Source organism: Streptomyces sp. NBC_01622, from assembly GCF_045209635.1.
Taxonomy (GTDB): domain Bacteria; phylum Actinomycetota; class Actinomycetes; order Streptomycetales; family Streptomycetaceae; genus Streptomyces.
Map to the genome: position 1 here is coordinate 3492069 of NZ_CP109293.1, position 461373 is coordinate 3953441.

The 461373-nt window shown below is 70.1% G+C and carries 423 protein-coding genes, 6 tRNA genes, 4 pseudogenes and 2 riboswitches (2 of these 435 running past the window's edge); of the genes and pseudogenes, 158 read left to right on the forward strand and 275 right to left on the reverse strand.

Features of this window, described 5'->3' with window-relative positions; genetic code table 11:
* The 10 genes from OH768_RS15455 to rpsB form a co-directional block, all read right to left on the reverse strand.
* Positions 1-498, reverse strand: partial view of an ABC transporter ATP-binding protein gene (locus tag OH768_RS15455; RefSeq protein ID WP_406454009.1) — the 5' end (the start) only. 528 nt of this gene lie to the left of the window's left edge; only the first 498 of its 1026 coding nucleotides appear in the window; its start codon is at positions 496-498; its stop codon lies off the left edge, out of view.
* On the reverse strand, positions 499-2100 hold the full coding sequence (locus tag OH768_RS15460; protein ID WP_406465282.1) for an ABC transporter permease: 1602 nt from the start codon (positions 2098-2100) through the stop codon (positions 499-501).
* Between the two features lie 47 nt (positions 2101-2147).
* Positions 2148-3224 carry a thiamine ABC transporter substrate binding subunit gene (locus OH768_RS15465; protein ID WP_406454011.1) on the reverse strand — a complete coding sequence of 359 codons (1077 nt, stop codon included), beginning with the start codon at positions 3222-3224 and terminating at the stop codon, positions 2148-2150.
* Positions 3221-3327, reverse strand: a riboswitch (TPP riboswitch). Its footprint overlaps the gene before it by 4 nt.
* Before the next feature lie 21 nt (positions 3328-3348).
* Positions 3349-4455: a 23S rRNA (adenine(2503)-C(2))-methyltransferase RlmN gene (gene rlmN / locus OH768_RS15470; RefSeq protein WP_362973354.1), complete on the reverse strand. Its 1107-nt coding sequence runs from the start codon at positions 4453-4455 to the stop codon at positions 3349-3351.
* Positions 4456-4518: 63 nt separating this feature from the next.
* Complete coding sequence (locus OH768_RS15475; RefSeq protein ID WP_406454014.1) at positions 4519-4965, reverse strand: SRPBCC family protein; 447 nt, start codon at positions 4963-4965, stop codon at positions 4519-4521.
* A gap of 132 nt (positions 4966-5097) precedes the next feature.
* Positions 5098-6288 (reverse strand): phosphatidate cytidylyltransferase, encoded by a 1191-nt coding sequence (locus OH768_RS15480; RefSeq protein WP_406454016.1) that lies wholly within the window; start codon positions 6286-6288, stop codon positions 5098-5100.
* Positions 6288-6845 (reverse strand): ribosome recycling factor, encoded by a 558-nt coding sequence (gene frr / locus OH768_RS15485; protein WP_200716139.1) that lies wholly within the window; start codon positions 6843-6845, stop codon positions 6288-6290. Before frr ends, OH768_RS15480 begins: the two co-directional genes overlap by 1 nt.
* A gap of 130 nt (positions 6846-6975) precedes the next feature.
* Positions 6976-7734 (reverse strand): UMP kinase, encoded by a 759-nt coding sequence (pyrH, locus tag OH768_RS15490; protein ID WP_019068781.1) that lies wholly within the window; start codon positions 7732-7734, stop codon positions 6976-6978.
* Positions 7735-7938: 204 nt separating this feature from the next.
* Positions 7939-8775: a translation elongation factor Ts gene (gene tsf / locus OH768_RS15495; protein ID WP_406454019.1), complete on the reverse strand. Its 837-nt coding sequence runs from the start codon at positions 8773-8775 to the stop codon at positions 7939-7941.
* A 196-nt stretch (positions 8776-8971) separates the two neighbouring features.
* A complete protein-coding gene (gene rpsB, locus OH768_RS15500; protein ID WP_406454021.1) occupies positions 8972-9952 on the reverse strand; it encodes a 30S ribosomal protein S2 in 981 nt (326 codons plus the stop codon).
* 282 nt (positions 9953-10234) lie between these two features.
* Here rpsB and OH768_RS15505 point away from each other — a divergent pair, with 282 nt between their 5' ends.
* Positions 10235-10813, forward strand: a complete 579-nt coding sequence (locus OH768_RS15505; RefSeq protein WP_406454023.1) for a murein hydrolase activator EnvC family protein — start codon at positions 10235-10237, stop codon at positions 10811-10813.
* Between the two features lie 73 nt (positions 10814-10886).
* Here OH768_RS15505 and OH768_RS15510 read toward each other — a convergent pair whose 3' ends face one another.
* The 18 genes from OH768_RS15510 to proS form a co-directional block, all read right to left on the reverse strand.
* Positions 10887-11444 carry a TetR/AcrR family transcriptional regulator gene (locus tag OH768_RS15510; RefSeq protein ID WP_406465284.1) on the reverse strand — a complete coding sequence of 186 codons (558 nt, stop codon included), beginning with the start codon at positions 11442-11444 and terminating at the stop codon, positions 10887-10889.
* Positions 11445-11562: 118 nt separating this feature from the next.
* On the reverse strand, positions 11563-12405 hold the full coding sequence (whiG, locus tag OH768_RS15515) for an RNA polymerase sigma factor WhiG (protein WP_019068776.1): 843 nt from the start codon (positions 12403-12405) through the stop codon (positions 11563-11565).
* Between the two features lie 271 nt (positions 12406-12676).
* The gene (gene dprA / locus OH768_RS15520) at positions 12677-13837 is read right to left on the reverse strand and encodes a DNA-processing protein DprA (protein ID WP_406454025.1); all 1161 of its coding nucleotides are present in this window, start codon (positions 13835-13837) and stop codon (positions 12677-12679) included.
* A complete protein-coding gene (locus tag OH768_RS15525; RefSeq protein ID WP_406454027.1) occupies positions 13834-15462 on the reverse strand; it encodes a YifB family Mg chelatase-like AAA ATPase in 1629 nt (542 codons plus the stop codon). Before OH768_RS15525 ends, dprA begins: the two co-directional genes overlap by 4 nt.
* Before the next feature lies 1 nt (position 15463).
* Complete coding sequence (locus OH768_RS15530) at positions 15464-15826, reverse strand: YraN family protein (RefSeq protein ID WP_262059132.1); 363 nt, start codon at positions 15824-15826, stop codon at positions 15464-15466.
* Positions 15827-15954: 128 nt separating this feature from the next.
* Positions 15955-16263 (reverse strand): DUF2469 domain-containing protein, encoded by a 309-nt coding sequence (locus tag OH768_RS15535; protein ID WP_003965949.1) that lies wholly within the window; start codon positions 16261-16263, stop codon positions 15955-15957.
* Positions 16264-16319: 56 nt separating this feature from the next.
* Positions 16320-16859, reverse strand: a complete 540-nt coding sequence (locus tag OH768_RS15540) for an NUDIX hydrolase (RefSeq protein WP_406454029.1) — start codon at positions 16857-16859, stop codon at positions 16320-16322.
* The gene (lepB, locus tag OH768_RS15545; RefSeq protein ID WP_406454031.1) at positions 16849-17628 is read right to left on the reverse strand and encodes a signal peptidase I; all 780 of its coding nucleotides are present in this window, start codon (positions 17626-17628) and stop codon (positions 16849-16851) included. Before lepB (OH768_RS15545) ends, OH768_RS15540 begins: the two co-directional genes overlap by 11 nt.
* A 76-nt stretch (positions 17629-17704) precedes the next feature.
* Positions 17705-18676: a signal peptidase I gene (lepB, locus tag OH768_RS15550; RefSeq protein WP_406454033.1), complete on the reverse strand. Its 972-nt coding sequence runs from the start codon at positions 18674-18676 to the stop codon at positions 17705-17707.
* Positions 18564-19676: a signal peptidase I gene (gene lepB / locus OH768_RS15555; protein WP_406454035.1), complete on the reverse strand. Its 1113-nt coding sequence runs from the start codon at positions 19674-19676 to the stop codon at positions 18564-18566. The genes lepB (OH768_RS15550) and lepB (OH768_RS15555) overlap by 113 nt, the downstream gene beginning before the upstream one ends.
* The gene (lepB, locus tag OH768_RS15560; protein WP_406454037.1) at positions 19669-20385 is read right to left on the reverse strand and encodes a signal peptidase I; all 717 of its coding nucleotides are present in this window, start codon (positions 20383-20385) and stop codon (positions 19669-19671) included. Before lepB (OH768_RS15560) ends, lepB (OH768_RS15555) begins: the two co-directional genes overlap by 8 nt.
* 45 nt (positions 20386-20430) lie before the next feature.
* Positions 20431-20781 (reverse strand): 50S ribosomal protein L19, encoded by a 351-nt coding sequence (gene rplS, locus OH768_RS15565; RefSeq protein ID WP_019058701.1) that lies wholly within the window; start codon positions 20779-20781, stop codon positions 20431-20433.
* Positions 20782-20914: 133 nt separating this feature from the next.
* Positions 20915-21748, reverse strand: a complete 834-nt coding sequence (gene trmD, locus OH768_RS15570) for a tRNA (guanosine(37)-N1)-methyltransferase TrmD (RefSeq protein WP_406454040.1) — start codon at positions 21746-21748, stop codon at positions 20915-20917.
* Positions 21748-22293 (reverse strand): ribosome maturation factor RimM, encoded by a 546-nt coding sequence (rimM, locus tag OH768_RS15575; RefSeq protein ID WP_406454042.1) that lies wholly within the window; start codon positions 22291-22293, stop codon positions 21748-21750. Before rimM ends, trmD begins: the two co-directional genes overlap by 1 nt.
* A 114-nt stretch (positions 22294-22407) precedes the next feature.
* Positions 22408-22647, reverse strand: coding sequence for an RNA-binding protein (locus OH768_RS15580; RefSeq protein WP_005479813.1), 240 nt, complete (start codon positions 22645-22647; stop codon positions 22408-22410).
* Between the two features lie 2 nt (positions 22648-22649).
* Positions 22650-23069 (reverse strand): 30S ribosomal protein S16, encoded by a 420-nt coding sequence (gene rpsP, locus OH768_RS15585; RefSeq protein WP_362973389.1) that lies wholly within the window; start codon positions 23067-23069, stop codon positions 22650-22652.
* 287 nt (positions 23070-23356) lie between these two features.
* The gene (locus tag OH768_RS15590; RefSeq protein WP_019068763.1) at positions 23357-23953 is read right to left on the reverse strand and encodes a hypothetical protein; all 597 of its coding nucleotides are present in this window, start codon (positions 23951-23953) and stop codon (positions 23357-23359) included.
* A 260-nt stretch (positions 23954-24213) separates the two neighbouring features.
* Positions 24214-25629: a proline--tRNA ligase gene (gene proS / locus OH768_RS15595; RefSeq protein ID WP_406454045.1), complete on the reverse strand. Its 1416-nt coding sequence runs from the start codon at positions 25627-25629 to the stop codon at positions 24214-24216.
* Between the two features lie 197 nt (positions 25630-25826).
* Between proS and OH768_RS15600 the strand changes: the two genes are divergently transcribed.
* The gene (locus OH768_RS15600; RefSeq protein ID WP_406454047.1) at positions 25827-26684 is read left to right on the forward strand and encodes an SAM-dependent methyltransferase; all 858 of its coding nucleotides are present in this window, start codon (positions 25827-25829) and stop codon (positions 26682-26684) included.
* Positions 26685-26690: 6 nt separating this feature from the next.
* Here OH768_RS15600 and ftsH read toward each other — a convergent pair whose 3' ends face one another.
* The 6 genes from ftsH to OH768_RS15630 form a co-directional block, all read right to left on the reverse strand.
* On the reverse strand, positions 26691-28628 hold the full coding sequence (gene ftsH / locus OH768_RS15605) for an ATP-dependent zinc metalloprotease FtsH (RefSeq protein ID WP_406454049.1): 1938 nt from the start codon (positions 28626-28628) through the stop codon (positions 26691-26693).
* 100 nt (positions 28629-28728) lie between these two features.
* Positions 28729-30282, reverse strand: coding sequence for a signal recognition particle protein (gene ffh / locus OH768_RS15610; protein WP_406454051.1), 1554 nt, complete (start codon positions 30280-30282; stop codon positions 28729-28731).
* Positions 30283-30363: 81 nt separating this feature from the next.
* Entirely contained in the window at positions 30364-32814 is a 2451-nt protein-coding gene (locus OH768_RS15615; RefSeq protein ID WP_406454053.1) for a [protein-PII] uridylyltransferase, read from the reverse strand.
* Positions 32815-32839: 25 nt separating this feature from the next.
* The gene (locus OH768_RS15620) at positions 32840-33178 is read right to left on the reverse strand and encodes a P-II family nitrogen regulator (protein WP_003997576.1); all 339 of its coding nucleotides are present in this window, start codon (positions 33176-33178) and stop codon (positions 32840-32842) included.
* Positions 33175-34509: an ammonium transporter gene (locus tag OH768_RS15625; RefSeq protein ID WP_406454055.1), complete on the reverse strand. Its 1335-nt coding sequence runs from the start codon at positions 34507-34509 to the stop codon at positions 33175-33177. The genes OH768_RS15620 and OH768_RS15625 overlap by 4 nt, the downstream gene beginning before the upstream one ends.
* Positions 34510-35082: 573 nt before the next feature.
* Positions 35083-36567, reverse strand: coding sequence for a hypothetical protein (locus tag OH768_RS15630; RefSeq protein WP_406454057.1), 1485 nt, complete (start codon positions 36565-36567; stop codon positions 35083-35085).
* Between the two features lie 446 nt (positions 36568-37013).
* Between OH768_RS15630 and OH768_RS15635 the strand changes: the two genes are divergently transcribed.
* Positions 37014-37679 carry a bifunctional DNA primase/polymerase gene (locus OH768_RS15635; RefSeq protein WP_406454059.1) on the forward strand — a complete coding sequence of 222 codons (666 nt, stop codon included), beginning with the start codon at positions 37014-37016 and terminating at the stop codon, positions 37677-37679.
* Positions 37680-37838: 159 nt separating this feature from the next.
* On the opposite strand, the gene ftsY is transcribed toward OH768_RS15635, so the two are convergent.
* The gene (ftsY, locus tag OH768_RS15640) at positions 37839-39026 is read right to left on the reverse strand and encodes a signal recognition particle-docking protein FtsY (protein ID WP_406454061.1); all 1188 of its coding nucleotides are present in this window, start codon (positions 39024-39026) and stop codon (positions 37839-37841) included.
* A gap of 159 nt (positions 39027-39185) precedes the next feature.
* On the opposite strand from ftsY, the gene OH768_RS15645 reads away from it, so the two are divergent.
* Positions 39186-40157, forward strand: a complete 972-nt coding sequence (locus tag OH768_RS15645; RefSeq protein ID WP_406454063.1) for an LLM class flavin-dependent oxidoreductase — start codon at positions 39186-39188, stop codon at positions 40155-40157.
* A gap of 74 nt (positions 40158-40231) precedes the next feature.
* Positions 40232-40591 (forward strand): hypothetical protein, encoded by a 360-nt coding sequence (locus tag OH768_RS15650; RefSeq protein ID WP_406454065.1) that lies wholly within the window; start codon positions 40232-40234, stop codon positions 40589-40591.
* Between the two features lie 68 nt (positions 40592-40659).
* Here OH768_RS15650 and OH768_RS15655 read toward each other — a convergent pair whose 3' ends face one another.
* The 4 genes from OH768_RS15655 to OH768_RS15670 form a co-directional block, all read right to left on the reverse strand.
* Positions 40660-42081, reverse strand: coding sequence for a sugar porter family MFS transporter (locus tag OH768_RS15655; RefSeq protein ID WP_406454067.1), 1422 nt, complete (start codon positions 42079-42081; stop codon positions 40660-40662).
* Positions 42082-42317: 236 nt separating this feature from the next.
* Positions 42318-45938: a chromosome segregation protein SMC gene (gene smc / locus OH768_RS15660; protein ID WP_406454069.1), complete on the reverse strand. Its 3621-nt coding sequence runs from the start codon at positions 45936-45938 to the stop codon at positions 42318-42320.
* Positions 45939-46158: 220 nt separating this feature from the next.
* Positions 46159-46359, reverse strand: coding sequence for a hypothetical protein (locus OH768_RS15665; protein ID WP_019068749.1), 201 nt, complete (start codon positions 46357-46359; stop codon positions 46159-46161).
* A 392-nt stretch (positions 46360-46751) separates the two neighbouring features.
* Entirely contained in the window at positions 46752-47033 is a 282-nt protein-coding gene (locus OH768_RS15670) for an acylphosphatase (RefSeq protein ID WP_406454071.1), read from the reverse strand.
* 155 nt (positions 47034-47188) lie between these two features.
* Here OH768_RS15670 and OH768_RS15675 point away from each other — a divergent pair, with 155 nt between their 5' ends.
* Positions 47189-48439, forward strand: a complete 1251-nt coding sequence (locus tag OH768_RS15675) for a CAP domain-containing protein (RefSeq protein WP_406454073.1) — start codon at positions 47189-47191, stop codon at positions 48437-48439.
* A gap of 87 nt (positions 48440-48526) precedes the next feature.
* A complete protein-coding gene (locus tag OH768_RS15680) occupies positions 48527-48928 on the forward strand; it encodes a winged helix-turn-helix transcriptional regulator (RefSeq protein WP_406454075.1) in 402 nt (133 codons plus the stop codon).
* Here OH768_RS15680 and mutM read toward each other — a convergent pair.
* The 8 genes from mutM to OH768_RS15720 all read right to left on the reverse strand — a co-directional run bounded on the left by mutM (position 48901) and on the right by OH768_RS15720 (position 57263).
* Entirely contained in the window at positions 48901-49761 is an 861-nt protein-coding gene (mutM, locus tag OH768_RS15685) for a bifunctional DNA-formamidopyrimidine glycosylase/DNA-(apurinic or apyrimidinic site) lyase (protein ID WP_406454077.1), read from the reverse strand. The genes OH768_RS15680 and mutM overlap by 28 nt on opposite strands.
* 78 nt (positions 49762-49839) lie before the next feature.
* A complete protein-coding gene (rnc, locus tag OH768_RS15690; protein ID WP_406454079.1) occupies positions 49840-50685 on the reverse strand; it encodes a ribonuclease III in 846 nt (281 codons plus the stop codon).
* A 19-nt stretch (positions 50686-50704) separates the two neighbouring features.
* A complete protein-coding gene (gene rpmF / locus OH768_RS15695; protein WP_015657589.1) occupies positions 50705-50878 on the reverse strand; it encodes a 50S ribosomal protein L32 in 174 nt (57 codons plus the stop codon).
* Positions 50879-50880: 2 nt separating this feature from the next.
* On the reverse strand, positions 50881-51534 hold the full coding sequence (locus tag OH768_RS15700) for a YceD family protein (protein WP_400978402.1): 654 nt from the start codon (positions 51532-51534) through the stop codon (positions 50881-50883).
* 155 nt (positions 51535-51689) lie between these two features.
* The gene (locus tag OH768_RS15705; protein ID WP_406454081.1) at positions 51690-52769 is read right to left on the reverse strand and encodes an ATP synthase F0 subunit B; all 1080 of its coding nucleotides are present in this window, start codon (positions 52767-52769) and stop codon (positions 51690-51692) included.
* A gap of 99 nt (positions 52770-52868) precedes the next feature.
* Positions 52869-53348 (reverse strand): pantetheine-phosphate adenylyltransferase, encoded by a 480-nt coding sequence (gene coaD / locus OH768_RS15710; protein ID WP_019068740.1) that lies wholly within the window; start codon positions 53346-53348, stop codon positions 52869-52871.
* A gap of 26 nt (positions 53349-53374) precedes the next feature.
* The gene (gene rsmD, locus OH768_RS15715; RefSeq protein ID WP_406454083.1) at positions 53375-53962 is read right to left on the reverse strand and encodes a 16S rRNA (guanine(966)-N(2))-methyltransferase RsmD; all 588 of its coding nucleotides are present in this window, start codon (positions 53960-53962) and stop codon (positions 53375-53377) included.
* A 79-nt stretch (positions 53963-54041) separates the two neighbouring features.
* Positions 54042-57263, reverse strand: a complete 3222-nt coding sequence (locus OH768_RS15720; RefSeq protein WP_406454085.1) for a helicase-related protein — start codon at positions 57261-57263, stop codon at positions 54042-54044.
* 169 nt (positions 57264-57432) lie between these two features.
* On the opposite strand from OH768_RS15720, the gene OH768_RS15725 reads away from it, so the two are divergent.
* Positions 57433-59259 carry an HSP90 family protein gene (locus OH768_RS15725; protein WP_406454087.1) on the forward strand — a complete coding sequence of 609 codons (1827 nt, stop codon included), beginning with the start codon at positions 57433-57435 and terminating at the stop codon, positions 59257-59259.
* A complete protein-coding gene (locus OH768_RS15730) occupies positions 59259-62198 on the forward strand; it encodes a tetratricopeptide repeat protein (protein WP_406454089.1) in 2940 nt (979 codons plus the stop codon). The genes OH768_RS15725 and OH768_RS15730 overlap by 1 nt, the downstream gene beginning before the upstream one ends.
* Before the next feature lie 3 nt (positions 62199-62201).
* Here the strand turns inward: OH768_RS15730 and OH768_RS15735 are convergent, their stop codons facing one another.
* The gene (locus OH768_RS15735) at positions 62202-63890 is read right to left on the reverse strand and encodes a DAK2 domain-containing protein (protein ID WP_406465285.1); all 1689 of its coding nucleotides are present in this window, start codon (positions 63888-63890) and stop codon (positions 62202-62204) included.
* 257 nt (positions 63891-64147) lie between these two features.
* On the opposite strand from OH768_RS15735, the gene rpmB reads away from it, so the two are divergent.
* The gene (gene rpmB, locus OH768_RS15740; RefSeq protein ID WP_004924906.1) at positions 64148-64333 is read left to right on the forward strand and encodes a 50S ribosomal protein L28; all 186 of its coding nucleotides are present in this window, start codon (positions 64148-64150) and stop codon (positions 64331-64333) included.
* Positions 64334-64432: 99 nt separating this feature from the next.
* Here the strand turns inward: rpmB and thiD are convergent, their stop codons facing one another.
* Positions 64433-65230 (reverse strand): bifunctional hydroxymethylpyrimidine kinase/phosphomethylpyrimidine kinase, encoded by a 798-nt coding sequence (thiD, locus tag OH768_RS15745; RefSeq protein WP_406454091.1) that lies wholly within the window; start codon positions 65228-65230, stop codon positions 64433-64435.
* A complete protein-coding gene (locus OH768_RS15750; protein ID WP_019068733.1) occupies positions 65227-66192 on the reverse strand; it encodes a thiamine-phosphate kinase in 966 nt (321 codons plus the stop codon). The genes thiD and OH768_RS15750 overlap by 4 nt, the downstream gene beginning before the upstream one ends.
* 203 nt (positions 66193-66395) lie before the next feature.
* Here OH768_RS15750 and OH768_RS15755 point away from each other — a divergent pair, with 203 nt between their 5' ends.
* The gene (locus OH768_RS15755; RefSeq protein WP_003997603.1) at positions 66396-66629 is read left to right on the forward strand and encodes an Lrp/AsnC family transcriptional regulator; all 234 of its coding nucleotides are present in this window, start codon (positions 66396-66398) and stop codon (positions 66627-66629) included.
* Positions 66630-66649: 20 nt separating this feature from the next.
* On the forward strand, positions 66650-67141 hold the full coding sequence (locus tag OH768_RS15760) for a DUF3515 domain-containing protein (protein ID WP_406454093.1): 492 nt from the start codon (positions 66650-66652) through the stop codon (positions 67139-67141).
* A gap of 19 nt (positions 67142-67160) precedes the next feature.
* Here the strand turns inward: OH768_RS15760 and OH768_RS15765 are convergent, their stop codons facing one another.
* The 3 genes from OH768_RS15765 to OH768_RS15775 all read right to left on the reverse strand — a co-directional run bounded on the left by OH768_RS15765 (position 67161) and on the right by OH768_RS15775 (position 70333).
* Entirely contained in the window at positions 67161-68318 is a 1158-nt protein-coding gene (locus tag OH768_RS15765) for a D-alanine--D-alanine ligase family protein (RefSeq protein ID WP_406454095.1), read from the reverse strand.
* Positions 68319-68516: 198 nt separating this feature from the next.
* Positions 68517-69527 carry an NAD(P)H-dependent glycerol-3-phosphate dehydrogenase gene (locus OH768_RS15770; RefSeq protein ID WP_406454097.1) on the reverse strand — a complete coding sequence of 337 codons (1011 nt, stop codon included), beginning with the start codon at positions 69525-69527 and terminating at the stop codon, positions 68517-68519.
* On the reverse strand, positions 69524-70333 hold the full coding sequence (locus OH768_RS15775; RefSeq protein WP_406454099.1) for a lysophospholipid acyltransferase family protein: 810 nt from the start codon (positions 70331-70333) through the stop codon (positions 69524-69526). The genes OH768_RS15770 and OH768_RS15775 overlap by 4 nt, the downstream gene beginning before the upstream one ends.
* 144 nt (positions 70334-70477) lie before the next feature.
* On the opposite strand from OH768_RS15775, the gene cofC reads away from it, so the two are divergent.
* Together cofC and OH768_RS15785 are read left to right on the forward strand one after the other, a co-directional pair.
* Positions 70478-71137 carry a 2-phospho-L-lactate guanylyltransferase gene (gene cofC / locus OH768_RS15780; protein ID WP_406454101.1) on the forward strand — a complete coding sequence of 220 codons (660 nt, stop codon included), beginning with the start codon at positions 70478-70480 and terminating at the stop codon, positions 71135-71137.
* Positions 71138-71146: 9 nt separating this feature from the next.
* On the forward strand, positions 71147-71350 hold the full coding sequence (locus tag OH768_RS15785; RefSeq protein WP_406454103.1) for a hypothetical protein: 204 nt from the start codon (positions 71147-71149) through the stop codon (positions 71348-71350).
* Between the two features lie 87 nt (positions 71351-71437).
* Here the strand turns inward: OH768_RS15785 and OH768_RS15790 are convergent, their stop codons facing one another.
* The 4 genes from OH768_RS15790 to leuC (OH768_RS15805) form a co-directional block, all read right to left on the reverse strand.
* Complete coding sequence (locus OH768_RS15790; protein ID WP_406454105.1) at positions 71438-72073, reverse strand: HU family DNA-binding protein; 636 nt, start codon at positions 72071-72073, stop codon at positions 71438-71440.
* A 137-nt stretch (positions 72074-72210) separates the two neighbouring features.
* A complete protein-coding gene (locus tag OH768_RS15795; RefSeq protein ID WP_019068724.1) occupies positions 72211-72441 on the reverse strand; it encodes a hypothetical protein in 231 nt (76 codons plus the stop codon).
* Between the two features lie 263 nt (positions 72442-72704).
* Positions 72705-73298, reverse strand: a complete 594-nt coding sequence (leuD, locus tag OH768_RS15800; protein WP_406454107.1) for a 3-isopropylmalate dehydratase small subunit — start codon at positions 73296-73298, stop codon at positions 72705-72707.
* A gap of 5 nt (positions 73299-73303) precedes the next feature.
* Entirely contained in the window at positions 73304-74728 is a 1425-nt protein-coding gene (gene leuC / locus OH768_RS15805; protein ID WP_406454109.1) for a 3-isopropylmalate dehydratase large subunit, read from the reverse strand.
* 190 nt (positions 74729-74918) lie between these two features.
* On the opposite strand from leuC (OH768_RS15805), the gene ndgR reads away from it, so the two are divergent.
* On the forward strand, positions 74919-75635 hold the full coding sequence (gene ndgR / locus OH768_RS15810) for an IclR family transcriptional regulator NdgR (RefSeq protein ID WP_019068721.1): 717 nt from the start codon (positions 74919-74921) through the stop codon (positions 75633-75635).
* 206 nt (positions 75636-75841) lie between these two features.
* On the opposite strand, the gene OH768_RS15815 is transcribed toward ndgR, so the two are convergent.
* Positions 75842-76354: a DUF4188 domain-containing protein gene (locus OH768_RS15815; RefSeq protein ID WP_406454111.1), complete on the reverse strand. Its 513-nt coding sequence runs from the start codon at positions 76352-76354 to the stop codon at positions 75842-75844.
* 78 nt (positions 76355-76432) lie between these two features.
* Between OH768_RS15815 and OH768_RS15820 the strand changes: the two genes are divergently transcribed.
* Positions 76433-77077 (forward strand): MerR family transcriptional regulator, encoded by a 645-nt coding sequence (locus OH768_RS15820; protein ID WP_406454113.1) that lies wholly within the window; start codon positions 76433-76435, stop codon positions 77075-77077.
* A 49-nt stretch (positions 77078-77126) separates the two neighbouring features.
* Here OH768_RS15820 and OH768_RS15825 read toward each other — a convergent pair.
* From OH768_RS15825 to OH768_RS15870, 10 genes are all read right to left on the reverse strand, one after another.
* Positions 77127-77199, reverse strand: a tRNA-Glu gene (locus OH768_RS15825).
* 28 nt (positions 77200-77227) lie between these two features.
* Positions 77228-77299: transfer RNA gene (locus OH768_RS15830), tRNA-Gln, on the reverse strand.
* Positions 77300-77319: 20 nt separating this feature from the next.
* Positions 77320-77392, reverse strand: a tRNA-Glu gene (locus OH768_RS15835).
* 61 nt (positions 77393-77453) lie between these two features.
* A tRNA-Glu gene (locus OH768_RS15840) sits at positions 77454-77526 on the reverse strand.
* A 42-nt stretch (positions 77527-77568) separates the two neighbouring features.
* Positions 77569-77640: transfer RNA gene (locus OH768_RS15845), tRNA-Gln, on the reverse strand.
* 90 nt (positions 77641-77730) lie between these two features.
* The gene (locus OH768_RS15850; protein ID WP_406454115.1) at positions 77731-78462 is read right to left on the reverse strand and encodes an HAD family hydrolase; all 732 of its coding nucleotides are present in this window, start codon (positions 78460-78462) and stop codon (positions 77731-77733) included.
* A gap of 64 nt (positions 78463-78526) precedes the next feature.
* Positions 78527-78925: a hypothetical protein gene (locus tag OH768_RS15855; protein WP_406454117.1), complete on the reverse strand. Its 399-nt coding sequence runs from the start codon at positions 78923-78925 to the stop codon at positions 78527-78529.
* A 147-nt stretch (positions 78926-79072) separates the two neighbouring features.
* Positions 79073-80557 carry a glutamate--tRNA ligase gene (gltX, locus tag OH768_RS15860; RefSeq protein ID WP_406454119.1) on the reverse strand — a complete coding sequence of 495 codons (1485 nt, stop codon included), beginning with the start codon at positions 80555-80557 and terminating at the stop codon, positions 79073-79075.
* Positions 80550-81326, reverse strand: a complete 777-nt coding sequence (locus OH768_RS15865) for a fumarylacetoacetate hydrolase family protein (RefSeq protein ID WP_019068715.1) — start codon at positions 81324-81326, stop codon at positions 80550-80552. Before OH768_RS15865 ends, gltX begins: the two co-directional genes overlap by 8 nt.
* A gap of 79 nt (positions 81327-81405) precedes the next feature.
* Positions 81406-81591 carry a hypothetical protein gene (locus tag OH768_RS15870; protein WP_200686386.1) on the reverse strand — a complete coding sequence of 62 codons (186 nt, stop codon included), beginning with the start codon at positions 81589-81591 and terminating at the stop codon, positions 81406-81408.
* Positions 81592-82161: 570 nt separating this feature from the next.
* Here OH768_RS15870 and OH768_RS15875 point away from each other — a divergent pair.
* The 9 genes from OH768_RS15875 to OH768_RS15915 all read left to right on the forward strand — a co-directional run bounded on the left by OH768_RS15875 (position 82162) and on the right by OH768_RS15915 (position 96144).
* A complete protein-coding gene (locus tag OH768_RS15875; protein WP_406454122.1) occupies positions 82162-86112 on the forward strand; it encodes a nitrate- and nitrite sensing domain-containing protein in 3951 nt (1316 codons plus the stop codon).
* Between the two features lie 9 nt (positions 86113-86121).
* Positions 86122-86535: a roadblock/LC7 domain-containing protein gene (locus OH768_RS15880; RefSeq protein WP_005479910.1), complete on the forward strand. Its 414-nt coding sequence runs from the start codon at positions 86122-86124 to the stop codon at positions 86533-86535.
* Positions 86536-86645: 110 nt separating this feature from the next.
* Positions 86646-87044, forward strand: a complete 399-nt coding sequence (locus tag OH768_RS15885) for a DUF742 domain-containing protein (RefSeq protein ID WP_019058642.1) — start codon at positions 86646-86648, stop codon at positions 87042-87044.
* The gene (locus tag OH768_RS15890) at positions 87025-87600 is read left to right on the forward strand and encodes an ATP/GTP-binding protein (RefSeq protein WP_006375318.1); all 576 of its coding nucleotides are present in this window, start codon (positions 87025-87027) and stop codon (positions 87598-87600) included. The genes OH768_RS15885 and OH768_RS15890 overlap by 20 nt, the downstream gene beginning before the upstream one ends.
* Positions 87601-88001: 401 nt before the next feature.
* Complete coding sequence (locus OH768_RS15895; RefSeq protein WP_406454125.1) at positions 88002-91301, forward strand: nitrate- and nitrite sensing domain-containing protein; 3300 nt, start codon at positions 88002-88004, stop codon at positions 91299-91301.
* Positions 91302-91311: 10 nt separating this feature from the next.
* Positions 91312-91725 carry a roadblock/LC7 domain-containing protein gene (locus OH768_RS15900; RefSeq protein WP_005479603.1) on the forward strand — a complete coding sequence of 138 codons (414 nt, stop codon included), beginning with the start codon at positions 91312-91314 and terminating at the stop codon, positions 91723-91725.
* A 94-nt stretch (positions 91726-91819) separates the two neighbouring features.
* Complete coding sequence (locus OH768_RS15905; protein ID WP_026178547.1) at positions 91820-92392, forward strand: DUF742 domain-containing protein; 573 nt, start codon at positions 91820-91822, stop codon at positions 92390-92392.
* Positions 92373-92954, forward strand: coding sequence for an ATP/GTP-binding protein (locus OH768_RS15910; protein WP_009314218.1), 582 nt, complete (start codon positions 92373-92375; stop codon positions 92952-92954). Before OH768_RS15905 ends, OH768_RS15910 begins: the two co-directional genes overlap by 20 nt.
* 94 nt (positions 92955-93048) lie before the next feature.
* Positions 93049-96144 (forward strand): NACHT domain-containing protein, encoded by a 3096-nt coding sequence (locus OH768_RS15915; protein ID WP_406454128.1) that lies wholly within the window; start codon positions 93049-93051, stop codon positions 96142-96144.
* Positions 96145-96212: 68 nt separating this feature from the next.
* Here the strand turns inward: OH768_RS15915 and OH768_RS15920 are convergent, their stop codons facing one another.
* Entirely contained in the window at positions 96213-96401 is a 189-nt protein-coding gene (locus tag OH768_RS15920) for an acyl-CoA carboxylase subunit epsilon (protein ID WP_406454130.1), read from the reverse strand.
* Between the two features lie 57 nt (positions 96402-96458).
* The gene (locus OH768_RS15925) at positions 96459-98042 is read right to left on the reverse strand and encodes an acyl-CoA carboxylase subunit beta (RefSeq protein WP_406454132.1); all 1584 of its coding nucleotides are present in this window, start codon (positions 98040-98042) and stop codon (positions 96459-96461) included.
* Positions 98043-98432: 390 nt separating this feature from the next.
* Here OH768_RS15925 and OH768_RS15930 point away from each other — a divergent pair, with 390 nt between their 5' ends.
* Positions 98433-99041 (forward strand): YceI family protein, encoded by a 609-nt coding sequence (locus OH768_RS15930; protein ID WP_406454134.1) that lies wholly within the window; start codon positions 98433-98435, stop codon positions 99039-99041.
* Here the strand turns inward: OH768_RS15930 and OH768_RS15935 are convergent.
* The gene (locus tag OH768_RS15935; protein ID WP_406454136.1) at positions 99028-100098 is read right to left on the reverse strand and encodes a DNA glycosylase AlkZ-like family protein; all 1071 of its coding nucleotides are present in this window, start codon (positions 100096-100098) and stop codon (positions 99028-99030) included. The two genes, OH768_RS15930 and OH768_RS15935, sit on opposite strands and share 14 nt — an antisense overlap.
* Positions 100091-100837: an AraC family transcriptional regulator gene (locus OH768_RS15940; protein WP_406454138.1), complete on the reverse strand. Its 747-nt coding sequence runs from the start codon at positions 100835-100837 to the stop codon at positions 100091-100093. The genes OH768_RS15935 and OH768_RS15940 overlap by 8 nt, the downstream gene beginning before the upstream one ends.
* Before the next feature lie 54 nt (positions 100838-100891).
* Between OH768_RS15940 and OH768_RS15945 the strand changes: the two genes are divergently transcribed.
* Positions 100892-102091, forward strand: a complete 1200-nt coding sequence (locus OH768_RS15945; protein WP_406454140.1) for an MFS transporter — start codon at positions 100892-100894, stop codon at positions 102089-102091.
* Here the strand turns inward: OH768_RS15945 and OH768_RS15950 are convergent.
* Positions 102062-102640 (reverse strand): TetR/AcrR family transcriptional regulator, encoded by a 579-nt coding sequence (locus tag OH768_RS15950; protein ID WP_406454142.1) that lies wholly within the window; start codon positions 102638-102640, stop codon positions 102062-102064. The two genes, OH768_RS15945 and OH768_RS15950, sit on opposite strands and share 30 nt — an antisense overlap.
* Positions 102641-102731: 91 nt before the next feature.
* Here OH768_RS15950 and OH768_RS15955 point away from each other — a divergent pair, with 91 nt between their 5' ends.
* Entirely contained in the window at positions 102732-103178 is a 447-nt protein-coding gene (locus OH768_RS15955; protein WP_406465286.1) for an anthrone oxygenase family protein, read from the forward strand.
* On the opposite strand, the gene OH768_RS15960 is transcribed toward OH768_RS15955, so the two are convergent.
* Positions 103171-103584 carry an ATP-binding protein gene (locus tag OH768_RS15960; RefSeq protein WP_406454144.1) on the reverse strand — a complete coding sequence of 138 codons (414 nt, stop codon included), beginning with the start codon at positions 103582-103584 and terminating at the stop codon, positions 103171-103173. The two genes, OH768_RS15955 and OH768_RS15960, sit on opposite strands and share 8 nt — an antisense overlap.
* A 98-nt stretch (positions 103585-103682) precedes the next feature.
* Between OH768_RS15960 and OH768_RS15965 the strand changes: the two genes are divergently transcribed.
* The 3 genes from OH768_RS15965 (at position 103683) to OH768_RS15975 (ending at position 106484) form a co-directional block, all read left to right on the forward strand.
* On the forward strand, positions 103683-105389 hold the full coding sequence (locus tag OH768_RS15965; RefSeq protein WP_406454146.1) for an ISAzo13 family transposase: 1707 nt from the start codon (positions 103683-103685) through the stop codon (positions 105387-105389).
* Positions 105390-105474: 85 nt separating this feature from the next.
* Entirely contained in the window at positions 105475-106293 is an 819-nt protein-coding gene (locus tag OH768_RS15970; RefSeq protein WP_406454148.1) for a helix-turn-helix domain-containing protein, read from the forward strand.
* Complete coding sequence (locus OH768_RS15975) at positions 106293-106484, forward strand: DUF397 domain-containing protein (protein ID WP_406454150.1); 192 nt, start codon at positions 106293-106295, stop codon at positions 106482-106484. The genes OH768_RS15970 and OH768_RS15975 overlap by 1 nt, the downstream gene beginning before the upstream one ends.
* Here OH768_RS15975 and OH768_RS15980 read toward each other — a convergent pair.
* Genes OH768_RS15980 through OH768_RS15990 form a run of 3 tightly spaced genes read right to left on the reverse strand, consistent with a single transcriptional unit; the run spans position 106465 to position 109681 of the window.
* Positions 106465-107208 (reverse strand): ABC transporter permease, encoded by a 744-nt coding sequence (locus OH768_RS15980; RefSeq protein ID WP_406454152.1) that lies wholly within the window; start codon positions 107206-107208, stop codon positions 106465-106467. The genes OH768_RS15975 and OH768_RS15980 overlap by 20 nt on opposite strands.
* Positions 107205-108743 carry a hypothetical protein gene (locus tag OH768_RS15985; protein ID WP_406454154.1) on the reverse strand — a complete coding sequence of 513 codons (1539 nt, stop codon included), beginning with the start codon at positions 108741-108743 and terminating at the stop codon, positions 107205-107207. Before OH768_RS15985 ends, OH768_RS15980 begins: the two co-directional genes overlap by 4 nt.
* Positions 108740-109681: an ABC transporter ATP-binding protein gene (locus tag OH768_RS15990; RefSeq protein ID WP_406454156.1), complete on the reverse strand. Its 942-nt coding sequence runs from the start codon at positions 109679-109681 to the stop codon at positions 108740-108742. Before OH768_RS15990 ends, OH768_RS15985 begins: the two co-directional genes overlap by 4 nt.
* A 131-nt stretch (positions 109682-109812) precedes the next feature.
* Here OH768_RS15990 and OH768_RS15995 point away from each other — a divergent pair, with 131 nt between their 5' ends.
* Together OH768_RS15995 and OH768_RS16000 are read left to right on the forward strand one after the other, a co-directional pair.
* A complete protein-coding gene (locus OH768_RS15995) occupies positions 109813-110973 on the forward strand; it encodes a sensor histidine kinase (RefSeq protein ID WP_406465287.1) in 1161 nt (386 codons plus the stop codon).
* Positions 110970-111629 (forward strand): response regulator, encoded by a 660-nt coding sequence (locus OH768_RS16000; protein WP_406454158.1) that lies wholly within the window; start codon positions 110970-110972, stop codon positions 111627-111629. The genes OH768_RS15995 and OH768_RS16000 overlap by 4 nt, the downstream gene beginning before the upstream one ends.
* Here the strand turns inward: OH768_RS16000 and OH768_RS16005 are convergent.
* Positions 111593-112660 carry an FUSC family protein gene (locus OH768_RS16005; RefSeq protein ID WP_406454160.1) on the reverse strand — a complete coding sequence of 356 codons (1068 nt, stop codon included), beginning with the start codon at positions 112658-112660 and terminating at the stop codon, positions 111593-111595. The genes OH768_RS16000 and OH768_RS16005 overlap by 37 nt on opposite strands.
* A 62-nt stretch (positions 112661-112722) precedes the next feature.
* Between OH768_RS16005 and OH768_RS16010 the strand changes: the two genes are divergently transcribed.
* Positions 112723-113142, forward strand: coding sequence for a MarR family winged helix-turn-helix transcriptional regulator (locus tag OH768_RS16010; protein ID WP_406454162.1), 420 nt, complete (start codon positions 112723-112725; stop codon positions 113140-113142).
* Between the two features lie 124 nt (positions 113143-113266).
* On the opposite strand, the gene OH768_RS16015 is transcribed toward OH768_RS16010, so the two are convergent.
* Both OH768_RS16015 and OH768_RS16020 read right to left on the reverse strand, forming a co-directional pair.
* Positions 113267-114616 (reverse strand): hypothetical protein, encoded by a 1350-nt coding sequence (locus OH768_RS16015; protein ID WP_406454164.1) that lies wholly within the window; start codon positions 114614-114616, stop codon positions 113267-113269.
* A 46-nt stretch (positions 114617-114662) separates the two neighbouring features.
* Positions 114663-117674, reverse strand: coding sequence for a glycoside hydrolase family 3 protein (locus tag OH768_RS16020; RefSeq protein ID WP_406454166.1), 3012 nt, complete (start codon positions 117672-117674; stop codon positions 114663-114665).
* 134 nt (positions 117675-117808) lie between these two features.
* Between OH768_RS16020 and OH768_RS16025 the strand changes: the two genes are divergently transcribed.
* Positions 117809-119683, forward strand: a complete 1875-nt coding sequence (locus OH768_RS16025; RefSeq protein ID WP_406454168.1) for a ricin-type beta-trefoil lectin domain protein — start codon at positions 117809-117811, stop codon at positions 119681-119683.
* A gap of 124 nt (positions 119684-119807) precedes the next feature.
* Here OH768_RS16025 and cimA read toward each other — a convergent pair whose 3' ends face one another.
* The 12 genes from cimA to OH768_RS16085 form a co-directional block, all read right to left on the reverse strand.
* A complete protein-coding gene (gene cimA / locus OH768_RS16030; protein ID WP_406454170.1) occupies positions 119808-121412 on the reverse strand; it encodes a citramalate synthase in 1605 nt (534 codons plus the stop codon).
* 302 nt (positions 121413-121714) lie between these two features.
* Positions 121715-122164: a hypothetical protein gene (locus tag OH768_RS16035; protein ID WP_406454172.1), complete on the reverse strand. Its 450-nt coding sequence runs from the start codon at positions 122162-122164 to the stop codon at positions 121715-121717.
* Positions 122165-122408: 244 nt separating this feature from the next.
* On the reverse strand, positions 122409-124463 hold the full coding sequence (locus OH768_RS16040; protein WP_406454174.1) for a hypothetical protein: 2055 nt from the start codon (positions 124461-124463) through the stop codon (positions 122409-122411).
* A gap of 124 nt (positions 124464-124587) precedes the next feature.
* Positions 124588-125187, reverse strand: coding sequence for a TetR/AcrR family transcriptional regulator (locus OH768_RS16045; RefSeq protein WP_406454176.1), 600 nt, complete (start codon positions 125185-125187; stop codon positions 124588-124590).
* 23 nt (positions 125188-125210) lie between these two features.
* Positions 125211-126227 carry an agmatine/peptidylarginine deiminase gene (locus OH768_RS16050; RefSeq protein ID WP_406454178.1) on the reverse strand — a complete coding sequence of 339 codons (1017 nt, stop codon included), beginning with the start codon at positions 126225-126227 and terminating at the stop codon, positions 125211-125213.
* Positions 126228-126250: 23 nt separating this feature from the next.
* The gene (locus OH768_RS16055; RefSeq protein WP_406454180.1) at positions 126251-127921 is read right to left on the reverse strand and encodes an urease subunit alpha; all 1671 of its coding nucleotides are present in this window, start codon (positions 127919-127921) and stop codon (positions 126251-126253) included.
* Positions 127918-128598, reverse strand: a complete 681-nt coding sequence (gene ureA, locus OH768_RS16060; protein WP_406454182.1) for an urease subunit gamma — start codon at positions 128596-128598, stop codon at positions 127918-127920. Before ureA ends, OH768_RS16055 begins: the two co-directional genes overlap by 4 nt.
* A 146-nt stretch (positions 128599-128744) precedes the next feature.
* Positions 128745-128870 carry a hypothetical protein gene (locus OH768_RS16065; protein WP_406454184.1) on the reverse strand — a complete coding sequence of 42 codons (126 nt, stop codon included), beginning with the start codon at positions 128868-128870 and terminating at the stop codon, positions 128745-128747.
* Positions 128867-130168: a KamA family radical SAM protein gene (locus OH768_RS16070; RefSeq protein ID WP_406454186.1), complete on the reverse strand. Its 1302-nt coding sequence runs from the start codon at positions 130166-130168 to the stop codon at positions 128867-128869. The genes OH768_RS16065 and OH768_RS16070 overlap by 4 nt, the downstream gene beginning before the upstream one ends.
* Positions 130169-130183: 15 nt before the next feature.
* Positions 130184-131254, reverse strand: coding sequence for a hypothetical protein (locus OH768_RS16075; RefSeq protein ID WP_406454188.1), 1071 nt, complete (start codon positions 131252-131254; stop codon positions 130184-130186).
* 106 nt (positions 131255-131360) lie between these two features.
* A complete protein-coding gene (locus tag OH768_RS16080) occupies positions 131361-132449 on the reverse strand; it encodes a branched-chain amino acid aminotransferase (protein ID WP_406454190.1) in 1089 nt (362 codons plus the stop codon).
* A gap of 263 nt (positions 132450-132712) precedes the next feature.
* On the reverse strand, positions 132713-133756 hold the full coding sequence (locus tag OH768_RS16085) for a 3-isopropylmalate dehydrogenase (protein WP_406454192.1): 1044 nt from the start codon (positions 133754-133756) through the stop codon (positions 132713-132715).
* A 142-nt stretch (positions 133757-133898) separates the two neighbouring features.
* Between OH768_RS16085 and OH768_RS16090 the strand changes: the two genes are divergently transcribed.
* Positions 133899-135494: a purple acid phosphatase family protein gene (locus tag OH768_RS16090; protein WP_406454194.1), complete on the forward strand. Its 1596-nt coding sequence runs from the start codon at positions 133899-133901 to the stop codon at positions 135492-135494.
* A 58-nt stretch (positions 135495-135552) separates the two neighbouring features.
* Here OH768_RS16090 and OH768_RS16095 read toward each other — a convergent pair whose 3' ends face one another.
* Positions 135553-135684, reverse strand: coding sequence for a hypothetical protein (locus OH768_RS16095; RefSeq protein WP_266772865.1), 132 nt, complete (start codon positions 135682-135684; stop codon positions 135553-135555).
* A gap of 224 nt (positions 135685-135908) precedes the next feature.
* Positions 135909-136817: a LysR family transcriptional regulator gene (locus OH768_RS16100; protein ID WP_406454196.1), complete on the reverse strand. Its 909-nt coding sequence runs from the start codon at positions 136815-136817 to the stop codon at positions 135909-135911.
* A 104-nt stretch (positions 136818-136921) separates the two neighbouring features.
* On the opposite strand from OH768_RS16100, the gene OH768_RS16105 reads away from it, so the two are divergent.
* Entirely contained in the window at positions 136922-137923 is a 1002-nt protein-coding gene (locus OH768_RS16105; protein ID WP_406454198.1) for an NADP-dependent oxidoreductase, read from the forward strand.
* Between the two features lie 7 nt (positions 137924-137930).
* Here the strand turns inward: OH768_RS16105 and OH768_RS16110 are convergent, their stop codons facing one another.
* From OH768_RS16110 to OH768_RS16125, 4 genes are all read right to left on the reverse strand, one after another.
* Positions 137931-138470, reverse strand: coding sequence for a GNAT family N-acetyltransferase (locus OH768_RS16110; RefSeq protein ID WP_406454200.1), 540 nt, complete (start codon positions 138468-138470; stop codon positions 137931-137933).
* A gap of 72 nt (positions 138471-138542) precedes the next feature.
* Positions 138543-139391: an alpha/beta fold hydrolase gene (locus OH768_RS16115; protein WP_406465289.1), complete on the reverse strand. Its 849-nt coding sequence runs from the start codon at positions 139389-139391 to the stop codon at positions 138543-138545.
* 52 nt (positions 139392-139443) lie between these two features.
* Positions 139444-141075 carry an L-glutamate gamma-semialdehyde dehydrogenase gene (pruA, locus tag OH768_RS16120; RefSeq protein ID WP_406454202.1) on the reverse strand — a complete coding sequence of 544 codons (1632 nt, stop codon included), beginning with the start codon at positions 141073-141075 and terminating at the stop codon, positions 139444-139446.
* Positions 141076-141328: 253 nt separating this feature from the next.
* Positions 141329-142255, reverse strand: coding sequence for a proline dehydrogenase family protein (locus tag OH768_RS16125; RefSeq protein WP_406454204.1), 927 nt, complete (start codon positions 142253-142255; stop codon positions 141329-141331).
* 132 nt (positions 142256-142387) lie between these two features.
* On the opposite strand from OH768_RS16125, the gene OH768_RS16130 reads away from it, so the two are divergent.
* Positions 142388-143584: a PucR family transcriptional regulator gene (locus OH768_RS16130; RefSeq protein ID WP_406454206.1), complete on the forward strand. Its 1197-nt coding sequence runs from the start codon at positions 142388-142390 to the stop codon at positions 143582-143584.
* 32 nt (positions 143585-143616) lie between these two features.
* Here OH768_RS16130 and OH768_RS16135 read toward each other — a convergent pair whose 3' ends face one another.
* Both OH768_RS16135 and OH768_RS16140 read right to left on the reverse strand, forming a co-directional pair.
* Complete coding sequence (locus OH768_RS16135; protein ID WP_406454208.1) at positions 143617-143904, reverse strand: DUF6355 family natural product biosynthesis protein; 288 nt, start codon at positions 143902-143904, stop codon at positions 143617-143619.
* 204 nt (positions 143905-144108) lie between these two features.
* Positions 144109-144255 (reverse strand): hypothetical protein, encoded by a 147-nt coding sequence (locus OH768_RS16140; RefSeq protein WP_406454210.1) that lies wholly within the window; start codon positions 144253-144255, stop codon positions 144109-144111.
* 53 nt (positions 144256-144308) lie between these two features.
* Here OH768_RS16140 and OH768_RS16145 point away from each other — a divergent pair, with 53 nt between their 5' ends.
* Complete coding sequence (locus tag OH768_RS16145) at positions 144309-145544, forward strand: MFS transporter (protein WP_406454212.1); 1236 nt, start codon at positions 144309-144311, stop codon at positions 145542-145544.
* A 150-nt stretch (positions 145545-145694) separates the two neighbouring features.
* Here OH768_RS16145 and OH768_RS16150 read toward each other — a convergent pair whose 3' ends face one another.
* Positions 145695-146270 (reverse strand): TetR/AcrR family transcriptional regulator, encoded by a 576-nt coding sequence (locus tag OH768_RS16150; RefSeq protein ID WP_406454214.1) that lies wholly within the window; start codon positions 146268-146270, stop codon positions 145695-145697.
* A 97-nt stretch (positions 146271-146367) separates the two neighbouring features.
* Here OH768_RS16150 and OH768_RS16155 point away from each other — a divergent pair, with 97 nt between their 5' ends.
* A complete protein-coding gene (locus tag OH768_RS16155; protein WP_406454216.1) occupies positions 146368-147930 on the forward strand; it encodes an MFS transporter in 1563 nt (520 codons plus the stop codon).
* 77 nt (positions 147931-148007) lie between these two features.
* Here OH768_RS16155 and serA read toward each other — a convergent pair whose 3' ends face one another.
* The 6 genes from serA to OH768_RS16185 all read right to left on the reverse strand — a co-directional run bounded on the left by serA (position 148008) and on the right by OH768_RS16185 (position 158084).
* Entirely contained in the window at positions 148008-149597 is a 1590-nt protein-coding gene (gene serA, locus OH768_RS16160; RefSeq protein ID WP_406454218.1) for a phosphoglycerate dehydrogenase, read from the reverse strand.
* Between the two features lie 347 nt (positions 149598-149944).
* A complete protein-coding gene (gene ilvC, locus OH768_RS16165; RefSeq protein WP_019068660.1) occupies positions 149945-150943 on the reverse strand; it encodes a ketol-acid reductoisomerase in 999 nt (332 codons plus the stop codon).
* A 111-nt stretch (positions 150944-151054) separates the two neighbouring features.
* On the reverse strand, positions 151055-151582 hold the full coding sequence (ilvN, locus tag OH768_RS16170) for an acetolactate synthase small subunit (protein WP_329258098.1): 528 nt from the start codon (positions 151580-151582) through the stop codon (positions 151055-151057).
* Positions 151583-151602: 20 nt separating this feature from the next.
* On the reverse strand, positions 151603-153456 hold the full coding sequence (locus OH768_RS16175; protein WP_406454221.1) for an acetolactate synthase large subunit: 1854 nt from the start codon (positions 153454-153456) through the stop codon (positions 151603-151605).
* 237 nt (positions 153457-153693) lie between these two features.
* Positions 153694-156669, reverse strand: a complete 2976-nt coding sequence (locus OH768_RS16180; RefSeq protein WP_406454223.1) for a putative bifunctional diguanylate cyclase/phosphodiesterase — start codon at positions 156667-156669, stop codon at positions 153694-153696.
* A 455-nt stretch (positions 156670-157124) separates the two neighbouring features.
* On the reverse strand, positions 157125-158084 hold the full coding sequence (locus OH768_RS16185) for a 2-hydroxyacid dehydrogenase (protein WP_406454225.1): 960 nt from the start codon (positions 158082-158084) through the stop codon (positions 157125-157127).
* A gap of 76 nt (positions 158085-158160) precedes the next feature.
* Here OH768_RS16185 and OH768_RS16190 point away from each other — a divergent pair, with 76 nt between their 5' ends.
* Together OH768_RS16190 and OH768_RS16195 are read left to right on the forward strand one after the other, a co-directional pair.
* Entirely contained in the window at positions 158161-159159 is a 999-nt protein-coding gene (locus tag OH768_RS16190) for an aldo/keto reductase (protein ID WP_406465290.1), read from the forward strand.
* Between the two features lie 126 nt (positions 159160-159285).
* On the forward strand, positions 159286-160437 hold the full coding sequence (locus OH768_RS16195) for a PQQ-dependent sugar dehydrogenase (RefSeq protein ID WP_406465292.1): 1152 nt from the start codon (positions 159286-159288) through the stop codon (positions 160435-160437).
* On the opposite strand, the gene OH768_RS16200 is transcribed toward OH768_RS16195, so the two are convergent.
* From OH768_RS16200 to OH768_RS16230, 7 genes are all read right to left on the reverse strand, one after another.
* The gene (locus OH768_RS16200) at positions 160394-160624 is read right to left on the reverse strand and encodes a DUF6191 domain-containing protein (protein WP_406465294.1); all 231 of its coding nucleotides are present in this window, start codon (positions 160622-160624) and stop codon (positions 160394-160396) included. The genes OH768_RS16195 and OH768_RS16200 overlap by 44 nt on opposite strands.
* A gap of 46 nt (positions 160625-160670) precedes the next feature.
* Entirely contained in the window at positions 160671-163733 is a 3063-nt protein-coding gene (locus tag OH768_RS16205) for an AAA family ATPase (RefSeq protein WP_406465295.1), read from the reverse strand.
* Between the two features lie 113 nt (positions 163734-163846).
* A complete protein-coding gene (locus tag OH768_RS16210; RefSeq protein ID WP_359609375.1) occupies positions 163847-164032 on the reverse strand; it encodes a hypothetical protein in 186 nt (61 codons plus the stop codon).
* A gap of 198 nt (positions 164033-164230) precedes the next feature.
* Positions 164231-164866 carry a hypothetical protein gene (locus OH768_RS16215; RefSeq protein WP_406454227.1) on the reverse strand — a complete coding sequence of 212 codons (636 nt, stop codon included), beginning with the start codon at positions 164864-164866 and terminating at the stop codon, positions 164231-164233.
* Positions 164867-164901: 35 nt separating this feature from the next.
* Entirely contained in the window at positions 164902-165477 is a 576-nt protein-coding gene (locus tag OH768_RS16220; protein WP_406454229.1) for a GNAT family N-acetyltransferase, read from the reverse strand.
* Entirely contained in the window at positions 165455-167698 is a 2244-nt protein-coding gene (locus OH768_RS16225) for an MMPL family transporter (RefSeq protein ID WP_406454231.1), read from the reverse strand. The genes OH768_RS16220 and OH768_RS16225 overlap by 23 nt, the downstream gene beginning before the upstream one ends.
* A gap of 206 nt (positions 167699-167904) precedes the next feature.
* On the reverse strand, positions 167905-168207 hold the full coding sequence (locus tag OH768_RS16230; protein WP_406454233.1) for a hypothetical protein: 303 nt from the start codon (positions 168205-168207) through the stop codon (positions 167905-167907).
* Positions 168208-168324: 117 nt separating this feature from the next.
* Between OH768_RS16230 and OH768_RS16235 the strand changes: the two genes are divergently transcribed.
* Complete coding sequence (locus tag OH768_RS16235; protein WP_406454235.1) at positions 168325-169107, forward strand: SAM-dependent methyltransferase; 783 nt, start codon at positions 168325-168327, stop codon at positions 169105-169107.
* 51 nt (positions 169108-169158) lie between these two features.
* On the opposite strand, the gene gatB is transcribed toward OH768_RS16235, so the two are convergent.
* The 10 genes from gatB to OH768_RS16285 form a co-directional block, all read right to left on the reverse strand.
* A complete protein-coding gene (gene gatB, locus OH768_RS16240) occupies positions 169159-170673 on the reverse strand; it encodes an Asp-tRNA(Asn)/Glu-tRNA(Gln) amidotransferase subunit GatB (RefSeq protein ID WP_406454237.1) in 1515 nt (504 codons plus the stop codon).
* A 15-nt stretch (positions 170674-170688) separates the two neighbouring features.
* Positions 170689-170931 carry a hypothetical protein gene (locus OH768_RS16245; RefSeq protein WP_355920893.1) on the reverse strand — a complete coding sequence of 81 codons (243 nt, stop codon included), beginning with the start codon at positions 170929-170931 and terminating at the stop codon, positions 170689-170691.
* Positions 170928-172430: an Asp-tRNA(Asn)/Glu-tRNA(Gln) amidotransferase subunit GatA gene (gene gatA / locus OH768_RS16250; protein ID WP_406454239.1), complete on the reverse strand. Its 1503-nt coding sequence runs from the start codon at positions 172428-172430 to the stop codon at positions 170928-170930. The genes OH768_RS16245 and gatA overlap by 4 nt, the downstream gene beginning before the upstream one ends.
* A gap of 5 nt (positions 172431-172435) precedes the next feature.
* Positions 172436-172732: an Asp-tRNA(Asn)/Glu-tRNA(Gln) amidotransferase subunit GatC gene (gatC, locus tag OH768_RS16255; protein ID WP_007384860.1), complete on the reverse strand. Its 297-nt coding sequence runs from the start codon at positions 172730-172732 to the stop codon at positions 172436-172438.
* 193 nt (positions 172733-172925) lie between these two features.
* On the reverse strand, positions 172926-175187 hold the full coding sequence (locus OH768_RS16260) for a putative bifunctional diguanylate cyclase/phosphodiesterase (protein WP_406454241.1): 2262 nt from the start codon (positions 175185-175187) through the stop codon (positions 172926-172928).
* Between the two features lie 270 nt (positions 175188-175457).
* Positions 175458-177650 (reverse strand): NAD-dependent DNA ligase LigA, encoded by a 2193-nt coding sequence (ligA, locus tag OH768_RS16265; RefSeq protein ID WP_406454243.1) that lies wholly within the window; start codon positions 177648-177650, stop codon positions 175458-175460.
* Positions 177651-177665: 15 nt separating this feature from the next.
* Positions 177666-178673 (reverse strand): methionine synthase, encoded by a 1008-nt coding sequence (locus tag OH768_RS16270; RefSeq protein ID WP_406454245.1) that lies wholly within the window; start codon positions 178671-178673, stop codon positions 177666-177668.
* 72 nt (positions 178674-178745) lie between these two features.
* Positions 178746-179171, reverse strand: coding sequence for a hypothetical protein (locus OH768_RS16275; protein ID WP_406454247.1), 426 nt, complete (start codon positions 179169-179171; stop codon positions 178746-178748).
* Positions 179168-179866 carry an SDR family oxidoreductase gene (locus OH768_RS16280; RefSeq protein WP_406454249.1) on the reverse strand — a complete coding sequence of 233 codons (699 nt, stop codon included), beginning with the start codon at positions 179864-179866 and terminating at the stop codon, positions 179168-179170. Before OH768_RS16280 ends, OH768_RS16275 begins: the two co-directional genes overlap by 4 nt.
* Before the next feature lie 7 nt (positions 179867-179873).
* A complete protein-coding gene (locus OH768_RS16285) occupies positions 179874-180413 on the reverse strand; it encodes a TIGR00730 family Rossman fold protein (protein WP_406454251.1) in 540 nt (179 codons plus the stop codon).
* Between the two features lie 50 nt (positions 180414-180463).
* Between OH768_RS16285 and OH768_RS16290 the strand changes: the two genes are divergently transcribed.
* Both OH768_RS16290 and OH768_RS16295 read left to right on the forward strand, forming a co-directional pair.
* Positions 180464-180787: a DUF427 domain-containing protein gene (locus tag OH768_RS16290; RefSeq protein WP_406454253.1), complete on the forward strand. Its 324-nt coding sequence runs from the start codon at positions 180464-180466 to the stop codon at positions 180785-180787.
* Between the two features lie 37 nt (positions 180788-180824).
* Positions 180825-181604 carry an alpha/beta fold hydrolase gene (locus tag OH768_RS16295; protein WP_406454255.1) on the forward strand — a complete coding sequence of 260 codons (780 nt, stop codon included), beginning with the start codon at positions 180825-180827 and terminating at the stop codon, positions 181602-181604.
* Between the two features lie 10 nt (positions 181605-181614).
* Here the strand turns inward: OH768_RS16295 and mnmA are convergent, their stop codons facing one another.
* Positions 181615-182745 carry a tRNA 2-thiouridine(34) synthase MnmA gene (gene mnmA, locus OH768_RS16300; RefSeq protein WP_406454257.1) on the reverse strand — a complete coding sequence of 377 codons (1131 nt, stop codon included), beginning with the start codon at positions 182743-182745 and terminating at the stop codon, positions 181615-181617.
* Positions 182746-182805: 60 nt separating this feature from the next.
* Here mnmA and OH768_RS16305 point away from each other — a divergent pair, with 60 nt between their 5' ends.
* Entirely contained in the window at positions 182806-183477 is a 672-nt protein-coding gene (locus OH768_RS16305; protein WP_406454259.1) for an N-acetylmuramoyl-L-alanine amidase, read from the forward strand.
* A gap of 214 nt (positions 183478-183691) precedes the next feature.
* Positions 183692-185416, forward strand: a complete 1725-nt coding sequence (locus OH768_RS16310) for a multicopper oxidase family protein (RefSeq protein ID WP_406454261.1) — start codon at positions 183692-183694, stop codon at positions 185414-185416.
* 95 nt (positions 185417-185511) lie between these two features.
* Here the strand turns inward: OH768_RS16310 and OH768_RS16315 are convergent, their stop codons facing one another.
* Genes OH768_RS16315 through OH768_RS16325 form a run of 3 tightly spaced genes read right to left on the reverse strand, consistent with a single transcriptional unit; the run spans position 185512 to position 187224 of the window.
* The gene (locus OH768_RS16315; RefSeq protein WP_406454262.1) at positions 185512-186675 is read right to left on the reverse strand and encodes a cysteine desulfurase family protein; all 1164 of its coding nucleotides are present in this window, start codon (positions 186673-186675) and stop codon (positions 185512-185514) included.
* A gap of 52 nt (positions 186676-186727) precedes the next feature.
* Positions 186728-187012, reverse strand: a complete 285-nt coding sequence (locus tag OH768_RS16320; RefSeq protein ID WP_406454264.1) for a DUF4190 domain-containing protein — start codon at positions 187010-187012, stop codon at positions 186728-186730.
* A gap of 44 nt (positions 187013-187056) precedes the next feature.
* Positions 187057-187224, reverse strand: a complete 168-nt coding sequence (locus OH768_RS16325) for a hypothetical protein (RefSeq protein WP_388107212.1) — start codon at positions 187222-187224, stop codon at positions 187057-187059.
* Between the two features lie 142 nt (positions 187225-187366).
* Between OH768_RS16325 and OH768_RS16330 the strand changes: the two genes are divergently transcribed.
* Positions 187367-187999 (forward strand): TetR family transcriptional regulator, encoded by a 633-nt coding sequence (locus OH768_RS16330; protein ID WP_406454266.1) that lies wholly within the window; start codon positions 187367-187369, stop codon positions 187997-187999.
* A gap of 79 nt (positions 188000-188078) precedes the next feature.
* Here the strand turns inward: OH768_RS16330 and OH768_RS16335 are convergent, their stop codons facing one another.
* Both OH768_RS16335 and OH768_RS16340 read right to left on the reverse strand, forming a co-directional pair.
* Positions 188079-188444, reverse strand: a complete 366-nt coding sequence (locus tag OH768_RS16335; protein ID WP_359609405.1) for a hypothetical protein — start codon at positions 188442-188444, stop codon at positions 188079-188081.
* A 140-nt stretch (positions 188445-188584) separates the two neighbouring features.
* Complete coding sequence (locus OH768_RS16340) at positions 188585-189562, reverse strand: helix-turn-helix transcriptional regulator (protein ID WP_406454268.1); 978 nt, start codon at positions 189560-189562, stop codon at positions 188585-188587.
* A 78-nt stretch (positions 189563-189640) separates the two neighbouring features.
* Between OH768_RS16340 and OH768_RS16345 the strand changes: the two genes are divergently transcribed.
* Positions 189641-190234: a TIGR03086 family metal-binding protein gene (locus OH768_RS16345; RefSeq protein WP_406454270.1), complete on the forward strand. Its 594-nt coding sequence runs from the start codon at positions 189641-189643 to the stop codon at positions 190232-190234.
* 518 nt (positions 190235-190752) lie between these two features.
* Here the strand turns inward: OH768_RS16345 and OH768_RS16350 are convergent.
* Positions 190753-191616 carry a thioesterase family protein gene (locus tag OH768_RS16350; RefSeq protein WP_406454272.1) on the reverse strand — a complete coding sequence of 288 codons (864 nt, stop codon included), beginning with the start codon at positions 191614-191616 and terminating at the stop codon, positions 190753-190755.
* 152 nt (positions 191617-191768) lie between these two features.
* Here OH768_RS16350 and OH768_RS16355 point away from each other — a divergent pair, with 152 nt between their 5' ends.
* Positions 191769-193007, forward strand: coding sequence for an alpha/beta hydrolase (locus OH768_RS16355; RefSeq protein ID WP_406454274.1), 1239 nt, complete (start codon positions 191769-191771; stop codon positions 193005-193007).
* Here the strand turns inward: OH768_RS16355 and OH768_RS16360 are convergent.
* From OH768_RS16360 to OH768_RS16410, 11 genes and pseudogenes are all read right to left on the reverse strand, one after another.
* Positions 192916-193572 carry a trimeric intracellular cation channel family protein gene (locus OH768_RS16360; protein WP_406454276.1) on the reverse strand — a complete coding sequence of 219 codons (657 nt, stop codon included), beginning with the start codon at positions 193570-193572 and terminating at the stop codon, positions 192916-192918. The two genes, OH768_RS16355 and OH768_RS16360, sit on opposite strands and share 92 nt — an antisense overlap.
* A 23-nt stretch (positions 193573-193595) precedes the next feature.
* Positions 193596-194819 carry a M1 family metallopeptidase gene (locus tag OH768_RS16365; protein ID WP_406465296.1) on the reverse strand — a complete coding sequence of 408 codons (1224 nt, stop codon included), beginning with the start codon at positions 194817-194819 and terminating at the stop codon, positions 193596-193598.
* A gap of 348 nt (positions 194820-195167) precedes the next feature.
* Positions 195168-196433, reverse strand: a complete 1266-nt coding sequence (locus OH768_RS16370; protein ID WP_406454278.1) for an ABC transporter ATP-binding protein — start codon at positions 196431-196433, stop codon at positions 195168-195170.
* Positions 196430-197527, reverse strand: a complete 1098-nt coding sequence (locus OH768_RS16375) for an ABC transporter ATP-binding protein (protein ID WP_406454280.1) — start codon at positions 197525-197527, stop codon at positions 196430-196432. The genes OH768_RS16370 and OH768_RS16375 overlap by 4 nt, the downstream gene beginning before the upstream one ends.
* Complete coding sequence (locus tag OH768_RS16380; protein WP_406454282.1) at positions 197524-198522, reverse strand: ABC transporter permease; 999 nt, start codon at positions 198520-198522, stop codon at positions 197524-197526. Before OH768_RS16380 ends, OH768_RS16375 begins: the two co-directional genes overlap by 4 nt.
* Before the next feature lie 110 nt (positions 198523-198632).
* Positions 198633-200426: an ABC transporter substrate-binding protein gene (locus OH768_RS16385; protein WP_406454284.1), complete on the reverse strand. Its 1794-nt coding sequence runs from the start codon at positions 200424-200426 to the stop codon at positions 198633-198635.
* 69 nt (positions 200427-200495) lie between these two features.
* Positions 200496-201503 carry an ABC transporter permease gene (locus tag OH768_RS16390; protein WP_406454286.1) on the reverse strand — a complete coding sequence of 336 codons (1008 nt, stop codon included), beginning with the start codon at positions 201501-201503 and terminating at the stop codon, positions 200496-200498.
* 382 nt (positions 201504-201885) lie between these two features.
* A pseudogene (locus OH768_RS16395) lies at positions 201886-201993 on the reverse strand (enhanced serine sensitivity protein SseB); the annotation flags it as partial.
* Between the two features lie 928 nt (positions 201994-202921).
* A complete protein-coding gene (locus OH768_RS16400; protein WP_406454288.1) occupies positions 202922-203713 on the reverse strand; it encodes an enhanced serine sensitivity protein SseB C-terminal domain-containing protein in 792 nt (263 codons plus the stop codon).
* 176 nt (positions 203714-203889) lie between these two features.
* A complete protein-coding gene (locus tag OH768_RS16405; protein ID WP_406454290.1) occupies positions 203890-204675 on the reverse strand; it encodes an enhanced serine sensitivity protein SseB in 786 nt (261 codons plus the stop codon).
* 64 nt (positions 204676-204739) lie between these two features.
* Entirely contained in the window at positions 204740-205429 is a 690-nt protein-coding gene (locus OH768_RS16410) for an AAA family ATPase (RefSeq protein WP_406465298.1), read from the reverse strand.
* A 148-nt stretch (positions 205430-205577) separates the two neighbouring features.
* Positions 205578-205684, forward strand: a riboswitch (glycine riboswitch).
* 153 nt (positions 205685-205837) lie between these two features.
* Here OH768_RS16410 and gcvT point away from each other — a divergent pair.
* The 4 genes from gcvT (at position 205838) to OH768_RS16430 (ending at position 210251) form a co-directional block, all read left to right on the forward strand.
* Positions 205838-206980, forward strand: a complete 1143-nt coding sequence (gene gcvT / locus OH768_RS16415) for a glycine cleavage system aminomethyltransferase GcvT (RefSeq protein WP_406454292.1) — start codon at positions 205838-205840, stop codon at positions 206978-206980.
* Positions 206981-207090: 110 nt separating this feature from the next.
* Positions 207091-207471, forward strand: coding sequence for a glycine cleavage system protein GcvH (gcvH, locus tag OH768_RS16420; protein WP_406454294.1), 381 nt, complete (start codon positions 207091-207093; stop codon positions 207469-207471).
* 14 nt (positions 207472-207485) lie between these two features.
* Positions 207486-208745 carry a serine hydroxymethyltransferase gene (gene glyA / locus OH768_RS16425; RefSeq protein WP_406454296.1) on the forward strand — a complete coding sequence of 420 codons (1260 nt, stop codon included), beginning with the start codon at positions 207486-207488 and terminating at the stop codon, positions 208743-208745.
* 138 nt (positions 208746-208883) lie between these two features.
* Positions 208884-210251, forward strand: coding sequence for an L-serine ammonia-lyase (locus tag OH768_RS16430; RefSeq protein WP_406454298.1), 1368 nt, complete (start codon positions 208884-208886; stop codon positions 210249-210251).
* A 529-nt stretch (positions 210252-210780) separates the two neighbouring features.
* On the opposite strand, the gene OH768_RS16435 is transcribed toward OH768_RS16430, so the two are convergent.
* The 17 genes from OH768_RS16435 to leuC (OH768_RS16515) all read right to left on the reverse strand — a co-directional run bounded on the left by OH768_RS16435 (position 210781) and on the right by leuC (OH768_RS16515) (position 225053).
* Complete coding sequence (locus tag OH768_RS16435) at positions 210781-211464, reverse strand: adenylate kinase (RefSeq protein WP_406454300.1); 684 nt, start codon at positions 211462-211464, stop codon at positions 210781-210783.
* Positions 211464-212885: an MFS transporter gene (locus tag OH768_RS16440; RefSeq protein ID WP_406454302.1), complete on the reverse strand. Its 1422-nt coding sequence runs from the start codon at positions 212883-212885 to the stop codon at positions 211464-211466. The genes OH768_RS16435 and OH768_RS16440 overlap by 1 nt, the downstream gene beginning before the upstream one ends.
* The gene (locus OH768_RS16445; protein ID WP_406454304.1) at positions 212882-213559 is read right to left on the reverse strand and encodes an L-threonylcarbamoyladenylate synthase; all 678 of its coding nucleotides are present in this window, start codon (positions 213557-213559) and stop codon (positions 212882-212884) included. The genes OH768_RS16440 and OH768_RS16445 overlap by 4 nt, the downstream gene beginning before the upstream one ends.
* Positions 213560-213617: 58 nt before the next feature.
* Positions 213618-215045: a class I adenylate-forming enzyme family protein gene (locus tag OH768_RS16450; protein ID WP_406454306.1), complete on the reverse strand. Its 1428-nt coding sequence runs from the start codon at positions 215043-215045 to the stop codon at positions 213618-213620.
* Positions 215042-215803, reverse strand: a complete 762-nt coding sequence (locus OH768_RS16455) for a hypothetical protein (protein WP_406454308.1) — start codon at positions 215801-215803, stop codon at positions 215042-215044. Before OH768_RS16455 ends, OH768_RS16450 begins: the two co-directional genes overlap by 4 nt.
* A gap of 1 nt (position 215804) precedes the next feature.
* Positions 215805-216191, reverse strand: coding sequence for a hypothetical protein (locus tag OH768_RS16460; protein WP_406454310.1), 387 nt, complete (start codon positions 216189-216191; stop codon positions 215805-215807).
* Positions 216184-217029, reverse strand: a complete 846-nt coding sequence (locus OH768_RS16465) for an enoyl-ACP reductase (RefSeq protein ID WP_406454312.1) — start codon at positions 217027-217029, stop codon at positions 216184-216186. The genes OH768_RS16460 and OH768_RS16465 overlap by 8 nt, the downstream gene beginning before the upstream one ends.
* 29 nt (positions 217030-217058) lie before the next feature.
* Entirely contained in the window at positions 217059-217805 is a 747-nt protein-coding gene (locus OH768_RS16470; RefSeq protein ID WP_406454314.1) for an SDR family NAD(P)-dependent oxidoreductase, read from the reverse strand.
* Positions 217789-218157 (reverse strand): hypothetical protein, encoded by a 369-nt coding sequence (locus OH768_RS16475; protein ID WP_406454315.1) that lies wholly within the window; start codon positions 218155-218157, stop codon positions 217789-217791. The genes OH768_RS16470 and OH768_RS16475 overlap by 17 nt, the downstream gene beginning before the upstream one ends.
* On the reverse strand, positions 218154-219245 hold the full coding sequence (locus OH768_RS16480; protein ID WP_406454317.1) for an NAD-dependent epimerase/dehydratase family protein: 1092 nt from the start codon (positions 219243-219245) through the stop codon (positions 218154-218156). The genes OH768_RS16475 and OH768_RS16480 overlap by 4 nt, the downstream gene beginning before the upstream one ends.
* On the reverse strand, positions 219242-220399 hold the full coding sequence (locus OH768_RS16485) for a beta-ketoacyl synthase N-terminal-like domain-containing protein (RefSeq protein ID WP_406454318.1): 1158 nt from the start codon (positions 220397-220399) through the stop codon (positions 219242-219244). Before OH768_RS16485 ends, OH768_RS16480 begins: the two co-directional genes overlap by 4 nt.
* A complete protein-coding gene (locus OH768_RS16490; protein ID WP_406454320.1) occupies positions 220396-220815 on the reverse strand; it encodes an acyl-CoA thioesterase in 420 nt (139 codons plus the stop codon). Before OH768_RS16490 ends, OH768_RS16485 begins: the two co-directional genes overlap by 4 nt.
* Positions 220816-220842: 27 nt before the next feature.
* A complete protein-coding gene (locus OH768_RS16495; RefSeq protein ID WP_406454322.1) occupies positions 220843-221115 on the reverse strand; it encodes an acyl carrier protein in 273 nt (90 codons plus the stop codon).
* 150 nt (positions 221116-221265) lie between these two features.
* A complete protein-coding gene (locus tag OH768_RS16500; protein ID WP_406454324.1) occupies positions 221266-221697 on the reverse strand; it encodes a heme-binding protein in 432 nt (143 codons plus the stop codon).
* Positions 221698-221791: 94 nt separating this feature from the next.
* A complete protein-coding gene (locus tag OH768_RS16505; RefSeq protein WP_406454326.1) occupies positions 221792-223000 on the reverse strand; it encodes an MFS transporter in 1209 nt (402 codons plus the stop codon).
* 33 nt (positions 223001-223033) lie between these two features.
* Positions 223034-223627, reverse strand: a complete 594-nt coding sequence (leuD, locus tag OH768_RS16510; protein ID WP_406454328.1) for a 3-isopropylmalate dehydratase small subunit — start codon at positions 223625-223627, stop codon at positions 223034-223036.
* 1 nt (position 223628) lies between these two features.
* On the reverse strand, positions 223629-225053 hold the full coding sequence (gene leuC / locus OH768_RS16515; protein WP_406454330.1) for a 3-isopropylmalate dehydratase large subunit: 1425 nt from the start codon (positions 225051-225053) through the stop codon (positions 223629-223631).
* Positions 225054-225224: 171 nt separating this feature from the next.
* Between leuC (OH768_RS16515) and OH768_RS16520 the strand changes: the two genes are divergently transcribed.
* The 3 genes from OH768_RS16520 to OH768_RS16530 all read left to right on the forward strand — a co-directional run bounded on the left by OH768_RS16520 (position 225225) and on the right by OH768_RS16530 (position 228040).
* A complete protein-coding gene (locus tag OH768_RS16520) occupies positions 225225-226130 on the forward strand; it encodes a UbiA family prenyltransferase (protein ID WP_406454332.1) in 906 nt (301 codons plus the stop codon).
* Between the two features lie 183 nt (positions 226131-226313).
* Positions 226314-227426 (forward strand): sensor histidine kinase, encoded by a 1113-nt coding sequence (locus OH768_RS16525; RefSeq protein ID WP_406454334.1) that lies wholly within the window; start codon positions 226314-226316, stop codon positions 227424-227426.
* The gene (locus OH768_RS16530; protein ID WP_406454336.1) at positions 227423-228040 is read left to right on the forward strand and encodes a response regulator; all 618 of its coding nucleotides are present in this window, start codon (positions 227423-227425) and stop codon (positions 228038-228040) included. Before OH768_RS16525 ends, OH768_RS16530 begins: the two co-directional genes overlap by 4 nt.
* A gap of 45 nt (positions 228041-228085) precedes the next feature.
* Here OH768_RS16530 and OH768_RS16535 read toward each other — a convergent pair whose 3' ends face one another.
* Positions 228086-228529 (reverse strand): MarR family winged helix-turn-helix transcriptional regulator, encoded by a 444-nt coding sequence (locus OH768_RS16535; protein ID WP_406454338.1) that lies wholly within the window; start codon positions 228527-228529, stop codon positions 228086-228088.
* 97 nt (positions 228530-228626) lie between these two features.
* Here OH768_RS16535 and OH768_RS16540 point away from each other — a divergent pair, with 97 nt between their 5' ends.
* The 4 genes from OH768_RS16540 (at position 228627) to OH768_RS16555 (ending at position 232246) form a co-directional block, all read left to right on the forward strand.
* Positions 228627-229892: an MFS transporter gene (locus tag OH768_RS16540; protein ID WP_406454340.1), complete on the forward strand. Its 1266-nt coding sequence runs from the start codon at positions 228627-228629 to the stop codon at positions 229890-229892.
* 80 nt (positions 229893-229972) lie between these two features.
* Complete coding sequence (locus OH768_RS16545) at positions 229973-230407, forward strand: heme-binding protein (RefSeq protein WP_406454342.1); 435 nt, start codon at positions 229973-229975, stop codon at positions 230405-230407.
* A gap of 115 nt (positions 230408-230522) precedes the next feature.
* On the forward strand, positions 230523-231014 hold the full coding sequence (locus OH768_RS16550; RefSeq protein ID WP_406454344.1) for a hypothetical protein: 492 nt from the start codon (positions 230523-230525) through the stop codon (positions 231012-231014).
* A 68-nt stretch (positions 231015-231082) separates the two neighbouring features.
* The gene (locus OH768_RS16555) at positions 231083-232246 is read left to right on the forward strand and encodes a M20/M25/M40 family metallo-hydrolase (protein ID WP_406454346.1); all 1164 of its coding nucleotides are present in this window, start codon (positions 231083-231085) and stop codon (positions 232244-232246) included.
* Between the two features lie 14 nt (positions 232247-232260).
* Here the strand turns inward: OH768_RS16555 and OH768_RS16560 are convergent, their stop codons facing one another.
* Positions 232261-232992 (reverse strand): TetR/AcrR family transcriptional regulator, encoded by a 732-nt coding sequence (locus OH768_RS16560; RefSeq protein ID WP_406454348.1) that lies wholly within the window; start codon positions 232990-232992, stop codon positions 232261-232263.
* A 173-nt stretch (positions 232993-233165) separates the two neighbouring features.
* On the opposite strand from OH768_RS16560, the gene OH768_RS16565 reads away from it, so the two are divergent.
* From OH768_RS16565 to OH768_RS16590, 6 genes are read left to right on the forward strand one after another with little or no spacing between them, the layout of a single operon-like run.
* A complete protein-coding gene (locus OH768_RS16565; RefSeq protein ID WP_406454350.1) occupies positions 233166-234878 on the forward strand; it encodes an ABC transporter substrate-binding protein in 1713 nt (570 codons plus the stop codon).
* 31 nt (positions 234879-234909) lie between these two features.
* Entirely contained in the window at positions 234910-235878 is a 969-nt protein-coding gene (locus OH768_RS16570) for an ABC transporter permease (protein WP_384479567.1), read from the forward strand.
* A complete protein-coding gene (locus tag OH768_RS16575; protein WP_406454352.1) occupies positions 235875-236771 on the forward strand; it encodes an ABC transporter permease in 897 nt (298 codons plus the stop codon). Before OH768_RS16570 ends, OH768_RS16575 begins: the two co-directional genes overlap by 4 nt.
* On the forward strand, positions 236771-237781 hold the full coding sequence (locus OH768_RS16580) for an ABC transporter ATP-binding protein (protein WP_406454354.1): 1011 nt from the start codon (positions 236771-236773) through the stop codon (positions 237779-237781). Before OH768_RS16575 ends, OH768_RS16580 begins: the two co-directional genes overlap by 1 nt.
* Positions 237778-238791, forward strand: coding sequence for an ABC transporter ATP-binding protein (locus OH768_RS16585; RefSeq protein WP_406454356.1), 1014 nt, complete (start codon positions 237778-237780; stop codon positions 238789-238791). Before OH768_RS16580 ends, OH768_RS16585 begins: the two co-directional genes overlap by 4 nt.
* Complete coding sequence (locus OH768_RS16590; protein ID WP_406454358.1) at positions 238788-240641, forward strand: prolyl oligopeptidase family serine peptidase; 1854 nt, start codon at positions 238788-238790, stop codon at positions 240639-240641. The genes OH768_RS16585 and OH768_RS16590 overlap by 4 nt, the downstream gene beginning before the upstream one ends.
* Here OH768_RS16590 and OH768_RS16595 read toward each other — a convergent pair.
* Positions 240626-241528: an alpha/beta fold hydrolase gene (locus OH768_RS16595; RefSeq protein ID WP_406454360.1), complete on the reverse strand. Its 903-nt coding sequence runs from the start codon at positions 241526-241528 to the stop codon at positions 240626-240628. The genes OH768_RS16590 and OH768_RS16595 overlap by 16 nt on opposite strands.
* 116 nt (positions 241529-241644) lie before the next feature.
* Between OH768_RS16595 and OH768_RS16600 the strand changes: the two genes are divergently transcribed.
* From OH768_RS16600 to OH768_RS16620, 5 genes are all read left to right on the forward strand, one after another.
* Positions 241645-242544 (forward strand): LysR family transcriptional regulator, encoded by a 900-nt coding sequence (locus OH768_RS16600; RefSeq protein ID WP_406454362.1) that lies wholly within the window; start codon positions 241645-241647, stop codon positions 242542-242544.
* 79 nt (positions 242545-242623) lie between these two features.
* Positions 242624-243679: a tartrate dehydrogenase gene (locus OH768_RS16605; RefSeq protein WP_406465300.1), complete on the forward strand. Its 1056-nt coding sequence runs from the start codon at positions 242624-242626 to the stop codon at positions 243677-243679.
* A gap of 91 nt (positions 243680-243770) precedes the next feature.
* Positions 243771-244580: a hypothetical protein gene (locus OH768_RS16610; protein WP_406454364.1), complete on the forward strand. Its 810-nt coding sequence runs from the start codon at positions 243771-243773 to the stop codon at positions 244578-244580.
* Positions 244577-246742 carry a bifunctional serine/threonine-protein kinase/ABC transporter substrate-binding protein gene (locus OH768_RS16615; RefSeq protein WP_406454366.1) on the forward strand — a complete coding sequence of 722 codons (2166 nt, stop codon included), beginning with the start codon at positions 244577-244579 and terminating at the stop codon, positions 246740-246742. The genes OH768_RS16610 and OH768_RS16615 overlap by 4 nt, the downstream gene beginning before the upstream one ends.
* A gap of 35 nt (positions 246743-246777) precedes the next feature.
* A complete protein-coding gene (locus OH768_RS16620) occupies positions 246778-248925 on the forward strand; it encodes a bifunctional serine/threonine-protein kinase/ABC transporter substrate-binding protein (protein ID WP_406465301.1) in 2148 nt (715 codons plus the stop codon).
* A 7-nt stretch (positions 248926-248932) separates the two neighbouring features.
* Here the strand turns inward: OH768_RS16620 and OH768_RS16625 are convergent, their stop codons facing one another.
* Together OH768_RS16625 and OH768_RS16630 are read right to left on the reverse strand one after the other, a co-directional pair.
* The gene (locus tag OH768_RS16625) at positions 248933-249592 is read right to left on the reverse strand and encodes a response regulator (RefSeq protein ID WP_406454368.1); all 660 of its coding nucleotides are present in this window, start codon (positions 249590-249592) and stop codon (positions 248933-248935) included.
* Positions 249565-250827, reverse strand: a complete 1263-nt coding sequence (locus tag OH768_RS16630) for a sensor histidine kinase (protein ID WP_406465303.1) — start codon at positions 250825-250827, stop codon at positions 249565-249567. Before OH768_RS16630 ends, OH768_RS16625 begins: the two co-directional genes overlap by 28 nt.
* Positions 250828-251062: 235 nt before the next feature.
* On the opposite strand from OH768_RS16630, the gene OH768_RS16635 reads away from it, so the two are divergent.
* Both OH768_RS16635 and OH768_RS16640 read left to right on the forward strand, forming a co-directional pair.
* Positions 251063-251800 (forward strand): ABC transporter ATP-binding protein, encoded by a 738-nt coding sequence (locus OH768_RS16635; RefSeq protein WP_406454370.1) that lies wholly within the window; start codon positions 251063-251065, stop codon positions 251798-251800.
* On the forward strand, positions 251794-254250 hold the full coding sequence (locus OH768_RS16640) for an FtsX-like permease family protein (RefSeq protein ID WP_406454372.1): 2457 nt from the start codon (positions 251794-251796) through the stop codon (positions 254248-254250). The genes OH768_RS16635 and OH768_RS16640 overlap by 7 nt, the downstream gene beginning before the upstream one ends.
* Before the next feature lie 146 nt (positions 254251-254396).
* On the opposite strand, the gene OH768_RS16645 is transcribed toward OH768_RS16640, so the two are convergent.
* The 3 genes from OH768_RS16645 to fabG all read right to left on the reverse strand — a co-directional run bounded on the left by OH768_RS16645 (position 254397) and on the right by fabG (position 256130).
* Positions 254397-254582 carry a hypothetical protein gene (locus tag OH768_RS16645; RefSeq protein WP_406454374.1) on the reverse strand — a complete coding sequence of 62 codons (186 nt, stop codon included), beginning with the start codon at positions 254580-254582 and terminating at the stop codon, positions 254397-254399.
* Positions 254583-255012: 430 nt separating this feature from the next.
* Positions 255013-255312: a hypothetical protein gene (locus tag OH768_RS16650; RefSeq protein WP_406465305.1), complete on the reverse strand. Its 300-nt coding sequence runs from the start codon at positions 255310-255312 to the stop codon at positions 255013-255015.
* A 113-nt stretch (positions 255313-255425) separates the two neighbouring features.
* Positions 255426-256130, reverse strand: a complete 705-nt coding sequence (gene fabG / locus OH768_RS16655; protein ID WP_406454376.1) for a 3-oxoacyl-ACP reductase FabG — start codon at positions 256128-256130, stop codon at positions 255426-255428.
* A gap of 355 nt (positions 256131-256485) precedes the next feature.
* Between fabG and OH768_RS16660 the strand changes: the two genes are divergently transcribed.
* The 3 genes from OH768_RS16660 (at position 256486) to OH768_RS16670 (ending at position 259780) form a co-directional block, all read left to right on the forward strand.
* On the forward strand, positions 256486-257373 hold the full coding sequence (locus OH768_RS16660; protein ID WP_406454378.1) for a helix-turn-helix domain-containing protein: 888 nt from the start codon (positions 256486-256488) through the stop codon (positions 257371-257373).
* Positions 257374-257400: 27 nt separating this feature from the next.
* Complete coding sequence (locus tag OH768_RS16665) at positions 257401-258372, forward strand: MBL fold metallo-hydrolase (protein WP_406454380.1); 972 nt, start codon at positions 257401-257403, stop codon at positions 258370-258372.
* 229 nt (positions 258373-258601) lie between these two features.
* On the forward strand, positions 258602-259780 hold the full coding sequence (locus tag OH768_RS16670; RefSeq protein WP_406454382.1) for a cytochrome P450: 1179 nt from the start codon (positions 258602-258604) through the stop codon (positions 259778-259780).
* Between the two features lie 24 nt (positions 259781-259804).
* Here OH768_RS16670 and OH768_RS16675 read toward each other — a convergent pair whose 3' ends face one another.
* Positions 259805-260452 carry a LysE family translocator gene (locus OH768_RS16675; protein WP_406454384.1) on the reverse strand — a complete coding sequence of 216 codons (648 nt, stop codon included), beginning with the start codon at positions 260450-260452 and terminating at the stop codon, positions 259805-259807.
* 146 nt (positions 260453-260598) lie between these two features.
* Between OH768_RS16675 and OH768_RS16680 the strand changes: the two genes are divergently transcribed.
* Positions 260599-261948: a PLP-dependent aminotransferase family protein gene (locus OH768_RS16680; RefSeq protein WP_406454386.1), complete on the forward strand. Its 1350-nt coding sequence runs from the start codon at positions 260599-260601 to the stop codon at positions 261946-261948.
* A 29-nt stretch (positions 261949-261977) separates the two neighbouring features.
* Positions 261978-262913, forward strand: coding sequence for a LysR family transcriptional regulator (locus OH768_RS16685; protein ID WP_406454388.1), 936 nt, complete (start codon positions 261978-261980; stop codon positions 262911-262913).
* A gap of 277 nt (positions 262914-263190) precedes the next feature.
* On the opposite strand, the gene OH768_RS16690 is transcribed toward OH768_RS16685, so the two are convergent.
* Complete coding sequence (locus tag OH768_RS16690) at positions 263191-263358, reverse strand: hypothetical protein (protein ID WP_406465829.1); 168 nt, start codon at positions 263356-263358, stop codon at positions 263191-263193.
* Here OH768_RS16690 and OH768_RS16695 point away from each other — a divergent pair.
* From OH768_RS16695 to OH768_RS16705, 3 genes are all read left to right on the forward strand, one after another.
* On the forward strand, positions 263281-263463 hold the full coding sequence (locus OH768_RS16695; protein ID WP_406465307.1) for a DUF4157 domain-containing protein: 183 nt from the start codon (positions 263281-263283) through the stop codon (positions 263461-263463). The genes OH768_RS16690 and OH768_RS16695 overlap by 78 nt on opposite strands.
* Before the next feature lie 407 nt (positions 263464-263870).
* Complete coding sequence (locus OH768_RS16700; protein ID WP_406454390.1) at positions 263871-264083, forward strand: hypothetical protein; 213 nt, start codon at positions 263871-263873, stop codon at positions 264081-264083.
* A gap of 135 nt (positions 264084-264218) precedes the next feature.
* Complete coding sequence (locus tag OH768_RS16705; RefSeq protein ID WP_406454392.1) at positions 264219-265361, forward strand: N(5)-(carboxyethyl)ornithine synthase; 1143 nt, start codon at positions 264219-264221, stop codon at positions 265359-265361.
* Here the strand turns inward: OH768_RS16705 and OH768_RS16710 are convergent.
* Positions 265358-265645 carry a hypothetical protein gene (locus tag OH768_RS16710; protein ID WP_406454394.1) on the reverse strand — a complete coding sequence of 96 codons (288 nt, stop codon included), beginning with the start codon at positions 265643-265645 and terminating at the stop codon, positions 265358-265360. The genes OH768_RS16705 and OH768_RS16710 overlap by 4 nt on opposite strands.
* A gap of 53 nt (positions 265646-265698) precedes the next feature.
* Entirely contained in the window at positions 265699-266055 is a 357-nt protein-coding gene (locus OH768_RS16715; RefSeq protein ID WP_406454396.1) for a PRC-barrel domain-containing protein, read from the reverse strand.
* 130 nt (positions 266056-266185) lie between these two features.
* Between OH768_RS16715 and OH768_RS16720 the strand changes: the two genes are divergently transcribed.
* Positions 266186-267094: an aminoglycoside phosphotransferase family protein gene (locus OH768_RS16720; RefSeq protein WP_406454398.1), complete on the forward strand. Its 909-nt coding sequence runs from the start codon at positions 266186-266188 to the stop codon at positions 267092-267094.
* On the opposite strand, the gene OH768_RS16725 is transcribed toward OH768_RS16720, so the two are convergent.
* Entirely contained in the window at positions 267045-267746 is a 702-nt protein-coding gene (locus OH768_RS16725; protein ID WP_406454400.1) for an LLM class flavin-dependent oxidoreductase, read from the reverse strand. The genes OH768_RS16720 and OH768_RS16725 overlap by 50 nt on opposite strands.
* A 133-nt stretch (positions 267747-267879) precedes the next feature.
* On the opposite strand from OH768_RS16725, the gene OH768_RS16730 reads away from it, so the two are divergent.
* The 4 genes from OH768_RS16730 to OH768_RS16745 all read left to right on the forward strand — a co-directional run bounded on the left by OH768_RS16730 (position 267880) and on the right by OH768_RS16745 (position 273006).
* A complete protein-coding gene (locus tag OH768_RS16730; protein WP_406454402.1) occupies positions 267880-270051 on the forward strand; it encodes an McrB family protein in 2172 nt (723 codons plus the stop codon).
* Positions 270048-271304, forward strand: coding sequence for an McrC family protein (locus OH768_RS16735; protein WP_406454403.1), 1257 nt, complete (start codon positions 270048-270050; stop codon positions 271302-271304). Before OH768_RS16730 ends, OH768_RS16735 begins: the two co-directional genes overlap by 4 nt.
* A 67-nt stretch (positions 271305-271371) precedes the next feature.
* A complete protein-coding gene (locus OH768_RS16740) occupies positions 271372-272412 on the forward strand; it encodes a phosphatidylinositol-specific phospholipase C domain-containing protein (RefSeq protein ID WP_406454405.1) in 1041 nt (346 codons plus the stop codon).
* A 36-nt stretch (positions 272413-272448) separates the two neighbouring features.
* The gene (locus OH768_RS16745; protein WP_406454407.1) at positions 272449-273006 is read left to right on the forward strand and encodes a GH25 family lysozyme; all 558 of its coding nucleotides are present in this window, start codon (positions 272449-272451) and stop codon (positions 273004-273006) included.
* Between the two features lie 54 nt (positions 273007-273060).
* On the opposite strand, the pseudogene OH768_RS16750 reads toward OH768_RS16745, so the two are convergent.
* From OH768_RS16750 to OH768_RS16770, 5 genes and pseudogenes are all read right to left on the reverse strand, one after another.
* A pseudogene (locus tag OH768_RS16750) lies at positions 273061-273321 on the reverse strand (endonuclease domain-containing protein); the annotation flags it as partial.
* A gap of 47 nt (positions 273322-273368) precedes the next feature.
* Positions 273369-274067 (reverse strand): NADPH-dependent F420 reductase, encoded by a 699-nt coding sequence (locus OH768_RS16755; protein ID WP_406454409.1) that lies wholly within the window; start codon positions 274065-274067, stop codon positions 273369-273371.
* 34 nt (positions 274068-274101) lie between these two features.
* Positions 274102-274671 (reverse strand): GNAT family N-acetyltransferase, encoded by a 570-nt coding sequence (locus OH768_RS16760; RefSeq protein WP_406454411.1) that lies wholly within the window; start codon positions 274669-274671, stop codon positions 274102-274104.
* An 81-nt stretch (positions 274672-274752) separates the two neighbouring features.
* Entirely contained in the window at positions 274753-274965 is a 213-nt protein-coding gene (locus tag OH768_RS16765; RefSeq protein ID WP_019074489.1) for an EF-hand domain-containing protein, read from the reverse strand.
* 48 nt (positions 274966-275013) lie between these two features.
* Positions 275014-275931: a MerR family transcriptional regulator gene (locus OH768_RS16770; protein WP_406454413.1), complete on the reverse strand. Its 918-nt coding sequence runs from the start codon at positions 275929-275931 to the stop codon at positions 275014-275016.
* A 57-nt stretch (positions 275932-275988) separates the two neighbouring features.
* Between OH768_RS16770 and OH768_RS16775 the strand changes: the two genes are divergently transcribed.
* Positions 275989-276624, forward strand: a complete 636-nt coding sequence (locus OH768_RS16775; RefSeq protein WP_406454415.1) for a GNAT family N-acetyltransferase — start codon at positions 275989-275991, stop codon at positions 276622-276624.
* Between the two features lie 3 nt (positions 276625-276627).
* Here the strand turns inward: OH768_RS16775 and OH768_RS16780 are convergent, their stop codons facing one another.
* The 7 genes from OH768_RS16780 to OH768_RS16810 form a co-directional block, all read right to left on the reverse strand.
* Positions 276628-277236: an ADP-ribosyltransferase gene (locus OH768_RS16780; RefSeq protein ID WP_406454417.1), complete on the reverse strand. Its 609-nt coding sequence runs from the start codon at positions 277234-277236 to the stop codon at positions 276628-276630.
* Positions 277237-277324: 88 nt separating this feature from the next.
* The gene (locus OH768_RS16785) at positions 277325-278515 is read right to left on the reverse strand and encodes a hypothetical protein (protein WP_406454419.1); all 1191 of its coding nucleotides are present in this window, start codon (positions 278513-278515) and stop codon (positions 277325-277327) included.
* Entirely contained in the window at positions 278515-279306 is a 792-nt protein-coding gene (locus OH768_RS16790) for a polysaccharide deacetylase family protein (protein ID WP_406454421.1), read from the reverse strand. Before OH768_RS16790 ends, OH768_RS16785 begins: the two co-directional genes overlap by 1 nt.
* Positions 279307-279531: 225 nt before the next feature.
* Positions 279532-280035 (reverse strand): ATP-binding protein, encoded by a 504-nt coding sequence (locus OH768_RS16795; protein WP_406454423.1) that lies wholly within the window; start codon positions 280033-280035, stop codon positions 279532-279534.
* A 285-nt stretch (positions 280036-280320) separates the two neighbouring features.
* Entirely contained in the window at positions 280321-281088 is a 768-nt protein-coding gene (locus OH768_RS16800; RefSeq protein WP_406454425.1) for an enoyl-CoA hydratase/isomerase family protein, read from the reverse strand.
* A 129-nt stretch (positions 281089-281217) separates the two neighbouring features.
* On the reverse strand, positions 281218-282465 hold the full coding sequence (locus tag OH768_RS16805) for an Ig-like domain-containing protein (protein ID WP_406454427.1): 1248 nt from the start codon (positions 282463-282465) through the stop codon (positions 281218-281220).
* A gap of 166 nt (positions 282466-282631) precedes the next feature.
* On the reverse strand, positions 282632-283864 hold the full coding sequence (locus OH768_RS16810) for an Ig-like domain-containing protein (protein WP_406454429.1): 1233 nt from the start codon (positions 283862-283864) through the stop codon (positions 282632-282634).
* Positions 283865-284016: 152 nt separating this feature from the next.
* Between OH768_RS16810 and glgX the strand changes: the two genes are divergently transcribed.
* Positions 284017-286311: a glycogen debranching protein GlgX gene (gene glgX, locus OH768_RS16815; RefSeq protein WP_406454431.1), complete on the forward strand. Its 2295-nt coding sequence runs from the start codon at positions 284017-284019 to the stop codon at positions 286309-286311.
* A 137-nt stretch (positions 286312-286448) separates the two neighbouring features.
* Positions 286449-287864: a sulfatase gene (locus OH768_RS16820; RefSeq protein ID WP_406454433.1), complete on the forward strand. Its 1416-nt coding sequence runs from the start codon at positions 286449-286451 to the stop codon at positions 287862-287864.
* A gap of 7 nt (positions 287865-287871) precedes the next feature.
* Here the strand turns inward: OH768_RS16820 and OH768_RS16825 are convergent, their stop codons facing one another.
* The 4 genes from OH768_RS16825 to OH768_RS16840 are packed head-to-tail and all read right to left on the reverse strand — an operon-like array spanning position 287872 to position 291446.
* Positions 287872-288516 carry a response regulator gene (locus OH768_RS16825; RefSeq protein WP_406454435.1) on the reverse strand — a complete coding sequence of 215 codons (645 nt, stop codon included), beginning with the start codon at positions 288514-288516 and terminating at the stop codon, positions 287872-287874.
* Entirely contained in the window at positions 288509-289777 is a 1269-nt protein-coding gene (locus OH768_RS16830) for a sensor histidine kinase (protein ID WP_406454437.1), read from the reverse strand. Before OH768_RS16830 ends, OH768_RS16825 begins: the two co-directional genes overlap by 8 nt.
* A gap of 26 nt (positions 289778-289803) precedes the next feature.
* The gene (locus tag OH768_RS16835) at positions 289804-290538 is read right to left on the reverse strand and encodes an ABC transporter permease (RefSeq protein WP_406454439.1); all 735 of its coding nucleotides are present in this window, start codon (positions 290536-290538) and stop codon (positions 289804-289806) included.
* Positions 290535-291446, reverse strand: coding sequence for an ABC transporter ATP-binding protein (locus OH768_RS16840; RefSeq protein WP_406454441.1), 912 nt, complete (start codon positions 291444-291446; stop codon positions 290535-290537). Before OH768_RS16840 ends, OH768_RS16835 begins: the two co-directional genes overlap by 4 nt.
* Before the next feature lie 183 nt (positions 291447-291629).
* On the opposite strand from OH768_RS16840, the gene OH768_RS16845 reads away from it, so the two are divergent.
* The 4 genes from OH768_RS16845 (at position 291630) to OH768_RS16860 (ending at position 299079) form a co-directional block, all read left to right on the forward strand.
* Positions 291630-293525 (forward strand): ABC transporter ATP-binding protein, encoded by a 1896-nt coding sequence (locus tag OH768_RS16845; RefSeq protein ID WP_406454443.1) that lies wholly within the window; start codon positions 291630-291632, stop codon positions 293523-293525.
* Entirely contained in the window at positions 293522-295381 is a 1860-nt protein-coding gene (locus tag OH768_RS16850) for an ABC transporter ATP-binding protein (RefSeq protein WP_406454445.1), read from the forward strand. The genes OH768_RS16845 and OH768_RS16850 overlap by 4 nt, the downstream gene beginning before the upstream one ends.
* Before the next feature lie 204 nt (positions 295382-295585).
* The gene (locus OH768_RS16855; RefSeq protein WP_406454447.1) at positions 295586-297310 is read left to right on the forward strand and encodes an ABC transporter ATP-binding protein; all 1725 of its coding nucleotides are present in this window, start codon (positions 295586-295588) and stop codon (positions 297308-297310) included.
* Positions 297307-299079 (forward strand): ABC transporter ATP-binding protein, encoded by a 1773-nt coding sequence (locus OH768_RS16860; protein WP_406454449.1) that lies wholly within the window; start codon positions 297307-297309, stop codon positions 299077-299079. Before OH768_RS16855 ends, OH768_RS16860 begins: the two co-directional genes overlap by 4 nt.
* A gap of 19 nt (positions 299080-299098) precedes the next feature.
* On the opposite strand, the gene OH768_RS16865 is transcribed toward OH768_RS16860, so the two are convergent.
* Positions 299099-299728, reverse strand: a complete 630-nt coding sequence (locus tag OH768_RS16865; RefSeq protein WP_406454451.1) for a TetR/AcrR family transcriptional regulator — start codon at positions 299726-299728, stop codon at positions 299099-299101.
* A 92-nt stretch (positions 299729-299820) separates the two neighbouring features.
* Here OH768_RS16865 and OH768_RS16870 point away from each other — a divergent pair, with 92 nt between their 5' ends.
* The gene (locus OH768_RS16870; RefSeq protein WP_406454453.1) at positions 299821-300216 is read left to right on the forward strand and encodes a Dabb family protein; all 396 of its coding nucleotides are present in this window, start codon (positions 299821-299823) and stop codon (positions 300214-300216) included.
* 25 nt (positions 300217-300241) lie between these two features.
* Here OH768_RS16870 and OH768_RS16875 read toward each other — a convergent pair whose 3' ends face one another.
* Together OH768_RS16875 and OH768_RS16880 are read right to left on the reverse strand one after the other, a co-directional pair.
* Entirely contained in the window at positions 300242-300577 is a 336-nt protein-coding gene (locus tag OH768_RS16875; RefSeq protein ID WP_359614692.1) for a P-II family nitrogen regulator, read from the reverse strand.
* Between the two features lie 101 nt (positions 300578-300678).
* Positions 300679-302094, reverse strand: a complete 1416-nt coding sequence (locus tag OH768_RS16880; protein ID WP_406454456.1) for an ammonium transporter — start codon at positions 302092-302094, stop codon at positions 300679-300681.
* 340 nt (positions 302095-302434) lie between these two features.
* On the opposite strand from OH768_RS16880, the gene OH768_RS16885 reads away from it, so the two are divergent.
* The 3 genes from OH768_RS16885 (at position 302435) to OH768_RS16895 (ending at position 306967) form a co-directional block, all read left to right on the forward strand.
* A complete protein-coding gene (locus tag OH768_RS16885) occupies positions 302435-304462 on the forward strand; it encodes a M4 family metallopeptidase (RefSeq protein ID WP_406454458.1) in 2028 nt (675 codons plus the stop codon).
* A gap of 257 nt (positions 304463-304719) precedes the next feature.
* Positions 304720-306375 (forward strand): M4 family metallopeptidase, encoded by a 1656-nt coding sequence (locus OH768_RS16890; RefSeq protein ID WP_406454460.1) that lies wholly within the window; start codon positions 304720-304722, stop codon positions 306373-306375.
* A gap of 82 nt (positions 306376-306457) precedes the next feature.
* Positions 306458-306967: a DUF1990 family protein gene (locus OH768_RS16895; RefSeq protein ID WP_406454462.1), complete on the forward strand. Its 510-nt coding sequence runs from the start codon at positions 306458-306460 to the stop codon at positions 306965-306967.
* Here OH768_RS16895 and OH768_RS16900 read toward each other — a convergent pair.
* The gene (locus OH768_RS16900; RefSeq protein WP_406454464.1) at positions 306964-309582 is read right to left on the reverse strand and encodes a glycosyltransferase family 1 protein; all 2619 of its coding nucleotides are present in this window, start codon (positions 309580-309582) and stop codon (positions 306964-306966) included. The genes OH768_RS16895 and OH768_RS16900 overlap by 4 nt on opposite strands.
* Positions 309583-309794: 212 nt before the next feature.
* On the opposite strand from OH768_RS16900, the gene OH768_RS16905 reads away from it, so the two are divergent.
* From OH768_RS16905 to glgB, 5 genes are all read left to right on the forward strand, one after another.
* Positions 309795-311006, forward strand: a complete 1212-nt coding sequence (locus tag OH768_RS16905) for a S8 family peptidase (protein WP_406454466.1) — start codon at positions 309795-309797, stop codon at positions 311004-311006.
* A 218-nt stretch (positions 311007-311224) separates the two neighbouring features.
* A complete protein-coding gene (locus OH768_RS16910; protein WP_406454468.1) occupies positions 311225-313324 on the forward strand; it encodes an alpha-1,4-glucan--maltose-1-phosphate maltosyltransferase in 2100 nt (699 codons plus the stop codon).
* A complete protein-coding gene (gene treS, locus OH768_RS16915; RefSeq protein WP_406454470.1) occupies positions 313321-315021 on the forward strand; it encodes a maltose alpha-D-glucosyltransferase in 1701 nt (566 codons plus the stop codon). The genes OH768_RS16910 and treS overlap by 4 nt, the downstream gene beginning before the upstream one ends.
* Before the next feature lie 96 nt (positions 315022-315117).
* Complete coding sequence (locus OH768_RS16920; RefSeq protein ID WP_406454472.1) at positions 315118-316491, forward strand: maltokinase N-terminal cap-like domain-containing protein; 1374 nt, start codon at positions 315118-315120, stop codon at positions 316489-316491.
* 26 nt (positions 316492-316517) lie between these two features.
* Positions 316518-318974: a 1,4-alpha-glucan branching enzyme gene (gene glgB, locus OH768_RS16925; protein WP_406454474.1), complete on the forward strand. Its 2457-nt coding sequence runs from the start codon at positions 316518-316520 to the stop codon at positions 318972-318974.
* On the opposite strand, the gene OH768_RS16930 is transcribed toward glgB, so the two are convergent.
* The 4 genes from OH768_RS16930 to OH768_RS16945 all read right to left on the reverse strand — a co-directional run bounded on the left by OH768_RS16930 (position 318971) and on the right by OH768_RS16945 (position 322566).
* Positions 318971-321226, reverse strand: a complete 2256-nt coding sequence (locus OH768_RS16930) for a HelD family protein (protein ID WP_406454476.1) — start codon at positions 321224-321226, stop codon at positions 318971-318973. The genes glgB and OH768_RS16930 overlap by 4 nt on opposite strands.
* Positions 321227-321362: 136 nt before the next feature.
* Positions 321363-321677 (reverse strand): thioredoxin domain-containing protein, encoded by a 315-nt coding sequence (locus OH768_RS16935; protein WP_359616149.1) that lies wholly within the window; start codon positions 321675-321677, stop codon positions 321363-321365.
* 14 nt (positions 321678-321691) lie between these two features.
* Positions 321692-322078, reverse strand: coding sequence for a MerR family transcriptional regulator (locus tag OH768_RS16940; protein ID WP_359616079.1), 387 nt, complete (start codon positions 322076-322078; stop codon positions 321692-321694).
* Positions 322079-322107: 29 nt separating this feature from the next.
* Positions 322108-322566 (reverse strand): Lrp/AsnC family transcriptional regulator, encoded by a 459-nt coding sequence (locus tag OH768_RS16945; protein ID WP_406454479.1) that lies wholly within the window; start codon positions 322564-322566, stop codon positions 322108-322110.
* A gap of 105 nt (positions 322567-322671) precedes the next feature.
* On the opposite strand from OH768_RS16945, the gene OH768_RS16950 reads away from it, so the two are divergent.
* The gene (locus OH768_RS16950) at positions 322672-323571 is read left to right on the forward strand and encodes an NAD-dependent epimerase/dehydratase family protein (protein WP_406454481.1); all 900 of its coding nucleotides are present in this window, start codon (positions 322672-322674) and stop codon (positions 323569-323571) included.
* 24 nt (positions 323572-323595) lie between these two features.
* Here OH768_RS16950 and OH768_RS16955 read toward each other — a convergent pair whose 3' ends face one another.
* Both OH768_RS16955 and OH768_RS16960 read right to left on the reverse strand, forming a co-directional pair.
* Positions 323596-324360: a DUF2127 domain-containing protein gene (locus OH768_RS16955; protein ID WP_406465309.1), complete on the reverse strand. Its 765-nt coding sequence runs from the start codon at positions 324358-324360 to the stop codon at positions 323596-323598.
* A gap of 222 nt (positions 324361-324582) precedes the next feature.
* Complete coding sequence (locus OH768_RS16960) at positions 324583-325995, reverse strand: cation:dicarboxylate symporter family transporter (RefSeq protein ID WP_406454483.1); 1413 nt, start codon at positions 325993-325995, stop codon at positions 324583-324585.
* Positions 325996-326162: 167 nt separating this feature from the next.
* Between OH768_RS16960 and OH768_RS16965 the strand changes: the two genes are divergently transcribed.
* Positions 326163-327860: an ATP-binding protein gene (locus OH768_RS16965; protein WP_406454485.1), complete on the forward strand. Its 1698-nt coding sequence runs from the start codon at positions 326163-326165 to the stop codon at positions 327858-327860.
* Positions 327857-328540 carry a response regulator gene (locus OH768_RS16970; RefSeq protein ID WP_406454487.1) on the forward strand — a complete coding sequence of 228 codons (684 nt, stop codon included), beginning with the start codon at positions 327857-327859 and terminating at the stop codon, positions 328538-328540. The genes OH768_RS16965 and OH768_RS16970 overlap by 4 nt, the downstream gene beginning before the upstream one ends.
* Here the strand turns inward: OH768_RS16970 and OH768_RS16975 are convergent.
* Complete coding sequence (locus tag OH768_RS16975) at positions 328530-329084, reverse strand: hypothetical protein (protein ID WP_406454489.1); 555 nt, start codon at positions 329082-329084, stop codon at positions 328530-328532. The two genes, OH768_RS16970 and OH768_RS16975, sit on opposite strands and share 11 nt — an antisense overlap.
* Positions 329085-329154: 70 nt before the next feature.
* Here OH768_RS16975 and OH768_RS16980 point away from each other — a divergent pair, with 70 nt between their 5' ends.
* The 5 genes from OH768_RS16980 to OH768_RS17000 all read left to right on the forward strand — a co-directional run bounded on the left by OH768_RS16980 (position 329155) and on the right by OH768_RS17000 (position 335312).
* The gene (locus tag OH768_RS16980; RefSeq protein ID WP_406454491.1) at positions 329155-330024 is read left to right on the forward strand and encodes a 5'-methylthioadenosine/S-adenosylhomocysteine nucleosidase; all 870 of its coding nucleotides are present in this window, start codon (positions 329155-329157) and stop codon (positions 330022-330024) included.
* Between the two features lie 34 nt (positions 330025-330058).
* Entirely contained in the window at positions 330059-332047 is a 1989-nt protein-coding gene (locus tag OH768_RS16985; RefSeq protein WP_406454493.1) for a tetratricopeptide repeat protein, read from the forward strand.
* A gap of 83 nt (positions 332048-332130) precedes the next feature.
* Entirely contained in the window at positions 332131-333501 is a 1371-nt protein-coding gene (locus OH768_RS16990) for an extracellular solute-binding protein (protein WP_406454495.1), read from the forward strand.
* Entirely contained in the window at positions 333498-334469 is a 972-nt protein-coding gene (locus tag OH768_RS16995; protein WP_406454497.1) for a carbohydrate ABC transporter permease, read from the forward strand. Before OH768_RS16990 ends, OH768_RS16995 begins: the two co-directional genes overlap by 4 nt.
* Positions 334470-334472: 3 nt before the next feature.
* The gene (locus tag OH768_RS17000) at positions 334473-335312 is read left to right on the forward strand and encodes a carbohydrate ABC transporter permease (protein ID WP_406454499.1); all 840 of its coding nucleotides are present in this window, start codon (positions 334473-334475) and stop codon (positions 335310-335312) included.
* On the opposite strand, the gene OH768_RS17005 is transcribed toward OH768_RS17000, so the two are convergent.
* Positions 335302-335718, reverse strand: a complete 417-nt coding sequence (locus OH768_RS17005) for a tetratricopeptide repeat protein (protein WP_406454501.1) — start codon at positions 335716-335718, stop codon at positions 335302-335304. The two genes, OH768_RS17000 and OH768_RS17005, sit on opposite strands and share 11 nt — an antisense overlap.
* On the opposite strand from OH768_RS17005, the gene OH768_RS17010 reads away from it, so the two are divergent.
* The gene (locus OH768_RS17010; protein ID WP_406465830.1) at positions 335650-335841 is read left to right on the forward strand and encodes a hypothetical protein; all 192 of its coding nucleotides are present in this window, start codon (positions 335650-335652) and stop codon (positions 335839-335841) included. The two genes, OH768_RS17005 and OH768_RS17010, sit on opposite strands and share 69 nt — an antisense overlap.
* A 123-nt stretch (positions 335842-335964) precedes the next feature.
* On the opposite strand, the gene OH768_RS17015 is transcribed toward OH768_RS17010, so the two are convergent.
* From OH768_RS17015 to OH768_RS17025, 3 genes are all read right to left on the reverse strand, one after another.
* On the reverse strand, positions 335965-336618 hold the full coding sequence (locus OH768_RS17015; RefSeq protein WP_406454503.1) for a methyltransferase domain-containing protein: 654 nt from the start codon (positions 336616-336618) through the stop codon (positions 335965-335967).
* A gap of 33 nt (positions 336619-336651) precedes the next feature.
* The gene (locus tag OH768_RS17020; protein ID WP_406454505.1) at positions 336652-337839 is read right to left on the reverse strand and encodes a helix-turn-helix domain-containing protein; all 1188 of its coding nucleotides are present in this window, start codon (positions 337837-337839) and stop codon (positions 336652-336654) included.
* A gap of 106 nt (positions 337840-337945) precedes the next feature.
* A complete protein-coding gene (locus OH768_RS17025) occupies positions 337946-338587 on the reverse strand; it encodes an HAD family hydrolase (protein WP_406454507.1) in 642 nt (213 codons plus the stop codon).
* Between the two features lie 598 nt (positions 338588-339185).
* Here OH768_RS17025 and OH768_RS17030 point away from each other — a divergent pair.
* On the forward strand, positions 339186-339815 hold the full coding sequence (locus tag OH768_RS17030) for an XRE family transcriptional regulator (protein ID WP_406465311.1): 630 nt from the start codon (positions 339186-339188) through the stop codon (positions 339813-339815).
* 48 nt (positions 339816-339863) lie between these two features.
* On the opposite strand, the gene OH768_RS17035 is transcribed toward OH768_RS17030, so the two are convergent.
* A complete protein-coding gene (locus OH768_RS17035) occupies positions 339864-340889 on the reverse strand; it encodes an ATP-dependent 6-phosphofructokinase (protein ID WP_406454509.1) in 1026 nt (341 codons plus the stop codon).
* 197 nt (positions 340890-341086) lie between these two features.
* On the opposite strand from OH768_RS17035, the gene pta reads away from it, so the two are divergent.
* The 3 genes from pta to pyk all read left to right on the forward strand — a co-directional run bounded on the left by pta (position 341087) and on the right by pyk (position 345910).
* Positions 341087-343198, forward strand: a complete 2112-nt coding sequence (gene pta / locus OH768_RS17040) for a phosphate acetyltransferase (protein ID WP_406454511.1) — start codon at positions 341087-341089, stop codon at positions 343196-343198.
* Positions 343195-344406 carry an acetate kinase gene (locus OH768_RS17045; protein ID WP_406454513.1) on the forward strand — a complete coding sequence of 404 codons (1212 nt, stop codon included), beginning with the start codon at positions 343195-343197 and terminating at the stop codon, positions 344404-344406. The genes pta and OH768_RS17045 overlap by 4 nt, the downstream gene beginning before the upstream one ends.
* 73 nt (positions 344407-344479) lie before the next feature.
* Positions 344480-345910 (forward strand): pyruvate kinase, encoded by a 1431-nt coding sequence (pyk, locus tag OH768_RS17050; RefSeq protein WP_400984345.1) that lies wholly within the window; start codon positions 344480-344482, stop codon positions 345908-345910.
* A gap of 98 nt (positions 345911-346008) precedes the next feature.
* Here pyk and OH768_RS17055 read toward each other — a convergent pair whose 3' ends face one another.
* The 4 genes from OH768_RS17055 to OH768_RS17070 all read right to left on the reverse strand — a co-directional run bounded on the left by OH768_RS17055 (position 346009) and on the right by OH768_RS17070 (position 350295).
* Positions 346009-347313: a hypothetical protein gene (locus OH768_RS17055; protein ID WP_406454515.1), complete on the reverse strand. Its 1305-nt coding sequence runs from the start codon at positions 347311-347313 to the stop codon at positions 346009-346011.
* A complete protein-coding gene (locus OH768_RS17060; protein ID WP_406454517.1) occupies positions 347303-347917 on the reverse strand; it encodes a DUF6114 domain-containing protein in 615 nt (204 codons plus the stop codon). Before OH768_RS17060 ends, OH768_RS17055 begins: the two co-directional genes overlap by 11 nt.
* Before the next feature lie 117 nt (positions 347918-348034).
* Complete coding sequence (locus tag OH768_RS17065) at positions 348035-348670, reverse strand: DUF6230 family protein (RefSeq protein ID WP_388105177.1); 636 nt, start codon at positions 348668-348670, stop codon at positions 348035-348037.
* 647 nt (positions 348671-349317) lie between these two features.
* Positions 349318-350295, reverse strand: coding sequence for a tetratricopeptide repeat protein (locus OH768_RS17070; protein ID WP_406454519.1), 978 nt, complete (start codon positions 350293-350295; stop codon positions 349318-349320).
* Positions 350296-350510: 215 nt separating this feature from the next.
* Here OH768_RS17070 and OH768_RS17075 point away from each other — a divergent pair, with 215 nt between their 5' ends.
* Positions 350511-351152, forward strand: a complete 642-nt coding sequence (locus OH768_RS17075; RefSeq protein WP_406454521.1) for a TetR/AcrR family transcriptional regulator — start codon at positions 350511-350513, stop codon at positions 351150-351152.
* Here OH768_RS17075 and OH768_RS17080 read toward each other — a convergent pair.
* From OH768_RS17080 to OH768_RS17095, 4 genes are all read right to left on the reverse strand, one after another.
* Entirely contained in the window at positions 351149-352849 is a 1701-nt protein-coding gene (locus tag OH768_RS17080) for a methylmalonyl-CoA mutase (protein WP_406454523.1), read from the reverse strand. The genes OH768_RS17075 and OH768_RS17080 overlap by 4 nt on opposite strands.
* Positions 352850-352932: 83 nt before the next feature.
* On the reverse strand, positions 352933-353271 hold the full coding sequence (locus OH768_RS17085; protein ID WP_200715382.1) for a DUF3817 domain-containing protein: 339 nt from the start codon (positions 353269-353271) through the stop codon (positions 352933-352935).
* 66 nt (positions 353272-353337) lie between these two features.
* The gene (locus OH768_RS17090; RefSeq protein ID WP_362981843.1) at positions 353338-353847 is read right to left on the reverse strand and encodes a MarR family transcriptional regulator; all 510 of its coding nucleotides are present in this window, start codon (positions 353845-353847) and stop codon (positions 353338-353340) included.
* Positions 353848-353869: 22 nt separating this feature from the next.
* Entirely contained in the window at positions 353870-355114 is a 1245-nt protein-coding gene (locus OH768_RS17095) for an MFS transporter (protein WP_406454526.1), read from the reverse strand.
* Positions 355115-355200: 86 nt separating this feature from the next.
* Between OH768_RS17095 and OH768_RS17100 the strand changes: the two genes are divergently transcribed.
* The gene (locus tag OH768_RS17100; RefSeq protein WP_406454528.1) at positions 355201-356184 is read left to right on the forward strand and encodes a DUF5937 family protein; all 984 of its coding nucleotides are present in this window, start codon (positions 355201-355203) and stop codon (positions 356182-356184) included.
* Between the two features lie 465 nt (positions 356185-356649).
* On the opposite strand, the pseudogene OH768_RS17105 reads toward OH768_RS17100, so the two are convergent.
* A pseudogene (locus OH768_RS17105) lies at positions 356650-357177 on the reverse strand (glycosyl transferase); the annotation flags it as partial.
* A 229-nt stretch (positions 357178-357406) separates the two neighbouring features.
* Here OH768_RS17105 and OH768_RS17110 point away from each other — a divergent pair.
* The gene (locus OH768_RS17110; protein WP_406454530.1) at positions 357407-358405 is read left to right on the forward strand and encodes a phosphotransferase; all 999 of its coding nucleotides are present in this window, start codon (positions 357407-357409) and stop codon (positions 358403-358405) included.
* A complete protein-coding gene (locus tag OH768_RS17115) occupies positions 358402-359112 on the forward strand; it encodes a hypothetical protein (protein WP_406454532.1) in 711 nt (236 codons plus the stop codon). Before OH768_RS17110 ends, OH768_RS17115 begins: the two co-directional genes overlap by 4 nt.
* Here the strand turns inward: OH768_RS17115 and OH768_RS17120 are convergent.
* Positions 359069-359362: an MTH1187 family thiamine-binding protein gene (locus tag OH768_RS17120; RefSeq protein ID WP_406454533.1), complete on the reverse strand. Its 294-nt coding sequence runs from the start codon at positions 359360-359362 to the stop codon at positions 359069-359071. The two genes, OH768_RS17115 and OH768_RS17120, sit on opposite strands and share 44 nt — an antisense overlap.
* Entirely contained in the window at positions 359359-359709 is a 351-nt protein-coding gene (locus tag OH768_RS17125; protein WP_406454535.1) for a DUF3817 domain-containing protein, read from the reverse strand. The genes OH768_RS17120 and OH768_RS17125 overlap by 4 nt, the downstream gene beginning before the upstream one ends.
* A gap of 250 nt (positions 359710-359959) precedes the next feature.
* Between OH768_RS17125 and OH768_RS17130 the strand changes: the two genes are divergently transcribed.
* The 4 genes from OH768_RS17130 to OH768_RS17145 all read left to right on the forward strand — a co-directional run bounded on the left by OH768_RS17130 (position 359960) and on the right by OH768_RS17145 (position 362607).
* Positions 359960-360592: an AIM24 family protein gene (locus tag OH768_RS17130; RefSeq protein WP_317880806.1), complete on the forward strand. Its 633-nt coding sequence runs from the start codon at positions 359960-359962 to the stop codon at positions 360590-360592.
* 1 nt (position 360593) lies between these two features.
* Positions 360594-361244 (forward strand): AIM24 family protein, encoded by a 651-nt coding sequence (locus tag OH768_RS17135; RefSeq protein ID WP_019073147.1) that lies wholly within the window; start codon positions 360594-360596, stop codon positions 361242-361244.
* Entirely contained in the window at positions 361241-362038 is a 798-nt protein-coding gene (locus OH768_RS17140; protein WP_362981862.1) for an AIM24 family protein, read from the forward strand. Before OH768_RS17135 ends, OH768_RS17140 begins: the two co-directional genes overlap by 4 nt.
* A gap of 92 nt (positions 362039-362130) precedes the next feature.
* The gene (locus OH768_RS17145) at positions 362131-362607 is read left to right on the forward strand and encodes a MarR family winged helix-turn-helix transcriptional regulator (RefSeq protein WP_406454538.1); all 477 of its coding nucleotides are present in this window, start codon (positions 362131-362133) and stop codon (positions 362605-362607) included.
* A 460-nt stretch (positions 362608-363067) separates the two neighbouring features.
* On the opposite strand, the gene OH768_RS17150 is transcribed toward OH768_RS17145, so the two are convergent.
* The 4 genes and pseudogenes from OH768_RS17150 to OH768_RS17165 all read right to left on the reverse strand — a co-directional run bounded on the left by OH768_RS17150 (position 363068) and on the right by OH768_RS17165 (position 365933).
* The gene (locus OH768_RS17150) at positions 363068-363367 is read right to left on the reverse strand and encodes a hypothetical protein (RefSeq protein WP_406465831.1); all 300 of its coding nucleotides are present in this window, start codon (positions 363365-363367) and stop codon (positions 363068-363070) included.
* A gap of 40 nt (positions 363368-363407) precedes the next feature.
* Positions 363408-363641, reverse strand: a pseudogene (locus tag OH768_RS17155) (IS481 family transposase); the annotation flags it as partial.
* Between the two features lie 102 nt (positions 363642-363743).
* Positions 363744-364700, reverse strand: a complete 957-nt coding sequence (gene meaB, locus OH768_RS17160; protein ID WP_406454540.1) for a methylmalonyl Co-A mutase-associated GTPase MeaB — start codon at positions 364698-364700, stop codon at positions 363744-363746.
* Between the two features lie 30 nt (positions 364701-364730).
* A complete protein-coding gene (locus OH768_RS17165; RefSeq protein ID WP_406454542.1) occupies positions 364731-365933 on the reverse strand; it encodes an acetyl-CoA C-acetyltransferase in 1203 nt (400 codons plus the stop codon).
* A gap of 149 nt (positions 365934-366082) precedes the next feature.
* Between OH768_RS17165 and mce the strand changes: the two genes are divergently transcribed.
* From mce to OH768_RS17180, 3 genes are all read left to right on the forward strand, one after another.
* On the forward strand, positions 366083-366523 hold the full coding sequence (mce, locus tag OH768_RS17170) for a methylmalonyl-CoA epimerase (protein WP_033285428.1): 441 nt from the start codon (positions 366083-366085) through the stop codon (positions 366521-366523).
* A gap of 209 nt (positions 366524-366732) precedes the next feature.
* On the forward strand, positions 366733-370581 hold the full coding sequence (gene scy, locus OH768_RS17175) for a polarized growth protein Scy (protein ID WP_406454545.1): 3849 nt from the start codon (positions 366733-366735) through the stop codon (positions 370579-370581).
* A 193-nt stretch (positions 370582-370774) separates the two neighbouring features.
* Positions 370775-371710 carry a cellulose-binding protein gene (locus OH768_RS17180; RefSeq protein ID WP_019060749.1) on the forward strand — a complete coding sequence of 312 codons (936 nt, stop codon included), beginning with the start codon at positions 370775-370777 and terminating at the stop codon, positions 371708-371710.
* A gap of 53 nt (positions 371711-371763) precedes the next feature.
* Here OH768_RS17180 and OH768_RS17185 read toward each other — a convergent pair whose 3' ends face one another.
* Positions 371764-372330, reverse strand: a complete 567-nt coding sequence (locus OH768_RS17185; protein WP_406454547.1) for a TetR/AcrR family transcriptional regulator — start codon at positions 372328-372330, stop codon at positions 371764-371766.
* A 90-nt stretch (positions 372331-372420) separates the two neighbouring features.
* Positions 372421-372543 (reverse strand): hypothetical protein, encoded by a 123-nt coding sequence (locus tag OH768_RS17190; protein WP_406454549.1) that lies wholly within the window; start codon positions 372541-372543, stop codon positions 372421-372423.
* Positions 372544-372607: 64 nt separating this feature from the next.
* Between OH768_RS17190 and OH768_RS17195 the strand changes: the two genes are divergently transcribed.
* From OH768_RS17195 to OH768_RS17215, 5 genes are all read left to right on the forward strand, one after another.
* Positions 372608-373801 carry a DHA2 family efflux MFS transporter permease subunit gene (locus OH768_RS17195; protein WP_406454551.1) on the forward strand — a complete coding sequence of 398 codons (1194 nt, stop codon included), beginning with the start codon at positions 372608-372610 and terminating at the stop codon, positions 373799-373801.
* A 9-nt stretch (positions 373802-373810) separates the two neighbouring features.
* Positions 373811-374779 (forward strand): ABC transporter ATP-binding protein, encoded by a 969-nt coding sequence (locus OH768_RS17200; protein WP_406454553.1) that lies wholly within the window; start codon positions 373811-373813, stop codon positions 374777-374779.
* Position 374780: 1 nt separating this feature from the next.
* Complete coding sequence (locus tag OH768_RS17205) at positions 374781-375551, forward strand: ABC transporter permease (protein WP_406454555.1); 771 nt, start codon at positions 374781-374783, stop codon at positions 375549-375551.
* Positions 375552-375876: 325 nt separating this feature from the next.
* Positions 375877-377166: an ABC transporter ATP-binding protein gene (locus OH768_RS17210; protein WP_406454557.1), complete on the forward strand. Its 1290-nt coding sequence runs from the start codon at positions 375877-375879 to the stop codon at positions 377164-377166.
* Positions 377163-378035 carry an ABC transporter permease subunit gene (locus tag OH768_RS17215; protein ID WP_406454559.1) on the forward strand — a complete coding sequence of 291 codons (873 nt, stop codon included), beginning with the start codon at positions 377163-377165 and terminating at the stop codon, positions 378033-378035. Before OH768_RS17210 ends, OH768_RS17215 begins: the two co-directional genes overlap by 4 nt.
* Positions 378036-378048: 13 nt before the next feature.
* Here OH768_RS17215 and OH768_RS17220 read toward each other — a convergent pair whose 3' ends face one another.
* Positions 378049-378381: an ATP/GTP-binding protein gene (locus OH768_RS17220; RefSeq protein WP_406454561.1), complete on the reverse strand. Its 333-nt coding sequence runs from the start codon at positions 378379-378381 to the stop codon at positions 378049-378051.
* Positions 378382-378602: 221 nt separating this feature from the next.
* Between OH768_RS17220 and OH768_RS17225 the strand changes: the two genes are divergently transcribed.
* Entirely contained in the window at positions 378603-379631 is a 1029-nt protein-coding gene (locus tag OH768_RS17225; RefSeq protein WP_406454563.1) for an LLM class flavin-dependent oxidoreductase, read from the forward strand.
* 79 nt (positions 379632-379710) lie between these two features.
* Here the strand turns inward: OH768_RS17225 and OH768_RS17230 are convergent, their stop codons facing one another.
* Positions 379711-380103 (reverse strand): SCO5389 family protein, encoded by a 393-nt coding sequence (locus tag OH768_RS17230; RefSeq protein ID WP_406454565.1) that lies wholly within the window; start codon positions 380101-380103, stop codon positions 379711-379713.
* Positions 380104-380357: 254 nt separating this feature from the next.
* On the opposite strand from OH768_RS17230, the gene nucS reads away from it, so the two are divergent.
* On the forward strand, positions 380358-381029 hold the full coding sequence (nucS, locus tag OH768_RS17235) for an endonuclease NucS (protein WP_406454567.1): 672 nt from the start codon (positions 380358-380360) through the stop codon (positions 381027-381029).
* A gap of 75 nt (positions 381030-381104) precedes the next feature.
* On the opposite strand, the gene OH768_RS17240 is transcribed toward nucS, so the two are convergent.
* The 3 genes from OH768_RS17240 to OH768_RS17250 form a co-directional block, all read right to left on the reverse strand.
* Positions 381105-383600: an ATP-binding protein gene (locus OH768_RS17240; RefSeq protein ID WP_406454569.1), complete on the reverse strand. Its 2496-nt coding sequence runs from the start codon at positions 383598-383600 to the stop codon at positions 381105-381107.
* A 294-nt stretch (positions 383601-383894) separates the two neighbouring features.
* A complete protein-coding gene (locus OH768_RS17245) occupies positions 383895-384218 on the reverse strand; it encodes an STAS domain-containing protein (protein WP_388105137.1) in 324 nt (107 codons plus the stop codon).
* Between the two features lie 145 nt (positions 384219-384363).
* Positions 384364-385212: a 3-hydroxyacyl-CoA dehydrogenase family protein gene (locus OH768_RS17250; RefSeq protein ID WP_388105136.1), complete on the reverse strand. Its 849-nt coding sequence runs from the start codon at positions 385210-385212 to the stop codon at positions 384364-384366.
* Between the two features lie 194 nt (positions 385213-385406).
* Here OH768_RS17250 and OH768_RS17255 point away from each other — a divergent pair, with 194 nt between their 5' ends.
* Positions 385407-385979 (forward strand): cob(I)yrinic acid a,c-diamide adenosyltransferase, encoded by a 573-nt coding sequence (locus tag OH768_RS17255; protein ID WP_406454572.1) that lies wholly within the window; start codon positions 385407-385409, stop codon positions 385977-385979.
* Positions 385980-386155: 176 nt separating this feature from the next.
* Entirely contained in the window at positions 386156-387988 is a 1833-nt protein-coding gene (locus OH768_RS17260) for a glycosyl hydrolase family 18 protein (RefSeq protein ID WP_406454574.1), read from the forward strand.
* A 108-nt stretch (positions 387989-388096) separates the two neighbouring features.
* On the opposite strand, the gene OH768_RS17265 is transcribed toward OH768_RS17260, so the two are convergent.
* The 27 genes from OH768_RS17265 to OH768_RS17395 all read right to left on the reverse strand — a co-directional run bounded on the left by OH768_RS17265 (position 388097) and on the right by OH768_RS17395 (position 416901).
* Positions 388097-388543, reverse strand: coding sequence for a DUF2550 domain-containing protein (locus OH768_RS17265; RefSeq protein ID WP_200711002.1), 447 nt, complete (start codon positions 388541-388543; stop codon positions 388097-388099).
* A 140-nt stretch (positions 388544-388683) separates the two neighbouring features.
* Positions 388684-389058 (reverse strand): F0F1 ATP synthase subunit epsilon, encoded by a 375-nt coding sequence (locus OH768_RS17270; RefSeq protein WP_355912071.1) that lies wholly within the window; start codon positions 389056-389058, stop codon positions 388684-388686.
* A 110-nt stretch (positions 389059-389168) separates the two neighbouring features.
* Positions 389169-390605, reverse strand: coding sequence for a F0F1 ATP synthase subunit beta (gene atpD, locus OH768_RS17275; RefSeq protein ID WP_406454577.1), 1437 nt, complete (start codon positions 390603-390605; stop codon positions 389169-389171).
* On the reverse strand, positions 390605-391519 hold the full coding sequence (locus OH768_RS17280) for a F0F1 ATP synthase subunit gamma (RefSeq protein ID WP_406454579.1): 915 nt from the start codon (positions 391517-391519) through the stop codon (positions 390605-390607). The genes atpD and OH768_RS17280 overlap by 1 nt, the downstream gene beginning before the upstream one ends.
* 21 nt (positions 391520-391540) lie before the next feature.
* On the reverse strand, positions 391541-393130 hold the full coding sequence (gene atpA / locus OH768_RS17285; RefSeq protein WP_406454581.1) for a F0F1 ATP synthase subunit alpha: 1590 nt from the start codon (positions 393128-393130) through the stop codon (positions 391541-391543).
* Positions 393131-393260: 130 nt separating this feature from the next.
* Positions 393261-394076 carry a F0F1 ATP synthase subunit delta gene (locus tag OH768_RS17290; protein ID WP_406454583.1) on the reverse strand — a complete coding sequence of 272 codons (816 nt, stop codon included), beginning with the start codon at positions 394074-394076 and terminating at the stop codon, positions 393261-393263.
* Positions 394073-394615 (reverse strand): F0F1 ATP synthase subunit B, encoded by a 543-nt coding sequence (locus OH768_RS17295; protein WP_406454585.1) that lies wholly within the window; start codon positions 394613-394615, stop codon positions 394073-394075. Before OH768_RS17295 ends, OH768_RS17290 begins: the two co-directional genes overlap by 4 nt.
* Before the next feature lie 43 nt (positions 394616-394658).
* Complete coding sequence (locus tag OH768_RS17300) at positions 394659-394895, reverse strand: F0F1 ATP synthase subunit C (RefSeq protein WP_359602184.1); 237 nt, start codon at positions 394893-394895, stop codon at positions 394659-394661.
* A 72-nt stretch (positions 394896-394967) separates the two neighbouring features.
* Positions 394968-395789: a F0F1 ATP synthase subunit A gene (gene atpB, locus OH768_RS17305; RefSeq protein WP_406454587.1), complete on the reverse strand. Its 822-nt coding sequence runs from the start codon at positions 395787-395789 to the stop codon at positions 394968-394970.
* Positions 395790-396014: 225 nt separating this feature from the next.
* Positions 396015-396428, reverse strand: a complete 414-nt coding sequence (locus tag OH768_RS17310) for a hypothetical protein (RefSeq protein WP_406454589.1) — start codon at positions 396426-396428, stop codon at positions 396015-396017.
* A gap of 294 nt (positions 396429-396722) precedes the next feature.
* Positions 396723-398042 carry an MraY family glycosyltransferase gene (locus OH768_RS17315; protein ID WP_406454591.1) on the reverse strand — a complete coding sequence of 440 codons (1320 nt, stop codon included), beginning with the start codon at positions 398040-398042 and terminating at the stop codon, positions 396723-396725.
* A gap of 197 nt (positions 398043-398239) precedes the next feature.
* The gene (locus OH768_RS17320) at positions 398240-398752 is read right to left on the reverse strand and encodes a hypothetical protein (RefSeq protein ID WP_406454593.1); all 513 of its coding nucleotides are present in this window, start codon (positions 398750-398752) and stop codon (positions 398240-398242) included.
* Between the two features lie 54 nt (positions 398753-398806).
* Positions 398807-400045, reverse strand: coding sequence for a serine hydroxymethyltransferase (glyA, locus tag OH768_RS17325; protein WP_406454595.1), 1239 nt, complete (start codon positions 400043-400045; stop codon positions 398807-398809).
* Between the two features lie 72 nt (positions 400046-400117).
* Positions 400118-400786, reverse strand: a complete 669-nt coding sequence (locus OH768_RS17330; protein WP_026179237.1) for a low molecular weight phosphatase family protein — start codon at positions 400784-400786, stop codon at positions 400118-400120.
* Positions 400783-401430 carry an L-threonylcarbamoyladenylate synthase gene (locus tag OH768_RS17335; RefSeq protein ID WP_033285396.1) on the reverse strand — a complete coding sequence of 216 codons (648 nt, stop codon included), beginning with the start codon at positions 401428-401430 and terminating at the stop codon, positions 400783-400785. The genes OH768_RS17330 and OH768_RS17335 overlap by 4 nt, the downstream gene beginning before the upstream one ends.
* A gap of 163 nt (positions 401431-401593) precedes the next feature.
* Positions 401594-402439: a peptide chain release factor N(5)-glutamine methyltransferase gene (gene prmC, locus OH768_RS17340; protein ID WP_019073183.1), complete on the reverse strand. Its 846-nt coding sequence runs from the start codon at positions 402437-402439 to the stop codon at positions 401594-401596.
* Between the two features lie 55 nt (positions 402440-402494).
* Positions 402495-403571 carry a peptide chain release factor 1 gene (gene prfA / locus OH768_RS17345; protein ID WP_019073184.1) on the reverse strand — a complete coding sequence of 359 codons (1077 nt, stop codon included), beginning with the start codon at positions 403569-403571 and terminating at the stop codon, positions 402495-402497.
* A gap of 105 nt (positions 403572-403676) precedes the next feature.
* Positions 403677-403901: a 50S ribosomal protein L31 gene (gene rpmE / locus OH768_RS17350; protein ID WP_019060712.1), complete on the reverse strand. Its 225-nt coding sequence runs from the start codon at positions 403899-403901 to the stop codon at positions 403677-403679.
* 208 nt (positions 403902-404109) lie between these two features.
* Entirely contained in the window at positions 404110-405249 is a 1140-nt protein-coding gene (locus OH768_RS17355) for an LCP family protein (protein ID WP_406454599.1), read from the reverse strand.
* 197 nt (positions 405250-405446) lie between these two features.
* Positions 405447-407288: a trypsin-like serine protease gene (locus OH768_RS17360; RefSeq protein ID WP_406454600.1), complete on the reverse strand. Its 1842-nt coding sequence runs from the start codon at positions 407286-407288 to the stop codon at positions 405447-405449.
* A 150-nt stretch (positions 407289-407438) separates the two neighbouring features.
* A complete protein-coding gene (gene rho, locus OH768_RS17365; RefSeq protein WP_406454602.1) occupies positions 407439-409493 on the reverse strand; it encodes a transcription termination factor Rho in 2055 nt (684 codons plus the stop codon).
* Between the two features lie 402 nt (positions 409494-409895).
* Entirely contained in the window at positions 409896-410825 is a 930-nt protein-coding gene (thrB, locus tag OH768_RS17370; RefSeq protein WP_406454605.1) for a homoserine kinase, read from the reverse strand.
* Positions 410826-411095: 270 nt separating this feature from the next.
* Positions 411096-412154: a threonine synthase gene (gene thrC / locus OH768_RS17375; RefSeq protein ID WP_406454607.1), complete on the reverse strand. Its 1059-nt coding sequence runs from the start codon at positions 412152-412154 to the stop codon at positions 411096-411098.
* Between the two features lie 6 nt (positions 412155-412160).
* Complete coding sequence (locus tag OH768_RS17380) at positions 412161-413453, reverse strand: homoserine dehydrogenase (RefSeq protein WP_406454609.1); 1293 nt, start codon at positions 413451-413453, stop codon at positions 412161-412163.
* A 154-nt stretch (positions 413454-413607) separates the two neighbouring features.
* Positions 413608-415005, reverse strand: coding sequence for a diaminopimelate decarboxylase (lysA, locus tag OH768_RS17385; protein WP_406454611.1), 1398 nt, complete (start codon positions 415003-415005; stop codon positions 413608-413610).
* 86 nt (positions 415006-415091) lie between these two features.
* Positions 415092-416240, reverse strand: a complete 1149-nt coding sequence (gene nrtL / locus OH768_RS17390; RefSeq protein WP_406454613.1) for an ArgS-related anticodon-binding protein NrtL — start codon at positions 416238-416240, stop codon at positions 415092-415094.
* 145 nt (positions 416241-416385) lie between these two features.
* A complete protein-coding gene (locus OH768_RS17395; protein WP_406454615.1) occupies positions 416386-416901 on the reverse strand; it encodes a response regulator in 516 nt (171 codons plus the stop codon).
* A 139-nt stretch (positions 416902-417040) separates the two neighbouring features.
* On the opposite strand from OH768_RS17395, the gene OH768_RS17400 reads away from it, so the two are divergent.
* Together OH768_RS17400 and OH768_RS17405 are read left to right on the forward strand one after the other, a co-directional pair.
* Positions 417041-417112, forward strand: a tRNA-Arg gene (locus tag OH768_RS17400).
* 305 nt (positions 417113-417417) lie between these two features.
* Positions 417418-417810: a hypothetical protein gene (locus OH768_RS17405; protein ID WP_406454617.1), complete on the forward strand. Its 393-nt coding sequence runs from the start codon at positions 417418-417420 to the stop codon at positions 417808-417810.
* Positions 417811-417853: 43 nt separating this feature from the next.
* Here the strand turns inward: OH768_RS17405 and OH768_RS17410 are convergent, their stop codons facing one another.
* Positions 417854-418084 (reverse strand): hypothetical protein, encoded by a 231-nt coding sequence (locus OH768_RS17410; protein ID WP_406454619.1) that lies wholly within the window; start codon positions 418082-418084, stop codon positions 417854-417856.
* A gap of 40 nt (positions 418085-418124) precedes the next feature.
* Positions 418125-418613, reverse strand: coding sequence for a helix-turn-helix domain-containing protein (locus tag OH768_RS17415; RefSeq protein WP_406454621.1), 489 nt, complete (start codon positions 418611-418613; stop codon positions 418125-418127).
* Between the two features lie 343 nt (positions 418614-418956).
* On the opposite strand from OH768_RS17415, the gene OH768_RS17420 reads away from it, so the two are divergent.
* Positions 418957-419619, forward strand: a complete 663-nt coding sequence (locus tag OH768_RS17420) for a response regulator transcription factor (protein WP_406454623.1) — start codon at positions 418957-418959, stop codon at positions 419617-419619.
* A gap of 209 nt (positions 419620-419828) precedes the next feature.
* On the opposite strand, the gene OH768_RS17425 is transcribed toward OH768_RS17420, so the two are convergent.
* The 3 genes from OH768_RS17425 to OH768_RS17435 are packed head-to-tail and all read right to left on the reverse strand — an operon-like array spanning position 419829 to position 423051.
* Entirely contained in the window at positions 419829-421100 is a 1272-nt protein-coding gene (locus tag OH768_RS17425; RefSeq protein WP_406454625.1) for a hypothetical protein, read from the reverse strand.
* Between the two features lie 38 nt (positions 421101-421138).
* Positions 421139-422365 carry a sensor histidine kinase gene (locus OH768_RS17430; protein WP_406454627.1) on the reverse strand — a complete coding sequence of 409 codons (1227 nt, stop codon included), beginning with the start codon at positions 422363-422365 and terminating at the stop codon, positions 421139-421141.
* Positions 422366-422397: 32 nt separating this feature from the next.
* Entirely contained in the window at positions 422398-423051 is a 654-nt protein-coding gene (locus OH768_RS17435; RefSeq protein ID WP_019065258.1) for a response regulator transcription factor, read from the reverse strand.
* A gap of 117 nt (positions 423052-423168) precedes the next feature.
* Here OH768_RS17435 and OH768_RS17440 point away from each other — a divergent pair, with 117 nt between their 5' ends.
* From OH768_RS17440 to OH768_RS17450, 3 genes are all read left to right on the forward strand, one after another.
* Positions 423169-423300, forward strand: coding sequence for a hypothetical protein (locus tag OH768_RS17440; RefSeq protein ID WP_406454629.1), 132 nt, complete (start codon positions 423169-423171; stop codon positions 423298-423300).
* 142 nt (positions 423301-423442) lie between these two features.
* Positions 423443-423724: a type II toxin-antitoxin system Phd/YefM family antitoxin gene (locus tag OH768_RS17445; RefSeq protein ID WP_406454631.1), complete on the forward strand. Its 282-nt coding sequence runs from the start codon at positions 423443-423445 to the stop codon at positions 423722-423724.
* Positions 423721-424131 carry a type II toxin-antitoxin system VapC family toxin gene (locus OH768_RS17450; protein WP_406454633.1) on the forward strand — a complete coding sequence of 137 codons (411 nt, stop codon included), beginning with the start codon at positions 423721-423723 and terminating at the stop codon, positions 424129-424131. The genes OH768_RS17445 and OH768_RS17450 overlap by 4 nt, the downstream gene beginning before the upstream one ends.
* 196 nt (positions 424132-424327) lie before the next feature.
* On the opposite strand, the gene OH768_RS17455 is transcribed toward OH768_RS17450, so the two are convergent.
* Entirely contained in the window at positions 424328-425065 is a 738-nt protein-coding gene (locus OH768_RS17455; RefSeq protein WP_406454635.1) for a hypothetical protein, read from the reverse strand.
* 12 nt (positions 425066-425077) lie between these two features.
* Positions 425078-425299 carry a hypothetical protein gene (locus OH768_RS17460; RefSeq protein WP_406454637.1) on the reverse strand — a complete coding sequence of 74 codons (222 nt, stop codon included), beginning with the start codon at positions 425297-425299 and terminating at the stop codon, positions 425078-425080.
* A gap of 693 nt (positions 425300-425992) precedes the next feature.
* Between OH768_RS17460 and OH768_RS17465 the strand changes: the two genes are divergently transcribed.
* The gene (locus OH768_RS17465; RefSeq protein WP_406454639.1) at positions 425993-426631 is read left to right on the forward strand and encodes a hypothetical protein; all 639 of its coding nucleotides are present in this window, start codon (positions 425993-425995) and stop codon (positions 426629-426631) included.
* 277 nt (positions 426632-426908) lie between these two features.
* Here OH768_RS17465 and OH768_RS17470 read toward each other — a convergent pair whose 3' ends face one another.
* The 3 genes from OH768_RS17470 to OH768_RS17480 form a co-directional block, all read right to left on the reverse strand.
* Entirely contained in the window at positions 426909-427517 is a 609-nt protein-coding gene (locus tag OH768_RS17470) for a lamin tail domain-containing protein (RefSeq protein ID WP_406454641.1), read from the reverse strand.
* A gap of 470 nt (positions 427518-427987) precedes the next feature.
* Entirely contained in the window at positions 427988-429472 is a 1485-nt protein-coding gene (locus tag OH768_RS17475) for a glycoside hydrolase family 16 protein (RefSeq protein WP_406454643.1), read from the reverse strand.
* A gap of 108 nt (positions 429473-429580) precedes the next feature.
* Positions 429581-431212, reverse strand: a complete 1632-nt coding sequence (locus OH768_RS17480; RefSeq protein ID WP_406454645.1) for a chitinase — start codon at positions 431210-431212, stop codon at positions 429581-429583.
* A gap of 232 nt (positions 431213-431444) precedes the next feature.
* Between OH768_RS17480 and OH768_RS17485 the strand changes: the two genes are divergently transcribed.
* A complete protein-coding gene (locus OH768_RS17485; RefSeq protein ID WP_406454647.1) occupies positions 431445-432770 on the forward strand; it encodes an acyltransferase in 1326 nt (441 codons plus the stop codon).
* Positions 432771-432937: 167 nt separating this feature from the next.
* On the opposite strand, the gene OH768_RS17490 is transcribed toward OH768_RS17485, so the two are convergent.
* Entirely contained in the window at positions 432938-435316 is a 2379-nt protein-coding gene (locus OH768_RS17490) for an endonuclease/exonuclease/phosphatase family protein (protein WP_406465314.1), read from the reverse strand.
* Positions 435317-435716: 400 nt separating this feature from the next.
* On the opposite strand from OH768_RS17490, the gene OH768_RS17495 reads away from it, so the two are divergent.
* Positions 435717-437480, forward strand: coding sequence for a beta-ketoacyl-[acyl-carrier-protein] synthase family protein (locus OH768_RS17495; RefSeq protein WP_406454649.1), 1764 nt, complete (start codon positions 435717-435719; stop codon positions 437478-437480).
* Between the two features lie 21 nt (positions 437481-437501).
* Here the strand turns inward: OH768_RS17495 and OH768_RS17500 are convergent, their stop codons facing one another.
* Positions 437502-438554: a Ku protein gene (locus tag OH768_RS17500; RefSeq protein ID WP_406454651.1), complete on the reverse strand. Its 1053-nt coding sequence runs from the start codon at positions 438552-438554 to the stop codon at positions 437502-437504.
* A gap of 58 nt (positions 438555-438612) precedes the next feature.
* Here OH768_RS17500 and ligD point away from each other — a divergent pair, with 58 nt between their 5' ends.
* Entirely contained in the window at positions 438613-439494 is an 882-nt protein-coding gene (gene ligD / locus OH768_RS17505; protein WP_406454653.1) for a non-homologous end-joining DNA ligase, read from the forward strand.
* A gap of 233 nt (positions 439495-439727) precedes the next feature.
* Here ligD and OH768_RS17510 read toward each other — a convergent pair whose 3' ends face one another.
* Positions 439728-440531 (reverse strand): nuclease-related domain-containing protein, encoded by an 804-nt coding sequence (locus tag OH768_RS17510; protein ID WP_406454655.1) that lies wholly within the window; start codon positions 440529-440531, stop codon positions 439728-439730.
* A 96-nt stretch (positions 440532-440627) separates the two neighbouring features.
* Between OH768_RS17510 and OH768_RS17515 the strand changes: the two genes are divergently transcribed.
* The 7 genes from OH768_RS17515 (at position 440628) to OH768_RS17545 (ending at position 447393) form a co-directional block, all read left to right on the forward strand.
* Positions 440628-441134 carry a dual specificity protein phosphatase family protein gene (locus OH768_RS17515; protein WP_406454657.1) on the forward strand — a complete coding sequence of 169 codons (507 nt, stop codon included), beginning with the start codon at positions 440628-440630 and terminating at the stop codon, positions 441132-441134.
* 118 nt (positions 441135-441252) lie between these two features.
* On the forward strand, positions 441253-441975 hold the full coding sequence (locus OH768_RS17520; protein WP_406454659.1) for a hypothetical protein: 723 nt from the start codon (positions 441253-441255) through the stop codon (positions 441973-441975).
* Positions 441972-443210, forward strand: coding sequence for an ATP-binding protein (locus tag OH768_RS17525; protein WP_406454661.1), 1239 nt, complete (start codon positions 441972-441974; stop codon positions 443208-443210). Before OH768_RS17520 ends, OH768_RS17525 begins: the two co-directional genes overlap by 4 nt.
* Positions 443211-443395: 185 nt before the next feature.
* The gene (locus OH768_RS17530; protein WP_406454663.1) at positions 443396-443941 is read left to right on the forward strand and encodes an SH3 domain-containing protein; all 546 of its coding nucleotides are present in this window, start codon (positions 443396-443398) and stop codon (positions 443939-443941) included.
* Between the two features lie 61 nt (positions 443942-444002).
* Entirely contained in the window at positions 444003-445361 is a 1359-nt protein-coding gene (locus OH768_RS17535; RefSeq protein WP_406454665.1) for an FtsW/RodA/SpoVE family cell cycle protein, read from the forward strand.
* Between the two features lie 8 nt (positions 445362-445369).
* Positions 445370-446830: a penicillin-binding transpeptidase domain-containing protein gene (locus OH768_RS17540; protein ID WP_406465315.1), complete on the forward strand. Its 1461-nt coding sequence runs from the start codon at positions 445370-445372 to the stop codon at positions 446828-446830.
* Between the two features lie 44 nt (positions 446831-446874).
* A complete protein-coding gene (locus tag OH768_RS17545; RefSeq protein ID WP_406454667.1) occupies positions 446875-447393 on the forward strand; it encodes a DUF3291 domain-containing protein in 519 nt (172 codons plus the stop codon).
* On the opposite strand, the gene OH768_RS17550 is transcribed toward OH768_RS17545, so the two are convergent.
* Both OH768_RS17550 and OH768_RS17555 read right to left on the reverse strand, forming a co-directional pair.
* Positions 447390-448268 (reverse strand): ADP-ribosylglycohydrolase family protein, encoded by an 879-nt coding sequence (locus tag OH768_RS17550; RefSeq protein WP_406454669.1) that lies wholly within the window; start codon positions 448266-448268, stop codon positions 447390-447392. The genes OH768_RS17545 and OH768_RS17550 overlap by 4 nt on opposite strands.
* Positions 448265-449122 carry a hypothetical protein gene (locus tag OH768_RS17555; protein WP_406465316.1) on the reverse strand — a complete coding sequence of 286 codons (858 nt, stop codon included), beginning with the start codon at positions 449120-449122 and terminating at the stop codon, positions 448265-448267. Before OH768_RS17555 ends, OH768_RS17550 begins: the two co-directional genes overlap by 4 nt.
* Before the next feature lie 137 nt (positions 449123-449259).
* Here OH768_RS17555 and OH768_RS17560 point away from each other — a divergent pair, with 137 nt between their 5' ends.
* The 4 genes from OH768_RS17560 to OH768_RS17575 all read left to right on the forward strand — a co-directional run bounded on the left by OH768_RS17560 (position 449260) and on the right by OH768_RS17575 (position 452514).
* Positions 449260-450198 (forward strand): diiron oxygenase, encoded by a 939-nt coding sequence (locus OH768_RS17560; protein ID WP_406454671.1) that lies wholly within the window; start codon positions 449260-449262, stop codon positions 450196-450198.
* 172 nt (positions 450199-450370) lie between these two features.
* A complete protein-coding gene (locus OH768_RS17565) occupies positions 450371-451024 on the forward strand; it encodes a TetR/AcrR family transcriptional regulator (protein WP_406454673.1) in 654 nt (217 codons plus the stop codon).
* Between the two features lie 10 nt (positions 451025-451034).
* Positions 451035-451361, forward strand: coding sequence for a hypothetical protein (locus tag OH768_RS17570; protein WP_406454675.1), 327 nt, complete (start codon positions 451035-451037; stop codon positions 451359-451361).
* Between the two features lie 103 nt (positions 451362-451464).
* Positions 451465-452514 (forward strand): C40 family peptidase, encoded by a 1050-nt coding sequence (locus tag OH768_RS17575; protein WP_406454677.1) that lies wholly within the window; start codon positions 451465-451467, stop codon positions 452512-452514.
* A gap of 44 nt (positions 452515-452558) precedes the next feature.
* Here OH768_RS17575 and OH768_RS17580 read toward each other — a convergent pair whose 3' ends face one another.
* From OH768_RS17580 to OH768_RS17600, 5 genes are read right to left on the reverse strand one after another with little or no spacing between them, the layout of a single operon-like run.
* Positions 452559-453809, reverse strand: a complete 1251-nt coding sequence (locus OH768_RS17580; RefSeq protein ID WP_406454679.1) for a styrene monooxygenase/indole monooxygenase family protein — start codon at positions 453807-453809, stop codon at positions 452559-452561.
* Between the two features lie 53 nt (positions 453810-453862).
* Positions 453863-454504: a GTP-binding protein gene (locus tag OH768_RS17585; RefSeq protein WP_406454681.1), complete on the reverse strand. Its 642-nt coding sequence runs from the start codon at positions 454502-454504 to the stop codon at positions 453863-453865.
* Complete coding sequence (locus tag OH768_RS17590; RefSeq protein WP_406454683.1) at positions 454485-454904, reverse strand: DUF742 domain-containing protein; 420 nt, start codon at positions 454902-454904, stop codon at positions 454485-454487. The genes OH768_RS17585 and OH768_RS17590 overlap by 20 nt, the downstream gene beginning before the upstream one ends.
* A complete protein-coding gene (locus OH768_RS17595) occupies positions 454901-455404 on the reverse strand; it encodes a roadblock/LC7 domain-containing protein (RefSeq protein WP_406454685.1) in 504 nt (167 codons plus the stop codon). The genes OH768_RS17590 and OH768_RS17595 overlap by 4 nt, the downstream gene beginning before the upstream one ends.
* Positions 455401-458106: a nitrate- and nitrite sensing domain-containing protein gene (locus tag OH768_RS17600; RefSeq protein WP_406454687.1), complete on the reverse strand. Its 2706-nt coding sequence runs from the start codon at positions 458104-458106 to the stop codon at positions 455401-455403. The genes OH768_RS17595 and OH768_RS17600 overlap by 4 nt, the downstream gene beginning before the upstream one ends.
* A 352-nt stretch (positions 458107-458458) precedes the next feature.
* On the opposite strand from OH768_RS17600, the gene OH768_RS17605 reads away from it, so the two are divergent.
* Positions 458459-459247 carry a protein phosphatase 2C domain-containing protein gene (locus OH768_RS17605; protein ID WP_406454689.1) on the forward strand — a complete coding sequence of 263 codons (789 nt, stop codon included), beginning with the start codon at positions 458459-458461 and terminating at the stop codon, positions 459245-459247.
* A 21-nt stretch (positions 459248-459268) separates the two neighbouring features.
* On the opposite strand, the gene OH768_RS17610 is transcribed toward OH768_RS17605, so the two are convergent.
* Both OH768_RS17610 and lon read right to left on the reverse strand, forming a co-directional pair.
* Positions 459269-459754 carry a MarR family winged helix-turn-helix transcriptional regulator gene (locus OH768_RS17610; protein ID WP_200711863.1) on the reverse strand — a complete coding sequence of 162 codons (486 nt, stop codon included), beginning with the start codon at positions 459752-459754 and terminating at the stop codon, positions 459269-459271.
* A 129-nt stretch (positions 459755-459883) separates the two neighbouring features.
* Positions 459884-461373, reverse strand: the 3' portion of a protein-coding gene (gene lon, locus OH768_RS17615) for an endopeptidase La (protein ID WP_406454691.1). The gene runs 931 nt beyond the window's last position; only the last 1490 of its 2421 coding nucleotides appear in the window; its start codon lies beyond the right edge, outside the window; it ends in the stop codon at positions 459884-459886.

Here is a 461373-nt window from a genome sequence, read left to right on the forward strand (position 1 = left end):
TGACCGGTCGAGCTGGCCGAGCGGTTCGTCGAGCATGAGGAGCCGGGGGCGGGGCGCGAGGGCACGGGCGAGCGCCACCCGCTGCTGCTCACCGCCGGACAGCCCCGCGACGGCACGGCGGGCGGCACCCGGCAGTCCGACGAGGTCGAGCAACTCGCCGACCCGGGCGGCCTGTTGTCCCTTCGACGTCCCGTGCATGCGCAGCCCGAAGGCCACGTTGCCGGCCACGTCCCGCTGCGGGAACAGCTGGTGGTCCTGGAACATCAGGCCCACCCCGCGCCGGTGTGCGGGCACCCCGGCCTGGTCGCGTCCGTCGAGCAACACCCGCCCGGAGTCCAGGGGTTGCAGCCCGGCCACCGCCCGCAGCAGCGTCGACTTGCCGCTACCGCTGGGCCCGAGCACACACACGATCTCGTGCTCGGCGACCCCGAGATCGACAGCGTCGAGCACGGGCCGCCCACCGAACCGTACGGTCCCGCTCTCAAGACCGAGCAGCATCTAGAACTCCCCCGTCCGGTCGGTGCGCAGCCGCTCAAGCACCAGCAGGGCCACGGCGCACACCACCATCAGAATCGTCGAAAGGGCCATCGCCTGGCCGTAGTTGAGATCACCGGGCCGGGACAGCAGCCGGGCCACCGCGACCGGCAGCGTCGGGTTGTCCGGCCGCGCGATGAACACGGTCGCCCCGAACTCGCCCAGCGACACCGCGAACGCGAACCCGGCGGCGATCAGCAACGCCCGCCGCACCAGCGGCAGATCCACCTCGCGCCACACCCGCCACGGGGACGCCCCGAGCACGGCCGCCGCCTCCCTCAGCCGCCCGTCCACCGCCCGCAGCACGGGCAGCATCGTCCGTACGACGAAGGGGACGCCCACCAGCGCCTGTGCGAGCGGCACCAGGATCCATGAACTCCGCAGATCCACCGGGGGTTTGTCGAGCGAGATCAGGAACCCGAAGCCGACGGTCACCGCCGACACCCCGAGCGGCAGCATCAGCAGCGCGTCGAAGCCCCGCACCAGCCGCCCGGCATCGCGCCGGGTCAGGGCCGCTGCGGCGAGCCCCCCGATCACCACGGCCATCGCGGTGGCGGCGACGGCGTACTCCAGCGAGTTGCCGATCGCGGCGATCGGCGGGACCAGGAAGGTGCCGCCGTCGTCGTGGGTCAGCGCCCGGTAGTAGCCGAAGTCCGGTGAGTCCAGGGACCGTTGGACCAGCACGGCGAGCGGCAGCACGAGCAGCAGCAGGACGGAGACGAGGACCCCGGCGAGCAGGGACCACTGGCCGGCCCCGCGCGGGCGCCGTGCGGTCACCGCCGGGTCCACGAGTCGTAGAGCCGTCTCCCGTCGCCGTACCGTCCAGGCATGGACGGCGAGGATCGCGCCGACCGCGACGAACTGGACGATCGTCAGCACGGCCGCCGTGGAAAGGTCGAAGACTTCCGAAGTCTGGCGGTAGATCTCCACTTCGAGGGTCGAGAAGGTCGGGCCGCCGAGGATCTGCACCACGCCGAAGGAGGTGAAGGTGAAGAGGAAGACCATCAGCGCGGCGGCGGCCACGGCGGGCGCGAGCGCGGGCAGCGTCACCTTCCGCCAGGCCCGGAGCCGGGAGGCGCCGAGCATCCGCGCGGCCTCCTCCTGACGCGGGTCGAGCTGTGCCCAGAGGCCGCCCACCGTCCGTACGACGACCGCGTAGTTGAAGAAGACGTGCGCGAGCAGGATGGCCCACACGGTGGTGTCCAGCCGTACGCCCCACAGGTCGTCGAGGAGTCCGCCCCGGCCGACGAGCGCGAGGAAGGCCGTACCGACGACGACCGTCGGCAGCACGAAGGGGACCGTCACGACGGCCCGCAGCACCTGCCTTCCCGGGAAGTCGAAGCGCGCGAAGACATACGCGCCGGGGAGCGCGATCAGCAGCGTGAGCGCGGTGGAGGCGAGCGCCTGCCAGGTGGTGAACCACAGCACGTGCCGGATGTCGGACTGGGCCAGCACGTCCCGGATCCGGCCCAACTGCCAGGCGCCGTCCACCTTGAGACCGCGCCCGACGATCGCGGCGACGGGGTAGGCGAAGAACACCGCGAAGAACGCGACGGGCAGGACCATGAGGCCGAGCCGCGTCACGTTCCCTCTACGGGAGGACTTCCGCGGGACTACTTCAGTACGAGCGAGGTCCACGACTTGACCCACTGGTCCCGGTCGGCGGCGATCTTCGTGGGGGCCATGGTCTCGGGGTCCTTGGCCTGCGGACCGTACTGCGTGAACTCGGCCGGCACTGTCGCGCCCTCGATCACCGGGTAGACGAACATGTTGAGCGGCATGTCCTCCTGGAACTCCTTGGTGAGCAGGAAGTCGATGAAGGCCTTGCCGCCCTTGGTGTTCTTGGCGTTGCTGAGCAGTCCCGCGTACTCGGTCTGCCGGAAGCAGGTGCCGTACGACACCCCGGTGGGCGCGGTGGTCGGCTTCGGGTCGCCGTAGATGACTTCGGCGGGCGGCGAGGAGGCGTAGGAGACGACGAGGGGCCGGTCGCCGCCCGCCTTCTTCCCGCCGGCCGAACCGGAGAACTCCTGGTCGTAGGCCTGCTCCCAGCCGTCGACGACCTTCACGCCGTTGGCCTTGAGCTTCTTCCAGTACGCCTGCCAGCTGTCGTCCCCGAACTGCGCCGCGCTGCCCAGCAGGAAACCGAGGCCGGGTGAGGAGGTGGCGGCGTTCTCGGTGACGAGGAGGTTCTTGTACTCGGGCTTGACGAGGTCCGCGAAGGAGGTCGGCGGGGTCAGCTTGTGCTTGCTGAAGTACGCCTTGTCGTAGTTGACGCAGATGTCGCCCGTGTCGATGGGCGTGACGCGATGCTTGGTCTCGTCGACGCGGTACGCGGGCTTGACGGTGGCGGAGCCCTTCGCGTCGTAGGACTGGAAGAGACCGTTGTCGAGCGCGCGGGAGAGCAGGGTGTTGTCGACGCCGAAGAAGACGTCTCCCTGCGGGTTGTCCTTCGTCAGGATCGCCTTGTTGACGGCCTGGCCCGCGTCGCCGTCCTTGAGGACCTTGACCGTGTAGCCGGACTGCTTCTCGAAGTCCTTGAGGACGCTCTTGGATACGGCCCAAGAGTCGTGGCTGACGAGCGTGACGGTCTTGGAGCCGGAGCCACTGCCCTGGTCCGACCCCGACCCGCACGCGGAGAGCGTGACCAGGCCGAGGCCGACGAGGACAGCACAGTACTTCTTGGTGTTCACGGTGATGACCGAACTTCCTACCCAGAATGACCTGGGCGAGGTTCAGAGGGTCTGCGGCCCGATTGCCGCACTCTCAGCGCTGCGCGCTCCCCTGTCGGATATGAAAATGTACTTACGGCAGAGATTACCTCTCGGTGGCCGCGAGCTGGCCGCACGCTCCGTCGATCTCCTGGCCGCGGGTGTCCCGGACGGTGACCGGCACCCCATGGGCCGCGATGGCCTCGACGAACGCCTTCTCGTCCTCGGGACGGGAGGCCGTCCACTTGGAGCCCGGCGTCGGGTTCAGCGGGATCAGGTTGACGTGCACCGGCTTGCCCTTGAGGAGCCGGCCGAGCCGGTCGCCGCGCCACGCCTGGTCGTTGATGTCCCGGATCAGCGCGTACTCGATGGACAGCCGGCGTCCCGACTTCGCCGCGTACTCCCAGCCCGCGTCGAGGACCTCGCGCACCTTCCACCGGGTGTTCACGGGAACCAGGGTGTCGCGCAGGTCGTCGTCCGGCGCGTGCAGCGAGATCGCGAGCCGGCACTTGAAGCCCTCGTCGGAGAACCGGTGGATCGCCGGGACCAGTCCGACCGTAGAGACGGTGATCCCGCGCTGCGAGAGGCCGAGGCCGTCCGGCTCGGGGTCGGTGAGGGCGCGGATGGACTGGACGACCCGCTTGTAGTTGGCGAGGGGCTCGCCCATGCCCATGAAGACGATGTTGGAGAGCCGCGCGGGACCGCCCGGGATCTCACCGTCGCGCAGCGCCCGCATGCCGTCCACGATCTGGTGCACGATCTCACCGGTGGACAGATTGCGGTCCAGGCCGGCCTGACCGGTCGCGCAGAACGGGCAGTTCATCCCGCAGCCCGCCTGCGAGCTGATGCACATGGTGACCCGGTCCGGGTACCGCATCAGCACGGACTCGACGAGCGTCCCGTCGAACAGCCGCCACAGCGTCTTGCGGGTGGTGTCCTGGTCGGTCGACAGATGCCGTACGACCGTCATCAGCTCAGGGAGCAGCGCCTCTTGCAGCTTGGCGCGCGAACCGGCGGGGATGTCGGTCCACTCCGCCGGGTCGTGCGCGAGGCGCGCGAAGTAGTGCTGCGAGAGCTGCTTGGCGCGAAAGGGCTTCTCCCCGACCGCGGCGACGGCTTCCTTGCGCTCGGCGGGCGTGAGATCGGCAAGGTGCCGCGGCGGCTTCTGGGCTCCGCGGGGGGCGACGAATGTGAGTTCTCCGGGCTTAGGCATGGCTGTACCAGTGTCGCAGATCGTTTACCGTGATCCGTTTACGGTGATCCGCTTCAGCCGAGTTCAGCCGATGTGCTCCAGGTGTTCCCTCAGGAGCCTCTCGTTGTGGGGCATCTCGCGTCGGATCTGGGGGCGCACGACGAAGGGCAGCAGGACCTTGCCGATGCCGTGTCCCTCGAAGTCGAGATCCATCGTCACCCGGGTACGGCGTCCGTCGTCGACGGGTGAGATCTCGCCGCGGAAGTTGCCCCTGATGGGGCCGTCGATCCCGCGCACGGTCCAGGCGTACGGCGGCTGGAACTCGGTGCACTCCATGGTCATCGCCATGTCGCGGCGACCCACGTGCCGGGTGACGCGGACCCGGGAGCCGAGGCCGAAGGGCCGGTCGTCGAGCTGTTCGGCGGACACCGCGCTCTCCTGCCACTCGGGGAGGTGGGACGGGTCGATGACGTACGCCCAGGCGTCCTCCGGACGGCAGTCCACGTCGAACTCTTCATGGAAGGCGGACATGACGCCCTCCTTCGTTCAGGGCGGTCCCCCTTTTGCGAGGGCTTATACCGAAATCGTACGACCGGGCGCCCCCGTCCTGTACAGAGATACAGGGGCGCCCGGAATGCCGTACGGCAGGACGTCGGCCGAACGTCAGGCGGACCCGACGAACAGGACCATCAACAGCCAGACCACCGGAGCCGTCGGCAGCAAGGAGTCCAGCCGGTCCATGATGCCGCCGTGGCCCGGCAGCAGCGTGCCCATGTCCTTGATGCCGAGGTCCCGCTTGATCATGGACTCGCCGAGGTCACCCAGCGTGGCGCTGGCCGCGACCGCGAGGCCCAGGACGAGCCCCTGCCACCAGCTGCCGTCGTCGATCAGGAACTGCATGCACAGCGCGCCCGCCACCATCGCGAAGGACACCGCCCCGAACAGGCCCTCGCGGGTCTTTCCGGGGCTGATGCGCGGGGCGAGCTTGTGCGTGCCGAAGCGCCAGCCGACGGCGTACGCCCCGGTGTCGCTGACGACCGTCAGCAGCAGGAACGTCAGGACCCGCCAGGCGCCGTCGTCCGCGGTGAGCATCAGGGCGACGAACGTGGCCAGGAACGGCACGTAGAACGCCGCGAAGACGCCCGCCGTGACGTCCCTGAGGTAGCCCTCCGGCGGTTCCGTCATCCGCCATACGAGGACGGCGAGCGCCGTGAGCGCCATGGCGACCCAGGCGCCCTCGGGACCCCGGACGTATCCGGCGACGACCATCGCCGCCCCGCCGACCGTGAGGGGCACGAGGGGCGCCTTGATGCCCTTGCGCTCCTGCAGCCGCGAGGTCAGCTCCCACAGGCCCACGACCACGGCCACCGCTATCACGCCGACGAACACGGCCTTGACGACGAACAGGGACGCGATGATGACCGCGCCGAGTCCGACCCCGACCCCTATGGCCGCACCCAGGTTCCGGCCCGCGCTCTTCTTCTGCGGGGCGGGCGCCGGTGGCGGGACGTCGGGCATGGGCTCCGGATTCTGCGGCACCGCCCCGTAGGGCTGCGCCTGCGGCGTGTCAGAGTGCTGCGTCCGCGGGTCGTACGACGGCGACTGCCCTACGTCGTACGGCGGCTGCTGTGTCTCGTCGCGGAACAAGGGACCGCTCAGCCGAGCGGCCCCCTGGTCGTCATCCTGGTGTCCGCCGTATGCGGGCTCGTCGGGCACGATGGGCGTGGGGCGGGTCTGCTGCGCCTCAGGCGCATCGTACGTGGGACCCGCCGGGGCAGCCCCCTGGACAGGCCCCTGGTCGGACGGCCCCCAGTACCCGGCTTGTGGCGGTGCCCCCCAGGAAGAGTCGTTCATCAGACCTCGAGCAGCTCCGCTTCCTTGTGCTTGAGGAGTTCGTCCACCTGGGCGACGTACTTCGCCGTGGTGTCGTCGAGCTCCTTCTCCGCGCGACGGCCCTCGTCCTCGCCGATGTCGCCGTCCTTGATCGCCTTGTCGATCGCTTCCTTGGCCTTGCGGCGGATGGAACGGATCGAGATCTTGGAGTCCTCGGCCTTGGTCTTGGCGACCTTGATGTACTCCTTGCGGCGCTCCCCGGTCAGCTCGGGGAACGTCACCCGGATGATGTTGCCGTCGTTGCTCGGGTTGACGCCGAGGTCCGAGTCGCGGATCGCCTGTTCGATGTTGCGCAGCGCGCTCTTGTCGAACGGGGTCACCACGGCCATGCGCGGCTCCGGCACGGAGAACGAGGCCAGCTGGTTGATCGGCGTCAGCGCCCCGTAATAGTCCGCCACGATCTTGTTGAACATCGCCGGGTGCGCACGGCCGGTGCGAATCGCGGCGAAGTCCTCCTTGGCGACCACGACGGCCTTCTCCATCTTCTCCTCGGCCTCGAGGAGGGTCTCTTCGATCACCACTTGCTCCTGCGTGTCTTGAGTAGGCCCGGCTGCTGTGCTGTGTCGGCGTCGGCGGCCGGCTGCGTCGCGTCTTCTTCCTGCACGGTTCCCGACCGGCAGGACATTGTCCATCCCCCGGTCAGGGTCATCAGCCCTGGCTGCCTTGGTCACCCACAAGCGTGCCGATCTTCTCACCCTTGACGGCGCGGGCGATATTGCCCTCGGCGATCAGCTCGAAGACCAGGATCGGAAGCTTGTTGTCGCGGCACAGGGTGATGGCGGTCATGTCGGCGACCTTGAGGTCCTGGGTGATGACCTCGCCGTAGCTCAGCGAGTCGAACTTGACGGCCGCGGGGTTGGTCTTCGGGTCGGAGTCGTAGACCCCGTCCACGCCGTTCTTGCCCATCAGCAGCGCCTCGGCGTTGATCTCCAGGGCGCGCTGGGCGGCGGTGGTGTCGGTGGAGAAGTACGGCATGCCCATACCGGCGCCGAAGATGACCACGCGGCCCTTCTCCAGGTGGCGCACGGCGCGCAGCGGGATGTACGGCTCGGCGACCTGGCCCATGGTGATGGCGGTCTGGACGCGGCTGTCGATGCCCTCCTTCTCCAGGAAGTCCTGGAGGGCGAGGCAGTTCATCACCGTGCCGAGCATGCCCATGTAGTCGGAGCGGGCCCGGTCCATGCCGCGCTGCTGGAGTTCGGCGCCGCGGAAGAAGTTGCCGCCGCCGATCACGACGGCGACCTCCGCGCCGTCCCGTACGACGGCCGCGATCTCGCGGGCGATCTTGTGCACCACGTCGGGGTCGACGCCCAGGCCACCGCCTCCGGAGAAGGCCTCTCCGGACAGCTTCAGCAGAAACCGGCCGCGTACTTTGCCGTCGTCGCTCTTCTGGGGCTTGGTGGTCATGACGTTCTCGCCTCTTTTACGTGGTCGCACATACGAAGAAGGCCACTGCCGGTGGGGTGTCGTTCGCATCCCATGCTCGGCAATGGCCTCCTCGTCAGATCTGCTGCCGTCCGCCACGCGCGCGTGCGTGGCGGCGCACCGGGACGACTGCTGACGACCCTAGCGGGATTCCGCGGGCCGCCGCGCGTCGATCGCGGTACGGACTCAGATGCCGACCTTGATGCGCGTGAAGCGCTTCAGGGTGACACCCGCCTCGTCCAGAACCTTCTGGACGGACTTCTTGGGGTCGAGCGCGAACGGCTGACCGAGCAGCGTCGCGTCCTTGAAGAAGCCGCCCACGCGACCCTCGACGATCTTGGCGATCGCGGCCTCGGGCTTGCCCTCGGCGCGGGTGGTCTCCTCGGCGATACGGCGCTCGGACTCGACGACCTCGGCCGGCACGTCGTCCTTGGCCAGGTACTTCGGCGCGAAGGCTGCGATGTGCTGGGCGACACCGCGGGCGACCTCGGCGTTCGGCTTGTCCAGCTCGACGAGGACACCGATCTGCGGCGGCAGGTCGGGCATCGTGCGGTGCATGTACGCGGAGACGTAACCGTCGGCGTACTGGGCGAAGCGGTCCAGGACGATCTTCTCGCCCAGGTTCGCGTTGGCCTCGTCGACGAACGCCTGAACCGTCTTGCCGGGCTCGATCTCGGACGCGAGCAGCGCCGCGATGTCGGCCGGGGCGGTGGCGGCGACGTGCTGGGCGATCTGGTTGGCGACGGCCTGGAACTTCTCGCCCTTGGCGACGAAGTCCGTCTCGCACTTCAGCTCGACCAGGACACCGGAGGTGTTGTCGTCGGCGATGACGGAAACCACGGCGCCGTTCTCGGCGGAGCGGCCCTCGCGCTTGGCGACGCCCTTCTGGCCCTTGATGCGGAGCGCCTCGACGGCCTTCTCGACGTTGCCGTCGGCCTCGTCCAGCGCCTTCTTGCAGTCCATCATGCCGGCGCCGGTGAGCTCACGGAGCTTCTTGACGTCGGCGGCGGTGTAGTTCGCCATGATCTGGAAATCTCTTCTCGGAGTTCGAAGTCTCGAAGTCGGCGGCGGCCGCGTGGTGAGCGGGCTTCCGCCAAAGATCTACGGGCTACGAAGATCTAGGGGCTGTGAGTGAACGGCGGGTGGCGCGGTCGGCACCGCCCGCCGTCACTTCAGCTCAGCCCTTTGGCCCGGAAGGTCAGGCCGTCGGCCGGAGGGGTCAGGCCTGCTCGGCGTCGGCGGCCGGAGCGGCCTCGGCGGCCGGAGCGGCCTCGGCGGCGGGAGCGGCCTCGGCGGCGGGAGCCTCGACCTCGGCAGCGGCCTCCTCGACGGCGACCGGAGCGTCGGCCTGCTCGGCGTCGGCGACCTTCTCCGTCTCGGCGGAGGTCTGGACCTCGGCGTCGGCGGCCGGAGCCTCGTCAGCCTTCTTCTCGCCCTCGAGCAGGTCGCGCTCCCACGCGGCGAGCGGCTCACCGGCGGCCTTGTCACCCTTGGCCTCGGCGGCGACGCCGGAGCGGCTGATGAGGCCCTCGGCGACGGCGTCGGCGATCACGCGGGTGAGCAGGGTGACGGAGCGGATCGCGTCGTCGTTGCCCGGGATCTTGTAGTCGACCTCGTCGGGGTCGCAGTTCGTGTCGAGGATGGCGACGACCGGAATGTTGAGCTTCCGGGCCTCACCGACCGCGATGTGCTCCTTCTTGGTGTCCACGATCCAGACGGCGCTGGGAACCTTGGACATCTCGCGGATACCACCGAGGGTCTTCTCCAGCTTGGCCTTCTCGCGCGAGAGCACGAGAAGCTCCTTCTTGGTGAGACCGGACGCGGCGACGTCCTCGAAGTCGATCTGCTCGAGCTCCTTGAGGCGCTGCAGACGCTTGTAGACGGTGGAGAAGTTGGTGAGCATGCCGCCCAGCCAGCGCTGGTTGACGTAGGGCATGCCGACGCGGGTGGCCTGCTCGGCGATGGCCTCCTGCGCCTGCTTCTTCGTGCCGACGAACATGACCGTGCCGCCGTGGGCGACGGTCTCCTTGACGAACTCGTAGGCGCGGTCGATGTACGACAGCGACTGGAGCAGGTCGATGATGTAGATGCCGTTGCGCTCCGTGAAGATGAAGCGCTTCATCTTCGGGTTCCAACGACGGGTCTGGTGACCGAAGTGGACGCCGCTTTCCAGCAGCTCCCGCATCGTGACGACGGCCATGGCCGTTCTCCTTGATTTTCTCGGTTGTGCCGCGGGTGCCGGGACGGCACTCGCGCCTGACGCCCACATGCGCGTGCCCAGAGGACCGAGGAGCGCTGACACCGGTTTTTCGTCTTTCGACGGAGGACCAGATGTCGGGGCGTGCGAAGTCGACCCGGTGACCCGGATCGCCAAAGGAAGTGTACGGGACCCGCGAGGTACCGGGTGACGCCGTTGTCCACAAGCACCCGGCGGTCCACAGGTCCCGGCCATGATCGACACGGGTACGGCACGGTTTGTGCCATGCGAACACGACGACATCTGCGACATCCGCACACGGCACTGGCCTTGGCACTGGCCCTCTTCCTGACCCTGCTTACCTGCGCGGCCCGGGCGGACGACGCCCCTCCGGCACCGGGAGTCCCGCCTCCTCCCGTACCGGCCATGGCCCGCACCTGGCCCGTCGGTTCCCACCCCCTGGTCCTGCGAGGCTGGGAGCCCCCGGCGACGCTCTACGCCCGGGGCCACCGGGGCGTGGACCTGGCGACCCCGGTCGGCGCTCCGGTACGAGCGGTGGCGGCGGGCCGAGTGTCCTTCGCGGGCCGGGTGGCGGGGAGAGGGGTGGTCGCGGTGGAACTGACGGGGACGGATCTCCGTACGACCTACGAACCGGTGACCGCGTCGGTGAAGAAGGGGGACGAGGTGGAGGCAGGCGCGGTGGTGGGGACGGTCGAGATCACCGGCTCGCACTGCGCGACTTCGTGCGTGCACTGGGGCTTGCTGAGAGGGGAGGTGTACTTGGACCCGCTGGAGCTATTGCCCCCATGGCTGCTGAACAGGGGCCCATCCCGCTTGTTGCCGGTGCTTGGAGCGCCCCTTTAGGGGCGCGGGGCTGCATCGATTTGCGGCTCCGGCGCGGGGCGCGACCAGCCCCCACCGAGCCCGCAGACGAAACTCACCCCTGAACGCCCCGCAAAGCCATACTCACCGCAGCCTCAGTGATCACCGAGGGATCCTCCGCAGCCCCCAGCTCAATCCTCCGCACAGCCGCATCGACAACCCCCTGAAGCAACATCGCGGCCAACCGAGGCTCCCCATGCCCCATCTCCGCCAACGCCTCGACGATCATCGCGACCAGCCCACCATGCGCGGCCCGGATCTTCTCCCGCGCCCCGGCGTCCAGTTCACTCGCCGAGATGGCAACCACAGCCCGGTGCCGCCGGTCCCCGACCAGGGCCAGCTGCTGCCGTACGTACGCCTCGACCTTCCCCTCCGCCGAGTCCGCCCGCTCCATCGCCGCCGACACGTCCGCCGCCCAGACGGGGAAGTCGACCTCACACAGCTCCTCGACCACGGCGGCCCGCGAGCGGAAGTACTCGTACACGGACGACCGCGCGAGACCCGTCCGCTCGGCCAGGGCCGGGAAGGTCAGCGCCTCCGTCCCGCCCTCGGACAGCAGGGAACGGGCCGCGTCCAGCAGGGCGGCTCGCTGCATCGACCGGTGCTCGGCCACGGAGGCCGCTCGAATCCTTGGCACGTCAACCACTCTACGGACGGTCCACCCCCGGCGGGAGTGACCGGCGCCATGCAGGCACGATTCTGCGAGGTCGAGAAGTCGGTACGGCTTTCGCTCAACGGCCGAAACTGGCCAGCTTGGCGCGCAGCTGCAGCACGGACTTGGTGTGGATCTGGCTGACCCGGCTCTCGGTCACCCCGAGCACATTGCCGATCTCGGCGAGGGTCAGCCCCTCGTAGTAGTACAGCGTGACGACGGTCTTCTCCCGCTCGGGCAAGGTGTTGATCGCCCGCGCCAGGAACCGCCGCAGCTCCCGCCCCTCCGCCACCTCCACCGGGTTGTCGGCGGCGGTGTCCTCCAGCGTGTCCATCAGGCTGAGCCGGTCGCCGCCCTCGCCGCCGGCGTGCAGCAGCTCCTCCAGCGCCACCACGTTGGCCAGCGACAACTGGCTGAAGACGGCGTGGAGTTCGTCCACCGCGATGCCCATCTCGGCGGCCACCTCGCCCTCGCTGGGGGTGCGCCTGAGCCGCGCCTCCAGCGTGGCGTACGCCCGCTCCACGTTCCGCGCCTTCTGCCGCACCGAGCGCGGGATCCAGTCCAACGCGCGCAACTCGTCGATCATCGCGCCCCGGATGCGGGTGATCGCGTACGTCTCGAACTTGATCTCCCGCTCGATGTCGAACTTCTCGATGGCGTCGATCAGTCCGAACACCCCCGAAGACACGAAATCCGCCTGCTCGACGTTGGGCGGCAGCCCGACGCTCACCCGTCCCGCGACGTATTTCACGAGCGGCGAGTAGTGCAGGATCAGCTGCTCGCGCAGCCGCTCGTCGCCCGTCGTCTTGTACGACCGCCACAGCTCGTCGAGCGTCGAGGGAGCGGGCGGCCGGACGCTGCCACCGTCACGGGCGGCTGGGGGGATCGCCGCCCGGTCGGACCCGGAGGTGTGCTGGGGCATTCGTCGCCTTGTGCCGTTCTGCCGTGAAGTGGGGTTGCCTGGGTGAGCTGTCGGAGTGATGGGGAGATGCCGGTCTGCGCCGGAATCCCCGTGAGCGTAGCGTGACTGGAGTGTCGCGGTGTGCGAAGGGCAGGGCTCGGACCGGCCACGGACGCGTTCGACAGGGTGCCGGAACGGGTCATTCCAGTCGCTCTGCGTGATCATCGGAATGCGCCAACTGCGGGAATTCCCAAGGGTGTCGGGGTTCCCCCGGACGGCCGAACACACTCGGTCAGCGGCGCCCCCGATCCGGCCGGACCGAGATCATCGCCTGGCGTGTCAACTTCCAGCCGTCGCCGTGTCGTTCGACGTAACCAAGTGCCCGGAGTTCGTACAGTCTCGCGACCGCGTCGTCCTCCGTGGTCTGCGCACCGCGGGCGATCTCCCGCACCGCTGCCGCCTTGTTGCCGGGGAGGGCGGCGAGGATGCGGCGGGCGGCCGGTTCCAACAGGTCGCGCGGGAGCACCGGTCCGCGTCGGTCGGGGGCCAGTTCGCCGATGTCGCCGACCAGTTCGACGACTTCGGCGGCATCGGTGACCAGCACCGCGCCCCCGCGCAGGAGTTCGTGCACACCGGCGGACAGCCCACTGGTGGCCGGACCGGGCACCCCTATGGTGTGGCGCCCCAGCCGCTGCGCCGCCCGGGCCGTGACGAGCGATCCGCTGCGATACGCGGCCTCGACCACCACGGTGCCTCTGGTGAGCGCGGCGATCACCCGGTTCCGGAGGATGAACCTGCTCGGTGTCGGATGCTCGCCGGGCGGCAACTCGCCCACCACGAGCCCCTGTTCGGCGATCCTGCCGATCAACTGGGCGTGGCCGCGCGGGTAGGACCGGTCCACTCCGCAGGCGAGCACGGCGATGGTTGCACCGCCCGCGCCGAGGGCGCCGCGATGTGCGGCACCGTCGACGCCGTAGGCGCCCCCGGACACGACGATCCAGCCGTCCTCGGCTAGGTCGGCGGCGAGAGTGGCCGCCATGTGGGCGCCGTACTCGGTGCAGGCGCGGGCACCGACGACGGCGACGGACTTGAGCGCCCACACCCGCAGGCTGGGCCGCCCGCGCACCCACAGTCCGACGGGCCGCGCGTCCCCGAGGTCGTCGAGTTGGGCGGGCCACTCGGTGTCACCGGGGCACACGAATCGCACCCCGGCCTCCCGCGCGACCTCCAGATCCCGTCCCGGCTCGACCGACTCGGCCCGCGCGCACAGCCCGGCCCACCGCCTGTCGGTCACCCCGACGAGCTGCGGCCCCCCGTCCATCAGCCGCCGGGCCACTTCCACGGCTCCGAGCTCCCGAATCCACCGACCGGCCACTTCGTCGCCGGGTTCGACGACTCGGGCGAGGAAGACGCGCGCGTGGGACTCGTCGCCCGGGTCCTCGTACGCGGTCATGCCAGTGCTCCGAGAGACATCTGGGCGCCCCGTGCAACACCTGTGCGCAGTTGCAGGGCGAGGAGAACGTCCGTGTCGTCGGGCCGGTCGTGACCCTTGAGGTCCGCGACGGTCCAGGCCACACGCAGGACCCGGTCGATCCCGCGCGCGGTCAGCGCACCCCGCTCCAGACTGCGTTCGGCCTCGTCCATCGCCCCGCGCACGGCGTGCCAGCGGCTGCGCAGTTCGCGGCCGGGCACCTCGCTGTTGGTGCGCCACGGAGTGTCCGCGAGGCGTGCCGCCGTCCGCTCCCTGGCCGCCCGCACCCGGTCCGCGACCGTCGCGCTGGTCTCTCCTCGCGCGCCACGCACGGTGAGCTGCTCCCGCGTGACCCGGTCCACCGTGACCCGCAGGTCCACCCGGTCGAGCAGCGGGCCGGAGACCCGGGCCTGATAGCGGCGGATCGACATGGACGGGCAGTCGCAGAGGTCGTCCCTCTGGGAGTAGCGGCCGCAAGGACACGGATTGGCCGCGAGCACCATCTGGAACCTCGCGGGGAACCGCACCACACCCGCACTGCGGGCGATGACCACGTACCCCGACTCCAGCGGCTGCCGCAGCGCGTCCAGGGCCTGGCCGCTGAACTCCGGAGTCTCGTCGAGGAAGAGAATTCCCCTGTGCGACAGGGAGACGGCTCCGGGCCTCGCCATGTGGGATCCGCCCCCGACGAGGGCCTGCATCGTGGCCGAGTGGTGCGGGGCGCAGTAAGGAGCGACGTCGATCAGGGGTTTCCCCGGAGGCAGCAGACCCGCCACCGAGTGGACCGCCGTGACCTCCAGCGAGTCCTGCCGGCTGAGCCGGGGCAGGATCGCGGGCATCCTCTCCGCCAGCATCGTCTTGCCCGCACCCGGCGGACCTTCGAGGAAGAGGTGGTGTCCGCCGGCCGCGGAGATCTCCACCGCTGTGCGCGCCGCATCCTGTCCGACGACATCGGCGAGGTCATGACCGGGGTCATGATGTGCCGCTCCCACGCTGTGCATCCCCGTGGCCGCCCCGGTGCCCGGCACGCGCAGGCCGGCGAGGAGCGGATCGGGTCGGCCCACCAGGTCGTCCGGTTCCTCGTCGGGGACGGGCTCGTCCGCGAGTACGGCGATCAGTTGCCGCAGGCTGCGGACGCCCAGCACGGACACCCCTGGCACGAGGGACGCCTCGGCGGCGGCACACTCCGGCACCACCACCTGCTCATACCCCGCGTCCGCCGCCGCCAGGACCGCCGGGAGGATCCCCCGGACCGGGCGGACCCTCCCGTCGAGGCCCAGCTCTCCGATCATCACGATGTCGGCGAGGACCCGGGGATCGATCCGTTCGGCCGCGCCGAGTACCGCGGCGGCGACGGCCAGGTCGAAGCCGCTGCCGCTCTTGGGTACGGACGCCGGGCTCAGGCCCACCGTCAGTTTCTTCTGCGGCCACGCGGCGCCCGAGTTGACGACCGCGGCCCGCACCCGGTCCTTGCTCTCCGTCAGGCTCTTGTCGGGCAGTCCCACCAGCGTGAACGCGGCGACGCCGGGTTCGAGGTCGGCCTGCACCTCGACGACCACGCCCTCGACGCCCACCAGCGCCACCGAGCACGTACGAGCGAATCCCATGTCAGACCACCCCCCGCGCGTGCTCGACGACGGGCGCGCCGCGGCCGGGCAGGAGCACGCCCACCAGATCGATGCGGACACCGCCCGGTGGCGCCCCTCCGTGGGCGTGGATCCAGCATTCGGCGAGGCCCCGCAGGCGCTCCGCCTTCTCGGGGGTCACCGCGGCCATCGGGTGCTCGTAGGCACCGGCCCGCCGTGTCTTGACCTCGCAGACGACCAGGACGTCGCCGTCCCGCGCCACGATGTCGATCTCGCCGGTCCTGCCACAGCGCCAGTTGCGCTCCAGGACCGTCATGCCGGCCTCGACCAGCCGTCGTGCGGCCAGCGTCTCGCCGTACTTGCCGAGTGCACTGCGTGCGTTCATGTCGGCACCACCTCCGGCGCCAACCGTCACGCAGAACGGTCCACCGAGTGGATCTTGGTGGACCGTTCAGTGCTTGTGGAGAAGTCCGTCACCCACACGAGCGACGGGCGCTCCGCGAAGAGCCGCCGTCAGCCGCCCGGCAGCTCCAGATCGCTCTTGTTCAGCTCCTCGATGTTCACGTCCTTGAATGTGAGGACCCGGACCTGCTTGACGAAGCGAGCCGGTCGATACATGTCCCACACCCAGGCATCCGCCATGGACACCTCGAAGAAAACCTCGCCCTGGACCGAGTGCACCTGCATCTCGTAGTCGTTGGTGAGGTAGAAACGCCGTTCGGTCTCGATCACGTATTTGAACAGACCGACGACATCGCGGTACTCCCGGTAGAGCTTCAGCTCCATCTCGGTCTCGTACTTTTCGAGGTCCTCGGCGCTCATGGCATGTTCCCCTTCAGCCGTGCGATCCCACCATTGTGCGCCAGTCCCGTGCGCCCCTAGACGATTTCCGTGTCAAGGGTCACCGGCCCGGCCGGGGGCCCTTCGTCGATCAGCCTGCGGAGCAGCTCGGCGAGTCTGGTCGGATACACCGTCTCATGCGCCCGCTCCAGTTCCCGGCACGTCCACCAACGTGCTCCGGAGACGCTGCGCCGCTCCAGCTCGGTGAGGGCCGTGGCGCCGGGCACCCCGTCGGCCGTGGCGGACGTCCTGGCCAGGTAGTACCACTCGTCCTGGTCCCAGCGGCGGCCCGCGAACGGGAAGGAGCACGTCCGGGTCCACAGCACCGGGCCGAGCTCCACCCTGGTGATCCCGGTCTCCTCCGCGAGTTCCCGCAGCGCGGCCTCCTCATGGGTCTCGTCGCCCTCCAGGCCGCCGCCCGGTGTGAACCACCAGTCGTCGGCCGGATCGTCCGGCTCGTGGCCGTGGAGGAGCAGGATGCGGTCCTGCGGGTCGAGGAGCACCACCCGGGCGACCTTGCGCAGCCCGCCCTCGTACGAGTCGCCGTAGGCGCCCTCCTCGGTGGCCTCAGCGGGCACCGGCGGGCTCCGTACGGGTCCGGGAACGGCGGCCGGCCAGCCGCTTGGCGACGGGGCCGTAGGCGCCGCCGCCGAGGACGAGCACCGCGCCCGCGACGATGAGGGCGACGACCGTGCGCAGCGGGCCGGGTTGGGAGAGGCTGCCGAGTTCCTCGAAGCCGGTGGGGCGCTCCAGCATGCCCTTCATGGGCCATACGACGGCGTCCACGCGGGCGTTCACGGCGCTGCTCGCGACGGTGCCGCTGGCGACGTCCGTGAGGTGGGCGCTGGAGTCCAGGGAACCCTGGCGCTCGTCACCGAGCAGGAACAGGCGGCCCTTGGGGACCTTCACCGTGGGGATCGTCTTGTCCTCGACCGCGCCGCCCTTGAGGTAGCCCTCGTCGATCTGCTTGCCGTTGACGACCAGCTTGCCGTTGGTGCAGCAGGAGACGGTGTCCCCGCCGACCGCGACGACGCGCTTGACCACGGGCGCGTTCGTCACCCAGGTCTTGTCGGTGAAGACGACGACGTCGCCGCGGCGCACCTCGCTGCCGTCGATGCGCTGCGCCAGCACCCGGTCGCCCATGTCGATGGTCGGCGTCATGGAGCTGGTGGGCACCGTGTACGGCCGGTAGACCACCGCTCCCCAGCCGAATCCGCCGAGGAACAGCACAAGGCCCAGTGCGACGGCCAGTCCGGACAACCGCTGTCCGGTCCGGCTGCCCACCGGGCCCTTGCCAGTGCCACCGCCGGTACGCGGGGCCGTACGTGTTGCGCTCTCGCCACCCATGGGTCCGCACCCTACCCGGCGGTACCGAGGGTGGTCAGCCCTTCCTCCGGGACCGAGGTCACAAGCTCTACAAGGCCTAGGCCTTGGCGGACCGCCTGCGGCGCCACAGGGCCAGCGGCAGCACGCCGACGAGGGCGAGGCCCTCCGGTGCGGCCGTCAGCAGGCGGGAGGCCGAGGCCTGGGTGTTGATGCCGGTCTGGTCGAAGGTGTCCGGGATCGGCAGCGTGCCCCAGCGGTTGATGGGCCAGGCCTTGACGATCGCGCGGCCGACGACCTCCTTCACCGGGACCATGCCGTGGTGCTTGTCTGACTGGTTGTAGCGCGAGTCCCGCGAGTTCTGCCGGTGGTCGCCCATCACCCAGATGTCACCCTTGGGGACCTTGACGGTGAACTGACCGCCCTGGTCGTCGTTGGTGCACGGGGTGTTGCCCGGGTAGACGTACGGCTCGTTCAGTGCCTTGCCGTTGACCATCAGCGGGCCGGTGCCGCTGCAGGAGACCGTGTCGCCACCGACGCCGATGACCCGCTTGATCAGGTCCTTCTCCTGGGCGGACGGCATCAGGCCGATCCAGCTGAGCACCGTCTGCAGGGCGTTGGGGTTGGCCGTCGGCTCGCCCGCCAGCCAGTCGTCCGGGTCGTGGAAGACGACGACCTCACCGCGCTCGGGCTTGGAGCCGAACCACGGGGTGAGCTTGTCGACCAGGACCCGGTCACCCTGCTGGAGGGTGTTCTGCATCGAGTCGGAGGGGATCGAGAATGCCTGCACCAGGAACGTCTTGATCAGGAGCGCCAGGACGAGCGCGATGACGATGAGGATCGGCAGTTCCTTCCAGAAGGAGCGCTGCTTCTTCGCCTGAGGGGGCGAGTCGCCCGACCCCAGTACCTCGGTCCGGGCCGCGTCACCCGGCGCCGTACCGTCCTCGTCCGCTCCGGCGTCACTCCCGGAGGTCACGGCGCTGTCCGCGGCCGGGACGGGTGCTTCCACGGGATGTCCCTGGTGCTCCTCGCCGTCGTGTCCGGACCGTGCGCCAACCGCCACATCCCCCACGCCAACTCCTCACTCTGTGCCACCGCCTGCCCCATCCTCGGCGCAGGCCCACCACTCCCATAACGAGCGGGAGTTCCGCAGGGCTCGGGAGTTGGACCGATCCGTTCGGATCGACCGGGGCAACCCTATGCGACAGTTCGGGACCGGCGGTCGTCCCCGACACGGAGTTGGAAACCGATGCGAAGGTTTTAGGTTCGTTCAGGCTGGTCCAGTGGCCCATGGGCCAGGCGATCACCTTGGCCCGACCCACCACCGAGGAGAGCGCGACCGTGCCGCCGTAACTGGTGTTCTGGTGTGCCCTGGAGTCGGCCGAGTTGCCGCGGTGGTCGCCCATCACCCACAGCCGGCCCTTGGGGACGGTGATGTCGAACGGCGTCTCGGACGGCGCGTTTCCGGGGTACAGGTAGTCGGCCTCGGTCAGGGGAACCCCGTTGACGGTCACCCGCCCTTCCGAGTCGCAGCACTTGACGTTGTCGCCGCCGACGCCGATGACCCGCTTGATGAGGTCCTTCTCGTTGTCGGACGGCAGCAGGCCGATGAACTGGAGCCCTTCCTTGACCTGCTTGACCACGACGGGGTCGTTCTTCTTGGTGGTCTGCTCGTCCGCGAGCCAGCCGCCCGGGTCGTGGAAGACGACGACGTCGCCGCGCTTGGGCTCGGAGCCGAACCACGGGGTGAACTTGTCGACCAGGACCCGGTCCCCGATGCGGATCGTCTGCTCCATGGAGCCCGACGGGATCACGAACGCCTGGACGAGGAAGGTCTTCAGTACGAGGGCTATGAGGACCGCGACGCCCACCAGGAGGGGTATCTCCCGGACCGCGCCGCGCCTGCGCCGCCGCTTGACCTTGCGCTGGAGCTTGCGCCGCTCGGCCCGGCTGCGGCCGGCGCCGCCCGCCGGGGCGAGGGCGCCCGCGCGCCGCGAGCCGGTCGGCAGCAGGTTCTCGTTCCCGAAGGAGCCGCCCGGCGAAGCGCCGCGCGGTCTGCCGCGGTTACCCATGGGCGCCGTCCGCGGCGGGTACGCGCGCGTAGGCGCCGGGTCGGACGAGGTGGGTCCAGTGCCCGGCGGGCCAGACGACCCAATCGGCTCGTCCGATGACGTCACCAACGGGAATCATGCCTCCGCCCGGGTCGCCCAGGTGATCCCGGGAGTCACTTGAGTCGCTGCGGTGGTCACCGAGGACGAAGAGGGTGCCGGAGGGCACCACCACGTCGAACGGCACGCTGGACGGGGTGTCCCCGGGGTACAGGAACGCCGTCTCGTCGACCGACCGCCCGTTCACCTGGAGTCTCCCCTCCTTGTCGCAGCAGACCACGTGGTCACCCCCCACACCCACAACGCGCTTGATGTAGTCGGCGTCCCCGAAATAGCCGGTGCCGTCGAACACAACGATGTCGCCGCGCCGCGGATGGGCACCGAAACGGTACGCCAACTTATTTACGAGAACGCGGTCGCCGATCCTCAATGCGGATTCCATGGATCCGCTGGGAATCTGGAAAGGCTGGAGCAAAAAGGTGTTGAGCAGCAGCAGAAACACCAGGCAGACCAGGGCAGTCAGGGTGATCCGGCCACCGGGCAGCCACTCGGCGACACGGGACAGCAACGCGAAACGCGACCGTCCCTCCGGTCCTCCGGTGTCCGAGATGTCCTCGGAGTCGGAAGGGCGGGAGGAGCGGTCGCGCTCCGTCGGCTGTGCTTCGGTGTCCATCGGAGCCAGATGCTATCCGGCCCCGACAAGAACCCCGTAGAGCGACTAGTTGTCGCGCTTCTCCTTGATCTTCGCGGCCTTGCCGCGCAGGTCACGGAGGTAGTACAGCTTCGCGCGACGGACGTCACCACGGGTCACGAGCTCGATCTTCTCGACGATCGGGGTGTGCACCGGGAAGGTGCGCTCCACGCCGACGGAGAACGAGACCTTGCGGACCGTGAAGGTCTCGCGGACACCGGCGCCCTGGCGACGGATGACTACGCCCTTGAACTGCTGCACACGGGAGCGGTTGCCCTCGATGACGCGAACGTGGACGTTGACGGTGTCACCCGGGCGGAAGGCCGGGATGTCGGTGCGCAGCGAGGCGCCGTCGACGATGTCGAGCAGGTGGGACATTTCGTCTGCTTTCTTCGCCGATGCCACAGGTCATCAGCGGGAGCTGGGTTTTCGGAAGGATGCTGTCCGTGCCGGGGCGGGCGTCGTGTCCCCCTGTGGCAGGGGCGCACGCCGGACGACGCACAACAGCGACCTATTCTTCCACGCCGTCCTGCCTGCGCCAAAATCGGCCGTACGGCTCCCCCGCCGGGTCCGGGGCCCAGCCCAGGATCGAGAGCATCTCGCGGTCCTTCTTGTCGAAGGCCTTGGGCTCGCAGCGCTCGATCAGGTCGGGCCGGTGGGCGGCCGTGCGCTTCAGCGCCTCGTCGCGCCGCCAGCGGGCGATCTTGCCGTGGTGGCCGCTGAGCAGCACGTCCGGGATCTCCCGGCCGCGCCACTGGGGCGGCTTGGTGTAGATCGGCCCCTCCAGGAGGTTGGCCATGGCCCCGGGCGCGAAGGAGTCGTCGCGGTGGGACTCGGCGTTGCCCAGGACGCCCGGCAGCAGCCGTGCCACGGCCTCCGTGACGACCAGGACGGCCGCCTCGCCGCCGGCGAGCACATAGTCGCCGATGGACACCTCGTAGACGGGCATACGGGTCGCGTACTCGTCGATGACCCGGCGGTCGATGCCTTCGTAGCGGGCGGGCGTGAAGACCAGCCAGGGGCGCTCGGAGAGCTCCACGGCGAGTTCCTGGGTGAAGGGCCTGCCGCTGGGCGTGGGCACGATGAGCGCGGGCGCGCCGGAGCCCGTCTCGTACCCGTCGGCCAGGACGGAGTCCAGGGCGTCGCCCCAGGGCTCGGTCTTCATGACCATGCCGGGGCCACCGCCGTAGGGGGTGTCGTCGACCGTGTTGTGGCGGTCGTACGTCCAGGAGCGCAGATCATGCACGTGCACATTCAGCTGTCCACGCGCGCGTGCCTTGCCGACGAGGGAGACGTTCAGCGGTTCGAGGTACTCGGGGAAGATCGTGACGACGTCGAGCCGCATTACGCCTCCTCCTCCCTGGAGGACACGATTTCTGCCCGGTCGTCGATCAGCCCTGGCGGCGGGTCGATGACCGCGCGCTGCTCCTCCAGGTCGATCTCCAGGACGATCGACTCGACGAACGGGATCATCACCTCGCTGCCGTCGGGGCGCTCGACGATGAAGAGGTCCTGGGAGGGCAGGTGGGAGATCTCGGTGATCCGGCCGACCTCGGTGCCGTCCTTGGTGACGACGTCCAGGTCCATCAGCTGGTGGTCGTAGTACTCGTCCTCTTCCTCCGGCAGCTCCTCCGGGTCGATCTCGGCGATCAGGAGGGTGTTGCGCAGGGCCTCGGCGCCGGTGCGGTCGCTCACGCCCTCGAAGCGCAGGAGGAGCCGGCCGCTGTGGACCCGGCCGGTCTCGATGGTCAGGGGGCCGGTGGAGGCGGGTTCGGTGGCCAGGACGGCTCCGGGGGCGAGCCTGAGTTCCGGCTCGTCGGTGCGTACCTCGACGGTGACCTCGCCCTTGATGCCGTGGGCACGGCCGATGCGAGCGACTACCAGCTGCACTGTGCTTGCTCTCCTGTAGTACGACGAGTACGACGACGGGCCGGGGACGGCCCGCAGGCCCTCCCCGGCCCGAGCCGGATTGCGATAGACGTCAGCGGACGAGATCCACGAACGTCAGCGGACGTGGTCCACGTCGACGAGGTCGACGCGGACGCCTCGGCCGCCGATTGCGCCCACGACGGTGCGCAGAGCGCGAGCGGTGCGGCCGTTGCGACCGATCACCTTGCCGAGGTCGTCGGGGTGCACCCGGACCTCCAGCACGCGCCCGCGACGCAGGTCGCGCGAGGCGACCTGCACATCGTCAGGGTTGTCGACGATGCCCTTCACGAGGTGCTCGAGAGCCTCCTCGAGCATGCTCAGGCCTCGGTCGACTCGGACTCGGCCGCAGCCTCGTCCTTCTTGTCTGCCTTCTTCTTCTGGGTGATGGCCTCACCCTTGCTCGCGTCGTCGCCACCGAGGGCGTCGAACACGGGGCGCGCGGCCTTCGGCTCGGCCACGAGCAGCGGAGCCGGGGCCGGCAGGCCCTTGAACTTCTGCCAGTCGCCGGTGAGCTTCAGGATGGCGAGGACGGGCTCGGTCGGCTGCGCGCCGACACCCAGCCAGTACTGCGCGCGGTCCGTGTCGACCTCGATGCGCGAGGGGTTCTGCACCGGGTGGTACAGACCGATCTCCTCGATGGCCCGGCCGTCACGGCGGGTACGGGAGTCGGCGACGACGATGCGGTAGTGAGGCGAACGGATCTTGCCCAGACGCTTCAGCTTGATCTTGACTGCCACGGGAGTGGGTTCTCCTGGTTTTGACGTGGTTGGGCACGGCGAGATGGCCGCGTGGGGTTGCGGTACCCGAGTGCCCGATGGACGCGTCAGCCGGAGGCGAGAGGGTTCCTGTGCGGCTGTCGAGTACAGCTAGCCATTGTGCCACACCCTGGCGGCTCGCCCGACCGGGGAGCATGCCCCCGCATGGCCCCGCCCATGCGGAAGCGACACCCGGCGCCGGGAGGTGACCGGCGCGGGTGTACGCAACCCGGCCCTGCGGGGTGCGGCTGCCACGAGCAGCCGCGCCCTCAGGCCGCGCCCACGACCTCCGGAATGCGGAAGGGCTTGCCGCAGCCCCCGCACACGATCGGCGCCTGGGCCAGCACCGACGGGACAACCCGCACGTTACGACCGCAGTCGCACACCGCCTTGACGCGGACGCCCCCGCCGGACGAACCGTGCCGGGCGGCCGGGCCGCGGAAGGTGCGGGAGGTGTCCGCGGAGGTGGCGACGGTGTGCGCCTTCAGCGCGCGCTGAAGACGCTCCATCGTCGGCCGGTAGCGCCGCTTGGCCTCGGGGTTGAGCTGGACCAGCGAGAAACCGCTGCTGGGATGCGGTTCGTCGGGGTGGTCCAGGCCCAGCTCCTCGGCGATCGCGAGGAATCTGCGGTTGTGGTAGCGGCCGGCACGGGACGTATCGCGCACGCCGCGCGCGGCGGCGATGCCATGGACTGCCTCATGGAGCAGTCGCTCGAAGGAGAGCTCGTGTCCGCAGGCGGACGACGACTCTCCGATCAGGGACTCGGGCGCGGCCAGATCGGGCAGTTCGGGGTGGTACCGCTGAATGTCGGCCCACGCCTCTGCCAGCTCTGCGGCGAGAACAGGTGGTGTCTGTGTCGTGCTCACGTAATGACAACGAGCCGGAGTGCCCCTGTGTTCCGATTCCGGGGCATCCCAAATAATTTGCACGTACCCGTCAGTTGCCGCTGATGCGTCCTGACGAGGGCGGGTGCGCTGATCTGCGGAGAAGCCTCACAGCTCATACCAAGCTGGTGCGTAGTCCTACGTACGACCCGGCGCGTAGACAGTGTCCGCGCGCCGGGGGAGCTGTCGTCCGCCGTTGCGCAAGAGGCCTTTCGGTCGCTCTGCCGCCGGAGGCCGCCACTTCAGTAAGCGCGCGCGACGACCGCGACGTTACCGGGTGCCTTGTCGGCGTCCGGTACCGACCCGTCCTCGGCGACCAGACACCGTACGGTGACCGCGTGCTCGGCCAGCTCGGCCTCGCCCTCCTCGCCCAGTGTCGCCCACGGGATGCGCGCCCAGCCGCCCGCGGTGGCGGCCTCGACGGCCTCCCCGATCGTGGACACCTCGGAGGTGCGGGACTCGCGCCGCTCGCGGGACTGCTTCAGCAGCAGCACCTGGTCCTCCTCGAGGATGACGGGAAGCAGCTCTACGAGGGAGTCGATCGCCACCGGCTCCTTGCCTCCGGGGATCCGCCGGGCCAGCATCGCGGTGCCGTTCTCCAGGTCACGGGGCCCGATCTCGATGCGTACGGGTACGCCCTTGAGCTCCCAGTCGACGGCCCGGCGTCCGAAGGGGACGTCCGTGCGGTCGTCGACACGGACGCGGACGCCCGCCGCCTTCAGCCTGGCCCCGAGCTCGCGGACCTTGGCCAGAACCGCCTCGTCCCCCTTGATCGCGAGAACGACGACCTGGATGTGCGCCAACCGCGGCGGCACCCGCAGTCCGTCGTCGTCGCCGTGCATCATCACCAGGGCGCCGATCATGCGGGTGGTGGAGCCCCATGAGGTCTGCCAGACCAGTTCCTGCTTGCCCTCCTTGGACAGGTACTGGGTGTTGAAGGCCTTGGCGAAGTTCTGGCCCAGCTCGTGACTGGTCGCCATCTGCAGCGCTTTTCCGTCGCCCATCATCCCTTCGAGGGTGAGGGTGTTGATCGCGCCCGCGAACCGTTCCTTGACCGTCTTGCGTCCCGGTACGACGTCCATCGCGAGGACGTTGACCATGAAGTCCTCGTACACCTGGCGGTGGATGTGCGCGGCGAAGTCGCGCGCCTCCTCGTAGGTCGCGTGCGCCGTGTGGCCCTCCTGCCACAGGAACTCGCTCGTGCGGAGGAAGAGCCGGGGGCGCAGCTCCCAACGGACCACGTTCGCCCACTGGTTGATCAGCAGAGGCAGGTCGCGGTAGCTCTGCACCCACTTCGAGAAGTACTCGTTGATGATCATCTCGGAGGTGGGCCTGACGACCGCGGGCTCCTCCAGCTCCTTGCCGCCGCCGTGCGTGACCACGGCCAGCTCGGGCGCGAAGCCCTCGACGTGGTCGGCCTCGCGGGCGAGATAGGACTGCGGGATCAGCAGCGGGAAGTACGCGTTCTCGGTGCCCGTCTCCTTGATCCGGGCGTCCATCTCGGCCTGCATCCGCTCCCAGATGCCGTACCCGTACGGTCGGATGACCATGGAGCCGCGCACCGGGCCGTTGTCGGCCAGCTCGGCCTTGCTGATCAGATCCTGGTACCAGCGGGGGAAATCTTCCGCCCGCGGTGTGAGTACGGGTGCCTTGGCCATGGCGAGATGGTACGGGCCCACGTTGCCGTCATGTGAATTCTCGCCACTCCCACAGAGAAGCCACAAGCCGGGCCCCACAAACCCTGGACGCCGTAGCGAGCGCGGAGTTTGCTGGCATACGGGGGAAGTGCGAGCGCACATCACGGGGCCCCGGAAACGGGCACGGCCACAACTCTCGGCGGATTGGGGCGCTTTCGATGACACCTACGCTCGTGCGGCACCACCTGCCTCATGCGGGGCCCGCGCCCCGCGTGGACCTGGGTGCACGCGCGCGTGACTGGTCCGAGATCCAGGAGCGGATGCTGGTACCGCTCTACGAAGCCGTCTACGAGCGACTCGAAGTGGGGTCCGGCACCCGGCTGCTCGGCCTCGGCTGCGGCTCCGGGCTCGCCCTGCTGATGGCTGCCTCCAGAGGCGCGTCGGTCACCGGTGTCGAGCGCTCCTCCCCCGAACGGCTGACCCTCGCCCGGGAACGGCTGCAACCGGGCCCGTGGTCGCCACGCGCACATGCGCACACCCGGCTCGTCCACGGCTCCTCCAGGGACGCGGCCGACGCGGAGACGCCCGCGTACACCCTGGTGACCGCCTTCGAACCCATCGGGTGCCTCGCGGGCGACGCGGAGGGACTCGGCGAACTGCTCGCGTCCGCCACGCCGTTGACCGAGCACGGGGCGCCGGTGGTGCTGGCCGGCTGGGGTCCGCCGGAGCGCTGCGCCACGTCGTCCGTACTACGGGTGGCCGCCAGGATGGCGGATCCGCTGCGCAGCGCGGGCAGTTGGCGCCCCGCCCTGCGCGACGACCTGGAGGAGGTCGCCCAGCGCGCCGGTCTGCGGCCGGACGGCTCCGGGCGGGTGTCGTGCCCCTTCGGGTACGCCGATGTGGAGAGTGCCGTACGCGGGCTGCTGTCCACGGGGCTCTTCGACGCGGCGATCACCGCGACGGACCAGGTGCAGGTGGACAAGGAGTTGACGGAAGCCCTGCATCCGTATCAGCGGCGGGACGGGACGGTGTGGATGCCGAACATGTTCCGGTACCTCATCGCGCGTACGCCCTGAGGATGACTACGGCTCTTCCTTGAAGAGGCGCGTAACGCCCGCGATGCGGTACGCGTCCGTCTCCTCCAGCGTCTCGTTCTCCAGGAGGGCCTCGGCGAGCGCGTCCAACTGGCCGCGGTGGTCGCGGAGTTTGCGGATGGCCTCGTCGTAGCACTCGTCGACGATGCGGCGCATCTCGTGGTCGATCACGTCCAGGGTCTGCGGTGCCGCCGAGAGGCCGTAGGCCTGCTGGGCGTCGTTCGGGAGGGCGGAGAGGCGGCCGACGCGCTCGCTCATGCCCCAGCGGGCGACCATCCCGCGCGCGATGTTGGTGACCTGTTCGAGGTCGTTCTCGGCGCCGGTGGTGATCACTCCGTAGACGACGTGTTCCGCGGCCATGCCGCCGAGGGCGCCGGTGATCCGGCCGCGCAGGTACTCCTCGGTGTACGCGTATCTGTCCGCGTCCGGCGTCGACAGCGTGACGCCGAGGGCCCGGCCGCGCGGGACGATGGTGATCTTGCGGACCGGGTCGGCGCCGGGCTGGAGCATGCCCAGGAGGGCGTGGCCGCTCTCGTGGTACGCGGTGCGCCGGCGCTCCTCCTCGGGCATCACCAGCGGGCGTTCGGCGCCCAGTTGGACCTTCTCCAGGGCTTCCGAGAGGTCGGACTGGGTGACCTCGCTCTGCTGGCGCTTGACGGCGAGGAGGGCGGCCTCGTTGGCGAGGTTGGCGAGTTCGGCGCCGGTCATGCCCGGGGTCGTACGGGCGACCTGGGCGAGGTTCACGTCCTTCGCGAGCGGGATCTCGCGGGTGTGGATCTCCAGGATCGCCTCGCGGCCGCCCCGGTCGGGCGGCGAGACCACGACCACCCGGTCGAAGCGGCCGGGGCGGGTCAGGGCCGGGTCCAGGACATCGGCGCGGTTGGTGGCCGCGATGACGATGACGCCCTCGGAGCCGGAGAAGCCGTCCATCTCCGTGAGGATCTGGTTCAGGGTCTGCTCGCGCTCGTCGTGACCGCCCATGCCGCTGCCCCCGCCGCGGGCCCGGCCGATGGTGTCGATCTCGTCGATGAAGATGATCGACGGGGCCACCTTGCGGGCCTCCGCGAACAGTTCACGCACGCGTGAGGCACCGACACCGACGATCATCTCGATGAACTCGGAGGCCGAGGCCGAGAAGAACGGCACCCCCGCCTCCCCCGCGACCGCCCGCGCGAGCAGCGTCTTTCCGGTGCCGGGCGGGCCCGCGAGCAGCACGCCCCGGGGCATCTTGGCGCCCATTTTGCGGTAGGTGTCGGGGTTCTTGAGGAAGTCGACGACGTCGTTCAGCTCGCCCTCGACCTCGTCGATGCCCGCCACGTCCTCGAAGGTCGTGCGCTGCTTGCCCGGCTCCAACTCGACCGGTTTCGGTGGGGCCTTGCGGCCGAGCATGCCGCCCGCGCCGCCGAGCCCCGAGCTCATCCGCCGTGCGATGAAGAGCCACAGGACGACCAGGAGCAGCATCGGTGCCAGCGAGATCAGCAGATTGGCCAGAAAACTACGGTGTTGGACGACCGGTTCCGCCGTGACCGTGACGTTGTGCTTGGTCAGGTCCTCCCAGAGCTGGTCGTCCGCGAAGGTCGGCCGCTCGGTGTCGAACTTGGTGTACTTGCCGCCGCCGTCCGGGTTGTCCTGGCCCTTCTTCAGCTGGCCCTGGATCGCGTTGCCCTTGGCATAGATCTTGGTGACGTTGCCCGCGTCGACCTGCTTGCTGAACTCCGTGTACGAGATCGTCGGCTCGTTGCCCTCGTTGAAGAACGACAGGATCAGATTCGCGATCAGGTACACGACCAGCGCGGTGAGGATCAGACTCCACCAGCCGCCGCGCATCTTCTTCCCGCCCGGCGACGGCTTCGGGGGCTCGTCCGGGGTGCCCTCGGTACGCCAGGGCTGGTCGGGAGACTTGCGCGGCGGCGCGGGGTTGGTCATATCGGCAAGTTACGACACGGGCCAGGCGTCGGCACGCCCGGCATGCGCCGAGGGCGCCCTTCCGGAGAGGGGCGCCCTCGGTGACGTAGAAGACGGGCTGTCAGCCCATGAACTTCTTGAACTCGTCCGGCAGCTCGAAGTCCTTGCCGCCCTGCTCGGGCAGCCCGAACGCGTTGCCGCCCTGAGCCGCACCCGCCTCGCGGCGCTGCGCCTCCTCCAGCTCCTGCTGCTTGCGCTTCATCGGGTTGCCGGAACGCTGCTTGCCCTTGGCCTGCTTGGGCTGCTTCTTAGTACGGCCGGGGCCGCCGCCCATGCCCGGCATCCCCGGCATGCCGGGCATTCCGCCGCCCTGCGCCATGCGGGACATCATCTTGCGGGCCTCGAAGAACCGCTCGACCAGCCCCTTCACGGCGCTGACCTCTACGCCGGAGCCCTTGGCGATACGGGCGCGGCGCGAGCCGTTGATGATGGTCGGCTCGGTGCGCTCGGCCGGGGTCATCGACTTGATGATGGCGGCCGTACGGTCGACGTCCCGCTCGTCCAGGTTGTTGATCTGGTCCTTGATCTGGCCCATGCCGGGCAGCATGCCGAGCAGCTTGCTGATGCTGCCCATCTTCCTGACCTGTTCCATCTGGGACAGGAAGTCGTCGAGGGTGAAGTCCTGGCCCTTCTTGGACGCCAGCTTCGAGGCCATCTTCTCGGCCTCTTCTTGGCTGAACGTCTTCTCCGCCTGCTCGATCAGGGTGAGCAGGTCACCCATGTCGAGGATGCGGGAGGCCATCCGGTCCGGGTGGAAGGCGTCGAAGTCGTCGAGCTTCTCGCCGTTCGACGCGAACATGATCGGCTTGCCGGTGACCGAGGCGATCGACAGGGCCGCACCACCGCGGGCGTCGCCGTCGAGCTTGGAGAGCACCACGCCGTCGAAACCGACGCCGTCGCGGAAGGACTCAGCGGTGTTGACCGCGTCCTGACCGATCATGGCGTCCACGACGAAGAGGATCTCGTCCGGCGAGACCGCGTCGCGGATGTCCGCGGCCTGCCGCATCAGTTCCTGGTCGATGCCGAGGCGGCCGGCGGTGTCCACGATCACGATGTCGTGGACCTTGGACTTGGCGAACTCGATGGAGTCCTTGGCGACCTTGACCGGGTCCCCGACACCGTTGCCCGGCTCGGGCGCGTAGACCGCGACACCGGCGCGCTCGGCGACGACGCTCAGCTGGTTCACCGCGTTGGGGCGCTGGAGGTCGGCGGCGACGAGCAGCGGCGAGTGCCCCTGGTCCTTGAGCCACTTGCCGAGCTTGCCCGCGAGGGTCGTCTTACCGGCACCCTGCAGACCCGCGAGCATGATCACGGTCGGCGGGTTCTTGGCGAAGCGCAGCCGCCGGGTCTCGCCGCCGAGGATCGTGACGAGTTCCTCGTTGACGATCTTCAGGACCTGCTGGGCCGGGTTCAGCGCCTTGTTGACGTCGGCGCCGAGGGCACGGTCCTTGACGTTCTTGATGAACGTACGGACGACGGGCAGGGCAACGTCGGCTTCGAGCAGCGCGATCCGGATCTCACGCGCGGTGGCGTCGATGTCCGCCTCGGAGAGCCGTCCCTTGCCGCGCAGGTTCTTGAAAGTGGCTGAGAGGCGATCAGAGAGAGTATCGAACACGGCGCTCGCGGTCCTCGGGGTCGGTGGCTATGGGGGAATCGCCCTCCAGGGTATCCCGGTCGCACAAGACCGGGTCACGGGTCAGGCCCGCAGGGTTTCCTCCAGTTTGCGCGCGACCGCCGTAGCCTCCTCCGCCGGCAGAGGTGTCCCCTCCGCCCCGGTGACGTAGAACGCGTCCACCGCGTTCGAGCCCAGCGTGCTGACGTGCATGCTGCGGACCCGGACCTTCGCCTCGTCCAGCGCCCGCCCGATCCGGTGCAGCAGCCCAGGTGCGTCGTGTGCGCGCACCTCGATGACCGTCGCGTGCCGGGAGGCGGCCGGGGCGACCGTCACTCGGGCAGCCGGTGCCACGACACCCCGGCGGCGCGGGTATGCCGCGTCCCGTTCCGCCAAGCGGCCCGCGATGTCCAACGACCCGTCCAGGGCCCGTACGAGATCGGCGCGCAGCCGGGCGGCCTGGGGCAGGGAGCCGTATTCGGCGGCGACCCGCCAGTTCAGCAAGAGGACCGAGCCCTCTACGCCGTCGGGCAGGTCGAGTGCGCGCAACTCCGCCGTGCGGACCGTCAGGCGGTGCATCGCCAGGACGCCCGCCACCGCGGGGAGGACGCCCGGCTGGTCCGGTACGGCGATCAGGAGTTCCACGCCGAGGGGTTCGGGGTCGCCGGCGGGCTCGTCCTCGGACGGAGGTTCGGTCTGGGCGCGCAGCGCGAGGACCGGGCCGCCCGTTGCCACCGCCTCGATCGCGAGGCGTTCCTGTTCCGCCGTGGCCGCGCCCGCCTCGGGCTCCTCGGGGGCGTCGCCGGTGAGGACGGCGGCGACCCGCTTCACCAGGTCGGTGACGAGGGAGGCCCGCCAGGACGACCAGGCAGCCGGCCCGGTGGCCAGCGCGTCCGCCTCGGTCAGGGCGTGCAGGAGCTCCAGGGTGCTCGTCGTACCGACCGCCTCGGCGACCGAACGGACCGTGGCGGGGTCCTCCAGGTCGCGCCGAGTGGCCGTGTCGATGAGCAGCAGGTGATGGCGTACGAGCGTGGCGAGTACGGCCACGTCCGCGCGGTCGAAGCCGATGCGGGCGGCCACGTCCTTGGCGATGATCTCGCCGGCCACGGAGTGGTCGCCGGGCCAGCCCTTGCCGATGTCGTGCAGCAGCGCGGAGACCAGGAGGAGGTCGGGGCGGCTGACGCGGCGGGCGAACTCGGAGGCGCGGACGGCGGTTTCGATGAGGTGCCGGTCGACGGTCCAGATGTGCACGGCGTTGCGCTGCGGGCGGCAGCGGACCCGCTCCCAGTCGGGGAGGAGACGGGTGATCAGGCCTTCGGCCTCCAGCGCCTCCCATACGTCGACGGTGGGCTGCCCGGAGCCGAGCAGCGTCACGAGCTGTTCGCGGGCCTCGGCGGGCCAGGGCGTGGGCAGCGGGCGCGCGGTGGTCGCCATGCGCCGTACGGCGTGCAGCGAGAGCGGGAGGCCGGCCTGCGCGGCGGCAGCGGCGGCGCGCAGCGGGAGGACGGGGTCACGTTCGGGGCGCGCGGCGCGGGCGAGCACCACCTCGCCGTCCTGCTCCACGACGCCCTCGGCGAGCGGGGAGCGCTCGGCGGCGGGTTTGGCGCCCCCGCCGAGCATGGCGCGCAGCCTCGGCCGCACGGCTCGCGACCGCAGCACGCGCCCCACTTCGCGCCAGGTGACATCACTGGCGTACGACACGACGCGTGCCGCTTCGTAGACCTGGCGCAGCAGGGTGTCCGCGTCGAGGAGGCCGAGCTCCGCGGCGACCTGGTCCTGCTCCTGGAGCGCGAGCCGGTCGGTGGCGCGGCCGGTGGTGAGGTGCAGGGCGTCACGGACGTCGAGGAGGCGTCGGCGGGCGTCGGCGAGGCCTTCGCGCGGGGCGTCGGCGAGCCAGGAGGCGGCTACGGCGCGCAGCGCGGTGGCGTCGCGGAGGCCGCCGCGGGCCTCCTTGAGGTCGGGTTCGAGGAGGTACTGCAACTCGCCCTGGCGCTCGGCGCGTTCGGCGCAGAGTTCCTGGAGTTCGGGGAGGCGCTTGGGCGCCTGGTTGCGCCAGTCGGCGAGGACGGCCGTGCGCAGGGAGGCGGTCAGGCCGAGGTCGCCGGCGATGTGGCGGGCGTCGAGGAGGCCGAGCTGGACCTTGAGGTCCTCGCCGGCGGTCTTGCGGGCCTCGGCGGGGGTGCGGACGGAGTGGTCGAGGGCGAGGCCGAGGTCCCAGACCGGGTACCAGATGCGGTCGGCGAGCGCGGCGACCGCGCCGGAGTCGCTGCCGTCGTGCAGGAGGAGCAGGTCGAGGTCGCTGCGCGGGGAGAGTTCACCGCGGCCGTAGCCGCCGACGGCGACCAGCGAGACGCCCTTGAGTGCTTCGTTGCCGGCGGCGAAGAGGCCGGTCAGCCAGTCGTCGGTCAGTTCGGCGAGGGCCGCACGGCGCGGCGGCCCGGACTGCGCCCCCTCAGTGAGGAGGCGCAGCCGGGCCGCCGCGTAGCCGCTGGGTCCGGAGTCCTCTGCATCCTTGCGCACGTCCGTACTCGTCACCCAGCGACTCCTGTTCTGTTTCTTTTTAGAGCGCGTCCGGTCCGCGCTCGCCGGTCCTGACCCGGACGGCGGTCTCGACCGGGAGGGACCAGACCTTGCCGTCACCGATCTTGCCGGTGCGGGCGGCCTTGACGATGACGTCGATCAGCTGCTCGGCGTCGTCGTCCTCGGCCAGCACCTCGATGCGGATCTTGGGGACCAGGTCGACCGTGTACTCGGCGCCCCGGTAGACCTCGGTGTGTCCCCGCTGACGACCGTAGCCGCTCGCCTCGGTGACCGTCAGACCGTGAACCCCGAAGGCCTGCAGTGCTTCCTTGATCTCGTCGAGCCGGTGGGGCTTCACGACAGCGGTGATGAGCTTCATGCGTCCACCTTCTTCGTCTCCGTGGCAGCGGTGAGGGTGCCGCCGCTGAGGCCGCCGCCGGCGCCGCTGAAGTCGTATGCGGTCTCCGCGTGCTCGGCCTGGTCGATGCCGGAGACCTCTTCGTCCTCGGTGACCCGCATACCGATGGTCTTGTCGATGAGGAAGGCGAGGACCGCGGAGGCGACCAGGGAGTAGCCGAGGACCGCGCCGACACCGGCGAACTGCTTCCACAGCTGGGTGAAGGAGTGGTCGCCGTAGAAGACGCCGGTCGCGGCCGACTGGCCCTTGCCGGTGGCGAAGAAGCCGATGAGCAGGGAGCCGAGGATACCGCCGACCATGTGGACGCCGACGACGTCGAGGGAGTCGTCGATGTTGAACTTGTACTTCAGGCCGACGGCCGCGGCACAGCCGACACCGGCGATGGCGCCGACGGCGATCGCGCCCAGCGGGGAGACCGCACCACCGGACGGGGTGATGGCGACCAGACCGGCGACGGCACCCGAGGCCGCGCCGAGCGTGGTGAACGCGCCGTGGCGGATCTTCTCGTAGGCGAGCCAGGCGAGCATGGCGGCGGCGGTGGCGACCTGGGTGTTGACGAACATCAGCGCGCCGACGCCGTCGTCGTTGCCGAGCCACGAACCGGCGTTGAAGCCGAACCAGCCGAACCACAGGAGACCGCAGCCGAGCATGACCAGCGGAAGGCTGTGCGGACGCATGGGGTCACGCTTGAACCCGACGCGCTTGCCGATGACCAGGATGACGCCCAGGGCTCCGGCACCGGCGTTGATGTGGACCGCCGTACCACCGGCGAAGTCGATCACACCGAGCTTGAAGGCCCAGCCGTCGGCGCCCCACACCCAGTGGGCGACCGGGACGTAGACGACGGTCAGCCACAGGGCGACGAAGAGCGCCCAGGCCGAGAACTTGACGCGGTCGGCGATGGCACCGCTTATCAGGGCCGGCGTGATGACCGCGAACATCATCTGGAAGACCATGAAGACGAAGATCGGGATGGTGTAGCCGGGCCAGAGGTCCGTCAGTCCGACGTCGCTCATGCCCAGCCAGTGGGAGTCGTAGCCGATGAAGCCGTTACTCGAACCGAAGGCGAGCGAGAAGCCGTAGAGAACCCACAGGATGGTGACGATCCCGATGCTGATGAAGCTCATCATCAGCATGTTCAGGGTGCTCTTGACGCGGACCATGCCTCCGTAGAAGAAGGCGAGTCCCGGTGTCATGAGCAACACCAGGGCGGAACAGATGAGCATGAAGCCTGTGTTCGCGGAGGACAGTTTGGGTGCCTCCGCGGCAAGCGTGATGGCGGCTGATGCCATCGGCGTCTCCTCGTCGGTTGTACGGCCCCGTGCGGGCGAAGCCTGGATGCGGTCCGGTCAAGGCGGGGGGTCCGGTTATGCGCCATGAGATTGGCGCAGCGCGGTTTCCGTCGAAGCCCCACGTTGTTTCACCGGAGTGACGAAGGGGCCGCGCGTGTTACGCGTCGATGAACTGCCGGATCTCCGGCCGGGCGATCGTTATCGTCGCGCAACCTTCCCCGACGGCGGGAAACCGGCGGCGGCCGGAGTTCCGGCGGCCCGGCGCGGGGGCGCCGGGGCACGGGGTCCGGGCCCCTTCGGCGCTCCCCCGCGGCCCGGCCGGGAGGCTCCGGGCGGGGTCGGCGATTCCGGCCGGACCACCGGCGCCGCGCACCGCCGCGCGGACGGTCTTTCGAATACGAGTCACAAGGGGCCGGACGGTCCTTTGACCACCCGGCCCGCACCTGCCGTACCGGCGCCGCCCGGTAGGCGGCCGTGCGTGAAACCGGCCGCGGTCGGCCTTCCGATGACCTGGCACGGGGGAGCCGAGTCGGGCGGTTCGGGAAGGCCGGCCGCGGCCGGGGTCCTGGGTTTTCAGACCGCCTCGGCGGTCTCCGGGAGCTCGATGGCGAGCCGGTCGGTGAGGTCGATGACTTCGGCCAGCTCACCGAAGTCACGGACCGCCGTGTCGATGGTCTTTCGGATACGAGTGTTGACGCGCTCGGAGCGCACCTTCTTGGCGACGGTCATCGCCTCGGCCGCGAGCACCGCGCACTGCTCCGGCTCCCGCTGCAGAAGGTGCACGGTGGCCATGCCGATGAGATTGAGCGCGTACGACCGCTTGTGGTCGTCGTCCTTGGCGAAGAGGTCCACCGCCCGCTGCATGACGGGCTCGGCCAGCGAGGCGTAGGCGGGGCTGCGGCCGGCGACGTAGGCGAGGTCGCGATAGGAGTGCGAGTTCTCGCCGTACAGCTCGGCCTCGGAGAAGAAGCGGATCCAGTCCGGGTCCGGGTCGTCCCAGTCGTGCACGTCGGCGAAGGTGTCCTCGGCCATGCGGACGGCCCGCTTGCACTTTCCGGGCTGCCCCATGTTGGCGTAGGCGCGGGCCTCCATCGCATACAGCATCGACTGGGTGCGGGGGCTCGCGCAGTCCCGGCTGCCGTACTGCGCGAGGTGGATCAGCTCCAGCGCGTCGTCGGGCCGGCCGAGGTGGATCATCTGGCGGCTCATGCTGGACAGCACGTACGACCCGAGCGGCTTGTCGCCCGCCTCCTTGGCGGCGTGCAGGGCGAGGACGAAGTACTTCTGCGCGGTGGGCTGCAGGCCCACGTCGTACGACATCCAGCCCGCCAGCTCGGCGAGTTCGCCCGCGACCTTGAACAACTTGCGGGTGGTGGACTCGGGTTGGGGCTCCTGGAGGAGGTCGGTCACCTCGTGCAGCTGTCCCACGACGGCCTTGCGGCGCAGACCGCCGCCGCACTGGGCGTCCCACTTGCGGAACATCGCCGTGGTGGACTCCAGCAGCTCCAGCTCCGGCTTGGAGAGCCGTCCGATGTGCCGGGAGAGACCCACCGGCTCGGGCTCCGGCGGGAGGGCCGAGGGGCCGGGGACCAGCCAGCGCTGCATGGGCTCGATGAGGGACGGCCCCGCGGACAGGACCAGCGAGGTTCCGAGGAAGCCGCGCCGCGCCAGCATGAGGTCGCTGCGCGAGAACTCGCTGAGCAGGGCCACCGTCTGCGGGGCCGTCCAGGGCAGGTCGACGCCGGACACGGACGGTGCCTGGCGGGCGGCGCGCAGGCCCAGGTCCTCGACCGAGACGACGCAGCCGAAGCGCTCGGAGAACAGCTCCGAGAGGATCCTCGGGATCGGTTCGCGCGGGTTCTCGCCGTCCAGCCAGCGGCGCACGCGGGAGGTGTCCGTGGAGATGTGGTTGGCCCCCAACCGGCGCGCCCGGCGGTTCACTTGGCGTGCCAGCTCGCCCTTGGACCAGCCGCTGCGCACGAACCACGAACCGAGCAGCTCATTGGGGCGCTTGTCCGTACTGGCCGCGGTCGTCCCGCTTCCGCCGTTGCCGCCCACTGGAACGCCCCCATCCCTGGAACCACTTGTCGCCGCTGTGCGCCAAGCCCTATCAGAATGCCGGTAAATACTGCTTCCCGTCCCGCACTTGTCACCCTTCGAACGAGATGACGAGTTGCCTCCGGCATACCCACGAGTGCATGTGCCCCGAGGACTTGTGCACTCAAAGTAATCCTACGATCACTGGTCCAGCCACGGCGATCCCGGAAACGCCACCATTCGCCACCCCTTCGAATGAACCTACGGTTGCCCGCGCACGATTCACTTGACATAGGACGGCCGGAGGTGGGCGTAGCGGTGCACGCAGGGGCGCGTGCCGCCAAACACACCACCCGGGATGCTCCTGGGCGCCGCCTGGACCCAGCGGCACCGGGTAGGCGTGGACGCAGAGTGACGATGCGCATCCGTCTCGTAACCACCGGTGCGTTGGACCCGTTGGAGGGGGCATGGGCTTCACGATCGGCAGCAGCCGGGGTATCCGCGACATCCGGTCCGGCACGCGCCGCCGCGGCCGCACCTCGGAGTGCACGGCCGTGGCCGAGTTCACCGGGCTGTGGGGCTGGGACGTGGTCGCGGGCGCGCGGGCCGCGGGCGGCGCGTGCTCCTGCGGCGACACCAAGTGCACCGCGCCGGGCGCGCATCCGCTGGCCTTCGCACCCGAGGTGCGGGCCGGCGCGACCCTCGACGAAGTCACCGAGGCCTGGGCCGAGTTGCCGGGCGCGTCGGTGATGCTGCCGGTGGGCCGCGCCTTCGACATCATCGAGGTGGCCGAACCCTCGGGCCGACGCGCACTGGCCCGCCTGGAGCGGATGGGCCTCCCGCTGGGCCCGGTAACGGCGACCCCCGACCACCGCGCCCACTTCTTCGTAGCCCCCGGCGCAGCCGCCGAACTCCCCTCCCTGCTCTACCGCATGGGCTGGGACGACCCCACTTCCCTCGATCTCCGCGGCCTCGGCCCCGGCACCCACATCACCGCCCCGCCTTCCGACAGAGGAGGCCTGGGCCCGGTCCGCTGGCTCCGCTCCCCCGCCCTGGACTCGGCGACGAGGCCTCCGGCGGCACGGTTGCTGCTGGGCACGCTGGCGTACGTGGCACACCGGTCGCGCGCATAGCCGTAAGACGACGAAGTGCCCGTCCCCAACGGCGAGTTGAGGGACGGGCACTTCTTGGATGGGGGGACGGCAGCGCCCTGCAAGGGGCGCGCGGAACTGCGCGACCAGCCCCCACCGACCCGCAGAAAAAGAACCACGCGCCCAGCGGAGCGTCGAGCGTCAGTCTCCGATAAGGGCGTCAACAAACGCCTCCGGTTCAAAGGGCGCCAAATCATCCGCACCCTCGCCAAGCCCGATCAGCTTCACCGGCACCCCCAGCTCACGCTGCACGGCGACCACGATGCCACCCTTGGCCGTACCGTCCAGCTTGGTCAGCACAATGCCGGTGATGTCCACGACCTCGGCGAAGACCCGCGCCTGCACCAGCCCGTTCTGCCCGGTGGTCGCATCGAGGACGAGCAGCACCTCGTCGAGCGGCGCATGCTTCTCGACGACCCGCTTGACCTTGCCGAGCTCGTCCATGAGCCCGGTCTTCGTGTGCAACCGCCCGGCCGTGTCGATGAGGACGACGTCGACCCCCATCTCCTTGCCCTCCTTCACCGCGTCGAAGGCGACGGAGGCGGGGTCACCGGCCTCGGGCCCACGCACGGTGTGGGCGCCGACCCGCTCACCCCAGGTCTGCAACTGATCGGCGGCGGCGGCCCGGAACGTGTCGGCGGCGCCGAGCACAACGGTCCTCCCGTCGGCGACGAGCACGCGGGCGAGCTTTCCGGTGGTGGTGGTCTTGCCCGTGCCGTTGACCCCGACGACCATCACGATGCCGGGCTTGCGGTCCTCGGGCTCGGTCTTCACCGTGCGGTCGACGTCGGTGCCGACCAGCTTGAGCAGTTCCTCGCGGAGCAGGGCGCGCAGCTCCTGCGGGGTCCGGGTGCCGAGCACCTTCACCCGCTCGCGCAGCGCGTCGACCAGCTCCTGGGTGGGCGCGACGCCGACGTCGGCGGTGATGAGGGTGTCCTCGATCTCCTCCCAGGTGTCCTCGTCGAGGTGCTCGCGGGACAGGAGCGTGAGCAGCCCCTGGCCCAGCGCGCTCTGGGAGCGGGAGAGCCGGGAGCGCAGCCGGACGAGCCGTCCGGCGGTCGGCTCGGGGACCTCCAGTACGGGGGGTTCCTCGACGGCGACCGGGGCCGAGCCGTCCGGGAGATCCACCTCCTCTATGGTCCGGCGCGCTTCGTCGCGCGGCGTCTCGGCCTCGTCGCCGATGTGCGGCTCGGCCGGCGGGGCGGTGATGTCGGGCACGGAGGTGGGCGGCGGGGGCAGCGGCTTCTTGCGCCGGCTGCCGACGACGAGCCCGCCGAGCGCACCGAGCACGACCACGGCGATGACTACAGCAAGGATGACGGTTTCCATAACCCACCCAGTATCAGCCATGGGCCTCGCCGTGGCCCAGCGCGGGCGCGCGGCCGGGTCGTCGCCCTCGCCCGGCCCCGAACCGCCGCAGTCATGCCCATGGCCATCTGACATACCGTCAGCTAACGTCCCCCACCACACACGGAAGGGGGACCTCCCATGCCCGTCTCGGTCGTCCGCTTCAACCTCGTCGAACCCGGCGCCACCCCCGCCTCGCTGAGCGCCCGCTACCGAGCCGCCCTGGAGATGGCCGCGTACGCCGACGAGCACGGGATCACCACCGTGCAGACGGAGGAGCACCACGGCGTCGCCAACAACTGGCTGCCCTCGCCCTTCGCCTTCGCGGGCGCGGTCTTCGGCGCGACCCGGCACATCGCGGTGACCGTCTCGGCGGTCATCGGCCCGCTGCACGACCCGCTCCGGCTGGCCGAAGACGTCGCCGTGCTCGACCTGTTGAGCGGCGGCCGGCTGGTGACCGTCGCCGGGATCGGCTACCGCCCGGAGGAATACGCCCAGTTCGACGTGGAGTGGAAGCAACGCGGCAGGCTCCAGGACGAGTTGCTGGAGACGGTCCTGAAGGCGTGGTCCGGCGAGGAGTTCGAGTACCGGGGCCGTACCGTACGGGTCACCCCGCGCCCCTTCTCCGACCCGCACCCCCTGCTGCTGGTCGGCGGCTCCTCCAAGGCCGCCGCCCGCCGGGCCGCCCGGCTGGGCCTGCCCTTCTTCCCCAGCGCGCATCTGCCGGACCTGGAGGCGTACTACAAGGACCGGCTCGTGGAGTACGGCACCGAGGGCTGGACGATGATGCCGGGTGCCGAGACCCCGCTGCTGCATATCGCCGAGGACCCGGACCGGGCCTGGACCGAGTACGGCGCGCACTTCCTGCACGAGGCGCGGACCTACGCCTCCTGGCAGTCCGGGGAGATCCGCTCGGCGGTGAAGTCGGGGGCCACCACCGTGGCCGAGCTGCGCGCGGAGGGCGTCTACCGGATCCTCACGCCGGACCAGTGCGTGGCGCTGGGCCTCGACAATCTCGTACTGCATCCGCTGGCGGGCGGGATGCCGGTGGACGAGGGATGGCGGAGCCTGCGGCTGTTCGCGGAGCGGGTGCTGCCGCGGCTCGGGGAGTGAGCACGGGGTGAGCACGGAGTGACTCTTACCCGTAACCGGTGGACCGGCCGGTTCACCGGTGGTCCACTGCGGTCATGACCTTGGCAGTGGATGTGTTCCTGCGTGACGCGGACGGCCAGTGGAACGTGCTCGACGTTCCGGAGGGATGCAACGACTCGGCCGGCTTCGAGAACTGGCGCGAGACCGTGTGGGGTTCGCCGGCCGTGCGCGCGCTCGGTGCCACGTATCTCCCCGTGCTGGCCTCCAGCGACCTGTACGTCGAGGCCTCGGACGTACCGGACTTCCTGCGCGAGCTCGCGCTGCTGCGGGCGCACCTCGACGACGTCGCCGCGGCCGTGGGAGAGGCTCCCGACCTGGTCGGGAGCCGCCTGGACAACATCGAGTCGGCCGCCCTGCGCGCCCGGAAGATCGGCGGCGGCGTACTCATTTGGTGACCGAGGGATTCGGGGAGACGGGCGGCGGGGGATGGAGCCCGTCTCCCCGAGCTTGCGGGAGGGCTTGGTCAGCCCATGTCCTCCAGCTTCTTGCCCTTCGTCTCCTTCACGAACTTCAGGACGAACGGGATGGAGAGCGCGGCGAAGACCGTGTAGATCACATAGGTCGCGGAGAGGTTCCAGTCGGCCAGCGACGGGAAGCTCGCGGTGATGGCCCAGTTGGCGATCCACTGCGCGGAGGCGGCGACACCGAGGGCGGCGGCGCGGATCTTGTTCGGGAACATCTCGCCGAGGAAGACCCAGACCACGACACCCCAGGACAGGGCGAAGAAGAGGACGAAGACGTGGGCCGCGATCAGCGCGGTCCAGCCCTGCGCGGCGGGCAGCTTGCCGTCGACGAGGTGGTAGGAGAAGGCCCAGGCCTCCAGCGCGAGACCGACGACCATGCCGACCGAGCCGATGAGGGCCAGCGGCTTACGGCCGACGCGGTCCACGAAGATCATGGCGATCACGGTGCCGATGATGTTGATGATCGACGTCGTGAAGGAGTAGAAGAACGACTGCGTCGGGTCGACGCCGACCGACTGCCACAGCGTCGAGGAGTAGTAGAACGCGACGTTGATGCCGACGAGCTGCTGGAAGGCCGAGAGGCCGATGCCGACCCAGACGATCGGCTTGAAGTAGAAGCCGCCACCGCCGAGCAGGTCCTTGAAGGTCGACTTGTGCTCGCTCCTCATCGCGTGCTCGATCTCGGCGACCCGGGCGTCCAGGTCGACCTCGTCGCCCTCGACCTCACGCAGCACGTCGTGGGCACGGGTCAGCTTGCCCGCGGAGATCAGGAAGCGCGGCGACTCGGGGATCGCGAAGGAGAGCAGGCCGTAGAGGACGGCCGGGATCACCATGACGCCGAGCATGACCTGCCAGGCCTCCAGGCCCATGAGCTTGCCGCGCTGGTCGCCGTCGGCGGCGTTCAGCAGACCCCAGTTGACCAGCTGCGAGATCGCGATGCCGATGACGATCGCGGCCTGCTGGAAGGAGCCGAGCCGGCCGCGGTAGGCGGGCGGGGAGACCTCGGCGATGTAGGCGGGGCCGATGACGGAGGCCATACCGATGGCGAAGCCGCCGATGATCCGCCAGAAGGCGAAGTCCCAGAGCGCGAAGGGCAGCGCCGAACCGACGGCGCTGACGGTGAACAGCACGGCGGAGATCTGCATACAGCGGATACGGCCGATGCGGTCGGCTATCCGGCCGGCGGTCGCCGCACCGACGGCACAGCCGATCAGGGCGATGGCGATGACCTGTGCCAGGAGCGTGGAGCCCACGTCGTAGCGGTCGCGGATCGCCTCCACGGCGCCGTTGATCACGGAGCTGTCGTAGCCGAAGAGGAAGCCGCCCATCGCGGCGGCCGCCGCGATGAAGATGACGTGCCCGAGATGCTCGGGATGAGCCGACCCGGCTCCTGACTGTGATGCCTGCGCGGTGCTGGTCACGTGTAACTCCTGAGGCCACCGGCGTCGCTGCCGGGGAGGGGACGACCCTTCCAGTGGCGCACAGCTTCCCGCTGCCCACCACCTGAAGGTAAAAGCAACGCTGAAGAGACTATGCCTTCAAGTTTCGAAGTCAACAGGGGGCCTCTGTGAACTTCAACCCCACAGGTGAGAGCAATGTGTTCAAGACTTGAACACTTGATGGAAGCCCAGGTAAGCCCAGGTAAGCCCATGGAGGTCTAGCGAAGGCGCTGCGAGATGACCTTCGAGACCCCGTCGCCCTGCATGGAGACGCCGTACAACGCGTCGGCGACCTCCATCGTGCGCTTCTGGTGGGTGATCACGATCAGCTGCGAGGCCTCCTGCAGCTCCTGCATGATCCGGATCAGCCGCTGGAGGTTGGTGTCGTCGAGCGCCGCCTCGACCTCGTCCATCACATAGAACGGGCTGGGCCGCGCCTTGAAGATCGACACCAGGAGGGCTACGGCGGTGAGGGACCGCTCCCCGCCGGAGAGCAGGGAGAGCCGCTTGACCTTCTTGCCGGGCGGGCGGGCCTCCACGTCCACACCCGTGGTGAGCATGTTGTCGGGATCGGTCAGGATCAACCTGCCCTCGCCGCCCGGAAACAGTCGGCTGAAGACGCCCTCGAACTGGATTGCCGTGTCCCGGTAGGCCTCCGTGAAGACCTGCTCGACGCGCTCGTCGACCTCCTTCACCACTTGAAGCAGGTCGGCGCGGGTCTTCTTCAGGTCCTCCAGCTGCTCGCTGAGGAACTTGTGCCGCTCCTCCAGCGCCGCGAACTCCTCCAGCGCGAGGGGGTTGACCTTTCCCAGCTGCTGGTACGCCCGCTCGGCCGATTTGAGCCGCTTCTCCTGCTCCGCGCGGTGGAAGGTACGGGGCTGGTTGCGCGGGTCCTCCGGGTCCTCGGGCAGCACCTCGCCCTCGGCGGCGAGCGAGGGCGGCACGAGCTGATGCGGCCCGTACTCCTCGATCAGCCCCGCCGGCTCCACCCCCAACTCCTCCAGCGCCTTGGTCTCCAGCTGTTCGATCCGCATCCGCTTCTCGGCACCGAGCACCTCACCGCGGTGCACCGAGTCGGTCAGCTTGTCGAGCTCGCCCTTGAGGTCACGCCCCTGGTTGCGGGCGGCGGTCAGCTCCTGCTCCCGCCGCGCCTTGGCCGCATCGGCGGCGGTCCGCTCCTCGTCGGCACGGCTCAGCGACACCTCGACATGCGCGAGCAGCTGCCGGGCCCCGAAGGCAACGGCCTCCGCGACGGCGGCCTCGTGCCGCAACCGCGCGAGCCGCTGCTCCGCCCGCGCCCGCGCCTCCCGCTCGGCCCTGGCCCCCCGGTCCAGCGAATCGGCCCGCCCGGCAAGCCCCTTGACCCGCTCCTCATGCGTACGGACCTGAAGCCGCGCCTCCATCTCGGTCTGCCGAGCGTTGGCCCCGTCAGCGGCGAGCCGATCCCGCACACTCGTATCGGGCTCCTCCTCGACCGGCATCTCCTCGGCCACAGCCAGCCGTTCGGCCAGCACCTCAGCCTCTTCCACGGCCTTGTCGAGCGCCTCCTGCGCCCGTGCGGCGGCAGCGGCGGAACGTTCGGCCTCACCCGCGGCCCCGCGCGCCTGCCCGGCCAGCCGTCCCAACTGCTGTGCTACGGCCGACTTCTCGCGCTCTGCCGCCCGGCGCCGCTCCCCCAACTCCTCGACCAGCGCGGCACATTCCTTGCGGCGCTCGGCTGCGGACTGCTGAGCGCCGGTCAACTCCTCGCAGCGGACTGCCAGTTCTTCCAGCTCGGCGACGGCTTCGTCTACTGAGGCCTGGACTTCGAGGAGGCTGGGGGCGCCGGCGGAGCCGCCGTGGGCGAAGTGAGCGCCGAGGAGGTCGCCTTCGGCGGTTACTGCGGTCAACTCTGGGTGCCTGTATACGAGTTGCTCGGCGGCTTCGAGGGTGTCCACTACGACGATGTTGTGGAGGAGACGGCGGATTGCGGGCATCAGGTCGGCGGGGGCGCGGACCAGGTCTGCCGCGAAAGGTTGTTGGGCGTCTGCAGGCTCGTTGTGGCTGGTCGCGCCCCGCGGCGGAGCCGCAAATGGATGCTGCCCCGCGCCCCCTTGGGGCGCCTCAGTGGGCGGTGTCGAATCTCCTGCCAGTAGCAGTGCCGCCCTGCCCCCGTCCTGCTTGCGCAGCAAGCGGATCGCGTCCGCCGCCGAGGACGGGGTCGTCACCGCGATCGCGTCCGCCGCCGCGCCGAAGGCTGCTGCCAGGGCGACCTCGTGGCCCGGGGTCACTGTCAGCAGTTCCGCTGCCGGGCCGAGGATTCCGGTGAGGCGGTCCTGGGCGCCGAGCAGTATGCCCGTGCCGTCCTTGCGGCGCAGGCCCAGTGCCAGTGCGTCGCGGCGGGCCTGAGTGGCGGCGCGCTGGCGTTCTGCCGTGGTAGCTGCCTCGCGGGCGGCGGACTGGGCGGCTTCCGCCTCCGACAGTGCGACCCGGGCCGCACTGTGCTGCTCGGAGAGTTCCTCGTCGCCCGCGTCGAGGCCGTCGACCTCGGCCTGGAGGGTCTCGTACTCCTCCTGTGCGGTGGTCGCCCGTTCCTGGGCCTCGTCGCGGGCGGAGGCGAGGCGGTCGATCTCGGCCTGGGCGGAGGCGGCGCGTGAACGGGCCGCGTTGACCTGGCCGTTGAGCCGGGCGAGGCCCTCGCGGCGGTCGGCGATGGAACGGGCGACGTCCTTCAACCGCTGTTCCTCGGCGGTGAGTTCACGCTCCAGTTCGGAGCGGTGTGCGACCGTGTCCTCCAGGGCGTGTTCGGCCGCCTCCAGGGCCGCTTCCAGCTCGGCCTCCTGCTCGCGGATGCGGGCGGCCTCGCGCTCCATGTCCTCGGGGTCACGGCCGCGCCGTTCCTCGGGGGGCGCCGAGGTCGCGCTCTTCACGCGGGCGTCGGCCAGCGAGATCGTGCCGCGTACCCGCTCGGCCAGCTGGGACAGCTCGTACCAGGTCTGCTGGGCGCGCTGGAGGCGTGGGGTGAGCTGCCGTACTTCGTCCTCCAGGAGCCCTTCGCGCTGGAGGGCCTTGCGCAGCTCCAGTTCGGCGGCTTCCTTGCGTTCCTTGAGCGCGGCCTCGTCGGCGATCTCGGTGTTCAGCGCCTGGCGGAGTCGTACGAGATCGTCGGCCAACAGCCTCAGGCGCGCGTCTCGAAGATCCGCCTGGATGACGGCGGCCCTGCGCGCGACCGCGGCCTGGCGGCCGAGGGGCTTGAGCTGGCGGCGGAGTTCGTCGGTCAGGTCCTGCACGCGCGCGAGGTTGGCCTCCATCGCGTCCAGCTTGCGCAGCGCCTTCTCCTTGCGCTTGCGGTGCTTGAGGACGCCGGCCGCCTCCTCGATGAAGGCGCGGCGGCCCATGGGGTCGGCGTGCAGCACGGAGTCGAGCTGGCCCTGGCCGACGATGACGTGCATCTCACGGCCGATGCCGGAGTCGGAGAGGAGCTCCTGGATGTCGAGGAGACGGCAGGTGTCGCCGTTGATCTGGTACTCGCTGCCGCCGTTGCGGAACATGATCCGCGTGATGGTGACCTCGGCGTACTCGATGGGCAGCGCCCCGTCGGAGTTGTCGATGGTCAGGGAGACTTCGGCGCGGCCGAGGGGCGGGCGCCCCGTGGTGCCGGCGAAGATGACGTCCTCCATCTTGCCGCCGCGCAGCGACTTGGCGCCCTGTTCGCCCATGACCCAGCTGAGCGCGTCCACCACATTGGACTTGCCCGAGCCGTTCGGACCGACGACACACGTGATCCCCGGCTCGAACCGGAGCGTGGTCGCCGAGGCGAACGACTTGAACCCCCGCAGGGTCAGGGCCTTGAGGTGCACGGCGCTGGACTCTACCTTCCGCTGCTCGCTCTCTCCATGAACGTCCGGTTCCCCGCGGTTTCGCCCTTGAACGTGCAGGGCACACCAAACGTTAAAGAGGGTGGAGGCTTGCGGGGGAAAGAAAGAAGGGACGCCGAAGCGTCCCTTGCAAACTCTGACAACTTAGCGGTTGGTTGATACAGGCCGCCCAACCACTGCTTGTCATGATGCGGTGCAGTGATCAGGTGAGCGCGGGCTCCGCCTGGCGTGCGTCGAGCTCGAGAAGCGAATCGTGAGTTGCGGCAGCCGTCAGCGCGTCGTTCTCTTCCTGGATCCGTACGAGCTCGGATTCCAGGTCCTGGACGCGCTGCTGGAGCCGTCGCATCTCGGCGAGGAGTCGCGGGTCGGAGCCGCCGACGTAACCGAGAAGCGCCTTTGCCATGATGGATGGTCCTCCACACTGAGTGACCGACCGAAGCGGTGTGGGTCGTGAGGGAATCGCACCCGCGATGCTTGACACACTCGAGGGTTGCTCTGCTGTTCTTCCATGCCAAACAGCTAAGGTGCGCGGGGTTTTCAGCGTCTCACCAAAATGTTTGACGGTCAACACGATCACGCCCCGTATTGGCGGGCAACCCGGGGCTGCGCGGCCCTGACCGGGCGGCGCTGCGACTCCTGCGGGGCCTGACGGGACTGGCGATCATCCTTAGGTGCGGAGCCTGCCAGAGCGAGCCATTCTTGGCAACCACCAGGCCATTTCTGCTGTAGGCAGGTGCCAGTGGCATGCCCCTCCGCTTCCGCCAGGGCCGCTTTACACCTTTTCGGAGAATGTGCTCAGCGGATCGCGAAGCCGTCGTAGCCGCCGCGAGGTGTGTCCCAGATCTCGGTGACACCTTCCACGCGCCCGGGCGTGTCGTAGCCCCGGAGCCAGTCGAGGAGTCCTTCGCAGCCCTCGCGGGATCCCTCCGCGACCACTTGCACGCGTCCGTCGCCCAAATTGAGAGCAAAACCACTCAGGCCCCCGATCTCCAGAGCCTTGGCACGGGTAAACCACCGAAAACCCACACCTTGCACACGCCCTCGCACCCAGGCGACCAACCGCACATCCTCGCTCATGGCTGCAACCTAACCGGCCAATGTCTCTCCGGACACTTGCTCCCCACCCGCCATGCGGTACCGTCCGCCCCAATGAATCTCATATGAAACTCACTCGATCGAGTGAGCTGGGTCACCGCACGGACGAGTTGACCGCAAGGACGAAAGGCAAGGACATGGGACGCCACCGACGCTCCGCCGCCGGCCGCGCCGCCACGAGCCGCGCCACGGGGGTCACAGAGACGCACGGCTCATACACGAGCGGCTACGACCCGCACGACTCGTACGACTGGAACGACCGGGCCGACGGTTCCGGCTGGAACGCCGCCGACGGCTCGACGATCGGCATGGCGCCCTATCTGCACCCGGAGGGCCCCGCCGAGTTCCACCCGAACCGCCAGGCCCACGACTACCAGGTGCACACCGACAGCCAGGTCCGCGCGAACCACGAGGTCCCTCCGAAGTCGGAGGCCCGGCTGCGGGCCGAGAGCCGGCTGAAGTCCGACTCCCGGCTGAAGAGCGAGGCCTATCTCTTCGCCACCGAGGAGGACTACGCCGTGGTCTTCCCCGAGGCGGCCGGCGCCTCCTCCCGGGGTGACGGTTCGCGCCCGGGCCGTGGACGCCGTCGTAAGCGCAAGAGCGTGACGCCGGTCAAGACCGGCCTGCTCGGGGTCTCCGCCGCCGTCGCCATAGGCACGGTCGCGGTCGCCACGGGTGCGGTGCCGGGGCTGGACAACTACAAGCTCGGCGGCGGTGGCAACAGCGACAAGGTGCAGGCCGCGGGCTCGCCGTCCAACTCGGCGACCGAGCAGGGCGGTACCTCCGGCAGCGCGGAGTCCCGCGACTCCGGCTCGTCCACGAGCCGTGACGCGAACCGCGCGGCCTCGCCCTCGGCGGCTCCGACCAAGTCCGCCACCGCTCCCGCCACGAAGGCCCCGGCGAAGAAGCCGACGGCCACCCCGACCAAGGAGCCGACGACCTCGACTCCCTCGGCGAAACCCACCCCGACGCCTACGCAGTCCGCGGCCGCGCCGGTGACGGTCTCCGCGGAGACCGCCGCCGAGGCCGAGGTGCTCAAGCTCGTCAACGAGCAGCGGGCGATCGCCGGCTGCACCCCGGTGGCAGCCAACAGCTCGCTGACCACGCTGGCCGAGAACTTCAGCCAGCAGATGGCCGACCAGGACTTCTTCGACCACACCGACCCCAGCGGGGCCACCCCGTGGGACCGGGCGGAGAAGCTCGGCATCACCAACCTCGGCGGCGAGAACATCGCCCGCGGCCAGGCGGACGCCGCCGCGGTCATGGACGCCTGGATGAACAGCCCCGGCCACAAGGCCAACATCCTGAACTGCGACTTCAAGACCCTGGGCGTCGGTGTGCACCTCGGCACCGGCGGCCCCTGGTGGACGCAGGACTTCGGGTACTAGTCGGACACCGACGGACACCGACAGGGAGCGCTAACCTCTGGTTAGTGCTCCCTTTTGGTTAGCGCTGCGTTCGCGTACGCTGAAGAAATGGACACCACCCAGGAGCGTACGGAGGAGCAGAACTTCCCGTACAGCGTGTTCGCCAAGGCATGCCCCTCCCGAGGCACCCTGGAGCACGTCACGGGCCGCTGGGGCGGGCTCACCCTGTGCGCGCTGCACGAGGGCTCCCTGCGCTTCAACGAACTGCGGCGGCGCGTCGACGGCGTGAGCGAGAAGATGCTGTCGCAGACCCTGCACGCCCTGGAGCGCGACGGCCTGGTGCACCGCGAGGCCCAGCCGACCAACCCGCCCCGCGTGGACTACGAGTTGACCCCGCTGGGACACGGCGTCGCCGAACGCCTCATGGGGCTCGTCGACTTCGTGGAGGGCCGTATGGACGACGTCCTCGCGGCCCGCACGCGCTACGACGAGACGCGCGGCGCCCTCTGACACTTCGAGCAGAAGTAGCTCGACCGGTTCATCCACGCCCGCCGGCTCATCGGCGTACCGCAGCGCCGGCACGGCAGGCCCTCGCGGCCGTACGCGTCGAGCGAGCGGTCGAAGTAGCCCGACTCCCCGTTCACGTTGACGTACAGGCTGTCGAAGCTGGTGCCGCCCACGGAGAGGGCCGCGTTCATCACATCCCGTGCGTGGCCCAGGAGTTCGGCGGTGCGCGGGCGGGTGAAGGTCGCGGTCGGGCGTTCGTAGTGGACGCGGGCCCGCCAAAGGGCCTCGTCCGCATAGATGTTGCCGACTCCGCTGATCAACGACTGGTCCAGCAGGGCCCGTTTGATGGTCGTGCGCTTGCGGCGCAGCGCCTGGTGGAACAACTCGTCGTCGAACAAGGGGTCCAGGGGGTCGCGCGCGATGTGCGCGATGACGTCCGGCAGCCCGTCCGGGGTGGTGTCGTGCAACGACAGCCCACCGAAGGTGCGTTGGTCGACGAAGCGGAGTTCGGTACCGAGGGTGTCGGCGAACCGGACCCGGATGCGCAGATGCTTCTCGTCGGGGAACTCGTGCCGCTGGACGAGGAGTTGACCACTCATCCCGAGGTGGGCCAGGACCGCCTGGTGAGTGTCCTCCAGCGGCAGCCACAGGTACTTCCCGCGACGGCTGGGCGTGCCGATGCGATGCCCCTTGAGCCGGTGCGCGAAGTCGTCGGCGCCGGCGACATGGCGTCGTGCCGCACGCGGATGCAGTACCTCGGTGTCGGCGACGGTGCGCTGGGCGACCCACCGCTCCAGACCCCGCCGGACGACCTCGACCTCGGGCAACTCGGGCATTGGCATCCCCTGTTGGTCATGTGAATGAGCCGAGCGCCCGCCCCACTCGGGGACGGGCGCTCGGGTCGCGCTGTTCGGTCAGGCGGACGCCGACGACTGGTCGGCGCTCTCCTCGGCAGGCTGCTCAGCGGCCTCGGCGGCGGTTTCGGCGGCCTGTTGCTCGGCCGTCTCCTTCGCCTTCTTGGCGCGCTCGTCCGCGTCGGCCCGGATGGACCGCCAGGCGGACTCGGCGGCCTGCTGCTCCGCCTCCTTCTTGCTGCGGCCGGTGCCGGTGCCGTACGAGACGCCTCCGACGCGGGCGGCAGCAGTGAAGGTCTTCTCGTGATCCGGGCCGGTCTCCGTGACCAGGTACTCGGGGACACCGAGCCCCTCGGTCGCGGTGAGCTCCTGGAGACTGGTCTTCCAGTCCAGGCCGGCACCGAGGTTCGAGGACTTCTCGATCAGCGGGTCGAACAGGCGGTGCACCAGTTCGGAGGCCGCGTCGAGGCCCTGGTCGAGATAGACCGCGCCGATCACCGCTTCAAGGGTGTCGGCGAGGATGGACGCCTTGTCCCGGCCCCCCGTGCCCTCTTCACCGCGGCCGAGCCGGATGAAGGAGCCGAGTTCCAGACCGCGACCGACCTCCGCCAGCGCACGAGAGTTGACCACCGCGGCCCGCAGCTTGGCCAGTTGGCCTTCGGGCAGGTCGGGGTGGGTCGTGTACAGCGTGTCCGTGACGACGAGGCCGAGCACGGAGTCCCCGAGGAACTCCAGCCGCTCGTTCGTCGGCAGACCGCCGTTCTCGTACGCGTACGAACGGTGGGTCAGCGCACGCACCAGAAGGGCGGACTCGAGGTGATACCCGAGCCGCCCTTCCAACAGCGTGTGGGACGAGGCTGTGTCCGCGTGTTTCTTGGCGACTGAGTCGGCCTTGACGTCAGACATGGTGCCTCTCACCAGCCGCTCAGACCTCGAGGACCTGGCGCTTGTTGTACGTGCCGCAAGACGGGCACGCGATGTGCTGCTGCTTGGGCTCGTGGCAGCGCTCGCACGCAACCAGAGGGGTGACCGCAGCCTTCCACTGCGACCGGCGGTGGCGCGTGTTGCTGCGCGACATCTTCCGCTTCGGAACAGCCACGGCTACTTCTCCTGCTTCTCGTTGGCGCGCGCCGGTCGGGGCGCCTCGCCACTGATCTCGTCCTTCTCGCCGTCTTCGAGTGAACCGGCGAGTCCCTGCAGTGCCGCCCAACGGATGTCGACGGCGTCATGGTGGTGGTCCGGGTCGTCCGTGAGCCGCACTCCGCACTCGGAGCACAGGCCCAGACAGTCGTCCTGGCACACCGGCTGCATCGGCAGTGCGAGCACCACCGCATCGCGCAGCACGGGTTCGAGGTCGAACAGGCCGTCCTCGATGAAGAGCCTGTCCTCGTCTTCCTCGGCGTCGTCGACCGGTTCCGCTTTCACACGGCCACGGTCGTCGGCGTCAGGGTACGAGAACATCTCCTGGAATTCCGCTTCGAGCGACAGCTCGAGCGGCTCCAGACACCTTACGCACTCCCCCTTGGCCTGTGCACGGGCGGTGCCTGTGACAAGCACCCCTTCCATGACCGACTCAAGGCGGAGGTCGAGCTTCACCGGGGCGCCTTCCGGCACTCCGATGACTCCCTGGATCCCGAGATCCTTGGGAGCGTCGATCGAACGGGTCAGGCGCTGCAGCGCACCAGGACGCCGCCCCAGCTCGTGAGTGTCGAACACGAGAGGGTTGCGGTGGTCGAGGCGGGCGTTCAGAGCCATTCCTGTCTTTCGGTCTGCTGAGCTCAAGGAGCGCTGCCCTTCGGTGCTTCCGGGCAGCGTTGATCGCGGACGTACACGCGACCGAAGAGCCAGGATACTGGACCTTTCGCTCACGGCCCAATCCGGTGTGCGCTCTCGGCCACCGGCCCGGATTACTACAGGCCTCGCCCCTGCTCGTACGCCCGCAGCTGCTCGGCGCTGATCATGCCGGTGTCGAAGAGGCTGGTCTCATCGAGGGCGTAACCCTGCTGAGCCTGTTGCGCCTGCTGGTCGACCTGGGCCTGCTGCAGCTGATTCGGGTCGTACACGGGCTGCTGGCCGGTGTCGTAGCCCTGGTAGGCATACGGGTCGGCCTGCTGGTAGCCGTAGGGGTCCTGCTGCTGGGGCTGGGCGTACTGCTGCTGGTAGCCGTACTGGTCCTGCTGCTGGCCGGTCTGCTGGTAGTCGTAGGCCGCCTGCGGGGCGTAGTCCTGCTGCTCGGGCTGGAGCGGGGTGGCAGAGACCGGGGTGTCCGTGACGGTCGCGAGGTCGGCGAGGTAGTCGGCGTCGCTGGTGTGCTGGACCTGATTGCCGTCGTCGTCGAAGGCGAGCGCGCCCAGGTCGTCGCTGGCGATCCGGCCGTGCAGCTTCTGCCGGCCCTTGCCGACGGCCTCCAGGGTCTTGGCGAGGACCGCCTCGAAGGCGCCGAGCTTGACGTCCACGTAGGCGTCGGCGTCGCGGCGCAGGGTCTCCGGGTCGTGGCTGCGCTCGGGGGCGTCCTCGTCCTCGTAGCCCTGGTCGTCGATGCCGGGCCCGGTACCGAGCAGCTTCTCGCGGCCCCGGCCGACCGAGCCGAGGGTCTTGGTGAGGACGACCTCGAAGTTGGCGAGCTTGGAGTCGACGTAGTCGTCGGCCTCCGCGCGGACCTCCTCGGCCTCCTGGCGGGCCTCGGCGAGGATGCGGTCCGCCTCGTTCTGCGAGCGGCGGGCGACCTCGGTGTCGGAGATCAGCGAGCCGCGTTCGGCGTGCGCGGTCTGGATGATCCGCTCGGCCTCCTGACGGGCCTGCTCGACCATCTCGTGCCGGCCGCCGATCAGCTCCTGCGCCTCGGCCAGCGAGTCGGGCAGCGCCGCACGCACCTCTTCGAGCATGGCGAGCAGCTCGGCGCGGTTGACCACGCAGGAGGCCGACATGGGCATGGACCGGGCGCTGGAGACCGAGGCGACGATCTCGTCGAGCTTCTTCTGCACGTCCACCGTGTGCTCGCCACTCTCTACCGACGTGTTGGAGACGGACGGGTCGACTGTACGACCACTCCCGTCCCGCCCGACACCGGGTGACGCACAGTCAGTCCCTCAGGCCTTGCCGATCCGGCCCTTGAGCGCGTCCAGGACCACCGGCGGCACCAGGTGGGAGATGTCGCCGCCCCAGGTCGCGACCTCCTTGACCAGCGAGGACGACAGGAAGCTGTAGGTGGGGCTGGTCGGGATGAAGAGGGTTTCGACGCCCGAAAGACCGTTGTTCATCTGGGCCATCTGAAGCTCGTAGTCGAAGTCGCTGACCGCGCGCAGGCCCTTCACGATGGCGGGGATGTCGCGCTGCTTGCAGTAGTCGACGAGGAGGCCGTGGTAGGCCTCGACCTGCACGTTGCCGAACTCGGCGGTGACCTCACGGATCAGTTCGATCCGCTCGTCGACGGTGAACAGGCCCTTCTTCGACTGGTTGATCATCACGACGACGTGCACGACGTCGTACAGCCGGGAGGCACGGGCGATGATGTCGAGGTGTCCATTGGTGATGGGGTCGAAGGACCCCGGACAAACAGCGCGGCGCACTTGATTTCCCTCGCTCTCCGGTCCGGTCATCGTGCGTCTTCGCACGTAGAGGCGGCGCGACCGTACCAAAAGGTCCCCTCGCCGTAACGACGGGCCCGGATCCCCTCGAAACCGTCCGGCCACCCGAATTCACCGCCCCTGGTGCTGCGCTCCACGGTGACGAGAGCGTCCGGCGCGAGCCAGCCCCCAGACCGGAGTGTGAGGAGAATCTCCCGAAGATCGTAATCTGGGACAACATATGGCGGATCGAGAAAGACGATGTCGTACGGCTCTGTCGGCGCCGGCATCTGGACGACCTGTTCGGCCTTGCCCGCCCTGACCTCGGCGCCGGGAAGGCCAACGTTCTTGATGTTCTCCCTGACGATCCGGGCCGCCTTGGCGTCGGCCTCGACGAGGAGGGTGTGGCCGGCTCCTCGGGACAGGGCCTCCAGTCCTACGGCTCCTGAGCCCGCGTAGAGGTCCAGGACCCGTTCGCCGTTCAGGGGGGCGCCGAGGAGCGACTGCCAGGTGGAGAAGAGGCCCTCGCGTGCGCGGTCGGAGGTGGGGCGGGTGCCGGTGCCCGGCGGCACGGCGAGTCGACGTCCGCCGGCTGTGCCGGCGATCACGCGGGTCATCTTGGGTCCTTGCTTGTGGGCGTCTTCAGATATCAGTGTGGCTGGCCGCGCAGTTCCCCGCGCCCCTGGGGTATCACCGCTAGCCCTTTTCCAAGTACTGCTCTCTCTCCTCGTCCAGTAGGGCGTCCAGTGCTGTGCGCAGGCCTGGGAGGTGCTCCAGTTCTGGATCGGTCGCCACCACCGCCGTCGCCTCCTCCCTCGCCTCCGCGATGACCTCCTCGTCCTCGATGACGGACAGCACCCGCAGGGAGGTACGGGCGCCGGACTGGGCCTGTCCCAGCACATCGCCCTCTCTGCGCTGTTCGAGGTCGATGCGGGAGAGCTCGAAGCCGTCGAGTGTGGACGCGACGGAGTTGAGGCGCTGGCGGGCCGGGCTCGCCTCCGGCATCTCGGTGACCAGGAGGCAGAGGCCGGCCGCGGAACCACGGCCGACTCGGCCGCGCAACTGGTGGAGTTGGGAGACCCCGAAGCGGTCCGCGTCCATGATCACCATCGCCGTGGCGTTGGGCACGTTGACGCCGACCTCGATGACCGTGGTGGCGACCAGGACGTCGGTGTCCCCGGCGGCGAAGCGGCGCATCACGGCGTCCTTGTCGTCCGGGTGCATACGGCCGTGCAGCACCTCGATCTTCAGGCCCTGAAGAGGGCCCTTGGCCAGCTGGGCGGCGACGTCGAGGACGGCGAGCGGCGGGCGCTTCTCGGCCTCGTCCTCGGCGGACTTCTTCTTGGCGGCCTTCTTGGGGTCGTCCTCCTCGTCGCCGATGCGCGGGCAGACCACGTACGCCTGATGGCCGTTGCCCACCTCTTCGCGCACCCGCTCCCAGGCGCGGGCCAGGAAGTGGGGTTTGTCGGCGGCGGGGACGACATGGCTGGCGATGGGTGAGCGGCCGGCCGGGAGCTGGTCGAGAACCGAGGTCTCCAGGTCGCCGAAGACCGTCATGGCGACCGTGCGCGGGATGGGGGTGGCGGTCATGACGAGGAGGTGCGGGGGTTGTTTGCCCTTGCCGCGCAGGGCGTCGCGCTGTTCGACGCCGAAGCGGTGCTGTTCGTCGACCACGACCAGGCCCAGGTCGTGGAACTGGACCTTGTCCTCGATCAGCGCGTGCGTGCCGATCACGATCCCGGCCTCGCCGGTGACGAGGTCCAGGAGTGCCTGCCTGCGGGCCGCCGTCCCCATCGACCCGGTGAGCAGCGTGACCTTCGTGGCCCGCTCGGCCCCGCCCAGCATCCCGCCCTCGGCCAGCTCCCCCATCATCTCGGTGATGGAACGGTGATGCTGCTGCGCGAGCACTTCGGTGGGCGCGAGCATCGCGGCCTGTCCGCCGGCGTCGACGACGGCGAGCATGGCTCGGAGGGCGACCATGGTGTTGTGGGTCACTGTGAAGTTGTCGGTGACGTAGGCGCGGCTGGGGTGCGCGACGCTGATGCACTGGACGGGCTTGCGTCCCACGTACTCAACTGCCCGGATTCCACGGCGGAACGTGTTGTATTTCGGCCTGCTCCTCACCCGTTCCGCCTTGCGGGCGATCCTGAACGGGGCGTGTTCATCAGGCAGGGCCACGGAGACGTTGAAGGCCGCCTTCTTCGGCAGGACGCGCGCTCGCCCGCCGAGTGAACGCACCAGCCAGGCAACGTCGTTGGCCAGTGCGAGCGAGGCAGAACAGAACGAGATGCTCAAGCCGTCCCCGTGGACGGTGCCGTCCGTGTCCATCAGCCCTTGAAGCAGAGCCAGGCGGTTCTTGATCGATGTGTTCTTGAACTGGTCGGGAACGAACTTGCCGTGCGATGCGACACCCCAGAGACTCAATCCGCGCAGGGTCTGGATCACGGGATTGCGGACGCCTCCGGCCCGTTGGACGAGCTGAATGGTGAAGTCGCAGCCAGGACCCTTCACCGGGACCACTTGGCACTCCGGGGCCACAGCTGTCGCCACGGCATCACGAATCTCGTCGTCGATCGTGGAAAAACGCAGGTTGTGCCGGAATGAGCCGTCTCCCAGGAGAAGACCGAAGAGGTAGGGATCAAGAGGCAGTCCGCAGTCGCCTCCGAGGTCGACCGGAGCCGCTGCCGGGAGATACCACTTCGAAGATCCGTCGGCCTCGAACGTGTCCAGGCGGATCTCCCTGGTCGTCATGACTTTGGGAGCTTGTCCTCGGTGCCATCCGCAGCTCGTGCCGACGATCCAAAGATGCTCGTCGTCGCACTCCACCTGGCTTCCGTCGGAGAGGACCAAGCGCCAGACCTCGCGCTCTCCCTGGGGGAAGACCCCGTCGATCAGCGCGATCTCCCCGTCCGGCACGACAATTTCGTCCCCCACCTTCAGATCGCCCATACGACGGAACCCGGCAGGCGTGAGCACGAGCGAGTCGAGCGGCTGCGCCTTGCCCGAACCCACCTCCCCCTGCAGCAACCGATGCATCGGATGCTCGGTCGCCAGGTCGTCGAAGATCTCCCTGGACACCTTCAACTGCCCGTCCGTGAGGGTGAACGGAAGGCGGTCGTCGAAGGCGGTCAGGAGGCCGTCGGGGGACGGTTTGCGGGCTACGGCGGGGAGTTGCGCGTCGGTGTGGCGGCGGCGGGCCAGGGCGACCTGGAGGACGAAGGCCTCGTCCCACTTGAGGCGGTCGCGGGCGGCGGCGATGTCCGCCTTGGTGTGCGGGCGGTGGATCTTGAGGAGGGCTTCCGGGAGGGAGACCAGGCCGCGGCCCTCGCGGAGGGAGTCCGGGAGGGGGTCGACGGCCTCCTGGGCGCTGGGCAGGGCTGTCTGGAGCGCCTTGCCGATCTTCCAGGACTCCAGTTTGGCGGTGGCGGGGTAGATGGGGATCAGGGTGCCTGCCCAGGTCTCGACCGTCTCCTCGGCGTCGCCCTTGAGCAACTCGTATGCCGGGTGCGCGAGTTGCAGTCGGCGGTTGAAAACGGAGACCTTGCCGGCGAACATCGCGCGGGTGCCCGGCAGGAGTTCCTTGTGGGGTTTGTGAACTCCCGAGCCGAAGAAGACGAGTTGGAGCCGGCCGCTGCCGTCCGTGATCGTGACTTCGAGTCGCTGGCCCTTGCCCCGCGGGGCCTTGCTGGACGCGAAGGTGTGCAGACGGGCGTCGGCGACCTGGGCGACCACGGTGACGTGCTCGTCCATCGGCAGCTCGGCCAGGTGCGTGAGCTGGCCGCGCTCCTCGTATCTGCGCGGGTAGTGGTGCAGGAGGTCGCCCACGGTGTGCAGGCCGAGATGCTCGGCCATCACCTTCGCGGTGGCGGGGCCGAGCACCTTTTTCAGTGGTTCTTCCAGTGCGGGCACGAGATCCATTGCACACCACGCCACTGACATTGCCGTATACGTCTCGCGAAACCCCTGGTCAGGCGGCTCGTTCCGGCTCTAGGATGGCGCGCTCCGGCCATCCCCCGCGGTCACCGCCTCACAGGGACCGCCCGACCCTCGCGCCGTTCGCACCTTCCCCCACCTCGGCGCTGCGACGATGGACTCCCAGACCTCACAGTCATCACAGGCATCCCAGTCACCTCACACGTTCCAGGTCGACCTGCGCGGTCTGGTGGACCTGCTCTCCCATCACCTCTACTCAAGCCCCAAGGTCTATCTGCGCGAGCTGCTGCAGAACGCCGTGGACGCGATCACCGCGCGCCGGGCCGAGCAGCCCGACGCCCCTGCCCTGGTGCGGTTGTACGCCGAGGGCGACACCCTGCGCGTCGAGGACTCCGGCGTCGGGCTCACCGAGGCGGACGTGCACAACCTCCTCGCGACGATCGGCCGTAGCTCCAAGCGCGCCGACGGACTCCAGGAGGCCCGCTCGGAGTTCCTCGGGCAGTTCGGCATAGGGCTGCTCGCCTGTTTCGTGGTCGCCGAGCGGATCCGGGTCGTCAGCCGCAGCGCCCGTACGCCCGACGCGCCGCCCGTGGAGTGGACGGCGACGGACGACGGGTCGTACACCGTGCGGACGCTGCCCGCCGCCGAGCATCCCGAACCGGGCACCACTGTCCATCTGGTGGCGCGCGCCGGGGCCGGCGAGTGGCTCACCAAGGAGCGGGTGCTCGCGCTGGCGCGGGACTTCGGGGCGCTGCTGCCGTACGACGTGCGGGTGGACGGTGAGGCGATCACCGATCTGCCCGCGCCCTGGGACCGGCAGTACCCGAGTCCCGGTGGCCGCAGGGTGGCGCTGGCCCGGCACTGTCACGAGCTGTTCGGGTTCACGCCGTTGGACTCGATCGAACTGTCCGTGCCGCTCGCCGGGATCCGCGGGGTCGCCTATGTGCTGCCGTCGGCGGTGAGCCCGGCGCAGCGTGCCACGCACCGGGTGCATCTCAAGGGCATGCTGCTGACCGAGCGGGCCGAACAACTGCTGCCCGACTGGGCGTTCTTCGTGCGCTGTGTGCTGGACACGGACAGTCTGCGGCCCACGGCCTCGCGCGAGTCGCTGTACGAGGACGAGACGCTGGCCGCCGTACGGGAGGCGCTGGGGGAAAGGATTCGCTCCTGGCTGACCGGGCTCGCGGCGGGTGATCCGGAGCGGCTGGCCGCGTTCCTGTCGGTGCATCACCTGGGGGTGAAGTCCCTGGCGCGGCACGACCCGGAGATGCTGCGCACGATGCTGCCGTGGCTCCCCTTCGAGACGACCGACGGACGGGTCTCCCTGGAGGAGTTCGCACAGCGGCACCCGGTGGTGCACTTCACGCGGACGGTCGAGGAGTACCGGCAGGTCGCCCCGATAGCGTCCGCGCAGGGCATCGGGGTGATCAACGGCGGCTACACCTACGACGGCGAGCTGGTCGAGGCGCTGCCGTCGGTGCGCCCGGGGACGGTGGTCGCCGAGCTGGACTCGGACACCGTCACCGCGCACCTGGACTCGGTCGACCCGGCCGAGGAGCTGGCGCTGGCGGACTTCCTGGCCGCCGCGCGGGCCAAACTGGACCCCCTGGGCTGCGATGTGGCCCTACGGGCGTTCCATCCGCTGTCGGTGCCCGCGCTGCACCTGGACGACCGCTCGGCCCGACACGAGCAGGCCCGCGCGGAGGCCGAGGAGCAGGCCGACGACCTGTGGGCGGGCATCCTGGGGTCGCTGCGGGGCAGCGCGCCCCGCGCGCGTCTGGTGCTGAACCATCTCAACCCGCTGATCCGGCGGATCAGTTCGCTCAAGGACAGAGACCTGATCGGGACGGCAACGGAGTCGCTCTACGGGCAGGCACTCCTGATGGCGCAGCGACCACTGCGCCCCGCCGACTCGGCACTGCTGAACCGGGCGTTCATCGGCCTCCTGGAGTGGGCCACACACGGGGAGGGCGACCACTGATGACAGGGATCACGGACTTCGACGCGCTGCGCCGGGCGATGGCCGAGAACTCCGAGGAGCCGGAGGGACCGGCCCGCAACGCCCGCGCGGAGCAACTGCTCGCCGAGGCCGAGAAGTTGGACATCCCGCTCGCGGTGATCGAGGCGCTCGGGCACCAGCTGAAGGTCTACAACTACAGCTCCGAGAAGGACAAGATGTTCGTCCCCTTCGCGCGCCTGCTGCGCATGTGGGACGAACGGCCCGAGGACTTCGACGAGTACGAGATCCACTCGCTGCACTGGGTCTTCAAGTGGATGTCGTCCGGGATGCTCGGCCAGCCGCACATCCCGCTCGCGTCGATCGAGAAGTGGCTCGCCGAGATGGAGCACCGCTACCGGCTGGCCGGGCACTCCGAACGGGCCGTCCGCAGCGCCGAGTTCAGCGTCGCCTCGCACGTCGGGGACCTGGCGCGGGCCGAGCGGGCGTACACGGCGTGGCTGGCCGCCGACCGGGACACCATGGCCGACTGCCACGCGTGCGAGCTGCACAGCCAGGGCGAGTGGCAGGCCGAGCGGGGGCGGGACGCCGAGGCCCTCGACCTGTGGGGTCCGGTCCTGGAGGGCGAGTTCACCTGCGCCCACGAACCGCACACCGTCCTCGCGTCCTCCCTGGCCCCGCTGCTGCGCCTGGGGCGGGCCGACGAGGCACGCGCCCATCACCTGCGGGGCTTCCGGCTCGTACGGCCCATGGAGAGCATGCGAGGCGCGTACGCGGACCACGTCGAGTTCTGCGCGCTGAGCGGCAACGAGGCGCGCGGTCTGGAGCTGCTGGCGGAGCGTCCGGCGTACTTCACGGACTCCGGGAACCCGCGCAGCGGGCTGGAGTTCCTGTCCGTGGTGACGCTGCTGATGGACCGGCTGACGGAGCTGGGGCTCGGCGACCAGCGGGTGCCGGGACCGGGCGGCCGGCCCTGGACGGCCCGTGCACTCGCCGTCCACGCGCGCGTGGAGACCGTCGCGCTGGCCGCCCGCTTCGACGAGCGCAACGGTACGACCCACGTCGGCGACCGGGCACGCGCGCGCATGGATCAGCGTCCCCTGGTGGAACGGCTGCCCCTGGGAGTGCGTTCGGCGGGACGGCCGGCCACGGCACCGGTGACCGTCCCCGCCCCCGAACCGGCCCCGGCGAAGGACCTCTCCGCGCTGCTCGCGGAGGCACGGCGACTGTCGGACACGCTGCAACCGCACGCCGTGGAGGCCTGGTTGGCCGTCGCCCGGGCCGCCGAGGGCGTCGAGCTTGCAGCCCTCGACCGCGCCGAGATCGCCGACCACCAGGCGATGGACCAGGGCCCCGAGGGCATCGCCCTCTTCGAGCGCGCCGCCGAACTGTACGCCGAGGCGGGCGACCCCGGGGAGGCGTGGGCGGCACGCGCGCGTGGGACGTACGTACGGGCTCTCACGGGCGAGGTCGACGAGGCCCTCGCGGCGATCGCCGAGCCGTACGACGGGGTGCTCGCCCTGTACGCCGAGGGCGCCACGGGCGTACGGCAGACGGCGGGCGTGCTGATGAGCCGGGCGCGCGTCCTGATGCGGGGCGTGCACGAGGATCCCTCGGGCGACTCCCCCGACGGCGAGGTGCGGGCCGCCGCCGAGGCCGCCGTCCGGGAGGTGCTCGCCCTGGTCGACGGACACACCGGGGACGATGTCCGGCTGGCCGCCCGGGGTGCCGAGGGGCAGGCGATGCTGGCCGAACTCGCGGTGCAGACAGGGGACTTGGAGACGGCCGGGCGGCTGTTCGCGAAGGCCTCGGCGGCTTTCGTGGACGCGGGGCTGCCGTGGTTCGCGGTGGAGTACGAGGCCCGGTCGGCCGGGCTCGCCCATCACCTCGGGGACATCGCGGAGGCGGAGCGGGCGCTGCGGGCCGCCCTGGAGCACGGTGGGCCGTACCTGGAGGCGCCTGGGCGGGCGCAGCTGCACCTGCAGCTCGCCGAGGTGCTCGGCGGCCGGGGCCGGTCCCAGGAGGCGGCGGAACACGCCCTGGAGGCCGCTCACTGGTCCGACGAGGCGGGCGAGGGCCCGACGCTCGGCGCCTGGGCGCGGCACCAGCTGGGCGGGTTCCTGCTGCGTCAGGGCCGGTGGGCCGAGGCCGCGGAGGTGCTGGAGTCGGCGCTGCCCGACCTGAGTGCCGAGACGCACGGCGACGGCGCGGTCGTACAGACGAAGTGGTGGCTCGGGGACTGTCTGAGCGAGCTGGGCGAGCACCGCGCGGCGGCCGAACGGCGGTTGCAGGCGGCCGAGATCGCCCGGCACTGGCCCGAGCAGCACGACCACGCGACGCTCGCCCATCTCGCCGCCGAGTCCCTGGGGCACGCGGGACTGCACACCGAGGCGGACCAGGCGTACACGCGCGCGGGCGACCTGTGGCGGTCCCTGGGGAACGTGCACGGGATGGTGCGTTCACTGCGCGCCCGCGCCTGGCTGGCGTTGCGCGCGGACCCGGCGGACCAGGGCCTGGACGGCGCGCGGGAGCTGATGTCGGCCGCGATCGAGGAGTGCGAGGCGGCCCTGCTGGTGACGGACGACGAGGAGGCGCGGCAGCGGCTCACCGGTGAACTCGGCCACACGCACCGCCAGTTCGGCGAGCTGCTGGCCCGTTCGGTCGCCGAGGAGGCCGAGGACACCGCGATCCAAAGCGCGTTCGAGGACGCCCTGACGCAGACCGCGGAGGCCGTCGCCGTCTTCGCCGCCCTCGGGGACGGCGCCGTGCACACCCGCACCGCCGCCGAACTCGCCGCGGGCTGGCTGGAGGCCGACCTCAGCCGTCCCGCCGACGCGGCGGCACGCGCGCGTGGCGTGCTGAAGGCCTACGAGGGTGCCGACGACGGCGACGAGACGGTACGGGCCCGTCGCGCCGAGGCGGAGCAGCTGCTCCAGCTGATGGAGGAGCAGACCGACAAGTAGGTCCTACTCGACGCCGATGAGCAGCAGGGCGCCCTGCCGGCCGCCCCGGTACACGACCGTGTCGACCGCGAGGTACGACTCGCGGACGTGGACCTCCAGGACGTCGGCGACGCTCTCGGGGGCCTCGTCGCCCAGGACGAGGGTGACGAGTTCGCCACCGGCCGCGAGCATGCGGTCCAGGACGGCCCGGGCGGTGGCCGTGACATCGGCGCCGATCACCGCCACATCGCCGTCGACGAGGCCCAGGACGTCCCCGGCCTGGCAGATACCGGCCATGGTCCAGGACTGGCGTTCGGCGACGGCGACCTCGGCGTAGCGGGTCGCGCCGGCCGCCGAGGTCATGGAGACGACGTCCTCGTCGAAGCGACGCTCGGGTTCGTGCACGGCGAGCGCGGCGATCCCCTGGACCGCGGAGCGCGTCGGGATCAGCGCGACCCGGATGCCCTCGGCCCGGGCCTGCTCGGCCGCTGCCGCCGCCGTGTGCCGCAGGTCCGCGTCGTTGGGCAGCAGCACGACCTCACGCGCGTGTGCCCGCCGCACGGCCGCGACCAGCTCCCCGCTGGCGGGCGGCTCCCCCGGGCGCGCGAGCACGGTGGTCGCCCCTGCCTCGCCGTAGAGCCCCGCCAGGCCCTCGCCCGGGACGACGGCGACGACGGCCCGCTGGGCGCGCTCCCTGGGCGGCCGTTCGGCACCGGTGGTGTGGACGTCGCCGAGCCCGAAGTGGGTGATCCGGATGCGGTACGGCCGCCCCGCCTCGACGCCCGCCTCCACGGCGGCGCCGGCGTCGTCGACGTGCACATGGACGTTCCACAGGCCGTCGCCGCCGACCACGACGAGCGAGTCGCCGAGCGCGTCGAGCCGGTCCCGCAGCCGGGTCACGGCCGTGTCCTCGGCCTCCAGGAGGTAGATCACCTCGTAGGCGGGCCCGCCCTCCTGGGGTGCCGTCGGGTCGTCCTCGCAGAGGAGGACGTCGTCGACTCCAGGAGCGCCGGAAGCCGAAACAGCCTCCACGCGCGCGTACCCCCCGAAGACCGGCGCCTCCCGTGTGAACGTCTCCACCAGCGCGGCCAGCACCGCCACCAGCCCCCGTCCACCCGCGTCGACCACTCCCGCGCGCTCCAGGACGGCCAGCTGCCCCGGGGTCGCGGCCAGTGCCGCGCACGCCCCGTCGTAGGCGGCCCGTGCCACCGTCCCGCAGTCGCCCTCGGTGTCGTCGGCCGCGTCGGCCGCCGCCGAGGCGACCGAGAGGACCGTGCCCTCGACCGGGTGGGCCACGGCCTGCCGGGCGGAGTCGGCCGCGTGCCGCAGCGCGAGCCGCAGCCCCTCCCCGTCCGTGTGAGCCGTCTCACCGTCGGCGGCGAGCACCTGGGCCATACCGCGCAGCAGCTGCGCGAGGATCGTCCCGGAGTTGCCGCGCGCCCCTATGAGCGCCCCGTGGGCCATCGCCCGGGCGGCGTCGGCCAGCGGCGGCTTCTGCCCGGTCAGGGTGCCGTGTCCGGCGAACACCGCCTCGACGGCCGTGACGGTGGACTCCATGGTCAGGTAGAGGTTGGTGCCGGTGTCCCCGTCGGCCACGGGATACACGTTGATGGCGTCGATCTCCTCGCGCGCACGCCCCAGCGCGCGCAGCGCGAGACCGCACCAGGTACGCACCGCGAGAGCATCGAAGAATGTCTGCGGCACCTGCGGCACCTGCGCCTCCTTGAGCTGCTGGACTGGCACGCAGCGTAGACCCCGGAAGGGTCCGGGCCCGAGGAGGGCCGGAGCAGGCCCTCGACCAGGCATGGTAGTTTCGTTGCACCGGCGCAGTCGTTGTATGCTGCTCCGGTTGCCCGATCCCGATCGGGCCATCCCCCCTGGCAGTGCCACATCAGATCCTAGATCCTGATCCCGGCATGCCGGGATCATCCGTAAGTGCATCTGTGCATCTGAAGTCTTTGGAGTGACCCGTGGCTGCCAACTGCGACGTCTGCGGCAAGGGGCCGGGCTTCGGCAACAACATCTCGCACTCGCACCGCCGTACGCCGCGTCGCTGGAACCCGAACATCCAGCGCGTTCGTACCGTGGTCGGCGGGACGCCGAAGCGCGTGAACGCTTGCACCTCGTGCATCAAGGCCGGCAAGGTCTCGCGCTGACGCACTGCTGAGCGCGCGGCCACTGCTGGTTCGCTGCATCGAGCCGGTCCACCTCGTGTGGGCCGGCTTTTTGCCGTGCCGTGTCAGAAAACCCGCGCTTCAGGAAAGGCCGCCATGCTGTAGCGCCCACCCGTGATCCACCGGCCCGATCCCCCCGCCCAGCGCGAACCCCGCCGCGATCGCTCCGGTGACGTACTCCTTCGCCGCCGCCACCGCCTCCGGCACCGACCGTCCCATCGCGAGGTGCGCGGCGATCGCCGAGGCGAGCGTGCAGCCCGTACCGTGGGTGTGCCGGTTGTCGTACCGGGGCGCGCGCAGCCAGTGCTCCTCGGTGCCGTCGGAGAGCAGGTCCACGGCGTCGCCGGACAGATGCCCGCCCTTGATGAGCACCCACCGCGGTCCGTACGCCAGCACGGCCTGCGCGGCCTCCCGCAACCGCTCCTCCGAGTCGACCCGCACACCGGTGAGCTGCGCCACCTCGTCGAGGTTCGGCGTCGCCACGGTCGCCACCGGCAACAGCTTCGTCCGTACGGCGTCCAGCGCGGAGTCCGCCAGCAGCGAGTCCCCGTGCTTCGAGATGCCGACCGGGTCGACGACCGCCGGGGCGTCCGTCCCCGCGAGCAACTCCGCGACCGTCTCGACGAGTTCGGCCGACGCCAGCATGCCGGTCTTCACGGCCTGTACGCCGATGTCGTCGACGACGCTGCGGTACTGAGCACGCACCGCCTCCGCCGGAAGTTCCCAAGCGCCTTGCACACCGAGGGAGTTCTGCGCGGTGACGGCGGTGACGACGCTCATGCCGTGCACGCCGAGCGCCAGCATGGTCTTCAAGTCGGCCTGGATTCCGGCCCCTCCACCGGAGTCGGAGCCGGCCACAGTCAGCACAAGAGGTTTCACGACTCGATGTCCCCGAAGTGGTCCCAGCCGCCCTTGCTGGTCCACGGCGCCCCGTCGACCGTCACCTGGGGCAGCGCCGACGGGTTGAGGACCTCGCCGATCACCTTCCAGCGAGCGGGCAGCTTCACGTCCGGTGCGAAGGTCGCCACGATCGCGTGATCCTCTCCCCCGGTCAGCACCCACTGGATGGGGTCGACGCCGACGGCCTGCCCGATGTCGTGCATCTGCGTCGGGATGTCGATCGCACCGGACCGGATGTCGATCCTGACCTTGCTCGACTCGGCGATGTGCCCGAGGTCGGCGATCAGCCCGTCGCTGACGTCGCACATCGAGGTCGCGCCGAGCCCGGCCGCCGCCGGACCCGCGTGGTACGGCGGCTCGGGGCGCCGGTGCGCCTCCACGAACGCGCGCGGCGAGCGGAAGCCCCGCGACAGCACCGCGTACCCGGCCGCGGACCAGCCCAGCCAGCCGGTCACGGCGACCACGTCACCGGGCTGCGCGCCGGCCCGGGTGACCGGCTCCCGGCCGCGCAGATCACCGAGCGCGGTGATCGACACCATGATCGTGTCGCCTCGTACGACATCGCCGCCGACCACCGAGGCGCCCGCGACCTGGCACTCGTCGCGCAGTCCGTCCATCAGCTCCATGGGCCAGGTGACCGGGAGTTCGGCCGGCACGACCAGTCCGAGGAGCAGCGCGGTCGGTACGGCGCCCATCGCGGCGATGTCCGCGAGGTTCTGCGCGGCGGCCTTGCGCCCGACGTCGTAGGCGGTGGACCAGTCGCGGCGGAAGTGCCGCCCCTCCAGCAGGATGTCGGTGCTCGCCACGACCCTGCGGTCGGGCGCGGCGACGACCGCGGCGTCGTCGCCGGGGCCGACCCGGACCGAGGGAGTGGTGGTGAGCCGGGAAGTGAGCTCCCTGATGAGCCCGAACTCCCCCAACTCACCGACGGTGCCCTTCATCGTTCGTCCTCTTCTCGTGACGGCAGCGCCCGGTCGCGAGCCGTCGGTGTGCTCGGTACGGTCGAGGTGACCGTCAACTTCAGTCGTGCCTGCGCCCCGGCACGGGGGTCAGGGCCGCCGCGGGTCTCCCCGTGGTGAGCGGCGACGCGATACCGTGGCGTTCCTTTTCCCCACATGATCCTCGTGGCCGCCCTGGAGGTTCCGTGGTACAGGCGTACATCCTGATCCAGACGGAGGTCGGCAAGGCGTCGACCGTCGCCGAGACGATCAGCAAGATTCCCGGAGTGATCCAGGCCGAGGACGTGACAGGACCGTACGACGTGATCGTGCGCGCCCAGGCCGACACGGTCGACGATCTCGGCCGCATGGTGGTCGCCAAGGTCCAGCAAGTGGACGGCATCACCCGCACCCTGACCTGCCCGGTGGTGCATCTGTAGCCCCCGTCTACCCTTGGCCGGTGAACTCTCTCCGTCACCGGCGCCGTTCTGTCATCGGGCTGTCCGTGCTCGCCCCGCTGATCACCCTCGCGGGCTGCTCCTCAGCAGACGACAGCGCGTCGGCGGCGGTTCCCTCACCGGGCGCGAGGGTCACCGGGCTGTGCCGGAATCTGGACAAGGTGCTGCCGTCGAAGGTCGACGGCCGGGGCCGCCGGGATCCCGAGCCCGCGTCCGCGCTGACCGCGGGCTGGGGGAACCCGGCGATCATACTGCGCTGCGGTGTCGTCAGACCCGCGAAGATGAACGACCCCGAGGCCGACGGCGTCGAGGTGAACGGCGTCGGCTGGCTGCTGCAGAAGCAGGACGACGGGTCCTTCCGGTTCACCACGACGCTGCGCAAGGCGTACGTCGAGGTGACCATCCCGAAGGACCGCACCGGAGACGGTCTGGCACCCCTGGTCGACCTGGCGAAGTCCGTGCAGAAGGCGATCCCCGCAGGGATCGCCGACTAGATCGACCGGACCGGCCCGTTCAGCGCAGTCCGGTCGAGCGGCGCAGCGCCGCCTGCACCAGACGGTCCACCAGCTCCCCGTAGGGGACGCCGCTGGCCTGCCACATCTGCGGGTACATCGAGATCGGCGTGAAACCGGGCATGGTGTTGATCTCGTTGATGACGAACTCGCCGTCCGCGGTGAGGAAGAAGTCCGCCCGCACCAGCCCCTCGCAGGAGGCCGCGTCGAAGGCGTCCACCGCGAGCTTCTGGACCTCGGCGGTCTCCTCGGGGGTCAGCGGGGCGGGCACGATACCGGGGGTCGAGTCGATGTACTTCGCCTCGAAGTCGTAGTACGCGTGCTCCTGGGGCGGCGGGATCTCGGCCGGCACGCTGGCCCGCGGCCCGTCCTCGAACTCCAGCACCCCGCACTCGATCTCGCGTCCGCGCAGCGCGGCCTCCACGAGGATCTTCGGGTCGTGCCGCTGCGCCTCCTCGATCGCCTCGTCGAGTCCGGCCAGGTCGTCCACCTTGGTGATGCCGATCGACGAACCCGCGCGCGCGGGCTTCACGAACAGCGGCCAGCCGTGCTCACCGGCGAAGTCGACGATCTTCTTGCGGGCGGCGGATTCGTCCCGCTGCCACTCGCGCGGCCGGATCACCACGTAGGGGCCGACCTTGAGGCCGAACGAGGTGAACACCCGCTTCATGTACTCCTTGTCCTGGCCGACGGCCGAGGCGAGCACACCCGCGCCCACGTACGGCACACCGGACAGCTCCAGGAGTCCCTGGAGGGTGCCGTCCTCGCCGTAGGGGCCGTGCAGGACGGGGAAGACGACGTCGACCTCGCCGAGGGCCTTGGGCACGGATCCCGGTTCGCTGATGACGACTTCGCGGTTTCCGGGGTCGAGCGGGAGCACCACTCCGCCGTCGCTCGACTCGGCGAGCTCCTCGACGTCCGGGGTGCGGCGGTCGGTGATCGCCATGCGCTCCGGCGCGTCGGCGGTGAGGGCCCAGCGGCCTTCGCGGGTGATGCCGATCGGCAGGACGTCGTACTTGGTCCGGTCGATGGCCGCGAGGACGGCGCCGGCGGTGACCACGGAGATCCCGTGTTCGGAGCTGCGACCGCCGAACACGACGGCCACACGCGGCTTGCGAGGCGGCTGCTCAGGGCTCTGGGAGAGATTCTCGGTGCTCATATCGCGATGAGCGTACCCGGTGGTACTGCCTTGAGTCAGCGTCCGTTGACGGCGGGCGGTTCGTACAGCGCCCCAAAGGGGAGCGGGGCTGTATCGACATGCGGCTACCGCCGCGTGAGCGCGCCCAGCCACGACGGCGCCGCAGCCACCCGACGACACAAGGCGGCCCCCACCCCCACGCCCCACCCAGCGGAGCGCTCAGCGTCGCTCGGGCTTAGCGCTCCGCGACATCAGCTCCTTGACGGCGACCACCGGCGACTTGCCCTCGTGCACGATCTCGAAGACCGTTTCGGTGATCGGCATGTCGACGCCGTGCCTGCGGGCCAAGTCCAGTACGGATTCGCAGGACTTGACGCCCTCGGCGGTCTGCTTGGTGACCGCGATGGTCTCCTGGAGGGTCATGCCCTTGCCGAGGTTGGTGCCGAAGGTGTGGTTGCGCGACAGCGGCGAGGAGCAGGTCGCCACCAGGTCGCCGAGGCCGGCGAGTCCGGAGAAGGTGAGCGGGTCGGCGCCCATCGCGATACCGAGCCGGGTCGTCTCGACGAGACCGCGCGTGATGAGCGAGCCCTTCGCGTTGTCCCCGAGCCCCATGCCGTCCGCGATGCCGACGGCGAGCCCGATCACGTTCTTCACCGCGCCGCCGAGCTCGCAGCCCACGACGTCGGTGATGGTGTACGGCCTGAAGTACGGGGTGTGGCAGGCGGCTTGGAGCCGGCGGGCCACCGCTTCGTCGGTGCACGCGACCACCGCGGCGGCCGGCATCCGGGAGGCGATCTCCCGTGCGAGGTTGGGTCCGGAGACCACGGCGATACGGTCCCGGCCCACCTTGGCGACGTCCTCGATGACCTCGCTCATCCGCATGACGGAGCCGAGTTCGACGCCCTTCATGAGCGAGACGAGGACCGTGTCGGGCGCCAACAGGGGTGCCCAGTCGGCCAGGTTGGCGCGCAGCGTCTGCGAAGGGACCGACAGGACGGTGAAGTCGGCGTGGGCGGCGGCCTCGGCGGGGTCGGTGGTGGCCCGCAGGTTCTCCGGGAGTTCGACACCGGGGAAGTAGTCGGGGTTCGTACGGCCGGAGTTGATGGCGTCCACGACTTCCGCGCGGCGCCCCCACAGGGTGACCTCGCACCCCGCGTCGGCGAGCACCATGCCGAAAGCCGTGCCCCATGAACCGGCGCTGAAAACAGCCGCCTTGACCGGCTTGCTCACGTACCCTGCTCCTCTTCCTGCTCGACCTTCGGCTCCATCGCCAACTCGGCCCGAGACTCCAACTCCTGGGTTTCCGCGGCCGTCCGGCGCCGCTGCTCGATCCGCTCGCGGCGCGGGTCGTAGGGCGTCTCGGGTGCCTTGGCGCCGCGGATCTGCTCCAACAGGCGTGTGATGTCGGCCATGATGACCTCGGTCGCCTCCTTGAGGAGGTCCGGGCTCATGTCCTTGCCGTAGAAACGCGTGAGGTCCACCGGCGGGCCCGCGAGCACATGGCTGGTCTTGCGCGGGAAGACGTGCAGCTTCTTGGCGTACGGCGGCAGCAGCTCGTTGGCGCCCCACTGCGCCACGGGAATCACCGGGCACTTGGTCTGCAGGGCCACGCGCGCGGCACCGGTCTTGCCGGTCATGGGCCACTGGTCGGGGTCGCGGGTGATGGTGCCCTCGGGATAGAACGCGACGCATTCACCGCGCTCCACGGCGTCGATCGCGGCGCGGAAGGCGCTCAGCGCGTCCGTGGTCTCGCGATAGACGGGGATCTGTCCGGTGCCGCGCATCGCGGCACCGACGAATCCCTTCTTGAAAAGGCCGCTCTTCGCGAGGAATCGCGGAACGCGCCCGGTGTTGTACTGAAAGTGAGCGTACGCGAGGGGATCTACGTGCGAATTGTGGTTCACCGCGGTGATAAATCCGCCCTCGGCCGGAATGTGCTCCATTCCACGCCAGTCCCGCTTGATCAGAACCACCAGCGGCGGTTTGCAGAGGACCGCTGCGAAGCGGTACCAGAACCCGATTCTGCGGCGGGGCACGCGAACACCTTCCTCTAGGACCTGAGGGGCCGCACAAGTGTCGCCCCAGGCCGTCGGTCTGTCGAGAACACCGTACGCCCCGCCACCGACAACGCCAGGGGCTCCGGGTGACAATGGCCGCGACAAGAGAGGGACGGAACCCGCGTGCAGTGGACCTTGGTCATACCCCTGAAGTCTCTGGCGCGAGCCAAGACCAGGCTCTCGGACACGGCCGGCGACGGGCTGCGGCCGGGACTCGCCCTCGCCTTCGCGCAGGACACCGTGGCAGCCGTGCTGGCCTGCCCGGCGGTCCGCGATGTGGCGGTCGTCACGGGCGACGCCCTGGCCGGCCGCGAACTGGCCGCGCTGGGCGCCCGGATCGTCGCGGACGAGCCGGGAGACGGTCTGAACGCCGCGCTGCGGCACGCGGTGACGGTCGTGCGGGTTTCCCGCCCCGAAAGCGCGGTGGCGGCCCTGAACGCCGATCTGCCGGCCCTGCGCCCCATGGAATTGGCCCGGGTTCTGGACGCGGCGGCGGAATTCCCGCGTGCTTTTCTCCCGGACGCCGCCGCAATCGGCACCACCTTGCTCACCGCGCGGGCGGGCCGGGAATTGCTCCCGGCATTCGGCACCGATTCCCGCGCCCGCCATCGCGCCTCCGGCGCGGCCGAACTCGCCCTGGACGCGGTGGATTCCGTACGGCAGGACGTGGACACCGGCGAGGACCTGCGGGCGGCGCTGGCCCTGGGTGTGGGCCCGCGCACGGCGGCAGCGGCCGCGGGACTGCTGATTCCGGGACGGCCGGGGGCCGCGGGCGGGCAGTAGGCTGCGGCCATGCAGGCGACCGCTTACACCTACGACGCCGGGACCCGTACCGGCAGCGTTCTGCTCGACGACGGCACCCCGGTGCCTTTTGACGCCGCCGCGTTCGACGCGGGCGGGCTGCGGCTGCTGCGGCCGGGACAGCGGGTGCGGATCGAGACCGAGGGGCCCGAGGACCGGCTCAGGATCACACTGGTGACGCTGCAAACCTTCTGAACGCCCGTGCACGGGCCGTGAACACGCCGCGGGCCGGACTCCCAACGGGAGTCCGGCCCGGCGCGTGAGTGCCCTGCGTTCCGCTGACTAGCGGGTGGCGGTGGCCTTCTTGGCGGTGGTCTTGCGCGTCGTCGACTTCTTGGCCGGGGCTTTCTTGGCCGCGGCCTTCTTGGCGGTGCCGGTGGCCTTCTTGGCCGCCGTCTTCTTGGCCGTCGCCGTGGTCTTCTTGGCGGTCGCCTTCTTGGCCGTGGTCTTCTTGGCGGTGGCCGTCTTGGCCGCCGTCTTCTTCGCCACGGTCTTCTTCGCCACGGTCTTCTTCGCGGTGGCCGTCGCCCTCTTGGCGGTGGTCTTCTTGGCCGCGGCCTTCTTGACCGTCGCCGAAGCGGTGCCGCTCAGGCTGCCCTTGGGCGCCTTCTTGACGGCGACCTCGCCACCGCGCGGGAGCTTCTTCGAGCCGCTCACCAGGTCCTTGAAACCCTGGCCCGCGCGGAAGCGCGGAACGGAGGTCTTCTTGACCCGAACCCGCTCGCCCGTCTGGGGGTTGCGGGCGTAACGGGCCGGACGGTCGACCTTCTCGAACGAACCGAAACCGGTGACCGAGACCCGGTCCCCACTGACGACGGCACGGACGACGGCGTCCAGTACCGCGTCGACCGCCTCGGCGGCCTGCTGACGGCCACCGACCTTGTCGGCAATCGCTTCTACGAGCTGCGCCTTGTTCACGTCTTCCCCTTCGGAGACATTGCCGGAACGAAAGTGTTCAGGCTTTTCCGCACGTTAGGCAGATATATACCGCAAATCAAACACGAAACGGGCTAATCACCCGTGCGCCGCAACGAACTCGACTGTCCTGGACTTGTTCAGCGTTCCTCTTCGGGGAATCGACCCGCGTCGAGGTCGGCCGTGAACCGGTCCAGTCGCCTTGTCGCGTCGGCGAGATCGTGCTTGGCCGCGGCCGTAATGACCAGCAGCTTCCGGGCCAGCGCCATCCGTACGCCCTCCGGGACTTGCAGTGCGCGCACCCTTGTGTGCGCTTCCTTGAGTTGGTCCGCGACTGCCGCATAGAGCTTGAGTTGGCCGTCGTGTTCCATGCACAGATTGTGCCATCTGGGGCGAGTTGTCGCCTGCGGGGGTCGCAACTGGTGCCTCGAACGGCCTGACGGAGCCCGGCGGCAGCCTTGGCTCAAAGCTGCGCCTACCCAGTCAACACCCTGTCTAACATGGGAAGTTGGGAGAAGCGTTGGAGGCGCGCGGGGCCGTTCGAGTGCAGACATGGCTGTACCCCCAATCGTGGCGATCGGGGGTACAGAGGGTGTCGCGGTGGCCGGATCTCGACCTGGTGCGGGGGTTGGGGTCAGACCTGGACCGTCCGCGGCTTGTACGAGGGGCGCTTGGCCTCGTACGCGGAGATGTCGCCCTCGTTCTGGAGGGTGATGGAGATGTCGTCCAGTCCGTTCAGCAGCCGCCAGCGGGCGTTCTCGTCGAGTTCGAAGGCGGCGGTGATGCCTTCGGCACGCACCTCGCGGGCCTCCAGGTCGACCGTGATCTCGGCCTGCGGGTCCTTCTCGGTGAGTTCCTGCAGCGCGTCCACGGTCTTCTGCTCCAGAACCACCGTGAGCAGGCCGTTCTTCAGCGAGTTGCCTCGGAAGATGTCGGCGAACCGGGAGGAGATGACGGCCTTGAAGCCGTAGTTCTGCAGCGCCCACACGGCGTGCTCGCGGGAGGAGCCGGTGCCGAAGTCGGGGCCTGCCACCAGGACCGTCGCTCCCTTGCGCTCGGGCCGGTTGAGGACGAAGTTCTCGTCCTTGCGCCACGCCTCGAAGAGCCCGTCCTCGAAGCCGTCCCTGGTCACCTTCTTGAGCCAGTGGGCGGGGATGATCTGGTCGGTGTCCACGTTGCTGCGGCGCAGCGGGACGGCCCGGCCGGTGTGCGTGGTGAATGCTTCCATGACTCTCAGACTCCAGCGGGCACAGGGGCGTCGGACAGGTCGGCGGGCGAGGCCAGATGGCCCAGCACGGCGGTCGCGGCGGCGACCTGCGGCGAGACCAGGTGCGTACGGCCGCCCTTGCCCTGCCTGCCTTCGAAGTTGCGGTTGGAGGTGGACGCGGAGCGCTCACCGGGCGCCAGTTGGTCCGGGTTCATGCCCAGACACATCGAGCAGCCCGCGTGCCGCCATTCGGCGCCGGCCTCCTTGAAGACGACGTCCAGACCCTCGGAGACGGCCTGCAGACCGACCCGCGCGGAGCCCGGGACGACCAGCATCCGTACGCCGTCGGCGACTTTGCGGCCCTCGACGATCGCGGCGGCGGCACGCAGGTCCTCGATACGGCCGTTGGTGCACGAACCTACGAAGACGGTGTCCACCTTGATGTCGCGCAGCGGCTGGCCGGCCTCCAACCCCATGTATTCCAGGGCCTTTTCGGCGGCGAAGCGCTCCGAAGCGTCTTCGTACGAAGCCGGGTCGGGGACGGACGCCGAAAGGGGCGCGCCCTGACCGGGGTTGGTGCCCCAGGTGACGAACGGCGCCAGCGAGGGGCCGTCGATGACGACCTCGGCGTCGAACGCGGCGTCGTCGTCGGTCTTCAGGGTCTTCCAGTACGCGACGGCGGCGTCCCAGTCCTCGCCCTCGGGGGCGTGGGCGCGACCCTTGATGTACTCGAAGGTGGTCTCGTCGGGGGCGATCATGCCCGCGCGGGCGCCGGCCTCGATCGACATGTTGCAGATGGTCATGCGGGCTTCCATCGAGAGCTTCTCGATGGCGGAGCCGCGGTATTCGAGGATGTAGCCCTGGCCGCCGCCGGTGCCGATCTTCGCGATGATGGCGAGGATCAGGTCCTTGGCGGTGACGCCGCCGGGCAGTTCGCCGTCGACCGTGATGGCCATGGTCTTCGGGCGGGCCAGCGGCAGCGTCTGCGTCGCCAGCACGTGCTCCACCTGGGAGGTGCCGATACCGAACGCCAGCGCGCCGAAGGCGCCGTGGGTGGAGGTGTGGGAGTCACCGCACACGACCGTCGTACCGGGCTGGGTCAGCCCCAGCTGCGGTCCTACGACGTGGACGACACCCTGCTCGACGTCGCCGAGGGAGTGCAGGCGCACGCCGAAGTCGGCGCAGTTCTTGCGCAGCGTCTCCAGCTGGGCCCGGGAGACCGGGTCCGCGATGGGCTTGTCGATGTCGAGGGTCGGGGTGTTGTGATCCTCGGTGGCGATGGTGAGGTCGAGGCGCCGCACGGGACGCCCGGCCTGGCGGAGACCGTCGAAGGCCTGCGGGCTGGTCACCTCGTGCAGCAGGTGCAGATCGATGAAGAGGAGGTCGGGCTCGCCCTCGGCGCGCCGGACGACATGGTCGTCCCAGACCTTCTCCGCGAGTGTCCTACCCATCGCTTTCCCTCCGGCCGGCGAAACAGCGCCGGCCCAACTAGAGATCTTGAGGAGACGGCGCTCGCACCCCTGGTTCACGGGCAGCCGCCGCCTGGCCCGTTTGGTACGCGGGCCGCTGTGCCTACAAGAGTTGCGCGTCTCACGAAAAAAGGAACTTGCGTTTCACAGAGTGAGACGCGAGTATCGTTTCATGGACAACAGTAGCGGCGTCGGCGTCCTGGACAAGGCAGCTCTTGTCCTGGGCGCTCTGGAGTCCGGTCCGGCCACCCTCGCGGGTCTGGTCGCGGCGACCGGGCTGGCACGACCCACGGCACACCGGCTGGCCGTGGCTCTGGAACACCACCGTATGGTGGCGCGCGACATGCAGGGCCGTTTCATTCTCGGCCCCCGGCTCGCCGAGCTGGCCGCGGCGGCCGGCGAGGACCGGCTGCTCGCCACGGCGGGCCCGGTGCTCACGCATCTGCGGGACATCACGGGCGAGAGCGCTCAGCTCTACCGCCGCCAGGGCGACATGCGCATCTGCGTGGCCGCGGCGGAACGCCTGTCCGGACTCCGGGACACGGTCCCGGTCGGCTCGACCCTCACGATGAAAGCCGGTTCCTCGGCCCAGATCCTGATGGCCTGGGAGGAGCCGGAGCGTCTGCACCGCGGCCTCCAGGGCGCCCGCTTCACGGCCACGGCCCTCTCGGGCGTACGGCGCCGGGGCTGGGCCCAGTCCATCGGCGAGCGCGAGCCGGGCGTCGCGTCCGTCTCCGCGCCGGTACGCGGCCCCTCGAACCGCGTGGTGGCCGCCGTGTCCGTCTCCGGCCCCATCGAGCGCCTGACGCGCCACCCGGGCCGTATGCACGCCCAGGCCGTCATCGACGCCGCCGCCCGCCTCTCCGAGGCCCTGCGCCGCACCGGCTGATCCCCCGGAAACAGCACAGGAGGGCCTGCCTCAACGCCGCGGCAGGCCCTCCGTCATGTCCGGAGCGGAACGCTCCGCTGGGAAGTTCCGCGATGTGCCGTCGTTCCACTGCTGCGCCGTCGTGGCTCGTCGCGCCCACGCGGCGGAGCCGCATATCGACACAGCCCCGCGCCCCTCCGGGGCGCTGCCGACTGCACCCGACCCGTTTAGTCGGACGTCGCCTTCTCCGAGCGATAGGCGAACCGGTCCTTCGCCCGCCTCCCCCGCCGCTCCACCGGCACCTGTCCGTGCGCCGCCGCGAGTCCGAAGGCCGGCATGTCGGCGTAGATCGCCTCGTAGGACCCCTCCGGCACCACATAGCTCTCGTGCCACAACCCGACGTGCCCGCGCACCTTCCCCGCCTTCTCCTTGCGGTTGATGATCGCCCACGCTCTGTGGTGCAACATGTCGGGCGAACTCGCGTACTTGTAGAGCTTCTCCTTGGACTCCCAGTACTGGACGACGTAGTACGTCCGCGGGGACGCCGTCAGCAGTACGTGCCCGAGCAGTCCGCGGCTCTTGTCCTTCCCCAACTCCCGCAGCATGCGCGGCATCGCGAGGAACACCGGCACCCAGTGGTGCACGGCCCAGAAGCGGTTGATGCGCATCCCGATGAGCAGCACCACCACCTCCCCCTCGGCGGCAGCGGTGGTACGGCCGTTGACAGCCTTCACGAACATGACCCCCCTTGTTGGGTACCAGCACTATCCGATGACCCGTGTTTGGATAGTGCCGGTACCCGAGGAAGGGCGCAAGACATGCGGCTGGCCGAGTTGAGCGAGCGCAGCGGTGTGTCCATCGCGACGATCAAGTACTACCTGCGCGAAGGCCTGTTGAGACCCGGCCGCCAGGTCAACACGACCACCGCCGAGTACGACGAGGAGCAGCTGCGCCGGCTGCGGCTGGTGCGCGCGATGATCCAGGTGGGCCGGCTGCCGGTGGCCACGGTCCGCGAGGTGCTCGGCCATGTCGACGACGACTCCCTCGGCCGTACGATCCGGCTGGGCGCGGCACTTTGGGCGCTGCCGCAGGTTCCGGAGCCGGACGCGGAGGACGAGTACGTCCAGGCCGCGCACCGCGAGGTGGACAAGCTCCTGGAGACGCTGGGCTGGTCCAACTCCCAGGCCCTGGTGACCATTTCGCCGTCCTACCGCTCACTGGTGGTGGCGGTGGCCGCACTTCGCCGGCTCGGCTACGACTGGCCCCCCGAACTCGTCGTGAACTACGCCAAGTTGATGCATGAGGCGGCCGTCCTCGACCTGGACTTCGTGGAGACGCACCCCTCGGAGGCCGAGAAGGTGGAGACGGCGGTCGCGGGCGCGATCTTCGTCGAGCCGGTGCTCCAGGCGCTGCACCGGCTGGCGCAGGAGGAGGAGTCGGCGCGACGGTACGGCTTCGAGTGAGCGGGCATGGATAAAGCCCCCCACCGAAGTGGAGGGCCTTTCCTGTACGTACCCCCGACCGGATTCGAACCGGCGCTACTGCCGTGAGAGGGCAGCGTGCTAGGCCGCTACACAACGGGGGCCCAGATCTTGCGTTTCCGCAGATCAAAGCTGGTCTACCAGGACTCGAACCTAGAATGACGGTACCAGAAACCGTAGTGTTGCCAATTACACCATAGACCAATGCTGTTCAAGGTAAAGCGTACCCCCGACCGGATTCGAACCGGCGCTACTGCCGTGAGAGGGCAGCGTGCTAGGCCGCTACACAACGGGGGCCCTAGCGATCCTGCATGAGAGGCGGCGGGTGCGACCCGGCCACCTTCCTGGGAAGGATCTGTACCCCCGACCGGATTCGAACCGGCGCTACTGCCGTGAGAGGGCAGCGTGCTAGGCCGCTACACAACGGGGGCTTTGCAGAGTTGTCCTCTGCGGTTGCAGATGAGCTCTGCGAGCTGGCCTACCAGGACTCGAACCTAGACTAACGGAACCAGAAACCGTCGTGCTGCCAATTACACCATAGGCCACCGAACGCAACCCCTGTCGGGATCTTGTTCTAGCGTGCGCCTCCGGGTACCTGACCCTTCGGCCTGTTCTCCGGCGGCGCAGGAAGAACATTACCTGAAGGTGGACGGGGCTCCAAAACGGGTATCAGCGCCGAGGAGCGCGGGGAGTTCGGCGAGAGAAGCGATCCGGTGCCGTCCCACCAGGGCCTCACCGGGGGCGTGCCCGCCGTGGCGGTCGATCCAGACGGAGAGCAGACCGGCGTCCGCGGCACCCCGCCCGTCGATCTCCGGGTGATCCCCGACATACGCCACCTCGTGCGGCGGCAGTTCCAGCGCCTCGCAGGCCGCGAGGAAGGCGCCGGCCTCGGGCTTGGAGACGCCCAGTTCGGCCGCGCACAGGATGACCTCGAAGCGGTCGTGCACCCCGAGGGCACGCAGCTTGTGGTCCTGCACGGTGATGCTGGAGTTGGAGAGGACGGCGTGCCGGTGGCTGGCCGCGAGGGTGTCGAGGACGGGCAGGACGTCCGGGAAGAGGGCCCAAGCGGTCTCGTAGTGGGTCTTGTAGCGCCGGAACCAGTCGTCGGCCTCGGCGTCGGTCAGCTCCTGGTCCAGGAAGTGCCGGACCCGGTCCAGCCGCTGCCCCTCGAACGAGACATCGCCGGCCGAGAACCGCGCCCAGTGGAACTCGGTGGCCACCCGCCAGCGCTCCAGCGCGTGCGCCACACTCAGGTGCCCGTCGAGCAGTCCCTCGGCCGCCAGGTGCGCGGACATGGCGGCGCGGTCCGCACCGGTGTAGTCGAACAGGGTGTCGTCGACGTCCCAGACCACGGCCCGAATGCTCATGATCCGACAATAACGTGGGGCCCCGGGGCACGTCAGCGCGCCGGGGTCCCACGGTCGTCAACTCTCAGGCGCAGGACAGGGTCCAGGAACCGTAGGACCCGATGATGTAGCCACCGCTCTCGGTGAGGCCGACGCGGTAGTAGAAGCAGGCGCCCTCGGTGAAGTCCTTGTCGTAGACATAGGCGTTGTCCAGGTCCCAGCCGGTGTAGCCGCCGGTGTACGCCTTGGACTGGGCGGAGTCGGTCGTGTGCGGCTGCCCGGTGGTCGGCGTCGTCCAGTAGAGGAGGACACCGTGGCCGTCGGAGCAGGTGTCCAGGAACTTGAAGGTGTCGCCGTCCGGGTAGAAATACACCACGCCGCAGGCGTTCTTGCTGGACCCGCTGTCGACGGCTGCCGCGGGCGCCGTCGCGGCGACCGCCAGACCGACGGCGGCTACGACGACCGTGAGAATCCTCTTGAACATGCAGACCCCTCCCCGTGCACCAACCGGCTTCCCCACACCTCCGGATCGAAGGGATCTTAGCCATGGCGTGAACATTTCACTACGATTTCTTGACGAGAAAGGGGCGGTACCAGGATCACCGGATACCGCCCCTGCCGCACGTCTCGGTCAGGCCGCCAGCTTCGCCAGGGCCGCGTCGATCCTGGCCAGCGTCCTGTCCCTGCCCAGGATCTCCAGGGACTCGAAGAGCGGCAGGCCGATCGTGCGGCCGGTGACGGCGACACGGACCGGGGCCTGGGCCTTGCCGAGCTTGAGGCCGTGGGCCTCGCCGGCGGCCAGGACGGCCTCCTTGAGGGACTCGGGCGAGGACCAGTCCGCCGACTCCAGCTTCTCCTTGGCCGTACGCAGGAGGGCGTCGGAGCCCTCCTTCATGGCCTTCGTCCAGGACGCCTCGTCCTCGACCGGCTCGGGCAGGAAGAGGAAGTCGACGTTGTCCGTGATCTCCGACAGCACCTTCAGGCGGGTCTGCGCGTGCGGTGCGACGGCCTGCCACTTGGCCTCGTCGAAGTCCTCCGGCGCCCAGGGGGCGAACGGGGCCTTCAGCCACGGGGCACAGCGCTCGGTGAAGTCCTTCACGTCGAGCAGGCGGATGTGGTCGGCGTTGATCGCCTCGCACTTCTTCAGGTCGAAGCGGGCCGGGTTGGGGTTGACGTCCGCGATGTCGAAGGCCGCGACCATCTCGTCCATCGTGAAGATGTCCTGGTCGGCCGAGAGCGACCAGCCAAGCAGGGAAAGGTAGTTGAGCAGTCCCTCGGGCAGGAAGCCGCGCTCCCGGTAGAGGTTGAGGGACGACTGCGGGTCGCGCTTGGAGAGCTTCTTGTTGCCCTCGCCCATCACGTACGGCAAGTGCCCGAAGGACGGCACCGACTTGGCGACGCCCAGCTCGATCAGCGCCTTGTACAGGGCGATCTGACGGGGCGTCGAGGAGAGCAGGTCCTCGCCGCGGAGGACGTGGGTGATCTCCATCAGGGCGTCGTCGACCGGGTTGACGAGCGTGTACAGCGGGGCGCCGTTGGCCCGGACGATCCCGTAGTCCGGGACGTTCTCCGGGGTGAACGTCAGCTCGCCGCGGACCAGGTCGGTGAAGGTGATCGTCTCGTCGGGCATCCGGAAGCGGACGATCGGCGTGCGGCCCTCGGCCTGGTACGCCTCGACCTGCTCGGCGCTCAGGTCGCGGCAGTGGCCGTCGTAGCCGGACGGCTTGCCTGCGGCGCGGGCGGCGTCGCGGCGGGCGTCCAGCTCCTCGGTGGAGCAGTAGCAGTCGTAGGCGTGGCCGGCGTCCTGGAGCCGCTTCGCGATGTCCTTGTAGATGTCCATGCGCTGCGACTGGCGGTAGGGCGCGTGCGGGCCGCCGACCTCGGGGCCCTCGTCCCAGTCGAAGCCCAGCCAGCGCATCGCGTCGAGGAGTTGGCCGTAGGACTCCTCGGAGTCACGGGCCGCGTCGGTGTCCTCGATGCGGAAGACCAGGGTGCCCTGGTTGTGCTTGGCGAACGCCCAGTTGAACAGGGCGGTGCGGACCAGGCCGACGTGCGGGTTGCCGGTCGGCGAGGGGCAGAAACGGACACGGACTGCTGAGGCGGATGCGCTAGCCACGCTTGACAACCTTGTTGGTGAGAGTGCCGATGCCTTCGATGGTGACGGCGACCTCGTCGCCGACGGTGAGCGGTCCGACGCCTGCCGGGGTGCCCGTGAGGATCACGTCGCCGGGGAGCAGCGTCATGGCCTCGGTGATGTTGACGATCAGGTCCTCGATCGAGTGGATCATCTCGCTGGTGCGGCCGAGCTGTCGCTGCTGGCCGTTGACCGTGAGCTGGATGGTGAGGTCGCTCGGGTCGAGGTCCGTCTCCACCCAGGGGCCGAGCGGGCAGGAGGTGTCGAAGCCCTTGGCACGGGCCCACTGCTTCTCGCGCTTCTGGACGTCGCGCGCGGTGATGTCGTTGGCGCAGGTGTAGCCGAGGATGACGTCCTTGACGCGCTCGCGCGGGACCTCGCGGCACATCCGGCCGATGACGACGGCCAGTTCGGCCTCGTGGTGGAGGTCCTCGGTGAAGGAGGGGTACTGGATGTCGTCGCCGGAGCCGATCACCGAGGTGGACGGCTTGAAGAAGGCGAAGGGGGCGTCCGGCACCTCGTTGCCCAGTTCCCTGGCGTGCTCGGCGTAGTTGCGGCCGTAGGCGACGACCTTGTTCGGGAGCACCGGCGGCAGCAGCCGGACCTTGCTCAGCGGGACCTTCGTACCGGAGAGTTCGAAGTCCGCGAACGGGATGCCCTTGATGATGTCGAGGACGAGTTCGTCCGGCTTGTCGCCCTCGACCGCGCCGAAGGCGACGTTCCCGTCGATGGAGAATCTGGCGATGCGCACGGGATCCTGGCGCCCCTCACTGAGCTGGCTGGAGTCTGACGCTCCAGGCTAACGCGGTGCGGGGCCCCTGCTCGCGCGATTACTCCGCGGCGGCGGTGACCGGGATCTCCATGAGGATCGTGCGGCGCGGGTTGGCGGTCTGGGCCGGCAGGTCGAGCGAGTGTTCCTGCTGCTCCGGCGTCTGCAGCGCGTCGGCGTCCGCGAGGTGCGCCAGCGTCGTGCGTCGCGGGTTGGCAATGTTGCGGAACATCATCGTGGTCTTCACTGTTGTACTCGACCCTCGTCGTCCGTGGGTGGGTGGTTGGCAGATTGTGCCCTCATGTAAAGCGTCAGGCTAAACATCCAATTCCCGGCCGAACGCGCGAAGAGCCCATGATCCGCGTGTGAGTTTGCTCACCACCCTGTGTGCATACCGACCAATTCGGACCCTCAACTCACCTCACCGAAACGGACATTGACCCCCTGAAGCTGTCATTCCGCTCCTGATCATGGCGACTTGGGCACATCCCGCGCCCAGCGGGATGGTGGGGATTTGCCCACTTTGGAGTGAATAGCTTTCTACGTCTCGTGACACTGTCCTCACGGGGTGTCACACAGGTCACAGCCTGGCCTACGGGCCTTGTTGGAGATCCGGCACTGTGCTGGAATTCCACGGACCGCCGCAGAATCAGCCCGGCGCGCAGGGGGCGCAACGCAGCGCCGAGGGCGGCGGAAGGGGGAACAGCGCCGGTCACTCACGACCACACATGGGGTGCGCGTTCAGGGCGCTCCCCAAGACGCCGACACCGTCCTTCCGTTCGCGCGGGGGACGCCTGGTCCAGAGGTTGCGACGCTAGTGCAGGGACGTTTCAAGAGGGATGGCAGTGCTCCGGCGGAGCCGGAGCCGCATGGCGGGGCTGGCCCCAACACCGGCAGCTCCTCGCCCCAGCACGCCCAGAACCCGGGCCCGGCACCGTCAGGCGACGGCGGGGGCCCCGGGCGCTCCGGTGTGTCCGCAGCCCCGACCCCCGCGCCCCCGGTGAAGCCGCCGAGCGGCACGCCCGGCCCCGGCTCGCGCGTCGCCCTGCGCAACTGGCGCATCTCCACGCGCCTGGTGTCGCTGCTCGCGCTCCCCGTGGTCGCGGCCACCTCGCTGGGCGCCCTGCGCATCAGCGACTCCATGACCGACATCCAGCAGCTCGACAACATGAAGCTGCTGACGGACATGACCAAGCAGGCCACCGAGCTGGCCACCGCGCTCCAGGAGGAGCGCGACCAGTCGGCCGGTCCCCTGTCGCACGGCGGCAAGGCCACCGACTACGAGGTCAAGGGCTACGAGGAGAAGACCGACCGCGCCCGCGACAACTTCATCAACTCCTCGGAAGAGGTGGACAGCGCCAGCAGGAACGGAAACCTGCAGGGCGTCCGCGAGACCGTGGTCGGCCTCGCCACCGAGTTGGACAACCTCGACAAGATCCGCAAGACGGCTTATCAGTCGAAGAGCAACTCGACGCAGACGGTCGACGCCTACCACCGTCTGATCACCCAGCTGCTCGGCCTCTCGCAGGACATGGCGGAGGCGACCAGCAACCCGGAGATGATCCAGCGCACCCGCGCCCTGGCCGCCTTCTCCTCTGCCAAGGAGTTCGCGTCCGTGCAGCGCGCCGTCATCGCGGCGGCCCTGCCCGACAACAACACCACGACGGGCAACCTCTCCGACAACGACCGGCTGTACGCCGACTCGGCGCTGGAGAGCGAGAAGTCGGACCTGGCGATCTTCCGCAACATCTACGGCGACCAGGGTGCCGAGGAGCTCATCCAGCCCATCGAGGACGGCAACGCGACGATCGACGCCGCGGACAAGTACGCGGAGCGCGCCCTCGCCAACTCGAACGGTCTGAAGTCGCTCGACAAGCGGTCCTACAAGGACTGGGTGGACGACAGCTCCACCAAGATCGAGCAGATGAAGAAGATCGAGCACACGCTCCTGGAGGACATGGAGCAGAAGGCCCGCGAGCTGCGCTCCGCCTCCGAGCGCGAGGCGATCATCTCCGGTGCGCTGATCCTGCTCGTGCTCGGTGTCTCCCTCGTCGGCGCCTTCGTCATCGCCCGGTCCATGATCCGCTCGCTGCGCCGGCTCCAGGAGACCGCCAACAAGGTCGCCCAGGACCGGCTGCCCGAGCTGGTCAAGCAGCTCTCCGAGTCCGACCCGCAGGACGTCGACACGTCCGTGGAGTCGGTCGGTGTGCACTCCCGGGACGAGATCGGCCAGGTGGCCGCGGCCTTCGACGACGTGCACCGCGAGGCAGTCCGCCTCGCCGCCGAGCAGGCCCTCCTGCGGGGCAACGTCAACGCGATGTTCACCAACCTCTCGCGCCGCTCCCAGGGCCTCATCCAGCGTCAGCTCTCGCTCATCTCCGAGCTGGAGTCCCGCGAGGCCGACCCGGACCAGCTGTCCTCCCTCTTCAAGCTCGACCACCTCGCGACCCGCATGCGCCGTAACGGTGAGAACCTTCTCGTTCTCGCCGGTGAAGAGCCCGGCCGCCGCTGGACCCGCCCGGTCCCGCTGGTCGACGTGCTCCGCGCCGCCGCCTCCGAGGTGGAGCAGTACGAGCGCATCGAACTGTCCTCCGTGCCGACCACCGAAGTGGCCGGCCGCGTGGTCAACGACCTCGTGCACCTGCTCGCCGAGCTGCTGGAGAACGCGACCTCGTTCTCCTCGCCGCAGACCAAGGTCAAGGTCACCGGTCACGCGCTGCCCGACGGCCGCGTCCTGATCGAGATCCACGACACCGGTATCGGCCTCTCCCCCGAGGACCTCGCGGCGATCAACGAGCGGCTCGCCTCGCCGCCCACCGTGGACGTCTCGGTCTCCCGCCGCATGGGTCTGTTCGTGGTCGGCCGGCTGTCCCAGCGCCACGGCATCCGTATCCAGCTGCGTCCGTCCGACTCCGGTGGTACGACCGCGCTGGTCATGCTCCCGGTCGATGTCGCCCAGGGCGGCAAGAAGCCCGCTCCGGGCAAGCCCGGCCAGGCCGCTGTCGGCGCTGCGGCTGCCGCCGCCGGTGCCGGTGCGGCCCGCCGGGGCAACGGTCAGGGCGGCTCCGCCCTCGGCGCGGGTGCGCCGGGGAACGGCGGACTGCTCGGTGCCGGTGCCGCTCCGCGCGGCCAGGTCGGTTCCGGTCAGGGCCCCCGGGCCGCGCTGCCCGGTGCGGGCGGTGGACGTCCGGGTGGTCCCGGTGGTCCGGGTGCTCCCGGCGGTGCGCGTGGACCGCAGGGTCCCTCGGCGCCGCAGGGCCGTCCGGCCGCTGGTTCCGGTGCCGGTCTCTTCGGCCAGGCCCCGGGTGCCCCGCAGGGACTGCAGGCCGCCGGTGCGGGTGCCCCGCAGGGCTTCGGCGACGGACGTCAGGACGCCTTCGGCGGGACCCCGCCGCAGCAGAACGGCGCGGTTCCCCCGCAGCGTGCGAGCAACGAGCCCGAGCCGCCCCGTGGTGGTGGCAGGCGCCGCGGGCGTCAGCCGCAGCTCCCGCCGCGCGGTGGTGCGCGGGCCGAGCTGCCGGGCGGCAACAACCAGCGCCCCAGCTGGAGCGACGAGAACGCGCAGCCCCCGCTGGGCCGCGGCAACCTCGACGCCCCGCGCGGTCACGACGAGCGCGACGCCGAGCAGACCTCCCGGATGCCGCGCATCGACGACCGTCAGGGCCCCGGCACGCAGGAGATGCCGGCGATCCCGCGCCTGGACGCGCAGGACAGCAGGCAGTTCCCGCGCCCGGGCACCAGCGGACCGCAGGACACGGGCTCGTTCCCGCGTCCGGGTACGAGCGGACCGCAGGACACCGGCTCCTTCCCGCGCCCCGGTGCGGGCGGACCGCAGGACACGGGGTCCTTCCCCCGGCCGAACCTCAACGGGTCCCAGAACACGGGCCAGTTGCCGCGTCCGGGCGCCAACGGAGCACCGGCCAACGGCCAGTTCCCGCGGCAGGACTTCGACACCCCGCGCCCCGGCTCCAACTCGCAGCAGAACGGCGGCCAGTTCGTCCGCTCGGACGTCTTCGGCTCCCCGAACAGCCCGGCCAACAACCCGTCGAACCCGGCCAACACAGGACAGTTCGCCGTCCCGCAGGCCTACGACGGAAGCTCCACCGGCCAGTTCGCGGCTCCCGGTTTTGACAACGGGTCCACCGGTCAGCACAATCTGCCGGGCCGTCAGAACCCCGGGAACACCGGGCAGTTCGACCGTTCGCAGGTCAACGGGAACCGCAACGGCGCCGACTTCGGCACCGCGCGTCCGCCCGCCCCGCAGCGTCCCACCCGCCAGGAGCCCGAGGCGTTGCCGCCTGCCACGGGTCCCGGTGACGGCAGGACGCCGCTGTACGACACGCTGGAGACCAACTGGTTCCACGGCCAGCAGGCGGAGGCGCAGAGCCAGAGCAACGGCTCCGCGCCCGCCCCGCAGCCGCAGGCACCGCAGGCTCCGGCAGCAGCAACCCCCCAGCGTCCCACGGGCGGTACCTGGCGCAGCTCGCCGAACGACGATCTCGTCCGGCAGGCAGAGCGCGTACGGCAACCGGCCGCGGGCGGCGTCACCACCTCCGGCCTGCCGCGCCGGGTGCCCAGGGCGAACCTCGTCCCGGGCACGGCTCAGCAGCAACAGCACCAAACCGGTCCGCAGGTCTCGCGTGCGCCTGACGACGTACGCGGCCGGCTGACCAATCTCCGTCGGGGCATCGCACAGGGCCGCCAGGCCGGTACGGGTACCGGCCAGACCGGCAGCTTCCCCAGCCCCACTCACCAGCAGGAGCGTTAGTTGAGCCAGATGAGCCAGGCGGCACAGAACCTCAACTGGTTGATAACCAACTTCGTGGACAACACCCCGGGTGTGTCCCACACCGTCGTCGTGTCTGCCGACGGACTCCTTCTGGCCATGTCGGAAGGCTTCCCTCGCGACCGCGCCGACCAACTCGCGGCCGTGGCATCGGGGCTGACCTCGCTGACGGCCGGGGCCTCCCGGATCTTCGAGGGCGGCGACGTGGCACAGACGGTCGTGGAGATGGAGCGAGGGTTCCTCTTCCTCATGTCCGTCTCGGACGGCTCGTCCCTGGCCGTGCTCGCGCACCCCGAGTGCGACATCGGCCTCGTCGGCTACGAGATGGCCCTCCTCGTCGACCGTGCAGGGGCGGTCCTCACGCCGGACCTGCGCGCCGAACTCCAGGGCAGTCTTCTTCACTGACCGGCCCGGCACCACCCGTCTCACCAAATCACCGTCCGGCCGCCACAATCCCCCCACCGGCCCTGTCAGACGGCTAGCCCGACCGACTTGCTGTCCCGCCCGGAGGATTCATGACCCCGCCCACCGCCTCTCATGATCCGTACGCCGAGCCGTACGGGGACGAGGGCGACCAGCCGCTGGTACGTCCGTACGCGATGACCGGCGGCCGGACCCGGCCGCGCTATCAGCTCGCCATCGAGGCACTGATCAGCACCACGGCCGACCCGGCAGCGCTGATGGGACTGCTCCCTGAGCACCAGCGCATCTGCCACCTGTGCCGTGAGGTCAAGTCGGTCGCGGAGGTGTCGGCACTCCTCGCCATGCCCCTCGGTGTGGCGCGGATCCTCGTCGCGGACCTCGCCGAGGCCGGACTGGTGGCCATCCACCAGCCGGGCGGCGACGAGAACAACGGCGGCGCTCCGGACGTGACGCTGCTCGAAAGGGTGCTCAGTGGACTTCGCAAGCTCTGACGGAGGGCGGGCGACCACCTCCGCGAAGATCGTGGTGGCGGGTGGCTTCGGCGTCGGCAAGACCACGTTCGTGGGTGCCGTCTCCGAGATCAACCCGCTGCGCACGGAGGCCGTCATGACGTCCGCTTCGGCGGGCATCGACGACCTCACCCACACCGGGGACAAGACCACCACCACGGTGGCCATGGACTTCGGCCGTATCACCCTGGACCAGGACCTGATCCTGTACCTCTTCGGTACGCCGGGTCAGGACCGCTTCTGGTTCATGTGGGACGACCTGGTGCGCGGCGCGATCGGCGCCGTCGTCCTGGTGGACACCCGCCGTCTCGCCGACTGCTTCCCCGCGGTCGACTACTTCGAGAACAGCGGGCTGCCCTTCGTCATAGCCCTCAACGGGTTCGACGGCCACCAGCCGTACAACCCGGAGGAGGTGCGCGAGGCCCTGCAGATCGGGCCGGACGCGCCGATCATCACGACGGACGCCCGGCACCGCTCGGACGCCAAGAGTGCGCTGATCACGCTGGTCGAGCACGCGCTGATGGCCCGGCTCCGGTAGCTGTTGGCGGGCCTCGACATGCAGTTCTCAAGTCGGCAGCGCCGTACGGCAGTTGTCGTAGACACCCCGGAGCCGGCTGTGGCCTTTGACACGGTCGGCCCCGGTGTTCATAACGTTTCGGCAGAGGAATCGGGTGGTACCGCAACGCGTCGCGGTCGTCCGGTGCCACTGCGCTAACAAAGCCCCGTCTTTTGGCGGGGCTCGCTCTTTATGACCGTTTTATCTGGGGCTTACATCACTCGGAATCCGCCGTTCCGACTGTTTGGAATCGCGCAGGCTGACGTGCTGGAATGCCTGAACTGCCCAATAGTCAACGACGTACTGATAGTCAGAGCTCGTTGACGGGCCTGAGACACTGCGGCACGAGGATAGGTGCCGACCGCCGGAAGGTTGTTGGTCGAGTGAGGCGAAGCAAGAACGGTCCCGAGCCGTCGGCCCGGGGCAACTTCACCCCGCCGCCGCGCGGAGCGGCGCCCGCCCCTGTGCCAGGCTCGGAGCCTTCGGCACCACCCCCTCCCAGCGGGGGCCGTTTCTCGCCCCGCAACTGGCGGGTGCCGACCCGGCTGAACGCGATCCTGCTCATACCCGTGGGCGTCGGCCTCATCATGGGCGGCTTCCAGGTCAAGAGCTCGATCGACACCTGGCAGAACGCCGAGGACGCGAAGAAGACCGCCCGCGTGGTGCAGGCCGCGCTGACCTACAGCAACGCGATCACCAACGAGCGTGACGTGACCGCCGCACCGCTGCTGGAGGGCAAGGGCCAGAAGGACGCGACGGTCGTGGCCGCTCGCAAGGCCACGGACGACGCCGCCGACGTCTTCGACAAGGCCGCGCAGAACATGCCGGACCAGTCGGGCCTGGAGCGCCGGCTCAGCCGCTTCCGCAAGGTGGAGCCGCAGCTGCAGACGATCCGGGCCGCCGCCTACACGTCCAAGACGAAGGGCGTGCAGACCGAGGAGAGCTACGTCAACCTGGAGCACCCGCTCCTGGAGTTCTCCAACGAACTGGGCCTCGGCACCGGCAACATCACCAGCTACGGCCGCTCGGTCTACGCCATCGCGCTGGCCAAGGGCGCGCTCTCCCTGGAGCGCTCCATCGGCACGCATCTGCTGGTCAGCCCCGGCCCCGACGCGAACAGCCTGGCGACCCAGCGCACCGCCATCACCTCGTACGCCTACCTGGAGGGCATCGCCATCCAGGAGTACCAGGCCGGTGGTACCGACGCGGACATCGCGAAGCTGAACACGGCCCTGGCGAAGGTGCAGACCGACGGCGCGGCCATGGTCAAGCAGGCCGCCGCGCAGGCGAAGGCCGCCAACAAGACGTACGTGCCGCCGCCGAGCGACCCGGTCAAGATCGTCACGGCCATGTCGCAGCTGCAGACCACCGACGTCTCGGCGCGCCAGGCCCTCGCCCAGCAGGGCATCACCGCGCAGAACTGGTGGGCGGGCACCACCCTCAAGTACAACGCGTACCGCAAGATCGAAGAGGACAAGGCCGACATCGCGGTGAGCGAGGCGTCCGGCATCGCCGACAACGCCAAGCGCGACGCCATCATCACCGGTGCCGCCGTCGTCGTCGCCCTGCTCCTCGCCTTCATCCTGGCCGGTGCCGTCGCCCGCCAGATGAGCCGCGCGATGCGCCAGCTGCGCAACGCCGCCTTCGGCATCGCCGAGCAGCGCCTGCCGATGCTGGTCGACCAGCTCTCGCGCACCGACCCCGGCCGCGTCGACACCCGCGTCCAGCCGATCCCCATCACCACGACGGACGAGATCGGCGAAGTCGCCAGAGCCTTCGACCAGGTCCACCGCGAGGCCGTACGACTGGCCGCCGAGCAGGCCCTCCTGCGGGGCAACATCAACGCGATCTTCACCAACCTCTCGCGCCGCAACCAGTCCTTGATCGAGGGCCAGCTGACCCTGATCACCGACCTGGAGAACAACGAGGCCGACCCGGACCAGCTGGAGAACCTCTTCCGCCTGGACCACCTCGCGACCCGCATGCGCCGCAACGGCGAGAACCTCCTCGTTCTCGCCGGCGAGGAGCCCGGCCGCCGCTGGGACCAGCCGGTCCCGCTGGTCGACGTGCTGCGCGCCGCCTCCTCCGAGGTGGAGCAGTACGAGCGCATCGAGCTCTCGGGTGTCCCGGAGGCGGAGATCCACGGCCGTGCCGTGACCGACCTCGTGCACCTGCTGGCCGAGCTCCTGGAGAACGCCACCACGTTCTCCTCCCCGCAGACCAAGGTCCGTGTCACCGCGACCCGTCTCCCCGACGGCCGCGTCATGATCGAGATCCACGACAAGGGCATCGGCCTCACCGCCGAGGACTTCGCGGACATCAACCACAAGCTGGCCAACCCGCCGACCGTGGACGTCGCGATCTCCCAGCGCATGGGCCTGTTCGTGGTCGGCCGGCTGTCCGACCGGCACGGCATCCGCGTCCAGCTCCGCCCCTCGGGCGAGCAGGCCGGCACCACCTCGCTGGTCATGCTGCCCGACGCGATCACCCACGGTGGCGGTGGCGAACAGCAGCTCCAGCGCGACGAGTTCACCGTCTCGCAGATCATGCCGGAGCAGCCGCAGTACCAGGGTGAGGACTTCAACCACACCCCGATCCGCACGGCCGCCGAGCTCGGTTTCGACGACACCCGCTACCCCGAGGTGCCGGACGACATCCGCGAGCTCGACCCGGTCGGCCGCTCGCTGATGCGCGAGGAGCGCCGGGCGGCCCTGGAGTCCCAGAAGCCGGGCCAGGAGGCCCTGGACGCGGGCACTTACCAGGAGTTCGAGCAGCCCCAGCAGCAGCCGTACGCCGAGAACGGGCAGCAGGCGTACCAGGAGCAGCCGACGGCGTACAACGGGCAGCCGACGTACGAGGAGCAGCAGCAGACGTCGTACGACGAGCCGCTCCAGCCCGCGTACGACGAGCAGTACTTCGCGCCGAACGGCAACGGGACGCAGAACGACACCTTCGCCGACTCCTTCCCGTCCAACGGCGGTTACCCGGAGCCCGGGTATGCGGAGCCGGTGCGGGAGGAGCACGCGTCGGCGCACGCCGCGGCCCCGGAGACGTATCCGGGCTTCGAAGAGCCGTCCTATCAGGATGACTGGCCGCAGCAGGACGGTTACCGCAACGGCTACCCGGACCAGTACGCTCCGGAACCGGAACCTTCGCAGGCCGCTGACGTGAGTGAGCGGGATCACGTAGGCTTCGACCGTCCGGGACCGGCCCCCTCGGCTGTCCACGCGCTGACCGACGCCGGGCTGCCGCGCCGCGGTTCGGCCGCGAAAGGCACCAACGGCTCGCAGCCCGCGCGCCAGGAGTCGACAGCTTCCGCCCCGGAGAGCAAGACCAACATCTTCGGTACGGCGAACGGCACCGCGAACGGAAACGGCAGCACCGGGACCGTGGACTGGCGCTCGGCGAACGACGAGCGGTGGCAGCAGGCCTCGGCGCTGAAGAAGCCGAAGGCCGGCGGGGTCACCTCCTCCGGCCTGCCGAGGCGGGTGCCCAAGGCCAACCTGGTCGAGGGCACCGCCGAGAGCACCCCTCAGGGCGGCCCCCAGGTCTCCCGCGCTCCCGAGGACATCCGGGGCAGGCTCAGCAACCTGCGCCGCGGGGTCCAGCGGGGTCGCAGCGCAGGAAGTGAAACGAACGGTCAGGGCTTCGGCTCTGACAGCACCTACAACCAGGAGCGTTAGTGTGAGCCCGATGAGCCAGGCGGCGCAGAACCTGAACTGGTTGATCACCAACTTCGTGGACAACACCCCCGGTGTGTCCCACACGGTGGTGGTCTCCGCCGACGGACTCCTTCTGGCGATGTCCGAAGGTTTCCCGCGTGACCGTGCCGATCAGCTGGCGGCCGTCGCGTCGGGTCTGACCTCGCTGACCGCCGGTGCCTCGCGCATCTTCGAGGGCGGCAGCGTGAACCAGACGGTTGTGGAGATGGAGCGGGGATTCCTCTTCATCATGTCCGTGTCCGACGGTTCCTCCCTCGCGGTTCTCGCACACCCCGAGGCGGACATCGGCCTCATTGGGTACGAGATGGCCCTTCTGGTGGACCGTGCCGGTACGGTCCTGACCCCTGACCTTCGAGCAGAGCTCCAGGGGAGCCTTCTCAACTAACAAGCGGACAGTGCGTTTTGGCGTCCCGAGGCCATAAGGTTTCGGGACGCGGCTCCACATTGATGGGTGCCCGGCACAGTCGGAGGAGGAGAAAGTGGCAACACCCCCAGGCGGTTCGTCTTCGGGCAACTGGTCGTACGGCCCCGGCCAGGGGCAGGGCGACGGTTCCCAGAACCGGTACAACTTCCCCTCCTCGCCCTCCCCGCGCCACCCTCAGTACCCGCAGGGCCCCGGTCCGTCACCGTACGACCAGCCGCCGGCGCCGCGCATCCAGCCCGTGCAGCCGCACCGACGCTCCCCCGAGGCGGCGCCCGCGGGTTCGTCGAGCAATCCCCTGGTGCGTCCGTACGCCATGACCGGCGGCCGGACCCGCCCCCGCTACCAGCTCGCCATCGAGGCGCTGGTGCACACCACCGCGCAGCCGCACCAGATGCAGGGCCAGTTGCCCGAGCATCAGCGGATCTGCAACCTCTGCCGGGAGATCAAGTCGGTGGCCGAGATCTCGGCCCTCCTGACGATCCCTCTCGGTGTGGCCAGGATCCTCGTCGCCGACTTGGCGGAGGCGGGCCTGGTCGCCATTCATCAGCCCGGCGGCGACGAGAACGCCGGCGGCCAGCCAGATGTGACACTGCTCGAAAGGGTGCTCAGTGGACTTCGCAAGCTCTAGCGGAGGGCCTTCCCGCTCAACCACCTCGGCGAAGATCGTGGTGGCGGGTGGCTTCGGCGTGGGCAAGACCACGTTCGTCGGGGCCGTCTCGGAGATCAACCCGCTGCGTACCGAGGCTGTGATGACGTCCGCGTCCGCGGGCATCGACGACCTCACCCACACCGGAGACAAGACGACCACCACGGTCGCCATGGACTTCGGACGCATCACCCTGGACCAGGACCTGATCCTGTACCTGTTCGGCACGCCCGGCCAGGACCGCTTCTGGTTCATGTGGGACGACCTGGTGCGCGGCGCGATCGGCGCGATCGTGCTCGTGGACACCCGCCGTCTCGCCGACTGCTTCCCCGCGGTCGACTACTTCGAGAACTCGGGTCTCCCCTTCGTCATCGCCCTCAACGGCTTCGACGGCCAGCAGCCGTACAACCCGGACGAGGTCCGCGAGGCCCTGCAGATCGGCCCGGACACCCCGATCATCACGACCGACGCCCGCCACCGCGCGGACGCCAAGTCGGCTCTGATCACGCTGGTGGAGCACGCGCTGATGGCGCGCCTGCGGTAGCAATTCCGCTGTATCCGGCTCGTTCGGCTTGCGGCCCCCGTTCCTCCTGTGGGAGGAACGGGGGCCGTAGGTCATTTGCGGGAGGGGTACGGGGATGAGCGCGGAAGCTGCCGCACTGCGTCTGGGGACGACCGTGGCGAACACGGCGGCACAGATGTGGCTGGGGGGCAGACGGCGGGAGCAGGAGCGCCGGCTGCCGATGGAGGAGCTCGTACGGCTACGGGTGCCGGGGTTGCGCCAACAGCGCAGCGTCCGGCGGCAGTTCGAGGGAATGGCCGACGCCGTCGCGGAACGGATCGAGCCGTTCCTGGCCCAGGAGTTCCGCGGCCTCGACGAGAGCAGCCGGGAGGTCGCGCTCAACGGCGTGTGCGACACGTTCGCACGCGCCGACCTGTCCGACGAGGCGGTCCTCACGGCCGACGCCCAACCGGCCGAACTGATCCGGCAGATCACGGCATCGGTGAGCGCACCGGTCGGCCTGAGCGAACCCGAGACGCGTCTGTACGAACTCCTCTTCAGCGAGTGCTGCGAGTACTACGTCAGCATCGTGCGGACCCTGCCGGTCTTCGAGGAGCGGACCCTGACCGAACTCCTCGCCCGCACCAGCTCGTTGAGCGACGGGGTTGCCCGCGTCCTCGAACGGCTCCCCGACCGCTCGCTGTTCGCCCCCGACGGCACCGACAAGGACCAGGAATTCCGCCGTTGGTACATGCAGTTGGTCAGCGACAACCTCGACGAGGTCGAGCTGTTCCGGCGCACCTCCGACCGCGCCGCGGCTCAGGTCCGCCTCTCGGTGGCCTACGTCAGCCTGCGGGCCACCGGGGACGACGGGACCCGCCGCCGCACGGTCCGCGCGCTGCCGCTGAGGCCGGATCTGAGCGGCTGGGAGGAGTTCGGCGCCGAGAGCTCCGGAATGCGGGTGGAGTCGGCGCTGGGGGGCGCCTCACGGGTGCTGCTGCGCGGCGAGGCCGGCTCCGGCAAGACCACGTTGCTGCGCTGGCTGGCGATCACGGCGGCCCGCGGCGCCTTCACCGCCGAACTCGCCGAGTGGAACGGCCTCACCCCCGTCTTCGTCAAGCTCCGCGAGTACAGCGGCCGTCCGCTCCCCAAGAAGCCCGAGGAACTCCTGGACGGGGTCGCCGGGAACATCACCGGGATCATGCCCAAGGGCTGGGTGGAACGCCAACTGCGGGACAACAAGGTCCTGTTGCTGGTGGACGGCGTGGACGAACTCCTCGGCTCGGAGCGACGCGCGGTCCGCGAGTGGCTGCGCAAGCTGCTCGGGACGTACGCCGGCATACGGGTGGTGGTGACCTCGCGCCCCACCGCCGCCGGGGCGGACTGGCTGCGCCGGGAGGACTTCACCGCGCTCCACCTGGACCGCATGACACCACCGGACCTGGCCGCGTTCGTACGGCAGTGGCACCAGGCCGTCCGCGAACTGGGCGACGAACTCCCCTGCGCCGTCGACGAGTTGCCCCGCTACGAACAGTCCCTGCTCAACAGCCTCAAGGACCGCGCGCATCTCCAGTCCCTGGCGGGCACCCCGCTGCTCGCCGCGATGCTGTGCGCCATGCACCTGAACCGGGGCAGCCAACTCCCCCGGGACCGCATGGAGTTGTACCGCAACGCCCTCCACACCCTGGTCCACGACCGCGACGCCGACCGGAACGTACCGAGTGCGCTGAACAGCAAACTCAGCCTCAGTGACAAGCTGGTCGTGCTGCGGGACCTGGCCTGGCGCCTGTCGGACAACAACCGCAGCGAGATCGCCCTGGACCAGGCCGCCGTCCATGTCGCGTCCAAGCTCTCGGCGATGCGCCACCTGGAGATCCAGGACGGCCACCAGGTCCTCGAACAACTCCGGGACCGCTCCGGCATCCTCCGCTCCCCCGTCGAGGGCCGGCTCGACTTCGTCCACCGGACGTTCCAGGAGTATCTGGCCGCCGAGGAGGCTGCGAAGGAGCACCGCATCGGCAATCTGGTCGAGCGGGCCCACCTGGACCTGTGGCGCGAGACGATCATCATGGCCGCCGGGCATGCCAACTCCCCCCAGCAGCAGGAGTTGTTGGACGGCATCCTCGATCGGGCGGAGGCGGAGCCCCGGCACGCGCGGGTGCTACGGCTGCTCGCGGCCTCTTGCCAGGAGACGTTGCCGACGGTCCCGGAGGGGCTGGCGGAGCGGCTGGACGGGGCTATGTCGGCGCTGCTTCCGGCCCGTCGGCAGACGGACCCGCCGGCTCTGGCAGCTGTGGGGACAAGCTTGCTGCGGCGGTTGCCGCGGTCACTGGGCGAGTTGACGGGGAAGTCCGCGGTGCAGACGGTACGAGCCGTGGCGATGATCGGCGGTGAGGAGGCGTTGGCGTTGATGGTGAGGTACGCCGAGGACCGGCGGCACCTCGTCATCGACGAAATCATCAAGGCCTGGGCGTATTTCGACGCGGACGCCTACGGCGAGCAGGTGCTGGCCGGGCTGCCGTTGGGGGGACACGGCGTGACACTCACGCACTCCCAGCAGTGGCGCGCGGCGACTCAGTTGAGGTCCATCAGGACACTGTCGATCGACTACCCGTTCCGGGCACTCGCTACCGTGGACGAGCTCCCACCCTTGAAGAATCTGTCCGTCTACAAGTTCCATGGCCCCGGGGACCTTTCAGTGCTGGCTGCTCACCCACAGCTGCGATGGTTCACGATCTGGGGGCGAGGGAAGCTATACGGGCTCGAATCCGTGGAGAACTTGCGGAACCTCTCCTACTTGGGCCTCAGCCACGAGGTTACGGCCAGCCTCGACAGTCTGCGCCTTGGGCCGACCACGTCATGGCTGAGCCTCTTCGAGCTGAGCGGTACCACCGGACTGACCGCTTTGAGCAACTTCCCCGATGTCAGAACCCTTCTTCTGTCGACCGCGAGCACGTGTACGCCACATGGCCTGGGCATCATCTCCGCTATGCCCCGGCTCCGCGACCTCACCCTCAGAAACATGCACTTGCCGGAGTGGCTGACAGCACGTGAACCCCTTCCGGTCGAACTGAGCGCGCTTGGCCTGTACGACTGCGTGGTGCCTGAGGACTCTCGTTCCTACCCCGACCTCAGTTCCCTCCACTCGCTGCACTTCAGGTCCTGCCGGACTCCCGACGGCGCCCCCATCACCGCCCTCGACCTTCCGGTCAAGAACCTCACCATCGACTGACCGCGAACAGCAACGGCCCCACCCTCCCGCAGGAGAGTGGGGCCGCCGTAAGCGCGTTGAAGCGGTGCTCAGTGCCAGCTGTGCGGCGCCCGGAACCCGCCCTCACGCTCCAACCGGCGCCAGCCGGCCTTGCGATGGGGACGGTGGGTCTCAGTGGCCGGGGCAGCCGCCGCGCGGGCCAGGAGGATCGCCGTGATGGCGGCGACTTCCTCGGGCTCGGCGTGGCCCTTCTCGACACGAATGTCAGGCGTGGTCATAGGTCTCAGTCTCCGTGAGAGAGGTTTCCGCTGGGGTAGCGCGGAGGGTCCGCTGGGTTACTGCGGGGGGTTGCCGTGCTTGCGCGAGGGCAGGTCCGCGTGCTTGGTGTGCAGCATCGCGAGCGACTGGATGAGTACTTCGCGGGTCTCGGCCGGGTCGATGACGTCGTCGACGAGTCCGCGCTCGGCCGCGTAGTACGGGTGCATCAGCTCGGACTTGTACTCCTTGACCATGCGCGTCCGCATGGCCTCGGGGTCCTCGGCGTCGGCGATCTGGCGGCGGAAGATGACGTTGGCGGCACCTTCGGCGCCCATCACGGCGATCTCGTTGGTGGGCCAGGCATAAGTGAGGTCCGCACCGATGGACTGGCTGTCCATGACGATGTAGGCGCCTCCGTACGCCTTGCGCAGGATGAGCGAAATCCTCGGCACGGTCGCGTTGCAGTACGCGTAGAGCAGCTTCGCTCCGTGCCTGATGATTCCGCCGTGTTCCTGGTCGACGCCGGGAAGGAACCCCGGGACGTCCAAGAACGTAACGATCGGAATGTTAAAAGCGTCACACATCTGGACAAAGCGCGCAGCTTTTTCGCTCGCCTCGATGTCCAGGACGCCGGCCAGGGTCTGCGGCTGGTTGGCGACGATGCCGACGACCTGGCCGTCGAGGCGGGCCAGCGCGCAGATGATGTTGCGGGCCCAGCGCTCGTGGATCTCCAGGTAGTCGCCGTCGTCGACGATCTCCTCGATGACCTTGGCCATGTCGTACGGCCGGTTGCCGTCGGCCGGGACCAGCTCGAGCAGGATGTCCGAGCGGCGGTCGGCGGCGTCGGAGGACTCGGCGCGGGGCGGGTTCTCGCGGTTGTTCTGCGGGAGCATCGACAGGAGGTAGCGCACCTCGGCGAGGCAGGTCTCCTCGTCGTCGTAGGCGAAGTGGCAGACGCCGCTCGTCTCGGCGTGCACGTCGGCGCCGCCCAGGCCGTTCTGGGTGATCTCCTCGCCGGTGACCGCCTTGACGACGTCCGGGCCGGTGATGAACATCTGGGACGTCTCGCGGACCATGAAGACGAAGTCCGTGAGGGCGGGCGAGTAGGCGGCGCCACCCGCGCACGGGCCGAGCATCACCGAGATCTGCGGGATCACCCCGCTCGCCCTGGTGTTGCGCTGGAAGATGCCGCCGTAGCCGGCGAGGGCGCTGACGCCCTCCTGGATACGGGCGCCGGCGCCGTCGTTCAGCGACACCAGCGGGGCACCGGCCGCGATGGCCATGTCCATGATCTTGTGGATCTTCGTGGCGTGGGCCTCGCCCAGCGCGCCGCCGAAGATCCGGAAGTCGTGTGCGTAGACGAAGACCGTACGGCCCTCGACCGTGCCCCAGCCGGTGATGACACCGTCGGTGTACGGCTTCTTGGCCTCCAGGCCGAAGCCGACGGCGCGGTGCCTGCGCAGCTGCTCGACCTCGCGGAAGGACCCGGGGTCGAGGAGCAGGTCGATGCGCTCCCGGCCGGTCAGCTTCCCCTTGGCGTGCTGCGCCTCGGTCGCCTTCTCGCTCGGGCCGGCCAGTGCCAGGGCACGGATCTCGTGCAGTTCGGCCACTCGCCCGCGCGCGTCCGTCGGCTCACCCGGCGCCTCATCCAAAACGGTCATGCACCGACCCTACGAAGCACACCAAGGATTGTGCGCCGTCGACTCTGCACAGTCTCCGGCCCGTTTTCCTGGTACCACCGAACAGAACCGCACCGGCATGCAGCCGTTCCGACTGCTCAGGGGGCGTGCCCGTTGTAGGAGTCACACAAAGGAGACGGCTGAGAGCCACCTCACATTCACATGGGGAGGATGCCATCCCCAGAGTGACTCCCGGAGCGATTCCCGCCTTGCCGACCCCACCGAGAGGGCGTACTCGTAGTAGTTGGTGAAACACGCTGCGGATGATGTTGAAAATTGAATGGAATAGGTCTACGGTCCTTCGTGTTGGCATCGTTGAACATTCAACAGCTTCATCCCCGCACCACTCCCGTCCCCCCTTAGGAGCACGTCATGGGCATCTTCGGCCGCAAGAGCGACGACACCGACACCACCTCGGCGCCCGCCGCCGTCAACCCCGATCTGGCCGCGCTGACCGGCGACTACACCATCGACCCGGCGCACACCACGCTCGGCTTCACCGCCCGCCACGCGATGGTCACCAACGTCAAGGGCAAGTTCCTCGACTTCACCGGCACGCTGCACCTGGACGGTTCCGACCCCGCCAAGTCCACCGCTTCCCTGGACGTCAAGATGGAGAGCATCGACACGGGCTCCCCGGACCGTGACGGTCACCTCAAGAGCGCGGACTTCTTCAAAACGGACGAGTTCCCCACGATGACCTTCCGCTCCACCTCGGCGGAGGCCCTCGGCGGCGACGACTACCGCATCACCGGTGACCTGGAGATCCTCGGCACCACCAAGCCGCTCACCATCGACCTGGAGTTCAACGGCGCCGCGAAGGACCCGTTCGGCAACGAGCGCGTCGGCTTCGAGGGCAAGGCCGAGATCCTGCGCTCCGTGTGGGGCATCACCTGGAACGCGGCCCTGGAGACCGGTGGCGTCCTCGTCTCCGACAAGATCAAGCTGAACTTCGACATCTCGGCGATCAAGAGCGCCTGAGGTTGAGCCACGCGGCCAGATCATCGATCTCGGCCTCCACGGCATCGGCGATGCTCCTGCTGAACTCCACGTCCTGGTGGACGGCGTTCACCAGGAGCACGCCTGCCTTGCGGTCGGCCGTCGCGTCGAGCTTCCCGACGAGCTGATCGCCGTAGAGAATCGGCAGCGCGAAGTAGCCCCAGCGGCGCTTCGCGGCCGGCTTGTACATCTCCAACTGGTAGTCGTAGCCGAAGAGTTCGGTGGTGCGCTGCCGGTCGTGGACGAGTCGGTCGAACGGTGAGAGCAGTGCGGCGCGGCCGGTGAACGGCCGTTCCAGGTATGCCGGATCGACCCGCCACTCCCCCTTCACCCCTTCTACGACGGCCGGTTCGCCGGCCTCGCCGACGACGGCGGGTTCGACCGGGAGCGCGGTGCCGGTGGCGCGGGCGATGCCGAGTGCGCGGAGCCGCCGTTCGTTCCGGAGACGGCGGGCCTCGGCGACGGGGACGGCGGGTTCGTCCGGGTAGACGCGGGACGCCAGGTCCCAGAGCCGTTCGCGTCCCGCCCTGCCCGCGGTCGCGACTTCCCCTCTCAGCACCATCAGCTCCAGGAGCTGGGTGACGTTGCGGTTGTGCGTCCAGCCGGACGACTGCCACGGCACCGCGCAGGTGTCGGGCAACTCCCTTGAGGTGAGCGGCCCTTGGCTGCCCAGCCGGTCGAGGATGTCGCGCCTGCACGCGTCGTTGGCCGCGACCCACTCCCGGTAGTGCTTGGTCTCCTTCTCCCATACGGCCATGTCTGCGCGGTACAGCGCCAGGTCCTCGCTCGGGCGGATCATCGCGCGGAGTTCGAGGAGGGTGCGGTTCGTCAGCGCGGCGGTGAGGTCCTCCCGTGCGTACGACGAGCCGAGGCGGCTCCAGGCGACCAGGTCGGCGTTGGGTGCGATCGCGGCCGTGGGGTCGATCTGGAGCAGGGTCAACCGGCGTACGACGGTGTGGAGTTCGGTGGGGCGGTGGGCGTCGAGGAGTTGCGCGTGGACGGCGATGCGGCGGGCTTCGGTACGGGTCAGTTCATGCATGGCGCTGATGTGCTCCCGGGGTGTGGCCGAAGGTGCGGCGGAAGACGTCGATGAAGGCGCTGGCGGACGACCAGCCGCACCGGTGGGCGACGGCGGTGACCGGGGTGTCCTCGGCGAGCAGCACCAGCGCGCGGTACAGGCGGAGTTGGGTGCGCCACTGCGGGAAGCTCATGCCGAGGTCGGACTTGAAGAGCCGGGAGAGCGTACGGTCGCTCGCGCCGACCTGTCTGCCGAGGGCGGCCAGGGTGCGGTCGTCGGCCGGGTTTTCGCGCAGGATCTCGCAGACTGCCCGCAGGAGAGGGGCAGTTGGGGTGGGCAGGTGCAGGGGCTGCTGGGGCGAGGCCTTCAACTGGTCGAGCAACACGGCGCGGAGGCGCGCGCGTTCGGGGCTGCCGTCGTCCGGGGTCTGCGTGTAGGCGATGATCAACTCCCGTAGCAGCGGCCCCACTTCGAGGACGGTCGGTTGCTCAAGCCCCAGCGGGTTGTTGCGCGCGGGCAGGCCGACCGTCCGCAGTTCGAGTTCGCCGTGGGCCTGGTGGGCGTGCACTGTGCCGGCCGGTACCCAGATGGCGCGGGTGCCCGGTGCGATCCACGAGCCCGCACCGGTCGTCACGGCCAGCACGCCGCGCCCCGCGTAGACGATCTGGTGGTCGTCGTGGCGGTGGGCATCGATGGCGGCGCCGGGGGCCAGCCACTGGGTGCGGGTCGGCGCCACCGGCTCATGGCGGATTTCTGTCATTGCCTGGCAGTTTATCGGAAGCGCGACAAACAGCCCGGCGCCGAGCATGGCGCCATGTCAAAGAAGAAAGCCATCACGCTGCTCGCTGTCGGCCATGCCTGCGTGGACATCTACCAGGGCGCGGTCGCCGCGCTCATCCCGTTCTTCGTCGCCGAGCGCGCCTACAGCTATGCCTCGGTCTCGGGCATCGTGCTCGCCGCGTCCCTGCTCTCCTCGGTGGCGCAGCCGGTGTTCGGTCTGCTCACCGACCGCTGGGCGATGCCGTGGATCCTGCCGCTGAGCACGGTCCTCGGCGGACTCGGCATCGCACTGAGCGGCCTGACCGGCTCCTACGCGCTCACCCTGGTGTTCGTGGCCGTGTCCGGTGTCGGGGTCGCCGCGTACCACCCCGAGTCCGCCCGTGTCGCCCGGCTCGTCAGCGGGGGCAGCCACAGCGCGATGGGCTGGTTCTCGGTCGGCGGCAACCTCGGTTTCGCCGCCGCGCCGCTCATGGTCGGCGGTGTCGTCGCCACCGGCGGCCTGCGCCTGTCACCGCTGCTCGTGCTCCCCGCCCTCGTCGGCAGCGTGCTGTGCCTGCCGGTGCTGCGCGCGCTGGGACGCCCGGAGGGTGCGGCTGCCGCCAGCACAGTCCCGGTCGGCACCGACGACCAGGCGTCGTTCGTGCGGCTCTCGCTGTCCGTGGTCCTGCGGTCCATCGAGTTCATCGGTCTGAGCACGTTCATCTCGCTCTACGCCCAGCAGCGCATGGGAGGCGGTACGGCGTCCGGGACCGTGGCGCTGTTCGTCCTCTATCTCGGGGGCGCCCTGGGCTCCGTGGTGGGCGGCAGTCTCGCGGGCCGCTGGGACCGGGTGACGGTGGCCCGCTGGTCGTACCTGCTGACGATCCCGGCCATCGCGGGCACAGTGTTCGTCCCCGGCCCCGCGTTCTACGTCTTCGTGGCGCTGGCGTCGCTCACCCTCTACGTCCCCTTCTCCCTGCACGTGACCCTCGGCCAGGACTATCTGCCGACGCGGGTCGGCACGGCCAGCGGGATCACGCTCGGGCTGACCGTTAGCATCGGGGGCATGGTCACTCCGCTGATCGGCACGATCGCCGACGCGACGTCCTTGCGGACGGCTCTGGCCCCGCTGATCGTGTTGCCTGCGTTCAGCTGGCTGCTGTTCCGGGGGCTGCCCGAACCGACCGCGCCGAACGGACTCCTGACAGCTGTCCGGGACGGCCTGTCAGACCACGGCGAGCCGGTCCACCAGTAGCCGTGTCCTTCGCTCGGCGTACTCCGGCGGCAGCCGTCCCGCCCGGGTCAGGGTGGCCAGGCCGTGCAGGGCCGCCCAGAACAGCTCGGTGAACACCCCCGGGTGGACACCGTCCCCGGCGACCTCTCCGAGGTTTTCCAGCAGGGCGGCGAAGGCGTCCTTCAGCTGTTCCGGGGTGTCCTCCTGCGCGAAGGCCAGGCCGCCGTCGAGCTGGAACATGGCGTCGTACACCGCCGGGTTGCGTTCGGCGAAGTCGAGGTAGGCGCGGGCAAGAGCGGTGACCCGGGCGCGCGGGCCGTCCGCGGCGGAGGTCGCGGCCCGCAGCTCCGCGGCCAGCTCGGTGGCGCCCTGGAGGGCGACGGCGCCGATGATCTCGCGCTTGCCGCGGAAGTGGCTGTAGAGGACGGGCTGGCTGTACTCGATGCGCTCGGCCAGCCGACGGGTGGTGACCGCGTCCCAGCCCTGCTGCTCGGCGAGTTCGCGGGCCGTCGCCAAGATGAGGCGCTCGCGACCCGCCCGTTCGCGCTCCTTGCGTTCCTGTACCGACATGATTCGACCCTAGCACTGCTAGACATCCGAGCGGCAGTAGTACTAGCGTTGCCTCATCAGCTAGCAACGCTAGAAAACAGGGAGAGTCATGATGCTCACCGCACTTGAGGTCTTCACCACCGTGGTCGTCGGCGTGATGGTGGGGGTGGAGTTCTCCGTCGCCTTCGTCATGAACCGGATCTTCAACGCCCTCCCCGAGGACAGTGACCAACTCGCCCGCGCCCACGGGGGCCGGATGCTCGGCGCCGTGATGCCGTTCTGGTACATCGGCTCGCTCGTCCTGAGCGCGGTCTGGGCCGTCGCCGGATGGCACCACTCCGGCGCCGGCCTCGTCGTCACCGCCGCCGCGCTGCTGATCGTGAGCGTGATCATGTCGCTCGTGCTGCTCGTCCCGATCAACAACCGGGGCAAGACATGGACCCCCGAGAACCGGCCCGCCGACTGGAAGGAGCAGATGAACCGCTGGGACCGCTACCACTACGTCCGCGTCGCCATCATCATCGCCGCGTTCGCTCTCCTGGCCGCGGCCCTCACCTGAGCGCGAACTCGCACCAGACCACCGTGCCCGGCGACCGTTCCCCCACCCCCCACTTGTCCGACAGCGCGGCGACCAGCATCAGGCCCCGCCCCTCCTCCGCGTCCAGTTGCCGGTACGGCGTGCGGACCTTGCGGAGTTCGGTGGTGCCGCTGTCGTGGACCTCGATACGGAGGACTCCGTCGGGGTGCAGGGACAGGTGTACGGCGAAGCCCCGGCCCGGCGGTACGCCGTGCAGGATCGCGTTGGTCGCCAACTCGCTTACGCAGAGCAGCACATCGTGCAGCCGGGCCGTGACCGACCAGGACGTGAGCGTCTCCCTGGTGAAGTCGCGGGCCAGGGCGACCGATCTGCGGTCCCGGCGGTAGAACGCCTCGCGGGTGTGGCCTTGTTGGAGTTGTTCATTCACGGGACCACTGTCACAGGGAGTCACTATCGTGGGTCAGTGAGTGAGGGCTCGCAGAGAATCAAGGTGTTGCTTCCCGCATCCGGGCTCGTTCACCTGGTATGGGCATCCCTGACGCGACTCGTGACCAACTGGCCGTCAAGTTTGGGGTGTTGTTCCCGCATCTGGACGAGCGGCAGCGTCGGCTGCTGATGGGAGCCGAGGCCCGGGCCCTGGGACACGGCGGTATCCGGGTGGTCGCGCAGGCGGCTCAGGTCAGCGAGACCACGGTTCGCAAGGGCGTGGACGAGTTGGAGGCGGGCGAGGGACCGCTGGGGCGGGTTCGCCGTCCTGGCGGCGGGCGCAAGAAGGCCGCCGAGGTAGACCCGGGGCTGCGGCCGGCCCTGCTCGCACTGGTCGAGCCGGACGTACGCGGGGATCCGATATCGCCGCTGCGCTGGACAACCAAGTCGACGAGGAAGCTCGCCGCCGAACTCACCCGCCAGGGGCACAAGGTGAGCGCGGACACGGTCGGGGACCTGCTCCGGGAGGAGGGCTTCAGCCTGCAGGCCAACGCGAAGACCATCGAGGGCGCACAGCACCCGGACCGTGATGCCCAGTTCCGCTATATCAACGACCGGGCCAAGGAACACATCGGTGCCGGGGACCCGGTGATCAGCGTGGACACCAAGAAGAAGGAGTTGGTCGGCGACTACAAGAATGCCGGGCGTGAGTGGCGGCCGGCGGGCGAACCAGTGCTGGTCAAAACGCATGACTTCCTGGACCGGCAGGGACCGGGCAAGGCGATCCCATACGGCATCTACGACCTTGCGGCGAACACCGGCTGGGTCAGTGTCGGCACCGACCACGACACCGCCGAATTCGCTGTCGCCTCGATCCGCCGCTGGTGGCAGGCCCGCGGCCGTCACGACTACCCGCACGCCACCCGTCTTCTGATCACCGCGGACGCGGGCGGCTCCAATGGCTACCGCACCCGGGCCTGGAAGAGTGAACTGGCCGCTCTCGCCTCCGGAACTGGTCTGAAGATCACTGTTTGTCACCTACCGCCCGGGACCTCGAAGTGGAACAAGATCGAGCACCGGCTGTTCTCCCACATCTCCATGAACTGGCGCGGCAGACCGCTGACCAGCCATGAAGTCATCGTGGACAGCATCGCGGCGACCACGACCCGCACCGGTCTGAAAGTGGAAGCTGAACTCGACACCGGCACCTACGACACCGGTGTGAAGGTCACCGACGCCGAGATCGATGCACTGGCAATGAGCCGGCACCGCTTCCACGGCGACTGGAACTACACGCTCCGCCCTGCTGGTCCTCGCCCGGCCCCACACCATGAGACGGAATCCGAAGCCGCCACCGCCACAACCGCCCACCCGGCCGGCGTTGACACCCAAGCTCTCCGCGACCCGGAGCTGACCGGCATGACCACTGCCCAACTCGACGCTCTGGTCAGTGCGTTGATCCCGGCGCTCGCACAACAACGCGAGCAAATCCGCCACGAGCGCCGGGGCGGCGAGCGCCGACGGCGGCGAGGCGCGGGTGCCAAGGACAAGCTCTCCGACGCAGACCGGATCCTCGCCACCGTGCTCTGCCTCCGCAAGATCGGCACCCACGACCTGCTCGCCCGGCTCTTTGGCGTCACCGGAAGCACTCTCACACGGGCCGTCCAGGAAGCGCGCCCGCTACTGGCCGAGCACGATCACGCGGTCCACCCCTCAACTGCCAGATTCCGCACCCCTACTGATGTGGCCGTCCACCTCGACCGGTACGGAACACACCCCCCGAAGAAGATCAAACCCGCATGTTGATTCTCTGCGAGCCCTGAGGTCGTAGTTCTCATTGCTACGAGCTCACTACGACGTCTTCGGGTGTGCGCGGGGGAAAGGGACACGCATGCAATCGGCGAAGAGGCCTAAGAAGGTCGGCACTTGGGAAGCGGTGGGTGGGCTGGTCGCCCATTTCCGGAGGAAGGCGGGGCTCACGCAGGAGCGGTTCGCAGAGATCGCGAACCTGCACATCGACACCATCAGGTCCATCGAGCAGGGACGGCTCGCGCTCCAGGACTACCGGGCGATGGAGTTCGATGAACTGCTCGGTACGGGTGGGGCGTTGTTCGCCCTCGTGGACAAGTTGCCGGTGCAGGCGAGGATGCCCGCGTTCGCACAAGGGCTCGTCGACAATGAGCAGGAGGCCATCGCCATCCTGTCGTATCAGACGCAGGTCGTGCCTGGCCTGCTCCAGACGGAGGCGTACGCCCGCTGCGTCTTCGAGTCTCGGCATCCGGCAGTCGAGGACGAGACGGCCGACCAGTGGGTGGCCAACCGAATGGAACGGCAGAAGATCTGGACGCGCGAGAGGCCTCCGGTGGGGCACTTCATCATCGAGGAGAGCGTCCTACGGCGAAACGTCGGCGGGCCGGAGGTTATGCGAGACCAGATCCGCAAGTTGATCGCGTCCAATGAACCGGCCCACATGAGCGTGCAGATCATGCCGATGGACCGGATGCCCCACGCCTCCCTCGGCGGGCCCCTGGTGCTGCTGGAAACTCCGCACCACGAGCGCCTGGCCTACCTGGAAGTTCAGCGCGCCAGCTTCCTCGTCGAGGACCCGGAAGAGGTGAGTAACTATCACCTGAAATATGGAATGCTGCGGTCACAGGCGCTCTCTCCCTCCGAGAGCATGCGCCTCCTGGAGCAACTGCTAGGAGAGTAATGAACACCGCAGCACGGCAGTGGTTCAAGTCCAGCTACAGCAGCAGCGAGGGCGGGGACTGCATCGAAGTCGCCGTCCACCCCTCCGCCATTCACGTTCGTGACTCCAAGGTGCCCGCCGGTCCCATCCTTACCGTCGCTCCTGCCACTTGGACCACCTTCCTCGACAAGGTCACGCATCCCGCAGCCTGAACCACGCTCCCCCGGCCCCCAACAAGCCCACCGCGTACGCCGCCAGAACCCCAAGCCCGGGCCACGGAGCGATCGCCAGCGCACCCAGGTTCTTCGTCGCCTGGATGGACAGGCCCGCCGGCATCGGGGCCCAGCGTTGCAAACGGTGTTGCCAGGTCGGGGAGTTGACCAGGTGGGACAGGATCGGGACGACGTAGAGGATGCCGAGTCCCAGTGTGATCGCGCCTGCCGTGTCGCGGAGCAGGGTCGCCAGGGACAGGCCCATGAGCGTCACCAGGACGAGGATCAGGATCGAACCCGTCGCAGGTCGGAGCAGGGCACCGTCCGGCGGGGTCGGGAGGATCAGGCGGGCCAGGCCCAGGGAGGACAGGACCCCCAGGGCTCCCGCCACCGCCGTCAGCAGTGACAGGGCCGCCGCCTTCGACGCCAGTACCCGCCATCTGCCCGGCATCGCGGTGAGCGTCGTACGGATCGTGCCAGTGCTGTACTCCGCGCCTATCGACAGGGCGCCCAGGACCAGGCATATGGCCTGGCTCAACTGGATGCCCGAGAGGGTCAGTTCGGTCGTGTCCGCGTGGCAGGGGGACGGGCAGATCCGGGTCGTGACCGACGAGGCCGCCGCCGCGCCGACCGCCGCCGTGAGGACGACCGTTGCCGTCAGGAGCCACCAAGTGCTGGGCAGGGTGCGGAGTTTGGTCCACTCGGCGTGCAGCAGGCGCCTCACGCGTCCCGCCTCCGTACCGTCCAGGCCGCCAGCAGGAGTGCTGCCAGCGCGTAGGCGGCCAGGACCGCCAGGCCGTTGTACGGGGAGAGGGGGTAACAGCCGCTCTCCGGGAGGCAGGTGTGCTGGACCTGGGGGTAGTACGTCTTTCCCTGCTCGATCGCGAAGGCCGCTGCCGGGGTGACCCTCAGGAGCCATTGTGCCGCGGGGAGCGGGAAGGCGAAGGAGAGGATCTGCGGGAGGATCACCAGGACCACGACGGCCGCTATCGCGCCGGCGCTGTTGCGCAGTACCACTCCCAGGGACAGGGCCAGTACCGCCACCAGGGACAGGAGTACCGCGCTGCCCACCACCGCCCGCAGGGACGGGTTCTCCAGCAGGGACAGGTCGGGGAACTCGGGGGGCCTGAAGCCGTTGGAGCGCAGGGCCCGTTGGGCCAGGGTGAAGCCGATTGCCGTGGCCAGTAGGCCCGTTGTGAAGGTGATCGCCGCGATGACTGATGTCTTCGCCGCCAGCACCTTCAGGCGGGACGGTGTCGCCGTGAACGTCGTACGGATCAGGCCGCGTTTGTATTCGGTCGTCACGAAGAGCGTGCCCAGGGCGACCATGAAGAGAAGGCCGACGAAGACTCCCTGGAAGCTCATCTGGACGATGTCGGGGCTGTTCTCGTCGGGGGCGATGTCTCCCCGGCCGGTGAGGGTGTAGGTGCCGGTCGCGGACACCTGGGTGGTGTTCTGCGGCACGTTCCCGGCGTTCGGGCCGTTGGGGTCGAGGGCGGCGATGTCCGTGCTCGTCCAGCCGGTGCCGGTCGACGCGCCCTGGAGGGTGAGTCGGTCGTAGGTGCCGGTGACCGAGCTCCCGCCCGCCCGCTCGCTCGTGCCGCCGAAGGAACGCTGCACGACCTCGTGATCGGGAGTCCCCAGCAGCAGCCCCACCTGAACCGTCCTCCCCAGTCCCCCAACCTCCGCCTCCCCGAGCCGGGTCCATTTCTGACCGTTCACCGACGCATAGCCAGTTAGTTTTTCCCCCACCCTTTTCAACCGGAGCCACTCCGGGGCCTTGGCCAGATCGCTGCTGGGGCCCGCCGTGTCGTGGGTGAAGTTCCACTGCATACGGACGCCATGGCCGGGAGTGGCCACCACGGCCGCGTACGCCGAGCCCGGCTTCAGGCTCGACTTGACGATGATCCCGGCCTTCGCCCAGGGCTCCAGGGACTCGCCGTCGGTGCTCTTCAGACCGGTGACCCGGACCGTGATCGTGCCGTCGCCGGTCAGCGGGCGGTGGGTGAAGCGGAAGGCGTCGTTGACGACCTCGCCGCCCGGGCCGATGACGATCGGCGGACCGCCGCCGGTGGTGGAGCCGCTCGCGCCCAGCTGAGAGATCACGACCGTGACCACGGCCGCCACCGCCAGCACCAGCAGCCAGGCCCTGACCGTCCAGAACTTCGTCCACTCCGCCCGCAGCAGCCGCCCGAAGCCGGCCCGGGCCGGATGCAGCGCCGAGCGGTACGGCGCGGGCGTCCTCGTCGGCGCCGTCATCGGGTCACCTCGTCCGTCCCGGCGGGCGTCGACGTGAACTCGACGGCGTCCCGGGTGAGTTCCATGTACGCCTCCTCCAACGACGCCCGATGCGCGCCCACTTCGGCGAACGGGACCCTGGCCCCGGAGAGCAGCTCCACGATCCGTTCGGCGGGCAGGCCGGTGACGGTGAGGAGGTCACGGTCGACGACGGCCACCGTGCCGCCCTCCCGCGCGAGCAGTTCCATGGCTTCCGTACGACTGCTCGTGCGCAGCCGTACCCGGTCGCCGGAGGCCGCCGCGAGGAGGTCGGCCACCGCCGTGTCGGCGATGAGGCGGCCCCGGCCGATGACCACCAAGTGGTCGGCGGTGTCCTCCAGTTCGCTCATCAGGTGGCTGGAGACCAGGATCGCCCGGCCCTCCGCGGCAAGGTGCCGGAGCAGGGTGCGGATCCACTGGATGCCCTCGGGGTCCAGACCGTTGACCGGTTCGTCGAGGAGCAGAACCGGTGGGTCGCCGAGCAACGCGGCCGCTATGCCGAGCCGTTGGCGCATACCGAGGGAGTAGCCGCCCGCCCGCCTCCGGGCCGCCTGCTCCATGCCGACCTGTTCGAGGACCTCGTCCACGCGGCGCATCGGCAGCCCGTGCGAGTTGGCCAGCCAGCGCAGGTGGTCACGACCCCGGCGGGCGGGGTGCAGGGCGGCGGCGTCCAGGAGCGCGCCGACCTCCAACAGCGGGGTGCGCAGGGCCTGGTAGGGGCGTCCGCCGATCAGCGCCTGGCCCTCGTCGGGGGTGTCCAGGCCGAGCAGGGAGCGCATGGTGGTGGACTTGCCCGCGCCGTTGGGACCGACGAATCCGGTCACCGTGCCGGGCTCGACCGTGAAGGAGAGGCCGTCGACCGCGAGGGTCCGGCCGAACCGCTTCCGTAAGTCGCGGACTTCGATGGTTGCGTCGCTCATGGTGAGGGAGGCTAGGGGCGCGCCGCACGCCGTGTCGTCACGCCGTGGAGGTCCCTCACGAGGGGGACGCCGACGGGGAGAGGGGTCGGCACAATGACGGGGTGGGCGACGAGGGTGGGGGTGCGCGGGCGGTGAGGTCCCGGTGGCGGGCCGTCGAAACCGGTGCCCGCGCCGCGATCGTGGGGGTCGCCCTCGCCGTCCTCGCCGTGTCCGAAGTCCTCGTCCGCAGCACCGGCCTGGCCGGTGGTTTCGCCGCTCTGCTGCTGCTCGCCCTCTCCTCCACCCTCCCCCTCACCCTCGTCCTCGGGACCGGGAAGCTCGCCCGGACCTGCGCCGCCGTCGCGATCAGCGCCTCCTGCGTGCTGTCCCTCGTGCCGTTCGGAATGCTCACCGCCGGCGGGGTCGTGGCCCAGCTCGGCTGCGTGTACGTGCTGGGGCGGGCCGGAGTCACCCGGCTCGCCGGGGCGCTCGTGCTGCCGTACGTCGTGATCGCGCTCGGCAGCCACGAGGAACCAACCCGGATCGTCGCCGTCCTCGTGGCGACCCTCGCCTCCGCCGCCGCGGCCACCGGCATCGCCCACCATGTGCGCAGCACCGCACTCGCCCACAGCGTCACGGAACAGGCCTTCGCGGACACCCTCCTCGAACACGCCGCCCGGGGTGAACGGGCGCGTATCGCACGGGAGTTGCACGATGTCGTCGCGCACCACATCTCGATGATCGCCGTCCAGGCGGAGACCGCCCGGCTCACCACCCCGGGACTCCCGGCCGAGGGCGCCACCCGTCTCCTCGCCATCGGCGACACCGCGCGCACCGCCCTGACCGAGATGCGGCGGCTGCTGGGCGTACTGCGGGAGGACGCGCACACGGGGGTCCAACGACGGCCCCAGCCCGGCCTGCGCCAGCTCATGGAACTCGTCGACGAGTCACGGGACGCGGCCGGTTCCCGCACCCGGCTCATCGTCAGCGGGCCGGTCACCACGCTCGACCCCGGCATCGAGGTCACCGCGTACCGCATCGTGCAGGAGGCCCTCACCAACGCCCGCCGGCACGCGCCCGGCGCCGCCGTGGACGTCGAACTCCGTTACGGGGACGCGGACTTGGCGGTGCGTGTCCGCGACAACGGGCCCGGACAACCCGCCGTCGACAGCTCCGGCCACGGGCTGCTCGGCATGCGCGAGCGGGCCGCCACCGTGGGCGGCACCCTGCGCACCGGCCCCGCCCCCGGCGGCGGATTCCTCGTGGAGGCCCGCCTGCCCGTCAAACCGGACGACGAGGAGGGACCGGCATGACCATCCGCATCGTCGTCGCCGACGACCACGAGCTCGTCCGGGCCGGATACGCCGGACTCCTCGCCACCCAGGCCGACTTCACCGTCGTCGGCACGGCCCACGACGGCGCCGAGGCGGTACGCGTCTGCCGCGAGCAGCTCCCCGACGTGGTCCTGATGGACGTACGGATGCCGGTCATGGACGGCATCGAGGCCACCGCACGCCTCCAGGGCCCGGACGCCCCACGCGTGCTCGTACTGACCACCTTCGACCTCGACGAGCACGTCTACGACGCGCTGACCGCAGGGGCGAGCGGCTTCCTGCTCAAGGACGTGACGGCCGAGCGGCTCTTCGACGCGGTACGGGTCGTGGCGGCCGGCGAGGCGCTGCTCGCACCCGCGATCACCCGACGGCTCATCTCCGAGTTCGCACGCCAGCGCCCCCGAACCACCCTTGTACGAACCGCACTTGACGCCCTCACCCCACGCGAGACCGACGTCCTGCGCCTGCTCGCGGAGGGCCTGTCCAACCCGGAGCTCGCCGTCCGCCTGCACGTCGGCGAGGAGACCGTGAAGACCCACGTCAGCCGCATCCTGTCCAAACTGGGACTGCGGGACCGTACACAGGCGGTGGTGATGGCCTACGAGACGGGGCTCGTCGTACCGCGGACGAGCTGACGGCGGGCGCGCGGCATCGGCAGCAGCCACCACGCCGAAGCCACCGACAGCACCGCGCCGACCGCGATCCCTTCGAGCCGGGTGGGCAGCAGGTGCAGGGCGTCCTGGCCGAAGTAGCCGAGGAGGAGGGACAGGGCGCAGGTCATCCCGGCGGCCCAGTAGGCGTAGTTGAGGGGGCGCAGCCACAACGCGACCGTGAGGACGGCGAACATCAGCGCCACGGAGGTGTCGCCGGTGAGGCCGATCGCCGCGACGCCCGCCGCCAGCAGGGTGCCGACCGTGGCCCCGGCAAGCCGTTCAATTCCCTTGCGCAGTACGTCCGTTCGGCCCCGGTTGCCGCTCGCGGCGACGTACGCGGTGAGGACCACCCACGGCCAGTGGTCGTCGAAGAACAGCCGCCCCACGGCGAAGGCGGCGGCGACCCCGGCCGCCATCTGGAGGGCCATGCGGGTGCTGGGGCGGGGGTGGAGGCGGGAGCGGCGCGGCGGTTGTCCGGGAGCGGGTTCGGCACGCCAGGGGCGGGGCCCGAACCGGTCTCCCAGCCCCTGCACCAGCCACACCACCCCGCACGCCAACGCCCCGACCAACGCCGACCAGCCCCAGGTGACCAGCCCGCTCTGCGCCTTGGGCGGCAGCGCCGGACCCGGTACGACGAGGAGGGCCACCAGCGGGAGCGCCAGCAGTGTGCCGGCCTTCGTGGCGACGGGGCCGTAGCGGCGGATCCAGATGGCCAGCGCCATGCCCGCCGTGTAGACGGCGGCGCCGAGCGCGTAGTGGGAGACGATCAGGCGGCCGAGGAAGATCGAGGCGCCGGCCGTGACCGGCAGCAGGACGAGCGCGGTGAACCTCCGGCGCGTGTCGGCGGTGCGCTGCGTGGAGGACAGGGTGAGGGTCAGGGCGACCGCGAGGACCAGCACATCGGTGTGCAGTCCCGCGGCACCCTCCAGCCAGAGAGCGACGCCCCAGCAGAGCAGCACGGCGGTCATCGTCAGAGCCGCTTCGTACGCATTGCGTATTAGTTTTGCGGTCACTATCACTACGCTAGCGGGCATCACGCACGCTGAATAGTAAGTTAGCGCGTACGATATCCGACATGGATCACCTCTCCGAAGCCGCCCGGATCCGTCGTGGTGTCGTACGGCTGAACCGGCGGTTGCGACAGGAGCGCGGCGACGGCGGGCTCAGCCCGAACCAGCTGATCGTGCTCGGACATCTGCACCGGAACGGCTCGGCGACGCCGGGCGAGGTCGCGGTGGCCGAGCGGCAGCGGCCCCAGTCGCTCACGCGGGCCTTCGGCGAACTGGAGGCGGAGGGGTTGATCGCGCGTGAGCCGAGCGCGGTGGATCGGCGGCGGTCTGTGCTCACGCTGACGGCGGCGGGACGGCGGGCGCTCGATCGGGACATGGCTGAGCGGGATGTGTGGTTGGCGGGGGCGCTGGCTTCGTTGAGCGTGACTGAGCGAGGGGTGTTGGAGTTGGCGGGGGGGATTATGGAGCGGCTGGCAGGTCGTTGATCGGGTGCGGGCCGGTGGGGGCTGGTCGCGCCCGCGCGGCGGAGCCGCAAATGTCACAGCCCCGCGCCCCTCAGGGGGTGGCCGTGGCCGGAGTTGCCATGGGTCCGTGAGGTCTGTGAGCGCCTCAGAAACCGCCGCCGAAGTCCCCGCCTCCTCCGTCGCCGCCCCCTCCGAAGTCCCCTCCCCCGAATCCGCCGCCGAAGTCACCGGGGTCGAAGTCCGCGCCGGACACGTCGCCGCCGTCGTAGCCGCCGCTGCCGAAGTCGCCGTAACCGGTGCCGTAGTCGGAGGCGTAGGACGGGGCGGCCATCATGCTGCCCAGCAGCGTGCCGACGAGCAGGCCGGGCAGGAGGCCGCCGCCGAAGTAGCCGCCCGCCCAGGGGCCGTAGGCCGGGCCCGCGTCCCAGTAGGGGCGGCGGCCGTAGTCCGTGTCGACCTCGCGGATCATCGGGTCCCGGCCGTCGGCGAGCCGGGCCTGGTCGGCCGCGCAGACCGGGACCTCGCGGGGTGCGCCCCCGGCCGGGGTCCACGTGGCATCCGCGACCGAGGGGCCGTGGCGCGGGTCGAAGAAGCAGGGAGCGCGGCGCTCGGGCAGCGGGTGGCCCTCGCGGCGGGCGGCGAGCTGCGCGAGCGAGAAGCGGCCGTCCTCCAGGGCCTGGGTGACGGCCCGCACGTCCTCGGGTTTCGTGGCCGCCGCCATGTACGACTTCGCCTGCTCGTAGGCGTCCAGGGCGCGTTCGTAGTCGGCCCGCATCGCGTCGTCGGCGCGCGGCTCGGCCGGGTGGAAGTCGAGGCGGTCCAGTTCCTCGCCGAACGCGGTGATGTCCTCGTCGACCACCACCCGCAGCTTGTCCAGCGCGGCCCGCTGCTCCTCCAGCCTGCGGCGGCGAGAACGCCGTACGAGGGTGTACGCCCCCGCGCCACCGGCCACCAGGACGCCGCCCGCGACGATCAGCGCCGTACCGGAGACTCCCCCTCCGCCGTCCGAGGAACCGCCCCAGGAGGCGGGCGCCGAGCCGCCCATGTTGGCGAGCGCCCGGTCGGTGAAGTCGTCGAGCTGGGTCTTCGCGTCCTCGCCCTGCACGCTGCTGACCAGGTTCTTCACGGCCGCGTTCGACAGGACCGAGGAGTCGGCGCGGGCGTCGAAACGGTCGCCGAGGCGGACCGCGTAGAGGCCGGTGATGCCGGTGGCGGTGCGGAGATCCGTGAACAGGTTCGCCGTCGGGTAGTCGGCCGGGAGGACCACGACGAAGACCGGCTTGTCGGCCCTCTTGATGCGCTGCGCGAGCGCGTCGGCGTCGGCGGACGACAAGGAGGACGTCCCCGGGTCGACATAGACGGGCCCCTTGCGCAGGGCCTGGCCGATCGTGGAGACGCCGGTGTCCGCGGCGGCCGGTGACACCATGGTCAGGGCGGCGAGCAGCACGGCCAGCAGCAGCCCCGGGAGGCTTCGGGTCCGAATCACGGCCTTCATGATTCGACGCTACCCGAAGCCCCCGGAACCGGTCATGCGCAGCGGGCTACGCGGCCTTGTACGCCTCCTCCAGCTTCTTCACTGCCGCCGTGTACTTTCCGGTCAGCAGCAGATGGTCCGCGTCGGCGAACGGCTTCGACACCGCCGCCGTGATGTTCTGGCCCACCTTCGCCTGGACGATCAGCCGCGCCTGGGTGACGAGCGCCTTGCCCGCCTCCGCCGACCGGGCCTTCCCGGCCGCTGCCTCCAGCGCCTTCAGGGTGGACGCGCCACCCGTCGGCGCCTTCGACACGGTCGTCAGGCCCCAGCCGTACGGGAACTGCGGATCGTACGTCGTGTCGCCGACGTTGATCGGCAGCTGGGCCTCCGACTTCGGCCAGGTGACCGGGAGTTGGCCGGTGAAGGAGCGCTTGCCGTAGAGGACGTCGGCCACGCCGTCGCCCTCCGTGCCCGGCAGCCAGGAGGCGACCACGGCGTCGATCTTCGGGAGCCGGTCGCCGATCAGCTGCGGGCGCCCGGAGACGATCAGCACCGCGCACTTCATCGCCGCGCACACCTTGTCCACGGCTGCCTGGTCGGCGGGGGTGAGGGTCAGGTCGTTGCCGTTGCCGACATCGCCGATGCCCTCGGCGTACGGGGTCTCGCCGACCACGACCACACCGACGTCGTAGCCGCTGGTCGGGGTGGAGGCGTCCTTGGAGTACGTGACGTCACCGCCGGCGTTCTTCATGCCCTGGAGGATCGTCGTGCCGGTGGTGTTGGTGCCGGACGAGCCCTGCCAGGTGATGGTCCAGCCGCCGGTCTGGTTGCCGAGGTCGTCGGCGTTGGAACCGGCGACGTAGACCTTCTGCGACTTCTTCAGCGGGAGCACTCCGCCCGCGTTCTTCAGCAGCACCTGCGACTCGGCCGCCGCCTGCCGCGCCACCGCGCGGTGCGAAGTCGAGCCGATCTGGGCCGCGTTGCTCGTGTCCGCGTACGGCTTCTCGAACAGGCCGAGCTTGAACTTCTGGGTGAGGATGCGCGATACGGCGTCGTCGATCCGCTTCTCGGTGACGTGGCCCGCCTTCACCTCGGCGATCAGCGTCGAGCTGAAGTCCTTGTAGCTGTACGGGACCATCATCATGTCGACGCCCGCGTTGACCGCCGTGTCGACGTGCGCGGCGTAGTCGCCGGGGAGCTGGTCGATGGCGTTCCAGTCGCTGATGACGAAGCCGTCGAAGCCCATCCGGTTCTTGAGGACGCCGTTGATCATGTCGGCGCGCGCGTGCATCTTCACCGGGCCGAGGCCGTCGCCGACGATGTCGAGCGAGGAGTAGGACGGCATGACCGTGCCGATACCCCGGTCGACGGCCGTCTGGTACGGCGCCAGGTGGATGGCCTCCAGCTGCTGCCGGGTGACGGTGGTGACGCCCTGGTCGATGGTGTAGGTGCCGGTGGTGGAGGAGCCGTAGGCCGTACCGCCGTCGCCGACGAAGTGCTTGGCGGTGGCGAGGACCTTGTCGTCGTCCTTCAACTGCTTGCCGTTCGCGGCGCCTTGGAGGCCCTGGATCATCGTCTCCATGGACTGCACGAGCGCCGGGTCCTCGCCGAAGGACTCGTAGGAGCGGCCCCAGCGTTCGTCACGGGTGACACAGAGGCAGGGCGCGAAGTCCCACGGAACGCCGGTCGAGCGGACCTCACTGGCCGTCACCGCGCCTGTCTTCTGGGCGAGTTGGGGGTCGCGGGTCGCGCCGATGCCGATGTTGTGCGGCATGATCGTGGCGCCGGCCAGGTTGTTGTGGCCGTGGACCGCGTCGACGCCGTAGATCAGCGGGATCTGGAACCGCGTTGCCTGCGCCCGGAGTTGGAACGAGTCGATCATCTTCGCCCAGGCCGCGGCCGTGTTGGGCGTCGGGGTCGAGCCGCCGCCGGAGAGCAGTGAGCCGAGGTCGTAGGTGGCGACGTCCCCGCCGGTCCCCACGCCGCCGCGCTCGGCCTGGGTCATCTGCCCGGCCTTCTCCTCCAGCGACATCCGCTTCACCAGGTCGGCGACACGCTTCTTGACCGGCAACTTGCTGTCCAGGTACGGCAGTCCGTGCGCGTCGATGACGACCTGAGGCGTCTCGGCCGGGGCCTTGGCGCCGGTGACCGTGAGCTTCAGCGGGATCGTCTCGGCGTTCTCGGCGGACTTGTCCTTGAGGGTGCGGACCTGGACGGTCTGCGTGGTGCCGGACGCGGTGCCCGCCGGGAAGGTGAGGGTGCCGGAGACCGGGGTGTAGTCCTTGCCGGAGGTGGCGGTGCCGCCGTCGGACGTGTAGGCGACGGTCACCGGGTCGTCGATGGGCGCGGAGCCGGTGGTGGCGACGGTGACCTTGACCGTGGCCGTACCGCCCTCCCTGACCGGGTAGACGGCCGAGTCGGTGGTGACGTTCGCGCGCAGGGACTGGTCGGCCTTGCCGTACAACTCGACGTCGTCCATGGCGAATTGACTCTTGATGCCGACGGGGAGCGTGACCGCGTACCCCCACATCTGCGTCAGCCCGAGGACGTGGTCGATGCCGCCGACGGGCTGGTAGTCCGTGCGGTATACGAAGTTCGTGAACGGGATCTCGATCTGCTTCCAGCCGGTGAAGTCGTCCGTGAAGGACGTCGTCCACAGCTCGGACGCCTCGCCGTTGGCGCCGCCGTCCTTGATCTCGAAGTTGCTCGACTTGCCCGTGTTCTGGCCGTCCCACCAGAAACGGATGCCCTGGTGGGCGGACCAGTCGTGGGCGGGCTCGGTCGCGGCGTAGTCGTGGGTGAAGCCGCCGTAGCCGCTGATGTCGTAGGTGCCGCTGAGTACCTTGTCGCCCTCGGGGGCGTCCGGTCTCGCGGTCAGGGCGAGTTGGGGCGGGTCGTCGTTGTCGCTGCCCCAGGTGAAGATGCCCTCGGCGGGCTGGCTCGCGAAGGGCACCTCGCCCTCGAAGCGGTCGACGGGGGTGGGCGCGGGGTCGGCGGCGGCTGCCGCCTGGGACACGGCGGCCGGTGACAGCAGCGCGGCGCACAGGGCGGTGGAAACGAGCAGGGCGGTTCTTGGCATGGACCTTCCCTCGGCTCTGGAGCTCTGGTTCACTCTGGGTTCGCACAGTTCACTCATGACTTAGATCACGCCGTGAGTTAACTAACGGCCCGCAGACCCGTCAAGACATCTCGTCAGGAAGGGCTAACGCATCCATGTCCAGGAGAACCCCCCGCACGGCCCGGCTGCTGCTCGCCGGACTGCTCTCCGTGGCCGGCTTCACCGCGGCCGTACCACCCGCGCACGCGGCTGGTGAACAGGTCACAGCCTGGCTCACCACCACCGACGACGCCGCCGGACGCCATGTCACACGCGGCCTCCAGGCCCAGACCCCGTTCGCCTTCTCGTCCGGGACGGGCGGCAGCGGCGAGAACATCACCGTCGACGAGAACACCCGCTACCAGACCTTCACCGGCGGCGGCGCGTCCTTCACGGACACCGCGGCCTGGCTGATGAACAGCAGCGGCGCGCTTTCGGCGGCGACCCGCAACGCGACCATGACCAAGCTGTTCTCGCCGACGGACGGGATCGGGCTCTCGTTCCTGCGCAATCCGATGGGCGCGTCGGACCTCGCCCGGTACGGGTACTCGTACGACGACGTGGCGGCCGGGCAGACCGACCCGAACCTCAACTCCTTCTCGATCGCGCACGACCTGGCGGACGTCGTGCCGCTGACCAAGCAGGCGCTCTCCCTCAACCCCTCTCTGACTGTCATGGCCTCGCCATGGACGGCACCCGCGTGGATGAAGGACAGCGGCTCGCTCAACGGCGGCTGGCTGAAGTCCGAGGACTACGGCGCCTACGCCAACTACTTCGTCAAGTACCTCCAGGCGTACAAGGACCAAGGCGTTCCGGTGTCGTACGTGACCGTCCAGAACGAGCCGACCTGCTGTTCCGGCTACCCGTCGATGAGCTGGAACGCGTCCGGGCTGGCGTACTTCACCAAGAGCGAGCTGCTCCCGAAGCTCAACGCGTCCGGCCTGACCACGAAGGTGCTGGCACACGACTGGAACTGGGACGTATACGACTCCTACGCGGCGGCGACGGTCGACGACGCGGCCGTCCGCTCGAACCCCAACTTCGGCGGGATCGCCTGGCACGGCTACAGCGACATCAGCGGCGTCACCAAGCAGACCACCGTGCACAACCAGTACCCGACGCTGGACGCCTTCGGCACCGAGCACTCCGGCGGCACCTGGGTCGCCAACCAGCAGCGCGAGGACATGAACAACATCATCGACTACACCCGCAACTGGGCGAAGTCGGTCACCAAGTGGTCGCTGGCCGTGGACCAGAACATGGGCCCGCACAACGGGGGTTGCGGCACCTGCACGGGTCTCATCACCGTGCACAACGGAGACGGCGCGAGCGGGACCGTCGACTACACCGTCGAGTACTACACGATGGGCCAGCTGACGAAGTTCGTACGGCCTGGCGCGCAGCGGATCGCGTCGACGGCGTCCACGAACGTGCCCAACGTGGCGTGGCGCAACCCGGACGGTTCGAAGGCGCTGATCGCGTACAACGACGCGTCCACCGCGAAGACCGTCACCATCAACTGGGGTGGCCAGCACGCGACTTACTCCCTCCCCGGCAAGACCTCCGCGACCTTCACCTGGACGGGGACGCAGTCCGGCAGCGGCAGCCAGACCGGCGCGTTCGTCGGCCTCGCGAGCAAGTGCCTCGACGTGGCCGGGGGTTCGACCACCAACGGCACCGCCGTCCAGCTCTACGACTGCAACGGCTCGACCGCCCAGCAGTGGACCGTCGGCACCGACGGCACGGTGCGCTCGCTCGGCAAGTGCCTCGACGTGACGTCGGCTTCGACCGCCGACGGGGCCAAGGTGCAGTTGTACGACTGCAACGGAACCGCCGCGCAACAGTGGTCGTACAACTCCTCGACCGGTGACGTGGTGAATACGGCGGCCAACAAGTGCCTTGACGTGACGGGCAATACGTCGACGAACGGGACGCGGGCGCAGATCTGGACGTGTACAGGAGCCGCCAACCAGAAGTGGCATCTGCAGTAGGTTTTCGCCCCCGCCGCCCCTACCCGTCCCATCCTTCTGGGGCTCCGCCCCAGACCCCGCTCCTCAAACGCCGGAGGGGCTGATTTTCAGCCCCTCCGGCTCAACTCCCGTGCACGGCAAGCGCCTACTTGGCGGGCTCGACGCCGGCGCGCAGCAGACCGTACGTGTACGCGTCCTCCAGCGCCTGCCAGGACGCGGCGATCACGTTCTCCGCCACACCGACCGTCGACCACTCCCCCGCACCGTCGGACGTGGAGATCAGGACGCGGGTCGTGGAGGACGTGCCGTGGACGCCTTCCAGGATGCGGACCTTGTAGTCGACGAGGTCGAGCTTGGCGAGCTGGGGGTAGATCTTCTCCAGGGCCACGCGCAGGGCGCGGTCCAGGGCGTTGACCGGGCCGTTGCCCTCGGCCGTGGCGACGATGCGCTCGCCCTTGGCGTAGAGCTTGACGGTGGCCTCGTTGGCGTGGCTGCCGTCGGGGCGGTCCTCGACGATCGCGCGCCAGGACTCGACCTGGAAGTAGGAGCGGGCCTTGCCCTCCGCCTCGGCGCGGAGCAGGAGTTCGAAGGAGGCGTCGGCCGCTTCGTAGGTGTAGCCCTTGAGTTCGCGCTCCTTGACGCGGTCCACGACCCGGCCGACCAGCTCGCGGTCGCCGCTGATGTCGACGCCGAGTTCCTTGCCCTTGAGCTCGATGGAGGCGCGGCCGGCCATGTCGGAGACCAGCATCCGCATGGTGTTGCCGACCTGCTCGGGGTCGATGTGCTGGTACAGGTCCGGGTCGACCTTGATCGCGGAGGCGTGCAGGCCGGCCTTGTGGGCGAAGGCCGATACGCCGACGTACGGCTGGTGCGTGGACGGGGTGAGGTTCACGACCTCGGCGATCGCGTGGGAGATGCGGGTCATCTCACGCAGCTTGCCTTCGGGGAGGACCTTCTTGCCGTACTTCAGCTCCAGGGCGGCGACCACGGGGAAGAGGTTGGCGTTGCCGACGCGCTCGCCGTAGCCGTTCGCCGTGCACTGGACGTGGGTCGCGCCCGCGTCGACGGCGGCGAGGGTGTTGGCGACCGCGCAGCCGGTGTCGTCCTGGGTGTGGATGCCGAGCCGGGCACCGGTGTCGGCGAGGACCGTGGCGACGACCGCCTGGACCTGCGCCGGGAGCATCCCGCCGTTGGTGTCGCACAGGACCACGACGGACGCGCCGGCCTCGGCGGCGGCCCGTACGACCGCTTTCGCGTACTCGGGGTTGGCGCGGTAGCCGTCGAAGAAGTGCTCGCAGTCGACGAAGACACGGCGGCCCTGGGCGGTCAGGTGGGAGACGGTGTCGCGGACCATCTCCAGGTTCTCGTCGAGGGTCGTGCGCAGGGCCAGCTCGACATGCCGGTCGTGGGACTTGGCGACGAGGGTGATGACCTCGGCGCCGGAGTCCAGGAGCGCCTTGACCTGCGGGTCCTCGGCGGCCTTGGCGCCGGCGCGGCGGGTGGCGCCGAACGCGACCAGCTGCGCGTGCTTGAAGTCGATCTCCTGCTGGGCGCGGGCGAAGAACTCGGTGTCCCGCGGGTTGGCGCCCGGCCAGCCGCCCTCGATGAAGCCAACGCCGAAGTCGTCCAGGTGCCGGGCGATGGCCAGCTTGTCCGCGACGGTGAGGTTGATGCCCTCCCGCTGCGCGCCGTCACGCAGGGTCGTGTCGAAGACGTGGAACGCATCGTCGAGTGCGCTGGTTTCCGTCATGGTGTCTGGCTCCTGAGGATCTGAATCTCGGTCTGTACCGGAATGACCGGCTCCACCGTCCCTCCATGATCCCTCGCACTGCTTTCCCGGCTGTAGGTGGGCCAGAAAAGCGAAAAACCCCTCGCGGGTGCGAGAGGTCTGCGCGCGGGTCGAGAGACGACGGTGATCGCCCGTACCTGGTCGTACGAGGCGGTCACTGCGGACCGGCGCGCCTGCTGCCAATAATCGTGGCGAACGAGAACACGGGGGCAGTCTGGCACAGCCCCCGCGCCTCGCTCATGTGCGTCTCAGGATGCGGTCGATCACTTGAGGTGACGTACGTAGACGTGCGTGGTGTCGTAGGTGTCGCCGGGGACCAGGTCGGTGGCCCAGCTGCTGAACGCGACCGTGCGGCCGTGCCGGTCGGTCACCGGGAAGCCCGCCGTCGCCCCACTCGGGCCGCCGCCGACCGCGGGGCTGGCGAGCACCGTGCGCCCGGTGCGCAGATCGCGCACGTACGCCTGGCCCTCGGCGCCCGGGGTCCCCGTGACGTACACGAGGTACCGGCTGTCGGCACTGAGCCGGCGATAGGCGGTGTAGGCGGTGGGTCCCGCACCGCCGATGCGGCGCAGCTTCCCCGTCCTCAGGTCGCGGATGAAGACGTTGTGCGAGTTGTTGGTGTCGTCCGGCGTCAGCTGCGAGTCCAGCGAGTTGAACACCGCGTACCGCCCGTCGTCGCTGACCTGCGGGAACTCTGTCTGCGCGGCGGACACCCGGCGAGCCGATGGCGTTGTAGCCCGTGTCGACGGCGTCGTTCAGCCGTTAAAGGGATCCGGTCCTCAGGTCCTTGACCCAGACCGAGTTGTCGTCGCTGTGGTCGGTCTTGGTCGAACTGGAGGCTGCCGGCGCGGGAGACGAAGGCCAGGTAACGGCCGTCCGCGCTCAGGCTCTGCCGGCTGGAGACGCTGTTGCCGTCCGCGCCGTGCATGGTTGTTCCCCCGTAGTGGTTGCTGCTTGTCACTGCACTGTCCGCAGGAAGACGTCCGACACCCCGTTGGTGTCCCCCGCCACCAGATCGGGTGACGCCGACTCGAACGCGACGACCGTGCCGTCGGCGTTGACGGACGGGTGCCCGGCCGGGAGGTCGTTGCGCTGCCCCCGGACGTCGACGCTGATCAACTGGGTTGTTCCGGTGGCCGGTTCACGCAGGTATACGGCCCCGGCGCGGACGTACGCGACACGCGCGCCGTTCCCGGAGAGCGAGGGCTGCGTGCCCTTGATCCGGGTCGTGGTCCCGGCGTCGAGGTCGCGGACGTACACGTACCGGCCGTGCTGGAAGGCGATCTTGCGGCCGTCGTCGGCGAGGGAGGGCCGCGACGCGTGGTCGCCGGCCTTCTCCAGGGCGCCGGTGTCCAGGTCACGGACGTAGACGGCGTCACCCTGCTCGAAGGCGACGTACCGGCCGTTGTAGTTGATGGCCGGGTTGCCCGCCGCCTCGCCCGTGGGCGCGCTGACCACGTCGACGGTGCCGCCGTTGAACTTGAAGCGGTAGACACGGGGGTGCGGGTGCGGGTCGGTGTCGGTGGCCGGCAGTGTGGCCGCGTAGGTGATCCACTGGCAGGTGGGGTCCACCGCGGGCTGTCCCATCCAGGTGAAGCGGATGCCCTGGTAGGACGAGATGCCGGTCAGTTTGCCGACCGAGCGGTTGCGGACGAAGACCTCGGGGGCGCCGTCCGTCGCGTGCGGCGCCATGTATCCGACCATCCGCCCGTTGGCGCAGGGTGTGCCCTCGGACGAGGGTTTCTGTGTAGTGGAGTTGACCTCGGAGATTCCGCCGGACGCGTTGACGAAGACGTTGCCGTCCGAGGTGAAGGAGACGGTTCGTCCGTCCGCCATCGCCGGGTCGTGGGACGCGGCGGCAAGCTGCTGTCCGTCCCGCGTCGTGCTGATCCGTTCGGTGACGGAGGGCATCGGGGCCGGGTTCCTCGCGAGCTCGCCCGAGAAGACGAACACGTCCGCCTCCCCGTTGGTGTCGCCCGCCACCAGGTGGGACGCGTCCGAGGAGAACGCCACCGCACGCCCCTTGGCGGCCAGCCCCTGCTCTCCCGGCACGGCGTACGGCGAGAGGACGGCACCGCGCAGGCCCGTCCGCAGGTCGCGCACCCGCGCACCGTCCTCGCCCGCGACGACGGCGTACCGGCCGTCCGCCGTGGCTGCCAGCGGCCGTCCGTCGGCCACCCGCCGTGACTCGCCGGTGCGCAGGTCGTGGACGTACAGGCCGCTCTCGGCGTCGAAGAGGACACGGTTGCCGTCCGCGGTGACGCGGAGCAGGAAGGCCGCGCCGAAGCCCTGGTCGACCTGGATCCGCTCGCCCGTCCTCCGGTCCCTGACGAAGATGTCGGCCGGGTCCGTCTCGGAGTCGGTGCGGATGCCGTACGCGACCCGCTCGCCGTCGCCGCTCAGCGAGGCCCCGTTCTTGTCGCCCTCCTCGGCCGGTGAGACCAGTGTGTCGGTGCCGGTGGCCGTGTCACGGACGTACAGGAGCCGGAAGTTCGCCGAGCCGTTGCGGTTGCCGATGGTGTACGCGATGTGCGTGCCGTCCGGACTGATCGACTGGGCGCGGCCCAACTCGTAGGATCCGGGCGGGTTCTCGGGCCACAGCCGCTCCGTGCGGCCGGTGGCGCGGTCGTACAGGTACGGCGCCAGGAACCGGGTGCCCGCGGAGAAGGCGACGCGGCTCCCGTCGGCGCTCAGCATCGGCGAACCGTACGTGTAGCCGCTGCCGAGGTCGATCCTGGTGACCGCGCCGGTGCCCAGGTCCTTCTCCAGCAGACACGGGGTGAACTCCGCGCAGCCGAAGCTCGGCGCGGTGGACACGAACGCGACATGGCGGCCGTCGGCGCTGATCGCCGGGTCGCCCGAGGGCCCGTCGGCCTGGCTGCCGTCGGCGGCCGTGCTCACCCTCTCCGTGCTGGACACGTGCGGTGCGGCGGACGCGGCGGTCGGCGAGATGAGTGCGAGCAGCAGCGTCGCCCCTAAGCCGACGCCGAACACACCTGCGGATCTGGACATGCTTCCCCCTGAGATCCCCGTGGACGCTTCTCCCCCGGCCCTGCGCCGAGGGCTCCTTTTCGAGGCAAACGCACCACGCGCTACAGGGTCAATCGGCCGTATTGCGTACAACCGGGGTGGAAGGTCACGCGTCCGCGAGAAGCCCCTCCTCCACGAACTCCCTTACGTGGCCGAGAACTTGCGCCCGGTCCGTGCCGCGCAGGCCGATCGCGACGTGGATGGAGAAGCCGTCGAGGAGGGCGCGGAGGCGGGCGGCGAAGCGGTCGGGGTCGACGGGGCGGAACTCGCCGCGCGAGACGCCCTCCGCGATCAGGGCAACGAGGTCGCGGTGCCAGACGCCCTCGATGGCGGCCTGCCGGTCGCGGGCCTCGGCGTCTGCATTCTGCGAGCGGTTCCAGACCTCCAGCCAGAGCGTCCAGTGCGGGTCGCGGTGACCGTCGGGGACGTACAGGTCGACGTACGCGTCGAGGCGTTCGCGAGCGGTGGCGGTGCGGGTGAGGAGCCGTCCACGCTCCGCGCCGAGCCTGCCCTCGCTCCACTCCAGGGTCTGGAGCAGCAGTTCGTCCTTGGAGTGGAAGTAGTAGAGGAGATGGCCGCTGCTCATGCCGACCTCGCGGCCGAGCGCCGCCATGGTGAGCTGTTCCAGACCGCGTTCGGCGATCATGCGCATGGCTGCGGCGAGGACTTCCTCGCGCGGCGGCGCGTTCTTCCGCGCACCGGCCATCGCCCGCCTCCCTCTCGCCGTCCTCAGACCTTCGGCTGCTGTTGCGTGATGCAGTGGATGCCGCCACCGCCCGCGAAGATCGTACGGGCGTCCACCAGCGTGACCGTCCGCTCGGGGAAGAGGCCCCGGAAGAGACCGGCCGCGATCTCGTCGTGCGGGTCGTCGAAGGCGCAGAGCACGACCCCGCCGTTGCAGAGGTAGTGGTTGATGTAGGAGTAGTCGACCCAGTCGCCGTCCTCGTCCTTGAGGACGGTCGGCGCCGGGACCTCCACGACCTCCAGGGGGCGGCCCTTCGCGTCGGTCTCGGCGCGCAGCAGAGCCAGGTACTCCTGGGAGCGGGCGTGGTCCGGGTGGGCCGGGTCGCGCTGGCCGTGGACCAGTACGGTGCCGGGCCGGGCGAAGGCCGCGACGATGTCGACGTGGCCCTGGGTGCCGTAGACGCCGTAGTCGCCGGTGAGGCCGTGCGGGAGCCAGATGGCCTTGGTGGTGCCGAGCGTGGCATGGATCTCCGCCTCGACCTGCTCGCGCGTCCAGCCGGGGTTGCGGCCGGCGCCGAGCTGGACCGTCTCGGTGAGCAGGACGGTGCCCTCGCCGTCGACGTGGATGGCGCCGCCCTCGTTGACCAGGGTGCTGCTCAGGGCCGGCACCCCGGCGAGGTCCGCGACATGGCGGGCGATCTTGGAGTCGTGCTCCCAGCGGGCCCAGTCCTGCGCGCCCCAGCCGTTGAACGTCCAGTCCACGGCGGCCAGTTGAGAGCCGTCGGTGACGAATGTGGGGCCGATGTCCCGCATCCAGGCGTCGTCGAGGTCGCGCTCGACCAGGTCGACGTCCGGGCCGAGGAGCTCGCGTGCCGACCCGCCCTGACCGGGCCCGTGCACCATCGTCACCGGTTCGAAGCGGTGCACGGCGCGGGCGACGGACGCCCAGGCGGCGCGGGCCTCCGTCAGCTCCTCGTCGGTGGCGAAGGTGGGGTTGGGTCCTGGCCAGGCCATCCAGGTGCGCTCGTGCGGGGCCCACTCGGGCGGCATACGGAAGCTCATCAGAAGTCCCAAGTCCTAGTGTTCTAGAGGAAGTAGAGGCGGTTGAGGGAGACCGAGTCGGCGGGCTCGGAGCGGATCGGCTCGCCGTCCAGGGTGACCAGGCCGGTGCGCTGGTCGACGTCGACCGCTCCGGTACGGGAGTTGAGGCGCAGGTCGGCGGGGCCGATGCCGCGCGTGCCGCGAACTGCGACCCGGCGGCGGCGAGTTGGCATGGAGTCCCCGCCCTGGTCGAGGGCCGCCTGCGCGACGAAGGCCACGGAGATGTCGGCGGGGGTCGTACCGTGCGCTCCGAACTGCGGCCCCAGGACGAGGGGTTCGCAGGTGTCGGTCGCCGCGTTGGGGTCGCCGACCACGCCGTACGCCGGGAACCCGGACTTCAGCACCAGCTGCGGTTTCGCGCCGAAGTACTCGGGCCGCCACAGCACGAGGTCGGCGAGCTTGCCGACCTCGATGGAGCCGACCTCGTGCGAAAGTCCGTGCGCGATCGCGGGGTTGATGGTCAGCTTGGCGATGTAGCGCAGGACGCGTTCGTTGTCGTGGTCCTCCGGGGCGCCGAGTTCGGCCTTCATCTTCCCGGCCATCGCGAACGTACGGCGGACCGTCTCGCCCGCCCGGCCCATGCCCTGCGCGTCGGACGAGGTGATGCCGATCGCGCCCAGGTCGTGCAGCACGTCCTCGGCACCCATCGTCCCGGCGCGGATGCGGTCGCGGGCCATCGCGGCATCGCCGGGCAGGTCGGTCTTCAGGTCGTGGACGGAGACGATCATGCCGTAGTGCTCGGCGACCGCGTCCCGGCCGAAGGGCAGGGTGGGGTTGGTGGAGGAGCCGATGACGTTCGGAACTCCCGCCATTTTCAACACATTCGGGACGTGTCCGCCGCCGCAGCCCTCGATGTGGAAGGCGTGGATCGTCCGGCCCTCCAGGACCCGCAGGGTGTCCTCGACGGACAGGCACTCGTTCAACCCGTCGCTGTGCAGGGCGACTTGGACATCGTGCTCCTCGGCGACCCGCAACGCGGTGTCCAGCGCGCGGGTGTGGGCACCCATGTCCTCGTGCACCTTGAAGCCGGACGCGCCGCCCTCGGCCAGCGCTTCCACCAGTGGGGCCGCGTCGGACGATGAACCCCGGCCCAGGAAGCCGATGTTGACCGGCCAGGCGTCGAAGGCGTTGAAGGCGTGGCGCAGTGCCCAGGGCGAGTTGACGCCGACGCCCCACACCGGGCCGAACTCCTGCCCGATGATCGTGGTGACCCCGGAGGCTAGGGAGGCCTCCATGATGCGCGGCGACAGCAGGTGCACATGGGTGTCGACGGCACCGGCGGTGGCGATGAGCCCCTCGCCGGACACGATGGACGTACCGGTGCCGACGACGACATCGACCCCGTCCAAGGTGTCGGGGTTCCCGGCCCGCCCGATGGAGCAGATCCGGCCTTCCCGGATCCCGATGGACACCTTGCGGATGCCCGACACCGCGTCGATCACGACGACATTGCTGACCACGACATCGCACGTCTCCCGCACGGCGGCGGCCTTGAGGTGCAGTCCGTCGCGGGCCGTCTTGCCGAAGCCGGCGAGGAACTCGTCGCCGTAGCGCTGCGAGTCGGACTCCACGCGGATCGTCAGACCCGAGTCGCCGAGCCGGACGCGGTCGCCGGCGCGGGGGCCGTGGGTGGCGGCGTACTCGTACGGGTTCACAGCTCGACTCCCAGGTAACCGCAGGCAGTTGCCCGGCGCAGCGCCTCTTCCTTCGCGCCCGGCGCGTCCAGCGGCCCGTCGACGAGCCCGGCGAAACCGATGGCGATCCGCTCGCCGCCGATGGGCAGCAGGCCGACCTCGGCGCTCTCGCCCGGCCCGAAGCGGACGGACGATCCGGCGGGTACGGCGAGCCGCATGCCGTAGGCCTCGGCGCGCGGGAAGTCGAGGCGCGGGTTGGCCTCGAAGAAGTGGAAGTGGGAGGTGACGGAGACGGGGACGGTCGCGGTGTTGGTGACGGTGAGCCGGACGACCGCCTCGGGCTCGGCGTGCGCGGGGCCGGGGAGGAGCGCGCCCGGGGCGTCACCCGCGAGTCCGCCGCCGATGGGGTCGGAGACGACCGCGAGGCGCGAACCGTCGTCGAAGACGGCCTCGACATGGACCTCGGTGACGACATCGGCGACACCCGGCAGGACGTCGTCGGGCCCCAGGACCGACCGGGCACGCTCGATCGCGAGAGCGAGCCTGACACCGTCCCGGGCGGCCTCGCACACCGTGTCCGCGATCAGCGCGGTGGCCTCCGGCACGTTCAGCCGGAGACCGCGCGCCTTGCGGGCACGGGCCAGCTCGGCGGCACCGAAGAGCAGAAGGCGGTCGCGTTCGGTGGGGGTGAGCCGCATGGGGTCGTCCCTTCGTTTAGAGCAGCACTCTAAACTTGGGCCACGGTAAAAGGAAACAAGTCCGCTTGAACTGGTTCGATGGCACCTTGTGTAGTGCTCTAGGCATCCCAGTCCCGGCAGGGGCTCGCTCGCGCCGAAAGCCGGTTCTAGGACCTCAGCAACCCCACGCCCGCAAGACTGGCCGGCGCGATCCCCATGCCGGCCGCGAACACGGTGGCGGCCATCGGCAGGGTGTCCACGAACCGGCTGCCCGGACCCCTGTTGATGATCACCCCACATCCAGACCGGGCAGGAACTCGCTCGCCCCGAATGCCGGCTTCAGGTCCGTGAACCACGTCGCGCTCTCGTCGTAGGCCGCGAAGAACGGGCGGTCGACAAGGGACGGGTCGCGGGCCTGGATCAGGTGGAGGACGAAGACCTTCTCGCCGGCCACCTCGGCGATGCCGTCGACGCAGACCTTGCCCGGCATCGCCGACATGACCGGGCCGCGGACCGTGCGGGCGAGGCCGGAGACGCGGGCGTAGGCGTCGCGGAAGATCTGGTGGCCGCGGGCCAGCGGGACGCCGAAGTAGCCCTGGGGGCCGGTGTCGCGCTCGACGAACTGGTAGTACGGCACCGCGCCGAGCGTGGTCGTCTCGTCCCACAGTTCGGCCCAGGCCTCGGCGCTGTCGTTGATGCCGGCCACCAGCGGGCCCTGACAGCGGATCACGGCGCCCGTGCCCCGTACCCGGCGCATCGCCTCCCGTACGACCGGCGGGCGCAGTTCCTGGGGGTGGGTGAAGTGGGCCATCAGGGCGAGGTGACGGCCGCTTGCCACCACCTTTTCGAAGAGGCGGAGCAGGTCGTCGGCGTCCCGGTCGGTCGTGAAGCGGTACGGCCAGAACGCGAGGGACTTGGTGCCGACGCGGATGGAGCGGATCGTGTCGATCTCCAGGAGCGGGTCGACGTAGCGGCTGAGGACCTCGGTGCTCATGACCAGCGGGTCGCCGCCCGTGATGAGCGTGCTGGTGACCTCGGGGTGGGCGCGGAGGTAGGCGGACGTGGTCGCGATGTCGTCGGTGGCGATGCGGAGTTCGGACTCGCCGACGAACTGGGGCCAGCGGAAGCAGTACGTGCAGTAGGCATGGCAGGTCTGGCCCTGGCGCGGGAAGATCAGCACCGTTTCGGGGTACTTGTGCTGGAGGCCTTCCAGTCGCTCGCCCTCGTGCACGGGCACGTTGGCGTCAAGCTGGCCCGAGGGGTGCGGGTTGAGCCGCATGCGGATCTCGTGGGCCGTGCGCAGGACTTCGGCCTTCGGCGCCTCCTGGGAGAGGAGGTCCGCCATCTGCTTGAGGTCGGGTTCGGGCAACATCCCGGCCTGCGGGAACGTCAGCCGGAAGATCGGGTCGTCCGGTACCGCCGACCAGTCGATCAGCTCGTCGACGACGTAACTGTTCGTACGGAAGGGCAGAACCGAGGCGACGGCCCTCAGGGCGAGCCGTTCGGTGACCGACAGGGACACGCGTTTCAGCAGTCCGTCCAGGTCGCGGGGCGTGAAGGCGCGAAAGCGGGGGTGGTGCGCTGAACTCATGTGTGCCGGGGCCCTCTATTCCGTGACCAGGACCGTAGGCGGCCGTAGTTCCACGAAGGCCGCCGCCTGCGCATCGTACTTCTCCGTGAAGTGGTGGATGAGCCGCCCGTGCAGCTCGCTGCGGTCGTCGACGACGATGACCTCGTGCGCTTCGCCCGGGCCCAGCGCCCCGCTGTGGGCGGAGAGTTGGTCGAGGCGGCGGCGGGCCAGGTAGGTGACGAGGTCGGGGGCCTCGACGTACAGGCGGTCGTCGACGTAGACGAAGCGGCAGCTGAACTCCCGCCGTCCGTCGGCCGCGTCGACCAGGGTCACCGGCAGATGGGTGAAGCGGTCCATCGGTTTGCCCTGCTGCCACAGCTCGTCGAAGCGCTGCTCGACGAAGGTGCCGAGCGGGGAGCGTACCGCGACCTCCAACTGGACGCCCTCGCCGGAGAGTCGGCCGACGGTGAGGAAGGAGACGAGACAGCGCTCGTCCCAGCGGTAGAGGGTCACGCCGGGGGAGGTCGAGCACAGCCGTACCTCCAGCAGGTTCCGGGAGTGCTCGTCGAGCCGCTGCGCGAACCGGTCCAGGGTCCGCAGGTTGCGCATGATGTCGCGGCGGATGTCGGCGCTCTGCTCGCCGAGTTCACGTCCGCGCAGGATCACGGCGAGGGAGTCGGGGTCCAGGAGCAGGATCTGCACCCGGGCGCCGTGCGCGGTGGCCGAGCGGACACCGCGGAAGAGGCGCTCGGAGAACTGCGGGCCGAAGAGGTTGGAGAAGGTGTCGAGGACCTTCACGTTGGACGTGGAGCCGTACACCTGCGCGGCGAACCACTCGTAGTCGAGCCGGGTGTGTTCGCGGACCCGGCCCTCCTGGGCCCGGGAGATCAGCGGACCGATCACGAAGACGGTGACGACCACGCCGACCAGGTCGGTGCCCAGGTTGAGGGCGAGGTTCTCGCCGTAGCTGTCCATCGTGCCGGCCCGCCACAGCAGGAGTCCGGCGACGGCGGCGAGCAGCACGAGCACCGTGAGGCTCTGCGGGCGGCGCGGAGTGCGTAACGCGCGCAGCAGCCGGCGCAGTCGCGGTATCGGCCCACCACTCACCGCGTCCCCTCCCCCGTGTTCCCGTGTCCTGCGGAATCAGTGGATACCCGCACGGGGGAGGCGATACGCGTCGAACCGGCTTCCGGCCGTCGACCGGGAGTCGGGCTCAGCCCAGGGGGTGCATCCAGCCGTGCTTGTCGACGGTGTCGCCGCGCTGGATGTCGAGGAGGGCGCCGCGCAGGCGGAGGGTGACCTCGCCGGGCTCGCCGCCGGACTGCTGCCACTCGGCGCCGGTGCGCTTGACCGTGCCGACCGGGGTGATGACCGCGGCCGTACCGCAGGCGAAGACCTCGGTCAGCGTGCCGTTCTCCGAGTCGCGCTGCCACTGCTCGATGGAGATCCGGCCCTCCTCGGGCTCGTAGCCGAGGTCGCGGGCGAGGGTGAGGAGGGAGTCGCGGGTGACGCCCTCCAGGATGGAACCGGTGAGGGTGGGCGTGACGATCTTGTTGCCGTAGACGAAGTACAGGTTCATGCCGCCGAGTTCCTCGACCCACTTGCGCTCGACCGCGTCGAGGTAGCAGACCTGGGCGCAGCCCTGCTCGGCGGCCTCGGCCTGGGCGAGGAGGGAGGCGGCGTAGTTGCCGCCGGTCTTGGCGTCGCCCATGCCGCCGGGGACGGCGCGGACGTGATCCTCGGAGACCCAGATGGAGACGGGCTTCACACCGCCGGGGAAGTAGGCGCCGGCCGGGGAGGCGATGACCAGGAAGAGGTACTCGTTGGCGGGCTTCACGCCCAGGCCGACCTCGGTCGCGATCATGAACGGGCGCAGGTACAGGGACTCTTCGCCGCCGTGCGCCGGGACCCAGTCGCGGTCCTGCTGGACCAGCACGTCACAGGCCTCGATGAACGTCTCGACCGGCAGCTCGGGCATGCCGAGGCGGCGGGCGGAGGTCTGGAAGCGGCGGGCGTTCTTCTCGGGGCGGAAGGTGGCGATGGAGCCGTCGGCCTGCCGGTAGGCCTTGAGGCCCTCGAAGATCTCCTGCGCGTAGTGCAGGGTCATGTTCGCGGGGTCGAGGGAGAGCGGGCCGTACGGCACGAGCTGGCCGTCGTGCCAGCCGCGGCCCTCGGTCCACTTGATCGTCACCATGTGGTCGGTGAAGTGGCGGCCGAACCCGGGGTTCGCCAGCATCGCGTCGCGCTCGGCGGCGGAAAGTGGCGAGGCCGAGGGCTTGAGCTCGATCGTGGGCGTCGTCATGAGTGGTTGTCCTTCACCGGTTGTGTGTGACGGGCCGCGCTCACGCCCTCGACTGCCAGTGGCCAGTGTTAGGACGTCCGAGCATTGCCTCATTCCGCGGCTCCGCGTTCGATTATCGCGCGAGGTGGACCGTGGACGAAAACGGCGTGAATGCGACCCAGGGATGATGGTGGCACCCGGCGGGGACGTAAGAAAAGCCGCCGGGTGCGGTTGCGACCCGGCGGCTTCGAAATACTGCGAGAGATTTCGAGTAGGGCGGCGGGTCAGCCGGCTACTCGTACGGCGAGCGCGTCGCCGATCTCGGTGGTGCTGCGCGCGGGCTTGCCGGTGCGCTCCGCGAGGTCGGCGGAGACGGCCTCCTCGATGCGGACGGCCTCGGTTTCGTGGCCGAGGTGGCGCAGCAGGAGGGCGACGGACAGGACCGTGGCGGTGGGGTCGGCCTTGCCCTGGCCCGCGATGTCCGGCGCGGAGCCGTGCACGGGCTCGAACATCGAGGGGAACTCGCCGGACGGGTTGATGTTCCCGCTCGCGGCGACGCCGATGCCGCCGGAGACGGCCGCGGCGAGGTCGGTGATGATGTCGCCGAAGAGGTTGTCGGTGACGATCACGTCGAAGCGGGCCGGGTCGGTGACGAGGTAGATCGTCGCCGCGTCCACGTGGATGTAGTCGGTGGTGACCTCGGGGAACTCGGCCGCGACCTTGTTGAAGACGTTCGTCCACAGGTGGCCCGCGAAGGTCAGCACGTTGTTCTTGTGGACCAGCGTGAGCTTCTTGCGCGGGCGGGCCTGGGCGCGGGCGAAGGCGTCACGGACGACCCGCTCGACACCGAACGCGGTGTTGACGGAGACCTCGGTGGCGACCTCGTGCTCGGTGCCCTTGCGGATGGTGCCGCCGTTGCCGGTGTACGGGCCCTCGGTGCCCTCACGGACCACGACGAAGTCGATCTCCGGCTCGCCGGCGAGCGGGGTCGCCACACCCGGGAGCAGCTTGCTCGGCCGCAGGTTCACGTGGTGGTCGAAGGCGAAGCGGAGCTTCAGCAGGAAGCCGCGCTCCAGCACCCCGGACGGAACGCTCGGGTCACCGATCGCACCCAGCAGGATCGCGTCGTGCGGCTTCAGCGCGGCCAGGTCGGCGTCGGTGAGGGTCTCACCGGTCGCGTGGTAGCGGCGGGCGCCGAAGTCGAACTCCTTGGTCTCCAGCTTCACGTCCTGCGGAAGGACGGCGGAGAGGACCTTGAGACCTTCGGCCACGACTTCCTGACCGATGCCGTCACCGGGGATCACTGCGAGATCGATGCTGCGAGACATGCCCGACACCGTACTCCGCGTCCCATGGGATGACACCGGGTGTCCATGATGCGGACGCCCCGCGGGGTACGGTGTCGTCCGTTCGACCGGTGTTCACCCCTATGCCGGGAGGCCGTTGGACTCTTGGGGGAGTTTCATCGACATGACTGTGCTTTTCGGGGGGACACCCCCCGAACCCCCCGTACCCGACGTCGGCATCCCGGAGCACCTCGCGGTCCGGATGAGCATGGCCGAGCAGTACGAGTACCTGCGCGCCAAGCTGTCCCGGCGCCGCACCCTGGTGACGGCGGGCGCGGTGGCGGGCGGCCTGCTGACGGGGTGCGCGGGAAAGAGCGCCACCGACGGCAAGGCGGCGACCCCCACCCCCGCCACGTCGAAGGTGCCCGGCGCGGCGGTCACCCCCTTCGGCCGCCATCTCGCCTTCGGCTCCGACCCGAAGACGGAGATGCGGGTCTCCTGGCAGGTGCCGTTCGCGGTCAGGAAGCCGTACGTACGAGTGGGGTCGAAGCCCGACGACCTCAGCCGCAGGATCACCGCCGAGGTGCGCGCCCTGCACACCCCCGGCCTGACCGGCGTCCGCTCCGCGGTGGAGCAGTACTACGTCCACGCGGCCCTGGACGGCCTCCACCCCGGCACGACGTACTACTACGGCGTCGGCCACGAGGGCTTCGACCCGGCCGCCCCGGCCCACCGCTCGACGATCGGCTCGTTCCGTACGGCGCCGGCGAGCCCGGAGAAGTTCGTGTTCACGGCCTTCGGCGACCAGGGTGTGAGCAACGCGGCAGCGGCCAACGACCATGTGATCCTGCGCGAGAACCCCGCCTTCCACCTGCACGCGGGTGACATCTGCTACGCGGACACCAACGGCCTGGGCAAGCAGACGGACGGCTACGACCCTACGTACTGGGACCTGTTCCTCAAGCAGAACGAGGGCACCTCCCGGACCGTCCCGTGGATGGTGACGACCGGCAACCACGACATGGAGGCCTGGTACTCCCCCGACGGCTACGGCGGCCAGCTCGCCCGCTGGTCCCTTCCGGACAACGGTTTCGACCCGACGCACGCGCCGGGCGTGTACTCCTTCGTCTACGGCAACGTCGGCGTCGTGGCGCTCGACGCGAACGACGTGTCGTACGAGATCACCGCCAACCTCGGCTACACGGCCGGGAAGCAGACGAAGTGGCTGGACGGCCGGCTGCGTGAGCTGCGGGCGGCGAAGGGGGTCGATTTCGTCGTGGTCTTCTTCCACCACTGCGCCTACTCGACCTCCGCGCACGCCTCGGACGGCGGAGTGCGGGCGGAGTGGCTGCCGCTGTTCGCGAAGCACCAGGTGGACCTGGTGATCAACGGGCACAACCACGTGTACGAGCGGACCGACGCCATCAGGAAGGGCACGGTCGGCAGGGCGGTACCGATCGGCGCGTCCACCGACCCGACGAAGGACGGGATCGTGTACGTCACGGCGGGCGGCGGCGGTCGGGATCTGTACGGCTTCCCTGCGGGCGTCAAGGAGAGCTACGAGGGGCACGTCACCCGGCACGGGACGGTCGACACCTTGCAGTGGGCGAAGGGCCGGCACACGCAGGCGGAGACGGTGGAGTGGTCGCGGGTGCGCTACCGGGGCTTCTCCCTCCTCTCGGTGGAGGCGGAGAGCGGCAGCACGCCGAGGCTCAAGGTGTCGGCGCTGGACCAGAACGGCAGGCGCATCGACCACTTCGAGGTGCGGCGCGGTCGGTGAGACCGCGCCGCACCCCGTGCGGGCGCGGCTCCCGGCTATGGGGTGGTGTTACTGCGGCTCAGTGGCCGGTCTCGCCGCCGTTGTCCCGGCGGTCGAGGGCGCGCTGGAGAGCGGCGGCGGCGTTCTTGCGCTCGGACTCGCTGGTGCGGGGCACGTGGCGGACTCGGCGGCGGACGGTCGTCTCGGCCATGGGGAATCGACTCCTTCGATGATTCCTGGAGTGCAGAAGGGGGTTACGAGACGCCGGAGGGGGCGGGTAGCCACGGACCGCAGGGGTTGCCTGCATGCTGTCCGGCTCACGGCCGCCATTCGCTTGGTCGAGCGAGACGTTCGGCTCCTACAAAGCTAGGACAGGACCGCGCATCTGTCTCCACAATTACTCGGACTTCCTACTATCTGAGACGGTGAAACGAGTCACGCGGCACTGACCTGCGGTTTTCTTCCGGCCCGCAGTTCGCGGACCAGTGCCCTGACGACCGTCGTCGCCGCCAGTTCGGGAGTGGTCACATAGCCGACCTTCCGCGTCGGCCGCTCCGCCCCGAGATCGGTGACCTCGACCGAGGACGGCGCCCCGGTCAGCGAGAGCCTGGGCATGATGGCCATGCCGAAACCACTGCCCACCATGGAGAGCACCGCCCCGTCGTCCTCCGCGCGCACCGTCGCCGCCGGGATCCAGTCCTGCGCGGCCCACCAGGCACGCGTGTGGGAGGAGCAGTTCTCGGCCCAGTCGACCAGCGGCAGCGAACGCGGCGCCGGGTGACCGACCGGGTGCACCAGCGCGTACGGCTCTTCCAGGAGTACGTCGCCCACCAGCCCCGGCGGGACCGGCGCACCGGTGCCGACGGTCGCGATACCGAGGTCCGCCCGCCCCTCGGCCACCTCGCCGGCGGTGCCGGGCCCGACCTCCCGGACCACCCGCACGGTCGGCTCGATCCCGGGGTGGGAGACGGCGAGGCGCTCCAGCACCGGCGGCAGCAGATACAGGGCCGCGCTCCGGAACGCGGCGATCCGCAGCGGCCCGCCGACCACGGCCGTCCCGGCATCTCCCGTTCCGGCACCGCGTGTCTCGGCGACCATCACCTCCAGCATCCGCAGCACCCGCCGGGCGTGCGCCACGGCCCGCGCTCCGGCGGGCGTGGGCCTGGCACCGTACCGCCCGCGCTCGAACAGCACGACGCCCAGCTTCCGTTCGACACCGCGCACCGCGTGCGAGACGGCGGACTGGGTGCTCCCGAGCCGTGCGCCGGCCGCCGAGAAACCTCCCTCGTCGACCACCGCGACCAGGGTCCTGAGCTCCTGCGGGGCAAGATCGACAGACTGCACCGGACGTCTCCCACCTGCTGCTATGAGGGTGATTCATGGACCGATCCGTTCCATGAGCGCAACCCTCTCCCCGACCCCCGCATTCCTGCCTACGGTCCCTTCCCATGACCGAGACCGATATCGCGCTCACCGTGCACCAGACGTCCCGCCCCACCGGATTCCCGTCCCCCGCCCACTTCCGTTTCGTGGGGTCGCCCGTCCCGGAGCCGGCCCCGGGCACCGCCCTGGTCGAGAACCTCTACTGGTCCGTCGACCCCTACCACCGCGAAATGATGGACGGCGACTTCGAGTTGAACGCCCCGCTGGAGGGCCGCGCACTCGGCCGGATCGTCGCCTCCCGTGCCGCGGCGCTGCCCGAGGGCGAGATCGTCTTCCACCGCGCGGGCTGGCGCACCCACTCGGTCGTCCGGCCCGAGGAGGTCCGACGGCTCCCCCACCACGACGGGGTTCCCCTGTCCGCCTACCTGAGCGTGCTCGGCGGCACCGGCCTGACGGCATACGTCGGTCTCACCCGGATCGCCCGGCTCCGCGAGGGGGACGACGTGTTCGTGTCCGCGGCGGCGGGCGGCGTCGGCACCGCGACCGGACGGTTCGCCAGGCTGCTGGGGGCGGGCCGGCTGATCGGCAGCGCGGGATCGGCCCAGAAGGTGAAGTACCTGACGGAGTACGTGGGTTACGACGCGGCCTTCGACTACCGCACCGCTCCCGTGGCCGAACTCCTCGCCCAGGCGGCCCCGGACGGCATCGACCTCTTCGTCGACAACGTCGGCGGCGACCACCTCGGCGCGGCGATCGGCGCGCTGCGCGAACGCGGGCGGGTGGTGCGGATCGGCACGATCGGCCAGTACAACACCCCGGACGCGCCGCCCGTGGTCTTCAACCACGCCGACGTGGTGGAGAAGAGCCTGCGCGTCGAGGGCTTCCTCGTGCGCGACTACCTTGATGTGCAGGAGGAGTTGTACGAGTTCGCCGTACCGCGTCTGCGTGCCGGGACGCTGGCGCTGGACGAGACGGTCGTGGACGGTTTCGAGTCGATCGTGGAGGCGTTCCTGTCGATGCTGCGCGGCGGGAACACGGGCAAGGTCCTGGTGCGGGCGATCGTTTGACGCTCCGTCAGAGCACGTCCCCGTCACGCCAGTCGAAGAGGAGATCGGCGTCGAGGTCGAGGGGTCCGGCGAGCGCGGGGCGGACGTAGGTGCTGTCCTCCTCCTCAGGCAGATGGACGATGCCGTCCGGGCCGAGGGCGGAGATCTTGCCGCCCCACAGCCGCCAGCCGCGCGCGGTGTAGAGGCGGGCGCCGTCGTCGCTGGCGCCGAGCAGGCCGACGTCGTAGGCGTGGTCGACGATCCGCTCCAGCTCGGCCATGATCCGGCCGCCGTGCCCCCGGCGCCGGGCGTCGGGGCGTACGCCGACCCCCTCGACGTACCCGACCCGCAGCCAGCGCCCGCGATAGCGCACCCGGCGCATGACGACCGAGCCGTGCGCGACGAGCCCGTCCTCGTCGGCGAGCAGGGCGTGGAGGCCGCCGAGGCCGTGCTCGAAGTCCTGGTCGGTGAGGTCACCGGCGAAGGCGGCGTCCAGCAGTGCGCGGGCGGCGCGGAGGTCGGCCGGGGTGAGGTCGGCCGTGTGGGCGATGCGCATACGGATGGTCACGGGGTCAGTATCGGAGACACGGGCTCATGGCGTGCTGTCATCGGCGCATCGCCCGTCGTCACCGCGTTGACGTCATGAGCGCATCGCCGTCGTCACCGCCTCGCGGAACCCGTGCGGGTCCTCGACCCATGGGAGGTGCCCGGCGCCCGCCAGGGTCACCCGCCGCACCCGGGACAGCGCCCGCTCCAGCGAGTCGACGGCCGACCGGGGGCGGATGTCCCGCTCTCCGTCGACGATGAGCACAGGGAGGTCGAGGGCCTCGCAGGCGGCGTACCGGGCGGGGGTGCCGGCGGTCTGTCCCGCCTCGGCGTTCAGGGCTTTGTTGCAGGGGGAGTTGATGGGGAACCAGGGGTCGGCCATCCGCTCCGCGTGCTCGACGGCCCGCTCCCGGTCCACGAACTCGGCGGACCACTGGAGCACCGCCCGTTCGCGGCTGTCTCCGGGCAACTCCCGCCAGCGGGCTAGCCGTTGGGAATCTTCGCCGAGCCGGGCGAGAAGGTTCTCCTTATAGGCGCCGTGCCAGTCGGCGTCCGGTCCGATGCCGGTGCCGCTCACGTAGACGAGCGCGGTGACCCGGTCCGGGTGGGCGAGGGCGTAGCTCAGGGCGAGCGAGGCGCCCCAGGAGTGGCCGAGCAGCACCGGCCGTTCCAGCGCGAAGTGCCGTCGTACGGCGTCGAGATCGGCCACGAACCGTTCGGTGGTCCACGGGCCCGCGCACGGTTCGGACCGCCCGCATCCGCGCTGGTCCCAACGGACCACCGTGGTGCGGGAGTCGAACATTCCGGCCACGTCCTCGGACATGTCCCACAGTCCGGGCCCGCCGTGGCACAGCACCAGGGGTGTGGTGCCGGGTGTGCCACGGCCGGACCGGGAGGCCCACAGCCGCACTCCGTCGTCCGCGGTAACCGCCGTGTCCTGCATACGGGTTGGGGTCATGACGGGGAGTCTGCCCGCTGTGGGCGCTGTGTTCCTGTCAGCCCATGTGCGGGTAGGTGTAGTCGGTCGGTGCGACCAGGGTCTCCTTGATGGCGCGGGTCAGGGTCCAGCGCATCAGGTTCTGCGGGGCGCCGGCCTTGTCGTTGGTGCCGGAGGAGCGACCGCCGCCGAAGGGCTGCTGGCCGACGACGGCGCCGGTGGACTTGTCGTTGATGTAGAAGTTGCCGGCCGCGTAGCGCAGCTTCTCCATCGTGTAGGCCGCCGCCGCACGGTCGTTGGAGATGACCGAGCCGGTGAGGGCGTAGTCGGACACCGACTCCATCTGGGTCAGCATCTCGTCGTAGGCGTCGTCCTCGTAGACGTGCACGGCGAGGAACGGGCCGAAGTACTCGGTGGTGAACACCTCATTGGCCGGGTCGCTGCACTCGACGACGGTCGGGCGGACGAAGTAGCCGACCGAGTCGTCGTACGAACCGCCCGCGACGATCGCGCAGTTGGGGTCCGCCTTCGCGCGGTCGATGGCCGCCTTGTTCTTGGCGAACGCGCGCTCGTCGATGACCGCGCCGAGGAAGTTCGACAGGTCGGTGACGTCACCCATCGTCAAGTAGTCGACCTCGGCGGCGAATTCCTCCTTGAAACCGGAGTTCCAGATCGACGCCGGGATGTACGCGCGGGAGGTCGCGGAGCACTTCTGCCCCTGGTACTCGAAGGCGCCGCGGGTCAGCGCCGTCTTCAACACCGCGCGGTCCGCGCTCGGGTGGGCGACGACGAAGTCCTTGCCGCCGGTCTCGCCGACCAGGCGCGGGTAGGAGCGGTACTTCTCGATGTTGGTACCGACCGTCTTCCACAGGTACTGGAAGGTCTTGGTGGACCCGGTGAAGTGGATGGCGGCGAGGTCGCGGTGCTCAAGGGCCACCTTCGACACCTCGATGCCGTCGCCGGTGACGAGGTTGATGACGCCCTTGGGGAGCCCCGCCTCCTCCAGCAGCTGCATGAGGAGCACGGCGGAGTGGGTCTGGGTCGGCGACGGCTTCCAGACGACGACATTGCCCATCAGCGCGGGCGCCGTCGGCAGGTTGCCCGCGATCGCGGTGAAGTTGAAGGGCGTGATCGCGTAGACGAAGCCTTCGAGCGGGCGGTGGTCGAGGCGGTTCCACACGCCCGGGGAGTTCGCCGGGGGCTGCTCGGCGAGCAGGTCGCGGGCGTACTTGACGTTGAAGCGCCAGAAGTCGACGAGTTCGCAGGGACAGTCGATCTCCGCCTGCTGGGCGGTCTTGGACTGCCCGAGCATGGTGGAGGCCGCGAGGGTCTCGCGCCACGGGCCGGACAGCAGTTCGGCGGCGCGCAGGATGATCGCGGCACGGTCGTCGAAGGACATCGCGCGCCAGGCGGGCGCGGCGGCGAGGGCCGCGTCGATCGCGTCCTGGGCGTCGTCCTGGGTGGCGTTGGCGTAAGTGCCCAGCCGTGCCTTGTGGTTGTGCGGCTGGACGACGTCGACGCGCTCGCCGCCGCCCATCCGCCGCTCGCCGCCGATGGTCATCGGCAGGTCGATCGGGTTCTCGGCCAGCTCCTTGAGCTTGACCTCCAGACGGGCGCGCTCGGAAGAGCCGGGCGCGTAGCCGTGCACCGGCTCGTTGACGGGGGTGGGGACCTGGGTCACAGCGTCCATGGGGTACCTCTTCCGAGTGATTCCCGGGCTTCAGCCGGGGGGAACTGAAGCGGTTGCGTATGGTGAGCGGCGGTCAGGGCTTGACCGTCACGGGCTCGCTGCGGCGAGTTCGTGAGAAGCCTCTTCGGGGGCGGAGTCACGAGATCCGTAACTCCTTTCCGCGGGTCTGGGTCCGGCTCAGCCGGCCGCGGGGCGGCTGCCGTCGTCCTCCGAGCACTCGCCGGAGGACGACGGCAGCCGCTCACCCCGCGCATCAGCCCTTGGTGATCATGCTGCGGGCGAAGAAGCGCAGGTTCGCCGGCTTCTCCGCGAGCCTGCGCATGAAGTAGCCGTACCAGTCGGTGCCGTAGGCGGTGTAGACGCGCATGCGGTGGCCTTCGGCGGCGAGCCGCAGATGCTCGTCGCTGCGGATGCCGTACAGCATCTGGAACTCGTACTCGTCCAGCTTGCGCCCGGCGCGCCGGGCGAGCTCCTGCGCGATGGAGATGAGGCGCGGGTCATGGGATCCGATCATCGGGTAGCCGGAACCCTCCATCAGGATCCGCAGAATCCGGACGTAGGCCTTGTCGATCTCGTGTTTCTGCTGGTAGGCGACCTCGGCGGGCTCCTTGTAGGCGCCCTTCACGAGCCGGACGCGGCTGCCGGCCCCGGCGAGCCGGCGGGCGTCGGACTCGGTGCGGAAGAGGTAGGCCTGGATGACGCAGCCGGTCTGCGGGAAGTCCTTCCGCAGCTCCTCGTGGATCGCGAACATCGAGTCGAGGGTGGTGTGGTCCTCGGCGTCGAGCGTGACGGTCGTACCGATGGCGGCGGCGGCCTCGACGACGGGCCGGACGTTGGCGAGGGCCAGCTCGTGACCGCCCTCCAGCGCCTGCCCGAACATGGACAGCTTGATGGACATCTCGGCCCGGGTACCCAGCTCCAGCTCCTTGAGCCGGTCGACGAGCAGGAGATAGGCGTCGCGGGCGGCGGCGGCCTGCTCGGGGGTGGTGATGTCCTCGCCGACGACGTCCATCGTCAGCTCCAGGCCCTTGGCGGTCAGGTCCTGGACGATCGGCACGATCTCGTCGACGGTCTCGCCGGGGATGAAGCGGTCCACGACCTGCTTGGTCACCGGCGCCGCCGAGATCAGCCGACGCATCTGTTCGCTGCGCGAGGCGGCGAGAATCACGGGACCCAGCACGGGGTACCTCCAAGCGGTCGGACATACGGGGAACCACCGTGAAACCTAGGGTTGTCTCCGATCGTCGACCATCGACAGCTGTCACGCATCCGTGCCGCAGATCTCAGACAGATGTATGAAGCCGGCGGGGGAATGCGCGAGAATGCCCGGGTGACATCCGATTCCAGAGGCGACTACCAGGAGCTCGTCGACGAGATCTCCGAGCTGCTCGGCGCCCCGGCGACCCTGGAGAACCGCGACTTCGAGCTGATCGCCTTCGGGGCCTACGACGGTGAGGGCGACCTGGACCCGACCGCCCTGGACCCCGTCCGCACCCGCTCGATCCTCACCCGGCGCTCCACGACGGCGATCCGCACCTGGTTCGAGGGCTTCGGTATCACCCGGGCGACCGGCCCGGTCCGGATCCCGCCCACCCCCGAGGCGGGTGTCTACCGCGGCCGTATCTGCCTCCCCGTACGCCATCGGGGCGTCGTCCTCGGCTACGTCTGGCTCCTGGCCGACGACCCGGGACCCACCGCCCCGCAGCTGGACGCGGCCATGGAGGTGACGTCCCGCATCGGAGCGCTGCTCGCGGACGAGGCGCAGCACGGGGCGGATCTCAGCCGGGAGCTGCAGACGGTGCTGACCGCCGAGCGCGGCTGGCAGGGCGACATGGCGGTGGCGGCCCTGCGCACGGCCCTCGGCACCCGCGGCGACGGCCCGTACACGCTGGTGTGCGTCGCCCCCTGGCCGGCCGCCGACCCGGACGACACCCCCTCGGCCCGTACGGTGCCGCACGCCACGGCGCTGTGCACGGTCCCGTGGGGAGCGGCGGAGCAACAGTGCCTGGCGGTGCTGGTACGCCTGCGGTCGACGGACGCGGGCAGTCCGGCGGAGGCAGCGGCGGCCCGTCTCCTGAAGGACGGCCCGCCCGGCGCCCGCCGCGCGGCGGGCATCGCCCGGCCCCGCGCCGGTCTCGCCGACCTCGCCACCGCCTGGCAGGAAGCCACGGCCGCGGCCCGCGCCGCCCTCGCGGAACCCCGCTTCGCCCCGGTCGCCGACTGGTCCCGCATCGGCCCGTACCGCCTCCTGACCAGCCTCCCCCCGGACTCCGCCCATGACCCCGCGGTCGGCCCCCTCCTCTCCCCCGCCCACCACGAACTGGCCCGCACCGCCGAGGTGTACCTCGACCGCGCGGGCCAAGCGGGACGTACGGCAGCCGAGTTGGGCATCCACCGCCAGACGCTCTACTACCGCCTGTCACGGGTGGAACAGCTGACGGGGCTGGACCTGGACGACGGGGAGGACCGGCTGTTGCTGCACATGGTGTTGAAGGGGGCGCGGCTGTAAGGCAGTTGGGGGCTATGGGGCGACGCGACGGGTCAGCAGGTCCGCCCGACGTAGTAGGCGCCCTGGATCTTCCGGGCGGAGCCCAGCCAGGTCGTGCCGGGCCTGACGCATGCCTCGTGGTCACGCGCCCGGGCGACCCGGACCTTGATGACGACATGCGAGCCGTCGGTGGTGCAGTGGCGGTAGTAGGCGTCGGTACTGGTCTTGTAGAAGCCGCAGGGGCCGGCGGACCCGGGGGTGGCGGCGGCCACCGTGCCGAGCGAGGTGAGCACGAGGGCTGCGGCACCGAGGGCACTGGTCACGACACGACGAACTCGCAAAGGAAACTCCTTGGTGGGCGATCGGTTGGGCGTTCGGACGGTCTGATACCGCCCTACGATCGCCGTACCGGCCGGTGCGGTTGATCGATCTCCGGCCCGTTCACCCGGGGAATCGATTTGTCGCTGGGCCGATCGAATGACATTCGCCCGTGGGGCGCCGCCGGCCGACTCACCTGAAGTAATGGCCCTCTTCGATGTCCTCGATCAGGCCGGGGCGGCTGGGCTTCCAGCCAGGGGACGGGCGGGCAGGTTCAGGTGCCGTCCGATGGTCTCGGCGATCCCGCGGACGGGTACGCCTTCGTCGTCGACGGCGTTGAGTACCGCGCCGGCGGGAGCGACCGACCAGTCCACCGGCCCGGAATTGGAGCTGCCGGGCGGCCCGGCCGGATTCTAGTGTCGACGCCATGACGACCGGCCAGACCTCCGGCTCACCCTCCCCCGCGACACCCAACCGCCCTTCCTCCGGGGCCACTTCGGGCAGTCGTCCCCCGCTCGTGACCCGCCCCCTCCTCCTCCGCTTCATCAGCGTGGTCGGCGCCAGTCTGAGCTTCTTCCTGCTGCTCTCGGTCGTACCGGCGTATGCCGCCGAGCGGGGCGGCGGTGGCGCGGCGGGGCTCGCGACCGGGTCGTTGATGCTCGCGACGGTGCTCGGCGAGCTGGTCACGCCCCGGCTCGTGGACCGCTTCGGGTACCGACCGACCCTGATGGCAGGGCTGTTGCTGCTCGGCGCCCCGGCCTTGGTACTGACCGTCTCGGGCAACACCGCGTGGGTCGTCGCGGTGTGCTTCGTCCGCGGGCTCGGTTTCGCGCTGACGATCGTCGCGGGCGGCGCCCTGACCGCGTCGTTGATCCCGGACCAACGCCGGGGCGAGGGGCTCGCGTTGGTGGGGCTGGTGTCCGGCGTACCGTCACTGCTCGCGCTGCCGCTTGGCCTGTGGCTGGCCGAGCATCTGGGATTCGGGCCGGTCGCCGTCGCCGGTGGCCTCGCGGCACTGGCCGCGATCCCCTTCGTCACCGGCCTGCCGGACCGAGGGAGCAAGGCAGACCGCCCAGATGAGCCGATGGGTGTCGTACGAGGGTTGCGAACCGGCGCTCTGCTACGGCCGGTTCTGGTGTTCGCGGCCACCGCCACCGCCGCCGGAATCATCGTCACGTTCCTGCCGCTGGCCGTGCCCTCGGCGTCCGCCGGAGTCGTCGCGGTGGCCCTGTTCGTACAGACCGCGGCCTCCACCGTGACGCGCTGGCTGGCGGGCCGCCACGGCGACCGGCACGGCAGCGGCCGGCTCGTGCTGCCCGGCCTGCTCCTGTCGGCGGCGGGCGTCCTGGTCATCGCCCCGACCGCGAACCCGGTCGCCGTCATCGCGGGCACCGCCCTGTTCGGCGCGGGCTTCGGCATCACCCAGAACGCCACGCTGACCCTGATGTACGCCCGCGCTTCCGGCGTCTCGTACGGCACGGTCAGCGCGCTGTGGAACCTGGCCTACGACGGCGGCATGGGCGTCGGCGCGGCCGGCTTCGGCATCACGGCCGGCCTGACCGGCTACCCGTGGGCCTTCGCACTGACCGCGCTGCTGATGCTGGTCGCGGTGGCACCGGCGCTGCGGGACCGGCGGCGCGAGGACTGGTCGACGGCCGGGTAGCCCACGCGGTCGGCGCACCGCGCACACGCGCTCCGGCGGCGGGCGAAGCTCCACGGAGAACGGAGAACGCGTCCCCCTTGGGCACGGCCACCGGGCCGAGCGCCCCCGGGCGGCGACGCCGGCACTGCGGGCCGACGAACAACCAGCAAATCACCCCACCCTCCGGGCACCCTCCAGCAGTTGGCGGAGACCCTCGGTGAGCCGGTCCGCGTCGGGCGCGGTCTTCGGGTCGAAGGTCCACTGCATGATGAGCCCGGACATCACGACCATGTAGAACGAGCCGAGCGTGTCGGCGGTCTCGTCCGACACCTCCTCCTCCGGTACGCCCATGAACAGCGAGACCAGTCCCCGGCCGCCCTCGCGCTGCGCGAGCGCCAACTGATCGCGGGCCTCCGGCAGTTGGTCGCCCATCGCCATGATCTCCCCGCTGAGCCGCCACATCGAGCCGGGCTGGCGGAGGGAGGCGACGACGTTCGACCACACCTCCCTGAACCGCTCCAGCGAGCCCGGCGCCCCTTCGAGCCGGTCACCCCACTCGAAGGACATGCCTTCCACCAGCGAGACATATGCCTGCGCGAGCAGCGCGTCCTTCGAGCCGTAGTGGTAGCCGATGGACGCGAGGTTCGTCCCCGACTCCTTGACGATGTCGCGCGCCGTGGTGCGCGCGAACCCCTTCTCCAGCAGGCAGCGCTTCGCGCCTTCGAGCAGATCCTCACGGTGTCCCATGCCCGCCACCCTACCGCCGATCCATACAGCCGTCCTATACGTACGACTTACACATCCGTTCTAGACAAGCGTTTAAGACACGCGTACATTCGCTGTCATGACGAACCCGACGAGCTCGACGAACCCCGCGAGCGCCCCCAACTCCCGTGCCGGGCGCCGCGAATGGACCGCCCTCGGCGTCCTGATGCTCCCGCTGCTCCTCGTCTCCATGGACGTCTCCGTCCTCTACTTCGCCATCCCGGCGATCAGCGCGGACCTGGAGCCCAGCGGCACCCAGCAGCTGTGGATCTTCGACATCTACGCCTTCGTCCTGGCCGGCCTGCTGATGACGATGGGCTCGATCGGCGACCGCATCGGCCGCCGTCGGCTCCTCCTGATCGGCGCAGCGGCCTTCGGCACCGCCTCCTTCATCGCCGCCTACGCGAACAGCGCCGAGACCCTGATCGCGGCCCGCGCGGTCCTCGGCATCGGCGGCGCCACCCTGATGCCCTCGACGATGGCGCTGCTGCGCACGATGTTCACCGACCCCGGCCAGCGCGCGAAGGCGATCGGTCTGTGGTCCGGCGTGATGACCGCCGGTGTCGCGCTCGGCTCGGTGCTGAGCGGGGTGCTGGTCCAGTACTTCTGGTGGGGCTCGGTCTTCCTGATCAACCTGCCCGCGATGGCCCTGCTCCTGCTCATCGGCCCGTTCCTGCTCCCCGAGTCGAAGAACCCGGCCCCCGGCCGCTTCGACTGGCCGAGCGTCCCACTGTCCCTGGCGGCGGTACTGCCCGTGATCTACGGCCTCAAGGAGATCCCGTCCGAGGGCTGGCACGTCCAGTACGTCGTCTCGATCACCGTAGGCCTGCTCTTCGCGACCCTCTTCGTCCACCGCCAGCGCACCACAGCGTCCCCGATGATCGACCCCACCCTCTTCCGGGGCCGCGGCTTCGCCCCCTCCGTCGTCCTCAACCTGGTCTCCGCGTTCGGCATGATGGGCTCGGCCTTCTTCACCACGCAGTACCTGCAGTCGGTGCTCGGCAAGAGCGCGATGGAGGCGGCCCTGTGGGCGCTGCTCCCCTCGGTGCCGATCGGTGCGGCGGCTCCGCTGGCAACGACCCTCGTGCAGAAGGGAGTTGACCGCGCCTACGTCGTCGCCTCCGGTTTCGCGATCGCCGCCTGCGGCTACGGCATGCTCGCCCTCACCGGCACCGACTCCCTCTGGTTGGCCCTGGCCGCCGCCGGTGTCCTCGCCTCCGGGATCGTCATGGTGATGTCCCAGATCATGGACCTGGCGATGGGCAGCGCCCCGGTGGAGAAGGCGGGCGTCGCGTCCTCGCTGATGGAGACGGGCGCGGAGTTCGGCGGCGCGCTGGGCATGGCGGTCCTCGGCTCCATCGGTACGGCCGTCTACCGCCACGGCATCCCGGCCTCGGCCCCCGCCCCGGCCCACGAGACCCTCGGCGGCGCCCTGGCCGTCGCCCGCCGACTGCCGGGGCACGCGGGAGATGCCCTGACGGCGACCGCACGGCAGGCCTTCACCGACGGCATGCACGGCGCGGCGATCGCGGGCGCGGCACTGCTGCTGGGCGCGGCCTTCGCGGCGGCGCGGACCCTGCGGGGGCTGCGGGTACAGGCGCCGGAGCCGGTGGCGGCGGAGCCGCAGGAAGCGCAGGTGTGAGAGCCCAACACAGAGGAACGCCGGGCGGGTTGAGGATTCTCTCCTCAGCCCGCCCGGCGTTCACCCATGGCTCAGGCTCAGACCAGGTTCACCGAACGAGCCGACGTCGCGCCGATCTCCTCGGCCACCTCGGCCAGCACATTGACGGCCACCGTGTCGTCGACGGTCAGCACGGCCAGCGCCTCGCCGCCCGCGACCGACCGCGAGACCTGCATACCGGCGATGTTGATGCCGGCCTCGCCGAAGACGCGGCCGACCGTGCCGACGACACCGGGACGGTCCTCGTACCGCAGCACCACCATGTGGTCGGCGAGCGCGAGGTCGACGTCGTAGTCGCCGACCGCGACGATCTTCTGCAGGTTCTTGGGGCCGGCCAGCGTGCCGGAGACCGCGACCTCCTCGCCGCTGCTCAGCGTGCCGCGCACGGTGACGACGTTGCGGTGGTCGGCGGACTCGGAGCTGGTCGTCAGCCGTACCTCGACGCCGCGCTCCTGCGCGAACAGCGGGGCGTTGACGTACGACACGGTCTCGTCGACGACGTCCTCGAACACGCCCTTGAGCGCGGAGAGTTCGAGCACCTTGACGTCGTGCTGGGTGATCTCGCCGTAGACCTCGACGTCGAGGCGGACCGCGACCTCGCCCGCGAGCGCGGTGAAGATGCGGCCGAGCTTCTCGGCGAGCGGCAGGCCGGGCTTGACGTCCTCGGCGATGACTCCGCCCTGGACGTTCACCGCGTCGGGGACGAGTTCACCGGCGAGCGCGAGGCGCACCGACTTGGCGACCGAGACACCGGCCTTCTCCTGGGCCTCGTCCGTGGAGGCGCCGAGGTGCGGGGTGGAGACGACCTGGTCGAACTCGAAGAGCGGGGAGTCCGTGCAGGGCTCCTTCGCGTACACGTCGAGGCCGGCGCCGGCGACGCGGCCCTCCTTGAGCGCGGAGTACAGCGCCTCCTCGTCGACGATCCCGCCGCGCGCGGCGTTGACGATGCGGACGGTCGGCTTGACCTTGCGCAGCGCCTCGTCGCCGATCAGACCGACCGTCTCGGGGGTCTTGGGCAGGTGCACGGTGATGAAGTCGGAGACTTCGAGCAGCTCGTCCAGCGACAGGATCTTGACGCCCATCTGGGCGGCCCGCGCGGGCTGGATGTAGGGGTCGTAGGCGACGACCTTCATCCCGAACGCGGACATGCGCTGCGCCACGAGGGCGCCGATACGGCCGAGGCCGACGACGCCGAGGGTCTTCTCGGCGAGCTCGACGCCCGTGTACTTGCTGCGCTTCCACTCGCCGTTCTTCAGCGCGGCGTTGGCCTGCGGGATGTGGCGTGCGGTCGCCAGCAGCAGACCGCAGGCCAGCTCGGCGGCGGTGACGATGTTCGAGGTGGGGGCGTTGACGACCATCACGCCGGCCTTGGTGGCGGCGGAGACGTCCACGTTGTCCAGGCCGACGCCGGCTCGTGCGACGACCTTCAACTTCCGTGCGGCGGCGACCGCTTCGGCGTCGACCTTGGTGGCCGAACGGATCAGGATCGCGTCCACGTCGGCGATCGCGGGGAGCAGCTCGCCCCGGTCCGCGCCGTTGCAGTGGCGGATCTCGAAGTCCGGGCCGAGGGCGTCCACCGTCGCGGGCGACAGCTCTTCAGCGATGAGTACGACAGGTTTCGAGCTCACGTGAGTCCTCACAAGTCCATTGCGTGCGGACGGCCGTCCCGACGGCCGCAGGCGGTGGAGGTAGCGGCGCCGGGGAATGCCGGGCGGCGCGGGGGTGTGCCTGACATTCCTCGGTGTCGCTATGGGCCGCGTGGAGACGCACGACGCTGTGGGCCTGACGCGTATGTAGTACGGCAGTGTAGTGGCGCGGCGAGGGGCGTCTTACGCCTCTGCGGAAGGATCACCCGTCCGAGGCTGGACGGGTTGGACAAAGGGGCCGGAGTGCTCACTCCGGCCCCGAGGTCCTGTCGTCACATTCCCGCCTGCCTCGCGACGGGAATGTGACGACAGGACCTCGGCCTCAGGACTTACGCCTCTTCGTCGACCCAGCTCATCAGCTTGCGGAGCTGCTTGCCGGTGGTCTCCAGCAGGGACTCGGCGTCCTTCTGCTTGTACTCGTTGTACTTCTTCAGGCCACCGTGGTACTCGGCCATCCACTCACGGGCGAAGGTGCCGTCCTGGATCTCGGCGAGGACCTGCTTCATCGTGGCCTTGGTCTCGTCCGTGATGATGCGCGGGCCGGTGACGTAGTCGCCCCACTCCGCGGTCTCGGAGATCGACCAGCGCATCTTCTCCAGGCCGCCCTCGTACATGAGGTCGACGATGAGCTTCAGCTCGTGCAGGCACTCGAAGTACGCGATCTCGGGCTGGTAGCCGGCCTCGGTCAGCGTCTCGAAACCGGCCTTGACCAGCGCGGCCGTACCACCGCAGAGGACGGCCTGCTCACCGAACAGGTCGGTCTCGGTCTCCTCGGTGAAGGTCGTCTTGATGACGCCGGCGCGGGTGCCGCCGATGCCCTTCGCGTACGACAGCGCGAGCGCGAAGCCGTTGCCGGTCGCGTCCTGCTCGACGGCCGCGATACACGGAACGCCGCGGCCCTCCTCGTACTGGCGGCGGACGAGGTGGCCCGGGCCCTTGGGGGCGACCATGCAGACGTCGACGCCGGCCGGGGGCTTGATGAAGTCGAAGCGGATGTTCAGACCGTGGCCGAAGAACAGCGCGTCGCCGTCCTTGAGGTTGTCCTTGATGGACTCCTCGTAGACCTGGGCCTGGATCGGGTCCGGCACGAGGATCATGATGACGTCGGCCTCGGCGGCGGCCTCGGACGGCGTCACCACACGGAGGCCCTGCTCCTCGGCCTTCGCCTTGGACTTGGAGCCCTCGTGCAGACCGACGCGCACGTCGACGCCGGAGTCACGGAGCGACAGCGCGTGGGCGTGGCCCTGGCTGCCGTAGCCGATGACCGCGACCTTGCGGCCCTGGATGATGGACAGGTCGGCGTCGGCGTCGTAGAACAGCTCGGCCACTTTGGGTTCTCTCCTTGGTGTGCAGGTGTTGCGTCCCACCGTATGACGGCGGGCGGAATCGAAGTTCGGGGGTCTCGGAATGCGGGCGGCCGGGGCCGCCCGCACACGGGTCTACGCGGAGCGGTCGAGCGCGCGCAGCGAGCGGTCGGTGATGGAGCGGGCGCCGCGGCCGATGGCGATCGTGCCGGACTGGACCAGCTCCTTGATGCCGTACGGCTCCAGCATCTTGAGCATGGCGGACAGCTTGTCGCTGGAGCCGGTGGCCTCGACGGTGACGGCCTCCGGGGAGACGTCGACGGTCTTGGCGCGGAAGAGCTGGACGATCTCGACGATCTGGGAGCGTGTCTCGTTGTCGGCGCGCACCTTCACCAGAACGAGTTCGCGCTGAACGGCGGAACCCGGCTCCAGTTCGACGATCTTCAGCACGTTGACGAGCTTGTTGAGCTGCTTGGTGACCTGTTCGAGCGGAAGTGCCTCGATCACGTTCACCACGATCGTGATGCGGGAGATGTCGGGGTGTTCGGTGACTCCGACGGCGAGGGAGTCGATGTTGAAGCCGCGCCGGGAGAACAGGGCGGTGATCCGGGCGAGGACACCCGGCTTGTTCTCGACCAGGACGGAGAGCGTGTGCTTGGACATTTCTCTGTGGTCTCTCTCGCTCAGTCGTCTTCGTTGTCGCCGAAGTCGGGGCGGACGTCCCGGGCGAACATGACCTCGTCGTTGGAGGTGCCGGCGGCGACCATCGGCCACACCATGGCGTCCTCGTGGACGATGAAGTCGATCACGACGGGGCGGTCGTTGATCGAGTTCGCCTCCTCGATGACCTTGTCGAGGTCGTCGGGGGACTCGCAGCGGATCGCGTAACAGCCCATCGCCTCCGACAACTTGACGAAGTCGGGGATGCGGGTGCCCGCGCTCGGCTGCTTGCCGTCCGCCTCCGGGCCGCTGTGCAGCACGGTGTTGGAGTAGCGCTGGTTGTAGAACAGGGTCTGCCACTGGCGGACCATGCCGAGGGCGCCGTTGTTGATGATGGCGACCTTGATCGGGATGTTGTTCAGGGCGCAGGTGGTGAGTTCCTGATTGGTCATCTGGAAGCAGCCGTCGCCGTCGATCGCCCAGACCGTCTGGTCCGGGGCGCCGGCCTTGGCACCCATCGCGGCCGGGACCGCGTAGCCCATCGTCCCGGCGCCACCGGAGTTGAGCCAGGTCGCCGGCTTCTCGTACTGGATGTAGTGCGCTGCCCACATCTGGTGCTGGCCGACGCCCGCCGCGAAGATCGTTCCCTCCGGGGCGAGTTGGCCGACGCGCTCGATGACCTGCTGCGGGGAGAGCGAGCCGTTGTCGGGCTGCTCGTAGCCGAGCGGGTACGTCTCGCGCCAGCGGTTGAGGTCCTTCCACCAGGCGCTGTAGTCGCCGGTGTGACCCTCGCTGTGCTCCTTCTGCACGGCCTGCACCAGGTCGGCGATGACCTCGCGGGCGTCCCCGACGATCGGCACGTCGGCGGCGCGGTTCTTGCCGATCTCGGCCGGGTCGATGTCGGCGTGGACGATCTTCGCGTACGGCGCGAAGCTGTCCAGCTTGCCGGTGACGCGGTCGTCGAAGCGGGCTCCGAGGGCGACGATCAGGTCGGCCTTCTGCAGCGCGGTGACGGCGGTGACCGCACCGTGCATGCCCGGCATTCCCACGTGCAGCTCGTGACTGTCGGGGAATGCGCCGAGCGCCATCAGGGTGGTGGTGACGGGCGCTCCGGTGAGTTCTGCGAGGACCTTCAGCTCGGCGGTGGCGTGTGCCTTGAGGACACCGCCCCCGACGTAGAGGACGGGCCGCTTCGCGGCGGTGATCAGCTTGGCGGCCTCGCGGATCTGCTTGGCGTGCGGCTTGGTCACCGGGCGGTAGCCGGGGAGGTCCATGACCGGCGGCCAGGAGAAGGTGGTCTTCGCCTGGAGGGCGTCCTTCGCGATGTCGACCAGCACCGGTCCTGGACGGCCGGTGGAGGCGATGTGGAAGGCCTGCGCGATGACGCGCGGGATGTCCTCGGCCTTGGTGACCAGGAAGTTGTGCTTGGTGACCGGCATCGTGATGCCGACGATGTCCGCCTCCTGGAAGGCGTCCGTACCGATCGCCTTGGACGCGACCTGCCCGGTGATCGCCACGAGCGGCACCGAGTCCATGTGCGCGTCGGCGATCGGGGTCACCAGGTTGGTGGCGCCGGGGCCCGAGGTCGCCATGCAGACGCCGACCTTGCCGGTGGCCTGTGCGTAGCCGGTGGCCGCGTGACCCGCGCCCTGCTCGTGCCGGACCAGGACGTGACGCACGCGCGTCGAGTCCATCAGCGGGTCGTAGGCCGGAAGGATCGCACCGCCGGGAATGCCGAATACCGTGTCGGCCCCGACCTCCTCAAGAGAGCGGATGAGGGACTGCGCACCCGTGACGTGCTCGGGGGCGGACGGCTGTCCTCCGGATCGGGGCCGCGGCTGCGGATGGGCCCCGGTGGCCTGCTCGGTCATCGTCATTCTCTTCTCGATGCTGAGGGTTTTTGCGAGGTTTGTGCGGGGTTTAGCTGCTGCACGACTGGATCCTGTGCAACAAAAAACCCCTCGTGCCGTGAGGCAAGCGAGGGGAGCGCGCCGGGTGCGGTCGCTGGGAGTTCCGGGTCCGTCCGGACGTCACCAGCTTCAGCCGACGCGCTTTCCAAGTACGAGAATTCGGGTGCGCATGGGACTGACCCTCCCCCCGGCACGCACCGACTGTCAAGTGGGTGGGACGGGAGTCTCATTATGTGAACGGAGGGCCGTTCCGCCCCCGAAAACGACGGGCACACCACTGGTGTACACCCCCGGGGCGCCGCCCGCGAACGCGGGCTCGGCGGGTCCGTGCGGCACCGGATAGTGGCCGCAGGACAGGGCCCGGCGCAGCCGGTACTCGTCCAGTGGTCCGGAGAAGGCCATGCCCTGTCCGTGCGTGCAGCCCATCGCGCGCAGGGCGACCACCTGTTCCGGCAGGTCGACCCCGTCGGCCACGGACTGCAGCCCGAGGTCGCCGGCGATCCGCAGCAGCCCGCTGGTGATCTTGTGCAGCCGCGCGGACTCGACGACGCCCTCGACCAGACTGCGGTCCAGTTTCAGTACGTCGACGGGCAGCCGCCGTAGCGTCGTGATGGCCGCGTAGCCGCTGCCGAACCCGTCGAGGGCGATCCGGACGCCGAGCCGCCGCAGTGCGGTCAGCCGGCGCTCCAGCTCGTCCAGGGAGACGCGCGGGTCGGTGTCGGACAGCTCGATGACCAGCGAGCCCGACGGCAGCCCGTGCCGGGTCAGCAGGGCCTCGATCGAGCCGAGCGGCATCGACTTGTCCAGCAGCCGCCGGGCACTTATCCGCACGGCGACGGACACGGCGAGCCCGGTCGCGGTGCGCTCGGCGGCCTGTTCCACGGCCTCCTCCAGCATCCAGCGGCCCAGCTCGGCGGTCTTGTCGCTGTCCTCGGCCACCCGCAGGAACTCGGCCGGCGTGAACAGGACCCCCTGCGACGAACGCCATCGCGCCTGGGTGGAGACCGAGGTGATCCGGCCGTCTGTCAACGACACCACGGGCTGGTGCAGCAGCGCGAACTCGCCGTCGTGCAGCGCGGCCCGCAGCCGGGTGGCCAGCTCCGCCTTCCGTACGACGTCCTGCTGCATCTGCGGGGCGTACAGCTCGACCCGGCCCTTGCCCGCCCCCTTGGCGCGGTACATCGCGAGGTCGGCGTTGCGCAGCAACTCCCCGGCGCCCAGGCCCGGTTCGGCGAAGGCGACGCCGATGGAGGCGGCGACACGGACATCGTTGCCGTCGATGAGGTACGGCTGGGACAGGGTGATTCTCAGGCGGTCGGCGAGTTCCATGATGTGCCGCTCGCGGGCGGCCCGGTCCCGGGTGCCGTCGCCGACGATCAGGGCCGCGAACTCGTCGCCGCCGAGCCGGGAGGCGGTGTCGCCGTGCCGGACCGCCGCGTGCAGCCTGCGGGCGGCCTGGACGAGGAGTTCGTCCCCGGACTGGTGGCCGATGGTGTCGTTGACGGCCTTGAAGCCGTCGAGGTCGATGAAGAGGACGGCCGTGCCGCGGTCGGTGGAGCGGCGGCCGGACAGGGCCTGCTGGACGCGTTTGGTGAACAGGGCGCGGTTGGGCAGGTCGGTGAGCGGGTCGTGCTCGGCGTTGTGCTGCAACTGCGCCTGGAGGCGCACGCGTTCGGTCACGTCCCGGCTGTTGAAGATCAGGCCGCCGTGATGGCGGTTGACGGTCGACTCGACGTTGAGCCAGCCGCCGTCGCCGGACCGGAAGCGGCACTCGATACGGGTGTTGGACTCCTCGTAGGGGCTGGCGGCGAGGAAGCGGCGCACCTCGTGCACCACACAGCCCAGGTCCTCGGGGTGGATGAGCGAGGCGAGTTCGTTCCCGACGAGTTCCTCGGCGGCCTTGCCGTAGACGCCGGCGGCGGCCGGGGAGACGTAGCGGAGGATGCCGTTCGGGGCGGCGATCATGATGACGTCGCTGGAGCCCTGCACCAGGGAGCGGAAGTGGTTCTCCTTCTGGGCCAGTTCCTGGGTGAGGGTGATGTTGTCGAGCAGCATGATGCCCTGGCGGACCACGAGGGCGAGCACCACACAGCCCGCGGTGATGAGCACCACCCGGTCGGGGCTGCGGCCGTCGAGGACGTTGTAGAGGATCCCCAACGTGCAGACGGCGGCGGCGAGATACGGGGTGAGCGCGGCCAGTGAACCGGCGATGGGCCGGGTGGCCGGATAGCGGCCGTGGTCGCCGCCCGGCGCTGCTGCCGGGTGCTGGACGCCGGTGCGCTGTCCGGGCCGGTGTTCGTGCACCACGCGCGTGTACCCCTCGTCCTCGGGCTGGGCGTGCCGGGGCGCGGCCCAGGGGGCATAGGCGAGGAGCAGCGAGCCGGCGAACCAGCCCGCGTCGAGCAACTGGCCGGAGTGGTAGTTGTCATGGAGCAGCGGCGAGGTGAACAGGGCGTCGCACATCACGGTCAGGGCCAGCGCGCCGATCGCGGTGTTCACGGCGGTGCGGTTGACCGAGGAGCGCCGGAAGTGCAGCGCGAGCACCATGCTGACCAGGGCGATGTCGAGCAGCGGATACGCCAGGGAGAGCGCGGTGTGGGCCACGCTCGGCCCGTCGAACTTGGCGGCCTGGGCCAGCGCGAGGCTCCAGGAAAGCGTGAGCAGCGAGCCGCCGATCAGCCAGGCGTCCAGCGCCAGACAGATCCAACCCGCCTTGGTGACGGGCCGTTTGGCCAGCACCAGGAGGCCGACGATGGCGGGCGGCGCGAAGCACAGGAAGAACAGGTCGGCGAAGCTGGGGCTGGGGACGGTCCGTTCGAGCACGACCTCGTACCACCCCCAGACTCCGTTGCCCAGTGCCGCCATCGCAGAGGAGAGCGAGAACAGCAGCCAGGCGGGTCGAAAGCGGATACGGCGGCTTCGCGCGTAGAGGAAGCACGAGACGGCGGCGGCACCGGCCGCCGCGCTGAGCCCGAAGTCACCCATGATCAGGGCGACTTGACGGGAACCCCAGTCGAGCGCGGAACCGACGGCGTATCCCGCGCACACCAGGGCCAGGACGAGTTGCTGGACCAGGCCCCAGCCGCCGGAGGCCGGCGGTCCTGGCTGCCGCGCTCCCGGCGAAGTCCGGTCCCGGAGCGCCCCGTTGAGGGTGGTCGTCGCAGACGGTGGCGAACTCACCGGGCCCTCCCGGTCCGCGTCGCTCCCCGGTCCCGCGGGCTCCGGTGCGCTGGATGGGCGTGCCTGCGGCGGCCGTTGTGCCTGCGGTGGTGATGGCTGGGGTGGCTGGGCCGGCCACCATGACCGCTGTGGCTGTCGTGACCGCTGTGATTGCCGTGATCTCCGTCGTGGCCGCGTCTGCGCGCGGCGGTGCGCCAGGGTCGCCGTCGGCGGTCCCGCCGCGTCGGATCGCTCGTCCATAGGCCGTGCATCGCCCGTCGCCCCCCTCACAGTCTGAAATGTCCGTCCCCGGCGCCGAACGGTGCGCGGCGCAGCCCCTGCCGGGACGATACACCAGTCTCGTCACTCAGGGACATAGTCTCTCTACGCTCCGTGACGACCAGCGGAGATGCGTTCACGCCCCGCTTCCGGAAGGTTGCGGAGGGTGCTGGAAGCGGATTGCACGCCTGTTACGGCTACTCGGTCGGTCCTGTCGTAAGGATCACGTTGCGCAGCGGCTCCTGGTTCACGAACCGTCCCAACTGGTCCACAACCAGACGCTTCGCACGCGGCAGGAACGCCGACGTGGGCCCGCCGACATGCGGACTGATCAGCACGCCCGGCGCCTGCCACAACGGGTGCCCCTGGGGCAGGGGTTCGGGGTCGGTGACGTCCAACGCGGCGGTGATACGGCCGCTTTCCAGCTCCGCGAGCAGCGCCTTGGTGTCCACGACGGGACCGCGGGCGACGTTGACCAGCAGCGCCCCGTCCTTCATCCGGGCCAGGAACTCGGCGTCGACCAGGTGACGGGTGGTCTCCGTGAGGGGCGTGGACAGGATGACGACGTCCGCCTCCGGGAGCAGGGCGGGCAGTTCGGTGAACGGATGCACCGGTCCGCGCTCCGTGGTGCGCCTGGAGCGCGCCACGCGCGCCACCCGCGCGAGCTCGAAGGGAGTGAGCCGGTCCTCGATGGCGGCTCCGATGGCGCCGTAGCCGACGATGAGGACGGACCGGTCGGCGAGCGCCGGGTGGAAGTCGCCCTGCCAGCGCTCCTGTTGCTGCGCCCGCACGAACTGCGGGATGCCGCGCAGCGAGGCGAGGGTCAGGGTCAGCGCGAGTTCGGCGGTGCTCGCCTCGTGCACTCCGCGGGCGTTGCACAGCCGCACCCCCGGGACGATCAGGGAGAGGTTCGCGGTCATGTCGTCGATCCCGGCCGTCAGCGTCTGGATGACCTGGAGGTTCCGCATGTGCTCCAGCGGCCGGGTCTTCACGGGGTGACGCTTCATGTACGGCACGACGTAGACGGCACAGTCCGCCGGGTCGCCGGGGAACTCCTGATCGCCCTCCTCACCTCCGTCCCAGAACAGGTAGTTGGGCCCCTCGGGGAGCCCTTCGATCTCCTCCGGCGGGATGGGCAGCCACACGTCGACAGTCATGGTCAGGAGGCTATGTCAGGCGCTCGCTCGCACAGAGGTTAGGTTGGTGGGCCAGGAGAGGGAGGGTCACGAGCAGGTGGAGCGCAGGACGATCGGCGCGGGGGCGCTCTCGATGGGGGCCGTCGGGCTCGGCTGCATGCCGATGAACTGGGCCTACACCGGGTCGCGGCAGCGGGGCGACGAATCGGTCAGGGCCGTGTACCGGGCGCTCGATCTGGGCATGACGCTGCTGGACACCGCCGACATGTACGGCCCGTTCACCAACGAGCTGCTGGTGGGGCGGGTGTTGAAGGAACGGCGGCAGGACGCGTTCGTGTCGACCAAGGTCGGCCTGCTGGTCGGCGAACAGCACATCGTGGCCAACGGCCGCCCCGGCTATGTGAAACGCGCGTGCGACGCCTCGCTGCGCCGCCTCCAGACCGAGGTGATCGACCTCTACCAACTGCACCGCGCCGACCCCGAGGTCCCGGTCGAGGAGACCTGGGGCGCGATGGCGGATCTCGTACAGGCCGGAAAAGTAAGGGCGTTGGGCATGTGCGCGGTCGGCGCCCGCTCGGCACGCCGGCCCGGGGCGCGGCTGCATGACGGAACGATCCGCCAACTCCAGCGCGTACAGCAGGTGTTCCCGGTGACGGCCGTGCAGGCCGAGCTGTCGGTGTGGTCGACGGAGGCGCTGGACGCGCTGCTGCCGTGGTGCGCGGCGCGCGGAGTCGGCTTCCTGGCCGCGATGCCGCTCGGCAACGGTTTCCTGACCGGCACCCTGACCCCGGGCGAGGGCTTCGAACCGGACGACGTGCGCGCCCGGCACCCCCGCTTCACCGCCGAAATGACCGCCGCGAACCAGCCGATCGTGGCCGGTCTGCGCCGCGTCGCCCGCCGCCACGGCCCGGAGGTCACCCCGGCCCAGGTGGCCCTGGCCTGGGCGCTGGCGCAGGGCCCGCACGTGGTGCCGGTACCGGGCACCAAGCAGGAGCGCTGGGTGACGGAGAACGCGGGAGCTGCGGAACTCCGCCTCACACCGGAGGACCTCACGGAGGTGGCGGAACTGCCGGCGGCACTGGGCTCCTGGGACTGACCGTCGTACGCGTGACACGGCTCGATCCTGCGTCGGTCGTCGGTGATCGGGAACCTGTCCGGCGTGAGCGGTGTATGACAAGTAGAACCCGCCCGTCGAAGGGACCTGATCGTGCAACGTCGAGTCGTGTCGGCCGCTCTGGCCGTGACCGCACTCCTGCTGGCGGCCGGCTGCTCCTCCGGCGACGAAGACCCGCGCTACGGCACGACCACGCCATCGGGCAGCGCCGGTACGACCACGGGGTCGTCGTCCTCCGGGCAGCCCGCCGCGCAGGTCCCGCCCGCCAAGGGCACGGTGAAGGTGCTGCGCACGGTCACCGAGGGTCTGAAGACCCCCTGGGGCCTGGCCCCGCTGCCCGACGGGAACCTCCTCGTCTCCTCCCGCGACGACGGCACGATCACCCGGATCACCGAGAAGACCGGCCGGAAGACCGAGCTGGGCACGGTCTCCGGGGTCTCCCCCGCGGGCGAGGGCGGCCTCCTCGGCATCGCGCTCTCCCCGGACTACGCCTCGGACCACATGATCTACGCCTACTTCACCTCCGCCTCGGACAACCGCATCGTCCGCATGCTGTACGACCCGCAGAAGCCGGCCGGTGAGCAGCTGGGCGCCCCTGACACGATCTTCAAGGGCATCCCCAAGGGCTATATCCACAACGGCGGCCGGATCGCCTTCGGCCCGGACGGGATGCTGTACGCGGGCACGGGCGAGAGCGGTCAGCGGGGTCTGGCGCAGGACAAGAAGTCCCTGGGCGGCAAGATCCTGCGGCTGACCCCGGAGGGCGACCCGGCGCCGGGCAACCCGTTCCCGAACTCGCCGGTGTACACCTACGGCCACCGCAATGTGCAGGGCCTGGCCTGGGACTCCAAGCAGCGGCTGTTCGCCTCGGAGTTCGGCCAGGACACCTGGGACGAGCTGAACGCGATCACTCCGGGCGACGACTACGGCTGGCCGGACGCGGAGGGCAGGAGCAGCGACCCCAAGTACCACAACCCGATCACCCAGTGGCACACCGACGACGCCTCCCCCAGCGGCATCGCCTACGCCGAGGGCTCCCTCTGGATGGCGGGGCTGAAGGGCCAGCGCCTTTGGCGCATCCCGCTGGACGGCACCAAGGCGTCGGCCGCCCCGCAGGCCTTCCTCACCCGCGAGTACGGCCGCCTGCGCACGGTGGTGTCGGCCGGCGGCGACAAGCTGTGGCTGGTGACCAGCAACACGGACGGACGGGGCACGCCTAAGTCGGGGGACGACCGGATTCTGGAGCTTCAGGTGTCATAGCGGAGGGGTCGGAGTCGGCTTCAGGTTCGGCTTCGGCTCCAGGCAGGCGGACGACGACCTTGCCGGACTCCAGGTCTATCGGCCCGCGTCCGGGGTCGCCGTCGGCGACGTCGACCCTGGTCATCTCCAGCCGGTTGCGCTCGTCCTCGGTGTGCTTGCGGCCCGGTGAGAACAGTTCCTCGAACATGTTGAACACGGCGCCTCCCCTGGCCCGGTCTCCTACAGCGTACGACTCATCCGGCCGAACGCGCGGTGAGCGGGTCGGGCGGGAACAGCCCCAGCCGGTGGGCCACCGCCGCCGCCTCGCCCCGGCCGGAGACGCCGAGCTTGCCGAGGATGTTCGAGACGTGGACGCTCGCGGTCTTCGGGGAGATGAAGAGTTCCTCGGCGATCTGCCGGTTGGTGCGGCCGGCGGAGACCAGGCGCAGGACGTCGCGCTCCCGGCTGGTGAGGCCGAGCGCCTCGACGGGGTCGGCGGGGACGGCTCGCGGCGCCGGGACCCTGGTGAGCGTCAGCCGGGCCCGCTGGGCGAGCAGGGCGACGGAGTCGGCGAGCGGGCGAGCGCCGAGGTGCTCGGCGACGGCACCGGACAGCCGGAGGAGCTCGGTGGCCCGGTCGCGCTCGTCGTCGCCGCCGTGGGAGTCGGACAGGAGCGCTTCGGCCAGGCGGTGGCGGACGCGGGCGAGGTCGTAGGGGCGGTCGAGGCGCTCGAAGGCGGCGACCGCCTCGGACCAGTCGTCCGGGGTGCAGCGGCCCTCGGCGCGCAGCAGTTCGGCGCGCAGCCAGCGTTCGTGGGCCTGCCAGACGGGCACATGGGTGGCGACCGGCTTGGCGGCCTCCCGGATGCGTTCGATGATCTTGGGGCGGCCGGGGTCGGCGGCGGGCAGGCCGATGGTCTGGGCCTCGGCGACGGCGGCGGCCACCAGCAGGGGCCAGGTCTCGAAATGGGTGCCGGGCCGGAACCCGGAGTCCAGGACCTGTTCGAGGGTGGCGCGGGCGTCGAGGAGGCGGCCTTCGGCGGCGGCGACCTGGAGCTCGAGCCGCTCCAGGGGCTGGTGGTGCTGGGGTGCGACGTCATGGGTGCCGAAGTGCTCGCGGGCGGCGGCCAGTTGGCGCCGGGCTTCGGCCACCTCGCCCCGGGCGAGCGCGAGTTCGGCCAGGAGACGGGCGTGGAAGCCGCGGGGTTTGGCGCTCTGGCCCACCCGCTCGGCCTTGGTCGCGGCCTCGGCGGCCTCGTCCCAGCGGCCCAGGGTGAAGAGGGATTCGGCGAGGTTCCCCCAGATCCAGGCCTCTTTGTCGAACTGGCCGAACTTCTTGGCGAAGGCGAGCCCGGCTTCCAGGATCGGCACGGCCTCGCGGGAGCGGCCGACGGTTTCGAGGGAGGACGGCAGGTTCACATAACTGCGGCCCGCGACGGCGGAGATGCCCTCGGCGACCGTCCTCTCGTTGACCTCGACCAGCTCGGCGAGGCCCGCCTCGACATCGCCGGAGGCGACCATGAGGCCGGCCAGCGTGAGGCGGGCGTCCATCTCGATCTCACGGGCGCCCACCATACGCGCGTACTCGACCGCGCGCTCGGCGGCCACATAGGCGTCCGGTCCCGGAACGTGCACCATCGACCAGCCGGCGACCTTGGCCAGCACCTCCGCGTGCACCTCGGAGGGCGGCAGGCCGCGCACCAGCTCCTGCGCGGAGGCGAGTTCCGACCAGCCGTCGCCGCGGCCCTGGTGCCGGATCAGGACGGAGCGCTGCACCCAGAACCAGGCGGCCCGCAGCGGGTCCCCCTCGTCGTTGATGAGGTGCAGGGCCCGCTTGGTGATCTTCAGCGCGCGCTCGCGCTCCCCGCTGAGCCACCCGGCGACGGCGGCCTCCGCCATCAGGTCGAGATAGCGCAGAGGGGTGGTCTCCGGGTCGCAGCCGCAGGCGGGATACACCTCGGCGTAGTCGACGGGCCGCAGGCCGGCGCGTACGGCGTCGGGGGCGGTGTCCCACAGTTCCATCGCCCGCTCCAGGAGCCGTAGTTGCTCGGAGTGGGCGTGCCGGCCGCGGGCCGCTACGGAGGCGTCCAGGACGGCGGGGAGGGCCTTTGCGGGGTCGTGGGCGTGGTACCAGTAACTCGCCAGCCGCATGACGCGCTGGTCGGCGGGGACGAGCGTCGGCTCGGCCTCCAGGGCTTCGGCGTAGCGGCGGTTGAGGCGGGAGCGCTCGCCGGGCAGCAGGTCGTCGCCGACCGCCTCGCGGACCAGGGAGTGGCGGAAGCGGTAGCCGTCGCCGCCGGGCGCGGCCTGGAGGATGTTGGCGCCGACGGCCGCCCGCAGTGCCTCGATGAGGTCGTCCTCGGCGAGCCGGGCGACGGCGGCGAGCAGTCGGTACTCGACGGTGGAGCCGCCCTCGGCAACGATCCGGGCGACCCGCTGGGCGCTCTCGGGCAGTGACTCGACCCGGACGAGGAGCAGGTCGCGCAGGGAGTCGGTGAGGCCGGTGCGGCAGCCGTCGTCGGCGGCGACGGCGAGTTCCTCGACGAAGAAGGCGTTGCCGTCGGAGCGCCGGAAGATCTCGTCGACCTGGGCGGGGTCGGGCTCGGCGGCGCGGATGCCGGCGATCTGGCGGGCGACTTCCTGCCGGTTGAAGCGGCCGAGCTCGATCCGGCGGACCGTGCGGAGCCGGTCGAGTTCGGCGAGGAGGGGGCGCAGCGGGTGGCGGCGGTGGATGTCGTCGGCGCGGTAGGTGGCGAGGACGAGGAGGCGGCCGGTGCGCAGGGTGCGGAAGAGGTAGGCGAGGAGGTGGCGGGTGGAGGCGTCGGCCCAGTGCAGGTCCTCCAGGGCGACGACGACCGTGCGCTCGGCGGCGACGCGCTCCAGGAGGCGCGCGGTGAGTTCGAAGAGGCGGGCCATGCCCTCCTCGTCGCCGCGGCGGGCCCGGTGTGCGGTGGGGGTCTCCGCCAACTCGGGGAGCAGCCGGGCGAGTTCCTCCTCCTGGCCGGCGGCGGCCGTAGACAGTTCGGCGGGCAGTTCGCGGCGCAGGGCGCGCAGGGCCGTGGAGAACGGGGCGAAGGGCAGTCCGTCCGCGCCGATCTCGACACAGCCGCCGAGCGCGACGACGGCGCCCCGGCGGCAGGCGGCGGTGGCGAACTCCTCGACGAGCCGGGTCTTGCCGACGCCGGCCTCGCCGCCCAGTAGCAACGCCTGCGGCTCGCCCGCGGCAGCGCGGGCGAGCGCGTCGTTCAGCGTGTCCAGTTCGTCGGCGCGGCCGACGAAGACCGGACTCACGGACCTGGTCTCCACGCCTGCGAGCATGTCACGCGGGTCTGACAACGCGGCACTCGTTTTCGGGAGGGCGGTCGCGGAGAGGAGCGCTCCGCCGGCCTGCCGGGCGGGCGCCGTACGGCCGCCCTCCCGTGCCCGTCCGGTCACGACGCACGGGCGAACAGGTGCCTGCGCGGGCGTTCGGTATGCACCTCCCTCTCGGCGGCCTGCCGGGCCTGCTCGCGGCGGGCCGCGCGCCGGCCGCGGACGGCCTCGCGGGCCAGCCGCTCGCCTGCGGCCTGCCGGCGGAGTTCGGCGGAACGGAGCTGGTGCATCTCGTACTCGTACATCTCAAGTCCCTTGGTGGAGGCGGCTCTTCCGGCTTCGCTTTCTGCGATGCCTCAACCTTCGTCTCCAAGGGGGGTCCGCCACATCGGGAGAGTTCCGCATCTTGCGGGGCCGGGCGGGCCTTAGACATGCGTAAGGGGCCTCAGGTCCTCCGTAAGGTGCTTACGGAGGACCTAAGACCCCTGATGAACTGCGGTGACTCAGGTCGCGGACGGCAGGGCGAGCAGGGCGTCGGTGTACTTGAGGACGGCCAGCAGCAGGCCTACGACGCCGAGCACGACGCCCGCCCAGGCGACCGACTTGATCCAGGTGGCCTGCGGCTTGCCCGGGGTGCCGAACGCGGGCCGGATGAGCGCGCCGACACCCACGAGGGCGGCCACGAGCGCGAAAAGACCGGCCCAGATCGCGGTGGCGTGCCAGGAGGTGCCGTAGACCTCCTTGATCTGTGTGGCCACGCTCGCGGTGGACGCGGTGTGGAGCTGGCCGTTGAGCTGCGCGCGGGCGCCGGCGACGGTGCCGATCCAGCCGCCGGAGAGCGAGATGAAGCCGAGCGCGGCGGAGACCACGGCGGCGGCACCCTGGCCGACGCCGGAGGAACCTTCCGGCTCCTCGAGCCCGAGCTTCGCGAGCTCGGCCGCGTACTCCTCCTCGGTGAGGTCGTCCTCGTCCTCGGAGGCCTCGGCCTCGGTGTCCGCGGCTTCCTGCTCGGTCACTTCCTCGTCGGTCTTGGTGACATCGGTCTTCGTCACATCGGTCTTGGTGACGTCGACGGTTTCCGCGTCGCTCTTCACCTCGGTGGCCTCGTTCGCGGCCTCGTCAACAGTCTTGGTACCCATGGTGCGCACGGTAGGGGTGAAGTATGAGAAGTTCCTTAAAGATCGGCGTGCGGGGCACGCGCGCGTGCCCCGCGCCACTCGGGCGCGAGCACGGACCACACCTCTATGTCGTGCCGTACGCCCCCGTGGGGGTGTGTTTCGCGGAGGACGCCGTCCCTGGTCATGCCCATGCGGCGCGCAACATTCAGGCTCTTCTCATTGCCCGCGGCGGCATGCCATTCGACGCGGTGGATACCGCGCTGTTCGATCGCGAAATCGATGAGAATCCGTATCGCGCGGGTGATCAGTCCGCGCCCGGCAGCGGCGGGTTCCAGCCAGCAGCCGACCTCGCAGTTGCCCTGGTCGGCGTGGAAGTTCAGGAAGAGGACACCGCCGACGAGCTTGCCGTCCAGCCAGATGCCGTGCAGGGAGGCGCTGTCGGCGGCGCGCAGGTCGGCGTAGCGCTGGAGCATGTCCCGCGTGGACTCGACGTCCGTCGCCTTGGAGCCGAAGGAGATGTACTGGCCGATGAACTCCCGGCCGCGCTCCAGGTGGGCGAGGAACTCCTCGGCGTGCCAGGGCTCCAGGGGACGCAGTTCGGCCCCGTCGTCACCCAGGGATATCGCGTACATCCTGCTCCCGCTCCTTCGCCAGTACGTCCGCCACCTCGGCGTCCGTCGCAGCGGCCAGCCTCTCATGGGCGGCACGGCACTCCGGGGGCTCGATGCTGATGCGGGGCAGGACGCGGTCCAGGCGGCGGGGCAGCCACCAGTTGGCGCCGCCGAGCAGGTGCATGAGGGCGGGTACCAGCAGCGTACGGAGGACGAAGGCGTCCAGGGCGACGGCGGAGGCGAGCGCGATGCCGAACATGGCGATCACGCGGTCGCCGCTGAGCACGAAGGCGAGGAAGACCGAGATCATGATGACGGCGGCCGAGTTGATGACCCGGCTGGTCTCGGCGAGGCCGACGCGGACGGCCCGGCGGTTGTCGCCGGTTTCCAGCCATTCTTCGTACATCCGGCTGACCAGGAAGACCTGGTAGTCCATCGAGAGCCCGAAGAGGACCGACACCATGATCACGGGGAGGAATGGTTCGATGGGTCCGGCCCGGCCGAGGCCGAGGAACTCGCTCCCCCAGCCCCACTGGAAGATCGCGACGACGACTCCGAAGGCGGCGGCCACGGCGGCGACGTTCATCGCGGCTGCCTTCAGCGGGATGCCGACGGACCGGAAGGCGAGCAGGAGCAGCACACAGCCGAGCGAGATGACGACCCCTATGAACAGGGGGAGTTTGCCGACGATCACGTCGGCGAAGTCGTCGTAGCTTGCCGTGACGCCACCCACGTGGATGTCGAGCGAGGTGCCTGTCTCGGCCCGGGGCAGTACCTCGGTGCGCAGCCGGTCGACGAGGTCACTGGTCCTCTGGGACTGCGGTGCCGAGTCCGGTACGACGGTGAAGTACCCGGTGGCGCCGCCGGCGTCGTAGGTCACCGGGGTCACGGAGGCGACGCCCTCGCTGGTGCGGAGGGTGGCGTCGAGGTTGTCGAGGGCGAGCTTGTCCTCCGCCCCGTCGATCTTGGTGACGAGGGTGAGGGGACCGTTGACGCCGGGGCCGAAGCCTTCGGCGAGGAGGTCGTAGGCCTGCCGTGTGGTCGACGACTTGGGGTCGTTGCCCTGGTCGGAGGTGCCCAGGTGGAGCGAGAGCGTCGGCAGGGCGAGGACGGTGATGACGGCCAGGGCGAGGACGCCGAGGAGTTTGGGGTGGCGCTCGACGAACGCGGACCAGCGGGCGGCGAGGCCGGTGGGCAGCTCCGGCCGGGGCCCGTGCTCGGCCAGCCGGCGCCGTTCGCGGCGGCTGAGGGCCCGGGGGCCGATGAAGGACAGCAGGGCCGGGAGAAGGGTCACGGAGGCCGCGACGGTGAGCATCACGGTCAACGAGGCGGCGACGGCTACCCCGTTGAGGAAGCCGAGCCGAAGGATCAGCATCCCGAGGAGGGCGATGCACACCGTGGCGCCCGCGAAGACGACCGCGCGCCCGGTGGTGACGACCGCGTTGGTGACCGCCTCGGTCACGGACAGACCGCGTTTCAGCCCGCGCCGGTGCCGGGTCACGATGAACAGGGCGTAGTCGATGCCGACGCCGAGCCCGACCAGCATGCCGAGCATGGGCGCGAAGTCGGCGACGGTCATGGCGTGCCCGAGCAGCACGATCGCCGCGTAGGCGGTGCCGACGCCCACCAGGGCGGTACCGATGGGCAGCAGCGAGGCGGCGAGCGAACCGAAGGCGAGGAACAGCACGAGGGCGGCGACGGCCACCCCGACGATCTCGGCGGTGTGCCCGCTCGACGACTCGGTGAGCCCGATGGCACTGCCGCCCAGCTCGACCTGGAGCCCGTCGGTCCCGGCGGCCTTCGCGGCGCGGACGACCGCCTGCGCCTGGGACTTGCCGATGTCCTCGGCCTGGTGCGCGAAGGTGACGGTGGCGTAGGCGGTCCGCCCGTCGGCGCTGATCCGGCCGGTGCCCTGCCCGTCGTACGGGCTGACCACGGAGGCGACTCCCGGCAGGCTCGCGATCCGGTCCAGGGCGCCGGTCATGGTCTGTTCGACGTCGGCGGCGCGGACGGAACCGGGCGAGGTGCGCCAGACCACGGTGTCGCTGTCACCGCCGAGGCCCGGAAACGCCTCTTTGAGCAGTTGGGTCGCGCGGCCCGACTCGGTGCCGGGGGCCTCGTAGTCGTTCGAGTACGCCGAGCCGGTGACGGCTGCGGCAGCGGTGACCCCGCCGAACGCGAGGAGCCACAACAGGACGGCGGCGAGGCGGTGCCGAACACACCAGCGGGCAAGGGCTGCCACGAACGTGCTCCCGGGGATGGCGAATTGTGGATCTTTGACCGGGAAACATCGTCCGAAGGATGAACAGCCCGCAAAGAACGCATGAGCAATACGCGACCCACTCTCGCAGCCGAAAGTGATCGTTCATCCCGTTCGAAGGCTCCGCCACCGGAGTGGGAGCCAGATCACAGGACAGTAACGGCGACTCTGTCACCCCGGCGGGCGCCTCAGTCGAACTGGTCCCCCAGTGCCATCACCATCGCGCCGACGACCAGCAGCCACAACGCCCGTCTGGTACGGCCCCGGGAGCCGAGGACCGACGCGAGCGCACTCAGCGCGGCACCCACGGCATAGGCGGCCGGGACGAGCACCGGTTCGGAACCGGCGGCCCGGAGCGCCGCCGCGGCCACACCGGCCAGGGCCAGCACGGCACCGGTCAGGGCCGCCGTCCAGCGGGCCCGCCGCGCGTCCAGTGCCGGATCCCCGAAGTCGTCCAATTCGGATATCTCGGAATCTCCGCGTCCGTCCATGGCGGGCGAGCGTAGCGCCTCCGCCTGAGAAACCTGGTGCGCGGCCAACCGACGTCCTCCACAATCTCGTTGCTCTCCCACAGGAAGCTACGCAGAACCGGAGGAGCCCGTTCACCGATGCCCGACACCGAACTGACCGACCGCCTGACCCACCCCCGCTACCCGCGCAGCAACACCTACGACGTCCGCTGGACCATCGAGAACCAGATGGGCCCGCACGCCTTGTGGCTGCTGGAGTGGCTGGCCCCCGCCCTCGGCCTCGGCACCCTGCGCCCCGGCGCGCGCGTGCTCGACCTGGGCTGCGGGCGCGCCATGACCTCCGTCTTCCTCGCCAAGGAGTACGACGTCCAGGTCACCGCCGCCGACCTGTGGGTGAAGCCCGACGAGAACGCCGTACGGATCGCGGAGGCGGGTGTCGCGGACCGGGTGCTGCCCCTGCACGTGGAGGCGCACGACCTGCCCTTCGCGAAGGGCACGTTCGACGCGATCGTGTCGATCGACGCGTACCAGTACTTCGGCACCGCCGACCTCTATCTGCCCACGCTGACAAGGCTGTTGAAGCCGGGCGGAAGGATCGGCGTCGTCATGCCCGCCCTGCGGGAGGAACTGCCGGGCGACGAACCGCCGGAGCACCTGAAGCCCTTCTGGGACCCCGGCTTCTGGGCCTTCCACTCCCCCGCCTGGTGGCGCCGCCACTGGACCCGCGGCGGGACCGTGGCGGTCGAGACCGCCGACTGGCAGCCCGACGGCTGGAAGGACTGGCTGCTGTGGAGCGAGGTGTGCGCCGAGGAGAGTCCGTACGACTGGATGGCGCGCATGGCCCGTGAGTCGGTGGAACTGGTGACGGCCGACCAGGGGCAACTCCTCGGCTTCACCCGGGTCGTGGGCCGCCGGGCGTAACGGGAACGGCCCCGGAGATCGGGTCTCCGGGGCCGTGCACGGTGTACTGGCTCAGCCCTCGCTGACGCCCAGCTGCTCCAGGATCAGTTCCTTGACGCGGGCCGCGTCGGCCTGACCCCTGGTGGCCTTCATGACCGCGCCGACCAGGGCACCGGCCGCGGCCACCTTGCCGCCGCGGATCTTGTCGGCGACGCCCGGGTTGCCGGCGATGGCCTCCTGGACGGCGGTGGTGAGGGCGCCGTCGTCGGAGACGACCTTCAGACCTCGCTTCTCGACGACCTCGTCCGGGGTGCCCTCGCCGGCGAGAACGCCCTCGATGACCTGGCGGGCCAGCTTGTCGTTCAGCTCACCTGCGGTCACCAGCGCGGTGACCCGGGCGACCTGCTCGGGCGTGATGGGGAGTTCGTCGAGCGCCTTGCCGGACTCGTTGGCGCTGCGCGCCAGTTCACCCATCCACCACTTGCGGGCGGAGGCCGCGTCGGCACCGGCGTCGATCGTCGCGACGATCGGGTCGATGGCACCGGCGTTGAGGATCGACTGCATGTCGAACGCGGTGATCCCCCACTCCTCGGTCAGCCGGTTGCGGCGGGCCAGCGGCTGCTCGGGCAGTCCGGCGCGGATCTCCTCGACCCACTCGCGGGAGGGGGCCACCGGCACCAGGTCCGGCTCGGGGAAGTACCGGTAGTCCTCCGCCTCCTCCTTCACGCGGCCCGAGGTCGTCGACCCGGTGTCCTCGTGGAAGTGGCGGGTCTCCTGGATGATCGTGCCGCCGGAGTTCAGCACCGCGGCGTGGCGCTGGATCTCGTAGCGGGCGGCCCGCTCCACGGAGCGCAGGGAGTTGACGTTCTTCGTCTCGCTGCGGGTGCCGAACTTCTCGCGGCCGTGCGGACGCAGCGACAGGTTCACGTCGCAGCGCATCTGCCCCTGCTCCATGCGCGCCTCGGACACACCGAGGGCCCGGATCAGCTCGCGCAGCTCGGCGACGTAGGCCTTGGCGACCTCGGGAGCACGCTCCCCCGCACCCTCGATCGGCTTGGTGACGATCTCGATGAGCGGGATGCCGGCGCGGTTGTAGTCGAGCAGCGAGTGCGAGGCGCCGTGGATACGGCCCGTCGCGCCGCCGACGTGCAGCGACTTGCCGGTGTCCTCCTCCATGTGGGCGCGCTCGATCTGCACCCGGAAGGTCTCGCCGTCCTCCAGCTGTACGTCGAGGTAGCCGTTGAAGGCGATCGGCTCGTCGTACTGGGAGGTCTGGAAGTTCTTCGGCATGTCCGGATAGAAGTAGTTCTTCCGGGCGAAACGGCACCACTCGGCGATCTCGCAGTTCAGCGCGAGGCCGATCTTGATCGCGGACTCGACGCCGATCGCGTTGACGACCGGGAGCGCGCCGGGCATGCCGAGGCAGGTCGGGCAGGTCTGCGAGTTGGGCTCGGCGCCCAGTTCGGTCGAACAGCCGCAGAACATCTTGGTCTTGGTGCCGAGTTCGACATGGACCTCAAGGCCCATGACGGGGTCGTACGACGCCAGCGCGTCCTCGTACGACTCCAGGTCGGTCGTGGTGGTCACGGTGAACTTTCCCTCTCAGCCCAGCAGGACGTCGTCGTCGCCCAGCCGCTTCAGCTCGCGGTACAGGATGGCGAGGCCGGTGACGATCGCGACGGCGGACACCGTGGCGTCGATCAGACGGAGCGTGTCGTGCTCGGTGCGCGCCTTCTTGATCTGCTTGGCGACACCCAGCGCGCCGAACGCGGTGGTGGCCATGGACACATAGGTGCCGGACTTGGACTTCTTGAAGCCCTTGGCCTTCGACAGTGCGTTGCTCACAGCGACGGTGCCTCCTCAAGCAGCGGGTGGCCCCACTTTTCCACGAAGGCGGCCTCGACGGCGGCGCCGACCTTGTAAAGGCGGTCGTCCTTCAGCGCCGGGGCGATGATCTGCAGCCCGACCGGCAGACCGTCCTCGGGTGCGAGGCCGCAGGGCAGCGACATGGCCGAGTTGCCCGCCAGGTTGGTCGGGATGGTGCACAGGTCCGCGAGGTACATCGCCATCGGGTCGTCGGCACGCTCGCCGATCGGGAAGGCGGTGGTCGGCGTCGTCGGCGACACGATCACATCGACGCTCTCGAACGACTTCTCGAAGTCGCGGGTGATGAGCGTACGGACCTTCTGGGCGCTGCCGTAGTACGCGTCGTAGTAGCCGGAGCTGAGCGCGTACGTCCCGAGCATGATGCGGCGCTTCACCTCGGGGCCGAAGCCCGCCTCACGGGTGAGGGAGGTGACCTCCTCGGCCGAGTGGGTGCCGTCGTCGCCGACACGGAGGCCGTAGCGCAGGCCGTCGAAACGGGCCAGGTTCGACGAACACTCGGAGGGCGCGATCAGGTAGTACGCCGACAGGGCGAGGTCGAAGGACGGGCAGTCCAACTCGACGATCTCCGCGCCCAGTTCCCTCAGTACGGCGACGGCCTCGTCGAAGCGCTGGATGACACCGGCCTGGTAGCCCTCGCCGCGGAACTGCTTCACGACGCCGACCCGCATGCCCTGCACACTGCCGTTGCGGGCGGCCTCGACGACCGGCGGGACCGGAGCGTCGATCGAGGTCGAGTCGAGCGGGTCGTGTCCGGCGATGACCTCGTGCAGCAGCGCCGCGTCCAGGACCGTACGGGCGCAGGGCCCGCCCTGGTCGAGGGAGGACGAGAAGGCGACCATGCCGTAGCGGGAGACCGCGCCGTACGTCGGCTTGACGCCGACCGTGCCGGTGACGGCGGCCGGCTGGCGGATGGAGCCGCCGGTGTCCGTGCCGATGGCCAGCGGCGCCTGGAAGGAGGCGAGCGCGGCGGAGGAACCGCCACCGGAGCCGCCGGGGATCTTGGTGAGGTCCCAGGGGTTGCCGGTAGGCCCATAGGCGCTGTTCTCGGTGCTCGACCCCATGGCGAACTCGTCCATGTTGGTCTTGCCGAGGATGACCACGTCGGCGGCCTTCAGCCGCTTGGTGACCGTAGCGTCGTACGGCGGGATCCAGCCTTCAAGGATCTTCGAACCGACGGTCGTCGGAATGCCCTCGGTGGTGAAGATGTCCTTGAGCGCGAGCGGGACGCCGGCGAGGGGACCCAACTCCTCGCCCCTGGCCCGCTTCTCGTCGACGGCACGGGCCTGCGCGAGGGCGCCCTCACGGTCGACGTGCAGGAAGGCGTGCACCTTCGCGTCGACCTCCTCGATACGGGCGAGGTGGGCCTCCGTGACCTCCACGGCCGTGAGGACGCCGGACGCGATGTTCGCGGCGGTCTCGGCGGCGGTGAGCCGGATGATGCTGCTGTGGTCCGTCATGGTGATTAGTCCTCCCCCAGGATCTGCGGCACCTTGAAACGCTGCTGCTCCTGGGCCGGGGCGCCGGAGAGCGCCTGCTCGGGGGTGAGCGAGGGACGGACCTCGTCCGCGCGCATGACGTTCGTCAGCGGCAGCGGGTGGGAGGTCGGCGGTACGTCTTGGTCGGCGACCTCGCTGACGCGGGCGACCGCGCCGATGATGTCGTCCAGCTGTCCCGCGAAGTGTTCGAGCTCTTCGGGCTTCAGCTCCAGACGCGCCAGCCGGGCGAGGTGGGCGACCTCCTCGCGCGTGATGCCAGGCATGCGGCGTTCCTCTGGGGTGAGTGTGTGTGGTTTGGGCCCAATCCTATGGGGCGGGGGGCCGTAGCCGTTAAACGGTTTCGATCGCCCGCTTCTCGGCAGGCGTGAGGTGAGCTACCAAGGGGCGCGGGGCCGTGTCAATTTGCGGCTGCGCCGCGTGGGCCCGCCCAGCCACGACGAACCTGCACCCGAGGAGTCAGCCAAGCCGCCCCGGATCATCCGCAGCAGCCGCAGGCAACGCGGCGCGCGGCCGCTGCCACCCCCGAGACCCCCGCGCCAGCAACCACGCCGTCATGTCCTCGGGCGGCATCGCCGCGGCGACCAGCCACCCCTGCACCGCGTCACACCCGAGATCCCGCAACCGCTCCCACGTCTCGTCGTCCTCAACACCCTCCGCGACGACGAGCAACCCCAGCGAGTGCGCGAGATCCACGGTGCACCGCACGATCTCCGCGTCCTCGGTGTCCACCGCGAGCCGCGCCACGAACGACCGGTCGATCTTCAACTCGCTGACCGGGAGCCGCCGTAGATGCACGAGGGACGAGTAGCCCGTGCCGAAGTCGTCGAGGGACATCTTGACGCCGTGACCAGTGAGGCCGTTGAGGGTGTCGGCGGCGCGCTGGGGGTCCTCCAGGAGGACGTGTTCGGTTATCTCCAGCTGGAGGGATCCCGCCGGGACACCGTGGCGGGCGAGGCGCGCGGCGACCGAGCCGGCGAATCCGGGGGTGTGCACATCGCGAGGGGAAACGTTCACCGCGACCGGTACGAACAGGCCCTGGGCCCGCCATCTGGCGACCTGGGCGAGGGCCGTGTCGAGCACGTACTCGGTCAGATGCGGCATCAGACCGGACGACTCGGCGATCGCTATGAACTCGTCCGGCGGCACCTTCCCGCGCTCGGGATGCACCCACCGCACCAGCGCCTCGAGGCCCGCGACCTGGCCGTCGAAGCGGACCTTGGGCTGGTAGTGGACCTGCACCTCGTGCGCGTCGAGGGCGCGGCGCAGATCGCCGAGGAGGCCGAGCCGGTCGGGGGTGTTGGAGTCCCGCTTGGACTCGTAGACCTCTACGCCCGTACGGTCCCGCTTCGCCTGGTACATCGCGACGTCCGCCCGGCGCAGCAGTCCCTCGGCGTCCAGGGCGTGGTCGGGGAAGACGGCGACGCCCGCGCTGGCCTCCAGGACGAGGGTGAGCCCGTCGAGGTCGAGCGGGGAGCTGAGCGCGGCGACGAGGTTGCGGGCGACCCGGGTCGCGGACGTGGTGGAGTCGGCGACGGGCAGCAGTACGGCGAACTCGTCGCCGCCGAGCCGCGCGGCCTCCGCCCCGCGCGGCAGCGCCACCCGCAGCCGGTCGGCTATCTGCAACAGCAGCCGGTCACCGGCCAGATGGCCCAAGGTGTCGTTGACCGATCGGAAGCGGTCGAGGTCGATCAGCATGAGCGCGGCCTTGGCGCCTATGCGTTCGGCGTCGTCCAGGGCGGTCCAGATGCGCTCCAGGAGCCACTGCCGGTTGGGCAGCCCGGTCAGTGGATCGCGCAGCTGCTCCTCGGCCCTGGCGCGGGCCATCCACAGGGTGGAGTCGAGGGCGATGAGCGGGATCGAGAAGAGGGGCAGCAGGACCGGCTGGGCGACGGCGACCACACAGATCAGCGGGGCGATGCCGAGCAGGGCGACCGCGACCAGTCCCTGTCTGAGCAGGGCGGTGCGGGCGACGGTGGGCAGTCCGCCGTGGCGCGGGGCGTGCAGATACCAGAGCAGGGTGCGGGTCACGGCGAGATAGGCGAGGGCGACCAGGACGACTTCGGGGGCGGTGTAGACCGTCCAGGTGTCCGGGTTCCAGGGCTTCTCGACGGACGGCACCCGGCCGAACGCGCCAAGGACGAGGGCTCCGGCGGCTATGCCCAATATGTCGACCGCGCCGTGCAGCACGCCCTGGCGCCAGCGGTTGCGGCGGGCTATGCCGACCAGGACGACGACGGTGAGGCTGACCATGCCGGCGGCGACCCAGCCGTAGAGCAGCAGGACGCCGAGGGTGAGGGCGGCGCCCGAGCCGGTGCCGCCCCACCAGCGGGCGCGGCCGAGGGCGACCAGGTGGCCGACGATGACGCCGGTGAGGACGGCCAGTGACCAGCCGACGGTGCCGGACGGGAAGAGCGCGTGGTCGCCGGTGAACGCCCGGAAGAAGCCGGCGCCCAGGACGAAGCCGGCCGCGGCCACCACCGCCGTGGGCAGCGCGGGCCAGTTCAGCTGCCGTCCGGTTTCGCCGCCGGGCAGTGCGGAGGCGTGGTTGGCGGAGAGCGGTGCGTCGTGGCGCGCGTCCGGTGTGGAGTACTGTCCGGTGGCGCGCGGCTGGGTGCTGCCCGGACGCTCCACGGGGCGCGCTCCCCAACGACTCCCCCGCCAGGCGCCGGTGAGCCGGCGCAGGAGTGAGTCCGGGGGGGCGCTCTCGGTCGGTTCCATTCCCGTCCCTCTCACAGCCGGCGGTGCCCACGCCACGCGGTCCGATGCCCGACTTCCATCAACGGCACCGCGTTTGGAAAACCCTTCCCCTTGCTCACCAAGAGCAGGGGGTTGCCCCAACCGCAGCTGGGCACGGCAGGTGCACACCTCAACAGTAGGCCGCAGAAGGCTTCCACGGGCAGCGGTCGTAGACGGTTGCCCGAATGCGACCCGGCCACCCGTATGCATCTGGTATGCGCCGATCGGGTGGCCTTCAACCGCTGCTCCTCGCTACTCCTCGACCGGAAGCGCGACTTCGGCGGCTGCCTCGGGGCCCTGTTCCAGCAGAACGGTGAAGCCGTCCTCGTTCAGAACCGGCACCTTGACCTGCATCGCCTTGTCGTACTTGGAACCAGGATTGTCACCTACAACGACGAAAGACGTCTTCTTCGAAACAGAACCGGTCACTTTCGCTCCCCGGCTCTGCAGCGCGTCCTTGGCCCCGTCCCGGGTGAAGTGTTCGAGTGTGCCGGTCACGACGACGGTCAGCCCTTCGAGCGGACGCGGGCCCTCGTCCTCGGCGGAACCCTCCTCCTCCATCCGGACCCCGGCGGCCCGCCACTTGCGGAGGATCTCCTGGTGCCACTCCTCGGCGAACCACTCCTTGAGGGAGGCGGCGATGATCGCGCCGACGCCGTCGGTGTTCGCCAACTCCTCCTCGGTGGCCTGCTCGATACGGTCGATCGAGCGGAACTCGCGGGCCAGCGCCTCGGCGGCGACCGGGCCGACATGACGGATCGACAGGCCGGTCAGGATGCGGGCGAGCGGGCGGTCCTTGGCGGCGGCGATGGTCTCCAGCATCGCAAGCGCGTTCTTCTTGGGCTCGCCCTGCTGGTTGGCGAAGACCGTCGCGATCTTCTCCTCGCCGGTCTTCGGGTCGCGCTTGGGCAGCCCGCTGTCCTGGTCGAGGACGTACGCCTTGATGGGCAGCAACTGCTCGATGGTGAGGTCGAACAGGTCGCCCTCGTCCCGCAGCGGCGGGTCCGCCGGCTCCAGCGGCTTGGTGAGAGCGGCCGCCGAGACATAGCCGAAGTGGTCGATGTCCAGCGCCTTGCGGCCCGCGAGGTAGAAGAGCCGCTCCCTCAACTGGGCAGGGCAGGTGCGGGCGTTCGGGCAGCGGAGGTCGATGTCGCCCTCCTTCATCGGCCGCAGCGGCGTACCGCACTCGGGGCACTCGGCCGGCATCACGAACTCCCGCTCGCTGCCGTCGCGCAGATCGGCGACCGGGCCGAGGATCTCCGGGATCACGTCACCGGCCTTGCGCAGCACCACCGTGTCGCCGATGAGGACGCCCTTGGCCTTGACGACCTCCTGGTTGTGCAGCGTCGCGAACTCGACCTCCGAGCCCGCCACCGTGACCGGCTCGACCTGGGCGTACGGCGTGACCCGGCCCGTACGGCCCACGCCCACGCGGATGTTGACGAGCTTGGTGTTGACCTCCTCGGGCGCGTACTTCCACGCGATCGCCCAACGCGGGGCGCGGGAGGTGGAACCGAGGCGTCCCTGGAGGGGGATCTCGTCGAGCTTGACGACCACTCCGTCGATCTCGTGCGCGACGGAGTGGCGGTTCTCGCCGTAGTACCTGATGAACTCCCGTACGCCGTCGAGGTCGTCGACCACCCTGTTGTGCGGGGAGGTGGGCAGGCCCCAGGTCTTCAGCAGGGCGTACGCCTCGGAGAGGCGGGTCAGGGGGTCGAAGCCCTCCAGGGCGCCGATGCCGTGCACGACCATGTGCAGGGGGCGGCCTGCGGTGACGCGCGGGTCCTTCTGGCGCAGTGAACCGGCCGCCGCGTTACGGGGGTTGGCGAAGGGCTTGTCGCCGGCCTCGACCAGGCGGGCGTTGAGCTCCTCGAACTTCTCCATCGGGAAGTAGACCTCGCCGCGGATCTCCACGAGGTCGGGCACGCGGTCGCCGGTCAGCCGGTCCGGGATCTCCGCGATCGTCCGGACGTTGGGCGTGATGTCCTCGCCCGTACGGCCGTCACCGCGGGTCGCCGCGCGCGTGAGGCGGCCCTGCTCATACGTCAGGTTGACGGCGAGGCCGTCGACCTTCAGCTCGCACAGGAAGTGGTAGTCGGAGGCACCGACGTCCTTGTGGACGCGCTCGGCCCAGGCCGCCAGCTCCAGGTCCTCGAAGGCGTTGTCCAGGGAGAGCATGCGCGAGCGGTGGACGACGGAGGTGAACTCCGTCTCGTACGCCCCCGCGACCTTCTGCGTCGGGGAGTCCGGAGTGCGCAGCTCGGGGTACTCCTCCTCCAACGCCTCAAGAGAGCGCAGGAGTTGGTCGAACTCCGCGTCGCTGACGACCGGGGCGTCGTTCACGTAGTACCGGAAGCGGTGCTCCTCGATCTGCTCAGCGAGCTGCGCGTGCTTCTCCCGTGCCTCTGCGGGCACCGTCGTCTCCGCCTGCCTGTCGCCGGCCACCGTGTTGTCCTTCCGTCACTCAGGGTTGTCCGCGAGGGATCTCGCCGCCCGGACGCAGTGCGCGAGAGCATGGCGCGCGTACTCGGGAGAAGCCCCCGCGAGTCCGCACGACGGGGTGATCGTGACCGCCTCCGCGAGCAGTCCCGGTCGCAGCCCCAGCCTGCGCCACAGCGTCCTGACACCCATGACGCTACCGGCAGGGTCTGACAATGCGGTGTCCGTGCCCGGCACGACACCGGCGAGGAGCCGGGTGCCGGCCTCGACCGCCTCGCCGATCACGTCGTCGTCACGCTCGGTGAGGAGCGAGAAGTCGAAGGAGACCCCGGCCGCGCCCGCGCGGCGCAGCAGCGCGAACGGCACGTCCGGTGCGCAGGAGTGCACGACGACCGGGCCGTTCTCGTGCACCCCGACGACCTCGCGGAGCGTGCTCTCGACGAGTTGGCGGTCGACGGCGCGGTAGGTGCGGTAGCCGCTGGCGGACCTGACCTGTCCGCGCAGTACGCCGATCAGGGACGGCTCGTCGAGCTGCAGCACGATCTGGGCGCCGGGCACGCGGCGTTGGACCTCGGCGAGGTGGATGCGCAGGCCCTCGGCGAGCGAGCCGGCGAGGTCCCGGCAGGCACCGGGGTCGGAGAGCACGGCCTCGCCGTTCCTCAACTCCAGCCCGGCGGCGAGCGTCCAGGGCCCCACGGCCTGCACCTTGATCGGCCCCTCGTACCCCTGCGTGAACTCCTCGAACGCGTCGAGGTCCTCCCCCAGCCACGCCCACGCCCGCTTCGTGTCCCGCCCCGGTCGGTCCCCGATCCGCCACCCGCTGGGCTCCACGCGCGCGTACACCTCGACGAGCAGCCCGGCGGTCCGCCCGATCATGTCCGCGCCGGGCCCCCGGGCGGGCAGCTCGGGCAGGAACGGAAAGTCCTCGAAGGCCCCGGTGGCAGTCTTCGCGGCCTCGCGGGCGTCAACACCGGGGAGGGAACCGACACCGGTGGCGGGACCGAAGCTGAACTGGCTGTTGTTGCTCACCCCGGAAGACTAAGCCGCCGAAGGTGGGGGCCGATTCCGTGGTGCCGTGGGCTGGTCGTCCCCACCCGGACTTCAGCGCATCCGGACCCCGTGCCGCTCCAGGAACCCGACCAGCCGCTCCGGATCCGCGACCTCCAGGTTGTTCCAGAATCGGCTCCGCTCCCAGGAGACGTCGGTCAGACCGTGCACGCTGCCACTCCCGATGAACTCGCCCTCGGCGTCGAGCAGGGCGATGGTCACGCTGCCGAAGCAGCGGCAGATGTCGTCTATGAACGTGCCTGTCGTAATGAGAGCGCGCAGCTCCGCGAGGTCCTCGGCGTCGAACACCTCACCGATGAGCTCTCGTTCGGCGAGCGGTCCGCCGTTGTCGCCGCCTGCGAGGACGACTGCGGCCTCCGTGCGCCTCCACACCTCGTCGAGCCAGTCCCGGACCTCGGCGCCGCTCGCCGCTCGCGACCGCTCGGGCCCGGCGACCTTCCCGGTCCGCTTCCGGGTCACCTTCCCGGCCGCACCGTCAGGTCGTTGACCTCCGCGTCCGCCGGGAGGTCGATGGCCATGAGGATCGTCGTCGCGACCGACTCGGGGTCGATCCACTCGGAGGGGTCGTACTTCCTGCCCTCCTGCTGGTGGACCTTGGCCTGCATGGGGCTGGCGGTGCGGCCGGGGTAGACCGACGTGACGCGGACGCCGTTGGGGTGTTCCTCGTGGCGGAGGGAGTCCGCCAGGGCCTTCAGGCCGTGCTTGGAGGCGGCGTACGCGGACCAGTCGGCGCTCGCCCGCAGGCCCGCGCCGGAGTTGACGAAGAGCACGTGGCCGCGGGCCGCGCGGAGTTGGGGCAGGAAGTGGCGGGTCAGCTCGGCGGGGGCGACCAGGTTGACGTTGAGCTGGTGGTGCCAGGTCTTCGGGGTCAGGTCGCCCACCGGGCCGAGGTCGACCACCCCGGCGATGTGCAGGAGCGTGTCCACCCGGTCGGGCAGGCTCTGGTGGGAGAACGCCCAGCTGAGCCGGTCGGGGTCCGCGAGGTCGCCCACCAGGGTGCGCGCCCCGGGGTAATCCGCCGCCAGTTCCTTCGCGCGACCCGCGTCGCGCGCGTGGAGCACGAGGTCCTCCCCGCGCGCGTGCAGACGGCGGGCGACGGCCGCGCCGATGCCGGAACCAGCCCCGGTGATCACATGTGTAGCCATGCCCGCCATGCTCGCATCACTCGATGCCGTGACTCTCCTCCAGGTAGGCCAGCGCCCCCACCGGCTCCTCCGCGAAGAACACCAGGTCGGTGAGCGGGACGGGCAGGAACCCCTCGTCCTCCATGCGCCGGAACTGGGTCTTCAGCCCGTCGTAGAAGCCCGCCGTGTTGAGCAGCACCACCGGCTTGTCGGTGTGGCCGTGCTTCTTCAGCTCCAGGATCTCGGTCGCCTCGTCCAGCGTCCCGGTGCCGCCCACCATGATCACCACGGCGTCGGCCTTCTCCAGGAGCAGCCTCTTGCGTTCGGCGAGGTCGGCCGCGATCACCATCTCGTCGGCGCCCTCCCGGGCTTTCGCCGCGAGGAAGGTCACGGAGACGCCCACCAGCCGTCCACCGGCCGCCTGTACGCCGTCGGCGACCACCTTCATCAGCCCGGACTCGGAACCGCCCCACACAAGCGTGTGCCCGCCCTTGCCGAGCAGTTCCGCGAACTCCCGCGCGGGGCGGGTGTAGCGCTCGTCCAGGTCGGCGGCGGAGAGAAACACACAGATCTTCATGTCGTCACCGTACGCGGGAAGAACCAGGGGCCCGCGAGTGCTTTTCCGGTATGGCCCAAGGACACACGATCACGATCGAGCAGGGCGACAAGCGCGTACGCGTCGTCCACGGCGACCAGGTGCTGGCGGAGAGCGACCGCCCCCTGATCCTGAAGGAGACCGGCTCCCCGGTGCGCTACTACCTCCCCCCGGAGGACGTACGCCTCGACCTCCTGACTCCCTCCGAGACCCACACGCACTGCCCCTTCAAGGGAGACGCGTCCTACTGGTCACTCCCCGACGCGACCGACCTGGTGTGGGCGTACCCCGACCCCAAGCCGGACGTCGCCCAGATCAAGGACCACCTCTGCTTCTACGAAGTAGAAGTGTTGTGACCGATTAGTCGCATCCCCTTTGGCAGTCTTCACCGGCATGGACAAGAAGACTGTTTCGCGCGACGGCACCGCCATCGCGTACGAACGCATCGGTGCGGGTCCGCCCGTCGTCCTGGTCGGTGGCGCGATGACGACGGGCGACGGCCTGCTGCCGCTCGCCGCGCAGCTCGCGCACCGGTTCGGGGCGATCCCGTACGACCGCCGGGGCCGGGGCTCCAGCGGCGACACGGCGCCCTTCGACGTGGCCCGCGAGGTCGAGGACCTCGCGGCGCTGATCGACGCCGTGGGCGGCGGCGCGGCCCTCTACGGCCACTCGTCCGGTGCCGCCCTGGTCCTGCACGCGGTGGCGAGCGGTCTGCCCGTCACCCAAGTCGCCCTCTACGAGCCGCCGTTCGCCCTCGACTCGTCCGGCGCCAAGGAGCGCGCCGAGTACACCGAGCGGCTGACGGAACTGCTCGCCGAGGGCCGCCGCGGCGACGCCGTCGAGCTGTTCATGGCGCTCACCGGCGCACCCCCGGACATGATCGCGGGCGCCCGCCGCTCCCCCATGTGGCCCGGCATGGAAGCCATCGCCCCCACCCTCGCCTACGACGACGCGGCCATGGGCGACGGTCTGGTCCCGGCGGAGCGGCTGGCGTCCCTGTCCGTCCCGGTGCTGACGATCGCGGGCGGGGCGAGCGCCGAGTGGATGCGGGAGGCCGCGCGGGCGGTGGCGGACGCGGCGCCGGACGGGACGTATCGCACCCTGGACGGTCAGACCCACATGGTGGACCCGACCGCCCTGGCGCCGCTGCTCACGGAGTTCTTCGCCCGGTGACCCCGAAGGGTCACGCCATCGCCGTCGCCGCGCGCGTGGTCGTCGCGATCGTCGCCGACCCCACCACGCGCGTGTCGTCGTACAGCACGATCGCCTGGCCGGGGGCCACGCCCCGTACCGGCTCGGTGAAGGACACCTCCAGGGTGCCGTCGACGAGTTCGGCGGTGACCTCGGTCTCGCCGCCGTGGGCGCGGAGCTGGGCGGTGTAGGTGCCGGGTCCCGTGGGGGCCTTGCCGCACCAGCGGGGGCGGACGGCGGTCAGGCCACTGACGTCCAGGGCGGCGGCCGGGCCGACCGTCACCGTGTTGTCGACCGGGGAGATGTCCAGGACGTAGCGCGGCTTGCCGTCGGCTGCCGGCGTACCGATGCGCAGGCCCTTGCGCTGGCCGATGGTGAAGCCGTACGCACCCTCGTGCGAGCCGACGACCGTGCCGGACTCGTCGACGATGTCGCCCTCCGCCTTGCCCAGGCGGCCCGCCAGGAAGCCCTGGGTGTCGCCGTCGGCGATGAAGCAGATGTCGTGCGAGTCGGGCTTCTTGGCGACGGCGAGGCCGCGGCGCTCGGCCTCCGCGCGGATCTCGTCCTTCGTCGTGACGGTGTCGCCGAGCGGGAAGAGGGCGTGCGCGAGCTGGCGCTCGTCCAGGACGCCGAGGACGTAGGACTGGTCCTTGGCCATGTCGGAGGCGCGGTGCAGTTCGCGGGTGCCGTCCTCGTTGACGATCACCTGGGCGTAGTGGCCGGTGCAGACGGCGTCGAAGCCGAGGGCGAGCGCTTTGTCTAGGAGCGCGGCGAACTTGATCTTCTCGTTGCAGCGCAGGCAGGGGTTCGGGGTGCGGCCGGCCTCGTACTCGGCGACGAAGTCCTCGACGACGTCCTCGCGGAAGCGGTCGGCGAGGTCCCAGACGTAGAAGGGGATGCCGATGACGTCGGCGGCGCGGCGGGCGTCCCGTGAGTCCTCGATGGTGCAACAGCCACGCGCGCCCGTGCGGAACGATTGCGGGTTCGCGGAGAGCGCGAGGTGGACGCCGGTCACGTCGTGGCCGGCTTCGGCGGCACGGGCGGCGGCGACGGCGGAGTCCACGCCGCCGGACATGGCGGCGAGTACGCGAAGGGGGCGGGGGCGCTGCGAGGTCTCAGTCATAACCCTTCCAGGGTACGGGTCGCCGGGAACCGGGACCCGCGAGTATCCGTTGAAGATCGCATGGGGGAGACACAGGGCGGGCACACGGGGACCGCGCGAGGAGTCACGGGGCGGCGGGCGCTGCTGATCGGCGGTGCCGCGGCCGCCGTGGGGACGGCTGCGCTGGCGCGGGACGAGCTGGCGCGGCTGTGGTGGCGGCTGCCGGGGGTGGAGAAGCCGCGGGTGGCGGGCGCGGTGGACTTCCGGGGCGCGCAGTGGGTGTCGGCGTCCTCGGCGAACTACCGGCGGGCGGACCGGCCGGACGACTACGCGATAGACCGGGTGGTCATCCATGTCACCCAGGGCAGCTTCCGCAGCGCGGTGAAGGTCTTCCAGGACCCCGCGCACGGGGCGGCGGCGCACTACATCGTGCGCAAGGACGGGCACATCACGCAGATGATCCGCGAGCTGGACGTGGCCTTCCACGCGGGCAACCGGGAGTACAACGAACGCAGTGTCGGCATCGAGCACGAGGGCTTCGTGGAGGAGGCCTCGTCGTTCACCGACACGATGTACGCGGCCTCCGCGCGGCTGACGGCCGGGATATGCCGGCGCTACGGAATCCCGGTCGACCGCAAGCACGTCATCGGGCACGTGGAGGTGCCTGGGACCGATCACACGGACCCCGGGCGGTACTGGGACTGGGACCGGTACATGGCGCTCGTAAGGCGGGCACACCGGACAGGGGTGTGACTCGGGTCACACGCGGCTTTGGCTATGAGTCGTTTCAGTCACGGCGGTGTCCGATGCGTCCCCCGCTCGGGATGTGACCTGGGGTACGCCAACTCACCTTGCGTTGCAGGGGAGTTGTGAAGGGATCGTGCACGCTCACCTTTCACAGACTGCCCTGCTCACTGCTAACTGCTGCTCAGTTTTTACACAGGCCTTAGGTCAAATCTCTGGCGCCATGACACACACCAGCGAGCCCGCGTCCGAAGCAAGCAGCGACAGCAAGGGCAACCACCGCAAGTCCACGGCCGAGAAGCGCGAGCACAGCAAGGGCAGTGCGGCCCGGAGCAAGGGTCTGCACCGGCGCAAGTTCCTCGGCGGAATGGCCGGGGCCGGCATCGCGGCGGTGGCCGCCGCCGGAGGTGCCTTCTCCCTGCTGAACGACGCGGCGAAGAACAAGGCGTCCGCCGCCGACTCCACCCTCACCATCCCGGACCTGCTGGAGGGCACCACCTCCAGCGGTGTCACCACGTTCACGCTGGAGGCCAAGTCCGGCACCCACGAGGTGATCTCGGGCGTCACCAGCACCACGATGGGCTACAACCAGGACTTCCTGGGCCCGACCATGAAGTGGACCAACGGCGACGTGGTCCTCCTCAACATCACCAACGACATCGGTGAGGACACGACGGTCCACTTCCACGGCGCCCACGTCCCGGCCAAGATGGACGGCGGCCCGCAGGTCGCCTTCGCCGACGGCGAGACCTGGTCCCCCACGTTCACGGTCAAGGACCCGGCCACCACGCTCTGGTACCACCCGCACGCCCTGGGCACCACCGCCAAGCAGGCCGTGCACGGCCTGGCCGGGATGATCATCGTCGAGGACTCCACGGACGCGTCGGCCGCGCTGCCCAGCGACTACGGCGTCGACGACATCCCGCTCATCTTCCAGTCCCTCGCCGTGGACACCGACGGAGACATCAAGTACGACGCGGCCGGCTACCGGCTGAGCACGACCACCTTCCCCCTCCTGGTCAACGGCACCAACGTGGACTCCACCACACTCGGTTTCACCGCCACCAAGACGCGGACCCGGTTCCGCGCGCTGAACGCCTCGCCGTCCGACATCATCGTGATCCAGCGCAGCGACGGCGGCACCCTCACCCAGATCAGCACCGACCAGGGCTATCTGACCGAGGCCACCGAGGTGACCACGATCCGCCTGGTGGCCGGCGCCCGTGCCGAATTCACCATGGACCTCACCGCGGACGCCACCCTGCAGGCCGTGATCACCACCGGGTGGATCCGCGGCGGCAGCGGCACGTACGACTTCCTCGCGATCACGGCCAGCGGCTCCGACACCCCGGACGACCTGCCCAGCACCCTCAACACCATCGACCGGTACGACACGAGCGACTTCACCGCCCGGACGATCACCCTGGGCCAGAACGGCGCCACCATGCTGATCGACGGATCGGCGGGCACGACCATGGCCGCGATGGCGATGATCAGTACGACGCTCGGCTCCAAGGAGATCTGGACGATCCAGAACTCCACCCAGCTGGAGCACTCGTTCCACCTGCACGACGTGCCCTATCAGCTGATCTCCGTCAACGGCGAGGATCCCACCGGGGTCCAGCTCGGCTGGTACGACACCTACGAGGTGGTCGGTGGCGGTTCGATCAAGATCGCCATGGAGTTCACCGACTTCTCCGACGACACCTACATGTACATGCTCCACTGCCATCTCCTGCAGCACGAGGACGAGGGCATGATGGCCTCCCTCATGGTGACGGGCGACGATACGAGCACCACCACGACCGACACGGACGACTCCACGGCGACGGCCAGCGCGAGCGCCTCCGCGAGTGCGAGCGCCTCCGCGAGTGCGAGCGCCTCCGCGACCGCGACGGACGACTCCACCGCCACGGCGACCGCCAGCGCGAGCGCGACGGACGACTAGAGCCTGTCCGGCGTCGGCCTCCCCCGTGGACGCCGGACACCTGTCACCGGGGAGAGTCGGCGGACTCTCCCCGGTTCTTCGCATGTAAAGGCAGATCAGGTCAGCCCGGCGGCGCGGGCCCGTTCCACCGCCGGGGCGATCGCCTTCGCGACGGCCTCCACGTCGGCCTCCGTGGAGGTGTGGCCCAGCGAGAAGCGCAGGGTGCCTCGGGCCAGGTCCGGGTCGGTGCCGGTGGCGAGCAGGACATGGCTGGGCTGGGCGACGCCCGCCGTGCAGGCCGAGCCGGTGGAGCACTCGATGCCCTGGGCGTCCAGCAGCAACAGCAGCGAGTCGCCCTCGCAGCCGGGGAACGTGAAGTGGGCGTTGGCCGGCAGCCGGTCCACCGGGTCACCGCCGAGGATCGCGTCCGGGACCGCCGTACGGACGGCCGTGACGAGGTCGTCGCGGAGGGCGCCGATCTCGCGGGCGAACCACTCGCGCTGTTCGGCGGCGAGGCGGCCGGCGACCGCGAAGGAGGCGATCGCGGGGACGTCGAGGGTGCCGGAGCGGACATGGCGTTCCTGGCCGCCGCCGTGCAGGACGGGTACGGGGGTGTACTCGCGGCCCAGGAGCAGGGCACCGATGCCATACGGTCCCCCGATCTTGTGGCCGGAGACCGTCATCGCGGCGAGGCCGGAGGCGGCGAAGTCGACCGGGACCTGGCCGAAGGCCTGCACCGCGTCGGCGTGCAGCGGTACGCCGAACTCCTGGGCCACGTCGGCGAGTTCACGGACCGGCAGGACCGTACCGATCTCGTTGTTGGCCCACATCACGGTGGCCAGGGCCACGTCGTCGGGGTTGCGGGCGATGGCCTCGCGCAGCACCTCGGGGTGGACACGGCCGTAGGAGTCGACCGGGAGGTACTCGACGGTGGCGCCCTCGTGCTCGCCCAGCCAGTGGACGGCGTCCAGGACCGCGTGGTGCTCGACGGGGCTGGCCAGGACCCGGGTGCGGGCCGGGTCGGCGTCGCGGCGGGACCAGTACAGGCCCTTCACCGCGAGGTTGTCGGCCTCGGTGCCGCCGGAGGTGATGACCACCTCGCTGGGGCGGGCGCCGAGCGCTTCGGCGAGGGTCTCCCGAGACTCTTCGACCGTACGGCGGGCCTTGCGGCCGGAAGCGTGGAGGGAGGAGGCGTTGCCCGTGATGCTCAGGTGGGCCGTCATCGCCTCGACTGCCTCGGGAAGCATCGGGGTGGTCGCGGCGTGGTCGAGGTATGCCATGGTGCCGCCGATTCTACGGTCCCCGGCGGGCACCCCGAAGGGGCGGGCAGCGCTAGAAGCTCCAGGAGACGGTGCTGTCCAGCTGCATGAAGGCGACGAGGACCAGCAGATCGGCGATGCCGAGTCCGAGGCCGAGGAGGGCCCGGCCGCGGCGGGCGGTGCCGCGCCACAGGGCCGCGCCGGCCAGGGCGATGGCGATCGGGCCGAGGAAGACGTTGAGGACGAGCAGGCCGACGAGGCCGAGGATGAAGGACGCGACGGCCATGCCGTCGGCGTCGCGGCGGCCGGTGGCCTTGAAGTCGGTGCTGCTGCTGGTTGCCGGTGCGGTGAGTTGCATGGTGGTTCGGCTCCCGAGGATCGGGTGGGCGGATGGACGGGCGGTCAGTTGGCGGACGTACGGCTCCGGCGGCCGTGCCGCTCGCGGAGCGCGAAGACGCCCAGCCATACGGCGATGACGGTGGCGGCGACGGCGGTGAAGGCGAACGACGCGTGGGCCACGGTGCCCATCACGACGCCGAACAGCAGGAGCGCTGCGACGAGGACCAGCATGGGATGAATCCCCCTCCGAGATGACGTGCGAAGACTCTCGTTACGTTTCAGTGAACGGTTGTAGTAACACTTGTTCACTGACTTTGAGTCTAGCGCCTTCGTCGGCTTTTCAATTCCGGAGAACAGTTGTTAACTGGATGACATGAGTCACACCCTCGGCATCCGGCAGGTACAGAAGCAGAAGACCCGGCAGGCGTTGCTGGACGCCGCGTTGGGGCTGCTGGAGGAGCAGAGCCTGAGCAGCCTGGGCCTGCGCGAGGTCACCCGCGCCGTGGGCGTCGCCCCGACCGCCTTCTACCGGCACTTCCGCTCCACGGCCGACCTCGGGGTGGCGCTCGTCGAGGAGGCGCTCGGCAGTCTGCACCCGATGATCCGGCAGACGGTGGCTACGGCGGAGGACAGCGACCAACGCATCGTGCGCGCCGTCCGGTTGATCGCCGACCATGTGGACGCCCACCCGGCCCATGTCCGCTTCCTCGCGCGCGAGCGGCACGGCGGGGTGCAGCCGGTGCGGGAGGCCATCCGGGACCAACTCGCCCGGTTCGCCCAGGAGGTGAAGGCCGAACTCGCCAAGGACCCGGAGTCCAGCGGCTGGAACGACTCCGACCTGCTGATGCTGGCCCACCTCTACGTCGACCAGATGCTCATCACGGCCTCGCTCTTCCTGGAGGCGCTGGAGACCTCCGACGACGAGCACGAGCGCGAGCGGGTGACCCAACTGGCCACCCGCCAGATGCGGTTGATCAGCGTCGGCCGCCGGCACTGGCTCGGCTGAGACGGCACCGGCCACGGACGTACGACAGGGGCGGCGCTCCCGGTGTACGGGTGCGCCGCCCCTGTCGTGCGGAGCGCGGTCAGCCCTGCTGCGGAGCCCCGCTCATCTGGCCGCCGCCCGGACCTCCGCCACACCCGCCGCCAGGGCCGCCGCCCTGGCCGCCTCCACCACCGGGACCGCCGGACGGCATGCCGGAGGCATTGCCGGTCGGCGCGCCCGTCGGCCGACCCGAGGCCGCGGCACCCGTGGGCGCACCGGAGGGGGCGCCGGACGGGGCACCGCTGGGCCGCGCCGTGGCGTTGCCGGTGGGCGCGGAACAGGACTGTGTGGAGCCGGAGTTGCCGCTGCCGGAGGACGACGAGGAGTCGCTCGACCCGCAGGCCGCCAGGGCCAGGGGCGAGAGCGCCAGCAGGGCCACTGCGGGGAGGAGACGCGCACGCTTCATGAGAAACAGCTCCAAAAACGATGAGGATGCCTTGTGGCGGGAACTCAATCAACGCCCCTTAGGGCTTCCTTGTCGGCGCCCTGTCCTCACCCTGTGCGTCGAGTAAAGGACAGCCCAAGTGAAGGCTCTGACCTGCGAGTTCACGAGGACGGCCCGCTTACTCGCTGGTACAGCTCCGTGACAGAAGCAGCCGCCGCGATCACTTCCGCGCGTACTTCGGGCGGCGATACGACCTCCAACGCGTCGGCGAACTGGAGCAGTTGACGCGCCTCGCGGACGAAGCCGTAGGACAGCCGGACCGTCACCCACTCGTTCTCCCCCTCGTCCTCGGGGAGTTCGGCCAGCGAGGAGGCGTTGAGGCGCAGGAACATGTCGAGGCGGGAGCGGCGGACCCGGACGGTGACGTCGAGTCCGCCGGGGCGTTCCTCGACCTGGCGGCGCAACTCCTCCCAGGCGTCGGCGAGTTCGACGCCCGGGCGGCGCTTCACCGGGTCGGACAGGAGGGCGGCCGAGTGCACGCGCTCCGCGCGGAAGAGGCGGGGTCTCGCGCGGCGGTCGGCGACCAGGTACCAGACGCCCGCCTTGGAGACCAGGCCGTAGGGGTCGACGGTGTAGGTGCTCGGCTCCTTGGCGCCGCTGTGCCGGTAGCGCAGCCGCAGCCGCCGGTCGGCGAAGACCGCGTCCTGCAACACGTCCAGGTCCACGGCGGGTTGGGGCCCGCCCTTCCAGCGGGTGGCGTCGACGAGGATGCGCCGGGAGGTCACCTCGGCGGCCGGGCGGTACGGCGCGGGCAGCGCGGCCATCACCTTGCGCAGCGCGGAACCGAGCGCGGCGTCGAGGCCGAGCGCCGCGTGGGCGCCCTGCGCGGCCAGGATGAACAGGGCGCGCGACTCGTCGGCGGTCAGTCCCGTGACGTCGGTACGGAACCCGGCGAGCAGCTCGATGCCGCCGTGCCGCCCGCGCTCGGCGTACACCGGCACCCCGGAGGCGGACAGCGCCTCGACGTCCCGGTAGATGGTCCGCACCGACACCTCCAGCCGGTCGGCGAGTTCGTGCGCGGGGACCCGGCCCCGGGTCTGCAGAAGCAGCAGGATCGAGAGGAGTCGGTCGGCCTTCACTCCCCCAGGATCCGCCGCCCGGAAAGCCCGCGCAAATGCTGACGGAATCTGTCAGGTTATGGGTCCAGCATCGGCGCCATGAACACAAACACCACGGACCCCCGCCCCCTCTACACCCGCGCCACCGAGCAGGCCGCCGCGCTGATCAGGACGGTACGACCGGAACAGCTGGCCGGTCCCACCCCGTGCGCCGAGTTCGACGTACGGACCCTGCTGAGCCATCTCGTCGGCGGCACCCTGCGCATCGCGACGGTCGGCGAGGGCGGCGACGGCATGGCCGTGCACCCCTTCGTGGACGGTGTCACCGACGAGGGCTGGCCGGCCGCGTACGACGAGGCCCGCGTCCGGGTCCTCAAGGCCTGGGCGGACGACGCCCGGCTGGACGCGCCGGTGCGGGTCCCGTGGGGCGAGGCACCGGGCCGTGCAGCCCTCTCCGGCTACCTCATGGAGAACGTCACCCACACCTGGGACCTCTCCGAGGCCCTCGGCCACCCCCTCGAACTCGACCCGGAACTGGCCGAGTTCGCCCTCACCATCGCCCGCCGGGTCCTGCCGGACGAGCAGCGGGACGCGGACACCCCCTTCGACTCGGCACAGCCGGTACCCGAAAAGGCGGACGCCTACGGGCAGTTGGCGGCTTGGCTGGGACGGAAGCCGGTCGGCCGAGTCTGACGCGAGCGTGCGCCTACCGGCAGTTGGGGCCGAGCGGGGACGACGCCTGCTCGGCCAAGTCCGACGGGCCGCGCCCCGCTGTCCTCACCGGAGGTGGCCGCGGATCGAACACGCGGCCACGGCGATCACGATCCACACCTGCGACCCCGGCGAGCCCTCTTCCCGCCGGCACGGCCGACCCCCGAAGGAGCCGCCCTCCACCAGCAGTCGGCGGCCGACCCGGAACCCGGGCCGGCCGGCCGAGCCCGGCGCAGGCCGGGCGATCGGCTGTGGCGCACCGACGGCCGGGCGCCGGCTCGACACACCCGCCCCCGGAAAGAGCCGCCCCCTACCCGCAGTCGGCGGCCCGCCAGGCGAGTGGGACGCGGGCCAGGGCCCCGTCGTGCGCCTTCGTCATCGGCCCGTCGACGGCCGCGGCGCGCATGCGGACCCGGGGAACCGACCCGGCACGCGCCCGTTGCCCCGATGTGGCCGAATCCTGCCCGGAGTTGGCGGTCTCCCCCCGGAACGGAAGTCCGTCAGCCCAGTCTCGCCCGCGCCAACTGCCGTGACTGGGCGACCAGTCGGTCCGTGCTGTCCCAGACCTCGGCGTCCTCCTCCAGGAAGCCGCCGGCCAGGTTGCGGGTGGTGATGGAGACGCGGAGGGGGCCCGGGGCCGGGCGGGAGCGGACGTGGACGGTGAGTTCGACCGTGGGGACCCAGCCCTTGAGGCCGATCTCGAAGGCGGTCGGGGGCAGCGCGTCCACCGCGAGGAGGAGGGAGAGGGGGTCCGCGTCGCGGCCGTCCGCGAGGCCGAACCAGGAGCGCATCTCGCCCTTGCCGGAGGGGGCGCCCAGGGCCCAGCCGAGGGTGGACGGGTCCAGCTTGAGCATCAGGCGGTCGGTGATCGCCGAGCTGCCGGAGACGGGGGCGGGCCCGTCCTCCGGGCCGAAGCACTGGTCCATCGGCGGAATCGCGGGCGGGCGAGCCGTAGTGCGGACGTCGTCCGGGAGCGCGTCCAGGTCGCCGTAGGAGGCGAGGACGCGGATGCGTTCCACCTCGCGGCCCTGGTCGTCGTACTGGAAGAGGGAGGCCTGGCCGGTGGAGAGGGTGCGGCCGGTGCGGACCACGCCCGTGCGGACGACCGCCGGGCCCGGCTGGGACGCGGTCAGGTAGTGCGCGGAGATCGTGAACGGGTCGCTGTGCGGCAGGGCGTCCGCGAGGGCGCGGCCGAGGACGGCGAGGAGATAGCCGCCGTTGACGGCGTTGATGATCGTCCAGCCGGCCGAGAGGTCGATGTCGTAGACGCCCGGGGCGCGGCGGGTGACCGCCGTGTCGCGGTCGAACTCGCTGTCACCGATCACGGCCCGCGTGGCCGCCGGTGCGGATGCTGCTTCTCGCATGAATGAACCGTACAACAGTCGATTACTAAGCGGTAGCTTTGTTGTTGCGGGCATATGAAAACACCGGCCACTCGGGTGAGCCCCCGGCAATTTCTTGGTAAGTGTCCGCACTCGTCCGTGACCCGCGGCCCGTGATCCCCCTCTTTGGGGACATGAGCCTCACCGGGACTCCGTTCCTCTACACCGCCGTCGTGCTGACGATCGTCGCCCTCATACTGCCGCTCGTGCTGTGGTCGCGGTTGCGCGGCCCCAAGGCCGTACGCGTGGCGGCACGGGCCCTGATGCTGCTGTTCGCGCAGGCCACGGCCGTCACCCTGGTCTTCGTCATGGTCAACAACGAGAACAACCTCTACGACAACTGGGCCGACCTCCTCGGTACCGGCAACCACGTCCAGCAGGCCGCCGACCTCGGTAAGAACGGCACCGGCAACATCTCGCTGAACCGGCTGCCCAAGGTCAAGCAGGACTTCTCCCCCGCCGAGGGGCCCGGCATGCGCGCGGCCGGCGGCGTGGAGGTCACCCAGCTCAAGGGCCAGGTGTCCGGCGTCAACGCCGAGGTCTACGTCTGGCTGCCGCCGCAGTACAAGGAGCCCGCCTACCGCCACCACAAGTTCCCGGTGGTGGAGCTGCTGCCCGGCTATCCCGGCTCGGCGAAGGCCTGGTTCGGGTCGCTGCACGCGACCGAGCAACTGCTGCCGCTGATGAAGAGCGGGCGGGTCGCGCCGTTCATCCTGGTCGCGCCGCGCACCAACCTGCTGGCCGGCGTCGACACCGGCTGCGCCAACATCACCGGCACGGTCAACGCCGACACCTGGCTGAGCGTCGACGTACCGAAGATGGTGATGGACAACTTCCGCGCCCAGCCCGCCCCTTCGGGCTGGGCGGTGGCCGGGTACTCGGCCGGGGCGCACTGCGCGGTCAAGCTCGCGGTGGCCCACCCGGACCGCTACCGGGCCGCCGTCGGCATGTCCGGCTACAACGATCCGATCGCGGAACGCAATTCACTCGCCGCGGCGAGCCCGGCCCTGCGCGCCGCCAACAACCCGTACCTGCTGCTGAAGGCGAAGAAGACCCCGCCGCCGATCGCGCTGTACATCTCCGGCGAGTCCGGCGACGGCTACGAGGCGGGCACCGCCCTGGCCTCGGTCGCGGAGGCGCCGACGACCGTGCACGCGGTGTTCCTGCCGCGCAGCGACGGCGGTCACACGATGGCGCTGTGGCGACCGCAGGTGAAGACGGTGTTCCGCTGGCTGACGCTGGAGATGGGCAAGAACCGTCCGCACGCGAAGACCGGGAGCACTACTCCTCACGGACGGTCGAACGCCGGTTCCACGCACGCGGAGCTCGCCAGTGGAACCGCATCGCGAGCAGGCGCAACACGAAAGCGGTGACGATCGCGAGCCCACTGGTGAGCGGGGTCAGCGCGTCGTAGTGGATGCAGAGCACGGAGATGGTGGCGCCGACGATCGCCGGGACCGCGTACAGGTCGCGGTCCCAGCGGAGCAGGGACGGGGTCTCGTTGGCGAGGACGTCCCGCAGCACACCGCCGCCGACGGCGGTGGCGAGACCGAGGGCGGCGGAGGAGGTGAGGCTGAGCCCGTAGTCGTACGCCTTCACCGTGCCCGAGACGCAGAACAGGCCGAGGCCGGCCGCGTCGAAGACGTTGACGCCGGCCTGGATGCGCTCCACGTGCGGATGGAGGAAGAAGACCAGGAGCGCGGCGAAGAGCGGGGTGATGAAGTACCCCAGGTCTGTGAAGGCGGCCGGGGGCACCGCCCCGATTATGAGGTCCCGGAACAGCCCTCCGCCCAGCGCGGTGACCTCGGCGAGCACGGCGATGCCGAACACGTCGAAGTTCTTGCGGACGGCCAGCAGCGCGCCGGAGATGGCGAACACGAAGATGCCGACGAGGTCGAGCGTGTGCTGGACGGAGGGGCTGAACAGTTGCTGAAGCACCCCACATTGTTACCCGTGGGTCGTTACAGGGTGGGCTTGCCTGTCGTGTAGAGCCAGGTCTGGAACAGGTCGTCCAGCTGCTGGCCGCTGATCTTCTCGGCGAGCTTGATGAACTCCTCGGTGCTCGCGTTGGCGTAGCGGTGCAGCTTCGTCCAGGTCGGCAGCAGCTTGAAGAACGCGGTGTCGCCGATGCGTTCGCGCAGCATCTGGAGGGTCATCGCGCCGCGCTGGTAGACGGCGGAGGCGAACATCGTGTCGCGCTGCGGGTCCGCCACGACGGTCTGCCAGAAGGCGCTGTCGGCGGGGCGGGAGTTGTAACCGGCCAGGAACGAGTCGTGCGCGGTGCGGGTGCCCTGGTGCTCGGCCCACAGCCACTGGGCGTAGGTCGCGAAGCCCTCGTTGAGCCAGATGTCCTTCCAGTGCGCGACCGACACGGAGTCGCCGAACCACTGGTGGGCCAGCTCGTGCACGATCGTCGTCTCGCTGCGCACGGCCGAGTAGGCGGGCTTGCTCTGCACCTCCAGCGAGAACCCCGCCTCCGTCATGTCGTCGACGATCGCGCCGGTCTCCTCGAAGGGGTACGGACCGAAGACCTGCGACCAGTAGTCGCTGGCGGCGGCCGTCACGGCGTACACGTCGACGCTGTTGCTGTTGGCGAGAACCGGGTCGATGGCGACATAGATCGGGGTGCCGCCGGGGGTCGTCCCCGTCTTCACGTCGAACTTCCCGATGGTGGCGGTGGCGAGATAGGTCGCCATCGGCTTGCTCTCCCGCCAGTGGGTGTACGTCGAGTCGCCCTTGTCGTACGTCGAGACGAGACGGCCGTTGGAGACTCCGGTGAGGCCCTTGGGGGCCTTGATGCGGATGTCGTAGGTGGCCTTGTCCGACGGGTGGTCGCTGGAGGGGAACCAGGTCGAGGCGGCGTTGGGTTCGCAGGCGACGAAGACTCCGTCGGTCGTCTTCATCCAGCCGTAGTCGGAGCCGAACACGATGGGACCGTTGAGGGCTTCGGGCACACCGCCGTAGGTGACGCTGACTGTGAAGTCCTTGCCCTTGCGGAGGAAGTCCCGTGGCGTGATGCGCAGTTCGTCGCCGGTGCGGGTGAACTGGGCCCGTCTGCCGTTCACTTCGACCTTGGTGACCTCCAACTTCTGCAGGTCCAGGTCGAAGGAGGAGAGGTTCTGGGTGGCGCGGGCGGTAAGGGTCGTACGGCCGTCGAGGCGGTCGGTGTCGGGGTTGTAGGCCACGTCGAGGGCGTAGTGCCGGGCGTCGAAGCCGCCGTTGCCGAGTTGCGGGAAGTAGCTGTCGCCGATGCCGTCGGCGCCCGGGGTGGGGGCGGAGGAGGCGGCTATGACAAGAAAAGAGGCCGCCGCGGTCGCGAGGGCCCCTAAACGTGCCGAACGGGAGAGTGCCATGAGTCGTCCCTTCGGGTGCGTTTCCGATCAGTCGGACACGCTCGACTCTGCAGCGGCTCCATATTTCATGTACATGACTTTACCAACTTGCCATGCGTCACAGGGTAGTTGACCGCGACATGCGAACGCCCCCGGCGACCTGAACCGGTCGCCAGGGGCGTTCGCGCGGCCTGATGCCGCTTACTTCTCTTCGCCGGCCGAAGCTTCCGGCTCGGTGGATTCCGCGGATTCGGAAACAGGCTCGGCGGCCTCTTCCGAAAGCGTGGCCGCCACCGCAGCAGACGTCTCCGCCGACTCCTGGAGCGCCGTCTCGCCGAGCAGCTTCTCGGCCTCCTTCGCGACCGTCAGCAGGACCGTGTCCTGCGGTGCCTGGTCCGCGAAGTTCTCCGGGTGGTGGCAGGCGACCTGCTGGCCGGGCTGCAGCTGAAGGAGCGGCGGCTCGGTCGTCGTGCAGATCTGCGTCGCCTTCCAGCACCGGGTGTGGAAACGGCAGCCGCTCGGCGGCGAGATCGGCGAGGGCACATCGCCCTGGAGCAGGATGCGGTCGCTCTTCGCGTTCTTCCGCCGCGGGTCCGGAATCGGCACCGCCGACATCAGCGCCTTGGTGTACGGGTGCATCGGCGCCTTGTACAGCAGCTCGCGGTCGGCCAGCTCGACGATCTTGCCGAGGTACATGACCGCGATCCGGTCCGAAACGTGCCGGACCACCGAGAGGTCGTGCGCGATGATCACGTACGTCAGGCCGAGCTCCTGCTGAAGGTCGTCCAGCAGGTTCACCACCTGCGCCTGGATCGACACGTCGAGCGCGGACACCGGCTCGTCAGCCACGACCAGCTTCGGGTTCAGCGCGAGCGCTCGGGCGATGCCGATGCGCTGGCGCTGACCGCCGGAGAACTCGTGCGGATAGCGGTTGTAGTGCTCGGGGTTGAGCCCGACCACCTCCAGCAGCCGCTGCACTTCCTTCTTGACCCCGCCCTCGGGCTCGACGCCCTGGAGCTTGAAGGGAGCGCCGACGATCGTGCCGATGGTGTGGCGCGGGTTCAGCGACGAGTACGGGTCCTGGAAGATCATCTGCATGTCGCGGCGCAGCGGACGCATGCCGCTCACCCCGAGGTGCGTGATGTCCTTGCCCTGGAACTCGACCTTGCCGCCGGTCGGCTCCAGGAGCCGGGTGATCAGCCGGCCCATCGTCGACTTGCCGCAGCCCGACTCGCCGACGACGCCCAGCGTCTCGCCGGACCTGACCTCGAAGTCCAGGCCGTCGACCGCGTGCACGGCGCCGACCTGCCGCTGCAGCAGGCCCTTCTTGATCGGGAAGTGCTTCTGCAGCCCGGTCACCTTCAGCAGGACCTCGCCGGGGGCCGGGTCCTTGGTGAGGGTCCCGCCCTGCTTCTGCCGCTCGTCGGGCTGCGCGGGAATCGTCACCGCTTTCTCGTCGTCACTCACAGCTTCGGCGCAATCTCTTCGGTCCAGATACGCTCCCGCTGTTCCTTGCCCAGGTGGCAGGCGGCCCAGTGCCGGGTGCCGACCTCGGCCAGCTCGGGGCGGACGGTGCGGGTGACGTTGTCCTTCGGGACGTCCGCGTACGGGCAGCGCGGGTTGAAGGCGCAGCCGGACGGGATGTTGATCAGCGAGGGCGGAGAACCCTTGACCGGGATCAGACGGTCCTGCTGCTCACGGTCGAGCCGCGGCATCGAGCCGAGCAGGCCCCAGGTGTAGGGGTGCCGGGGCTGGTAGAACACGTCCTCGGCCGGTCCCCGCTCGACGCAGCGGCCGCCGTACATCACCAGGATGTCGTCGGCCAGTTCGGCGACGACGCCCAGGTCGTGGGTGATGACGATGACCGCGGAGCCGAACTCCTTCTGCAGGTCCCGGATGAGGTCGAGGATCTGCGCCTGGACGGTCACGTCCAGGGCGGTCGTCGGCTCGTCCGCGATCAGCAGCTCGGGGTTGTTGACCAGCGACATCGCGATCATCGCGCGCTGGCGCATACCGCCGGAGAACTCGTGCGGGTAGCTGTCCACCCGCTTGTCCGGCTGCGGGATGCCCACCCGGTCGAGCATCTCGACCGCGCGGCGCTTGGCGGTCTTCTTGTCGACGTCGTGGTGGATCCGGTACGCCTCCACGATCTGCGCGCCGATCGTGTAGTACGGGTGCAGCGCGGAGAGCGGGTCCTGGAAGATCATCGACATCTGCCGGCCGCGCAGCTTGCGCACGTGGTCGGGGTCGGCGGACAGCAGCTCGGTGCCGTCCAGCCAGATCTCGCCGGAGATCTGTGCCTTGCGCTTGCCGTACTGGCCGGCGGTGTGCAGGCCCATGATGCCGAGCGAGGTCACCGACTTGCCGGAGCCGGACTCGCCCACGATGCCGAGGGTCTTGCCCTTCTCCAGCGAGAAGCTGAGACCGTCTACGGACTTGACCAGGCCGTCGTCGGTGGGGAAGTGCACTTTCAGGTCGCGCACTTCCAGGAAGGCCGTCGGAGCGGGCGACGCGCTCGTGGGCTCGCCCAAGGCCGATCCGGTCTTGCTCAGTTCCGTCATGAGAGCCTCACTCGGGGGTCGATCACGGCGTACAGGATGTCCACCACGAGGTTGGCAAGCAGCACCGCGAGAGAAGTGATCAGGGTGACGCCCAGAATAATGGGCAGGTCCTGGTTCTTGATGGCGGTGAGCACCGCCTGACCGAGGCCGGGCAGGCTGAACGTCGTCTCGGTCAGGATGGCGCCACCGATGAGAGCACCGAGGTCCATACCGAGCATGGTCAGGATGGGCGTCATCGTGGAGCGCATGGCGTGCTTGCCGATGACGACCTGTTCCTTGAGGCCCTTCGCGCGTGCCGTGCGGATGTAGTCCTCACCGAGGATCTCCAGCATGGTGGCGCGGGTGATGCGGGCGTACATGGCGGCGTAGAGGAAGGCGAGCGTGATCCAGGGCAGGATCATGCCGCCGAGCCAGCCGGAGAAGCTCTGGTCCAGGGGCACGTACTGCCCGTTGATCCAGTTCAACCCGTAACTGAAGATCGCCAGCGAGAGCAGGCCCGTGAAGTAGATGGGAAGGGACACACCGCCGAGCGCGACGACCATGGCCGTACGGTCCCAGACGGTGCCCCGCTTGAGCGCGGAGAGCACACCCGCCGCGACACCGAAGACCAGCCACAGCACGGCGGCACCGAGCGCGAGACCCAGGGTCACCGGGAAGCGGTCGGTGAGCACCGGCCATACGGACTGCTCGCTGCGGAAGGAGTAGCCGAAGCACGGCGCGGCACAGTGGGTGACGTCACCGCCGGCCGAGTAGGTGCGGCCGACGAAGATGCCCTTGAAGAAGTGCCAGACCTGGATGAAGATCGGGTCGCTCAGACCCAGCTTCTCCCGCACCGCCGCTACGGCATGAGGGTCGGCCTGCTTGCCCACGAAACTCGTGGCGATGTCCACGCCCGCCCACTTGGGGACGAGGAAGAAGATGCTGAAGACCACCAGGATGATGACGACCAGCATCACTGCGGCGGCGAACAGCCGCCTGATGAGGTAAGCGAGCACAGCTAACGGCCCGCTGCGGGACCGGGGCCACCGGAGGTCTTCCGGTGGCCCACGGTCCCGCCGCGCCGGCCTTCACCTGCCTTTCGTGCCGTACGGCGGGTGTGCCGGGATTACTTCGTGGACTTCAGACCGATGTTGACGAAGTCGTAGTAGCCGCTGTACGCGTTCGTCGTGTAGACGTTGGCGATACGCGAGGAGCGCCAGTTCAGGAGTCGCTCGAAGGTGAAGGGCAGGTAGTACGCGCCCTCGCTGACCTTGTGGTTGATCTCCGTGGCGAGCTGGGTCTTCTTCGCGTCGTCCAGCGTGGTGTTGTACTGGTCGAACAGCCCGTCGATCGTCTTGTCCTTGATCAGAGCGAAGTTGTTGTTACCGCTCTGCAGGATGTAGTTGCTGCTCCACAGCGGGATGCCGTAGCCCTGGACGGTCGGGAAGTCCGGGCCCCAGCCCATGATGATGATGCCGAGCTTCTTCTTCGCGACGTTCGAGGGCGAGCCGATGATGCCGGAGCTCTGCGAACCGTCGTACTGGTAGATGTCGGCCTGGATGCCGATCTTCTTCAGCGACTCCTGCAGGGACGTGGCCGTGGCCACCTCCTGCTGCTTGTTGTTGCGGACGGCGATGGTGGTCTTGAAGCCGTTCGGCTGGCCGCAGGCCTTCAGCGCCTTCTTGGCGAGGTCGTCGTTGCCGTTCTTGTTGGCACCGGCGATCCCGTACGGGTCGTACTTCTGGCCCTCGCCACCGGCGATCGACGGCGGGAGCATGTTGGTGCCGATGTCACCACCGGCGACCGGGCCACCGCGCGCGGTCTGCAGCGACACGTGGTCGGCCGCGTAGATGACGGCCTTGCGGCACTCGATGTTGTCGAACGGCTTGACGCTCTGCGGGAAGACCGCGTACCGGATGAAGCCGGAGACCGGGTTGTCCAGGTTGGCCTTGTGCTCCTTCAGGGCGATGGTGCGGCCCTGCGGACCCAGGCCCGTCTGGCCGGCGTCGATGTCGTAGTCGCCGTTGATCAGACGCTGGTCCATGTCGGACTGGTTCGAGGAGATGGTCAGCGAGATCTTGTCCGGGTACGCCTTGCGCACCGGGTCGGACGACGCCTTCCAGTTGGTGTTGCGGACCAGCACCAGCTTCTTGCCGGGGCTGTACGACTGGAACTTGTACGGGCCGGAGGAGAACGGGTGCAGCGTGTACTTCGCCTTGGTGTCCTTGTCCTGGCGGACCGGGGACGCCGTCACCATCGCGAGGACTTCCTTGAAGTCCGAGTTCGGCGTCGGCAGGTGGAAGACGATCGTCTTGGCGTCGGGCGTGGAGATCGCCTTCAGGCCGAGCTTGTCCGCCGAGGTGTCCTTGTAGGGACCCTTGTAGGTGCCCTTGGGGTCGAGCATCTGCTGGAGGTAGATCGGACCGCCGGACAGCACGTCCTGCGCCCAGACGCGCTCGATGCCGTACTTGATGTCCTGCGAGGTTATGGCCTTGCCGTCCTCCCAGGTGCCCCCGTCACGCAGGTGGAAGGTGTACGTCTTGCCGTCGGCCGAGACCTGCCCCGTGTCGGTGGCCAGGTCGGGCGTGAGCTCGGCGCCCGCAGCGCCCGGCTCGGTCTTGTAGGTGAGCAGCTGACGGCTGTAGTACCGCGAGAAGTCCCACATGAAGCCGTAGTAACCGCGCGTGGTGTCCCAGAAGTCGGCGTCCTGGGCGGAGACGAACTTCAGTTCGCCGCCCTTCTTGACCAGCGAGGCCTGGGCGACCTTGTTGTTCGCCGCATCGAAGCCGGCGGCGCCGGTCTTCGAACCGCCGCCGTCGCTGTTGCCGCCGCCGCACGCTGCCAAGGCCAGCATGCCGGCGACCGCGGCAGCAGCGGCAAACGCCTGCTTACGCCGCCCTGAGGTGCGTTGGGTAGTCACGATCTCGGATCCTCCGGATTTGATGAGAGACCCCGTGTAGATGGCACGGGACGCTTGGGGCAATGCGGTTCAGCGGGAAGCCTTCGGGTCCAGCGCGTCCCGCACGCCGTCGCCGAAGAGATTGAAGGCCAGAACGGTGATGAAGATCGCCACGCCCGGAATGACCATGTACATGGGGTCCGAGTCGTAGTAGTCGATCGCGGTGGAGAGCATCTGTCCCCAGGAGGACGTGGGCGGCTTGACGCCCACGCCCAGGAAGCTGAGCGCCGCCTCGGTGAGGATGTTGGTGGGGATCATCATCGTCGTGTACACGATGATCGGCGCGACCAGGTTGGGCAGCAGTTCCTTGAACAGGATGTAGAAGCGTCCGGCACCCAGCGAGCGGGCGGCCTCGACGTACTCGCGCTCACGCATCGAAAGGGTCTGTCCGCGCACCACGCGTCCGATGTACGGCCAGCCGAAGAAGCCGATCACCAGGATCATCACGAAGACCCGCACGCTGGAACCGCTCAGGCCCAGCATCTCGTTCGGCATCACGGAGACCAGCGCGATGATAAAGAGCAGCTGCGGGAAGGCCAGCAGACCGTCCATGACACGGCTGATCACCGAGTCGACCCAGCCGCCGAAGAAACCGGCCAGGATGCCGAGGACGGTGCCGAGCACGACGGCGACGATCGCGGACAGGAAGCCGACGAGGAGCGAGATCCTGGAGCCGTAGAGGATCCGCGCGAAGATGTCGCGGCCGTTGACGGGCTCGACGCCCAGCAGGTGGTCGCCGCTGATGCCGCCCAGCGACCCCTTGGGGGTGCCGAACAGCGGGTCGATCAGGCTCTCGTGGAAGGTGTCCGGATCCTGGCCGATCAGGCTGGCGATCATCGGGGCGAAAACCGCGACCAGAATGAGGACAAGCACGACGATGCCGCCCGTGAGGGCGAGTTTGTCGCGCTTGAGGCGCTCCCAGGCGATCCGGCCCAGGGAACGTCCCTGCACGGCCTTGTCGCCGACGGTCGCAGCCGCCGCTTCTTCGGCCGCGCTCGGGGCCGCTTCCGCGGTCGGCTCGTGCAATGGTGCCGTCATCTGGCAGGGACCCCTCTCAACCGGCGGTAGCCGGCCCACACTTGCCGCTGTGGCGGCCATGATCAGTCCGTCGTACATCGGGGCGAACGGCCCCTGGTGCGGGAGTCTTCAACGCTTTGGTGATCTGCTGCCAGACTTGACGGTGAATGGATGCGTAAACGTGATGCGGGCTGGAGGGTTCCGTTATACGGACAACGGGTAACGCCCCCCGAACGCCTGGCAGTTGGGACAGAACACCGATTCGGCGCCATTTTGGGGCACTGAACCGCGATCTACGCGCGAAGAAATGTGTCATCGACGTAAATCCTGCGGAGAAGCGGGGAAGAGGACTCGCCGGGTCAGTATCCACCACGGACGGGTGAGCAGCGGTACCCGCCCGCCCGGGGCGGGCGTCCGCCCGCAGCCACAGCGCCACGACGGACCGCCGCATCATCGCGCGCACCGAGTCCACGGCGGGCCGACAGGTGTCGTACACAGCCGGGCCGGCTGCGGTCCGGCGCGGGTCGAGTCAGGAGGTGCCGAGGTCGAACCACGGCGTGATCGACACCGGCGACATCCTTCGACCGCGGACCGCCCAACAGGGAACCAAAGCCCCGCGAGGTCTTCGCGGAGCCACAGGCCGAGCACGGCAGCGTCCTCGTCGTCGGCCGGACGGCATCGACCGGGGCCCCGCCGTCGGCGGTCGCACGTGACCTGGGATGCCACATGGCCCACCTGCCGGGATTGACGATGCGGCGGATCGCCGAGCTACAGATCCGGCATCAGGACCGGAGCCCGCATCCTCCTCGGCGACGGCACCGCCGTCCCGTCCGCCCATGCGCCGCGACAGCACCTTCCACCAACCACGAACCCCGACCACCCCTTGACCAAATCCATAGGGGCACCACCCCAAGGACGAAGCCCAAATGATGTGATGTACATCACGCCGCGAGGCCACGATGTCCAGTTCACGACAAGAAGCCCGCCTTCCTCCCGACCCACAGGACGGACGGTGGAATTTGAGCGTCACTTGAGGGTGGGCGCGGGAAGAATTCGGATCCGCTTGCCACCTTTTGCCGGGCGACAGAAATCATGGCGCGACATTCGGCTCGAAGAGCCCGATGTCCTGTCCGGGCGGGGAAATCACCTACACGGTCAAGAAGGCGGGCAAGCCGTACTACTCGGCGCTCGGCGCCCGCGTCGGCGCGTACAACAGCAGTTCGGCCAGGGCTGCGTTGAACTACACCCTGGCCTTCAGCACAGCGCGCCAGACCTCCCACACCTTCTCGGTAGGCGTGAGCCTAGTCCTGCACTCCGACTCCGAAGTAAGAAATTCGCGACGGTCCGAGCGCACGCGCGAAAACCCGATTGGGCCCGCTCGGTTTCAAAGAGCGGGCCCAATCGTTTTCACGGTCACGACAGGCGCGTCCGCCGATGAATCAGTACCGCGGAGGCGGATAGCCGTATCCACCCGGCGTCGATACCTGCGCCGGCGCCGCGTGGGCCTCGCGGTCGTAGAACGGGCGGGCGTTCGCCCGCAGCCACAGGGCCACCGGGTCGTAGTCGTCGGACATCGCCACGGTCGACACCGGCAGCCCGTCCGGGACCGCGCCGATGGACTGCTGCATCATCGCGCGCACCGAGTCCACGGCGGGCGGACTGGTGTCGTACACATCCAGACCGATCGCGAGATACGGCGCCCCGAGCGCGGGCTGCACCCAGGCGCGGCGGAGGGTGCGGACCGCCGGGGTACGGTGGGCGTTCTGCGTGAGCAGGCCGTAGAACTGCGGGACCTCGACCGCCGGCTCCGTCAGGCGCAGGGGCCCTGCGGGCTGGCGCTCCAGGCCGGTGGCGATCCGGCGCAGGTCCAGCCAGGGGATGCCGACGCCGCCGCCGGGGGCGTGCGGGTTGAGCCAGAGGCCGAAGTGGTCGGGGTAGAGGGTCCGGGCCACGTCCAGGCCGTCGACCACCTCGTAGGAGCGGTTCCAGCCGCTGGCCGACAGTTCCTGGGCGGAGGTGACGCAGGGGGCGTAGCCGTAGCCCTCGACGTGCATGTTTCCGTACTGGGCGTCCGGGGAGCCGGACTGGCCGTGCCACAGGAGCATCCAGATCTGGCCGGAGCGGGGGGTCGCGAGGGCGCGCAGGAGCGCCTCGTAGGCGTCGTAGCGCCCGGGCGTCACCTGGCGCAGCATGTGCTCGACCTGGCCGGTCGCGGTGCCGCTGGCGCTCACGTGTACCGCCCCTTCTGGTGGTTGGCCTGCGTTGGGGTCCAGCTTAAGCGCCCCATGGGTGGGGGACTGGTGTGCGTTGGCGAGTGCGGGTGCGTCGTGGCTTGTCGCGCCCCGCGGCGGAGCCGCACATCGACACAGCCCCGCGCCCCTGGGGTAGTTGCCCCGGGCGGAGATTGCTAGTGACCCTGTGTATAGAAGGGGCGCACCGTCTGGCGCATCCACTCCGCTACCGGGTCCTGCGTGACGTCCAGGAGGACCAGGTTTACCGGCCATTTGACCTCGGTCCTGGTCAGGGCGCGGGACAGGGCGTCCATGGGGGCCGCCCTCAAGTCGCCGTCCCAGTTGGTCAGTTCGACGCCTACGAACATCACCGGGTCGGCGGTCTCGATCGCGGCCAGGCAGCGGCGGGCCGTGCCGACCACGCCGATGGTGGCGAACTCGGCGGAGGCCGCGGCGAGGAAGTCGACCGGGTCGTCCTGCCAGTCGGGTTCGAAGAGGCGGACCCGGCCGCCGCTGGTGGGGCCGTCGAGGGCGGTACGGCCGATGCGGCACAGCTCGGCCACGGCGGCGGGCGGGAGGGGGACACCGACCACGCCGTCCGGGTTCACCGCGATGCCCACCTGTGGGGGCAGTCCGCGGGCGAACTCCACCGCGGGCGCGATCGTGAACGACAGATGCGAGCCGACGACCTGGCGGAACTGCTCCTCGGAGCTGAAGACCGGGACGAAGGCCTGCCCGTCGATGTCCAGCGTGGGCAGGTCCAGGGGTCCGCTGTGCGGGCCGCCGCCGCTGGGCAGCGGGACCCAGACGAAGCTTCGGGACAGCACCTCGATGATCCGGCCGCCGGCCGAGGGCAGGCCGAGGGAGACCGAGAGCACCTCCTCCAGCTCGTTGCCGGGCCATCCGCCGTGCGGATGCGGGTGGGGGTACGCCTGACCGGGGAAGTCCGCCGGGAAGTCCATCTACCTACCGCCTGCTGGTGAAACCGCCTGCTGTAAACGTGCTGTGACGGAAAAGGCTAGCGGCTCAGTCCGCGAAGTCGATCCGGCGCAGCACGTCCGCCGCGTCCCGGTCCAGGAGGACCGCCGAGCCCACGCCGTGCGGCAGGTCGCCGCGCTCCACGGCGCGCAACAGCCGGGCGGCGGCCCGGCGGTGGCGCAGGAACGCGTACCGCGAGACTCCACGGCCGCGCTCGCGCTGGCCGTCGAGCGCGGTGTCCGGGCTGACGTCGAGGAACACCAGGTGCAGGGTGCCGCCGCGGCGTTGGGCGGCGCGGGCCAGCCAGCCGCGCACCCAGGTCTGGGTGCCGCAGTCGTGCACGACTGCTCCGGACGCGGAGCGCAGGGTGCGGTGCAGTCCGGCGTAGTGGGCGAGGCGGACCAGGGGGCGGTACACCGCGTACGGGAGCAGACCTGACATGCGGGACATCCGGGCGTCCCAGCGGTCCCGGGCGTCCTGGCTGTCGACGCGGACGCCGTCACCGGTCACCGCGCGCCGCATCAGCGTGGACTTGCCGCTGCCGGGCAGGCCGGTGACCACGACCAGGTCGCGGGGGCCGAAGCGGAGTCCGTGCGGGCTGCGGCCGACGCGCTCGCGGAGGTCGCGGACGACCGGTGCCGGGCGGGCCGGGCATGCCTCCCTGGCCGGGGCCGAGGGCTGCTCGGGCAGCGCTACGGCCGAGGTCGTGGCGTACACCGTGGTCCTTGTCACCGTGATCGTCCTCCCTGCGGGGTCAGGAAAGGTTCTCCCCAACGAACGTAAAGAGAAGGTAATGCACGGTGTCTCGCGGTTCCGTTCGCTTCCGGCCACAGGCCTGTTACAAAGCCTGTGCGATGATGTGCGCGCCAACTGCATACCGGCCGCTTGAATCCGCGCGGGAGAGTCCCCAGTCGTCTGCCCTACGACGTCCGGGGCGCCGAAGGAGCAAGTCCCTCCCTTGAATCTCTCAGGCCCAGTTACCGCGCGGGCGAGGCACATCTGAAAAGCGGACCGCCGTCGCCGGTGGTCCCACCCAAGGTGCAACCCATGTCCCGTGCGTGTCCCGCGCGGTCATGGCGAACCTCTCAGGTTCCGATGACAGATGGGGAGGAACGACCTCGCCGTCATGCCTTGGGAGACCGACCGATGAGCAGTACCGCCACCCCTGAGAAGCGCCGCACCGCGCTCGACGCGCTGCACCGCTCGCTCGGTGCGACGATGACCGACTTCGCCGGCTGGGACATGCCGCTGCGCTACGGCTCCGAGCGCGACGAGCACCTCGCCGTCCGCACGAAGGCCGGCCTCTTCGACCTCTCCCACATGGGCGAGATCACCGTCACCGGACCGCAGGCGGCCGCACTCCTCAACTACGCGCTCGTCGGCAACATCGCCTCCGTGGGCGTCGGCCGGGCCCGCTACACCATGATCTGCCGGGCCGACGGCGGCATCCTCGACGACCTGATCGTCTACCGGCTGGCTGAGACCGAGGCTGCGTTTTCTCAATACATGGTCGTCGCCAACGCGTCCAACGCCCAGATTGTCCTGGACTCGCTGGTGGAGCGGGCCGAGGACTTCGACGCGGTGGTCCGCGACGACCGGGACGCGTACGCGCTGCTCGCCGTCCAGGGCCCCGAGTCCCCCGGCATCCTCAAGTCGCTGACGGACGCCGACCTCGACGGCCTGAAGTACTACGCCGGTCTGCCCGGCACGGTCGCGGGCGTCCCCGCGCTGATCGCGCGCACCGGCTACACCGGCGAGGACGGCTTCGAGCTGTTCGTCTCCCCCGGTGACGCGGAGAAGCTGTGGGAGGCGCTGACCGAGGCCGGGGCGCCGGCCGGGCTGATCCCCTGCGGCCTGTCCTGCCGGGACACGCTGCGCCTGGAGGCGGGCATGCCGCTGTACGGCCACGAGCTGTCGACCTCCCTCACCCCGTTCGACGCCGGGCTCGGCCGGGTCGTGAAGTTCGAGAAGGACGGCGACTTCGTCGGGCGTACGGCCCTGGAGGCCGCCGCCGAGCGCGCCGCCGCGCAGCCGCCGCGCGTCCTGGTCGGCCTCGTCGCCGAGGGCCGCCGGGTCCCGCGCGCCGGGTACTCCGTCGTCGCCGACGGCCGGGTGATCGGCGAGATCACCTCCGGCGCCCCCTCCCCCACGCTGGGCAAGCCCATCGCCATGGCGTACGTCGACGCCGCGCACTCCGCGCCGGGCACGGCCGGTGTCGGTGTGGACATCCGGGGCAGTCACGAGCCGTACGAGGTCGTGGCGCTGCCGTTCTACAAGCGCCAGAAGTGACAGTCGTCGTAGCGTCGAGTCCGTGACCGGGGCGGATCACCCCTGTTCGACGATCCCCTCCGCATTCCCCCCTTCACCAGCACTCCCCCGCGTACAGGAGAATTCACGCCATGAGCAACCACCCCGAGAATCTGCGGTACAGCAAGGAACACGAGTGGCTGACGGCCGCCGTCGACGGTGTCTCGACCGTCGGCATCACCGAGTTCGCGGCCAACGCGCTCGGCGATGTCGTCTACGTCCAGCTCCCCGAGGTCGGCACCGCGGTGACCGCGGGCGAGTCCTGCGGCGAGTTGGAGTCGACCAAGTCGGTGTCGGATCTGTACGCGCCGGTCAGCGGTGAGGTCGTGGAGATCAACTCGGCCGTCGTGGACGAGCCCGCGCTGGTCAACTCCGAGCCGTTCGACGGCGGTTGGCTGTTCAAGGTGCGGATCACCGACGAGCCGGGCGACCTGCTCTCCGCCGACGAGTACACCGCCTTCACCGCCGGCTGAGGAGTCGTAGATCCATGTCCGTCCTGAACACGCCCCTGCACGAGCTCGACCCGGACATCGCCGCCGCGGTCGACGCCGAGCTGCGCCGTCAGCAGTCCACGCTGGAGATGATCGCCTCGGAGAACTTCGCTCCGGTCGCGGTCATGGAGGCACAGGGCTCCGTCCTCACCAACAAGTACGCCGAGGGGTACCCGGGCCGTCGCTACTACGGCGGCTGCGAGTACGTCGACGTGGCCGAGCAGATCGCGATCGACCGGGTCAAGGAGCTGTTCGGCGCCGAGTACGCCAATGTGCAGCCGCACTCGGGCGCCTCCGCCAACCAGGCCGCGCTGTTCGCGCTGGCCCAGCCCGGCGACACCATCCTCGGCCTCGACCTGGCGCACGGCGGCCACCTCACCCACGGGATGCGGCTGAACTTCTCCGGCAAGCAGTTCAATGTGGTCGCCTACCACGTGGACGCGGGGACCGGTCTGGTCGACATGGCCGAGCTGGAGAAGCTCGCCAAGGAGCACCGTCCGAAGGTCATCATCGCGGGCTGGTCGGCGTACCCGCGGCAGCTGGACTTCGCCGAGTTCCGCCGGATCGCGGACGAGGTCGAGGCGTATCTGTGGGTCGACATGGCGCACTTCGCGGGCCTGGTGGCGGCCGGCCTCCACCCGAACCCCGTCCCCTACGCGGACGTCGTCACGTCCACCACCCACAAGACGCTGGGCGGCCCGCGCGGCGGCATCATCCTCGCGAAGCAGTCCTTCGCGAAGAAGCTCAACTCCTCCGTCTTCCCCGGCTTCCAGGGCGGTCCGCTGGAGCATGTGATCGCCGCCAAGGCGGTCTCCTTCAAGGTCGCGGCGGGCGAGGACTTCAAGGAGCGCCAGCGGCGTACCGTGGACGGGGCGCGGCTGCTGGCCGAGCGCCTCGTCCGGGACGACGTGAAGGCCGTAGGGGTCGACGTCCTGTCGGGCGGCACGGACGTGCACCTCGTCCTGGTCGACCTGCGCAACTCCGAACTCGACGGTCAGCAGGCCGAGGACCGGCTCCACGAGGTCGGCATCACGGTCAACCGCAACGCCGTCCCGAACGACCCGCGGCCCCCGATGGTCACCTCCGGCCTGCGCATCGGCACGCCGGCGCTGGCGACCCGCGGCTTCACGGCCGAGGACTTCGCCGAGGTCGCGGACGTCATCGCGGAGACGCTGAAGCCGTCGTACGACGTGGCGGGTCTGAAGGCCCGTGTCACGGCGCTGGCGGAGAAGTACCCGCTGTATCCCGGGCTGTAGTCGGCCCCGGGGGCACCGCGCACACTGGGAGGTGTGCGCGGTGCCCCGCCCACCCGTCGCCCACCACACCCTGTTCGAAGCGCTTCGCGCCCTTGAATCCTGCACCACCCCGCACGTCTTGCGTTCTGAGGAGTCACCGTGGCCATCTCGGTCTTCGACCTGTTCTCGATCGGCATCGGCCCGTCCAGCTCCCACACGGTCGGCCCGATGCGGGCGGCCCGCATGTTCGCGCGCCGGCTGCGCAACGAGGAGCTGCTCGACTCCGTCGCCTCCGTCCGCACCGAGCTGTACGGCTCGCTCGGCGCGACCGGGCACGGGCACGGCACCCCCAAGGCGGTGCTGCTCGGCCTGGAGGGCGAGTCGCCGCGCACGGTGGATGTGGAGGGCGCCGATGAACGGGTCGAGCAGATCAGGACGGCCGGACGCATCCGCCTCCTCGGCGAGCACGAGATCCCGTTCTCCTACGACAACGACCTGAAGCTGCACCGCCGTAAAGCACTGCCGTACCACGCGAACGGCATGACGCTGTGGGCGTACGACGCGACGGGCACCGAGCTGCTGTCCAGGACGTACTACTCGGTGGGCGGCGGCTTCGTCGTCGACGAGGAGGCGGTCGGCGCCGACCGGATCAAGCTGGACGACACGGTCCTCAAGTACCCGTTCCGCACCGGCGACGAGCTGCTGCGCCTCACGCAGGAGACCGGTCTGTCGATCTCCGCGCTGATGCTGGAGAACGAGCGCGCCTGGCGCACGGAGGAGGAGATCCGGGCCGGGCTGCTGGAGATCTGGGGCGTGATGGGCGCGTGCGTGTCGCGGGGCATGTCGCGGGAGGGCATCCTGCCCGGCGGCCTGAGGGTCCGCCGCAGGGCCGCCATGTCGGCACGCCAACTCCGGGCGGAGGGCGACCCGTTGGCGCACGCGATGGAGTGGATCACGCTCTACGCGATGGCGGTGAACGAGGAGAACGCGGCGGGGGGCCGGGTGGTCACGGCCCCGACGAACGGGGCGGCCGGCATCATCCCGGCGGTCCTCCACTACTACGTCAACTTCGTGCCGGGCGCCGACGAGGACGGGGTCGTCCGCTTCATGCTCGCGGCCGGCGCCATCGGCATGCTCTTCAAGGAGAACGCCTCCATCTCCGGCGCGGAGGTCGGCTGCCAGGGCGAGGTCGGCTCGGCGTGTTCGATGGCGGCGGGCGCGCTGGCCGAGGTACTCGGCGGTTCTCCCGAACAGGTCGAGAACGCGGCCGAGATCGGCATGGAACACAACCTCGGCCTCACCTGCGACCCCGTCGGCGGCCTCGTCCAGATCCCCTGCATCGAACGCAACGGCATGGCCGCGGTGAAGGCGGTGACCGCCGCGCGGATGGCGATGCGGGGGGACGGGTCCCACAAGGTGTCCCTCGACAAGGTCATCAAGACGATGAAGGAGACGGGGGCGGACATGAGCGTCAAATACAAGGAGACGGCTCGGGGTGGACTTGCGGTGAACATCATCGAGTGCTGAGGAAGTAGGCCGTGAGCAGGGGTCTACCGGCGGGCAGACGCACCGGAGACCGCGCACGTAGATCTGCTTGCTGTGTGCGCACGGGCTCCGCGTGCCGTCGTGTGCGGCGAGTCCGCCCTGGCCCTACATGAACTCATCGACGACATCCCTACAGCGGTGCACATCGCCGCGCCGCGCGGTACGGGCCGCCCCGGGAGAAACCATCCCCGTGTACAACGCCGCGGCGAACTCCAGGACGTCGCACGCGCGTTGGGTGCTCTCTCCGTCATCCGCCCTGCCGTTGAGGCGGTGCTCGCCTGATGGCCGACCCCACGCGTGACACCACCGCCGGCCGCGTCTACGACGACCTTCGCAACCTGGCTCGCCGCGCCGGCCGGTCCACGGACGAAATCATGGTCGCGCGACTTCGTCACCCTCGCCGACTTCAACCGGTGCGCTCTTGTCATACGGGCAACGGAGCCCCTCGGGACAGGCTGTTCTGGCCGGCTGTCCGTGCCGACGGGCTCCGTTGCTCTGGGGCGGGGAGCCTTCAACTCCCCTGTGCGACCGCCGTATCCAGTACGCCCGGCAGGCCGAGGGTCTGGAGTATCCGGGCCGTCACCTCCTCCGTGGTGCCGGTCGCGTCGACGGTTCGCAGGAGGCCCGTTCCGGCGTAGTGCGCGGTCAGCGGGGCGGTGGACGCGCGGTGGACCGCGAGTCGGTCCCGCACCGTGGCCGGGGTGTCGTCGGCGCGCTGGTACAGCTCGCCGCCGCAGTGGTCGCACAGGCCCCGGACCGCGGCCGGTGCGCTGTGCAGGTGAAAGATGTGGCCGTTGTCGCGGGAGCAGATCTGGCGGCCGCCGATCCGGCGGACCACCTCCTCCTCGTCGACGACGAGGTCGAGCACCGCGGTCAGCGCTGTGCCGGTCTCGGCGAGCATGGTGTCCAGCGCCGTGACCTGGAAGGCGCTGCGCGGGAACCCGTCCAGGACGTACCCCCCGGCGGTGTCCGGGTGACGCAGCCGGCCGCGTACCACCGCGGTGATCAGCGCGTCGGGCACCAGTTGTCCCGCGTCGATGAGGTCGGCCGCGCGCTGCCCGAGGGCGGTGCGCCTGCGGACGTGGTCGCGCAGCATGTCTCCGGTGGACAGGTGCGGTATGCCGAGCCGCCGGCTCAGCCTGCGGGCCTGGGTGCCCTTGCCCGCGCCGGGCGGCCCGAACAGAACCACCCGCATCAGACGGGCTCCTCGCTCGTGTCCGGGGCGGACAACGCCGACGGGGACTCGGCGGCCCCCGCGGTCACCGGTTCCGGACGTCGCAGCAGGGTCACGACGAGCGCCGAGACGATCAGCAGTCCACCGGTGAGCCACAGTCCGGGGCGGACCGAACCGGTCAGGTCCCTCAGCCACCCCGTGACGTACGGCGCGGCGAAGCCGCCCAGGCTGCCGATGGTGTTGACGAGGGCGATGCCCGCAGCGGCCTCGCGCTTGCCGAGCATCGCCGTGGGCAGGCTCCAGAAGACCGGTATCGCCGACAGCACACCGATCGCGCAGACGCTGATCACCGCCATGGTCGGCAGCGGGCCACCCATGTAGAGGGCGAGCGGGATGGAGATTCCGCCGACGACGGCCGGGACGACGACTCCCTGCACGGCACGGCGGGGCGCCCGCTGGACGTACCGGCCCCAGCACACCATGGCCACGGCGCCGAGGACGTACGGCACGGAGTTGATCAGTCCGCGCTCGACGATGGTGAATTCCGCCCCGCCGCTCTCGTCCTCGAAGCCGGCGATGATCGTCGGGAGGAAGAAGCTGAGGGCGTAGAGGCCGTAGATGATGCCGAAGTAGGCGAAGCCCAGGGCGAATGTGCGTGGGGTGAACCAGCCGCCGCCCAGGCGTGGTTCGCCGTCCCGGGGGCCGGGGCGCTCGGTGCCCTCCGCAGCCACCCTCGCCACCAGCCAGTCCCGCTCGCGCTCGGTCAGCCAGCGGGCTTCCTGGGGCCCGTCGGGCAGCAGGCGCCATACGACCACCGCGAGGAGCAGCGCGGGCAGTCCTTCGAGGACGAACATCGCGCGCCACCCCGCCAGCCCGAACATTCCGTCCGCGTGCTGGATGAGCAGCGCGGACAGCGGGGCGCCGAGCGCGGTGGACAGGGGCAGCGCGACGAAGAAGCCGGCCATCAGCCGGGTCCGCACCTCGCGGGGCAGCCACAGCGTCAGATAGAACACGATGCCGGGCAGGCACCCCGCCTCGGCGATGCCGAGCAGCAACCGGGCCACCTGCAACTGGCCCGCGTTCTGCACCAAGGCCGTGAGCGCCGCGACCAGTCCCCAGGAGACGAGGATGCGGACCAGCCATACGCGCGCACCGAACCTGCGCAGGGCGAGATTGCTGGGGACCTCGACCAGCGAGTAGCCGATGAAGAAGATCCCGGAGGCCAGGCCGAACGCGGCGGAGCTCAGTCCGAGGTCGTCGTTCATGCCGTTCGGCCCGGCGAAGGCGATGTTGCTGCGGTCCAGGTAGCTGACCAGGTAGAGCAGGCCGAGCAGGGGCAGCAGCCGGCGGGCGACCCTGCCGTACACCACCGCCCCGGCGACGGTCTCCGCGGTGCCCCGGCCGCCCTGGGCGGACCGGGGTCCGGGTGTGCGTGTGGTCATGATCCGTCCTCCAGGAGATGGGCCAGGTCGCCGAGGGCGTCCCTGATGTGGGCGTGGGTGATGTCGCCGAGACGCAGCACCTTGAACGGGACCGTCGCCGCCGTGACGATCGTGGAGGAGGCCGTGGTGCCCTGACGTTCGCCGCGGATCACCATGTCGACGGACGGGCCGATCTGCCGGACGGCCAGATCGAGGTCCACGAGGACGCCGTCGGCCTGGCCCGACAGATTGGCCGAGGTCATCGCGACCGGCTTGCCGGTGAACTCGATCAGCCGCTGGAGGGTCGGGTTGGACAGGCAGCCGAGGGCGACGGTCGGGCCGCCGCACACCAGGTGGTCCGGAATGCGCTGGTTGCGGGGCAGGACGATGTTGAACGGGCCGGGCCAGAACGCCTCGGCCAGCCGGCGCACCGCCTCCGCCAGTTCGGCGGGGACATCGGTGTACTCCTGCCATTCCTGCGGGTGGCGTACGAAGAGCGTCAGAGGGGAGGTCGGCGGGCGGCGCTTGATGGCGAAGGCCCGCTCGACCGCCGCCCTGTTCCAGGGGTCCAGGGTCAGGGCCAGATTGGTGTCGGACGGGGCGACCACCACTCCGCCTGTACGGATCAGATCACCCGCGATGCGCAGGTTCTCGTCGGTGGGCGCGGCGACGTTGGCGTACATGTCGACAGTCACGGTTCTCTCTTTCGGTTCGGTGGGGGGGAAAGCACGTGGGGGAAGAACGGGCGGCGCGCTATTTGCTGAGCCGGGTCCCGGTGCCGACCACGGTGAACGTGCGCGGCACCTCCACCGCGCGCAGCCGGCCCCGGCACCAGCGGCGCAGCGCCGTGGCGTCGAAGGCGTCCGCGCCGGGCCTGGGCAGGATCTCGGCGGTCAGGCCGGCCTCGCCGGCGGAGCTGACCCGGGCCGCACCGACCGCGGGATGGTCGGCCAGCACGCGTTCGACGAGACCGAGGTAGACCTTCTCGCCGCCCACCGAGGCCACCCGGCGGGCGCGGCCGACCAACCGGAAGGTGCCGTCCGGGAGTTGCTCGCAGATGTCGCCGGTGGGCACCTCGTCCCCGGCGTCGTACGAGGTGAAGCCGCCGTCGGTGTAGCCGCCGGCCTGTGCCGTCGGCGTGCGGACGACGAGCTGGCCGTCCGCGTCGAGCCGCCAGCTCACGCCGGCCAGCGGGTGCCCGAGGCCGTCCTCGTGGTCGCCCGCGTCCAGCCTGTTGGTGGACACGCGCGGTCCTGCCTCGGTCAGCCCGTAGGTCGTGGCGGTCTCGGGGACACCGCGGGCGCGCAGTTCGGCGAGGGCGGTGCGGCCGAGCCGGTCGCCGCCGACGGTGACATGGCGCAGGGTGCCGGGCAGCCGCTCGCCGCCGCCGATGACCCGCATCAGCAGATGCGGGGTGAGCGCCGTGTGCGTGACCCCGAAGCCGCGCGCCACCTCGAACCAGTTCGCCGTGGAGAACGGCGGGTCGATCAGGGCGAGTGCGGCCCCGCGGGCGAGCACACCGAGCACCCCGCAGACGAACGCCGACGAGAAGAACATCGACTGGGACAGCAGATACCGGTCCTGCGGGCCGAGGGAGCCCAGGCTCTCCCAGTGCATCCCCGCGTTGCGCAGCAGGGCGGCCCGCCGGTGCGCGACGGCCTTGGGCAGTCCGGTGCTGCCGGAGGTGGCGAGGACCAGGTACGGCTCCGTGCCGGGCGGTGCGCCCGCCCCGTGGCCGGTGCCGTCCAAGGGCAGCAGCACCGTCTGGCTGTCGCGCGTCAGCGGTTCGCCGCCCCGGGCCGCCCAGGTCCGGGAGACGGCCGGGGTGAGCCGGCCCGCGACGGCGCCCGTGGCCCGTGCCAGCAGCCGGTAGCCGTCCTGGGCGAGCGAGTCGGCCAGCAGGACCGGGACCAGGCCCGTCTCCCAGGCCGCCGTGACGTCCAGGAGTGTGGTGAGCCGGCTGCCGGTGGCGATCAGGACGCGGTCCCCGGGGGCGAACCCGTGGCCGGCCCACTCCTCGGTCCTGGCGGCGACGGCCGCGGCCAGCTCGCCGGCGTCCAGGGTGCGTGAGCCGGCCGCCGTGTGCTCGGTGACCGTCGCCGCGGGGTGGATCCAGGCCGGGCCGCTCGCGGGACCGGGGTCCTGCCGCCCGCCCACGGCGACCGTGCGGGCCGCGCTCACGGCGCCGCCACCGGTACCCGGCCGCCGTGGATCACCGGGGCGACCCGGCGCACCGCGGCCAGGTCCTCGGCGGCCGGCGTCCGCCGAGGACCGGCCGGGCCGGCGTCGGGGCGGTGGAGCTCGCTCGGGCCGTACAGTTCCCGGGGCACGAGCCGTACGACCCCGTGCTGTGCCCCGGTCGCGGGAGTGCCGGTGAGTGTCACCGCGGTGAGTACGGCGAGGCCCTCGCCGCCGCGCAGGGAGGCGTCCGGCAGCCAGGTGCAGTGGCCCGCGTACCCGGTGGTGATCGCGCCCGACCCGAGCCGCAGAGCGGCCAGGAACAGGGCTCCGTCCAGGGTCGCCCGCCGGCCGGCGAGGACCACCGAAGGTCCTTTCGCACCCAGCTCCCGGGCCACGCTCTGGGCGACGATGTTGTAACCGGCGGCCGAGAAGGTCGACGGGGAGCGCCGCCCGGCGGCGAGCGCACCGGCGAAGGCGCGCACCGATCGCTGGTTGCCGCTGCGGGTGCTGATGAACACCCCGCGGGAGAAGGGGTCGGCGCCCGCGGGGTCGGCGGCGGCCAGCTCGCGTGCGGCGAGCGCGCAGAGCAGGGACGCCGGGTCCTGCTGACCGCGCAGGGCGCGCGGGTCGGCCTCGATGACGAGCGAGCGGTCGACATCCCCGGGGGCCTGCCCGGCGAGCAGGCCGGGGGTGGCGAGCACCACGGCCGAGCGCAGCCGGAAGGCACCGGGGACGCCGTTGAAGAGCAGAGTCGTCATGTCACATCACCTCCTGGGTGCGGACGGTGGCCGCGTAGCAGGTCCGGCCGTGTGCGCGGAGCGAGGTGGAAACGGTGGACAGCGGCCCCGAGCGCACCAGCCGCGCTTCGAGGACGGCGTCGGCCGGGAGGGTCTCGTCGGTGATCTCCAGCTCGTCGAGCCGGGCCGGGACGCAACGCCGCGCTCCGCGGGCCCGGGCGGCGAGGCGGCAGGCGATCTGATGCATGGCTTCCACGGCGATGAGCCGGTCCGCTTCCGGGGCATGTCCCTCGGGCAGCACGAGCCGGGCGCGCGCGGTGTCGCCGGTGGCCTCCAGTTCGCCGCACAGGCCGAGGAACCAGCCGGTGGCGGCCGCGGGCGGGGCCGGGGCACGGTACGGCTCAGGCATGACCCACGTCCCCGGGCCAGGTGCCCATGACGTGGTAGCCGGCGTCGACGTACACCGTCTCGCCGGTGGTGCCGGAGGACAGGTCGCTCAGCAGGTAGAGGGCGGTGCCCGCGATGTCCTGCGGGGTGACGGGCCGGCCGAGCGGGCTGCGTGCGGCCCGCTGGGCCATGGAGGCGGCGAAGTTGGGCAGCCCGAAGGTGGCCAGGGTGCGCACCGGGCCCGCGGACAGGACGTTCACCCGGGTGCCGGCCGGGCCGAGTTCCGCGGCCAGGTAGCGGGCCGCGGACTCCAGGGCTGCCTTGGCCACGCCGAGCACGTTGTAGCCGTGGCAGACGCGTTCGGCGCCGAGGTAGGACAGGGTGAGCAGGGAGGAGTCGGGCGACAGGTAGGGGCGTACGGCGCCCGCGAGTCCGATGAGGGAGTAGACCGAGCTCTCCATGGCCTGGGTGAAACCCTGTCGGCTGGTGCCGGCCAGTCCGCCGGCCAGCTCGTCCTTGTCGGCGTGGGCCACCGCGTGCACCACGAAGTCGACGGCTCCGTGAAGCTCGGCGAACTCGGCGCACACCCGGTCCATCGCGCCGTCCTCCAGGACGTCGCAGTGGCCCAGGTAGGGGGCCGGTGCCCCGTCGGCGGCCAGCCGGGGCAGGGACTTCTCCAGCCACTGGCCGGCGCTGCGCGCCCGGTAGGTGAAGCCCAGTTCGGCGCCCTCGGCGGCCAGCCGCCGGGCGATCCCCCAGGCGATGGACCGCTGATTGACCACTCCGAGGACCAGGCCCTTGCGGCCGGCGAGCAGCCCGGCGCGCAGCGGCGGCGGGGGTTCACTCATGACGGTGGACATGTGCTGCCTCTCTTCGACGTCGGCGCCGCTCACAGCTGGGCCCCTCCCGCGACGGGGAGCACCGCGCCGACCAGTTCCGGGCTGCGTCGCAGCAGCGAGGTCACCAGGCGGGCGACGTCCTGCGGTTCGGTGAACCTGCGCAGCGGGATCTCCCGCAGGTACTTCTTGCGGTCCTTGCCCTCGTTGGCGTCGAGCAGCGGGCCGGTGAGGTCGGTCTCGACGAAGCCCGGCTCCACGACGTTGGCGAACACGTTGAAGCGGGCACCCTCCAGCGCCACGCCCGCCGCGTACCTGGTCAGGGCGGCCTTGCTGACGCCGTACATCGCGTTGCCCACCCTGGCGTTGCGGCGGGCCTGCGAGGAGATGTAGACGATGTCTCCGCGGCGCCGTCCGAGCAGGTGCGGCAGCGCGGCGTGGGTGAAGGCGACGGCGCTGCCCAGGTTGGTGTCGAGCAGCTGCCGCAGGTCGCTCCAGGTGACCTGGCCGGCCAGCTTGTCGACGGTGAGCCCCTGGTTGTTGACCAGGGCCCGGAGCCGGCCGCTCGCCGCGACCGTGTCGACGAACTCCCGTACCGCGTCGGCCTCCCGCCCGTCCACCAGCGAGCCGCGTGCCCGGCCCCCGGTGGCCTCGGTCAGCTCGTCGGCGGCGCGCTTGGAGGTGAGGTAGGTGAACTCGACGTCGTATCCCTCCTCGGTCAGGGATCGCACCACCGCGCGGCCGATGCCCCGGGCGCCGCCGGTGACCACGGCGACCGGTCGTTCAGCGGGCCCGGACATCGCTGACCGCCTCCCCTCGTACGGCGACGACCTCGCGGCCGTCCTCCTCGGTCAGGACGGTGCAGACGATGGCGCCGTCGGTGGTGGTCGCCGTGCAGCGGATCCGGGCCGGGGGCACCAGCGGGCGGGCGAATCGCACGTGCCGCAGCGCCCGCGCCGCCGGGTCGAGGTGCCGGGCCAGGCCCAGCATCAGGTGCACGGCCGCCGAGCCGGGGAGCATGGGGTTGCCGGGGAAGTGCTCGGCGAAGACGGGCCAGTGCTCCTCCAGGTCGAGCACGGCCGTGACGGCACCGGCCGACCGGTCGACCGGCGGCGCGAGGGGGATGCCGAGCAGCTCGCGTGGTGCGCTCATGCCGCCCTTCCTTTCGTGGTGGCTGCGGGCTTCCGGCCGGCCGAACGGGCCAGTTGCCCGGTGACGAAGCGCGCGTAGGAGTCCTCGTCGACCCGGATGCGCGCGTCGTCCGGCACATGGGCGTCCAGGACGGCGTGGTCGAAGCGGAAGCCGCAGTTCATGAACGCCACGTTGTCGGCGTTGACGGAGGCGTACGCCCGGTCGAGCGCCGTGTCGGGCGGGCCGAGCCGCAGCAGCTGTGCGCCGAGGGCCGTGTTGACGGCGGCCGTCGCGGCGCCGTTGGTCAGCGACTGGTCGCCGAGGTGGTAGTAGGGGGCGACCTCGGCGCCGGAGGCCGCACGGGCGGAGAGCGCGGCGCAGCTCGCGGCGAGCTGGTCGACATGCGCGAGGGGCGGGGCGACGTCGGGGTCGGCGTCGAGGGTCAGCGTCGCCGACCTGGCCCGGAGCTTCGCCAGCATCTCGACGAGCGTGTAGTGGCCGGCCCGGTTGGCCTGGACGGGGGTGTGCCCCGCGGGGCCGATGACCGAGCCGAGCCGCAGCACGGACACCGGGGCGCCGGTCAGGTGCCGGACGTTGTCCAGCATGTGCTCGGCGAGCAGTTTGGAGACCACGTAGGGGTTGACCGCGTCCGGCCGCCACACCGGCGCCTCGGCGACGATGTCGCGCCGTCCGGGCGAGCCCGGCCCGGTGACCCCGACCGTGGAGACGTGGAAGAAGCGCTCGGCGGGCGCGCACTCCTCCAACAGGCGGAGCGGCACGGAGGCGTTGGCCGCCACGGTCGCGCCGAGCTTGTCCTTGTCGTACGACAGCGCGGCGCCCACGTTCCACACCTGCGCGACCTGTCCGAAGCCCGCGGCCCGCAGCCGCTGGCCGGTCAGTCCGTCGAGGGAGAGCGCCTCGGTGCGCTCCACCAGGGCCGTGCCGCCGCCGGTGGCCTCCAGGACCCGGGTGAGCCGGGCGCGCAGCCCGGCCAGGTCCGGTGCGCCGGAGGTGAGCAGCAGGACCCGGTCGAAGTGCGGCAGCAGGGTGGCGGTGAGTTCGGCCCCGACCAGACCGCCGCCGCCGGTGACCACGAGATTCCGGCTCATACGGCGGCTCCGGCTTCCAGGACCACGCAGGAGTTCGCTCCGCCGAAGCCGTAGGTGACGCTCACCCCGAGGGTCCGGCCGGCGGGCAGGGGCAGCGGGGTCGCGCCGGCCACCGGGGCGCCGGACCAGCGTTCGTGCGGCGTGCGCAGGCCCGCGGTCGGCGGGGCCAGGCGGGCGCGCAGGGCGTGGGCGGTGAGCATGGCCTCGACCGCGCCCGTCGCACCGAGCGAATGGCCGAGCGCACCCTTGGTCGCGGACACGGGCACGTCACGGTCGGGGAAGACGGCGCCGTAGACGGCCGCCTCCATCTCGTCGTTGACGGGGGTGCCCGAGCCGTGCCCGTTGAGGCAGGCGACGTCCCGCGGGCCGGCCCCGGCCAGGGCGAGGGCGGTGCGCAGCATGTGCGAGGCCCCCTCCCCCGACATGTCCGGGGAGGTCAGCGAGTCGATGTCGGTGCTCGACGCCCAGCCGCGCAGTACCGCGAACGGGGCGGCCGTCAGCCGGTCCCACGGGGTCAGGACCAAGGCGCAGGCGGCCTCGGACAGGGTGGTGCCGTCGCACGCGGCGTCGTAGGGGCGGCAGCGGTCGGGGGACATCGTCTTCAGGCCGGAGTGCCCCGCGTACTTGCCGGGCTCCAGTGAGTCCACGCCGACCGCGAGGACGACCGGGGCGACCCCGGACGCGACCAGGTCGGCGCCGTACGCGACGGCGTCCGTACCCGAGGAGCAGGCGGAGGAGAGCACGGTGACGGGGCCGGTGAGGCCGAGCGGGCCGGCCACCTCCGCCCAGAAGTGGTCGAGTTCCACCTCGGGGCCGTCCTGCTCGAAGATGTCGCCGAGGCTGACGCCCAGGGTCACCCAGGCGTCGGCCAGTTCGGCGCCGCTCAGTCCCGCCTCGGCGGCCTTGGCCAGGGCCTCGGTCACCGCCGCGGTGGCCAGGGCGGCGAGCCGCGGCCCGCCGCCCAGCCCGTCGAGACCCGCGACCTCGCCGACGGTGGCGCTGCGCCCGGTGGGGCCGGCGGGGAACAGGCTGAGCGGGCCGAGACCGTCGGCGCCCTCGGACACGGCCGCCCATGTGGCGTCGGCGGAGCCCGCGAGGCAGGTCGTCGCGCCGGCCGCGGCCACGGCCACGCGAACCGGGGGCTTCCGGTTCATGCCGCACGCTCCCCGGGTGCCCGCTGCTCCTCGGCCAGCCGGGCCGCGAAGACCGCGGGGACGGACAGCAGCCGGTACGGGTCCTTCTGCACGAAGACCAGGTCGAGTTCGGCCCGCGCGAGCAGCTGTCCCCGGGCTTCGGCCCGGAAGCGCAGCTGCAGGGAGCGGCCCAGGTTCTCGGCCCGGGTCACCGACACCCGCACGGTGTCGTTGCGCAGTGCGGAGTTGCTGTACGAGGCGCGCACCCGGGCGACCCGGACCTCCACGCCGTCGCCGAGAAAGCCCGGCGGCGAGCTGTAGCGTCCGAGGAACTCCTTGAGCGCGTTGCTGTACCAGCGAAGGTAGTTGGAGAAGTGCACGACCTCGAACTCGTCCACTTCGGCGTCCAGGACCGGGTGTTCCACGCTGAGGATCATCGGTTCTCTCCGTCTTGGATCGCTCGGTCAGTTGCCGAGCTTGCGGCCGACGAGCGCGACGACCCGGCCGATGGTGGAGAAGTTGTCCGGAACGAACTCGCCGTCGGAGACCGAGATCCCGTACTCGTCCTCCAGGTGGGCGAGCAGTTCCGCGAAGCCGAGGGAGTCGACGCCGACTTCCGTGCCGAGCAGCGCGTCGTCCTTGATGTCGGCGGGATCCAGGTCGATGAACAGCGCGTCGACGATGAACTGCTTGAGGTGGGCGGCGACGGCATCGGGGGCGAAGGCGGTGACGGTCATCACGTGCTCCTCTGCTGGAGGGTCGGGAGGTGGCTGTCTTTGTCTTTGCGCACGGCCTGATGCGGGCGGCTGGGAGGGGGCGCCGGGCGGCCGGTGCGGGCCGCCCGGCGGTGGACCGGGGTTCCGGTCCGCGGGCTGTGGTCGGGGGGCTCAGCTCTCCAGGACGGCGAGCGCGGCCTTGGCGATCTTGATGTCGTCGCTCCAGTGACCACCGCTGACGCCGATTCCGCCGACGACGGCGCCGTCCACGGCGATCGGCAGTCCGCCGCCGAAGATGATGAGGCGGCGGATGCCCGTGGGCGCGCCCATGGCGAGCGGCTGGTCGTCCTTGATGAAGTCGTGCCACTGGTCGGTCGGCATCCCGAAGCCGGCCGCGGTGTACGCCTTGTCCTGGGCGATGTCGATGGTCAGCAGCGCGGCGCCGTCCATCCGCGCCAGCGCGTTGAGGTGGCCGGACTCGTCGACCACCGCGATGGTGGAGGGCTGGCCCAGCTCCTCCGCGGCCGACGTCGCGGCGTCGACGAGCCGCCGCGCGAGTTCGTTGGTGAGGGCGGGTCGCTGGCGCACCTGGGCGGATGCCATGGACAACTCCTTGCTTTCGATGGGGTGTTGTTGCGATGGGGAGTCAGGGAGTACGGGCCCGGGACCCCCTCGGGGGCGGGAGAGTCCCGGGTGATCAGGAGGCGGTGGCCGGCTCGGCGGCGGGCTCGGGGTCCGTGGCACGGGGCAGTGCCAGTACGGCCGCTGCCGCGAGGACGAGGTAGCCGACGACGACACCGAGCAGCACGTGCGGGAATCCGACGCGGTCGAGCAGCAGCCCGGCCAGCAGGATGAGCAGGGTGTTCACCACGGCGAAGCGGGCCTCGTTGGCGCGCAGCGCGGCGGCCCGCTCGGCGGCCGGCCGGTCGGCGAGCAGTTCACCGATGGCGCCGACGGCGACGGGACGTACCGCTCCCACACCCGCGCCGAGTGCGAGGGTGGCGACCGCGGCACCGGGCGTGTTGGGCTGCCACAGCAGGATCAGCAGACCGGCACCGGCGAGCGCGGCGCAGGCCGCGGCGGTGGCCCGGGCACCGAACCGGTCCACGGCCCGGCGGCCGTTGCGGGCGGTGAAGTAGCCGCTGAGCGTGTAGGAGCCGAGCACCACGCCGAACAGCGGCAGCGAGACGTGCAGCCGCAGGTAGAGGAGATAGGGCAGGAAGCCGATGAACAGCGCGAGCACGAAGGCCCGGACGACGGTGTAGTACGCGCTCCAGCGCAGCGCGGCGGAGTAGCGGGGGTCCTTGCGGTGGGGCGCTTCCTCGTCGGCCAGCGCCGGGTCCCGGCTCTTCTTCGGTGCCCCGGTGAGGCCCCGGCCGACGATCGGCACCGTCAGGGCGGCCAGCGCCGACATCACGGCCGACAGGACGAACGGCGCCTGGTGCGACCACTGGTAGACGATCGCGCCAAGCACTCCGGCGACCAGCGCGGCGGCGAAGGTCAGCGAGCCGCTGCGCGCCTCCCAGGTCCGGGCGTCGGCGCCGTCGCGCTTGCAGATCTCGGCGAGCAGAGCCGAGTCGGTGCCGCTGGCCAGCGAGAAGCCGAGGGCGGCGACGATCTGGCCGGCCACGGCCATGGGCAGCCCGCCGGGCAGGGCGAGCAGCACCAGGCCGAGTGCCTTGAGCCACTCGCCGGCGGCGACCGCCGCGGTGAGGCTGAGGCGGGCCGCGAGGGGCTTGGTGACGGAACCGGAGAACGCGAGCGCGGCGCCGTACACCGCGAGGGTCAACTCGACGGTGGGCAGCGAGAATCCTCGGTCGTGGAAGAAGACGAAGAGGATCGAGAGGTGGAAGTAGGACCGGGACAGTACCCGGTAGCCGGTGAAGACCTTGGTGGCGGACGGCATGGCGGACTCCGGTGGTCGCGGCGGGCCTTGGACTCAGACAGCGGTGACCGTCGGCTTGAAGGAGGGCCGGCCCGCCTCGTACGCCTGGATCGCGGCGGCGTGCCGCAGCGTCGCGTCGATCTCGTCGAGGCCCTCCAGCAGACGTGTGCGGTGGTAGGGGTCGAGTGCGAAGGGGACCGTCAGCTCACCGGCCCGCACGTGGAGCCCGGCCAGGTCGACGGTCACCGGCTCGTGCGGGAACTCCTCGGCCCTGCGCCACAGTTCGGCGATGACGTCGTCGTCGAGCTGGATGGTCAGCAGGCCGTTCTTCAGCGAGTTGCCGCGGAAGATGTCCGCGAAGCGCGGAGAGAGGACGACCCGGAAGCCGTGGTCGAGGAGCGCCCACACCGCGTGCTCGCGGGAGGAGCCGGTGCCGAACTCGGGGCCGGCGACGAGCACCGTCGCGCCCGCGTACTGGGGCAGGTTGAGCTCGAAGCCCGGGTCGGTGCGCCACACGGCGAACAGCCCGTCGGCGTAGCCGGTGCGGGTCAGCCGCTTCAGGTAGCGGACCGGGATGAGCTGGTCGGTGTCCACGTTGCTGCGCCTGAGCGGCAGCATGCGGCCGGTGTGGGTGACGAAGGGTTCCATGTCAGACCTCGGCGGTGATCGGCTCGGGCAGGGACTCGGGGGAGGCGAGCGCTCCGGCGACGGCTGTCGCGGCGGCCACCGCCGGGGAGACCAGATGGGTGTGCGAGCCCGCGCCCTGGCGGCCCTCGAAGTTGCGGTTGGAGGTGGAGGCGGCGCGCTGGCCGGCCTCCAGGAAGTCCGGGTTCATGGCCATGCACATCGAGCAGCCGGCGTTGCGCCACTGCGCCCCGGCGTCCCGGAAGACCCGGTCGAGGCCCTCGGCCTCGGCGGCGGCCTTGACCCGGTCGGACCCCGGCACGACGAGCATGCGCACCTTCGGGTCGACCCGGCGCCCGCGCAGGACCGCCGCCGCGGCCCGCAGGTCCTCGATCCGGCCGTTGGTGCACGAGCCGAGGAAGACCGCGTCCACGGGAATGCCCGCCAGCGGAGTGCCCGGGGTCAGCCCCTGGTAGCGCAGGGCGCGTTCGCAGGCGGCGCGCTGCTCGGGGTCGGTGAACGACTCGGGCGCGGGGACGGCGGAATCGAGGGGCGCGACCTGGCTGGGGTTGGTGCCCCAGCTCACGTACGGCGTCAGTTCGCCCAGGTCGAGGTCGACCTCGCGGTCGAACCGGGCGTCGTCGTCGGTGCGCAGGGTGCGCCAGTAGGCGACGGCGGCGTCCCAGTCGTTGCCCCGGGGAGCGTGCCGACGGCCCTTCAGATAGGTGAAGGTGGTCTCGTCCGGGGCGATCATCCCGGCCCGCGCGCCCGCCTCGATGGACATGTTGCAGATGGTCATCCGCGACTCCATCGACATCTCCGCCAGCGCCTCACCGCGGTACTCGATGACGTGCCCCTGGCCGCCGCCGGTGCCGATCCGCCCGATGACCGCGAGGATGACGTCCTTGGCGGTCACTCCGGGGCGGGGTGTCCCGCGCAGGTTCACCGCCATCGTCCGGAACGGCGGCAGGCGCAGCGTCTGGGTGGCGAGGACGTGCTCGACCTCGCTGGTTCCGATGCCGAACGCGAGCGCACCGAACGCCCCGTGGGTCGAGGTGTGCGAGTCACCGCAGACAAGGGTCATACCGGGCTGGCTGAGTCCCGCCTCGGGGCCGATGACATGGACGATTCCCTGGCCCGGATCGCCCAGCGGATAAAGCGTCACGCCGAACTTCTCGCAATTCTTTCGAATTGCGTCCACCTGGGCCCTGGATATCGGGTCGGCAATGGGCAGGCCGATATTCTCCGTGGGAGTGTTGTGGTCCTCGGTCGCCAGGGTGAGGTCGGGCCTGGCGACCTTCCTGCCACGCAGTTCCAGCCCGTCGAACGCCTGTGGGCTGGTCACTTCGTGGAGAAGGTGCAGGTCGATATAGAGAACGTCGGGTTCACCCGGCGCCCGGTGGACCAGGTGGGCGTTCCAGACTTTCTCGGCCAGCGTCTGCCCCGGCACGTGTGCTCCCGTCTCTTCGCATGATGTCGGCTGGCACCGACTGAAGCAGAGCGGGAATCGGCGGCTCAATACATGTGCCCCCCAGGTGGTATGCGCGTACCACTAAGGTGACATCGCGGAATGAATTGTTCCTCGCCCGGCCGCGGGGTCGCCCGCCTTACATTCGGCGTTATGTCAACGGTTGCCGTGCGTAGCCAGTCGATCACCACTCATCGCCTCCCGTTCAGGCTGTTGTTGTGCCTGGGGGAAGCCCGGCCCCTCGTCCAGCTCGTCTCCACACTGCGGTACCTCGTCGGCGCCCAGTGCGCCCCGGGCGGCGGCGCGCCGAGCGTCGCGGTGCTCACGGGTGCCGGCGCCTGGTGGGCCGCGTCCACCTGTGTCTATCTGTTCAACGGCCTCATGGACCTGCCGGAGGACCGCGCCAACGGCTCCCGCAGGCCGCTCGCCCGCGGCGCCCTCGACCCGCGCACGGCGCGCGGCTGCCTCCTGGCCCTGCTGCCGGCCTGTCTCGGCCTCAGCCTGTTCGCACCCCTCACGACCGGATGCGTGCTGGTCTTCCTGGTTCTCGGGTACCTGTACTCGGGGCCCCGCCTGGCCGCCAAGCTCCGTACGTGGTCGACGAGTTGCGTCACCACGGCGGCCACCTTCACCACCTATCTCGCCGGTGCGCTCGCCACCGGGTCCGGGGTGAACAGGACCACCCTCGTGTTCGCCACCGTGATGTCCCTGTGGGTAGGCCTGATCGCCGCCGTCTCCAAGGACCTCGGCAGCGCCGACGGCGACGCGCTGGCGGGCCGCCGCACCCTGGCGGTCACCCGCGGGGAGCCCGCCGTCCGCGCCTTCTGCTCGGTGGCCGCGCTCGGCCTGGCCGGCGCCGCCCTGCTCGGGGCCGCGGTATCGGCGCCGTCCGCGGCACTGACCGTTGCCGCGGTGGCACTCAGCGCCGGTGCTCTCCTGTTCACGGCACGCTGTCTACGGCCTGCGGCAGCATCTCCGCGAGCCCCCTACCGCATCTGCATGGTGACCCAGTACGCCGTCCACGTGGCGACCGGTACGGCACTCGCCGCCGGCCTGTGAGGCGACCGGTCGGCGCATCGCCGGTTATCGCCAACTCCCCATCGTCCAGGCATTCTTGAAGGATTTTTTGCTCGACGACAACTTCCCCGCACAGAAGCGTTGCTACCGTCTGCTCGACTTGGCTGGAGCGGCCCCACACGACCCGGCCGTCGGGCAACGGGGGAAGGTTTAGTTGCTATGCCCATGTCTGCTTCCGGAACCGGGACGGGGGCCGCACGTCGACGGGCCGCCACAGTCGAATCGGCGGTCGAGGCCTACACCGCCGCCCTTCGGGAGATCGACAGTCCGCTCGTGCGGCGCAAGGACGTCTGGGCGTCGGCCCAGGAACAGGCCCGCGACATCCTCACCGAGTGCCTCCTCGCCATGGCCGGCGAGGATGTCCAGGTGGCGATGGAGGCCGAGCTCACCTCGATGGCCCTCGGCATGCGCCGCGCGTTCGAGCAGATACCGCCCATCGACTCCGTGCACGCCTCACATGTGCTGTTCAACGTGGCCGCCGACGTTCTCGTGACGGAGGCGCGGCAACTGCCGCCGGGGGCCGGGCTCGAGCGGCTCGCGCACGCCGTGCGCATGCTGCACAGCTCCATCTTCACCCGGGTCGGGGCCGCCGCGATCGGCTACGAGACCTCGACGCTGCGCGGGGTCGGCGCGGCGAACACCTCGCGCCGCAACGAGCTGGCACGCGACATTCACGACCACATCGGCAGCAGCCTGAGCCTGGCCCTGCGCAACCTCGACCTGTACGAGGCCGAGCGGGCGGCCGGCGGCAACGCCCAGAACCGCATCACCGCCGCCCGGCGCGCGCTGCACGACACGTTCCGGTTCACCCGGTCCGTGGTCAGCGGGCTGCGCGCGTACGAGCTGCGCGACAGCCTCCAGTCGGAGATCGACTCCTACACGCGGTCCGCGGCCGACGGGAACACGCTGGTCAAGGTCCGGATCAACGGGGACGAGTCCTGGGTGCCCGGCACCCGTCGCGAGGAGGTCTTCCTGGTCGTACGGGAGTGTCTGCGCAACGCGCTGACCCACGCGGACGCCTCCCGCGTCGAGGGCGACATCACCATCGCGCCGGACAGCGTCGCCTGCACCATCGAGGACGACGGACGAGGTTTCGACACAACGTCCCTGCGGGCCCGGCAGGGCGGCGGCATGGCCTCGATGCGCGAGCGGATCACCGCGCTGGGCGGCACCTTCCAGGTGGCCAGCCGTCCCGGCGTCGGCACTCGCGTGCACTTCCAACTGCCGCTCGGGGCCGTGGCGGACGTCGAGGGCCGTTCCGGACGGGTCCACCCGTGAGCGACGGGCAACGTGACATCCGTATCGTCGCGGCCGACGATCACAGCCTGCTGCGCGAGGCGCTGTGCACACTGCTCGACCTGCAGGACGGCCTGTCCGTCGTCGCCCAGGCGGGTGACGGGCCGACCGCGGTCTGCCTGGCCCGCGAACACCAGCCGGACATCGTGCTGCTCGACGTGGAGATGCCGGGCCCCGGGCCGCTGCAGACCGTGCGGGAGCTGTCCGCCCAGGCCCCGCGGTCCCGGATCATCGTGCTCACCATGCACAACGACGCGCGGCTGATCGAGGCGCTGCTGGACGCGGGGGCGGCGGCGTATCTGCACAAGGAGGTCGACCAGGAGGTCCTGGTCTCGGCAATCCGCAGCTCGACGGCCGGCGCCCGGCTGACCTTCCTGCCGCGCTCCGCGAGCGGGCCGGTGCAGCATCCGCTGACCGTTCGTGAGCAGGAGCTGATGTCGCTGGTCGCGGCGGGCCTGAGCAACCGCCAGATCGGCAACCGCCTGGGCATAGTCGAGGGCACGGTCAAGCGCCATCTGCGCAACATCTTCGACAAGCTGGGCGCGGGTTCGCGCCTCGACGCGGTCAACAAACTGCGCGCGCTCGAGCGGTTCTGAGGGCCGGCCGCGCCGTCCCGCCGCCGTTTTCCGAGTCTGCGCGGATCAGGCGCGGGAGACCGGCGCGGTCACGCGGGCGGCGGTCTGTGACACCCGCGCCAGCAGCTCCTTGAGCGTGTCGAGCTCCTCCGGTGTGAGGCCCGAGCCGAGGACGGAGTCCAGGGTGGCGACCTCGGTGTCGGCACGGTGGAACACCTCACGCCCGCGGCCGGTGAGACGGATCTCGATCAAGGTGCCGTGCACCGGGTGCGGGGTCCTGCGGACCAGGTCCCTGGCCTCCAGGCGGCCCACGGTGGAGTTCATGGTCTGCGGCGTGACCGCACAGCGGCGGGCGAGTTCGGCGGCGGTGATGCCGTCGTGGTCGCACAGGACCGCCAGCGCCGTCTGCTGTGCCGGCGTGATACCGGTCTCGCGCATCACGTACTCCTTGGCCTGCTGAGTGGCCTGCTCCGCGCGCTTGATGTAAGCCAGCAGCCGTTCCGAATGCATGCGGTCAGCCTACTGCCCGTCAGCAATAAGCACACTTGTCTTTATCAGCATGCTTACTGTTAACTGTCAGCGATCGAACTCCTGAGAAGGGATACCCGTGGACCGCCACCCCCACCCAGCCGCGCCCTCCGCAGACCGTCGCCGCTGGGCCGTCCTGGCCGTCGGCCTGCTCGCCATGACCGCCGGCTGCACCTTCCAGTTCGGCCTCGCCTACCTGATCCCCGCCCTGCGCGGCGAAGGCCTGTCCCTCGGCGAGGCCGGCCTGCTGGCCGCCGCCCCCACCGCCGGCCTGCTGTTCACCCTGGTCGCATGGGGTGCCGCCGCCGACCGATGGGGTGAGCGCTGGGTGCTCGCCGGCGGCCTGGCACTGGCCGGCGCCGTCCTGGCCGCGGCGAACGCCGTGCACGGCCCCGCCGCGCTGGGCGTCTGCTTCCTGCTGGCCGGCGCGGCGGGCGGCTCGGTGCACGCGTCCAGCGGGCGGCTGATCCTGGGCTGGTTCGCCGCCCACGAGCGCGGCCTGGCCATGGGATTGCGACAGACGGCCCAGCCCCTCGGCGTCGCCGTGGCCGCGGTGGCGCTGCCCACGCTCGCCGCCGCCGGCCTCGTCGGGGCCCTGGTGTTCCTGTCCGCCTTCTGCCTGGTCGCGGCCGGCCTGGTGGCCGCCTTCGTCCGGGACCCGCAGCGCGCCTCATCCGGCGCCGCCGAGCGCTCCGGATCGCCGTATCGCACCCCGGTGCTGTGGCGGGTCCACGGCTCCAGCGCGCTGCTGATCGTGCCGCAGTTCACCGTGTCCACCTTCGCCCTGGTCTTCCTGGTCGACATGCTGGGCTGGCAGGCGACCGAGGCGGGCCGGGTACTGGCCGTCGCCCAGATCGGGGGCGCCGCGGCGCGTCTGCTCTCCGGCTGGTGGTCGGACCGTGCGGGCAGCCGGCTGCGGCCGATGCGCACGCTGACCGTGGCCATCGCCGCCACCGTCGCCGCCCTGGCGACGGCGTCGACCACACCTGGTGGCACGGCCGTCGCCCTGGTGGTGATCGCCGCGGTGGTCACCGTGAGCACCAACGGCCTGGCCTTCACCGCGGTCGCCGAGCACGCCGGGAACGGCTGGGCCGGCAAGGCCCTGGGCATCCAGAACACCGCCCAGAACGCGGTCGCCGCTGCCACACCGCCGGTCATGGCCGCGGTCATCTCCGGCCCCGGCTACCCCGCGGCCTTCGGCGCGGCGGCGATGTGCGCCCTGCTCGCCGTGGCCGTCATCCCGGTACGGGCCGAGGGCGGAACCGCCGCGCGCAAGGCCACCGACGCCAAGTCCTCCGACACGGCACCGCGCGCGAGCCACCACCCGCGCCCCGCGCGGCCCTGACCCACGCCCGACGGGACCGCCGTACCGGACCGCTCCACGAACGAGACCGCCCTAGGAAATCGAAGGAAAGGACCCTCGCCATGACCACTCTGCCCACCACCCACGTGCAGCAGATCCCGAGCATCACCAACGCTCTGGCCCGTGACATCGTCACCGCCGCCATCGAGGCCGCCGAACGGACCCCGCACCGCTTCTCCATCGCCGTCGTCGACGCCGCGGGCCACCTCAACGCGTTCGCCCGGATGGACGGCGCACCCCTGCTGACCATCCAGATCGCCCAGGACAAGGCGTACACCGCGGCGGGGTTCGGGATGGCGACCGACCAGTGGCACGAGTTCATCAAGGACGACGCCCCGCTGGCCATGGGCGCGCCCGCCGGCATCGACCGCCTGGTCACCTTCGGCGGCGGCATCCCCGTCACGGTGGACGGCCGGATCGTCGGCGGGGTCGGGGTCTCCGGCGGCCACTGGAGCGATGACATCGAGATCGCCCGGGCGGGACTCGCCGTCGTCTGAGCCGGGCGGCCGACGGGCGGGCCGCTCATGAGCGGAAGAGGGAGCGACCGAGCCGGTCCTCCTCCAACGGTGGAGGGCCTCGGCTCCCAGGTATCCGAAACCGTCCGCGAGTTCCGTGACGGCCAAGGTCTGCACGTCGTACGTCACCTCGGGCCCGGAAGGCTCGGCCATGTCCGTGGGCTCGTCGTCACCCGCCTCCCGCTGCGCTGCCGCGCCGGCGCACACCTCTCGGTGGACCACGCCTTCGTGCGCCGTCGACTCCGGGCTCGACACGGTCACCGGCCCGCGCCGGCTGAGCTTCAGTCCCGACAGCACCCGTATCGCCACGGCCGGATGGACCGGAGCCGCCGTCCGGCAGGCCGAGAACGGGAGGCTCGTCCATCGGCTCCCGGTCCACCGCACCGTAATCGACCTCGACCACAGCCCGGACGGCACACACCTGGTGGCGGCGGTCGGCAACCACCGCAGCGACCAACCGACCTGGATGATCCTTCTGGTGTTGCCGCTCAGCGGATTTCTGCAGGAGTGGGGCAAGGAGTTGGCCCAGCACGCCTGCAGTGAGTACGCGCGGGCGCTAGCAACGGATGTTGACTATCTTCTAGACTAGGAGCATGGTGATGCTCCCGTGCCCGGGCTCCCCGGATCCCGGGCTTCACCGATCGGAAGGAAGCCGCCTTGTCCTTCAGTTCTTCCGGCTCCACTCCCTCCGAGCGCTTCACCCGGCGGCTCGGGCAACTGGTGGGTATCGAGACGCCGTCGGGTTGGGACCGAGGGCTGAACGACGCCTACGACCTGCTCGAATCCTGGGCGGGCGGCGTGCTGGGGCGGCCCGAGCGGGTCGTCTCCGGCGGGGTGCCACATCTGTACTGGCGCGGTGCGGATGCCGCCGTGCCGAAGAACCGCCGGGTCCTGCTGCTGGGGCATGCCGACACGGTGTGGCCGCTGGGCACGCTGGCGGAGAACCCGTTCGCGGTGTCGGGGGCACGGGCGACCGGGCCCGGGGTCTTCGACATGAAGGCCGGGCTCGTGCTGGCCTTCGAGGCGCTCGCGCTGGCCGGTGACGTCTCGCACGTCAGCATGGTGGTGTCCGGTGACGAGGAGCGCGGGTCGATCACCTCGCGCGCGCTCGTCGAGGAGGCCGCGGCGGCCTGCGGCGCGGTGCTGGTGCTGGAGCCCAGCGAGGGCGGCGCGCTCAAGACCGCCCGCAAGGGCGTCGGGCAGTACCGCCTCGGTGTCAGCGGCCGGGCCGCGCACGCCGGGCTCGAACCCCACAAGGGCGTCAACGCGCTGATCGAGCTGGCCCACCAGGTGCTGACGATCAGCGAGTTGGCCGACCGTGAGCGCGGGACCACCGTGACGCCCACGGTGGGCGGCGCCGGCACCACCACCAACACCGTTCCGGAGCGGGCGTTCGTGGAAGTCGACGTACGGGCCTGGGAGCACGTGGAACTGGAGCGGGTGGAACGGGAACTGCGGTCACTGCGCGCGCGGGAACCCGGCGCCGAACTCGCCTTCCTGAGCGGCGTCAGACGCGGCCCGCTGGAGCGCGGGATGTCCGTCGGCCTGCTGCGCTCCGCCCGGGCGGTCGCCGAACGGCTGGGACTCGCCCCGGTCACCGAGACCAGCGTCGGCGGCGGCTCGGACGGGAACATCACCGCGAGTCTGGGGGTGCCCACCCTGGACGGCCTGGGTCCGGACGGCGGCGGCGCGCACGCCCGCCACGAGTGGGTGGATCTCGGCTCCGTCCGGGACCGCGCCGCCCTCATCGCCGGTCTCCTCGCCGATCCGGCGGACCGTGACCGGGGCCCGGCCGCCCCGGTCACGCCTCCGGCGGCCTGAGACCGGGGCCCCTGTTATGCCTCCGCCGCCCGGTCCCGGACCCGGGCCTCCACCGAGTCCAGCAGCATGTCGATCGCGTTTTCGAAGATCTTGGGATCGCCGATCGCCGCCAGCGGGGCCGTCAGTCCGGCGATCCTCGGGTAGGTGTCCGCCGGAAGGCGGCGGTACTCCAGTTCCCAGGCCAGGGTGTCCCGGTCGCGGGAGTCCGCGTCGAGGGCCTGGAGCCCGGCCTCCATGGCGGACAGCGAGCGGATGACGTTCCCGAAGATCCGGACGAACATCACCGCCTCCTCGTCGTCGAGGCCGGCTCGCTGCAGACAGTCGAGGGCGAACTCCACGTTGGCGAACTCGGTCGGCCGGCGCGTCGTGCGTGCCGCCATCTGCCAGGCGAACACGGGATACCGCATGTAGTGCTCGTGGATGTGCCGGGCCTGCGCGCGCAGGTCCTCGCGCCAGGAGTCGGTGGCCTTGAGCTGTCCGCCGTAGGAGCGCGCCCGGAGGTCGTCGATGAGCTCCAGGATCAGCTCGTCCTTGTCGCGGAAGTGCCGGTAGAGCGAGGTCGGGTGGGCGTGCAGCTCCTTGGCGAGGGCCTGGAAGGTGAACGCCTCCAGTCCGTCCCGGGTGGCGACCTTCTCCGCCGCGTCCAGGATCACCCGCCGGCTGAGCGTGTCCCGCGCCAGCCGCCGCCGGCCTCCGGTCCCGCCCGCCGCAGCGTCCTTGCCGTCGCCCGTGCGCACACCACTCATGCTCGTCCCTTCCCTCGGCCTCCGGGCCGCCGTCGCGACCCTATCGCCTGCACCAAAACGTTATCCACATGCCTGGGCAATGCGAACGCATAGTGACTAGCCTATGTCCATTGCTAAGTCTTGCGCAGCTCCCTACGATGAGCCCACGGCTTCGCCACGGAAGGTTTCCAGCCATGCCTCAACCGCTCACAGCGACCGTTCAGGGCCGGTTCCCGGCCAGACTCCCGGCGGCCGGCGCACTCCTCACCGCACTGGCGCTGACCGCCACCGCATGCACCTCCGGGGCCCCCACTCCACAGTCGGACATCGGCACGAATGTGCCGGTCAGACAGGGTGGCAGCCTGGTCATCGGAGCCGAGCAGGAGCCCGACTGCGCCGACTGGATCGGCACCTGCGGGGCCTCCATCTGGGGCACGTACCTGATGCAGACCCAGACCGTCCCACAGGTGTTCAACGTCCGCCTCAACGGCGGAAACTGGACACCGGTCGCCTCGAACCTGATGGCGTCCGAACCGACCACGAAACCGGTCGGGAACCAGCAGCAGATCACCTACAAGCTGAACCCGAAGGCCGTCTGGTCCGACGGGAAGCCGATCACCTCCGCCGACCTGAAGTACACCGCTCTCCAGGTCCGCGACGGCAAGGCGATCTTCGACAAGAGCGGCTACGACCGCATCACCTCGGTCGCCACCCCCGACCCCGCCACCGCCGTCGTCACGCTCAAGTCCCCGTACGGCAACTGGAAGCAGCTCTTCGGCGCCGGCTACGGGGTGCTGCCCTCCCACCTCCTGGCGGGCAAGGACCGCGACGCCGTCATGAAGGACGGCTACACCTTCAGCGGCGGCCCCTGGAAGATCGCGTCCTGGAAGAAGGGCGTCTCCGTCACCCTCGTCCCCAACGACCGCTACTGGGGCCCCAAACCGCACCTGGACAAGGTCACCTTCCAGTTCGCCTCGGACACCTCGGCGGCGATCCAGGCCTTCGCCGGCGGGACCTTCGACGCCCTCTACCCCACCCCGCAGCTCACCACCGTCGACCAGATCAAGACCCTGGGCAGCGCGGCCCACATGCAGGTGCAGTCGCAGACCGGCAACCTCCAGGCCCTGTGGCTCAACAACGACAGGTTCCCCTTCGACTCGGCCGCCGTGCGCAAGGCCTTCGCCTACTCCGTCGACCGCGCGGCCATCGTCAAGCGCCTGTTCGGCTCCTACGGCGTCACCGCTCCCGCACAGAGCTTCCTGTCGCCGCTGCTCTCCCGCTACGCCTCCGCCGACTTCTCCGGCTACCAGCCCGACGCGGCCAGGGCGGCACAGCTGATGAAGGCGGACGGGTGGACGAAGAACGGCAGCGGGTACTGGGCGAAGAACGGCAAGGAGGCCGCGTTCACCGTCACCTCCCTCGCCGGCAACCAGAGCCGTGAGCTGACCGAGCAGATCCTCCAGGCCCAGCTCGGCAAGGCCGGGTTCCGGGTGACGATCAAGAACTCCACGCCCGCGAACATCTTCGGCAAGCTCGCCCCCGCCGGCGACTTCCAGCTGGGCCTGTGGAACCTCACCGACTCCTTCCCCAACCCCACCCTGTCCGCCACGTTCAGCAGCACGGCCATCCCGAGCGCCGCCAACGACCAGTCCGGCATCAACTTCATGCGCATCCGCGTCCCGGGACTGGACCCGGTCCTGGAGCGGGTGGACACCGAACTGGACGAGAGCGCCCGGGTCGCCGAGTCGCACAAGGCGGAGAAGCTCATCGCCGACGACGTGCCCTCACTGCCGCTGGCCGCCGTCCCCAACATCCTGGTCACCGGCGCGCGCGTCGGCGGGCCGCTCTCCATCAACCCGGTGGAGGGCCCCTGGTGGAACCTCGCGGAATGGGGCCTGACGAAATGACACCGGTCCGCCCGCCCCGCAGGGGCCTGCCATGACCCGATACGCCCTGCGCCGTCTGCTGGCCTCCGTGCCCGTGGTGTGCGTCGCCTCGTTCATCCTCTTCTGGGCGGTGCGGGCGACCTTCGACCCGCTGGCGAAACTGCGCCAGTCGGTCGACCCCACGGCACTGCACCGCGAGACGGTCCGCCTCGGGCTCGACCGGAGCCTGCCCGAGCAGTACCTGCTGTGGGTCAAGGGCTTCGTCCAGGGCGACTGGGGCATCAGCACCCGCACCGGCGGCGCCGTGCTGCCGATGGTCGGCGACGCCCTCGGCACCACGCTCCAGCTGATCCTGTGGGGTGTCGCCCTCGCCGTCGTCCTGGCGCTGGCGATCGGCCTGTACTCGGCGGCCCGCCAGTACACCGTCGGCGACCACGTGCTGACGGGCCTGTCCTATCTCGGTGTCGCCATGCCGGCGTTCTGGTTCGGCCTGGTCCTCATCCAGGTGCTCGCCGTCTGGCCCAAGCAGCAGTTCGGCCTGCCGGACCCGCCGCTGTACTTCGTGGGACTGCACTCCGTCGGCCACAGCGGACTCGACCTCGACTACCTGCGCCATCTGGTGCTGCCCGTGATCACGCTCACCGTCGGACTCGTCGCGTCCTGGTCCCGGTTCGGCCGCGCCACCCTCCTGGAGGCGCTGTCCAGCGACTACGTCCGCACCGCCCGCGCCAAGGGCGTCCCCCGCCACCGCATCCTGCTGCGGCACGCCCTGCGCAACGCGCTCGCGCCCTTCGTCACCGTCGTCGCCATGGACGCCGCCGCCCTGGTCGGCGGGCTCGTGGTGACCGAGCAGATCTTCTCGATCCCCGGCATGGGCAAGCTGTTCCTCGCCTCGCTGGAGACCGGGGACGTCTTCGTCCTGCTGCCCTGGATGCTCGTCGTGGCCGTCGCCGTCATCCTCTTCAACCTGCTGGCCGACCTCTCCTACGCCCTCCTCGATCCCCGGGTGGCCCTGCGATGACCCAGCCCACCGCGCTCCTGGCACCCCCGCCGCCCGTCACCTCCGGCGACCCGCACACCGCCCGTGTCGTCCTGTCCCGCTTCCTGCGCCACCGCCTCGCGGTCGCCTCGCTGATCGTGCTGCTCCTGCTGGCGGTCTGCTGCTTCGGCGCCACCTGGATCGCGCCCTACCCGCACAACACCCAGAACCTCCTGGCCGCCTCCCAACCGCCGTCCGGCGCCCACTGGTTGGGCACCGACTCCCTCGGCCGCGACTATCTCAGCGAGATGTTCTACGCCGGGCAGCTCTCCCTGGCGATCGGGCTGGGCGTCGCCCTGCTGGCCACCCTGGTGGGGACGGCGGCGGGCGCGGTGGCCGGGTATCTCGGCGGCTGGCCCGACGAGGTGATCATGCGGGTGGCCGACCTGTTCCTGATCGTGCCCCCGGTCGCCGTCCTGGCGGTGTCCCTGCAGGGCCTCGGCCCCTCGCCGCTGACCATCGTCGTGGTGCTCAGCAGCCTGGGCTGGACCCTGATCGCCCGGGTCGTCCGAGCCCGGGTGATCCAGCTGCGCCACCAGGAGTTCGTGGAGGCTGCCCGGGTCATCGGCGCCTCCGGCCCGCGGATCGTCGTACGGCATCTGCTGCCCAATCTGACGGGCCTGATCGTGGTCAACGTGTCCCTGTCGGTGGCCACGGCGATCATCCTCGAATCCACCGTCAGCTTCCTCGGCTACGGCGTCCAGCCGCCCCGGTCGAGCTGGGGCAACATGCTCACCCAGGCCGCCGGGCTGATCGGCACCTCGCAGGCCTATCTCCTGTACGTCCCCGGCCTGGCGATCCTCGTCACCGTGCTCGCCGTGAACTTCCTCGGCGACGGACTGCGCGACGCGCTCGATCCCCAAGGCAGGCAGTGATGAAGACCGCCACCGAAGCCATCGACGCGGCGGCCCCGCTGCTGTCGGTCCGCGACCTGAGCGTCACCTACCGCACCAACGCCGGTCCGGTGGCCGCCCTCGACCGGCTCTCCTTCGATCTGCACGCCGGGGAGACACTGTCCATCGTCGGCGAGTCCGGCTCCGGGAAGAGCGCCGCGTCCCTGGCGTTGATGGGGCTGCTGCCGCACAACGCCACGGCCTCGGGCTCGGTGCGGTTCCGCGGCCGGGAGCTGCTGACCCTGTCCGACCGGGAGCTGCGCGCCGTACGCGGCCGGCGCATCGCCATGGTCTTCCAGGACGCGCTGGCCGCGCTGAACCCGATGATGACGGTGGGCGCCCAGCTTGCCGAGGCGGTCAGCGTGCACGACCCGTCCGTCTCCCGCGCCGCCCTGCGGGAACGGGCCGTCGAACTGCTCGACCTGGTCGGCATGCCCGATCCCCGGACCCGGGCCGGCCAGTACCCGCACGAGCTGTCGGGCGGTATGCGCCAGCGCGTGATGATCGCCACCGGTATCGCCAACGAACCGGACGTCCTCATCGCCGACGAGCCGACCACCGCCCTCGACGTGACCGTCCAGGCCCAGGTCCTCGACGTCCTGGCGCGCGTCCAGGAGCGTACGAAGTCCGCGATCCTGCTGATCACCCACGACCTGGGCGTGGTGGCCGGCCTCGCCGACCGCGTCCTGGTCCTGTACTGCGGGCGGAAGATGGAGGAGGCCCCGGTCGAGCCCCTCTTCTACGAGCCGGCCCACCCCTATACGCGCGGTCTGCTCGCCGCGCTGCCGAGGATCGACCGCAGCACCCGGCGGCTCGCCCAGATCGCCGGCCAGCTGCCCTCGCCCAATGAACGGCCCCCGGGCTGTCCCTTCCAGAACCGCTGCCCGCACGCCGACGAACGGTGCGCCGAGAGCCCCCGGCCGGTCCCGGTCGGCGAGGGCCACACCGCGGCCTGTGTGCGGGTGCACGAGATCGCGAGCGTGACGCCATGACCGCACCGGCACTGACCGTCGAGGGGCTGGTGGCCGAGTTCACCACCGGCCGGCGCGGACGGCGCGCCCGGACCGTGCGGGCCGTCTCCGGGGTCGACCTCGTCATCCCGCGCGGCACCACCCTGGGCCTGGTCGGCGAGACCGGCTGCGGCAAGAGCACGCTGGGCCGCTGCCTGGTCCGGCTGACCGACCCGGCGGCCGGCCGGATCATGCTGTTCGACACGGACGTGACGGCGGCAGGGCGGCGGGAGCTGGCGGCCGTACGCCGTCGCATCCAGTTCGTGTTCCAGGACCCGTACGCCTCCCTCAACCCGAAGCTCACCGTGCACGCGGCGCTCGCCGAGCCGCTGCGGATCCACGGTCTGCACCGGGGCCGGGAGAACGAACGGGTGCGGGAACTGCTGGAGCTGGTCGGCCTGGACCCCGGGCACGCCCACCGGCATCCGCACCAGTTCTCCGGCGGCCAGCGGCAGCGGATCGGCATCGCCCGCGCGCTCGCCGTCGAACCGGAGGTGCTGGTCCTCGACGAACCGGTCAGCGCCCTGGACGTCAGCGTGCAGGCCGGGGTGATCAACCTGCTGGAGGACCTTCAGCAGGAGCTGGGCCTCACCTATCTGTTCGTCGCGCACGACCTGTCGGTGGTCCGGCAGATCAGCGACCAAGTCGCGGTCATGTACCTCGGGCGGATCGTCGAACAGGGGCCCGTGGACGCGCTGTTCACCCGGCCGCGCCATCCCTACACCCAGGCCCTGCTGTCCGCCGTGCCCATACCCGATCCGCGGCTCCAGCGGGCGCGCCGGCGGATCGTCCTGGACGGCGATCTGCCCAGCCCGCTGGCCCCGCCGTCCGGCTGCCGGTTCCGCACCCGCTGCTGGAAGGCGCGGGACGTGTGCGCCGAGACCGCGCCCGCCCTCGTGGAGCAGGGCGACGGCCTGCTGACCGCCTGTCACTTTCCCGACGAGCCGCCCCCGGCAACCCCGGAACGACCCGAGGAGGTCACCACACCATGACCAGCAACTGGCAGCGGTTCTTCACCGCCGACCGGCCCCACGCCGTCCGGCGCGGGCGCGGACCGGGCGACCGGTCACTGATCGTCGTGGAGAGCGAGGACGGTCCCCGGCTGTCGCTGTGGGACGCGGTGCGCGGCACGGTCCGGCCGCTGGGCGAGGTGACCTCGGGCGACCTCGTGCAGGCCGTTCTCTCCTCCGACGGCGAGCAGATCCTGGCGCTGCACGACGACAACGGCTCCGAGGTCGGCCATGTGCACGCGACCGGACTGGACGACGACAACAGCCGCGATCTCACCCCGGACCTGCCGCCCTACATCCTGCGCGGCATCGACGTGGCCGGGCGGGCGGACCGGGCCGTGATCACCTGCGCGGCGGAGGACGGCTTCAGCCTGTGGCTGCTGAGCACGGACGGTTCCGCCGGCCCCGAGCTGCTGTTCCGGTCGCCGCACGAGGCATGGAACGGTCTCGTCTCGACCGACGGCACCCGCGCCTCCGTCGACACCACCGACCACAATCCCGGCGTCCGCCGATTCGCGGTCACCGTCGTCGACACCGCCACGGGCGAGGTGCTCGACCGCCTCACCGACGGTCCCGAGGCACCTGTGCGCGGTGTGCGGTACTCCCCCGTCCCGGGCGACGACCGGATACTGGTCGCCACCGAACGCACCGGGTTCGCCCGCCCCTGCGTCTGGCATCCCACGCGCGGCACCCGGATCGACATCGACGCACCGCACCTACAGGGCGACCTGGTCCCGCTGGACTGGTCCGACGACGCCACCAGGATCCTGGCCGTGCACGTGGACGCCGGGATCCACCGGGTCATGGAGGCCGACCTGGAGGCGGGCACGCTCCGGCCGCTCGACCATCCGCCGGGCGCGTACTTCGAGCCGGACGTGGCGAACGCGCACCTCCACCTGTGGGCCTCGCACTACGGCCCCGGAAGCACCGTGCGCCTCCTGCACCAGCGCTTCGACTCCCCCCTGCGCGTGCTGCACGCCACCGGCCCGGACTCGGCACCCGTCCCCGTGCTCTTCCCGCAACTCGACCTGGACGGCGTGCCGTTCACATCGAACCCGGTCCGCTCGACGGACGGCACCTACGTCCAGCTGTGGTGGGCCCGGCCGCGCCGCGCCGAGGGACCCGGCCCCCTGGTCCTGCATCTGCACGGCGGCCCCAACATGGTGTCGGTCGACAGCTACGACCCCGCCGCCCAGGCCTGGCTGGACAACGGCGTGGCCTGCGCCTCGCTGAACTACCGGGGTTCGGTCACCTTCGGGCGGCGCTTCCGCGAGGGGTTCATGCCGGCGATCGGCGACCGGGAGCTGGAGGACATCGAGGCGGCGGTCCGCTGGCTGGTCGCCGAGGGCGTCGCCGACCCCGGCAAGGTCTTCGTCACGGGCGCCTCGTACGGCGGTTTCCTGTCGCTGCTGTCCATGGGACGACTGCCCGGACTGTTCGCCGGCGCCCTGGCGCACGTACCGATCGCGGACTGGCTGACGGGGTACGAGGACATGAACCCGGCGCTGCGCGCGGCCTGGTCGTCGTTCTTCGGCGCGAAGCCGGAGGACGGCCTGGAACACTTCGTGCGGGCGTCACCCATCACCTACGTGGCCGAGGTCGTCGCGCCGGTCTGGATCAACCAGGCCACGCACGACACCCGTACCCCGCCCAAGCAGGTGCGCCGCTACGAGGAGGCGCTGCGCGCGGTCGGCGGAGACATCGTCGTCGACTGGTACAGCGGCGGTCATGAGACGACCGGGCGGGTCAAGGCGCTGGCCGAGCAGTCCAGGATGCTCGGCCTCGTCCGGGCCGCCCTGGCCCAACAGCCTTGGAGTCAGGGCGTGTTGTGAGCCGTGAGGAAGGACCGGAGGTGGCCGAGGGTCGCCTCCGGGGCCTCCTCGGGCACGTAGTGGTCGCAGGGCAGCGCCATGCCGGTGACGTCGTCGGCGTACTCGGACCAGACGGCCGGGACGTCGTAGTGGCGGCCGACGAAGCTGTGCTCGCCCCAGAGCGCCAGCAGTGGCTGGGTGAGCCTGCGTCCGGCCGCCGCGTCCTCCTCGTCGTGCACGAGGTCGACCGAACCGGCCGCGCGGTAGTCCTCGCAGGAGGCGTGGATCGCCGCCGGGTCGGAGAAGCAGCGCACGTACTCGGCCTGGGCGTCCGGGTCGAAGGGGGTGCCGCCGTGGTGCCGGGCGCCCATCCGGGCCCGGATCCAGAACTCCGGGTCGCCGCCGATCAGGTGCTCGGGGATGCCGTTGCCCGCGGTCAGGAAGAACCAGTGGTAGTAGCCGCGCCCGAAGTCGGCGTCGGCGTGTTGGTAGGCGTGGAGAGTCGGCACGATGTCCAGGACCGCAAGGGCGGAGACCGCCCGGGGATGGTCGAGCGCCAGGCGGTGGGCGACCCGGCCGCCCCGGTCGTGCCCGACCACTGCGAAACGCTCGAAGCCCAGCTCCCGCATCACCAGCAGCTGGTCGCGGGCCATGGCCCGCTTGGCGTACGGCGTGTGCCCGGCGTCCGAGGCCGGCTTGTCGCTGTCGCCGTAGCCGCGCAGGTCGGTGAGGACCACGGTGTGGGTCTCGGCCAGGCGCGGCGCGACCAGGTGCCAGATGGCGTGGGTCTGGGGGTAGCCGTGCAGCAGCAGGACCGGCGGCCCCTGCCCGGCCGTACGCACGTTGATACGGATGCCGTCCGCGTCGACGGTGTGCCGGGCGAACGAGGCGGGCAGCAGACTCTTCATGGTCCGATCCCAGCAGGGCTCGGACGGCCCGTCCAAGACCCGTGGCCGACAATGCATATAGGCGCGGCCTATCGGCGGCTTTGCCAAGTGCCTGCGAGGGAAGGCGGCACGGGACCATGGACGTCCGGCAGCTGGAGTACTTCCTCGCGGTGGTCGACCACGGCGGCTTCAACCGGGCGGCGACCGCGCTCTACCTCTCCCAGCCCTCGCTCTCCCAGGCGATCCGGACCCTGGAGCGGGACCTGGGCAGCGACCTGTTCCACCGGATCGGCCGCCGGGTCGTCCTCACCGAGGCGGGTACGGCACTCGTCGAACCGGCCCGGGCCGCCGTCCGTGGCCTGCAACTGGCGCGGGCCAGCGTGGAGTCGGTGCACGGGCTGCGCACCGGCCGGGTGGAGATCGCGGCCATGCCGTCCCAGGCCGTCGCCCCGCTCACCGGGATGATCAGCCGCTTCCACCGGGCCCATCCGGAGGTGTCGGTGACCGTACGGGCCGCGTTCACCCCCAGGGACGTGACCGAGATGGTGCGCACGGGCGTGACCGAGCTGGGACTGCTGGCCTCCCCCGCCGCGCCCCCGGACACGGAGGTCCGCACCCATCCCCTCCCCGAGCAGCGGTTCGTGCTGCTCACGCCCCCGGACGGCCCCTTCGCCCCGGCCACGACCGTGGTGGACCGGAAGGAGCTCGCCGGCCACCGGCTGATCGTCGGGCAGCAGGGCACCGGGATGCGCCGGTACGTCGACGACCTGATCGCCGAGGGGGTGAAGGTGACCCTCGCCGTGGAGACCGAGCACCGGGTGGCGATCCTGCCGCTGGTCCTGGCGGGCGCGGGCCTCGCCGTAGTCACCGACGCCTGGCGGGAGTTGGCCGGGCAGGCGGGCGTCCGGGTGCTCGACCTGGAGCCGGGCACGAGCCTGCGGGTGACGCTGGTCGCCCGGCACGGCGCGACGACCCCGGCGGCGGAGGCGTTCCTGCGCACGGCACTGGCGGAGGACGCCGTAGAACCGCCTTCATAAGCGCCGCCTATAAGGCACATGGGCAGGCGGTCTTGGACGCGCCGGACGAACCGTTGCTGCAATCGCTCCCATGCCTCCCCTGAAGAAGCACCGCATCGCTCTGATCCCCGGCGACGGCATCGGCACCGAGGTCGTGCCCGCGGCCCGCCGGGTGCTGGACACCGTCGCCGCCCGCCATGGCATCGCGCTCACGTACGACACCTTCGACTGGTCCTGCGAGCGCTTTCTCGCGGAGGGCTCGATGATGCCGCCCGACGGCCCGGACCTGATCCGCGGGCACGACGCGATCCTGCTCGGCGCGGTCGGCTACCCCGGGGTCCCGGACCATGTCTCGCTGTGGGGCCTGCTGATCCCCATCAGGCGCGGCTTCCAGCAGTATGTGAACCTGCGCCCGATCCGCGTCTTCGACGGCGTGCCCAGCCCGCTGCGCGAGGCCCGGCCGGGCGAGGTGGACTTCGTCGTCGTACGGGAGAACGTCGAGGGCGAGTACGGCGAGATCGGCGGGCGGCTGTACCGGGGTCTGCCGGAGGAGACGGCCGTGCAGGAGGCGGTGTTCACGCGCAAGGGCGTGACCCGGATCGTGGACTACGCCTTCGAGCTGGCCGCCGGCCGGTCCGGTCGGCTGACCTCGGCGACGAAGTCCAACGGGATCGTGCACACGATGCCCTTCTGGGACGAGCTCGTCGCCGAGCGCGCCGCCCTGCACCCGGGGGTGACGTGGGACCAGGAGCACATCGACGCGCTGGCCGCGAAGTTCGTGCTGGACCCCGGCCGCTTCGACGTCGTCGTCGCCTCCAACCTGTTCGGTGACATCCTCAGCGATCTGGCGGCGGCGATCGCCGGCAGCATCGGCATCGCCCCCGCGGCCAACCTCAACCCCGAACGGGACTTCCCCTCCATGTTCGAGCCCGTGCACGGCTCGGCCCCCGACATCGCCGGGCGCGGCACGGCCAACCCGCTCGGCGCGATCTGGTCCGCCGCGATGATGCTGGACCACCTCGGCCACCCCGAGGCGGCCGGAACCGTCACCGACGCGATCGCCGTCCTCCTGTCCACGACCCGGCTGCGCACCCCGGACCTCGGGGGCACGGCGACGACGGCCGAGTTCACGGCGGGGCTGATCGACCTGTTGTGAGAGGGACGGACTCCGCCGGGTTCGTAGTGCGCCGCTGGCATAGTCGCTACGCTCCCTGCGGGGGCAACTCGCTTGTGGATGGGGGAAGTTGATGGTGTACCGGAGACCGGTGCGGTTATGGTGCGGTGCCCTGGCCGCCGGGCTGTTACTGGCCGGCTGTTCGGGAGGCGCGACCCCAGGAGCGGCCGGTTCCAAGGGCGCGACCACGAGCAGCGGCGCGCGCTCCAGTCCCACCCCGACCCCCGGCGCCACCGGCCTGGACTTCACCGCCGATCCCGCACGCACGCCGAAGACCTCCGCGGCGGCCGAACGCCTCGCCCGCGCCGTCGCCGCGGTGCCCGTCAGCTGGGGGCCCGGCTTCGTGAAGCGCACCCTGTACGAGAGCGCCCCCGGTGCCTGGCCCGTGCTCGACGCGAACTGCGTATGGGAGCGCAGGGCGCTGCCGGCGACGGTGCTCGCCACGCTCACCCGCTACAGCGAACTGCCCGCCGAGGGCGGCAAGGGCCCGATCCGCGTCGCCGCCGTCGTCACCGTGCACCGCACCGTGAACGACGCCGACTGGGAGATGGCCGAGACCCTCGAAGAAGCCCTGCGCTGCCCCGGCCAGCAGCTCCGCCAGGGCGAGCGGATCACCGAACTCGCCTCCCAGGCCTCGGACTTCGGCGTCCTGGGCAACCTGGCCGCCGATGACATGCTCACCGAGAGCGGCAAGCACTACAGCGACGAACTCGGCGGCCCGTACTTCTACTACTGGATACAGAGCCGACTGGGCACGGTCACTGTCGCCGCCGTCGGCAAGGGCTCCAAGGGCAGGTCCGAGGACGAGGTCAGCGCCGCCGTGGTGCAAGGGACGGGCTCCATGATCAGCCGCGCCAAGAGCGAACTGGAGGCCGCGGAATGAGCGGGCCGCTGCTCCCCTCCGACCCCGCCTCGATCGGCGGACACCGGCTGCTGGCCCGGCTCGGCTCGGGCGGCATGGGCGTGGTCTACCTCGGCCGTACGGAGGCCGGAACGCTGGCCGCCGTCAAGGTGATTCAGGCCGAGTACGCGGACGAGCCGGAGTTCCGCGCCCGGTTCCGCCGTGAGGTCGAGGCGGCCCGCCGGGTGAGCAGTCCCTGGGCGGTGCCGGTCACCGGCGCCGACCCGGACGCGGCGGCACCCTGGCTGGCCACCGCCTTCGTGCCGGGCCCCTCGCTCGGGGAGGCGGTCGTACGTCATGGTCCGCTGCCCGCGCGGAGCGTGCGGGTGCTGGGCCGGATGCTCGCCTCGGCGCTGCGCGAGGTGCACGCCGTCGGTCTCGTGCACCGGGACGTCAAGCCCGCCAACGTGCTGCTCGCCGTGGACGGTCCGCGTCTGATCGACTTCGGGATCGCGCGTGCGGCCGACGACACGGCGATCACCTCGACCGACCTGGTCGTCGGCACGCCCGGTTTCCTCTCCCCCGAGCAGGCCGAGGCGCGCGGGGCCGAGGTGGGCCCGGCGAGCGACATCTTCTCGCTGGGCTGTCTGCTGGCGTACGCGGCGAGCGGCCGACCGCCGTTCGGCAGCGGCGCGGTGGACGCCCTGCTCTACCGCACCGTCCACGACGAACCCGACCTGGCCGGCATCGGGGCCGAGGAGGAGGAGTCGGGCACCGATCTGCTGACGCTGCTGCACCTGTGCCTGGCGAAGGACCCGGCGGACCGTCCGACGGCCGAGCAGATCCGCACGGTGCTGCTGGCCGAGGACGCCGTCCCCGAGGGCGGACCGGTCGACTGGCTGCCCGACGACGTCGTACGGGGAATCGCCGACCGCTCGGCCGAGATGCTGGCGCTGCCCGACATCGAGCCGACCGTCGCCGACCCGCCGGACGACCCGGAACCCGCGTCGCCCGGCCGGCGGCGGCTGCTCCTGGCCTCCGGCGCGGCACTGCTTTTGGCGGCGGGCGGCACCGCGGCCTGGGCCGCCCTGCGCGACGACGACACCCCGGGCACCTCGGAACCACCCACTCCGCACTGGGCGATAGGCGTGCAGGCGGATCTCAGCGGGCCGCAGCGGGCGGCGGGCCAGGCGCAGGAGCGGGGCGCGCGGCTGGCGGTCGAACAGTTCAACTCCCGTAAGAGCAAGCCTTTTACGCTCACTCTGAAGACCGCGGACGACGGCGGCAGCGAGGTACGCGCACCGGCCGCGGCCCAGAAGCTGATCCAGGACGCGAACGTGCTGGCCGTGGTCGGCCCGTCGAACAACGAGACGGCCCTCAAGGTCCTCCCCGCGTACGACGGGGCGTTGCTGCCGCTGCTGTCCGTCTCGTCCGGAGCACTGCTGCTGACCTCGGGGACCCACCGGTCCTACCTCCAGTGCCGCGCCTCCGACGCGCTCATCTCCCTCCAGATCGCCAGCCGTGTCGCCCAGCAGAAGGGGATACGGCTGCCCGGACTGCTGGAGGACCGCACCGCGCAGACCTACGGCTGGGAGTCCTCCCAGGGCGCGACCCTGATGCTGCGCGCCTATGGCATCCCGCCCTACCCCCGGGTGATCCCGGCGAACACCGAGAACGTCCAGCCTGTGGTCACCGACATGCTGCATGCCGGGATCGACTCGTTCGTCTACGCCGGGTACGCGCCAGGTGCGGCCCGGGTGGCCCGCGCGCTGTCGACGGCCGGCTTCGACGGGCCGCGGCTCGCGCCACAGGCCGTGCTCGACCCGGAGTTCCTGGAGTCGGCCGGGGACGCGGCCGAGGGCTGGCTGGTGGCGGCCTCCTTCGTCGATGCCACCGCCGTGCCCGCGGCGGCGGCGTTCACCGCCGCCTTCCGCAAGCGCTACGGCTCCGCGCCCGGCTACTACGCGGCCGAGGCGTACGACACCGTCAACCTCGTCATCCAGGAACTGGTCAAGGCGACGAAGGGCGAACAGCCGCCGAAACGGCGGGAGTTGGTGACCCTGCTGCGCAAGAGCCGCTACAAGGGCATCACCAAGGACTTCGCGTTCAAGGCGGACGGCACGTTCAACGGCTACGGCGTGTTCCTGCACCAGGTCGAGGGCGGCCGGTTCCGCTTCCTCGGCGCGGCCTCCGCCAAGGCGTAGCGGTGGGCGGGGCAGAGCCGGCGGCGAGCGCGGGAGTGCGCGCGCTCAGGGCCGGCGACCCGCCCTTCATCGGCGGCTACCGGCTGCTCGGCCGGCTCGGCTCGGGCGGCATGGGCGTGGTCTATCTGGCCCGCTCGACGGGCGGGGCGCTGGCCGCGCTGAAGGTGATCCGCGCCGAGTACGCGGCCGACCACGGCTTCCGGGCCCGGTTCCGGCGCGAGGCCGAGGCGGCGGAAGGGCTCACCGGGCGGTGGCTGGTGCCGGTCGTCGCGGCGGACCCGGGGGCCGGTGAGCCCTGGCTGGCGACCGCCTTCGTGCCGGGCCCGTCGCTGGCCGAGGCCGTCACCCTGCACGGGCCGCTGCCGGTCCGTACGGTACGTGCCCTGGGCGCCCGGCTGGCCGAGGCGCTCACCGAGGTGCACGCGGCGGGCCTGGTGCACCGGGACGTCAAGCCGGGCAATGTGCTGCTCGCCCTGGACGGGCCCCGGCTGATCGACTTCGGCATCGCGCGGGCCGGCGGTGCCACCGCGCTCACCGCGAGCGATGTGGTGATCGGTTCGCCCGGTTACCTCTCGCCCGAGCAGGCGCGGGCCGGGGCCGGTGACGTCGGCCCGCCGAGCGACGTCTTCTCGCTGGGCTGCGTCCTGGCGTACGCGGCGACCGGCCGCCGCCCGTTCGGCACCGGCACTCCGGCCGCCGTCGTCTTCCGCACGGTCCACGAGGAACCGGACCTGGAGGCCGTACCGCAGGCCCTGGTCCCGCTGCTGGCCGACTGCCTCGCCAAGGACCCGGCGGCCAGGCCCACCGCACGGGAGGTGTGCGAGGCGCTGGCAGGTGAGAGTGGGCAGGACGGCGACTGGCTGCCGCCCGCGCTGCCCCGGCTGATCGCGGAACGCTCGGCCGCCGTCCTGGCCCTGCCCGACCCCGAACCCGCCCCTGCCACGCTCCTGCTGCCGCCGGATCGGCCCGCCCTCTCCCGCCGCCGCCTGCTGACGCTGGGCTCGGCGGCCGGGGTGGTCGTGACCGGCGGCGGACTGGCCGCCTGGGCCGCCGGCCGGACCGGGAACAGCGGCGGCGGCACGGCGGGCGGACCACTGCCCCGGTACGCCGTCGGGCTGCACGCCGACCTGTCGGGCACCGGCAGGTCGGTGGGCCGGGCGCAGGAGCGGGGCGCGCGGCTGGCCGTGGCGGAGTTCAACTCCCGTGCCGACCGCGCCTTCGACCTGACGCTGACGGTGCGGGACGACGGCGGGCAGGCGCAGCGGGCGGAGACGGTGGCCGGGACATTCGTCGCGGACCGCACCGTGTACGCGGTCATCGGCCCGACCGGCGACGCCAGTTCGACCAAGGCCGTCGTCGCCCGCTACGAACAGGCCCTGCTGCCCCTGGTGACCGTCTCGTCCGGCATGGGCGCGTTCACCGCCCTGCTCGACCGGGTGTTCTTCCAGCTCAGGCCCGAAGAGGGCAATCTGTCGACGGCCTTGATCTACTACCTCACCGACAACGCGAAGAGTCGCCGGACGGCCGTGATCGACGACAGGGCGGCCGGCCGCTTCAGCTGGGAGATCGTCAAGGACCTCACCGACTGGCCGCCGTCCGAGGGCACGACCACCAGCCATGAAGTCCCGGCGGCCAGTGCGGACTTCGGCCCCGCGGCCACCGCCGTACTCGCCGCCGAGGCGCAGGCCGTGGTGTACGCCGGGGACTCGCCGCACCGGGGCGCCCTGTGCGCCCGAGCGCTGGAACAGGCGGGTTTCAAGGGCACGCGCATGGCGACGGAACCCGTCCTGCAGAGCGGGTTCCTCACGGAGGCGGGCGCGGCGGCCGAGGGCTGGGTGTTCGGGACGAGCTATGTGGACCCGGCCCGACTGCCCGCCGCCGCGCGCTTCGTGACGTCGTACCGGAAACGCTTCGGGGTGCGCGCCGTCGAGCCCTTCGCCGTGGAGGCCTACGACGCCCTGCTCTTCGTCGCGCAGGGGCTGCGCGCGCTGGGTGCGGCCGGGGTCGAGCGGGGTGCCATGGTGCAGCGGCTCCGCGCGTCCACGTACAAGGGGCTGGCCAAGACCGTCCGGTTCGATGCGGCGACCGGCCAGTTCCACTCGGCCGACGGCCTCTTCCTGCACCGCGTGGAGAACGGCGGCCCACGCTTCCTCGGCCGCTACGACAAGGTCGGACGGACCTGACCCGGCGTCACGCCCGCAGATAGGCGAGGACCGCCAGGACCCTGCGGTGGGTCTCGGTCGCGGGGGGCAGGTCCAGCTTGGTGAGGATGCCGCTGATGTGTTTGCCGACGGCCGCCTCGGACACCACCAGTTCGCGGGCGACGGCGCCGTTCGACTTGCCCTCCGCGATCAGGGCCAGCACCTCCCGCTCGCGCGGGGTGAGCCGCTCCAGCGGATCGCGGCGGCGGCGCAGCAGTTGGCGTACGACCTCGGAGTCGACGACCGTGCCTCCGTCGGCGACCTCGCCCAGGGCGTCCATGAACTCCTCGACCTGGCCGACCCGGTCCTTCAGCAGATAGCCGACGCCCGTTCCGTCCCCGGAGTCGAGCAGTTCGGAGGCGTACATCCGCTGCACGTACTGGCTGAGCACCAGCACGGGCAGGGTGGGCCGCTTCTCGCGCAGCCGCACCGCCGCGTGCAGCCCCTCGTCCTGGAAACCCGGGGGCATGCGGACGTCGGTCACGACGATGTCGGGGGCGTGCTCCTCGACCGCGGCGACCAGTGCCGCGGCGTCGCCGACGGCCGCCACCACCTCGTGACCGCAGCGGGTGAACAGACCGATGAGTCCTTCCCGCAGCAGCACACTGTCCTCGGCCAGAACTACGCGGAGCGGTCTGTCAGTTCGCAAGGAAACTCCACACACAACAGGGTCGGTCCGCCCGGTGGACTGGACAGGCGAAGTCTGCCATCCAGCACCGACACCCGGTCCGCGAGTCCGGTCAGTCCGCTGCCGGCCCCGGCGACCGCGCCGCCCCGGCCGTCGTCGGACACCGTCAGGAACAGAAGTCCGTCGCGGTGTCCCCCGGTCACCTCCGCGGACTTGGCACCGCTGTGCCTGGCGATGTTGGCGAGGGCCTCGCACACGACGAAGTAGGCGGCGGCCTCGACCGCCTGGGGCAGCCGCCCGGACAGCTCCAGTTCGACGTCCACGGGCACCGCGGAGCGGTCCGCCGCGTCGGCGACCGCCGCCTGGAGGCCGTAGTCCGCCAGGACCTTGGGATGGATGCCGTGGATGAGTTCGCGGAGTTCCGCGAGCGCCTTGCCCGCCTCCTCGTGGGCCTTGGCGAGCTGGTCGGCCAGTGGCCCGGGCGGGGCGTCGAGTCGGGCCAGGCCGAGGGTCATCGACAGTGCCACCAGGCGTTGTTGCGCGCCGTCGTGCAGATCGCGCTCGATGCGCCGCCGCTCCGCCTCGAAGGCGTCGACCAGCCGGAAGCGCGAGCGCGTCAGTTCCACGACCTTCGCCCCGAGATCGCTCTCGCGCGGCGCGATCAGCAGCCGCGTCAGTTCCGCCCGGGCACCGGCCGCGACCCCCAACAAGTAGCCGCCCAGGGCCAGGAGGAGGAGTCCGAGTACGGCGACCCCGAAGGCCGTCGGCCAGTCGGTGACCGTCCAGACCTTGAGGACCTTGGTCTCCCGGCCGTCGCCGGCCGTCGCCATCACGAGCGGGGTCGCGATCATCGACGACGGGACGAGCAGCCCGACCGTGAGCGCGAAGGCGTCGACCGGCCACAACACCCCGGCGAACAGCAGCGCGTAGCCGAGTTCCCGCCAGGTCGTCTGCTCCCTCAGCCGCGTCGTCAGCCAGGGCCACAGCCCCTTGGCGGCCGGCACCCGGTGCTGGTCGGCGGCCGGGTCGCGGTCGATCAGGCGCAGCCGGTGCCGCTCCTCCCACGCCACCGGGATTCCGGCGAGGGCCACCAGGACCAGCAGGGGGATCCCCACGAGCACGAGGGCGAGGACACCGCCGACCAACCCCGTGCCCGCGATCCCCACGAGAGCGACAACTCCGGTCAGCACACCGGTGAGCAGGTAGGCGACCGACCGCCACGGCCAGGGCGAGAGCAGGAAGCCAGGCCCGGCCATGGCCTGCCACACGTTCCGAGGGTGCATACCGCAACCGTAGAAGCCGTGGCCCGGCCGGTGCCATGGGTCCAGGGGGCGGTCCGGGGGTAGGCCTGGCCCTACCCCAAGTCTCGCCTCTGCCGCACTGCGGCCCGGTGCCTCCACACGGTTTCGTGGCTCGCGGAACACCTGGTCGTGTCCGCAAGGTCCCGTCGTCCGCCCGAAGGCCGAACCGCCAATCGAACAGTGGGGAAAGATGAACAAGGACGCCATCCAGTTGCGCTCCGTCTGCAGGCGGTACGGGGCGGGTGACAGCGCGGTGACGGCGCTCGACCAGGTCTCGCTCTCCTTCCCGGAAGGCACGTTCACCGCCGTCATGGGTCCCTCCGGTTCCGGCAAGTCGACCCTGCTGCAGTGCGCCGCCGGGCTGGACCGCCCCACCTCGGGAGCGGTCGTCGTGGACGGGACCGACCTGACGAAACTGAACGAGACCAGGCTGACCCTGCTGCGGCGCGAGCGCATCGGGTTCGTCTTCCAGTCCTTCAACCTGCTGCCGTCCCTGACCGCCGAGCAGAACGTGGCGCTGCCCCTGCGGCTCGCCGGCCGCCGCCCGGCAAAGGCCCGGGTGCGCGAAGTACTGGAACAGGTCGGCCTCGGCGACCGGGCGCGACACCGCCCGACGGAACTGTCCGGCGGCCAGCAGCAGCGCGTCGCGCTCGCCCGTGCCCTGATCACCCGCCCCGAGGTGCTCTTCGGCGACGAGCCGACCGGTGCCCTCGACTCGGGGACCGGTCGCGAGGTACTGAAGCTGCTGCGCGGCATGGTCGACGCCGACGGCCAGACCGTCGTCATGGTCACGCACGATCCGATCGCCGCCTCGTACGCCGACCGCGTCGTCTTCCTCGTCGACGGACGGGTCAACGGCGAGATGGTCGGGGCGAGCGCGGACGGCATCGCCACCCGGATCACCAAGCTGGAGGCCTCGCCGTGCTGAGTGTCGCCCTGCGCACCCTGCGCAGCCGCTGGATCACCTTCGTCGGCAGCTTCGTCGCGCTCTCGCTCGGGGTCGCGCTGATCGCCGTCATGGGTCTGGCCCTCGCCTCGTCGCTGCACGCGTCCGACCGGCAGCCGGAGCGGTTCGCCGCGGCGCCCGTCGTGGTGAAGGGGGCGGACACCCTGCGCGTGTCCACCCCGACCGGCGACCGGGTGCAGAAGCTGGCCGAGCCGCGCGCCGTACCCGCCGCCGTGGTCGCGAAGCTGAAGAAGCTCGGCACCGTCGTCGAGGACCGGTCGTTCGCCGTACGGGCGCGGGGCGGGCCAGGCGATCTGGTGGGGCACCCCTGGTCGACGGCCGCGTTCGCGCCGTACGGGATCGACGCCGGACGCGCGCCCGCCGCCGCCGACGAGGTCGTCGTCAGCGGCGGCTGGGCGAAGCCGGGCGAGCTCGTGCGGACCGATCGCGGCACCGTGCGCGTGGTCGGCACCGTCGCCGGGCGCGGTTTCGAGGACGCCGTGTTCTACACCGACGTATGCGCGGCCCAACTGTCGCCGAAGAGCACCCAGTTGGCCGTGGCCGCCGACCCGGCCGCCGCGCGTGCGGCGGTGCGCGGCAGCGCCGGTGTCCAGGTCCTGACCGGTGACGCGCGGCGCTACGCCGACGCCGCCCCGGACCGGGACAGCGAGGCGCTCACCGCGATGAACGCCATGTTCGGCACCGCGGGCGGTGTCACCACCTTCGTGTCGGTGTTCGTGGTGGCGTCCACCTTCGCCTTCTCGGTCGCCCAGCGGCGCCGGGAGTTCGGGCTGTTGCGCACGGCGGGGGCGACCCCGGGGCAGATCCGCCGGATGGTCTTCGTCGAGGCTCTCGCGGTCGGCGTGCTGGCCTCCGCCGCCGGCTGTGTGCTCGGCGCCCACGGAGCGCCCCGGCTCGCGACCTGGGTCGTCGACGGCGGACTCGCCCCGGACTGGTTCACCATCGGGGCCGCCACCTGGCCGTACTACGCGGCCTTCGCGACCGGTCTGCTGGTCGCGCTGTGCGGCACGGTGGCCGCGTCCTGGCGGGCGGGCCGCACCGGTCCGACCCAGGCGCTGCGTGAGGCGTCCGTGGACAGCGGGCCGATGACCCGGGGCCGCCGGCTGTTCGGCGCGGGGCTGCTGCTGATCGCCGCCGTGACCCTGGGCCTGGCCCTGTTCGGCGACCCGGGCGACCTGCTGCACCGCAAGACCTATGTGAGCCGGCCGATGCTGCTGATCACCGCGGTGGCGCTGCTCGCACCCGTCGTGGTGCGGCCGTTGACCCGGCTGATCGCCTGGCTGCCGGCCCGGTTGCCGGGGGCCGGCGGCATGCTGGTACGGGAGAACGCCGCCGCCGGGGTGCGGCGCACTGCCGCGATCGCCGCGCCCGTCCTGGTCGTGGTCGCCCTCGCGGGCTCGCTGCTCGGGGCCACCGCGACCCTGAACGAGGCGAAGGCCACGGAGACCCGCGGGCAGACGGCCGCCGCCTTCGTCGTCGCTCCGGCGAGCGGCGCCGGCTTCGACGCGGCGACGCTGCGGGCGCTGCGCGCGGTGCCCGGCGCCGAGGTGTCGGCGACCTCGTCGAGCGCCGTCTACGTCCTGGAAGACGGTGTGGCGCTCGTCAAGGACGAGGCCCGCGCCGCCGATCCCGGTCCGCTGGCCGCCACCACGCACCTGCCGGTCGCCTCCGGACGGATCGGCGATCTCGACGACGGCTCGATCGTCGTCAACGAGGAATGGCAGCACCACACAGTGGGCGAGCAGGTGCGGGTGTGGCTCGGCGACGGCACCCGGAAGACACTGCGGATCGCCGCGGTGATGACCACCGGCACCGGCGACAACGGCGTCTACGTCACCCCGCGCAACGCCGTGGGCGCGAGCGTCGACCGGGTCGACGTCGCCCTCACGAAGGGCGCCGACGCGGATGCCGTGGCCGCCGGGCTGCGGGCCGCGGTGCGCACCTCGGGCGGGCAGGTCCTCACCAAGGGCCAATGGGTGCGGGCGAGTTACCCCGAGACGAACCGGACGACCCGGATGGGCTTCCTGCTGGTGCTCGGCATCGCCCTCCTCTACACCGGCATCTCCCTGGCCAACACCATGGTCATGGCGACCTCCGACCGGGTCCGCGACCTGGCCGTGCTGCGGCTTGCCGGGGCCACCCGGTGGCAGGTGCTGCGGCTGGTGGGCGCCGAGGCGCTGATGGTGGTGGCGGTCGGCGGTGTGCTGGGGCTCCTGGTCGCGGTCCTCAACCTGGCGGGCATGTGGAGCGCCCTGGGCCTGCTGTCGGTGTGGACCACGATCGAGCTCCCCTGGACGGCCATCGGCGTGGCCGTGGGCGCGTGCGCGGTGCTCGCCGTGGTGTCGTCCGTCGTCCCCGCGTCGATCGCGCTGCGCCGCCGGGCGGTGGAACTGGCGGGCATCCGGGAGTGACTCAAGAGAGTGTTCCCTTCCGGTTTCGGGCGTGCGTGCGGCTGCCGGGCTCCGGCACCGGGGGCATATCCGAGCCCAAGTCCCTCTGCCCACAAGGAAGTTGGAGCGGGCCGACGGGGATCCCCGGGGCCGCTCTGTCCGTCGGGTCAGCCGTGCACAGGCTCGTTGAGCAGCCAGGTGCAGTGGTCGTTGACCAGCTGGGTCAGGTCACACGTCTTGGAGGTCTCGACGACGTCGGCGTTGTCCTTGCCGGGGCGGGACTCCAGCCGGGCGGTGATGACGGCGGCGGACAGGGCGGCACCGAGCCCCATACCGGTCGGTGTTCTACGCATGAGGTTCCTTTCCGTCGCGGATCCGATTTCCTCAGCAGTGGACATTGACCCCCTGGCCGCCAACTGCCTTGCTGCCACTGGGAGGTGTGACCCCGTCCTTGATGTTGCAGGTGTCGATCTCGGACCCGGCACATCCGTAGGCACCGGCAGGAGCGGCCGAGGCCGACGGGGCGGCCACGAGACCGCCTGCCGCCGCGGCGGCAGGCGCAACGAGATGGACCTGACGGTTTTACGCCACGCCGGATTCCAACGGATTCCACCCGGAACGACCCCGCCCCGACGGGCACAGGAAATACGCGGGGCGGGAGATCGGGCGGGGGCCGGTAGGCTTCCCTCCTGCCGGCCGACCCCCGCCCGGGACATGCACTCTCGGCGGCTCGGGGCTTCGCGGGAAAGCCGGAGCACTTCCGAAAGTGGTCGGTGATGCCGGTCAGGCCAGTCCGGCGGGGCCCTCATGACGGCCGCTGACGCGGTCGTACAGCCTCTGTCGCGCCCTGCCGCCGACCCGGCGGATGCCGGCGCGCGTGTGGTTGAGCGCCCGGGAGACCTCGGCGACCAGCTGCATGGACTCGGCCATCTGATCGAAGAGACCAGCGGTGGACGGAACCCATGTTCCTTCCGGTGCGTGCCGCTCCCCCACCGACGCGCACTTCGTCAGCAACTCGCTCATCAGACGGTGGAACTCGGCCACGTCCTCATCGGTGAAGTCGTTGATGGTCAACCGATACATATTCCGCGCAGTCGGCCCGCGCATACGCAAAACTCCTTGGCGGTGGGTGAGGAGAGAACAGTCGACGGAGAGCACTTGGCGCATACCCGACCCGCCCGTTGGGGAATTCGGCGCTAATGCCCCATCCCGGCTCCCCCGTCGACCGGCAGGACGGCACCGGTGATGTAGCCGGCGTCGTCGGAGGCGAGGAACGCGACGGCCGCGGCGACCTCTTCGGGCCTGGCGAGGCGGCCCAGGGGAATCTGGCCGGTCAAGTGCGTGCGTTGCTCTTCGGTGAGGTTCTCGCTCATCGCCGTCTCGGTGAGACCGGGTGCGACCACATTGAAGGTGATCCCGCGCACGCCGAGTTCCCTGGCCATCGAGCGGGCGAATCCGATCAACCCCGCTTTGGAGGCAGCGTAGTTGGCCTGTCCGCTCTCGCCCCGCAGGGCGACGGCGGAGGAGATGAACACGACGCGGCCCTTCTTGGCGCGGAGCATTCCCCTGCCGGCTCGTTTGACGACGCGGAAGGCGCCGGTCAGGTTGGTGTCGACGACCGCGGTGAAATCCTCTTCGGACATGCGCAGCAGCAACTGGTCCTTGATGATTCCGGCGTTGGATATCAGGACCTCGACCGGACCGTGCTCCGCCTCGACCTGCTTGAAGGCGACGTCGACCTGGTCGGTGTCGGTGATGTCGCACCGCACCGCGAGCAGACCCTCGGGCGGCTCGCCCGTCCGGTACGTCACGGCGACACGGTCACCGGCGGCTGCCATACGGCGTGCGACAGCCAGGCCGATACCGCGACCGCCACCGGTGATCAGGACTGAACGGGACACAGAATGCCTTTCCGGTCTGAGAGGTGCGGCCGGTAAGCGACGGCAATCTGGCCAGTACTCGACTGTAACGAGATCAGTTGAGCCGTCACTGTAGGTGATGAATGATTGAACATGACAGTTCTCATGGACTCCGGGACCAGAAGGGAACGGTGCGGTGCGCAGCGTGCACGCGACCGAGCCCCCCTCGCAGTCAGGGACCTCGCGTCCCCAGCAACGCGAACGCCCCGGTGAGTGATCTTTCTGCATCGGCGTCGAGCAAACCAGGCTCTGTTTTTTCCGGTTCTGGATTTTCAGGAACCAGGTTTTCCGGTAATTGAGTTGGCGGCCCGGCGGGCGCCACGGGAGAGGTTCTGAGTTGGACAACAAGGAGGCGCTGCAGAGGCTGCTGCGCTGGAAGCGGGCCCAGATAGACCCGGTGGAGCTCGGGTGGCCGCAGCGCAGCGGACGGGGTCGCCGTTCCACGGGTCTGTCGCAGGCGCAGGTGGCACAGGTGCTGTACGTCTCCGAGCGCACCTACGCCGACCTCGAGCGGGGTGAAATGCCGTCGCCCACCGCGGAGTTCCTCGACAACGTCGCCCAGGCCCTGCGGATGGAGGAGCGCGAGCGCGCCGCCCTGTACGTCTACGCCCTGGGCTACGAGCCGCCGTTCCCCATGGACCCGCTGGCGGGCAGCAGCGTCGCCCCGGCCTGGCAGACGGCGATCGAGCGCGTTTCGGGCCAGCCCTGCTACGCCAATGACGTCGCCTGGAACGTCCTGGCGGCCAACGACGACTTCGTCCGGATGTTCCCGCAGGAACCGGGCAAGCCCGCACGTCTTCCCGAGCAGAATCTGATCCGCTGGATGCTGCTGCGCGAGGACGCCCGCGAGCATCATCTGGTGCAGTGGGAGAAGCGGTGGGCCGAGCCGGTCGCCGCCCAGCTGCGCACGGCCGTGGCCTCGCACCCCGACAACAAGGACCTCCAGCAGCTGGACCAGGAGGTCAACGACGACCCCGTCGCGGGTCCCATCTACCGCAACCACAAGGTCGCCTACGTCCATCCTGACGGCGACTCACGTCTCATGCGTCACGCGGGATTTGTCGCCCCGGAGGGCGAGGAGGACCGCAGGGACCGCTGCTGCGAGCACCACGAGGTGTCGCAGCTCGGAGTGGTGACGATGTGTGCGGCGCAGCCCTTCGGCTCCCCCGGGGCCCGGTTCCTGTTCCTCGTCTTCGAGCCCTCGCAGCGCCCCGTTGCCGCCTGAAGTCCGGTCCGGGAAGAATGCGTCCCCATGACTGATGCAAACCAGCTCCACGAGATCGCGGCCGGCGTGCACATGTGGGCCCCCGACGGCGTGGACACCTGGGGTCTGGCCAACTGCGGCCTGGTCCACTCGGACGGCGAGGCCCTCCTCGTGGACACGCCGTACACCCCGGCCCTCACCGAGGCCCTTCTCGCCGCGACCCGCCGGGTGACGGGCGGCACCGTGCCGGGCACCGTGGTGGCCACGCACGCCAACGGTGACCACACCTGGGGCAATCAGTGCCTCACCGGCAGCGAGATCCTCGCGACGGACGCGGCACTCGAGCACCAGTGCGTGGAGCCGACGCCTCAGGAACTGCACGCGCTGGTGTGGGAGAGCGATCCGGACCAGCCGCTGGGCTGGTACTTCCGCCGCCACTTCGGGAAGTTCGACTTCTCGGACATACGGGTCCTGCCGCCCACCGCGACCTTCAGCGGTCGCCACGATCTGACGGTCGGCCGGATCCCCGTCGAACTGCACGAGGTCGGCCCCGCCCACACCGTGGGCGACCTGGTCGTCCATCTTCCCGAGCAGCGGGTCGTGTTCGCGGGCGACATCGTCTTCTCCGGTGACCACCCCTGTCACTGGGCCGGGCCGCTCGACCGGATCTCGGCGGCGGGCGAACGCATCCTCTCCTTCGATCCCGAGTGGATCGTGCCGGGCCACGGCCCCCTGCTGACGCCCGACGAACTGCGCACGTACATCGCGTACTTGGACGACCTGTCCGACCAGGCCCTCCTGTTGCACGGTCAGGGGAAGACCCCGATCGAGGCGGCCCGCATCCTCATCGACGAGGACCGCTATCCGGGTCTCGGTCTGCCGGAGCGGCTCGCCATCACCCTCTCCACGGAGTTCCGCCACCTCAACCAGGACCGTTCACGCCCGAGCCTCGTCGAACCGTTCGCGCTCGCCGCCCGGCTCGCCTGGCGGCACTCATCGGACACGGCGGCTTCCGGCTGATCGTCAACTGGCATACGGGGTTGGGTAATTGGGCCCTCTCTCCGACAAAGACCGGGCCTACCCCCGTGGAGCCCGGAAGGAGACGCGATCGTGGAGGCCGCGGTACTGCGAGCCGTCGTACACGCGCAGAAGGCCGGGAGCGGGCCGCAGGCGGAACCCGTGCCCACGTGCAGGGGATCACGGGTAGCGTCGCCGACGACCCGACGCCCGCAGGAACGGACCCACAAGCGTGACCGACCCGTTGCAGGACCCCCGGTTCTTCGCCGACCCCTATCCGACCTACGCCCGGCTGCGGAACGCGGCGCCGGTGCAGAAGGTGCTCACCGGTTCGGCAGGGCGCTTCAGCTATCTGGTCACGGGCCACGCGGAGGCCCGGGAGGCGTTCACCGACCCCCGGCTCTCCAAGAACACCGCGCGGTTCTTCGCCGGCCGGCTGTCCGACCGCGACCTCCATCCGGCGGTCTCGCAGAACATGCTGGCCACCGATCCCCCGGAGCACGCGCGGCTACGGGCCCTGGTGACGAAGGCGTTCAGCACCGGGGCCGTGGCAAAGCTGCGCCCCTACATCGCGGGGCTCGTCGACGAACTGCTCGACGCCTGGCCGGAACACGGACCGGTGGACCTCGTCGCCGGCCTCGCGGTACCGCTGCCGGTCACGGTCATCTGCGAGATGCTGGCGGTGCCCGAAGCCGACCGCGAGCTGGTGCACACGTGGTCCGGTGAGCTGTTCGCCGCGGGAGATCCCCGGCGGATCGACGTCGCCTCGCAGGCCGTCGGCACGTACATGACGGACCTCGTGGCCGCCCGGCGCGCCTCCCCCGGCGAGAGCCTGCTCGACGATCTCATCGCGGTGCGTGACGGCCAGGACCGGCTGACCGAGGACGAACTCGTGTCGCTCGCCGTGCTGTTGCTCGTGGCCGGCCATGAGACCACCACCAACTTCATCGGCAACGCGGCCCTGGCACTTCTCCAACACCCGGAATCGCTCGCCCGGTTGAGGGACGATCCGGAGCTGTTCGGCACCGCCCTGGAGGAGTTGCTGCGCTTCGACTCGCCGGTAGGGATCGCCACGTTCCGCTACAGCACCGAAGCGCTCACACTCGGCGGGACCGACATCCTGGCCGGCGTTCCGGTGCTCATCGCGCCCGGCGCCGCCAACCGCGACCCCGCGCGATTCCCCGGCCCGGACCGGCTCGACCTCGACCGCGGTGCCACCGGGCACCTCGCCTTCGGCCACGGCATCCACCGCTGCCTGGGGGCACCGCTCGCGCGGGCGGAGGGCGAACTGGCGCTGCGGGCCGTCTTCGCCCGCTTCCCCGACGTACGGCTGGCACGTCCCGTGGATCAACTGGAGTGGCGGCACACGCGGTTGACGCGCGGGCTCACGTCCCTGCCGGTCGTCGTGTGACGCGAGCGATTGCCTGACGCAGTGTCAACTCGCCCTGACAGGGCCCGAGTTGTCGACGGCGAGGGAGACGGCGAGCGTGCCGAGAACCGTGCCCATCGCGTAGCGCTGCACCTTGAGCCAGGAGGGGCGGCGTTCGAGGAAGACGGCGATCGCGCCGGCCGCCAGGACGATGGCGAGGTTGACCGCGATGCTGACCACGATCTGGACCGAGCCGAGGACGAGGCCCTGGAGGAGGACGTGCCCCTTGTCCAGGTCGATGAACTGGGGGATGAGCGAGAGGTACATGATGGCGATCTTCGGGTTGAGCAGGTTCGTCATCAGGCCCATCGTGAACAGCTTGCGCGGTGAGTCGTGCGGTACGTCCTGCGGGGCGAAGACGGAGATCCCGCCCGGCTTCAGGGCGTTCCAGGCCAGGTAGGCGAGGTACCCGGCACCCGCGAGCTTCACCGCGAAGTACAGCTCGGGCACGGCGACGAAGAGGACCGACAGACCCAGGTTCGCCGCGAGCAGGTACACCATGAAGCCGAGTGCGACCCCGCCGAGGGAGACCATCCCGGCGCGCCTGCCCTGGGTGATGCTGCGGGAGACGAGATAGATCATGTTCGGGCCGGGGGTGAGCACCATGCCCAGAGCCACCGCCGTCACGCCGAGTATGCCGCTCAGTTCGACCATGAATACCCCTTGTGTTGTCGGTGCGTTGGCGCCCTCGGCCGCCGCTCGGAGCGTATTCCAGACCAACACCTCGATGCAATATGCATATTGCACTCGGTGCAATGCAATGATTGAATGGATGTCCGGTCGAGAAGGGCGGGAGAGCCGTGCAGGACTACCAGAGCGTCGCCGACGCCGTGGCCGGGGAGATAAGGTCCGGCGCCCTCCGCCCCGGTGACCGGCTCCCGCCGCAGCGCGAGTTCGCCCGGCGGCACGGCATCGCCAACTCCACCGCCACGCGCGTGTACCGGGAACTGGCCCGCCGTGGCCTGACGGTGGGCGAGGTGGGCCGCGGCACCTTCGTCCGCGCGATGTCCGCCGATCCGGCCGGCTCCGCCCCCGCGCTCACCGAACCCGCCGACGGCCGGCGCATCGACCTGGAGCTCAACTACCCGGTCGTACCCGGGCAGAGCGCGCTCCTCGCCGAGGGTCTCGGCGGTCTGCTGCGGCCCGACGCCCTCGGGTCCGCCCTGCGGCCGGTCGGCACCTCCGGCTTCCCGGCCGCCCGGGAGTCCGCCGCCGACACGCTCGCCCGTGGCGGCTGGCGCCCGGACCCGGCGCGGATCCTCTTCGCGGGCAACGGACGGCAGGCGATCTCTGCCACGGTCACCGCCCTGGTGCCGCCGGGGGCCCGGCTCGGCGTCGAGGAGCTGACCTACCCCGTCATCAAGGCCGTCGCCGCCCGGCTCGGCATCACCCTCGTCCCGCTGGCCATGGACGACGCCGGACTCGTCCCGGAAGCCGTAGAAGAGGCGCACGCCGCCGCCCCGCTGCACGCCGTCTACGTCCAGCCGAGGCTGCACAACCCGCTCTCGCTCACCATGCCCGCCCAGCGCGTCGAGCGGCTGGCCGAGGTACTGCTCCGGCTGGGGACCCCCGCGATCGAGGACACCATCTGGGCCTTCCTCCGCGACGAACTGCCGCCGCTCGCCGCGTACGCCCCCGAGCTGACGGTCCTGATCGACAGCCTGTCCAAGCGCGTCGCCCCCGGCCTGACCCTCGGGTTCGCGGTGGCGCCCGGCGCCCTGGCGGGCGAGATCGTCTCCGCCCTGCGGTCCGGCGGCTGCACCCCGGGCCGGTTCGCCCTGGAGGTGGCCCACCGCTGGCAGCAGGACGGCACCGTGAAGACACTGGTGGCGGCCAAACAGCGGGAGGCGGCGGTACGACAGGGGATCGCGGCCCGGCAGCTCGCCGGGTTCGCCGTGCAAAGCGATCCCCGCTCCTTCCACTGCTGGTGGCAACTGCCCCGCCCGTGGCGCGCGGACACCTTCGTCGCGGCGGCCGCACGGCACGGCATCGGGGTGGTGCCCGCCGCCGCGTTCACCGTCGGCCGCAGCCACTCCCCCAGCGCCGTCCGCCTCGGCCTCGCCACCCCCGACCCGGACACCCTCTCCCGGGCACTCGGCACCCTCGCCGAACTCGCCCGCTCCACACCGGAGGACCTCGTCACCGACTGACGTGGTGTTGTTCCCTAAGGTGGGTCGCCGTGGACCTCGGAGCAGTACGTACCTTCGTCGCCGTCGCGGAAGCGGGCCAGTTCCAGAAGGCCGCCGCCGACCTGTCGATCAGCCAGCAGGCCGTCTCCAAACGCATCGCCGCGCTGGAACGCGCCCTCGGCGTGCGGCTGTTCACCCGTGCCCCGCGCGGCGCCGAACTCACCATCGACGGGCAGGCGTTCCTGCCCCACGCCCGCGAGCTGCTGCGCGTCGCGGAGCGCGCGGGCGCGTCCGTGCGCCCCGGCCGCCGTCCGCTGCGCGTCGACGTGATCGCCTCGCGCGTCGCGCCGTCGGCCCTGATGCGCGACTTCCACCGGGCGCACCCCGAGATCGACCTCGACGTGGTGATGCTGTCCGACGTCGATACGGCCGTCGCCGCCATCCGGTCCGGCGCGATCGACGCGTCCTTCCGCGCCGTCGCCATGCCGGGCCGCCCCCTGCCCGAGGACATCGAGTCCGTCCGGGTGCTCGACGAGCCGCACCAGCTCCTCACCGGACCCGCCCACGCCCTGGCGGACGCCCGCTCGGTCACCGTCACCCAGCTCACCGGGCACCGGATCTGGATGCCCGGCCTCGTCCCCGGAACCGAGTGGACCGCCTACTACGACGACCTCGTCGCCGAGTTCGGCCTCACCATCGAGGCGACCGGCCCCAACTTCGGCTCCGACGCACTCCTCGACACCATCGCCGACACCCCGGCGCTGGCCACCTTCACGACCGCGCGGACCCGCCTCGTCTGGCCCGCCGGCCACGACCTGCGCCGCATCCCGGTGACCGACCCGACGCCCGTGTACCCGCACTCGCTCCTCTGGCACCGCGACAACCCCCACCCGGCGCTGCCCGCCCTCCGCGCCCACCTCGCCGCCACGTCGACCGGCCAGGACACCGCCGGGACCTGGGCACCGGGCTGGGTGATTCCGCGCTGACCCGGGCGCACACCACCGAAGATCGCGCACGCCCACCACGCCGGCAAGTCTGCCCCGGTTCTGCCCCTGCGGACTTCCCTCCACCCGGTGCCCGTCCGGTAAGAGGGAAGGGCATCCGCCGAGCGAAGGGAAACCGCGCATGCGTATCCAGGGCGAGACCCACTCGGGCGCCGACCGGGCCGGCGGACGCCGCGGTGACCCTCGCGATCCAGCGGGCGCGGGACGAGGAGCACGCCGTAGGACCGGAAGGTGCGGGGACCGGGGCGGCCGTGCCGGTTCAGCGGCGGCGTCCGTCCCGGACGCCGTCGGCTCCCCCGGCCGCCCCCTGGAACCCCGCATCCTCCAGCGTGCCGAGCAGGCCTACCGCATGGACTTCGGTCATGTACGCGTGCACAGCGGGCCGGTCGCCCGGCGCTCGGCGGAGGAACTCGGCACCCTCGCCCACACCACCGGCTCCCTCAACAGCACGGGGTGCGCAGTGGGCCGAGTTTCTCGGAGGAGGAGCTTCAGGCGATCGGGGCGGCGGCGGCCAAGGACCCCAAGTGACTGAAGACCGTGGGGATTTGCACGCACACCGAGGCGCTGGCGTACATCAAGGCGGGTGACTTCCGCAGCTGGCTGAAGCAGCCGGAGGGCATGCGGCTCCTCGTGGCCACCCTGCGCCGGCAGCGACACGTCGAGGAGCGCGGCCAGGGCATGGCCCCGGACAAGCCGATCCGCTCGGGCTACCGGCTCGGCCGCCATATGGCCATGCACACCGATGGCACCCCGCAGGAGGGAGCGGGTCGAGCGCGGTACCGGGGTGCTGACCAAGATCTTCCTGATCCTGAAGGAGGGGCTGAAGGTCTTCAACCCGGCGGCGGGCATCCACGAGGACTTCGAGGACGACGTCGCCCACGCCCTGGCCCACGGCGGGCGCGTCGACATCCGTATGCGGACGGAACGCGGGGCTCGTGCGTGGAGCAGGGCGAGATCGGCGCCACCATGCGGAACTGGCGCGATCCCCACAGCCACCTCTACGGCCTGCCGATGGCCGTCGAACAGCGAGAAGAACAACAGACCCGTGAGCCAGTTCGGGGGGACTGGAAGTCCGAACTGGCCAAGGCGAAGACCCACGAGGAGCAGGCAGCCCTGTACCGGGACCTGATCGGCAGGCGCGGCGGCGCGTAGATCCGGTCCCGGCGGGGACGGAGTACGGTGGCAGTACCGAGCGCACCTCGCACGCCGTCAGCCGTTTCGGCGTCGCCCTCGGGGAACGGCAAGGCCGGAACGTCTACGTGTCCGGCCGGAATCGAGCCGCCCCACATGAGTCTGATGAGTCTCGGAGTACTCGCCTCCTCCCGCAAGGAGAACGAGTTCCGTCTGCCCCTGCACCCCAGCCACCTCGAACGGATCGCCCCGGATCTCCGGGAGCGGATCTACCTCGAAGAGGGCTACGGCGAACGGTTCGGCGTAGCCGACGACGCGCTGCGACCACTCGTGGCGGGCCTGCGGTCCCGTGAGCGACTGGTCGCCGAGTGCGACGTCATGCTGCTGCCCAAGCCCATGCACGACGACCTCGCGGAGCTGCGCGAGGGCCAGGTGCTGTGGGGCTGGCCGCACTGTGTGCAGGACGAGAAGGCGACCCAGATCGGTATCGACCGCCGGCTGACCCTGATCGCCTGGGAAGCCATGAACCACTGGACGTCGACGGGCGCCTTCAGCGTCCATGTGTTCCACAAGAACAACGAGCTCGCCGGCTACTGCTCGGTGCTGCACGCCCTCCAGCTCGGCGGCCTGACCGGCAGCTACGGGCGCCGGCTGCGGGCCTGCGTGATCAGCTTCGGCGCCACGGCGCGCGGCGCGGTCACCGGCCTGGGCGCGATGGGCGTCTCCGACGTCACGGTGCTCACCCAGCGGGCCGCCGCCGCGGTGGCCTCGCCGATGCCGTCGGTCGTGATGGGCCACTTCCAGGAGCGGGAGGACGATCCCTCGCGCCTGGAGGCCGTCACCGGGCTCGGTCCCGTGCCGCTCGCGCAGTACCTCGCCGGGTTCGACATCGTCGTCAACTGCGTCCTCCAGGACACCGACGCGCCGCTGATGTTCGTCAACGACGAGGAACTCGCGCTGTTCCGGCCGGGGACCTTCTTCATCGACGTGGCCTGCGACGAGGGCATGGGCTTCGCGTGGGCCCGCCCGAGCGGCTTCGGCGACCCGATGTCAACGGTCGGTCCGGGCTGCCACTACTACGCGGTGGACCACAGCCCCTCCCACCTCTGGAACTCGGCGACCTGGGAGATCAGCGAGGCGCTCCTGCCGTATCTGCGCAAGGTCATGAGCGGGCCGACGGCGTGGGACGAGGACGTCACGGTCCGGAAGGCCATCGAGATCCGGGACGGAGTCGTCCAGAACCCGAAGATCCTCTCCTTCCAGCACCGTTCGGCCGTGTACCCGCACGCGGGGGTCTAGTCGCGGTTGACGCCGGCGGCCACCGCGTGGCCGATGAAGAGGTAAACCAGCGCGGGCAGGCCGTAGTTGACCACCGTGCGCCAGTCGGCCGAGTGGATGGTGAACAGGTTGTGCGACCAGCCGGAGAGCCAGTTGGCCGCGTGGTGGACCCAGTCGACCGTGCTGTTCGCGGTGTTGCCGTCGAACAGGTAGAGGCCGATCCACAGGATCAGGATCAGTGCCGCGATGTCCGCGATGACGGAGATGACCGTCCCCGCGGGGCTTCCGCCGTAGCGTGTGGACATGTTCAACGGGTGGCCCGGAAGGCCGGGTTGAAACCTCCCGGCGCCAGGTGGCGTCAGCGGCGCGCCAGTTGGCGCTCGCCGCCTGCGCCGGGGCTGTAGGGCAGGCCGTAGTGCTTGAAGATCGCTTCCTCCTGATCGGCGGGCAGCACGTCGTCGGTGCCGATCGAAGGGGCCTGTTTCACCAGCGCCTTGGGGTAGTCGACCTTGACGTAGTCCGGCCCCAGGACCGCATCGTCCAGGGGGACGAAGGTGAGCCGGTGCCGCGTGGGCAGGCCGGTGCGGACCGTGGCCATGGCAGGCTCGTCGGTGGCGGTGTTCACATACACGGCCTCCAGGACACCGATCTTGTGGGACTCCGCGTCCACGACAACGCGCTCGCGCCACTCCCGGACATCCGCTGCGTGCAGCATGGTTCCCACTCCTTCTGTACGGTCCCCCGTGCTCCGGGTACCCGCCATCGGGCTCGTCACCCCAGGTCACCCCCGCCGGTTCGATCGGTAACGTAGACCGATCAACCGGTACTTGGCACTCGGGGGAAAGATGACCATCGATTCCGCACTGATCGGCCGGCTGCTCGCCGCACAGTTCCCGCAGTGGGCCGAGCTGCCGCTGGCCCTGGTGGAGCAGGGCGGTTCGGATCACGTCATCCACCGGCTCGGCGAGACGATGTCCGTACGGCTGCCGCGCAGCGACTGGGCGGACGGGGAGGCCACCAAGCAGCACACCTGGCTCCGGCAGCTGGCCCCTCGTCTGCCACTGCCCGTCCCGGAACCGCTGGGGCTCGGCACACCGGGCTGCGGCTACCAGTGGCACTGGTCCGTCACCCGCTGGCTGGACGGGACCACGGCGAGCGTCGAAGGCCTCGCCGACCCTGACCTGACCGCGCGTCAACTGGCCGAATTCATACGGGCGTTGCACGAAATCCCGCCCGCCGGGGAGCTGGTCCCCGGTGTCCACCCCGAGCTGGTCCGCGCCCCGTTGGCCGACCGCGACGAGGCGACCCGCGCGGCGATCGAGGAGGTGGCCGGGGTGTTCGACGCCGCCGCCCTGACCGAGGTCTGGGACAACGCGCTGCGCGCCCCCGCGTGGGAACGCGAACCGGTCTGGTGCCACGGGGACTTCCACACGGGCAACCTGCTCACCGTCGACGGCCGCCTCTCCGCCGTCATCGACTTCGGCGGCGTGGGCATGGGCGATCCGGCCTGCGACCTGGTCATCGCCTACACCCTGCTGTCGGCCACCACCCGCCCGGTCTTCCGTTCCGTCCTCGGCCTCGACGACGCCACCTGGACCCGAGGCATGGGCTGGGCCCTGGCCACCGGCCTGAACGCCTACACGAGCCACGCGGCCACCGAACCCCGCGTGGCCCACCAGACCACCCGCCAACTCACCGAGGTCCTCACCGAACACACCGACCGCCGGGCCCTCCGCGAAAGCACCGCCCCTTGAGTCCCTGGCCGAAGGCCGGCAGCACCTCCCGCTCGAACAACCGCAGACTCGACCACGCCAACTCCATCGGCATGCCCCCGCACAGCGGATGGAACTGGGTGAACGGCCTTGGCGCGGCCTTCAGTTCGCGCACGAACCGCTCGGGTGTCAGCACCCGGTACTGGTCGCCGCGCCGCAGCTCCGCCAGCCCCTCGGCCGTACGGAAGGGTGCCGCCACGTCGTCCTGGGCCTGCCAGAGCCCGTAGGCGTTGGTCCCGTGCAGGAAGTACGGCGCCATCCGCTCCCAGCCCTCGTCGGGGTCCTCGGCGAGGGCGACCACCCGGTTCGGCCCGATCGGGCTGGGGCCGGGGTCGGGGCGGCCCAACCTGCCGACCTCGTCGCGGTAGTGGTCCCACACCTCGGGCACGGAGGGCACGAACCCGTCGGCGATACGGGCCGCCCGCCGCGCCGCCGGTTCACTGCTGCCGCCGAGCCGCACGGCGGGGCCGCCCGGCCGGTACGGCGCGGGCGTGACGCGTACCGTGCGACCCCGGTGGGTGAACGGCTCCCCGGTGAACGCCGACTTGAGGGTGGTCACCACCTCGGTGACCCGCTTGGCCCGCTCGTTCATCGGCACGCCGAACATCGCGAACTCCGGGCCAGGACGACTCATCCCGCGATAATATGGTTCTCATGAATAAGAATGCAATACGTTCAACACGACAACAGTCTTCTCTGCGGCCGCCGGTCCACCCCACCGAAACCCCTTCTACTGTGGGCGGTTCAAGCACCAGGGGGTGGACGTCGTGGCAGCAGGACCCGAGGGCGCCGAGGTCGTGGCGGCAGTGCAGCGCGTGTTCCGGGACGGGCTGCTGAGCGGCAAGTCCGCGTTCGTACCGGAGTGGGAGGCGTGGACCGAGCCGACGGCCGCCGATCTGCGCGCCCGTTTCGTGGACCAGCCGGACGAGTCGTCGGACACCTTCCTGGTCAAGCTGCGCCGTCAGCTCGACGGCGCGCCGGACGAGACGATCGCGCTGACGGCCGAGTTGCTGTACGTGAACATGGCGCCGCTGGTGCCCGAGCAGATAGGGCTGCCCAAGAAGCGCGAGATCATCGGCGAGGTGCTGTCCTGGGCCGGCCGGCCGGTGTCGGTCCCGGCGGAGCTGGAGAGCGGTCTCGGCGGGTTCATCAACGGCGGACAGGGCTTCCTGAACTACCGCTGGGCGCAGTTCCAGATCCTGGTCCTGCTGGTGGAACGCCTCGCCGGACTGCCTCTCCCGCAAAGGGAGTCGATACTCGGCGAACCGTGGCGGTTCCGCGCCGAGTGCTTCGCGATACAGGAGGCGGAGGGGCACAAGAAGGGGCGCGCGCAGATCCACATCCTGCTGTATCTGCTCTTCCCTGACGTGTTCCAGCCCATCGCCAGCGTCTATCACAAGCAGGAGATCCTCCGGGCCTTCGCCGCCGACCTGCCCGAACCGACCGGCGACCAGGACCAGGACCTGCTCACCCTGAGCCAGGTCCTGGAGGCCCGCTCGGGTACGCCGGTCGACTTCTACGCCGAGCCCTGGCAGGGGAGTTGGCGGCAGCGCGCGGCCGAGCACGCGCAACGCGGCTGGCTGGTGCGCGGCTACAACGTGGACGGCGCCAACCTCGTACCGGCCTGGCTTGAGCGGAGCCACTGCTCTCTCTCCTGGCGGGACGTCCCGGAGATCCCCGCCGATGCCTCGAAGCCGCAAGTGCAGCGGGCGGTCGCGGAGGCGATGCCGGACGCCAGCGCTCAGCTCCGCGGCCAGGCGACGTACCAACTCCACGCGTTCCTCTCGGTGATGAAACCCGGCGACGTGATCGTCACGGTCACCCCGCACGACGTCCATGTCGGCACCCTCCAGGGCCCGCCGACGTACGACCTCTCCGATGGTCCCGACAACGCCCGCCGCCGTGCGGTGCGTTGGGCCACGATCGGCCGGCCCCTGGAACGGGCGCGACTGCCCGAGGCCGTGCAGGCGCAGCTGACCCGGCCCCCGGCGGTCTACGACATCAGCAGCGTCGCCGCCGAACTCGCCGAGCAGGCCGGTCTGGAGAACGTGGTGGCGGAGAAGCTGATCGAGGCCGATGTCACCAAGCCACTCGAACTGCCCTCGGTCACCGAGGAGTTGGCGGCGCAGTTGCTGATGCCGCTGGACTGGCTGCGGGAGACGGCCGAACTGCTCCAGGAACAGCGGCAGTTGGTCTTCCACGGTCCGCCCGGCACCGGGAAGACCTATCTCGCCCGCGCGCTGGCCCGGCATCTCGCCGGTCCCGACCGGGTGGAACTCGTGCAGTTCCACCCCTCCTACACCTACGAGGACTTCTTCGAGGGGTTCCGTCCGGGCAAGGGCGAGAACGGCTCGGTCGTGTTCGACCTGCAGCCGGGCCCGCTGAAGCTGCTGGCCGAGCGGGCCCGCAAGGATCCGTCGAACCCGTACGTCCTGGTCGTCGACGAGATCAACCGGGCCAACCTCGCGAAGGTCTTCGGCGAGCTGTACTTCCTGCTGGAGTACCGCGAGGAGCCGGTGACCACGCAGTACAGCCCGCTCGACCCGTTCCATCTGCCGGGCAATCTTCTCGTCATCGGCACGATGAACACCGCCGACCGCTCCATCGCGCTGGTGGACGCGGCGATGCGCCGCCGCTTCGCGTTCCGCCGGCTCTCACCCGAACTGCCGCCGGTGCGCGGCCTGTTGGAGCGCTGGCTGCGCGCCCGCGGCCTGCCCGACACGGCGGCCCGGCTGCTGGACGCCCTCAACTCCCGGCTGGGCGACGCCGACCGGGCCATCGGACCGTCGTACCTGATGAAGCCGTCCGCGGCCCGCCCGGAGGGCCTCGACCTCATCTGGCGCACCCAGATCCTGCCCCTCCTGGAGGACCAGCTCTACGGCACCGGCGTCGTCGTCGAGGAGGAGTACGGCCTCGCCGCGCTGCTGGAGGAACAGTGAGCGCCGAGCCCCTCCGTCTCACCGTCGACGAGACCGGCCCCGGCATCGTGCGCGAGCTGACCGGTGACCAGCTCGCCGCGCTGCTCGGTGTGCCCGGTCTGGTGCGGCTGAGCCCCGCCGCCGGCGGACGGTGGCGGCTGGCCGGAAACCAGAAGGCGGGCCTGGTGCGGCTGCGCACCCCCTCCGGCGCCACGGTCCAGCTCCGGCTGCGCCCCAAACTCCCGGTCCGCAACCTGCTGTTCCTGCTCTGCCACTCCCCCACCGACCCCTGGCTGCACGAGGCCGTCGAGGCCGCCGAGGCGGACGACCTGCTGCCCGCCCTCGCCGACCTCCTCGCCCGCGTCACCCGCCGCACCCTGGACTCCGGTGTGCTGCACGGCTACCGCACGGTCGAGGAGGAACTGCCCCTGATCCGGGGCCGGATCCGCACGGCGGACCAACTGCGCCGCGTCGGCCTCCCCCTCCCGGTCGCCGTCCGCTACGACGACCACACCCCGGACATCGCCGAGAACCGCATCCTGCTGGCGGCCCTGCACCGCGCCGCCCGCCTGCCCGAACTCCCCCCGCGCACCGGCCTCGCCCTGCGCCACCTCGCCCACCACCTCGACGGCGTCCACCTGCTGCCGCCCGGCGCGCCCCTCCCCCGCTGGACCCCGAACCGCCTCAACTCCCGCTACACACCGGCCCTCCGGCTCGCGGAGCTACTGCTGGCCGACCGGTCGCTGAACCCGGACGACGGCCAACTCCCCACCAACGCCGACGGGTTCGTGCTCGACATGCCGGCCGTCTTCGAACGGTTCCTCACCGCGGCGCTCACCACCGCCCTGGCCCGCCGGGGCGTCCGCTGCGCCGCGCAGGAGCAGCACCACCGCCTCGACCGGGCGGGACAGGTCCGGCTGCGCCCCGACCTCGTCCTGTACCGGGCGGGCCGTACGGTCTCCGTCGTCGACGCGAAGTACGCGGCCCGGCACTCCCCCGCGCCGCCCACCGAACACCTCTACCAACTGCTCGGCTACTGCGTCGCGTTGGGCCTCCCGCGCGGGCACCTCGTCTACGCGGCGACGAGCCGGGACGGCTCGACGGAGCACGCCATCCGCCGCATGGACATCACCGTCACGGCCCACGCCCTGGACCTCGGCCGGCCACCCGCCCAACTCCTCACCGCCATCTCCGACCTGGCCGACCGGCTCACGGCCCTACCGGCGCCGGACGTTGCGGAAGCCGATGTTCCTCCAGGGGCTACCCGGGAGTAACCGCTTCGCCCTACGCTGCTGCCGCCACCAAGGCTCCAACTAGGCCACGGCGAAGGGGACTTGACCCATGAAGGCAATAAGACGGCTGGCGGCGCTGCTGGGCACGGCCGGGCTGCTGATGACCGGGGCCGCGGGCAACGCCCACGCGGCGGCGCCGAAGTTCTCGGAGACGACGACGATCGGCACGCACAACGCGTACGAGAAGGACAAGTACACGTACTGGGCGCAGGCCTTGGACTCCGGGGCCTCGCTGCTGGAGCTGGACGTCTACGTCGACAGCCTGAGCAAGCGGTGGCGGGTCAGCCACAGCGACCTGTTCTCCAACGACAACAACTGCGAGTACGCGAGCACCCCCGCCGACCTGTACAGCAAGGACCGCAACCAGGATCTCGGCAGCTGCCTGGACAACATGGCCGCCTGGAACACCCTGCACCCGGACCACGCGCCCGTCATCGTCAAGGTGGAGATGAAGGTGGGCTTCAACCAGACCATCGGTCTCGGCCCGACGGCGTTCGACACCCTGGTCTCGCAGAAGCTCGGCAGCAGCGTCTACAAGCCGTCCGACCTGCTCGGCTCCTCGTACTCCACGCTCGACGCGGCGGCCAAGGCGAACGCGTGGCCCTCCCGTGACGACCTCAAGGGCAAGTTCATCTTCGAACTGATCCCGGGCACGGTCGAGCAGGCCAACCCGTTCGACCACTACTGGACCGACCAGGAGTACGGCGACCATCTCCGCGACCTGTACGCGGCCGGCACGATCTCCCAGGCGCAGGCCTTCCCGGCGGTGCTGGGCGCGGCGAACGGCGATCCACGGGCGGCCCGTTGGACCTCGGACACCTCGATCCGCCCCTGGTTCGTGTTCTTCGACGGTGACGCGGCGACGTACGTCAACAACAGCTACGACACGTCGTTCTACTCCACGAACCACTACATCCTGATCATGACGGACGCCTACGCGGTGGCCCCGGCGATCTCCTCGACTGCCCCCACGGACGCGGAAGTCGCCGCGAAATTGGCACTCTTGGCCGCCGATCACGCAAGTGTGATCACCTCCGACTGGTCGGCGAAATCGGCGGCGGTACTCAGCTCGGTGGCCACCAGAAGCTGAGGTTCCGGATGCCGGGGACAGGGCACAAGTCCCCCTATGTTGCATGGCATCGACGTAAGCGCGTACCAGTCCACGGCGTACAGCACGGCCGGCTCCTCCTTCGTCTTCATCAAGGCGACGGAGGGCCGCTCGTACGTCAACCCGAGACTCACCGCCCAGACGAAGACGGGCCGTGACGCTGGACTGGTCGTCGGCTTCTACCACTTCCTCTGGCCCGGCGACATCACGGCCCAGGCGGAGTACTTCGTGAGCAAGGCCCCCGAAAAGGCAGGCGACTTGCTCGCCGTCGACTGGGAAACGACCGGCGACGGCACCCACGCGTCCAACGCGGAGAAGGACAGCTTCATCCGCAAGGTGAAGGCACTGCGGCCGGACAACCGGGTCACCCTCTACACGAACCGCAACTTCTGGCTCACCGTCGATACGACCTCGTACGCCGGCGACGGTCTCTGGATCGCCGACTACGTCACGGCAGGAAAACCCCGTATCAAGGCCAAGTGGCGCTTCCACCAGTACACCAGCGACCCGCACGACAAGGACGTGGCCGACTTCGCCGACAAAGCTGCACTGAAGGAGTGGGCAGGGGACGCTTGAACACAGCAGAGCTCGCACGCAAGAACCACAGCTCCGGCGGCCGGGGCAACATGCGTGATCGTGGTCGATGTGCATCGTTTTCGCTCCCGAGGCAGGAGTTCCACAAATGGCGCACTTTCCGCTCTGAAACTCCAGAAGCAGCTCTACGAACTCTTTCGTCACCTTTTTAGTTACCGAGACGAACAAGCTCGCTGTTGCACGGTCTGCAGTAAGGGCGCGGCTGACCCGCTGCACCGAGTGTCGAGTACTCGGATATGTGCTTGTACTCGCCACACCCCCGACATTCGACGATTCCGCGCTCCGTCGAATGCGCATATACGTCACGCACGCGAACAGAGAAACGGATCGCGCGAGCCGGCCTCTCAGCCCGTGAAGTCCCCGGTCCGCTCCGGCGAAGCCTCCGCCAGACCCTTCGTGATCGCGTCCACGCCCTCGCGCATCCCGTACACCGGCGTCCCCGGCTGCTGGTGCCAGGAGTCGTCCAGGCTGCCCGCGTCGACCGTGTCGAAGCCGAGGTCGTCGATCAGGGCCCTGACCACGCGCTTCGCCGCCTCGTCGTCGCCGGCGACCGGGAGTGCGAGGCGGTCGGGGGCGCCGGCGGGGCGGTGCCGGTCCAGGATGTCCTGGGCGTAGGTGCCGTTGAAGGCCTTGATGACGGTGTGGCCGATCTGCTCCGCCGTCCAGCGGCTCTCGGTCAGACCGTCGTCGAGGATGGCGGCGATCCTGCCGTCGCGGCCGGGGTAGTAGTTGCCGGTGTCGATGACGGCGACGTTCTCCGCCGCGTCGTCGAACAGACCCTTCGGCAGGTTCGGTACGGCCTTCAGCGGGACGGTGACCACGACGACCTCGGCCCCGCGGGCCGCCTCCTCCACCGGTACGGGTGTCGCGCCCGTCTCCTCGGCCAGCGCGGTGAGCGTCTGCGGGCCGCGCGAGTTGGCGACGGAGACGTCGTGTCCGAGTGCGGTGAGCCGCCGGGTGAGGTTGCCGCCGATGTGTCCCGCGCCGATGATGCCGATCTTCATGACAGACCCTTCGCCGATCCGGAATCGATGCACACGCATACGTTCTGCGGCGAGAACCCCGGGCGACCGCCCGCTATTCCGGCCCGCCGCCGTCCGGGTGACCGGACAGGACAGCCGTAGACCTGATACCGAGCCACTGCTCGGCGTCCCAGGCCTCGAACCGCTCCACCTCCACGAACCCCAGCTTCGCCGCGAGCCGCATCGAGGCGAGGTTGGCGGTCTGTGTGGTGAGCACCACCGGCACTCCGGGAAGCACTCCGGCCAGCCAGTCGAGTGCCGCCGCGCACGCCTCGGCCGCGTAGCCGAATCCCCACACCCGCGGCAGGAACAGATAGCCCAGATCGGCCTTCCCCACGGCGGCCGGCCGACTGTACCCCGTCGCCGTCGCCCTCCTGAGCAGGATGTGCCCGATCATCACCCCGTCGAGCTCGACGACGAAACCCCCCGGCCACCGGGCGGGGATCGCGGGCACCTCCCGCTCCAGCTCGGCCCGCGGCCGGGCACCGCCGAGATAGGTGTGCACCTCGGACGAGGCAAGCAGTTCGACGAACACCGTCCGGTCCCGCGCCTCGGACTCACGGAGCAGCAACCTCTCGGTCCTGATCGGCTCGGGTGGCCAGGGCACGCTTCCCAGATCTTCCATCGGCGCACGCTAACAGGCGAAACGAAAGGGGCACCCGTCCACCGAAGGACGGGCGCCCCTTTTGCTCGGGTCGTTCCCGGGTCACTTGTTCAGGTGGGCCCAGAACTCGTCGAACGACAGGACCTTGTCCCCGTTGAGGTCCCGTGTCTTGATGATGGCCTCGGCGACCGCCTCGGTCACGTTCCAGTCGCCTCCCTGTGCCAGGGCGGTCTTGAACTCGGCCGCGGTGATGAAGCCGTCACCGTCCGTGTCGATCCGCTGGAAATGCTTGCGTGCTTCCTCGATGTCCGCCACCGGATCCGCCCCTTCGTAACGCTTTACCGCCTGTTGACGGAGGCCAGATTAACCGGCCGCCCGCGCACGCAGTGCGGCGACCACCCACGCGAACTCCTCCCGGTGCGCTCCGGCGGGCCCGCGGCCCTTCACCGTGGACAGCAACTCCCGGTACCGGGCGAGCCTGTCGTTGGCCACCGACTCCATCCGTTCGAGCACGACGGCCGGGTCGCCGCCGTCCCCCAGCACCTCCCGTACGATCTCCGCCGCCTCCGGCGACTCGGGGGCGACACCCCGCTGCAGCGCCTCCCCGCCCAGCTGCACCAGGCGCATGGGGAACCAGGTGGCACGCCCGGGTGCGACGCTGCGGGCCTGGTCCCCCGCGTTGAACTCCATGACCTCCCGCATCTGCCCCCGGAACTCCGGGTCCTGCACCATTTCCGCCAACTCCACCCAGGCGTCGACCTGTTCGGGGGTCGGGTCGTCCGGCAGGTCCACGGCGATGGTGCGCATCCGCTCCTCGATGGACGGATCAACGGTGTCGAGGCCGTGGAACAGCTCGTCCACGAACTCCTCCATGATCCGCCTGCGTTCGGCTGCCGACAGCCGCGCCAGCTTGTTCATGAGCGTCATCTCCTCTGCGGTCGAACCGCGTCGCGCCACGGTCGACAGCACCGCCCGGGTCACCCTCAGTGCACGGATCTGCGTGTCCAGCGCCACCACATGGGCGGCGGCCACTTCCGCGACCGTCGTCTCGCCCGCCAGCACCTTGCGTACGTCGTCCAGGCCCAGGCCCAACTCCCGCAAGGTGCAGATCAGTTCGAGACGGGCGGCGCACTCGGCGTCGTAGAGCCGATAGCCGCCGGCGGAGCGGGTCACCGGGGTGAGGACGCCCTCGTCCGACCAGTAGCGGATGGTGCGCACGGTCAGTCCGGTGGCCCTGGCCAGCTCCCCGATGGTGAGCAGTGCGGTGCCGTCGTCGATCATGTTGCGAGTGTGGGCCTTCCAGTGGGTGGAGACTCAAGGAGTGCGAGGAGCACCGTGATGGAGACTCTCCGGGACATTCTCGACGCGGCGGCGCGGGGTGTCTTCCCGCCGCCGGACGGCCGTACGACCGTGGTGCCGCAGGCGTCCGAGCGGGACGCGGGGGTGCTCGCCTTCACCGCGCACGCGGTGGTCTTCGTCGACGAGGATCCGCGATGGGTGTACGACACCCTGGCCGCCGTGCCCTGCGACGCGCTCGGGGCGCCGATGAACCCGCGGTTCCTGGCGGCCCTGCTCGACCGGACGGGCCGTGCGGCGGAGACCGTCGACGCGATGCTCGTGGGCACCCCGCTGCCGGGCGAACCGCCGCTCCCGCTGAAGGAGATCGTGGACAGCGACCATCCGAGGATCGTGTACGCCCGCGGCCGGCGTGACGACGTGCGCGCGTGGACGACGGAGGGCGGGGTGCTGGTGATGGGGCGCGGGATCGCGGGGCGCCTGGAGGTCTCGGTCGAGATCGAGGAGGGCGTACGGCAGCGGGGGCTGGGGCGCTCGCTGGTGGCCGCCGCGCGGCAGCTGGCGGCCGAGCCGCTGTGGGCGCAGGTGGCGCCGGGGAACGCCCGCAGCATGCGGGCGTTCCTGGCGGCGGGTTACCGTCCGGTGGGTTCGGAGGCGCTGCTGCTCAGCGCGCCCTGAGCGTCAGTGCCACGGCTGGTAGTACGGGTTGCTCTCGCAGTCGCTCATGATCTCGACCTTGGTCTTCTTGTCGACCGGGCAGACGCCGATGATGTACTGCCGCTTGATGCCGCCGGGGAAGGCGACCTCGACCTGGTCGGCCCACTTGTGGGTGTCGCCGATGGTCTTGTTGACGTCGACGCCGCCGGGGGCGTCGACGTAGTAGTTGTAGCCCGACTTGTACCAGGTCTTGTACAGGTCGTGGTCGTAGGTCGTCGAGACGTACGGCGAGGGCTGGTTGGCCAGGACGTACTTCTCGATGTCGTACTGCCCGTTGATGACGTCCTTGGGCAGGAAGCCCTGCTCGAAGACGACCGCCGGGCCGCGGCTGTCGCTGCGGTAGAGCGTGCCGCAGCTGGTGCGCCAGACCGGGTCCGGGGTGATGCGGGAGATGTCCACGCGGTCGTCGGCGGCGGCCATCGCGGGGTCGGCGACCTGGGGGCAGGCGGGGGCGGCGGCCCTGACCGGCGTGCGGGTGGTGTGGGTGGGGACGGTGGCGGCGGTCGTGGCGAGGACGGCCGCGAGGGACAGGACGGCGGCAGCGGTCCGCCGCCGCAGATGCAGGGTGATCATGCGAGGCACGATTCCGGTTCCACGGCGGCGGACTGTGGATCATCACCCGTACGGGGGCGTGTCCAACTGACCGGCGGTCAAGGCGATTTCAGCGGAAGATACCGGTGTGGCCGAGCGAGTAGCGGCCGGGCTGCGGGTAGACGGCGAGGCCGTGCGGGCCGCCGCCGACCTTGATACGGGCGAGCTGGGTGCCGGTGCGGGTGTCGATGGCGTACACCTCGGAGTTGTAGCGGCCGGACAGCCACAGCACCTTGCCGTCGGCGGAGACACCGCCCATGTCGGGGCTGCCGCCGTGCGGCAGATGCCACTTCTTGGTCAGCCTGTTCTTGGTGAAGTCGAAGATGGAGATGCTGCCTTCGCCCCGGTTGGAGATGTACATCTCGCGCGAGTCCCGGCTGATGTACAGGCCGTGGCAGCCCTTGCCGGTGGGCAGGAAGTCCGGCTTGGCGAAGGTGTCGCCGTTCAGCACCCACATGCCGTTGGCCATCATGTCGGCGATGTAGAACCGCTTGCCGTCGGGCGAGATCTTGACGTCCTGCGGCATCGACCCGTGGAACGGCAGTTTCTGCTGCCCGATCACCTTCATCTTCTCGGTGTCGACCTTGAGCAGTTCGCCGCTGAACTCGCAGGAGACGATGAAGTAGCGGCCGTCCGTGGAGAAGTCGGCGTGGTTGACGCCGTAGCAGCTGACCGGGACCGCCTTCACCGTCTTCATGGTGTGCGCGTCCCGGAACACCAGCTGCCGGTCGAGGGAGGCCATCACGATCGCGTACTTGCCGTTGGGCGTGAAGTACAGGTTGTACGGGTCGTGCACGTCGACGGACTTGCCCGCCCTGCCCGTTCGCGGGTCGATCGGGGTAAGGGTGTTGCCGCGGTCGTTGTTGACCCACAGGGTCTTCAAGTCCCAGGAGGGGACGACGTGTTGGGGCTGGACTCCGACCGGGATGGTCTCGATGACCTCGTACGTCTTCGGGTCGATCACCGAGACCGTGTTGGAGCCGGTGTTGGGGACGTAGACCCGGGAGGGGAAGTCCTTGACCACCGGGGAGAGCCGGTTGGGCCGGTCGGCGGCGTACACGTCGGCCGGGTCGAGCACCGGCGGCATCCCGGGCAGCCCCTGTGCCGCCTGCTTCTGCTTCTGCTGCTGCTGCGGCTGGAGCGCGGCCTTGGTGCCGAGGGCCTCGTCGGCGTGGTTCTGCGAACTGCAGCCGGCGAGGGCGGCCAGTGCGGCGAGGGCGGCGCCGGTGACCAGGGCGCGGGTGAGGGGGGTGTGTCGCATCAGCTCAGCAGCTCCGTGGTCGTCACCGCGCGCAGTCCGCGGCGGTCGAGTTCTTGCAGTACGGCGGGGAGCGCGGCGACCGTGCCGGCGTACCCGAAGTGCATGCTCACGACGGAGCCGTCGCGGACCTCGGCGAGCACCTTGCGGGTGATGGCGGGGGCGCCGGGCTCGGTGAAGTCGAGGGAGTCGACGTCGTAGGACAGCACGTGCGGGTAGCCCACGCGGTGGGCCAGGCGCTGGACGAGGGAGGACGCGGCCGGGGCGCGCGAGGGCCTGAACCAGGTGCCGATCGAACCGGTGAGCCGCTTGAGGCGGTCGGCGCAGCCGGTGATCTCGGCCAGGGCGTCGGCCTCGGACAGGGTGTTGACGGCGATGTGCCGCTGGGTGTGGTTGCCGAGGTCGTGGCCGCCGTCGAGAATGCGGCGGGCGATCCCGGGGTGGGTGTCGAGCCAGGTGCCGACGGCGAGGACGGTGACGCGGGCGCCGTGTTTCTCCGCCTCGGTGAGGAGGGCGGTGGCGATCTTGGGGTCGCCCTGGCCGTGGAAGGTGAGCGCGATCCGGGGGCGGTCGCGGGGTCCGTGGGTGATCTGCGCGGGCTGATGGGGGAAGGCGCGCGGGGCGGGGGCAGGGGCGGTGAGCGGGGTCGCCTTGGCGGCGGGGGCGCGGGCGGGAGCGGCGGGGGCTGCGGCGGGGCCGGTCGTGGCACATCCGGCGGCGAGTGCGCCCCCGGCGACGAGCCCGGCACCCGCACGCAACGCCGTACGGCGGTCGGTCGTGGTCACCCGGTCCATTTAAGGGGCGTTGAGTAAGAAAGCGGGGCATTAACCCGATCGAGGGACCCTCACGGGTCGCGCCTCGCACAGAGGTCCGCACGGGGGGCGGCCGGTCCGACAGCGCCCCATAGGGGCGCGGGGCTGTATCGATATGCGGCTCCGCCGCGCGGGCGCGACCAGCCACAACGGTGCCGCAGAAAACCGACGACCCCGCACCGCCCTCCACAGCGGAGCGTCCCGCGTTCAGCGTTCGGCGACGCGCATCTCGAACCAGGTGGTCTTGCCTCTCGGCAGCAGATCGACGCCCCAGCGGTCGGAGAGTTTGTCGACGAGGAACAGACCGCGACCGCTCAGGTCCATCTCCTGGACCGGCATCAGACAGGGCAGGCCCCGGGAGGGGTCGCGGACTTCGACGCGGATCCAGCCGCGGCGGCGCTTCATCCGCAGCCCGAACACCCGGGCGCCCGTGTGCCGTACGGCGTTTCCGACCAGTTCCGAAACCAGCAGGACGGCGTCCTCGGTCATTTTCGGGCCGAGCCCCCAGTGCCGCAGAACGACGATCTGGGTGAGCCGGCGGGCCGCGGCGGCGGACTCGGGGCGGGAGGGGAGCGGAACTTCCGCCTCCGTCGGATCGCCGAACAACTCGATCGCCTTGAGCGCCCGCTCGTCCTCGACCGCAGGCGACCAGCGCGCCGCGGTCGCACGGCCTTGTCCCCGCGGCTGTCCGATACCTTCCAGCCCCGCCATGCGTCCATCATGGCCGCCACGGACGGCCTCCGGGGCGGTTCCGGAGGAATACGCCCCCCGGAAGCACCCGTTCCGCGACATCCGACTGACATATGCCAAAGACATTTCGACGTCGGCCGCAACCCCTCCGAGCTGCGATGAAGGCTCTGTTGGCGGCAATCGACAGGCTCCCTCGACAAGGCAGACTTAAGGTCACCTTATGGTTCCCATAAACCATCCGGTCGAGGTACCTGCATGAGACATCGCGTCAATTGCAAGTGGCTGAGCGGTATTTGACCGTCCGGTTCAGCGGAACTTTGCCTTGCCGGGGCCCTCTTCGACGAAACTGCGCATCCCGCGCTCACGGTCCTCGGTCGCGAACAGCCCCGCGAACCAGGTCCGTTCGACCGCGAGCCCGGTCTCGATGTCCGTCTCCAGACCGGTGTCGATCGCTTCCTTCGCCGCACGGAGCGCGATCGCCGGTCCCTGCGCGAGCTTCGCCGCCCACGCGTGCGCCTCCGTGTACACCTCGGCGGGCGGCACCAGCCGGTCCACCAGGCCCAGTTGGAGCGCCTCGTCCGCCTTGACCATACGGCCGGTGAAGATCAGGTCCTTCGCCTTCGACGGGCCGATCAGCCGGGCCAGCCGCTGCGTGCCGCCCGCACCCGGAATCAGACCGAGCAGGATCTCCGGCTGCCCCAACTTGGCATTGTCCGCCGCGATCCGGAAGTCCGCGCACAACGCCAACTCGCAGCCCCCGCCCAGCGCATAGCCGGTGATGGCCGCGACCACCGGCTTGGGGATACGGGCCACCGCGGTGAACGACTCCTGCAGCGCGCGCGACCGCACGACCATCGCCGCGTGGTCCATGCGCTGCATCTCCTTGATGTCCGCGCCCGCCGCGAACACCTTCTCCCCGCCGTAGACGACTACGGCACGCACATCGTCACGCCGTGTCGCCTCCTCGGCGAGCTCCTTGAGGCGGTCCTGGGTGGCGGTGTCCAGCGCGTTCATCGGCGGGCGGTCGAGGCGGATGGTGCCGACGCCCTCGGCGACTTCGAGATTCACGGTCATGCACGCATTATCGGGGGTCTGGGGGTCGTCCCCCAGATGGGTACAGCACGTGCGCTGACGACAACGGGCCCGGTGCTGTCGGTCACAGCACCGGGCCCGTACGTCAACTGGAGGGAGTCGACCGAAGGCTTACGCCTTCCACTTGTCCCACGACATGTTCCAGCCGTTGAGGCCGTTGTCGGGCGCCACCGTCTCGTCGTTGGAGTGCTTGACGACGACGACATCGCCGATCATCGAGTGGTTGTAGAACCAGGCGGCCGGAACGCTGCTGCTGTAGCCGCCCTTGACGTCACGGAGGCCGACGCAGCCGTGGCTGGCGTTGTAGTTGCCGAAGGCGCCGCCGCCCCAGTAGTTGCCGTGGATGAAGGTGCCGGAGGTGGTGAGGCGGATGGCGTGCGGGACGTCCTTGATGTCGTACTCGCCGCCGTAGCCGACCGTTTCACCGTTCATCCGGGTCACTTCGAGCTTCTGGCTCATGACCATCTGGCCGTTCCAGGTGTCGTAGCCGGGCTTGCCGGTGGTGACCGGGATGGTCTTGATGGTCCTGCCGTCCTGGGTGACCTTCATCGTGTGCTTCTTGGCGTCGACGACGGAGACCTGGTTGCGGCCGATGGCGAAGGTGACCGTCTTGGACTGCTTGCCGTAGACGCCCGCGCGGCCCTCGACGCCGTCGAGGTTGAGCTTGACGGTGACCTTGGTGCCGGACTTCCAGTAGTTCTCGGGGCGGAAGTCGAGGCGGTCGTTGCCGAACCAGTGGCCCTCGACGTCGACGGCGGGCACGGTCGTGATGGTGATGGCCTTCTTCACGTCGTCCGGGTGCGTGATGCCCCGGGTGAAGTTGACCGAGAAGGACATTCCGACGCCGACCGTGGAGCCGTCCTCGGGGGTGAAGTTGCCGATGAAGGTGTTCTTCGGGGTCAGGGTGGTGAAGCTGGAGTCCTCGGCGGCGACCCGGCCGTCGGAGTCCTTGGCGACGGCGTGCACCAAGTACTTGGTGGCGGCGGCGAGATGGGTCGCCGGCGTCCAGCTCGCACCGCCGCCGGTGATCGCGCCGGCGACCTTGGCACCGTCCGCGTCCTTGACGGTGACCTCGGTCAACTTGCCCTTCGCGGCGCTGATCTTGAGGGCGCCGCTGGTGTCGACCGCCTTCGAGCCGTCCTTGGGGGCGATGGTGACGACGGCCTGCGACTGCTTGGTCTGGGCCGTGCCGGAGGCCTTGCCCTTGGCATCGCCGGAGCCGGACCCCGAGTTGGAGCCACCACCGCCTCCGCACGCGGTGACGGCGAGCAGCAGCACGCCGAGGATCAGCGCAAGCAACCCCTTGTTTCTCCGGCCGCGCGCGTCAACCGACGCCCCCGATATCGGTCGCACGTTCAAGACTTTCTCCCCTCGCCGGGCCCGGTCCGGCCCGCACCCCTTTGCGCATCTGACGTGCGCGTCCGCGCATATTAACCGCCAGGTTTTGAGGTTCGTGTCAGGCGAATGTCACCGTTCGGTCGCAACTTCAACTGCCGCCTGACACAGGGAGCCCGCCCCTCTCCGGTCACTTGAGCGAGCTGCCCGCCTTCCACTCCTTCCAACCCATGTTCCACCCGCCGAGGCCATTGTCCGGAGCGACCCGTTTGTCGTTGCTGTGCACGACCTCGACCACGTCCCCGACGATGCTGCGGTCGAAGAACCATCCGGCCGGGGTGTCCGAGCCGCCGCCCTTGACGTCCCTCAACCCGACGCACCCGTGGCTGACGTTGACGTGCCCCGGGGCGGCCGGCGCCCAGTAGTTGCCGTGCAGGAAGGTGCCGGAGTCGGTGAGCCTCATGGCGTGCGGGACGTCGGGGATGTCGTACTCGCCGCCGAAGCCGACCGTGCGGCTGTTCATGCGGGTCACCTCCAGCATCTCCATGACCACCATTTTCCCGTTGTACGTCGTCCGCCCGGGGGCGCCCGCGGTGATCGGCACGGTGTCCAGGAGGTCGCCGTCGCGCCGGACCTCCATGGTGTGCCTGGCCGCGTCGACCAGGGAGACCTGGCTGCGGCCGACGGTGAAGGAGAACGTCTTGTACTGGAGGCCGTAGACGCCGGGTGCGCCCTCGACGTCCCGCAGGCGCAGGGAGACCGTGACCTGGGTGCCGGGCTTCCAGTAGGACTCGGGGCGGAAGTCGAGGCGGGTGTTGCCGAACCAGTGCGGGCGGACCTCGACGGCCGGTTTCGCGGTGATGTGGATCGCGCGTTCGACGGCGGCCCGGTTCTCGATCTCCCGGTTGAAGCCGAGGGAGACGATCATCCCGGTGCCGACGGTGGCGCGGTTCTCCGGGGTGACGTATCCGATGAACCGTTCGTCCGGGACGTAGGTGGTGAACGTGGTGTGCCGGGCGGAGCGGCGGCCGTGGCCGTCGAGGGCGACCGCGTCGACGATGTACCGGGCGGCCAGGGCGAGCTTCGGGTCCTCGGGTTCCCAGCGCAGTCCGTCGTCGGAGATACGGCCCGGGACGGGGGTGTCCTGGGCGTCCTGCTCCTTGACGACCTGCACCGACTCCAGGCGCCCGCTGGGCACCTTGACCAGCAGCCGCTGGTCGGGTTTGACGCCCTTGGCGGTGTCGTCGGGCGAGATCCGGATCACATCCCCGGGCGCCGGTGCCTTGCCGAAGAGCTCGTCGATACCGCCCCCGCCCGAGTCGTCGGAAGTACAGCCGGTGGCTCCGGCCAGCAGTCCTGCCCATGTCAGTACGGCGGCCAGTGCGACCCCCGCGCGCCGTGCGCGCCCTTTTGCATGCCTCACGGGGTGCCCAACGAGCGGGCCTGCCTCAGGGAAACGTGAGTGCGACCCAAGCTCTGGGCAGAACAGTGGGGAGGATGACAGGACAGGGACTCGCGACCGGGACGTCGTACGCCCTTCACCTCGTCGTTCCATGAGCCGCAGGAGGCCGGACGGTGTCGAGCGCAGCCGAGCAGGAGGCCGTGCAGGAGGGGTACGCCGACGGGGGCGTGCCGGCGGAGCGGTCCGTCGTCGACGCGGCCGTGCCGTCGCCGCGTGCCGTACCCGTGCTGAACGGCGCCCCGCACACCGGGCCGCCGGTGCCCGTGTGGCCGGGGACGCCGATGCCGCTGGGGGCCCGGTTCCGGGTCGGCCCGGACGGGGTGGCGGGCACCAACTTCGCGCTGTGGGCGGGGGGCGCGGAGGCGGTCGAGCTGTGCCTGTTCGACGAGCAGGGCGTGGAGACCCGCGCCCCGCTGACGGAGCTGACGCACGAGATCTGGCACGGCTTCCTGCCCGGTGTGCTGCCCGGACAGCGCTACGGCTTCCGGGTGCACGGCCGCTGGGACCCGTGGACCGGCGCCCGCTGGAACCCGGCGAAGCTGCTCCTCGACCCGTACGCGCGGGCGGTGGACGGCGAGTTCGGGCTGCCGCCCGAGGTGTACGCCCATGTCCGGGACTGGCCGCAGCAGCAGGTCGCGGACACCGTGCGCGACGACCGGGACTCGGCGCCGTACGTCCCGAAGGGTGTCGTCGTCCACGACGACACCACCGGCGACGAGTGGATGGACGACCGCCGCCCGAAGACACCGTGGGCGGACTCGGTGATCTACGAACTCCACGTGGGCGGCTTCACCAAGCTGCACCCCGGGATACCCGAGGAACTCCGGGGCACCTACGCCGGGTTGGCGCACCCGGCGGCGATCGAGCACCTCGTGAAGCTGGGCGTGACGGCCGTCGAACTACTGCCTGTCCATCAGTTCGCGCACGAGGACCATCTGCTGCGCAAGGGCCTGAAGAACTACTGGGGTTACAACTCCATCGGCTACTTCGCCCCGCACTCGGGCTACGCGGCGACCGGTACGGCGGGCCAGCAGGTCGGCGAGTTCAAGCGGATGGTGCGCGCCCTGCACGAGGCCGGGATCGAGGTCATCCTCGACGTGGTCTACAACCACACAGCGGAAGCAGGCGAGTTGGGGCCGATGCTCTCCCTCAAGGGCATCGACAACCGCGGCTACTACCGCCTGCAGAGCGACGCCCGCCGCTACGCCGACTACACGGGCTGCGGCAACACCCTGCACGTGGTGCAGCCGCACGTCCTGAGGCTCATCACCGACTCCCTGCGCTACTGGGTCACGGAGATGGGCGTCGACGGCTTCCGCTTCGACCTCGCGGCGGCGCTGGCCCGTTCGATGCACGACGTCGACATGCTGTCCCCCTTCCTTGCCGTGATCGCTCAAGACCCGGTGCTTCGGCGGGTGAAGCTGATCGCCGAGCCCTGGGACGTCGGCTCCGGCGGCTACCAGGTCGGCGCCTTCCCACCCCTGTGGACGGAGTGGAACGACCGCTATCGCAACGCCGTCCGGGACTTCTGGCGGGGCGCGCTGCCGGACGTACGGGACCTCGGGTACCGGCTGTCGGGGTCGAGCGACCTGTACGCGTGGGGCGGCCGCCGCCCCTACGCCTCCGTCAACTTCATCACCGCGCACGACGGTTACACCCTGCGGGACCTGGTGTCGTACGAGCGCAAGCACAACGAGGCCAACGGCGAGGGTAATCGGGACGGCACGGACGACAACCGGTCCTGGAACTGCGGGGTCGAGGGCGAGACCGACGACGAGCGCGTAAAGGCGCTGCGGCGAAGGCAGTTGAGGAACCTCCTCACCACGCTCCTCCTCTCCACGGGCGTGCCGATGCTGGTCGCGGGTGACGAGCTGGGGCGGACTCAGCGGGGCAACAACAACGCCTACTGCCAGGACAACGAGATCAGTTGGGTGGACTGGGGGCTGCGGGACGACCCGGGCTGGCGGGCGCTGACCGGCCTCACCGCCCGGCTGATCGACCTGCGCCACCGCCACCCGGTGCTGCGCCGCCGGGCGTTCTTCTCCGGGCGGGCCCGATCGGCGGACGGCATAAGGGACTTGGCGTGGTTCACCGCGCGCGGCACGGAGATGACGGAACGGGACTGGTACGCGCCCGCCGCCACCCTGGGCATGTATCTCTCGGGGCGGGACATCCCCGGCCGTGACGAACGCGGCGACCCGATCCTCGACGACAGCTTCCTCGCCGTCCTGCACGCGGGCGACCGGCCGGTGAGCTTCGTGCTGCCGGGGCCGCCGTGGGCGGAGCGGTACGAGGTGGTCGTCGACACCTCGCGGGAGGAGCAGGGAGAGGCGCCGGGGGTGGTGCACCGGGCGGGGTCGGCGATCACCGTGCCGGCCCGGGCGGTGCTGCTGCTGAAGGTCGGCTGAGGGGCGGCCGAAGGGACGGCTGAGGCGACGTTTCAGCTCCGTGAACTCCCGGGCAGATGCCTGGGCACGGGGCGGGCCGGATGATCGCATGGAGGGCACGCCCCCACGGATTCCGCTGCCTCCCCAAAGGACCCCGCATGCCCGAATTAACCCGCCGTGCCTTCGGCGGCCTCGTCGGCGGCGGTGCCGTCACCGCCGTCGCCGGTTCGGCCGCCACCGCCGAGGCCGCCGAACAGGCCCCCGCGGAACGCCCGTTCAGGGCCCGCCCCGCCGCCTCCGGCAGACGTCCCAACCTCCTCGTCATCCTCGGCGACGACCTGGGCTGGGCCGACCTCTCCTCCTACGGCGCCCCGCACATCAAGACGCCCAACCTGGACCGGCTGGCCCGGCAGGGGGTGCGCTTCACCGACGCGTACTCGGGCTCGGCGACCTGCTCCCCGACCCGGTTCAGCCTCTACACCGGACGCTACCCGGGCCGTACACCGGGCGGCCTGGCCGAGCCGATCAACAGCCGGGCACAGGGCCTCGACCCCAGCCATCCCACCCTCGCCTCCCTGCTGCGGAAGGCGGGCTACTCCACCGCCATGATCGGCAAGTGGCACTGCGGCTGGCTGCCCCAGTACAGCCCCACGAAGTCGGGTTGGGACGAGTTCTTCGGCAACCACGGCGGTGTCCTGGAGTACTTCTCCAAGCTCGGCCAGCTCGGCGACTACGACCTCTACGAGGGCGACGCCACCTACCAGGACCTGCGCTACTACACCCAGGTGCTGACCGAGCGGGCGGTGGAGTACGTCGGCCGCGAGCACGGCAAGCCGTGGCTGCTGAACCTCAACTTCACCACCCCGCACTGGCCCTGGCTCGCCGAGGGCGACGCGGAGACCGGCGCCGAGATCGCCGCGAAGATCCGGGCGGCCACCAGCCAGCTGGAGATCAGCGACGCCCTCAACCAGTGGGACGGCGGCTCGGTCGCGAAGTACACGGAGATGGTGCAGAGCCTGGACGCGGCCGTAGGTGAGGTGCTGGCCGCGCTGCGCCGGTCCGGGCAGGAGGAGCACACGCTGGTGTACTTCGCCAGCGACAACGGCGGTGAACGCTGGTCCTACCTCTGGCCGTTGAGCGGCGAGAAGTTCGTGCTCCAGGAGGGCGGCATCCGGGTGCCGACGATCGTGCGCTGGCCGCACCGCATCGACGGCAGCCAGGTCAGCCACGAGCCGAACTTCTCCCCCGACTGGACCGCGACCTTCCTTGAGCTGGCCGGTGCCCGCCCCGACCCCGCGTATCCACTGGACGGCACAAGCCTCGCCGGCTATCTGCTGAAGGGCGAAGAGCTGCCCGAGCGGGACCTGTTCTGGCGGGTGGAGGCCAACCGGGCGCTGCGGCGCGGCGGTTGGAAGTACTACCAGGACGAGGACGGCGACGACCACCTCTTCGACCTCGCCGCCGATCTGCGCGAACAGGCCGATCTCGCCCCCGACAAGCCGGAGTTGCTCGCCGACCTGAAGGCGGCCTGGGAGGAGACAGCCGCCGGCCTGCTGCCCTACCCGACGACCTAGGCCCTGCTCAGCCGAGAATCCCCCGGTCGTACGCCGTCGCCACCGCCGCCGCGCGGTCCTTGACGCCCAACTTGCCGTACAGGTGGGTGAGGTGGGTCTTCACGGTCGCCTCGCTGATGAAGAGTTCGCGGGCGATCTCGCGGTTGGAGGTGCCCTTGGCGACGAGCGCCAGCACTTCGCGTTCGCGGGCGGAGAGCGGCTCGTTGCCGGGGGTCTGGGGGCCGCGCACCGCGGAGACCAGCCGGGAGGCGACGGCGGGAGAGAGGACGGTATGGCCTTCCGCCGCCGCGCGGACGGCGGTGAACAGCTCGTCGCGGGGCGCGTCCTTCAGCAGATAGCCGGTCGCGCCCGCCTCGATCGCCGGCAGGGTGTCGGAGTCGGTGTCGTACGTCGTCAGCACGAGCACCTTCGCGCGGGCGGCGCGGCGGGTCAGCTCCCGGATGGCGTCGACTCCTCCGCCGGCCGGCATCCGCAGGTCCATCAGGATCACGTCCGGGTCGAGGGCGGCGGCCCGCTCCACGGCCTCGACGCCGTTCGCCGCCTCGCCCAGGACGCGGAATCCGGGCGCGGACTCGAACATGCCGCGCAGACCGTCCCGTACGACGGGATGGTCGTCCACGATCAGCAGGGAGATCAGCGGCTCGTCACTCATGGCGGACCAACGGTACGCGAGCCGACAGGGCCGTGCCGTGACCGGGCTCGGACTCGACCGCGAGCGTGCCCGCGATGCGCTCGGCGCGGGCCCGCATGCCGTCGAGGCCGAAGCCGCCGGTGCGGGTGCGTTCGGGCAGCGCGAGCGGGTCGAAGCCCCGGCCGTCGTCGCGGATGTCGAGGATGACGTCCTCGCCGAGGAAGGAGAGGGTGACGCCGACACGGGTGGCGCGGGCGTGCCGGGCCGCGTTCGACAGGGCCTCCTGGGCGATGCGCAGCAGGGTCGCGGAGACCTCGTCGTGAAGCTGTTCGGTGATGCCGGTGACGGTGAACTCGGCGCGGACACCGGCGCGTTCGCCCCACTCGGCGACCGTGTTCTTCAGCGCCTCGGGCAGTCCGTCGTGCTCCAGGGCGACGGGCGCGAGGTTCTGCACGGAGCGGCGGGCCTCGCCGAGACTGTGCCGGGCGAGCGCGGAGGCACGGTCGAGGTGGGTGCGGGCGGTGGTCAAGTCGGGTGCGTTCGCCACGACTTGGAGCTGGGCGATGATGCCGGTCAGGCCCTGGGCGATCGTGTCGTGGATCTCGGCGGCCAGCCGCCGGCGTTCGTCGGCGACCCCCGCTTCCCTTGCCTGGACGAGGAGTTGGGCGTGCAGGGCGGCGTTCTCGTCGAGGGCCTGTTGCAGGGCGGTGTTGGTGCGTTCGAGTTCGGTGATGGTCTCGTTGCGCTCGCGGGAACGCCGGCTCTCCTGCTCCTGGAGATGGGCGACCGTCAGCTGCAGGGCGGACATGGCGACCAGGAGCGCGACGAAGAGGATCCACTGGACCGCGCTCCCGAACGGCATCCCGCCGGCCTGCGCACCGGCCACGGTCACCGAACTCGCGACCAGTCCGAGTCGCTGCCGGTTCCTGCCGGGGATCAGCTCGTCGGCGTCCATGTAGCCGGCGGCGGCGTAGAACGCGAAGAACGGGTCGATCCAGGTGAGGACGAAGGCGAGGGCCCAGCGGACGACGTAGTACGCCGTCCCCGTCCGTGACGGGGTCCGGCCGCGGCCGGGGCGGCGGACACGGGTGGCGTGCCACCACAGCTGAAGGACGAGCGCGGCACCGGTCAGGGCCCAGCCGGTGTTCCACTCGGCGGCGGTGTAGTCGAACAGACCGGCGGAGGCGACCGCGAGGACAACACTGATACCGAGCAGCCCGTACGGCCCCCATGTGTGCAGTTGCTCCCAGCGACGGTCGATCTGCCGGTCCCTGGTGGTCATCTCCCCAGTCTGCACGGCCGCCGCCCCTACTCCCAGCGGAACCAGCGGGAGGCGCCGGCCGTCAGCAGGACGGTCCAGGCCACCAGGACGCCCAGGTGTGTCCAGCCCGGCCAGTGCCCGGCCGCCGCCCGGTTCAGGGCTTCGGCGGCGGCGCCGAACGGGGTGCAACCGACGATGCGGGCCATGACGTCCGGCATGGAGTTCACCGGGATCCACACGCCCGCGCAGAACATCATCGGGAAGAACACCGCCGACCCGACGGCACCCGCGATCTTCGTCGTCCGCGACAGCGCGGACACCACCGCGCCCAGCGCGAGCGCGGCCAGGATCGCCAGGAGCAGGGCCAGAAGATAGCCGTACGGCTGTTTCGGCAGTCGTACGTCGAAGGCGAGGCGGCCGACGATCAGCGCGCACAGGGCGGAGGCCAGGGCCGCCGTGCCGTAGACCACCATCTGGGCGGAGAGGAGGGCGGAGGGGCGGACCGGGGTGGCGGACATGCGGCGCAGGATGCCGCGCTCGCGGTAGCCGGTGAGGGTCTGCGGCATCGACTGGAGCGCGCCGACGATCATGCCGAGCAGGACGGTGACCGGGACGTACACGTCGATCGTGCGCAGGCCGCCGAGGTCGGCCTCGTGGTGGCGGAAGCCCGGGATGGAGCCCAGGATCACCAGCAGCAGGGTGGGGAAGGCCAGGATCCAGAAGAGGGCGCCCGGTTCGCGGCGGAAGAGGCGCAACTCGGCGCGCAGGACTGCGGTGTTCATCGGGTGACCTCCGTCAGGTCCAGGAAGGCGTCGTCCAACGTGGCGTCGGAGACCCGGAGTTGGTGGGCGGTGATGTGGCCCCGGGCGAGCAGGGTGATGACCGCGTTGACGGTCTCGTCGGTGCCGGAGAGCGTGAGCCGGCCGTCCTTGCGGGCCACGGAGGTGAGCGCGGGCAGCGCGTTCAGGTCGCCGTCTTCGAGCGGCGCGGAGGGCGTGAAGCTGATGACGGTGGAGCCGGCCGAGCGGCGGATCAGCCCGTCCGGGGTGTCCAGGGCGGCCACCTTGCCCTTGTCGATCACCGCGATCCGGTCGCAGAGGCGCTGCGCCTCCTCCATGAAGTGGGTGACGAGCAGCACGGTGACCCCACTCGCCCGGACCTCCTCGATGAGCTGCCAGGTGTCGCGCCGGGCGCGCGGGTCGAGCCCGGTCGTCAGTTCGTCGAGGACGACGACCCGGGGATTCCCGATCAGCGCGAGCGCGATGAACAGGCGCTGCTTCTGGCCGCCGGAGAGCTTCGCGAACCGGGTGGCCAACTTGGCGGTCAGGCCGAGGCGTTCGGCGAGCGGCTGCCAGTCGGCGGGGTGCGGATAGAGGGCCGCGTACAGCTCCAGGGCCTCGCGGACGGTGAGCTTGGCCTGGAGTTCGCTCTCCTGGAGCTGGGCGCCGAGGACGCGGGCGACCTGCTCGTGGTCGGCGACGGGGTCGAGGCCGGTGACGCGGACCCGGCCCGCGTCCGGGACGCGCAGGCCCTCGACGCACTCGACGGTGGTGGTCTTGCCGGCGCCGTTCGGGCCGAGGATCCCGAAGATCTCGCCCTCCTCGACGGCGAACGAGACACCGTCGACGACGGCCCGGCCGCCGTAGGACTTGCGCAGTGCGGTGACTTCGATGACGGGTGTGGCTGACATGCTCCGAGGGTCCCGGGAACGCCCGGTCGGGCACATCGGCCATCGCGCTCGACCGCGCATCAACCGATCGGTTGATGCCCCGCTACGACCCCTCGGACCCGCAGGTCGTAGGACCAGCGGCGGACCCGGGTCCGGCCAAAACTCGGTGGGCACTGTCAGTGGTGGTCCGTAGGCTCGCCCGTGATGTCGACGACACATGCAACCACCAAGGACCGATCCGCCGCCCGTACGCTCGCGCGGCTGTGGCCGTACGTCCGCCCCGTGCGGGTACGGCTGTTCGCCGCGGCCGGGGTGGCCGTCGTCGCGTCCTGTACGGGGCTGGTGTTCCCGCTCGTCCTGAAGTGGATGGTGGACGGACCGGTCGCCGACCGGGACACGGCAGGGGTGTGGCTCGGGGCGCTGTATCTGCTGCTGCTCGGCATCGCGGAGGCGGTCCTGTTCGGGCTGCGGCGATGGCTGGTCGCGCGGCCGTTGTCGCGGGTCGAGGCGGAGATGCGCGCGGATCTGTACCGGCATCTGCAACGGCTCCCGGTGGCCTTCCACGACCGCTGGCCCTCGGGCCAGCTCCTCTCCCGGGGCACCACCGACCTCATGCTGCTGCGCATGTTCCTCGCGTTCCCCCTCACATTCCTGCTGGTCAACGCCGTGACGATCCTGGTGGGCGTGATCATCATGCTGCTCCAGGACTGGACGCTGGGACTGGTGATCCTGGGGCCGGCCGTGCCGGTGATCGTCACCTGCGTGATCTTCGAGCGGCGCTACGCACACGTGGCGCGGCTCGCGCAGGACCAGGTCGGCGACCTGACCACGGTCGTCGAGGAGAGCGTCCTCGGCATCCGCATCATCAAGGGCTTCGGCCGCCACCGCAGCCAGGCCCGGGCCTTCCGCGACCTCTCCCGCACCCTGCGCGGCACCGAACTCCGCAAGGCCCGCCTGCTCGCCACGATCTGGGGCATCATCGTCACCCTCCCCGAGCTGGCGCTCGGTGCGACGCTGGTCCTGGGCACGGTGCAGGTGGCGGACGGAAACCTGTCCGCCGGCACGCTGGTGGCCTTCCTCTCCACGGCACTGGCCCTGCGCTGGCCGGTCGAGTCGATCGGTTTCCTCCTGGCAATGAGCCAGGAGGCGGCAACGGCGACGGAACGCTATTTCGAGGTAATGGACGAAACCCCGGAGCAGGAAGCGCCCCAGGGGGACGCGCCCCAAAGGGGCGCGGGGCTGTATCAATCTGCTGCTCCGCCGCGATGGGGGTCCCCCCGCTCGAGCGAAGTCGAGAGTGGGGAAGCGACCAGCCCCCACCGGTCCGCACCCGAAAACGACGGCATCCGTTTCTCCTCAGTCTCCTTCCGATATCCCGACGCCCCCGCCGACTCCCCACCCACCCTCGACCGCATCGACCTGCACATCAGACCCGGCGAATCCATGGCACTCGTCGGCGCCACCGGCACCGGCAAAACCACACTCACCGCACTGGTCCCCCGCCTCCACGAGGTGACATCGGGCCACATCACACTCGACGGCAAGGACATCACCGCGATGCCTCGCCAAACGCTGCGCGCACTCGTCGCCGTGGCCTTCGAGGAACCGACCCTGTTCTCGACCAGCGTCGGCGAAAACGTGCTGATGGGCGCCGAAGGGGGCGCGGGACAACCGGAGTTGGACCGCGCACTGGCCGTGGCCCAGGCCGACTTCGCGCACGCGCTCCCGCAGGGCACGGACACCCGCGTCGGCGAACAGGGCCTGAGCCTCTCCGGCGGCCAGCGCCAACGCCTCGCGCTGGCAAGGGCGGTGGTGGGCAAGCCCCGCTTCCTCGTCCTGGACGACCCGCTCTCGGCACTGGACGTCCACACGGAGACCGCAGTTGAGGCAGCCCTGCGTCAAGTCCTCGCGGACACAACGGCGTTGATCGTGGCCCACCGCCCGTCCACGGTCCTGCTCGCCGACCGGGTGGCCCTGCTGTCGGACGGCCGTATCAGGGCGGTGGGCACCCACCAGGAACTCCTGCGCACGAACGCGGAGTACGCGCATCTGATGTCGGGCGTCCAGTCGGCCACCCCGGAGCAGGAGGACGAACGATGACCGCCCCCACCACATCGGCGCCCACCACCGACGACACCCCCGACTCCCCGCACCCGCCCGCCGCAGGCGACCCCTTCGACCACGACGTCCTGCCCACTCCCCCGGGCGCGACCACCGCGCTGCTGCGCTCCCTGCTCGCGCCCATGAAGGCCCGTGTCACCGTCACCACCCTTCTCCTGCTGCTCCAGCAGGCGGCCGTGCAGGTGGGCCCGCTGCTGGTGGCATACGCCATCGACCGGGCCGTGCCCGCGTTCCGGCACCACGACCGCGGGCCGCTGATCGCCGTGGCCGTCGGTTATCTGCTCTGCGCGCTGCTCTCCGGCGGACTCCAGTACGCGTTCATCGGCGCCTCCGCCCGCGTCAACCAGGACGTGCTGCTCGATCTGCGCGGCCGGATCTTCCGGCACGCGCAGGCGCTGAGCATCGACTTCCACGAGCGCTACACCTCCGGCCGGCTCATCTCCCGTTCCACCACGGACATCGAGGCGCTGCGCGAACTGCTCAGCGAGGGCCTCCAGGAGCTGATCACGGTCATCCTGTCGTTCGTCTACATCTCGGCGATGCTGCTCTGGCTGGACCTGGGGCTCGGCGCGGTCGCGGTGGCGTCCTTCGTGCCGCTGTATCTGCTGGTGCGGGTCTACCAGCGGCGCGCGGTGCGGGTGTACGCGGTGCGGTCCACGGCGATCGCGCGGGTGATCGTGAAGTTCGTGGAGACGATGAACGGCATCCGCCCGGTGCGCGCGTTCCGCCGCGAGGCCGTGAACGACGCCGACTTCCGGGTCCTGAACCAGCGGCACGAACGGTCCAACGGCGACGCCCTGTTGGAGATGGCCCGCTATGTCACCGGCTCCCGCCTGGTCGCCAACACGGCGGTCGCGGTGATCGTGCTGTGGGGCGCGAGCCGGGTCGCGGACGGCTCACTGGAACTGGGCGTCCTGGCCGCCGCCGTGCTGTATCTACGACGGCTGTACGACCCGATCGACCGGCTCGGCATGTTCCTCAACTCCTACCAGTCGGCCGCCGCCTCCCTGGAGAAGATCGCAGGCCTGCTGGCCCAGACCCCGTCCGTCCCCGAGCCCTCAACGCCCGTACAGCTCCCCGCACTTGAGTCGGAGCAGCCCGGCCGCGAGGTCGTCTTCGACGGGGTCCGCTTCGCCTACCGGACCGGCGGCGAGGTGCTGCCCGTCTTCGACCTCACCCTCCCCGCCGGGCAGACGGTCGCCGTGGTCGGCTCCACCGGCGCCGGCAAGTCCACCCTGGCCAAGCTGCTGGCCCGCTTCTACGACCCCTCGGACGGGCGGGTCCTGCTCGACGGCGTCGACCTGCGCGAGCTGTCCGGGCCCGAACTGCGGCGCGGGGTGGTGATGGTGACGCAGGAGGCGTTCCTGTTCTCCGGCACGGTCGCCGAGAACATCGCGATCGGCCGCCCGGACGCGCCGCGTGAGGAGATCGAGCGGGCCGCGAAGGCGATCGGCGCGCACGACTTCATCAGCGCGCTGCCCGACGGCTACGACACGGACGTACGCAAACGGGGTGGCCGTATCTCGGCCGGTCAGCGTCAACTCGTTGCGTTCGCACGGGCGTTGCTCGCCGATCCGGCGGTACTGATCCTGGACGAGGCGACCAGCTCACTGGACGTCCCGGGCGAACAGGCCGTGCAGCGAGCCATGTCGACGGTCCTGCGGGGCCGCACGGCGGTGGTGATCGCACACCGGCTGTCCACCGTCGAGATCGCCGACCGGGTGCTGGTCATGGAGCACGGCCGGGTCATGGAGGACGGCAGCCCGGCCGAACTCATCGCGGGCACAGGAAGGTTCTCGGACCTGCACCGGGCGTGGCGGGACAGCCTGGCGTGAGGGGTCGCCGCCGCAAGACCGCACACGAGTAACTCCCGCCATTGGTACACCAGTTGGGCCGATGCCCACAGACGCTGTGCACCGGCCCCGTCGTGCCCGATATTCGATGGGCAACCGCGCTCACGCTCGGTAATCTTCGAGGTCTCCAACCACACCAGGATCGCTCACGGCTGCCCGCGCTCAGCGGCCTGGGCAAGGAGGCACATGATCGACGCGTACGAGGATCCGGGGACACCCGACTGTCGGGGCGGCTGGCACTTCCTGTGGTGGCTGGTGACGCGGCAGCCGGGGCGGGCGGTGTCCGGGGCGCTGCTGTCGAGCGTCTGGATGGTGCTGATGGCGGCGGCGCCGTATCTGATGGCGCGGGCGGTCGACGACGGTCTTGTGCCGGGGCATCTGGGCACGCTGGCCTGGTGGACCGGGGCACTGTTCGTGGTCGGGGCGGTCAACTCGTGGCTGAGCATCATGCGGCACCGCACCATGACCCGGGTCCGGATGGACGCCAACTTCCGCACGGTGAAGCTGATCGTGGGCCAGGCGGTCCGGCTGGGCGCCGTGCTGTCGCGCCGGGCGCGGGCGGGCGAGGTCATCACGATCGGCGTCGGCGACGTATGGACGATCGCCCAGTCCCTGACCGTCGTCGGCCCCGGCTTCGGCGCCCTGGTCGTCTACGGCGTGGTGGCCGGGGTGCTGCTGTCGATCTCGGCGCCGCTGGCCGCCGTAGTCCTGCTGGGTGTGCCGGTGATCGCGCTGCTCGCGGGGCCGCTGACCCGGCGGCTGCAGGGCGTGGAGACGGAGTACCGGGAGCGGCAGAGTGTGCTGACCGCGCGTATCGCCGATCTCTCCGGCGGGCTGCGTGTCCTCAACGGGCTTGGCGGCAAAGGGTTGTTCGCGGACGCGTTCCGGCGTGACTCGCAGCGGCTGCGGAGGCAGGGCTACCGGGTGGGCGCGGTGGCCAGCTGGGTGCAGGCGATCGGGGTCGGACTGCCGACCCTGTTCCTCGCCGTGGTGACCTGGCTCGCGGCCCGGCTGGCGGCCCAAGGGCAGCTCAGCGTGGGCGAGTTGGTCGCCGTGTACGGCTATGTCGCGGTCCTGGTGGGCCCGGTGGCCTTCTTCGTGCAGATGGTCTACGAGCTGAGCCGGGGCGTGGTGGCCGCGCGCCGGGTCGTACGGCTGCTGGCGCTCCAGCCCGAGGCGGACACGGGCACGTCGGCCGCGCCCGCCGAACCTGCCGTCCTGCACGACCCCGACTCCGGTGTGCGGGTGCTGCCGGGGCGGCTGACCGCGCTGGTCGGGGCGCGGCCCGGGGAGACGCTGGCCGTGGTCGACCGGCTCGGCCGGTACGCGCCGTCCCGGGTCACCTGGGGCGGGGTCGCGCTCGACGCGATTCCGCTGGACCAGGTCAGGTCCCGGATCCTGGTCGCGGACAACGAGGCCGACCTGTTCGCCGGACCGCTGCGGGAGGTGCTGGCCGGGCGCCGGGAGCGGTCGGCGGAGACGGTCGCGAAGGCCGTGTTCGCGGGTGCCGCCGACGACATCGTGCAGGGGCTGCCGGAGGGTCTGGACTCATTCGTGGCCGCACAGGGCCGCAGTCTCTCCGGCGGGCAGCGCCAACGGGTGCGGCTGGTAAGGGCGTTGCTCGCCGAGCCCGAGGTGCTGCTCGCGGTGGAGCCGACCTCGGCCCTGGACGCCCACACGGAGGCGGCGGTCGCCCGCCGGCTGCGCGAGGCGCGCTCGGGCCGTACGACGTTGGTGACCACGACGTCCCCGCTGGTCCTGGACCAGGCGGACACCGTGCTCTACCTGGTCGACGGCAAGGTCGCGGCCGGCGGCGACCATCGCCGGCTGCTGGCACAGGAGCCCGGCTACCGCGCGCTGGTGGCCCGGGACGCGGATGCGGATGCGGAAACGGAAGAGGTCGTACGGTGACGGCGGACAAAGGCCAACTCCCGGTCGCCGACCGGGCCGAGGTGCGGCGGGCCGCGTTCCGGCTGATCCGGGCGGACCGGCGGGCGTTCGCCGTCGTGCTGGTGGTGAACGCGCTGGCCGCCGCGGCCGGGCTGGCCGGGCCGTGGCTGCTCGGGCGGATCGTGGACGAGGTACGGGCCGGGGCCGGGGTGGGGGCTGTGGACCGGCTGGCCCTTGTCATCGTGGTGTGCTCGCTGGCCCAGTTGCTGCTGGCGCGCTGGGCGCGGTACGTGGGGTACCGGTTCGGGGAGCGCACGCTGGCCCGGGTCCGGGAGGGCTTCGTGGACCGGGCGCTGGCGCTGCCCGCGTCGGTGGTGGAGCGGGCCGGGACGGGCGATCTGACGGCGCGCGGCACCTCCGATGTGGCGACCGTGGGCACGACCCTGCGGGACGTCGCGCCCGAACTGCTGGTCTGTTCCGTGCAGGCGCTGTTCGTGATGGGCGCGGTGTTCGCGCTCGATCCGCTGCTCGGTCTGTTCGGAGTACTGGGTCTGACGCCGGTCGGGTTGGCGCTGCGCTGGTATCTGCGCCGGGCCCGGGACGGCTATCTCGCGGAGGGCGCGGCCAATTCGGAGGTCGCCGAGATCCTCACGGCAACCGCGTCGGGAGCCCGTACGGTGGAAGCGTTCCGGCTCCAGGAGCGACGGGTCGCCGCGAGCCGCGACACGCTGCGCACGGCGATGCGGAGCAGGCTGTACACGCTGTACCTGCGGACCGTGTTCTTCCCTGCGGTCGAGATGACGTACACCATCCCGGTGGCAGGGGTGCTGCTCGTGGGCGGGTGGCTGCACGGGCGCGGGGAGGTGGGCCTGGGTGCGGTGGTGGCGGCCGCGCTGTATCTGCGGCAGTTCGCCGAGCCCCTGGATCAGATCCTGATGCGGGTCGAGCAACTGCAGAGCAGCGGTGCCTCGTTCGCCCGGGTGGAGGGGCTGGCCCGGGCGCCGCGGGCGGAGGGGGACGAGGACGCGCCGGCTCCGGCGGACGACCGGATCGATGTGACCGGGGTGCGGTACGCGTATGAGCGCGGCGGCGAGGTGCTGCACGGCGTGGACCTGTCGGTGCGGCCGGGCGAACGGCTGGCGGTGGTCGGCCCGTCGGGCGCCGGGAAGACCACGCTGAGCCGGCTGCTGGCGGGCGTCGACGCGCCGACCGAGGGCACGGTGACCGTGGGCGGGGTGCCGGTCTCCGGGCTGGCACCGGAGACGCTGCGCCGCCAGGTGGTGCTGGTCACCCAGGAGCACCACGTCTTCCTGGGCACGGTCCGCGAGAACCTCCTGATCGCCGAACCGACCGCCACAGACGAGGAGTTGTGGGCGGCGCTGTCGGCGGTCGGCGCGGAGGAGTGGTCACGGGAGTTGCCCGACGGGTTGAACACCCGCCTGGGTGCGGACGGTTGGAAGACGGACGGTTCGCAGGCCCAGCAACTCGCCCTGGCCCGGGTGGTGCTGGCCGACCCGCACACACTGATCCTGGACGAGGCGACGGCGCTGCTGGATCCGGCCACCGCCCGGCACACCGAGCGCGCGCTGGCCGCCGTACTGGAGGGCCGTACCGTCATCGCCATCGCGCACCGGCTGCACACCGCCCACGACGCGGACCGGGTGGCGGTGATGGAGAACGGCCTGTTGACCGAACTGGGGCCGCACGAGGAGCTGGTGACGGCGGGTGGGGCGTATGCGGCGCTGTGGCGCTCGTGGCACGGCGAGCGGCCGGGCACCAAAGCGCCCTGACCGACGACGCCCGCAAGGGTCAGATCCCGTACGCCCGCAGGAAGGTGTCGACCGCCGCGTCCGCCACCGCGCGGACTTCCGCGGCCGGCACCTCGCGGGTGCCGAGCCTGGTGCGGCCCTCCAGCGGGCCGGTGAGGAGCGCGAGGAACTGCTCCGCCGCGAGCGCCGGATCGCAGGAGCGCAGTCGGCCCGCGAGCACGAGGCGGGCCAGCCGGTCCGCGAGCGCCTCGGCGATCCGGTCCGACGTACGCGACTGGACGGCCTCGATCAGGTCGGGGAAGCCGCCGACCTGGGAGTACGTCAGCCAGCGCAGGGACCGGGAGCGTTCGCCGCAGCACACCTCCAGCAGCCGGTGGCCGGTGTCCGCGAGGGCTTCGCGTAGATCGTCACCCGGGTCGCGGAGCCGTTCGAGGACGGCGAGGTTCTCCGCCGTCACCTCGTCGGCCGCGGCCTCCACCGCGTGCCGGAAGAGGGTCTCCTTGTCGCTGAGGTGGTTGTAGACGGTCGGTTTGGCGACGCCCGCCTCGTCGGCGATCTCCTTCACGCACGCCTGCGCGTATCCCCGGCGGGCGAAGACGACGAAGGCCGCGTCCAGGATCGCCTGCCGCTTGTCGATCCGCCCCCTGGCTCCACGGGCCGTTGCAGTCACCTCCGCAGGGTATCCCCTTGTGATGGATCCACTGGACCAATAGATTGAACCGACTGGTTCAGTTACGGCATACGGCCCCGGGAGGGAATCCGGTGATCGTCAACATCCTGCGGTTCAGCTTCAAGGACGGCACGACCGAGGAGGACAAGGCCGCCGTGCTCGCGGCGATGCGGCGGACGGCGTCCGTCGAATCGGCCGCGTTCGGTGTCGTCGGCCAGGACATCGGCCCGGACGACGGCTACACGCACACCTACTGCGCGGCCGTGCCGGACCTCGCCGCGCTGGAGCGGTACATGCACGACCCGGTCCACCTGGAGGGGGACGACACGATCCTGCCGCACATCCAGCGCATCACCGCCGTCCGTTTCTCCGACGACATGGATCCGGATCTCGCCACGGAGGTCGGCCGGGTCGCCGCCGCGAAGGCAGCCAAGTACCCCGAGTGGGTACGGCAGTTGGAGTCGATCCCGGAGGCCCGGTTCGGCTGAGGCGCGAACCTCCGGGACGCCCGGCTCACACCGCGTCCGGCCCCCGCTCCCGCGTCCTGATGCGCACCACCTCCTCCACCGGAGTCACCCACACCGTGCCGCCGCCCGTGCCGCGGGCGCCCGCGGCACGGATGACCCGGACGAGATCGGTCGCGTCGAAGTCGAGGGTGAGGATGTCGAGCCGGAGCCGCGGGGCGAGGTTCACCCGGTACTCACTGCCCCGGTAGACCTCGACCCGGACCGTCCGCGGCTCGTAGGCCCGCACCTCGGTAACGGTCACTCCACGCACCCCGAACGCCTGAAGGGCCTTCATGACGTCCGGGACACGGTGGGGCGGGAGGACCGCGGTGACCAACTTCACGGAAGCCCCCTGGACTTGAAGTGCCGGTGAGGTGAAGGTCCGCTGGGGGTCCGGGGGTCATCCCCCGGATGACGCAGCACCGGTCCTCAACTCCCGCCACCTCAGGTCGAGTCCGGTTCCTTGGCTTTCTCGGCCACCACCGCCGCCGCTGCCACCGGCTCCGGTGCCGACGTCACCGCCGACTCCGTCGGGTACGCCTCCTCGTCGTGGACCGCGAGGTCGCCGCTCTCCAACACCTCCTCCGGCGCCCGGAGTTTCACGAACAGGCCGATCCCCTTGAGGATGAGGAAGGTCATCACGGCGTCGTAGAGGATGACCGTCCCGGCCGAACCCGCCTGTTTCCAGAGCTGGTCGAGGTTGCCGTAGAGCCAGCCGCTGGTGGAGAACGCCGTGGAGCCGTCCTTGTTGAGGTACACGGCCACCGCCGGGTCGGCGAAGATGCCGACGAGCATGCCGCCGGCGAGGCCCGCGATGCCGTGGGTGTAGACGACGCCGAGCGCGTCGTCGACCTTGTTGAACGGCGGGACCTTGGAGAGGTAGTTCCAGGCCAGCCAGACGATCGAGGACGCGATGATGCCGATGTAGATCGCGCCGATCCCGCTGACGAAGCCGGCCGCCGGGGTGATCGCCACCAGGCCGACGATCATGCCGTTGATGCCGCCGAGGAAGGTCGGCTTGCGCTGGGGTCCGACGAACATGTCCCAGAACACCCACACCAGCAGGGCAACCGCCGTACAGAGGTTGGTGTTGAGGACCGCGAGGGCCGCGTTGTGGCCGCCGAAGTACATGTCGCCGCCGTTGAAGCCGTTCCAGCCGAGCCAGAGGATGCCCGCGCCGACGGCCACCATGGGCAGGTTGTTGGGCACGCCGTGGGCTCGGTCGCGGGCGAGACGGGGACCGATCACGGCCGCGGCCACGAAGCCCGAGGTGCCGGCTGCCAGGTGGATGACGTAACCGCCGGAGTAGTCGAGCGCGCCCTTGGCCGCCCACCAGCCGCCGCCCCACAGCAGGAAGGCGTTGACCGTGTAGACCAGGGTCGACCAGATCGGGACGAAGAGCAGCCACGCGCGGATGTTCATGCGGCCGATCACGCTGCCCATGAAGAGCAGCGGGGTGATCGCCGCGAACGCGAAGTGGAAGTAGGCGAGCGTGGACTGCGGGAAGTGGAAGCTCGGCATCAGGTCGTTGCCGTTGACCAGCGGTATCCACGCCTGTTGCTGTTCGCTCGCCGAACCGACGATGGTGCCGGGCCGGCCGACGAACGCGCCGAGGATGCCGGGCCAGTGGGAGTCCAGGGGTTCACCGAACCCCATCTTGAACTCCCACAGGACCCAGCCGACCAGTACCAGCGAGAAGCCGGTGAAGGCCATGAACATGGTGTTCACGACCCACTTGCGCTGGACCAGGCCGCCGTACAGGATCGCGATGCCGGGGATGCTCATCAGCCCGACGAGTGTCGCCGCGACGAGCTGCCAGGCGTTGTCGCCCGCGTCCAGCCAGTTGGGATAAGGAATCACTGCAACCGTCAACTCCCCTCGTGGGAGCGGCGGTCCGGCAGGACCGCCGGTTGCACGGCAGGATCGTGCCGGATCTTTTACGGGTTGGTTCCGGGGGCATGTCGGCCCGGAAAATTTCTGTTCACGGTCAAAGAAGCGTCAAGTGGCGCTCCGTATAACGGACATGACCACCCGGACAACGAACGAATTCCAGCCAAGTTCCTGACGCGCTCCTGACAGAAAGCGCGGGCTGCTGCCACTCTTCCCACTGGCGCTTCACAGCAACCCCACAGCTTCACTCCTGTGATCCCTGTGATCTCCCCTGGTCGCGCGATCCGCGACCGTCCTGAAGGAGTCAGTGTTGAGAAGCAATTCCTCGCGCAGACGCACCTCCCACATAGCCGCCGTAGCCGGCGTCACCGCTCTGCTCGCCGCGGCCGTCCAGGCGGGCGCGACCTCCTCCGCCGCACCGGCCAAACCCCTTGCGAGCAAGGGGAATCCGGCACACACGGCCCTCTCGCTCTCCGCCTCGCAGCGCGCCGAGCTGCTCCGCGACGCCGAGTCGGCGCGGACCACCACCGCCAAGGACATCGGCCTCGGCGCCAAGGAGACGCTAGTCGCCCGTGACGTCATCAAGGACGCCGACGGCACGGTCCACACCCGCTACGAGCGCACCTACGCCGGACTCCCGGTCCTCGGCGGTGACTTGGTCGTCGACACCGCCAAGTCGGGCGCGACCGAGCGTGTCATCAAGGCGACCAACGCCACCATCAAGGTCGCCGACCTCACCCCGAGCGTCGCCACGGCGACGGCGGAGAAGCAGGCGGTCTCCCGCGCCAAGGCCCTCGGTTCCACCAAGTCGGCCGCCGACTCGGCCCGCAAGGTGATCTGGGCCGCGAGCGGCAAGCCCGTTCTCGCCTACGAGACGGTCGTCGGCGGTCTCCAGGACGACGGCACCCCCAACCAGCTGCACGTCATCACCGACGCGGCCACCGGCAAGAAGCTCTACGAGTTCCAGGGCATCGAGAACGCCACCGGTACGGGCAACACCCAGTACAGCGGCACGGTCCCGCTGACGACGACCCAGTCGGGCTCCAACTACACGCTGACCGACGGCGACCGCGGCGGCCACAAGACGTACAACCTCAACCACGGCACCTCCGGCACCGGCACGCTGTTCTCGCAGACGAGCAACACCTGGGGCAACGGCACCACGTCGAACGCGGCGACGGCCGGCGCCGACGCGCACTACGGCGCGGCGGAGACCTGGGACTTCTACAAGAACACGTTCGGCCGCAGCGGCATCAAGAACAACGGTGTCGGCGCCTACTCCCGTGTCCACTACGGGAATTCGTACGTCAACGCGTTCTGGGACGACACCTGCTTCTGCATGACGTACGGCGACGGCTCCGGCAACGCGGACCCGCTGACGGCGCTGGACGTGGCGGGCCACGAGATGAGCCACGGCGTCACCGCCAACACCGCCGGGCTCAACTACTCCGGCGAGTCGGGCGGGTTGAACGAGGCGACCTCCGACATCTTCGGCACGGGTGTCGAGTTCTACGCCAACAACTCCACCGACGTGGGCGACTACCTCATCGGTGAGAAGATCGACATCAACGGCGACGGCACGCCGCTGCGTTACATGGACAAGCCGAGCAAGGACGGTGGCAGCGCGGACAGTTGGTACTCGGGGGTCGGCAACCTCGACGTCCACTACTCCTCGGGCGTCGCCAACCACTTCTTCTACCTGCTGAGCGAGGGCAGCGGCGCCAAGGTCATCAACGGCGTCAGCTACAACTCGCCCACCTCGGACGGACTTCCGGTCACCGGCATCGGCCGGGACAAGGCGCTGCAGATCTGGTACCGGGCGCTCACCACGAAGTTCACGTCCACCACCAACTACGCGGCGGCCCGCACCGGGACGCTCGCTGCGGCCGGTGAGCTGTACGGCACGACGGGCGCCGAGTACAAGGCGGTGCAGGACGCGTGGGCGGCCGTCGCGGTCGGTGCGCGCTCCGGTGGCGGCGGCGGTGGCGGTACGTCGTTCGAGAACACGGCCGATGTATCAATTCCGGACAACGGGGCAGCCGTTACGTCGTCGGTCACCGTGTCCGGGCGGACCGGCAACGCCCCGACGAGCCTCGCGGTCACGGTCGACATCGTGCACACCTGGCGCGGTGACCTGGTGATCGACCTGGTGGCCCCGGACGGGTCGACGTACCGGCTGAAGAACTCCAGCTCGTCCGACTCGGCGGACAACGTGCAGGCCACCTACACGGTCGACGCGTCCTCCGAAGTCGCCAACGGGGTCTGGAAGTTGAAGGTCCAGGACGTAGCTGCACAGGACACCGGCTACATCAACAGCTGGAAGCTTACGTTCCCGTAAAAACCAGCCGCCCACTTCAGGCCGCACAAACATGGCGCCGTCTCGGGGTTTCAACTCCGGGGCGGCGCCCTGTTGTGGACGTTTACATTGCGGAAACGTCCACCGGACAGTCGATTTTCAGTCAACATCACTTCGGGGTCCTGACATGTACGCGCCCCTGATGCCACTCTTCCCTCACGCCGCTTCAGCACAGCCAATTCACAATCGCTCCGGTCAGTAACCCCACGCCGGCCGGACTCCCCCACCGAGGAGCTTGCGTGACCCCCCTCTACGCGCGTCACAAGCGCACCACCCTGGCCATCGCCACCGCGGTAGCCGCAGGCGCCCTGCTCGCCACCGGTGTCACCACCGGTGCCTCCGCCCAGCCCGCCACGGGCAAGGCGGCCCCCCTCGCCGCCGCCCCGCAGCTGCTCTCCAACGCCGCGCGCACCGCGCTGGTCAAGGAGAAGCAGGCCGACGCGGCCGAGACGGCCACCCAGATAGGCCTCGGCACCAAGGAGAAGCTGGTCGTCAAGGACGTCGTCAAGGACGTCGACGGCACGGTCCACACCCGCTACGAGCGCACCTACGCCGGACTCCCGGTCCTCGGCGGCGACCTGGTCGTCCACACCTCGCCGGCCGGCAAGACCGAGGGTGTCACCAAGGCGCACTCGGCGACCATCAAGGTCGCCACCGTCACGCCGAAGATCACCGTCGCCAAGGCCGAGAAGCAGGCGCTGACCGCCGCCAAGGCCGCCGGTTCCGACAAGACCGCCGCCGACGGTGCCCGCAAGGTCATCTGGGCCGGCGGCGCCACCCCCGTCCTCGCCTACGAGACGGTCGTCGGCGGCCTCCAGGACGACGGCACCCCCAACCAGCTGCACGTCATCACCGACGCGGCCACCGGCAAGAAGCTCTTCGAGTACCAGGGCATCGAGAACGCCACCGGCACCGGCAAGACCCTGTACTCGGGCACCGTCAGCCTCGACACGACCCTTTCGGGCACGACGTACAGCCTGACCGACGCCGGGCGCGGCAGCCACAAGACGTACAACCTGAAGCACGGGACGTCCGGCACCGGCACCCTGTTCACCAACACCACCAACACGTGGGGCACCGGCACCGCCTCCAGCTCCACCACCGACGTGACCGCCGCCGCGGACGCCGCCTACGGCGCCCAGGAGACGTGGGACTTCTACAAGAACACGTTCGGCCGCAGCGGCATCAAGAACAACGGTGTCGGCGCCTACTCCCGCGTGCACTACGGCAGTTCGTACGTGAACGCGTTCTGGGACGACAGCTGCTTCTGCATGACGTACGGCGACGGCTCGGGCAACACCCACCCGCTGACCTCGCTGGACGTGGCCGGCCACGAGATGAGCCACGGCGTCACCGCCAACACCGCGGGCCTGAACTACTCGGGCGAGTCCGGCGGCCTGAACGAGGCGACCTCGGACATCTTCGGCACCGGCGTGGAGTTCTACGCCAACAACTCGTCCGACGTGGGTGACTACCTCATCGGCGAGAAGATCAACATCAACGGCGACGGCACCCCGCTGCGCTACATGGACCAGCCCAGCAAGGACGGCGGCTCCGCCAACTACTGGTCCTCCTCGGTCGGCAACCTCGACGTGCACTACTCGTCGGGTGTCGCCAACCACTTCTTCTACCTGCTGTCCGAGGGCAGCGGCGCGAAGACGATCAACGGCGTGAGCTACAACTCGCCCACGTCCAACGGCTCCACGGTCACCGGCATCGGCCGCGCCAAGGCGCTCCAGATCTGGTACAAGGCCCTGACGACGTACTTCACGTCGACCACCAAGTACGCGGGCGCCCGCACCGGCACCCTGAGCGCGGCGGCGGCCCTCTACGGCTCCGGTTCCACCGAGTACAACGCGGTGGCGGCGGCCTGGTCGGCGGTCAACGTCAGCTGACGACAGCCGAGTTGACAGGAAAGCGGTAAGGGCGGTACCCGGAGCGAAGGCATATCCGGGTACCGCCCTACTCTTGGGTTCCATGTCCTTCACGTACGACGACGTCGGCGCGACCCGCGAACGCGGCTTCTGCCCTCCAGGCTTCCACCCCCTGTATGTGCGCACGCGGATCGGCGAGGGCGAGAAGGTCTTCCGCCGGGCGTCCGAAGCGGTCCTCACCTGGGAGCTGCACCGCGAACTGGGCGTAGGCATCGAGGCGAGCGCCGAGAAGGCGGCCCCCGGCGTCGACGTCACGGTCACCCTCGCGGGCCTGATCAGGGCCCCCTGCCGCATCGTCTGGACGGTAGAGGAACACCGCAGGTCCGGCTGGGCCTACGGCACCCTCCCCGGCCACCCGGAATGCGGCGAGGAGGCCTTCGTGGTCGACCGCACGGGCGACGGCACGGTGTGGCTGACGGTGTCGGCGTTCAGCCGCGGCGCGAAGTGGTACGCCCGCCTGGGCGGCCCGGCGACGCGGGGCCTGCAGCACGCGTATGCCCGCCGCATAGGGAGCACACTCCGGCAGATGTGCGCTCCCTACTCCGACGTCTAACGCATGAGTACCCCGGCCCCCTCCACCGCGTCCTCCGAAGGCACCGCCACCAACCCCAGCTCCGCGCCGGACGCGAGCAGCCGGTGTGCCGGGAGGATGCGGACCGTGTAGCCGTAGGGCCCGGTACGGTCCAGGGCAAGCGGCCCCTCGAAAAGCCAGTGGCCCTCCGCATCAGGGCCACCCACCGGCTTCAGCGGAACCGACGTCGCGTCCCCGATCCGGTCCTCCGGGTCCACCCGGCCCGACACCGCCTGCACTTCGACGTCGTCCGGAGCAAGCCCGCCAAGCCCCACCCGCACCCGGAGATTGAGCGTCGTACCGAGTTCCGCAGTGGCCGTAGCCGCGGACGTCTCCACGTGGTCGACGGTCACCCCGTGCCAAGCCGCCCGCACCCGCCCCTTCCACGCGGCCAGTTCGCGCGCCGCGTCCGGGGTCATCGTGCGGTGCGCGTGCGCGGCCGGGGCGTACAGCCGCTCCACGTACTCGCGGACCATCCGGCCGGCCAGCACCTTCGGGCCGAGCAGCGTCAGGGTCTGGCGGACCATCTCGATCCAGCGGTCGGGCAGACCGTCCTGGCCGCGCTCGTAGAAGCGCGGGGTGACGCGTTGCTCCAGGAGGTCATAGAGCGCGGCGGCCTCCACGTCGTCGCGGTGGTCGGGGTCCGTGCCGGTGCCGTCGGCCGTGGGGATGGCCCAGCCGAAGTCGGGCTGGAACCACTCGTCCCACCAGCCGTCCAGGACCGAGAGGTTGAGGCAGCCGTTGAGCGCGGCCTTCATTCCGCTCGTGCCGCACGCCTCCAGCGGGCGGAGCGGGTTGTTGAGCCAGATGTCGCAGCCGGGGTACAGCTTCTGCGCCATCGCCATCCCGTAGTCGGGGAGGAAGACGATGCGATGGCGGACGCGCGGGTCGTCCGCGAACTTCACCAGCTCCTGGACAAGGCGCTTGCCACCGTCGTCCGCCGGGTGCGCCTTGCCCGCCACCACGATCTGGATCGGGTGGTCCGGATGCAGGAGGAGATCCATCAGCCGGTCGCGGTCCCGCAGCATCAGCGTCAGGCGCTTGTACGACGGGACGCGGCGGGCGAAGCCGATGGTGAGGACGTCGGGGTCGAGCACGCCGTCGATCCAGCCCAACTCGGCCGATCCCGCACCGCGTTGACGCCAGGAGGCACGCAGCCGCTCCCGTACCTCCACGACCAGCTGCTCGCGTAGATCGCGCCGGAGCTCCCAGATGTCCTGGTCCGGGATCTCCGCGACCGCGTCCCAGCGGTCCGAGCCGCCGACCGTCATCGCGTCCTCGGTGCGCTGGGCGCCGATCTGCCGGGCACCGAGCCGGAACACCTCGGGGGCGACCCAGGTCGGCGCGTGCACCCCGTTGGTGACGGAGGTGATCGGCACCTCCTCCGGGTCGAAGCCCGGCCACAGGCCCGAGAACATCTCGCGGCTGACCTGGCCGTGCAACAGCGAGACGCCGTTGGCGCGTTGGCCCAGGCGCAGGCCCATCACGGCCATGTTGAACAGGTTGGGTTCGCCGCCCGGATAGGTCTCCATGCCCAGGCGGAGAATGTTTCCGACGTCCATGCGCGGGAGTTCGGCGTCCGGCCCGAAGTGGGTGGCGACCAACTCCCGGTCGAAGCGGTCGATTCCGGCCGGGACCGGGGTGTGCGTGGTGAAGACCGTGCCCGCCCGCACCGCCTCCAGGCCCGCGTCGAAGTCCAGCCCCGCGTCGCAGAGTTCGGCGATCCGCTCCAGGCCGAGGAAGCCCGCGTGACCTTCGTTGGTGTGGAACACCTCGGGGTCGGGGTGACCGGTCAGCCGGCAGTACGTCCGCACCGCGCGCACCCCGCCGATACCGAGCAACATCTCCTGCAGCAGCCGGTGTTCGCTGCCGCCGCCGTAGAGCACGTCGGTCACCCCGCGGGCGCCGAGGTCGTTCTCCTCGACGTCGGAGTCGAGCATCAGCAGCGGCACCCGGCCGACTTGTGCCAGCCAGATCCGGGCGCGCAGCGAGCGGCCGCCGGGCAGGGCGATGGAGACCTGGGCCGGGGAGCCGTCCTCCTCCCTCAGCAGCGCCACCGGGAGTTCGTTGGGGTCGAGGACCGGATAGGTCTCCTGCTGCCAGCCGTCCCGGGACAGGGACTGGCGGAAGTAGCCGTGCCGGTAGAGGAGTCCGACGCCGATCAGCGGTACGCCGAGGTCGCTGGCCGACTTGAGATGGTCGCCGGCGAGGATGCCGAGGCCGCCGGAGTACTGGGGCAGGGCGGCCGTGACACCGAACTCGGGTGAGAAGTAGGCGACGGCGGCGGGCAGTTCACCGGACTGCGTCTGGTACCAGCGGTCGCCGCCCACATAGTCGGCGAGATCGCCGGCGACCTCGGTGAGCCGGCGCAGGAAACGGCTGTCCTCGGCCAGCTCCGCGAGCCGCTCGGCGGAGACGCTGCCGAGCAGTCGTACCGGATCGCCTTCCGAGGCGGTCCAGCGCTCGGGATCGACGGACTGGAAGAGATCGCGGGTTTCCGCGTGCCAGGACCAGCGCAGGTTGCGCGCGAGATCGCTGAGCGGCCGGAGGGGTTCGGGGAGAACGGGACGGACGGTGAATCGACGGATCGCCTTCACAGCTCCACCTTGCGCGTTCGCTGGATGACACACGGCAATGTGCGTCGTCGTCTCTGAAGACGGTACCGGTGACGGTGTGGACGTCGTCCTCAAATGCCGGACGGGCTGGATGATGCCGACCTGGGCCGAAAAGGGCCCCTCATGCGCCCTTGTGGTGCTTCGCACCGCACGAGAGGCTGCCCAGTGGAGAGTTGAAGGAGGGGAACTCGACCATGGCACGGACGCGTACGCGGCGTCTGCGCCGGGCGGGGGGACTGACCGCGGTCGCCACAGCCGTGGTGTTTTCGGCCATCACCCTGCCCGCGCACGCCGCACCGGAGGGGACCATACTCGGCGCCGGCGCACCCGGCTCCGTCAGCGGCAGTTACCTGGTGACACTCAAAGGGGGAACAGAGGCTCCGTCGGCAGCCGGCAAGGGGCTCGCCGAGAAGTACGGGGCGAAAATAAGCCACACCTACGGCACGGCCCTGAACGGCTACGCCGTCGAGGCGAACGAGAGACAGGCGAGACTCCTCGCGGCGGACCCGCGGGTCGCCTCGGTCGCCCAGGACACCCGGGTGACCCTGGACAGCAGCAGCCGCACCGAGCGCAACCCGCCGTCCTGGAGCCTGGACCGCCTCGACCAGCCGGGCCTGCCGCTGGACAAGAGCTACACCTCGCCGGATTCCGGGGGCAGCGGGGTGACGGTGTACGTGATCGACACCGGCATCCGCATCACCCACAAGGACTTCGGCGGCCGGGCGAGCTACGGCCGGGACTTCGTCGACGACGACATCACCGCCCAGGACGGCAACGGCCACGGCACCCATGTGGCCGGCACGATCGCCGGCACCACGTACGGCGTCGCCAAGAAGGCCAGGGTGGTCGCCGTCCGCGTCCTGGACAACGCGGGAGCCGGTACGACCTCGCAGGTCATCGCGGGGATCGACTGGGTCACCCAGCACGCGCACAAACCGGCTGTGGCCAATCTCAGCCTCGGCGGCCACCACAACGCCCAGCTCGACGCCGCCGTGCGCAACTCGATCGCCTCAGGAGTCACCTACACGGTGGCGGCGGGCAACGACGGGCTGTCGGCCGGCCTGTACTCCCCCGCCGACGTGAAGGAGGCGATCACGGTCGGCGCCACCGACCGCAGCGACGCCCGGGCGGTCTTCTCGAACCTCGGCCCGGCCGTCGACCTGTTCGCCCCGGGCGTCTCGATCACCTCCGCGACGTACACGAGCGACACGGCGAAGGCGACCTTCTCCGGTACGTCGATGGCGTCCCCGCACGCGGCCGGCGCGGCGGCGGTCTATCTCGGCGCTCATCCGCGCGCCACACCCGCACAGGTGTCCAGGGCGCTCGTCGCGGGGGCGGTTTCCGGCAAGGTGTCCGGTGAGGGGCTCGGTTCGCCGGACAAACTTCTGCAAGTACCGCGGTCGTAGTGCGGGAGTGACGGCTCCGGCCCCGTTCGCCCAGGACGGGGCCGGATCTTCTGTGGAGATCTGCGCGTAAGTAGTTAGCAACCTGCCGGATTGCCAACCCGAATAGGGTGGGAAGGCTCCACCGGTACACCCCCAGACGCACCACGGGATCTCCTTCGCAGGACCCACCTCCCCACATCCATCCGCCCATACCCACGTTGACGCGGACAGGAGCGGTCATGCCCGCCACGCACCACTCGTCAGCACCCCCGACACCCGGCACGGCCACGCCCCCCGTGCGCCCCGCCGGCACGGCACCACCCGCCCCGGAGCCACCCTCCGCGGTCGGCACGTCCCCCGGCATCGGACGCATCCCCGTCCTCGATGTCCGGCCGGTCGTCCAGCACGGCCACCGGGCCGCCAAAGCGGTCACCGGTGAGACGTTCGAGGTCTCGGCCACCGTCTTCCGCGAGGGCCACGACGCGGTCGCCGCCAACGTCGTCCTCTACGATCCGGACGGCCGCCCCGGCCCCTGGACCCCGATGCGGGAGCTCGCCCCGGGCACCGACCGCTGGGGCGCCACCGTCACGCCGGACGCGCCGGGCCATTGGTCGTACGTCGTGGAGGGCTGGAGCGACCCGGTCTCCACCTGGCGCCACCACGCGGGGATCAAGATCCCGGCCGGGATGGACACGGACCTGGTCCTGGAGGAGGGCGCGCGCCTCTACGAGCGCGCCATCGCCGGGGTGCCGAAGGGCAGGGGCCTCCGGCCCGTTCTCCGCACGGCCGTCACCGCCCTCCGCGACGAGACCCGCCCCGCCGCGTCCCGGCTCGCCGCCGCGCTGACGCCGGAGGTGGACGAGGTCCTCGCCCGTTATCCGCTGCGGGAACTGGTCACGGTCTCCGAGCCGCGCGCGTTGCTGGTGGAGCGGGAGCGGGCGCTCTACGGCGCCTGGTACGAGTTCTTCCCCCGCTCCGAAGGCACGGCAGCCGAGCCGCACGGTACGTTCCGTACGGCGGCGAAACGGCTCACGGGTATCGCCGCGATGGGTTTCGACGTCGTATATCTACCGCCGATCCATCCGATCGGGACGACCTTCCGCAAGGGCCCGAACAACACCCTGTCCGCCGGGCCCGAGGACGTCGGCGTACCCTGGGCGATCGGCTCCCCGGAGGGTGGCCACGACGCGATCGATCCCCGGCTCGGGACGCTGGAGGACTTCGACGCGTTCGTCGCGCGCGCCGGTGAGCTGGGCCTGGAGATCGCGCTCGACTTCGCCCTCCAGTGCTCCCCGGATCATCCGTGGGTGGACAAGCACCCGGAGTGGTTCCACCACCGCCCCGACGGCACCATCGCGTACGCGGAGAACCCGCCGAAGAAGTACCAGGACATCTACCCCATCGCCTTCGACCGCGACCTGGACGGACTGATCGCCGAGACGCTGCGGGTGCTGCGGCACTGGATGGACCACGGGGTGCGGATCTTCCGCGTGGACAACCCGCACACCAAGCCGGTCGTGTTCTGGGAGCGGGTCATCGCCGACATCAACGCCACCGACCCGGACGTGATCTTCCTGGCCGAGGCGTTCACCCGCCCCGCGATGATGGCCACCCTCGCCCAGGTCGGCTTCCAGCAGTCGTACACCTACTTCACCTGGCGCAACACCAAACAGGAACTCACCGAATATCTGCGTGAGTTGTCGGGCGAGGCGGCCGCCTACATGCGGCCCAACTTCTTCGTGAACACCCCCGACATCCTCCACGAGTTCCTCCAGCACGGCGGCCGGCCCGCCTTCGAACTCCGGGCGGTGCTGGCGGCGACGCTCTCCCCGACGTGGGGGGTGTACAGCGGGTATGAGTTGTGCGAGAACACTCCGCTACGGCCCGGCAGCGAGGAGTATCTGAACTCCGAGAAGTACCAACTCCGCCCGCGCGACTGGGCGTCGGCCGAGCGGGAAGGACGTAGCATCGCGCCATTGCTGGGCAAGCTGAACGACATCCGGCGCCGCAGCCCGGCGTTGCGGCAGTTGCGCGACCTCCACTTCCACCAGGTGGACCAGGAGGCGGTGATCGCTTACTCGAAGCAGAGCGGTTCGAACACGGTTCTGGTGGTTGTCAACCTCGACCCCCACCACACCCAGGAGGCCACGGTCTCGTTGGACATGCCGCAACTCGGCCTGGAATGGCACGAGTCGGTGCCGGTGCGCGACGAGCTCACCGGTGAGACCTATCACTGGGGCAGGGCCAACTATGTGCGCCTGGAACCGGGCAACCGGCCCGCACACATCCTCACCGTCCTGCGACCGTCCCCGCAGATCGGAGGGTCACCCACAATATGATCGTCAACGAGCCCGTCCCGGACACCTTCGAGGACACTCCCGCCAAGGACCGGGACCCCGAGTGGTTCAAACGCGCCGTCTTCTACGAGGTCCTGGTCCGCTCCTTCCAGGACAGCAACGGCGACGGCGTCGGTGACCTCAAGGGCATCACCGCCAAACTCGACTACCTCCAGTGGCTCGGCGTCGACTGCCTCTGGCTGCCCCCCTTCTTCAAATCCCCCCTCCGCGACGGCGGTTACGACGTCTCCGACTACACCGCCGTCCTCCCCGAATTCGGCGACCTCGCGGACTTCGTGGACTTCGTGGACTCCGCCCACCAGCGCGGCATGCGGGTCATCATCGACTTCGTCATGAACCACACCAGCGACCAGCACCCGTGGTTCCAGGAGTCCAGAAAAGACCCCGACGGGCCCTACGGCGACTACTACATGTGGGCCGACGACGACAAGCAGTACCCCGACGCCCGCATCATCTTCGTCGACACCGAAGCCTCCAACTGGACCTTCGACCCCGTCCGCAAGCAGTACTACTGGCACCGCTTCTTCTCCCACCAGCCGGACCTCAACTACGAGAACCCGGCCGTGCAGGAGGAGATCATCTCGGCGCTGAAGTTCTGGCTGGACCTGGGCATCGACGGCTTCCGCCTCGACGCCGTGCCCTACCTCTTCGCGGCCGAGGGCACCAACTGCGAAAACCTTCCGGCAACCCACGAGTTCCTGAAGCGGGTGCGGAAGGAGATCGACGCCCAGTACCCCGACACGGTGGTACTGGCGGAGGCGAACCAGTGGCCCGAGGACGTCGTCGACTACTTCGGCGACTTCCAGACCGGCGGCGACGAATGCCACATGGCGTTCCACTTCCCGGTGATGCCGAGGATCTTCATGGCGGTACGCCGGGAGTCCCGCTATCCGGTGTCGGAAATCCTCGCCAAGACCCCCGCGATCCCGTCGAGTTGCCAGTGGGGCATCTTCCTGCGCAACCACGACGAGCTGACGTTGGAGATGGTCACCGACGAGGAACGCGACTACATGTGGGCCGAGTACGCGAAGGACCCGCGGATGCGCGCCAACATCGGCATCCGGCGCAGGCTCGCCCCTCTGCTGGACAACGACCGCAACCAGATCGAGCTGTTCACCGCCCTGCTCCTGTCGCTCCCCGGCTCGCCGATCCTCTACTACGGCGACGAGATCGGCATGGGCGACAACATCTGGCTCGGCGACCGCGACGCCGTCCGCACGCCGATGCAGTGGACACCTGATCGCAACGCAGGTTTTTCGTCCTGTGACCCCGGCCGGCTGTCGCTGCCGACCATCATGGACCCCGTCTACGGCTACCAGGTCACCAACGTCGAGGCGTCGATGTCGTCGCCCTCCTCGCTGCTGCACTGGACGCGCCGCATGATCGAGATCCGCAAGCAGAACCTGGCGTTCGGCCTCGGCTCGTACCGGGAACTGCCGTCGTCGAATCCCGCGGTGATCGCCTTCCTGCGCGAGTACGAGGACGACCTCGTCCTGTGCGTGAACAACTTCTCCCGGTTCGCGCAGCCGACGGAACTCGACCTGCGGGCGTTCAATGGAAGGCATCCGGTCGAACTGTTCGGCGGGGTCCGCTTTCCGGCCGTAGGAGAGCTGCCGTACCTGCTGACCTTGGCAGGGCACGGCTTCTACTGGTTCCGGCTCCGCAAGGAAGCCGCCTAGTCACCCCGTGAGGCGGGGTGGATCCGGTTTCCCCCGCCTCGCCAGGGGCACGCAACAGTGATACCCCGACCACCCCGGGGAAAGGAACGTGACGCCATGGCGGAAACTGTCACACTTTCCGGCCGGACCAGTCCCGGTCCCGGCCTCCTCGCGTCCCTCGACCCCCTCCTGCGGGAGTGGCTGCCGAGGCAGCGGTGGTTCGCGGGCAAAGGCCGTCCCGTCACCGGATTCTCGCTGGTGGCCGCCACCGAACTCCTCCCCACGGACGGCGCGCTCGGCCTCTACCACCTGCTGGTCCGCGCCCATCAGCCCCCCGCACCGGGCGACTGCTACCAGCTCCTCATAGGGGTGCGCGAGGCGCTGCCGCCCCGGCTCGCGCCCGCGCTGATCGGACATGTGGAGGAGGGCCCGCTCGCCGGACGCACGGTGTACGAGGCCCTGTACGACCCCCGGCCCGCCGAGGTGCTCCTGGAGGCCCTGCGCACCCAGGCCCACATCGGCGGGCTGCGCTTCGAACGGGACTCCGGCCAGGACATCGCGACCGGTCTGGTCCCCCGCCTGATGACCGCCGAGCAGTCCAACTCGTCCGTCGTCTACGGCGATACGTTCATCCTGAAGCTGCTGCGCCGGATCGTCCCCGGCACCAACCCCGACCTGGAACTCCCGCTGGCCCTCGCCCTGGAGGGCTGCCCCCGGGTGCCGGCGCCGACGGCGTGGCTGCGGGCGGAGTTCGCCGAGGAGCCGTACGTCCTCGGGGTGCTCCAGCCGTTCGTGCGGGGCGCGACCGACGGCTGGGAGCTGGCGCTGCGCGAGCTGCGGAAGGGCGAGGACTTCGGCGCGGAGGCGCGGGCGCTGGGGCGGGCCACGGCCGAGGTGCATGTGGCACTGGCCCGGGCACTGCCGACCACGACCCTGGGCCGCGTACAGCTGGACCAGCTGGTGACGGGCATGACCGAGCGGCTCGACGCGGCGGCACAGGCGGTCCCCACGCTCCGGCCGTACGCGCCCGGACTGCGTACGGCGTTCTCGGCGCTGGCCGATCTCGCGGCCGAGGGACACACCTGGACCGCCCAGCGCATCCACGGCGACCTGCACCTCGGCCAGTGCCTGCGCTCGCCGTCCGGGGAGTGGTCGCTGATCGACTTCGAGGGCGAGCCGTCCAGGCCGCTGGCGGAACGCCGGATGCCGCAGCCGCCGGTGCGGGACATCGCGGGGATGCTGCGTTCCTTCGACTACGCGGCCCACTCCGCCGACCCGCCGGCACCGGGCTGGGCCGGGACGTGCCGGGCCGCCTACTGCTCCGGGTACGCGGAGATCACCGGTGCGGACCCGCGCACCGACCCCGTCCTGCTGCGTGCGTACGAGACGGACAAGGCGGTCTACGAGGTCGTCTACGAGGCCCGGCACCGCCCCGACTGGCTCCCGGTCCCGCTCTCCGCCGTACGCCGCCTCGCCAACCCCACCACCTGACCCATCCCGCCCAGGAGGCCCCGCCCGTGACCCCGCGCCCCCCGTCCAACGGTCCGGACCCGAAGAAGGCCGCCGCGAAGAAGGCGACGGCCAAGAAGGGTGCCGGGAAGAAGAACTCGGCGAAGAAGCACTCGCTGAAGAAGGCCTCCATGAAAAAGGGCTCGGCCAAGAAGACGAGCGCCGCCGACAAGAAGGCCACGCGCGAGACGGTGACGGCCGACACAGGCACCGACTCGACCACACCCACACCCATCCCTGCACCCGCACCCGCACCCGCACCCGCACCCGCACCCGCACCCGCACCGGAGATCGCCATATCCCCTGCCCTCGATGCCGTGGACCGCGACCGCCTCCTCCACGGCACCCACCACGCCCCCCACTCCGTACTCGGCGCCCACCCGGTCCCCGGCGGCGTCGCGTTCCGGGTGTTCCGGCCGTTCGCGCTCGGAGTGACCGTCGTGACGGACGGGGCGACGACCGAGCTGCACGACGACGGGGACGGTTTCTTCTCCGGGCTGCTCCCGTTCCCGGACGTACCGGAGTACCGGCTGCTCGTGGCCTACGACGGCACCGTGCAGGACACCGAGGACGCGTACCGTTTCCTGCCCGCGCTCGGTGACCTGGACCTGCATCTGATCGGCGAGGGCCGGCACGAGCAGCTGTGGCAGGCGCTCGGCGCGGAGCCGATGACGCACCAAGGGGTCACCGGCACCCGCTTCACGGTGTGGGCGCCGAACGCCCAGGGTGTACGGGTGGCCGGCACCTTCAACTTCTGGGACGGCACGGGCGCCCCGATGCGTTCGCTCGGCGGCACCGGTGTCTGGGAACTGTTCATGCCGGGCATCGGCGAGGGCGAACTGTACAAGTTCGAGATCACCAGGCCCGACGGTTCCAGGACGCTGCGCGCCGACCCGATGGCCCGCCGCACCGAGGTCCCGCCCGCCACGTCCTCCATCGTCACGGCCTCGCACCACGAGTGGGACGACGCGGAGTGGCTGGCCCGGCGGACGGAAACACCGGTCCACGAAGCGCCGTTCTCCGTGTACGAGGTACATCTCGCGTCCTGGCGGCCCGGGTTGACGTACCGTCAGCTCGCCGAGCAACTCCCCGCCTACGTCAAGGACCTGGGCTTCACCCACGTGGAGCTGATGCCGGTCGCCGAGCATCCCTTCGGCGGTTCCTGGGGCTACCAGGTCACCGGCTTCTACGCCCCGACGGCCCGCCTCGGCACCCCCGACGACTTCAAGTTCCTGGTCGACGCCCTCCACCAGGCCGGTATCGGCGTCCTGATGGACTGGGTGCCGGCCCATTTCCCGCGCGACGACTGGGCGTTGGCCGAGTTCGACGGACGGCCCCTGTACGAGCACGAGGATCCGCTGCGGGCCGCGCACCCCGACTGGGGCACCCTGGAGTTCGACTTCGGCCGCCGCGAGGTGCGCAACTTCCTGGTGGCGAACGCCGTCTACTGGTGCGAGGAGTTCCACATCGACGGCCTGCGCGTGGACGCGGTCGCCTCGATGCTCTACCTCGACTACTCCCGCGAGCCGGGCCAGTGGACCCCGAACGAGCGCGGCGGCCGGGAGAACCTGGACGCCGTCGCCTTCCTCCAGGAGATGAACGCGACCGTGTACCGGCGGGTGCCCGGCGTCGTGACGATCGCCGAGGAATCCACCGCCTGGGACGGCGTCACCCGGCCCACCGACACCGGCGGCCTCGGCTTCGGGTTCAAGTGGAACATGGGCTGGATGCACGACTCGCTCGACTACATGACACACGACCCGGTCCACCGCCGGCACCACCACGGCGAGATGACCTTCTCCATGGTGTACGCCTACAGCGAGAACTATGTCCTCCCGATCTCCCACGACGAAGTCGTCCACGGCAAGCGGTCGTTGGTCTCGAAGATGCCCGGCGACTGGTGGCAGCAGCGCGCCAACCTCCGCGCCTACCTCGCCTTCATGTGGGCCCACCCCGGCAAGCAACTCCTCTTCATGGGGCAGGAGTTCGCCCAGGGCGCCGAATGGTCCGAGACCCACGGCCCCGACTGGTGGCTCCTCGACCCGGCCTACGGCGCCGAAGCCGACCACCGGGGCGTACGCGACCTGGTCCGCGACCTCAACACGGTCTACCGCACGACTCCCGCCCTCTGGCAGCTCGACACCACCCCCACCGGCTTCCAGTGGGTCACCGGCGACGCCGCCGAGGACAACGTCTTCGCCTTCCTCCGCTACGACACCGCCGGCTCCCCCCTCCTGGCCGTCAGCAACTTCTCCCCCGTCGTCCGCCACGACTACCGCCTGGGCGTCCCCGACGACACCCCCGCCTGGCACGAAACCCTCAACACCGACACCGCCGTCTACGGCGGCAGCGACGTCACCAACCCCGACCCCGTCAAGCCGGAACCCACCGCCTGGCACGGCCGGGCGGCGAGCATCCGGCTTGCGCTGCCGCCACTGGCGACGGTGTGGCTCCGGCCGGCCTAGAGCGCCTCCGGTACATCGGCGAGCGCCCGCGGCAGCGCCCCCGTGTGCAGCACCCCGAGCCGCTGAGTCGCCCGGGTCAACGCCACATACAGATCACTCGTGCCGTACCGCCCCGGCTCGACGACGAGCACGGAGTCGAACTCCAGGCCCTTGGCCTGGCGCGGGTCGAGCAGGACGACGGTCCGCGTCAGGTCCGGCTCGGCGCCCGCCGTCACGCCGTCGAGTCGCGCGGCCAGCCGCCGGTGCAGGTCGCGGGGGGCGATGACGGCCAGCCGGCCTTCGGAGGGGGTCAATTCGCCGACGGCCTTCGCTACGGCGCCGGGAAGATCGTCGGTGGCCCGTACCCAGGGCCGTACGCCCGTGGAACGCACCGAACTGGGCGGTTCGAAGTCGGGGTTCTCGGCGCGGACGACGGCCGCCGCGAGGTCCATGATCTCGGCGGGGGTGCGGTAGTTGACGCCGAGGCGGGTGTGGGTGAAGCGGTCCTCGACGTAGGGGGCGAGGATCTCCGACCAGGAGCCGACGCCCGCCGCCTCCGCCGTCTGGGCCGGGTCGCCGACCAGGGTCATCGAGCGGGTGGGGCTGCGCCGCATGAGCAACCGCCAGGCCATCGGGGAGAGTTCCTGCGCCTCGTCGACGATGATGTGCCCGAACGCCCAGGTGCGGTCGGCCGCCGCGCGCTCGGCGGCGCTGCGGTGGTCCTCCTCCTCGTGCCGCTCGGCGAAGCGTTCGGCGTCGATGATGTCGTGCGCGGACAGCACCTCGGAGCCCTCGGGGTCGTCCTCCTCCTTGTCCTCGAACTCGAAGGTCCGGGAGGCGAAGGACACGTCCAACACGCCCTGCGCGAACGACACTTGCTCAGCGCGCTCGCGTTGAGCCCGCGCCCGCAGCACCCGGTCGTCGCGCCCGAGGAGTTCGGCGGCCTCGTCGAGCAGCGGTACGTCCGCCACGGTCCACTCGCGGGTCACCGGGCGGCGGATGGCGTCCGCGTCGTCGTCGGAGACATAGCCCACGGGGTCGGCGAGGAAGTCCGCGACGAGGTACTGCGGGCTCAGCCGCGGCCACAACTGGTCGATGGCGGCCCAGACTTCGGGGTTCTCGGCGAGTTCGTCACGGATCTGCGTGATGTCGCTGGGGTCGAGGAGGTTGCTGCCGTCGAAGGGGTCGGTGCCGATGCGTTCGGCGACCATCTCGGTGAGCGTGTTGAGGATGTGCCCCTCGAAGTACTCGCGGGCCGCGTTGTGCGGGAGTTGGGCCTCGCGGGTGCGGTCGCGGGCCACCCGGACCAGGCCGTCGTCGAGCATGAGGATCTCGCGGTCGTGCTCGATCGCGATCACCGGATCGGGCAGCGACTGCCAGTCGCGTACGACGGCGGCGAGGACGCCCGCCATGTCGGCGCGGCCCTTCACGGCCGCCGCCGCCCGGCTGTCGGCGCCGGTCGCCTTCACGCCGGGGAAGAGTTCGCCGACCGTCGCGAGCAGTACGCCGGTCTCGCCGAGGGAGGGAAGCACCTCGCCGATGTAGCCGAGGAAGGCGGGGTTCGGGCCGACGATGAGGACGGCGCGTTTGGCGAGCAACTCCCGGTGTTCGTAGAGGAGATACGCGGCCCGGTGCAGTGCGACGGCGGTCTTGCCGGTGCCGGGTCCGCCCTCGACGACGAGCACCCCGCGATGGGGCGCCCGGATGATCTCGTCCTGTTCGGCCTGGATGGTCTGCACGATGTCGTTCATCCGCCCGGTGCGCGCGGAGTTGAGCGCGGCCAACAGCACGGCGTCGCCGGTCGGGTCCTCGTGGCCGGTGCGGGTGGCGTCGCCGAGGTCGAGGATCTCGTCGTGCAGGGCGGTGACGCGGCGGCCGTCGGTGGTGAGGTGCCGGCGGCGGCGCAGGCCCATCGGGGTGTGGCCGGTGGCGAGGTAGAACGGACGGGCGACGTCGGCCCGCCAGTCGATCAGGATCGGGGTGAGGTCGGCGTCGTCGGCGCGGACGCCGATACGGCCGATGTGGTGCCGGACCCCGGAGGCCAGGTCGATCCGGCCGAAGCAGAGCGAGCCCTCCACGGCGTTCAGCGCGGCGAGCAGCCCCGAGCGCTCGGCGACCAGGATGTCCCGCTCCAGCCGGGCCTGCCTGGGCGTGTTGCTCTGCCCGAGCGCGTCCAGGACGGAGTCCTCGGTGGCGCCGCGCAGCGCGTCCACGCGCGCGTACAGACCGTCGATGAATTCCTGCTCGCCGTGAATTTCATCGCTGTTTGACAATTCCACTCCCGGACCTATATACTGTGCTCAGTGAGCCTCTTTGCGACCTAATTTCCGTGAAGTCGCGAACCATTAAATATACGCAAAAGAATCCCCCGAGCGCAATTGCTCAGGGGATTTTTTCGTGCCAGCGGGTTCAGATCACGTCGGCCAGTTCCTCCAGCAGCCGCCGCTTCGGCCGGGCTCCCACCATGGCCTTCACCGGCTCACCGCCCCGGAAGACCATGAACGTGGGCATCGAGAGAACCTTGTAGGCGTTCGTGGTCTCCGGATTCTGGTCCACGTTCAGCTGCACCACCTTCAACCGCTCGCCCTCCTCCGCGGCGAGGGCCCGCAGCACCGGTCCCATCTGCCGGCACGGAGGGCACCAGTCCGCCGTGAACTCCACCAGCACCGGCAACTCGGCTCCGATCACCTCCGCCGAGAAATTCTCGTCCGTCACGTCCGTCACGCCCGCTACGTCGATCACAGCTCACGCCCTCCCAGTTCGCACAATGGTGATGGCTCCTCGACCGACGCCAGCCGCACCCCGATCTCCGCCCGCACCGCCTGCAGCTCCCCGATCAGGGAATCCAGTTCGGCCAGCTTGCGCCGGTAGACCGCGAGCGACGCCGGGCACGAGTCGCCCTCCGGGTGCCCGGCCCGCAGACACTCCACGAAGGGCCGCGTCTCCTCCAGGTCGAACCCGAAGTCCTGCAAGGTCCTGATCTGCCGCAGCAGCTTCAGATCGCCCTCGTCGTACGTCCGGTACCCGTTGCCGCCACGCCGCGCGGGCAACAGCCCCCGCGACTCGTAGTACCTGAGAGTCCGCGTCGTGGTCCCGGCCCGCGCGGCCAGCTCGCCGATTCGCATGCCCACGACGGTAATCCTTGACGCCGACGTCAGGGCAAGAGCGGTTGGGGCAAGAGCGGTTTCCGCTCCACCGGCGAGGTCAGCACGATCGACGTCGTGGTGCGCCCGAGCACGGAGACCTCGTCGAGCACCTCCTCCAGGTGGGCGGTGTCCCGGACGACGACTCTGAGGATCCAGCAGTCCTCGCCGACGACATGGTGGACCTCGGTGATCTCGGGGCGCCCGATCAGCTCCAGGGTCCTGGGATGCTTCAGGTTGTAGCCGCCGTGCGGGTTGACCCGGATGAACGCCTGGATGCCGTAGCCGAGCCGGCCCGGGACCACCCGGGCGCCGTAGCCGCTGATCACGCCCGCGGTCTCCAGCCGCCGCACCCGCTCGGTGACCGCCGCCGGACTCAGCCGGACGCGCCGCCCGAGCTCGCTGAGCTTGATCCGGCCGTCGGTCTGGAGGAGCTGGAGGATCTGCCGGTCCACGCCGTCAAAGGCCACCGGTGTTTCGTCGGCACCGGCATGCGAATGCCGTGGTTCTTTCGGTGCGGCGGCCGGAACTCCCATGTCTTCCCCTTCAGTCCGCGCGGGTACGCCAGCAGAATTATGGTCATGGGAAAAGCGCGAGAGGTACTGGTCATCGGCGGGAACCGCTACTTCGGCAAGCGGCTGATGGCCCGGCTGCCGGCCGCCGGAGACCGGGTCACGGTCCTCAACCGGGGTTCGTCGGCGCCGCCCGCCGGAGCGGCGCACCTGATCGCCGACCGCGACGACGAGGACGCGCTGCGCACCGCTCTCGGCCCGCGCACCTTCGACGTCGTAGTCGACCAGGTCTGCTACACCCCGCGCCAGGCGGCGATCGCCCGCCGCGTCTTCACCGGCCGCACCGGCCGCTATGTCATGACGTCAACGGTCGAGGTGTACGAGTACGAGGACTCGGCCGACCTCGTGGGCGAGGCGGCCGTCGATCCGCTCGCCGTGCCCGTAGATCTCGAACTCCCCTGGGACGACCCGGAGTTCCTCGACACGCACTACGGCGAGGGAAAGCGCCAGGCGGAGGCGGTCTTCGCGGCGCCCGGACCGGAGTTCCCGTATACGGCCGTCCGCGTGGCCCATGTCCTGGGCGGCGCGGACGACTTCACCGGCCGCCTCCAGCACTACGCCGACCGTATCCGCACGGGCGAGCCGATCGCCGTACCGGCCGTGAACCACCCGGCGACCTACATCCACGTCGACGAGATCGCCGACTTCCTCTTCTGGACGGCCGGCCAGGACTTCACCGGCCCGGTCAACGCGGCCTCCCACGGCCTGCTGAGCACGGAGGAGTTGTGCGAGGCGATCGCCGTCCACATCCCGGCCGGCCGGGTGGTGTTCCGGACGGCGCCGGAGGGCGAGACCTTCCCGTTCTCCTTCGCCCGCTCCTACGGCATGGACAACTCCCGTGCCACACAGCTCGGTTACACGTTCACTCGGGCCCGGGAGTGGTTGCCTGAGGTGGTGCGGTAGCCAAGGGTGAGAGCGTCCTGGCCGTCAGACCATCACGCCCGCGGACGTCTCCACTTCGAGCAGGGACGCACTCTCGCGTTCCTCGTCGAAGGCCTTGCGCCCCCCGCGCAGCCCGAACAGCCGCTTGGCGAGGGCGATGTAGAGGACGGCGAGGATGTTGAGCACGAGGGTGGCGATCTTCAACCAGCTGATGTGCTCGGTGAGTTCGTAGATCTCCAGCGGCAGGAACGCGGCGGTCGCGACCACCGTCAGATACTCCGCCCAGCGCTTCGCGTACCAGAGTCCGCCCGCCTCGACGAGTTCGATCAGCGCGTACGCCAGCAGCAGTACGGCGACCAGGACCAGCGTGGAGTGCTTGTAGCCGAAGGTCTTCTGGATGGAGCCGACGACCGGCGAGTGGTCGAGGTCGTAGTGGAAGTGCCTGAAGACGGGGCGGAAGACGTCGAGGTACTCGTCGAAGAGCTTGCGCACCGAGTCCTGGCTGTTGCTGAACTTCCACACCGCGGCGGCGACCAGCACGATGAACACCCCGCGCACGGCCCGCTCGATCGCCAGGAACCGCAGGATGAACAGGTCCCGCAGCACCTTCCCGCGCGGCACCAGCGGCGCGTTCTCGGCGGCCCCCGAACCGTGCGGGTCGCCGAGCACGAAGTCGCCGCAGCGCAGACAGCGCCAGGCCACCCCGAGCTTGGTCTCGGCGCGCAGCCGGTCCCGCAGCACCGTTTCGTCGGGTGCGTACGTCACATGCCCGTGCCGTGCGCAGTGCCGCCGGTCCCAGTCGATCTTCATGCCCATGTCCCCCGTGACTCCCGCCGAACGCGAACGTGCCGTGCCGGAGGTTTCCGGCACGGCACGGCACGGTAGTGCATCTGCTTGAACGCCGGCCCCGGAGGGCGGGTGACTCGTGGTGGACCGGGCGGCTGAGCGACGGGGGGACACCCAGCCGCCCGGAGTCCGTGGGGCGTCCGGACCTTGTTCAGGTGGGTCCGGGCGCCCCGCTCGGGGGGCGGGTCAGGCCTTGGCGAATTCCTTCTCGCCGCCCTGCTCGGGCACGCCGTCGAGGTGCTCGTCACTGTCCTCGTCGAGCAACGTCTTCTCGTCGAAGGGCAGTTCACCCGCGAGGACCCGGTTCACCCGCTCCTTGTCGACCTCGCCGGTCCAGGTGCCGATGAGCAGCGTGGCGACGGCGTTGCCGGCGAAGTTGGTGACGGCGCGGGCCTCGCTCATGAAGCGGTCGATGCCGATGATCAGGCCGACACCGTCGACCAGGGCCGGCTTGTGCGACTGCAGACCACTGGCCAGTACGGCGATGCCGGAGCCGGAGACACCGGCCGCGCCCTTGGAGGCGACCATCATGAAGAGCAGCAGGCCGATCTGCTGGCCGATGTTCATCGGCTGGTCCATGGCGTCGGCGATGAACAGAGAGGCCATGGTCAGGTAGATCATCGTGCCGTCGAGGTTGAAGGAGTAGCCGGTCGGCACGGTGATGCCGACGACCGGGCGGCTGACACCGAGGTGCTCCATCTTCGCGATGAGCCGCGGCAGCGCGGACTCGGACGAGGAGGTGGAGACGATCAGCAGGAACTCCCGGCCGAGGTACTTCAGCAGCTGGAACAGGTTGACCTTTGCGACCAGCTTGGTCAGCGTGCCGAGCACGACCACGATGAACAGGAAGCAGGTGACGTAGAAGCCGAGCATGATCGTGCCGAGCGCCTTGAGGGCGTCCATGCCGGTCTCGCCGATCACAGCGGCCATCGCGCCGAACGCGCCGACGGGCGCGGCCCACATGATCATGCCGAGGATGCGGAAGACCAGCTTCTGGATGTACTCGACCCCGCGCAGCACCGGCTCGCCGGTCCGGCCCATGGCCTGCAGCGCGAAGCCCGCGAGGAGCGCGATCAGCAGGGTCTGGAGGACCTGGCCCTCGGTGAAGGCCGACACGAAGGTGGTCGGGATGATCCCGAGCAGGAAGTCGACGGGGCCCTCGGCGGCGGCCTGGGCCTGCGTGTGTCCGACGCCCTTGACGGCCTCGGTCAGGTGCATGCCGCTGCCCGGGTGGATGATGTTGCCGACGACCAGGCCGATGGCCAGCGCCACGAACGACATCGCGATGAAGTAGCCGAGCGCGAGTCCGCCGACCTTGCCGACCTGTGCGGCCTTCCGTACGGAGCCGACGCCGAGCACGATCGTGCAGAAGATGATCGGGGAAATCATCATCTTGATCAGCGAGACGAAGCCGGTACCGATCGGCTTCAGTTCCTTGGCGAAGTCGGGCGCGATGAACCCGACGGCGATGCCGAGGGCGACCGCGACGATCACCGCGATGTAGAGGTAGTGGGTACGGTCCCGCTTCGCGGGGGGTGCGGCAGGTGCGGGAGCGGTGCTGGCCACGGCTGCCCTCCTTGACGACGTCGTCGGCATCATCCGGCGTGCGGCTCACGACCGGCGGAATCCCGTTGTGCGGCTCACATCCGGGAAGATCCGGGAGATGGGGGCTCCCAGGGGGTTGCGGTGACTATCTCCTGGCTTGTGAGGCCGGTCACCCTTACGTTCATTTAGTTCGCGCCATGCCTGAGAGGCACACTGACGACATGCGCTTCCCGCACGTCCCCCGCCCCCGCAGCCTCGCCGGTCAGCTCTTCGGCATGCAGGCGGTGCTGATAGCGGTCGTCGTCGCCGGGTACGCGCTGTTCACCTACGTCAGCGACCGCAGCCAGGCCGAGGACGCGGCCGGCCGCCAGGCCACAGCGGTGGCCCGCTCGGTCGCGGACTCCCCGTCGGTGGTGGCGGCGATCGGTACGTCCGACCCCACCGCGCACCTGGAGACGTACTCCCTGCGCGTCCAGCGCGACACCCAGGTCGACTTCGTCACGATCATGAACCCGAAGGGCATCCGCTGGACCCACCCGGACAGGAGCCAGATCGGCAAGAAGTTCCTCGGCCACATCGGGCCCGCCCTCAACGGCGAGTCCTTCACCGAGACCTACACCGGTACGCTCGGCGCGTCCGTCCGCGCGGTCACCCCCGTCTACGACACCGGCCACACCCGGATCATCGGCCTGGTCAGCGCCGGCATCCGGGTCGAGGCGATCACCCAGCGGGTGCAGGACCAGGTGACGGCCCTGATCGGCGTCGCGGCCGGCGCCCTGGCACTGGGCGCCGTAGGCACATATGTCATCAACGCCCGCCTCCGCCGCCACACCCACAACATGAACGCGACCGAGCTGAGCCATATGCACGACTACCACCAGGCCGCGCTGCACGCGGTACGAGAAGGACTGCTGATGCTCGACGGGCAGTACCGGGTGGCGCTCATGAACGACGGCGGGCGCGAACTGCTGGGAGTAACAGGTGACGTGGTGGGCCGCTCGGTCGCGGACCTGGGCCTGCCCGCACCGCTGACGGGGGCGCTCCTGTCGTCGGAGGAACGGGTGGACGAAGTGCATCTGACGACATCACGAGTACTGGTGGTGAACACCTCACCGGTGTCGGGCGGCGAACGCCGTGGAACGGTCGTAACCCTCCGCGATGTCACCGAACTCCAGTCCCTGATGGGCGAGTTGGACTCGGAACGCGGCTTCACGCAGGCGCTGCGGTCACAGGCGCACGAGGCGGCGAACCGCCTGCACACGGTGGTGTCGTTGATCGAACTCGGCCGAGCGGAGGAGGCGGTGGACTTCGCGACGGCCGAGCTGGAGCTGGCCCAGACGCTGACCGACCAGGTCGTCTCGGCGGTCAACGAGCCCGTACTTGCTGCCCTGTTGCTGGGCAAGACGGCCCAGTCCAACGAGCGGGGCGTCGAGTTGGTGGTGTCCGAGGACAGCGGTCTGGACGACGGCCTGCTGCCGGATTCGCTCTCCGCGAGGGACTTGGTGACGATCCTCGGAAACTTGATCGACAACGCGGTGGACGCGGCCCAGGGAAGCCTGCGGGCGCGGGTCACGGTGACGGCACGCACGGAGGCGGACGCGGCGGGCTCCGGCTCCGCGCTGGTGCTGCGGGTCGCGGACACGGGAACGGGGGTGGACCCGGCCCACTCGGAGGCGGTCTTCCAGCGCGGCTTCTCGACGAAGCCGGCGGGACCGGGCGGCCGGGGGCTGGGGCTGGCGCTGGTACGGCAGGCGGTGAACCGGCATGAGGGGACGTTGACGGTGGCTGAGGCGGAAGGGGGCGGGGCGGTGTTCGAGGTGCGGTTGCCGTTGTGGGGGACGGACGCGAGTGCGGGTGGTGCCGGGACGTCGCCCCAGGGCTCCGTCCCGGGTTCGGTTTCCAAAGGTGGTACCTCATGACTACGGCCGACCCGATCCGCGTCCTCATCGTCGAGGACGATCCCGTCGCCGCCGACGCGCACGTGATGTACGTGGGCCGGGTGCCGGGCTTCGTGGCGGTGGGCAAGGCGCACACGGGGGCGGAGGCGAGACGGGCGCTGGAGCGTACGCAGGTGGATTTGCTGTTGCTGGATCTGCACCTGCCGGATGCGCACGGCTTGCAGCTGGCCAGGTCGTTGCGGGCCGCCGGTTACCACGCAGACGTGATCGCGGTGACGTCGGCGCGGGACCTGGCGGTGGTGCGGGAAGGGGTGTCGCTGGGGGTCGTCCAGTACGTCCTGAAGCCGTTCACCTTCGCCACGCTGCGGGACCGGCTGGTGCGGTACGCCGAGTTCCACGCGGCGGCGGGCGAGGCGAGCGGCCAGGACGAGGTCGACCGGGCGCTGGCTGCCTTGCGCGCGCCTTCGCCCGCGGCGCTGCCGAAGGGGCTGAGTGCGCCGACTTTGGCGAAGGTGACTGTCGCTCTGCGGGACTGCGGGGAGGGACTTACCGCGGCGGGGGTTGCTGAGGCGGTGGGGATTTCCCGGATCACGGCTCGGCGGTATCTGGAGCATCTGGTGGAGGCGGGGAGGGCGGCGCGCAGTCCGCAGTACGGGACTGTGGGGCGGCCCGAGTTGCAGTATCGGTGGGTCAAGGGGTAGGCGGGCGGGGCGAGTTGGACGGTCGTGCGTAGCTCAGAACCTGGTGGCCGAGGCCGACGACGATGAGCGCCTCGACGACGGAGAGGGCGAGCAGGCCGGGTGTCGTCTGGCCTGCGGCCCAGTAGACGATGAGCCCGGCGAGCGGGACGACGCAGAACGCCAGCAGGTCGATGGAGGACTGGATGACCTTGCGGGAGCGTCGGCGGGTGTCGGAACGGTGGGCTGCCTCCCACGCGAACACCGCCTCGGCCTGGGCGAGTTCGGCGAGCCGGGGCCCCAAGTCGTCCCGTACATACGTCCCGATCGCGGAGATCTTCTCGTCGTTCACGAGGTAGGTCCAGCCGAGCACGACACATACCGGGGGCAGCGCGAGCAGCATCTCGGGCTGCTTGGCCTGGGCCGCGGCGGCGATGACGGCGGCGACGATGGTGAGGGTGACGTAGAGGAGGTTGTCGCGGAAGCCGATACGGGTCTTCTGCTCGTCCTTGACGGTCTGGTACTCGGCGAGGAGCAACTGGGCCACGGTGACGTCGCGTTCCGGCATTGCCCGGTCTCCCCCCTCATATGGTGTCAACACGCCATCTGCGCAGGCCCCTTGGCAGTACCTTAAGTGAGTGACGCAACCCATTGTCGCGGTGCTGACCGCGCTGCCGCTGGAGTACACGGCCGTACGGGATCATCTGACGGACGTGGAGAAGCGGGACCATCCGCGGTACGGAACTCTGGCAACGGTGGGCCGCTTGTCGGGCACGCCCTGGTCAGTAGCCCTGCTGGAGCTGGGCGAGGGCAATTTGACGGCGGCCACACTCACCGAGCGGGTCATGTCGTGGCTCGAACCCCAGGCCGTGTTCTTCGTCGGGGTTGCCGGCAGCCTCAAACCCGACATCGAAATCGGCGACGTGGTCGTGGCCACGAAGGTGTACGGCATCCACGGCGGCAAGGAGACCGACAAGGACCTCCTGGTCCGTCCCGAGGCGTGGCGGGCCTCGCACCGGCTGGAGCAGGCGGCGCGCGAGGCGTTGCGGGAGGATCCGCACGCCCATCTGAAGCCGATCGCCGCCGGGGACGTGGTGCTGGCCTCTGCCCGGTCCGCGCTGGCGGAACATCTGCGGACGCATTACAACGACGCCGCCGCCATCGAGATGGAAGGGGCGGGAATCGCGAGCGCGGTACACCTGGCGGGCGGGGACGCGCTGGTGATCCGGGGGATCAGTGACCGGGCCGACGCCAAGAAGTCCCGCGCCGATGCGGAAGGTTCACAGCCACGGGCTGCCACGAACGCGGCCGCCGCGGTGGTGGCGGTGTTGCGGGAGCTGAGGCCGTTCGGGGGCCGTCCGGGGCTCTCCGGTGGGACCGCCGACGACCCCCAGGAGGGTCCCTTTCGCGGGCCCACCCACGGAGGGGACCACCTCGACTTTCGGGGGAGCACGTTCAACGGGCCGTTCGTCGCCAAGCAGGTGGGGCGGGGGGACGGAGAGCGGTAACTCCGGCCGTGGTTCCGTTCACGGTCCGGTGCCGGTGGCTACCGCCGCGTTGCCTGCGGTGCCGGCGGGATTCACCGGGCGGGACGAGGACTTGGCGCGGCTGTTTCCGGTACTGGACCCGGCCGCGGAGTCCGAGCTGCCGGTGGTGATCTGCGCGGTGTCCGGGCTGGGCGGGATCGGGAAGACCTCGCTGGCATTGTGTGCCGCGCATCGGGCGGTGCGGGACGGGTGGTTTCCGGGCGGGACGCTGTTCGTCGACTTTCGGGGGTACGACGAGGATCCGGTCACGGCGGACCAGGCGGTGGTCGCGCTGCTGGATGGGATGGGGGTTCGGGGGCCGGATCTTCCGCAGACGGTGGCGGGGCAGTACGGGCTGTATCGGCGGCTGTTGGCGGAGGAGCGGGGGTCGATGTTGCTGGTCCTCGACAATGTGTCGGATGCGGGGCAGGTGATGCCGCTTGTGCCGGGGACGGATCATCATCGGGTGCTGGTCACTTCCCGGGACCGGCTCACCGAACTGGACGCTCGGCTGATCGACCTTGATGTCCTCAAGCCGGGTGATGCCTCCGACCTCATCGACAGGTCCCTGCGGCTCAGTGACCGGGGCGACGATCGGGCGGCGCGTGAGCCGGAGGCGGTCTTGGAGCTCGCCACGCTCTGCGGCCATCACCCGCTCGCGCTGAGGGTCACCGCCGGCATGCTGCGGAAGCGCCGACATCGTTCCATCGCATCCCTCGTGGACGAGTTGCGGGGGGCCGAGGATCGGACGGCGGCTGTCGGAATCCGACCGGTCTTCGAAGCGGCGTACCGGCAACTGCCGTCCGAGCAGGCCAGGTTGCTGCGTCTGCTCGCCTTGGCTCCGGCGGCGGAAGTCGGCAGCGAAACTGCCGCTGCAATGGCGGACCTCAGCCTCGACCGGGCGTTCGCCCTGCTCGAAGAGCTTGCCGCGGCCCACCTTGTCACGCCTGTTCCGGGAGGGGCGGACGTGCGGTGGCGGATTCATGACTTGGTAAGAGAGTTCGGGGTGGGTGTGGTCAAGAGGGATGCGGGGTTGTGGGAGGAGGGGGAGGCGGGGCGGGAGCGGGTGCTGGAGTTCTACTTTCGGTGGGCGAGGGCGGCGGATGGCTGGCTGCAGTGGCTGCCGGGGACGCCAGTTCCGGAACGGTTTGCGGACCGGGCTGGGGCGTTGGCGTGGCTGGACTCCGAGCGGGTGGGACTGGTGGCGGTAGTGCAATGGGCGCGGGAGGAACGGTTCGCGGACATGGCCGTTCGGCTGTCCGTGAGCCTGGGAGAGTATCTGGACTGGCGGCGCTTTTTCGACGACTTGATCACGGTGTGCAGTGTCGCGCGGGAGGCCGCACACTGCGGCGGTAACCGGGTGGGCCAGGCCAGCGCGTGGAACAATCTCGGCCTCGCCCTGCGGGAGACGGGCCGGGCGGAGGAGGCAATCGACGCCCACACTCGCGCCCGCGACCTGCACCAAGCCGTCGGGGACCGCCGCAGCGAGGCCAGGGCGTGGGACAACCTCGGCCTCGCCCTGCGGCCAACAGGCCGGACGGAGGAGGCAATCGACGCCCACACTCGCGCCCGCGACCTGCACCAAGCTGTCGGGGACCGCCGCAGCGAGGCCAGGGCGTGGAACAACCTCGGCAACGCCCTCCGCGAGGCGGGGCGGGTGGACGAAGCCCTCAAAGCGCACACCCAGGCCCGCGACCTGTTCCAGGCCGTCGGGGACCGCCTGCGCGAGGCCAGGGCGTGGAACAACGTCGGTACTACCCTGCGAGATGCGGACCGGATGGAGGAGGCGATTGAGGCGTACGAGAAGGCCGTGCACGGATGCCGGGAGTTCGACGACTGGTACGGAACGGGCCGCACCCTCTACAACCTGGCCCTCGCCCACCAGCAAGTCTCCCGCCCCGCCGAGGCCTGCACCTGCTTCCTGCAGGCCGCCGCCGCCTTCACCCGAGCCAACGCCCCCGCAGATGCCGCAGCTGCCCAATCCGCCGCAGACGCATTGACCTGACTAGACCACTCCACTTACCTTCACCGGGCAGCCATTCCCCCAGGCCCAGGCCACAACGATGTGAGCCGTAGGAGGTCGTGCCCGTGCGCCCCACCGCCGTCGCCCTCGCAGCAGTCTCAGCCCTCGCACTTGCCGCAACAACCCTCACCGCCTGCGGCAGCGGTTCCGGCAGCAGCCCGGACACCGTCAAGATCTCCTTCAAGCAGTCGACGGACAACTCCATCAAGGTGATGGACACCTACCTCGCCGACATGAAGAAGCAGTTCGAGAAGCAGTACCCGGGCAAGAAGGTCGAGCTCGTCCCGATCAAGGCCCCGGACTCGGAGTACTACACCAAGCTCCAGCAGATGCTCCGCTCCCCCAAGACCGCCCCGGACCTGGTCTACGAGGACACGTTCCTCATCAACAGCGACATCACGTCCGGCTACCTCAAGCCCCTCGACTCCTACCTCTCCAAGTGGCCGGACTGGAACCAGTTCGTCGACACGGCGAAGTCGGCCGCGAAGGCCGAGGACGGGAAGACGTACGGCGTCCCGGACGGCACGGACACCCGCGGCCTGTGGTTCGACAAGGGAATCTTCAAGAAGGCGGGCCTGCCCGCGAATTGGCAGCCGAAGACGTGGGACGACGTCCTCGCCGCGGCCCGCACGATCAAGCAGAAGGTCCCCAACGTCACCCCCCTCAACGTCTACACGGGCAAACCGGCGGGCGAAGCCGCCACCATGCAGGGCTTCGAGATGCTGCTCTACGGCACCAACGACGGCACCACGGACCCCCTTTACGACAAGTCGTCGAAGAAGTGGATCGCCGGCAGCCAAGGTTTCAAGGACGCCCTCTCCTTCGTCCACACGGTCTACAAGGACAAGCTCGGCCCGGACGTCTCCGACGCCCTCGACCCCAACATCCAGACGTACGTGGCCGGTGAACTCCTCCCCAAGGGCAAACTCGGTATCGCCCTCGACGGATCCTGGCTGCCGCAGGCGTGGTTGAAGGGCAGCGGGCACGAATGGCCGCAGTGGTCACAGGAGTTGGGGCTCGCGTACATGCCCACGCAGAACGGCCAGGCCCCCGGCAAGGTGAGCGTGTCCGGCGGCTGGACCTGGGCGATCCCCACCAAGGCCGGCAACCCCGACCTGGCCTTCGACTTCATCAAGACGATGCAGACGAAGGCGAACGCGGAGAAGTGGTACATCGCCAACTCCGGTATCTCCGTACGGAAGGACGTCGCCGCCGACCCCGCCTACGCCAACGCGCAGCCCGGCATCAAGTTCTTCACGGACCTGGTGGCAAGCACGCACTACCGGCCCGCGTACCCGGCGTACCCGAAGGTCTCCACCGCGATCCAGGAGGCGATGGAGGGCGTGACGACGGGCGACATGTCGGTTGACAAGGCGGCGAGTTCGTACGACGACGAGCTCAAGTCGGCCACGGACAACCAGGTCACCCAGAAGTGACCACCGCACCCCGGCAAGCGGCGGGCCCGGACGCGGCGAAGTCCGCCGCCCCGGGCCCGGCCCCCCGACAGTCCGCGCACCACCGAAACCCCCGCAAAGACCACCGCACCCTCCGCCGCGTCCTCACCCACCTCCTCCCCCTCTCCCCCGCCCTGACCCTCCTGCTCCTCTTCCTGGCCGTCCCGATCGGCTACTGCGCGTACATCGCCTTCACCGACCTCCAACTCACCGGCCAGGCCCACTCGTCCTTCGTGGGTTTCGCGAATTTCCGTACGGCCTTCAAGGACTCGGAATTCCTCAACGCGGTCTGGCTGACACTGGTGTTCACGGTGTTGTCGTCCCTGGTCGGCCAGAACACCCTCGGCCTGGCGCTCGCCACCCTCATGCAACGCGCCTCGAAACCGGTCCGCACCCTCACGGGCGCGATCGTGATCACGGCATGGGTTCTCCCGGAAGTGGTGGCGGGCTTCCTCCTCTACGCCTTCTTCCGCCGCGAAGGCACCCTGAACGCCATCCTGGACTGGCTCCATCTCCCGTCCCAGAACTGGCTGTTCACGCTTCCGATCCTGGCGGTGTCGTTCGCGAACGTGTGGCGGGGAACGGCGTTCTCGATGCTGGTCTACTCAGCGGCCCTGAACGAAATCCCCAAGGAGATCACGGAAGCGGCAGAAGTCGACGGCGCGGGCGGCTGGCGCCGCATGTGGCACATCACGCTGCCGATGATCCGCCGCTCGATCGGCACGAACCTCATGCTCAACACCCTCCAGACCCTCTCCGTCTTCGGCCTGATCTGGGTAATGACAAGAGGCGGCCCGGGAAACAAGAGCCAGACCCTCCCCCTCTACATGTACGAACAGGCCTTCCAGAACAGCATGATCGGCTACGCCACGGCGGTCGCGCTGCTCCTGCTCCTGGTCGGCTCGGTCTTCTCGGTGATCTACATGCGCCTGCTGCGAACGGAGGTCTGACCCATGGCACTCACCCTCTCCTCCCGCCGCACAAGCCGACGCCTGGCGGCGGACGCGGGGCTGCTGGTGGTCGCGGCGACGTTCGCGCTCCCGCTCCTCTGGGTGATCCTCTCGTCCCTCGACCCCCACGCGGACCTCAAGGTGAAGACCCCCGACGGCCTGACCCTGGACAACTTCCACGCGATCCTGAACTCGGACATCACCTTCACCCCCCTCCTCAACAGCCTGATCCTGTGCGGCTTCGGGACACTGCTGACGGTGGTGTGCTCGGCGCTGGCGGCGTATCCGCTGTCACGGTTCCGGTCACGGCTCAATCGCCCGTTCCTGCTGACGATTCTCTTCGCAACAAGCCTGCCGATCACGGCGATCATGGTGCCGGTGTACGCATTGTTCGTGCAGGTGAACCTCATCGACACGATGCAGGGCACGATCTTCTTCTTCGCCGCCTCCCAACTCCCCTTCGCCATCTGGCTGATGAAGAACTTCATGGACGGCGTACCGAAGGAACTGGAGGAGGCCGCGTGGACGGACGGCGCGTCGTCATTCCAGTCCCTCGTACGGATTGTTCTTCCGCTGATGGGGCCGGGCGTCGCGGTGGTGACCGTCTTCTCGTTCGTGATGATGTGGGGGAACTTCTTCGTCCCGTTCATGCTGCTGCTCACGCCGGACCAGATGCCGGCGAGCGTGAGCATCAATGAGTTCTTCGGGAATCGGGGGATGGTGGCGTATGGGCAGCTGGCCGCGTTCTCGGTTGTTTATTCGACGCCGGTGATTTTGTTGTATGTGCTGGTGGCGCGGCGGTTGGGTGGGGGGTTTGCTTTGGGTGGGGCTGTTAAGGGGTGATGGTGTTGGCCCGGGTGCGGGCTCGGGCGGCTTCGGTGGGGGCGTTGGCCCGGGTGTAGGCGTCGGCAGACTGGAGGTAGTGGCTGCGGGCCTCGGCGGGGCGGGCCGCATGCTGGTGGAGGAGAGCCAGGTTCGAGAGCGTTTGGCCCGCCCGGAACCAGTCGTCGAACTCCCGGAAACCCTCCAGGGCCTTCTCGCACGCTTCAACTGCCTCCTCCACCCGGCCCGCCTCCCACAAGGTGGCACCGAGGTTGTTCCACGCCCTGGCTTCCCCCTGACGGTCCCCAACGGCCTGGTGCAGGTCGCGGGCCCGGGTATGGGTGGGCGGATGCGGCGGATGACTGGTTGCGGTGGCTGCCGGGGACGCGAGACGGGTCGCACCCTCTCCAACCTGGCCATCGCCCACCGTGACGCCGCCCGCCCCGCCGAGGCGCGCACTTGCTATCTCCAGTCGGCCGACGCCTACACCCGAGCCAAGGCCCCCACCGAAGCGGCCCGAGCCCGTGCCCAAGCCGAAGAACAGCAATGACCACCACTCCCCACACCACGCAAGCCAACTCCCGCAACGCCACACGCCGCCGCCCACGGCAAGCCGCCGCCAACCAGCGATGGAAGTACCACGCATACCGGTCCGGTTAGTCGTGACCTGACGCTAAGCCTCACCACGCACGATCAACGTCCCAATATGACCAGGCTCCGGCGCATCAAGGACGGCCGCCACAGCCGACGAGAACCCGGCCCGAGTCAGCAACCGTTCCCAAACAGCAGGCCGATAGCTGTACCGGTAAGTGAACATCGCCTTGCCCGCGAAACCTCCCTTGTACATACCCTGCGGACCATAAGCACCAGGGATCGCCGGCGGCTGGGAGAACACAAAGACACCAACCGGGTTGAGTCGAGCCCGTACGAGCGGGAAGAGCCGACTCGGGTCGGTGAACCAGGCCGCACCAAAGATCGAGTAGACCGCGTCGTAGCTGTCCTCGCACGAGCCGAGGTACTCCAGAACCTCCCCACAAGCGAACTTGGCACCGGTACCGCCCCACCGTTCGCTCGCCTTCTTGACCATGACCGGCGAGAGGTCAACACCCTGCGCGTTGACGCCCCGCCCTGCAAGGTGCGCGAGAGCGCGACCGGTCCCGCACCCGATCTCCAGCACGCTGCGCGGGTCGCCGAGCAGTTCGGGACCGCGGCCGTGACCGGCGTACTGCGTCCAGCAGAACGTGGGCTCGGCATCGTCTCTGAAGGCGGACTCGGCGTAGGCGTCCGGTGGCGTGCGACAGATGGTGAGGGCGCGAGAAGGCCACAAGTACCCCGGGGAGGGGTAGTTGGGGTGGTTCGCTCAGGTGGCGGCGCACCATTCGGCGAAATTGGTGAGGGTCTCCGAGTCGGCTCGCTTCAACCGGCGCAACGTCGCGGCATCTTCACGGACCCAGGGATGCTCGCGGGTGTGTTGCGGGGCGATTCGCCGAGCGGCCTGCAACGACTCGAAGGCGTCATCGGGAAGGCCGGACCAGAGTTGGGCGCGGGCGAGTTCGATGTAGAAACCGGAACGTCGCTCGGCAGGCAGATCGACAGGCGGTTTCCATTCGTTGGCGATGTCGAGAGCGCGGCCTACGTGTCCGTCGCCGAGGCTGACCGCGACGGACACCTCGTGGATGCGAACGGAGTCGGGGCCGAACGCGGTGCCGTAGCGCACGCCCTCGGTGACCTGGTCCGCGAGAAGGCGGGCTTCCCGCAGGTGGGTGGCCGCGGCGGCGGCATCGCGTGCTCGGCCGGCGATCACTGCGGCCCTCATGTGGAGCGCGCCGCGGGTCGCGATCTCCGGCGGCTCATTGGGGGCAGGTGCGGAATCCAGCGCGTGTTCCAGGGCGCGCAGCCCGGCGGCGTATGCGTGGGCCGCGAAGAACGTCTCGGTGCGGACGTAGGCGACGGACGCCGTTAGCAGCGCGTCTCCAGCCTCGGGAGCGGCCCACCGCATCAGTTCGACCAGGCGCGCGGACAGGTCGCGGGCACCGTACTTGTAGGCGACGGCGTCGGCGGAGCGGTAGGCACTGACCAGGAGGGCGGCCAGTTCGGACCGCTCGTGGGCGGTGGTCTGGTGGTAGGCGCGCGTGAGTTCGGCGATCAGCTCGGGGAGCGTGCGGACGATACGCGTGTATTGGGCGCCCAGTCGCCAGTCGACGGCCTCGTCCACGGCCGCGCGCAGGCTGCACAGGGAGCGTGTCGGGCCGTCCTCGGGCACGTCGTAGGCGGCGATCGCGGCGGACAGCGTGGGCAGCGCGTCATGGACGGCCCCTTGTGCGGGACGTCGATCGGCCCGCAGCCGCGCCGGATCGACGCCCAGCGCATGCGCGATGGCTTCGAGTGGGGTGTCCGTGACGCCGCGTTCACCGCGTTCGATCTTGCGGATGGTTCCCAGAGCGACACCTGCCGCATCGGCGAGCTGTTGCTGCGTCATCTTCGGACGTACGACACTGCGGTAGTAGGCGATCCGCCTGCCGACTCCGTCGCTCGCGAACACGGTCATACGGGCTCCACTTGAGGGCGTCTGCTCCAAACCGTACCGACACCGAAACAGCGCGTGCGCGCGAACGGCCCCATCGGGCAGGGCCCGCGGGGCCAAGCCGCTTCCGTCAGTCCGCCACGATCGACGTGAGCCGGCCCAGACCGTCGATACGCCAGTCCGCCGCCGCCACAACCTTTGCGTCGTCCGCCCACAGATGCCCCCATGGACCGCGGCGGACATGCGCGACGCGCAGCCCCGCCCGCTTGGCGGGAAAGATGTCGTTTGCCGGATGGTCGCCGACGTAGACCGTCCGGTCCGGCGCTGCCTGAGCCACCTCAAGCACGCGCTCGAAGAACCCGAGTTGCGGCTTCGCCACGCCCCACTCCCCCGACGTGACGACGAGGTCCGCGGGCAGGTCGAGGGCGCGCAGCAACTCGCCGGCGCGGGGAGTCTGGTTGCCGGCGACGATGACCCGCACTCCGAGTTCGCGAAGCGCGGACAGGGCCGGGCGGACATCGTCGTAGAGGTCGCTCTCGTCGAGGTACTCGCCATGGCCGGCCGTTTCGCGAGCGCGGTATTCGGCGGCGATGTCGATGCCGGGACGGACGAGGCGCAACGCCTCCGCGTTGTCCTGGCCCCGGGCCACGACGGCTCCGACCAGCGCGGAGAGGGTGTGGCGGGGGACGTCGAGCCAGTCGGCCCACGACTGCCAGTACCGGTCGTCTCGGGTGATCGTCTCGCCGACGTCGAACACGATGGTCTCAATCACCCCTCGAAGCCTAGGCCGTCACGAGGCATCAGCGCTGGTCGCCCGTGATCGACCTATCCGGGGAGGCCAAGCCGAAGGAGTTCCCCCGGCAGGCGGTGCTCGTTGCCCTCGTCGATACGCAACGCACCGGAACAACCGCCCGGAGACTCTGCACACACCCCCACCGTCGAGATCCCGCCACCCCCCACTACCCCCCACACCCGATCATCACCCCCACCACAAACGCACTCCCCTTCGACCCCCGCCCACACAACCGAGACCGCCCCACCGCCCCCGCCCCCTCGGCCAATGCCCCCCGCCCCGGCAAATGGCAAGGTAGATCGGCATATTCACCGCACCTCGGTCACCAACCGGCACCCCCGACCGCCACGCACCGTCACCACGCACACCACCCCCAGCCGCATTCGATCTCCCCCACCCGACCGAATCCGTACATTCATACAATCCGTAATCCTGGCCGAACAGACCGTAGTCACCGCACCCAGGCGCCCCTAACTTGTGCCCCGTGCGCCGACCCCCAGCTCGACACAGCCAGTCCACGCCGCCCACACCGCCGTTCAACGCCCCCGCCGCCCGCAGGCTCAGGACCGCTCTGAACATGGGTCCCGAACACGTCGCGTACGGAATGCGTGCCTCGTTCGGGCTGCCCTATGTCACTCCGGACCTGGTCATCGCCTGGGAGCGTGGGCTCACCGCGCCGTCGAGTCCTGAACTCACCGCGCTCGCGGGCGTGTTGTGGTGTTCCGCGGGTGAACTCATCGGTAAGCCACGCACGCTGCGTGAGCACCGCCTCGCCCGTGGCCTCGCGCCGGAGGACCTCGCGCGTGCCGTCGGGCTCGAACTCCTCGTGTATTTGCGGATGGAGGAGAACGACGAGTGGCGCGGCACCGAGCGCCAGTCCGCCGCGCTCGCCGATCTGCTCGACCTCTCGCTGCCCGACTTCATCAGCGTCACCGGACGCGACGCCAAGCTCGCGGAGCTGCTGCGCAGCGCGGTGACCACCCGCTGGCAGGCCTACGTGCGGCCGATCGGCAAAATGGTGCCCCTGGACCGGCGTCTCCTGGAGGACTCCCTCAAGGAACTCCACCAGGACTACCAGGGGCAGATGCTGGCCACCCTCAGCTGGGCCGGCGGCAACTCCCCCGGCGACGCGAGCGAGGCCGGCCGCGACTTCCTCGACCAGATCATCGACCGCTTCTGGGCCATGGTCGAGAGGAGCACCCACTGAACACGGCGGACCGAACGAACGGGCCGGACCGAACCCGCCGTACCGGACCTAGAAAACCGACTCCGCCTCGTCCATCCGGTCCTTCGGTACCCTCTTCAGCTCGGTGACCGCCTCCGCCAGCGGCACCATCACCACGTCCGTGCCGCGCAGCGCCGTCATCCGCCCGAAGTCGCCCCGGTGCGCCGCCTCCACCGCGTGCCAGCCGAAGCGCGTCGCGAGCACCCGGTCGTACGCGGTCGGTACGCCGCCGCGCTGGATGTGGCCGAGGATGACCGGCTTGGCCTCCTTGCCGAGGCGGCGTTCGAGTTCGTACGCCAGTGCCGTACCGATGCCCTGGAAGCGCTCGTGGCCGAACGCGTCGATCTCGCCCTTGCCGTAGTCCATGGAGCCCTCGGCGGGGTGCGCGCCCTCGGCGACGCAGACGACGGCGAACCGCTTGCCGCGGGCGAAGCGTTCCTCGACCATCTTGACCAGGTCGGCGGGGTCGAAGGGGCGCTCGGGCAGGCAGATGCCGTGGGCGCCCGCCGCCATCCCGGACTCCAGCGCGATCCAGCCCGCGTGCCGGCCCATGACCTCGACGACCATCACTCGTTGGTGGGATTCCGCGGTCGTCTTGAGGCGGTCCATCGCCTCCGTCGCCACCCCCACCGCCGTGTCGAAGCCGAACGTCCGGTCCGTCGACGAGATGTCGTTGTCGATCGTCTTGGGAACCCCGACCACCGGCAGGCCCGCGTCCGACAGCATGCGCGCCGCCGTCAGGGTGCCCTCGCCGCCGATCGGGATCAGCGCGTCGATGCCGAAGTCTCGCGCGATGTCGAGCGCGTTCTCGCAGGCCTCGCGCAGCCGGTCACGCTCCAGCCGGGAAGAGCCGAGGATCGTGCCGCCGCGGGCGAGAATGCCGCTGACGGCGTCGAGGTCGAGGGTGCGGTAGTGGCCTTCGAGCAGTCCGGCGTAGCCGTCCTCGAAGCCGATGACCTCGTCGCCGTAGTTGTCGACCGCTCGGTGGACGACCGATCGGATCACTGCGTTCAGGCCGGGGCAGTCGCCGCCTGCGGTGAGAACTCCGATGCGCATCGTGCTGTGTCTCCTGCTCGCTGTTGAGACCGGTGAGCCGGACTCAATTGTTTCACGTCCCTCAGGGCGGTGCCGCTCCCGCCGGACCGAGGGGCGCCTTAACCACCCCCGGAGGTATTGTCAAGAGGGTTCTGCTCACCTCGGTGGGCGATTTTTATGACCGGAGAGACCGAAGAGACCGGAGAGGGAGACCACGCGTGACCCGCAGCGTGTACGTGACCGGGATCGACCGCGGCGACGGCCGTCAGGTCGTCGAGCTGGGGGTCATGGAGCTCCTGACGCGGCAGGTCGACCGGGTGGGGGTGTTCCGTCCCCTCGTCCACGACGATCCCGATCGGCTGTTCGAACTGCTGCGCGCCCGCTACCGGCTCTCCCAGGACCCGGCGACCGTCTACGGCATGGACTACCACGAGGCGTCCGCTCTCCAGGCCGAGCAGGGCACCGACGAACTGGTGTCGACGCTCGTCGAGCGGTTCCATCTCGTCGCCCGTGACTACGACGTCGTCCTCGTCCTCGGCACCGACTTCGCCGACACCCAGTTCCCGGACGAGCTGGCCCTCAACGCCCGCCTCGCGAACGAGTTCGGCGCGTCCGTCATCCCCGTCGTCGGCGGGCGCAAGCAAACCTCCGAGTCGGTGCTCGCGGAGACCCGCAACGCGTATCGCGCCTACGACGGCCTCGGCTGCGACGTCCTCGCCATGGTCACCAACCGGGTCGCCCGCGAGGACCGGGAGGAGATCGCCCAGCGACTCACCGCCCGGCTGCCGGTGCCCTGTTACGTCGTACCGGACGAGCCCGCGCTCTCCGCGCCGACCGTCGCGCAGATCACCCACGCGCTCGGCGGCAGGGTGCTGCTGGGGGACGACTCGGGGCTCGCTCGCGACGCGCTGGACTTCGTGTTCGGCGGGGCCATGCTGCCCAACTTCCTCAAGGCGCTGACCTCCGGCGCGCTGGTCGTCACCCCGGGCGACCGTGCCGACCTCGTCATCGGGGCACTGGCCGCGCACAGCGCCGGCACCCCGCCGATAGCCGGCGTACTGCTCACCCTGAACGAGGTGCCGAGCGACGGGATCCTCACCCTCGCCGCCCGCCTCGCGCCGGGCACCCCGGTGGTCTCGGTGGCCGGGAACTCCTTCCCCACCGCCGGCGAACTCTTCGCCCTGGAAGGGAAGTTGAACGCGGCCACCCCGCGCAAGGCGGAGACCGCGCTCGGCCTCTTCGAGCGGTACGTCGACACGGGTGACCTGCTCAGGCGGGTCTCGGCACCGAGCAGCGACCGGCTCACCCCGATGATGTTCGAGCACACGCTCCTGGAGCGGGCCCGCTCCGACAAACGCCGGATCGTTCTCCCCGAGGGCACCGAACCCCGCGTCCTGCACGCCGCCGAGGTGCTGCTGCGCCGGGGCGTCTGCGAGCTGACCCTGCTCGGGCCCGAGGACCAGATCCGCAAGCGGGCCGCCGACCTCGGCATCGACCTCAGCGCCGCCCAGCTGATCGACCCGCAGACCTCCGGACTCCGCGACCGCTTCGCCGAGAAGTACGCCGAACTCCGCGCCCACAAGGGCGTGACCGTCGAGCTGGCCTACGACGTCGTCGCCGACGTGAACTACTTCGGGACGCTCATGGTGCAGGCGGGCCTCGCCGACGGGATGGTCTCCGGCGCCGTGCATTCCACCGCCGCGACCATCCGGCCCGCCTTCGAGATCATCAAGACGAAGCCGGACGCCGACATCGTCTCGTCCGTCTTCTTCATGTGCCTCGCCGACAAGGTCCTCGTCTACGGCGACTGCGCGGTCAACCCGGACCCGAACGCGGAGCAGTTGGCCGACATCGCCGTCCAATCGGCCGCCACCGCCGAACAGTTCGGGGTCGCGGCGCGCATCGCGATGCTGTCGTACTCGACCGGTACGTCCGGCTCGGGCGCCGATGTCGACAAGGTGCGCGAGGCCACGGAGCTGGTCCGGCTGCGGCGGCCCGATCTGCGGATCGAGGGGCCGATCCAGTACGACGCCGCCGTCGAGCCGAGTGTCGCCGCCACGAAGATGCCGGAGTCCGAAGTCGCGGGCCGGGCCAGCGTGTTGATCTTCCCCGACCTCAACACCGGGAACAACACCTACAAGGCGGTGCAGCGTTCGGCCGGCGCGATCGCCGTCGGGCCGGTGCTCCAGGGGCTGCGCAAGCCGGTCAACGACCTGTCCCGGGGCGCTCTCGTCTCCGACATCGTCAACACCGTCGCCATCACGGCGATCCAGGCGCAGAACCCCAAGAACCAGGCCCAGAACCCGAACGAGAAGGCTCCTCAGCAGTGACCGCGACCCGTGTCCTCGTCCTCAACTCCGGCTCCTCGTCGGTGAAGTACCAGCTGCTCGACATGCGCGGCGGCGAGCGGCTGGCCCTGGGGCTCGTCGAGCGCATCGGCGAGGAGACCTCCCGGCTCAAGCACACCTGCGTGACGACCGGTGCCGTACGGGAGTTGATCGCCCCCATCGCCGATCACGAGGCCGCCCTGAAGGCCGTAGCGGAGCAACTGGCCACGGACGGGCTCGGGTTGGACTCTCCCGAGCTGGCCGCCATCGGGCATCGGGTCGTGCACGGCGGGTTGACCTTCACCGCGCCCACCGTCATCGACGACGTCGTGCTCGCCGAGATCGAGCGGCTGATACCGGTGGCTCCGCTGCACAATCCGGCGAACCTGGTCGGGATCCGGACCGCGATGGCACTGCGGCCGGATCTGCCGCAGGTGGCCGTGTTCGACACCGCGTTCCACACGACGATGCCGGAGTCGGCCGCGCGGTACGCGATCGACGTGGCGACCGCCGACGCGTACCGGATCCGGCGGTACGGGTTCCACGGGACCTCGCACGCGTATGTGTCGCGGGCGACGGCGAGGCTGCTGGGGAAGGCGCCCGAGGACGTCAACGTGATCGTGCTGCACCTCGGGAACGGGGCGTCCGCGTCGGCGGTCGAAAAAGGCCGGTGCGTGGAGACCTCCATGGGGCTGACGCCGTTGGAAGGGCTGGTGATGGGGACCCGGTCGGGAGACCTGGATCCGGCCGTCATCTTCCATTTGATGCGTGTTGGCGAAATGTCCACCGATGAGATCGACACTCTTCTCAACAAGAAGAGCGGTCTGATCGGGTTGTGCGGGGACAACGACATGCGGGAGATCCTGCGCCGGATCGACGAGGGCGACGAACAGGCGGAGTTGGCCTTCGACATCTACATTCACCGTTTGAAGAAGTACATCGGCGCCTACTGCGCGGTACTCGGGCGGGTGGACGCGGTCGCCTTCACAGCGGGAGTCGGGGAGAACGCGAGTGCGGTGCGGGAAGCTGCCGTGGCGGGCCTGGAGCTGCTGGGGCTCGAGGTCGACGGCGTGCTGAACGCCGTACGGAGTGACGAACCGCGGCTGATCTCGCCGGCGTCCTCGCGGGTCGCGGTCGCGGTGGTGCCGACGGACGAGGAATTGGAGATCGCCACACAGACCTATGCACTGGTCGGAAATTACAACGCCTGAGCGCATGCCCGCCCATTTGTATCTTCCGCCAGACGGAATATTCCGTAGCGAAACAAACCGATAGGATCGTCCCATGCGCCGTTCGAAAATCGTCTGTACTCTCGGCCCCGCGGTCGACTCCCACGAGCAGTTGGTGTCGCTGATCGAGGCCGGCATGAATGTGGCCCGCTTCAATTTCAGCCACGGTACCCACGCCGAGCACCAGGGGCGGTACGACCGCGTCCGTGCCGCGGCCAAGGAGACCGGCCGTGCCATCGGCGTCCTCGCCGACCTGCAGGGCCCGAAGATCCGCCTGGAGACCTTCGCCGAGGGTCCCGTCGAGCTGGTGCGCGGTGACGAGTTCACGATCACCACCGAGGACGTCCCGGGCGACAAGACCATCTGCGGTACGACGTACAAGGGCCTGCCCGGTGACGTCTCCCGCGGCGACCAGATCCTGATCAACGACGGCAACGTCGAGCTGAAGGTGCTGAGCGTCGAGGGCCCGCGGGTGAAGACGATCGTCATCGAGGGCGGCGTCATCTCCGACCACAAGGGCATCAACCTGCCCGGCGCGGCCGTGAACGTGCCCGCGCTGTCCGAGAAGGACGTCGAGGACCTGCGCTTCGCGCTGCGGATGGGCTGCGACATGGTCGCCCTGTCCTTCGTGCGCGACGCGGGCGACGTGTACGACGTCCACAAGGTGATGGACGAGGAGGGCCGCCGGGTCCCCGTCATCGCCAAGGTGGAGAAGCCGCAGGCGGTCGCCAACATGGAGGCCGTGGTCGCGGCCTTCGACGCGGTGATGGTGGCCCGTGGCGACCTCGCCGTGGAGTATCCGCTGGAGAAGGTCCCGATGGTGCAGAAGCGCCTGGTGGAGCTGTGCCGGCGCAACGCCAAGCCGGTGATCGTGGCGACCCAGATGATGGAGTCGATGATCACCAACTCCCGCCCCACGCGCGCCGAGGCCTCCGACGTGGCCAACGCGATCCTGGACGGCGCGGACGCGGTCATGCTGTCCGCCGAGTCCTCGGTGGGCGCCTATCCGATCGAGACCGTGCAGACGATGTCGAAGATCGTCCAGGCGGCCGAGGAGGAGCTGCTCAGCAAGGGCCTGCAGCCGCTCGTGCCGGGCAAGAAGCCGCGTACGCAGGGCGGTTCGATCGCGCGTGCCGCATGCGAGATCGCCGACTTCCTCGGCGGCCGGGCCCTGGTGGCGTTCACGCAGTCCGGTGACACCGCCCGCCGGCTGTCCCGCTACCGTGCCGCCCAGCCGATCGTCGCCTTCACCACCGACGAGGGCACCCGCAACCAGCTGACGCTCAGCTGGGGTGTGGAGTCGCACGTGGTGCCGTTCGTCAACAGCACGGACGAGATGGTCGACATGGTCGACGGCGAGATCGCCAAGATCAACCGCTTCAACCCGGGCGAGACCGTCATCATCACCGCCGGCTCGCCCCCCGGCGTCGCGGGCACCACGAACATGCTCCGCGTCCACCACCTCGGCGGCGGCGAGGGCAACTGACGTACCGCTGAAGGCTCTTGTACGGCGCTGAGGGCGCCCCCTGTGACAGGGGGCGCCCTCAGTTCGTGCGCGGCTCCCGAACGGGCTTGTGGGGACGCTCAGTCCTGGTAGCTCTGCAGCCCCGGGACGGTCAGCGTGCCGCCGAACTGGCCTGCCTGGACCACCTTCACGTTGGTGAAGTAGATCAGCGGGATGTTCAGCGGAGGCGGGTTGTCCGGGTCGAACGTGATCGGGATCAGACCGAACAGGTTGCCCGAGATGGACTCCGTGTACATCACGGTGTCGCCGTCGCGGATCGTGGACGTCGAACCGGAGGCCGCCTTCACGTGGTACGTCTTGCCGGACTGCTTGTCGTTCACCGTCTGGTGCAGGTCGCCGATGTCGGTCCCGCCCGAGATGACGTACTTCAGGACCTTCTTGACCTTGCCGCTGGCGGTCTTCACCTCGACGACGCCCTGGTAGTCGGCGCCCTTGAGCAGCAGCGAGCTGGCGTTCAGGTACCAGGGGTCGTCGGGCACCAGGATCTTGTTGTCGACGCCGCTGGTGTCGTCCGTGGCGACCGGGCAGTCCGAGGTGTCGGCACTCGCGCTCGCGGACGGGCTCGGGGTGGCCGTGGCCGTGTCCTCGGCCGCCTTGGTGGCCTCGTCGGCCGCCTTGGTCGCCGTGCTGGTGGCGTCCTTCACGGTGTCGTCGACCGTGTCGGTGACCTTCTTGGTGGTGTCCTTGACGGTGTCGGACGCGCTGGAGGAGCCGTCGTCGGAACTCGTCGAGGCGGACGCGGTCGGCGTCGGCGTGGCGGTCGCCGTGGAGTCCGAACTCGACGAACCGCCGGTGAGGATGCCGGTGATGGCGTCGCCGATGGTGTCCAGCAGGTTGCCGCTGCTCGCGGACGCCGAGGGCGTCGCGGTGGCGGTGCTGCCCGACGAACCGCTCGTGTCGGTCGACTTGCTCGCCGTGGCGGACGGCGTGGGCGTGGCCGTGTCGTCGGAACCTGAATCCGACGAAGACGTCTTGCCCGAGTCCTTCGTGGCGGAGTCCGTCGCCGTGGCCGACGGTGTCGCGTTGTCCTTGGACGAGTCCGAGGACTCGCTCGCGGACGCGGACGGCGTGGCCGAGGCGCTCGACGTCGACTCGGCGAGAGCCGAGACGCAGTCCTTGTACTCGTCGGCCGTCAGGCTCTTCGACGACGGCGAGGTCGTCGAGCCGTTGTCGGCGAGCGCGAGGGACGACGTGAAGCCCATCCCCATGATGACGGCGGTCGGCATCGCCACCGTGGCTATCGCCTTGCCGGCGGGCATGTGGAGCCTGGTGAACAGCGGCTTCTTGGGCGCCGCGTGCCGCGGCCCGGTTCTCACACGGGATGCGTCCACATCAGTCCCGTGGGTCACCTCGTCAGCCGGCACTGTGCCTCCCGTTCGCCCCGTTGCTCACCGGGCTAGTTCCGTACAGATCCTTGGGCTCGTCCGCGCCGTCGGCGGACTCGTGCGGTGCTGACTCGTGAGGCGCGGCGTCGTAGTACGACGCGGACTCGTGGGGCGCGGCCTCGTACGGCGCGGCTGCGGGTGCGCCGCCCTCTCCCTGCGTGTCCTCGGGTACCGCCTGCGGCTCCGGCGGTGCGCCCGGCGCCCACGACACGGCCAGCGCCCCGCCGACCATGGCGAGGAGGAAGCCGATGAGGAAGCCGCCGAGGTTGGACACGGGGATGGACACCAGCGCCAGCAGAATCGCCGCGACACCCGCGAAGGTGCGCACGTGCTTCTGGAACCAGAGGCTGAAGCCCAGGACGACGAGCAGCACGCCGATGATCAGGGACCCGGCGCCCGCGGTGGTGGCCATCGCCAGCGTCAGATGCCCGATCTGGAGATGCGCGTACGGGAAGTAGGCGATCGGGAGTCCGCCGAACATGACGAACAGACCGGCCCAGAACGGCCTCGTGCCACGCCAGGCGCGGAACTGCAGCCTCCGGCGGGTGAACTGACCGGGTGCGGCAGGAGTCTCGGCGCTCATGGAAAACAGCTCCCTGGTACGGCTTTGCTGTGTTGGAGAGTTGCACCTCGTGTGAAGGTGCGGGTGGAAGATGGACGGGCGGGGGCGCCATCGGCTCCCCCGCCCGCCGTCACGTGCCTAGTAGCACTCGTGGGTGCCCGTCGACACCGACATCTTCAGCCCGCTGAGCTTGAAGGTTCCGGCAGTGGTGGCCCACGCCGTCTGCTTCACGTTGGTCAGCGTGGCCGACTCGGCCTGCTGGGCGAATCCGTACGGGTTGGCAGCCTCGCTGCCGCCCTTCATGCCCGGACCCTTGGTCGCGTTGCCCGCGGCCACACCGATGTCGATGTTGTGGAACACCGCATCGGCGCTGAGGTCCTGGACGTCGATGTACAGGTTCTCGGCCTGGACCGGCGTACCGTCGCCGCCCGCCTTCAGCACGAGGCTGACCGATCCGAAGATCGGGATGTTCGGGGTGACCACCGACTGGCACATGTTGGTGATCGAGGCGGACTTGAACGCCGAGACGGCGACGGGGTGAGCCGTCTTGCTGCCGTCCAGGTTGTAGCCCGAGTCCAGGGCTCCGTACTGCGTGAAGCCCGTGCCGTTGAGCTCGTCCGCCGTCACCTTGAACGACTGACCCGAAACACTGAATGACGCGGCGAGAGCGCCCTGCGCGAGGGCGACACCTATACACGCCGTAGCGGCGACGCTGGGCACCATGACCACAGCGAAGCGCTTCCATCTCGTCCCGCCACGCACCTGGGACTCCATATTTCCTCCTTCTCGGACGTACATCTCCTGGCCCTGACTGCCCCCAGATGGCGGCTCAGCCGGGCAGGGATGGGAGAAGTGCTACGTCCTCGGGAAGGGGAGCGCCTGTACCCGGAGGCGCGAACCCGCGCACCGATCACCGGCGATCACCCCCGAGCGACAACCACTGGTCGCGCCTGACGCACATCACGCACAACCTTGCTGGACAGGCTCCGCCGTGCGGCGAAGACCCCCCTGCCCAAGAGCCGGCTCCATTGTTTCCGGCTCTACTCGGTGGGGACCCAGGAGACCCCGTCGCCCCGACCGGCTGTCGGGGTACGGAAACGGACCGAGCGTCGCCGATCGTGGTGCATTCTCGCCGCCCGCACAAGGGGCTTCGTTACTGGGTAGTAACGACCGGATAACCGAACAACGACCCGCCGGTATCGGCCGACGACGCTGGGTGTCATTGTGGGCCAGAACAAAACCGTTGATCTTCGGACGGAATCCGACAGAACAACGGCCTCGGCTTACTCCAAGTAACAGCGACCGCGATTACCAAGATTTGGTAAAGCGCGGTCGCAGTGACACTCCGTCGGCAAATCTTTCACACCGGCAACACCGTTCCCGAGGTTTACCGACTGGTCAGAACCGGCCTCGGACCCCGCTCAGAACAGCGCCCGCGCCAGTGCCCGCCGGGCCGCCGTCACCCTCGGGTCGTCGCCCCCGACGACCTCGAACAGCTCCAGCAGCCGCACCCGTACGGTGTCCCGGTCGTCACCCACCGTGCGCCGCACGGTGTCGATCAACCGGCCGAACGCGTCCTCGACATGACCGCCCACCAGATCCAGGTCGGCGGCGGCGATCTGCGCCGGCACGTCACCCGGCTTCGCGGCGGCCTCCGTGCGCACCTGCTGCGGGTCGAGCGTCGACACCCGCTGCAGCAACTCGGCCTGCGCGAGCCCGAGCTTGGCCTCCGAGTTGGCCGGGTCGTCGCTCAGCACGTTCTTGTAGGCCTGTACGGCCCCGCCGAAGTCCCCCGCGTCCAGGGCCTGTACGGCGGCTTCCAGCAGGCCGTCGTAGGGGCCGGCCGGCATCTCGGCCGCGGCCTCGGGCCGCTCCCCCGGGACGGCGTCCGGGTCGACGTCCAGCCCGGTGAGACCGAAGCGCTGCTCGGCGACCTGGATCAACTGGTCGAGGGTCTGGCGGATCTGCGGTTCGGCGGCGGCCCCCTGGAAGAGCGGCAGCGCCTGGCCGGCGACCACCGCGAAGACGGCCGGGATGCCCTGCACCCCGAACTGCTGCATCAGCATCTGATTGGCGTCGACGTCGATCCTGGCGAGGACGAAGCGGCCGCTGTAGTCGAGGGCGAGCCGCTCCAGGATCGGGCTCAGCTGCTTGCACGGCTCGCACCACTCGGCCCAGAAGTCGATGACGACCGGGACCTCGGTGGACCGCTGCAGGACCTCGCTCTCGAAGCCCGCCTCATCTACGTCGATCACAAGATCGGCCGGCGAGACGGCTCCGCCACCGCCCTGCCTGGCGGATTCGGCGCGCGCCTGCTCCGCCTTGGCCTTGGCCTCCTGGGCCGCCTTCACCGCGGCGAGGTCGACGACTCCGCTCATGGACATGTTCCGTGGCTGCATGCGTCTATCCTCCCCCGTCCGCCCGTGTGAAGGAAAAGCGTTGTGAAAGCCGGTCCGGTCAGTGCTGTTCGGCAGGTGCTGTTCGGCGTCGGGTCCCCACCCGCGCCCGTGGTTTCGCTACGAGTCGTAGCGTAATGGTGCCGGGTGCCTCGCGGAAAGGGATACCCGGTGATCTCCCTCACTGCACCACAGGAACCGCCGGTTATGGTCGGGGGATGCAGAGCCGCACTCCCCTCCCACGCGCGGCGGGCCGCCCCCGCAGCACCACCGCGGACACCGCGATCCTCGCGGCCACCCGGGAGGCCCTGGTCGAACTCGGCTGGTCCAAGCTCACGTTGGGAGACGTGGCGACCCGCGCCGGGGTTGCGAAAACGACCCTCTACCGCCGCTGGGCAGGCAAGAACGAACTCGTCGTCGACGCCGTCGCCGAACTCTTCGACGAGCTGGAACTGCCCGACCGGGGCACCCTGGCCGCCGACATCGAGGGCGTCGTCCTCCAGTTCGCGGCGATCCTGGCCCGCCCGGAGGCCAAGAGCGGACTGATGGCGGTGGTCGCCGAGTCCGTCCGCGACGACGCCCTGCGCGAACGCATCCGCGAATCGATCGTCGACCGGCAGAAGTGCCTGGTCGTCGAGGGCAGGGCCCGCGCCCAGGCACGCGGCGAACTGCCCCCCGAATCAGACCCGCTGGAGGCCGCGCGCACCGCCGACCTGATCTTCGACGTGGTCGCCGGCGCGGTCGTCCACCGCACCCTGGTCAGCGCGGAACCCGCCGACGAGGACTGGGTCCACAGCTTCACCCAGGTCCTGCTGCTCGGCCTGACCTCGCTCAGCGGGACCCAGACACCTCCGCTCTAGAACCCGGCGGGCTCCGTGTAGACGCCCCACTCCTCCCGCAGCACCCCACAGATCTCGCCCAGCGTCGCCTCGGCCCGCGCCGCGTCCAGCATCGGCCCGATCATGTTCGACCCGTCCCGCGCGGCGGCGAGCATCGCGTCCAGAGCCGCCGCTACGGCCCCCTCGTCCCGCGCTCCCTTCCGCGCCCCCAACTCCCGGACCTGCTCCCGCTCCACCTCGTGGCTGACCCGCAGAATCTCCAGGTCCCCGGTGACCGACCCGTGATGCACATTGACACCCACGACCCGCTTGTCGCCCTTCTCCACGGACCGCTGGTACTGGAACGCAGCCTCTGCGATCTCGCCGGTGAACCAGCCGTCCTCGATGCCGCGCAGGATGCCGGAGGTGATCGGCCCGATCGGGTGCTGTCCGTCCGGGTGGGCCCGCAGCCCGCGCTCCCTGATCTGCTCGAAGATCTTCTCGGCGTCCGCCTCGATCCGGTCGGTGAGCTGCTCGACGTACCACGAACCGCCCAGCGGATCCGCCACGTTGGCGACCCCGGTCTCCTCCATCAGCACCTGCTGCGTGCGCAGCGCGATCTCCGCGGCCTGCTCACTCGGCAGCGCCAGCGTCTCGTCCAGGGCGTTGGTGTGCAGCGAGTTGGTCCCGCCGAGAACCGCGGCAAGGGCCTCGACTGCCGTACGGACGACGTTGTTGTACGGCTGCTGCGCGGTCAGCGAGACGCCGGCGGTCTGGGTGTGGAAGCGCAGCCACTGCGCCTTCTCGGACTCCGCGCCGTAGACGTCCCGCATCCAGCGGGCCCAAATCCTGCGCGCCGCGCGGAACTTGGCGATCTCCTCGAAGAAGTCGACGTGCGCGTCGAAGAAGAAGGACAGGCCGGGCGCGAAGACGTCCACGTCGAGGCCCCGGGACAGGCCGAGTTCGACGTACCCGAAGCCGTCGGCCAGCGTGTACGCCAGCTCCTGCGCGGCCGTGGAGCCGGCCTCGCGGATGTGGTAGCCGGAGACGGACAGCGGCTTGTAGGCGGGGATGCCGGTCGCGCAGTACTCCATGAGGTCGCCGATGAGGCGCAGGTGCGGCTCGGGCTGGAAGAGCCACTCCTTCTGGGCGATGTACTCCTTGAAGATGTCCGTCTGGAGCGTGCCGTTGAGGACGGCGGGGTCGATGCCCTGGCGTTCGGCGGCGACCAGGTACATGCAGAAGACGGGGACGGCGGGCCCGCTGATGGTCATCGAGGTCGTCACGTCGCCCAGCGGGATGTCCTTGAAGAGGGCCTCCATGTCGGCGGCGGAGTCGATGGCGACCCCGCAGTGCCCGACCTCGCCGAGGGAACGCGGGTCGTCGGAGTCTCGGCCCATGAGGGTCGGCATGTCGAAGGCGACGGAGAGTCCGCCGCCGCCGTTGGCCAGGATCTTCTTGTACCGCTCGTTGGTCTGCTCGGCGTTGCCGAACCCGGCGAACTGCCGGATCGTCCAGGTCCGCCCCCGGTAGCCCGTGGCGTGCAGCCCGCGCGTGTAGGGGTACTCGCCGGGCCATCCGATCCGCTCGAAGCCGTCGTACCTGTCCCCGGGGCGTGGCCCGTACACCGGCTCGACCGGGTCCCCGGAGAGCGTGGTGAAGTCGGCCTCACGCTTGCGTGCGGCGTCGAACCGGGCCTGCCAGCGTCGGCGGCCCTCTGCGATGGCGTCAGCGTCCATGCTTCGAATTTACTAGGACGTCCTAGTAAATGTCGATGGGCAACCGCCGTACGCGACCCGTACGGCGGTGAAGGTGGTGGGGCCTACGCCTTGGCGGCGACCGGAGTCGGCTCGACGATCTTCGACTCCAGCTCGTGGCTGATCTTCCGCTCCACGAAGAACGCGGCGGTCGGGATGGTCCCCGCGAGCAGCACCCAGAGCTGCTTGCCGACCGGCCACTTCGCCTTGGAGCCCAGATCGAACGCGAAGAGCAGGTACACGACGTACAGCCAGCCGTGCGCGATGGCGACGACCTCGGTGAAGCTGCCGGCGCCGTCGATCTTGAGGAGGTACTTGGCGATCATGCTGAGGCACAGCAGGACCAGCAGGACACCCGTGACGTACGCCATGACGCGGTAGCGGGTCAGCACGCTCTTTTTCATGAGGACGAGCGTAACGACCGGTTCCGGGCGATCTTTCCCCGGGTCAGTCCTCGTCCTTTGCCCGGGTCAGTCCTCTTCGAAGTCCGCCGCCGCGACCCTGAGCGGCCGCAGCATCGCGAAGATCTCCGCGCACTCCTCCGCGTCGTAGGCGCTGAGCCCGAAGTCCATCTCCATCAGGTCGCGGGTCGCCGCGTCGCAGACCTCGCGGCCCTTGTCGGTGATGGAGGCGAGGGTGCCGCGGCCGTCGTTGGGGTTCGGGCGCTTGTCGACGAGCCCTGATCTGACCAGCCGGTCCACGGTGTTGGTGACGGACGTGGGATGCACCATGAGCCGCTCGCCGATCTTCGACATCGGCAGCTCACCCGCCTTGGAGAAGGTGAGCAGCACCAGCGCCTCGTACCGCGCGAAGGTCAGCCCGTACGGTTTGACGACCGCGTCGACCTCGGCGAGCAGGATCTGCTGTGCTCGCATGATCGAGGTGATGGCGGCCATCGACGGTACGTTTCCCCAGCGCTGCTTCCAGTGTTCGTCGGCACGGGCGATGGGGTCGAAAGGGAGACTGAGCGGCTTCGGCACGTCACCAGACCTTACCGGCCGGTCACATCGTGGTCAGCCCCGTCTCGTCTTTCGGTCCCCCGGCGGTCCTGCGGGCCTCCACGGCGAGCAGTGCGCAGCACACCGTGCCGAGCGCCCCGGCACCCACGACCGCCCCGCGCACCCCGGCGAACTCGGCGGCCACACCGGCCAGGGCCATGCCCACGCCCTGGATGGTCATCAGCCCGGCGGTGAGCAGGGTCATGGCCCGGCCGCGCAGTTCCTGGGGCACGTCCCGTACGAACCACTGGTCGAGGCCGAGCGTGTACGCGGACCCGGCGCCCGCGACCGCCAGCAGCGCCAGGGAGAGCGCGAGGCCCGGCCGGCCGGCGTAGGCGAGGTAGGGCAGGAGGGTGCAGCAGACCAGCGGGAGGGCGATCCGTTCCCGGGCGGCGGGGCGCAGCCGGGAGCCGGCGTACAGCTCGCCGGCGATCGTGCCGACGGGCAGGGCGCACATCAGCAGCCCGAGCCCGGTCGAACCGGCGCCGAGTTCGGCCGCGTACGGGGCGGCCAGGGCCTCCGGGGCTACGGAGAACATCGCGGGCAGCCAGAACAGCAGGAGCAGCGCCCGTACCCGGCGGTTCGCGAGGACCTGCCGGGCGCCCTTGAGAGAGTCGGCCAGCAGGGCGCCCCCGCCGCTCGCCCTGGCGGGGCGGCGCCGGGTGCCGAGGCGCAGCAGGGCGGCGGAGGTGAGAAAAGTGCCCACGGTGATCAGCAGCGCGTGGCGCGGCGAGACCACGGTGAGCAGCAGGCCGCCGAGTCCGTAGCCGACGAGCAGCGCGCTCTGCGACACGATCCGCAGCAGCGAGCGGCCGAGCACGAAGAGGTCGCCGTCGCCGAGGATGTCGGCGAGCGTCGCCATCCTGGTGCCCGCGAACACCGGTGAGACGACGGCGAGGGCGCAGCGGAGCAGCAGCAGTACGGCGATGCCGGTGCCCGGCGCGACCATCGCCGCGACACAGCCCGCGCACACCAGGTCGCAGACCACGAGCACGCGTCGGGCCGGGTAGCGGTCGGCGACCCCGGCGAGGAGCGTCCCGCCGATGAGATACGGCAGGAAGCCCACCGCGAACGCGAGCGCGCTCATCAGGGGCGAGCCGGTGAGGTCGTAGACGAGTACGGAGAGCGCGATCTCGGTGACGATCACGCCGAGCAGGGACAGCGCGTGTGCGGCGAAGACGACGCGGAACTCGGGGACGGCGAGGACGCGGCGGTAGCCGGTGGGCGGCGCGGGCGGGGCTTGGAGCATGGGCAGCAGCGTGCTCGGCGGCGGCCCGGCGCCCTAGAGTTTCGGACAGGGCCGAATCTTCTGGCCGGCTTCTTTGGAGGTGGGGCATGCCGTCGCGGCTGTATTTCGGGGAGGACGACTTCCTCAGGTGCCGGTTCGCCGTGTCGCCGCTCTGGGAGACGCAGGAGGTCGTGCGCACACTGAAGCGGCCGGAACGGCACGGGTATCACGCGGACTGGCTGCGGCGGACCGGTGCGGCGGTGGCCGGTCTCGATCTCGGGCCGCTGTGGCTGCTGATGCCGCAGCCCGGGCACTGTCCCGACTGGCTGTGCCCGCCGCCGATCGGTCCGGCGGCCACCTTCGAGCAGGAGATCGCCGCAGTGCGCGCGGCCGATCCGGCCGAGGCCCGGGAGGACACGGCCAGGTCGCTGGCGGACACCCCGGGCGCGCTGGAGTCCGCGCGCGGCCGGGCCTGGCTGCGTGAACCCGCCCGCATGATCGAGGAGTTGGCCGATGCGATGGAGGCCGTCTGGCACACCCTGGTCGCGCCGGACTGGCCCCGGCTGCGCGCCCTGCTGGAGGCGGACATCGCCTTCCACTCGCGCCGGCTCGCCGAGGTCGGGCTGGGCGTACTGCTCCCGGAGATCAGCCGGTACTGCGCCTGGGACGCGGGAACGCTGACCGTGGACTTCCGGGGCGAGCACGAGCGTCATCTCGGCGGTCAGGGCCTGGTGCTGCTGCCGAGCGTCTTCATCTGGCCGAACGTGGTCAGCACCTTCGAGCACCCCTGGCAGCCGACCCTGGCCTACCCGGCCCGGGGCATCGGCGCCCTGTGGTCCGAGCCCGCCGACCACACCCCCGACGCGCTGCTACGACTGCTGGGACGCGGCCGGGCCACCGTGCTGACCGCGCTCGACGAACCGGCCTCCACGACCGCCCTCGCCCACCGCCTCCGTCTCGCGCCCTCGTCGGTGTCCGCACATCTGACGGTGCTGCGCGACGCGGGCCTGCTCACGGCGCGGCGCTACGGCCATCAGGTGCTCTACGAGCGGACCCCGCTGGGGATCGCGCTGGCCGCGGGCGGCGGCTGACCGACGGACCAGAGCCCGACCGAGTCCGCGAACGCACACCCTTGGGAATCCGCGCCGGCCTCACACGACCACCGCCCGACGCGCCAGGGCCCGGTGCGGTGACGGATCGTTCACAATCGCCGACGAATCGTCACTTGATGTCCCCTCGCGCAAGGGAGCGGCGTGTCCCGGCTGATCCGCACGTTCGCGGTGCTCTCGGTGTTCGGGCTCGCGGTGGGCTGTTCGTCCGCCGCCGACGTCGACGAGGCCTCCGTCGCCGGTGCCCGGTCCAAGGACCCGGCACACGCCACGTCCTTCTGGGTCGACCCGGCGAGCCCGGCGGCCGAGCAGATCCAGATGTGGGAGCGGGAGGGCCGCAAGCACGACGCCACCCTGCTGAAGCGGATCGCCGACCAGCCGACCGCGCTGCGGCCGGCCGGCGGGCTCGACCCCGGCCCGGTGATCCGGGCGGCGACGGCGTCCGCCGCCCAACTCGGCGCACAGCGCCTTGGCTTGCTCGTCGTCCCCCTCATCGAGAAGCCAGACGTCGACGGGCCCGGTATGCGTGACCCCGACCGCGCCTTCGAGGGTGGCGCGAACCATGGACAGAGGTTCCTTGCCCGGGACGTACGTAGTGAGGAAGGCGACGCGAGTGCCGGCCTCGGGGACGACGGGGATGGGGTCGCGGGCGACCAGCGTGGCGTGGGCGACGGAGGCGACGTTGACGACCATGAACAGCTCGATGAGGCCGATGGCTATCAGCATCGTGATGTCGAGCCCGACCATCCATTCCTGACCGCCCTCGCGCTCGACCCAGTGGGTGGGTCGGACGAGGTAGACGAGCAGGGCGGCGGTGAGCACCGGGGCGAGGCTCATCAGGAGGACAGCGCGTATTCGGTGGGGCTCGCGCGAGAGGAGCGAGGTGTACTGCACCTGGTACGACGCACCGGACGGCTCGGTGAGCGGCCCGGCCAGCCGGCTGTAGGTGTCGTAGTCGTAGCCCTCCGGCCGCACAGCTCCCTCCAATGATTGAGGAGTGATCGACGCCCGGGGACCGCCGGAACCGTCGGGTTCCGAAGATCGACCGGGCCGATAACCTCACACACGTGGAGAATTGAGGGCGTGTCGAACTGGGTGCGTCCAGGTGGGTGGGGGGTGCCCCCGGCGGCGGAACGGGTCGGGGAGCGGGCTCGGGGAGAATGCCGCTGGTCATGATCCTCAGCAGCGTCCCGGAGGTACTCGCATGCAGGACACCGCCGATCTCGTCGCGGAGACCTACGCGCTCGGAGCCGGCCCGTGGACGATGACACCCGTCGCCCGTGGCGCGCTGGGACAGATCTGGAAGCTGTCCGGCAACGGCTCCGTGTGGGCGGTCAAGGAGCTCCTCTTCGGCTGCGACGAGGAGCAGGTCCGCCGCGAGGCCGAGTTACGGCAGGTCGCCGAGAACCTGGGCATCGCGTCACCGCGGCTCATGCCCGACCGGCACGGTGCGTACGTGTCACGCCTCGGCCCCGGCCCCGGTTCCGGCTCGTCCGGTGGGTCCCACGTCAAGCTGTACGACTGGATCGACGGCACCCCGGCGGACACCTCCGATCCGGACATCCTGGACTGGTTCGGGCGGACGATGGCGCTGCTGCACAGGGCGGGAGCGGGCGAGAGCGAGATCCCGAGCTCCTGGTACGAGCGGTGCCCGCAGGACTCCGAGTGGGAAGAGCTGCACGCGAAGGTGCGGCGGGCCGGGCTGCCGTGGGCGGACGTGCTGGGCCGGTTCATCGCCACCTCCGCCGCGGAGTTGGCGCGCTGGGTGACCCCGTCCGACCCCGGCGACCTGGTGACGTCCCATCTCGATCTGCAACCCCAGAACGTCCTGGTCGGCCCGGCCGGTCCCGTCCTCCTCGACTGGGACAACGCCGGACCCGCTGCGGCGGAACGGGAGTTGGCCCGCGCCCTGTTCGTGTGGTCGGGCGGGAACGAGGGGGATGTTGAGGCGGGCGCGCGTGTGGCGCGGGCCTATCGGCGTGCCGGGGGGCGTGCCGTCGTATGGGGTCGGCGGTCGTTCTCGATGCTTTTCGCGACCGACCTGAACTACGTGTACGTCCAGGCCGAGTGCGCGATCGACCCGAAGGTCACCGACGCGCAACGGGAGTTCGCGAGCGGCCAGGTCGTCGCCGCCCTGCACCGGGTGCCGGACCTGGCGGTCGTCTCACGGTTGAGTGGGGCCGTGGAGGGGAGTTGGCGGTGACGGTTCTGGTGTCGGTGTGGGGAGCGGCTCCCGGCGTGGGTAAGTCGACCCTGTGCGCCGGGTTGTCCCGGTCGCTCGCCGGTGCCGGCCTACGGGTGGATCACTTCCGCGAGGAGGAGGTCCTGACCCGGCCTCAGTTCGCCGCGGTGGCCGGGGAGTTCGAGGCGAAGGGAGCTGTCGGGCTGGAGACCTTGGCCGCGGCTGCGGCATGTTTCGCCGAGTCGGTCGTGGCGCGGGGCGACGAGGTGGTGATCGCGGACGCGCTGGTGCCGTTCGTGCCGACGTTGCTCGCGATGGGGCACGGCGCGGAGACGATCGACGCGTTCACGGCCGGGCTCACGAGTGTGCTGGCCCGGGTCCGTCCGGTCGTGGTCTTCCTCGACGGGGACGCCGGGGTCGCGCTGTCCCGTGCCGCCGAGCGGGAAGGGCCGGAGTGGCTGGAGCGGTACGTCGGAAAGCTCGCCGCGTACGGGGTGAGCCCGCGCGTGACCGACCTCGCGTCGGCGGTGACGTACCTGCGGCGCGAACGCGCGGTGACGCTTGGCGCAGTCCGTCAGCCCGGGTGGGGGCTCGTCGTGGTCGAGCGAGCCCCCGAGTTGTCCCCGGACGAGGTGCTGCGGGTCGTGCGGCAGGGCCTGAAACCCTGGCTCGGCGATGCCGGGGCTACTGCGCCAAGTGCCGCTCGACCGTCTCCACCTTCGACGTGAGGCCGTCGGTCACCCCGGGGCGGATGTCCGCCTTGAGGACTACGGAGACGCGCGGGGCGCGTGCCTCGACGGCGGCGACCGCGCGCTTGACGACGTCCATGACCTGGTCCCACTCACCTTCGACGCTGGTGAACATCGCGTCGGTGCGGTTGGGCAGGCCCGACTCGCGGACGACGCGGACGGCGTCGGCGACGTACTCGCCGACGTCCTCGCCGACACCCAGGGGCGTCACGGAAAAGGCGACGATCATGCCTTCACGGCCCCTTCCTGCTCCTGGCGGGCGCGGGAGGCGATGACCGCGTCCTCGGACTCGCGCCGGAGCTTGCGCTCGGCGAAGAAGCCGCCGGTGGGCAGGACGGAGAGGACGAAGTAGAGGGCCGCCGTCTTCGCGCCCCACTTGGTGCGGTTCCAGGCGTCGGCCCAGAAGAGGACGTAGAGGATGAAGAGGACGCCGTGGACCATGCCCATCACGGGCACCGCGTTGAAGTCCGTGGTCCGCTTCAGCACCGAGCAGGTGAGCAGCAGGAGGAAGGACACGGCCTCGGGGGCCGACACCAGGCGGAGGCGGCGGATTGCAGTGGCGGTCTTGATGTCCACAGGTCACCTTCGGTGAGGGAGACGTCCACAGTTTGTGAACGCGAGCACAAACGCTCGTCCATTGTGGCAAACGGCTGGGCGAGCCGAGACCGGGGGTCCACCGTCGACCCGAGCGCGTGCACGGCGGTCGTACGGCTGAACGCGTCCAGCGACACTCCCTGGGTCTGCCCTAGGGGCCAGGTCAGGGTCGTTCTCCACCCACGGGCCCTGTCGGCGACCGCGCCCGTGCGGTTACCTTCGCACGGTGGCGATGTTTCGACTCCAGGGCAGCAAGGTGCTCGCCGTCGACATGACCGGGGACGCCGTGAAGGCGAAGAACGGCTCGATGGTCGCGTACGACGGGCAGATGGCCTTCAAGAAGATGAGCGGCGGCGGTGAGGGCATCCGGGGGATGGTCACCCGGCGGCTCACCGGTGAGCAGATGACGGTGATGGAGGTGAGGGGGCAGGGCACCTGCTGGTTCGCGGACCGGGCCTCCGAGATCAACCTCGTGAATCTCCAGGGCGACAAGCTGTACGTCGAGTCGAGCAACCTGCTCGCGACCGACGCGGGACTGAGAACGGGCACGACGTTCACGGGCCTGCGCGGCGCCTCGCAGGGCAACGGGCTGTTCACGACGACCGTCGAGGGCCACGGCCAGGCGGCGATCATGTCGGACGGCCCGGCGGTGGTGCTGCGGGTGAGCCGGCAGTATCCGCTGACCGTCGACCCCGGCGCGTACATCGCGCACCAGGGGAACCTGCACCAGTCCTTCCAGTCCGGTGTGACCTTCCGCACCTTCTTCGGGGAGGGCGGCGGCGAGGCCTTCCAGATCCGCTTCGAGGGGGACGGGCTCGTCTACGTCCAGCCCAGCGAGCGGAACACGATCGCGGGGGACGTGTGACATGACGTTCACGGAGATCAACTCGAAGATGATCCAGGCCACTGTCATGCCGGGTCAGCGGCTGTACAGCCAGCGCGGCGCGATGCTCGCCTACAAGGGCGACGTCTCCTTCACCCCGAACATCCAGGGCGGCCAGGGCGGCGTCATGTCGATGCTCGGCCGCCGCGTCGCCAACGAGGCGACCCCCCTGATGACCGTCGAGGGCAGCGGCACCGTGATGTTCGGTCACGGCGGGCACCACATCCAGATCATCGAGCTCACCGGAGACACCCTCTACGTGGAGGCCGACCGTCTCCTCGCCTTCGAGGGCACCCTCCAGCAGGGCACGATGTTCATGGGCTCACAGGGCGGCGTCATGGGGATGGTCCGCGGCCAGGTCACCGGCCAGGGCCTGTTCACGACCACGCTCCAGGGGCGGGGCGCGGTCGCCGTGATGGCCCACGGCGGGGTCTTCGAGGTGCCGATCACCCCCGGCAGACCCGTCCATGTCGACCCGCAGGCCTACGTCGCCCACCACGGCGACGTCCGCAACAAGCTGTCCACGGCGCTCGGTTGGCGCGACATGGTGGGCCGGGGCTCCGGCGAGGCGTTCCAGCTGGAGCTGAGCGGCAGCGGCGCGGTGTACGTCCAGGCGTCGGAGGAGAAACTGTGAGCCAGTACGCGGGATCCGGCCCCACGGTCTTCGACCCGATGACCCTGCCGGTCGACGACAACGTCAACAAGTACACCTTCTGCGTGGAGCTCAAGGGGAGCCAGTGGTTCCTGCAGAAGGGGAAGATGATCGCCTACTACGGCTCGATGGAGTTCAACGGCATCGGGCACGGGCGACTCGACCGGCTTGTCCGCACGTCCTTCCATTCGCCTCTGCACGCGAGCGACTGGGTGGTGGCGGACGGCTCGGGCAAGATGCTGCTCGCCGACCGGGCCTTCGACGTCAACGCGTACGACCTCGAAGACGCCAACATGACCATTCGCTCGGGCAATCTGCTCGCTTTTCAGCCAAGTCTTGCTCTCAAGCAGTCGATTGTTCCCGGCTTTCTGACACTCATCGGAACCGGCAAGATCGTGGCCGCCTCCAGCGGGCCGGTGGTGTTCATGGAACCCCCGATCCGGGTCGACCCGCAGGCGCTCGTCGGCTGGGCCGACTGCCCGTCCCCGTGCCATCACTACGACCACGCCTACATGACCGGCCTCATGGGCGGTCTACGTGCGATGACGGGCATCGGCGGGGCCTCCGGGGAGGAGCACCAGTTCGAGTTCGTGGGGGCGGGTACGGTACTGCTCCAATCTTCCGAGAACCTCATGCCCGAGCAGGCCACAGGGGTTGTGCCGCACGAGCCGGGAGTACCGGGCGGGGGCGGGGTTCCCACAGGTCCCTCACAGCAAGCGGGCGCACCGCGCCTTCCCGGACAGCTGGGAGATCTCCAGCGTCGCTTCGGGCTGTGAGCGGTAGTCTGCGGAGTGTGACGTCGAACGTGTGCGCGCCGTCACGCCACCCTCACTAGTTCGCCTTTCAACATTTTAGGTAGACTTCATTCATGGAGACCGAGACGGCCACGCGCTGGCTGACCGATGAGGAGCAGTGCGCCTGGCGCACCCACCTGGAGGTCAACAGACTGCTGACGTACCAGCTCGAAAAGGACCTTCAGCCGTTCGGCCTGACGATGAACGACTACGAGATCCTGGTGAACCTCTCCGAGGCGGAGGACAAACGGCTGCGGATGAGCGACCTCGCCGCCGCCACGCTCCAGTCCAAGAGCCGCCTCTCGCACCAGATCACCCGCATGGAGAACGCGGACCTGGTACGCCGGGAGAACTGCGAGTCGGACCGCCGGGGACTGTACGCGGTGCTCACCGAACACGGCCTGGCGACGATGAAGAAGGTCGCGCCCCATCATGTCGCCTCCGTGCGGCGGCACTTCATCGACCTCGTGACCCCCGAAGGCCTGTCGGAACTCGACAAAACGCTTAAGCCGATCGCGGAACATCTGCGGGGGCAGCGCGGGCGTCCCTGACGTTGGTTGCGGGACCGTCTGGGGGCTGCCGCCCCCAGGCCACCGCTTCGGCCCTGAAGGGGCCTCTCCTCAAACGCCGGACAGGCTGGATTGTGCCGAGCGGGACGGGTGAAGTCCGGCGCACTACAACGCCCCGACTTTTTTGGGGGCGCGGGGCTGTGTCGATTCGCGGCTCCTCCGCGTGGGCGCGACCAGCCACGACGGACCCGCAGACAACAAACCGCCCTGCCGGCGGAGCACTTGGCAGATACGCGGTAGTCAGAGCTGGTGCGACAAAGAAGCACGCGCACGCCGCCGCCACGGTGAGTGACCACACCCCCGCCGCCGGCCCAGCCTCAGCCAGGGCCAGCCCGAGACCCAGCGCCGACCTCGTCAGCCGTACCCACGCGGCCAGCACCCAGGGCACCGTCGCCGTACCCCCGCTGTTCGGCGAACGCCATCACCAGCAGGTAGACGGCGCTCAGCGCGAGCCCCCTACCGGCGGCCACGACGACCGGGCCGAGCAGCCCGCGGACTCTGGAAAGCCGCAATCCCCGCCCGGCGCCTGCCGGAACGCGTACGCCGCCCAGTGCCGTGACGTGACGAAGGCGAGCGTCCCCGCGCCGATCATCAACGGGCCGACGATGTACGGGAGTTCCTCGGCGACGCCGTCGAGGCTGTACGCGCGCTGCAACAGCCCCCGGTCGCCGACCAGTTCGGCCCACACGGAGCGCATGGTGGGGCCAAGTGGGGGCGCGCACTTGCCGGTTGGCGCAGCCACCGTGAGCACCGCCTCCGGTGTTCCGGGGCCCCAGGTCGCCGCCGCGAGGGCGCACAGGCGCCATGGGGAGCAGGGTGAGACGGTTCAGGCCGTGGCGGGTGAGGATGCTGGGCACGGTGGAGGCGGGCAGGCCCAGGACCGGTCCGATGCGGGCGGGTCCGAGTTTGCGGTCCTGCCGCAGCCGGCACACCCGTGCGACCGGACGGCCGGCGCAGACACGTTCGACGAGCAGTCGCCTGCCGTGAACGGTCAGCCGGGCATTACGGCGGGACACGAAGACCTCCGTGCGGTGCAGTCCTGGACAGCTCCACCACACCGGAGGTCTTCGCCATGATCAAGCGCCGGCCAGTGTCGACAACGCTCGTGGTCAATACACCTAGCCCTCTGTGATGCCCGCGATCAGTTCGTCCGCCGCGCGGTACGCGTCCAACTCCCCCGCCACGACCCGTTCCGCGAGCGCACCCACCCGCCGGTCCCCATGCAGGTCCCCGATCCGCGCCCGCAGCGCCGTGACAGCGATCGTCTCGATCTCGCGGGCCGCCCGGGCCGCCCGGCGTTCCGCGAGGACGCCGTGTTCCTCCATCCATGCCCGGTGCTTCTCCAGGGCTTCCACCACCTCGTCGATGCCCTCGGAGCGGGAGGCCACCGTCTTGACGATCGGGGGGCGCCAGTCGCCGGGGCCGCGGGACTCGCCGAGGCCGAGCATGTGGTTCAGCTCGCGGGCGGTCGCGTCGGCGCCGTCGCGGTCGGCCTTGTTGACGACGTAGATGTCGCCGATCTCCAGGATTCCGGCCTTCGCCGCCTGGATGCCGTCACCCATCCCCGGGGCCAGCAGCACCACGCTGGTGTCGGCCTGGGAGGCGATCTCCACCTCCGACTGGCCGACCCCGACCGTCTCCACCAGGATCACCTCGCAGCCCGCTGCGTCGAGGACGCGGATCGCCTGCGGGGCCGACCAGGCGAGGCCGCCGAGGTGGCCCCGGGTGGCCATCGAGCGGATGTAGACGCCGGGGTCGGAGGAGTGGTCCGACATGCGGACGCGGTCCCCTAGCAGGGCGCCGCCCGAGAACGGCGAGGACGGGTCGACGGCCAGGACGCCGACCCGCCTGCCCTGCTTGCGGTACGCCGTGACCAGCGCGGAGGTGGACGTCGACTTGCCGACGCCCGGCGATCCCGTGAGGCCCACGACGTACGCCCCGCCGGTCAGCGGTGCGAGGGCCGCCATGACCTCCCTGAGCTGGGGGGACGCCCCCTCCACCAGGGAGATCAGCCGGGCCACGGCCCGCGGCCGGCCTTCCCTGGCCTGGGCCACCAGCGAGGCGACGTCCTGCATCACAGCTCCGTTCCGTCGGGAAAGTACAGCTCAGGCCTTGGGTACCCGCACGATCAGCGCGTCACCCTGACCGCCGCCGCCGCACAGCGCCGCCGCGCCGACCCCGCCGCCGCGCCGCTTGAGTTCCAGGGCGAGGTGCAGGACGAGACGGGCGCCGGACATGCCGATGGGATGGCCCAGGGCGATGGCTCCGCCGTTGACGTTCACCTTTTCCGTTGACACCCCGAGGTCCTTCATTGACTGCACCGCGACGGCGGCGAAGGCCTCGTTGATCTCGATCAGGTCGAGGTCCTCGACCTCCAGGCCCTCCTTCTTCAGGGCGTGCAGGATCGCGTTGGACGGCTGCGACTGGAGCGAGTTGTCGGGTCCCGCCACATTGCCGTGGGCGCCGATCTCGGCGATCCACTCCAGGCCCAGCTCCTGCGCCTTGGTCTTGCTCATCACGACCACGGCCGCCGCACCGTCCGAGATCTGCGAGGAGGTGCCGGCGGTGATCGTGCCGTCGCGGGAGAACGCGGGGCGCAGCTTGCCGAGCGATTCGACCGTGGTCTCCGCGCGGATGCCCTCGTCCTTGCTGAAGACGACCGGCTCGCCCTTGCGCTGCGGGATCTCGATGGGGGTGATCTCGGCCTCGAAGACTCCGTTCTGCTGGGCGGCGGCGGCCCGCTGGTGGGACAGGGCGGCGACCTCGTCCTGCTCGGGCCGCGCGATGCCGAGGCGCGTGTTGTGCTTCTCGGTGGACTCGCCCATGGCGATGTTCTCGAAGGCGTCGGTCAGGCCGTCGTAGGCCATCGCGTCGAGCATCTCGATCGCGCCGTACTTGTATCCCTCGCGGGACTTGGGGAGCAGGTGGGGGGCGTTGGTCATGGACTCCTGGCCGCCCGCGACGATCACGTCGAACTCACCTGCACGGATGAGCTGGTCGGCGAGCGCGATGGCGTCGAGGCCCGAGAGACAGACCTTGTTGATGGTGAGCGCGGGGACGCTCATGGGGATGCCCGCCTTGACGGCGGCCTGGCGTGCCGGGATCTGCCCTGCCCCGGCCTGGAGCACCTGGCCCATGATCACGTACTGCACCTGGTCGCCACCGATACCCGCACGGTCGAGGGCGGCCTTGATCGCGAAGCCGCCGAGGTCGGCTCCGGAGAAGGTCTTCAGGGAGCCCAGCAACCGTCCCATGGGCGTCCGGGCGCCCGCGACGATCACCGAGGTCGTGCTGTTCGTTCCAGACATGAGGTGCGATCCCCTTCCAGCGTGTTTCAGCTGAGGAGTGAACGAGGGTTTACTTGAAATGTACTGAGCGGTAGACCACCCCGTCATCGGGCCGTCGGTGTGATCGCGCGCACGTTGCGTAACCACCCGGCGAGCGCTGCACTACATACATGCTGACGCGAATCGACCACATCGGGATCGCCTGCTTCGACCTCGACAAGACAGTCGAGTTCTACCGGGCCACGTACGGCTTCGAGGTGTTCCACTCCGAGGTCAACGAGGAGCAGGGCGTACGCGAGGCCATGTTGAAGATCAACAACACGGACGACGGCGGCGCCTCCTACCTCCAGCTCCTCGAACCCACCCGCGAGGACTCCGCCGTAGGAAAGTGGCTGGCGAAGAACGGTGAGGGGGTCCACCACATCGCCTTCGGCACGGCCGACGTCGACACGGACTCGGAGGACATTCGCGGCAAGGGCGTGCGCGTTCTGTACGAGGAGCCCCGGCGCGGCTCCATGGGGTCACGGATCACGTTCCTGCACCCAAAGGATTGCCATGGCGTACTGACAGAACTGGTCACTTCGGCGCCTGTTGAGTCACCTGAGCACTGACCCTCGTACATATGGGCCGGTAGGGTTGGGGTCGGTCGTCGCTCGCAACCAGGGCAACGGCATGCCGGGGTCCGGGTTTCGGGGGGCGAGCGTCGGGCAGCAGCCCATGCTCCGTCGTCGATCTGACACCATTCCCCGGGAGCACCGTTCGGCGGATGGACGGAGCTCGTTGGAGTAAACCGCGACCAGGGGACGGATGGGACCGCGCAGTGCGGGGCTACGAACGCCAGGAGCGAGAGCCGGCGGCTGACGTCGACCACCTCTCTCGGTTCGAGGCCGAGATGGAGCGGCTGAAGACCGAGCGGGAAAAGGCGATCCAGCATGCCGAGGACCTCGGCTACCAGGTCGAGGTGTTGCGCGCCAAGCTCCACGAGGCGCGCCGCACCCTCATGTCCCGGCCGGCATACGACGGCGGTGACATCGGCTACCAGGCCGAGCAGATGCTCCGCAATGCCCAGGTCCAGGCCGACCAGCTGCGCCAGGACGCCGAGCGGGAGCTCAGCCAGGCCCGCGCGCAGACCCAGCGCATCCTCCAGGAACACGCGGAGAACGCGGCCCGCCTCCAGGCGGAGCTGCACCAGGAGGCCGTGACCCGGCGCCAGCAGCTCGACCAGGAGCTGGGCGAGCGCCGGCAGACCGTCGAGTCGCACGTCAACGAGAACGTGGCGTGGGCCGAGCAGTTGCGCGCCCGCTCCGAAGCGCAGGCCCGCCGGCTCGTCGAGGAGTCCCGCGCCGAGGCCGAGCAGGCGCTGGCCGCCGCCCGCGCCGAGGCCGAGCGGGTCGCCGCCGAGGCCCGTCAGCGGCTGGAGATGGACGCCGAAGCCGCCCGTTCGGAGGCCGAGGCACTGCTGCGGCGCGCCCGCACGGACGCCGAACGGCTGCTGAACGCCGCCTCAAGCCAGGCCCAGGAAGCCACCGACCACGCCGAGCAGCTGCGCAGCTCCACGGTCAACGAGTCGGATTCCGCCCGCCGGCAGGCCACCGAGCTGAGCCGGGCCGCCGAGACGCGCATGACGGAGGCCGAAACCTCACTGCGGGAAGCGCGCCTGGAGGCCGAGAAGGTCCTCACCGAGGCCAAGGAGGCCGCGGCCAAGGCCCTCGCGAGCGCCGAGTCGGCCAACGAACAGCGCACCCGGACCGCGAAGGAACAGGTCGCCCGGCTGGTCACCGAGGCCACCAAGGAGGCCGAGACCACCAAGGCGGACGCCGATCAGGTCGTCGCCGAGGCCCAGGCCAAGGCCGAGAAGATCATCGCGGAGGCCGAGGAGAACGCCCGCAGCCTCACCGCCGAGGAGACCGCCTCCCAGCTCGCCAAGGCCGCCCGGACCGCCGAGGACGTCCTCGACAAGGCGTCCGAGGACGCAAAGAACACCACGAAGGCCGCCGCCGAGGAGGCCGAGCGGATCCGCTCCGAGGCGGAGGCCGAGGCCGACCGGCTGCGCGCCCAGGCGCACGACATCGCCGAAGGCCTCAAGGGCGCGGCGAAGGACGACACCAAGGAGTACCGCGCCAAGACGGTCGAGCTGCAGGAGGAGGCGCGCCGGCTGCGCGGCGAGGCCGAGCAGCTGCGCGCCGACGCGGTCGGCGAGGGCGAGCGCATCCGCGCCGAGGCCCGCCGCGAGGCCGTCCAGCAGATCGAGGAGGCGGCCAGGACCGCCGAGGAGCTGCTGTCCAAGGCCCGGGCCGATGCCGACGAGCTGCGCCAGGCCGCCACCACGGACAGCGAGAAGGTCCGCACCGAGGCCATCGAGCGCGCCACCACCCTGCGCCGGCAGGCCGAGGAGACCCTCGACCGCACCCGCAAGGAGGCCGAGCGGCACCGCGCGGAGGTCATCGAGCAGTCCGAGGGCATCAAGGCGGACGCCGAGCAGGCCGCGCGCGATCTGCGCGACGAGACCGAGCGGGCCATAGAGGCGCGCCGCGAGGAGGCCGCCGAGGGCCTGACGCGGCTGCACACCGAGACCGAGGAGCGGCTCGCCGCGGCCGAACAGGCCCTGACCGACGCCCGCGAGGAGGCCGAGCGGATCCGCCGCGAGGCCGCCGAGGAGACGGAACGCCTGCGCGGCGAGGCCGCCGACCGCATCCGCTCCCTCCAGGCACAGGCCGAGGCGGAGGCCGACCGGCTGCGCAACGAGGCCGCCGCCGACGCGTCCGCCTCCCGCGCCGAGGGCGAGTCCATCGCCGTACGGCTGCGGTCGGAGGCGTCCGCCGAGGCCGAGCGGCTCAAGACCGAGGCGCAGGACACCGCCGACCGGGTCCGAGCGGAGGCGCAGGCCGCCGCCGAGCGGCTGGCCGTCGAGGCGTCGGAGACGCTGGCCGCCGCCCAGGAGGAGGCCGTACGGCGTCGTCGTGAGGCCGAGGAGCTGCTCGGGTCGGCCCGTGAGGAGGCCGGGCAGGAGCGCGAGCGGGCCCGGGAGCAGAGCGAGGAGCTGCTCGCCTCCGCCCGCAACCGGGTGGAGGAGGCACAGGCCGAGGCGGTCCGGCTGGTCGAGGAGGCCGACCGGCGCGCCACCGAGATGGTGTCGGGCGCCGAGCAGCACGCCCAGCATGTACGGGAGTCCGTCGCCGGGCTGCACGAGCAGGCCCAGGAGGAGATCCAGGGGCTGCGGTCGGCCGCCGAGCATGTCGCGGACCGGGTCAGGCGCGAGGCGCAGGAGGAGGCGGACCGGGTCCGCGCCGACGCCTACAGCGAGCGGGAGCGGGCCACCGAGGACGCCAACCGCATCCGGCGTGTGGCCGGCGAGGAGACGGACGCCGCCAAGGCGCTCGCGGAGCGCACCGTCGCGGAGGCGATCGCGGAGGCCGAGCGGATGCGTTCGGAGTCCGCCGAGCACGTCCAGCGGGGGCGCACGGAGGCGGCGGACGCGATCGCGCAGGCCGACCAGGACGCGGCGCGGGCCCGGGCGGACGCCCGCGAGGACGCCAACCGCATCCGTTCGGACGCGGCGACACAGGCCGACACCCTCATCACCGAGGTGACGGCGGAGGCGGAGCGGCTCCAGACGGAGACGGCCAACGAGGCCGAGCGGGTGCGTTCGGAGGCCGTGGCCAAGGCCGAGAAGCTGATCTCGGACGCGACCGGGGACGCGGAGCGGCTGCGTGCCGAGGCCGCCGAGACGGTCGGGGCCGCGCAGCTGCACGCCGAGCGGACCCGGGCCGAGGCCGCGCGGCTGCGGGCGGACTCGGAGGCAGAGGCGGAGCGGGTCACCACGGCGGCGCGCGAGGAGTCCGAGCGGATGCTGGACGAGGCCCGCAAGGAGGCCAACAAACGCCGGTCGGACGTCGCCGAGCAGGTCGACACGCTCATCACGGAGACCGCGGCCGAGGCCGACAAGCTCCTCAGCGAGGCGCAGCAACAGGCGCAGAAGACCACGGCGGACGCCGAGGCGCAGGCCGACTCCATGGTGGGCGCGGCCCGCAAGGAGGCGGACCGGCTGGTGTCCGAGGGCACCGTCGAGGGCAACTCCCGGGTGGAGCAGGCCCGTAAGGACGCGGACGAGCTGCTGGTCGGCGCACGCCGGGACGCCACCGCCATAAGGGAGCGGGCCGAGGAGCTGCGCGACCGCATCACGAACGAGATCGAGAGTCTGCACGAGCGGGCCCGCCGTGAGTCGGCGGAGACGATGAGGTCGGCCGGCGACCGCTGCGACGCACTCATCAAGGCGGCCGAGGAGCAGCTCGGCAAGGCGCAGATGAAGGCCAAGGAGCTGGTCTCGGAGGCCAACTCCGAGGCGGGCAAGGTCCGTATCGCCGCGGTGAAGAAGGCGGAGGGTCTCCTCAAGGAGGCCGAGCAGAAGAAGTCCACGCTGATCCGTGAGGCCGAGGACCTGAAGGCGGAGGCGATCCGCGAGGCCCGGCGCACGGTGGAGGAGGGCAAGCGCGAACTCGACGTGCTGGTCCGCCGCCGCGAGGACATCAATGCCGAAATCTCCCGTGTCCAGGACGTCCTTGAGGCGTTGGAGTCTTTTGAGGCCCCGACGGCGCCCAAGGACGGTGGGGTCAAGGCCGGCGCCGCCGCGGGCGCAACTCGTTCGGGTGGCAAGTCGGTTGAAGGCTAGCGAAGGCTAGGAACCTCCTGTGAGGTTCGGGCGTTCTGGGGCCTTTGTCCCGGTCTTTGGCAAGCGGTCGGACGGTTAGCCACTCAAAAGAGGTGTCATTCTCCAGATCAAACACGTATCCGCTCGATGACACACCGCTTCGGCCCCTAGGATTCCACCTATCACCTCACCGGTCTCATTCGACAGGAACCCCATGAGCGACACTTCCCCCTACGGCTTCGAGCTTGTGCGGCGTGGGTACGACCGCGCTCAGGTGGACGAACGCATCTCGAAGCTCGTCTCCGACCGTGACAGCGCTCTGGCTCGTATCACTGCTCTTGAAAAGCGCATCGAGGAGCTCCACCTCGAAACGCAGAACGCCGCGGCCCAGGTAAGCGACGCCGAGCCGTCGTACGCCGGTCTCGGCGCGCGGGTCGAGAAGATCCTCCGCCTCGCCGAGGAAGAGGCCAAGGACCTGCGCGAGGAGGCCCGGCGCGCGGCCGAGCAGCACCGCGAACTCGCGGAATCCGCTGCTCAGCAGGTCCGCAACGACGCAGAATCGTTCGCTGCGGAGCGCAAGGCCAAGGCGGAGGACGAGGGCGTCCGGATCGTCGAGAAGGCCAAGAGCGACTCCGCCCAGCTGCGTGGCGAGGCCCAGAAGGACGCGCAGCAGAAGCGCGAGGAGGCCGACGCTCTCTTCGAGGAGACCCGCGCCAAGGCCGCGCAGGCCGCCGCCGACTTCGAGACGAACCTCGCCAAGCGCCGCGAGCAGTCCGAGCGCGACCTGGCGTCGCGTCAGCAGAAGGCGGAGAAGCGTCTCGCGGAGATCGAGCACCGCGCGGAGCAGCTCCGACTGGAGGCCGAGAAGCTGCGCACGGACGCCGAGCGCCGCGCCCGGCAGACGGTGGAGACGGCTCAGCGCCAGGCCGAGGACATCGTGGCCGACGCGAACGCCAAGGCCGACCGGATCCGTTCGGAGTCCGAGCGCGAGCTGGCCGCCCTCACCAACCGTCGCGACAGCATCAACGCGCAGCTGACGAACGTGCGCGAGATGCTCGCCACGCTCACCGGTGCCGCGGTGGCCGCCGCGAGCTCTCCGGTCGAGGACGAGCCCATCTCCCGTGGGGTTCCGGCTCAGCAGTCCCGGTAGTCACGCGGTAGTCCGTACGGCTGAGGCCCGCATTCCCTTCGGGGGTGCGGGCCTCAGCCGTGCCCGCGCAGCAACGGCAGATAGACGTCGTCGACGATCCCGACGAGGGCGGAGTCGGCGACCGGGTCGCGGGACAGGATCATCTCGTAACGCAGCAGCTGGGCGGGGACGGTGACGACCCGGCGGGGAAGGTCGGCGGTGGGGATCTCGCCCCGCCCGACGGCCCGCTGAAGCAGGGTCAGCAGGATGTCGTGCATGATCCCGAACACCTTCGGGTCCAGCTCGTGCGCCTCCGCGAGCAGTCCCCGGATGACGTCGGGTCCGATCTCCCGCTGCCGCTCGACCATGAGCCGCAGCACGGCGAGCACGTCCTCACGAAGGTCCCCGGTGTCAGGCAGCTGGTCGGCGAGGAAGCCGGTGCGGTGCGGCATGGCCGCCTTGACGAGTTCGGCGCGGTTGGCCCAGCGCCGGTAGAGGACCTGTTTGCCGGTGCGGGCGCGGGCCGCGACCCCTTCCATGGTGAGCCGGGCGTAGCCGACCTCGGCCAGCTCCTCCCATACGGCGTCCAGGATGTCGGCCTCCAGGGCGGCCCCGCGCCGCCGCGTGCTGTCACCGGGCATCGGCCACCTCCTTAAGAGACCTTGCGTCTCCTATCAGGGTCAGCCTATCGTGCCCTTAAGAGACGCACCGTCTCCAAAAGGGGACCCGTGTCAACCACCACCGCCCGTCTCGACCCCGCCGTCCGCAAACTCGCCGGCATCCTCGTCCTCGGCGCCCTCGCCCCACTGCTCGACAGCACGATCGTCTCCATAGCCCTGCACACCCTCGGCCACGACCTGGGCGCCTCGACGGCAAGCCGATGGGGGTCCCCCCACGCCTTTAAGGCAGTGGGGGAGGGTGAGCACGGCGTATCTCCTGGCCCTCGCCACGGTCGTCCCGGTCTCCGGCTGGGCCGTCGAACGCTTCGACTCCCGGCGCGTCTGGCTCGGCGCGCTGCTCCTCTTCCTCGCCGGATCCCTCCTGTGCGGGCTCGCCTGGAACATCGGCTCGCTGATCGCCTTCCGGGTCCTCCAGGGCATCGGCGGCGGCCTGCTGCTGCCGGTCCTGCAGACCCTGGTCATGCGGGCCGCCGGAGGCCGCAGTCTCGGCCGCCTGATGGCGGCGATCACCCTGCCCGTCATGGTCGTGTCGATCCTCGGCCCGGTCTTCGGCGGCCTGATCGTCGGCCACCTCAGCTGGCGCTGGATCTTCTACGTCAACCTGCCCGTCTGCCTCCTGGCCCTCGCCCTCGCCTGGCGCGGCGTCCCGAAGGACACCCCCCGCCCCGGCCACCACCTGGACCTGACCGGCCTCCTGCTCCTCTCTCCCGGCCTCGCCACCCTGGTCTACGGCCTGTCCGAGACCGGCGTCGCCCGCGCGAGCGCGATCCCGGTGGGCGCCGTACTGATCGCCCTGTTCGCCCGGCACGCGCTGCGCGTCCGTGAACCCCTCGTCGACCTCCGGCTGTTCCAGGACCGCGCCTTCGCCCTCTCCTCGCTGCTGACGTTCCTCAACGGGCTCGCCCTCTTCGGCGGGATGTTCCTGCTCCCCCTCTACTACCAACAGGTGCGCGGCGAGGGCGTGATCGCGGCCGGACTGCTGCTGGCGCCGCAGGGGCTCGGCAGCCTGCTGGCCCGGGTCACCGGACCGCTCACCGACCGGCTCGGGCCGCGCCCGGTCGTCGTGGCGGGCATGCTGCTGTGCGCGCTGGGCACCCTCCCCTTCCTCCTCCCGCACCCCGGCGCCGTGCTGCTCGCCGTCGCCCTGGTCGTACGTGGGCTGGGGGTGAGCGCGGCCAACATGGCCGTCATGGTGGGCGCCTACCAGGGGCTCGACCGGGCCCGCATCCCGCACGCCAGCACCAGCATCCGAATCGTGCAGCAGCTGGGCGGCGGCGTCGGCACCGCCGTACTGGCGACGGTCCTCGCCCATGGGCACGGCGGCACCGCGTTCCCGCACGCGTTCGCCTGGGCGACGGCGTTCACCGTTGTTGCCTGCGGCGTCGGACTCTGTTTGCCCGTTCGGGTGGCATCCGCCGAACTGCCGTCTTAGCGTGGCCGCATGATCGAGCTCTCGGGGCTGACCAAGCGGTACGGCGACAAGGTGGCGGTCAACAACCTCACCTTCGCCGTCCGGCCCGGAATCGTCACGGGCTTCCTCGGCCCGAACGGCGCCGGCAAGTCGACGACCATGCGCATGATGCTCGGGCTCGACCGGCCGACCGCCGGTGACGTACACATCGACGGCCGGCACTACGACCAGCTCAAGGACCCGCTGAAGTACATCGGCGCCCTCCTCGACGCCAAGGCCATGCACGGTGGGCGCAGCGCCTTCAACCATCTGCTGTGTCTCGCGCAGAGCAACGGCATCCCGAACAGCCGGGTGCACGAGGTGCTCGACACCGTCGGGCTCACCTCCGTGGCGAAAAAGAAGGCCAAGGGGTTCTCCCTGGGCATGGGCCAGCGGCTCGGCATCGCGGGCGCGCTGCTCGGCGATCCGCGGATCCTGATGTTCGACGAGCCGGTCAACGGGCTCGACCCCGAGGGCATCCACTGGATCCGCAACCTGATGAAGTCCCTTGCCGCGCAAGGCCGTACGGTCTTCGTCTCCTCGCACCTGATGAGCGAGATGGCGCTGACGGCCGATCACCTCGTCGTCATCGGCCAGGGCCGCCTCCTCGCGGACACCTCCATGGCCGACTTCATCCAGCAGAACTCCCGGTCCTACGTCCGGATCCGCACCCCGCACCGCGAGCGGCTGCTCGACGTGCTGCACCAGGCCGGGATAACCGTCGTCGAATCCGGCAACGGGACCCTTGAGGTGGACGGCGGCAAGTCCGAGCAGATCGGTGAACTGGCCGCGCAACACCAGCTCGTGCTGCACGAGCTGAGTCCCCAACAAGCCTCCCTGGAGGAGGCGTTCATGCAGTTGACCGCGGAGTCGGTGGAGTACCACGCGCATTCCGACGCACCCCCCGTCGCACCTGCCGAGCAGCGGCAGGGCTGGGGCGACGGCTGGAAGAAGGACTGACATGGCGGCGACCCAGGTCATCCGGTCGGAGTGGACCAAGATCCGTTCCGTCGCGTCGACGGTGTGGACGCTCTCGCTCGCCCTGGTGGTGACGATCGGGCTCGGCATGCTGATCTCGGCGCTGTCGAAGAACCAGTTCGACGACATGAGCGCCAAGGACAAGCTGTCCTTCGACCCGACGTTCATCAGCTTCGCCGGGATGAGCCTCGGGCAGCTCGCGATGATCGTGTTCGGGGTGCTCGTCGTGTCGAACGAGTACAGCACCGGCATGATCCGCACCTCGCTCGCGGCGGTCCCGCAGCGCGGCACCTTCCTGTTCGGCAAGATCGCGGTGGCCACCGGGCTCTGTCTCGTCGTCGGGCTGGTGACCAGCTTCGTCACGTTCTTCCTCGGCCAGGCGATGCTCGGCTCCCACAAGGCGGAGATCGGCGACTCCGGTGTGCTGCGCGCGGTGATCGGCGGCGGGCTCTACATGACCCTGATCGCGATGTTCTCCATGGGCGTCGCCTCGATGCTGCGCTCGCCGATGCTGTCGCTGGGCATCCTGATGCCGTTCTTCTTCCTGATCTCCAACATCCTCGGCAACGTCTCCGCGACGAAGAAGATCGGCCAGTACCTGCCCGACCAGGCCGGCAGCAAGATCATGCAGGTGGTCATCCCGGCGGACGACTCCGCGCCGTACGGACCCTGGGGCGGCTTCGGCATCATGGCCCTGTGGGTGGCGGCGGCACTGATCGGCGCGTACGTACTGCTGAAGCGACGGGACGCGTAGGGCTCCGACGGGGCCCGCGAGCGAGCGCGGACCCGCACCCGCCGACGTACGCGAGCGGGTCGTGGCGGTACGGCGAGCCCGCCGCTTGGCTGGTCCCCACGCCGTCCGCTGTGACAACACCAGAGGGGCGCAACCCGCGGCGGGCTCGCCGTACCGGCACGACCCCGACACCCCCACCGGCCCGTGCCGGGACAAACCGCCGGGCATCGCCCTGCCCCCCACGGCTTTACTTTCTCTTGAGCGGAACCGTCAGCGCCCCGATATCCTCCTAACCCTTACGGGGGCGTGCGCCCTGCTGTCCTGATCCTTTCGATGGGTGCGGAGCATGATCGAGGCTGTCGGCCTGACCAAGCGCTACGGCGACAAGACCGCCGTGTACAACCTTTCCTTCCAGGTGCGGCCCGGTGCCGTCACCGGTTTCCTCGGGCCCAACGGCTCGGGCAAGTCGACGACGATGCGCATGATCCTCGGCCTGGACAACCCCACGTCGGGACAGGTGACGATCGGCGGCTTCCCCTACCGCAAGCTGCCCAACGCCCCCCGTCAGGTCGGCGCCCTGCTCGACGCCAAGGCCGTGCACGGCGGCCGGAGCGCCCGCAGCCATCTGCTGAGCCTGGCCCAGCTGTCGGGCATCCCGGCCCGGCGGGTGGACGAGGTGCTCGGCGTGGTGGGCCTCCAGGACGTGGCGAGAAAGCGCTCCAAGGGTTTCTCGCTCGGCATGGGCCAGCGGCTCGGCATCGCCGCCGCGCTGCTCGGCGACCCGCAGGTGCTGCTCTTCGACGAACCGGTCAACGGCCTCGACCCCGAGGGCATTCTCTGGGTGCGGAACCTGATGAAGGCGCTCGCGGCGGAGGGCCGTACCGTCTTCGTCTCCTCGCACCTGATGAGCGAGATGGCGCTGACGGCGGACCATCTGATCGTGATCGGGCGCGGCCAGCTGCTCTCGGACATGAGCGTGCGGGACTTCATCTCGGCCAACTCCGCCGACTTCGCGCGCGTGCGCACACCGGACACCGAGCCGCAGCTGCGCGAGAAGCTGACCTCCGCGCTGACCGAGGCGGGCGGCCACGTACTGCCCGAGCAGGACGGCGGGCTGCGCATCACGGGACTGCCGCTGCCGCGCATCAGCGACATCGCGCACGACACGGGCGTACGGCTGTGGGAGCTGTCCCCGCATCAGGCCTCGCTGGAGGAGGCGTACATGCGGATGACGCAGGGGGCCGTCGACTACCGCTCGACGATCGACCAGAAGGCCGGTCTGATGCAGCTGCTGCCGCCGGGCGCGCAGCCGCCGATGCCGGTACCGGGGCAGGGCCAGCCGGGCTGGTACGCGCCGCCGTCACCGGCGCAGGGCGGGCAGCCGTTCGCGATGGGGCAGCCGCCGGCGCATCCTTACGGCGCACCGAACCCGTATGCCGCTCCTGCGGCGCCCGGCGGGGCCGCGCCGGGCCCGTACGCGCCTCCGGCCCCCGCGGCCCCGCAGACGCCGCCACAGCCGCCCCAGGCCCCGGCCCAGGACGCGCCTCCGGCTGTGGACGCGGCCCCGGCCGCTCCCGCCCAGCCCTCCCCCGCCCCCGCCGCCGCCGACCTGACCAAGCCCGAGGATGCCCGATGAGTACCCCCCAGCTTCCGATGCCGCAGGCAGCCGCGCCCGACTGGCAGGCGGCGGCCGGTCCTTCGTACGGTGGGTACACCTCGCCGATCCCCGTGGTGCGGACGCACCTCGGGCATGCGCTGGCCTCCGAGTGGACGAAGATCAAGTCGGTGCGTTCGACGATCTGGACGCTCGGGGTGTTCGTGGTCCTGGTGCTCGGCATCGGGCTGCTCGCCGCCGTCGTGGTCAGCAACTCCTCGTCCGAGATGAACGGCGAGAACCCGCTCTCCCTGGGCTTCTTCGGACTGCTGCTCGGCCTCATGTGCATCATCACGCTCGGCGTGCTGACCACGGCCTCCGAGTACGGCACCGGCATGATCCGCACGACGATGACGGCGTGTCCGAGCCGGGTCCGCGTGCTCGCGGCGAAGGCGATCGTGTTCTTCGCGGTCGCCTTCGTGGTCACGCTGGTGGCCACGTCGTTCGTCGCCTTCGTGGACGCCGCGCTGCTCAAGGACAACGGCGCCAAGGACCCGTCCGCCGGCGAGTGGCTGAAGGGGACCGTCGGGGTCTCCCTCTACGTCGCGCTGCTCGGGCTGCTCTCGCTGATCGTCGGCTCGATCATCCGGCACTCGGCGGGCGCGATCACCATCATGATCGGCGCCGTGCTCGCCCCGCTCGTCGTCGCCCTGTTCATGTTCTCGCAGTCCCTGGAGAACGTGCGGCAGGCGCTGTTCGAGTACTCGATCCCGAACCAGCTGAGCGTCTTCTACTCCAACTCCCTCAGCGAGTCCGGCCCTTCGGGCTGGGACCCGCTGTGGATCATCGTGGGCGTGACCGCCGTGGCGTTCGCGGGCGCCGCCGCGCTGCTGGAGAAGCGGGACGTGTGACCAGTACCACTTACTAGAACTTCGGCGCGTTCCTGGACCGCTGCACCCGTGTGGTGCGGCGGTCCTTCGCGTTCCAGCACGCCTTGTGCCAGTGCCGGCGGTCGTCGACGCCCGCGTGCTCCGGCCAGGCCACCACATGCGGGACGCCGGAGGGAATCTGCTGGTCGCAGCCGGGGCAGCGGTACGTCTTGCCCTCGGCGCCGGCCCCGGCGACATGGCGCACGCTCCACTCCTCGCCCCGCCAGTGCTCCGTGGACTGCCAGCCGCCGTAGCGGCCCGAGCGGTCCTCGTCGGCGCCGGGGCCGGAGGAACCTGACTCCTTGGGTCGGTTGCGACGCGGGGACACAGAACACCTCACGGGGCTATACAGGAGGCACGGGCTGTGTCCAGCCTACGTGCCCCACGCAGGGGTATGCGAAGGACACCAACCCACACAAGTCCCCCTCAGGGCCGCGCATTCTGCAGACAATCCGCAAATCTCTCCGCGAGGCCGTGTCCTAGGCACGTGTCGGACGGTTATGCCCGGTGGGGGAGCTCCGTGTCGGAGCCGAGGAAGCAGGAAGAACCATGCGCGTCGGAAGTTTTGTGTTGGCGGCCCAGTTCCCGGGACAGGGCCAGGGGGAGGCGCTGCACCGCGCGGTCCGCTCGGTGGAGATCGCCGAAGAAGCCGGTCTCGACACTGCCTGGCTGGCCGAGCACCACTTCGTGCCCTACGGCACCTGCCCGTCCGCGGTCACCCTGGCCGCCTTACTGCTGGGCCGCACCCGGCGCATCCGCGTCGGCACCGCGGTCAGTGTGCTGCCCACCGTCCACCCGGTCGCCCTGGGCGAGCAGGCCGCGCTGCTGCATGTGACGAGCGGGGGGCGCTTCTCGCTGGGCGTGGGGCGCGGCGGGCCGTGGGTCGACCTGGAGGTGTTCGGCGCGGGCCTCGCGGCGTACGAACAGGGGTTCCCCGAATCGCTGGATCTGTTGATGAGCTGGCTGCGCGAGCCGTCGGTCGCCGGCACCGGTGACCGCTACGCGTTCCGTGAAGTCCCCGTCGTACCAAGGCCGTCGGAGGCGCTGTCGGACGCGCCGGGCCCCGAGGTCGTCGTCGCCTGCACCTCACCCGCGAGCGTGCGGCTGGCGGCCGAGCGGGGTCTGCCGATGCTGCTCGGCATGCATGTCGGGGACGAGGAGAAGGCCGAGATGGTCACCCGGTGGCGGCAGTTGGCGCGGGCGGCCGGGCGGCCGGCGGAGGAGATCCGGGACGTGGCCCATGTGTCGGCCGGGGTCTGCCAGATCGCGGACAAGCGGGCCGACGCGGTGGAAGCGCTCGTGAAGGCGATGCCGGGCTGGCTGAAGCAGGGGCTGGACGCCCATGTGACGGTGGACGACCGCGAGCGCCCGATGCGCGACCCGCTGGCGTACACCGAACTCCTCTGCGGGCTGCACCCGGTGGGCACCCCGCGATTGTGCGTCGACCGGCTCGCGGCGACCTCGGAGCGGACCGGCATCTCCCGCTTCGCGCTGCTCGTCGAGGGGTCCGGGGACCTGGCGTCGACGGAGGAGAACGTACGGCGGCTGGGTGCCGAGGTGCTCCCGCACCTCGGCTGAGCAACGTGCGGGGAGCTTGCCGCCCCGGTACAGAAAGCACCTCCCGCGTACGGAGCGGCAAGCAATGCGCATCGCCTCGTCAGCAGTCCCTGAACTCCGGGGACTGGTTCAGCAGTTGGCTGCGCACCGAGGTGAAGCGAGCCAGCGTCTCGTCGACCGAGCCGTCCAACGGGAACACCGCCACGCGGTGGCAGTTCTGGAAGGCCAGCCGCACACCGAAGTGTCGCTGCAGCGCGCCGCGTATCGCGTCACTCGCGAGCGCACGCAGCAACTGACCGCGTGCCCGCTCGTCCGGCGGCGGCGTCTGGTTGTCGGCGAACGCACCGCCGTCGACCTTCAGCTGAGCCACCAGGGAGCTGATCATCTCCCATGCATAAGGCAGGGAGGTCCGGACGCAGTCGACGAATTCAGCTTCGTCGACCTCGCCTCGCTCGGCCTTTTCGAGTAGGGCCGGTGAGACGTCGAGCGACATGGGTTCTCCTCTCGCACCCCCAACGCGCAGGGGTTGCCGGACAGATAAGGGAAGTCCGCGATTACGAACACGCTGCGTACATGTCTCGCGACCTCCCGTTTATACGGTAGGCAACAGAAGGAGGCGGCACCAGGAGAATGCGTACATACGGAACCCTCAATAGGCCCACAATCGGCCACTAATGAACAAGGGGCGTCACGGGTCTTCCAGGGCGAATCGCGTTCACTGCCGCCCGTCGAGTAGCGTTGCCGACCATGCGTCTCGTCATTGCCCGGTGTTCCGTGGACTACGCGGGCCGGCTCACCGCCCACCTCCCTTCCGCCCCCCGCCTGATCCTGGTGAAGGCGGACGGCAGCGTCTCGATCCACGCGGACGACCGGGCCTACAAGCCCCTGAACTGGATGTCGCCGCCCTGCACGCTGAAGGAGGGTTCCGGGGACGACGAGGGCGTCTGGACCGTCATCAACAAGGCGGGCGAGAAGCTCATCATCACGATGGAGGAGATCCTCCACGACTCCTCGCACGAACTCGGCGTGGACCCCGGCCTGATCAAGGACGGCGTGGAAGCGCACCTCCAGGAGTTGCTGGCCGACCGCATCGACACCCTCGGCGACGGCTACACACTCATCCGCCGCGAGTACATGACGGCCATCGGACCGGTCGACATCCTGTGCCGGGACGCGGACGGCCAGACCGTCGCGATCGAGATCAAGCGGCGCGGTGAGATCGACGGCGTGGAGCAACTCACGCGCTACCTGGAGCTGTTGAACCGCGATCCGCATCTCTCCCCGGTGCGTGGCATCTTCGCCGCCCAGGAGATCAAACCGCAGGCCCGCGTCCTCGCCACCGACCGCGGCATCGGCTGCGCGGTCCTGGACTACGACGCCCTGCGCGGCATCGAGGACGACAAGCTCCGCCTGTTCTGACCGACACCGATTCCACTACGCCGAAAAGGGCCGGTTCCGATCATCGGAGCCGGCCCTTCAGCGTCGTACGGAGGGTCAGATCACGGTGCCCGAAGCGACGCTGCTCGCGGGCGCGGCGGAACTGGTTGTGTCCATCGGGGCGCTGGAGGAGGCAACACCGCTCGCCGAGGTTCCCGTGGACGGGGCGGTGGATGTGTCCGTCGGTGTGACCGAGGGCGAGGGTGATTCGGACGTGGTGGGCGATGTGCTCGGCGAAGTCGACGGCGAGTGCGATGTGCTCGGACTCGGCGAAGAGGGCCTCGTCGTCGTGGACTTGGACGGTGTCGGCGACTTCGTGCCGCTCGTCCCGCTCGGCTTGTCCGAAGGCGTGCCGCTGCTCGACGGCGGGGTCGGGTCGTCCGACGTGCCGTAGGTGCCGTCGGGGCCCGGGTCGGACGGGCTGCTGGTGGCCGTGCCGGTGTCGCCCTTCTTCGCCGGGTCGGCGCCGAGGCCGTCGTCGGAGTTGCCCTGGCTGGCGGACGGGTTGGGGCCGACCTTGTCGGACGGGTTGTCGGCGTTGTTGTTGGACGTGGCGCCGAGGGTCACGACGGTGCCGAGGACGGCGGCGAGCAGCGCGCCCGCGCCTGCCGCGACGAGGTTGCGCCGGGCGTAGCCGCGCAGGCCGCCGCGCGCCTTGTTGTGGGGCGTCGGGCCGGCCGAGGCCTGGTGGGCGACGAGGGTGTAGGTGTCGCCGGGGGGCTGGAGCGGCGGGAAGGGCGTCGGTGTCCCGCCGGGCGGCGAGGCGGACTCCTCGTGGCGGGCGTCGGGCACTTCCTCGCCGGCCGTGGCGCCGAGGCCGATCGTGATGCCGGAGCGGTCGGCGACCAGGGCGAGGGCGCGCCGGCCCGCGACGGTGCCGCGCTTGTCGGCGGCGGTGTCGCGCAGGCCGATGGAGGACTCCAGTTCGGCCCGGGCCCGGTCGAGGTCGCCCTCGCAGAGCGCGAGGACGCCCAACTCGTGCTGGAAGTAGGCCTGTTCGCTCGCGTTGCCGGCTAGCTGGGCGGCCTCGGCGCCGGAGCGCAGCGCCCGTTCCCAGGCGCTCCAGCGCAGTCCGGCGGCGAACGCGGGGGCCGCCGTGCGGGCCAGTTCCACGGTGGCGCTCTCCTCGCCCTCGCCGGGCGGGGTCGTGGCCGGTACGAGGACGGTGAGGGCGGCAAGCAGCGCATCCGCCTCGGCGCACACCCGCTCGGGGGTGACCGAGGGGTGTCCGGCCCACCAGGAGTAGTGCAGCCCGGCGATGAGGGCGCCGGCCTCGGTCTCGTCGCCGTATCCGGCGGCCTCCAGCTGGGTCTGGACGCCGGCGGCGAGCCGGTAGCGGCTGCCGACCGGGGAGACCAGTCCGCAGGCCGCGAGTTCGCCGAGGGCGGCGTCCGCGTGGGTGTCGCCGACGAGTGCGGGCAGGTGGGCCTGGTGCGGCACCTCGCCGCCGAGCGCGACGGCGAAGCGCAGGGTGGCGCGGGCCGAGGCGCCGAGCCGGGAGGCGAGCAGCGGGGCGGGCGCGGCGGCCTCGCCGAGGGACGGCAGGGGTACGGCGTCGTCCTGGTCGGAGTCGAGGGTCGTGATGGGGGGCGCGTCGGCCGGGACCATGTCCTGGAAGACGCCGAACTCCTCCACCACGCTGGTGCCGACGCGCAGTTCGTCGCGCTGCCGGAGCAGGGCGCCGGCCTGGACGAAGCGCAGTGGCAGGCCCTCGGACTCGAAGTAGAGGTCGCCCGCCCAGTTCGCCTCCTCCTCGGTGAGGACGCGGCCCACGGCGTGCTCCAGGACCTCCACGGCGCCGGCCCGCTGCAGGCCGCCGAGGAAGACCTCCTCGATGACGGAGTCGGCGGCCGGTGCGGGGATCTCGGGGGTCGCGGCGACCAGGAAGGCGCACTCGGGGGTCGCGTCGAGGAGTTCCTCCAGGGCGGCGCCGCCGAACTCGATGTCGTCGAGGACGACGACCGCGCCGACCTCCCGCACCAGGGTGAGCAGTTCGTCCCGGGCCGGCCGGTGCAGGGGGGCGTCGTAGACGGCGTAGAAGAGGTCGTACAGGAGGTCGGTGGCGGTGCGGTGGAAGCCGGTGAGGCGGATCACGCCGTCGGGGGCGAGGTCGAGGCAGTCCTCGGCGACGAGGTCGAGCAGGCTGCTGCGGCCCGAGCCCGAGGGGCCGGTGAGGCGTACGGAACGGCCGCGGGCGAGCAGCCGTACGAGACGCTCGCGCTCCTCCTGGCGTTCCAGCAGCGGGAGTGCGGGCCGGTTCAGGCCGGGCGGGACGGGCGGTTTGGCCGCGCGGGCGGTCTCGGCGCGCTCGGCGGCGGTGAGCTTGGCGGGCCGGCCGGGCCGCCGGCCGGGCGGGCAGGCCTCGATCTCGCTGCCGTCGACGGGGTTGACGGTGAGCAGGAAGTCACCGGTGACCAGCTGCACGGTGCGGGCGAGCGCGGGTGTGTGCTGGCCGAAGTCGGGTGTGAGGGATTCCCGGGGCGGGCGCTGGCGCGACGACGTGTCGTCGCCGTCCTGGCCGTACTCCTCGGGTTCCCGGTTGATCGGGTCCATAGGTCCAAGCCCCCCAAAAGCGTCGTGTGCGGGTCGACAGGACCCAGGCCCCTCCCGGCCTTGCTGCACACCGCGCTGTCGCTTCTGGTCCGGGCCCGCTCGAAGGGTTGTCACACAGCGGGCGACCGAACCCTAAACCTTCGCACAGTATCTACGACAGCCCGGGGTACCGCGCCGCCCGAGACGTCACAGTCTCATGAGGATTGTGCGCGTCGGGTGTTTCGCGGGCGTCCGACCGGGCCTCTTTGAAAAAGTGTGTCACTTTCGGCGGAAGTAACACACTTTCAAAACTGGTCACACCCGGGGCAGGCACTCCACCCCGATGCCGCCCTCGATGGCGAGGATGCGGTGCAGCCGGGTGGCCACGAGCAGGCGCTGCATCTGAGGCGGTACGCCGCGCAGCACCAGGCGCCGGCCGCAGCGGCCGGCCCGTCGATGGGCTCCCATGATGACGCCGAGGCCGGTGGCGTCCCAGGAGTCGAGCTCGGACAGGTCCAGCACCAGATCGCCGACTCCGTCGTCGACCGCCGAGTGCAGGACCGTACGGGCGTCCGCCGCGCTGCGGACGTCGAGGCGGCCCCCGACGACCAGCTCGACGTGGTCGCCCCTGATGTACATATGCGCTCCCCGTGAGTGCGGTGGCGTACTCCGTGATGTGCGTGATGCAACCTCTGACTGCGTGAAGCGCCGGGAGGTTGCCGTCTGTGAGCGAACCGATACCGAATTCACCCCTGGGTGTGATGCCGCAGGGGCCTGTGCGGTTTCAGTGCTTGTAGAAGCCCTGCCCGCTCTTGCGGCCGATGTCACCGGCGTCCACCATTCGGCGCATCAGCTCCGGCGGGGCGAACTTCTCGTCCTGCGACTCGGTGTAGATGTTGCTGGTCGCGTGCAGCAGGATGTCGACGCCGGTGAGGTCCGCGGTGGCCAGCGGGCCCATCGCGTGACCGAAGCCCAGCTTGCAGGCGAGGTCGATGTCCTCGGCGGTGGCGACGCCCGACTCGTACAGCTTCGCCGCCTCGACGACGAGCGCCGAGATGAGACGGGTCGTCACGAAGCCGGCCACGTCACGGTTGACGACGATGCAGGTCTTGCCGACGGATTCGGCGAACTCCCGCGCGGTGGCGAGGGTTTCGTCGCTCGTCTTGTAGCCGCGCACGAGTTCGCACAGCTGCATCATCGGCACCGGCGAGAAGAAGTGCGTGCCCACGACGCGCTCCGGACGCTCCGTCACGGCCGCGATCTTCGTGATCGGGATGGCGGAGGTGTTGGAGGCGAGGACGGCGTCCTCACGGGCGATCTTGTCGAGCGCCCGGAAGATCTCGTGCTTGACGTCCAGCTTCTCGAAGACGGCCTCGACGACGATGTCCGCGTCGCCGACGGCGTCCAGATCGGTGGTCGCGGTGATCCGCCCCAGGGCCGCGTCGGCGTCGTGCGCCTCCAGCTTCCCCTTGCTCACGAACTTGTCGTACGAGGCCTTGATGCCGTCGGTGCCACGCTTCAGGGCCTCGTCGGTGACATCGCGCAGGACGACGTCCCAGCCCGCCTGCGCGGAGACCTGGGCGATACCGGAACCCATGAGTCCGGCGCCGATGACGGCAAGCTTCCGTGCCACTGTGCGACTCCCCTTTGAAACGCTTACAGCGTGTATCCGTATGCCTCTCGGCGGACACTAGCGAAGGTGCGGCGCTGTGTGACCGGTAAGTAACGCGCGTCACGTCTCATCTGACGGACATCACACCGGCGCGGGCCATGAGACCGCCCGTACGGCCTAGTTGAGCGGGGCCCGGGCCTGACTACGCTGGCCACATGGTCAATCTGACGCGCATCTACACCAGGACCGGCGACCAGGGCACGACCGCCCTCGGCGACATGAGCCGGGTCGCCAAAACGGACGTCCGGATCTCGGCGTACGCCGACGCCAACGAAGCGAACGCGGCGATCGGCACCGCCATCGCCCTCGGCAACCTCGACGAGGACATCGTCAAGGTCCTCACCCGCGTCCAGAACGATCTCTTCGACGTAGGAGCCGATCTCTCCACACCCGTGGTCGAGAAGCCCGAGTTCCCGCCTCTCCGCGTCGAGCAGTTCTACATCGACAAACTGGAGGCGGACTGCGACCACTTCAACGACCGCCTGGAAAAACTCCGCTCCTTCATCCTCCCCGGCGGCACCCCGGGCGCGGCCCTCCTCCACCAGGCCTGCACGGTCGTCCGCCGCGCCGAACGCTCGACATGGGCGGCCCTGGAGATCCACGCCGAGGTGATGAACCCCCTGACGGCGACCTACCTCAACCGACTGTCGGACCTGCTGTTCATCCTGGCCCGCTCCGCCAACAAGGGGGTGGGGGACGTGTTGTGGGTGCCGGGGGGCGAGCGCTGACCTCATCCGGCGTAGCAAACGGGGGCGCCGGCACAGGAGTTGGGGGTTCAGCACCCGAGCACAGAAGTGGTCCAGACCTATTGACCCGTGGTCCAGACCTTTCTATTCTCACGGCACCGTGGGCGCGAAGGCTCAGTCGCGCCCCGACATCCCCGACACCCCTGAGGAGGCGCTCAATGCGCTTCAGAACCAGAGCAGTTGCCGGGTTCGCGACCCTGCTGCTTCCGCTCGCAGCTCTCGTCGGTCTGGCTGCCCCCGCCCAGGCCGCCTCGACCGCCACCGCCACCTTCACCAAGACCAGCGACTGGGGCACCGGCTTCGGCGGTCAGTGGACCGTCAAGAACACCGGTACCAGCGCGATCAGTTCGTGGACGGTCGAGTGGGACTTCCCCTCCGGTACGTCCGTCACCTCGGCCTGGGACGCGGACGTCACCAACTCCGGCAACCACTGGACCGCGAAGAACAAGTCCTACAACGGCACCATCGCCGCGGGCGCCTCCGTCTCCTTCGGCTTCAACGGAGCCGGCTCCGGCGCGCCCTCCAACTGTCTGCTGAACGGCGGCAGTTGTGACGGCGGCACCACGGTCCCCGGCGACGCGGCCCCCTCCGCACCCGGCACCCCCACCGCCTCCGGCATCACCGACACCTCGGTGAACCTGTCCTGGAGCGCGGCCACCGACGACAAGGGCATCAAGAACTACGACGTCCTGCGCGACGGCACCAAGGTCGCCACGGTCACGACCACGTCGTACACGAACACCGGTCTGACCGCCGGCACCGACTACTCGTACACCGTGCAGGCCCGGGACACCGCCGACCAGACCGGCCCGGTCAGCGGCGCGGTCGCCGTGCACACCACGGGCGGTACGACCACTCCCCCGACCACCGGCGGCAAGGTCAAGCTCGGGTACCTCACCGAGTGGGACACCTACGTGCGCAACTACCAGGTCAAGAACCTGGTGACCTCCGGCTCCGCCGCGAAGATCACGCACATCAACTACGCCTTCGGCAACGTCACCAACGGCCAGTGCGCGATCGGTGACGCCTACGCCGACTACCAGAAGACGTTCACCGCCGACCAGTCGGTCAGCGGTGTCGCCGACACCTGGGACCAGCCGATCGCCGGCAACTTCAACCAGCTGCGCGAGCTGAAGGCCAAGTACCCGGGCCTCAAGGTCCTGTGGTCCTTCGGCGGCTGGACCTGGTCCGGCGGCTTCGCGCAGGCCGCGGCCAACCCGACCGCGTTCGCGCAGTCCTGCTACAACCTGGTCGAGGACCCGCGCTGGGCCGACGTCTTCGACGGCATCGACATCGACTGGGAGTACCCGAACGCCTGCGGCCTCTCCTGCGACACCAGCGGCGCCGCGGCCTACAAGAACCTGATGGCGGCCCTGCGCGCCAAGTTCGGTTCCAGCAACCTGGTCACCTCCGCCGTCACCGCCGACGCCACCTCCGGCGGCAAGATCGACGCCGCGGACTACGCGGGCGCGGCCCAGTACGTCGACTGGTACAACGTGATGACGTACGACTTCTTCGGTTCCTTCGGCTCCACCGCCACCGGCCCGACCGCCCCGCACTCCCCGCTCACCTCGTACACCGGCATCCCGACGCCCGGCTTCACCTCGGCCGACGCGATCGCCAAGTTCAAGGCGAAGGGGGTCCCGTCGAGCAAGCTGCTGCTCGGCATCGGCTTCTACGGCAGAGGCTGGACCGGCGTCACCCAGGACGCCCCGGGCGGCACGGCCACCGGCCCGGCGACCGGCACCTACGAGCAGGGCATCGAGGACTACAAGGTCCTCAAGACGTCCTGCCCGGTCACCGGCACCATCGCCGGCACGGCCTACGCCCACTGCGGCACCAACTGGTGGTCCTACGACACCCCGAGCACCATCGCCGGAAAGATGAGCTGGGCCAAGACCCAGGGTCTCGGCGGCGCGTTCTTCTGGGAGTTCAGCGGTGACACCAGCAACGGCGAGCTGGTGAGCGCCATCAACAGCGGGCTGAGCTGATCCCCACGCTGCTCAGTACGCCGCCGCGGGCAGACCTCTCCGGTCTGTCCGCGGCGCGTTGCGTGGTGGCCGTCAGTCGGGCCGACGCACCCAACCCGGTGTGCGAGATCAGGCCACGTTGACGCGCTGGCCGGGCGGTGCCGCCTCCAGCCACGCGAGAAAACCGGTCAACGCGTCCTCGCTCATGGCCAGTTCAAGACGTGTGCCCCGGTGCAGACAGGTCAGGACGATCGCGTCGGAGAGCAGCGCCAGCTCCTCCTCGCCCTCGGGGAGGCGGCGGCCGGCCACCTCGATCGCCGAGCGTTCCAGGGTGCGGCGCGGGCGGTAGGCGTAGGAGAAGACGCGGTACCACTCGATGCGGTCGCCGTTGTAGCGGGCGACGCCGTAGCTCCAGCCCTTGCCGTTGGTGTCGGGTTTCTCCGGGACGTCCCAGCGGAGCGAACAGTCGAAGGTGCCGCCGGAGCGCTGGATGAGTCTGCGGCGCAGGCCGAAGACGAACAGCCCCACCACCACAAGGGCGACAACAATTCCGCACACAGTCAGAGCGAGGACCATCGACACCGACCTCCTCGTCTCCTAGGCAAAACAGGTAACGGAACGGAAAAAACACCCACATTCGCCTCAGCCGCGGCTGGGTCCGGATTCCTCCGGTCCCAGCCGCGGCTGAGTCACCTCATCGCGTGGTGCGCCAGGTTTCAGTTGGTCGCCACCGCACGCAGTCGGACGTCCGCGCGGCGCTCGGCGGAGGCATCGCCCTCCGCCTTCGCCTGCTCCAGCTCGCGCTCCACGCGCTGGACGTCGATCTCGTCCGACAGCTCGGCGATCTCGGCGAGCAGCGACAGCTTGTTGTCCGCGAACGAGATGAAACCGCCGTGCACCGCGGCGACGACCGTTCCACCATCGCTCGTACGGATGGTCACCGGGCCCGACTCCAGCACACCGAGCAGCGGCTGGTGACCGGGCATGACGCCGATGTCGCCGGACGTGGTGCGTGCGACGACCAGGGTGGCCTCGCCGGACCAGACCTGGCGGTCCGCGGCGACGAGCTCGACATGCAGCTCAGCAGCCAAGGTGGGCTCCTCGGGTCACCACCCGGCGGTCGTGCCGGGTGTGGGTTCAATTCTAGTAGGCGTGAAAGAGGGGGTGGGACACGCCCCACCCCCTCAGGTGAAGCACGGGGTCAGGAGACGCCCAGCTCCTTCGCGTTGGCCTTCAGGTCCTCGATACCGCCGCAGAGGAAGAACGCCTGCTCCGGGAAGTGGTCGTACTCGCCGTCGATGATCGAGTTGAAGGCCACGATCGACTCGTCCAGCGGGACGTCCGACCCGTCGACGCCGGTGAACTGCTTGGCGACGTGGGTGTTCTGGGACAGGAAGCGCTCGACGCGACGGGCACGGTGGACGGTGAGCTTGTCCTCCTCGCCCAGCTCGTCGATACCGAGGATCGCGATGATGTCCTGAAGGTCCTTGTACTTCTGCAGGACCGTCTTGACGCGCATCGCGGTGTTGTAGTGGTCCGCCGCGATGTACCGCGGGTCCAGGATCCGCGACGTCGAGTCCAGCGGGTCCACGGCCGGGTAGATGCCCTTCTCGGAGATCGGACGGGAGAGAACCGTCGTCGCGTCGAGGTGGGCGAAGGTGGTGGCCGGGGCCGGGTCGGTCAGGTCGTCCGCGGGGACGTAGATCGCCTGCATCGAGGTGATCGAGTGACCGCGGGTCGAGGTGATGCGCTCCTGGAGGAGACCCATCTCGTCGGCCAGGTTCGGCTGGTAGCCCACCGCGGAGGGCATGCGGCCGAGCAGGGTCGAGACCTCGGAACCGGCCTGCGTGAAGCGGAAGATGTTGTCGATGAAGAACAGCACGTCCTGGTTCTGCACATCGCGGAAGTACTCCGCCATGGTCAGACCGGCCAGGGCCACGCGCAGACGGGTGCCCGGGGGCTCGTCCATCTGGCCGAAGACGAGCGCCGTCTTGTCGATGACGCCCGAGTCGGCCATCTCCTCGATGAGGTCGTTGCCCTCACGGGTGCGCTCGCCGACACCGGCGAACACTGAGACACCGTCGTGGTTGTTGGCGACGCGGTAGATCATCTCCTGGATGAGCACCGTCTTGCCGACGCCGGCACCGCCGAACAGGCCGATCTTGCCACCCTTGACGTACGGGGTGAGCAGGTCGATGACCTTGACGCCGGTCTCGAACATCTCGGTCTTCGACTCGAGCTCGTCGAAGCGCGGGGCCTTGCGGTGGATGGACCAGCGCTCGCCCTCGTACTTCTCCTCGCTGTTCAGCACCTCACCGAGGGTGTTGAACACCTTGCCCTTGGTGAAGTCGCCGACCGGGACGGTGATGCCGTCGCCGGTGTCGGTGACCGGGGCCTGGCGGACCAGACCGTCGGTGGGCTGCATCGAGATGGTGCGGACCAGGCCGTCACCCAGGTGCTGGGCGACCTCCAGGGTCAGCGTCTTCTTCGCGCCGTCCAGGGCCGGGTCGGCCACCTCGACGTGCAGAGCGTTGTAGATCTCCGGCATCGCGTCGACGGGGAACTCCACGTCGACGACCGGGCCGATGACCCGGGCGACGCGGCCCGTGGCAACGGCCGTCTCAACTGTCGTCGTCATTACTTGTCACTCCCCGCGGTCGCGTCGGCCAGGGCTGCGGAGCCACCGACGATCTCGCTGATTTCCTGGGTGATTTCGGCCTGGCGGGCCGCGTTGGCAAGACGGGAGAGCGTGGTGATCAGGTCTCCCGCGTTGTCGGTCGCCGACTTCATCGCGCGGCGCGTGGCGGCGTGCTTGGAGGCGGCCGACTGAAGCAGCGCGTTGTAGATACGGCTCTCGACGTACCGCGGCAGCAGGGCGTCCAGGACGTCCTCCGCCGACGGCTCGAAGTCGTACAGCGGAAGGATCTCGCCCTGGGGCGCTTCTTCCGCGACCTCTTCGAGGCTGAGGGGCAGCAGCCGGCTGTCGACCGGCGTCTGCGTCATCATCGACACGAACTCGGTGTAGACGATGTGGAGTTCGTCCACGCCACCCTCCGCCGTGTCCTTCTCGATGGCCTCGATGAGCGGACCCGCGACCTTCTTCGCGTCCGCGTAGGTGGGCTCGTCGGTGAAGCCGGTCCACTGCTCCGCGATCTTGCGCTCACGGAAGTTGTAGTGGGCGACACCGCGGCGGCCGACGATGTACGTGTCGACCTCCTTGCCCTCGGCCTCGAGACGTGCGGTCAGCTGCTCCGCGGCCTTGATGGCGTTGGAGTTGAAGGCGCCGGCCAGACCGCGGTCGCTCGTGAGGAGCAGCACTGCGGAACGGGTCGGCGTCTCGGCCTCGGTGGTCAGCGGGTGCCTGGTGTTGGAACCCGTACCGACCGCCGTGACCGCACGCGTCAGTTCCTTCGCGTACGGCGTCGAGGCCTGCACCTTGCGGTGCGCCTTGACGACGCGCGAGGCGGCGATCATCTCCATCGCCTTGGTGATCTTCTTGGTCGCGGTGACGGATCGGATGCGACGCTTGTAGACCCGGAGCTGGGCTCCCATGAGTCAGGTCCCTTCCTTACGTCACTTGGCCGCGGCCGGGGCGTCCTCGCCGAGGAGCTTGCCGTCCGAGGTCTCGAACTGCTTCTTGAACTCGGCGATCGCGTCCGCGGCGGCGGTGAGGGTGTCGTCCGACATCTTGCCGCCCTCCTTGATGGAGGTCATGAGGCCCTGCTCCTTGCGGTGCAGGTACTCAAGCAGCTCCTTCTCGAAGCGGCGGATGTCGTTGACCGGTACGTCGTCCATCTTGCCGGTGGTGGCGGACCACACGGAGACGACCTGGTCCTCGGTCGGCATCGGCTGGTACTGCGGCTGCTTGAGCAGCTCGACCAGACGCTGACCGCGCTCCAGCTGGGCCTTCGACGCGGCGTCCAGGTCGGAACCGAAGGCGGCGAACGCCTCCAGCTCGCGGTACTGGGCGAGGTCGAGACGCAGTCGGCCGGAGACCTGCTTCATCGCCTTGTGCTGCGCGGAACCGCCGACTCGGGAGACGGAGATACCGACGTTCAGCGCGGGGCGCTGACCGGCGTTGAAGAGGTCCGACTCCAGGAAGCACTGGCCGTCGGTGATGGAGATGACGTTGGTCGGGATGAACGCCGAGACGTCGTTGGCCTTGGTCTCGACGATCGGCAGACCGGTCATCGAGCCCTTGCCCATCTCGTCGGAGAGCTTCGCGCAGCGCTCCAGCAGACGGGAGTGCAGGTAGAAGACGTCACCCGGGTAGGCCTCGCGGCCCGGCGGACGGCGCAGCAGGAGGGACACGGCGCGGTAGGCGTCGGCCTGCTTGGAGAGGTCGTCGAAGATGATGAGGACGTGCTTGCCGTCGTACATCCAGTGCTGGCCGATGGCCGAACCGGTGTACGGCGCGAGGTACTTGAAGCCGGCCGGGTCGGACGCCGGGGCGGCGACGATGGTCGTGTACTCCAGGGCGCCGGCCTCTTCGAGCGCACCACGCACGGAGGCGATGGTGGAGCCCTTCTGACCGATGGCGACGTAGATGCAGCGGACCTGCTTGTTCACGTCGCCCGAGCGCCAGTTGTCGCGCTGGTTGATGATCGTGTCGACGGCCAGGGCGGTCTTGCCGGTCTGGCGGTCGCCGATGATCAGCTGACGCTGGCCACGGCCGATCGGGGTCATCGCGTCGACGGCCTTGTAGCCGGTCTCCATCGGCTCGTGCACCGACTTGCGGACCATGACGCCCGGGGCCTGCAGCTCCAGGGCGCGGCGGCCGGTGGTCTCGATCTCGCCGAGGCCGTCGATCGGGTTGCCGAGCGGGTCGACGACACGGCCGAGGTAGCCCTCGCCGACGGCGACGGACAGGACCTCTCCGGTGCGGGTGACCGGCTGGCCCTCCTCGACACCGCTGAACTCGCCGAGGATGACGGTACCGATCTCACGCTCTTCGAGGTTGAGCGCGAGACCGAGGGTGCCGTCCTCGAACTTCAGCAGTTCGTTGGCCATGGCCGAGGGCAGGCCCTCGACCTTCGCGATGCCGTCGCCGGCAAGGGTGACCGTACCGACCTCCTCGCGCGAGGCCGCGTCCGGCTTGTACGACTGGACGAAGTTCTCCAGCGCGTCCCGGATCTCCTCCGGCCGGATCGTGAGCTCCGCCATCTGGGTTCCCTGCTCTCCTTGTTGGGCCCGAAGTTTCACTTGGGGGGATGGGGGGACTCCCCCCTGAACGAGGTGAATCCTCTGCACGGCCCAACTCGGGCCGCCTTACTACGTCTTTGTTGTGTTGCTGCTAGCTCGCCATACGGCGGGTGGCGTCATCGAGGCGGTCCGCGATGGAGCCGTTGATGATCTCGTCGCCGACCTGCACCCGGATGCCGCCGAGGACCTCGGGGTCCACGTCGATGTTCAGGTGCATGTGACGGCCGTAGAGCTTCGCGAGGGCGGCGCCCAGGCGCTGCTTCTGCGGGTCGCTCAGCGGGACCGCCGTGGTGACGACCGCGACCAGGCGACTGCGGCGCTCGGCGGCGAGCTTGGACAGGGACTCGAGTCCCGCTTCCAGGCTACGTCCCCGGGGCGCGGTCACAAGGCGCGTCACCAGTCGTTCGGTGGCCGGCTTGGCGCGGCCGCCGAGCAGGCTGCTCAGCAGCTCGCTCTTGGCCGCGGTGCCCGCCGCGCGGTTGGTCAGCGCGGCACGCAGTCCGGTGTCCGAGGCGACGATCCGGCCGAACCGGAACACCTCGTCCTCGACGTCGTCGAGCTCGCCCGACTGCTGGGCGGCGGTGAGGTCGGCGGTGGCCGCCAGTTCCTCCAGCGCGTCCACCAGGTCGCGGGACTGCGACCAGCGGGAGCGCACCATGCCGGACAGCAGGTCGAGGGCGGGACCGCCGACCTGACCGCCGAGCAGGCGCTCGGCAAGCTGGGCCTTGGCCTCGCCGTCCTGCGCCGGGTCGGTGAGGACCCGACGCAACGACACCTCACGGCCGAGCAGCGCGGTGACGGCGGCCAGTTCGTCGGCGAGCTGCGTCGCGTTCACGGACGTGGAGTCCGTGAGCGCGTCGAGACGCTCGCGTGCGGCTGCCAGGGCCTCGCGGCTCGCTCCGTTCATCGCGCGGCCTCGGCCTTCTCCTCGAGCTCATCGAGGAAACGGTCGATGACGCGGCTCTGCCGGGCGTGGTCCTCGAGGGACTCGCCGACGAGCTTGCCGGCCAGGTCGGTGGCGAGCTTGCCGACGTCCTGGCGCAGCGCCTGCGAAGCGGCCTTGCGGTCGGCCTCGATCTGTGTGTGACCGGCGGCGACGATCTCCTCGCGCTGCCGCTGGCCTTCCGCGCGCATCTCGGTGATGAGCGTGGCGCCCTGCTCCTGCGCCTCCTGGCGCAGACGCGCGGCCTCGTGCCGGGCCTCGGCGAGCTGAGCCTTGTACTGCTCAAGCACGCTCTGTGCCTCGGTCTGGGCGGCCTCGGCCTTCTCGATACCGCCCTCGATGGCCTCGCGGCGCTCGTCCAGAACCTTGTTGATGTTCGGGAGGAGCTTCTTGGCGAGGAAGCCGAAGACGATGACGAAGGCGATCAGGCCGATGACGAGCTCGGGGATCGGCGGGACGAGAGGGTTCTCCTTCTCGGCCGCCAGAATGAGCAGCTGGCTCATGTCAGTGCCTTTCGTCTAGTGGGCTGTCGCTGATCGCGGTCGATCAGGTGCCGTAGACGAACGGCATGACCAGGCCGATGAGGGCAAGCGCCTCACAGAAGGCGAAGCCGAGGATCTGGTTGGCGCGGATCAGACCGGCAGCTTCGGGCTGACGGGCAAGAGCCTGGGTGCCGTTGCCGAAGATGATGCCGACGCCGACGCCCGGACCGATGGCGGCGAGGCCGTAGCCGATGGAGCCGAGCGAACCTTGGACGGCAGCGAGGGTCTCAGTGGCAGCCATGCTGATTCTTCCTTATCTGTACGGACCGGTGGGGGTTGGCCACCGGACGCTAAGGGGGTTCTGGAGGGGGGCTCAGTGGTGCTCGGCGAGCGCGCCCTGAATGAAGGTGCAGGTCAGCAGCACGAACACATACGCCTGCAGGGCCTGGATGAACAGCTCGAAGGCCGTCATGACGATCACCATGATGAACGAGACACCCGCGTAGGCGATCCCGATGCCGTTGAGCAGGTACCAGCTGGCGATCGTGAACAGCAGCAGCAGCGTGTGGCCCGCGAACATGTTCGCGAACAGTCGCACCGCGTGCGTGAACGGCCGGACGATCAGGTTCGACAGGAACTCGATGAACATCGCCAGCGGGAGAACCGGGCCGAGCGACTTGTCGTAGCCCGTGAAGTTCTTGAACGCGCCGACGAATCCGTGCCGCTTGAACGTCAGCGAGACCCACGTGATGTAGACGATGATCGCGAGGACGATCGGATACGCGATGATCGACGTCACCGGGAACTGGGCGACCGGAACGATCGACCAGAGGTTCATCATCCAGATGAAGAAGAAGAGCGAGACGACCAGCGGTACGTACTTCTCGCCTTCCTTCTTTCCGATGGTCTCGTAGACGACACCGCGGCGGATGAAGTCGTAGCCGGACTCGGCGACCATCTGCAGCTTGCCGGGGACGACCTTCGGCTTGCGGAAGGCGGCCCAGAAGAAGCCGACAACGATGACCGAGCCGATCAGCGCCAGCAGCATCGGCTTGTTGAAGTACACGTTGCTGTCGCCGTCCCCCAGAAGGGGCTTGAACAGGAACGAGTGCAGGCCGGGAGCCGGGAAGCCACAGCCGTCGAAGATGTGGCAGTCGGTCTCGAAGGCGAGCACCTGCGTCGGGTCAGCACTCACCGCGGGCTCCTTCAGCGTGGCGCATAGGTACGGCAACCTCGTTGTGTCGGCGCGGCGCGCAGCCGCGGTTCGGCACTGGACTGGTGTTACGGATGTGGGGGCGGCAGTGGGGCATCGAGCCTCGCGATTGAGCAGGCGTCAGCTCAGATGCCCGCGCCCGCGATGCCGCAGTTGGCACCGGACGATAGCAGGGTCGCTTACGTGCTCTTATCCCGGCCCTACCCCTCACGACGAGTGCCCCGACTTCTCGGGCTCGACGTAGAGGATTTTGGCCTTCATGTGGGCACGGGTCTGCGCGGCGGTCCAGATGATGGTTCCGGCAAGCAGTGTGAACGCGAAGGCCTTGGGATTGAACAGCGTGGTGTGCTTGAACGCGGCGAGGAAGATGAACAGCAGAAGAATCTGTGCCGCGAAGAGCATGAGGCCCATCGCCTGGAACAGGTGCGGAAGCGATTTGGCAGTGCGCTGCAGAACGTAGAGCCCGATTCCCATGAAGAGGATCACGATCAGCGTCCCAACGGCTGCCCCAATAGCCCCTTCACCGCCGGCGACCACACCACTGACGACGGCGGCAATCGCGCCGACGGCAGCTGTGGGCACAGCGGCCTGAAGGAGAATCCGGGCGTCATTGGACGGCATGGCGGCAACTCCGCTTGCTAAGGGGGGCGTGTCGTCATGGACGAGCGTAGTCCCGGGATGAGAGAGAACCTCACGCCAATGGACCGTCGCACTGCGGTCCTTCGGCTCCGTCCCGGGTTCTCGTGAACCGTATCACAAACTATTTGATGCGGTCTTTACCTAGAAGGTGTGCTTGCTGTCACACATGAGAGTGACGCTGCGCGTCTGCGCAAAATAGCGGCCAACTTGTCTGGTATAGGGAGGCTTTGTCTGCCCACGAGATGGCAACGCTTTAGTCAGATTCTTACCTTGACGTCAGCGCGAGGACTCGGCTTTACGTCCGTCCAGGAGACGCGAACGGGGGCCGACAGCGGTCGCCCCGTTGACTCCTGACACTCCGGTGACAACCGGCGGACGCGGGTCACGGTCCTCCTCCGCCAGCACCACGACGGGCTCAACTGCCGCCCTGCGACGGCGATAACGCGGCGGCACCAGGTGCTCGGCCCAGCGCGGGGCGCGGGGGGTGAAGCGCGGCAGCAGGAGCAGCAGCAGCCCGATCGCGCTCAGGAAGACGATGCCGAGGACGATCCACATCGAGGCCGAGTTGACCGAGTAGCCGAGCGCGCCGAACGCGATCAGCGCCGACCAGAAGTACATGATCAGCACCGCCCGGCTGTGCGAGTGGCCGATCTCCAGGAGCCGGTGGTGCAGATGGCCGCGGTCCGCGGCAAATGGCGACTGGCCCTTCCAGGTGCGGCGCACGATCGCCAGCACCAGGTCGGCGGTCGGCACCGCGATGATCGTCAGCGGCAGCAGCAGCGGGATGTAGACGGGCACCGTCGAGTGCACGGCCGCCTTCTCCGAGTGCAGGAACAGCTGCAGCGAGTCCGGGTCGACCTGTCCCGTGATGGAGATCGCGCCCGCGGACAGCACCAGGCCGATCAGCATCGAGCCGGAGTCGCCCATGAAGATCCGCGCCGGGTGCATGTTGTGCGGCAGGAAGCCGATGCACATGCCCATCAGGATCGCCGAGAACAGCGTGGCCGGGGCGGCGGCCTCGATGCCGTACGAGTACCAGATGCGGTAGGCGTACAGGAAGAACGCGGCGGCGGCGATGCACACCATGCCGGAGGCCAGGCCGTCGAGGCCGTCGACGAAGTTGACCGCGTTGATGGTGATGACGACGAGGGCGACCGTGAGGAGGGTGCCCTGCCACTGGGTCAACGCCACGTTGCCGACGGTGGGGATGGGTAGCCACAGGATCGTCAGACCCTGCATGACCATCACGCCGGCGGCGATCATCTGGCCGCCCAGCTTGATCAGGGCGTCGATCTCGAACTTGTCGTCCAGGACACCGATGAGCCAGATCAGGGCCGCGCCGGAGAGCAGGGCGCGCGGCTCGTTCGAGTTCTTGAAGACCTCGCTGAGGTTGGTCAGGTGGTCGGCGACCAGCAGGCCGGCGCACAGACCGAAGAACATGGCGATACCGCCGAGCCGCGGAGTCGGTTCCCGGTGCACGTCACGGGCCCTGATCTCCGGCATCGCCCCGGCCACGATCGCGAACTTCCGCACCGGCCCGGTCAGCAGATACGTCACCGCGGCCGTCACGCAGAGCGTCAGCAGGTATTCACGCACAGGCTTCCCCACAGGTCTCGCTGGCCATCACAGCCCCACACCCTAGCGAGGGACGCATATGGTTGGGGACTTCCGGGTAGCACAGATGGTTGCACGTGTGGCTGTGAGCCGGTCGCAGCAGGGCACGTCCAGCGTGCCGCCTACCCCGTTCGACCGGATGTACGCGGTGGACCGAACATGCCCAGGACCACGGCGTCTCAGCTGAGCAGCGGGGAACCGGTCAGCTGCCAGGGGTCCTGCCAGCTCTTGCCGTCCCCGTCGATGTCCCACTGCACCTGACCGTCGGCCGACCAGTACAGGTCGCCGTCCCAGGGGGTGGTGGCAGTCTTGCAGGTCGCGGTGGCCGCCCACATGTCGTTGGCCGACGCCGTGTAGTCACAGGTGTGGGACTTGTTGATGTAGTCGTTGCCGCCCGAGGAGAAGCGGTACTCCAGGCGGGCGTTGACAGTGAACCCGTCGAACTTCCTGCCGACCATGCCGGTGAGCGTAGCCGCCGACCAGCTGATCTGCACCGTGGCATAGGTCTTGTCGTCGGAGGTGCGGAAGACACAGAGACTGACGTCGAGGTCGAGGTCGGACTTGTTGGGCAGGGCCACCCGCTTCGACTGGGAGTCGTTGCACTTCACCGTGGCCGCCTGGGCGGAAGGTACGGAAAGACCGAGCATGACGAGCGCCGCGGCTACCGTGGCCGCAAGATGTCTTTTCTTCACCGGGCGACCATAGAGTTGACCACACACGGTCAACAACAGATTTCCATCGGACCCTCACCCGGGATACGGCGCGAAGGCGTCGACCAGCTCCCGCACTTCGTCACGCGCCCGCTTGGCGTCGACCCGGCCGCGCAGTACGCCCGCGAGGAGCGCCGCGATGCCCGCCATCTCGCCCTCCCCCATGCCCTGCGTGGTCACCGCGGCGGTGCCGAGCCGGAGGCCCCGGGTGTCGCCGTGCGGGAGCGCGCAGCAGTCCAACACCATTCCCGCGGCGGCGAGTTGACCGCGGGCGACGCGTCCGTCAACACCGAGGGGCATCGGATCGACGGTGATCAGATGGGTGTCGGTGCCACCCGTCGTGACGACCAGCCCCTCCGCCGCCAGCCCCGCCGCGAGCACCCGGGCGTTGGCGACCACCTGATGGGCGTACACCGTGAAGGCCGGGGTCGCCGCCTCGCCGAACGCGACGGCCTTCGCCGCGATGGTGTTCATCTGCGCGCCGCCCTGGGTGAACGGGAACACCGCCCGGTCCACCCGCTCGGCCAGCTCGCTCCCGCACAGCAGCATCCCGCCGCGCGGCCCGCGCAGCACCTTGTGCGTGGTGGCGCAGACGACATCGGCGTACGGCACCGGGTTCGGCGCCGCTCCCCCGGCGACGAGGCCGATGGGGTGGGCGGCGTCGGCGATGAAATAGGCGCCCACCTCGTCGGCGACCTCGCGGAAGAGGGCGTAGTCGATGTGCCGGGGGTAGGCGATCGAGCCGCACACGATCGCCTTGGGCCGGTGCGTACGGGCCAGGGCGCGCACCTGGTCGTAGTCGATGAGCCCGGTCTCCGCGTCCACGCCGTAGCCGACGAAGTCGAACCAGCGGCCGGAGAAGTTCGCGGGCGAACCGTGCGTGAGATGGCCGCCGTAGGGAAGCCCCAGCGCGAGGACGGTGTCGCCGGGGCGCAGCAGGGCCGCGTAGGCGGCGAGGACGGCCGAAGAGCCGGAGTGGGACTGCACGTTGGCGTGCTCGGCGCCGAACAGGGCCTTCGCGCGGTCCACGGCGACGCGCTCGGCGACGTCGACGATCTCGCAGCCGCCGTGGTGGCGGGCGCCGGGGTAGCCCTCGGCGTACTTGTTGGCGAGCGGGGAGCCGAGCGCGGCCAGCACGGCGGGCGACGTGAAGTTCTCGGCCGCGACCAGCTGGAGCGTCGTCGACTGCCGGGTCAGCTCCCCGAGCAGGATCTCGGCCAGCTCGGGGTCCTGCCGGCGCAGGACATCGGCCTCAAGGACAGGGGTGACCGACATGGTGGACTCCGAGCCGTCGACGGTGACGTACGTCCAATGTAGGCCCGGGACGGGTGGGACGCACGGTCGTTGCTACGTCCGCGCGGGCACACCCGTCAACGCCGTCACCACCGGATCGATCGCCTGGTTTATCTCGTCGCCGATGGAGCGGAAGAACGGGAGGGGGGCGCCGTAGGGGTCGAAGACCTCGTCCGCTTCCGCCGTGGGGGCCAGGAGCCAGCCGCGGAGGGCCGCTGCCGCGCGGACCAGAGCGCGGGCGCGGGCCACCATGCCGTCCTCCAGGGGCGGCAGGGTCGCGGGGTCGATCGCCTTCACCAGGCGGGTGAACTCCTTCAGGGTGAAGGTGCGCAGGCCCGCCGAGTGGCCCATGGAGATGACCTGCTGACGGTGGTCCCGGGTGGCGGTCAGCACCAGGTCGGCGCGGATCACGTGGTCGTCGAGCAGCTCGCGGCCGGTGAACCCGGAGGGGTCGGCGCCGAAGTCGGTGAGGACGGTCGCCGCGTTGGTCTCCATGGGCGCGCCCTCGTGGCCCCAGGTGCCGGCGCTCTCCACGATGAGCCCGCCCCACAGCGGGTCGCCGAGCCGGTCCGCCAGGGCATGACGGGTCAGCCGCTCGGTGATCGGCGAGCGGCACACGTTGCCGGTGCTGACGTGGAGGATGCGGAAGCTGTCCATGGGAAGCCCGAAGGTCCCCGTCACTTCCCCGTTGCCTATGCCACGCCCCGCGTCAGGGGCTGTCAATTCGCCACCTCGAGGTCGGGGACGACCTTCCGCAGCTCCTCGGCCGAGATCGCGCCGGCCCGAAGCAGCAGCGGCACCTCGCGCGTGACGTCGACGATCGACGACGGCACGTTGCCGGGCGTCGGACCGCCGTCGAGGTACACGGAGACCGAGTCGCCGAGCATCTCCTGAGCCGCGTCGCAGTCCTCCGGCGCGGGGTGGCCGGTGAGGTTCGCCGAGGACACCGCCATCGGGCCGACCTCCGTCAGCAACTCGATGGCGACCGGGTGCAGCGGCATACGGACGGCGACCGTGCCCCGGGTGTCCCCCAGGTCCCACTGGAGGGACGGCTGGTGCTTGGCGACCAGCGTGAGGGCGCCCGGCCAGAACGCGTCGACGAGTTCCCAGGCCAGCTCGGAGAAGTCCGTGACGAGGCCGTGCAGCGTGTTCGGGGAGCCGATGAGGACGGGCGTGGGCATGTTGCGGCCCCGGCCCTTGGCGTCCAGGAGATCGGCGACCGCCTCCGAGGAGAACGCGTCGGCCCCGATGCCGTAGACCGTGTCGGTCGGCAGGACCACGAGTTCGCCCCGGCGGACGGCGGACGCGGCCTCGCGCAGACCCGTCGTGCGGTCGGTCGCGTCATTGGTGTCGTATCGCCGTGCCATGTCTAGCGGTCTCCTTTTTTTGTCGCTCGGTTCGCCTCCGGGGCGCCTGTTGTCGGTGTCGAGCCCCCGACCGTGCTCACCCCTTCGGGCCTCCGCGCGCTCGGGCTCTCGACACCGACGCGCCCCTTCGGCTCACTCGCTGCTTGCCTGGCGAACGCGGCTGTCATGGCGTCGCCCTGCGGGCGGTCGCGAAGCGCGGGCGGTTGTTGAGATCGGGGTGGTCGGCCGCGTCGGCCCAGCCACGCTCCTCGGTGAAGATCCACGGCACCTGGCCGCCCTGGGTGTCGGCGTGCTCGATGACGACGACACCGCCGGGACGGAGGAGCCGGTGTGCGGTGCGTTCGATGCCGCGGATCAGGTCGAGGCCGTCCTCCCCTGAGAACAGGGCGAGTTCGGGGTCGTAGTCCCGGGCCTCGGGAGCGACGTACTCCCACTCCGTGAGCGGGATGTACGGCGGGTTGGAGATGACCAGGTCGACATGGCCGTCGAGGTCGGGGAAGGCGTCCAGGGCGTTGCCCTGCCGCAGGTCGACCCTGGACCCCTCCATGTTCTTGCGGGTCCACTGGAGGGCGTCCTCGGACAGCTCCACGGCGTGTACCCGGGAGCGCGGGACCTCCTGCGCGAGGGCGAGCGCGATGGCGCCGGAGCCGGTGCAGAGGTCCACGATCAGCGGCTCTACGACGTCCATGGCGCGGACCGCGTCTATGGCCCAGCCGACGACCGACTCGGTCTCGGGGCGCGGCACGAACACCCCCGGCCCGACCTGGAGTTCCAGGTAGCGGAAGAAGGCGCGGCCGGTGATGTGCTGGAGCGGCTCACGCTGCTCACGGCGGGCGATGGTCTCCCAGTAGCGGGCGTCGAAGTCCACGTCCTTCACGGAGTGCAGCTCGCCCCGCTTCACACCGTGCACGAACGCGGCGAGCTCCTCCGCGTCGTTGCGCGGCGAGGGCACGCCGGCGTCGGCCAGCCGCTGGGTGGCCTGGGCCACCTCTGCTAGCAGCAGGTTCACGCAAGTCCTCCGTGTCGTACTCGTCCGTGCCGAACGTGCCGTGCGTGCCGTTGTGTTACGCCGCCGCGAGCTTGGCGGCCGAGTCCGCGTCGACGCAAGCCTGGATCATCGCGTCGAGGTCGCCGTCCAGGACCTGGTCCAGGTTGTACGCCTTGAAGCCGACGCGGTGGTCGGAGATGCGGTTCTCCGGGAAGTTGTATGTACGGATCTTCTCGGAGCGGTCGACCGTGCGGACCTGGCTGCGGCGGGCGTCGGCGGCATTCTTCTCCGCCTCCTCCTGCGCCGCGGCGAGCAGCCTGGAGCGCAGGATACGCATCGCCTGCTCCTTGTTCTGCAGCTGGCTCTTCTCGTTCTGGCAGGAGGCGACGACTCCGGTGGGAATGTGCGTGATGCGCACCGCGGAGTCGGTCGTGTTGACGGACTGGCCGCCGGGGCCGGACGAGCGGTACACGTCGATGCGGAGGTCGTTCGGGTTGATCTCTACGTCGACCTCCTCCGCCTCGGGGGTGACGAGGACACCGGCCGCCGAGGTGTGGATACGGCCCGCGGACTCGGTCGCGGGCACCCGCTGCACGCGGTGCACCCCGCCCTCGTACTTCAGGCGGGCCCACACGCCCTGGCCGGGCTCGGTCGCGCCGTTGCCGCCCTTGGTCTTCACGGCGACCTGGACGTCCTTGTAGCCGCCCAGCTCGGACTCGGTGGCGTCGATGATCTCGGTCTTCCAGCCGACGCGCTCCGCGTACCGCAGGTACATGCGCAGCAGGTCACCGGCGAACAGGGCGGACTCGTCGCCGCCCGCGCCCGCCTTGACCTCAAGGATCACGTCCTTGTCGTCGTTGGGGTCGCGGGGCACCAGCAGCAGCCGCAGCTTCTCCGTGATCTCGTCCCGGTGCTTCTCCAGCTCCTTGACCTCGGCCGCGAACTCCGGGTCGTCGGCGCCGAGTTCACGCGCGGTCTCGATGTCGTCGCCGGTCTGCTTCCAGGAGCGGTACGTGGCGACGATCGGGGTGAGCTCGGCGTAGCGCTTGTTCAGCTTGCGCGCGTTGGCCTGGTCGGCGTGGACCGACGGGTCGGCGAGCTTCTTCTCAAGGTCGGCGTGCTCGCCGATGAGGTCCTCGACAGCCTCGAACATCTTGGGCTCCTGAAATGCGTACGGAAGGGAAGGCGGGCGACCAAAAACGCCGGTCCCGGCACGCCAGAAAAAGGGCGTGGCCGTGGACCGGCGAAATGGAGCTCGCTACTTCGTGGAGCCGGCAGCAGCCTTGCCGAAGCGGGCCTCGAAGCGGGCCACGCGGCCACCGGTGTCGAGGATCTTCTGCTTGCCCGTGTAGAACGGGTGGCACTCGGAGCAGACCTCGGCGCGGATGTTGCCGCTCGTGATCGTGCTGCGGGTGGTGAACGACGCGCCACAGGTGCAGCTGACCTGGGTCTCGACGTACTCGGGGTGGATCTCGCGCTTCAAGGTGTCTCCTAGGTTCGGGAGGGCGCCGGGTCGCTCCGCGGGTTTGCGGGGCGTGAACCGGGGCCGACGTACCAGTCTGCCAGGACTGGGGCCAACCTCCCAAACCGGGGGCCTGGGTGATCTATTCCCTGCGGGTGTGTGGGGGCTGGGCGCGCCCCGCGGCGGAGCCGCAAATCGACACAGCCCCGCGCCCCCAGGGGGTTGCGCCTCAGGAACTTGTTACGACGCCCTTGGCTTCGCCTGTTGCCGTGCCCTTGGTTGCTGCCGCGGGTATCGGCTGGTCGTTCTTCAAGGCGTTCCAGACCAACTGGGCCTTCGCCTTCTCCACGATCACCCTGTTCGGGTTGGCCGGGTCGTACTCGACCGGCATCGTCACCATGTTCATGTTCTTCGAGCTGATGCCCTTGAGGCCGTTGGCGAAGGACGTGAGGGAGTTCACCGAGCCGAGGTCGGAGTCGGTGGTGACGGCCTTCGTGGCGGTGTTGGCGAGGTCGAAGAGCTTGGTCGGGCTGGTGAGGACGCCGATGTGCTTGACCTGGTTGACCAGGGCCTTGATGAAGGCCTGCTGGAGCTGGATGCGGCCGAGGTCGGAGCCGTCGCCGACGCCGTGCCGGGTGCGGACCAGGCCGAGGGCCTGCGAGCCGTTGAGCGTGTGCTGGCCGGCCTTGAGGTTCAGGTGGCTCTGCGGGTCCTTGATGTCCTTCGTGGTGGTGATCTGGACCCCGCCGAGCTCGTTGATGAGCTTCTCGAAGCCCGCGAAGTCGACTTCGAGGTAGTGGTCCATGCGCAGACCGGAGATGGACTCGACGGTCTTGACCGTGCAGGCGGCGCCGCCGGTCGAGTAGGCCTCGTTGAACATCACGCCGGTGGCCGCGTCGTGTGTGACGCCCTTGGTGTCGGTGCACTCGGGGCGGTCGACGAGGGTGTCGCGCGGGATGGACACCACGCTGGCCTTCTTGTGGCCCTTGTAGACGTGGATGATCATCGCGGTGTCGGAGCGGGCGCTCCCGTCGTCGGTGCCGCCGCCCAGCTTCTTGTTGGTGCCGGAGCGGGAGTCCGAGCCGAGGACCAGGATGTTCTCGGAGCCGTTGTCGACCTTGACCGGCCGGTCGGTGCCGAGGGCCTGGTTGATGTCGACGCTCTTGATGTTGCCGTTGAGCTTGAAGTAGACATATCCGGCGCCGGTGCCGCCCAGTACAAGGACGCCTCCCGCGACCCAGGCCGTGATCATCAGGGCCCGGTGGCGGGGACTGCGGTTCTTCTGCTTGCGGCCTCCGGCGCGGTGGCGCGGGCCGCTGTTGCCGTCCTTGCCCGGTATGCCGGGCTCCGGCGTGCTCTCGGCGGACATGGGCTCCTCGGTCTCTCGTCCGGTCGATTACCCCCTGCTTTCAGGGTCAGGCGCGGTCAGTACCGCTCCATCTTCGCTCCGCCTGGTCAGACGGCGAAACTCGACAAAGGGTTGCACAACGCAGGGTGCCCATCGCGTACGGCGATGGGCACCCTGTGTAGTCGCACGAGCGGGTCAGACCGCGCTCACCTGCTATTTCACCCGAAGATGTCGTACTGCTGGAAACCGGTGCCCAGTGACTTCGCTGTGCCGAAGATCTCGCTGGTGGCCTTTCCGGTGCCCGGGTACACGTACAGCGAGCCGCTCGCGTTGCGGATCAGGAGGTCCGCCTTGCCGTCGCCGGTGAAGTCGCCGACCGCGTCGAACGCGTTGTAGCTGGGCCAGCTGCGCACCTTGACCCGGGCCGCGAAGGCGCCCGAGCCGCTCTTGCCGGCGCCCTTGTACAGGTAGACGGCGCCGGTGCTCTTGTTGCGGGCGATCAGGTCGGCCTTGCCGTCGCCGTTGAAGTCGCCCTTGCCGACCAGCGTGTTGTACTGGCTCCAGCCTGCGCCGACCCGCGACGGCGAGCTGAAGGTGCCGTTGCCCTTGCCCGGGTAGATCCACAGGACACCGGAGCTGTCGACCGAGATCAGGTCGGGCAGGTAGTCGCCGGTGACATCGCCGGGGGCGACGATCCGGGTGCGGGTCTTCCAGTTGGTGAAGATCTTCGTGGTGGCCCAACTGCCGTCGTCACGCGCGCTGTTGAGCACGAAGTGGTCCCAGTAGACCGCGCCAGCGGTGGTCCGGTAGACGTAGTCCTGGAAGCCGTCCCGGTTCAGGTCGGCGGACCGGACCAGGTTGACGCCGCTCCAGTCGCCCAGGGACTGGCGGGTGGCCAGCGAGGTGCCCTTGGAGTCCAGCTCGTAGCCCACCTTGGTGGAGGACTTGCGGGCGTAGATGTCGGCCTTGTTGTCGGTGTAGCTGAGGTTGCCGTCGTCGATCTGCGCGTAGGCCGCGCCGACGTACGCGCTGACCTTGGCGAAGACGCCGTAGGTGCCCTCGACGACACAGTCGTTGACGGTGGTGGCGTCACCGTCGTCGGCGCTCCAGGAGACGACACCGACGATCCGGCCGGCGACGACCAGCGGGCCGCCGGAGTCGCCGTTGCAGATGGCCGTCGTGGTGGTGTCGCTGCCGGTGGCGGCCTCGCCCGCGCAGACGTTGTGACCCTTGATGTACAGGCTGCCGTAGGCGGCGGCGCAGGTGGCGTCCGACTGGATCGGCAGCGAGGCCGTCTTCAGCGTCTCGGAGATGTCCTGCGTGCTGGAGCTGGTACGGCCCCAGCCGTAGACCTTGGCGGTCTTGGCGGCCGTGCCCGTGTACGACGTCGTATCGGTGTTCGTCGTCAGGCGGATCGGGGTCGCCTTGACGGGGGCCGACAGGGTGAGGACCGCCACGTCGTTGTCGATCGTCGCCGCGTTGTACGACGGGTGGTTCCACTGGCGCAGGACCGCGGTGGCCTGGCCGCCGTGCAGGTCGGTGTTGCCGTCGGCGTCGGTGGTCGGCAGCACGGTGGCGCTGGTGACGACCACGCCGTACTTGGCCCAGTTGTAGCCCTTGACGCAGTGCGACGCGGTCAGGATCTTCGACGGCGAGACGACCGAACCGCCGCAGAAGAAGCCGATGTCGTCGCTCTCGTCGGTGGTGCCCTTGTCGTCGTAGTACCAGAGCTGCGCCATGTACGGCGCGGTGCTGATGGTGGTCGTCGTACCGCCGATGATCTTCGGGCTGGCGGTCGTGGCGGTGGTGCTCGCGCTGCGGGACGACTTCTTGGTCGTCTGGCCCGCGATGTCGTCACCGGCCTCGGCGCCCGCGACGCGCTTCTTCAGCGTGGCGAGCGACGGCTGGCTGACGACGGGCTTCGCGGTCGGTGTCGGCAGCGCGGTGGCGGCGCCGGCGGACGTCGTCAGCACCGCAGCGGTCACGGCGGCGGCGATACCGGCCGCGGCAACGGGCAGGGCGAAACGTATCCGGCGTCTGTGCCGACCGGCTCCAGGCATGGGCGTACCCACTGAAGTCCCCCCTCGGGATCAGAAGTTCGGACGAATGTCGAATGCGAGTCCGAAGAGCGCGATCGTACAGCGACCCACTGACAACACAGAGGGCCGCCCCCTCAACAGGGGGCGGCCCTCCGGTAACGCTGGCTTTCCTTAGTCTCCGTTGCCAGGAGTGGTCTTCTGGATCTGCAGCAGGAACTCGGCGTTCGACTTCGTCTGCTTCATCTTGTCGAGGAGCAGCTCGATCGCCTGCTGCTGGTCGAGCGCGTGCAGCACCCGGCGCAGCTTCCAGGTGACGGCCAGCTCGTCGCTGCCGAGCAGGATCTCTTCCTTACGGGTACCGGACGCGTCGACGTCCACCGCGGGGAAGATGCGCTTGTCGGCGAGCTTCCGGTCGAGCTTCAGCTCGGCGTTGCCGGTGCCCTTGAACTCCTCGAAGATGACCTCGTCCATGCGCGAGCCGGTGTCGACGAGCGCGGTGGCGAGGATGGTCAGCGAGCCGCCGTCCTCGATGTTGCGCGCGGCACCGAAGAAGCGCTTGGGCGGGTACAGCGCCGTCGAGTCGACACCACCGGACAGGATGCGGCCGGAGGCGGGCGCGGCGAGGTTGTAGGCACGGCCCAGACGCGTGATCGAGTCGAGCAGCACGACGACGTCGTGGCCCAGCTCCACCAGTCGCTTGGCGCGCTCGATGGCGAGCTCCGCGACCGTGGTGTGGTCCTCGGCCGGGCGGTCGAAGGTCGAGGAGATGACCTCGCCCTTCACCGACCGCTGCATGTCGGTGACCTCTTCCGGACGCTCGTCGACCAGGACGACCATCAGGTGGCACTCGGGGTTGTTGTGCGTGATCGCGTTGGCGATCGCCTGCATGATCATGGTCTTGCCGGTCTTCGGCGGGGCCACGATCAGACCGCGCTGGCCCTTACCGATCGGCGCGACGAGGTCGATGATGCGGGTCGTGAGGACTCCCGGGTCCGTCTCCAGGCGGAGGCGGTCCTGCGGGTACAGCGGCGTCAGCTTGTTGAACTCCGGCCGCCCGCGGCCGTGTTCGGGCGCCATGCCGTTGACCGAGTCGAGGCGCACGAGCGCGTTGAACTTCTCGCGGCGCTCGCCCTCCTTCGGCTGGCGGACCGCGCCGGTGACGTGGTCGCCCTTGCGCAGGCCGTTCTTGCGGACCTGGGCGAGGGAGACGTACACGTCGTTGGGACCCGGCAGGTAGCCCGACGTACGGATGAAGGCGTAGTTGTCGAGGATGTCGAGGATGCCCGCGACGGGGATCAGGACATCGTCGTCCGCGACCTGCGGCTCGCCGGCGGCGGCGCCCCCGAACTCGTCACGGCCGCGACGGCCCCGGCGGTCGCGGTAACGGCCGCGACGGCCCCGGCGTCCGCCGTCGAAGTCGTCGTCGTCCTGCGGGCCGTTGTCGCGCGGCTGCCGGTCCTGACGGTCCTGACGGCCACCGCTCTGCTGCTGGCCCTGCTGCTGGCGGTCCTGACGGCCGCCGCCCTGCTGCTGGCCGCCGCCCTGCTGCTCGTTGTCCTTGCGGCGGTCGCCGCGGTCACGGTCCTGGCGGTCCTGACGGCCACCGCGGTCGCGGTCGCGACGGTCCCGGCGGCCCTGACGGCCGTCGTCACCGGCGTCGCCCTGCGCGGCGGCGGGCGTCTCGGCCTTCGGCTCGCTCTTCACCTCGGCGGTGACCGTCTCCGGGCTGCCGGCCTCGGCGGTCGCACGGCGACGACGGCGCTCGACCGGCGCGTCATCTCCCCCACTCTCGGCTTCGCTCGAGCGGGAGGGGCCCCCAGCGGGCTGGCCAGGGATGTCGATCTGCTGCTGGGCCACGGCCTTCTCGGCGGCGACCTTCTCGGCCTTCTGCTCGGCCGGGGCAGCCGTCTCGTCGCCCGTACGGGTCTTGGAGGTGGCGCGGCGCTTGGGCTTGGTCTCGGTGGCGGTCTCGGCCTTGGCCGGAGCACCTCCGCCCCCCTGCGCCTCCTTGATGACCTCGATCAGCTGGCTCTTGCGCATCCGCGCGGTGCCCCTGATGCCGAGGCCGGATGCGACCTGCTGCAGCTCGGCCAGCACCATGCCGTCGAGGCCGGTACCGCGGCGCCGCCGGGAGCCGGCACCGGTGGCAGGCGCGGAGGCGTCCGTGGCGGGCGCGGCAGCGGTCTCCTCGACACGTGCGCCCATCAGATCGGTGGTGTCGCTCACGAAGGGTCCTTCCCTGGAGCGGACGTCGGCCTGTCTGGCTCGGCGACCGGTTGTGCTGTCCGGCTTCGGTTCTTGCTGTGTGAACCGTGCCGGGGCGGTGGTCCGCCTAAGCGGCGGAAGAGATTTCTGGTGACGGCGCTTCCCAAAGCAGTGGCACCGAGTGGCTGTGTCACGTTGCTTGGTCGCACCAATTCCGGAGCTTTCCCGGCTTCCGGAGCGTGCCCGGCGAACCACTCAGTGCCCGGACGGAACACAGTGTGGTGTGGGAGGCTCCCGGAAGAATGTCTGTCCCTGACGGGGACAACAAGCACCTCGCCATGGTGGGGTCGGGTGCAGACTTGAGATTAACACTACCGGATCCAACAAACATTCCCCCTCTCGAAATCCGGCGACGGTACGTAGTCAATTGCTGCTCGGGGCCGCGAGCGGAAGGACACACGCGCCTTGTTCGTCGAGGTCGAGCCGGTTGGCGGCCCAGCCCTCGCCGGCGAGATGGGCGACCTTGTCGGCGTTGTCCGCGTCGACCAGTGCCAACACGGTGGGTCCTGCACCGGAGATGACGGCCGGCACCCCGTCCGCCCGCAGCCGCTCCACGAGCGCCGCGCTCTCGGGCATGGCAGGCGCCCGGTACTCCTGGTGCAGGCGGTCCTCGGTGGCGGGCAGCAGCAGCTCGGGGCGGCGGGTGAGGGCCTCGACGAGCAGTGCGGCGCGGCCCGCGTTGGCGGCTGCGTCGACGTGCGGGACGTTGCGCGGGAGCAGACCGCGCGCCGTCTCGGTGAGGACCGGCTTCCCGGGCACGAAAACCACCGGAACGATGGAACCGGCGGGATCCATCCTGATCGCCCGCGCGGCGCCCGCGTCCATCCAGGAGAGCGTGAAGCCGCCCAGCAGACAGGCCGCCACATTGTCGGGGTGGCCCTCGATCTCGGTGGCGAGCTCCAGCAGGGCCGTGTCGTCGAGCCTGGAGTCCCCGCCTATGGTCACGGCGCGCGCGGCGACGATGCCCGCGCAGATGGCGGCGGAGGAGGAGCCCAGGCCGCGGCCGTGCGGAATGCGGTTGGCGCAGACGATCTCGAGGCCGCGCGGCTGTCCGCCGAGCAGGTCGAAGGCGGTGCGCAGGGACCGTACGAGGAGGTGGTTCTCGTCGCGCGGGAGGGTCTCGCTGCCCTCGCCCGCGATGTCGATGAGCAGCCCGGAGTCGGCGACACGGACGACGACGTCGTCGTAGAGCCCCAGCGAGAGGCCGAAGGCGTCGAAGCCCGGGCCGAGGTTGGCGCTGGTGGCGGGGACGCGCACCCGGACGGCGGCGGCGCGGAAGGCTGGACCGGCCATCGCTCGATGACTCTCCTTGAGCTGCGTGATTGTCGAAGACATTCGATGAAGTTCGATGACATCCGATAGGTACGTGGAGACCCTCGGGCCGTGGAGACGGCGCGGTGCCGAGCCATGCGCGCAGGCATATGCGGCGGGCGGGTTCGGTACAGCCTATCGAAGGAAGGTTCTGTGGCGACATAGGGCGCACAGGAGGCGCACGATGCGTGTCATAAGCCCCCTGTGCACCCCCCGTGGGGAGCTTCCCCGGGTGCCGTTCCGCTTGTGGGTCTACGCGAGTCCGAGTCGCTCGGCGGCCGTCGGCGCGTCGACCGGGATCGTGACCGGCTGCGGGGCGCCCGCGACGGCCCAGTCGGGGTCCTTGAGGCCGTTTCCGGTCACCGTGCAGACGATGGTCTGGCCCGGGTCGACCTTGCCCTGCTCGGCCGCCTTCAGCAGACCGGCGACGGAAGCGGCGGAGGCGGGCTCGACGAAAACGCCCTCCTGGGCGGCCAACAGCCGGTAGGCGCGCAGGATTTCACGGTCCGTCACCTCGTCGATGAACCCGCCGGACTCGTCCCGCGCGGCGAGCGCGTACTGCCAGGAGGCCGGGTTGCCGATGCGGATCGCGGTGGCGATGGTCGAGGGGTCCTTGACGATCTCGCCGCGCACGATGGGCGCGGAACCGGACGCCTGGAAGCCCCACATGCGCGGCGTCTTCGCGGCGATGCCGTCGTCGGCGTACTCCTTGTAGCCCTTCCAGTACGCGGTGATGTTGCCCGCGTTGCCCACCGGCAGGACGTGGATGTCGGGCGCGTCGCCGAGCATGTCGACGATCTCGAAGGCGGCCGTCTTCTGGCCCTCGATGCGCACCGGGTTGACCGAATTCACCAGCGCCACAGGGTAGTTGTCGCTCAGCTCACGCGCGAGGGTGAGGCAGTCGTCGAAGTTCCCGTCGACCTGGAGGATCTTCGCGCCGTGCACGAGGGCCTGGCCCATTTTGCCGAGCGCGATCTTGCCGCGCGGCACGAGGACGGCGCAGACCATCCCGGCACGCACGGCGTAGGCGGCGGCGGAGGCCGACGTGTTGCCGGTGGAGGCGCAGATGACGGCCTGCGCGCCCTCCTCCTTGGCCCGCGTGATGGCCATGGTCATACCGCGGTCCTTGAAGGACCCGGTGGGGTTGGCGCCCTCCACCTTGAGTTGGACCTCGCAGCCGGTGCGCTCGGAGAGCACCTGCGCGGGCACGAGGGGCGTGCCGCCCTCGCGGAGGGAGACGACCGGCGTGCTGTCGGACACCGGGAGCCGGTCCCGGTACTCCTCGATGATTCCGCGCCACTGGTGGGTCATTGCTGGTTACTCTCCTTCAACCCGCATGATGCTGGCGACACCCCGCACGGTGTCGAGCTTGCGCAACGCCTCGACGGTCCCGCCCAGGGCGGCGTCGGACGCACGGTGCGTGACGACGACGAGAGAGGCCTCGCCGTCCTTCCCCTGCTGCCGAACCGTATCGATCGAGACACCGTGCTCGGCGAACACGGTGGCGACCTGTGCGAGAACACCCGGTTTGTCGGCGACGTCGAGGCTGATGTGGTACCGCGTGACGACCTCGCCCATGCCGGACACGGGCAGTCCGGCGTACGCCGACTCCCCTGGCCCGGTGGTCGAGTTGAGCCGGTTGCGGCACACGGCGACGAGGTCGCCGAGGACGGCGGAGGCGGTGGGGGCGCCGCCCGCTCCGGGGCCGTAGAACATCAGCTGCCCGGAGGCGTCGGACTCGACGAACACGGCGTTGTAGGCGCCGCGCACGGAGGCGAGCGGGTGGCTGAGCGGGATCATGGCGGGATGCACGCGCGCGGTGACGGATCCCCCGTCCTCGGCACGCTCGCAGATGGCGAGCAGCTTGATGGTGCAGCCCATGTTCTTCGCGGAGGCGAAGTCGGCGGCGGTGACCTCGGTCATCCCCTCGCGGTAGACGTCGTCGAGACGCACGCGCGTGTGGAAGGCGATTCCGGCGAGGATGGCGGCCTTGGCGGCGGCGTCGAAGCCCTCGACGTCGGCGGTGGGGTCGGCCTCGGCGTACCCGAGGGCGGTGGCCTCGTCGAGGGCTTCCTGGTACCCCGCCCCCGTGCTGTCCATCTTGTCGAGGATGAAGTTGGTCGTCCCGTTGACGATCCCGAGCACCCGGTTGACCTTGTCCCCGGCGAGGGACTCGCGCAGCGGCCGGATCAGCGGAATCGCCCCGGCGACGGCGGCCTCGTAGTACAGATCCCTGCCCTGCCGCTCGGCGGCGGCGTGCAGGGCGGCGCCGTCCTGGGCGAGCAGCGCCTTGTTGGCGGAGACGACGGAGGCACCGTGCTCGAAGGCGGCGGTGATGAGGGAACGGGCGGGCTCGATCCCCCCGATGACCTCGACCACGACGTCAATGTCGCCACGTTTCACCAGAGCCGTCGCGTCGGTGGTGACAAGGGCGGGGTCGATGCCTTCGCGAACCTTGGAGGGCCGCCGTACGGCGACGCCCGCGAGCTCGATGGGAGCGCCGATGCGGGCGGCGAGGTCGTCGGCGTGCGTCGTCATGATGCGCGCCACCTCTGAGCCGACCACTCCACAGCCCAGCAGCGCCACCTTCAGCGGACGCGTACGCATCATCCGACCTCGTTTCCTCATACCGTCTTCGGTTGGACCAGTCTCACTCACCGGACGGGACTTTCTATCCATAGTCCGGATCGTGAGACATCGATTTCATTTCCACGGGGATGGAAGACGGGAGATCTTCCACCCCATTCTCTTTGCTCGCTTCCGCTCAGCCGACGTCGAGCCGGAGCAGGTCCTCCTCGGTCTCCCGGCGGACGATGACCCGCGACTCGCCGTCCTTCACGGCGACGACCGGCGGCCGGAGCACATGGTTGTAATTGCTGGCCATGGAACGGCAGTACGCACCCGTCGCCGGTACGGCGACGAGGTCACCGGGTGCCAGGTCCCCCGGCAGGAACGCGTCCTTGACCACGATGTCCCCGCTCTCGCAGTGCTTGCCGACGACACGGGCGAGCATCGGCTCGGCGTCGGAGCGGCGGGACACGAGGGCGACGCTGTACTCGGCGTCGTAGAGCGCCGTCCGGATGTTGTCGGACATGCCGCCGTCGACCGACACATACGTCCGCAGCCCGTCGAGGGGCTTGATGGTGCCGACCTCGTAGAGGGTGAACGCGGTGGGTCCCACGATGGCGCGCCCGGGCTCGACGGAAATCCGAGGGGTCCGCAGCCTGGCCGCATCGCACTCACGGGTGACGATCTCGGTGAGGGCCTTGGCGATGTCGTGGGGTTCGCGAGGGTCGTCATCACTGGTGTAGGCGATACCGAGGCCGCCCCCGAGGTCGATCTCGGGCAGCTCGACGCCATGCTCGTCCCGAATATCCTTCAGCAGCCCGACAACGCGATGGGCGGCGACCTCGAACCCGGACATGTCGAAGATCTGCGACCCGATGTGACTGTGAATCCCGATGAGTTCGAGCCCGTCGAGCTGGAGCGCGCGGCGAACGGCTTCGGCGGCCTGCCCCCCGGCGAGCGGGATCCCGAACTTCTGGTCTTCATGGGCGGTGGCGATGAATTCGTGCGTATGCGCCTCGACGCCGACCGTGATCCGAATCTGTACGCGCTGCCGCTTGCCGAGGGACTGCGCGATGTGGGCGACGCGGACGATCTCCTGGAAGGAGTCGAGGACAATACGTCCGACGCCCGCCTCGATGGCCCTGGTGATCTCGCCTACGGACTTGTTGTTGCCGTGGAAGGCGATGCGGTCGGCGGGCATGCCGGCGGAGAGGGCGGTGGCGAGCTCGCCCCCGGAACACACATCAAGATTGAGCCCCTCCTCGTGCAACCACCGCACGACGGCACGGGACAGGAACGCCTTGCCGGCGTAGAAGACGTCGGCGTCGTGCCCGAAGGCGGTACGCCAGGCACGGGCACGCTGCCGGAAGTCGTCCTCGTCGAGAACGTAGGCCGGGGTTCCGTGCCGCTCCGCGAGGGTCTTCACGTCGATACCGCCGACGGTGACGACACCGTTCGCATCGTCGTCGCGGGTGACGGTCTGTGCCCACACCTTGGGGTCGAGTTCGTTGAGATCGGCGGCGGGACCGGAGTAGTGCCCCTCGGGCAGGACGTCGGCGTGACGAGGTCCGGCGGGATGTGCGGAACGGCTCATGTCGTGTTCTCTTCTGTCTCTTCCTGGCGCTCGGATCGAGTGGTGACTTCTTCGGTTCTGACCTGGTCCTGGCTCGGTCCTGGCGCTCAGAGATGTTCGGGTGCGTCGATGCCGAGCAGGGAGAGGCCACCGGCCAGCACCGCCCCGGCGGCTTCGGCGAGCGCGAGCCGGGCACGGTGGGCGGCCAAGGGTTTCTCGTCCCCGAGCGGAAGCACCGCGGGAAGCAGAGCGAGGGTCGCGTCGGCTACGGCGACCAGGTGACGGGCGAGCAGGTCGGGGGCGCGGTGGGTCGCTGCGCGGGAGAGGACTCGGGGGTGGTCGGCGAGGAGGGGGGTGAGTGTGAGTTCTTGAGCGAGGGGGATGGTGACCTCTGCTACGTCGCCCTGTGCGTCATGCGTGTCTCGTACGTCGCCGGGTTGGGCGGTGAAGCCGAGGTCGGCGGCGTTGCGGCTGACGGCCCGGGTGCGGGCGTAGGCGTAACGGACCCGGAAGAGGGGATTCGCCTCCCGCTGCACGAGGTGGTCGGCGGTGGGACGGGGCCGGTCATGGGCGGCGGGGTGAAGGAGGGCCCAGCGGGCGGCGTCGCGGCCGAGGGTGAGGAGGGCTGCGAGGTCGGGGGCGGGGACGGGGACGGGGCGTACGGCGACGTCGGGTGGAGCCGACGGTTCCTGTGGGGAGCTGTATGCGTCGACCTCGGCGACACCGAGAACGGTCGCCCAGACGGGCTCGGGCGGCCCGGTCTCACAGCTGGTGCGGACGTGGGCACCCTGTGAGCGCAGGAGGCGGGCGACGACGTCCATGACGACGAGGGCGCGGGGCTCGTGGGGGGCGTGGAGTCGTACGAGGTGAGTGGTTGGGGCGTCTGGGGTGTCATCGGCGCTGGTGGGGCCGTCGACGAACCCGTACCGCGGTCCGCGTCGCAGGATCTCCGCGACGAGCGAGGTGGACGCCGTACTCCCCAGACTGATGTTGAGAAAACCGGGCCCGGTGATCTCGACAGCGCTGACGCCCTGCGCGCCGGCCAGATGTGGCAGCAGCAGCTCGGCGACGCGACGGGGGGTCTCTCCGGCGGGCCGGGCGAGCTGAAGGGCGATGTTGGTGGCGTAGTCCCCCCACCCGCCGGCCCCCGGCACGGTCACCGAGGCCTTCTCCGGCACGACCACGCTCAGCTCCCCGTCCTCGACAGCACGGCGCACCGCGCGCAGCACGGTACGGGAGAGCTCGACGGGGGTCACGGGACAAGCGTAGGGGAGGAGGGGGGTGGGTAGGCCAGCCGGTTTGGCCGGGGGTCCGGGATGTGGACGCCGGGGTGCGCGCAGGGCTTGGGGCGAGCGGGGCACAGGGATGAGGAGGCCTGCGCGCAGGAACCGGGGGGGGACGTCAGCCGCCGGTACGGCCGCCCCGTCCGGCCCGTTCGGCCTCGCCCGCACCGAAGGGGCCGCCGATGGACAGCCCGCCCGTCGCGTCACGCCGCCCGCGCTCGATCAACTGCCGTACGAGCGCGATGAGTTCGGAAGGTTCGAAGGGCTTGGCGAGAAACGCGTCGACGCCGACGTCGAGTCCACTCTCGACCTCGTGCTGAGTGCAGGCGCTGACGATGGCGAGCGGCAGATCTCGGGTACGGGGATCACTGCGCAGCCGAGCGGCGGTACGCAGTCCGTCCAGCCGGGGCATGACCACATCGAGGGTGACCACATCGGGCCGTACCTGATGAATGACGTCCAGACACTCGGCACCATCGGCCGCGGTCACGACCTCGAGACCCTCCAGCTCGAGATTGACCCTGATCAACTGCCGGATGACCTTGTTGTCGTCCACAACAAGCACCCGACCCGACGCGCCTGGCACAACTCGAGAGTAGGTCCGGACCGGCCACCGCGTCCGGGTTTTCCCCACTTCCACCCCCTGCGAGGGACCCGGGACACGCCCCCGACGGCCCCCGAACCGCCTCTCTGACCACCGGGAAACCTGTTCATGAACACCGGTATGGAGCTGGTAGGGTTCTACCCGTCGCCGCGAACACCGCGACCGACACGCCCCCGTAGCTCAGGGGATAGAGCAACGGCCTCCGGAGCCGTGTGCGCAGGTTCGAATCCTGCCGGGGGCACTCCGGAAAAGACTCCTGACCTGCAGAAATACAGGTCGGGAGTTTTTGCGTTCACGTCAAAACGCACACGGTCTTTTGACCGTTTCTCTTTCCGAGCGATACACCGACTTCCGCGCTCTCCTTCTCACGCGTTTCCGCAGTTCAAAGGCCGTTCGCCAAAGACCGGTTGGCGATACACGTCACCAAATACCGACCGTGCCGCACACCTCGGGTACCGGCGCCACTTTCGAGCGAAAACCCCATGCGACCTGCCTGAATGTGCCGAAGAGCACACCAAAACGCACACGGTCTGCTCGTACTTCCACGTGCAGAGCCTCTGGGGCTCACGATTCGACTTCGGCCACTACACCGCCCACACGTTCAGGCATCTGATCGTCGGGCACGACACCCTCGTCGTCTACGCGACCGCCGCGATCATCCTCGGTTCCCTGCTGCTGTTCCTCTTCTGCGCACTGAACGGGCAGCCCCTTCCCCTGCTCGCGTACTGCGCCGTCATCATCGTGATGGCCGTCGGCGGCGCCCACTTCTTCACGAGCAAGCCGAGGTTCCTGCTGCCGGCCTTCCCTCTGCTGCTCCCGCTCGCCCTGCATCTGGCGCGCAGCCGCCTGCGCACCATCGTCGTCCTGCTCACCGCCCTGGCCGGCGTCTCCCTCTTCTACGGCACCTACCTGCTCACCGTCTCCCATCCGGCCCTGTGACCGGAAGGCCGCCCGCCCGGTCCGCAGCAGCAGCCCAGCGTCCTCAGCCGTCGCCGGCCCCTGCCTCGTCTCCGGTCCCGTTCTGACGGACCGGCACCAGCACGGTGAACGTGGTGGGGTGGCGGCCGGTCAGGGAGAGTCTGCCGCCGAGGGTGACGGTGAGGTCCCAGGCCAGGGCGAGGCCGATGCCCTCTCCCTCTCCGTCACCGGTGTGGCCGCGCTCGAAGGGCCGGGTCGTCTCGATGGCGCCCGCTTCGGCGGTGCCGCCGTACAAGGCCGCTCCATCCCGCCCGCGTCCCACTACGTTCGGATTCTCAACGGACGCTCCGGTAGAGGTGTTCGGGGCGGCCCGTGGTTCCGTAACGGAGTTCGAGCCGGACCATGCCCTCCCGTACCAGGTAGGAGAAATACCGCTGGGCCGTGGCGCGGGAGACGCCGGTGAGTTCGGCTGCCTGGGCCGCGGACAGGGCGTCGGGGGCGGCGCGAAGGACCTGGTGCAGGAGAGCGAAGGTCGGTCCGGAGTGCCCCTTGGACGGGACCCGGGGGACCGCCGGCGGCCGGGCGGCGCTGAAGAGGGCGTCCACATCAGCCTGGTCGGTCCGGGGAGCCTTGCCCAGGGCGTCCGCACGATACTGGAGTTCCCGGTAGGCGGTGAGCCGTTCGGCCAGGTCGGCGGAGCCGAACAGCTTGACCAGGTAGCCCACGGCGCCGAGCTTCATGGCGGTCCGTACCGAAGTGATGTCCCGGTCGACGGTGATCATGATGACGTCGGGGCGGGCGCCGCCCTCGTCCGAGCTGAGCAAGCATGACGCCGCCGAGCCGACGGACAGGTAAGGGCGCACAAGCCCGGGAACGTCTCCCACTCGCCGATCGTCTACAGTGCGACGAACGTCTACACCCTTGTAGTCATTCGTATCCGCCCGTTCACCTACGTCAGGTGGTCCAAGGGAAAGGGGCGCTGTCAGTGGATGGGGCGCTCCCCTTGGGGCACGGCACCACGGTGACTCTGGCGCGCTCCACGCGGAGCGATGCCGCAGCGACTCGTCGCCGGCCGCCTGGCGGCGTGTCCGTCGACCATGGCCCACTGGCCGCCCGAATCACTCATCTCGGACACGACCCGCCCGGCCGGAGCACCTAAGGGAGACCATGCGTCACAAGATATTGGTCGTTGAGGACGATCACGTGCTGCTGGACGTGCTCCGCCGTGGGCTGTACGAGGAGGGCTTCGAGCCCGTCCTCGCCGCCGACGGTGCCACCGCCCTGCGGCTGGCCACCGGCGACATCGCGGCGGTTGTCCTGGACATCGGGCTGCCCGACGCGGACGGTCGGGACGTGTGCCAGGCGCTGCGCACCAACGGCTTCCTGGCCCCGGTCATCTTCCTGACCGCCCGGCAACAGCTCGCGGACCGGCTGTCGGGGTTCTCGGCAGGCGGTGACGACTACCTGGCCAAGCCCTTCCATCTGGCTGAACTCACCGCCCGGCTGCGTGCGTCCGTGAAGCGGGCTGCGCCGGCCGCGGCGATCGCGGTCGGGGACCTGATTCTGGACGCGGTCGGCCACCGCGTCACCGTGCACGGCACTGCCGTCGCCCTGTCCCCCACGGAGTTCCGGCTGCTGGCCACACTCGTGGCCGCGGGCGGGAGCGTCGTTCGGCGCCGCGAACTGGTCGCGGCGGGCTGGCCGGAGGGTGCCCAGGTCAGTGACAACACACTGGACCAGTACCTGACCCGGCTGCGGCGAAAGCTGCGTGAGGCCGACAGCGCGCTGACCATCGGCACGGCGCGCGGGATCGGACACCGCCTTTCATGAAGCGCCTTGTCCTCGATCAGCTTGGAGGAACAGCGGGCGACCGAAGCCATTGAGACGCCGGCTTCGACCGCCCACGTGAGTCCGCGGACATGCCCGGGCTGACACAGGCGGCCGCCTGCACTGACCACAGCTCGTCGGCGTGTGCCGAGGCGGCGCGGTTCTCGGCGCGGCCCCGCACACTCGACCCGTCGCCGGGCGCAGGGGGTCTGTCAGCCCATGTCCGTCAGGAGGGCGTTCAGTTCCTTCTCCTGCTGCGCAGGCGGCATCGGCGGATTCGAGTGGTCGATGCCGAAGGTCCCCAGCACCTTGTCCATCTGGGCGTCGATGGAGGTCCAGCCGGTGTTGTCCAGCGGCTGCAGCGATGCCTGGTCGGCGTCCCACAGGTCACGCAGCGACTGGGCGGCCGTGTGCGCTCCCTTCGCGTTCCCCGAGCGTGCGTCCTTGAGCGAGGTGGAGGCGAGGTTCTTCAGCGCGGCGACCTTGGCGGGCGGGAACTTCTTCACCGCCTGGCCGGGAGCCATCTGGACGGCGGAGGTGTTGTCGGCCTCCGGCGCCGGGCCGGTGTGCGGCTGGCTGTGGGCCCAGATCAGCAGGCCCATGGTGGCGACGGCGAGCAGTCCGAAGCCGGCCAGACCGACGCGCTCCTTTCGCAGGTCGCCGGTGGCGTGGGTGGCGTGGGCGGCCTCGTAGGTCTCGGTCACGTCCGAGCGTGTCACCGTCAGGTAGGCCACGGTGGCCAGGATCAGGCCGAGGAAGATCAGGCTGGTGGTGAAGGTGCCCAGCGCGAGGCCGGTCGGCTCACCCGGCTGAGCGACCTTCGGGGAGGCGAGCCAGTCGCCGATGTTCGCGCCCAGCGGGCGGGTCAGGATGTAGGCGAGCCAGAAGGACAGCACCGAGTTCGCGCCGAACTTCCACAGCAGCGTGATCGCCGCGATGAGGCCGAGCGGCAGCATCACCGAGGCGCCGGGGCTCCAGCCGGTGAGCTCCAGGGTCCAGTCCCCGGTCGCGGTGCCGAGCGCGAAGGTGACGAGAACCGCGAGCCAGTAGAACGACTCACGCGGAAGCGTCGTGACCGAGTGGATCGAGAGGGTGCGCTCGCGCAGCCACCACACGCCGAAGACCACGGCGAGCAGAACCGAGAACACGGCGGAGCTGATCCACAGCGGCACATTGAGCTGGTCGGTGAGGATGTCGGTGTACAGGGTGCCCGTGACACTGACAACGACCACGGTCAGCCAGTACGGGAACGGGACGTACCGCTTGAGCCGCATCTGGACGGCCAGGACCACGACGAACACCGCGGTGAAGATCCAGGCCGTGTTCACCAGGCCGACGCCCAGCTTCATGTTGATCCAGTCGGCGAAGCTCTCACCTACGGTGGTGCACAGGATCTTGATCACCCAGAACCAGATGGTGACCTCGGGGACCTTGTTGAGCATGAGGCGCCCGCTGCGTGGGCGTGCTTCCGTTGTCGTTGTCATGCAGGGAGGTTTACGGAGGGAACCTGCAAGCAACCTGACTACGTGGCCGCCTTCGCGGCCGGGAGTGTCACCTGGACGTGACCGCGGCCGTCCGCGATCGCCCGGACCTCCACACCGGCCGAGGCAGCGATACGTCGGACCACCGGCAGCCCCAGCCCGTACCCGCCGCCGCCGGTCACGCCCGCTTCGAAGACCCGGTCGACCTCAGCGGGATCGAACCCTGGGCCGTCGTCCAGGACATCCACCACGATGGCCTCGCCCTGGCTGCGCGCGGTGATCCACACACGGGACTTCGCATGCCGCAGGCTGTTCTCCAGCAGGGGTGACAGCAGCGACACAGCGACGTCGGGCGCCAAAGCCACCTCGACCTTCGCCGGGAAGGCGACCTCGACCGCGCGGCTGCCGATCGCCTGCCGCGCGGCGGAGCGCAGATCACACCGGGTCCCCTCCTCCGTCCGTGCGCGCGCTGCGCGCAATATCGTCGTGACCGCCGCATTGAGGCGGTCGACCTCGCTCAGCACCACCTCCGGCACCACTGGCTCGCCGGACAACTGCGCCAGCTGCGCCTCGCCTCGCAGGACCGTGAGCGGTGTCCGCAGCTCGTGGGCGATCTCGTCGGTGAGCCGGCGCTCGTCCGCCAGCGCGTTGTCAACCCGCTCCAGGAGGCGATCCAGGGTCTGTCCCAGTTCCCCGAACTCGTCACGGGGGGCTCCGAGGTTGAAACGGCGCCCGGGCTCGTGATGGCCCCAGTCGTCGGCGAGGGCGGCCATCTCGTGCACGACGCGCAGCGCGCGGTGCACCACGAGGTGCGCGACACCGCCGGCGAGGAGGATCGTAAGGCCGCCCAGAACCAGCGACAAGGTCAGGCTGCGCTGCTCGGACGTCTCGTAGGGCGTGAGGTCCACCCGGACGATCACCATGACGTGGTGGCCGCCGGTCGGAACCGGCCGCGCGAACAGGAGGTAGTCGCCGACGGTCGCGGTCTGCGATCGCCCCGAGTCCGCCAGCTCCTCGACGCGCCCGACCACGCTCGGTGGCACGTCCCCGTCGATAAGACGGCCATCGGCATACACCCAGGCGACCTCGTCCAGCGCCTCGCTGCTGTTCTCCGTGAGCACGACACGGCCGCCCTTGACGCTGACGTTCGCCGCGACCGCCTCGGCGCGCGTACGGGCCAGATCGTGCGCGTCGGCATCCGTCACCCTGCTCAGCAGCACGTGCGAAACCACCACCAGGATCGCGACCACTGCGGTGGCGATCAGCACGGTGAGCGCGACGACGCTTCGGCGGAATCCCGTCACTGCCATCGGTAGCCCACGCCGCGGACGGTCGCCAGCCGCTCGGCCACACCCAGCGGACCGAGCTTGGTCCGCAGCCGGCGCACATAGGAGTCGAGGGTGTTGTCGCTGACCTGGGCCCCGTGCGGCCAGCCGGCGGCGACGAGGGCGTGGCGGCGTACCGCGTCTCCCTGCGAGGCGATCAGGCGGCCCAGTAGCCGGAACTCGGTCGGGGTCAGGCTCATGCTCACCGCATCGTAGGTCACCACGTGCTTCGCCGGATCGAGGACGACCTCGTGCGGTGCGGACGCCACGGTGGCCCGGCGCAGCAGCGCCCGGACACGGACCAGCAGTTCCGGGATGTCGAAGGGTTTGGTCATGTAGTCGTCGGCGCCGGCCTCGAAGCCGCCCACCTTGTGATGCAGGCCGTCCAGGGCGGTGAGCATCAACACCGGCACGTCGACGCCGCGAGCCCGCAGGGCCAGGCAGACATCGCGACCGTCGGCGTCCGGCAACCCGAGATCCAGGACGACCAGTTGGGGCGCCGGTGCGAGCTGCCGCAGCAGGCTGTCGGCCGTGGCGGCGACGGAGACGGTGTGGCCGTCGTGCTCCAGGGCGCGCTTGAGGATGCCGCGGACCGCCGCGTCGTCTTCGCACACCATGATGAAAGCCACGTGCTGACCCTAGATACTCGCGTTCCAGTTCTCCATCTGCCCCGATCAGCCACGCGACGCTCGGGCACGACCGGCCGAGCCGCAGCGGGGGCTGCCGCGGGAGGACCACCATGGGACATGGACCGTATGCAGGAGTACATCGACGCGATTCCGACGGGTCACCGCCCGCTCTTCGCCCGGGTGAGCGGGCTGATCCTCAAGGAATTCCCGCAGGCGAGCGTGGCACTGTTGTACGAAATGCCTACCTAACGGGTCGAAAGCGCAGGCCGCGCATCGCGGCCCACACACGGGCTGGACGTCCTGCCGACGATTCTCTACGCCCCGGACTGGGCCGCCGATCCCACCTCACTTCAACCTCCCATTGTGCACATTATTTGTGTACCTTTATGTCATGGAGACCATCCCGCTTGGAGAACTGAACCACCATCCGTCGAAAGTCACAGCGAGGGTTCGTGCAGGTGAGACACTCGTCGTCACTGAGCACGGCAAGCCTGTCATCCGCATGTCACCCGCCGAAGAGCCCACGTCGGCCCTGGACCAGCTGATGGCGACCGGCCAGGTGCGTCGCGCAGTCAATCCAGGCGCACTGCCCGAGCTGATCAGCGATCTGGCCGAGCTGCCTTCGCTGTCGGATGCGCTGATCACCGAGCGCGACCGGGAGCGCATGCGTTGAGCCTCTACTACATGGACACCTGCGCTCTGCTGAAGTTCGTGCAGCAGGAGGCAGAGACGCAGGCGCTTCGCAGCTGGCGGGCAGCGCTGGGCGTCGACGGCCGCCTGGTGACCTCCCAGCTGGCCGGGGTTGAGATCGCGCGCACGTTCCGGCGAGCCGGTGTCGACCGGCAGCGCGTGCCGTTCCTGGTCGGCAACACGCTCACCGGGATTGACCAGATCGTCCTCGGTGACGACGTCCTGACCCGCGCCGCGGGATTCGAGGTGCAAAGACTCGGCACTCTGGACGCCATTCACCTGGCAACAGCCGCCCCTCTGCACCGAGAGCTGGACGGCTTCGTCACCTACGACAAGGAGCTGGCGGACGCTGTCACAGCGCTCGGACTGCCGCATCTCGCACCCGCATGATGGAGCCGGAACAACTCCGCCCGCCCAACGGACCTGTCGAGCCCCTCCTCCATCAGGGCCTGCCCAGCCCGGGCGCGACCGGCCGCAGTGGCCAGCCGAAGAAGGACTCCAGCGCAGCGGGGCGCGCCGTGACCCAGCGGACAGGATCCGTCTGTTCGCCCACACTCCGGTATCCGGCATTGTGCGTCCGGAAGCGCTATTCCTCGTCCTGCTCGCTAGGCTCGCGCGGCTGGCCGTAGGAGCTCAACAGCCCTTCGATGCGCTGGTGTTGATGGACTGCCGGTCGTACAGGCCACTTCGCGTACCGGCTCAGCAGAACCTCGACGCTGTTGCCCGGCCGCTGGGCAACCTCGGCCGGGTCCGCACCCGCGCACAGCCACGTGGACAGCGCCGAGTGCCGCAGGTCGTACGGCCGCTTCGCGAGCGGCGTACCGGTGAGAGCAGGAGACAGAACAAGGTCACGGCTCTCGTGCCAGACCCGGTGGTAGGCGCCGTAGCTGATGATCCGCCCCTGTTCGGTGAAGAACAGCCGCCCGTCGTCGGCCGTGCCGAACGTCGCGACATGCTCGCGCCACATGGCCACCAGATGCGGAGGCAGCGGCACCACCCACGTTTCCCCCGGCGGACGGTTCTTCAGCCCGCGCTCATCGTGGAACTCGCCGCTGTCGGTCCAGCGTTTGCCCGCCTGCGGTCGAGTGCGGTGCAGGATCAACCGCCCCCAACCAGTGGTGGGCAGGCGGCAGTCCGGCAGCGCGACCGCAACCGCCTCCTCCGGACGCAGACCCGCGTAGTACATGCCCGAGAAGAACCCGACCAGCCGACGGCCGCGAGCCCGCCGGTAGCCGCCCACGTAGGAGACGGCGTCCAGCAGATCCCGTGCCTGGTACGGGTTGGCCACCACCCGCGGGTCCACCGCGACCGCCGGCTTGGGCACCCGCCAGCGGACTCAGTTCAACGGGTGGCTGCCCAACTCGCCTCGCTCCACGGCGTAGTGGAGCGCGTGCACCACCACCTTGCGCTTGCGGCGCATCGTCTCCACCGCCGCCTCACCACCGTCCAGCTTCCGGCGCAGCGACTCCAGCACATCACGCGCCAGGACCGGATCACTCAGGTCCACCAGGGGACGGGAGATCAAGCTCCAGAGGTCGCCCTTGGTCGAAGAGTTCACTGGCAATCGCGTGACGACCATGATCTTGATCCACACGACAAGTAGATGTGGGTCGGACAGCGCCACCCCGTTACGGCTCACCTGAATGGTTCCGGGCAGCGCGCCCGCGGCATTGACGAGCGGCGACGAGCTCTCCAGGCAGTAACTCTGCCGACGCTTCGGCGGGAAGAGGGCTCACCCCCTGGCGTAGTACAGGCCAACGATGGTCAGCAGGATGGCAGCCACCGCCAGGATGAGTGTCACCAGGTTGAACGCTCTGCCATCGAGCACGTCGATCGCTATGGCCATCTGCCCCCGCTTCCTCCGACCAGCCACTCCAAGACCGAGACACTGTGGCATTACGTCCTTACCTCATGGGCCCTGCCAACAGCACCGAGGAGCGGTCGTGGGCAGCTCGCTGCTTCATGGGACTCCGGCGCCCCAGACCCGGCACACTCGAAGCGTGTGCTCAGGTACGGATGCCAATGGGGACACCTTGGATCACGAGCCCAAAGACCCCGCCATCAGCGCGCCGGCTGAGGACGGGGGCTTCGTGTTCGTGCAGGCGGATGCGGCCCGTGGCGGTCGCATGGCAGGGTCTATGGACAAGGCGTGGAGAGGATCTTGCGGTAGTGCCGCGGGACGGGGTGGTCTACGTCGACATCAGCCGTCGGCCGCAGACAGACGAACGGACAAGTTGGGGAGCCCGTGGACGTGACAACCCTTGCCGTCGCACTCATCAGCGTCGGAGGAACGCTGGGCGGAACTCTGGGAGGGACGGCGCTCAGTCAGCGCGCCAACCGGCAGCAGAACCAGCGTGCCGATCGTGAACGGGAACAGGAACGCCACGAGCAGGCGATACAGACCCGGCGGGATCTCTATGCCCGTCTGAATACCACAGCTCGCGCCTACCGGGTCGCCGCGCGGGACGCCGTCGAAGCGGCCCAACGCGGTGAGAGCATCGACCCGGCGCTTCTCGACGCGGCCAAGGAGGCCTGGGCCGACGAGTACTCCCAGGCTCAGATGGCGCTTGCGAAGGACGTACTGGACGTAGCTTCCGCTCTCAACAGGTCGCTCGGAGTCGGGTACTCGGTCGTCAGGCAGCTGGCCGGCAGCCCCGACCCGGACAGGGCGTATCAGCAGGCGAAGACGTGGTTCAGTGAGGCACTGTCTGACGGTGTGTACCTGCTGCGGGTCACGCTGCGGCACGACCTCGGTGTCGAGACCGAGCCCGACTTCGAGCAGACCCGTCTGCGAATGCTCGCCACACTCGACGGCGCGCGCGACGACCTCGCACGCCTACTTGCCGCAGAGCGGGCCCAGGCTCCCGGAACGGTTGGCGGGCCTCGGTAGACGCGCCGCGCTGGGTCCACCTATATGCCTCTTCAGCCCTGGCCACCAACCCCAACTGGCCGGTCGATCAATGCATCTGGTTCCGCGGTTCCCGCTGCTTGTCCGCCCGGTGGAGCTTGATGTCCTTGTTGACGAAGAGGTGGACCCACCCACCCCCAGCGCCAGCAGATCAACCCGGTGGCGTTACGGCGCGCCGCCCCTGGATGGGACGGCGCGCCGTGGGTGTCACGTCACTGCCGAGACGCTCGTCACCGATCGAACGCCATGGTGCCGGCGGTCAGCGGTGGCCGCCGCCCTCGTGGCCGCCACCCTCATGACCGCCACCCTCGCGGCCCCCGCCACCGTGACCGCCACCGTTGTGGCCGCCACGGTTGTGGCCGCCACCGTTGTGGCCGCCGCCCTCGCCGCCCCCGTGGCGGCCGCCCCAGGACTCGTCGTCGACGAGGCGGCGGTGGTCGTTGCGGAGGGTGGCGGTGTCGGAGCGGTTGTCCCAGGCGTAGTCGCGGCGGTCCTGGTAGACGTCCTGGGCGGTGTCGCGGCCCTTTCCGGTGTGGACGCGGACGGTGGCGTGACCGCCGAGGCGGAAGTGGCGGAAGGTGTAGGTCTGGCCTTCCTTGTTCGACAGCTTCCAGCCGTCGAGGTTGACACCGTGGCGGTCGTGGTTGGTGATCTCCACCCACTCGTTGTTCAGCGAACGGGCGGAGCGGTCGTCCGGTCCCGGCGAGTCGGCCTGCACGCGGCCGATCTCCACGCTCGGCCGGGCCGCGTGGTCGGCCGCGGTCGCCGGCAGTGCCGCCGCGCCGACGAGAGCGCCGGCAGCCAGCGCGGCTGCGGCCAGACGACGGACGGACACGGAAGGTGAAGAGGTCACGGGTTCCCCCAGCATGGTGCGGGCACATCCCGGATACGACAACGGCCGGCCCCCGGGCTGTGCGGTGTGCGGGTGGCGGCCTGTTGGCCGCACACCCACACCTTCTCCACAGTGCCGACGACATATGAGCGATACGTGAATCACGTTACGAGTTGGTCGCATTTCCGTGATTGTCGCCTGTACCGTCCATTTATGCGTGTGATGCACCAGGTTGACACCCGGGTTTCTTGCGGGCGCTGACCCGAGGTCCTTGATCGCCAGGGTGCGCCACCCCAGGTCAGCCGGAGGCATCACCCGAAAGTGGGTAACGGGCAGGCCGCCGATTCCCGTTACTTGAAGGACTCCCGGGTGCAGGCGAAGGCGTGCTTCGGGAGGTTCGACATGGCGGACGCGCCGGCCCGGAGAAATGAAGATCCCTGTCCGGTCGCTATCAGGAACCTGTTTGGAGTGCTGCGAGAGATGACGGGAGTTCTACGTCGGCTCGGTCATTGGTAGTAGCAGGTCTTCGCCGTCCCCGGTGCCGGGTCGCCGAACACCGCGTTGGTGCACGGGGTGCCGCCCGTGAACGTGCCGTAGAAGTACTGGCCGCCCGCCCCGTACGCCACCTCGTGCGTGCCGGAGAAGGTGCAAGTCCCGCCTTCCGCCGCGCAGTTGGTCCACGTGGCGAAGGTCGGCGGTGGGGCTACGACGTAGCAGGACTTCGCGGTGCCGGGGATCGGGTCGCCGAAGACCGTGTTGGTGCAGGGGGTGCCGGCCGGGAGCGTGGCGTAGCGGTACGCACCCGCGGCGCCGTACGCGACCGTCATCACGCCGGAGAAGGAACAGGTGGTGTTCTCCCCCGCGCACGGGGACCAGATGTCGGCTGCTGGGGGTGCTGCTTCCGCGTAGCAGGACTTCACCACTCCGGAAACCGGGTCGCCGAACGTCCCGGTGGTGCACGGTGTCGAGCCGGTCGCGGTCGTGTAGTTGAAGCGGCCGTTCGCGCCGAAGGCGACGGCCGAGGTGCCGTTGACCGCGCACGTCCCGTTCTCCGCCGCGCACTGGGGCCAAGTGCCGGGCAGGGCTTGGGCGGTGGAGCCGGTGGAACCACCGGTCGTGGTGTACGCGGCCACGTAGTCGACGCTGAGGGTTCCGCCCGAGGAGGTCGCGGTGCTCGGGCTGGTGCAGCCGCACGCCGCGTTGGGGAACGCGCCGCCCATCGCCAGGTCGAGGATGATCGACTGGTTGTGGTCGAAGGCCGCCTGCCAGGTGGCGGTGCCGACTTGGGCCTCGGTGACCGTGTAGTAGGCACTGCCGTCCAGGTAGAAGGTGATCGTCTCCGCCGAGGTGTCGGTGCGGTCGAGGATCATCGAGTACGTGTGGAAGCCGCTCTGGCAGCCGGGGCAGGCGCGCAGGCCGCTGCTGATTCCGGTGCCCTCGTTGCAGGGGCCGCCTGGTGAGGTGCCGCAGTGGATCGTGCCGGCCACGTCGGAGAGGGCGTTGACGTCCTCCATGATGTCGATCTCGCCGTTCTCCGGCCACTGGCCGGGACCCAGCATCCAGAACGCCGGCCAGTAGCCCAACCCGCTTGCGGGGCTCGGCTGTTGAATGGACGCGGCGACTTCCAGCCTGCCGCCGGCCGGTGCGCCCACGTTCGCGGTCGGGGTCTGGATCCGCCCCGAGGTCCACGAACTGCCGGAGCCCAGCGCGGTGATGTCCAGGTTGCCGTTGCCGTCGAGGTGGGTGTTGGCGGTCGAGTCGGTCATCGTCTCGATCTCACCGGTGCCGAAGCTCGATCCCGGTCCGGTGTCGAACTTCCAGTTGGCCGACGAAGGGGCCGATCCCGCCGACCCGTTGAAGTCGTCGCTGAAGACGGTCGACCAGCCGGAGGGTGCTCCGGGTGCGGCTGCCGTGGCGGGCTGGGCGGTCGTGGCGCCGTAGAGCAGGGCCACGATCGGCGTCAGGGCCGCCAGCCAGATCACTTGCCGCACAGGCAAGGATCGTCCGGTCGTGCCGGTTTTCCTCGGTCTGAACATCGTCCGTGATCTGAACATCGTCCGGCCTTCCTCGTGAGGCTCGTGAGAGTCGTGAGATGAGCGCTACTGGACGTAACAGGACTTCGCCGTACCGGAGATCGGATCGCCGAAGACGCCGTTGCTGCACCCGGTCGAGCCCGAGACGGACCGGTACACGTACCGTCCGGCCGCCCCGTACGCCACCTCGTGAGTGCCGGAGATGGCGCAAGTCCCGTTCTCCGCAGCACAGTTGGTCCACGTGGCGAAGGACGGCGGTGCGCCGATGAGGTAGCAGGACTTGGCGGAGCCGGAGGCCGGGTCGCCGAACACGGCGTTGGAGCACGCGGTGCCGCCGGGCAGCGTCGCGTAGCTGAACGAACTGCCGGCGCCGTACGCCACCGTCATCACGCCGGAGAAGGCGCAGGTGCCGCCCTCGGACGCGCAGGAGGTCCAGACGTCGGTCGCGGGCGGGGCCGCCTGGCCGTAGCAGGACTTGGCCGTGCCGGAGATCGGGTCGCCGAAGACCGCGTTGGTGCAGGGTGTGGAGCCGGTCTCCGTCGCGTAGTTGAACCTGCCGCTCGCGCCGTAGGCCACGGCCGTCGTCCCGCTGACCGCGCAGGTGCCGTTCTCGCTCGCGCACTGGGCCCAAGTCCCGGGCAGGGACTGCGCAGTTGAGCCGGTCCCACCACCGCCACTGCTGCTGCCGGAGGTGAACGCCTGGAAGATGCGCGCGAAGTCACCGGAGTTCTGGCTGACGCCGCTGCACGTGCTCTGGGCCGAAGTCGAGCCCGCGCAGCCGCCGTTGTCGCGGTTCTGCGACCAGTACGACGTGAGCGCGATCCCCCGCGAGGCGTCGAAGGCTTCCACGCTGCGGGCGTTGTCGAGGGTGAAGACCTCGCCGGCGCTGTCGTTCTGGCCGATCATCGGGGTGTTGCCGAGCTTGGCGTACGCGGCGGACGTGGAGATGCCGAACGCGCTCGCGACCTGGCCGGCCGCCGCGTCCACGGACGTGTTGGCCGCGTTGCCCATGTCGGTGCCCGAGGAGCCGTAGTCCATGGTCATCAGGTTGACGACGTCCGGGGTGAAGCCGTTGGAGCGGGCGTTGTTCAACACGTTCACGCCGTCGCCCGACAGGCCGCTGGGGAGGGCGGGGAGGGTGACGGAGATCGACAGTGAGCGGCCGTTGTTGGCGGCCCAAGTGCGCACCTGGGCAAGGGCCTTGTCGCGGCGGTCGATGCCGGCGGAGTTGGTGAGGGAGGCCGATTCGATGTCGAAGTCGACGTGCGAGAGGTTGAAGGTGGTGATGACGCTCTCGATCTGCGCTGCCGCCGCCTCCGGGCTGGAACAGGAGTCGCCGATCTCGGTGAGCGCGGTGTCGGAGGTGTAGCCGCCGAAGGACACGGACACATCGCCGCCCAGGCCGCGGATGCCGTCGATCTGCGACTGGAGGGCGGACTGTCCGGGCACCTGCCACTGACAGCCGGGGCCGTCGACGAACGCGGCGGTGAAGAACTTGGTGCCGTAGTTGTTGGCGACGTCCGTGAGGGAAACGTTTCCCGAGCCCGCGTCGAAGTACGGGGCGAAGACATGGGCGGGCCAGGCGTTCGGGGCGGAGGTCGCCGACGCGGGGGCCGCCGAGGCGAGACCGGCCGCCGCGAGGGCTCCGGTCAGCAGGGCGGCGGAGAGAAGGGAACGGGATCTCGATCGGGTACGCATGCGCGACCTCCATGAAGGAATGGGGGGTGAATCGATTCAATCCCTGATCGATATTGGTGCAGACCAATTCGATGTGTGGGCCCAGGGAAGCAGTGTTGACAGGGGCGAGTCAAGGCATGGGTGGGTCAAGAGAAACCAGGGCCGAGTTCGGGTGTCGTGACGGGCACGGATTGGTTGCGGGAGAGCGCACGTCCGCCCCAACTCCCGTACTCCCCCGGCACCATGGCGTCCCATGGGGGATTTGAGCGGGGACCGGGATCGCTACGTCGACTTCCTGCGGGCGTGGGCGATCGTGCTGGTGGTGTTCGGGCACTGGCTGATCACCGGGCTGGTGCGGGAGCCCAACGGGGTGATCAGCGCACCGGAGTTGCTCGCGACCGTGCCCTGGACCCAGTGGCTCACTCTGGGCTTCCAGATCATGCCGTTGTTCTTCCTGGCCGGCGGACACGCGGCCGGTGGCTCCTGGGCTCGGGCGCGGACCGACGGCCGTACGGCCACCGGCTGGGTGGGGCAGCGGGCGCTACGGCTGTTACTGCCCGCCGGGGTGTACAGCGGGCTGGTGCTGGTCGCCGTCGCGATCTGCGCGGCGGTCGGCGTGGACCCCGACACCCTCGCGCTCGTCGGGTGGGCCATGGCCATGCAGTTCTGGTTCCTGCCGGTGTATCTGCTGCTCAGCGCGGCAACTCCCGCCCTGCACGCGGCACATCGGCGATGGGGACTGCGTGTACCGGTGACGATGGGGATGGTCGCCCTGGTCGCCGACACGCTGGTGGTCACCGTGCACACACCTGGTGTCGGGCTGCTGAACTACGTGCTCGTGTGGGGCGTCGCCTATCAACTGGGCTTCTGCTGGCGGGACAAGCTCCTCGCCGAGCGGTCCGCCCTCCCCGCGTTCATGGCCGCGGGCGGTGCCGCCGCCTTCGCCGCGCTGGTCGCCCTCGGGCCCTTCCCGGTGAGCCTGATCCTCGTCACCGGGCAGAGCCCCAGCAACACCAATCCCCCGTCAGCGGCCATGCTGGCCTGGGCAGTTGGTCAGGCCGGGCTGGCGCTGCTGCTCGCGCCCGCGCTGCGACGGCTGTTGGCGCGTGAGCAACTCTGGGGACTTGTACGGCCGTTGGGCGGGGCCAGTATGACGCTCTACCTGTGGCACATGCTGCCGGCGCTGATCGTTGCCGGCGCCTTCTATCTCACCGGGCTCGCTCCCGAACCGGCCTACGGGTCGGGGACTTGGTGGGCGCTGCGGGTGCCGTGGCTGGCCGTGCTCGGGGTGGTGCTGGTGGGGGTCGTAGCGGCGCTGGGGCCGTTGGAGCGTGGGCTCGCGGTGGTGTACGAGCGGACGCGGCCGGGTGATCTGCCGCGTGAACTCCCGCGTCGGTCTTGGGCGTTGTGGGGTGGGATGGCGGCGAGTGTGAGTGCGCTGATCTGGTTCGCCGGGCATGGGTTCGCCTTTGGCGGGCGGTTCCCGGTGTTGCCCGCGGTGGGGCTGGTGGTGGGGGTCGGGCTGGTCATGGTGATGGGGCGGAGTGCGGCGGACCGGGGTGTGCGCCTTAGCGTCTGAGTGGCTTGTGTTGTCTTGCGAGTGCGGCGGCGTTGTGGCTGGTCGCGCAGTTCCCCGCGCCTCTTAGGGGGTTGCCCTCCCCGGGAAGCGGGAGGCGGGAGGCGGCCGGTCATGGTGACGGGGCTGGACGGCTCGCGCCGTCCTGCCCCCGTCACCCTCCAACAGTGCTAGTGCCTACGGCACTTCGACACGTCGATCCGGACGATCTGCGGGTCGTGGTCGCTCGCCTGGTCCGCGAACTCCGCGTTGATGTGCACGACGTCGTAGTTGAAGGACGTCACCGCGGGGCTGGTCAGGATGTGGTCCAGGGTCTGGGAGTTGCCGTCGTAGACGTAGGTGTAGCGCTCGGCGGCGGGGAGGGTGGTGATCAGGGGCGTGAGGACCTTGTCGGCCGTCAGGGTGGTCACCGTCTGGGAGAACTCGTAGTCGTTCAGGTCGCCGAGGACGATCGCCTTGGCGTTCCTGTCCGCCGCGAGCAGGGACTTGACGAAGGTGTTGACCTCCGCCGCCTGGGCCGCGCGCTGGGTCTCGGAGCTGCGGGCCGGAGGCTGATAGCGGCCGTGGATCGGCTGATCGCCGCCCTTGGAGATGAAGTGGTTGGCGACCACGAAGACCTGCTCGCCCTGGAAGGTGAACTCACCGGCCAGGGGCTTGCGGCTGTCCTCCCAGGCCGCGTTGGTCGGGTCGATCCGGCCCGGGGAGTAGGTGAGTTCGACGCCCTTGCGGGTCTTCACCACGCTCGTCGCGGTGGTCGCGTCGCCGCCCGGGTGGTCGGTGAAGGAGACCCGCTTGGGGTTGAAGAGGAAGACCTGGCGGATGTTGCCGCCGGGCTCGCCGCCGTCCGCGTCGTTGGTCGGGGAGATGTAACGCCACTTGTAGACCGGGCCGCCGGCCGCGCGGACCGCGTCCGTGAAGCGCTTGAGGGTGGCCTCGGCCGTCACCGTGCCGTCGTTGGTCGCGCCGTTGTCGTCCTGGATCTCCTCCAGGGCCACGATGTCGGGCGAGTTGAGGTTGACCGCGACGCCCTCGGCGAGCCGGTCGAACTTCTCCTGGGTGTCGAGCGCGTCCAGGTTCTCCACGTTGTACGTGGCGACCGCCAGCTCGTCCTTCTTCTGCTTGCGCGTCACTTCCTGCTTCAGGCCGTTGTCGACGAGGGTGCCGAGCTGGGTGGCCTGGACGTTGTAGCCGCCGTAGGTGGAATAGTCGAGGGGGCCGGTCGTGACACCTGACAGCTCGTCACCGACGTTGGCCACGGGGAACGTTGACGTCGTGTCGAGCGACATCACCTCGATACGGCCGGTGTTGGGCTGGTCGTAGGAGGAGTACAGGGTGCCGCCGCGCGCCGTCGCGTTCTCGTCGGGCTTCACGGTGACCCACAGCTCGCCGTACGCGTCGCTCGCGCCGACCACGCGCGCGTCGGCGAACGTGACCCGCATGCCCTCCAGGGACTCGAAGAAGTCCTGGGCGTAGACGGTGGGTTGGAGCGCGAGGGACTCGATGCTGCCGCCGGACGCGGTCGGGATGTAGGCGTCGGGGACCAAGGTGGCATCGAGGGTCACGGCGTCCGGGAGGGCGTTGCCGCTGGAGAGGACCGTGGTCGTCGGGCCGGTGATCTCGGTGTTCGACTGGCTGGTGCTGCTCGGGTAGTACTCGCTGACCTTGCCGGTGACCAGGACCGAGTCGCCGACCGCCACCGTGGGCTTGGTGGAGCCGGTGTAGACGAAGACGGCCTCGCTGGTGCGCTGGTCGTTGTCGGGCGTCGGGTCCTGGATCCAGTAGCCGAGGGAGCCGCTGGAGCGGACGCCGGTGACGATGCCGGGGACCCGGGTGACCGTCTGGCCGGAGTACGGCGAGAGGCGGGTCGTGCCCTGGATGTCGTGCACGCGGACGGTGCCGGGGTCGGTCGGCGAGCCGCCGTCACCGCCGCCGTCGCCCGAACCGGGCGTCTGGCCCGCCGAGTTGACCGGTGACGGGGTGGCGGCGGTGAAGTCCGCCGCGTTGTCGTCGGTGTCGGCGAGCGAGGCGGCACGCGCGACGGCGGCCGTGTTGGAGGCGCCGGTGGCCGGGCCGCTGCCCTCGCGGACGACCGCGGTGCCGTAGCCCGTCAGGTCGACGACGCGGGTGTCGGCCGCGCAGTCCGCGGCGGTCTTGCAGGTGAGCGCGGTGGTGCCGGAGACCAGGGCGATCGTGCCGGAGGTGGCGCTCATGGCGATCGAGCCGCCGGCGTCGGTGGTCGGCAGCGCGGTGGTGCCGCCGCTGCCGGTGCCCTCGCCGACCAGGTAGCGGGCGCCGGGGGCGATCGCGCCGGTGAGGGCGGTGACCTGCCAAGTGGAGCCGGAGGAGGGCGAACCGGGCAGGTACTGCACGCTGTAGCCCGACAGGTCGTAGGCCGTGGAACCGGCGTTGCCGAGTTCCACGAAGTCCCGGGTCAGGGTGGCTCCCGAGTTGCCTCCGCCGCCGTACACCTCGGCGATCACCGCCGAGGCCGACGGGGTGGCGTGCGCGGCGGGCAGGGCGGTGAAGGCGAACGCTCCCGCCGCGCCCACCGAGACGATCGAGCAGGCGGTGCGGCGGGCGCGGGATCTGCGCCCTTCAGGTCTGGACACGCTGGAGGTCTCCTCGTACTTCGTGTAGCTGCCGATACCGGTGCCTGTGGGGAGTCGGCTCAAGTTACGCGCGTAGAAAGGGAGTTGCCAGAGGGCCTCGCGTTAAATCCAGGGAACAAGGCGGGGGCGGGGACGGCGACCGCGGCCTCGAAAGTGACGTTCCACACATAAGACCGGTGATCGAATCCGGCAACTCGGCCCATTCCGGCCGACCTTGAGAGCCCCCGAGCCGCAAGAGGTTCATCGTTCAACCGTGGCGTTTTCCGGTTTCGTCCAGTTCACTCGGGATGGTTTGCCGCGCACCATAAGTCCGTTCTGAGCACAGGGAGTGTGTAGAGGTATGTCCAATTCACCCTATTCGCCGGAGATTCCGTTCGCTCCTCACCCGGTGAGCGCCGCCGAAGTCATCCCGGGCGATCTGATCGCCCTGACTCCGGACGACGCCGAACGCGACTGCTGGTACGTCGTGATGCACACGCTGCCCGAGACCCCGGAGACGATCCGGCTGGCGCTGCGTCCGCCGCTCGGCGGGGCCGACCGGGACGAGGTGCTCGGGCGGAACCTGCGCGTCACCGTCGCCGGCCACCGGATGGACGTCGGGGCGGTCCCCCGCCTCGACTCCGACGATCTCGGGGCGGTCGAGTTCCGCGACGGCGACCGGGTGACCACCCTGCGGGTCGTCGATCCGCGTGCCGACGAGGTGTCGTACGTACGGCGTTGGGGTGTGTGGCACCGGGACCTCGACGGGGCGGCGGGAGAGGTCGCGGCCGATGCCGAGGTCCGTGGCTGGGGCGGCGCGGAGTACGTCGTACGGCATCGTCCGCGGCCGGAGCGGGAGGCGGTCGTGAACGGGCCACGGCGGGTGGTGGTCACCGGGCTCGGGGCCGTCACGCCGCTCGGGGTCGGGGTCGGCGAGCTGTGGCGGGGGCTGCTCGACGGTCGGCACGGGATCCGGGAACTGGACGGCGAGGAGTTCGCGGAGCTGCCCGTGCGGGTGGCCGGGACCGTGCCCGTCGACCCGGCGGAGCTGCTGCCGCGGGCGGCGGCGCGGCGGATGAACCGGGCCGCGCAGTTCGCCGTACTCGCCGCGCGGGAGGCGTGGGGCGACGCCGGGTTCGTGGCGGGCGGCACGCGGGAGAGCGGGCTCGATCCCGAACGGGTCGGCGTCAGCCTCGGGGCGATCCTCGGGGACGCGTCCGTGCTCGTCGGCGGCGACCGCAAGCTGCGGGACAAGGGACCCCGTGCGGTCTCACCGCTCACCACCCCCATGACCGTGCCCTCGCAGGCCGCGTCCCAGGTCTCCCTCGACCTGCACATCACCGGCGAGGCCCGCACGGTCACCGCCGCGTGTGCCTCCGGCACCGAGGCGATCGGGGCCGCCATCGACCGCATACGGTACGGCCGGGTCGACATCGCCCTCGCGGGCGGGGCCGAGGCGGTCGTCACGCCGGCGATCATGGCGTCGTTCGCCGCGATGCGGGCCCTGTCCACGCACGGGCCCGCGGACGGTTCGTCGCCGTCACGGCCGTTCGGGAAGGACCGGGACGGGTTCGTGAACGGGGAGGGCGCGGGGGTGCTCGTCCTGGAGGCCGAGGAGCACGCACGCGCGCGTGGGGCACGGATCTACTGCGAGGCCGCCGGGTGGGGGCTGTCCGCCGACGCGCACCACATGGCGGCGCCGGATCCCTCGGGTGCCGGTGTCGCGCTCGCGGTGCGGCGGGCGGTGCGGGACGCGGGCGGCCATGTCGTGGACGTCGTACATGTGAACGCTCATGCCACGGCGACGGTGGAGGGCGATCTCGCGGAGGCGGAGGCGCTGCGGGCCGTGTTCGGGCCGCGGGCCGTGCCCGTCACCGCGCTCAAGGGGCATCTCGGGCATCTGCAGGGGGCGGCCGGCGGGGTCGAGGCCGTGGCGACCGTGCTCACGCTGCATCACGGGGTGGTGCCGCCGACCGTGGGGAGTGGGGAGCTGGACGACGCGTTGGGGTTGGACGTGGTGGTGGGGGTGCCGCTGGATGTACCGGAGGGCGGGGACCTCGCATTGAGCAATTCGTTCGGGTTCGGGGGGCACAACGCGGTGCTGGCGTTGCGGCGGGTGGGGTAGCGCTGCGCGGCGAGCGGGGGCTCAGGCGGTTCGCTTGCGGGGAGTCGCCTTCTTCGCCGGGGTCTTCTTCGCGGCGGTCTTCTTCGTCCCCTGCGTTTGCGCTGATTTCTTCGCGGATCCTGCGGCCGACGCCTTCGTGGTCGTCGCCTTCCTGGTCGTCGTATTCTTCGCCGCCGTCTTCTTCGCCGCCGTCTTCTTCGCCGTGGAGGTCGACTTCTTGCCGGTGGCCTGCTTCGGGGTCGCTCGCGAGGAGATGGAGGTGACCTCGGCCTTGGCTCCCGGCTCCGCGCCACGCGACTCCTGCGCCTCGCGGACGCTCTTCTCCAGGGCCGCCATCAGGTCGAGGACCTTGCCGCTGCGGGCCGGGGCCGGGGTGTCGGCGGGCTGTTCGCCGGCGGCCTTGGCGGTGATCATCTCCTCTACGGCCTCGCGGTAGTCGTCGTGGAGGTCGGCGAGGTCGACCTCGCCCAGCGTGTCCATCAGGGCGTCCGCGAGGTCGAGTTCCTTGTCGCGGACGGTGACGCTCGTGTCGGGGGCGACGCCCTCGGGGGCACGGATCTCGTCCGGCCAGAGCAGCCCGTGCATGGCGATCACGTCGTCGACGACGCGCAGCATGCCGAGGCGTTCCCGCCCGCGCAGCGCGTACTTCGCGATGGCCACTTTCTGGCTGCGCTTGAGCGCCTCGCGCAGCAGGGTGTACGGCTTGGCGGCGGGGACGCCGTTCGCGGAGAGGTAGTAGGCCGCGTCCATCTGGAGGGGATCGATCCGGTCGGCCGGCACGAAGGCGACGATCTCGATCGTCCTGGCCGTGGGGATCGGCAGCTGGGCCAGGTCCTCGTCCGTGATCGGGATCATCGTGCCGTCCGCGTCCTCGTACGCCTTGCCGATCTCGGCCTGGGTGACCTCGCGCTCCTCCAGTTCGCAGACCTTGCGGTAGCGGATACGGCCGCCGTCCTCGGTGTGGATCTGGCGGAAGGAGACGGAGTGGCTCTCGGTCGCGTTCACCAGCTTGATCGGGATGCTGACCAGGCCGAAGGAGATGGCGCCGTTCCATATGGATCGCACCTGCCGCACCCGCCTTCCGATTCCGGCCCACGTCCGGTTCGTCACGTTTCCGTGGGATTCTCATCGTATGACGCCGATCACAGAGGTGGAGGGACGAAGGCTCGCGCTCAGCAACCTGGAGAAGGTGCTGTACCCGGCGGACGGCTTCACCAAGGGCGAGGTCCTGCACTACTACGCCACGACCGCCGAGGCCCTGCTGCCCCATCTGCGGGACCGGCCGCTGTCCTTCCTGCGGTACCCGGACGGGCCGGACGGTCAGGTGTTCTTCGCCAAGAACGTGCCGCCGGGTACGCCCGAGTGGGTCACCACGGCCGAGGTGCCGAGGTCGGAGGGGCCGGCCCGGATGGTGCTGGTGCAGAACCTGGCGTCCTTGATGTGGGCGGCGAACCTCGTCACCGAGTTCCACACCCCGCAGTGGGTGATCGGGGCGCCGGGCTCCGCCGACCGGCTGGTCTTCGACCTCGATCCCGGGGCACCGGCGACGGTGGTGCAGTGCTGCGAGGTCGCGGTGTGGCTGCGGGAGCGGCTGGCGGCGGACGGGATCGAGGCGTACGCCAAGACGTCCGGGGCGAAGGGGCTGCATCTGCTGGCGGGGGTGGAGCCGGTGCCGTCGGAGCGGGCCGTCGAGTACGCGAAGGAGCTGGCCGTGGAGGCGGAGAAGGCCATGCCCCGGCTCGTCGTCCACCGGATGACACGGAGTCTGCGGCCGGGGAAGGTGTTCGTCGACTGGAGCCAGAACGCCGCCCGCAAGACGACGGCGACCCCGTACACCCTGCGGGCGCGCGCCGAACCGAGTGTGTCGGCACCGGTGACGTGGAAGGAGGTGGAGACGTGCCGGTCCGTGCGCCAACTGACCTTTCTCGCAACGGACATGGGGGGACGGCTGGGGGAGTACGGGGATTTGCTGGCGCCGTTGGTCGATGGGGGGCGGGCGGGGGTGGTGCCTTGATTTTCGCCCCCGCCGCCCCTACCCGTCCCATCCCCAGGGGCTGCCGCCCCTTCCGCCCCGCCTGGGGGCTCCGCCCCCCGACCCCCGCTTCGGCCCTGAAGGGGCCTCGTCCTCAAACGCCGGACGGGCTGGATTGGGGTGGCCTGCGTCGAGAGGTGGCCGGACGGGCTGGATATTGCCGACCTGCGGTGAAAGGTCCGGGGGGGACCGGCACCCTCGTCAGGCGTGCCCCGTCACACCTTCCCCCACGTATGCCGATCCCGAGCCGTCGCGTGCAACGCCTCCACGTCCGCCGGCTTCAACACCCCGCCCGTCCTTGCCAGTCCGGGCAGTTCCGTGTCCTGGAGTACGCGGACCTCGCGGAGTGGGGTCGTCACCGTGACGTCGGTCGGGTCGGTCAGGGCGAGGATCGGGCGGACCTCGGCGGTGAGGGCGTAGGACGCTCGGGCGGCGTCGGAGCGGACTCGGCGGAGGAGGGGGAGCGGGTCGCGGCGGCCCAGGGTGACCATGGGGTCGGCGACCCGGACCCGTTGTTTACGGGCGTACAGGGTGTGTACGGCGAAGAGGCCGCCGGGGCCGATCACCAGGTGGTGGAGGCGGTCGCCGCCGGGCAGCGGGATCGAGTGGAGGGCGTGCCAGCCCGCGCCGTCGAGTGCGTCCAGGGCCTCGCCGACGGCCTGTTCGGCGGTCAGGGCGCGGCGGCGCTGGTCTGGGCGGAGCCGGTGCTGCGGGCCCGGGTCCCGGTCGAGGGCCAGGTGGAGCGCCTCGCCGGGGCGGTTGGGCGCGAGGTCGTCGTCGGGGTGGAGGCTGAGCCGCGCGAGTTCCGCGGGCGTCGGCACCGGCGGCGGGCCGATCGTGACCGGCCCGGTGAGGAAGGGACCGAGGGCGTGCAGCACGTCCTCTCTGCGGTCCTCGCTCAGCAGGTTGATCCTGGCCGCCTCCCGGTCGTACCAGGCGACGTTCCTTCCGTCCGTGTGACAGACGTACAGCCGTTCCTGACCATGGCGCCAGGTCGGTACGACGCGTAGTCCACTCATGCGCCATCACCCCTCGACCATGGGAACAGGCGGGGTGCTCAAGGGGCAAGAACCCGGTTACCTTTGGGTCAGTCGCTGGGGCTTGGGGAGGCGCCGTTGCGGACGCGCAGGAAGCAACCCGACGTACCCGCTCCGGACACTCCGTGGAGCGAGATCGTCACCGGTCTGTGGATGGGCGGGCACGAGTTCAGGGGGCGCTCGGGGCAACGGGAGTTCGCGGTGGTGCGGGACGAGTTCGATCTCGTCCAGACGCTGTTGCGGCTGCCGGGGCACGGGCCCGACTCCGGCATCGAGCACCATGTGTGGCCGATTCCGGACGGGCCGCTGGACGGGACGCAGTTGGCGGGCGTGATGCGGCTGGCCGTCGCCGCGTGCGACGCGCTGGACGAGGGGCGGAAAGTGCTCGTCCGCTGCTATCACGGCTACAACAGGTCGGGACTGGTCGTCGCGCACGCGCTGGTCCGGCGCGGGTACTCCACCGAGGAGGCGATACGGCTGATCCGCGCCCGCCGCTCGCCGTGGGCGCTGCACAACGAACTGTTCGTGGAGTATCTGCGGGCGGGACTGTCCACGGCCCGGCTGCTGGAGGAACTGGCCGAGTAGCCCACCCTCCGAGCAGCCGAGTAATCGTTCCGCCCGAACCACCCACGAGCGTGAATAAAAAGGACTTCCGTACGAATAGGGTGTACAGGTTCCACACCAGTGCCTCTCCAGGAGAACAGTGCCGTTCCGTCGACCCCTCCGCACCGCCGCCGTCGTCGCCCTGCTGCTCGCGACCGCGGCGGCCTGCGGTGACACCGGCGCGCTGCGCGGCGCGGGCGCGACCCCGACGGCGACCAGCCCCGCCCGGCTCTGGCCGAATCTGTCGCCCGCCGCCTCCCCCGCCTACGACTTCGACGAGGCGGACACCGAGATCGTGAAGGGCGTCACCGTTCCCGGGGACGACATCCGCAAGGTGGACCCGATCGCCGTCGTACGGGCCGAGATCGACGCGAACCCGGGCGACTACGTCGGCTCCAAGGCGCCGTACCGGGGAACGGCCGAGCGGATCGACGCCTGCGGCAAGAGCGGGGACCGGAGCAAGTGCCCCGTCCTCAAGCCCTACTACCGCGACCTGACCGGCGACGGGCACGACGACCTGACCCTGGGCTTCCGGCTGCTGCCCACCAAGATGACCGCCGTGCGGGTCTACACCGTCGAGAAGCACAGGCTCGTGCAGGTCATGGCCAACGACGACGCGGTGAGCGGGGTCGAGCTGGCCGGGCGTTCGGTGATCATCCGCTCGCCCTCGGAGCTGGCGGGGTACGAGTACCGCGTGCAGTGGACCTGGGACGCCGAGCAGAAGGCGATGCTGCTGACCCACGACGAGTTCCTGCGCACGGGCAGCCGTAGGCACGGTGTCCGCCGCGCGACGCCCGCGCCCGTGCCCTCGGCGACCTCGTGACGGGGCTCGCGCTGCCCCGCTGGGCCGGGACCCTCGCCTTCAAGTCCGCCGTGTTCATCACGGTGATGTGCTGCGCGCTGGCCGCCCTGCTCGGCGTACTCGTGCATGTGTCGGTGACCGACCGGACCGTGGGCCAGGCCCGCGAGCTGGCGCTGTCGCAGCTGCGGACGGCGACCACGCAGTACGAGGCCGGGGACTCGCTGCTGCACGGCGCCGGTGTCGATCCCGCGAGCCTGCCCGTGCCGCTGCGGCGGCTGGCCGTGGACGGCGACCGGGGCACGATGGTCGGCAAGCGCCGGGGGCGCCCGACGATGTGGGCGGCGGGACCGGCCGACGGCGACCGGGTGCTGGCCGTGGCGGTCGACTACTCGCAGGGCGCGGACACCATCGCCGGGCTCGACCGGGCGATCGTGTGGTCCTCGGCGCTGGCGATCGGGGCGACCCTGCTGGTCGGCGCGTTCGCGGTGACCCGGGTGACCCGGCGGCTGCACGGGACCGCGCAGGTGGCCCGGCGGATCAGCGCCGGTGACCTGGACGCGCGGGTCGACGATCCCCGTACGAAGGACGCGACCCGGCCGCAGGACGAGGTGGCCGCGGTGGCCGCCGCGCTGGACACGATGGCCTCCTCGCTGCAGGGCAAGCTGCTGACCGAGCAGCGGTTCACGGCGGACGTGGCGCACGAGCTGCGCACCCCGCTGACCGGGCTGCACGCGGCGGCCGAACTGCTGCCGCCGGGGCGGCCGACCGAGCTGGTGCGGGACCGGGTGGCCGCGTTGCGCACGCTCACCGAGGACCTGCTGGAGATCTCCCGGCTCGACACCCGGCGGGAGCAAGTCGAGCTGGGTACCGAGCAGTTGGGGGCGGTGGCCGGGCGGGTGGTCCAGGCGTCGGGAACGGACACCGAGGTCAGGGTCGTACGGGACGAGTGGGTGGAGACGGACCGGCGGCGGCTCGAGCGGGTGCTCGGGAATCTGGTCGCCAACGCGCACCGGCACGGGCGGGGGCCGGTGGTGGTGACCGTGGACGGGGCGGTGGTGACCGTGCGGGATCACGGGGACGGGTACCCGGGCTATCTCCTGGAGCACGGGCCGCAGCGGTTCCGGACGGAAGGGGGTGCGACCGGGCACGGGCTGGGGTTGACCATCGCGCTGGGGCAGGCGGAGGTGTTGGGGGCGCGGTTGGAGTTCGCGAACGTGGAGGACGGCGGGGCGCTGGCCACGTTGACCTTGCGATAAGAACGCGTGGTTCGTCGGGTGACGGCCGGTGGGGGCTGGTCTCGCCCACGCGGCGGAGCCGCATATCGACACAGCCCCGCGCCCCTAAGGGGCGCGCTCGTGTGGACCAGTGTGACGAGCGCACCTCTCTCTCCCCTCCTAATGTGGCGATTAGTCAGGTTCGCCCAATTTCTGGAGGTACCCCTATGTCCCTCAGCCTCTCTCTCCGTCGTATCGGTATAGCGGTCGCCGCCGGTGCGCTCGTCACCGCCGCCGCCGTCACGCCCGCCGTGGCCGACGACGACTGGGGCGACGACGACCAGGGCATCAGCCGCCCCCAGGACGACGGCGGCGGGAACCAGCGCGGCGACGAGGACTCCGACGGTCGCGGTGACCACAACCAGCAGGGTGACGACAACGGCCGTGGTGACGACAACGGCCGCGGCGACGACAACGGCCGTGGCGACGACGACGGTCGTGGCGACCACAACCAGAGCGGCGACCACAACAACAACCCGCGCCTGTACCGGGGCGTCGTGACGGCGCGCGAACTGGCCCTGCGCTCCCGGCCGGACCGCGGCAGCAGGATCATCCGGTACGCGCACCGCGGCGAACACGTCAAGATCTTCTGCAAGACCCGTGGCTCCAACGTCCAGGGCAACCACCTCTGGTACCTGCTCACGGACGGCACCTGGGCCTGGGGTTCGGCGCGCTACATCGACAACATCGGCCCCGCCCCCCGCTGGTGCTGACGGACGAGACACACTCGCCATCCAAGGCACACAACCCGTCCCATTTGGGTAAGTTCCGGACATGACCAACGCCGGAACCACCGTCACAGCGGACCTTCCCACACCCGCTGTACGCCTCCCCCGGCGCCGTGGCATCGAACTCACCCTCATCGTCGTAGCCGTACTCCTCTCGGTGTACGGCTACTGCGCTGTCGGTCTGGCCAAGAACGGCACGGTCCCGCCCGGCGCCGCCGGCTACGGCGCCGGGCTCGGCGTGCTCGCCCTGCTGGCGCATGTGGCGGTGCGCCTGCGGGCTCCGTACGCCGACCCGCTCCTGCTCCCGATCGGGGTGCTCCTCAACGGCCTCGGCCTGGTCCTGATCTACCGGCTCGACCTGGAGACCCCGGGCGACCGGGCGGCGCCCACCCAACTCGTGTGGTCCACCCTGGGCGTGACCCTCTTCATCGTCGTGGTGCTGGCCCTGCGCGACCACCGCGTCCTCCAGCGGTACGCGTACGTCTCTGTGGCCGCCGCGCTCGCGCTGCTCACCCTCCCGGTCTTCTTCCCGGCCGTGAACGGCGCCCGGATCTGGATCCGGATCGCCGGATTCTCCATCCAGCCGGGCGAGTTCGCGAAGGTGCTGCTCGCGATCTTCTTCGCCGCCTACCTGGCGGCCAACCGCAACGCGCTCGCCTACGCCGGCCGCCGCGTCTGGCGCCTCCAGCTCCCCACCGGCCGCGTGCTGGGCCCGATCGTCGCGATCTGGCTGCTGAGCGTGGGCGTCCTGGTCCTGGAACGCGATCTGGGCACCTCGCTCCTCTTCTTCGGCCTGTTCGTGACCCTCCTCTACGTCGCCACCGGCCGCACCGGCTGGATCGCGGTCGGCCTGCTGCTCGCGACCCTCGGCGCGGTCGCGGTCGGCCGGCTCGAACCGCACGTCCACAGCCGCGTCCTCGACTGGCTGCACCCCTTCGCGTCGATCGACGCGGGCCAGGGACCGAACCAACTCGCCCAGTCCCTCTTCGCGTTCGCGGCCGGCGGCATACTCGGCACCGGCCTGGGCCTCGGCCACTCGATCCTCATCGGCTTCGCCGCGAAGTCGGACTTCATCCTGGCCACGGCGGGCGAGGAACTGGGCCTGGCCGGCCTCTCCGCGATCTTCATCCTCTACGGCCTGCTCGTGGAGCGCGGCTACCGGGCGGGCCTCGCGCTGCGCGACCCCTTCGGCCGGCTGCTCGCGGTCGGCCTCGCCTCGATCGTCGCGCTCCAGGTCTTCGTGATCGCGGGCGGGGTGACCGGCCTGATCCCGCTCACCGGCATGGCGATGCCCTTCCTCGCCCAGGGCGGCTCCTCGGTCGTCACCAACTGGGCGATCGTGGCCCTGCTGATCCGGGTCAGCGACTCGGCCCGCCGTCAGTACGACATCGAGGTAGCCGCATGAAGGACTCCATGACCCGGCACATCCGTCTCGCCGCGGCCTTCTGCACCCTGCTCCTGCTCGCCCTGCTGGTGAACGCCACCCGCATCCAGGTCTTCCAGTCCCCCATCTACGACGACAACCCCGCCAACCGCCGCCAGACCATCGCCCGTTACGACCAGCCGCGCGGCGCCATCCTCGTCGACGGCCGGCCGGTCACCGGCTCCCGGGACTCCGGCGAGCAGCTCCGCTACGAACGGACGTACCGGGACGGCCCGTTGTACGCGCCGGTGACCGGCTTCGCCTCGCAGGAGTACGGCACGACGTTCCTTGAGCATTCCGAGGACGGCATCCTCTCCGGCACCGACGAGATGCTCTCGCCGTTCCCCCTGTGGAACGACCTGACCCGCGCCCAGAACCCCGGCGGCGATGTCGTCACCACCCTCAATCCCGCCGCGCAGAAGGCGGCCTACGACGGACTCGGCACCCGCACGGGCGCGGTGGCCGCGATCGAACCGTCGACGGGCCGCATCCTGGCCCTGGTCTCAACCCCCTCCTACGACCCCGGGGCCCTGTCGGGCAACGGCCGTACCGCGAACCGCAGTTGGGCCCGCCTGAACGCCGACCCGGACAGGCCGATGCTCAACCGGGCGGTACGGCAGACCTATCCGCCGGGTTCGACGTTCAAGGTGGTCACCGCGGCGGCGGCGCTGGACGCGGGGGTGGTGACGGACCTGGACGCGGCGACGAGGTCCCCCGACCCGTTTACGCTCCCCGGCACCTCGACGACCCTCACGAACGAGGGCGACGGCTGCGCGGACGCCCCGCTCCGCTCCGCCTTCGAATGGTCGTGCAACACGGTGTTCGCGAAGCTGGGCGTGGATGTCGGCGTGCGGAACATGAGCGGCACGGCGGAGGCGTTCGGCTTCAACGACACCGGGGTGCGGATCCCGTTCTCGGTCTCCCCCAGCACCTTCGACACCTCCGTGGACAAGGCCCAGTTGGCGCTGTCGTCGATCGGCCAGTACAACACGCGGGCCACGCCGGTGCAGATGGCGATGGTCGCGGCGGCGGTCGCAAACGGGGGGCAGGTGCGGCAGCCGTACCTGGTGGAGCGCACGACGAGGCGGGGCGGGGCGATGGTGTCGACGGCCGGATCGTCCCGCCCCGTCCGCCAGGCCATGCACCCCGCAACGGCCGTACAGATGAGGGAACTTATGGAAGACGTGGTCACGGAGGGCACCGGCACGAACGCGGCGATCCCCGGCGCGACCGTCGGCGGCAAGACCGGCACCGCGCAGCACGGCATCGGCAACTCCGGTACGCCGTATGCCTGGTTCGTGTCCTGGGCGCAGGGCGAACGGGACATGGAGCCGAAGGTGGCGGTCGCGGTGGTGGTGGAGGACGCGTCGGCGGACCGCTCGGACATCAGCGGGGGCGGGGACGCGGCGCCGATCGCGAAGGCGGTGATGGAGGCGGTGCTCGGCCTGTGAGACGGGGGTGTCCCGGTACGGGTGCCCGACCTATCGTTCGGTTCATGACTGAGCCGTTGACAGTACCCGCGTACGAACTCGCCCAGGTCAACATCGGCCGCCTCCAATTCCCGCTGGATTCATCGGAGTTGAAGGACTTCGTGGACGCCCTCGACCCCGTCAACGCCGTCGCCGATGCGGCCGAGGGCTTCGTGTGGCGCCTCCAGTCCGACTCCGGCAACGCGACCGACGTCCCCGTCCTCGGCGACGACTGGCTGATCATCAACATGTCGGTGTGGCGCGACACGAACGCCCTGACCGCGTTCATGTACCAGGGCCGGCACCGGGAGTTGCTGGCCCGCCGCCGCGAGTGGTTCGAGCGGATGCGGGAGGCGATGACGGCCCTGTGGTGGGTCCCGGCGGGCCACCGCCCGACAGTGGCGGAGGCGGAGGAACGCCTCCTCCACCTCCGCGCCCACGGCCCGACCCCGTACGCGTTCACCCTGCGGACGTCGTTCCCGCCCCAGGGCGCGGAGCCGACCGCGCCGGTCAACATCCCGGAGGGGCTGGGCTGTTCGGTCTAGATCCCGGGACCGGGCAGGGGCTCGCGGCGTCGCAGCCAGTCCTGCGGCACGCCGTCGAGCCCTGTCCGGGCGGCCACGATGCCGCCGGTGATGGCACAGGTCGTGTCGACGTCGCCGAAGCCCTCCGCGGTGGTCCACAGGGCGGAGGCCAGATCGTCCGGATGCCGGGCGGCCGACCAGACGGCGAAGGGGACGGTGTCGTCGGCGCGGATGCGCTGACCGTTGCCGAGGAGGTCGGAGGCCCGCCACGGCTCGGTGGCGAACGGCACTTCGACGGCCCGCACCAGCCCATCCCGCACGGCGCTGTCGGGCGTCCGCGCCGCCACCGCCTCCAGGGTCAGCTCCCGCCGTACGGAGAGCGCGGCGGCGACGGCCACGGCGACCGCGCCGGCGATGCCCTCCGGGTGGGCGTGGGTGACCTCGGCGGACAGGGTCGCCTGCGTCACGACACGGTCGAGGTTGTCGTGGAACCACGCGCCCAGCGGAGCGGCACGCATCGCGGCACCGTTGCCGAGGCTGCCCTGGCCGTCGAACAGTTCGCGCGCCAACTCCCGCCAGCGGTGCGGCTCCTGGAGCAGCAGGGGCAGCAACTGGTGCATGCCGTGGCCGTACCCCCGGGCCGGGTCGACGTCGTAGCCGAGCGCGAAGGCCCGGGCCAGGGGCTCCTGTCGGATCTCGCCGTGCTCGTCGAGCACCCGGAGGATGCCGAGGGCCATCGCCGTGTCGTCCGTCCAGTGCCACTCCGGTTCCTCCGGGGTGCGCCGGGCGCGGACCTCGTCGTAGGCCTGACGGGGTTCACGGAAGAGCGGGAACCAGCGCTCGCCGAACGCGTCGCCGAGGGCGAGGCCCTCCAGACTGCGGCGGGCCGGGGTCACTTGGCCTTCCTGGTCTCCGAGCGGACCTGGAGGGTCATCTTCGCGGAGAAGGCCAGGTCGACGTCCGAGGGGTCCTGGGAGAGGGTCGCAGCTGTGGTCCAGGCGACGGCGGCGGCGGTGTTGCCGTCGGCCCAGGCGCAGGTCGGATAGGTGACGGTGACGCTGAGCTTCTTCTGGCTGAGCACCTCGCAGGAGACCGTGACCCCGCCCTCGACGAAGTCCTTGCGCGGTACGGCCACGGTCACCCCGTCGGCCTCACCGGCACCCTTCAGCATGCCCTCGCGGGCCTCGTCCGTGTTCTTGAACAGGCCGTACATCCCCGACACCGCCAGCGTGCCCTTGGTCGCGTCGCCGTTCAGGGCGTAGGTGCCGACGACACCCACGGTGTCCTTGGCGTCCCAGGCGCCGTCCGCCTCCTGCTCGATCTTCTGCCCCTCGGTGTCCGAGAGGTCGTCGGCGAGTTCGAAGCGGCCGTCGACCAGCGTCTTGGGCAGCGTCAGCACGAAGTTCGCCTCGGGAAACCCGGTGGCGGACTGGCTTCCGACCGTCAGCACGACAGCCATGAAGATCACCACCGCCACACCGAGCACCCCACCGACGATCCCCAGCACGAACCCGGTACCGCGCTTCTTCGGGGGCGGCGGGAACGCGGGCGGAGGGGCACCCCAGCCGTAGGGCTGCTGCTCGCCGTACGGGGCCTGGGCGTAGGGCTGTTGACCGTAGGCAGGCTGGCCGTAGGGCTGCGGGGGTCCGAACTGCTGTGAGGGATACGGCTGTTGAGGGCTCTGTTGCGGGTACGGCTGCTGGGGGTGGGGCTGTTGGGGATACGGCGGCGGCTGCGGCGGCGGAGGCATGGACACGCCAGCACCGTACATGCGGAATATGCAGAACTTGCGAGCGGAGGGATTGACGAGCTTGCTGACAAGCAGTCTCATAAGACTTCGGAGGATGTGACCCCGGGTAACACGCCGACGTGCGAGGTGGGAGAACCATGACGACCCTGACCGAAGCCGACGCGGTCGACGGGCTGCGCGACGCGCTCGGCCTGCTCAAGGACCGCGAGCAGGTGGCCGAACGGCTGCTCGCCTCCTCCGCCAGGCACTCCTTCGACCCTGACAAGGAACTCGACTGGGACGCGCCCTACGAGGACGGCAAGTGGTTCTGGCCGCCGGAACTGGTGTCGCTCTACGACACCCCGCTGTGGCGGCGGATGGGCGAGGAACAGCGGATCCTGCTCTCCCAGCACGAGGCCGCGGCGCTCGCCTCGCTCGGTATCTGGTTCGAGCTGATCCTGATGCAGCTGCTCGTGCGGCACATCTACGACAAGGCGGCGACGAGTGCGCATGTGCGCTACGCGCTCACCGAGATCGAGGACGAGTGCCGGCACTCGAAGATGTTCGCGCGGCTGATCTCCCGCGGGGACGCGCCCTGGTATCCGGTGAGCCGAGCCCACCAGAACCTGGGGCGGCTGTTCAAGACGGTCTCCACCACGCCCGGTTCCTTCACCGCGACGCTGCTCGGGGAGGAAGTCCTCGACTGGATGCAGAGGTTGACGTTTCCGGACGAGCGGGTGCAGCCGTTGGTGCGGGGCGTGACGCGTATCCATGTGGTGGAGGAGGCGCGTCATGTCCGGTACGCCCGGGAGGAGTTGAGGCGTCAGATGGTCACCGCGCCCCGGTGGTCCCAGGAGTTCACGCGGGTCACGTCGGGTGAGTTCGCGCGGATCTTCTCGATCGCCTTCGTGAATCCCGAGGTGTACACGAATGTGGGGCTCGATCGGCGGGAGGCGGTGGCTCAGGTGCGGGCGAGTGGGCATCGGCGGGAGGTCATGCAGACGGGGTCCAAGAAGCTGACGGACTTCTTGGACGACATCGGGGTGCTGCGGGGTGTCGGGCGACGGCTGTGGAAAGCGTCCGGGTTGCTGGCTTGAGTTCAGAGTGCGGGCCGGTGGGGGCCGGTCGCGCAGTTCCCCGCGCCCCTAAAAGGCCGGACCAGCTGAGGCGCTTTCCAGTAAGGGGCGCGGGGCTGTATCGATTTGCGGCTCCGCCGCGTGGGCGCGACCAGCCCCCACCGACCCGCAACCGCCCGACTACCCTGCACCCATGCCCCCCGCCGCCTCCACCCCCGCCTACCGCCGTCTCACCGTCGAAGAGCGCCGCAGCCAACTCCTCGAAGCCGCTCTCACCCTCTTCGCGCACCGCGCCCCCGAAGAGGTGTCCCTCGACGACGTGGCGGAGGCGGCCGGCGTCTCCCGACCCCTGGTGTACCGGTACTTCCCGGGCGGCAAGCAACAGCTCTACGAAGCTGCCCTGCGCTCCGCCGCCGAGGAACTCCAGCAGTGCTTCGACGAACCCCGCGAGGGCCCGCTCCTCCCCCGCCTCGCCCGCGCCCTCGACCGCTACCTCGGCTTCGTCGACCAGCACGACGCCGGTTTCAGCGCCCTGCTCCAGGGCGGCAGCGTCGTGGAGACCTCCCGCACGACGGCCATCGTGGACGGCGTACGCCGGGCCGCCGCCGTGCACATCCTCAGCCATCTCGGCGTCGCCGAACCGGGTCCGCGGCTGCGGATGACCGTACGGATGTGGATCACGGCCGTCGAGGCGGCCTCCCTCATCTGGCTCGACGAGGACAAGCAGCCGCCCGCCGACGAGCTGCGGGACTGGCTGGTCGAGCAGTTCGCGGCGGTGCTGTCGGTGACGGCCCGCCGGGACCCGCAGACCGCCGGGCTTGTCCGGGCGCTCGCGACGGATGGCTGACACTGGTGGCGTGAAGAGCGAAGAGACCCCGTTCGAGGGCGGCCCGATGGACGGGCGCTCCCTGCCGGTGCTGGTCGGACCCACCGGGAACCCGCCGAAGACCTACCGCATCCCGGTCCCCGACGACGCCGGCGGCCCGCCCACGATCCTCGTCTACCGCCGGGTGCCCAGGGCACACAGCAAGCGGCTCAAGCTCCCCAAGGGCTGGAAGTACGAGTTCGACCCCGAGGGCAGGCGCGGCGGCGGTCTGCGGTGGCCGTGGTCCAAGCCGGAGCCCGCGCCAGATCCCGCACCAGACGCCACGCCGGGCGGCAAGCCGGACGACACCCACGGGTGACCATGTTGCGCCGAACCGCGCACACCCGGCGCGCGGACCCGGCGCCCCCGTCTGATGCTCACGATGCGGGGCGGAAGTGCCGCCGCGCACCGGAGGTGATGACGTGTCAGGAAGGCTTCTGCGTCTGGTCTGTACGGCGGCGGTGGCGGCCGCCACCGTCCTCGCACCGCTGCCCGCCGCGGCCGTACCCGATCCGCAGGCACCCGGGCAGCGGCCCGTGGCCGAGCTACTGACGGACCTTCAGACGCTGTACCGGGACGCCGAGCAGGCCACGGAGACGTACAACGCCACCGAGGAGAAGCTGAACAAGCAGCGCGCGGAGGTCGACCGCCTCGACTCCGAACTCGCCCGCGCCCGCCTCTCCCTCCACGACAGCCGCGGCGCCGCCGGACGGCTGGCCCGGGAGCAGTACCAGAGCAGCACGGCCCTCTCGCCGTACGTCCGCCTCCTGCTCGCGCGCGATCCGCAGCACGCGCTCGACGAGGGCCATGTCATCGGCCAGTTGGCGCGGGTGCGGGCCGAGACGGTGGGCCGGCTGGTCGGCAGCGAGAAGAAGAGCGACGGTCTGGCCCGCGCGGCCCGCAAGGCCCTCGACACCCAACTCACCCTGGCCGCACGGCAGAAGAAGGACCGCGACGACGTACGCAAGCGCCTGTCCGACGTAGAGAAGCTCCTCACCTCCCTCACCCCCGGCCAACTCACCGCCCTCGCCGCCTTCGAGAAGACCGACGTCGACAAGGCCCAGCAGAAACTGGTCACTTCGGGCGCCCTGGGCACCGACGACCGCGAATCCTCGCGCTCCGGCGACCGAGCCCTCCGCTACGCCGTCCAGCAGATCGGCAAACCGTACGAGTGGGGCGCGGAGGGCCCGAAGACGTACGACTGTTCGGGCCTGACTTCGGAGGCATGGGGTCACGCGGGCACCTCGATCCCGAGGACCAGTGAAGAACAATGGGCGCAACTCCCCAGAGTCCCACTGAAGGAGCTGCGCCCCGGCGACCTGGTGATCTACTTCCCCAAGGCAACACACGTGGCAATGTATTTGGGTGACGGAAAGATCGTCCAGGCTCCGCGCACAGGCGAGAAGATCCAGGTGTCGCCGATCGCGAGCTACCCGATCCTAGGAGCCGTACGCCCAGACGAGCGCCCCTGAAGGGGCGCGGGGAACTGCGCGACCAGCCACGACGAGCCCGCAGCCTAGGCCGCCACAGAAGCCAGGTACGCACCCGTCTTCTCCGGCTCATAGAAGAAGTTCTCAAAATCGGCCGGATCGTCGAACCCGTTGGCGAACCGATCAGCCACCGGCTGCAACTGCCCGGCCGCGCCAATGAGGTTGAGAATGTGCTCCGGCGGCGGACCGAGCATCGCGTTGGTCCACTTGGTGACGTGCTGCGCGGTGTCCCAGTACCGCTCGAACGTGGCCCGCATCCAGTCCCCGTCGAACTCCTTCTCCCCTTGTTCGAGGATCGACGCGAGGTACGAAGCGGCGCACTTGGCCGCGGAGTTGGAACCCTGCCCGGTGATCGGGTCGTTGGCGACGACGACGTCGGCGACGCCCAGCACCAGCCCGCCGCCGGGGAGTTGGCCGACCGGGTTGCGGACCGTGGGCGCATAGCGCCCGGCCAACGTGCCGCCGGCATCCGTGAGTTCGACGTTCCGCGCCCGCTCGTACTCCCAGGGCGTGAACTTCTCCATGAGTTCCAGGGTCAGGGAGAGGTGCTCGCCCGGGTCCTTGACGCCGTTGAAGACGTCGAGGGGGCCGCCGGGTATGCCTTCCCAGAACAGTATGTCGGCGCGGCCGGAGGTGGTGAGCGTCGGCATGACGAACAACTCGCCCACGCCCGGCACCAGGTTGCAGCGGACCGCGTCGTACTCCGGGTGCTCGGGACGCGGGCCCAGACCGTGGACGTAGGAGACCGCGAGCGCGCGCTGCGGCTCGGTGTACGGGGAGCGCTCCGGGTCGCGGGCGAACATCGACACCAGCTCGCCCTTGCCGGCCGAGACGAGGACGAGGTCGTACGTGCGGGAGAAGTAGTCGAGGTCGCCGACCGCCGCGCCGTGGATGACCAGTTGGCCGCCGCGCTGGGCGAACGTCTCCATCCAGCCGGCCATCTTGACCCGCTGGTCGACCGACTGCGCGTACCCGTCGAGCCTGCCCACCCAGTCGATCGCGCGCTGTGTCGGCCCCGGGTCGTGCGAGCCGGGGGCGGCGACCGAGACGCCGAGTCCTTCGATCTTCGGGGCCTGGGACTCCCAGAAGTTCAGCTGGAGATCGCGCTCGTGCCGCAGTGCCGTGGTGAACATGCACTGCGTCGACATGACCCGCCCGGAACGGATCTCGTCCGCCGTCCGGTTGGACATCAGGGTGACCTCGTACCCGTGCGACTGGAGTCCGAGGGCGAGTTGGAGCCCGGACTGGCCGGCTCCGACGACGAGTATCTTCCGCATACGGGTGGTGGCTCCTTGGTCGCGACCAATCGTGGTCGAGGACTGCTCGGGGACTACTCGGGGGTGACGTCCAGCGCGTGGGCGACGAGCGCGAGCAGAGTCTCGATGGCCGAAATCCGCCGCCGCGCATCCATGATCATTACAGGTATGTGTGGGGGAATCGTCAATGCCTCCCGCACATCCTCCGGGTCGAACCGCTCGCTGCCGGCGAAGTGGTTGACCGCGACGACGTACGGCAGACCGCAGCTCTCGAAGTAGTCCAGCGCGGGGAAGCAGTCCTTGAGGCGGCGGGTGTCGGCGAGGACGACGGCGCCAATGGCCCCGCGCACCAGGTCGTCCCACATGAACCAGAACCGCTGCTGGCCCGGCGTACCGAACAGGTAGAGCACCAGGTCGTCGTCGAGGGTGAGGCGGCCGTAGTCCATGGCGACCGTGGTGGTCGTCTTCTCCGGGGTGCCCGTGAGGTCGTCGGTGTCCTCGCCGGCCTCGGTCATCAGCGCCTCCGTCTGGAGGGGCTGGATCTCGGAGACGGCGCCGACCATGGTGGTCTTGCCGGCGCCGAAACCACCGGCCACCACGATCTTCGTGGCGACCGGCGCGCGGGTGCGGTCCAACTGCCAGGCCCGCGGCTGCTCCTCGTCGTCGAGGAGCGGGGAGACGCCGTAGGCGGCGGCGTCAGAGACGACGGAGTCCACTCAGCACCCTTTCCAGCAGAGCGCGGTCAGGACGGCCCGGGCCGTGACCGGTCCCGGTTCCGTACACACGGATCTTTCCCTGGTCCGCGAGATCGCTCAGGAGCACGCGGACCACGCCGAGCGGCATCTTCAGCAGCGCGGCGATCTCGGCCACCGTGCGCATACGGCGGCAGAGTTCGACGATGGCGCGCATCTCCGGCATGACCCGGGTGTTGAGCGACCCGTTCGTCAACTCCCTGCGTTCCTCCGGGGCTTCGAGCGCCGCCACGAAGGTCTCCACCAGGAGGACATGTCCGAAGCGGGTACGGCCGCCGGTGAGCGAGTAGGGGCGCACCCGGGCGGGTTTGCGGTCGCCGCCGCGCACGGGCAGCGTGTTCGGCGTACTGCCGCCGCCGGTCATCGGGCACTCTCCGCGGACGCGTCTTCGAGGGATTTCCGCAGCTCGCTGCGGAGCTCGGGGGTCAGCACATGGCCGGCGCGGCCGACGAAGAGCGCCATGTGGTACGACACGACGCTCATGTCGCAGTCCCCGGAGCCGTGCACACCGAGCAGCGAACCGTCGCTGATCGACATCACGAACAGGCTGCCCTCCTCCATCGCGACCATGGTGTGCTTCACCGGGCCCGAGTCCATCAGCTTGGCGGCACCGATGGTGAGGCTGCCGATGCCGGAGACGATGGTGGCGAGGTCGGCGGAGGAGCCGCGCGGGCCGGTGCGCCTGGTTTCGAGGGCCTCTCTGGCCTGATCGTTTCTGTGCGGGTCGGAGGAGAGGAGCAGCAGGCCGTCGGAGGAGACGACCGCGACCGACTGGATGCCGGACACCTCCTCGACGAGGTTGCTCAGCAGCCAGTGCAGGTTGCGGGCTTCACTGCTCAGTCCGAAGGTACTGGGCGCGGTCAACTGCTTGCCTCCTCGACGGTGCCCCCCGTGGCTTCTTCGGATGGTGCGGTCGCGCCGCGGGGTGCCGGGACCGGGTTCTGGCCGGTCCGTTCGGCGATCTCCGCTTCTACGTCGCGGTAGCCGGCGGAGGCTCCGGCGCGGAAGCCGCCGAGTCTGCGGCGCAGGGCTTCGGCGTCTACGGTGCCGGTTCGCTGGCGCGGGGCTTGTGCGGGTTGGGTGATCTTTGGGGTGCGCTTGGGGAGACCCTTGTCGGTGACGGGGTCCTCGTCCGCCCGTGTGTGCTCGGCCTCGGCTTCGCCGTCGGCCATGGCCTCGCTCCCACGCGCACCGCCCGTGACGCTTTCGTTGTCGGGTGCGGGTGGCCCCTGTGAGGCGCCCTCGCCGTCGGCGGCTGCCGCGTTCTCCGTCGCCAGTGGCAGCAGGAGTTCCATCGTCGTCTCGGCCGGGGTCTCCCGTACCGCTTTCTCCGCCAGCGCGACGAGAGGGTCCTCGTCCGGCTTCGAACGGCTGTGCAGGACGTTGGAGTTCACCTCGGCGGCTGCGCCGGGCAGGGAGTAGGAGTGGGTGGTCCCGGCCGCCGGTGAGGACGTCGGTACGGCCGTCATCGGGGCCGCCGCGAGGAGGGGGCCGGGCAGGACCACGACCGCCGCGATGCCGCCCTGTTTCTGGTCGCGAAGCTGGACGCGGACGCCGTGGCGGTGGGCCAGGCGGGCGACGACGTACAGGCCGAGGCCGAGGCCCTCCTCGCCCTCCTGGTCGTAGGGGGAGTCCGGGTCGAACTCGGTGAGGCGGGTGTTGAGGCGGGTCATACGGTCGTCGGTCATGCCGATGCCCTCGTCCTGGACGGAGAGCATGACCTCGCCGTTCTCCAGGAGCCAGCCGGAGATCTCGACGGGGGCGTCCGGCGGGGAGAACGAGCTGGCGTTCTCCATGAGTTCGGCGAGCAGGTGGCTCAGGTCGTCGGCGGCGAAGCCGGCCACGTGGGCGTGGGGCGGGAGCGCGGAGATGCGGACGCGTTCGTAGCGTTCGATCTCGCTGACGGCGGCCCGGACGACGTCGACGAGCGGGACCGGGCCCGCGTGCTGCTGGACGTGTTCGGTGCCGGCGAGGACGAGGAGGTTCTCGCTGTGCCGGCGCATGACCGTGGCGAAGTGGTCGAGCTTGAAGAGGGTGGAGAGGCGGTCGGGGTCCTGTTCTCGCTCCTCCAGGCCCTCGATGACGGCGAGTTGGCGCTCGACGAGGCCGAGGGTGCGCAGCGCGAGGTTGACGAAGGTGCCGCCGATGCTGGTGCGCAGGCGCTCCAACTGGTCGGTGGAGTCGGTGACTTCGGCGCGGAGTTCCTCGCGGGCGTCGGCCATCCGCTGGCGCTGGCCGACCAGGTGCTTGCGGTCGGCCTCCAGGGTGGCGATGCGTTCGTGGAGAGCGACGGCGTGCGCGTGCAGGGAGTTGACCGAGCGGACGACCTGGGCGAACTCGTCGTTGCGGCCGGTGAACTTGATGGCTTCCTCGGCCGCCGGGTCCTCGGCGCCGGCCAGCCGGGCCGAGCCGCGGCGCAGTACCGACAGCGGGCGGGTCAGCGTGCGGGCCATGGCGGTGGCGATGCCGACGGCGAGCAGCATGAGGGCGCCGATGATCGCGACGCGCAGCTCCAGCGCGGTGACGTCGTCGTCGCGCAGCTGGGCGAGGTCCTTGGAGCGGTGCTCGTAGAGGGCGGACTCCTCGCCGCGCATCAGGTCGACCCGGGCGGAGAGCACCGCGTCGAGTTTCTTGCTGCTGGTGTCCAACTCGCTGTCGGACAGCGTGGGTTGGCCGGTGAGGGAGGCGAGGTACTTCTCGGCGGAGTTGACCTCGGGTCCGGTGACCGTGGAGTCGTAGCCCGCCACGGCCGTCTTCGGCGCGGTCTCCCGGAAGTCGGCGAGGGCGGCGTCGGAGCGCAGCCGGGCCTGCTGGGCGGCGGCGCTGAGGGCGTCGCGCTGTTTGGTCTGGGCGTCCGTCGAGGTGGTCTCGGTGACGGGGAGGCCGGTGATGGTACTGATGACCGTCTTGGTGCTGGTCGGCACGTTCAGTGCGGCCAGCAGCAGTCCGCGGGCGGCGGCGGCCTGCTGGACGGCGGCGTCGAGTTCGGCGAGCGCGTAGGCGCCGGAGCCGGCCCGCGGCGGCATCTGCTCGGCCAACTGCTCAGCGAGCCGGTGCAGTTCGGTGATGGCGCCGGAGTAGGCGACATGCGCCTCCAGGGCGCTGCTCTGGCCGGTGAGCGCGGCCCGTCGTACGGCGGCGACGTCGTCGAGGTCCGAGCGCAGCGCGCCGGAGATGTCGGTGTCGGCGCGCAGTTCCTCGACCTGCCGGTCGACGCGGGCGCTGCGGTCCTCGTCGGGGGCCTGGGACTTGGGGCGCCCGGCGGCGATGTAGGAGGTGACCTCGTCCCGCTCGTCGGCGAGCGAGTGGGCCAGCGACAGGGCGTCCTGGGTCTGCTCGGCGAGCGTCACCAGGTCCTGGGAGTCGTGGAGTTGGCCGGAGGCGGTGATGAGGGAGGGGACACCGGCCGCGGCGATGGCGGCGGCCACCACGGCCACGGCGACGATGAGCCGGTTGCGGACGTGGGTGCTGCGCCCCTTGCCCGCGGGATCGGGCGTGACGGCACCGGTGGCGCCCCCCTGAGGGGCCGTCTGCTTGCCTGTGCGCCGAGGCCGCTTTTTCTGCACCGGTGCTCGCATTCCTGATCGTGATACCCATGGGGCCGGGTGACGCTCCGTCATCCCGGTACGGCGACCCTCCCAGTGCCGGTGGGCAGCGGTCGCGCATCGTCCGGGCCGCCACCCGAAGGAGTGAACCCCGTTGGGGAGTTGGCGGGCAAGTTCCGCCGGCCCGTCCTGCGGCCTTGTGGGCCGCGCCGGTTGGACGTGAGCGGCGGGCTTTGGCAGGATTCGCCGCCACGCATTCCCGGAGTGATCCATTCCAGCCCAAACCAGGCGTCTGACCTGCGGGGCTGCGCCGATTCGGTAACCAGTGCCAAGCTTTTGCGGGGCCTGTGAAGAGGTCGTGCAGACTGGCCGAATGCGTACGGAACTTGTGTCGGAGCCCGGTGACCCGAACCGCCCCAACGAGGACTTCGCGAGCGTCGGCCTACCGGCCTCGGGACAGGGCGGTTCGCTGATCGTCCTGGACGGAGTGACCCCGCCGAGGGGGGAGACGGGCTGTCTGCATCCGGTCCCCTGGTACACCGCGCGGCTGGGCGGCGCACTGACCGAACTGACCGTTTCCTGCCGGGATCTGACTCTGGCGGAGATTCTCTCCCGGGCGATCCTCCGAACATCCGAGGCCCATTCCACCACCTGTGACCTTTCTCACCCACGCACCCCTCAGGCAACGGTGGTGCTGGCCCGCTGGTCCCCGCGGGAGATCGAATATCTGGTCCTTTCGGACTCCGCCCTGCTCGTCGACTCCCCGGCCGGCGAGGTGACCGCCGTACTGGACGACCGCCTCTCGCGCCTGCCGCGCGCCGCTCGCGCCACGGACGAGCTGATCGACGCCACGCTCCGTAACAAGGAGGGCGGCTTCTTCACGGCCGCCGCCGATCCGTCGGCCGCGGAACGGGCGGTGACGGGCACGCTCCCCCGCACCGAGGTCCGCGCCCTCGCCGCCCTGACGGACGGGGCGACGAGGTGGGTGGAGAAGTTCGGCAAGGGCGACTGGGCGGAGTGCCTCGCTCTCGTCCGGAAGGAGGGCGCGGCCGAGCTGGTGAGCCGGGTGCGGGCGCTGGAGCGGGCCGACGCGGAGACGCGGGCGTATCTGCGCCGGAGAAAGACGCACGACGACGCGACGGTCGTGTACGCAGAGCTGTGAGCCCTTGCTTCCGCGCCTCCCTCACTTCTCCATGACGCCGTTCAACTGGTGGAGCAGCCGGGCGAGTTCGGCGACCTCCCGGCGGTCCCAGTGGGAGAGCTGGCTGACGTAGCGGGCCCGCCGGGCCTCGCGGACGTGTGCGACGCGGCGCCGGCCCTCGTCCGTGAGGTCGACCAGCCAGGCGCGGCCGTCCGCCGGGTCCGGCTCGCGGGAGATCAGGCCCAGCTCCTCCAGGGCGCGCAGTTGGCGGGACATGGTGGCCTTGCCGACGCCGATGTAGGCGGCGAGTTCGGTGGCCCGCTGCCGCCCGTACTCGTCCAGCCGGACCAGCAGGCCGTACGCGGCGGACTCCAGGTCGGGATGGACCTCACGGGCCATCTCGCCCTGGTTGGCCCGGGCCCGCCGGAAGAGGAACGTCAACTCGCGTTCCAGGGACAGGTATTCGGGATCGGGATCCGGAATCCCGCTGTCGCTTCTGTCCTCGTCCTTGTGCACGTCAGCACCCATGTTCTGCTTTCCTGATCGTGAAAGTCGCCGCAGTTTCGCCAGTATTTCGCAGGGTGGGACCTACGTACGACGAAGGCCCGGGCCCCTCGTGAAAAGGGACCCGGGCCTTCACCTGACCGGTGGCGTCCGTCACGCCGCCACCGGAACCTCCGGGCTCGCGCCGTTCGTCGCGGGCGACAGGGCCAGCTCCAGGACCTGGCGGACGTCCGTCACCGCGTGGACGTCGAGCTTGTCCAGGACCTCGGCCGGGACGTCGTCCAGGTCGGGCTCGTTGCGCTTCGGGATGATCACCGTGGTGACCCCCGCCTGGTGCGCGGCGAGCAGCTTCTGCTTCACCCCGCCGATCGGGAGGACCCGGCCGGTCAGGGAGACCTCACCGGTCATGGCCACGTCCGTACGGACCAGCCGGCCGCTGAGCAGCGACGCGAGAGCGGTCGTCATCGTGACACCCGCGCTCGGGCCGTCCTTCGGCACCGAACCCGCCGGGAAGTGGATGTGCACGCCCCGGTCCTTCAGGTCGGCGACGGGCAGCTCCAGTTCGGCGCCGTGCGAGCGCAGGAACGACAGGGCGATCTGCGCGCTCTCCTTCATCACGTCACCGAGCTGACCGGTCAGGGTCAGACCCGCCGCGCCCGTCTCCGGGTCGGCGAGCGACGCCTCGACGTAGAGGACGTCACCGCCCGCGCCGGTGACCGCGAGGCCGGTGGCGACACCGGGGACCGCCGTACGGCGCTCCGCCGGGTCCTGGGCGGACTCGGGCACGTGGTGCGGCCGGCCGATCAGACCACGCAGATCGGCGTCGGCCACCGTGAACGGCAGCTCCCGCTCGCCCAGTTCGTGCTGCGCGGCGATCTTGCGCAGCAGCCGGGCGATCGACCGCTCCAGGGTGCGGACACCCGCCTCACGGGTGTACTCACCGGCGAGCTTGCGCAGCGCGCTCTCGTCGATGACGACCTCGTCGTCCTTGAGCCCCGCCCGCTCCAGCTGGCGCGGGAGCAGGTGGTCACGGGCGATGACGACCTTCTCGTCCTCGGTGTAGCCGTCCAGCCGGACCAGTTCCATCCGGTCGAGCAGCGCCTCGGGGATGGCCTCCAGGACGTTCGCCGTCGCGAGGAACACGACGTCGGACAGGTCGAGTTCGACCTCCAGGTAGTGGTCGCGGAAGGTGTGGTTCTGCGCGGGGTCGAGGACCTCAAGCAGAGCCGCCGCCGGGTCGCCCCGGTAGTCGGACCCCACCTTGTCGATCTCGTCCAGCAGGACCACCGGGTTCATGGACCCGGCCTCCTTGATGGCGCGGACGATACGGCCGGGCAGAGCGCCGACGTACGTACGCCGGTGACCGCGGATCTCGGCCTCGTCCCGCACACCGCCGAGCGCGACCCGCACGAACTTCCGTCCCATCGCGTGCGCGACGGACTCGCCGAGCGAGGTCTTGCCGACACCGGGCGGACCGACGAGGGCCAGTACGGCACCACCGCGCCGGCCGCCGACGACACCCAGCCCGCGCTCGCTGCGGCGCTTGCGCACGGCCAGGTACTCGGTGATGCGCGCCTTCACGTCCTCCAGACCGGCGTGCTCGGCGTCCAGGATCGCCTTGGCGCCCCGGATGTCGTACTCGT

Bases quoted from the DNA above. Each gene is read 5' to 3' on its own strand.
- OH768_RS15460 (WP_406465282.1), bottom strand. From the start codon at position 2,100: ATGGTCCTGCCCGTCGCGTTCTTCGCGGTGTTCTTCGCCTACCCCGTC.
- rlmN (WP_362973354.1), bottom strand. From the start codon at position 4,455: ATGCCTAAGCCCGGAGAACTCACATTCGTCGCCCCCCGCGGAGCCCAG.
- OH768_RS15475 (WP_406454014.1), bottom strand. From the start codon at position 4,965: ATGTCCGCCTTCCATGAAGAGTTCGACGTGGACTGCCGTCCGGAGGAC.
- OH768_RS15480 (WP_406454016.1), bottom strand. From the start codon at position 6,288: ATGAACGACTCTTCCTGGGGGGCACCGCCACAAGCCGGGTACTGGGGG.
- pyrH (WP_019068781.1), bottom strand. From the start codon at position 7,734: ATGACCACCAAGCCCCAGAAGAGCGACGACGGCAAAGTACGCGGCCGG.
- tsf (WP_406454019.1), bottom strand. From the start codon at position 8,775: ATGGCGAACTACACCGCCGCCGACGTCAAGAAGCTCCGTGAGCTCACC.
- rpsB (WP_406454021.1), bottom strand. From the start codon at position 9,952: ATGGCCGTCGTCACGATGCGGGAGCTGCTGGAAAGCGGCGTCCACTTC.
- OH768_RS15505 (WP_406454023.1), top strand. From the start codon at position 10,235: ATGCGAACACGACGACATCTGCGACATCCGCACACGGCACTGGCCTTG.
- whiG (WP_019068776.1), bottom strand. From the start codon at position 12,405: ATGCCCCAGCACACCTCCGGGTCCGACCGGGCGGCGATCCCCCCAGCC.
- dprA (WP_406454025.1), bottom strand. From the start codon at position 13,837: ATGACCGCGTACGAGGACCCGGGCGACGAGTCCCACGCGCGCGTCTTC.
- OH768_RS15525 (WP_406454027.1), bottom strand. From the start codon at position 15,462: ATGGGATTCGCTCGTACGTGCTCGGTGGCGCTGGTGGGCGTCGAGGGC.
- OH768_RS15530 (WP_262059132.1), bottom strand. From the start codon at position 15,826: ATGAACGCACGCAGTGCACTCGGCAAGTACGGCGAGACGCTGGCCGCA.
- OH768_RS15535 (WP_003965949.1), bottom strand. From the start codon at position 16,263: ATGAGCGCCGAGGACCTCGAAAAGTACGAGACCGAGATGGAGCTGAAG.
- lepB (WP_406454031.1), bottom strand. From the start codon at position 17,628: ATGGGTGGCGAGAGCGCAACACGTACGGCCCCGCGTACCGGCGGTGGC.
- lepB (WP_406454035.1), bottom strand. From the start codon at position 19,676: ATGGGTAACCGCGGCAGACCGCGCGGCGCTTCGCCGGGCGGCTCCTTC.
- lepB (WP_406454037.1), bottom strand. From the start codon at position 20,385: ATGGACACCGAAGCACAGCCGACGGAGCGCGACCGCTCCTCCCGCCCT.
- rplS (WP_019058701.1), bottom strand. From the start codon at position 20,781: ATGTCCCACCTGCTCGACATCGTCGACGGCGCCTCGCTGCGCACCGAC.
- trmD (WP_406454040.1), bottom strand. From the start codon at position 21,748: ATGCGGCTCGACGTCGTCACGATCTTCCCCGAGTACCTCGAACCGCTG.
- OH768_RS15580 (WP_005479813.1), bottom strand. From the start codon at position 22,647: ATGCTCGAGGAGGCTCTCGAGCACCTCGTGAAGGGCATCGTCGACAAC.
- proS (WP_406454045.1), bottom strand. From the start codon at position 25,629: ATGGCCAAGGCACCCGTACTCACACCGCGGGCGGAAGATTTCCCCCGC.
- OH768_RS15600 (WP_406454047.1), top strand. From the start codon at position 25,827: ATGACACCTACGCTCGTGCGGCACCACCTGCCTCATGCGGGGCCCGCG.
- ftsH (WP_406454049.1), bottom strand. From the start codon at position 28,628: ATGACCAACCCCGCGCCGCCGCGCAAGTCTCCCGACCAGCCCTGGCGT.
- OH768_RS15620 (WP_003997576.1), bottom strand. From the start codon at position 33,178: ATGAAGCTCATCACCGCTGTCGTGAAGCCCCACCGGCTCGACGAGATC.
- OH768_RS15625 (WP_406454055.1), bottom strand. From the start codon at position 34,509: ATGGCATCAGCCGCCATCACGCTTGCCGCGGAGGCACCCAAACTGTCC.
- OH768_RS15635 (WP_406454059.1), top strand. From the start codon at position 37,014: ATGGGCTTCACGATCGGCAGCAGCCGGGGTATCCGCGACATCCGGTCC.
- ftsY (WP_406454061.1), bottom strand. From the start codon at position 39,026: ATGGAAACCGTCATCCTTGCTGTAGTCATCGCCGTGGTCGTGCTCGGT.
- OH768_RS15645 (WP_406454063.1), top strand. From the start codon at position 39,186: ATGCCCGTCTCGGTCGTCCGCTTCAACCTCGTCGAACCCGGCGCCACC.
- OH768_RS15650 (WP_406454065.1), top strand. From the start codon at position 40,232: ATGACCTTGGCAGTGGATGTGTTCCTGCGTGACGCGGACGGCCAGTGG.
- OH768_RS15665 (WP_019068749.1), bottom strand. From the start codon at position 46,359: ATGGCAAAGGCGCTTCTCGGTTACGTCGGCGGCTCCGACCCGCGACTC.
- OH768_RS15670 (WP_406454071.1), bottom strand. From the start codon at position 47,033: ATGAGCGAGGATGTGCGGTTGGTCGCCTGGGTGCGAGGGCGTGTGCAA.
- OH768_RS15675 (WP_406454073.1), top strand. From the start codon at position 47,189: ATGGGACGCCACCGACGCTCCGCCGCCGGCCGCGCCGCCACGAGCCGC.
- OH768_RS15680 (WP_406454075.1), top strand. From the start codon at position 48,527: ATGGACACCACCCAGGAGCGTACGGAGGAGCAGAACTTCCCGTACAGC.
- mutM (WP_406454077.1), bottom strand. From the start codon at position 49,761: ATGCCCGAGTTGCCCGAGGTCGAGGTCGTCCGGCGGGGTCTGGAGCGG.
- rnc (WP_406454079.1), bottom strand. From the start codon at position 50,685: ATGTCTGACGTCAAGGCCGACTCAGTCGCCAAGAAACACGCGGACACA.
- OH768_RS15700 (WP_400978402.1), bottom strand. From the start codon at position 51,534: ATGGCTCTGAACGCCCGCCTCGACCACCGCAACCCTCTCGTGTTCGAC.
- rsmD (WP_406454083.1), bottom strand. From the start codon at position 53,962: ATGACCCGCGTGATCGCCGGCACAGCCGGCGGACGTCGACTCGCCGTG.
- OH768_RS15720 (WP_406454085.1), bottom strand. From the start codon at position 57,263: ATGGATCTCGTGCCCGCACTGGAAGAACCACTGAAAAAGGTGCTCGGC.
- OH768_RS15725 (WP_406454087.1), top strand. From the start codon at position 57,433: ATGGACTCCCAGACCTCACAGTCATCACAGGCATCCCAGTCACCTCAC.
- OH768_RS15730 (WP_406454089.1), top strand. From the start codon at position 59,259: ATGACAGGGATCACGGACTTCGACGCGCTGCGCCGGGCGATGGCCGAG.
- OH768_RS15750 (WP_019068733.1), bottom strand. From the start codon at position 66,192: ATGAAGGGCACCGTCGGTGAGTTGGGGGAGTTCGGGCTCATCAGGGAG.
- OH768_RS15765 (WP_406454095.1), bottom strand. From the start codon at position 68,318: ATGAGCACCGAGAATCTCTCCCAGAGCCCTGAGCAGCCGCCTCGCAAG.
- OH768_RS15785 (WP_406454103.1), top strand. From the start codon at position 71,147: ATGCAGGCGACCGCTTACACCTACGACGCCGGGACCCGTACCGGCAGC.
- OH768_RS15795 (WP_019068724.1), bottom strand. From the start codon at position 72,441: ATGGAACACGACGGCCAACTCAAGCTCTATGCGGCAGTCGCGGACCAA.
- leuD (WP_406454107.1), bottom strand. From the start codon at position 73,298: ATGGAAGCATTCACCACGCACACCGGCCGGGCCGTCCCGCTGCGCCGC.
- leuC (WP_406454109.1), bottom strand. From the start codon at position 74,728: ATGGGTAGGACACTCGCGGAGAAGGTCTGGGACGACCATGTCGTCCGG.
- ndgR (WP_019068721.1), top strand. From the start codon at position 74,919: ATGGACAACAGTAGCGGCGTCGGCGTCCTGGACAAGGCAGCTCTTGTC.
- OH768_RS15815 (WP_406454111.1), bottom strand. From the start codon at position 76,354: ATGTTCGTGAAGGCTGTCAACGGCCGTACCACCGCTGCCGCCGAGGGG.
- OH768_RS15820 (WP_406454113.1), top strand. From the start codon at position 76,433: ATGCGGCTGGCCGAGTTGAGCGAGCGCAGCGGTGTGTCCATCGCGACG.
- OH768_RS15850 (WP_406454115.1), bottom strand. From the start codon at position 78,462: ATGAGCATTCGGGCCGTGGTCTGGGACGTCGACGACACCCTGTTCGAC.
- OH768_RS15855 (WP_406454117.1), bottom strand. From the start codon at position 78,925: ATGTTCAAGAGGATTCTCACGGTCGTCGTAGCCGCCGTCGGTCTGGCG.
- OH768_RS15880 (WP_005479910.1), top strand. From the start codon at position 86,122: ATGAGCCAGGCGGCACAGAACCTCAACTGGTTGATAACCAACTTCGTG.
- OH768_RS15885 (WP_019058642.1), top strand. From the start codon at position 86,646: ATGACCCCGCCCACCGCCTCTCATGATCCGTACGCCGAGCCGTACGGG.
- OH768_RS15900 (WP_005479603.1), top strand. From the start codon at position 91,312: ATGAGCCAGGCGGCGCAGAACCTGAACTGGTTGATCACCAACTTCGTG.
- OH768_RS15915 (WP_406454128.1), top strand. From the start codon at position 93,049: ATGAGCGCGGAAGCTGCCGCACTGCGTCTGGGGACGACCGTGGCGAAC.
- OH768_RS15920 (WP_406454130.1), bottom strand. From the start codon at position 96,401: ATGACCACGCCTGACATTCGTGTCGAGAAGGGCCACGCCGAGCCCGAG.
- OH768_RS15925 (WP_406454132.1), bottom strand. From the start codon at position 98,042: ATGACCGTTTTGGATGAGGCGCCGGGTGAGCCGACGGACGCGCGCGGG.
- OH768_RS15930 (WP_406454134.1), top strand. From the start codon at position 98,433: ATGGGCATCTTCGGCCGCAAGAGCGACGACACCGACACCACCTCGGCG.
- OH768_RS15935 (WP_406454136.1), bottom strand. From the start codon at position 100,098: ATGCATGAACTGACCCGTACCGAAGCCCGCCGCATCGCCGTCCACGCG.
- OH768_RS15940 (WP_406454138.1), bottom strand. From the start codon at position 100,837: ATGACAGAAATCCGCCATGAGCCGGTGGCGCCGACCCGCACCCAGTGG.
- OH768_RS15945 (WP_406454140.1), top strand. From the start codon at position 100,892: ATGTCAAAGAAGAAAGCCATCACGCTGCTCGCTGTCGGCCATGCCTGC.
- OH768_RS15950 (WP_406454142.1), bottom strand. From the start codon at position 102,640: ATGTCGGTACAGGAACGCAAGGAGCGCGAACGGGCGGGTCGCGAGCGC.
- OH768_RS15955 (WP_406465286.1), top strand. From the start codon at position 102,732: ATGCTCACCGCACTTGAGGTCTTCACCACCGTGGTCGTCGGCGTGATG.
- OH768_RS15965 (WP_406454146.1), top strand. From the start codon at position 103,683: ATGGGCATCCCTGACGCGACTCGTGACCAACTGGCCGTCAAGTTTGGG.
- OH768_RS15970 (WP_406454148.1), top strand. From the start codon at position 105,475: ATGCAATCGGCGAAGAGGCCTAAGAAGGTCGGCACTTGGGAAGCGGTG.
- OH768_RS15975 (WP_406454150.1), top strand. From the start codon at position 106,293: ATGAACACCGCAGCACGGCAGTGGTTCAAGTCCAGCTACAGCAGCAGC.
- OH768_RS15985 (WP_406454154.1), bottom strand. From the start codon at position 108,743: ATGACGGCGCCGACGAGGACGCCCGCGCCGTACCGCTCGGCGCTGCAT.
- OH768_RS15990 (WP_406454156.1), bottom strand. From the start codon at position 109,681: ATGAGCGACGCAACCATCGAAGTCCGCGACTTACGGAAGCGGTTCGGC.
- OH768_RS16000 (WP_406454158.1), top strand. From the start codon at position 110,970: ATGACCATCCGCATCGTCGTCGCCGACGACCACGAGCTCGTCCGGGCC.
- OH768_RS16010 (WP_406454162.1), top strand. From the start codon at position 112,723: ATGGATCACCTCTCCGAAGCCGCCCGGATCCGTCGTGGTGTCGTACGG.
- OH768_RS16015 (WP_406454164.1), bottom strand. From the start codon at position 114,616: ATGAAGGCCGTGATTCGGACCCGAAGCCTCCCGGGGCTGCTGCTGGCC.
- OH768_RS16020 (WP_406454166.1), bottom strand. From the start codon at position 117,674: ATGCCAAGAACCGCCCTGCTCGTTTCCACCGCCCTGTGCGCCGCGCTG.
- OH768_RS16025 (WP_406454168.1), top strand. From the start codon at position 117,809: ATGTCCAGGAGAACCCCCCGCACGGCCCGGCTGCTGCTCGCCGGACTG.
- cimA (WP_406454170.1), bottom strand. From the start codon at position 121,412: ATGACGGAAACCAGCGCACTCGACGATGCGTTCCACGTCTTCGACACG.
- OH768_RS16040 (WP_406454174.1), bottom strand. From the start codon at position 124,463: ATGTCCAGATCCGCAGGTGTGTTCGGCGTCGGCTTAGGGGCGACGCTG.
- OH768_RS16045 (WP_406454176.1), bottom strand. From the start codon at position 125,187: ATGGCCGGTGCGCGGAAGAACGCGCCGCCGCGCGAGGAAGTCCTCGCC.
- OH768_RS16050 (WP_406454178.1), bottom strand. From the start codon at position 126,227: ATGAGCTTCCGTATGCCGCCCGAGTGGGCCCCGCACGAGCGCACCTGG.
- ureA (WP_406454182.1), bottom strand. From the start codon at position 128,598: ATGCGGCTCACCCCCACCGAACGCGACCGCCTTCTGCTCTTCGGTGCC.
- OH768_RS16070 (WP_406454186.1), bottom strand. From the start codon at position 130,168: ATGAGTTCAGCGCACCACCCCCGCTTTCGCGCCTTCACGCCCCGCGAC.
- OH768_RS16080 (WP_406454190.1), bottom strand. From the start codon at position 132,449: ATGACGACGCCCACGATCGAGCTCAAGCCCTCGGCCTCGCCACTTTCC.
- OH768_RS16085 (WP_406454192.1), bottom strand. From the start codon at position 133,756: ATGTCTCGCAGCATCGATCTCGCAGTGATCCCCGGTGACGGCATCGGT.
- OH768_RS16090 (WP_406454194.1), top strand. From the start codon at position 133,899: ATGACTGTGCTTTTCGGGGGGACACCCCCCGAACCCCCCGTACCCGAC.
- OH768_RS16095 (WP_266772865.1), bottom strand. From the start codon at position 135,684: ATGGCCGAGACGACCGTCCGCCGCCGAGTCCGCCACGTGCCCCGCACC.
- OH768_RS16105 (WP_406454198.1), top strand. From the start codon at position 136,922: ATGACCGAGACCGATATCGCGCTCACCGTGCACCAGACGTCCCGCCCC.
- OH768_RS16115 (WP_406465289.1), bottom strand. From the start codon at position 139,391: ATGCAGGACACGGCGGTTACCGCGGACGACGGAGTGCGGCTGTGGGCC.
- pruA (WP_406454202.1), bottom strand. From the start codon at position 141,075: ATGGACGCTGTGACCCAGGTCCCCACCCCCGTCAACGAGCCGGTGCAC.
- OH768_RS16130 (WP_406454206.1), top strand. From the start codon at position 142,388: ATGCGCGAGAATGCCCGGGTGACATCCGATTCCAGAGGCGACTACCAG.
- OH768_RS16145 (WP_406454212.1), top strand. From the start codon at position 144,309: ATGACGACCGGCCAGACCTCCGGCTCACCCTCCCCCGCGACACCCAAC.
- OH768_RS16150 (WP_406454214.1), bottom strand. From the start codon at position 146,270: ATGGGACACCGTGAGGATCTGCTCGAAGGCGCGAAGCGCTGCCTGCTG.
- OH768_RS16155 (WP_406454216.1), top strand. From the start codon at position 146,368: ATGACGAACCCGACGAGCTCGACGAACCCCGCGAGCGCCCCCAACTCC.
- ilvN (WP_329258098.1), bottom strand. From the start codon at position 151,582: ATGTCCAAGCACACGCTCTCCGTCCTGGTCGAGAACAAGCCGGGTGTC.
- OH768_RS16175 (WP_406454221.1), bottom strand. From the start codon at position 153,456: ATGACGATGACCGAGCAGGCCACCGGGGCCCATCCGCAGCCGCGGCCC.
- OH768_RS16185 (WP_406454225.1), bottom strand. From the start codon at position 158,084: ATGACTGTCGACGTGTGGCTGCCCATCCCGCCGGAGGAGATCGAAGGG.
- OH768_RS16200 (WP_406465294.1), bottom strand. From the start codon at position 160,624: ATGTTCGAGGAACTGTTCTCACCGGGCCGCAAGCACACCGAGGACGAG.
- OH768_RS16205 (WP_406465295.1), bottom strand. From the start codon at position 163,733: ATGCTCGCAGGCGTGGAGACCAGGTCCGTGAGTCCGGTCTTCGTCGGC.
- OH768_RS16210 (WP_359609375.1), bottom strand. From the start codon at position 164,032: ATGTACGAGTACGAGATGCACCAGCTCCGTTCCGCCGAACTCCGCCGG.
- OH768_RS16215 (WP_406454227.1), bottom strand. From the start codon at position 164,866: ATGGGTACCAAGACTGTTGACGAGGCCGCGAACGAGGCCACCGAGGTG.
- OH768_RS16220 (WP_406454229.1), bottom strand. From the start codon at position 165,477: ATGTACGCGATATCCCTGGGTGACGACGGGGCCGAACTGCGTCCCCTG.
- OH768_RS16230 (WP_406454233.1), bottom strand. From the start codon at position 168,207: ATGGACGGACGCGGAGATTCCGAGATATCCGAATTGGACGACTTCGGG.
- OH768_RS16235 (WP_406454235.1), top strand. From the start codon at position 168,325: ATGCCCGACACCGAACTGACCGACCGCCTGACCCACCCCCGCTACCCG.
- gatA (WP_406454239.1), bottom strand. From the start codon at position 172,430: ATGACGGACCACAGCAGCATCATCCGGCTCACCGCCGCCGAGACCGCC.
- gatC (WP_007384860.1), bottom strand. From the start codon at position 172,732: ATGCCTGGCATCACGCGCGAGGAGGTCGCCCACCTCGCCCGGCTGGCG.
- OH768_RS16260 (WP_406454241.1), bottom strand. From the start codon at position 175,187: ATGGAACCGACCGAGAGCGCCCCCCCGGACTCACTCCTGCGCCGGCTC.
- OH768_RS16280 (WP_406454249.1), bottom strand. From the start codon at position 179,866: ATGGCGGGCATGGCTACACATGTGATCACCGGGGCTGGTTCCGGCATC.
- OH768_RS16285 (WP_406454251.1), bottom strand. From the start codon at position 180,413: ATGAAGATCTGTGTGTTTCTCTCCGCCGCCGACCTGGACGAGCGCTAC.
- OH768_RS16290 (WP_406454253.1), top strand. From the start codon at position 180,464: ATGGCCCAAGGACACACGATCACGATCGAGCAGGGCGACAAGCGCGTA.
- OH768_RS16295 (WP_406454255.1), top strand. From the start codon at position 180,825: ATGGACAAGAAGACTGTTTCGCGCGACGGCACCGCCATCGCGTACGAA.
- mnmA (WP_406454257.1), bottom strand. From the start codon at position 182,745: ATGACTGAGACCTCGCAGCGCCCCCGCCCCCTTCGCGTACTCGCCGCC.
- OH768_RS16305 (WP_406454259.1), top strand. From the start codon at position 182,806: ATGGGGGAGACACAGGGCGGGCACACGGGGACCGCGCGAGGAGTCACG.
- OH768_RS16310 (WP_406454261.1), top strand. From the start codon at position 183,692: ATGACACACACCAGCGAGCCCGCGTCCGAAGCAAGCAGCGACAGCAAG.
- OH768_RS16315 (WP_406454262.1), bottom strand. From the start codon at position 186,675: ATGGCATACCTCGACCACGCCGCGACCACCCCGATGCTTCCCGAGGCA.
- OH768_RS16320 (WP_406454264.1), bottom strand. From the start codon at position 187,012: ATGCAACTCACCGCACCGGCAACCAGCAGCAGCACCGACTTCAAGGCC.
- OH768_RS16325 (WP_388107212.1), bottom strand. From the start codon at position 187,224: ATGCTGGTCCTCGTCGCAGCGCTCCTGCTGTTCGGCGTCGTGATGGGC.
- OH768_RS16330 (WP_406454266.1), top strand. From the start codon at position 187,367: ATGAGTCACACCCTCGGCATCCGGCAGGTACAGAAGCAGAAGACCCGG.
- OH768_RS16335 (WP_359609405.1), bottom strand. From the start codon at position 188,444: ATGAAGCGTGCGCGTCTCCTCCCCGCAGTGGCCCTGCTGGCGCTCTCG.
- OH768_RS16345 (WP_406454270.1), top strand. From the start codon at position 189,641: ATGAACACAAACACCACGGACCCCCGCCCCCTCTACACCCGCGCCACC.
- OH768_RS16350 (WP_406454272.1), bottom strand. From the start codon at position 191,616: ATGCGAGAAGCAGCATCCGCACCGGCGGCCACGCGGGCCGTGATCGGT.
- OH768_RS16355 (WP_406454274.1), top strand. From the start codon at position 191,769: ATGAGCCTCACCGGGACTCCGTTCCTCTACACCGCCGTCGTGCTGACG.
- OH768_RS16375 (WP_406454280.1), bottom strand. From the start codon at position 197,527: ATGACGGAACTGAGCAAGACCGGATCGGCCTTGGGCGAGCCCACGAGC.
- OH768_RS16390 (WP_406454286.1), bottom strand. From the start codon at position 201,503: ATGACGGCACCATTGCACGAGCCGACCGCGGAAGCGGCCCCGAGCGCG.
- OH768_RS16405 (WP_406454290.1), bottom strand. From the start codon at position 204,675: ATGGACTTCCCGGCGGACTTCCCCGGTCAGGCGTACCCCCACCCGCAT.
- gcvT (WP_406454292.1), top strand. From the start codon at position 205,838: ATGAGCAGTACCGCCACCCCTGAGAAGCGCCGCACCGCGCTCGACGCG.
- gcvH (WP_406454294.1), top strand. From the start codon at position 207,091: ATGAGCAACCACCCCGAGAATCTGCGGTACAGCAAGGAACACGAGTGG.
- glyA (WP_406454296.1), top strand. From the start codon at position 207,486: ATGTCCGTCCTGAACACGCCCCTGCACGAGCTCGACCCGGACATCGCC.
- OH768_RS16435 (WP_406454300.1), bottom strand. From the start codon at position 211,464: ATGCGGGTGGTTCTGTTCGGGCCGCCCGGCGCGGGCAAGGGCACCCAG.
- OH768_RS16440 (WP_406454302.1), bottom strand. From the start codon at position 212,885: ATGACCACACGCACACCCGGACCCCGGTCCGCCCAGGGCGGCCGGGGC.
- OH768_RS16455 (WP_406454308.1), bottom strand. From the start codon at position 215,803: ATGACGACTCTGCTCTTCAACGGCGTCCCCGGTGCCTTCCGGCTGCGC.
- OH768_RS16460 (WP_406454310.1), bottom strand. From the start codon at position 216,191: ATGCCTGAGCCGTACCGTGCCCCGGCCCCGCCCGCGGCCGCCACCGGC.
- OH768_RS16465 (WP_406454312.1), bottom strand. From the start codon at position 217,029: ATGTCCACCGTCATGAGTGAACCCCCGCCGCCGCTGCGCGCCGGGCTG.
- OH768_RS16470 (WP_406454314.1), bottom strand. From the start codon at position 217,805: ATGTCCGGGCCCGCTGAACGACCGGTCGCCGTGGTCACCGGCGGCGCC.
- OH768_RS16475 (WP_406454315.1), bottom strand. From the start codon at position 218,157: ATGAGCGCACCACGCGAGCTGCTCGGCATCCCCCTCGCGCCGCCGGTC.
- OH768_RS16480 (WP_406454317.1), bottom strand. From the start codon at position 219,245: ATGAGCCGGAATCTCGTGGTCACCGGCGGCGGCGGTCTGGTCGGGGCC.
- OH768_RS16485 (WP_406454318.1), bottom strand. From the start codon at position 220,399: ATGAACCGGAAGCCCCCGGTTCGCGTGGCCGTGGCCGCGGCCGGCGCG.
- OH768_RS16490 (WP_406454320.1), bottom strand. From the start codon at position 220,815: ATGATCCTCAGCGTGGAACACCCGGTCCTGGACGCCGAAGTGGACGAG.
- OH768_RS16495 (WP_406454322.1), bottom strand. From the start codon at position 221,115: ATGACCGTCACCGCCTTCGCCCCCGATGCCGTCGCCGCCCACCTCAAG.
- OH768_RS16500 (WP_406454324.1), bottom strand. From the start codon at position 221,697: ATGGCATCCGCCCAGGTGCGCCAGCGACCCGCCCTCACCAACGAACTC.
- OH768_RS16505 (WP_406454326.1), bottom strand. From the start codon at position 223,000: ATGCCGTCCGCCACCAAGGTCTTCACCGGCTACCGGGTACTGTCCCGG.
- leuD (WP_406454328.1), bottom strand. From the start codon at position 223,627: ATGGAACCCTTCGTCACCCACACCGGCCGCATGCTGCCGCTCAGGCGC.
- OH768_RS16520 (WP_406454332.1), top strand. From the start codon at position 225,225: ATGTCAACGGTTGCCGTGCGTAGCCAGTCGATCACCACTCATCGCCTC.
- OH768_RS16525 (WP_406454334.1), top strand. From the start codon at position 226,314: ATGTCTGCTTCCGGAACCGGGACGGGGGCCGCACGTCGACGGGCCGCC.
- OH768_RS16535 (WP_406454338.1), bottom strand. From the start codon at position 228,529: ATGCATTCGGAACGGCTGCTGGCTTACATCAAGCGCGCGGAGCAGGCC.
- OH768_RS16545 (WP_406454342.1), top strand. From the start codon at position 229,973: ATGACCACTCTGCCCACCACCCACGTGCAGCAGATCCCGAGCATCACC.
- OH768_RS16560 (WP_406454348.1), bottom strand. From the start codon at position 232,992: ATGAGTGGTGTGCGCACGGGCGACGGCAAGGACGCTGCGGCGGGCGGG.
- OH768_RS16565 (WP_406454350.1), top strand. From the start codon at position 233,166: ATGCCTCAACCGCTCACAGCGACCGTTCAGGGCCGGTTCCCGGCCAGA.
- OH768_RS16570 (WP_384479567.1), top strand. From the start codon at position 234,910: ATGACCCGATACGCCCTGCGCCGTCTGCTGGCCTCCGTGCCCGTGGTG.
- OH768_RS16575 (WP_406454352.1), top strand. From the start codon at position 235,875: ATGACCCAGCCCACCGCGCTCCTGGCACCCCCGCCGCCCGTCACCTCC.
- OH768_RS16580 (WP_406454354.1), top strand. From the start codon at position 236,771: ATGAAGACCGCCACCGAAGCCATCGACGCGGCGGCCCCGCTGCTGTCG.
- OH768_RS16585 (WP_406454356.1), top strand. From the start codon at position 237,778: ATGACCGCACCGGCACTGACCGTCGAGGGGCTGGTGGCCGAGTTCACC.
- OH768_RS16590 (WP_406454358.1), top strand. From the start codon at position 238,788: ATGACCAGCAACTGGCAGCGGTTCTTCACCGCCGACCGGCCCCACGCC.
- OH768_RS16595 (WP_406454360.1), bottom strand. From the start codon at position 241,528: ATGAAGAGTCTGCTGCCCGCCTCGTTCGCCCGGCACACCGTCGACGCG.
- OH768_RS16600 (WP_406454362.1), top strand. From the start codon at position 241,645: ATGGACGTCCGGCAGCTGGAGTACTTCCTCGCGGTGGTCGACCACGGC.
- OH768_RS16610 (WP_406454364.1), top strand. From the start codon at position 243,771: ATGGTGTACCGGAGACCGGTGCGGTTATGGTGCGGTGCCCTGGCCGCC.
- OH768_RS16615 (WP_406454366.1), top strand. From the start codon at position 244,577: ATGAGCGGGCCGCTGCTCCCCTCCGACCCCGCCTCGATCGGCGGACAC.
- OH768_RS16630 (WP_406465303.1), bottom strand. From the start codon at position 250,827: ATGGCCGGGCCTGGCTTCCTGCTCTCGCCCTGGCCGTGGCGGTCGGTC.
- OH768_RS16635 (WP_406454370.1), top strand. From the start codon at position 251,063: ATGAACAAGGACGCCATCCAGTTGCGCTCCGTCTGCAGGCGGTACGGG.
- OH768_RS16645 (WP_406454374.1), bottom strand. From the start codon at position 254,582: ATGCGTAGAACACCGACCGGTATGGGGCTCGGTGCCGCCCTGTCCGCC.
- OH768_RS16650 (WP_406465305.1), bottom strand. From the start codon at position 255,312: ATGTATCGGTTGACCATCAACGACTTCACCGATGAGGACGTGGCCGAG.
- OH768_RS16665 (WP_406454380.1), top strand. From the start codon at position 257,401: ATGACTGATGCAAACCAGCTCCACGAGATCGCGGCCGGCGTGCACATG.
- OH768_RS16675 (WP_406454384.1), bottom strand. From the start codon at position 260,452: ATGGTCGAACTGAGCGGCATACTCGGCGTGACGGCGGTGGCTCTGGGC.
- OH768_RS16695 (WP_406465307.1), top strand. From the start codon at position 263,281: ATGGACTTCGGTCATGTACGCGTGCACAGCGGGCCGGTCGCCCGGCGC.
- OH768_RS16705 (WP_406454392.1), top strand. From the start codon at position 264,219: ATGAGTCTGATGAGTCTCGGAGTACTCGCCTCCTCCCGCAAGGAGAAC.
- OH768_RS16710 (WP_406454394.1), bottom strand. From the start codon at position 265,645: ATGTCCACACGCTACGGCGGAAGCCCCGCGGGGACGGTCATCTCCGTC.
- OH768_RS16715 (WP_406454396.1), bottom strand. From the start codon at position 266,055: ATGCTGCACGCAGCGGATGTCCGGGAGTGGCGCGAGCGCGTTGTCGTG.
- OH768_RS16720 (WP_406454398.1), top strand. From the start codon at position 266,186: ATGACCATCGATTCCGCACTGATCGGCCGGCTGCTCGCCGCACAGTTC.
- OH768_RS16725 (WP_406454400.1), bottom strand. From the start codon at position 267,746: ATGAGTCGTCCTGGCCCGGAGTTCGCGATGTTCGGCGTGCCGATGAAC.
- OH768_RS16740 (WP_406454405.1), top strand. From the start codon at position 271,372: ATGAAGGCAATAAGACGGCTGGCGGCGCTGCTGGGCACGGCCGGGCTG.
- OH768_RS16745 (WP_406454407.1), top strand. From the start codon at position 272,449: ATGTTGCATGGCATCGACGTAAGCGCGTACCAGTCCACGGCGTACAGC.
- OH768_RS16755 (WP_406454409.1), bottom strand. From the start codon at position 274,067: ATGCGTGTGCATCGATTCCGGATCGGCGAAGGGTCTGTCATGAAGATC.
- OH768_RS16760 (WP_406454411.1), bottom strand. From the start codon at position 274,671: ATGGAAGATCTGGGAAGCGTGCCCTGGCCACCCGAGCCGATCAGGACC.
- OH768_RS16770 (WP_406454413.1), bottom strand. From the start codon at position 275,931: ATGATCGACGACGGCACCGCACTGCTCACCATCGGGGAGCTGGCCAGG.
- OH768_RS16775 (WP_406454415.1), top strand. From the start codon at position 275,989: ATGGAGACTCTCCGGGACATTCTCGACGCGGCGGCGCGGGGTGTCTTC.
- OH768_RS16780 (WP_406454417.1), bottom strand. From the start codon at position 277,236: ATGATCACCCTGCATCTGCGGCGGCGGACCGCTGCCGCCGTCCTGTCC.
- OH768_RS16785 (WP_406454419.1), bottom strand. From the start codon at position 278,515: ATGCGACACACCCCCCTCACCCGCGCCCTGGTCACCGGCGCCGCCCTC.
- OH768_RS16790 (WP_406454421.1), bottom strand. From the start codon at position 279,306: ATGGACCGGGTGACCACGACCGACCGCCGTACGGCGTTGCGTGCGGGT.
- OH768_RS16795 (WP_406454423.1), bottom strand. From the start codon at position 280,035: ATGGCGGGGCTGGAAGGTATCGGACAGCCGCGGGGACAAGGCCGTGCG.
- OH768_RS16800 (WP_406454425.1), bottom strand. From the start codon at position 281,088: ATGACCGTGAATCTCGAAGTCGCCGAGGGCGTCGGCACCATCCGCCTC.
- OH768_RS16820 (WP_406454433.1), top strand. From the start codon at position 286,449: ATGCCCGAATTAACCCGCCGTGCCTTCGGCGGCCTCGTCGGCGGCGGT.
- OH768_RS16825 (WP_406454435.1), bottom strand. From the start codon at position 288,516: ATGAGTGACGAGCCGCTGATCTCCCTGCTGATCGTGGACGACCATCCC.
- OH768_RS16830 (WP_406454437.1), bottom strand. From the start codon at position 289,777: ATGACCACCAGGGACCGGCAGATCGACCGTCGCTGGGAGCAACTGCAC.
- OH768_RS16835 (WP_406454439.1), bottom strand. From the start codon at position 290,538: ATGAACACCGCAGTCCTGCGCGCCGAGTTGCGCCTCTTCCGCCGCGAA.
- OH768_RS16840 (WP_406454441.1), bottom strand. From the start codon at position 291,446: ATGTCAGCCACACCCGTCATCGAAGTCACCGCACTGCGCAAGTCCTAC.
- OH768_RS16845 (WP_406454443.1), top strand. From the start codon at position 291,630: ATGTCGACGACACATGCAACCACCAAGGACCGATCCGCCGCCCGTACG.
- OH768_RS16850 (WP_406454445.1), top strand. From the start codon at position 293,522: ATGACCGCCCCCACCACATCGGCGCCCACCACCGACGACACCCCCGAC.
- OH768_RS16855 (WP_406454447.1), top strand. From the start codon at position 295,586: ATGATCGACGCGTACGAGGATCCGGGGACACCCGACTGTCGGGGCGGC.
- OH768_RS16895 (WP_406454462.1), top strand. From the start codon at position 306,458: ATGTCCTTCACGTACGACGACGTCGGCGCGACCCGCGAACGCGGCTTC.
- OH768_RS16905 (WP_406454466.1), top strand. From the start codon at position 309,795: ATGGCACGGACGCGTACGCGGCGTCTGCGCCGGGCGGGGGGACTGACC.
- OH768_RS16910 (WP_406454468.1), top strand. From the start codon at position 311,225: ATGCCCGCCACGCACCACTCGTCAGCACCCCCGACACCCGGCACGGCC.
- treS (WP_406454470.1), top strand. From the start codon at position 313,321: ATGATCGTCAACGAGCCCGTCCCGGACACCTTCGAGGACACTCCCGCC.
- OH768_RS16920 (WP_406454472.1), top strand. From the start codon at position 315,118: ATGGCGGAAACTGTCACACTTTCCGGCCGGACCAGTCCCGGTCCCGGC.
- OH768_RS16940 (WP_359616079.1), bottom strand. From the start codon at position 322,078: ATGCGAATCGGCGAGCTGGCCGCGCGGGCCGGGACCACGACGCGGACT.
- OH768_RS16950 (WP_406454481.1), top strand. From the start codon at position 322,672: ATGGTCATGGGAAAAGCGCGAGAGGTACTGGTCATCGGCGGGAACCGC.
- OH768_RS16955 (WP_406465309.1), bottom strand. From the start codon at position 324,360: ATGAAGATCGACTGGGACCGGCGGCACTGCGCACGGCACGGGCATGTG.
- OH768_RS16960 (WP_406454483.1), bottom strand. From the start codon at position 325,995: ATGATGCCGACGACGTCGTCAAGGAGGGCAGCCGTGGCCAGCACCGCT.
- OH768_RS16965 (WP_406454485.1), top strand. From the start codon at position 326,163: ATGCGCTTCCCGCACGTCCCCCGCCCCCGCAGCCTCGCCGGTCAGCTC.
- OH768_RS16970 (WP_406454487.1), top strand. From the start codon at position 327,857: ATGACTACGGCCGACCCGATCCGCGTCCTCATCGTCGAGGACGATCCC.
- OH768_RS16975 (WP_406454489.1), bottom strand. From the start codon at position 329,084: ATGCCGGAACGCGACGTCACCGTGGCCCAGTTGCTCCTCGCCGAGTAC.
- OH768_RS17000 (WP_406454499.1), top strand. From the start codon at position 334,473: ATGGCACTCACCCTCTCCTCCCGCCGCACAAGCCGACGCCTGGCGGCG.
- OH768_RS17010 (WP_406465830.1), top strand. From the start codon at position 335,650: ATGACTGGTTGCGGTGGCTGCCGGGGACGCGAGACGGGTCGCACCCTC.
- OH768_RS17020 (WP_406454505.1), bottom strand. From the start codon at position 337,839: ATGACCGTGTTCGCGAGCGACGGAGTCGGCAGGCGGATCGCCTACTAC.
- OH768_RS17030 (WP_406465311.1), top strand. From the start codon at position 339,186: ATGGGTCCCGAACACGTCGCGTACGGAATGCGTGCCTCGTTCGGGCTG.
- OH768_RS17035 (WP_406454509.1), bottom strand. From the start codon at position 340,889: ATGCGCATCGGAGTTCTCACCGCAGGCGGCGACTGCCCCGGCCTGAAC.
- pyk (WP_400984345.1), top strand. From the start codon at position 344,480: ATGCGCCGTTCGAAAATCGTCTGTACTCTCGGCCCCGCGGTCGACTCC.
- OH768_RS17060 (WP_406454517.1), bottom strand. From the start codon at position 347,917: ATGAGCGCCGAGACTCCTGCCGCACCCGGTCAGTTCACCCGCCGGAGG.
- OH768_RS17065 (WP_388105177.1), bottom strand. From the start codon at position 348,670: ATGGAGTCCCAGGTGCGTGGCGGGACGAGATGGAAGCGCTTCGCTGTG.
- OH768_RS17070 (WP_406454519.1), bottom strand. From the start codon at position 350,295: ATGCAGCCACGGAACATGTCCATGAGCGGAGTCGTCGACCTCGCCGCG.
- OH768_RS17075 (WP_406454521.1), top strand. From the start codon at position 350,511: ATGCAGAGCCGCACTCCCCTCCCACGCGCGGCGGGCCGCCCCCGCAGC.
- OH768_RS17080 (WP_406454523.1), bottom strand. From the start codon at position 352,849: ATGGACGCTGACGCCATCGCAGAGGGCCGCCGACGCTGGCAGGCCCGG.
- OH768_RS17085 (WP_200715382.1), bottom strand. From the start codon at position 353,271: ATGAAAAAGAGCGTGCTGACCCGCTACCGCGTCATGGCGTACGTCACG.
- OH768_RS17095 (WP_406454526.1), bottom strand. From the start codon at position 355,114: ATGCTCCAAGCCCCGCCCGCGCCGCCCACCGGCTACCGCCGCGTCCTC.
- OH768_RS17100 (WP_406454528.1), top strand. From the start codon at position 355,201: ATGCCGTCGCGGCTGTATTTCGGGGAGGACGACTTCCTCAGGTGCCGG.
- OH768_RS17110 (WP_406454530.1), top strand. From the start codon at position 357,407: ATGCAGGACACCGCCGATCTCGTCGCGGAGACCTACGCGCTCGGAGCC.
- OH768_RS17120 (WP_406454533.1), bottom strand. From the start codon at position 359,362: ATGATCGTCGCCTTTTCCGTGACGCCCCTGGGTGTCGGCGAGGACGTC.
- OH768_RS17130 (WP_317880806.1), top strand. From the start codon at position 359,960: ATGTTTCGACTCCAGGGCAGCAAGGTGCTCGCCGTCGACATGACCGGG.
- OH768_RS17135 (WP_019073147.1), top strand. From the start codon at position 360,594: ATGACGTTCACGGAGATCAACTCGAAGATGATCCAGGCCACTGTCATG.
- OH768_RS17145 (WP_406454538.1), top strand. From the start codon at position 362,131: ATGGAGACCGAGACGGCCACGCGCTGGCTGACCGATGAGGAGCAGTGC.
- meaB (WP_406454540.1), bottom strand. From the start codon at position 364,700: ATGCAGGACGTCGCCTCGCTGGTGGCCCAGGCCAGGGAAGGCCGGCCG.
- OH768_RS17165 (WP_406454542.1), bottom strand. From the start codon at position 365,933: ATGTCTGGAACGAACAGCACGACCTCGGTGATCGTCGCGGGCGCCCGG.
- mce (WP_033285428.1), top strand. From the start codon at position 366,083: ATGCTGACGCGAATCGACCACATCGGGATCGCCTGCTTCGACCTCGAC.
- OH768_RS17180 (WP_019060749.1), top strand. From the start codon at position 370,775: ATGAGCGACACTTCCCCCTACGGCTTCGAGCTTGTGCGGCGTGGGTAC.
- OH768_RS17185 (WP_406454547.1), bottom strand. From the start codon at position 372,330: ATGCCCGGTGACAGCACGCGGCGGCGCGGGGCCGCCCTGGAGGCCGAC.
- OH768_RS17200 (WP_406454553.1), top strand. From the start codon at position 373,811: ATGATCGAGCTCTCGGGGCTGACCAAGCGGTACGGCGACAAGGTGGCG.
- OH768_RS17205 (WP_406454555.1), top strand. From the start codon at position 374,781: ATGGCGGCGACCCAGGTCATCCGGTCGGAGTGGACCAAGATCCGTTCC.
- OH768_RS17210 (WP_406454557.1), top strand. From the start codon at position 375,877: ATGATCGAGGCTGTCGGCCTGACCAAGCGCTACGGCGACAAGACCGCC.
- OH768_RS17215 (WP_406454559.1), top strand. From the start codon at position 377,163: ATGAGTACCCCCCAGCTTCCGATGCCGCAGGCAGCCGCGCCCGACTGG.
- OH768_RS17225 (WP_406454563.1), top strand. From the start codon at position 378,603: ATGCGCGTCGGAAGTTTTGTGTTGGCGGCCCAGTTCCCGGGACAGGGC.
- OH768_RS17230 (WP_406454565.1), bottom strand. From the start codon at position 380,103: ATGTCGCTCGACGTCTCACCGGCCCTACTCGAAAAGGCCGAGCGAGGC.
- nucS (WP_406454567.1), top strand. From the start codon at position 380,358: ATGCGTCTCGTCATTGCCCGGTGTTCCGTGGACTACGCGGGCCGGCTC.
- OH768_RS17240 (WP_406454569.1), bottom strand. From the start codon at position 383,600: ATGGACCCGATCAACCGGGAACCCGAGGAGTACGGCCAGGACGGCGAC.
- OH768_RS17245 (WP_388105137.1), bottom strand. From the start codon at position 384,218: ATGTACATCAGGGGCGACCACGTCGAGCTGGTCGTCGGGGGCCGCCTC.
- OH768_RS17255 (WP_406454572.1), top strand. From the start codon at position 385,407: ATGGTCAATCTGACGCGCATCTACACCAGGACCGGCGACCAGGGCACG.
- OH768_RS17260 (WP_406454574.1), top strand. From the start codon at position 386,156: ATGCGCTTCAGAACCAGAGCAGTTGCCGGGTTCGCGACCCTGCTGCTT.
- OH768_RS17265 (WP_200711002.1), bottom strand. From the start codon at position 388,543: ATGGTCCTCGCTCTGACTGTGTGCGGAATTGTTGTCGCCCTTGTGGTG.
- atpD (WP_406454577.1), bottom strand. From the start codon at position 390,605: ATGACGACGACAGTTGAGACGGCCGTTGCCACGGGCCGCGTCGCCCGG.
- OH768_RS17280 (WP_406454579.1), bottom strand. From the start codon at position 391,519: ATGGGAGCCCAGCTCCGGGTCTACAAGCGTCGCATCCGATCCGTCACC.
- atpA (WP_406454581.1), bottom strand. From the start codon at position 393,130: ATGGCGGAGCTCACGATCCGGCCGGAGGAGATCCGGGACGCGCTGGAG.
- OH768_RS17290 (WP_406454583.1), bottom strand. From the start codon at position 394,076: ATGAACGGAGCGAGCCGCGAGGCCCTGGCAGCCGCACGCGAGCGTCTC.
- OH768_RS17295 (WP_406454585.1), bottom strand. From the start codon at position 394,615: ATGAGCCAGCTGCTCATTCTGGCGGCCGAGAAGGAGAACCCTCTCGTC.
- OH768_RS17300 (WP_359602184.1), bottom strand. From the start codon at position 394,895: ATGGCTGCCACTGAGACCCTCGCTGCCGTCCAAGGTTCGCTCGGCTCC.
- OH768_RS17310 (WP_406454589.1), bottom strand. From the start codon at position 396,428: ATGCCGTCCAATGACGCCCGGATTCTCCTTCAGGCCGCTGTGCCCACA.
- glyA (WP_406454595.1), bottom strand. From the start codon at position 400,045: ATGTCGGTCACCCCTGTCCTTGAGGCCGATGTCCTGCGCCGGCAGGAC.
- OH768_RS17335 (WP_033285396.1), bottom strand. From the start codon at position 401,430: ATGGCACGGCGATACGACACCAATGACGCGACCGACCGCACGACGGGT.
- prfA (WP_019073184.1), bottom strand. From the start codon at position 403,571: ATGTTCGAGGCTGTCGAGGACCTCATCGGCGAGCACGCCGACCTTGAG.
- OH768_RS17355 (WP_406454599.1), bottom strand. From the start codon at position 405,249: ATGTCCGCCGAGAGCACGCCGGAGCCCGGCATACCGGGCAAGGACGGC.
- OH768_RS17360 (WP_406454600.1), bottom strand. From the start codon at position 407,288: ATGCCTGGAGCCGGTCGGCACAGACGCCGGATACGTTTCGCCCTGCCC.
- thrB (WP_406454605.1), bottom strand. From the start codon at position 410,825: ATGGCCGGTCCAGCCTTCCGCGCCGCCGCCGTCCGGGTGCGCGTCCCC.
- thrC (WP_406454607.1), bottom strand. From the start codon at position 412,154: ATGACCCACCAGTGGCGCGGAATCATCGAGGAGTACCGGGACCGGCTC.
- OH768_RS17380 (WP_406454609.1), bottom strand. From the start codon at position 413,453: ATGATGCGTACGCGTCCGCTGAAGGTGGCGCTGCTGGGCTGTGGAGTG.
- lysA (WP_406454611.1), bottom strand. From the start codon at position 415,005: ATGAGCCGTTCCGCACATCCCGCCGGACCTCGTCACGCCGACGTCCTG.
- OH768_RS17420 (WP_406454623.1), top strand. From the start codon at position 418,957: ATGCGTCACAAGATATTGGTCGTTGAGGACGATCACGTGCTGCTGGAC.
- OH768_RS17425 (WP_406454625.1), bottom strand. From the start codon at position 421,100: ATGACAACGACAACGGAAGCACGCCCACGCAGCGGGCGCCTCATGCTC.
- OH768_RS17440 (WP_406454629.1), top strand. From the start codon at position 423,169: ATGGACCGTATGCAGGAGTACATCGACGCGATTCCGACGGGTCACCGC.
- OH768_RS17445 (WP_406454631.1), top strand. From the start codon at position 423,443: ATGGAGACCATCCCGCTTGGAGAACTGAACCACCATCCGTCGAAAGTC.
- OH768_RS17470 (WP_406454641.1), bottom strand. From the start codon at position 427,517: ATGCTGGGGGAACCCGTGACCTCTTCACCTTCCGTGTCCGTCCGTCGT.
- OH768_RS17480 (WP_406454645.1), bottom strand. From the start codon at position 431,212: ATGCGTACCCGATCGAGATCCCGTTCCCTTCTCTCCGCCGCCCTGCTG.
- OH768_RS17485 (WP_406454647.1), top strand. From the start codon at position 431,445: ATGGGGGATTTGAGCGGGGACCGGGATCGCTACGTCGACTTCCTGCGG.
- OH768_RS17495 (WP_406454649.1), top strand. From the start codon at position 435,717: ATGTCCAATTCACCCTATTCGCCGGAGATTCCGTTCGCTCCTCACCCG.
- ligD (WP_406454653.1), top strand. From the start codon at position 438,613: ATGACGCCGATCACAGAGGTGGAGGGACGAAGGCTCGCGCTCAGCAAC.
- OH768_RS17510 (WP_406454655.1), bottom strand. From the start codon at position 440,531: ATGAGTGGACTACGCGTCGTACCGACCTGGCGCCATGGTCAGGAACGG.
- OH768_RS17530 (WP_406454663.1), top strand. From the start codon at position 443,396: ATGTCCCTCAGCCTCTCTCTCCGTCGTATCGGTATAGCGGTCGCCGCC.
- OH768_RS17535 (WP_406454665.1), top strand. From the start codon at position 444,003: ATGACCAACGCCGGAACCACCGTCACAGCGGACCTTCCCACACCCGCT.
- OH768_RS17540 (WP_406465315.1), top strand. From the start codon at position 445,370: ATGACCCGGCACATCCGTCTCGCCGCGGCCTTCTGCACCCTGCTCCTG.
- OH768_RS17545 (WP_406454667.1), top strand. From the start codon at position 446,875: ATGACTGAGCCGTTGACAGTACCCGCGTACGAACTCGCCCAGGTCAAC.
- OH768_RS17555 (WP_406465316.1), bottom strand. From the start codon at position 449,122: ATGCCTCCGCCGCCGCAGCCGCCGCCGTATCCCCAACAGCCCCACCCC.
- OH768_RS17560 (WP_406454671.1), top strand. From the start codon at position 449,260: ATGACGACCCTGACCGAAGCCGACGCGGTCGACGGGCTGCGCGACGCG.
- OH768_RS17565 (WP_406454673.1), top strand. From the start codon at position 450,371: ATGCCCCCCGCCGCCTCCACCCCCGCCTACCGCCGTCTCACCGTCGAA.
- OH768_RS17580 (WP_406454679.1), bottom strand. From the start codon at position 453,809: ATGCGGAAGATACTCGTCGTCGGAGCCGGCCAGTCCGGGCTCCAACTC.
- OH768_RS17590 (WP_406454683.1), bottom strand. From the start codon at position 454,904: ATGACCGGCGGCGGCAGTACGCCGAACACGCTGCCCGTGCGCGGCGGC.
- OH768_RS17605 (WP_406454689.1), top strand. From the start codon at position 458,459: ATGCGTACGGAACTTGTGTCGGAGCCCGGTGACCCGAACCGCCCCAAC.
- OH768_RS17610 (WP_200711863.1), bottom strand. From the start codon at position 459,754: ATGGGTGCTGACGTGCACAAGGACGAGGACAGAAGCGACAGCGGGATT.